This is a genomic window from Nitratidesulfovibrio sp., from assembly GCF_040373385.1.
In the GTDB taxonomy this organism is placed as follows: domain Bacteria; phylum Desulfobacterota; class Desulfovibrionia; order Desulfovibrionales; family Desulfovibrionaceae; genus Cupidesulfovibrio.
In genome coordinates this window covers 227080-677554 of sequence record NZ_JBDXXH010000002.1, presented here as the reverse complement: position 1 = coordinate 677554, position 450475 = coordinate 227080, and the positions used below count along the sequence as shown (strand labels likewise).

General features: G+C 65.2%; 362 protein-coding genes, 9 tRNA genes, 2 other RNA genes, 7 pseudogenes and 1 CRISPR repeat array (1 of these 381 cut by a window edge). Of the genes and pseudogenes, 219 read left to right on the top strand and 161 right to left on the bottom strand.

Annotation, left to right across the window (positions count from 1 at the left end):
- Window positions 1-71 precede the first annotated feature (71 nt).
- Window positions 72-1742 carry an NAD+ synthase gene (locus ABWO17_RS05975; RefSeq protein WP_353116635.1) on the top strand — a complete coding sequence of 557 codons (1671 nt, stop codon included), beginning with the start codon at window positions 72-74 and terminating at the stop codon, window positions 1740-1742.
- Window positions 1743-1764: 22 nt separating this feature from the next.
- Here the strand turns inward: ABWO17_RS05975 and ABWO17_RS05970 are convergent, their stop codons facing one another.
- The 3 genes from ABWO17_RS05970 to ABWO17_RS05960 all read right to left on the bottom strand — a co-directional run bounded on the left by ABWO17_RS05970 (window position 1765) and on the right by ABWO17_RS05960 (window position 5070).
- Complete coding sequence (locus ABWO17_RS05970; protein WP_353116634.1) at window positions 1765-2160, bottom strand: hypothetical protein; 396 nt, start codon at window positions 2158-2160, stop codon at window positions 1765-1767.
- Between the two features lie 169 nt (window positions 2161-2329).
- Entirely contained in the window at window positions 2330-4315 is a 1986-nt protein-coding gene (locus tag ABWO17_RS05965; RefSeq protein ID WP_353116633.1) for a molybdopterin-dependent oxidoreductase, read from the bottom strand.
- 323 nt (window positions 4316-4638) lie between these two features.
- The gene (locus tag ABWO17_RS05960) at window positions 4639-5070 is read right to left on the bottom strand and encodes an ACT domain-containing protein (protein ID WP_007521890.1); all 432 of its coding nucleotides are present in this window, start codon (window positions 5068-5070) and stop codon (window positions 4639-4641) included.
- Window positions 5071-5458: 388 nt separating this feature from the next.
- Here ABWO17_RS05960 and ABWO17_RS05955 point away from each other — a divergent pair, with 388 nt between their 5' ends.
- From ABWO17_RS05955 to ABWO17_RS05945, 3 genes are all read left to right on the top strand, one after another.
- On the top strand, window positions 5459-6550 hold the full coding sequence (locus ABWO17_RS05955; RefSeq protein ID WP_353116632.1) for an FAD-dependent oxidoreductase: 1092 nt from the start codon (window positions 5459-5461) through the stop codon (window positions 6548-6550).
- Window positions 6551-6556: 6 nt separating this feature from the next.
- A complete protein-coding gene (locus ABWO17_RS05950) occupies window positions 6557-7063 on the top strand; it encodes a 4Fe-4S dicluster domain-containing protein (RefSeq protein WP_353116631.1) in 507 nt (168 codons plus the stop codon).
- Window positions 7064-7283: 220 nt separating this feature from the next.
- Window positions 7284-7652 carry a hypothetical protein gene (locus ABWO17_RS05945; protein WP_353116630.1) on the top strand — a complete coding sequence of 123 codons (369 nt, stop codon included), beginning with the start codon at window positions 7284-7286 and terminating at the stop codon, window positions 7650-7652.
- 159 nt (window positions 7653-7811) lie between these two features.
- Here ABWO17_RS05945 and ABWO17_RS05940 read toward each other — a convergent pair whose 3' ends face one another.
- Entirely contained in the window at window positions 7812-9116 is a 1305-nt protein-coding gene (locus ABWO17_RS05940) for a phenylacetate--CoA ligase family protein (protein ID WP_353116629.1), read from the bottom strand.
- Between the two features lie 461 nt (window positions 9117-9577).
- Here ABWO17_RS05940 and ABWO17_RS05935 point away from each other — a divergent pair, with 461 nt between their 5' ends.
- The 4 genes from ABWO17_RS05935 (at window position 9578) to ABWO17_RS05920 (ending at window position 12920) form a co-directional block, all read left to right on the top strand.
- The gene (locus ABWO17_RS05935; RefSeq protein WP_353116628.1) at window positions 9578-10231 is read left to right on the top strand and encodes a nitroreductase family protein; all 654 of its coding nucleotides are present in this window, start codon (window positions 9578-9580) and stop codon (window positions 10229-10231) included.
- 167 nt (window positions 10232-10398) lie between these two features.
- A complete protein-coding gene (gene rsfS / locus ABWO17_RS05930; RefSeq protein ID WP_353116627.1) occupies window positions 10399-10983 on the top strand; it encodes a ribosome silencing factor in 585 nt (194 codons plus the stop codon).
- On the top strand, window positions 10980-12641 hold the full coding sequence (gpmI, locus tag ABWO17_RS05925) for a 2,3-bisphosphoglycerate-independent phosphoglycerate mutase (RefSeq protein WP_353116626.1): 1662 nt from the start codon (window positions 10980-10982) through the stop codon (window positions 12639-12641). Before rsfS ends, gpmI begins: the two co-directional genes overlap by 4 nt.
- Window positions 12642-12920, top strand: a complete 279-nt coding sequence (locus tag ABWO17_RS05920; RefSeq protein ID WP_051384265.1) for a hypothetical protein — start codon at window positions 12642-12644, stop codon at window positions 12918-12920.
- A 164-nt stretch (window positions 12921-13084) separates the two neighbouring features.
- On the opposite strand, the gene mgtA is transcribed toward ABWO17_RS05920, so the two are convergent.
- The 4 genes from mgtA to ABWO17_RS05900 all read right to left on the bottom strand — a co-directional run bounded on the left by mgtA (window position 13085) and on the right by ABWO17_RS05900 (window position 18259).
- The gene (mgtA, locus tag ABWO17_RS05915; RefSeq protein ID WP_353116625.1) at window positions 13085-15727 is read right to left on the bottom strand and encodes a magnesium-translocating P-type ATPase; all 2643 of its coding nucleotides are present in this window, start codon (window positions 15725-15727) and stop codon (window positions 13085-13087) included.
- 259 nt (window positions 15728-15986) lie between these two features.
- Entirely contained in the window at window positions 15987-16424 is a 438-nt protein-coding gene (locus tag ABWO17_RS05910; RefSeq protein WP_353116624.1) for a hypothetical protein, read from the bottom strand.
- Between the two features lie 228 nt (window positions 16425-16652).
- Window positions 16653-17051, bottom strand: coding sequence for a hypothetical protein (locus ABWO17_RS05905; RefSeq protein WP_353116623.1), 399 nt, complete (start codon window positions 17049-17051; stop codon window positions 16653-16655).
- 398 nt (window positions 17052-17449) lie between these two features.
- A complete protein-coding gene (locus tag ABWO17_RS05900) occupies window positions 17450-18259 on the bottom strand; it encodes a phosphoribosylformylglycinamidine synthase subunit PurQ (protein ID WP_353116622.1) in 810 nt (269 codons plus the stop codon).
- A 499-nt stretch (window positions 18260-18758) separates the two neighbouring features.
- Here ABWO17_RS05900 and pyrG point away from each other — a divergent pair, with 499 nt between their 5' ends.
- The 14 genes from pyrG (at window position 18759) to ABWO17_RS05830 (ending at window position 31813) form a co-directional block, all read left to right on the top strand.
- On the top strand, window positions 18759-20411 hold the full coding sequence (gene pyrG / locus ABWO17_RS05895; RefSeq protein ID WP_353116621.1) for a CTP synthase: 1653 nt from the start codon (window positions 18759-18761) through the stop codon (window positions 20409-20411).
- Between the two features lie 545 nt (window positions 20412-20956).
- Window positions 20957-21769 carry a 3-deoxy-8-phosphooctulonate synthase gene (kdsA, locus tag ABWO17_RS05890; protein WP_353116658.1) on the top strand — a complete coding sequence of 271 codons (813 nt, stop codon included), beginning with the start codon at window positions 20957-20959 and terminating at the stop codon, window positions 21767-21769.
- Window positions 21759-22286 carry a KdsC family phosphatase gene (locus tag ABWO17_RS05885; protein ID WP_353116620.1) on the top strand — a complete coding sequence of 176 codons (528 nt, stop codon included), beginning with the start codon at window positions 21759-21761 and terminating at the stop codon, window positions 22284-22286. Before kdsA ends, ABWO17_RS05885 begins: the two co-directional genes overlap by 11 nt.
- Entirely contained in the window at window positions 22283-23149 is an 867-nt protein-coding gene (gene lptC / locus ABWO17_RS05880; protein ID WP_353116619.1) for an LPS export ABC transporter periplasmic protein LptC, read from the top strand. The genes ABWO17_RS05885 and lptC overlap by 4 nt, the downstream gene beginning before the upstream one ends.
- Complete coding sequence (locus tag ABWO17_RS05875; RefSeq protein ID WP_353116618.1) at window positions 23146-23883, top strand: LptA/OstA family protein; 738 nt, start codon at window positions 23146-23148, stop codon at window positions 23881-23883. Before lptC ends, ABWO17_RS05875 begins: the two co-directional genes overlap by 4 nt.
- 5 nt (window positions 23884-23888) lie before the next feature.
- Window positions 23889-24605 (top strand): LPS export ABC transporter ATP-binding protein, encoded by a 717-nt coding sequence (gene lptB, locus ABWO17_RS05870; RefSeq protein WP_353116657.1) that lies wholly within the window; start codon window positions 23889-23891, stop codon window positions 24603-24605.
- Window positions 24606-24978: 373 nt separating this feature from the next.
- Window positions 24979-26412, top strand: a complete 1434-nt coding sequence (rpoN, locus tag ABWO17_RS05865) for an RNA polymerase factor sigma-54 (RefSeq protein WP_353116617.1) — start codon at window positions 24979-24981, stop codon at window positions 26410-26412.
- 121 nt (window positions 26413-26533) lie between these two features.
- Window positions 26534-27088, top strand: a complete 555-nt coding sequence (hpf, locus tag ABWO17_RS05860) for a ribosome hibernation-promoting factor, HPF/YfiA family (protein WP_353116616.1) — start codon at window positions 26534-26536, stop codon at window positions 27086-27088.
- Window positions 27089-27097: 9 nt separating this feature from the next.
- Complete coding sequence (locus ABWO17_RS05855; RefSeq protein WP_353116615.1) at window positions 27098-27547, top strand: PTS sugar transporter subunit IIA; 450 nt, start codon at window positions 27098-27100, stop codon at window positions 27545-27547.
- A 280-nt stretch (window positions 27548-27827) separates the two neighbouring features.
- Window positions 27828-28709 (top strand): RNase adapter RapZ, encoded by an 882-nt coding sequence (gene rapZ, locus ABWO17_RS05850; protein ID WP_353116656.1) that lies wholly within the window; start codon window positions 27828-27830, stop codon window positions 28707-28709.
- 342 nt (window positions 28710-29051) lie between these two features.
- Complete coding sequence (locus ABWO17_RS05845) at window positions 29052-29570, top strand: PTS sugar transporter subunit IIA (protein ID WP_353116614.1); 519 nt, start codon at window positions 29052-29054, stop codon at window positions 29568-29570.
- Between the two features lie 4 nt (window positions 29571-29574).
- A complete protein-coding gene (locus ABWO17_RS05840) occupies window positions 29575-30039 on the top strand; it encodes a PTS sugar transporter subunit IIB (RefSeq protein ID WP_353116613.1) in 465 nt (154 codons plus the stop codon).
- Window positions 30040-30043: 4 nt separating this feature from the next.
- Entirely contained in the window at window positions 30044-30739 is a 696-nt protein-coding gene (locus ABWO17_RS05835; protein WP_353116655.1) for a PTS sugar transporter subunit IIC, read from the top strand.
- Window positions 30740-30892: 153 nt separating this feature from the next.
- Window positions 30893-31813 (top strand): manganese-dependent inorganic pyrophosphatase, encoded by a 921-nt coding sequence (locus tag ABWO17_RS05830; protein ID WP_353116612.1) that lies wholly within the window; start codon window positions 30893-30895, stop codon window positions 31811-31813.
- Window positions 31814-32063: 250 nt separating this feature from the next.
- Here ABWO17_RS05830 and ABWO17_RS05825 read toward each other — a convergent pair whose 3' ends face one another.
- On the bottom strand, window positions 32064-33488 hold the full coding sequence (locus ABWO17_RS05825; RefSeq protein WP_353116611.1) for an HD domain-containing protein: 1425 nt from the start codon (window positions 33486-33488) through the stop codon (window positions 32064-32066).
- A gap of 117 nt (window positions 33489-33605) precedes the next feature.
- Between ABWO17_RS05825 and ABWO17_RS05820 the strand changes: the two genes are divergently transcribed.
- The 3 genes from ABWO17_RS05820 to ABWO17_RS05810 all read left to right on the top strand — a co-directional run bounded on the left by ABWO17_RS05820 (window position 33606) and on the right by ABWO17_RS05810 (window position 42355).
- Complete coding sequence (locus tag ABWO17_RS05820; protein ID WP_353116610.1) at window positions 33606-34718, top strand: biotin--[acetyl-CoA-carboxylase] ligase; 1113 nt, start codon at window positions 33606-33608, stop codon at window positions 34716-34718.
- 85 nt (window positions 34719-34803) lie between these two features.
- The gene (locus ABWO17_RS05815; RefSeq protein ID WP_353116609.1) at window positions 34804-38508 is read left to right on the top strand and encodes a pyruvate carboxylase; all 3705 of its coding nucleotides are present in this window, start codon (window positions 34804-34806) and stop codon (window positions 38506-38508) included.
- Between the two features lie 268 nt (window positions 38509-38776).
- Window positions 38777-42355, top strand: coding sequence for a PEP/pyruvate-binding domain-containing protein (locus tag ABWO17_RS05810; protein WP_353116608.1), 3579 nt, complete (start codon window positions 38777-38779; stop codon window positions 42353-42355).
- Between the two features lie 577 nt (window positions 42356-42932).
- Here the strand turns inward: ABWO17_RS05810 and ABWO17_RS05805 are convergent.
- Both ABWO17_RS05805 and ABWO17_RS05800 read right to left on the bottom strand, forming a co-directional pair.
- On the bottom strand, window positions 42933-44243 hold the full coding sequence (locus ABWO17_RS05805; RefSeq protein WP_353116607.1) for a M23 family metallopeptidase: 1311 nt from the start codon (window positions 44241-44243) through the stop codon (window positions 42933-42935).
- A gap of 76 nt (window positions 44244-44319) precedes the next feature.
- Window positions 44320-44748: a CBS domain-containing protein gene (locus tag ABWO17_RS05800; RefSeq protein WP_353116606.1), complete on the bottom strand. Its 429-nt coding sequence runs from the start codon at window positions 44746-44748 to the stop codon at window positions 44320-44322.
- 434 nt (window positions 44749-45182) lie between these two features.
- Here ABWO17_RS05800 and ABWO17_RS05795 point away from each other — a divergent pair, with 434 nt between their 5' ends.
- The 13 genes and pseudogenes from ABWO17_RS05795 to ABWO17_RS05730 all read left to right on the top strand — a co-directional run bounded on the left by ABWO17_RS05795 (window position 45183) and on the right by ABWO17_RS05730 (window position 56032).
- Window positions 45183-45830, top strand: a complete 648-nt coding sequence (locus ABWO17_RS05795; RefSeq protein ID WP_353116605.1) for a protein-L-isoaspartate(D-aspartate) O-methyltransferase — start codon at window positions 45183-45185, stop codon at window positions 45828-45830.
- 214 nt (window positions 45831-46044) lie between these two features.
- On the top strand, window positions 46045-46632 hold the full coding sequence (locus tag ABWO17_RS05790; protein WP_353116604.1) for a YqaA family protein: 588 nt from the start codon (window positions 46045-46047) through the stop codon (window positions 46630-46632).
- A 232-nt stretch (window positions 46633-46864) separates the two neighbouring features.
- Entirely contained in the window at window positions 46865-47761 is an 897-nt protein-coding gene (locus ABWO17_RS05785; RefSeq protein ID WP_007521820.1) for an Mrp/NBP35 family ATP-binding protein, read from the top strand.
- Between the two features lie 213 nt (window positions 47762-47974).
- Entirely contained in the window at window positions 47975-48532 is a 558-nt protein-coding gene (gene pgsA, locus ABWO17_RS05780) for a CDP-diacylglycerol--glycerol-3-phosphate 3-phosphatidyltransferase (RefSeq protein WP_353116654.1), read from the top strand.
- Window positions 48533-48550: 18 nt separating this feature from the next.
- Window positions 48551-48841 carry a hypothetical protein gene (locus ABWO17_RS05775; RefSeq protein ID WP_353116603.1) on the top strand — a complete coding sequence of 97 codons (291 nt, stop codon included), beginning with the start codon at window positions 48551-48553 and terminating at the stop codon, window positions 48839-48841.
- 5 nt (window positions 48842-48846) lie between these two features.
- Entirely contained in the window at window positions 48847-49176 is a 330-nt protein-coding gene (locus ABWO17_RS05770) for an FtsB family cell division protein (protein WP_353116653.1), read from the top strand.
- The gene (locus ABWO17_RS05765) at window positions 49160-50098 is read left to right on the top strand and encodes a tetratricopeptide repeat protein (protein WP_353116602.1); all 939 of its coding nucleotides are present in this window, start codon (window positions 49160-49162) and stop codon (window positions 50096-50098) included. The genes ABWO17_RS05770 and ABWO17_RS05765 overlap by 17 nt, the downstream gene beginning before the upstream one ends.
- Window positions 50099-50239: 141 nt before the next feature.
- Window positions 50240-51205, top strand: coding sequence for a PDC sensor domain-containing protein (locus ABWO17_RS05760; protein WP_353116601.1), 966 nt, complete (start codon window positions 50240-50242; stop codon window positions 51203-51205).
- Between the two features lie 151 nt (window positions 51206-51356).
- Window positions 51357-52370 carry a class 1 fructose-bisphosphatase gene (gene fbp, locus ABWO17_RS05755; RefSeq protein ID WP_353116600.1) on the top strand — a complete coding sequence of 338 codons (1014 nt, stop codon included), beginning with the start codon at window positions 51357-51359 and terminating at the stop codon, window positions 52368-52370.
- A 198-nt stretch (window positions 52371-52568) separates the two neighbouring features.
- Window positions 52569-53711: pseudogene (tsaD, locus tag ABWO17_RS05750) on the top strand (tRNA (adenosine(37)-N6)-threonylcarbamoyltransferase complex transferase subunit TsaD); the annotation flags it as partial.
- 339 nt (window positions 53712-54050) lie between these two features.
- Window positions 54051-54374: a thioredoxin gene (trxA, locus tag ABWO17_RS05740; protein WP_309541912.1), complete on the top strand. Its 324-nt coding sequence runs from the start codon at window positions 54051-54053 to the stop codon at window positions 54372-54374.
- 1 nt (window position 54375) lies between these two features.
- Window positions 54376-55299 (top strand): NAD(P)/FAD-dependent oxidoreductase, encoded by a 924-nt coding sequence (locus tag ABWO17_RS05735; RefSeq protein WP_353116599.1) that lies wholly within the window; start codon window positions 54376-54378, stop codon window positions 55297-55299.
- Window positions 55292-56032, top strand: coding sequence for an outer membrane protein assembly factor BamD (locus ABWO17_RS05730; RefSeq protein WP_353116598.1), 741 nt, complete (start codon window positions 55292-55294; stop codon window positions 56030-56032). The genes ABWO17_RS05735 and ABWO17_RS05730 overlap by 8 nt, the downstream gene beginning before the upstream one ends.
- A gap of 393 nt (window positions 56033-56425) precedes the next feature.
- Here ABWO17_RS05730 and ABWO17_RS05725 read toward each other — a convergent pair whose 3' ends face one another.
- Window positions 56426-57028: a MarC family protein gene (locus ABWO17_RS05725; protein ID WP_353116597.1), complete on the bottom strand. Its 603-nt coding sequence runs from the start codon at window positions 57026-57028 to the stop codon at window positions 56426-56428.
- Window positions 57029-57177: 149 nt separating this feature from the next.
- Complete coding sequence (locus ABWO17_RS05720) at window positions 57178-57981, bottom strand: SDR family NAD(P)-dependent oxidoreductase (protein ID WP_353116596.1); 804 nt, start codon at window positions 57979-57981, stop codon at window positions 57178-57180.
- A gap of 405 nt (window positions 57982-58386) precedes the next feature.
- Here ABWO17_RS05720 and ABWO17_RS05715 point away from each other — a divergent pair, with 405 nt between their 5' ends.
- The 4 genes from ABWO17_RS05715 to ABWO17_RS05700 all read left to right on the top strand — a co-directional run bounded on the left by ABWO17_RS05715 (window position 58387) and on the right by ABWO17_RS05700 (window position 61708).
- On the top strand, window positions 58387-59148 hold the full coding sequence (locus ABWO17_RS05715; protein ID WP_353116595.1) for a (Fe-S)-binding protein: 762 nt from the start codon (window positions 58387-58389) through the stop codon (window positions 59146-59148).
- Window positions 59141-60568 (top strand): LutB/LldF family L-lactate oxidation iron-sulfur protein, encoded by a 1428-nt coding sequence (locus ABWO17_RS05710; protein ID WP_353116594.1) that lies wholly within the window; start codon window positions 59141-59143, stop codon window positions 60566-60568. The genes ABWO17_RS05715 and ABWO17_RS05710 overlap by 8 nt, the downstream gene beginning before the upstream one ends.
- A complete protein-coding gene (locus tag ABWO17_RS05705) occupies window positions 60561-61217 on the top strand; it encodes a LutC/YkgG family protein (protein ID WP_353116593.1) in 657 nt (218 codons plus the stop codon). The genes ABWO17_RS05710 and ABWO17_RS05705 overlap by 8 nt, the downstream gene beginning before the upstream one ends.
- 155 nt (window positions 61218-61372) lie before the next feature.
- The gene (locus ABWO17_RS05700; protein WP_353116592.1) at window positions 61373-61708 is read left to right on the top strand and encodes a DUF1653 domain-containing protein; all 336 of its coding nucleotides are present in this window, start codon (window positions 61373-61375) and stop codon (window positions 61706-61708) included.
- A gap of 151 nt (window positions 61709-61859) precedes the next feature.
- On the opposite strand, the gene ABWO17_RS05695 is transcribed toward ABWO17_RS05700, so the two are convergent.
- Entirely contained in the window at window positions 61860-63176 is a 1317-nt protein-coding gene (locus ABWO17_RS05695) for a hypothetical protein (protein ID WP_353116591.1), read from the bottom strand.
- Between the two features lie 517 nt (window positions 63177-63693).
- On the opposite strand from ABWO17_RS05695, the gene ABWO17_RS05690 reads away from it, so the two are divergent.
- From ABWO17_RS05690 to ABWO17_RS05675, 4 genes are all read left to right on the top strand, one after another.
- A complete protein-coding gene (locus tag ABWO17_RS05690) occupies window positions 63694-65145 on the top strand; it encodes a cation-efflux pump (protein WP_353116590.1) in 1452 nt (483 codons plus the stop codon).
- A gap of 311 nt (window positions 65146-65456) precedes the next feature.
- Window positions 65457-67745: a hybrid sensor histidine kinase/response regulator gene (locus tag ABWO17_RS05685; RefSeq protein WP_353116589.1), complete on the top strand. Its 2289-nt coding sequence runs from the start codon at window positions 65457-65459 to the stop codon at window positions 67743-67745.
- A 225-nt stretch (window positions 67746-67970) separates the two neighbouring features.
- Window positions 67971-68627, top strand: coding sequence for a carbonic anhydrase (locus ABWO17_RS05680; protein WP_353116588.1), 657 nt, complete (start codon window positions 67971-67973; stop codon window positions 68625-68627).
- A gap of 294 nt (window positions 68628-68921) precedes the next feature.
- Complete coding sequence (locus ABWO17_RS05675; protein ID WP_353116587.1) at window positions 68922-70376, top strand: hypothetical protein; 1455 nt, start codon at window positions 68922-68924, stop codon at window positions 70374-70376.
- A 170-nt stretch (window positions 70377-70546) separates the two neighbouring features.
- Here ABWO17_RS05675 and blaOXA read toward each other — a convergent pair whose 3' ends face one another.
- Together blaOXA and ABWO17_RS05665 are read right to left on the bottom strand one after the other, a co-directional pair.
- Complete coding sequence (blaOXA, locus tag ABWO17_RS05670; protein ID WP_353116586.1) at window positions 70547-71377, bottom strand: class D beta-lactamase; 831 nt, start codon at window positions 71375-71377, stop codon at window positions 70547-70549.
- A 273-nt stretch (window positions 71378-71650) separates the two neighbouring features.
- Window positions 71651-72490, bottom strand: coding sequence for a substrate-binding periplasmic protein (locus ABWO17_RS05665; protein ID WP_353116585.1), 840 nt, complete (start codon window positions 72488-72490; stop codon window positions 71651-71653).
- Between the two features lie 440 nt (window positions 72491-72930).
- On the opposite strand from ABWO17_RS05665, the gene ABWO17_RS05660 reads away from it, so the two are divergent.
- The 4 genes from ABWO17_RS05660 to ABWO17_RS05645 all read left to right on the top strand — a co-directional run bounded on the left by ABWO17_RS05660 (window position 72931) and on the right by ABWO17_RS05645 (window position 79875).
- A complete protein-coding gene (locus ABWO17_RS05660) occupies window positions 72931-74541 on the top strand; it encodes an adenylosuccinate synthetase (RefSeq protein ID WP_353116584.1) in 1611 nt (536 codons plus the stop codon).
- A gap of 1 nt (window position 74542) precedes the next feature.
- On the top strand, window positions 74543-75217 hold the full coding sequence (locus ABWO17_RS05655) for a DUF7002 family protein (RefSeq protein WP_353116583.1): 675 nt from the start codon (window positions 74543-74545) through the stop codon (window positions 75215-75217).
- 768 nt (window positions 75218-75985) lie between these two features.
- Complete coding sequence (locus ABWO17_RS05650) at window positions 75986-77968, top strand: ATP-dependent nuclease (protein ID WP_353116582.1); 1983 nt, start codon at window positions 75986-75988, stop codon at window positions 77966-77968.
- Window positions 77969-77970: 2 nt separating this feature from the next.
- Window positions 77971-79875: a UvrD-helicase domain-containing protein gene (locus ABWO17_RS05645; RefSeq protein ID WP_353116581.1), complete on the top strand. Its 1905-nt coding sequence runs from the start codon at window positions 77971-77973 to the stop codon at window positions 79873-79875.
- 1375 nt (window positions 79876-81250) lie between these two features.
- Window positions 81251-83499: direct repeats of the CRISPR family, unit length 31 nt; unit sequence GTTTCAACCCACGCACCCGTGAAGGTGCGAC.
- Between the two features lie 144 nt (window positions 83500-83643).
- Here the strand turns inward: ABWO17_RS05645 and ABWO17_RS05640 are convergent.
- From ABWO17_RS05640 to cas5, 4 genes are all read right to left on the bottom strand, one after another.
- Complete coding sequence (locus ABWO17_RS05640; protein ID WP_353116580.1) at window positions 83644-85755, bottom strand: CRISPR-associated helicase/endonuclease Cas3; 2112 nt, start codon at window positions 85753-85755, stop codon at window positions 83644-83646.
- Between the two features lie 125 nt (window positions 85756-85880).
- Window positions 85881-86756 carry a type I CRISPR-associated protein Cas7 gene (locus ABWO17_RS05635; RefSeq protein WP_353116579.1) on the bottom strand — a complete coding sequence of 292 codons (876 nt, stop codon included), beginning with the start codon at window positions 86754-86756 and terminating at the stop codon, window positions 85881-85883.
- Window positions 86753-88660, bottom strand: a complete 1908-nt coding sequence (locus tag ABWO17_RS05630; RefSeq protein ID WP_353116578.1) for a hypothetical protein — start codon at window positions 88658-88660, stop codon at window positions 86753-86755. The genes ABWO17_RS05635 and ABWO17_RS05630 overlap by 4 nt, the downstream gene beginning before the upstream one ends.
- A 196-nt stretch (window positions 88661-88856) precedes the next feature.
- Window positions 88857-89495 (bottom strand): CRISPR-associated protein Cas5, encoded by a 639-nt coding sequence (gene cas5, locus ABWO17_RS05625; RefSeq protein WP_353116577.1) that lies wholly within the window; start codon window positions 89493-89495, stop codon window positions 88857-88859.
- 308 nt (window positions 89496-89803) lie between these two features.
- On the opposite strand from cas5, the gene ABWO17_RS05620 reads away from it, so the two are divergent.
- From ABWO17_RS05620 to ABWO17_RS05605, 4 genes are all read left to right on the top strand, one after another.
- The gene (locus ABWO17_RS05620) at window positions 89804-90367 is read left to right on the top strand and encodes a recombinase family protein (RefSeq protein ID WP_502914873.1); all 564 of its coding nucleotides are present in this window, start codon (window positions 89804-89806) and stop codon (window positions 90365-90367) included.
- A gap of 479 nt (window positions 90368-90846) precedes the next feature.
- Complete coding sequence (locus tag ABWO17_RS05615; protein WP_353116576.1) at window positions 90847-92163, top strand: hypothetical protein; 1317 nt, start codon at window positions 90847-90849, stop codon at window positions 92161-92163.
- Window positions 92164-92193: 30 nt separating this feature from the next.
- Entirely contained in the window at window positions 92194-94149 is a 1956-nt protein-coding gene (locus ABWO17_RS05610) for a hypothetical protein (protein ID WP_353116575.1), read from the top strand.
- Window positions 94149-95894, top strand: a complete 1746-nt coding sequence (locus ABWO17_RS05605) for a hypothetical protein (RefSeq protein ID WP_353116574.1) — start codon at window positions 94149-94151, stop codon at window positions 95892-95894. Before ABWO17_RS05610 ends, ABWO17_RS05605 begins: the two co-directional genes overlap by 1 nt.
- Before the next feature lie 174 nt (window positions 95895-96068).
- Here ABWO17_RS05605 and ABWO17_RS05600 read toward each other — a convergent pair whose 3' ends face one another.
- The 4 genes and pseudogenes from ABWO17_RS05600 to ABWO17_RS05585 all read right to left on the bottom strand — a co-directional run bounded on the left by ABWO17_RS05600 (window position 96069) and on the right by ABWO17_RS05585 (window position 99339).
- Window positions 96069-97544, bottom strand: a complete 1476-nt coding sequence (locus ABWO17_RS05600; RefSeq protein ID WP_353116651.1) for a site-specific integrase — start codon at window positions 97542-97544, stop codon at window positions 96069-96071.
- Window positions 97545-97577: 33 nt separating this feature from the next.
- Window positions 97578-97754, bottom strand: a pseudogene (locus ABWO17_RS05595) (DUF6538 domain-containing protein); the annotation flags it as partial.
- Between the two features lie 100 nt (window positions 97755-97854).
- Window positions 97855-98207, bottom strand: a transfer-messenger RNA (tmRNA) gene (gene ssrA / locus ABWO17_RS05590).
- A 508-nt stretch (window positions 98208-98715) separates the two neighbouring features.
- The gene (locus ABWO17_RS05585; protein WP_353116573.1) at window positions 98716-99339 is read right to left on the bottom strand and encodes a hypothetical protein; all 624 of its coding nucleotides are present in this window, start codon (window positions 99337-99339) and stop codon (window positions 98716-98718) included.
- Window positions 99340-99582: 243 nt separating this feature from the next.
- Between ABWO17_RS05585 and ABWO17_RS05580 the strand changes: the two genes are divergently transcribed.
- The gene (locus tag ABWO17_RS05580; protein ID WP_353116572.1) at window positions 99583-100038 is read left to right on the top strand and encodes a hypothetical protein; all 456 of its coding nucleotides are present in this window, start codon (window positions 99583-99585) and stop codon (window positions 100036-100038) included.
- A 225-nt stretch (window positions 100039-100263) separates the two neighbouring features.
- Here ABWO17_RS05580 and ABWO17_RS05575 read toward each other — a convergent pair whose 3' ends face one another.
- On the bottom strand, window positions 100264-100458 hold the full coding sequence (locus ABWO17_RS05575; RefSeq protein WP_353116571.1) for a hypothetical protein: 195 nt from the start codon (window positions 100456-100458) through the stop codon (window positions 100264-100266).
- A 439-nt stretch (window positions 100459-100897) separates the two neighbouring features.
- Here ABWO17_RS05575 and greA point away from each other — a divergent pair, with 439 nt between their 5' ends.
- From greA to ABWO17_RS05560, 3 genes are all read left to right on the top strand, one after another.
- A complete protein-coding gene (gene greA, locus ABWO17_RS05570; protein WP_353116570.1) occupies window positions 100898-101380 on the top strand; it encodes a transcription elongation factor GreA in 483 nt (160 codons plus the stop codon).
- Between the two features lie 256 nt (window positions 101381-101636).
- Window positions 101637-102320, top strand: coding sequence for a phosphate signaling complex protein PhoU (gene phoU / locus ABWO17_RS05565; protein WP_353116569.1), 684 nt, complete (start codon window positions 101637-101639; stop codon window positions 102318-102320).
- Between the two features lie 401 nt (window positions 102321-102721).
- Window positions 102722-104233 carry an L-lactate permease gene (locus ABWO17_RS05560; protein ID WP_353116650.1) on the top strand — a complete coding sequence of 504 codons (1512 nt, stop codon included), beginning with the start codon at window positions 102722-102724 and terminating at the stop codon, window positions 104231-104233.
- A 378-nt stretch (window positions 104234-104611) separates the two neighbouring features.
- Here ABWO17_RS05560 and ABWO17_RS05555 read toward each other — a convergent pair whose 3' ends face one another.
- From ABWO17_RS05555 to ABWO17_RS05540, 4 genes are all read right to left on the bottom strand, one after another.
- Window positions 104612-105184, bottom strand: a complete 573-nt coding sequence (locus ABWO17_RS05555) for a hypothetical protein (RefSeq protein ID WP_353116568.1) — start codon at window positions 105182-105184, stop codon at window positions 104612-104614.
- Between the two features lie 96 nt (window positions 105185-105280).
- Window positions 105281-106612, bottom strand: a complete 1332-nt coding sequence (locus ABWO17_RS05550; protein ID WP_353116567.1) for an Nramp family divalent metal transporter — start codon at window positions 106610-106612, stop codon at window positions 105281-105283.
- 172 nt (window positions 106613-106784) lie between these two features.
- Window positions 106785-106861: transfer RNA gene (locus tag ABWO17_RS05545), tRNA-Met, on the bottom strand.
- Window positions 106862-107010: 149 nt separating this feature from the next.
- The gene (locus ABWO17_RS05540; RefSeq protein WP_353116566.1) at window positions 107011-107808 is read right to left on the bottom strand and encodes an undecaprenyl-diphosphate phosphatase; all 798 of its coding nucleotides are present in this window, start codon (window positions 107806-107808) and stop codon (window positions 107011-107013) included.
- Between the two features lie 312 nt (window positions 107809-108120).
- Here ABWO17_RS05540 and ABWO17_RS05535 point away from each other — a divergent pair, with 312 nt between their 5' ends.
- From ABWO17_RS05535 to ABWO17_RS05525, 3 genes are read left to right on the top strand one after another with little or no spacing between them, the layout of a single operon-like run.
- Complete coding sequence (locus ABWO17_RS05535; protein WP_353116565.1) at window positions 108121-108345, top strand: hypothetical protein; 225 nt, start codon at window positions 108121-108123, stop codon at window positions 108343-108345.
- Between the two features lie 28 nt (window positions 108346-108373).
- Entirely contained in the window at window positions 108374-109522 is a 1149-nt protein-coding gene (locus ABWO17_RS05530; protein ID WP_353116564.1) for an LptF/LptG family permease, read from the top strand.
- Window positions 109519-110604, top strand: a complete 1086-nt coding sequence (locus ABWO17_RS05525; protein WP_353116563.1) for an LptF/LptG family permease — start codon at window positions 109519-109521, stop codon at window positions 110602-110604. Before ABWO17_RS05530 ends, ABWO17_RS05525 begins: the two co-directional genes overlap by 4 nt.
- Window positions 110605-110714: 110 nt before the next feature.
- Here ABWO17_RS05525 and yihA read toward each other — a convergent pair whose 3' ends face one another.
- Entirely contained in the window at window positions 110715-111494 is a 780-nt protein-coding gene (yihA, locus tag ABWO17_RS05520) for a ribosome biogenesis GTP-binding protein YihA/YsxC (RefSeq protein ID WP_353116562.1), read from the bottom strand.
- A gap of 254 nt (window positions 111495-111748) precedes the next feature.
- Here yihA and ABWO17_RS05515 point away from each other — a divergent pair, with 254 nt between their 5' ends.
- The 4 genes from ABWO17_RS05515 (at window position 111749) to lolA (ending at window position 116645) form a co-directional block, all read left to right on the top strand.
- Window positions 111749-112228, top strand: coding sequence for a type II 3-dehydroquinate dehydratase (locus ABWO17_RS05515; RefSeq protein WP_353116561.1), 480 nt, complete (start codon window positions 111749-111751; stop codon window positions 112226-112228).
- Window positions 112229-112265: 37 nt separating this feature from the next.
- Window positions 112266-112823 carry an elongation factor P gene (efp, locus tag ABWO17_RS05510; RefSeq protein WP_353116560.1) on the top strand — a complete coding sequence of 186 codons (558 nt, stop codon included), beginning with the start codon at window positions 112266-112268 and terminating at the stop codon, window positions 112821-112823.
- A 131-nt stretch (window positions 112824-112954) separates the two neighbouring features.
- Window positions 112955-115645, top strand: coding sequence for a DNA translocase FtsK (locus ABWO17_RS05505; protein ID WP_353116559.1), 2691 nt, complete (start codon window positions 112955-112957; stop codon window positions 115643-115645).
- 286 nt (window positions 115646-115931) lie between these two features.
- Window positions 115932-116645, top strand: coding sequence for an outer membrane lipoprotein periplasmic chaperone LolA (gene lolA / locus ABWO17_RS05500; RefSeq protein ID WP_353116558.1), 714 nt, complete (start codon window positions 115932-115934; stop codon window positions 116643-116645).
- A gap of 175 nt (window positions 116646-116820) precedes the next feature.
- On the opposite strand, the gene ABWO17_RS05495 is transcribed toward lolA, so the two are convergent.
- On the bottom strand, window positions 116821-117597 hold the full coding sequence (locus tag ABWO17_RS05495; protein WP_353116557.1) for a pseudouridine synthase: 777 nt from the start codon (window positions 117595-117597) through the stop codon (window positions 116821-116823).
- A 690-nt stretch (window positions 117598-118287) separates the two neighbouring features.
- Window positions 118288-118938: a sulfurtransferase-like selenium metabolism protein YedF gene (gene yedF / locus ABWO17_RS05490; RefSeq protein WP_353116556.1), complete on the bottom strand. Its 651-nt coding sequence runs from the start codon at window positions 118936-118938 to the stop codon at window positions 118288-118290.
- 112 nt (window positions 118939-119050) lie between these two features.
- Between yedF and ABWO17_RS05485 the strand changes: the two genes are divergently transcribed.
- From ABWO17_RS05485 to ABWO17_RS05475, 3 genes are read left to right on the top strand one after another with little or no spacing between them, the layout of a single operon-like run.
- On the top strand, window positions 119051-120889 hold the full coding sequence (locus tag ABWO17_RS05485; RefSeq protein WP_353116555.1) for an ABC transporter ATP-binding protein: 1839 nt from the start codon (window positions 119051-119053) through the stop codon (window positions 120887-120889).
- Entirely contained in the window at window positions 120886-121554 is a 669-nt protein-coding gene (locus tag ABWO17_RS05480) for a lysophospholipid acyltransferase family protein (RefSeq protein ID WP_353116554.1), read from the top strand. Before ABWO17_RS05485 ends, ABWO17_RS05480 begins: the two co-directional genes overlap by 4 nt.
- Entirely contained in the window at window positions 121551-122513 is a 963-nt protein-coding gene (locus ABWO17_RS05475) for a lysophospholipid acyltransferase family protein (protein WP_353116553.1), read from the top strand. Before ABWO17_RS05480 ends, ABWO17_RS05475 begins: the two co-directional genes overlap by 4 nt.
- A 1139-nt stretch (window positions 122514-123652) precedes the next feature.
- Here ABWO17_RS05475 and fsa read toward each other — a convergent pair.
- From fsa to ABWO17_RS05455, 4 genes are all read right to left on the bottom strand, one after another.
- The gene (gene fsa / locus ABWO17_RS05470; protein ID WP_353116552.1) at window positions 123653-124306 is read right to left on the bottom strand and encodes a fructose-6-phosphate aldolase; all 654 of its coding nucleotides are present in this window, start codon (window positions 124304-124306) and stop codon (window positions 123653-123655) included.
- Between the two features lie 197 nt (window positions 124307-124503).
- Window positions 124504-124800: a transcriptional regulator gene (locus ABWO17_RS05465; protein WP_353116551.1), complete on the bottom strand. Its 297-nt coding sequence runs from the start codon at window positions 124798-124800 to the stop codon at window positions 124504-124506.
- 67 nt (window positions 124801-124867) lie between these two features.
- Entirely contained in the window at window positions 124868-125491 is a 624-nt protein-coding gene (gene folK / locus ABWO17_RS05460; protein ID WP_353116649.1) for a 2-amino-4-hydroxy-6-hydroxymethyldihydropteridine diphosphokinase, read from the bottom strand.
- Window positions 125492-125505: 14 nt separating this feature from the next.
- Window positions 125506-126675 (bottom strand): LL-diaminopimelate aminotransferase, encoded by a 1170-nt coding sequence (locus ABWO17_RS05455; RefSeq protein ID WP_353116550.1) that lies wholly within the window; start codon window positions 126673-126675, stop codon window positions 125506-125508.
- 628 nt (window positions 126676-127303) lie between these two features.
- Here ABWO17_RS05455 and ABWO17_RS05450 point away from each other — a divergent pair.
- From ABWO17_RS05450 to ABWO17_RS05395, 12 genes are all read left to right on the top strand, one after another.
- Complete coding sequence (locus ABWO17_RS05450; protein ID WP_353116549.1) at window positions 127304-129040, top strand: methyl-accepting chemotaxis protein; 1737 nt, start codon at window positions 127304-127306, stop codon at window positions 129038-129040.
- A 496-nt stretch (window positions 129041-129536) separates the two neighbouring features.
- The gene (xerD, locus tag ABWO17_RS05445; protein WP_353116548.1) at window positions 129537-130499 is read left to right on the top strand and encodes a site-specific tyrosine recombinase XerD; all 963 of its coding nucleotides are present in this window, start codon (window positions 129537-129539) and stop codon (window positions 130497-130499) included.
- An 80-nt stretch (window positions 130500-130579) separates the two neighbouring features.
- Entirely contained in the window at window positions 130580-133819 is a 3240-nt protein-coding gene (locus ABWO17_RS05440) for a CBS domain-containing protein (protein ID WP_353116547.1), read from the top strand.
- 211 nt (window positions 133820-134030) lie between these two features.
- Window positions 134031-134528: an HIT family protein gene (locus ABWO17_RS05435; RefSeq protein ID WP_353116546.1), complete on the top strand. Its 498-nt coding sequence runs from the start codon at window positions 134031-134033 to the stop codon at window positions 134526-134528.
- Window positions 134529-134538: 10 nt separating this feature from the next.
- Complete coding sequence (locus tag ABWO17_RS05430; RefSeq protein WP_353116545.1) at window positions 134539-134934, top strand: LapA family protein; 396 nt, start codon at window positions 134539-134541, stop codon at window positions 134932-134934.
- Window positions 134935-134945: 11 nt separating this feature from the next.
- A complete protein-coding gene (locus tag ABWO17_RS05425) occupies window positions 134946-136109 on the top strand; it encodes a tetratricopeptide repeat protein (protein ID WP_353116544.1) in 1164 nt (387 codons plus the stop codon).
- A gap of 397 nt (window positions 136110-136506) precedes the next feature.
- A complete protein-coding gene (mutS, locus tag ABWO17_RS05420; RefSeq protein WP_353116648.1) occupies window positions 136507-139239 on the top strand; it encodes a DNA mismatch repair protein MutS in 2733 nt (910 codons plus the stop codon).
- Window positions 139232-139807, top strand: a complete 576-nt coding sequence (locus ABWO17_RS05415; protein WP_353116543.1) for a hypothetical protein — start codon at window positions 139232-139234, stop codon at window positions 139805-139807. Before mutS ends, ABWO17_RS05415 begins: the two co-directional genes overlap by 8 nt.
- Before the next feature lie 173 nt (window positions 139808-139980).
- Window positions 139981-141231 carry a diaminopimelate decarboxylase gene (lysA, locus tag ABWO17_RS05410; protein WP_353116542.1) on the top strand — a complete coding sequence of 417 codons (1251 nt, stop codon included), beginning with the start codon at window positions 139981-139983 and terminating at the stop codon, window positions 141229-141231.
- Window positions 141232-141499: 268 nt separating this feature from the next.
- Window positions 141500-142312, top strand: a complete 813-nt coding sequence (locus ABWO17_RS05405; protein ID WP_502914872.1) for a LexA family transcriptional regulator — start codon at window positions 141500-141502, stop codon at window positions 142310-142312.
- A gap of 83 nt (window positions 142313-142395) precedes the next feature.
- A complete protein-coding gene (locus ABWO17_RS05400; protein ID WP_353116541.1) occupies window positions 142396-142560 on the top strand; it encodes a hypothetical protein in 165 nt (54 codons plus the stop codon).
- Window positions 142561-143066: 506 nt separating this feature from the next.
- Window positions 143067-144191, top strand: coding sequence for an acyltransferase family protein (locus tag ABWO17_RS05395; protein ID WP_353116540.1), 1125 nt, complete (start codon window positions 143067-143069; stop codon window positions 144189-144191).
- Window positions 144192-144505: 314 nt separating this feature from the next.
- Here ABWO17_RS05395 and ABWO17_RS05390 read toward each other — a convergent pair.
- From ABWO17_RS05390 to rimI, 4 genes are all read right to left on the bottom strand, one after another.
- Window positions 144506-144592: transfer RNA gene (locus ABWO17_RS05390), tRNA-Leu, on the bottom strand.
- Between the two features lie 36 nt (window positions 144593-144628).
- Window positions 144629-144964: a preprotein translocase subunit SecG gene (gene secG, locus ABWO17_RS05385; RefSeq protein ID WP_353116539.1), complete on the bottom strand. Its 336-nt coding sequence runs from the start codon at window positions 144962-144964 to the stop codon at window positions 144629-144631.
- A 38-nt stretch (window positions 144965-145002) separates the two neighbouring features.
- On the bottom strand, window positions 145003-145758 hold the full coding sequence (gene tpiA / locus ABWO17_RS05380) for a triose-phosphate isomerase (protein ID WP_353116538.1): 756 nt from the start codon (window positions 145756-145758) through the stop codon (window positions 145003-145005).
- 206 nt (window positions 145759-145964) lie between these two features.
- Entirely contained in the window at window positions 145965-146540 is a 576-nt protein-coding gene (gene rimI / locus ABWO17_RS05375) for a ribosomal protein S18-alanine N-acetyltransferase (protein WP_353116537.1), read from the bottom strand.
- On the opposite strand from rimI, the gene ABWO17_RS05370 reads away from it, so the two are divergent.
- Window positions 146539-147258: an NUDIX hydrolase gene (locus tag ABWO17_RS05370; RefSeq protein WP_353116536.1), complete on the top strand. Its 720-nt coding sequence runs from the start codon at window positions 146539-146541 to the stop codon at window positions 147256-147258. The genes rimI and ABWO17_RS05370 overlap by 2 nt on opposite strands.
- Before the next feature lie 6 nt (window positions 147259-147264).
- Here the strand turns inward: ABWO17_RS05370 and ABWO17_RS05365 are convergent, their stop codons facing one another.
- From ABWO17_RS05365 to ABWO17_RS05355, 3 genes are all read right to left on the bottom strand, one after another.
- Entirely contained in the window at window positions 147265-148140 is an 876-nt protein-coding gene (locus ABWO17_RS05365; protein WP_353116535.1) for an inositol monophosphatase family protein, read from the bottom strand.
- A 125-nt stretch (window positions 148141-148265) separates the two neighbouring features.
- Window positions 148266-149288, bottom strand: a complete 1023-nt coding sequence (locus tag ABWO17_RS05360; RefSeq protein WP_353116534.1) for a rod shape-determining protein — start codon at window positions 149286-149288, stop codon at window positions 148266-148268.
- Between the two features lie 24 nt (window positions 149289-149312).
- Window positions 149313-150413, bottom strand: coding sequence for a GAF domain-containing protein (locus ABWO17_RS05355; protein ID WP_353116533.1), 1101 nt, complete (start codon window positions 150411-150413; stop codon window positions 149313-149315).
- Window positions 150414-150961: 548 nt separating this feature from the next.
- Here ABWO17_RS05355 and ABWO17_RS05350 point away from each other — a divergent pair.
- The 7 genes from ABWO17_RS05350 to ABWO17_RS05320 all read left to right on the top strand — a co-directional run bounded on the left by ABWO17_RS05350 (window position 150962) and on the right by ABWO17_RS05320 (window position 160028).
- Window positions 150962-152680, top strand: coding sequence for a hypothetical protein (locus ABWO17_RS05350; RefSeq protein WP_353116532.1), 1719 nt, complete (start codon window positions 150962-150964; stop codon window positions 152678-152680).
- A 386-nt stretch (window positions 152681-153066) separates the two neighbouring features.
- A complete protein-coding gene (gene gcvT / locus ABWO17_RS05345) occupies window positions 153067-154155 on the top strand; it encodes a glycine cleavage system aminomethyltransferase GcvT (protein WP_353116531.1) in 1089 nt (362 codons plus the stop codon).
- Window positions 154156-154477: 322 nt separating this feature from the next.
- Window positions 154478-155197 (top strand): 16S rRNA (uracil(1498)-N(3))-methyltransferase, encoded by a 720-nt coding sequence (locus ABWO17_RS05340; protein WP_353116530.1) that lies wholly within the window; start codon window positions 154478-154480, stop codon window positions 155195-155197.
- 341 nt (window positions 155198-155538) lie between these two features.
- A complete protein-coding gene (locus ABWO17_RS05335) occupies window positions 155539-156765 on the top strand; it encodes a replication-associated recombination protein A (protein WP_353116529.1) in 1227 nt (408 codons plus the stop codon).
- Between the two features lie 85 nt (window positions 156766-156850).
- Complete coding sequence (locus ABWO17_RS05330) at window positions 156851-157522, top strand: glycosyltransferase family protein (protein ID WP_353116528.1); 672 nt, start codon at window positions 156851-156853, stop codon at window positions 157520-157522.
- A 254-nt stretch (window positions 157523-157776) separates the two neighbouring features.
- Window positions 157777-158604 carry a lysophospholipid acyltransferase family protein gene (locus ABWO17_RS05325; protein WP_353116646.1) on the top strand — a complete coding sequence of 276 codons (828 nt, stop codon included), beginning with the start codon at window positions 157777-157779 and terminating at the stop codon, window positions 158602-158604.
- Window positions 158605-159452: 848 nt separating this feature from the next.
- Window positions 159453-160028: a TetR/AcrR family transcriptional regulator gene (locus tag ABWO17_RS05320; RefSeq protein ID WP_353116527.1), complete on the top strand. Its 576-nt coding sequence runs from the start codon at window positions 159453-159455 to the stop codon at window positions 160026-160028.
- A gap of 178 nt (window positions 160029-160206) precedes the next feature.
- Here ABWO17_RS05320 and ABWO17_RS05315 read toward each other — a convergent pair whose 3' ends face one another.
- The 16 genes from ABWO17_RS05315 to ABWO17_RS05240 all read right to left on the bottom strand — a co-directional run bounded on the left by ABWO17_RS05315 (window position 160207) and on the right by ABWO17_RS05240 (window position 178351).
- Complete coding sequence (locus tag ABWO17_RS05315; RefSeq protein ID WP_353116526.1) at window positions 160207-160599, bottom strand: pancreas/duodenum homeobox protein 1; 393 nt, start codon at window positions 160597-160599, stop codon at window positions 160207-160209.
- A 393-nt stretch (window positions 160600-160992) separates the two neighbouring features.
- Window positions 160993-162072 carry a glutamyl-Q tRNA(Asp) synthetase gene (locus ABWO17_RS05310; RefSeq protein WP_353116645.1) on the bottom strand — a complete coding sequence of 360 codons (1080 nt, stop codon included), beginning with the start codon at window positions 162070-162072 and terminating at the stop codon, window positions 160993-160995.
- Window positions 162073-162436: 364 nt separating this feature from the next.
- Window positions 162437-162513 (bottom strand) — tRNA-Arg (locus ABWO17_RS05305).
- Between the two features lie 152 nt (window positions 162514-162665).
- Window positions 162666-163733, bottom strand: coding sequence for an ADP-ribosylglycohydrolase family protein (locus tag ABWO17_RS05300; protein WP_353116644.1), 1068 nt, complete (start codon window positions 163731-163733; stop codon window positions 162666-162668).
- A gap of 247 nt (window positions 163734-163980) precedes the next feature.
- The gene (locus ABWO17_RS05295; RefSeq protein WP_353116525.1) at window positions 163981-165402 is read right to left on the bottom strand and encodes a sigma-54-dependent transcriptional regulator; all 1422 of its coding nucleotides are present in this window, start codon (window positions 165400-165402) and stop codon (window positions 163981-163983) included.
- Window positions 165403-165407: 5 nt separating this feature from the next.
- On the bottom strand, window positions 165408-166733 hold the full coding sequence (locus ABWO17_RS05290; protein WP_353116524.1) for a two-component system sensor histidine kinase NtrB: 1326 nt from the start codon (window positions 166731-166733) through the stop codon (window positions 165408-165410).
- Between the two features lies 1 nt (window position 166734).
- Window positions 166735-167877: an iron-containing alcohol dehydrogenase gene (locus tag ABWO17_RS05285; protein WP_353116523.1), complete on the bottom strand. Its 1143-nt coding sequence runs from the start codon at window positions 167875-167877 to the stop codon at window positions 166735-166737.
- Between the two features lie 173 nt (window positions 167878-168050).
- A complete protein-coding gene (locus ABWO17_RS05280) occupies window positions 168051-168932 on the bottom strand; it encodes a hypothetical protein (protein WP_353116522.1) in 882 nt (293 codons plus the stop codon).
- Between the two features lie 267 nt (window positions 168933-169199).
- Window positions 169200-169688, bottom strand: coding sequence for a ferritin-like domain-containing protein (locus ABWO17_RS05275; RefSeq protein ID WP_353116521.1), 489 nt, complete (start codon window positions 169686-169688; stop codon window positions 169200-169202).
- Window positions 169689-169926: 238 nt separating this feature from the next.
- Window positions 169927-170814: an FAD/NAD(P)-binding protein gene (locus ABWO17_RS05270; RefSeq protein WP_353116520.1), complete on the bottom strand. Its 888-nt coding sequence runs from the start codon at window positions 170812-170814 to the stop codon at window positions 169927-169929.
- Window positions 170807-171898 carry a 4Fe-4S dicluster domain-containing protein gene (locus ABWO17_RS05265; protein ID WP_353116519.1) on the bottom strand — a complete coding sequence of 364 codons (1092 nt, stop codon included), beginning with the start codon at window positions 171896-171898 and terminating at the stop codon, window positions 170807-170809. Before ABWO17_RS05265 ends, ABWO17_RS05270 begins: the two co-directional genes overlap by 8 nt.
- Window positions 171898-173397: a hydrogenase iron-sulfur subunit gene (locus ABWO17_RS05260; RefSeq protein ID WP_353116518.1), complete on the bottom strand. Its 1500-nt coding sequence runs from the start codon at window positions 173395-173397 to the stop codon at window positions 171898-171900. Before ABWO17_RS05260 ends, ABWO17_RS05265 begins: the two co-directional genes overlap by 1 nt.
- Window positions 173385-175343 (bottom strand): 4Fe-4S binding protein, encoded by a 1959-nt coding sequence (locus ABWO17_RS05255; RefSeq protein ID WP_353116517.1) that lies wholly within the window; start codon window positions 175341-175343, stop codon window positions 173385-173387. The genes ABWO17_RS05260 and ABWO17_RS05255 overlap by 13 nt, the downstream gene beginning before the upstream one ends.
- Entirely contained in the window at window positions 175340-176332 is a 993-nt protein-coding gene (locus ABWO17_RS05250; protein WP_353116516.1) for a CoB--CoM heterodisulfide reductase iron-sulfur subunit B family protein, read from the bottom strand. The genes ABWO17_RS05255 and ABWO17_RS05250 overlap by 4 nt, the downstream gene beginning before the upstream one ends.
- Window positions 176329-176889, bottom strand: a complete 561-nt coding sequence (locus ABWO17_RS05245; RefSeq protein ID WP_353116515.1) for a 4Fe-4S dicluster domain-containing protein — start codon at window positions 176887-176889, stop codon at window positions 176329-176331. Before ABWO17_RS05245 ends, ABWO17_RS05250 begins: the two co-directional genes overlap by 4 nt.
- Before the next feature lie 280 nt (window positions 176890-177169).
- Window positions 177170-178351, bottom strand: coding sequence for an iron-containing alcohol dehydrogenase (locus tag ABWO17_RS05240; protein WP_353116514.1), 1182 nt, complete (start codon window positions 178349-178351; stop codon window positions 177170-177172).
- 526 nt (window positions 178352-178877) lie between these two features.
- Here ABWO17_RS05240 and ABWO17_RS05235 point away from each other — a divergent pair.
- The 8 genes from ABWO17_RS05235 (at window position 178878) to ABWO17_RS05200 (ending at window position 189702) form a co-directional block, all read left to right on the top strand.
- A complete protein-coding gene (locus tag ABWO17_RS05235) occupies window positions 178878-180980 on the top strand; it encodes a molybdopterin-dependent oxidoreductase (protein WP_353116513.1) in 2103 nt (700 codons plus the stop codon).
- A 10-nt stretch (window positions 180981-180990) separates the two neighbouring features.
- The gene (locus tag ABWO17_RS05230) at window positions 180991-181500 is read left to right on the top strand and encodes a 4Fe-4S dicluster domain-containing protein (RefSeq protein WP_353116512.1); all 510 of its coding nucleotides are present in this window, start codon (window positions 180991-180993) and stop codon (window positions 181498-181500) included.
- 194 nt (window positions 181501-181694) lie between these two features.
- Complete coding sequence (locus tag ABWO17_RS05225) at window positions 181695-183578, top strand: sigma-54 interaction domain-containing protein (RefSeq protein ID WP_353116511.1); 1884 nt, start codon at window positions 181695-181697, stop codon at window positions 183576-183578.
- Between the two features lie 221 nt (window positions 183579-183799).
- Window positions 183800-185026: a diaminopropionate ammonia-lyase gene (gene dpaL / locus ABWO17_RS05220; RefSeq protein WP_353116510.1), complete on the top strand. Its 1227-nt coding sequence runs from the start codon at window positions 183800-183802 to the stop codon at window positions 185024-185026.
- Window positions 185020-186207, top strand: a complete 1188-nt coding sequence (locus tag ABWO17_RS05215; RefSeq protein ID WP_353116509.1) for a YgeY family selenium metabolism-linked hydrolase — start codon at window positions 185020-185022, stop codon at window positions 186205-186207. Before dpaL ends, ABWO17_RS05215 begins: the two co-directional genes overlap by 7 nt.
- 4 nt (window positions 186208-186211) lie before the next feature.
- On the top strand, window positions 186212-187660 hold the full coding sequence (locus tag ABWO17_RS05210; protein ID WP_353116508.1) for a sodium:solute symporter family protein: 1449 nt from the start codon (window positions 186212-186214) through the stop codon (window positions 187658-187660).
- 2 nt (window positions 187661-187662) lie between these two features.
- Window positions 187663-189258 (top strand): N-acyl-D-amino-acid deacylase family protein, encoded by a 1596-nt coding sequence (locus ABWO17_RS05205; protein WP_353116507.1) that lies wholly within the window; start codon window positions 187663-187665, stop codon window positions 189256-189258.
- Window positions 189259-189327: 69 nt separating this feature from the next.
- Window positions 189328-189702, top strand: coding sequence for a Rid family detoxifying hydrolase (locus ABWO17_RS05200; protein ID WP_353116506.1), 375 nt, complete (start codon window positions 189328-189330; stop codon window positions 189700-189702).
- A 170-nt stretch (window positions 189703-189872) separates the two neighbouring features.
- On the opposite strand, the gene ABWO17_RS05195 is transcribed toward ABWO17_RS05200, so the two are convergent.
- The 9 genes from ABWO17_RS05195 to ABWO17_RS05155 all read right to left on the bottom strand — a co-directional run bounded on the left by ABWO17_RS05195 (window position 189873) and on the right by ABWO17_RS05155 (window position 201566).
- Window positions 189873-190757 (bottom strand): 3'-5' exonuclease, encoded by an 885-nt coding sequence (locus ABWO17_RS05195; protein ID WP_353116504.1) that lies wholly within the window; start codon window positions 190755-190757, stop codon window positions 189873-189875.
- Window positions 190754-192937: a DUF294 nucleotidyltransferase-like domain-containing protein gene (locus tag ABWO17_RS05190; RefSeq protein ID WP_353116503.1), complete on the bottom strand. Its 2184-nt coding sequence runs from the start codon at window positions 192935-192937 to the stop codon at window positions 190754-190756. Before ABWO17_RS05190 ends, ABWO17_RS05195 begins: the two co-directional genes overlap by 4 nt.
- 16 nt (window positions 192938-192953) lie before the next feature.
- The gene (locus ABWO17_RS05185; protein ID WP_353116502.1) at window positions 192954-194687 is read right to left on the bottom strand and encodes a putative nucleotidyltransferase substrate binding domain-containing protein; all 1734 of its coding nucleotides are present in this window, start codon (window positions 194685-194687) and stop codon (window positions 192954-192956) included.
- 2 nt (window positions 194688-194689) lie between these two features.
- Window positions 194690-196249: a sodium:solute symporter family transporter gene (locus ABWO17_RS05180; protein WP_353116501.1), complete on the bottom strand. Its 1560-nt coding sequence runs from the start codon at window positions 196247-196249 to the stop codon at window positions 194690-194692.
- The gene (locus tag ABWO17_RS05175; RefSeq protein ID WP_353116643.1) at window positions 196242-196628 is read right to left on the bottom strand and encodes a DUF485 domain-containing protein; all 387 of its coding nucleotides are present in this window, start codon (window positions 196626-196628) and stop codon (window positions 196242-196244) included. Before ABWO17_RS05175 ends, ABWO17_RS05180 begins: the two co-directional genes overlap by 8 nt.
- A 529-nt stretch (window positions 196629-197157) precedes the next feature.
- On the bottom strand, window positions 197158-197397 hold the full coding sequence (locus tag ABWO17_RS05170; RefSeq protein WP_353116500.1) for a hypothetical protein: 240 nt from the start codon (window positions 197395-197397) through the stop codon (window positions 197158-197160).
- A gap of 461 nt (window positions 197398-197858) precedes the next feature.
- On the bottom strand, window positions 197859-200444 hold the full coding sequence (locus ABWO17_RS05165; protein WP_353116499.1) for a Lon protease family protein: 2586 nt from the start codon (window positions 200442-200444) through the stop codon (window positions 197859-197861).
- A gap of 15 nt (window positions 200445-200459) precedes the next feature.
- On the bottom strand, window positions 200460-200888 hold the full coding sequence (locus tag ABWO17_RS05160; RefSeq protein ID WP_353116498.1) for an Hsp20/alpha crystallin family protein: 429 nt from the start codon (window positions 200886-200888) through the stop codon (window positions 200460-200462).
- A gap of 393 nt (window positions 200889-201281) precedes the next feature.
- The gene (locus ABWO17_RS05155; RefSeq protein WP_012611461.1) at window positions 201282-201566 is read right to left on the bottom strand and encodes a peptidylprolyl isomerase; all 285 of its coding nucleotides are present in this window, start codon (window positions 201564-201566) and stop codon (window positions 201282-201284) included.
- A 152-nt stretch (window positions 201567-201718) separates the two neighbouring features.
- Between ABWO17_RS05155 and ABWO17_RS05150 the strand changes: the two genes are divergently transcribed.
- The 7 genes from ABWO17_RS05150 to ABWO17_RS05120 all read left to right on the top strand — a co-directional run bounded on the left by ABWO17_RS05150 (window position 201719) and on the right by ABWO17_RS05120 (window position 211917).
- A complete protein-coding gene (locus ABWO17_RS05150; protein ID WP_353116497.1) occupies window positions 201719-203425 on the top strand; it encodes a 30S ribosomal protein S1 in 1707 nt (568 codons plus the stop codon).
- 230 nt (window positions 203426-203655) lie between these two features.
- Complete coding sequence (locus ABWO17_RS05145) at window positions 203656-205101, top strand: DegQ family serine endoprotease (protein ID WP_353116496.1); 1446 nt, start codon at window positions 203656-203658, stop codon at window positions 205099-205101.
- Window positions 205102-205407: 306 nt separating this feature from the next.
- Window positions 205408-206877 (top strand): ATP-dependent protease ATPase subunit HslU, encoded by a 1470-nt coding sequence (gene hslU, locus ABWO17_RS05140; RefSeq protein ID WP_353116495.1) that lies wholly within the window; start codon window positions 205408-205410, stop codon window positions 206875-206877.
- Between the two features lie 97 nt (window positions 206878-206974).
- Window positions 206975-207937 (top strand): acetylglutamate kinase, encoded by a 963-nt coding sequence (gene argB, locus ABWO17_RS05135; protein WP_353116494.1) that lies wholly within the window; start codon window positions 206975-206977, stop codon window positions 207935-207937.
- Window positions 207938-208395: 458 nt separating this feature from the next.
- The gene (locus tag ABWO17_RS05130; RefSeq protein WP_353116493.1) at window positions 208396-209283 is read left to right on the top strand and encodes a split-Soret cytochrome c; all 888 of its coding nucleotides are present in this window, start codon (window positions 208396-208398) and stop codon (window positions 209281-209283) included.
- A 328-nt stretch (window positions 209284-209611) separates the two neighbouring features.
- Window positions 209612-210070: a cache domain-containing protein gene (locus tag ABWO17_RS05125; protein WP_353116492.1), complete on the top strand. Its 459-nt coding sequence runs from the start codon at window positions 209612-209614 to the stop codon at window positions 210068-210070.
- A 71-nt stretch (window positions 210071-210141) separates the two neighbouring features.
- A complete protein-coding gene (locus ABWO17_RS05120; protein ID WP_353116491.1) occupies window positions 210142-211917 on the top strand; it encodes a methyl-accepting chemotaxis protein in 1776 nt (591 codons plus the stop codon).
- Between the two features lie 26 nt (window positions 211918-211943).
- Here ABWO17_RS05120 and ABWO17_RS05115 read toward each other — a convergent pair whose 3' ends face one another.
- The 4 genes from ABWO17_RS05115 to ABWO17_RS05100 form a co-directional block, all read right to left on the bottom strand.
- Window positions 211944-212150, bottom strand: a complete 207-nt coding sequence (locus ABWO17_RS05115) for a DUF1737 domain-containing protein (protein ID WP_353116490.1) — start codon at window positions 212148-212150, stop codon at window positions 211944-211946.
- A 98-nt stretch (window positions 212151-212248) separates the two neighbouring features.
- Window positions 212249-213091: a substrate-binding periplasmic protein gene (locus tag ABWO17_RS05110; RefSeq protein ID WP_353116489.1), complete on the bottom strand. Its 843-nt coding sequence runs from the start codon at window positions 213089-213091 to the stop codon at window positions 212249-212251.
- A gap of 139 nt (window positions 213092-213230) precedes the next feature.
- On the bottom strand, window positions 213231-214550 hold the full coding sequence (locus tag ABWO17_RS05105) for a CgeB family protein (RefSeq protein WP_353116488.1): 1320 nt from the start codon (window positions 214548-214550) through the stop codon (window positions 213231-213233).
- Window positions 214551-214667: 117 nt separating this feature from the next.
- A complete protein-coding gene (locus ABWO17_RS05100) occupies window positions 214668-216074 on the bottom strand; it encodes a glycosyltransferase family 9 protein (RefSeq protein ID WP_353116487.1) in 1407 nt (468 codons plus the stop codon).
- A gap of 195 nt (window positions 216075-216269) precedes the next feature.
- Here ABWO17_RS05100 and ABWO17_RS05095 point away from each other — a divergent pair, with 195 nt between their 5' ends.
- From ABWO17_RS05095 to ABWO17_RS05070, 6 genes are all read left to right on the top strand, one after another.
- On the top strand, window positions 216270-216956 hold the full coding sequence (locus ABWO17_RS05095; RefSeq protein ID WP_353116486.1) for a precorrin-2 dehydrogenase/sirohydrochlorin ferrochelatase family protein: 687 nt from the start codon (window positions 216270-216272) through the stop codon (window positions 216954-216956).
- Complete coding sequence (locus ABWO17_RS05090; protein ID WP_353116485.1) at window positions 216943-217770, top strand: cytochrome C assembly family protein; 828 nt, start codon at window positions 216943-216945, stop codon at window positions 217768-217770. The genes ABWO17_RS05095 and ABWO17_RS05090 overlap by 14 nt, the downstream gene beginning before the upstream one ends.
- Before the next feature lie 102 nt (window positions 217771-217872).
- Complete coding sequence (gene hemA / locus ABWO17_RS05085) at window positions 217873-219201, top strand: glutamyl-tRNA reductase (protein WP_353116484.1); 1329 nt, start codon at window positions 217873-217875, stop codon at window positions 219199-219201.
- A gap of 8 nt (window positions 219202-219209) precedes the next feature.
- The gene (locus tag ABWO17_RS05080) at window positions 219210-219545 is read left to right on the top strand and encodes a hypothetical protein (RefSeq protein ID WP_353116483.1); all 336 of its coding nucleotides are present in this window, start codon (window positions 219210-219212) and stop codon (window positions 219543-219545) included.
- A gap of 270 nt (window positions 219546-219815) precedes the next feature.
- A complete protein-coding gene (gene tilS / locus ABWO17_RS05075; protein WP_353116482.1) occupies window positions 219816-221273 on the top strand; it encodes a tRNA lysidine(34) synthetase TilS in 1458 nt (485 codons plus the stop codon).
- Window positions 221274-221636: 363 nt separating this feature from the next.
- Window positions 221637-222308: an adenylate kinase gene (locus tag ABWO17_RS05070; protein ID WP_353116481.1), complete on the top strand. Its 672-nt coding sequence runs from the start codon at window positions 221637-221639 to the stop codon at window positions 222306-222308.
- A gap of 262 nt (window positions 222309-222570) precedes the next feature.
- Here ABWO17_RS05070 and rpsT read toward each other — a convergent pair whose 3' ends face one another.
- The 10 genes and pseudogenes from rpsT to ABWO17_RS05020 form a co-directional block, all read right to left on the bottom strand.
- Window positions 222571-222834 carry a 30S ribosomal protein S20 gene (gene rpsT, locus ABWO17_RS05065; protein WP_353116480.1) on the bottom strand — a complete coding sequence of 88 codons (264 nt, stop codon included), beginning with the start codon at window positions 222832-222834 and terminating at the stop codon, window positions 222571-222573.
- 211 nt (window positions 222835-223045) lie between these two features.
- Window positions 223046-225151 carry a glycine--tRNA ligase subunit beta gene (gene glyS, locus ABWO17_RS05060; RefSeq protein WP_353116479.1) on the bottom strand — a complete coding sequence of 702 codons (2106 nt, stop codon included), beginning with the start codon at window positions 225149-225151 and terminating at the stop codon, window positions 223046-223048.
- A 189-nt stretch (window positions 225152-225340) separates the two neighbouring features.
- A complete protein-coding gene (glyQ, locus tag ABWO17_RS05055; RefSeq protein WP_353116478.1) occupies window positions 225341-226216 on the bottom strand; it encodes a glycine--tRNA ligase subunit alpha in 876 nt (291 codons plus the stop codon).
- 143 nt (window positions 226217-226359) lie between these two features.
- Window positions 226360-226452 (bottom strand): annotated as a pseudogene (locus tag ABWO17_RS05050) (DNA repair protein RecO); the annotation flags it as partial.
- 759 nt (window positions 226453-227211) lie between these two features.
- Window positions 227212-227844: pseudogene (recO, locus tag ABWO17_RS05045) on the bottom strand (DNA repair protein RecO); the annotation flags it as partial.
- A gap of 73 nt (window positions 227845-227917) precedes the next feature.
- Window positions 227918-229027 carry a helix-turn-helix domain-containing protein gene (locus ABWO17_RS05040; protein ID WP_353116477.1) on the bottom strand — a complete coding sequence of 370 codons (1110 nt, stop codon included), beginning with the start codon at window positions 229025-229027 and terminating at the stop codon, window positions 227918-227920.
- A 78-nt stretch (window positions 229028-229105) separates the two neighbouring features.
- Window positions 229106-230068 (bottom strand): SurA N-terminal domain-containing protein, encoded by a 963-nt coding sequence (locus ABWO17_RS05035; RefSeq protein ID WP_353116476.1) that lies wholly within the window; start codon window positions 230066-230068, stop codon window positions 229106-229108.
- 255 nt (window positions 230069-230323) lie between these two features.
- Window positions 230324-231526: a peptidylprolyl isomerase gene (locus ABWO17_RS05030; protein WP_353116475.1), complete on the bottom strand. Its 1203-nt coding sequence runs from the start codon at window positions 231524-231526 to the stop codon at window positions 230324-230326.
- Between the two features lie 52 nt (window positions 231527-231578).
- A complete protein-coding gene (gene mfd, locus ABWO17_RS05025; protein WP_353116474.1) occupies window positions 231579-235190 on the bottom strand; it encodes a transcription-repair coupling factor in 3612 nt (1203 codons plus the stop codon).
- A 376-nt stretch (window positions 235191-235566) separates the two neighbouring features.
- On the bottom strand, window positions 235567-236043 hold the full coding sequence (locus tag ABWO17_RS05020; protein WP_007521528.1) for a chemotaxis protein CheW: 477 nt from the start codon (window positions 236041-236043) through the stop codon (window positions 235567-235569).
- A gap of 458 nt (window positions 236044-236501) precedes the next feature.
- On the opposite strand from ABWO17_RS05020, the gene ABWO17_RS05015 reads away from it, so the two are divergent.
- Window positions 236502-236726: a hypothetical protein gene (locus ABWO17_RS05015; protein WP_012611434.1), complete on the top strand. Its 225-nt coding sequence runs from the start codon at window positions 236502-236504 to the stop codon at window positions 236724-236726.
- Window positions 236727-237047: 321 nt separating this feature from the next.
- Here ABWO17_RS05015 and ABWO17_RS05010 read toward each other — a convergent pair whose 3' ends face one another.
- Entirely contained in the window at window positions 237048-238385 is a 1338-nt protein-coding gene (locus tag ABWO17_RS05010; protein WP_353116473.1) for a UDP-glucose dehydrogenase family protein, read from the bottom strand.
- Between the two features lie 258 nt (window positions 238386-238643).
- Between ABWO17_RS05010 and ABWO17_RS05005 the strand changes: the two genes are divergently transcribed.
- The 38 genes from ABWO17_RS05005 to ABWO17_RS04820 all read left to right on the top strand — a co-directional run bounded on the left by ABWO17_RS05005 (window position 238644) and on the right by ABWO17_RS04820 (window position 281833).
- Window positions 238644-239369 (top strand): pyridoxine 5'-phosphate synthase, encoded by a 726-nt coding sequence (locus tag ABWO17_RS05005; RefSeq protein ID WP_353116472.1) that lies wholly within the window; start codon window positions 238644-238646, stop codon window positions 239367-239369.
- Window positions 239370-239525: 156 nt separating this feature from the next.
- Window positions 239526-239897, top strand: a complete 372-nt coding sequence (locus ABWO17_RS05000) for a holo-[acyl-carrier-protein] synthase (RefSeq protein ID WP_353116471.1) — start codon at window positions 239526-239528, stop codon at window positions 239895-239897.
- 110 nt (window positions 239898-240007) lie between these two features.
- Window positions 240008-241735: an NAD(P)H-hydrate dehydratase gene (locus tag ABWO17_RS04995; RefSeq protein WP_353116470.1), complete on the top strand. Its 1728-nt coding sequence runs from the start codon at window positions 240008-240010 to the stop codon at window positions 241733-241735.
- The gene (locus ABWO17_RS04990; protein WP_353116469.1) at window positions 241726-242178 is read left to right on the top strand and encodes a CBS domain-containing protein; all 453 of its coding nucleotides are present in this window, start codon (window positions 241726-241728) and stop codon (window positions 242176-242178) included. Before ABWO17_RS04995 ends, ABWO17_RS04990 begins: the two co-directional genes overlap by 10 nt.
- 11 nt (window positions 242179-242189) lie before the next feature.
- Complete coding sequence (tsaE, locus tag ABWO17_RS04985; protein ID WP_353116468.1) at window positions 242190-242831, top strand: tRNA (adenosine(37)-N6)-threonylcarbamoyltransferase complex ATPase subunit type 1 TsaE; 642 nt, start codon at window positions 242190-242192, stop codon at window positions 242829-242831.
- Window positions 242832-242924: 93 nt separating this feature from the next.
- Window positions 242925-244154, top strand: a complete 1230-nt coding sequence (locus ABWO17_RS04980) for an aspartate kinase (protein ID WP_353116467.1) — start codon at window positions 242925-242927, stop codon at window positions 244152-244154.
- Window positions 244155-244163: 9 nt separating this feature from the next.
- Entirely contained in the window at window positions 244164-245786 is a 1623-nt protein-coding gene (gene cimA, locus ABWO17_RS04975) for a citramalate synthase (RefSeq protein ID WP_353116466.1), read from the top strand.
- A gap of 602 nt (window positions 245787-246388) precedes the next feature.
- Window positions 246389-247342 (top strand): NiFeSe hydrogenase small subunit, encoded by a 954-nt coding sequence (gene hysB, locus ABWO17_RS04970; protein ID WP_353116465.1) that lies wholly within the window; start codon window positions 246389-246391, stop codon window positions 247340-247342.
- A 29-nt stretch (window positions 247343-247371) separates the two neighbouring features.
- Window positions 247372-248904 (top strand): NiFeSe hydrogenase large subunit HysA, encoded by a 1533-nt coding sequence (gene hysA, locus ABWO17_RS04965; protein WP_353116464.1) that lies wholly within the window; start codon window positions 247372-247374, stop codon window positions 248902-248904.
- A gap of 248 nt (window positions 248905-249152) precedes the next feature.
- The gene (hysD, locus tag ABWO17_RS04960) at window positions 249153-249632 is read left to right on the top strand and encodes a NiFeSe hydrogenase maturation protease (RefSeq protein ID WP_353116463.1); all 480 of its coding nucleotides are present in this window, start codon (window positions 249153-249155) and stop codon (window positions 249630-249632) included.
- 604 nt (window positions 249633-250236) lie between these two features.
- The gene (locus tag ABWO17_RS04955) at window positions 250237-251190 is read left to right on the top strand and encodes a hydrogenase small subunit (protein ID WP_353116462.1); all 954 of its coding nucleotides are present in this window, start codon (window positions 250237-250239) and stop codon (window positions 251188-251190) included.
- Between the two features lie 57 nt (window positions 251191-251247).
- Window positions 251248-252951, top strand: a complete 1704-nt coding sequence (locus ABWO17_RS04950) for a nickel-dependent hydrogenase large subunit (protein ID WP_353116461.1) — start codon at window positions 251248-251250, stop codon at window positions 252949-252951.
- 139 nt (window positions 252952-253090) lie between these two features.
- Complete coding sequence (locus ABWO17_RS04945; RefSeq protein WP_353116460.1) at window positions 253091-253585, top strand: HyaD/HybD family hydrogenase maturation endopeptidase; 495 nt, start codon at window positions 253091-253093, stop codon at window positions 253583-253585.
- Window positions 253586-253658: 73 nt separating this feature from the next.
- Window positions 253659-253910, top strand: coding sequence for a HypC/HybG/HupF family hydrogenase formation chaperone (locus ABWO17_RS04940; RefSeq protein WP_012611419.1), 252 nt, complete (start codon window positions 253659-253661; stop codon window positions 253908-253910).
- A 146-nt stretch (window positions 253911-254056) separates the two neighbouring features.
- Window positions 254057-254704 (top strand): arylesterase, encoded by a 648-nt coding sequence (locus tag ABWO17_RS04935; RefSeq protein WP_353116459.1) that lies wholly within the window; start codon window positions 254057-254059, stop codon window positions 254702-254704.
- 396 nt (window positions 254705-255100) lie between these two features.
- Window positions 255101-257926 carry an isoleucine--tRNA ligase gene (gene ileS, locus ABWO17_RS04930; RefSeq protein ID WP_353116458.1) on the top strand — a complete coding sequence of 942 codons (2826 nt, stop codon included), beginning with the start codon at window positions 255101-255103 and terminating at the stop codon, window positions 257924-257926.
- An 87-nt stretch (window positions 257927-258013) separates the two neighbouring features.
- Entirely contained in the window at window positions 258014-258511 is a 498-nt protein-coding gene (lspA, locus tag ABWO17_RS04925; protein WP_353116457.1) for a signal peptidase II, read from the top strand.
- A 9-nt stretch (window positions 258512-258520) separates the two neighbouring features.
- Entirely contained in the window at window positions 258521-258715 is a 195-nt protein-coding gene (locus ABWO17_RS04920) for a PLD nuclease N-terminal domain-containing protein (RefSeq protein WP_309541795.1), read from the top strand.
- 100 nt (window positions 258716-258815) lie between these two features.
- A complete protein-coding gene (gene ybgF, locus ABWO17_RS04915) occupies window positions 258816-259817 on the top strand; it encodes a tol-pal system protein YbgF (RefSeq protein WP_353116456.1) in 1002 nt (333 codons plus the stop codon).
- 33 nt (window positions 259818-259850) lie between these two features.
- On the top strand, window positions 259851-260294 hold the full coding sequence (locus ABWO17_RS04910) for an NIL domain-containing protein (RefSeq protein ID WP_012611413.1): 444 nt from the start codon (window positions 259851-259853) through the stop codon (window positions 260292-260294).
- 410 nt (window positions 260295-260704) lie between these two features.
- Window positions 260705-261451: a protein phosphatase CheZ gene (locus tag ABWO17_RS04905; protein WP_353116455.1), complete on the top strand. Its 747-nt coding sequence runs from the start codon at window positions 260705-260707 to the stop codon at window positions 261449-261451.
- Between the two features lie 232 nt (window positions 261452-261683).
- Window positions 261684-262613, top strand: coding sequence for an NAD(P)/FAD-dependent oxidoreductase (locus ABWO17_RS04900; protein ID WP_353116454.1), 930 nt, complete (start codon window positions 261684-261686; stop codon window positions 262611-262613).
- Window positions 262614-262763: 150 nt separating this feature from the next.
- Window positions 262764-262839 (top strand) — tRNA-Ile (locus tag ABWO17_RS04895).
- Window positions 262840-263028: 189 nt separating this feature from the next.
- Window positions 263029-264063: a Nif3-like dinuclear metal center hexameric protein gene (locus ABWO17_RS04890; protein ID WP_353116453.1), complete on the top strand. Its 1035-nt coding sequence runs from the start codon at window positions 263029-263031 to the stop codon at window positions 264061-264063.
- Window positions 264064-264081: 18 nt separating this feature from the next.
- On the top strand, window positions 264082-264831 hold the full coding sequence (locus ABWO17_RS04885; protein WP_353116452.1) for a zinc ribbon domain-containing protein: 750 nt from the start codon (window positions 264082-264084) through the stop codon (window positions 264829-264831).
- A 26-nt stretch (window positions 264832-264857) separates the two neighbouring features.
- An RNA gene (gene rnpB / locus ABWO17_RS04880) (RNase P RNA component class A) lies at window positions 264858-265221 on the top strand.
- A 441-nt stretch (window positions 265222-265662) separates the two neighbouring features.
- Window positions 265663-267069 (top strand): 2-C-methyl-D-erythritol 4-phosphate cytidylyltransferase, encoded by a 1407-nt coding sequence (gene ispD / locus ABWO17_RS04875; RefSeq protein ID WP_353116451.1) that lies wholly within the window; start codon window positions 265663-265665, stop codon window positions 267067-267069.
- A gap of 389 nt (window positions 267070-267458) precedes the next feature.
- Window positions 267459-269273 carry a long-chain-fatty-acid--CoA ligase gene (locus ABWO17_RS04870; RefSeq protein WP_353116450.1) on the top strand — a complete coding sequence of 605 codons (1815 nt, stop codon included), beginning with the start codon at window positions 267459-267461 and terminating at the stop codon, window positions 269271-269273.
- A 68-nt stretch (window positions 269274-269341) separates the two neighbouring features.
- Complete coding sequence (locus ABWO17_RS04865; protein WP_353116449.1) at window positions 269342-269896, top strand: D-aminoacyl-tRNA deacylase; 555 nt, start codon at window positions 269342-269344, stop codon at window positions 269894-269896.
- Complete coding sequence (locus ABWO17_RS04860; RefSeq protein ID WP_353116448.1) at window positions 269883-271310, top strand: PP2C family protein-serine/threonine phosphatase; 1428 nt, start codon at window positions 269883-269885, stop codon at window positions 271308-271310. The genes ABWO17_RS04865 and ABWO17_RS04860 overlap by 14 nt, the downstream gene beginning before the upstream one ends.
- 13 nt (window positions 271311-271323) lie before the next feature.
- Window positions 271324-271830, top strand: a complete 507-nt coding sequence (locus ABWO17_RS04855) for an ATP-binding protein (RefSeq protein WP_353116447.1) — start codon at window positions 271324-271326, stop codon at window positions 271828-271830.
- Window positions 271779-272123, top strand: coding sequence for an STAS domain-containing protein (locus ABWO17_RS04850; protein ID WP_353116446.1), 345 nt, complete (start codon window positions 271779-271781; stop codon window positions 272121-272123). Before ABWO17_RS04855 ends, ABWO17_RS04850 begins: the two co-directional genes overlap by 52 nt.
- 129 nt (window positions 272124-272252) lie before the next feature.
- Window positions 272253-273386: a FapA family protein gene (locus ABWO17_RS04845; RefSeq protein ID WP_353116445.1), complete on the top strand. Its 1134-nt coding sequence runs from the start codon at window positions 272253-272255 to the stop codon at window positions 273384-273386.
- 164 nt (window positions 273387-273550) lie between these two features.
- The gene (locus ABWO17_RS04840; RefSeq protein ID WP_353116444.1) at window positions 273551-275473 is read left to right on the top strand and encodes a CgeB family protein; all 1923 of its coding nucleotides are present in this window, start codon (window positions 273551-273553) and stop codon (window positions 275471-275473) included.
- A gap of 24 nt (window positions 275474-275497) precedes the next feature.
- On the top strand, window positions 275498-277054 hold the full coding sequence (locus tag ABWO17_RS04835; protein ID WP_353116443.1) for a glycosyltransferase family 9 protein: 1557 nt from the start codon (window positions 275498-275500) through the stop codon (window positions 277052-277054).
- Window positions 277055-277381: 327 nt separating this feature from the next.
- The gene (locus ABWO17_RS04830) at window positions 277382-279328 is read left to right on the top strand and encodes a flagellar hook-length control protein FliK (protein ID WP_353116442.1); all 1947 of its coding nucleotides are present in this window, start codon (window positions 277382-277384) and stop codon (window positions 279326-279328) included.
- A gap of 9 nt (window positions 279329-279337) precedes the next feature.
- Window positions 279338-280129: a flagellar hook assembly protein FlgD gene (locus ABWO17_RS04825; RefSeq protein ID WP_353116441.1), complete on the top strand. Its 792-nt coding sequence runs from the start codon at window positions 279338-279340 to the stop codon at window positions 280127-280129.
- A gap of 66 nt (window positions 280130-280195) precedes the next feature.
- Complete coding sequence (locus tag ABWO17_RS04820) at window positions 280196-281833, top strand: flagellar hook protein FlgE (RefSeq protein WP_353116440.1); 1638 nt, start codon at window positions 280196-280198, stop codon at window positions 281831-281833.
- 473 nt (window positions 281834-282306) lie between these two features.
- Here ABWO17_RS04820 and ABWO17_RS04815 read toward each other — a convergent pair whose 3' ends face one another.
- Entirely contained in the window at window positions 282307-282702 is a 396-nt protein-coding gene (locus tag ABWO17_RS04815) for a flagellar protein FlaG (protein ID WP_353116439.1), read from the bottom strand.
- 312 nt (window positions 282703-283014) lie between these two features.
- Here ABWO17_RS04815 and ABWO17_RS04810 point away from each other — a divergent pair, with 312 nt between their 5' ends.
- Complete coding sequence (locus tag ABWO17_RS04810) at window positions 283015-283914, top strand: flagellin N-terminal helical domain-containing protein (protein ID WP_353116438.1); 900 nt, start codon at window positions 283015-283017, stop codon at window positions 283912-283914.
- A 100-nt stretch (window positions 283915-284014) separates the two neighbouring features.
- On the opposite strand, the gene rnc is transcribed toward ABWO17_RS04810, so the two are convergent.
- Window positions 284015-284707: a ribonuclease III gene (gene rnc / locus ABWO17_RS04805; RefSeq protein WP_353116437.1), complete on the bottom strand. Its 693-nt coding sequence runs from the start codon at window positions 284705-284707 to the stop codon at window positions 284015-284017.
- Window positions 284708-285197: 490 nt separating this feature from the next.
- Between rnc and ABWO17_RS04800 the strand changes: the two genes are divergently transcribed.
- The 5 genes from ABWO17_RS04800 (at window position 285198) to ABWO17_RS04780 (ending at window position 291525) form a co-directional block, all read left to right on the top strand.
- Window positions 285198-286262, top strand: a complete 1065-nt coding sequence (locus ABWO17_RS04800; protein ID WP_309541773.1) for a phosphotransacetylase family protein — start codon at window positions 285198-285200, stop codon at window positions 286260-286262.
- A 129-nt stretch (window positions 286263-286391) separates the two neighbouring features.
- A complete protein-coding gene (locus ABWO17_RS04795; RefSeq protein WP_353116436.1) occupies window positions 286392-287594 on the top strand; it encodes an MFS transporter in 1203 nt (400 codons plus the stop codon).
- Between the two features lie 84 nt (window positions 287595-287678).
- Window positions 287679-288047, top strand: a complete 369-nt coding sequence (locus ABWO17_RS04790; protein WP_353116435.1) for a hypothetical protein — start codon at window positions 287679-287681, stop codon at window positions 288045-288047.
- Window positions 288048-288374: 327 nt separating this feature from the next.
- Window positions 288375-291044 (top strand): TIGR03960 family B12-binding radical SAM protein, encoded by a 2670-nt coding sequence (locus tag ABWO17_RS04785; RefSeq protein WP_353116434.1) that lies wholly within the window; start codon window positions 288375-288377, stop codon window positions 291042-291044.
- A gap of 208 nt (window positions 291045-291252) precedes the next feature.
- Window positions 291253-291525, top strand: a complete 273-nt coding sequence (locus ABWO17_RS04780; protein WP_353116433.1) for a hypothetical protein — start codon at window positions 291253-291255, stop codon at window positions 291523-291525.
- Between the two features lie 309 nt (window positions 291526-291834).
- Here ABWO17_RS04780 and ABWO17_RS04775 read toward each other — a convergent pair whose 3' ends face one another.
- Window positions 291835-293709: an STAS domain-containing protein gene (locus tag ABWO17_RS04775; protein ID WP_353116432.1), complete on the bottom strand. Its 1875-nt coding sequence runs from the start codon at window positions 293707-293709 to the stop codon at window positions 291835-291837.
- A gap of 392 nt (window positions 293710-294101) precedes the next feature.
- Between ABWO17_RS04775 and ABWO17_RS04770 the strand changes: the two genes are divergently transcribed.
- The 4 genes from ABWO17_RS04770 to ABWO17_RS04755 all read left to right on the top strand — a co-directional run bounded on the left by ABWO17_RS04770 (window position 294102) and on the right by ABWO17_RS04755 (window position 300158).
- The gene (locus tag ABWO17_RS04770) at window positions 294102-296909 is read left to right on the top strand and encodes a M16 family metallopeptidase (RefSeq protein ID WP_502914870.1); all 2808 of its coding nucleotides are present in this window, start codon (window positions 294102-294104) and stop codon (window positions 296907-296909) included.
- A gap of 340 nt (window positions 296910-297249) precedes the next feature.
- Entirely contained in the window at window positions 297250-297900 is a 651-nt protein-coding gene (locus tag ABWO17_RS04765) for a LysE family translocator (protein WP_353116430.1), read from the top strand.
- 369 nt (window positions 297901-298269) lie between these two features.
- Window positions 298270-299370, top strand: coding sequence for a redox-regulated ATPase YchF (ychF, locus tag ABWO17_RS04760; protein WP_309541767.1), 1101 nt, complete (start codon window positions 298270-298272; stop codon window positions 299368-299370).
- Between the two features lie 116 nt (window positions 299371-299486).
- A complete protein-coding gene (locus ABWO17_RS04755; RefSeq protein ID WP_353116429.1) occupies window positions 299487-300158 on the top strand; it encodes a virulence RhuM family protein in 672 nt (223 codons plus the stop codon).
- On the opposite strand, the gene ABWO17_RS04750 is transcribed toward ABWO17_RS04755, so the two are convergent.
- Together ABWO17_RS04750 and ABWO17_RS04745 are read right to left on the bottom strand one after the other, a co-directional pair.
- Entirely contained in the window at window positions 300137-300736 is a 600-nt protein-coding gene (locus tag ABWO17_RS04750) for a hypothetical protein (protein ID WP_353116428.1), read from the bottom strand. The two genes, ABWO17_RS04755 and ABWO17_RS04750, sit on opposite strands and share 22 nt — an antisense overlap.
- A 222-nt stretch (window positions 300737-300958) precedes the next feature.
- Window positions 300959-301252 (bottom strand): annotated as a pseudogene (locus ABWO17_RS04745) (integrase core domain-containing protein); the annotation flags it as partial.
- A gap of 156 nt (window positions 301253-301408) precedes the next feature.
- On the opposite strand from ABWO17_RS04745, the gene ABWO17_RS04740 reads away from it, so the two are divergent.
- The 14 genes from ABWO17_RS04740 to ABWO17_RS04675 all read left to right on the top strand — a co-directional run bounded on the left by ABWO17_RS04740 (window position 301409) and on the right by ABWO17_RS04675 (window position 317054).
- Window positions 301409-301606, top strand: coding sequence for a hypothetical protein (locus tag ABWO17_RS04740; RefSeq protein WP_353116427.1), 198 nt, complete (start codon window positions 301409-301411; stop codon window positions 301604-301606).
- A gap of 317 nt (window positions 301607-301923) precedes the next feature.
- Complete coding sequence (locus tag ABWO17_RS04735) at window positions 301924-303753, top strand: glycosyltransferase family 2 protein (protein WP_353116426.1); 1830 nt, start codon at window positions 301924-301926, stop codon at window positions 303751-303753.
- 101 nt (window positions 303754-303854) lie between these two features.
- The gene (locus tag ABWO17_RS04730; protein WP_353116425.1) at window positions 303855-305315 is read left to right on the top strand and encodes a class I SAM-dependent methyltransferase; all 1461 of its coding nucleotides are present in this window, start codon (window positions 303855-303857) and stop codon (window positions 305313-305315) included.
- A gap of 99 nt (window positions 305316-305414) precedes the next feature.
- On the top strand, window positions 305415-306218 hold the full coding sequence (locus tag ABWO17_RS04725) for a glycosyltransferase (RefSeq protein WP_353116424.1): 804 nt from the start codon (window positions 305415-305417) through the stop codon (window positions 306216-306218).
- A 224-nt stretch (window positions 306219-306442) separates the two neighbouring features.
- Entirely contained in the window at window positions 306443-308101 is a 1659-nt protein-coding gene (gene pgm / locus ABWO17_RS04720; RefSeq protein WP_353116423.1) for a phosphoglucomutase (alpha-D-glucose-1,6-bisphosphate-dependent), read from the top strand.
- 240 nt (window positions 308102-308341) lie between these two features.
- A complete protein-coding gene (locus tag ABWO17_RS04715; protein ID WP_353116422.1) occupies window positions 308342-308755 on the top strand; it encodes a response regulator in 414 nt (137 codons plus the stop codon).
- A gap of 287 nt (window positions 308756-309042) precedes the next feature.
- A complete protein-coding gene (gcvH, locus tag ABWO17_RS04710) occupies window positions 309043-309426 on the top strand; it encodes a glycine cleavage system protein GcvH (protein ID WP_012611378.1) in 384 nt (127 codons plus the stop codon).
- A gap of 16 nt (window positions 309427-309442) precedes the next feature.
- The gene (gene gcvPA, locus ABWO17_RS04705; RefSeq protein WP_353116421.1) at window positions 309443-310774 is read left to right on the top strand and encodes an aminomethyl-transferring glycine dehydrogenase subunit GcvPA; all 1332 of its coding nucleotides are present in this window, start codon (window positions 309443-309445) and stop codon (window positions 310772-310774) included.
- Window positions 310771-312216 carry an aminomethyl-transferring glycine dehydrogenase subunit GcvPB gene (gcvPB, locus tag ABWO17_RS04700; protein WP_353116420.1) on the top strand — a complete coding sequence of 482 codons (1446 nt, stop codon included), beginning with the start codon at window positions 310771-310773 and terminating at the stop codon, window positions 312214-312216. The genes gcvPA and gcvPB overlap by 4 nt, the downstream gene beginning before the upstream one ends.
- Complete coding sequence (locus ABWO17_RS04695) at window positions 312206-313627, top strand: dihydrolipoyl dehydrogenase family protein (protein ID WP_353116419.1); 1422 nt, start codon at window positions 312206-312208, stop codon at window positions 313625-313627. Before gcvPB ends, ABWO17_RS04695 begins: the two co-directional genes overlap by 11 nt.
- A 154-nt stretch (window positions 313628-313781) precedes the next feature.
- A complete protein-coding gene (locus tag ABWO17_RS04690) occupies window positions 313782-314819 on the top strand; it encodes an OmpA family protein (RefSeq protein WP_353116418.1) in 1038 nt (345 codons plus the stop codon).
- Between the two features lie 66 nt (window positions 314820-314885).
- Window positions 314886-315491, top strand: coding sequence for a hypothetical protein (locus ABWO17_RS04685; protein ID WP_353116417.1), 606 nt, complete (start codon window positions 314886-314888; stop codon window positions 315489-315491).
- A 365-nt stretch (window positions 315492-315856) separates the two neighbouring features.
- A complete protein-coding gene (locus tag ABWO17_RS04680; RefSeq protein WP_353116416.1) occupies window positions 315857-316483 on the top strand; it encodes a peroxiredoxin in 627 nt (208 codons plus the stop codon).
- Between the two features lie 307 nt (window positions 316484-316790).
- Window positions 316791-317054: a hypothetical protein gene (locus ABWO17_RS04675; RefSeq protein WP_353116415.1), complete on the top strand. Its 264-nt coding sequence runs from the start codon at window positions 316791-316793 to the stop codon at window positions 317052-317054.
- 79 nt (window positions 317055-317133) lie between these two features.
- On the opposite strand, the gene ABWO17_RS04670 is transcribed toward ABWO17_RS04675, so the two are convergent.
- The 7 genes from ABWO17_RS04670 to ABWO17_RS04640 form a co-directional block, all read right to left on the bottom strand.
- Window positions 317134-317499, bottom strand: coding sequence for an Hpt domain-containing protein (locus ABWO17_RS04670; protein WP_353116414.1), 366 nt, complete (start codon window positions 317497-317499; stop codon window positions 317134-317136).
- 284 nt (window positions 317500-317783) lie between these two features.
- Complete coding sequence (locus ABWO17_RS04665) at window positions 317784-318365, bottom strand: tetratricopeptide repeat protein (RefSeq protein ID WP_353116413.1); 582 nt, start codon at window positions 318363-318365, stop codon at window positions 317784-317786.
- Window positions 318366-318381: 16 nt separating this feature from the next.
- Window positions 318382-320043 (bottom strand): sigma-54-dependent transcriptional regulator, encoded by a 1662-nt coding sequence (locus ABWO17_RS04660; protein WP_353116412.1) that lies wholly within the window; start codon window positions 320041-320043, stop codon window positions 318382-318384.
- Window positions 320044-320250: 207 nt separating this feature from the next.
- On the bottom strand, window positions 320251-322392 hold the full coding sequence (locus ABWO17_RS04655; RefSeq protein WP_353116411.1) for a two-component system sensor histidine kinase NtrB: 2142 nt from the start codon (window positions 322390-322392) through the stop codon (window positions 320251-320253).
- A gap of 386 nt (window positions 322393-322778) precedes the next feature.
- On the bottom strand, window positions 322779-326642 hold the full coding sequence (locus ABWO17_RS04650) for an AsmA family protein (protein ID WP_353116410.1): 3864 nt from the start codon (window positions 326640-326642) through the stop codon (window positions 322779-322781).
- A gap of 92 nt (window positions 326643-326734) precedes the next feature.
- Complete coding sequence (locus tag ABWO17_RS04645; RefSeq protein WP_353116409.1) at window positions 326735-329944, bottom strand: EAL domain-containing protein; 3210 nt, start codon at window positions 329942-329944, stop codon at window positions 326735-326737.
- Entirely contained in the window at window positions 329941-331263 is a 1323-nt protein-coding gene (locus ABWO17_RS04640) for an ABC transporter substrate-binding protein (protein WP_353116408.1), read from the bottom strand. The genes ABWO17_RS04645 and ABWO17_RS04640 overlap by 4 nt, the downstream gene beginning before the upstream one ends.
- 575 nt (window positions 331264-331838) lie before the next feature.
- Here ABWO17_RS04640 and ABWO17_RS04635 point away from each other — a divergent pair.
- The 7 genes from ABWO17_RS04635 (at window position 331839) to ABWO17_RS04605 (ending at window position 341064) form a co-directional block, all read left to right on the top strand.
- On the top strand, window positions 331839-332807 hold the full coding sequence (locus ABWO17_RS04635; RefSeq protein ID WP_353116407.1) for a D-2-hydroxyacid dehydrogenase: 969 nt from the start codon (window positions 331839-331841) through the stop codon (window positions 332805-332807).
- A 30-nt stretch (window positions 332808-332837) separates the two neighbouring features.
- The gene (locus ABWO17_RS04630) at window positions 332838-335108 is read left to right on the top strand and encodes a PTS sugar transporter subunit IIC/EAL domain-containing protein (RefSeq protein ID WP_353116406.1); all 2271 of its coding nucleotides are present in this window, start codon (window positions 332838-332840) and stop codon (window positions 335106-335108) included.
- Window positions 335109-335497: 389 nt separating this feature from the next.
- On the top strand, window positions 335498-336124 hold the full coding sequence (locus ABWO17_RS04625) for a (2Fe-2S)-binding protein (protein WP_353116405.1): 627 nt from the start codon (window positions 335498-335500) through the stop codon (window positions 336122-336124).
- Between the two features lie 2 nt (window positions 336125-336126).
- Window positions 336127-338628 (top strand): xanthine dehydrogenase family protein molybdopterin-binding subunit, encoded by a 2502-nt coding sequence (locus tag ABWO17_RS04620; RefSeq protein ID WP_353116404.1) that lies wholly within the window; start codon window positions 336127-336129, stop codon window positions 338626-338628.
- Window positions 338629-338646: 18 nt separating this feature from the next.
- Window positions 338647-339765 carry an FAD binding domain-containing protein gene (locus ABWO17_RS04615; protein ID WP_353116403.1) on the top strand — a complete coding sequence of 373 codons (1119 nt, stop codon included), beginning with the start codon at window positions 338647-338649 and terminating at the stop codon, window positions 339763-339765.
- Window positions 339762-340610, top strand: coding sequence for a cytochrome b/b6 domain-containing protein (locus tag ABWO17_RS04610; RefSeq protein WP_353116402.1), 849 nt, complete (start codon window positions 339762-339764; stop codon window positions 340608-340610). Before ABWO17_RS04615 ends, ABWO17_RS04610 begins: the two co-directional genes overlap by 4 nt.
- Before the next feature lie 22 nt (window positions 340611-340632).
- Window positions 340633-341064, top strand: a complete 432-nt coding sequence (locus ABWO17_RS04605; RefSeq protein ID WP_353116401.1) for a hypothetical protein — start codon at window positions 340633-340635, stop codon at window positions 341062-341064.
- Between the two features lie 182 nt (window positions 341065-341246).
- On the opposite strand, the gene thiC is transcribed toward ABWO17_RS04605, so the two are convergent.
- The gene (gene thiC / locus ABWO17_RS04600) at window positions 341247-342536 is read right to left on the bottom strand and encodes a phosphomethylpyrimidine synthase ThiC (protein ID WP_353116400.1); all 1290 of its coding nucleotides are present in this window, start codon (window positions 342534-342536) and stop codon (window positions 341247-341249) included.
- Window positions 342537-342795: 259 nt separating this feature from the next.
- On the opposite strand from thiC, the gene ABWO17_RS04595 reads away from it, so the two are divergent.
- The gene (locus ABWO17_RS04595) at window positions 342796-343773 is read left to right on the top strand and encodes a glycosyltransferase family protein (RefSeq protein WP_502914879.1); all 978 of its coding nucleotides are present in this window, start codon (window positions 342796-342798) and stop codon (window positions 343771-343773) included.
- 85 nt (window positions 343774-343858) lie between these two features.
- Here the strand turns inward: ABWO17_RS04595 and ABWO17_RS04590 are convergent, their stop codons facing one another.
- Together ABWO17_RS04590 and ABWO17_RS04585 are read right to left on the bottom strand one after the other, a co-directional pair.
- Complete coding sequence (locus tag ABWO17_RS04590; protein ID WP_353116398.1) at window positions 343859-344383, bottom strand: hypothetical protein; 525 nt, start codon at window positions 344381-344383, stop codon at window positions 343859-343861.
- A gap of 37 nt (window positions 344384-344420) precedes the next feature.
- Window positions 344421-345257, bottom strand: coding sequence for a hypothetical protein (locus ABWO17_RS04585; protein ID WP_353116397.1), 837 nt, complete (start codon window positions 345255-345257; stop codon window positions 344421-344423).
- 155 nt (window positions 345258-345412) lie between these two features.
- Between ABWO17_RS04585 and ABWO17_RS04580 the strand changes: the two genes are divergently transcribed.
- Window positions 345413-347035, top strand: coding sequence for a radical SAM protein (locus ABWO17_RS04580; protein WP_353116396.1), 1623 nt, complete (start codon window positions 345413-345415; stop codon window positions 347033-347035).
- Between the two features lie 228 nt (window positions 347036-347263).
- On the opposite strand, the gene purM is transcribed toward ABWO17_RS04580, so the two are convergent.
- Window positions 347264-348316 carry a phosphoribosylformylglycinamidine cyclo-ligase gene (gene purM / locus ABWO17_RS04575; RefSeq protein ID WP_167128042.1) on the bottom strand — a complete coding sequence of 351 codons (1053 nt, stop codon included), beginning with the start codon at window positions 348314-348316 and terminating at the stop codon, window positions 347264-347266.
- An 88-nt stretch (window positions 348317-348404) separates the two neighbouring features.
- Here purM and ABWO17_RS04570 point away from each other — a divergent pair, with 88 nt between their 5' ends.
- The 4 genes from ABWO17_RS04570 (at window position 348405) to ABWO17_RS04555 (ending at window position 351277) form a co-directional block, all read left to right on the top strand.
- A complete protein-coding gene (locus tag ABWO17_RS04570) occupies window positions 348405-348905 on the top strand; it encodes a hypothetical protein (RefSeq protein ID WP_353116395.1) in 501 nt (166 codons plus the stop codon).
- 113 nt (window positions 348906-349018) lie between these two features.
- The gene (gene amrS / locus ABWO17_RS04565) at window positions 349019-350125 is read left to right on the top strand and encodes an AmmeMemoRadiSam system radical SAM enzyme (protein WP_353116394.1); all 1107 of its coding nucleotides are present in this window, start codon (window positions 349019-349021) and stop codon (window positions 350123-350125) included.
- Window positions 350125-350628, top strand: a complete 504-nt coding sequence (locus ABWO17_RS04560; RefSeq protein WP_353116393.1) for a cob(I)yrinic acid a,c-diamide adenosyltransferase — start codon at window positions 350125-350127, stop codon at window positions 350626-350628. The genes amrS and ABWO17_RS04560 overlap by 1 nt, the downstream gene beginning before the upstream one ends.
- Window positions 350629-350953: 325 nt before the next feature.
- The gene (locus ABWO17_RS04555; protein WP_353116392.1) at window positions 350954-351277 is read left to right on the top strand and encodes a hypothetical protein; all 324 of its coding nucleotides are present in this window, start codon (window positions 350954-350956) and stop codon (window positions 351275-351277) included.
- A gap of 403 nt (window positions 351278-351680) precedes the next feature.
- Here the strand turns inward: ABWO17_RS04555 and ABWO17_RS04550 are convergent, their stop codons facing one another.
- The 3 genes from ABWO17_RS04550 to rbp all read right to left on the bottom strand — a co-directional run bounded on the left by ABWO17_RS04550 (window position 351681) and on the right by rbp (window position 354121).
- On the bottom strand, window positions 351681-353201 hold the full coding sequence (locus ABWO17_RS04550; RefSeq protein ID WP_353116391.1) for an ATP-binding protein: 1521 nt from the start codon (window positions 353199-353201) through the stop codon (window positions 351681-351683).
- A gap of 336 nt (window positions 353202-353537) precedes the next feature.
- Window positions 353538-353756, bottom strand: coding sequence for a translation initiation factor IF-1 (gene infA / locus ABWO17_RS04545; protein ID WP_012611350.1), 219 nt, complete (start codon window positions 353754-353756; stop codon window positions 353538-353540).
- Window positions 353757-353854: 98 nt separating this feature from the next.
- Window positions 353855-354121, bottom strand: a complete 267-nt coding sequence (gene rbp, locus ABWO17_RS04540) for an RNA-binding regulator (RefSeq protein WP_007521357.1) — start codon at window positions 354119-354121, stop codon at window positions 353855-353857.
- A gap of 734 nt (window positions 354122-354855) precedes the next feature.
- Between rbp and ABWO17_RS04535 the strand changes: the two genes are divergently transcribed.
- A tRNA-Pro gene (locus ABWO17_RS04535) sits at window positions 354856-354932 on the top strand.
- A gap of 181 nt (window positions 354933-355113) precedes the next feature.
- Here ABWO17_RS04535 and ABWO17_RS04530 read toward each other — a convergent pair.
- Both ABWO17_RS04530 and ABWO17_RS04525 read right to left on the bottom strand, forming a co-directional pair.
- Window positions 355114-355404, bottom strand: a complete 291-nt coding sequence (locus ABWO17_RS04530; protein WP_353116390.1) for an addiction module antidote protein — start codon at window positions 355402-355404, stop codon at window positions 355114-355116.
- Window positions 355397-355702 carry a type II toxin-antitoxin system RelE/ParE family toxin gene (locus ABWO17_RS04525; RefSeq protein ID WP_353116389.1) on the bottom strand — a complete coding sequence of 102 codons (306 nt, stop codon included), beginning with the start codon at window positions 355700-355702 and terminating at the stop codon, window positions 355397-355399. The genes ABWO17_RS04530 and ABWO17_RS04525 overlap by 8 nt, the downstream gene beginning before the upstream one ends.
- 175 nt (window positions 355703-355877) lie before the next feature.
- On the opposite strand from ABWO17_RS04525, the pseudogene ABWO17_RS04520 reads away from it, so the two are divergent.
- A pseudogene (locus ABWO17_RS04520) lies at window positions 355878-356282 on the top strand (integrase core domain-containing protein); the annotation flags it as partial.
- A 37-nt stretch (window positions 356283-356319) separates the two neighbouring features.
- Here the strand turns inward: ABWO17_RS04520 and ABWO17_RS04515 are convergent.
- The 10 genes from ABWO17_RS04515 to hrpB form a co-directional block, all read right to left on the bottom strand.
- On the bottom strand, window positions 356320-356871 hold the full coding sequence (locus tag ABWO17_RS04515) for a hypothetical protein (RefSeq protein ID WP_353116388.1): 552 nt from the start codon (window positions 356869-356871) through the stop codon (window positions 356320-356322).
- Between the two features lie 369 nt (window positions 356872-357240).
- Window positions 357241-357621, bottom strand: coding sequence for a hypothetical protein (locus ABWO17_RS04510; RefSeq protein WP_353116387.1), 381 nt, complete (start codon window positions 357619-357621; stop codon window positions 357241-357243).
- A 52-nt stretch (window positions 357622-357673) separates the two neighbouring features.
- A complete protein-coding gene (locus ABWO17_RS04505; RefSeq protein WP_353116386.1) occupies window positions 357674-359476 on the bottom strand; it encodes a DNA/RNA helicase domain-containing protein in 1803 nt (600 codons plus the stop codon).
- Between the two features lie 33 nt (window positions 359477-359509).
- Window positions 359510-360067, bottom strand: a complete 558-nt coding sequence (locus tag ABWO17_RS04500) for a hypothetical protein (protein ID WP_353116385.1) — start codon at window positions 360065-360067, stop codon at window positions 359510-359512.
- A gap of 34 nt (window positions 360068-360101) precedes the next feature.
- A complete protein-coding gene (locus tag ABWO17_RS04495; RefSeq protein ID WP_353116384.1) occupies window positions 360102-361166 on the bottom strand; it encodes a hypothetical protein in 1065 nt (354 codons plus the stop codon).
- Window positions 361167-361180: 14 nt separating this feature from the next.
- On the bottom strand, window positions 361181-362692 hold the full coding sequence (locus ABWO17_RS04490; protein ID WP_353116383.1) for an AAA family ATPase: 1512 nt from the start codon (window positions 362690-362692) through the stop codon (window positions 361181-361183).
- A gap of 42 nt (window positions 362693-362734) precedes the next feature.
- Entirely contained in the window at window positions 362735-363790 is a 1056-nt protein-coding gene (locus ABWO17_RS04485; protein WP_353116382.1) for a type I restriction enzyme HsdR N-terminal domain-containing protein, read from the bottom strand.
- Between the two features lie 432 nt (window positions 363791-364222).
- Window positions 364223-364867, bottom strand: coding sequence for a YczE/YyaS/YitT family protein (locus tag ABWO17_RS04480; RefSeq protein ID WP_353116381.1), 645 nt, complete (start codon window positions 364865-364867; stop codon window positions 364223-364225).
- 389 nt (window positions 364868-365256) lie between these two features.
- Window positions 365257-365946 carry a hypothetical protein gene (locus tag ABWO17_RS04475; protein WP_353116380.1) on the bottom strand — a complete coding sequence of 230 codons (690 nt, stop codon included), beginning with the start codon at window positions 365944-365946 and terminating at the stop codon, window positions 365257-365259.
- A 228-nt stretch (window positions 365947-366174) separates the two neighbouring features.
- Complete coding sequence (hrpB, locus tag ABWO17_RS04470) at window positions 366175-369105, bottom strand: ATP-dependent helicase HrpB (protein WP_353116379.1); 2931 nt, start codon at window positions 369103-369105, stop codon at window positions 366175-366177.
- 514 nt (window positions 369106-369619) lie between these two features.
- Here hrpB and ABWO17_RS04465 point away from each other — a divergent pair.
- From ABWO17_RS04465 to ABWO17_RS04445, 5 genes are all read left to right on the top strand, one after another.
- Complete coding sequence (locus ABWO17_RS04465) at window positions 369620-369886, top strand: hypothetical protein (RefSeq protein ID WP_353116378.1); 267 nt, start codon at window positions 369620-369622, stop codon at window positions 369884-369886.
- Between the two features lie 177 nt (window positions 369887-370063).
- Window positions 370064-370468: a hypothetical protein gene (locus ABWO17_RS04460; RefSeq protein ID WP_353116377.1), complete on the top strand. Its 405-nt coding sequence runs from the start codon at window positions 370064-370066 to the stop codon at window positions 370466-370468.
- 346 nt (window positions 370469-370814) lie between these two features.
- Entirely contained in the window at window positions 370815-371669 is an 855-nt protein-coding gene (purU, locus tag ABWO17_RS04455; RefSeq protein WP_353116376.1) for a formyltetrahydrofolate deformylase, read from the top strand.
- A 353-nt stretch (window positions 371670-372022) separates the two neighbouring features.
- Window positions 372023-373006, top strand: a complete 984-nt coding sequence (gene glpX, locus ABWO17_RS04450; protein WP_353116375.1) for a class II fructose-bisphosphatase — start codon at window positions 372023-372025, stop codon at window positions 373004-373006.
- Window positions 373007-373395: 389 nt separating this feature from the next.
- Window positions 373396-373884 (top strand): hypothetical protein, encoded by a 489-nt coding sequence (locus ABWO17_RS04445; protein ID WP_353116374.1) that lies wholly within the window; start codon window positions 373396-373398, stop codon window positions 373882-373884.
- Between the two features lie 177 nt (window positions 373885-374061).
- Here ABWO17_RS04445 and ABWO17_RS04440 read toward each other — a convergent pair whose 3' ends face one another.
- The 4 genes from ABWO17_RS04440 to ABWO17_RS04425 all read right to left on the bottom strand — a co-directional run bounded on the left by ABWO17_RS04440 (window position 374062) and on the right by ABWO17_RS04425 (window position 377739).
- Entirely contained in the window at window positions 374062-374409 is a 348-nt protein-coding gene (locus ABWO17_RS04440) for a cytoplasmic protein (RefSeq protein WP_353116373.1), read from the bottom strand.
- A gap of 85 nt (window positions 374410-374494) precedes the next feature.
- Window positions 374495-375346, bottom strand: coding sequence for a 2-oxoacid:ferredoxin oxidoreductase subunit beta (locus tag ABWO17_RS04435; RefSeq protein ID WP_353116372.1), 852 nt, complete (start codon window positions 375344-375346; stop codon window positions 374495-374497).
- A 55-nt stretch (window positions 375347-375401) separates the two neighbouring features.
- A complete protein-coding gene (locus tag ABWO17_RS04430) occupies window positions 375402-377093 on the bottom strand; it encodes a 2-oxoacid:acceptor oxidoreductase subunit alpha (protein WP_353116371.1) in 1692 nt (563 codons plus the stop codon).
- A 133-nt stretch (window positions 377094-377226) separates the two neighbouring features.
- Window positions 377227-377739: a ferritin gene (locus tag ABWO17_RS04425; RefSeq protein ID WP_353116370.1), complete on the bottom strand. Its 513-nt coding sequence runs from the start codon at window positions 377737-377739 to the stop codon at window positions 377227-377229.
- A 243-nt stretch (window positions 377740-377982) separates the two neighbouring features.
- On the opposite strand from ABWO17_RS04425, the gene ABWO17_RS04420 reads away from it, so the two are divergent.
- Window positions 377983-378201 carry a dual CXXC motif small (seleno)protein gene (locus tag ABWO17_RS04420; protein WP_353116369.1) on the top strand — a complete coding sequence of 73 codons (219 nt, stop codon included), beginning with the start codon at window positions 377983-377985 and terminating at the stop codon, window positions 378199-378201.
- A 131-nt stretch (window positions 378202-378332) separates the two neighbouring features.
- On the opposite strand, the gene ABWO17_RS04415 is transcribed toward ABWO17_RS04420, so the two are convergent.
- The gene (locus ABWO17_RS04415) at window positions 378333-379016 is read right to left on the bottom strand and encodes a phosphoadenosine phosphosulfate reductase family protein (protein ID WP_353116368.1); all 684 of its coding nucleotides are present in this window, start codon (window positions 379014-379016) and stop codon (window positions 378333-378335) included.
- Between the two features lie 300 nt (window positions 379017-379316).
- Between ABWO17_RS04415 and ABWO17_RS04410 the strand changes: the two genes are divergently transcribed.
- From ABWO17_RS04410 to ABWO17_RS04390, 5 genes are all read left to right on the top strand, one after another.
- Window positions 379317-379393 (top strand) — tRNA-Arg (locus tag ABWO17_RS04410).
- 60 nt (window positions 379394-379453) lie between these two features.
- Window positions 379454-379530: transfer RNA gene (locus ABWO17_RS04405), tRNA-Arg, on the top strand.
- Window positions 379531-379610: 80 nt separating this feature from the next.
- Window positions 379611-379687, top strand: a tRNA-Arg gene (locus tag ABWO17_RS04400).
- Between the two features lie 354 nt (window positions 379688-380041).
- The gene (locus ABWO17_RS04395) at window positions 380042-380905 is read left to right on the top strand and encodes a substrate-binding periplasmic protein (RefSeq protein WP_353116367.1); all 864 of its coding nucleotides are present in this window, start codon (window positions 380042-380044) and stop codon (window positions 380903-380905) included.
- 314 nt (window positions 380906-381219) lie between these two features.
- Window positions 381220-382059 (top strand): substrate-binding periplasmic protein, encoded by an 840-nt coding sequence (locus tag ABWO17_RS04390; protein ID WP_353116366.1) that lies wholly within the window; start codon window positions 381220-381222, stop codon window positions 382057-382059.
- 195 nt (window positions 382060-382254) lie between these two features.
- On the opposite strand, the gene ABWO17_RS04385 is transcribed toward ABWO17_RS04390, so the two are convergent.
- The 8 genes and pseudogenes from ABWO17_RS04385 to ABWO17_RS04350 all read right to left on the bottom strand — a co-directional run bounded on the left by ABWO17_RS04385 (window position 382255) and on the right by ABWO17_RS04350 (window position 390444).
- Entirely contained in the window at window positions 382255-382764 is a 510-nt protein-coding gene (locus tag ABWO17_RS04385; RefSeq protein ID WP_353116365.1) for an OmpH family outer membrane protein, read from the bottom strand.
- A 361-nt stretch (window positions 382765-383125) separates the two neighbouring features.
- Window positions 383126-384424: a transglycosylase SLT domain-containing protein gene (locus ABWO17_RS04380; RefSeq protein ID WP_353116364.1), complete on the bottom strand. Its 1299-nt coding sequence runs from the start codon at window positions 384422-384424 to the stop codon at window positions 383126-383128.
- A 441-nt stretch (window positions 384425-384865) separates the two neighbouring features.
- Window positions 384866-385390, bottom strand: coding sequence for a DUF6691 family protein (locus ABWO17_RS04375; protein WP_353116363.1), 525 nt, complete (start codon window positions 385388-385390; stop codon window positions 384866-384868).
- A 2-nt stretch (window positions 385391-385392) separates the two neighbouring features.
- Window positions 385393-385923 carry a YeeE/YedE thiosulfate transporter family protein gene (locus ABWO17_RS04370; RefSeq protein ID WP_353116362.1) on the bottom strand — a complete coding sequence of 177 codons (531 nt, stop codon included), beginning with the start codon at window positions 385921-385923 and terminating at the stop codon, window positions 385393-385395.
- 161 nt (window positions 385924-386084) lie between these two features.
- Complete coding sequence (gene miaA, locus ABWO17_RS04365) at window positions 386085-387083, bottom strand: tRNA (adenosine(37)-N6)-dimethylallyltransferase MiaA (RefSeq protein ID WP_353116361.1); 999 nt, start codon at window positions 387081-387083, stop codon at window positions 386085-386087.
- Between the two features lie 501 nt (window positions 387084-387584).
- Window positions 387585-388115 (bottom strand): annotated as a pseudogene (gene coaD / locus ABWO17_RS04360) (pantetheine-phosphate adenylyltransferase); the annotation flags it as partial.
- Window positions 388091-388663 carry a 16S rRNA (guanine(966)-N(2))-methyltransferase RsmD gene (gene rsmD, locus ABWO17_RS04355; RefSeq protein WP_353116360.1) on the bottom strand — a complete coding sequence of 191 codons (573 nt, stop codon included), beginning with the start codon at window positions 388661-388663 and terminating at the stop codon, window positions 388091-388093. The gene rsmD and the pseudogene coaD, both read right to left, overlap by 25 nt.
- Before the next feature lie 170 nt (window positions 388664-388833).
- The gene (locus tag ABWO17_RS04350; RefSeq protein ID WP_353116359.1) at window positions 388834-390444 is read right to left on the bottom strand and encodes an MBL fold metallo-hydrolase RNA specificity domain-containing protein; all 1611 of its coding nucleotides are present in this window, start codon (window positions 390442-390444) and stop codon (window positions 388834-388836) included.
- A gap of 437 nt (window positions 390445-390881) precedes the next feature.
- Between ABWO17_RS04350 and ABWO17_RS04345 the strand changes: the two genes are divergently transcribed.
- Both ABWO17_RS04345 and tadA read left to right on the top strand, forming a co-directional pair.
- Window positions 390882-391538, top strand: a complete 657-nt coding sequence (locus tag ABWO17_RS04345) for an LOG family protein (protein WP_353116358.1) — start codon at window positions 390882-390884, stop codon at window positions 391536-391538.
- A gap of 265 nt (window positions 391539-391803) precedes the next feature.
- A complete protein-coding gene (gene tadA, locus ABWO17_RS04340) occupies window positions 391804-392235 on the top strand; it encodes a tRNA adenosine(34) deaminase TadA (protein WP_353116642.1) in 432 nt (143 codons plus the stop codon).
- Between the two features lie 74 nt (window positions 392236-392309).
- On the opposite strand, the gene ABWO17_RS04335 is transcribed toward tadA, so the two are convergent.
- Window positions 392310-394415, bottom strand: a complete 2106-nt coding sequence (locus ABWO17_RS04335) for an ATP-binding protein (RefSeq protein ID WP_353116357.1) — start codon at window positions 394413-394415, stop codon at window positions 392310-392312.
- A gap of 269 nt (window positions 394416-394684) precedes the next feature.
- On the opposite strand from ABWO17_RS04335, the gene ABWO17_RS04330 reads away from it, so the two are divergent.
- Window positions 394685-394778 (top strand) — tRNA-Ser (locus tag ABWO17_RS04330).
- Window positions 394779-394887: 109 nt separating this feature from the next.
- Complete coding sequence (locus ABWO17_RS04325) at window positions 394888-395376, top strand: hypothetical protein (protein WP_353116356.1); 489 nt, start codon at window positions 394888-394890, stop codon at window positions 395374-395376.
- A gap of 212 nt (window positions 395377-395588) precedes the next feature.
- Here the strand turns inward: ABWO17_RS04325 and ABWO17_RS04320 are convergent, their stop codons facing one another.
- The gene (locus ABWO17_RS04320; RefSeq protein ID WP_353116355.1) at window positions 395589-396878 is read right to left on the bottom strand and encodes a DUF4910 domain-containing protein; all 1290 of its coding nucleotides are present in this window, start codon (window positions 396876-396878) and stop codon (window positions 395589-395591) included.
- A gap of 798 nt (window positions 396879-397676) precedes the next feature.
- On the opposite strand from ABWO17_RS04320, the gene ABWO17_RS04315 reads away from it, so the two are divergent.
- Complete coding sequence (locus ABWO17_RS04315) at window positions 397677-399413, top strand: putative bifunctional lysylphosphatidylglycerol flippase/synthetase (protein WP_353116354.1); 1737 nt, start codon at window positions 397677-397679, stop codon at window positions 399411-399413.
- Between the two features lie 113 nt (window positions 399414-399526).
- On the opposite strand, the gene pyrR is transcribed toward ABWO17_RS04315, so the two are convergent.
- The gene (gene pyrR / locus ABWO17_RS04310; RefSeq protein WP_353116353.1) at window positions 399527-400060 is read right to left on the bottom strand and encodes a bifunctional pyr operon transcriptional regulator/uracil phosphoribosyltransferase PyrR; all 534 of its coding nucleotides are present in this window, start codon (window positions 400058-400060) and stop codon (window positions 399527-399529) included.
- Window positions 400061-400283: 223 nt separating this feature from the next.
- Between pyrR and ABWO17_RS04305 the strand changes: the two genes are divergently transcribed.
- The 3 genes from ABWO17_RS04305 (at window position 400284) to ABWO17_RS04295 (ending at window position 401606) form a co-directional block, all read left to right on the top strand.
- A complete protein-coding gene (locus ABWO17_RS04305; protein WP_353116352.1) occupies window positions 400284-400577 on the top strand; it encodes an adhesin in 294 nt (97 codons plus the stop codon).
- 243 nt (window positions 400578-400820) lie between these two features.
- Window positions 400821-401144, top strand: a complete 324-nt coding sequence (locus tag ABWO17_RS04300; protein WP_353116351.1) for an IscA/HesB family protein — start codon at window positions 400821-400823, stop codon at window positions 401142-401144.
- 246 nt (window positions 401145-401390) lie between these two features.
- On the top strand, window positions 401391-401606 hold the full coding sequence (locus ABWO17_RS04295; RefSeq protein ID WP_353116350.1) for a hypothetical protein: 216 nt from the start codon (window positions 401391-401393) through the stop codon (window positions 401604-401606).
- A gap of 224 nt (window positions 401607-401830) precedes the next feature.
- Here ABWO17_RS04295 and ABWO17_RS04290 read toward each other — a convergent pair whose 3' ends face one another.
- The 14 genes from ABWO17_RS04290 to ABWO17_RS04225 form a co-directional block, all read right to left on the bottom strand.
- Complete coding sequence (locus ABWO17_RS04290) at window positions 401831-402397, bottom strand: NADPH-dependent FMN reductase (protein WP_353116349.1); 567 nt, start codon at window positions 402395-402397, stop codon at window positions 401831-401833.
- A 354-nt stretch (window positions 402398-402751) separates the two neighbouring features.
- A complete protein-coding gene (locus tag ABWO17_RS04285) occupies window positions 402752-403642 on the bottom strand; it encodes a 4Fe-4S binding protein (protein WP_353116348.1) in 891 nt (296 codons plus the stop codon).
- Between the two features lie 88 nt (window positions 403643-403730).
- Window positions 403731-404201, bottom strand: coding sequence for a MarR family winged helix-turn-helix transcriptional regulator (locus ABWO17_RS04280; protein WP_353116347.1), 471 nt, complete (start codon window positions 404199-404201; stop codon window positions 403731-403733).
- 301 nt (window positions 404202-404502) lie between these two features.
- Window positions 404503-405495, bottom strand: a complete 993-nt coding sequence (gene ilvC / locus ABWO17_RS04275) for a ketol-acid reductoisomerase (RefSeq protein WP_167125813.1) — start codon at window positions 405493-405495, stop codon at window positions 404503-404505.
- 336 nt (window positions 405496-405831) lie between these two features.
- Window positions 405832-406323 (bottom strand): acetolactate synthase small subunit, encoded by a 492-nt coding sequence (gene ilvN / locus ABWO17_RS04270; RefSeq protein ID WP_353116346.1) that lies wholly within the window; start codon window positions 406321-406323, stop codon window positions 405832-405834.
- A 12-nt stretch (window positions 406324-406335) separates the two neighbouring features.
- Complete coding sequence (ilvB, locus tag ABWO17_RS04265; protein WP_353116345.1) at window positions 406336-408024, bottom strand: biosynthetic-type acetolactate synthase large subunit; 1689 nt, start codon at window positions 408022-408024, stop codon at window positions 406336-406338.
- Window positions 408025-408255: a DUF465 domain-containing protein gene (locus ABWO17_RS04260; protein ID WP_353116344.1), complete on the bottom strand. Its 231-nt coding sequence runs from the start codon at window positions 408253-408255 to the stop codon at window positions 408025-408027.
- A 12-nt stretch (window positions 408256-408267) separates the two neighbouring features.
- Window positions 408268-408537 (bottom strand): DUF167 domain-containing protein, encoded by a 270-nt coding sequence (locus ABWO17_RS04255; protein WP_353116343.1) that lies wholly within the window; start codon window positions 408535-408537, stop codon window positions 408268-408270.
- 55 nt (window positions 408538-408592) lie between these two features.
- A complete protein-coding gene (locus ABWO17_RS04250) occupies window positions 408593-409102 on the bottom strand; it encodes a DivIVA domain-containing protein (RefSeq protein ID WP_353116342.1) in 510 nt (169 codons plus the stop codon).
- A gap of 9 nt (window positions 409103-409111) precedes the next feature.
- The gene (locus tag ABWO17_RS04245; RefSeq protein WP_353116341.1) at window positions 409112-409414 is read right to left on the bottom strand and encodes a YggT family protein; all 303 of its coding nucleotides are present in this window, start codon (window positions 409412-409414) and stop codon (window positions 409112-409114) included.
- A gap of 149 nt (window positions 409415-409563) precedes the next feature.
- Entirely contained in the window at window positions 409564-410268 is a 705-nt protein-coding gene (locus ABWO17_RS04240) for an HAD family hydrolase (RefSeq protein WP_353116340.1), read from the bottom strand.
- Window positions 410269-410497: 229 nt separating this feature from the next.
- Window positions 410498-411439, bottom strand: a complete 942-nt coding sequence (locus ABWO17_RS04235) for a hypothetical protein (RefSeq protein ID WP_353116339.1) — start codon at window positions 411437-411439, stop codon at window positions 410498-410500.
- A 75-nt stretch (window positions 411440-411514) separates the two neighbouring features.
- Window positions 411515-412012: a hypothetical protein gene (locus tag ABWO17_RS04230; protein ID WP_353116338.1), complete on the bottom strand. Its 498-nt coding sequence runs from the start codon at window positions 412010-412012 to the stop codon at window positions 411515-411517.
- Entirely contained in the window at window positions 412009-413928 is a 1920-nt protein-coding gene (locus ABWO17_RS04225) for a rhodanese-like domain-containing protein (protein ID WP_353116337.1), read from the bottom strand. The genes ABWO17_RS04230 and ABWO17_RS04225 overlap by 4 nt, the downstream gene beginning before the upstream one ends.
- 125 nt (window positions 413929-414053) lie before the next feature.
- Between ABWO17_RS04225 and ABWO17_RS04220 the strand changes: the two genes are divergently transcribed.
- The gene (locus ABWO17_RS04220) at window positions 414054-414257 is read left to right on the top strand and encodes a twin-arginine translocase TatA/TatE family subunit (protein ID WP_035064065.1); all 204 of its coding nucleotides are present in this window, start codon (window positions 414054-414056) and stop codon (window positions 414255-414257) included.
- A 98-nt stretch (window positions 414258-414355) separates the two neighbouring features.
- Here ABWO17_RS04220 and ABWO17_RS04215 read toward each other — a convergent pair whose 3' ends face one another.
- Both ABWO17_RS04215 and ABWO17_RS04210 read right to left on the bottom strand, forming a co-directional pair.
- Window positions 414356-415357 carry a hypothetical protein gene (locus ABWO17_RS04215; protein WP_353116336.1) on the bottom strand — a complete coding sequence of 334 codons (1002 nt, stop codon included), beginning with the start codon at window positions 415355-415357 and terminating at the stop codon, window positions 414356-414358.
- A 318-nt stretch (window positions 415358-415675) separates the two neighbouring features.
- Complete coding sequence (locus tag ABWO17_RS04210) at window positions 415676-416533, bottom strand: sirohydrochlorin cobaltochelatase (RefSeq protein ID WP_353116335.1); 858 nt, start codon at window positions 416531-416533, stop codon at window positions 415676-415678.
- 551 nt (window positions 416534-417084) lie between these two features.
- Here ABWO17_RS04210 and rfbB point away from each other — a divergent pair.
- The 4 genes from rfbB (at window position 417085) to lpxB (ending at window position 421291) form a co-directional block, all read left to right on the top strand.
- Window positions 417085-418107: a dTDP-glucose 4,6-dehydratase gene (gene rfbB, locus ABWO17_RS04205; RefSeq protein WP_353116334.1), complete on the top strand. Its 1023-nt coding sequence runs from the start codon at window positions 417085-417087 to the stop codon at window positions 418105-418107.
- Window positions 418104-418985, top strand: a complete 882-nt coding sequence (rfbD, locus tag ABWO17_RS04200) for a dTDP-4-dehydrorhamnose reductase (RefSeq protein WP_353116333.1) — start codon at window positions 418104-418106, stop codon at window positions 418983-418985. The genes rfbB and rfbD overlap by 4 nt, the downstream gene beginning before the upstream one ends.
- A gap of 67 nt (window positions 418986-419052) precedes the next feature.
- Window positions 419053-420036 (top strand): hypothetical protein, encoded by a 984-nt coding sequence (locus ABWO17_RS04195; RefSeq protein ID WP_353116332.1) that lies wholly within the window; start codon window positions 419053-419055, stop codon window positions 420034-420036.
- 7 nt (window positions 420037-420043) lie between these two features.
- Window positions 420044-421291 (top strand): lipid-A-disaccharide synthase, encoded by a 1248-nt coding sequence (gene lpxB, locus ABWO17_RS04190; protein WP_353116331.1) that lies wholly within the window; start codon window positions 420044-420046, stop codon window positions 421289-421291.
- 106 nt (window positions 421292-421397) lie between these two features.
- Here the strand turns inward: lpxB and ABWO17_RS04185 are convergent, their stop codons facing one another.
- The 3 genes from ABWO17_RS04185 to galE all read right to left on the bottom strand — a co-directional run bounded on the left by ABWO17_RS04185 (window position 421398) and on the right by galE (window position 427456).
- Window positions 421398-424712: an efflux RND transporter permease subunit gene (locus ABWO17_RS04185; RefSeq protein WP_353116330.1), complete on the bottom strand. Its 3315-nt coding sequence runs from the start codon at window positions 424710-424712 to the stop codon at window positions 421398-421400.
- Window positions 424713-424724: 12 nt separating this feature from the next.
- Window positions 424725-425972: an efflux RND transporter periplasmic adaptor subunit gene (locus tag ABWO17_RS04180; RefSeq protein ID WP_353116329.1), complete on the bottom strand. Its 1248-nt coding sequence runs from the start codon at window positions 425970-425972 to the stop codon at window positions 424725-424727.
- Window positions 425973-426400: 428 nt separating this feature from the next.
- Complete coding sequence (gene galE / locus ABWO17_RS04175) at window positions 426401-427456, bottom strand: UDP-glucose 4-epimerase GalE (RefSeq protein WP_353116328.1); 1056 nt, start codon at window positions 427454-427456, stop codon at window positions 426401-426403.
- Between the two features lie 237 nt (window positions 427457-427693).
- Here galE and ABWO17_RS04170 point away from each other — a divergent pair, with 237 nt between their 5' ends.
- Both ABWO17_RS04170 and ABWO17_RS04165 read left to right on the top strand, forming a co-directional pair.
- Window positions 427694-428905 carry a DUF3179 domain-containing protein gene (locus tag ABWO17_RS04170; protein ID WP_353116327.1) on the top strand — a complete coding sequence of 404 codons (1212 nt, stop codon included), beginning with the start codon at window positions 427694-427696 and terminating at the stop codon, window positions 428903-428905.
- Window positions 428905-429645 carry an HAD family hydrolase gene (locus tag ABWO17_RS04165; RefSeq protein WP_353116326.1) on the top strand — a complete coding sequence of 247 codons (741 nt, stop codon included), beginning with the start codon at window positions 428905-428907 and terminating at the stop codon, window positions 429643-429645. The genes ABWO17_RS04170 and ABWO17_RS04165 overlap by 1 nt, the downstream gene beginning before the upstream one ends.
- A gap of 84 nt (window positions 429646-429729) precedes the next feature.
- On the opposite strand, the gene ABWO17_RS04160 is transcribed toward ABWO17_RS04165, so the two are convergent.
- The gene (locus tag ABWO17_RS04160; RefSeq protein ID WP_353116325.1) at window positions 429730-429990 is read right to left on the bottom strand and encodes a Txe/YoeB family addiction module toxin; all 261 of its coding nucleotides are present in this window, start codon (window positions 429988-429990) and stop codon (window positions 429730-429732) included.
- A gap of 1 nt (window position 429991) precedes the next feature.
- Entirely contained in the window at window positions 429992-430255 is a 264-nt protein-coding gene (locus ABWO17_RS04155) for a type II toxin-antitoxin system Phd/YefM family antitoxin (protein WP_353116324.1), read from the bottom strand.
- 160 nt (window positions 430256-430415) lie between these two features.
- Here ABWO17_RS04155 and ABWO17_RS04150 point away from each other — a divergent pair, with 160 nt between their 5' ends.
- Window positions 430416-430988: a hypothetical protein gene (locus tag ABWO17_RS04150; protein ID WP_353116323.1), complete on the top strand. Its 573-nt coding sequence runs from the start codon at window positions 430416-430418 to the stop codon at window positions 430986-430988.
- A 193-nt stretch (window positions 430989-431181) separates the two neighbouring features.
- On the opposite strand, the gene ABWO17_RS04145 is transcribed toward ABWO17_RS04150, so the two are convergent.
- From ABWO17_RS04145 to ABWO17_RS04135, 3 genes are all read right to left on the bottom strand, one after another.
- The gene (locus ABWO17_RS04145; RefSeq protein ID WP_353116322.1) at window positions 431182-431961 is read right to left on the bottom strand and encodes a class I SAM-dependent methyltransferase; all 780 of its coding nucleotides are present in this window, start codon (window positions 431959-431961) and stop codon (window positions 431182-431184) included.
- A gap of 88 nt (window positions 431962-432049) precedes the next feature.
- On the bottom strand, window positions 432050-432919 hold the full coding sequence (locus ABWO17_RS04140; protein ID WP_353116321.1) for an HD domain-containing protein: 870 nt from the start codon (window positions 432917-432919) through the stop codon (window positions 432050-432052).
- 2 nt (window positions 432920-432921) lie between these two features.
- Window positions 432922-433233: a hypothetical protein gene (locus ABWO17_RS04135; protein WP_353116320.1), complete on the bottom strand. Its 312-nt coding sequence runs from the start codon at window positions 433231-433233 to the stop codon at window positions 432922-432924.
- A 424-nt stretch (window positions 433234-433657) separates the two neighbouring features.
- Here ABWO17_RS04135 and dnaE point away from each other — a divergent pair, with 424 nt between their 5' ends.
- The 4 genes from dnaE (at window position 433658) to ABWO17_RS04115 (ending at window position 440940) form a co-directional block, all read left to right on the top strand.
- A complete protein-coding gene (dnaE, locus tag ABWO17_RS04130) occupies window positions 433658-437167 on the top strand; it encodes a DNA polymerase III subunit alpha (RefSeq protein WP_353116319.1) in 3510 nt (1169 codons plus the stop codon).
- 91 nt (window positions 437168-437258) lie between these two features.
- Window positions 437259-437651, top strand: a complete 393-nt coding sequence (queD, locus tag ABWO17_RS04125; protein ID WP_353116318.1) for a 6-carboxytetrahydropterin synthase QueD — start codon at window positions 437259-437261, stop codon at window positions 437649-437651.
- A 181-nt stretch (window positions 437652-437832) separates the two neighbouring features.
- Window positions 437833-438450, top strand: coding sequence for a MarC family protein (locus ABWO17_RS04120; RefSeq protein ID WP_353116317.1), 618 nt, complete (start codon window positions 437833-437835; stop codon window positions 438448-438450).
- A gap of 174 nt (window positions 438451-438624) precedes the next feature.
- Window positions 438625-440940 (top strand): methyl-accepting chemotaxis protein, encoded by a 2316-nt coding sequence (locus ABWO17_RS04115; protein ID WP_353116316.1) that lies wholly within the window; start codon window positions 438625-438627, stop codon window positions 440938-440940.
- 143 nt (window positions 440941-441083) lie between these two features.
- On the opposite strand, the gene dxs is transcribed toward ABWO17_RS04115, so the two are convergent.
- From dxs to ispG, 7 genes are all read right to left on the bottom strand, one after another.
- Window positions 441084-443024 (bottom strand): 1-deoxy-D-xylulose-5-phosphate synthase, encoded by a 1941-nt coding sequence (gene dxs, locus ABWO17_RS04110; protein WP_353116315.1) that lies wholly within the window; start codon window positions 443022-443024, stop codon window positions 441084-441086.
- An 86-nt stretch (window positions 443025-443110) separates the two neighbouring features.
- Window positions 443111-444058 (bottom strand): polyprenyl synthetase family protein, encoded by a 948-nt coding sequence (locus tag ABWO17_RS04105; RefSeq protein ID WP_353116314.1) that lies wholly within the window; start codon window positions 444056-444058, stop codon window positions 443111-443113.
- Window positions 444042-444284: an exodeoxyribonuclease VII small subunit gene (locus ABWO17_RS04100; RefSeq protein WP_353116641.1), complete on the bottom strand. Its 243-nt coding sequence runs from the start codon at window positions 444282-444284 to the stop codon at window positions 444042-444044. Before ABWO17_RS04100 ends, ABWO17_RS04105 begins: the two co-directional genes overlap by 17 nt.
- 72 nt (window positions 444285-444356) lie before the next feature.
- On the bottom strand, window positions 444357-445424 hold the full coding sequence (locus ABWO17_RS04095) for a M23 family metallopeptidase (RefSeq protein WP_502914878.1): 1068 nt from the start codon (window positions 445422-445424) through the stop codon (window positions 444357-444359).
- Window positions 445424-446923 carry an exodeoxyribonuclease VII large subunit gene (gene xseA, locus ABWO17_RS04090; protein ID WP_353116640.1) on the bottom strand — a complete coding sequence of 500 codons (1500 nt, stop codon included), beginning with the start codon at window positions 446921-446923 and terminating at the stop codon, window positions 445424-445426. The genes ABWO17_RS04095 and xseA overlap by 1 nt, the downstream gene beginning before the upstream one ends.
- Window positions 446924-447202: 279 nt before the next feature.
- Complete coding sequence (locus tag ABWO17_RS04085; protein WP_353116312.1) at window positions 447203-448930, bottom strand: proline--tRNA ligase; 1728 nt, start codon at window positions 448928-448930, stop codon at window positions 447203-447205.
- Window positions 448930-450021, bottom strand: coding sequence for a flavodoxin-dependent (E)-4-hydroxy-3-methylbut-2-enyl-diphosphate synthase (gene ispG / locus ABWO17_RS04080; protein WP_353116311.1), 1092 nt, complete (start codon window positions 450019-450021; stop codon window positions 448930-448932). Before ispG ends, ABWO17_RS04085 begins: the two co-directional genes overlap by 1 nt.
- Window positions 450022-450408: 387 nt before the next feature.
- Between ispG and ABWO17_RS04075 the strand changes: the two genes are divergently transcribed.
- A protein-coding gene (locus ABWO17_RS04075) for a metal ABC transporter solute-binding protein, Zn/Mn family (protein ID WP_353116310.1) crosses the window boundary here: on the top strand, window positions 450409-450475 show its beginning. The gene runs 959 nt beyond the window's last position; 67 of the gene's 1026 nt are visible here — the first part of the coding sequence; its start codon is at window positions 450409-450411; its stop codon lies beyond the right edge, outside the window.

The window sequence follows — 450475 nt, the reverse complement described above, 5'->3', positions numbered from 1 at the left end:
AAAACTTTTCCAAAAGTTTTCTCCCCTCTCCCCGAGGTCCATCCCAGCCTCTGTCATTCCGGAGAACATCAATGAACATCGCGTTGTTGCAGTTGAACATGGTGGTGGGCGACGTGGCGGGCAATGCGGCGCGCATCGAGGCGGCGGCGCACGAAGCGGCCGCGCGGGGTGCGGGGCTGTGCGTCACGCCGGAGCTGGCCATCTGCGGGTACCCCCCGCGCGACCTGCTGCTGCGGCGCGACTTTGTGCCTGGCTGCCGCAAGGCGCTGGAGGCGCTGGCCCTGCGGCTGAAGGATGCGCCGCCGGTGCTGGTGGGCGCGCCGGTGCCCAACCCCACGCCGGTGGGCAACCGGCTGCACAACGCGGCGGTGCTGCTGCACGAGGGCACGGTAACGGTGGCCACGCGCAAGGTGCTGTTGCCCACGTACGACGTGTTCGACGAGCGCAGGTACTTCGAGCCGGGGGTGAACTGCGGCGCGGTGACGGTGGCGGGCTGGCGGCTGGGCGTCACGGTGTGCGAGGACATCTGGAACGACAAGACGTTCTGGCAGGAACACCGCCAGTACGAGACCGACCCGGTGGCGGACCTCGGATTGGCGGGAGTCGACGTCATCATCAACCTCTCGGCCTCGCCGTTCACGCTGGGCAAGCAGGCGGTGCGCGAGCGCATGTTGTCGCGCGTGGCCTCGCGCTACCGGGTGCCGGTGCTGTACGCCAACCAGGTGGGCGGCAACGATGACCTGCTGTTCGCGGGCAAGAGCGTGGCGTTCGACGCGGTGGGACACCTTATTGCACGCGGGCGCCCGTTCGAGGAAGACACGGTGCTGGTGGACGTTGCGGCGGGCACGGGCACCATCTGCCCGGACCCGGCGGAGCCGGAGGCGCAGGTGTGGCATGCGTTGGTCATGGGCACCCGCGACTATGCCCGCAAGTGCGGGTTCACCGGCGCGGTGCTGGGCCTTTCCGGCGGGGTGGATTCGGCACTGGTGGCGGCTGTCGGGGCAGAGGCGCTGGGGCCGGAGAACGTGCGGGCGTTGCTGATGCCCTCGCCCCATTCCAGCGAAGGCAGCGTGACCGATGCGCTGGCCGTGGCCCGTAATCTGGGCCTGCCTGCTGACACGGTACATACGGTGCCCATCGGCCCGCTGATGGCGGGCTTCGACGCGGCGCTGGCGCCGGTGTTCGGCGCGCTGGGCCGCACCGAGCGCAACGTGACCGAGGAAAACATCCAGTCGCGCATCCGGGGCAACCTGCTGATGGCCGTTTCCAACAAGTCGGGCGCGGTGCTGCTGACCACTGGCAACAAGTCGGAGCTGGCCGTGGGCTACTGCACCATCTACGGCGACATGGCCGGGGGACTTGCGGTCATCGCCGACGTGCCCAAGACGCTGGTGTACCGGGTGTGCCGCTGGCGCAATGCGCAGGCCGGGTACGACCTGATCCCCGCGGCCATTCTGGACAAGGCCCCCTCGGCGGAGTTGCGGCCCGACCAGAAGGATACCGACAGCCTGCCCCCGTACGAGGTGCTGGACGCCATCCTGGAGCGTAGCGTGGTGCACCACATGGACCGCAACGCCGTGGTGGCCGAAGGCTTCGACCCCGCCGTGGTGGACAACGTGCTGCGGCTGGTGCGCATTTCCGAATTCAAGCGGCGGCAGGCCGCGCCCGGCCTGAAGGTGACCGACCGCGCCTTCGGTACCGGCTGGCGCATGCCCGTGGCAAGCCGGTTGGTGTTGGAGTGACAGGTGGTTGAATAAAACAGGTTTATTCGCAGCGTGTAGGGTCAGCTATAGCTTTTTTATATTTCGAGACCCAAAACGAACTTTTGTTTTCATCCCAAGCTGTGATTGATGTGCTATTCGCTGATGTTTCGTTGAATTCTATTATTAATATAACGTTTCCTGCCGACCATCCAGGGACTTCAATTTTGGCGTTACCATATTTTTTGTTTTTTGAATCTAGTGTTACAGCTACAATGTTTCCGCATTTTGCGCTAAACATGTATATGTTGTGAGCAATGTCTATTAAGTTTTTTTCTTCGCGCCATGTTTCAACAAAATATTTCTCTGTTCGCAGCTCGTCCGCAGAACGGTTGGAGTAGCGTACAGCCATGCAACCAGAAAGCATCACTGTAAACAATAAATAGACGATTGCCTTCATTGCGCGACATCCAGTTTTTGTGTGTTTATGTGGTCGTCCTGATATTTATTTCGTGCTACGCCGCGAAAGATGCGCATGTCAATGACTGCCATATGGATAGCTATATAAACACATGAATCTCCAGCGTGCTACGAGCCCGGATTCCACAAGCAACATAACGTTTTCTTTTTCAATTCTCCAATCGCACCCGCTGATCATAATAGGCGGTGCTGTCGCCCATGTCGGTGGCCAGCGGGGCGATAATGGCATTGGGCGAACGGCCATGGGCCAGCCAGCCGCCGCGCGGCATGATGACCGTGCGGGGGTGGATGCCGGGCAGGGTTTGCACCTGCACGGGCATGCGGCCATGCGGCGAGGCGATGAACACGGGGCGGGCCATGTCCAGCGCGGCCAGGGCCGGGCATTCCGGCGCCACCTGTACGGTGAGCGGGGCCGCATCATCGGTCGGCTGGCGTTCGGGTAGGCCCACCTGCGAGTTGAGATGGTCCGGGGCCAGCAGGGTCAGCAGGTGCAGGGGGTAGTCGTCCTGTGCAGCGCCGTTCGGCGTGGGCGGGGCGGCACCGTTCAGGTGCAGGGCCTCGGGCAGGTGGTACCGCCCGTCCGGATGCGCGAAACGCAGGCCTTCCCAGGCCACGGCGGGACGCTTGGCTTTGGTCCAGCCCGTGGCTTTCAGTTCTTCAAGTGATACTTTAAGTTGGGGCGAACGCAGGGCCTGCCGCAGCACGTCCTCCCGGTTCGGGAAGGGAGTGGGCCGGGCCAGCCGCTCGGCCACGCCGCGCGCGATGTCGAAGTCGTGGCGTACCTCGCCGGGCATGGGACAGGCGGGCGCGGCATAGGCGATGTAGTTGTGGTAGGCGGAACCGAAGATTTCCTCGCGTTCCAGCACCAGCGCGCAGGGCAGCACCACATCGGCCCGGCTGGCGGTGTCGGTGAGAAAGGCCTCCACCACCACAGTGAAGTCGATGCCCTCCACGGCGCGGGCCAGGGCCGGGGCGTCGGGCGACTGGTTTACCGGGTTGAAGGCGTCCACCCACAGGAAGCGCACTGGCGGGGCTGCCTGCGCCAGCTCCTGCGCAAGGTGCGACAGCAGGAAGGTGCGGGCGGGCGTGCCCGCCTTCTTGCCCCACGAAAGGTCCAGGCTGCGGCCGGAGGAAATGCCGTAGTACGCCCCCCCGCCGGAAACGCCCATGTTGCCGGACAGCATGACCAGCGCGTTGATGCAACGCACGCTCTCGCCGCCGCGCAAGTAGCGTTGCAGCCCCCAGCCCAGCAGGCTGGCCGTGGGGCCGCCAGTGCCCGCCTGACCGCGCATCCACCGGCACAGGGTATCCAGGTCCGCCGGGGTGGCGTCGCAGGCGGACAGCAGATCGGATTCGCTGTGTGCCAGCAGCATGTCCCGGAAGTGCGCAAAGCCGCGCGTGTGCCCGCTGATGGCCGGGGGCACGGCATCATCGACCAGCAGGCGGCGAATGGCGGCGGCGGCCAGAAAACGGTCGCTGCCGGGGCGGATGCGGATGCGCGCATCGGTGAAGGCGTCGTTGTCGTCACCGCCGGGTGAGATGGTCAGCACCGGCACGCCGCGCTTGCGGGCATCGCGCACCATCAGCCCCAGATGCAGCGATGACCGGGCCAGATCCTTGCCCCAGTTGACGATGGCGGCGGCGTTGGCCAGGTCGTCGCTGTCGTTGTGGTCCGGCGCGCCGAAGTCGGCCTCGCAGGCGGCATCACCGGCGCCGTCGCACAGCGAGCCGCGCTTGCTGGCCGCGCCCAGGCTGTTGAAGAGATAGTTGCTGGCCTCCGCCAGTGCCCCCCGATACCCGAACCCGCGCAAGTGCAGGATGGACTGCGGCGTATCACGCAGGACGTCCAGCTTCGACGCGCACAGGGCCAGGGCCTCGTCCCAGGTGGCCGGGTGCAGCGCGCCGTCCGCGCCGCGCACCAGCGGCGTGGTGATGCGGTCGGGGCTCAGGCGGCGGGCGGCCAGCCCGCGCCCCTTGACGCAGACCACCCCGCGCGTGAACGGGTGGTCCGGGTTGCCGGAAACGCGCACGCCCCCGGTGGGGTCGTCATGCACGGACATTTCTTCGTCCGGCAGGTGCACCACCAGCGAACAGGCTCCGTGACAGTCGAGGGAACAGGCGGAAAGGCGTTGCATGCGAAACTCCGTGGGGAGCGGGTTGACGAAAGGAAAGGGCGATCTGCGGCAGTGGCTGCCCACCATCGGTGTGACGGAGCGCCGCCCGGTCATGGCCCTGCTGTGGCGCGGTCTGGGCTTGACGGGCATCGCGCCCCCCCGCACGGCCACCGTGCACCGCATGGTCAGTGGGTTCCGTGACCCCGGTCACGGAAGCGCGGCGCGGGGCGTGTCATTGACTGAGCAGCGCCCGAGTGGCCCCCGTTACCATGGAAAAAGGGCCGGATCCGGCAGCAACCGGACCCGGCCCCATCCGGTCAGGGAAAGGGCGCTGCTGGCAGCCCCTAGTTCTGGTACAGCTTGTCGCCGGAAATGACGGGGATGCCCGCCTCGTTCAGCACTTCGATGGCCTGGTCGGTGCGGTCGAAGCGGAAGATGAGCACCGCGTTGGTGCCGTTCTGCTGCACGAAGGCGTACATGTATTCCACGTTGACGCCGCGCGTGCTCAGCAGTTGCAGAATGCTGTCCAGACCGCCGGGATGGTCGGGCACTTCCACGGCCACCACCGAGGTGCGGCCCACGGTGAAGCCCTTGTCCTTCAGGGCGGCCTTGGCCTTTTCGTGGTCGTGCACGATCAGGCGCAGGATGCCGAAGTCCGAGGTGTCGGCCAGCGACAGGGCGCGGATGTTGATGCCCGCCTCGGCCAGGGTGTGGGTTACCTCGGCCAGGCGTCCGGCCTTGTTCTCGAGAAATACGGAAATCTGTTCCACTTTCATGGCGACAATCCTTTTGCGGGGTGAAGCAGGCCGGTTCGCCCTGCCGTTGCAGTCATTGAAGGTGGATACCATCCCCGGCGGGCTGTTGACAAGCCGGGGCAGCCTGACCGGTGCCGGATGCGTCATCGCCCATTGTGCTCGGCCCGGCGTACTCGGTTCTGCTTTGCTCGTCGTTGCCGAGCACGCCCAAGACCGGTTCGTCGCGAATGTGCCCCCCCCAGATGTGTCACCCGGATGTGTCACCCAGATGTGTCATCTTGATGTGTCACCCAGATGCGGCAGCCCCATCGCGAGGCTTGCGGAAGCAGGCCCCGTGGCTATATTGAACACGCACGTTGCGCGCGCCGCACTTCGCGGCCCGGCGCACGGCAAGCACCGTGGAGCATCGATGTCCAACGCCATGAATTTCGCCTTCATGCGGGAAGAACCCGCACCGCCCAACGGGCGGCGTGTCGCCATCATCGGCGCCGGGCCTTCGGGCCTTGCCGCCGCCGGGTACCTGGGGTGCCTGGGCTATCAGGTAGAGGTCTACGACAAGCTGCCCAAGCCCGGCGGCCTGATGCTGTTCGGCATTCCGGGCCACCGCATCCCGGCGGACCGCATTCAGCGCGGGGTATTCACCCTGTCGCGCAAGTTCGGGGTCAACTTCCACAACAAGACCAAGATCTGTTGCAGCGCCCCCCTGCACGAGGAAGAGGGCGACCATTTCTCCTGCGACATCCGGGGCCTTGGCGAACTGGTGGAAGAGCATGACGCCGTGATCATCTGCAGCGGCGCGTGGAAGTCGCGCAAGCTGGGCATACCCGGCGAGCAGTTGAAGGGCGTCTATTCCGGCCTGGAATTCCTGTTCCCCATCCGCGCGGTGAAGTACGCCACAAGCAATGTTTCCGTACCGCCGGTGGAAGGGCGCACCGTGGTGGTCATCGGGGCCGGACATTCGGCCATGGACGTGGCCCACAGCGCGAAAGCCCTGGGGGCGTCACGCGTGGTCATGGTGTACCGGCGCACCAAGAAGGAAGCCCCGGCGGGCAGCTACGAGGTGGACCGGCTCATCGACGCGGGCTGCGAATGGCTGGAACGGCGCACCCCGCTGCGCATCGTGGCCGATGAAACCGGCCAGCACGTGGCCGCCATCGAAATGGCCGATGCCAACACCGGCGAGACCGAAGTGCTGCCCGCCGACGTCATCGTCACCTCCATCGGCGAAATTCCCACCCCGCCGTTCCAGAAGGAACTGGGGCTGGAAAACGTGCGCAAGGGCGAGGTGCGCTGGCTGCACATGACCAGCATAGAGAACGTCTTCGTGGCGGGCGACGTGCTGACCGGCCCCAGCAAGATCGGCAAGGCGGTGTACAGCGGGCTGCGTGCCGCGCGCTCGCTGACCAACTGGCTGGACCTGAAGGCCCAGCACCGCGAAAACGAATACAATTACGACGCCGACGTCATAACGCGCCCCGGCGCCCCCAGCGAGCAGAGGTAGCGCGCCATGTCGGAATGCCACGGCAGGGGCAAGACCCTGCATATCGACTACAGCAAATGCATCGGCTGCGAAACGTGCGAGGCCGTGTGCGGCTTTCTGTACGACACGCCGCGCATCGCCATGGCCCGTACCAATGACGGCCAGATGATTCCCATCTACTGTCAGCACTGCGAACACGCCCACTGCATGAAGGTGTGCAACCGGGGTGCGCTGCTACGCGACCGTGACGGGGCAGTGGTGCTGCAACCCATGCTCTGCCGGGGCTGCGAGACGCGCAACTGCGTCATCGCCTGCCCCTATGCGGCCTTTTTCGCCACCGACCGGGGCGTGGCCGTGCGCAAGTGCGACCTGTGCGTGGGGCGGCGCGCCGTGGGCCTTGGCCCCGCCTGCGCGGAAATGTGCCCCTGCGGAGCCATCCGCTTTGCCGACCGCGACGAACTGGACGAACTGGAAACGGAAGCCTCGCGGCAGGCCCGCGACCGTGTGCTAGCGCACATCCGGCCCAAGAAGTAGCTGGCACGAAAAAACGCGAAAATCCAACGGCGGGGCGACCTTGAAGCAAGGTTGCCCCGCCGTTGCCGTTTTTGCTTGCGTTGTCCTTCTATATCCAGCAGAGCGTTGACATGAGGCTTTTGCCATACGGGTGATGTGGTGGGCGCGGTGGCGTTGGGCGTAGCCCGCAGGTATTGCAGGCGACAGTTCGACGGGACAGGATGCAAGCGGAGGTTGGCGCATGTTGTTCAAGTGGATGACGCTGGTGGCGCTGGTCGTCGGGATCCCCTGCTTCCTCGTCGGTGGGTACCTCAACGGACCCGCCGAACTGAAAATTCTGGATTTCCTGCCTCAGGACTTCAAGGATAGCGTCAACCAGAAGGCCTACGTCGCTGCATTCGCCTACGATCTGTACATTCCTTCGGAAGTGCGCCGTCAGTATTTCATCTCCACCATGCTGATGGGGATTGCACTGGTCTGTCTGGCCGTTCTGATGTTTCAGATCAACGACATTGCGGCGAAGGTGTTGGCCCCCGTGATGGGGATTGGCGTTCTCGGGGGGATGTTCTGGGAAACCCGGCGATACCTGAAAAGCACGCGGCCACGCTGACAGGGGGGGAGTCCGGGGAAAGGCAACACGCGCCTGTCCACAGAAATACACCTGTTGGAAGCACGAGTCCGGGCAGTACATGCCGGGCGCAGCAATTGACGCGCAAAAAAGAAGGGGGCCGAAGCCCCCTTTTCGCATTCGTAATCCTGCGTGCCGCGTCTACGACTTCTCGCGCAGATCGATGACGCGCTTGGCCTTGCCCTCGGAACGCTGGATGGAGCGCGGCTCCACCAGGCGCACCTTGGCGGTAACGCCCAGGAATTCCTTGATGGTCTTTTGCAACCGGGCTTCTCGGCGTTGCAGGTTCTTGATCTCGTCCGAGAAGAATTCCTCGGAAACTTCCACCTGCACCTCGATGTTGTCGAGGTTCCCCTCGCGGGTGACCAGCAACTGGTAGTGCGGGGCCAGCCCCTCGGTTTCCATCAGGATGGATTCGATCTGCGAGGGGAACACGTTCACCCCGCGGATGATCAGCATGTCGTCGCTGCGGCCCGTCACGCGGCGCATGCGCACGTGGGTGCGCCCGCAGGCGCAGGGGGTGTAGTCCAGCGAGGTGATGTCGCGGGTGCGGTAGCGCACCAGCGGAATGCCTTCCTTGGTCAGCGTGGTGATGACCAGCTCGCCGGTGGCGCCGGGGGGCAGGGCCTCGCCGCTGACCGGGTCGATGATTTCCGGCAGGAAGTGGTCTTCGTAGATGTGCATGCCGCACTTGGCTTCCACGCATTCCATGGAAACGCCGGGGCCCATGATTTCGGACAGGCCGTAGATGTTCAGGGCGTCGATGCCGAGCTTGGTCTCGATTTCCGCGCGCATTTCCTCGGTCCACGGCTCCGCGCCGAACACGCCGATGCGCAGGGGCAGTTCGCGCAGATCGATGCCCGCTTCTTCTGCCGCCTCGTGCAGGTACAGGCTGTACGAGGGGGTACAGCAGATGACCGTGGCGCCAAAGTCGCGCAGCAGCAGCACCTGGCGCTTGGTGGCCCCGCCGGACACGGGAATGACCGTGGCGCCCAGGCGTTCCGCGCCGTAGTGCGCGCCAAGGCCGCCGGTGAACAGGCCGTACCCGTAGGCGTTGTGGATGAGATCGCGGCGGGTAACCCCGGCGGCGGCCAGGCTGCGGGCCATCAGTTCGGCCCAGTTGTCCAGGTCGCGCTTGGTGTAGCCCACCACGGTGGCCTTGCCGGTGGTGCCGCTGGAGGCATGCAGCCGCACGATGGTGTCCTTGGGCACGGCGAACAGCCCGAAGGGATAGTTGTTGCGCAGGTCCTGCTTTTCGGTGAAGGGCAGCAGGGTGACGTCGGATAGCCGCTTGATGTCCGCCGGGGTCACCCCCGCCTCTTCGAACCGGCGGCGGTAGTGGGGCACGTTGGCGTAGACGCGCTCGCAGAGGTTCTTCAACCTGCGCAGTTGCAGCGCTTCCAGCTCCTCGCGCGGGAGCGTCTCGCGGTCGACGTCGAAAATCATGGGGCTCTCCTCTCTGGTTCACCGCAGGCGGTGCCGCGCGGCGCGCTGGCGCGGGCGGCCCGTGCGACACATGTCGGGCAAGGCCAACTTGTGCCCCAACTGCGGCATGTGGTCAAGGATGCCGGGCCGGTACGGGGCCTGCGCGATGCGGGCCGAGGGCAGCGGGAATGCGTGCGCAAGATGGCAAATGCAGGGGGGGGAATGACCGGGCGGACGGGGCACCCGGGGGAGCCGCGCGAACCGTTGCAAGGCCGGGCTGTTCGCTTGCGTTTGTCGGTCCGGTTTTCCCGTCATTGCTGGCCTGAGCCCTGCCGGCCCGATTCACCGAAAAGCCCAGCACACAGGCATTTGCGGAGCGGTGGGGAATGCGGTATATGAAATGTTTGGACAGTGAACCGGCAGGCCGTCCGGCCCATAGCCGTTATGCCGCCAGCCACGCTATTCCGCAGGAAACCCGCACCATGACCGTGCCGCATTCTGTCGTGCAATCACCGGATTTCGCCGCATTCACCAAATGCGTGCGCGATGCGCGCACCTGCCGCCGCTTCAGGGAAGACGCCGCCGTGCCCCTGTCCGCGCTACACGCGCTGGTGGATACGGCGCGGGTGTGCCCCAGCGGGGCCAACCGCCAGCCGTTGCGCTACGCCGTGAGCGCCGACGCCGCGCGCAATGGTGCACTGTTTCCGCACCTGCGCTGGGCCGCCTATCTCAAGGATTGGGACGGACCGGTTCCTGGCGAGCGCCCGGCGGCATACATTGCCGTGCTCTGCGACAGGAAGGGGGCGCCCACGCCGGAAATCGACCTTGGCATCGCGGCCCAGACCATTCAGTTGGGCGCGCAGGCGATGGGCCTTGGCTGCTGCATGATCGGCGCGTTCGACCGTGACGGCGTGCGAGCGGCTCTGGGGCTGGATGCGGCCCCCCATGCCGAACTGGACCTTGTGCTGGTGCTGGCGCTGGGCGTGCCCGCAGAAAGCCGCGTGCTGGACACCGTGGGCGCGGATGGCGACATCCGCTACCATCGCGACGCGGACGGCACCCACCACGTGCCCAAGCGGCCATTGGAATCCGTGCTGCTGCTGAGCCACGGCGGCAACGCACAGGACAGGAAGTAGCAGCGGCGGCCATGCGCCCCCCAGCCCCCGGACCATGCGGGGCGGGGCAAGCCGAGCGGCCCATGCAACCGCACGCCGCATTCACATGACGCCATCGGCGGACCTTCCGCCGCATGCATATGAACATACGGGCCGCGCCACGCGCGGGCCGGACCACAGGACACCGCATGAAACCCATTGAAAAGAAGTTCAAGGACATCCCCACCGCCGAGAAGGTGGCCACCTTCGTCGGCTGGCTGGAAGAAAAGAAGGGCCGCGACGTGCTGGCCCTGGACCTTGCGGGCATGAACGCCTTTGCCGAGTCCATCATCATCGTCACCGCCGGTTCCGTGCGTCACGCGCAGGGCCTGGCCGACCACGTGCTGGGCATGTGCGACGACGAAAAGATCGAATTCCTGCGCATGGAAGGCTACCAGGCCGGACAGTGGATTCTGCTCGACTGCAACGACGTGATCATCAACGTCTTCCAGCCTCCGGTACGCGAAATGTTCCGGCTGGAAAGCCTGTGGTCGGACGCGCCGGTGCTGCATGACGGGCGTGAACTGGCCCCGCCGGTGGAGGCCGCCACCACCTCGGCGGGCACCCACAGCGGCGTGCGCCGCATGGCGGGCAAGGTGGCTGGCGCTCGCGCCGCCGCCGTGACCACCAAGCGCGCGGCCACCTCGTCCGCCGATGCGGACGCGGAGGACCCCAAGCCCCGCGCGCGCAGCCGCAAACCCGCCGCGCCCAAGGGCGACGGAGAAGCCCAGTGAGCACGCCGGGTGCCGGACCGGGGCAGGGGCAGGGTCCGACCCCCACGGTACTGCTGATCCTGGACGGCTGGGGCATTGCCCCGGCCGGGCCGGGCAACGCGGTGTCGCTGGCGCGCACCCCCAACCTTGATCGGCTCACGGCGCTGCCCTCGCGCACCACGCTGGCCTGCTCCGGGCGTGACGTGGGCCTGCCCGACGGGTTCATGGGCAACTCCGAAGTTGGCCACATGAACATCGGCGCGGGGCGGGTGGTCTATCAGGACCTGACCCGCATCGACATCGCCGCAGAAAACGGCGAACTGGCGGGCAACCCCGCCCTGTGCGGCCTGCTGCAATCCATAGCCGCAAAGGGCGGGCGGCTGCACCTGATGGGCCTGCTCTCCGATGGCGGGGTGCACAGCCATATCCGCCACCTGCGCCCCCTGGTCGAAGCGGCCAGGGCCCGCAACATTCCCGTACTGATACATGCCTTTCTGGACGGGCGCGACACCTCGCCCACCAGCGGCGCGGGCTACGTGGCCGACCTGGAAGCCATTTTGCGTGACGCGGGCTGGGGGCGCATCGCCACCCTGACCGGGCGCTACTACGCCATGGACCGCGACAAGCGCTACGAGCGCAACGCGCTGGCGTGGACGGCCCTTACTGGTGTGACCGGCGGCAAGGGCACCCTGGTGGAGGCTGGCGCAGGCTCGCTGGCCGAGGCCGTACGCGCGGCCTATGCGGCGGGCGAGACCGACGAGTTCATCACCCCCCGCGTGGTCGCGCAAGACGGCGTGCCCGTGGGCCGGGTGTCCGATGGCGACGGCGTGTTCTTCTTCAATTTTCGGGCGGACCGCGCCCGCCAGCTGACCCGCGCCTTCATCGACCCCGGCTTCGACGGCTTCGACCGCGATGCCGACGGCGGCAGGCGGCCCGTGCTGTCCGGCTTCGTGACCATGACCGGCTACGACGCCAGCTTCGACGTGCCCGTGGCTTTCGGCAAGGACAACCTGGCCATGACCATCGGCGAGGTGGTCTCGTCCATGGGGCTGCGCCAACTGCGCATCGCAGAGACGGAAAAGTACGCCCACGTCACCTACTTCCTGAACTGCGGCCGCGAGGAACCCTTCCCCGGCGAGGAACGCCGCATGGTGGCATCCCCGCGCGACGTGGCCACCTACGACCTGAAGCCCGCCATGAGCGCGGTGGAGGTCACCGACCTGCTGCTGGAAGAATGGCGGCAGGGCGGCTACCACCTTGTGGTCTGCAACCTGGCCAATTGCGACATGGTGGGCCACACCGGCATCATTCCGGCGGCCATTGCCGCCGTGGAAACGGTGGATGCCTGCGTGGGCCGCATCGCAGAGGCGGTGCTGGGCGCGGGCGGGCGGCTCATCGTCACCGCCGACCACGGCAACGCGGAAGAACTGCTGGACGGTGCAGGCAACCCGCAGACCGCGCACACCACCAACCGGGTGCACTGCGTGGTGGCCGAGCGCGAGGCAGCGAACCCCGACGGCATGCGCATGCTGCGCCTGCGCGGCGACGGCAGGCTGGGGGACATCGCCCCCACCATTCTCGAACTGTGGGGCGTGGACAAGCCGGACCTGATGACCGGCACATCCCTGATTGTGCCTGACCCTGAAATGCGTGAAGACGGCGACACGGAGGCGGCATAGATGGCCGGTGACAACAGAAACGGGAACAACGGGCAGGACGGCAAGAGCCGCAAGCCCCTGAACCCCGTACGCCCCGACGGGCTGGAAGTGATCTTCTTCTACCCCTGCCCGCACTGCCGCCGCCAGGTGCCGCTGATCAGCCCCACCCAGCCCTCCATGGCCCAGTGCGATTCGTGCATGCAGCACTTTCCCATCGTGCCGGTGGACGAGCGCACCGTGCGCTTCCTGAAGGTGATGCTGGACAACGGCCGCGCCGCCATCGACCCCGACTTCGCCTAGCACGTACCGCGGGTGGACCTGCACGTCCTTCCGCCCCTCCCGTTTGCAATCGCCCGGCATGGGCATGGCGCTCAAGACGCCATGCCCATGCCGGGCGTTGTCATGACCGAAGGACTTTCGTCGGAATATGACCGCATGCCCGGCAATGCGACAGCATGACCGCGTCAAATCCAGCGTTTGCGCTGGAGCAGCATTTTCACGCCCTGCGTAAGCAGCACGTAGCCCAGCGACATGCCCGCCAGAAGAGGCCAGTAGAGCGGCGGCAGCGCCACCATGCCCAATGCGTCGGCCATGGGCGAATAGGGCAGCCACATGCCGAAGGCCATGATGCCCGTTGTGGTCAGGATCAGCGGCCAACTGGCCCGGCTCTGCACGAAGGGGATACGGCTGGTACGGATGACATGGATGATCAGCGCCTGCGTGAGGATGGATTCGACGAACCAGCCCGTCTGGAACAGCGCGGCCTTGTCCGGTGCCCAACAGTCGAAGACATGCAGCATGACGCCGAAGGTCGCGTAGTCGAACAGGGAACTGCACGGCCCGAAGAACAGGATGAACCGGGTGATGCGGTCCAGCGCCCACGGACGCGGGGCAGCCAGTTGTTCCGCATCCACCTCGTCCGTGGGAATGGGCACCTGCGAAACGTCGTAGAGCAGGTTGTTCAGCAGCACCTGAATGGGTAGCATGGGCACGTAGGGCAGGAAGGCGCTGGCCCCGAGCACGCTGAACATGTTGCCGAAATTGGAACTGGCGCTCATGCGCACGTATTTGAGGATATTGGCGAAAACCTTGCGCCCCTCGATGATGCCCTGCTCCAGCACCATCAGGCTCTTTTCCAGCAGCACGACGTCGGCGGCCTCTTTGGCGATGTCCACGGCGGTGTCCACGGAAACGCCCACGTCCGCCGCGCGCAGCGCCGGGGCATCGTTGATGCCGTCCCCCATGAAGCCCACCACGTGGCCGCGCCCCCGCAACGCGCTGATGATGCGCTGCTTGTGCGCAGGCGAAAGGCGGGCGAACAGCGTCACCTGCTCCACCTGGGACGCCAGCGCGGCATCGTCCATGGCCTCGATCTCCGCCCCCGTCAGCACGTGTTCCGTGGGCACGCCCACGTCACGGCATATCTTGCGGCTGACCATGTCGTTGTCGCCGGTGAGCACCTTGAGGGATACCCCCAACGCTTCGATGGCCCGGATGGCTGGCGCCGTGGTTTCCTTGGGTGGGTCCAGAAAGGCGATGAACCCGCGCAGTGTCAGGTCCGCCTCGTCCTTTTTCGAAAACGCGGGCCCCGACCCAGGGGCCTCAACGGTGATATCGCGATAGGCCAGCGCCAGCACCCGAAAGCCGTCGGCGCTCAATTTTTCGTAAGCAGCGTGCACGGTTGCCCGCAGCGCCTGGTCCAACTGCACCGTGGTTCCCCCGAATTCACAGAGGGTGCAGCGCTGGAAGATTTCCTCGCATGCGCCCTTGGCGATCAGGCGCACCACGTGGTCGGGCGTTTCCACCACCACGGACATGATCTTGCGCTGGAAATCGAACGGAATCTCATCGAGCTTGCGAAACTTCGGAATGCCCTGTTCCTGATGCAGCTCATGATGCGACAGCACGGCCCGGTCAAGGCCGTTCTTCAGGCCGGTCTGGAAGTGGCTGTTGGTGTAGGCCAGTGCCAGCACCGCTTCGTCTTCGTCCAGGCGCACATCAAGGTGCAGCTTCAGCACCACCTGGTCCATGGTCAGGGTGCCCGTCTTGTCGGTGCACAGGATGTCCATGGCGCCAAGGTTCTGGATGGCGTTGAGACGTTTGACGATGACGCGCTTGCGCGACATGGCCAGCGCGCCCTTTGAAAGACACACCGTCGCGATCATGGGCAGCATTTCCGGGGTAAGCCCCACGGCCACGGCCATGGCGAAAAAGAAGGCCTGATGCCAGTCGTGCTTGGTCAGCCCGTTGATGACGAACACCAAGGGCACCATGATCGCGATGAAGCGGATCATCAACCAAGTGAATCGGGTCACGCCCTTGTCGAAGCTGGTGGGCGGTGGGGCGTCCGTGATGGCGCTGGCCATGTTGCCGAGATATGTGGCGCCCCCGGTGGACACCACCACCGCCGTGGCCGTGCCGCTGCCGACGCTGGTTCCCAGAAAGCAGATGTTGCGCAGTTCAAGCGGGCTGCGGCCAGCGCCGTCCTCCACGTGATCAGATTTTTCGGCGGGCAGCGATTCACCGGTCAGGCTCGCCTGGATGACGTAGAGGTCCTTGCACGATATCAGGCGCACGTCGGCAGGAATCATGTCGCCTGCGGCCAGGTGCACGATGTCACCGGGCACCACGTGCGAAAGGGGGATTTCGCGGGGGGTGCCTTCGCGCTCCACGGTCGCCGTTACCGAAATCATGGTGCGCAACCGGGCTGCGGCGGTATCGGCCCTTGCCTCCTGCACGAAGCGAAGGCCCACGCCCAGCACGACCATGAGGCCCATGACGGTGGAGGCCCGCATGTCACCCGTGAGCGCCGACAACGCCGCCAGCACCAGCAGCAGGATAACGAGCGGATTGAGTAGTGCCTTGCCCAGCATGCGCAGGCGGGGGTGACTCCGCTCGGTGACGACGGCGTTGGCGCCGTGCAGGCGCAGGCGACGTTCGGCCTGCCCCTGCGCAAGGCCATGCGGAGTCGTCTTCAGCCGGGCCAGAAGCGCGGGGATTTCGGAACCGGAGGCGGCAACCAGTTCCGACGGCACCTGAATGCCCGTGGCAGAGGTGCGCAGACGCGCCATGTCACGCGGGATGACGGAAGCATGGCCCCTTCGCATGTACACTCCGGGAGGGAGTTGCAGGACTGTACGGACTGTCCGTCATGTACCGTATATGGTGGGGCTGGTCGACAGGCATGTTGCATCCGTCGCGGGGCATGAACGCGGATGCAGGACATGGGTGGGGGAGGAACCGGCTGCGCCGACGGATCGTTACAGCGTGCGGGGTACGTACGGGACCGGGGCATGTTCTGGCGAACATGCCCCGGAAATGTTTCCTGTGCGATGGATCCACAGGAGAATTTGGGATAATTGATGGTTACGCGTTGGCGCGGCAGTGGGCGAAGGCTTCGGAAATGCGATCCTTCACGTAGAGCATGAACTCTTCGTCGCCGTCTTCCAGATTGAAGCAGCGGGCGTCGTTGCCGTTGAGGCCGGTGGGAATCCAGTCGCCGCGCTCTTCCGGGTCGGTCAGGGAATCGTCGTGAAAGCACACCGACAGCCAGCGCGCGGCAGGGTCGTCGTCAATCACGTCCACCAGCACGGCCAGCGGGCGCGCGGCCCAACCGGGAAAGGTGCCGCGCAGCGAATGGCTGACGCCGGGGCGGCTGACGAATTCCGCCACCGCGCCATCGTGGGTGTGCAGGTGGTCGCACAGGGCAGTGAATACGGGCAGCACGCCCGCGCCGTCTTCCCCGGCGGTCCATTGGGCAATGAAGGCATTCACGGCGGCTTCGGTGGCGGCGTCGGCGTACATGGGCGTCTCCGTGGTTGTCGGTTGCGGTGGCCGCGCGGGCCAGGCGTTTGCAAGCGCTTGCATATGCATCCACCGGCCATGGCTGTCAACTCGGGCAGGGGACTGGCAGGGGGGGCAGGAAAGAGCCACCGGAACTACCGTGGAAAGGGCGGTATGGGCGGGGGAAGCGGCCCGGAGGGGTGAATCGATACGGAAGGCGAGGATGGACCGGATGCCCGCGCCCGGCGTCTACGCCTTGTCCACCGTCGGGGCGGGCACGGGGCGCAGGTCGTAGCGGCGAATCTGGGGCAGGGGGTAGAAGCGCAGGGTGCCGTCTGGCAGCAGCACTTGCAGGGTACCCTGCGGAGTGGTGGTGCATTCCAGGCAGTCCTGGGTCACCGTGCCCCCGTCGATGAACGCGATATCCAGCCGCCAGCGCTGCACCGCGCCTGCCTTGTGGCCGGAAAGCTCGTTCATGGCGCGGATTTCGCGTTCCATCAGGGCGCGCCATGCCGTCTTGACCAGCTTGCGGTTGTCCGGGGTGTCGTGCGCGCGGCACAGGCCCATCTTCAGGTTGTCGGGCGAGGGCACGAAGCCGAGCACCCAGCCGGTGGAGGCATCCGCGCCGCAGGCATGGCAGCGAATCATGGCGTGCGTCCTCCTGAATGGGATGGGGGAAATGCCGGGCCAGTTCGGTACGCGCCGGGCCGGATTGCACCGGGGACACCCTTGCCCCGCTTCACCCGCCTATACCGCCCCGGCCCCGGCTTGAAAAGGTGCTGGCACCGCACAACGAAGCGCGGGAAGGGGATGCGTGCATTCCCTTCCCGCGTTGCGTGCGGATATGTGACGGTACCGGTGCGGGGGCCGGGCAGCTGCGGCCTACTGGCCGCGCAGATGGCGTACCGCGTTCTCGAACAGCACCGTACCGAGGGTCGCAGGTTCCCCGCGCGACGGCTTCGGACTACTGGCCGCGCAGGTGGCGTACCGCGTTTTCGAACAGCACGGTGCCCAACGTTGCAGGTTCCCCGCGCGACTGCTTCGGACTATTGGCCGCGCAGGTGGCGTACCGCGTTTTCGAACAGCACGGTGCCCAACGTCGCAGGTTCCCCGCGCGTCCAGCCCGGATGGTTGGTGGGGTGGTTGAAGGCTTCGGGGTGGGGCATCAGGCCCAGGATGCGCCCGGACGGGTCGGTCAGCCCGGCGATGCCAAGCGGAGAGCCGTTGGGGTTCCACGGGTATTCCATGGTCACCGCGCCGGTTTCCGGGTGGGCGTATTGCAGGGTGACCAGGTTTTCGGCCACCAGGCGGCGCATCACCTCGTCGTCCAGCGGCACCAATTTGCCCTCGCCGTGGCGCACGGGCACGTACAGGGTTTCGATGCCCTTGGTGAACACGCAGGGGCTCTGGGGGTTCACCTTCAGGGTCACCCAGCGGTCTTCGTAGCGGGCCGAATCGTTGTGGCCCAGCGACACCTGCCGCTCGAAGTACTTGCCGTCCAGCGCGGGCAAAAGACCCAGCTTCACCAGCAGCTGAAAGCCGTTGCAGATGCCGATGGCCAAGCCGCCCCGGGCCACGAATTCCTTCAGGCGGTCCAGCAGGGCCTGCCCGTCGGCATCGGAAAGGTGCAGCCAGCGCTGGGCTGCGGCATGGGCCGCGCCAAGGTCGTCCCCGTCCAGGAAGCCGCCGGGAAAGACAATGAAGTTGTAGTCCTCGATCCTGATCCTGCGGGCCACGATGTCGGCGAAATGCGCCACATCCGCCCGGTCGGCGCCGGCAAGGCGGGCCGCGTGGGCCGATTCCTCGTGCGAGTTCGTGCCGTAGCCGGTGATGACCAGCGTGTTCACCTGCGCCATGCGCTGCTCCTCGATGGGTTTCTTGTCTGTCCTGACTGTCTTGACAGGGGGATGTGCCTCGACTAGCTACTCGTCAGCGCTGCGCCGTTCGGCTGTACCCGGACATGCCCCCAGGCATGTCCGCAGGCCTGTGGGGACGCATGCCCGGATGGGGCCTGCCCGTCAAGGACGTTTCCGCGAAAGTTTCCGGAAAAGTTTTCGGGGGCCTGAACGACGCGGCGGAAACGGGGGCCGTGCCCGAACCGTTTCCGCTGTCCTGCGCCCGCTGTTTCAGACGCCATGGCAATGCTGCCGTACGCTGGGGATAGCCGGGACCGTCGATATTACGTTCCAGTGGTACATCACGTCAACGGCTGACCTTCATGCCGAAAATGTGGCATAAGGTCCTGATGGCGTTTTTTTGCGTATCGCGTCAACCGAAGGGCGAGCGCTGTAACGCGCGTGCGGCACGATCCGCGCGCCGCGAGCGAGAGCAACCAGTCACTCAGGCAGGAGTTTCATGAAGACCAAGTTCATATTCATCACCGGGGGCGTGCTGTCCTCGCTCGGCAAGGGGCTGGCCGCCGCGTCCATCGGAGCGCTGTTGAAGGCCCGTGGGCTCAAGGTAACCATCCAGAAGCTCGACCCCTACATCAACGTCGACCCCGGCACGATGAACCCGTTCCAGCACGGCGAAGTGTACGTCACCGATGACGGCGCGGAAACCGACCTCGACCTCGGACACTACGAGCGCTACCTTGGCGAGTCACTGACGCAGAAGAACAACTACACCTCGGGGTCCATCTACAACCGCGTCATCACCAAGGAACGCCGGGGCGACTACCTGGGCGGCACCGTGCAGGTCATCCCGCACGTGACCGACGAGATCAAGAACGCCATCCTCGGCCTGGCCGAGGACGAACCCGACGTGGCGCTGATCGAAATCGGCGGCACCGTGGGCGACATCGAGGGACTGCCCTTCCTCGAAGCCATCCGCCAGTTGCGCGGCGACCTCGGCAAGGACCACTGCCTGTACGTCCACCTGACGCTGGTGCCCTACCTGAAGGCCGCGGGCGAGCACAAGACCAAGCCCACCCAGCACAGCGTCAAGGAACTGCGCTCCATCGGCATCCAGCCGGACATCATCCTGTGCCGTTGCGAAAAGGCCATCAGCGTCGACCTCAAGCGCAAGATCGCCCTGTTCTGCGACGTGGACCAGGACGCCGTGTTCTCGTCGGTGGACGTGGACAACATTTACGAGGTGCCGCTGCGCTTCTACGAAGAAGGCTTCGACCAGAAGATCGCCATCATGCTGCGCCTGCCCGCCAAGAACGCCAACCTCGAGTCGTGGGAGACGCTGATCCACACCTGCTCGCACCCGGAAGGGCAGGTGACCATCGGCATCGTGGGCAAGTACGTGGACCTCAAGGAAGCGTACAAGAGCCTGCACGAGGCGCTGATCCACGGCGGCGTGGCCAACAAGGTAAAGGTGAACCTGCGCTACGTGAACTCGGAAGAGATCACCGAGGCCAACGTGGCCGAAAAGCTGGCCGGGTGCGACGGCATTCTGGTGCCGGGCGGCTTCGGGCATCGTGGCGTGGAAGGCAAGATCCGCTCCATCCGCCACGCGCGCGAGCACAAGATTCCCTTCTTCGGCATCTGCCTTGGCATGCAGTGCGCGGTCATCGAATACGCCCGCAACGTGCTGGGGCTGGCTGACGCCAACTCCGAAGAATTCAACGAGCTTACCGACAATAAGGTCATCTACCTGATGACCGAGTGGTACGACTTCCGCAAGGGCGCGGTGGAGCGCCGCGACGCCTCCAGCGACAAGGGCGGCACCCTGCGCCTTGGCGCGTACCCCTGCGTGGTGGTGCCCGGCACCAAGGCGTGGGACGCCTACGGCGCCGAACGCGTGGACGAACGCCACCGTCACCGCTTCGAATTCAACAAGGCCTACTTCGAGGCCATGGCCGAAAAGGGCCTGGTGTTCAGCGGCCTTTCGCCCGACGGCGAACTGGTGGAAATCGTGGAACTGCCCGACCATCCGTGGTTCCTGGGCTGCCAGTTCCACCCCGAGTTCAAGTCCAACCCCATGCGCCCGCACCCCTTGTTCCGCGAGTTCATCAAGGCGGCCAAGAAGGAAGCCCAGGGCGGCAAGAAGGGCAAGTAGCCCGCCGCTGGCACGCACATCACGGATATGACGCAACGCGCCTTCCCCGCGGAAGGCGCGTTGCCGTCCGTGGGGCGTCGGCGGGGGACGGCGTGGATAGGGCGGGACGCACGCGGTGTCGTGCCCCGTGCGCCTGTTTTTTCCGTATCCCTTTTTTCCGGTATCCCTTGACGAGGCGGCATTGCGTCGCAATGTTACGTGTCTGCGTGGCAAGCGTTTGCCTCTTGCGTGGTCATCGCCGGTCTTTCCCTGAAAGCGTCCGCCTTTCGCCGGACCATCGGCAAACCGATGTGGCGAAAGCCGCCGACTGATGGTAAAAGCGTCCGGCGGGGCAGGGGGGGGGACGCGCCCTTTTCGTCCCGCACCGCCCGCAGCCACACTGCATATTTTCGAAGCGCACCGCCCGCGCGCGCCATATGCGACCACACGTGCCGCATGCGGCCGGGGCACCGCGCCCTCATCCGCCACGGAGAACCATGCATCCCGAATCACCCAGCACCACCCCGGCCCCCGAATCACCGGTCGCCCCGGCCACATCCGGCGGCATGACGCCGGACGCCCTGTACGAGCGCCTGAAGGCGCGCCGGTTCATTTTCGCCGGGCCATGCGCCCTGGAAAGCCTGGAACTGGCCCTGGACACCGCCCATGCCGTGCGCGAGGCGGCCGAGGCCGCCGGGCTGTTCGTCGTGTTCAAAAGCTCGTGGGACAAGGCCAACCGCACGTCGCTGGACGGCTTTCGCGGCCCCGGACTTGCGCGCGGCATGGAATGGCTGGCCCGCATCAAGCAGGAAACCGGCCTGCCCGTGGTCACCGACATCCACGAGCCGGAACAGGCCCGGCCCGTGGCCGAAGTGGCCGACGTGCTCCAGATTCCCGCCTTCCTGTGCCGCCAGACCACCCTGTTGCTGGCCGCCGCCCAGACGGGCCGGGTGGTCAACGTCAAGAAGGGGCAGTTCGTGGCCCCGTGGGACATGGCCCCGGCGCTCGACAAGCTGCGCTCCACCGGCAACAACCGCATCCTTCTGACGGAACGCGGGGCCAGCTTCGGGTACAACAATCTGGTGGTTGACTTCCGTTCGTTGCCCATCATGCAGGGCTTCGGCGTGCCGGTGGTGTTCGACGCCACCCACTCGGTGCAGTTGCCCGGCGGCAAGGGCACCTCGTCCGACGGCGACCGCCGCTTCGTGCCCATGCTGTCCCGGGCAGCCGTGGCCGCCGGGGTCGACGGGGTGTTCCTGGAAACCCACCCCGACCCCGACCACGCCCTGTGCGACGGCCCCAATAGCTGGCCGCTGGACAGGTTGGCCCCGCTGCTGCGCGATTTTGCCGCCCTCTGGAGTCTGCCCCATGCGAGCTGAAGACCTGGCCCGGTCCATCTCGCTGCTGGTGCTGGACGTGGACGGCGTGATGACCGACGGCGGCCTGTACTATGACGACGAAGGCCGGGTGACCAAGCGCTTCAACGTGCAGGACGGGCTGGGCATCAAGCTGGCGCAGGCCGCTGGCATCACCGTTGCGGTGATTACCGGGCTTGCCTCCGGCGCGGTCGAGGCGCGCATCCGCAGCCTTGGCATAGAGGACTACCACGCGGGCTTCCTGCACAAGTCGGAATGCATCGACTCCATTCGCCGCAAGTATGACCTTGAATGGTCGCAGGTGGCCTACCTTGGCGACGACTGGGTGGACTTCGGTCCGCTGAAGCTGGTGGGCCTGCCCATGGCCGTGGCCAACGCCCAGCCAGAGGTCAAGGCCCTGGCCCGCTACGTGACCACCACCAACGGCGGTCACGGTGCCGTGCGCGAAGCCATCCGCTTTCTGCTGGTGGAGCAGGGGGTGCTGGACCGCATGCTGGAAAGCTGGCCGGAGCAGGCATGAGACGCCGTACGCTGTTGATCCTGCTGCTGGTGGCACTGCTTGTCGGCGGGGCCGCCGCGTGGCGCTGGCAGGGCGGAATGCGCCAGGCGCTGGAATCGGCCATTTCCGGCGGCGTTACCGATGCCACCACGCTGGAAGAGGCGGTGGGTGTGGCCATGAAGGGTATCGAGCTGGTGCAGGGCGAAAAGGGCATTGAACTGTGGCGGCTGAAGGCCACTTGGGCCCAGTTGCGCCAGAGCAACAACGCCATCGACGTGGACAGGCCCGACCTTGTCTACCAGATGGACGGCGGCAGGCAGCTGCGCATCGTGGCCAGGAAGGGCGAAGTGCAGCAGCAGATACAGATGATGCGCATGTGGGACGATGTGCATGCCACCCACGACCGCCATGAACTGTTTGCCAGGCTTATGGTGTACAACGGCACCAGCCGGACCATGTATTTTCCCGAAGGCGCCCGCATAGAGGGGCAGAGCCTTTCGGGCAACGCCACTAGGCTGGAATGGGACATGGCCAGCGACGTGCTGCGCGGCAGCGACGGCGTGTCCATGCTGCTTGTTCCTCGTTCGGGCGGCGTGAACGGCGAGCCCGCTACGGACAAGGCCGCGACCACCAGGGCGACTTCGGTCAGGACCGGACAGGCGCAGGACGCCCGCAAGGCAGCCGCCCCCACTCCCCCGCAGAAAAAGGCCGCCGCGCAAAAGAAGACCGCGCAGAAGGTGCCGGACAAGAAGTCGTCGGGCAAGAAGTCGCCGGACAAGAAGTCATCCGACCAAACGTCACCGGACAAGAAGTCAGCGGCCCCCAAGGCCGCGCGGCGGGACGCGGGCGCATCCAAGCCAACCAAGCAGGAGAACAGGCAATGAGACATACCGGCATCCGCTCCGCGCTGTGCGTGGCGCTGCTGTTGACCTTTTCGGCCCCCGCCGTGGCGGCTGACGCCAAATCGGCCACCGAGGTGCGTCGTGACGTGCCCACCGCCGTCAAGTCCGACCGCATGCAGTACGACGCCAAGGGCCAGGTAGTGGTCTTCGAGGGTGATGTGTACGTCCAGCGGCCCGACTTCGAGATGTGGGCCGAAAAGATTACCCTGCACCTTCGCAAGAAGGCGGCCAAGTCCGGCAAGGCAGGGGCAGGGCAGGGTGCGGAAGCGTCTGGCACTTCGGGCACTTCGGGCGCTTCTGGCGGGACGGGGGCGGGTGGCCCAGGTGGGATGGACGCGGGCGAGATCGACCGCATGGTGGCCGAGCGCAACGTGCGCATGAAGCGCGATACCCGTACCGGCGAATGCGAGAAGGCCACCTACACCGTGGACAACGCCGTGCTGGTCATGGAAGGCAACCCCGTGCTGCACGAGGGCGAGAACAGCATCAAGGGCGACATCATCACCTTCTACACCCGCGAGAACCGCAGCGAAGTGCGCGGCACCTCCACCAAGCGGGTGCAGGCGGTGTTCACCTCGTCCGGCGACGTGAACCCCCTTGGCGAATCCAGGGATAACGGCAAGGACGCCAAGCCCGCTTCCAAGGACCCCAAGGACGTCAACGACACCAGGGACGCCTCCACGGGCGATGCCACCTCCAAGGGGGCTGCCCAGTGAGCTCGATGCTGCGCGGCGAGGACCTGCACAAACAGTTCGGCCAGCGCGAGGTGGTGCGCGGCGTATCGCTGACGGTGACCCAGGGCGAGACCGTGGGGCTGCTTGGCCCCAACGGCGCGGGCAAGACCACCACGTTCTACATGCTCATCGGCATCATCAAGCCGACATCGGGACGGGTCGAGCTTGATGGCCGCGACATCGCCGACTGGCCCCTGCACGAACGGGCACGGGTGGGACTGAGCTACCTGCCGCAGGAAAGCTCCATCTTCCGTCGGCTCACCGTGCGCCAGAACCTTCAGATGATTCTCGAACACACCGGGCTTTCCAGGGCGCAGCAGAAGGAACGCAGCGACATGCTGCTGGAGGACTTCGGCATCACCCACCTGGCCGATTCCGTGGCCCTGCATCTTTCCGGCGGCGAACGACGACGGCTGGAGATCGCCCGGTCCATGATCCGCGAGCCCAAGTTCATCCTGCTGGACGAACCGTTCGCGGGCATCGACCCGCTGGCCGTGGACGACATCCAGCAGCTCATCACCGGCCTGCGCAACCGGGGCATCGGGGTGCTCATTTCCGACCACAACGTGCGGGAAACCCTGCACATTTGCGACAGGGCCTATCTGGTGCACCAGGGCGAGGTGATACTGGAAGGCACCCCAGCTCATATCGTGGACAATCCGCGCGCGCGGGATGTGTATCTGGGCGAAGGCTTTTCGCTGTAACGACTGCCGGTTTCACGTCCTGCCAGGCAAATGCGCAAGGGGCCACCCCTTCCATGTTCACGGCGCCTTCCGCATTTGCGGGGGCGCCGTGTCCGTTGGAGGCAGCGCCTTCGACAGGCGATTGCGGACAGGGGGCGCAAGGGGCCGCCGATGGTTTGCGACGTGTTGGCGACAGCGGTTGCATACTTCTTGCTTCTATGGCATGGTTTCCCTAACCTCTTGGGGAAGGGAACACATTTCCACAGTGGGCCGTTTCTTGCTTGCCGTCGCGCACCTCGTCGCGTCGTCATCTCGTTCGGCCTCAACGCAAGGTTACAGGATCCCGGCGCAGGGCCATACGGTCTCGACGCAGGGTCATAGGGGTTGCCCACGCATGGCATTGGAACTCAGGCAACAGCTCAAGCTCACCCAGCAGCTGGTGATGACGCCGCAACTGCAACAGGCCATCCGGCTGTTGCAGCTTTCGCGACTGGAGCTTGTCGAGACGGTGCAGCAGGAGATGCTGGAAAACCCGTTTCTGGAGGAAGCCCAGGACGAGGCGCCCCAGGTCGAGGTGCCCGACCCGCGCGAAGCCGCCACCGCAGCTGCCGACGTTGCCTACGACCGCGAAATCGCACGCGATGCCGACTGGGAAGATTACCTGGGCGACTTTGCCAGCACCAGCCGCCAGTCCACGGTGCGCGAATCGGAAATGCCCGAGGAGATGACCTCGTTCGAGGCCCGCTACGCCGCCAAGCCCTCGCTTGAAGGGCACCTGATGTGGCAGTTGCGCCTGTCCTCGCTTACCGAGCGCCAGAAGGACATCGGCGAGGTGATCATCGGCAACATCGCTTCCTCGGGCTACCTGCATGCCACGGTGGACGACATCGCCGAAATGGCGGGCGTGGCCCCAGCCGAGGTGGAGCCCGTGCTGCATGCCGTGCAGCGCTTCGACCCCGTGGGAGTGTCCGCGCGCACGGCGCAGGAATGCCTGCTGGTGCAGATCGAGATGCTGGGCTACACGCGCGACAGGGTGCTTGTGGAACTGGTGCGCGACCACCTGGAAGATCTGGAAAAGCGCCGCTACAAGCCGCTCTTGCGCAAGTTCCGCCTGACCATGGAGGACCTGAAGGAGTACCTGGACCTCATCCAGACCCTGGACCCCATGCCCGGCGCCAGCTACGGCGGCGGCGACCCCCAGTTCGTCAGCCCCGACGTGTACGTCTACAAGTACGACGACGATTTCATCATCATGCTCAACGAGGACGGCCTGCCGCACCTGCAACTGAGCACCATGTACGAGCGGTCCGCCGCAGCGGCCGCATCCGCGGGCGAACGCGAATATTTCCAGGAAAAGATGCGCTCTGCCTCGTGGCTCATCAAGAGCCTGTACCAGCGCCAACGCACGCTGTACAAGGTTGTGGAATCCATCGTGAAGTATCAGCGCGGCTTTTTCGAGGACGGGGTTTCGCGCCTGAAACCGCTCATCCTCAAGGATATCGCCGACGACATCGGCATGCACGAATCCACCGTCAGCCGCATCACCACCAGCAAGTACGTGGCCACACCGCACGGCATCATGGAGTTGAAGTTTTTCTTCAACAGCGCGCTGGATCTGGACGACGGCAGCCAGGTGGGTTCCGAAAGCGTCAAGGCCCTGATCAAGAAGCTGATCAGCGGCGAAGACCCGCACGACCCCCTGAGCGACGAGCGCATCGGCGAAATTTTGAAGGAACAGCTCAAAGTCAATATTGCCCGCCGGACCGTTGCGAAGTATCGTACTGCCATGGACATTCCCTCCTCTTCCAAGCGGAAGGAGCTGTTCTGACGGTCCGAGGCCCGCGCCAGACCATGCGCGTGGCGGCATCCGTCTTCTGCGGCGCACCCGGCAACCGCACCCAGCGTGCGTGCCGCGCGCCGCTTTCCCCCTCTCACCACAGGAGGAGCGTATGAACATCGCCTTCACCTTCAAGAATTTCGAACCCTCCGACCACCTGAAGAAGTACGCCCGCCGTCGTCTTGAAAAGCTTGGCCGGTTCGTCGGCAAATCCGCCCTGGAAATGCAGGTGAACCTTTCCGTCGACAAGTTCCGTCACAAGGCGGAAGTGCAGATGGCTGGCGACGGCTTTACCTTCTCCGCCGTCGAACAGTCCGAAGACATGTACGCCACCATCGACCTGGTGCTGGAAAAGCTGGAATCCCAGCTGCGCAAGCAGATGGAAAAGCTGAAGGACCGCCGCCGTTCCGTCCAGTCCGACAAGTTGGGCAAGCTGGGCAAGGGCATTGACGTGTTCACCTTCGGCACCGTGGGCGAAGGCGAGGAGCGAACCATCACCGGTACCGACCACTTCGCCCCCAAGCCCATGCACGTGGACGAGGCAGCCATGCAGCTTGACCAGGGCGACAACGAGTTCCTGGTGTTCCTGAACGCCGAAGTGGAACGCGTCAACATCATCTACCGGCGTCGCAACGGCGATTTCGGCCTTATCGATCCGGTCGTCTAGGCACCATACATGAGGCTTTCGGAGTATCTTCAAGATGATCTGATCCTGTCCGAGCTCTCCGCCAGCACCAAGAAAGAGGTGCTGGCGGAACTCGTGCAGGCCGTGGTGCGGCGGCATCCCGAAGTGGATGCCGCCGTTGCGCTGGGCGTGTTGCAGGACCGCGAGTCGCTGGGCACCACCGGCATCGGCGACGGGGTGGCCATACCCCACGGCAAGCTGGTGAACATCAACGACATCGTGGTGGCCGTGGGGCGCAGCGTGCCGGGCATCGACTTCGACGCGCTGGACATGAAACCCTGTCACCTCTTTTTCCTGGTACTGGCACCGGAACAGGTGGCGGGCATGCATTTGCGCATCCTGGCCCACATCTCCCGCCTGCTGAAGGATCCGCAGTTCCGCCGCGCCATGATCGACGCGCAGGACGGCGAGGCCTTCACGGCCCTCATGCGTACGACGTGACGCGCACCACCTGACGCGCGGCAGGTCCGGAGCGACGGAGCAGGGCGGGGCCACCGCCCCACTGCCTGACCGTACCGCGCACCTCCCACTCGCAGTTGTCGCGCACCCATCGCGCCCCTGAAACGGCACCCGGCACGGGCCGTCCGAGGAGTCCGCCATGCCCACAAAGGCCACGCCGTCCGATACGCCCCCCGCTCCGGCGGCGTCTGTCGCCGTACCTGGTACAGCCTCCGGCGCCGCGTCCGGCACCCCCGTCAAGGCTGCGGATGCGGGAAGCCCCGTGGTCACCGCCAACTTTCCCGTCATCATCGTCACCGGGTTGTCCGGCGCGGGCAAGAGCACGGTACTCAACGTGCTGGAAGACCTGCGCTACTTCACGGTGGACGGCCTGCCCGCATCCCTTGCCCCGCAGATGGTCACCATCCTGAACCGGGAGGCGCTGGCCCACTATCAGGGGTTGGTGCTGGGCATGGACCTGCGCGAAAGCAACTTCGTCCGCAATCTGGAAAAAACCCTGGAACGCTTGCAGGGCATGGGCGTGCGCCCGGCCGTGGTGTTCATAGAGGCCAACCCCGCAGTACTAAACCGGCGCTATGCCACCACCCGCCGCCCGCACCCGCTGGAAAGCGAAGGCATGGGGCTGGAACAGGCCCTTGATCAGGAGCGGCTGCGCCTTGCCCCGGTGCGCGAAACCGCCGACTTCGTGGTGGACACCTCCAGCTATTCCATCCACGACCTGCGCCGGGTCATCCAGAAGAAGTGGAGTTCCATCCAGGGACGCATCCGCTCGCTGCGCATCAACGTCGTCACCTTCGGGTTCAAGTACGGCGTGCCCGCCGACGCGGACCTGGTGTTCGACCTGCGCTTTCTGCCCAACCCCTATTTCGTGCCCGATTTGCGCCCCTTGTCCGGCCTGGACGAGCCGGTGGCCAAATACGTGCTGGAAGCGGGCCACGGCGATGTCTTTCTGGCGAAACTTCTGGACTTTTTGCACTTTCTGCTGCCCCAGTACGAGGCGGAAGGGCGATACCGCCTGACCATCGCCATCGGGTGCACCGGGGGGCGGCACCGCTCTGTCTCGGTGGCAGAGGCCCTGCTTCGTGCCTTGAAAAAATCTGATTATGCCGTATCCATGGAGCACCGCCACATGGAACTGGGCTGACCGACCGGACCGGAGGGCATCAGCCGCGTTCAGGCTCAGCGGGGCTCATCGGGTCGAGTAGGGTCGCATCGGTTCGCATAAGGTCAGTCTGCCTGGTATCCGGTGCCGGTGTGGTCATCGAAGTGGCACCGCCACCGGTTTTTCGTGGCGGGTTCGCCCGATTCTGACGATTCTGACGGTTCTGCCGTGGCTGCCCGTGATGGCCTATGGTCGCCCGTGGGAGCCATATCCGCCCGTATCCGGCCCGCGTCATGTTGACAGGGCGCTGCCACGGGCTTCGCCGGACGGCATGCCGTCCTCACCTTGCCCCAACCACATCAGGCACGGCCTGAACGCAACAGCATGTCCACCACCGAACAGCATCAAGCAGGGCAGCCCCGCAAGGGCCAAGGCCAGGGCGGCCCGAGCAAGGTCGGCCAACCCGGAGACGGGCAGGCCGCCGCAGAACCGCGCATCGGCGTGATTCTGGTGACCCACGCCGACTACGGCGCGGCGCTGCTGCGCGCCGCCGAATTCATCCTTGGCCCGGTGCAGGATTGCGCCTCCATCAGCGTGGACGTCTCGCTGGAAGTGGATGAGACGGTGAAACGCCTGAACGAGGCGGTGAAGCGTCTGGATACCGGGCGCGGGGTGATGATCCTTACCGACATGTTCGGCGGCACCCCCACCAACCTCAGCCTGGCCCTGCTGGGCAAGGGCAACGTGGAAGTGCTGACCGGCGTCAACCTGCCCATGCTGCTCAAGGTGTTCGCCGGGCGGGATGGCGACCTGGCCGCTCTCTCGCGCGATGCGCGTGACGCCGGCACCAAGGGTATCGTGGCGGCAGGCGAACTGCTGCGCAGCCGGGTCAAGAACGGGTAGGGCCATGCTCTGGTTCCGCATCGACAACCGCCTGGTGCACGGCCAGATCATCGAGGCGTGGCTGCCCTACACCGGGGCACGACGCCTTCTGGTGGCCAACGACGCGCTGGCCGCCGACGACCTGCAACAGCAGATCGTTTCACTGGCCATCCCCGGTCGGGTAGAGGTGCACTTCGTCCGGGTGGACGCCCTGGCCCAGTACTGTACCGGGCGCACCGACGACGGGCACGACACGCTCGTGCTCTTCGCCACGTGCGCAGACGCCCGCCGCGCCTTCGATACCGGAGTGGGCATGGGCACCCTGAACGTCGGCAACCTGCACTACACCCCCGGCAAAAAGCAGCTGTGCGCCCATGTTTCCGTTTCCGACGACGACGAGGCCTGCCTGCGTTTCTTCAGCCGCCACTCCGTGTCCCTGGATTTTCGCTGCGTACCCAACGACCCGGTGCAGATAAAGGGGTGGTCATGACGGAATTCCTGCCCGTGCTCACCCTGGCGCTGCCCATCGCTTTTTTTTTGCCGTTTTTTCGCTGCTGCGTTTCGCGCTGAATCTGGGCTTTCTGGAACGCCCGCTCGCCATCGGCTTCTTGTGGGCCGTCATGACCGGCGAGTGGGGGCTTTCCATGCACATCGCCATCTTTCTCGAGCTGTTCTGGCTCGACCTGTTTCCCGCCGGTACCTACATCCCCCCCAACTCCATCATTTCGCTGCTGCTGGCCCTGAGCGTGGCCGGGCACTTCGGCCTTGAATCCGCCGGTCAGCTTGCCATTCCCATGCTGCTCGCGCTGCCCGCCGCCCTTGCCGGTGCGCACGTGGAATACCTGCACCGCCGCTGGCGCAACCAGCAGTACACCGACCTTCTGCACTGGGGCAGGGTGGCCGAGCACCCCGGCAAGGGCGATTCGCCCCTGTGGCGCATCATGGTGCGTTCGCTGGGCGAGCTGTTCGCGCTGAACCTTGGCCTGTTTTGCGTGTGCCTGCTTGTGCTTGTGGGAACTATCGAACTCATGTCCAACTATATCGGGCACCTTCCGGCTGTTCCCGGCATAGCCTGGGGCCATGTGTGGTTCGTGGGCGCCATGGGCGGCATGCTGGCGCTGCGCCTGCGCCGGGCCTATGTGGCCTTCGCGCTGGCCTTGCTGGCCGCGTCGGCAGCTTCGTTCATCTGATTCGCATTCGTCACCGGAAATTGACCGTGCGGGTGCCGGGGGTACTTGGCAGCCGGGAATGTTTGTGCTATTTGGCACAAACAATTTCGCAGCAGCATGCGAGCTACTCGCAGCACCAAACCCCAATGCCACATGCAACGGAGGAAAACCGACATGGCAGCTCTTGTCCTTGGTCACATGAACCCCGATACCGACTCCATCATCGCCGCCATCGGCGTTGCCGACCTGATGACCAAGCGCGGCATCGAAGCCAAGCCCGTCGCGCAGGGCGCCTGCACCCCTGAAACCGACTTCGTCCTCGGCAAGTTCGGCCTGAAGGCCCCCGAAGTGGTGACCTCCGTGGCTGGCCAGAAGGTCATCCTGGTCGACACCACCGAGCGTGCGCAGCTGCCCGCCGACCTGTCCGACGCCGAACTGCTCGGCGTGGTCGACCACCACAAGCTGGGCGACGTGACCACCTCCAACCCGCTGGAAATGTGGGTGTGGCCGGTGGGCTGTTCCTGTACCGTCATCAAGGCGATGTACGACTACTACGGCATCGAGGTGCCCAAGGCCATCGCCGGCGGCCTGCTGTGCGCCATCCTGTCCGACACCGTCATGTTCAAGTCCGTCACCTGCACCCCCGAAGACAAGAAGGCCGTCGAAGCCCTTGCCAAGATCGCGGGCGTGGCCGACGTGATGGCCCTGGGCATGGAAATGTTCAAGGTGAAGTCTGCCGTTGAAGGCGCGTCCATGAAGGACCTGGTCTTCCGCGACTACAAGGACTTCGACATGGGCGGCAAGAAGGTCGGCATCGGCCAGCTGGAAGTGGTGGACCTGTCCATCCTCGAGCCCGTGAAGGCCGGTCTGTACGAAGAAATCACCAAGGTGAAGGGCGAAGGCCGTCACTCGGTGTTCCTGCTGCTGACCGACATCATGAAGGAAGGTTCCGAAATGCTGATCGTTTCGGACGACGCCTCCATGGTCGAAAAGGCCTTCGGCGTGAAGCCCGAAGGCAAGTCGGTGTGGCTTGACGGCGTGATGAGCCGCAAGAAGCAGGTCGTGCCCAACTTCGAAAAGGCCTTCAAGGGCTAATCGAAGCGCTCGTCCAACCGACGCATATTGGGGCCCGGCGGCATATGTCGCCGGGCCTTTTGCGTTTGCGGGGTGGGAGAGGGGCGATAGTCCCGATCCTTGCCTGCCATGCAGGCCCGACATGCAGGCCACATACAGGAATGACGGGCAGGCGGGGTGCTTCCGGGCCATTGCGGGCGGATGCGGCAGCGTCCTGTGCGACAGGGAAGGGCACCCGCCGCCGGGGCAGGCAATCAGTCTTGTTCGCTGGTCAAGGCGCCGGTTCGTCGGCCACGCTGCCGGTTCGCTCATCAAACCGGGCAAGGGCCATGCTGCGCAGTTCACGCAGGCGCGCGCCAGAGGCGGCACCCTTGTTGCGCAGTTCCGGCGGCAGCTTCACGGCCAGCAGCACGGCAAGTTCGGCCTCGGTGCGCTGGCGCAGCATCTCCAGTCGGTTCAGGCAGACCTCCGGAATGCGGGGCGGCTCGTACGGGGCGAGGGGATCATCAGCGCCCGGGGCGGACGGTGATTCCGACGCGGAAACGGCAGCCGCGCGCCCGCGTGCAGCCGGGGATGCATTCTCCGGCTGCCGCAGCGCGCAGTCGGGGCCGGTGCCCATGCCCTTGCCGGTGCCGTCGGCCAGCACCAGCAGCCGCATGGCGGGCAGCAATGCGCGCGTGTGCAACTCCAGCAGCAGATCCACGCGCGTGCCGGGGCGCAGTTCCGCATGCCGGGCCAGGCGCATGTGCAGCCGGGCAGCCGCGTCGCCCGCCTCGATGTACCGGGTGGGCATGGCCAGGCGGGTGCCCAGCGCCCGCGCCAGTGGCGCGCCGCGATCCTCGTGGCCGTAATGGTGCGGCAACACGTCCGCCGCCGTTGTCGCCTTGCCGAGGTCATGGCACAGGGCCATCCATGTCACCAGTTCCGGTTGCGGCACCGTGGGGCGGGAATGCGTGCCCGTGCCGTTCCCCGTGGAGGAATCCGCCGGGGATGGCAATGGCGCGTCATTCCCGGTCCGGGATGCATGCCCGGTCAGCACGGCGGCCATGTCCATGACCCGCGCCACGTGGTCCAGCACCGATCCGGCGTGGTAGCGCGGGGGCCCGGCCGGAACCGCATTGGCCCCGGCCAGTTCGGCGAACCACGGCGACAGGCAGCCGCCCGCGTGCAGCACCTTCAGGTAGCGACCGGGGCAGGGCGCGGCCAGCGCCTTCAGGGTTTCGCGGCATACCTGCTCGGCGGGCAGGGCGGCCAGCATGCCGCTGGCGGCCACGGCGCGCATCTGGGCCAGTGTGTCCGCATGCACCGTAAAGTCTGGAAATTGCGCGGCGAAACGCGCGGCGCGAAAGGCCCGCACCGGGCTGTCGGCCAGCGACGTGGGCGATGCCGGGCGCAGCACGCGGTCCGCAAGGTCGCCCAGCGCCTGGGGGTGGGCGTGCACCATGCCTGATTCGGTCAGCGCCAGGGCATTGAAGGTGAAATCGCGGGCGGCCAGGTCTTCGTCCAGCGTGCCGCGCAGGGGCATGTGTTCCACGCCGTCCAGAAGGTACACGTCCACGTCGCGGCCAACCTTGCGGGCACCGGGGTTCTGCCGTACAAAACACACCGCGTCGCCTTCGAAGGCCACGTCGTGGTCGTGTATCGTTCTGCCCAGCAGCAGGTCGCGCACGGCTCCGCCCACGAGATACGTCTTCATGGGGGCAGCCTACCCCATTTCCTTTCCGGCGAAAATGCGTCCAGGGCTGCAAATGGCAAGCCCGCGACACCCCCGGACCCGCACTCCACCCTTCGCCTGATGTGCCCAGGAGGCGCCATGGTTCCCTGCAACGGCAGCAACGTTTGCGAAATTTCCGCCTGCACGATGGGGGAGGGCGCGCCCGTTGCGCATTTGTTGCACGAGGGACTGGCCGTGCCGTCGTCCGGCTGGGCATCGGCCAACACATCGGATGCCGAGCCGCAATGGATGGCCGACCCGTTGCCGCCCGAAACCCTGCCTGGCCTGCCCGGCTGGGGCGAAGACCTGGCCGCCTGCAACCATTTTGACCCGGTGACCATGGGCGGCGTGTCCATGCTGGCGGCGCGGCCCGGCGCACTGGCAGCAACCGAATCCTCCGCATCGCCGGAACCCCGCGCTGTCGCGGACCACGACGCCCCCCGGCAGCCCGGTGCCGCACCAGTGCCTTCTCCCGCCGGGGCCGTCTCCCCGCCGGTCATAGTGTGCGGGCCGTGCACCTCCAGTCTGGACGTGGCCCATGCCCTGGCCGCCGCCGGGGCCCTGCCGGAATGGGGGACCGTGCTGGCCGTATCGCAACGGGCCGGGCGTGGCCAGTTGCGCCGCCCGTGGGAATCGCCGCCCGGCAACATCTACGCGGCCCTGCGCCTGCCCGCCGCCGGGGTGTTCGCAACCGAGACGGCGTCCATCGCCCTGGGCTGCCTGTTCGCGGAAGCCTTCAACGCACTGGGCGTGCCCGTACGGCTCAAGTGGCCCAACGACCTGTTGCTGGGCGATGCCAAGGTGGGCGGCATGCTGCTGGAGGAAAAACGCGGGGTGGTGCTGGCGGGCATCGGCATCAACGTGGTGTCGGCGCCGCCGCCCCAGGCCCTGCGCCAGGGCTGGGCGGTGCCTGCCGCCAGTCTTGCCGGTTGCGACATTTCCGCCACGCCGCTGACGCTGTGGCGCCATCTTGTGGAAGATTCACGTTTCTGCTATGAAGCGCAAGTTCTACGCGCCGGTGGGGCCGATTTCGTATCGTGCGCGGAAAAGCATCTTGCCTGGGTAGGCCGTGGGGTTGTGGTTCACGGTGGCGAAGTGGGTGACTGTCCGGGCAGGATTCTTGGACTCGAACCGCAGGGGGGCCTGCGGATTGTCATTTCGGGCAGGGAACACATACTCCGCTCCGGCAGCATCACGCCCATACCTTCGTGATCCGTATTCCATGCGCCCCGCGCATGCGCGCACGTCAATTCCGGTCGCCCGTTGCGGGCCGGACAGCCAGGATACCGAGGATTAGATGGGCATCAAGACCTTCGAGCAGGTGTTGGAAGAGGTGAGGGGCAAGGCGATTCTGGTGGCCAACCGGGGCATCCCGGCCCGCCGTATCTGCCGTTCCATCCGTGAACGCTTCGATGCCGTGGCCGTGATGACCGCCACCGACATCGACAAGACCTCTCCGGCCGCCTCCGCAGCGCAGGAGCTCCTGCTGCTGGGTTCCGACCCCAGAGCGTATCTGGACATCGACCACATCATCGCGCTGGCCAAACAGCGCGACATGGTCGCCATCCATCCCGGATGGGGCTTCGCTTCCGAAGACGAACGCTTCCCCGCCAAATGCAAGGCCGCCGGGCTGACCTTCATCGGGTCCACCGCAGAGGCCATGAACCTGCTGGGCAACAAGGTGCAGGTCCGCAAGCTGGCGAAGAAGCTCGACATCCCCGTTGTTCCCGGTTCCGAAGGAGCCGTGGACATTCCCACCGCGCGCACCATCATCGACGAGATCGGCCTGCCGGTCATGCTGAAGGCTGAAGGCGGGGGCGGGGGCCGGGGCATCTTCGCCATCCACCGCGCGGAAGAACTTTCCGACGCCTTCATGAAGGCGTCCACCATGGCCCAGGCCTCGTTCGGCAACCCGCGCCTGTACGTGGAAAAGTACCTGCCCTCGGTGCGCCACATCGAAATACAGGTCATCGCCGACATGTACGGCAACGTGTTCGCCTTTGACGAACGCGACTGTACCGTGCAGCGCAACCACCAGAAGCTCATCGAGATCACGCCGTCGCCGTGGTCGGGCATCACCCCGGAACTGCGCGAACGGCTGAAGGAATACTCGCGCATGCTGGTGCGCGAGGTGGGCTACCATTCGCTGTGCACCGTGGAATTCCTGGTCACCGCCGACGGCACGCCGTACCTGATCGAGGTGAACACCCGCCTCCAGGTGGAGCACGGCATCACCGAATGCCGGTACGGCATCGACCTGGTGGAAGAGCAGATCGCCGTGGCCTTCGGCGCCAAGCTGCGTTTCACCCAGGAAAACACCACGCCGCAGCACGTGGCCATGCAGGTGCGCATCAACTGCGAAGACCCGCAGAACCATTTCGCCCCCAACTCGGGCCTGGTCAGCCGCTACGTGTCGCCCGGCGGCCCCGGCGTGCGCCTGGACTCGAACATGTGCGCGGGCTACGAGTTTCCGTCCAACTACGACTCGGCGGGTTCCCTGCTCATCGCCTACGGGCAGGGCTGGGAAAAGGTGCTCGGGATCATGGAGCGCTGCCTTGGCGAGTACGTCATCGGCGGCATCAAGACCACCATCCCGTTCTACAAGCAGGTGCTGAAGCACCCCAAGTTCCGCGCGGGCGACCTGGACACCAACTTCATCGCCAACACGCCGGAACTGATGTGCTACTCCGACCTCGCCCCCGAGGCGGAACGCCTGGCCCGGCTGGTGGCCGAGGTTTCGGCCAAGGGCTACAACCCCTACGTGCAGCTGGGTGAATACCGCACCCGCGAAACCCCGCGCATGCCCCGCTTCGAGCCGGTGCTGCCGCCCATCCCCGGTGCCGTGCGCCGCGCGCCCTCGCCGTATCCCACCGGCGACCGCACCGCGCTGCTCGACTACCTGCGCGATGCGGGCCACGTGCACTTCACCGACACCACCCCCCGCGACATGACCCAGTCGAACAGCGGCAACCGCTTCCGCCTGGCGGAAGACGCGCTGATCGGACCGTACCTCGACAACTGCGGGTTCTTCTCCATCGAGAACGGCGGCGGCGCCCACTTCCACGTGGCGCTCATGGCCAACATGACCTACCCCTTCTCGGAAGCGAAGGAATGGAACCGCTTCGCGCCCAAGACGCTGAAGCAGATCCTGATCCGCTCCACCAACGTGCTGGGGTACAAGCCGCAGCCGAAGAACCTCATGCGCATGACCGGCGAGATGGTGTGCGATACCCACCACATCATCCGCTGCTTCGACTTCCTGAACCACATCGAGAACATGCGGCCCTTCGCCGAAGTTGCGCTGAACCGCACCGACGTGGTCTTCGAACCGGCACTGTCGCTTTCGTGGGCCAAGGGCTTCGACGTGGACCACTACCTTGGCGTCACCGAGGAAGTGATGCGCATGGTGGGCAGCGTGGCCGGGGTCGGTCCCGACCAGGCCGCGAAGATGATCATCCTCGGCCTCAAGGACATGGCGGGCATGTGCCCGCCCCGGTTCATGACCGCCCTGGTCTCTGCCCTGCGCAAGCGCTGGCCCTCGCTGGTGCTGCACTACCACCGCCATTACACCGACGGCCTGTTCGTGCCTTCGGTGGGTGCCGCCGCCAAGGCGGGCGCGCATATCGTGGACGTGGCCCTTGGCGCCTCCGTGCGCTCGTACGGGCAGGGCGACGTGCTGGCCACGGCCGCCTACATCGAGGACGAGCTTGGCCTCGCGACCAATCTGAACAAGAACATGATCCGCGACTGCAACTTCGTGCTCAAGCAGATCATGCCGTACTACGACCGTTACTGCGCGCCGTACTTCCAGGGCATCGACCACGACGTGGTCGAGCACGCCATGCCCGGCGGGGCCACCTCGTCGTCGCAGGAAGGGGCCATGAAGCAGGGGTACATCCACCTTCTGCCGTACATGCTCAAGTTCCTGGCGGGTACCCGCAAGATCGTGCGCTACCACGACGTGACGCCCGGCTCGCAGGTGACCTGGAACACCGCCTTCCTGGCCGTGACCAACGCCTACAAGCGCGGTGGCGAAGAAGAAGTGCGCTACCTGCTGGAAGTGCTGGACCACGTGGCCCGGCACAACGAGGCCGACCTGACCGCAGAAATGCGCAAGGCCCGCCTGTCCATCTACCAGGATTGCAACGACGCCTTCCGCAACCTGCTGCTGGGCCGCTTCGGCAAGCTGCCCCTCGGCTTTCCGGCGGACTGGGTGTACGAAAGCGCCTTCGGCAACGAATGGAAGAAGGCCATCGCCTCGCGCACCGAGGCATCGCCCCTTGATTCGCTGACCGACGTGGACATGGCGGCGGAAGAGCGCGGCTACGTCGACATCATGCGCCGCAAGCCCACGGAAGAAGAGTTCGTCCTGTACCTGAACCACCCCGGCGATGCCATCAAGACCATCCAGTTGCGGGCCCGCTTCGGCAACCCCAACAACCTGCCGCTGGATGTGTGGTTCGAGGGCGTGGCCCCCGGCGAGGACCTGAACTTCGTCGATTCCAACGGCAAGCCGCACCATCTCTCGCTGCTCAGCATCTCTCGCCCCAACGAGGCGGGCATGAGCGTGGTGCGCTACGTGCTCGATTCCGAGTTCATGAGCTGCGAGGTGCAGGTGGCCAAGGCTGCCATTGCCGACGGCAAGGGCTCGGAAAAGGCCGATCCGTCCAACCCCATGCACGTGGCCGCGCCCAGCAACGGCGACCTGTGGGTGATGTACGTGCACCCCGGCGACGTGGTGAAGCAGGGCGAGGAGCTGTTCAACATCTCCATCATGAAGCAGGAAAAGGCTGTGCTGGCCCCGGTTGCCGGCATGGTCAAGCGCGTGCTGAAGACCGCCGACTACCGCGAAAGCAAGCAGATGATGCCCGTCCGCGAGGGCGAGCTGATCGTGGAGCTTGGGCCCATCCCGCGCACCTGCCCCAACGCGGGGTGCTCGCGGCCCATCACCATGGAAGGCATCGACTTCTGCCCGTACTGCGGCGAACCGCTCAATCCGTAATCAGACACTCCGCGCGCGGCCCCGGCACCCCTGCGGGCCGCGCGCGGAAACATCTTTCGGCTGTACCAGGCACCGCCCGGCCCGGCTTGCACGGGCTGCGGGCGACGATGCGAGAACCCCCCATAAGGAGACCGGCACCCCATGCCAGCCCCCTGCATGATACCCACCGGTTGACCACGCCACGCCCCGCGCGCGTGGGACAAGACCGTCGTTTTCGGGTATCGGACCTTCAGGCAAGCGTTTCTATCCCCCACAGGAGGATTCACGAATGGGCAAAACTCCGGTTGAAAAGCCTGCGGCCAAGGCCGCCAAGGCTGGCGCCGATATTTCCGAACTCACCAAGAAGCTGGTGCTGACCGGCGCCGACATCGTGCGCATCGGCGACGATGCCGAACTGCTGGTAGGCGGCAAGAACTACAACACCGCCATCATCAGCCAGGTGGAAGGAATCCGCGCACCCGAGTTCCGCGCCATCTCGTCGCAGGCATTCCACATGCTGCTCGACGAAACCAGGGTCAACGCATCGCTCGTCCGCGCCACCGTGGACAAGGAATACAACCGCATCGACTGGAACGACCCCGAGATCAACAAGGACTCGGAGTTCCTGCAGAAGTTCGTTCGCAACCTGGCCAAGGAAATCCGTGCCCAGGCTTCCGCCAAGCCGGATGAAACCCAGATCAAGCTGCGCACCTTCGTCAACAACGTGGTGGAAGGCTTTGCCACTTCGCCGGAAGGCATCGACCAGTTGCGCAAGCGCTCGGTGCTGGTGCAGGCGGGCATTTTGTGCGTGGAACTGCCCAAGACCGTTGACGAATGCGTTCGCGACGCCTACCGCTCCATCTGCAAGGAAGCGGGCGCCGAAGACGTGCCCGTGGCCGTGCGATCCTCCGCCGCCGGTGAAGACTCGCGCAAGAAGGCCTTTGCCGGGTTGCAGGACACCTACCTGAACATCGTGGGCGAAAGCCGCGTGTCCGCCGCCTATCACTGGGACTGCGCGTCGGCCTACAACCTGCGCTCCATGACCTACCGCCGCGAGGCGATCCTGGACGCCCAGGCCCGCGCCGAGGCCACCGGCGACGAATCCATCGCCATCAAGGCCAAGCAGGAATGGGCCATCGAGAACACCTCGCTCTCGGTGTGCATCATGCGCATGATCAACCCGGTCATTTCGGGCACCGCCTTCAGCGCGGACACCGCCACCGGCTGCCGGGGCACCGTGCGCAAGGACTTGGTGGGCATGGACGCCAGCTACGGCCTTGGCGAGGCCGTGGTGGGCGGCATGGTCACCCCCGACAAGTTCTACGTCTTCCAGCGTGACGACGGGCCCGAGGTGGTCATCCGCCAGATGGGCTGCAAGGACAAGAAGATCGTCTACGACGAGAAGGGCGGCACCAAGAAGGTTTCCGTGCCCGAGATCGAGGCGTATCGCTGGTCGCTTTCGCTGGCCCAGGCCGAACAGGTGGCCAAGGGCGTGCGCGCCATCAGCCGCGCCTATGGCGACATGATCATGGACACCGAATTCTGCATCGACTCGGCCGACCGGCTGTGGTTCGTGCAGGCCCGCCCCGAAACCCGCTGGAACGAAGAGCTGGAAAAGCACCCGCACACCATCTTCATGCGCCGCCGCGAGGTGGACCCGAAGGCGGCCACCCAGGCCGAGGTGCTGCTGGAAGGCAACGGCGCGTCGCGCGGGGCCGGGCAGGGCAGGGTGAAGTTCCTGCGTTCGGCGCTGGAACTGAACAAGATCAACAAGGGCGACATTCTCGCCGCCGACCGCACCGACCCCGACATGGTGCCCGGCATGCGCGTGGCCGCCGCCATCCTTGCCGACGTGGGCGGCGACACCAGCCACGCCGCCATCACCTCGCGCGAACTCGGCATCCCCGCCGTCATCGGCATCCAGCGCCTGGAAATCCTGCGCGCCCTGGACGGCCAGGAAGTGACCGTGGACGGCACCCGGGGCCGGGTGTACCGGGGCATGCTGCCCCTGCGCGAAGTGGGCGGCGAGATGGACCTGTCCAAGCTGCCCCCCACCAAGACCAAGGTCGGCCTGATCCTGGCCGACGTGGGCCAGGCCATGTTCCTCTCGCGCCTGCGCGAGGTGGAAGACTTCGAGGTGGGCCTGCTGCGCGCGGAATTCATGCTGGGCAACATCGGCGTGCATCCGCAGGCGCTGGAAGCCTTCGACAGCGGCGAACTGGACCACGCGGTGCACGCCAAGCTGCGTGAACTGGATTCCCGCCTGTCCAAGATCCTGCGCGAGCAGCTGGCCGCCGGGCTCATCGCCATCGACATGAAGCTGCGCGAGTACGTGGGCCACATCACCGGCCTGTCGGCGGAAATCGAGGCCCTGGCCTCGCGCGAGAACCTGCGCGGCACCGAGCAGGTGCTGGTGATGCACCGCAAGATGCGCGAGCTTGACCACAAGCTGGACGAGCATGTGGAGCTGGCCACCCGCCGCATCGACATCCTGAAGACGTCCATCGACCTCGAGGACCACGTGCGCGTGGTCATGGGCTACGACGACCAGTTGGCCATGCTGAACGGCATCGACCCCGACACGGTGAAGCGCCGCGCCGAAATCGAAGCCAACATCCGCGCCCAGGTTGAACGCGTGGAAGACATTCCCGCCGTGCAGGACGCGCTGGCCAAGATTGCCCGCCTGCGCCACGAGGTGGGGCTGCGCAGCGGCCTGCAAAAGGAAATGGACGACATCCGCGCCGTGCCGGACAAGATCCGCGCCCTGATCCGTTCGCGCGGGTTCCGCACCGGCAAGGAGCACTACGTCCAGACCCTGTCGCAGGGCCTGGCCCTGTTCGCCATGGCCTTCTACGGCAAGGACATCGTCTACCGCACCACCGACTTCAAGTCGAACGAGTACCGCAACCTGCTGGGCGGCAACCTGTTCGAGCAGATCGAAGACAACCCCATGCTGGGCTTCCGCGGGGTGTCGCGCAACCTGCACGACTGGGAAATAGAGGCCTTCAAGCTGGCGCGCGGCGTGTACGGCGGGTGCAACCTGCAACTCATGCTGCCCTTCGTGCGCACCCTGGAAGAAGCGCGCTCCATGCGCCGTTACCTCGAACAGGTACACAAGGTTAAGAGCGGCGTTGACGGGCTGAAGATGATCCAGATGTCGGAAATTCCGTCCAACGCCGTGCTGGCCAAGCAGTTCATTGAGGAGTTCGACGGTTTCTCCATCGGCTCCAACGACATGACCCAGATGGTGCTGGCCACCGACCGCGACAACGCGCGCCTCGGCCACATCTATGACGAGGAAGACCCCGCCGTGGTCTGGGCCATCCTGGTCACCATCTTCACCGGCCAGAAGTGCGCCCGCAAGGTGGGCTTCTGCGGTCAGGGCGTGTCCAACAGCAAGATACTGCGCGGTCTGGTGACCATCGCGGGCATCGTGTCCGCCTCGGTGGTGCCCGACACCTACTATCAGACCAAGCTGGACATGGCCGAGGTGGAGGCCGAAAACATCCCCACCTCGGAACTGGGCATCTGGCTGCGCAACCAGCACCTGGCCAACCTGCGCGCACTGCTGGAGGAAAAGGGCTACGGCCACATCCTCAAGAAGTACACCCAGGCCGAAGACCTGATGGACTGGTACGAAGGTGAACTGCGCCGCCTGCACGAACTGCTGCGCGAAAGCCTGGAAACCCCCAAGGAAAAGTTCTACCGCTCCGAGTTGGAACAGTTCCGGGCCACCTTCCACAAGCCGGTCATCTATGCCACCTGGGACTGGGCCAGCACCGTCTCCGACGCGCTGCACCAGGCCGGTTTCGCCAGCTTCGAGGAACAGGCCAAGGCCCTTGAGGTACAGCGCTCCAAGAAGTGGTAGACGCAAGGCGATGCGATGCGGCGCCCAACTCCGCGTGTCCTGCGGCCCCTGCCGCCGGATGATGGAGGGGGCGGCAACGCCGGAATGCCTTTGATGGAAGCATATGCGGCACGCATGCCGGACGTATGCTGAAGCATGTACAGACGGGCGGTCTTCGGGCCGCCCGTTTTTCATTGCGTGGCGGGTAGAGACGGCGCGGCTGGTGAGCAAGCGCGACAGGGGTGACGGGGTCGACGCGGCGGAGATGGGCGCGCCTTCGACCAACATCCTGCCACGTTGTGGCCAGTATGGCTGACAGGGGCTCGACGCTGGGGCTGCCGTGTATCACGTCGCGGCGAGTCTCGGGACGGGGGCAGGGTGGGGGACCGGAGCATCTGGAAAAGGGGGCACGGTGAAGCACCGCCTTAAAGTAACGGATGAAGCTTGCCCTCTCTCGCCGCGCCCCAGAGAGCATGCTCGGCTGGGAACCCATTCCAACAGCCTGGAACACAAAGAAAAACGGGGAGCCCATGGGGCTCCCCGTCCTTCATGCAATGTACATCCATCCGCCAGGCTGCGTGGCCGGGCAGGGCGGACGCTATTTCAGGCGTGCCGTCACGTTGTCCTCGATCCAGTGCGGGTCCAGCCATTCCAGCGGTTGCACCTGCACCCCGCCGATGGTCACCCCGAAGTGCAGGTGGTCGCCGCCCGCCATGCCGGTGGTGCCGGTCTTGCCGATGATGTCACCCTTCTTCACCTGCTGGCCCACGTTGGCCGAAATCTCGCTGAGGTGCGAATACAGGGTTTGCAGGCCAAGGCCATGGTCGATGACCACAAGGTTGCCGTAGATGCCAAGGTGCCCGGCAAAGACCACGCGCCCGCTGTTGGAAGCGGGTACTTCGGCCATGGCCAGCGAGGCGAAGTCAAGGCCGAGGTGGGTCTGGTTGTCCACCTTCTGTCCGTTGTGCAGGTAGCTGCGGTTGTCGGCAAATCCGGCACGGGTGGCCGAGTTGGGCAGTTGCAGGAAGGCCCCGTGCCAGAGCATGGCAGGCGCGGTGTCCTTGCCGATTTCAAGCAGTTTCTGTTCGTTGGAGGCGCGCAATTCGTTGTTCACCTTCAGGAAGCGCTCAAGCGGGCTCAGCTCGCCGGGCACGTCCTGTTCGAATTCTGGCATCTTGCTGGCCAGGAAGCTTTCGGAAATGTTGATGTTGTCATGCCGGAACACTCTGTCCAGCGGGCGAATGACCAGTCGGCTGGCCATGGCGTTGCTGGAAAGGTCCACGGCGGTGATTTCCGGGGCGTACTGGCCAACGGTGAGAAAGTGCGGAAAGGCGAAGAAGCACAGGTAGTCGCCGCTGGGCTGCTTGAACCCCGGAAAGTACAGATCGCCCACCTTCACGCCGGTGCGTTCCACGTCTTCGTTGACCGAATAGAGGATGGAGCCGGTGCCGCCACGTCGCACGTAAGGGGGCATGCTCTTCACCGAAACGCGCGGGGGTTGGGTGTCCAGGCGCATGGGGTAGACCCTGGTGGTGGTGTTGCCCTTGCCGAACCCGGCCAGCGAGGTGTCTGCCGAGCGTACTTCAAGGTCGAAGGCGCCGTCCTTCAGGCCCGCATCCTTCAGGTTGAAGGTCACGCGCTGTTCGCGGCGGCCATCGGTGAAGGCGCTGTCGAGCACGACCAGCGAATGCGAATTCTTTTTCACCGTGACGGTGACGGACCGGATGCCCGACTTCTTGTCGCGCAGGGTCAGGGTCAGGTCCTGATGCGGCGAGGCGCGCCCCGTGTCCGGGGTAAGGATGACTTCCGGCCCTTCCATGTCCTGGAAAAGCATGAAGCCGCCGATGCCGAGCAGCCCCAGCAGGGCCGCGAAGACGATCACGATGGAAAGATTCTTAGCTGCTGTCATGTCTCCTGATCCTTTCAAGTGAAAAGCCGCCCTGAAAGCCGGGCGGCTCGTGTCCAAACAGTTGCGCGGCCTGTTGCTAGGGGTGTTCCACGGCGTCCAGCAGGCTGATGGTCAGCTTCAGGAAGTCCGCCTCGGTCACGATGCCCACCAGCCTGTCGCCCTCGGTTACCGGCAGGCACCCGTACTTGTGGTGCAGCAGCAGTTCGGCGGCGTCGCGCAGCAGGGTGTCGGGGTGCACGCGTACCACGTCGGTGCGCATGATTTCTCCCACCGGAATGCCAGAGTCGATCTCGTTCTGCACCGCCTCGTCCACATCGGCGAAGCGCGAGATGGTGGCGGACAGGATATCGCGGTGGGTCAACAGGCCCTGGAAGTCGCCCTTGGCGTCCACGATGGGAATGTGCCGGATGCGGGCCAGCTGCATCAGCGAGCGGGCCGCCCGGAGCGAATCGGTTTTCTTCAGGGTGAAGAGCCCGGTGGACATAAGGTCGCCGACGTAGAGCATGGGTTCCCCCGCAAGCGTGTTTCGCCAAGTGTCGCACACTCGGCGCATAAGTCAAGCAAGCCTGGGCGGCGCAGGCGACACCCCGCAGGCCGTGCGCAGTGGCGAATGCCCGTAACCGGGAAGGGCGGCGCGCGCGCCATGATTGACGCCGGGGGCAAAATCTGTTTTCCAAACCATGCCGGGACCGTATGGACGAGGCGACTCGCAACGCCCGTCCCGTCCGTTCGTACACCCTTCGCCGTTCGCCCGCACACGCACTTGCCAGCCGTGGCCCCTGCCTCGGCGCCCCCCGCCGAAAGGCCGGTCGGGGCCGGTGCCCGGAGCGGCGCGCCCGATGTGCCCCATGTGCCCAAGAGGCACGGTCGCGCATGGCCCGCCACGACCGCGCAGGGACAACGCCCCGGCAGGGCACCCATCTCCAGAGAGGACCGCGCATGCTCGACATGAAGCGCAACCGTGAGCGCATGGTGAAACAGCAACTCGAGACGCGCGGCATCACCGATCCTGCCGTACTCGTGGCCATGCGTTCCGTGCCGCGCCACCTGTTCGTGCAGGAAGCCCTGCGCGCCCAGGCCTATGAGGACCACCCCCTGCCCATCGGGCACGGCCAGACCATTTCGCAGCCGTTCATCGTGGCGCTCATGTCGCAGATCATCGAGCCGCAACCGGGCCTGCGGGTGCTGGAAATAGGCACGGGGTCCGGCTACCAGGCTGCGGTGCTGGCAGAGATGGGGCTGGACGTGTATACGGTGGAACGCATCCGCGAACTGCACGCCGCCGCGCGCGACCTGTTGCGCACGCTGAAGTACCGCAAGGTACGGCTGAAGCTGGACGACGGCACCCTGGGCTGGCCCGAGGCCGCCCCCTACGACCGCATCCTGGTCACGGCGGGCGGGCCGGAAGTGCCGCTGCCGCTCATCGAGCAACTGGCCGACCCCGGCATACTGGTCATCCCCGTGGGGACCAGCAAGCGCATGCAGGAACTGGTGGTGGTGCGCAAGCAGGGCGGGCGCGTGGTGCGCGAAAGCAAGGGCGGCGTGGCCTTCGTGGACCTGGTGGGCACCCACGGCTGGCGCGGCTGAGGGGACACTGCAAGCCGGGCAGGGCAGGGGACAGGCCCGGAAACGCCGCGTCTGCGGCAACCCCTGCCTGCGGTCTCACTGCCACACGCCCGTGCAGTTCTGGCACGATCTGATACCGCCCGAAAGGCACATGAATCTCTCCCTGTACCGTTCGAAATAGCCCGAACACCGCCTGCCCGGTGCCGTCCGGACGCCGCAAGGAACACCCGCCGCCATGCGCCTTTTTTCCCGCCTTCTCGACCGGCTGTGGGCCGCTGCTGCATCGCGCGGTGCCGTGCGCATGCTGGTGCTGGTCTCGTTCACCGAATCGGTCTTCTTTCCGCTGCCGCCGGACCTGCTGCTGATTCCCATGGCCCTGGCCGCGCGCGAACGAGCCTTGCGCCTGGCAGCCATCTGCCTTGCCGCATCCGTGGCGGGCGGTGTTGCGGGGTATTTCGTGGGCATGTTCTTCATGGACGTGGCGGGCATGCCCATCGTGCGCTTTTACGGGTTGCAGGAGCAGTACCACGCGGTGAAGGAATGGTACGACACCTACAGCGCCTGGGCGGTGGCCGTGGCCGGGCTTACACCCGTGCCATACAAGCTGTGCACGCTCACCGCCGGGGCCTTCCGCGTCGATTTCGTCACCTTCCTGCTGGCGTCCGTGGCCAGCAGGGGACTACGCTTTTTCGTCATCGCCGGGCTCATCTACCTGTTCGGCGAACGGGTGCGCTACTTTCTGGAACGCCGGTTCGACCTCGTGCTGCTTGTCACGCTGGTACTTGGCGTGCTGGGCTTCTTGGCGCTCAAATTCCTGAACTGACAGCCCCGCGATGGCCCAGGATCAATGCCCCGTGCGCATTGCGTCCTGCCCCGGCGCGTTCTGCCCGCGTGCTTTTGCTCTCGCCGCCTGTGGTCTTGGCCTGTTGCCCCAGCGCTTTTACTTGACGGGGCGGCGCGATTCATTACCTTACCGGGGCGGGCAAGCCCCGCCGCATCGCAATTCCATGGCCCGCCGCGCCACCGGCCAGGCGGCCACAGACAAGGAGCATCATATGTCCTCGTGCAGCACCTGCCCCTCGGCCAAGAACAAGGCCGAAACGGGCAAGCCCAGCGCCGGCATGGCCATTCAGGACGAGATCATCTCCTCCACGCTGGGGCGGATCAGATACAAGCTCTTCATCATGAGCGGCAAGGGCGGGGTGGGCAAAAGCTCCGTCACCGTGAACACGGCGGCGGCCCTGGCCGCACGCGGCTACAAGGTGGGCATCCTGGACGTGGACATCCACGGTCCCAGCGTGCCCAACCTGCTGGGCCTGCGCGCAGGCATAGAGGCAGACGAGCGCGGCGGCCTGCTGAATCCCGCGAAGTACAACGACAACCTGTTCGTCATCTCCATGGATTCGCTGCTCAAGGACCGCGACACGGCGGTGTTGTGGCGCGGCCCCAAGAAAACGGCGGCCATTCGCCAGTTCGTTTCCGACGTGAACTGGGGCGACCTGGACTTTCTGCTCATCGATTCCCCGCCCGGCACCGGCGATGAGCACATGACCGTGCTCAAGACCATCCCCGACGCCCTGTGCGTGGTGGTGACCACCCCGCAGGAAATCTCGCTGGCCGACGTGCGCAAGGCCATCAACTTCCTGCAGTATGCCCAGGCCAACGTGCTCGGCGTGGTAGAGAACATGAGCGGCCTGTACTGTCCGCATTGCGGCGGCGAAATTTCGCTGTTCAAGAAGGGCGGGGGTCGCGAACTGGCCGAAAAGTACGGGCTGACCTTCCTTGGCGCCGTGCCGCTGGACCCGGCCACCGTGGTGGCCGCCGACCGGGGCGTGCCCGTGGTGATGCTGGAAGAGGATTCGCGCGCCAAGCAGGGCTTTCTTGAACTGGCCGACAACATCGCGGCCGCTTCCGAAAACAGCCTGGAGGCCGTGGCCAGCACCCACGCCTGATGATTGCGACCGGGCCGGTGCGTGCGAAGTCGCGCGCCCCGGCCCCAATGCACCCCTTGTCACGCCAGTTGTCACGCCAGTTGCCGCGCCAGCCATCGCGCCCGCAGGGCCACGACATTCCAGGCACGGCACGACAGCCATCCGCCCTTTGCCAGCGCGGCGAAGTGTGCTAGGAACTCCCTCATGACGCAGCAACCAAGCCCTTTCCAGCGGATGTTCAACCTTGCCAACCGCATCACGCTGGCGCGCATCTTCATCGTGCCCGCCATCGTCGGGCTGCTGATGTTCCCCGGCCGCATCACCTGCCTGGCGGCCGTGGTGCTGTTTGCGCTGGCCTCGGTCACCGACATCATCGACGGGCACATCGCGCGGCGGTCGAACATGGTGACCAGCTTCGGCAAGTTTCTTGATCCGCTGGCCGACAAGATTCTCATCGGCTCGGTGATGATCATGCTGGTGGAACTGGGCTGGATTGCCGGGTGGATCGCCATCGTGATCATTGCGCGGGAACTGATGGTCACCGGCCTGCGTGCCGTGGCCGCCGACGAAGGGCTGGTCATCGCCGCCGACAAGTTCGGCAAGATGAAGACCGTCATGCAGATGTTCGCGCTGGTGCCGCTGATGCTGCACTACCCGTGGTTCGGGCTGGACCCCAACCCGGCAGGGCAGTTTATGCTTTACATCGCGTTGTTTCTCACGGTATTTTCAGGCTTCAACTACCTGTATACATTTTACGGAAACTGGCTCAAGGAAGGCGCCGGACGGGCCTAGCCCGCACAGGCGGGGCGCATGGCCGGAGACGCATTCATGCAGGATCACGAGGGACTGCACAGCAGGTTGAAGAACTGCCTGCAGACCATCCTTGAGCTTGAGCCCGATCTGGAGCGGCTGGAGCTTGGGGGGGAACTGATGCAGGAGTTCACCGTGCTCAAGTCGTTCATGGAGCGGCTTGACGCCGTGCTGCTGGACGAGGACGATGTGCGCCGGATAGAGCGCGCCACCGCGAATTTTCTGGAAGAACTGAAAGGGCCGGTTTCCGCCATGCGACGCCGCGGCGAGCTACGCCGGCTGTTGCAGTGATCGAGATGTTCTGGCGGCGCCTGCTCATCGGCCTTTCCCTGGCCCTTAACGTTGTCCTGCTGTATCGCCTTGTCTGGAGCGACCAGGGCATGGTGGCGTACAAGACGCTGAAGCAGCAGTGCACCGCCATGGAGGCCCGCCTGAAGGACCTCGACACCCGCAACCTGACCCTGAGCCGCGAAATACGGCTCTTGCAGTCGGACGGGAAATATGTCGAAAAGATGATCCGCAAGCGGCTGAACTTCGTGAAGGACAACGAAATCCTCTACATCTTCCCCGAGACGCAGGCGGAAGCGGCCACACCGGGAGCCGGATCTGATGAAGGCAAAAATTGAGTGGTATCAAGAGGTACTTGAACTCGAACCGAGTTCTAAGGTCTTTTTTCCGCTCGCCCGCCTGCTGGCCGAAAACGGCCAACCCAATGACGCCATAGCCACCCTGCGCCAGGGGCTTGACCGCCATCCCGAATTCATCGAAGCACGCCTTTTCCTCATCGAACTTCTGCACTCAAGCCACAGGGACGACCTGCGCGACGGCGAAGTGGGCAAGCTGGCCCGCCTGCTGGGTGCCTATCCCGGCTTCTGGGATGCCTGGAGCGCCTGCCTGGCCGCAGGGGACAAGGGCCGCGATACCGCGCTGGCCCTGGCCTTTCTGGCGGCCTCGTTCCGTTCCGGCACCCAGGGTGCGCTGTCGTGGACTTCCGTCATCGAGCACGGGTTGCGGGCCATGCTGGGCGGCAACGGCACGGAACCCGCTGCCATGCCTGCGGCCCCTGCCGCCGCGCCACTGCATGTGGCCGCGCCGTCCATCTCGGCCATGCCCGAAATGCAGGACGAGCCCGATCACGCAGTTGGATACGCCGCCGACAAGCCCGATGCGCGGATCGCACCTGCGGCGACCGGTACGGGTGACGCGGCGGATGTGGCTGACGCGCCCGAGGCCATCGATGGCCAGGACGAGGAAGAGGAACATTTTTCGCTGCGCACCCGCTCCATGGCGCAGGTGCTTGCCGAGCAGGGCGACCTGCGCGGCGCCCTCGACATCTACGAGGAACTGATGGCCGCATCGGGCAGCGACGAAGAACGCGCCGACATCGCCGACGTGATCCAGGAACTCACCAACCGCCTCAAGTCCGCGGGGGAGGGAAGCCAGCGGCAGCAGACGGCCGACGAGGGGCAGCCCCTTCAGGGCAAGCACAAGCTCATCCATATGCTCGAATCGCTGGCAGAGCGCCTGGAGGCGCGGGCCCAGGGATAGCGGGCACGACATTCGTATCGAACCCACGCGCGGGGATACCGCGCGGCAGCCGTGCGCGTCCTTCGTGACGGAGGGGGACGGGGAAAGCCCCGCGCCAGTCGGACTGCCGCAGATCGCAACGATCCATTCAGGAGAAAGAGAGTGCAGCGAGTCAACAAGGCCGCCTGTCTGCTGCTCGCGCTGGGCGTGCTGCTGGCGACGGGGTGCAAGCACGAGGCCAAGGGGTACTGGAAGGACACCCGCCGGTACTACCGGGAATATCTGAATACGCCCGCCAAGCTCGACCTTGAGGACAAGGGCGAGGTGGCACCCGCGGAAGCCCGCCTGGCCGAAGGGTTCGCCGGGATCGACATCCAGTTGCGCGCCCTTGAGCGGGCGCTGGAAAACAGCGACCGCAGGCCCGACACCGCCTGGGCCAAGCAGATGTTCCAGCGTTTTCCGTGGATCAGCGGCTTGGCCGCCGTGGACAGCGAAGGCAACGTCATGGCCCAGCAGCCCGAGGCGTCCATGAAGCCGCTGGATTTCGCCCCGCTGCTGAAGGAAGACGCCAAGCAGAACATGCGCGCCCTGCGCAGCTACGTGCAGGAAACCCCCATGGGCCCCGAGGTGTACGTGGGCGTGCCTGTGTACTCCGGGACCGATTTCCGGGGCCTCGTCATCGCCCATTTCGACATCCGCGCACTGCTGCCGTATTCGTCGCGCCCGGCGGACCTGATGATCGCCGCACCCGGCCAGGTCATGTGGCCCGGTCGCTTCGACGCGCAGGCCACCCCCATCGCTTCCACCGATTGGGGCAGCGTGGTCGACAAGAACGTCTACGGGTCCGTCGCCAACGCCAATGGCGAGTTCTACTGGGTGTCGCGCTACCTCGGCAACCTGCCGCTGGTCTTCGCCGTGCCCGAGGCTGGCAGCTTTCCCGAAAAGCCTGAACAGCTTGCCATCCTCAAGCAGGCCGCCGCCCTGGGTTCTGCCAACACCCCCAACGAGCCGGTGACCGAAATCCAGCCCGCCTACCCCGAACTTGACGAATCCGAGGGCAGCATCCTGACCAAGCCCGCGCCGCAGGCGTCGGACGATCAGAAGGTCAAGGAAGAAGCCATCCGATAAGGTTCGCGTTGCGCCGGGGCGTATCCGTTTCCGTCATCTGACGGGCGGTGCGCCCCGGCGCGCGCCGTTTCTGGCCTTTCCCTCATCCGCCGGGCCGCGCCCGGTACTTCCACACCGCGCCGCACTGGCGCGGTTCCGCCAGGAGCACTCCATGCCAGAGGTCACCGTCACCGAGCACCTGCTGCAACACCAGAAGCGTTCGCCTGCGGCCACCGGCCAGTTCACCACCCTGCTGAACGACCTCATCCTGTCCGCCAAGATCATCGCCCGCAGCGTGAACAAGGCGGGCCTGCTGGATGTTCTGGGCGGCACCGGCGAGGTCAACGTGCAGGGTGAGAACGTGCAGAAGCTGGACGAATTCGCCAACCGCGTGCTCATCTACCGCATGGAGCGCTCCGGCGCGCTGTGCGCCATGGGCTCTGAAGAAAACGCCGACATCATCCGCGTTTCCGAAAAGCTCACCCGGGGCGACTACATCCTCATCTTCGATCCGCTGGATGGTTCGTCCAACATCGACGTGAACATCAACGTCGGCACCATTTTCTCCATCCTGCGGCGCAAGTCGCCCTCGGGCGACGACGCCACCATGGAAGACGTGCTCCAGTCGGGCGCCGAGCAGGTGGCCGCAGGCTACATCCTGTACGGCCCCTCCACCATGCTGGTGTATTCCACCGGCCAGGGCGTGCACGGCTTCACCCTGGACCCCACCGTGGGCGAATTCCTGCTCTCGCACCCCGACATCCGCATTCCCGAGCGGGGCAAGATATACTCCGTCAACGAATCCTACTGGCACTACTGGGACGAAGCCACCCGCGAGGCCGTCGGCTACTTCAAGGGCACCGGCAACGAGCGCGGCAAACCCTATTCCCTGCGCTACGTGGGTTCCCTGGTTGCCGACTTCCACCGCACCCTGCTGTACGGCGGCATCTTCATGTACCCCATGGACCAGCGCGACCCGCAAAAGCCCCAGGGCAAGCTGCGCCTGCAGTGCGAAGCCTCGCCCCTGGCCTTTCTGGCCGAACAGGCTGGTGGCCTTGCCACCGACGGTACCGGGCGCATCCTGGACATCAAGCCCCAGGCGCTTCACGAGCGCGTGCCCCTGTTCATCGGCTCGCGCCGCGACGTGCAGGCCGTGACCGACATCTACACCCGCCACGCGAAGTAGGGTGGGGCAACGGCGCAAATATTATGGGAGGGAGGAACCCCTTTTGCGGCAGCCGTTGGGCGAACGCGCGGCGTGATCCTTACGGATGGCGACCGCAGAGCGCCAAAAGGGGTTCCTCCCTCCCCCTCCCACCTCCCCAAACGTTTTCATAGGGTTGTGCGGAACAATGCCCTCCGCAACTATCAGGCGGACAATTCCATGCTCTGTCTCGGCATAGAAACCTCGTGCGATGAAACCGCGCTGGCGCTTGTGCGCGACGGCGTGGTCATTGCCGACGTCATGTCCTCGCAGGCCGACGTGCACGCCCTGTTCGGCGGGGTGGTGCCGGAACTGGCCTCGCGCGAGCATTACCGGCTCATCGGTGCCTTGTGCGACGAGGTGCTGCGCCGCGCGGACGTGACCGCCGCCGACATCGACGTGGTGGCCGTGGCACGCGGGCCGGGCCTGCTGGGCAGCCTGCTGGTGGGCATGGGCTTTGCCAAGGGGTTGGCCCTGGCCACCGGCGCCCGACTGGTGGGAGTCAACCATCTGCACGCCCACCTGCTGGCGGCGGGCATTGCCGCAGAGATGGCGTACCCTGCGCTGGGCCTGCTGGTGTCCGGCGGGCATACCCACATCTACCGCATGGAATCGCCGCGCCACATGCCACTGCTGGGGCGCACCCTGGACGATGCGGCGGGCGAGGCCTTCGACAAGGTGGCCAAGCAGCTCGGCCTTGCCTATCCCGGCGGGCGCACCATCGACGAACTGGGGCGCAAGGGCAGGGTGACTCCGGCCATGTTTCCCCGGCCCTATGTCGATAACGACAACCTCGATTTCAGCTTCAGCGGCCTGAAGACCGCCGCCGGGCTGGTGGTGCAGGCCAACCCCGTTCTGATCGCCGCCGCGCGTGCCGTGGCGGCCGGTTTGACCGATGCGGCGGCTGATGCGCCCGCTGAGGCACCGGACGAGGCCCTGTGCGACTTCTGCGCCTCGTTCAACCACGCCGTGGCCGACACCCTGCGCATCAAGCTCGAACGGGCGCTGGTGCGCGAAAACGGACCGCTGCCCGGTACGCCCGCCACCCCGGCCAAAAAGAAGCGCAAAAAAAACGGGACGGCAGCGCGAGATGCCAGCCCCGCCGCCACGCACGGGGGGGCAACCCTTGTGACGGGCACGGGGCAGGGCAGGGCGGAACCCGACGTTCCCCGCGCCCCCGTAAGGGCACTGGTAGCCGCAGGTGGCGTGGCCGCCAACTCGTACGTGCGCGAGGCCCTGACCGATCTTGCCCGGCGCGCGGGCCTGCCGCTGCTTTTGCCGTCGCCCACCCTGTGCACCGACAACGGCATCATGGTGGCCCACGCGGGCTGGCTGCTGGCGTCCCTTGGGCTGGGGCACGACCTTGCGCTGGAGGCCATCCCGCGCGGGCGCTCGATTCCCGATGATTTCACCATGTTCCGCAATGTGTAGAAGCGGGCTGCCCACGCCGTCGTGCTTGACACGCCAGCAACGCCCTACTATTTCTTCATAGGTTGGCAGGAGGCGGGGCACCTGCCGGGGCATCGCCATGCGCGGTCCGCCGCGCAGCCCTCGCACGCCGCTCCTGCCCTTGCTGTTCCAGGTCCTGTCCGTATCGAGACCGGGCATTGACCGTCTCGGGTGCGGTCGCCGCATCGCATATACGACCAAAAGGAGTGCACCATGGCCGTTCAGATCACCGACGCCAACTTCGAAGCCAACGTCCTCAAATCCTCCCTTCCCGTGCTGATCGACTTCTGGGCTCCCTGGTGCGGTCCGTGTCGCGCGATGGGCCCCGTCATCGACGAACTGGCCGCCGAATACGACGGCAAGGTGCTCATCGCCAAGATGAACGTGGACGAGAACCCCGCCACCCCCTCCAAGTACGGCATCCGCGCCATTCCCACCCTGATCCTGTTCAAGGGCGGCGAAGTGGTCGAGCAGATCACCGGCGCCGTGTCCAAGAGCAGCATCAAGGACATGATCGCGCAGAAGGCCCTCGGCTAACATGAAGACATACGACGCCATCGTCATTGGAGGAGGGCCGGCCGGGATGACGGCCGCCCTCTATCTTTTGCGTTCCGGCGTGAGCGTCGCCTTCGTCGAAAAGCTGTCTCCCGGCGGCCAGGTACTCATGACCGCCGAAATAGAGAACTACCCCGGCTTTCCAAAGGGCATCCAGGGCTGGGAGCTGGCGGACCTGTTCGCCGCCCACCTTGAACGCTACCCCCACGACAAGTACAACGACGCGGTAACCGCGTTCGAACCCGCGCCCGGCGCCAACCGCGTGCGCGTGGGAGACGAGTGGATCACCGGCAAGACCGTTGTGGTCTGCTCCGGTGCCCGTTACAAGAAGCTGGGGCTGCCGGACGAAGACCGCCTGATCGGCAAGGGCATCTCGTATTGTGCCCTGTGCGACGGCAACTTCTTTCGTGGCCAGAAGGTCGGCGTGGTGGGCGGTGGCAACTCCGCCCTCGAGGAATCGCTGTACCTTGCCAAGCTGGTGGCCAACCTGCGCCTGATCCACCGCCGCGACGAGTTCCGCGGCTGCAAGTGCTACCAGGAAAAGGTGCAGTCCGCGCCCAACATCGACATCGAGTTTTCCTCAGTTGTTCGAAAGCTGCATGGCGACAACGGCCTGACCGGCGTCACCCTGGCCGACGTGAAGACGGGCGAAGAACGCTTCCTGCCGCTGGACGGGCTGTTCATTTTCATCGGTTTCGAACCCGTGGGCGACTTTCTGCCCGACGGCATCGACAAGGACCCGCAGGGCTTCATCATTACCGATACCGAAATGCGCACCAGCCTGCCGGGTGTCTTCGCCGCCGGGGATATCCGGTCGAAGGCCTGCCGTCAGGTGACCACCGCCGTCGGCGACGGAGCCACTGCCGCAACCGCAGCCTTCACCTACATGGAACAGCTCGATGCGTAACGCCCTTTCCCGTATCCTGTCCGCCGTGCCCCCCATGCTGTTGTTGCTGCTGCTTTCGGGTTGCGGCATCATTGACTACTTCTACCTGCCCCCGCCGGAAGAAACCGCGCAGGAACTCTTCGAGGCCGGCAACGACTCCATGCGCGAGAAGCGCTACGGCGAAGCTGCGGAATCCTTCAGCAAGCTGAAGGAACAGTTCCCGTTCAGCCCGTACACCATCGAGGCCGAACTTTCGCTTGCCGACGCCCACTTCCTGGATGAGGACTACCTGCTGGCGGGCGAAGCCTACAAGGAATTCGAAACCCTGCACCCCCGGCACGAGGCCATTCCCTACGTGCTGTACCAGGTGGGGCAGTCGCGCCAGAAAGCCTTTCTGTCCATCGACAGGCCCACCACGGGCCTGACGGAAGCCATCCAGTACTACCAGCGCCTGCGCGAAAGCTACCCCGGCACCGAATACGCCGAGAAGTCCAAGCAGCACATTGCCGAATGCCGCCGCCTGCTCGCCGAGCGCGAACTGTACATCGGCGACTTCTTCTGGCGTGCAGAACGCTATGGTGCCGCCTGGCGCCGCTACGTGTACGTGGTGGAGAACTTCCCGGAAATCGAGGATCTGCGCGACCACGCCGAAGCAAAGAGCAAGGTTGCCTACCTCAAGTACCGCCAGCAGCAGTCGCAGCAGGTGCAGGATCAGCGCGAAGGCTCGTGGAAGCGCTGGTTCAACTGGCTGTAGGATTTCCGGCAGCACATGCAGCACAGGGCGGCCCCCCCGAGGGAGGCCGCCCTTTCTTTTACCCGTAGCGTGACCTGGCTGTTCGGTGTCCTGCCCCCGCCATGCCCCATCGTGGCGTGCAGTGCCCCGTCGTGTTCGTGGTGCGATCAGTCCGGGCGTGACCAGGTGGAACCATGCCCGGTCTCGGCCATGCCATGGCAGCGGCAGCCGTGCGCGACAACATTCCTGCGAAAAGTGCAGAGGGCCGGGGGACTGGCTTGCAGCGGCGAACAAGACAACGACAGCCGGCAGCCGCCACCAGCCATGCCTGACATATCTGCCGGAAACGCACAGGGGGCCGCCCGTTCAGTGGAACGGACGGCCCCCTGCAATCTGGCAAAGTCCGGGCGGGGATCAGTTCAGGAACCCGCGCACCCCGGTGAACACGATCTGCGCGGACAACGCCGCCAGGATCAGCCCGGTGATCTTGCTGAGAATGGAAATACCGGTACGCCCCAGCAGCTTTTCGATGGCCGGGCCGATGTACAGGATCACCCCCACGCACACCACCGCGGCCAGCAGGCCCAGACTGGCCATGACCCGCTCCAGCGGGGCACGCACCGTGGCGCCCATGACCATCAGCGCACCGATGGTGGCAGGCCCCACGGTAATGGGAATGGCCAGCGGCACCACGCTGATGTCGCCGTTCACTTCCTGCACGCGCGAGGGCGAGGGGTCGCGCACCAGGGCCACGGCGGAAAGGAACAGCAACGAACCGGAGCCGATGCGAAAGGCATCAAGGGTGATGCCGAACAGGTCGAAGATGTATTCGCCGAAAAAATACAGGCACATGCACACGATGTACACGGCCACGCCCACCCGCACGGCAAGCCTGCGCTGCACCTGGGGCGTCATGTCCCTGGTCATGGTCAGGAACATGGTCAGCACGAAGAACGGGGTCAGCAGAAAGAACATCTTGACGAAGGTGGTCACGAACAGGTTGGCGATGGCGCTCATGGATGCCGCTCCGGTGGGGTGGCAGGGTGTGCATGCCCGGTTGCCCCGCCATATCGCGTATGGCGGGGCAGTGCAGGCGGATTGTACAGCGCCGGGTGGTTGCCGGGAATGGGGAATCTCCGGGCGACCGCCCGGAGTTGCGGACGATGCTAGGCGCGGTGAACGGGAAGCGCGCCGAACGACTGGCAGGTGGGCATGACCTCGATGCGGTTCACGTTGACGTGCGCCGGGCAGGACACGGCCCACGCAATGGTGTCCGCGATATCTTCCGGACGAAGCGGGTCGGTGCCCTGGTACAGCTTTGCAGCGCGGTCGGCATCACCACCAAAGCGCACCACGGAAAACTCGCTTTCCGCAAGTCCCGGTTCGATGTTGGTCACGCGCACGCCAGTGCCGTGCAGATCGGCCCGCAGGCCCCGCGAAAACTGCATGACGAACGCCTTGGTGCCACCATACACGTTGGCCCCGGGGTAGGCATAGGTGCCGGTGATGGATCCCAGGTTGACCACGTGGCCGCGCCCGCGCTCCACCATGCCGGGCAGCAGGGCACGGGTAACGTGCAGCAGCCCCTTGATGTTGGTGTCCACCATGGTCGTCCAGTCGTCCATGTTGCATCGGTGGGCGGGTTCCAGGCCCAGGGCAAGACCGGCATTGTTCACCAGCACATCCACGGCGCGCCACGCCTCGGGCAGGTTCTGAAGCGCGGCCTGCACCGCGTCGCCGTCGCGCACGTCGAAGCACAGCGGCAGGCACGTGTCGGCCCCCAGTTCCGCCACCAGCGCGTCCAGCCTGTCCTGGCGGCGTCCGGTGGCGATGATGCGCCAGCCGTCGGCGGCAAAGCGGCGGGCTGTGGCAGCGCCGAACCCGGCGGTGGCCCCGGTGATGCAGACGATGCCCCCGCCGGAAGCGGAATGGGCGGAAGCAGTGCGGGTGGTGACGGCAGTGGCGGTCATGGTGGCGTCCTGTGAGCTGAAAGTTCCTGTGAAGGCCGTAGCGCCGGGCGATTGCGGGGTGGGACGGCCCATGCCTGCACGCATGCGGGGGCGGGCGGCGGCACGGAGGCGCATACTAGCCCCGGCGCGTCCGGCAGGCAAGCCGTTCGCCTGCACAAACGGTGGTGGACGCTCAGGGGGCAGCCGCGATGCGCACGGCACATCTGCCGCACCAGCGTATCGACATGGAATGCGCCCCCGTGCTAGGCTTGTCACAAACATCGTCGCATTCCGGTGCGACGTCCCGGTGCCGACATGCTGCCGGATTCGCCCCCGCAGCGGCAGCAGTCACACCATTCCCTTGCCGCCCCGGACCACCCCGCGCCGCGCGTGGCGCACGTCCAACCGCAACACAGGAAGGCACACATGGCCCATACGTTCACCTATCCTCGCGACGTGAAAACCGTCTACTACTTCGGCACCTGCCTCGTGGACATGTCGTTCCCGCAGGCGGGCATGGCGGGCATGCACCTGCTGCGCCGCGCCGGGGTGGAGGTGGTCTTTCCGCAGGAACAGTCGTGCTGCGGCCAGCCCGCGTACAATTCCGGCTTCCTTGAAGAGGCCAGGGCCGTGGCCAGGGCGCAGATCAAGGCGTTCTCCAACGCCGACTGGCCCATCGTGGTGCCTTCCGGATCGTGCGCGGGCATGATGCGCCACCACTACCCGGAAATGTTCGCCAACGATTCGGAATACTTTGATGTGCGCAAGTTCTCCGAACGGGTTTTCGAACTGGGCGACTTTCTGCACAACGCCCTGCATGTGCGCTACGAGGACAAGGGCAAGCCGGTGAAGGTCACGTGGCATTCCTCGTGCCACGCCATGCGCGAGATGGGGGCGACCGCCGCGGCCAAGGCCCTCATCGGCCAGCTGTCCAACGTGGAACTGGTGGAGATAGAGCGCGAGTACGAATGCTGCGGCTTCGGCGGCACCTTCTCCATCAAGCAGCCGGAAATCTCCGCCGCCATGGTGGCGGACAAGATCGAGGACATCCGGGCAACCGGCGCCTCGGCCATCCTTTCCGGCGACTGCGGCTGTCTGATGAACATCGGCGGGGCCATGGAGCACAAGGGCGTGCCCGTGGCGCCCCGTCACCTTGCCGAATTCATATGGGAGCGCATCAATGGGTAGCCAGCACCTCGATTTTACGGCCAACGTCACCGAGGCCCTTGCCGACCGCCAGTTGCGCGCCAACTTCAAGTCGGCCCTTACCGGTCTGATGAAAAAACGCGTGGCCGTGCTGCCCGACGCCGAAGAGCGCGAACGCATGCGCGACGACGCAGAGGCCGCCAAGCGCAAGGCCCTGGCCAAGCTGCCGGAACTGCTGGAGCGGCTGGAGCGCAAGTGTACCGAAAACGGCATCATCGTGCATTGGGCCGAAACCACGGCAGAGGCCAACGAGATCATTCTGGGCATCATGCGCAGCCACGACGCCACCAAGCTGGTGAAGGGCAAGTCCATGGTCTCGGAAGAAATGCACCTGAACCACTTTCTGGAAACCCACGGCATCGAGGCGCTGGAAACGGACCTTGGCGAGTTCATCATCCAGCTGAACCACGAGCCGCCCTCGCACATCATCGTGCCCGCCATCCACAAGAACCGCCAGCAGGTGGGACGCATCTTCACCGACAACCTGGAAGGCATTCCCTACACCGACGTGGTGGAAGAACTGAACGCCATTGCCCGGCGCACCCTGCGTGAAAAGTTCCGCACCGGGCACGTGGGCCTTTCGGGCGTGAACTTTGCCGTGGCCGAAACGGGCACCCTGGTGCTGGTGGAAAACGAGGGCAATGGCCGGATGTGCACCACGGTGCCCCCGGTGCACGTGGCCGTCATGGGGCTGGAAAAGGTGGTGGAATCGCTGACCGACCTGCCGCCGCTGCTGCGTTTGCTGACGGCATCCGCCACGGGCCAGTTGGTCACCACCTACGTCAACTGCATCACCAGCCCCCGCAAGGATGGCGAGCGCGACGGCCCCAAGGAAATCCATCTGGTCATCCTGGACAATGGCCGCTCCCGGATGCTGGCCGACGCGCAGTTGCGCCGTACCCTGCAATGCATCCGCTGCGGCACCTGCCTTAACCACTGCCCGGTGTACATCCGCATCGGCGGGCACGCCTACGGCTCTGTGTATCCCGGCCCCATCGGCAAGATCCTCACCCCGCAGATCGACGGGCTGGCCGACAAGGGGGTGCTGGCCACTGCATCCAGCCTGTGCAACGCCTGCGAAGAGGTGTGCCCGGTGCGCATTCCCATTCCGGGCATCATCCGGCGCATGCGCACGGAAGCGTACGACGAGAAGGGCGACGGCGTGGTCAAGGGCCACGGCGCCAAGAAGAACCTGCTGGAAACACTGGTCTGGAAGGGCTGGGAACTGACCTACCGCATTCCGGCGTTGAACAGGTTCGTGGTGTCCATGCTGGGCAAGTTCGGCGAAAGGCTGCCCAACGTCGGTCCGCTGAAGGCGTGGACCAGCGTGCGCACCGCGCCACGCTTTGCGCCCAAGAGCCTGCACCAACTCGCCAAGGAAGAGGGGATCCGCCATGAGTAGCACCGCCCGCGACCGCATCTTCGCGCGCCTGCACGCGGCGCGCACCACCGTATCGCCCTACGTGCCCCAGGGCGGCAGTTGGCAGGCCCCCATGCTGGACAAGGCCCAGCGCATCGAACTGCTGAAAAAGCGCATGGAAACCGTGCGCTCGGAAGTGCACGTGCTGCCAGAGGCGGAATGGCCCGCCAAGCTTGCGGAACTGTTGAAGGCACGCGAGGCCAAGACCCTGACCTACGGCCACGATGCGTGGTTTGGCGGCACCCTGCGGTCCAAGATCAAGGGCAAGGGACTGCCCAAGCTGGTGCCCTACGGCGAAAACGTGGAAGCCTTCCGCGACGAACTGTTCGGCATCGACGTGGGCATTACCTCTACCCTGGGCGGCATTGCCGAAAACGGCACGCTCATCGTCTGGCCCACCCCGCAGGAACCGCGCCTGCTCTCGCTGGTGCCCACGGTGCACGTGGCATTGCTGAAGGCCGACACCATCCACAGCACCCTTGCCGAGGCCATGCGCGAAATGCGCTGGGCAGAAAACATGCCCACCAACGCGCTGCTCATCTCCGGCCCGTCCAAGACGGCGGACATCGAAATGACACTGGCCTTCGGGGTGCACGGGCCCAAGGAGTTGATCGTTCTCGTGTTGGAATAGGCGTCGCGACGCCCGACGAAAATCCGCATTGGCGAGGTGACTCGCCTCACAATGCCTGACAACCGCGCGCCGGAAAGGGGGATTCCCTTTTTCCGGCGCGTCGCGCATGGTGCGGCCAAACTGCACCCAAGGGGAAGAAGATGTCAGGGGACGACATGCACGCAGGCGTCACGCCGCAAGACCGCGCCACGCCCGGCCAGGCCTTCTACCGCCACTTCAAGGGGCGCTACTATCAGGTGGTGGGCGAGGCGCTGGACACGGCCACCGAGGGCAGGGTGGTGGTGTACCGCACCCTGTACCCGTCCGGCCATGCGCTGTTCACCCGCCCGTACGACGAATTCCACGGCTGGAAGGATAATGCCGATGGCCAGCGCGTGCGCTGGTTCACCCCGGTTGCGTATGCAGACCTGCCCGACGACGCACGCGCCCATGTCGTTGGGGTGCTGGAGCTGCTGACCGGGCAGGACGGCCCAAGCCAGCTTGGCGCTTAGCGGCGTTTGGTGAGCCGAGGGGAGGGCCGTTGTGCATTCGTACCACCACCGCGTTCCCCCTTTCCCGAACAAGGGTTCGATTTCCGCCGCCACCAAGATGGCTTCCAAGGTAGTCCGGCAAAGTTCCCCCAAGCTGTTATACACAATCTACTTATACTCCAAATAGAGCAGCTAGATCGACATCGGCAGCTGTCGCGTTGATCAAACGCACTCTTCTTGCCTGCATGGCGCTATGCCCGTTAACTTCGACTCTAGAATATTGTGACGCAGCGATGCAAAATACCTTTTCCATACGTGCAATAAATTCTGGGGTGGTCGCCTCTGGAGCAACAATATCAATCACGGGGTTCGGATGACTGCGAAGGATGTCGTTAAAATGCTCATCCGCGTTATTGAAAGAATAACCAACTACAACAATATGCGTTGCCTCCCTCACCCATCTGGATGCCTGACCCCATAATTCGATATAACGATGGGAGAGAATCGGTTTAAGCCTCAACGGAGGTACCAAAGCCGGGATGACGTGCCTCTGCTGCCGCAGATCATCCTGCGTCACATCCACATTGGGCATGACTAACTCACGAATAAATCGCACCGGATCGCAGGTATGGATGCTGTCTATCGGCAACAAATTCCTCGTGTCCATACGGACGTATTCTGCCAAGCCACCATGAAAATACAATGTCCGTTCCAAACCCAACCGTTGTTGCAGGAACGCTGTGTAGTTGAGAGTGATAGCGCGAACGCCTTCAGGAATATTGCTATAAAATGGCAAGGGATCAGCATTATGAACCGCCAGAACTTCGTTCTGCTTGGCAACTAGGTAAGCCCAAAGCGACCATGCGATATACAGATAGTTTTTGATATCGGATGGCTTGTCATTGTAGAATCCGAGAAACTTTTCAATAAGCAACGTTTCGATGTTCAGCATGTCCGCACCAAGTGCAGCCGCAACTTCATGGTGTTCACCGGACAGGCCCATCTTTAGAGTGCGCTTGAGAACGGTTTTGAATGTATCGGACAAAGACAGCTTGTGAATATCAAGTATCGAATCACTGTCGATTAAATCTTCGGCATCTGCTGGAAAGACATCACGGATCAAATTTTCGGTTTCTTCATCAAGCTGGCTTTGCTCGGCAATACTCGCCAGCTTATTAAAAAGGCGGATGATCAACTCGCCATGCTTCGTTATGGCTTCCCGCCCTGCTGGCAAGTCAGCAATGGCTGCCTGCACCCGCTGCACCATAGCCCTTTGTTCGTGCGGCTCGCGCGTTGCAATTTTGTCTACTGCCCGAGCTATCATGTTGTTGAAGCTGAAACGCAGCCCAGGAAGCATGGCACGTAGTGCTTCGTCCACCGGCTTGCCCGGTCCATCCAGGTAACGCGTAACGTCAGCCAACAATGTGCTGGCCAGCGGGAAATCGATGCCTGCGGTACGGTCAACGCCTGCGCCAGTAATTAGCAGCATTCTTATTGCTCCTTCATCGATTAAAATGGAGTTTGCCCGCTGCTTTGGAGTCGAATTCCAAAGACAAAAAAGGCCTGTTCATCATCCGGTTGCAGCGTCTTCCATGAGAATCACCTCTTAGCGTACCCAAAAACTGGTTAAGGCGGATAATACACGGATAACTCAAAACTATCTATAAAACATGCTGCATAAAAACAGTATACTGAGGTTCCAATTCGATTTTCGTGCCGTCACGCTTCTTATCGGACAGAACCAGCCGTCACTATCTGCCCCCTCGCAACCTACCGTCTGAAGTCGATGTTCATCATCAATGACGGCGTGATGCGCTCCTTGCTGGTCACGCTGAACAGGCCGTGCTAGGATGCCGTGCGCCTGCACCCTGGCCATGGCCATGGCGGGCCGCGTTCCGCTGCGGCGGCAACGTTTGCGAAGGCGCGCATACCGCAGCCTGTCACGGCAACGCACATCCGCGCCGCACCCCACAAGACCTCACAGGACAGGCCAGCCCGGAGGCGTCATGCAACCCCACGATTACGAAACCGCCCTGCGCGAAAAGAACGCCGCCGCGCTGTCTTCCGTGCTGGCCGCCGTGCTGCTGACCACGCTCAAGCTGGGGGTGGGCGTATCCACCAACAGCCTGGGCATCCTGTCGGAGGCGGCGCACAGCGGGCTGGACCTGGTGGCCGCCGCCGTCACGTGGTTCGCGGTGCACATTTCATCCCGCCCGCCCGACGCACGCCACCCTTACGGCCACGGCAAGATCGAAAACCTCTCCGCCCTGGTGGAAACGCTGCTGCTGCTGGCGACCTGCGGATGGATCGTGTGGGAAGCCATGCACCGGCTGTTCGTGGAGCCGGAAACGGTGGTGCCGTCGGCGTGGGGACTTGGGGTGATGGGCGTGTCCATCGTGGTGGATATCTCGCGCTCGCGCATGCTGCGCCGCGTGGCCAAGAAGTACAACAGCCAGGCCCTGGAGGCCGACGCGCTGCACTTTTCCACCGACATCTGGTCGTCTGCCGTGGTCATCGTGGGTCTGCTGGCCTTGCTGGCGGCGGACCTGCTGCCGCAGGGCTCGGCCCTGCGCCCCGTGCTGGAACGCGCCGACGCCGTGGCCGCCCTTGCGGTGTGCGGCATCGTGGTGCACGTCAGCCTCAGCCTTGGCCGACGCGCCGTGGATGCGCTGCTGGACGGCGGCGACGCAGGGCTTGCCGGGCGCATCGAGGCCGCCGTGGTCGCCCAGCCCGGCGTGGTGCGGGTGGAACGCACCCGGGTGCGCGAAAGTGGGCCGCACGCCTTCGTGGACATGACCATCATCGTGGCGGCAGGGCTGTCGCTGGACGCGGCCCACGAAATCACCCGCCAGGCGGAAGCCGCCGTGCGTCAGGTGGCCCCCGGCGCGGACGTGACCATCCATTTCGAACCCCAGCAGGCCGGGGAGCGCGGCGTGGTGGACCGCATTCGCTGCGTGGCCGCCGCCCACGCGCTGCCCGTGCACGCCGTGGAGGTCATAGAGACGCAGCCCGACGTCGCGGCCCCGCACGACCTGATGGTGGAACTTCATGTGGAGCTTGAAGGGCGGATGCCCCTGGCCGATGCCCACGCCCGCGTGACCGCCTTCGAAGAGGCCCTGCGCGCCGAACTCGGTCCGCTGCACGTGGCCACGCACATCGAACCCGCACCGGATGCGGCGGGTACGACGCCCCCCACGCCGTCGCGCCTGATGGAATCGCCGCGCATCCTGGCCGCCGTGCAGGCCGCCACCGATGCCGAACCTGGCGTGCACGACTGCCACCACATGCACGTGCGCAGACAGGGCGAGGACATCTCCTTGAGCTTCCACTGTCGCATGGCCCCGGAAACCCCTGTCACCGAGGCGCACCGCGTGTCCGCCGCGCTGGAGGCACGCCTGCGCGCCAGCCTGCCCGAACTGGGGCGGGTGGTCGTGCACATGGAGCCGGTGGGGGAGTAGGACCGGCTGCGTCACTGCCTCGGCCTCACGGTTGCTTGCCAGGCCAGGCCCCACGCTGCCTGCGGGCCATCCGCGCGGGGCACTCCCAAGCGGCCCTGCCGTACCCGCCCGACGCGCATCGACACCCCGCGACACGCCGTCGCGTCGGCTTCCATGACGGTGGCGGCAAGCATCCGTGCGGATGTCATGCCTCCGCGCCCCCGGCCTTTTCTCCGGTTTAAGAACCCCCAAGTTATACTACAGCAAACAGGCAGCCCAAGCTAGCTTCGCGGTATTCCCTGCCCCCGCGAGACAGTACGCACGAGGCGCCCATGCCGTTCCATCCGTTCAAAGGGTCCATTCGCAAGAAGCTTGCGCTGCTGATCCTCGTGTCCGCGTTGCCCACGCTGGCCCTTATCGTCGTCCTGGGGTTGCAGGCCAGAAACAAGGCCATCGATGACGCCACGCATGGACTGCAAGGCTTTGTCCGCACTGCGGCCGAAACCCAGGTGCGGGCCACCACGGCAACCCGCCTGCTCCTGGAAAACCTGTCTCGCGTGCCGGACGTGCAGCGTGCCGACATTGCGTCCTGCACCCGCATCTTCGTCAATGTGCTCCGTATCAACCAACAACGCTATTCCGCCCTGCATCTGGTTGACCTGGAAGGCAACATCATGGCCACCGGCGGTGCATCGACCGGAGTCAACTTTGCCGGCGTGAAGCATTTCCAGGATGTGCTGAAGACCAGGGGCTTCGTCGTGGGCGAGTATCAGCTCGGGGTAAGCCTGGGCGTACCCGTACTGCCCTTCGGCTGTCCTGTCATCGGCCCCGACGGCACTGTCCGCGCGGTATTGCTGGCCAGCATCCTGCTGAGCAGTTATGGCGACCAGTTCGCCGAAATGCGTTTTCCACCCGACTCCTTCTTCGGCGTTTGCGATCACCAGGGAATCCGCCTGTTCCGCTTTCCCGAAACCGATGACATCCTCATCGGTCGCCCCATCCACGCCCCCATGTTCGCCACCGCCTCGGCTGATGGCGAGGAAGGCCTTGTGGAAGACCTGGGGTCGGACGGAGTGCTGCGCCTCGTGGCCTTCCGGAAGATTCGCACCAGTCCGGAAGCCCCGCCCTACATGTACATGTTCGCGGGCACTCCCAAGACAAGGATTCATGCCCAGGCGTTGGAAATCCTGTGGCGAGACCTGAGCATCCTGCTGCTGATGGTGGGCCTCACGTTGTTCAGCGGCTGGTTTTTCGGCGGACGCAACATGGGCCGCAGACTGGAAGAGCTTGCTGCGGCGGCGCAGCGCATTGGCGAAGGCGATCTGAATACGCGCGTCGGGCCGGAGCCGGGGGTTACCGAAATCGACATCCTGGCTCGATCCTTCAACGACATGGCCAGCGCGCTGGAGCGCGACAGGGCAGAACGCGCCCGCACCGAGGCCGAACTGCGCGAGGCAAGAAGCCAGGCCGAAGTCGCCAACCGGGCCAAAAGCCTGTTCCTGGCCAACATGAGCCATGAACTGCGCACCCCGCTCAATGGCCTGCTCGGCATGCTGCAACTCATCAAGGGCAACGAGAATGCCAATGAACGGGACGCGTTTCTGGATCTTGCCCAGCGTTCCGGACGCCGCCTGACAGACCTGCTGGGCGACCTGCTGGACCTGTCGCGCATAGAGGCCGGGGGCATGCGCATCGAAAGCAGGCCCTTTGCCCTGGCCAGCACCTTTGCGGCGCTGGCGGAAACATTCTCGCCCATGCACCAGAGCAAGCGGGTTCCCCTCGTTATCGCGTGCGCACCGGAGATTCCGCCGGTACTCGTGGGGGACGAGATTCACCTCCGGCAAATCCTGTTCAACCTCGTGGGCAACGCCATGAAGTTCACCGAAAGGGGCGAGGTCCGCCTGGAGGTCTTTCCGTTGCTGCCCATGCCTTCCGGCGAAATACGAGTGCTGTTCATCGTCAGCGATACCGGCATCGGCATTCCGGACGACAAGCTGGACCACATCGTCCGGCCCTTTGCCCAGGTGGAGGAAAGCTACACCCGATCCCATCAGGGGGCCGGCCTTGGCCTGTCCATCGTGCGCAACCTCGTTGTCGCCATGGGCGGAACCCTGCAATTCGACAGCCTGATGGGGCAGGGCACCCACGTCTGCCTGACCCTGCCCTTCACCATTCCCAACCGGACAACGCACATCGCCCCGCCGGAAGAAGCCCCCGCCAGCACCGGGCAAGGCGGGCTGCGCATCCTGCTGGCCGAGGACGACGAAGTAAGCCGACTGTGCGCCCGGCGGCTGCTGGAACAGCTGGGCCACGAGGTGACCACCACAGCCAACGGCGCCCAGGCGCTGGATGCCTTGCGCGCCAAGCGCTTCGACTGCGTGCTCATGGATGTTCAGATGGATGTGATGGACGGAGTGGAGGCCACGCGGCACATCCGTGGCGGCGATTCCGGCGTGCTGGATGCGCGGATTCCCGTCATAGCCATGACCGCCTATGCCATGACCGGCGACAGGGAGAAATTCCTGGCCGAGGGCATGGACGGCTACGTGTCCAAGCCGGTCATGGCTGCCGAACTTGCCGCCGCCATCGACAGTGCCGTGGCCCGGCGCAAGGCTGCATGACCCGCGCCGTGCGCACGTACCATGCCCGGAAAGGGCAGCGCGGCGCGTGAAAACGCAAGCGGTTACTCGCATCGGGGTTGCGCGGCGGGCAAAAAAACGTACAATCCCCAGTTACCCGACGGCTTTGGCCCTGGCCGCGCGCCGGGTTTGTACGTTTGCGCATGCCGCATGCCGTACCTTCCTTGTACCGCATCCCGTCCCGTACGGCAGCTCCGGAGCCTTTGTATGCCCGCACCCGATCTTGGCCGCTTCATCGCCGGTTTTCGGCGTTTTCAGAAAAGCTGGTTCTGCCGCGACCACAACCTGTTCGAAAACCTGGTGGAAGAGCAGGCCCCCAAGGCGCTGGTCATCGCGTGCAGCGATTCGCGCGTGGATCCGGCCCTGCTGCTGGACTGCAACCCCGGCGACCTGTTCGTGGTACGCAACGTGGCCAACCTTGTCCCCCCGTACGAGGCGCACACCACCACCCAGCACGGGGTCAGCGCCGCACTGGAATTCGCCGTACGCAGCCTGAAGGTTGAAGACATCATCATTCTGGGCCACGCCCGCTGCGGCGGCATCAAGGTATTGCTCTCCGGCGCGGCGGGTGGCCGGGACGACACGGAATTCCTGTCGCGCTGGGTCAGCATTGCCGCGCCCGCGCAAGAAAGGGTGCAGCAGAGCTGCCCGCACTGTTCCGATCAGGAACTGCACCGCGCCTGCGAGCAGGAATCCATCCTTGTCTCGCTGGAAAACCTGATGACCTTCCCCTGGCTGCGCGAACGGGTGGAGCAGGGCGAACTTTCGCTGCACGGCTGGTTCTTCGACCTGGAGAAGGGCGAGCTGCTGGGCTGGGACGCGGCCACCAACACCTTCCAGCCCATGGTGCGCGAATGCGTCTGACCGCGTTTGCGGCGTAACGGTCCGCCACGCCGGGCGGCATCGCGCATGCCCGGCCATCTCGCCGTGTGCCACGCGGCGTATTCCTTCCTTCGAACACCTTGAGAAAAGCCGCCGTGCATCGTAAGGTGGCAAACGGAGCAAAGGCGCTCCTGCCGCCCCGCGCCCGCCAGTCGGCACCGCGACCGGCGGAAGGCGCCCCCAGCACGCGCCATGCGCAGGCCGGGGGCGTTTTTCCCGTCTCCGGGGCACCCACGCACGGACAACACGGCCTGGCCGTCGTACGGATATTCCCGCATGTTCTTCTCCAAATTCTTCTCCGGATCGCGCAACGAACCCGATGACGCCCCCCGAGGTGCCAGCGCGTCCGGCGACACGCCTTCCGCAGGCGCGCCATCGGGCAGCGCCGCTTCCGATACCGGTTCCGGCCAGACCGCCGACAGCACTGACAACGCCACCAATGGCGCCAATGGTGCCAATGATGCCACCAGGGGCGGCAGTGTGCCGGAATCACCGGAAAAGGCCCACGACGGTGGCCGGTTCGGCGGGCTGGGCGACCTGCTGGGCGACCAGGAGCGCAAGTACGTTCTGGCCTACATCGTCATCGGCATCGTGCTGGTGGAGTTTCTGGTGGCCATCGTGGCCATCTGGCAGGGTGTGGCCAACGTGCAGAGCATGCCCGACGGCACGGTGCGCTTCCGCTTTCCGTGGGGCGGGTACCTTGTTTCGGTGGCAGCCGCGCCGGTGGTGGTGCTGCTGGTGTTGCAGGTCATTGCGCTGGGGTATTCGCGCCTGATCAAGGGCGACCCGGTGCTGACCGAAGCGCAGTTGCGCCAGTTGCCGCCGTGGCTGCAAAAGATGCTGGCCGCCGTGAACGGCGTGCCCACCATTCTGTTGCTGCTGGGCGTAACCCTGCTGGCCACGGTGATCTACTATTTCGACAAGGTGCTGGGCTTCATCATCCGCCTGGGCGAATCCACCGAGCATCTGGTGCTGTGGGTGGGCGGCGGCGTGCTGGCCGCGTGGTGCGTGGGCTATCTGGGGCGGATGCTGTTCGCCTACAAGGTGCGCCGCATGCAGGAGGAATACGCCTACCGGCGCGAGGTGCTGGAACGTACCGGTATGATCATCGTGGACCGGCGGACCATGCTGGCCCAATTGCCCGGACAGAACGAGGCCATGATGCCGCGTGCCCTGCCGGGCACCATCGACGTATCGCCATCCGGCGGTGGGCAGGCCGCCAGGGTGCTGCCGCCCGCGCCTCCGGCACAGGCCACCGTGATGCAGGACGTGCAGCCGGTACCGCCCGCGGCGCCGGTTGCCCCCGCCGATTACGTGGTTGAGGATGCATCGCCTGATGTGCCGAGCGGGCCTGACGTGACGGACGTGGCGGGCGAGCCTGATGTGACGGACGTGCCTGATGTGCCGAGCGGGCCGGATACGGTGGATGAGGCAGATATGCCAGACGCCACAAACGCGACGCATGCGACGGATACGCCGTACGCAGCCGACGCGCCCCGTGTGGCAACGCCGCACGATGCCCCCATTCCCCCACCTGCCGCACCAGCCAGCGCACCTGTCAGCGCCCCCGCCAGCGAACCTGAAGGCGAAGCCATCGAACCGGGGTTGCACGAACCGTCCCCCCGCAAGGCTACGCCGCAGCCCATTCCCCTGCCGCTCTCCCAGCCCCTGCCGGATGAAAGCGCCCCCGCGCCCAAAAAGCCCCGCGCGCGCAAGAAGCCTTCGGAGTAGCCGGGCGGCCCGAAAGCGAAAGGGCGGCACGCTCCGCGCTGGGGACCATCCCCCCGCGCCCCGTATCCCGCTCATGTCCCCAAAACAACCGAAAGCCGGGTGGCGTTGCGTAACGCCACCCGGCTTGCTGATTTCTGCGGGTGCGGTTTCGGTCAGTGCTTCACCAGCCGCTACCACTCACCGGGGGCAAGCCCCAGCAGCCGCTGCACCTTGACGATGGCCGCATCGCGCGACCTGCGGCCCGCCGGGGCGGGGTTGTCGTCCTCGTCCTCCAGCAGGTGGGCGAACAGCACGGTACGGCCATCCGCATGCCGGGCCCAGCCCACGAACCAGCCAATCTGCCGGTCTTCGTCGCGGCTGCCGTCGGGCAGCAGGCGCACCCCGCTGCCGGTCTTGCCGTACAGCTTCCAGCCGCCCTGCAAATCCTGCACGAACAGGATGCGCCGGGTCATTTCCTGCGCGTGCGCCGACACCGGCAACTCGGAGCGCACCAGCCTGCCGATGAAGTCCACTTCTTCCTGCGGCGAGATGGCAAGGCTGCTGGACAGCCACGAGCGGGTCAGGCCGTCGTCCGTGCCTGCTGTACCGCGCCGCCCCGAAACGTCGCGGTTACCGTAGCCGAAGCGGTCCACGTAGGCCTTGAAGCGCTCCATGCCCAGCTCGCGCGTGGTGGCCTGTGAATACCACACGCAGCTGTTGCGCATCCACATGACCGGGTCGTGCGGCTGCTTCCACATGTCGTAGGCCACGTTCAGGCTTTCGTCGTAGGGGCGCACGGGGTGCGTTTCGTCTATCAGGATGCCCGCGTCGTAGCCCATGAGGCTGATGGCGATCTTGAAGGTGGAGCAGGGCGCGCGGCGGGTGGCCAGGTCGCCTTCTGCCGCCAGCACCTCGTCGCCTTCGCGCGCAAGAAAGCTGTTGGCGGCGCTGGCCGGTGCGGGCAGGGCCGCGCACAGTGCAAACAGCAGCGCCAGTGCCGCCAGGGGGAAAACACGATGCATCAGCATGCGTCACCTTTGGCATGTCCATGGAAAGGCACGGCGGCGGAACGATTCCGGCGTCGGCGACCTTTCGTTCAGCCCTGCGTTACGCCGGATGCGTCATGGTTTCAATGGGGTGCGATGTCCGTGGGCTGCACGGGGGCGGGGCAGGCCGTGCTGAAGCGGGCAGGGCGGGGGCGGCAAAGCAGCAGCAGCAGAAGAAGAAGAAGAAAGAAGCGGAAAGCGGCGGAAAGGATACCGCCGGAACGGCACGCGGGCGGTGCAGCCCGCGCGCTATCGCCCCAAAAACGGGGCCACGATGCGCTCGTAGCTGCCGTCCTTCTTCATGCCGCGCAGGGCATCGGCCAGGCGGGGCACCAGGTCGGCATGGCGGCTGTTGAGGTACATGTACATTTCACGCGTGGCCAGCGGCGGGTCCAGCACGCGCAGGTTGGTCAGGCCCAGCTTGCGGGCGTAATGCAGGCCGCCCAGGCGGTAGTAGAGCACCACGTCCACGCGCCCGGCCCGCAGCAGCGCGAACAGGTTTTCCGGCGTGGCAACCTTTACCGTGCTGCTGGCGTGCACGTTCTCGTCGTAGATCTTCCAGCCGATGATGTAGGCGACGGTGTAGTGGCGCAGGTCGTCCCAATTGCGCACGTACACGTCCGGCCGCAGGGCGAAGGCCGTGAATTCGTAGGTCATGTTGCTTTCCGGCACCTGAAGCAGGTTGGGGTAGGCGGCCTGCAACCCGCTGATGCGGTTGCCGTCGCCGTCCACCTGCCCGCTGTCGGCCATGACCAGCCCGCGTTCGCTGGGCAGTTGCAGCAAGGATACATCCGCCCCGATGCGCGCAAAGGCCCCCCTGATGATCAGGTCCAGCATGCCGTTCTGACCCGGCTCGCTGAGCGGCGGGGATATGGTGGTGGCAAGGGTAAGGGCGGGCGCGGACGGAGCGGGGGAGGGCGGCGCGGAAGCGGATTGTGCAGCGCCGGACGGGCCGGAACCGGGCGGGGTGACACCAGAGGGCGCGGACTGCCCGGCAGCTGCGCCGGATGCGGCCACGCACAGCAATAGCGCGCACGGCAACGCCCGCGACATCATCCGCGACAATACCCGCGACAGTGTTCGCAGCATCTTCATTGGTGCAAAAGCCATTCGGCGCCTCTGTGAACCCTGAATCCTCGACCTGATCGTCAGCGCGCGCTCGTGGAGCTGTGGCCTTTGCAGTCGGGCGTATGACTTCCGGGACGTGGCAGATAGGGGCGGACGGGGCGGGACGCGACATGGCGTAGCACCGCCCAAGGCCCGCACCTGTACACCCATGGGGCATGCCCCCATGGCGGATACGGAAATCCGGAGTCGTTTTGTCAGTGTCTATTCTATCCTGAATTTTCGTCAACAGGCCAGAGCGGGTAGGGTGTGCACTTTCGCGCAAGGATAGACACGAGCAAAACTGTGCGCCGCGCGGTGGATATATTTATAATTTATAAAATATAATAAACGCAATATGGCAGGGCGAAAGGTGTTTGTGTGTCAGGCAGTTATGCCATGTTTTATTCTGGAGGAATTGCGAGATGAATATAACAAAAATCGTTCTTCTGTCTGGCCCTATTTGCTCGGGAAAGTCCAGCCTGTCAAAGAGGTTGATAGATCGCTTCGGATTTTCACTTATGAAAACGACAGAATATGTGCGACTGAGGAAAAAAGAAGGAGGCACTTCCCGGAGAGAGCTTCAAGAATATGGTAAATATCTCGATGCGATAGATGGCGGGCGTTGGATATTAGATGATTTTTGTTCATTTTACGAGCAAAAAAATTCGGAATATATAGTAATTGACTCTATCAGAACCGAACTACAAGTAAACAATTTCAGAAACAAATTCGGCAGGAAAGTTATACATGTACACCTTACCGCTCCAGATAAAATTTTGCGTGAGCGCTATGCAGCAAAAATCGCTGGCAACACAAATGATTGCAGTTACGACGATGCTATATGTAACGAGTCTGAGCGCGAGGTTGAACATCTCTCAAAGCACTCCGACATTGCCATCGATACAATACGATGCTTGCATGAAGATGTCTTTGAGAGAACGGCATGCTTGCTAGGTCTTTATGGAATGTATCATGAAAAGCTAGTTGATGTTATTATTGGTGGACAATACGGAAGCGAGGGAAAAGGAAACGTCGCATCATATCTTTCACCTGAATATCAATTACTTGTGCGTGTCGGTGGATCTAACGCAGGTCACAAGGTAAAGCTTCCAAGAGGGGGAGAGTACATATTTAGCCAGTTGCCATCAGGAAGCGGATCAAGTGACGCAAAAATAGTTATTGGCGCTGGTGCAGTGATTAATCCAAAGGTAATTTTGAAAGAAATTGGAGATCACGGAATTGATGAAAGCAGATTGTGCATTGATCCTCAAGCTATGATCGTCTCGAATGATGACATCAAAAGAGAAATTCAACTCACAAAAGATATTTCCTCAACTGGGTCAGGAACAGGGATTGCTGCCTCGCGTAGAATAGCGGACAGAGGCAGTCGAGTTCGTCCTGTACAACTTGCCAAGGACCATGTTGATTTACGCAAGTACACCAAAAAAACGGCCTTAGAAGTCTTTGAAGACGCCTTTAGAAACCGCTTAAAAGTCTTGCTTGAGGGAACACAGGGCACAGGATTAAGCCTTTACCATGGATATTATCCATATGTGACATCTAGAGACACAACCGTATCAGGGTGCTTATCAGAATCTGGAATATCATCAGCCCGCGTAAGAAGGGTAGTTATGGTGTGCAGAACATATCCTATAAGAGTTCCAAACAGCGCAGAAGGCATGACATCTGGACCAATGTCTCCAAATGTTACACGTGAAGAAATTGCAAATCGCTCCGGAGTACCCTTGGAAGACCTAAAGGAATTAACATCAATCACCAAGGGGAAGCGAAGAATTGGGGAGTTTGACTGGCACCTCTTACGAAAGTCAACAACACTCAATTCACCAACCGACATTGCGTTGACTTTCGTAGATTATTTAAACGTCAAGAACAGAGATGCTCGAAGGTTTGATCAACTAACGCTTGAGACAATACAGTTTATTGAGGAGGTTGAGCGTTTTGCCAAAGCTCAGGTATCCTTGCTTTCAACAAGATTTCATTTGCGCAGCATAATCGACAGGAGGTCTTGGTAGTATGAAATATAAACACATACTAAATATTCACAAAAAATTATATCATATGGCAAACGAGAACGCTTGGGAAAACATTTCTAAGCATGGACTCTGCAGCACTGAGGCCCTACTGAATATCTTTGAAATAAAAGATCCACTACGGAAACAATTACTCACACAGCACAGGCCGGAATGTGTGACTATCAAGCACCCAGAATATGGCACTGCTATTGTGCGTGACCAAAAGCCGCTAAGAGAGACCACCCTCAAGAGAGTTCTAGATGACGGGCTGAGCCCAAGCGAATGGTATCAAATACTTAACAGGAAAACTTTTTTCTGGACGACCCACTCTCGCCTGTGCGGGCTCTTAGCCGCAAAGGCATACAGAAACTACCGGCACTGCGTACTCACACTAGACGCAAAAAAGCTTATCGAGAGGCATTACGACGCAATAACACTTTCGCCGTATAACTCTGGATGCACGCTTTTCAATGCTCCAAGACGTGGGAACAGCACATTTTCAAAAATTGATGATTTTGATTACGACTACTGGAGAAACAGGGGCAGAAAAGCAGACGACGTCATCGTAGAGCTTGCAGTTGACTACCGAGTCACCGACATACTCGACTTTATAGACTCAGTGGACATGATGCAAAGTGATTCCCTTCCTCACAACATTTATCGTCGCAGCACATAGCTGGTGAGATACCGCACGTTAATATAAAATCGGGCCGACCTGCCTTGCGGCAGGTCGGCCCAGAAATTGGTGGAGGCGGCGGGAGTCTATGTACCCGTCCACACCTACTGTAACACCTTGAATGCTAAAGAGATGCCAAGGAGGTTGTATCCCCGGTTTGTATCCGTGTTTTGTACCCATTTGGGTAGCCGGTTCGTCCCCGAAATGCAAGAAGGGGGGGAGGGTGAAGACAAGAGGAAGAGCTATCCTAAGCCGGGCATGGCCCAAAAAAGACCCGTGGTGTATCACGGGTCTTTAGCTTGTTGCCGGGAGCGAGACTCGGAAGCCTATCCATGCAAAGCTTTGATTTTTCAAGGCTTTTGTTCGCTGCCTGTTCGCTTTCCTCGAACTTTGTACGTACAAAATGTACCATCGAGCACCCAGGGGCGCAACACGGTGAATAGTGCAGAAAGAGTGTGTGGGGGGGCGACAGTGTCGCACGCCAAGCGGTTCGCAAGGGTGAGGCTGATGGTTGTGAGCTTACCCATGTGATCGCGCTTCGAATGCGCGAAGTTTTTTTAGCGGAGCGTTTCCATGTACGCTTCGGCGTGCATGCCCTTAAGGACGGCTACTTCATTCCCTGACAGGCTAGTTGGAGCGTGAGGCGTTTTGCGTGTTGGAGTGGTCATCACCTATAGCCCTCTCGACAAAACTTTGACGTAACTGTTATGCGATAATTCAATTGTTTGCACTGAGAATAAGCACGTTGCCGCACGTGGAGGGGGACTAGTGCGTATCGAATCTATAACTTTGGCTGGCTTCCGTTGTTTTGGCCCTGACCCCGTAACGGTGCAGATTTCATCGGAGATCACGGCTGTCATCGGTCCGAATGCGGCAGGCAAGACAGCTCTTTTGCACGCACTGTCGAAAATGTTTGGCGTGTCGCGTGCGCAGCGCACCGTGCAGTGCTCGGATTTCCACTTGGGGGCGGGGGACGACTCCAGCGACCGAGAGGCCAAGGCTCTGTTCGTTGACGTGTTGATCGGATTTCCCGAATTGGCCGACGGCAGCGCAACGCCTGAGACAATCGCCCCCTCGTTCCGACACATGCAGATCGAACGGGAGGGCGAATCACCGGCCTGTCGCCTGCGTCTCGAAGCGCGATGGGAAGACGACGGGACAGCGGAAGGCGAGGTTACGCAGGACCTTTTCTGGGTGGACACACTCAACGATGATTCGGCTGAGCGCCAGCGCCATCCAGTCTCGGCATCGGATCGAGGGTTAATCCAGCTCTACTACACACCCGCCAGTCGCGATGCGGCAACTCAGGTTCGGGCAACGGCTGGCGCACTCGCCGCTCGCCTGCTCCGCGCGATTGAATGGTCATCCGAAACCGAGAAAACCGTCCAGGAAACCGCTGAAAATCTCGCTAGCGCGTTCGGGAACGAATCGGCGATTGCCGCGATCGGTAAAGCTTTGCAGGCGCGCTGGTCAGGTCTTCATGACGACGTAGTCGATACTAAACCCAAGCTCAGTCTGGTCAGTCGTCGGTTCGAGGAGGTCGTCAACAAAATTGCCGTTATCTTCGAGCAGGGGCCGGACGGGCATGAACGCGGACTTGACGCTTTGAGCGACGGACAGCAATCACTTTTCTATTTCGCTCTGGCTGCGGCCGTTTTCGATCTGGAGCGCGAGGTGGTGGCTGGTACGGTGGAAGGCTTCCGTAACGACACCCTGCGTATCCCCGCGCTCACGCTGTTCGCTCTAGAAGAGCCGGAGAACCATCTCTCGCCTTACTTTCTCGCCCGCATTGTCCGTCAGGTTAGATCGCTGACCGATGCCGGAGGCGCCCAGGCCATAATCACCAGTCATTCGCCGTCGGTGCTGAGCCGCGTTAATCCGCATGAGGTCCGCTACTGCCGCTGCGATCCGAAGACCCGCGTTTCGAAGGTCAAGGAAATTAAGATGCCGACTGATGAGGAGGAGGCCGCCAAGTTCGTGCGCGGTGCCATGCTGGCCTACCCTGAACTCTACTTCGCTCGGTTCGTTCTGCTTGTCGAAGGCGATTCGGAGCGGATTGTCTTGCCTCGTCTGGCCGAAGCGCTTGATCTCCTGATTGATCCTTCCTTTGTCGCAATCGTTCCCTTGGGTGGGCGGCATGTACAGCACTTCTGGCGGTTGCTGAGACACCTGGATATCCCGCACGCGACGCTCCTTGATCTCGACTTGGGCCGCGACGGCGGTGGCTTTGGCCGGGTGAAATCGGTGATTGAAGAACTTCTTAAATTTGGCGAATCAAAAGCCAAGCTCCTACTGACCACCGAAGGCAAATTATCCGATGACGACTTAGCAAAGATGCACACTTGGCAGGATGCCGAGGATCGCAAGTTTCTATCTGGGTGGGTAACGTTCCTCAAGCAATATGGCGTTTATTTCTCGGCACCGCTCGATCTAGATCTTGCCATGCTCGAATCGTTCCCCGATGCATACAAGGCGATCATTCCCAAAGGTGGGGGGCCGAAGATGGCCGCCGATAAGGCGGCAGAAGTTGTGCTTGGAACAACGGGACCAGGAATTGCGATTTACACGGGTCCGTTCAAAGACTATCCGGCTCTTCTGCCCGCTTATCGCTACCATTTTCTCACCCACAGCAAACCGGCAACTCACCTCGCGGCCCTAACTCACATCAAGAAAGAGGACTTGGCCAAGGAAATGCCTTCAGTTCTGGCCGAGGTTCTAACGCACATCGCCAAGTCGCTACGGCGGGATTAGCTATGACGGTGCTCTCGCGACGGGTTCGACCGGACGATTGGAAGCCCGTGGGTGTGGACGCGCTTGAAGCGAATGCGCTGACGGTCGTCCGCTCGAGCGATAACCGCGCCGTCATCGCTGGTCCCGGTGCAGGAAAGACAGAATTGCTTGCGCAACGCGCCGCCTATCTCCTTCAGACGGGCATCTCGCCTGCGCCAAGGCGCATTCTCGCCATCTGTTTCAAACGCGACGCCGCAAAGAACCTCGCCGCGCGAGTTCGTCAGCGCTGTCATCGCAATCATGCCGGACGCTTCGATTCCATGACCTTTGACGCCTTTGCCAAAGGGCTGGTTGACCGCTTCGGCCAGGCGTTGCCCGCGCGTTGGCGGCCCCGGAGCGACTACGACATCATGCTCCCCGGTGATCGGGATTACCGAGGCTTTTTGTCTCAGGAGGTAGGAACGCCTCCCGCCTCAGTCGGCACCTTCGCGGACATCCAGGCGGTATCGATAGAAACCTTCGAACGCCGCTACCTAGTAGGGGCGCCGCTGCCTATGGAAGGCTGGCCTCATCCGACACCTGCTCAGTGGGCTGCGGATAAATTCTGGCAAAAATCACTTCATGAAGGCAGAAAAAGCACCCTGTCGTTTCCCATGATCGGGCGACTCGCCGAACTTCTGTTGCGGGTTAATCCAAAGGCTCGTGATGCCCTTCGGCTGACGTACTCGCATCTGTTTATGGATGAGTTCCAGGATACGACCCATATCCAATATGACTTGGTCCGTACAATCTTTCTTGGCGCAGACACCGTGATTACCGCCGTCGGAGACAATAAGCAGCAGATAATGCGATGGGCAATGGCGATGGATGATCCCTTTGCCGTTTTTGATGAAGAGTTCGGTGCGATGCGAACGCCACTCTACAACAACTATAGATCGTCTCCAGAGTTGGTGCGTATCCAGCACGTCTTATCGCAGGCTCTGGACGCCCGAGCCGTGGCGCCGGTGTCGAAGACCGTCGGTAAGATTGCTGGCGACAGCTGCACCATTTGGGACTTTTCGTCGCCAGAAATCGAAGCGGAGCGCTTGGCCACTTTTGTCGCGACTGAGATGAAGACGCACATGCTCAGTCCACGCGATTTTGTTTTGCTGGTCCGGCAGAAGGCTAACGATTACGCGAAGGTTCTCGAACCGGCTTTTGTAGCCGCAGGAATTCCTCTGCGCAACGAAGCTAGAAAGGTTGGGAGCATCGAGCTTCAGGACTTGCTGGTGGAAGCGGCATCCGAACTAATCATGAAGGTTCTACGTCTCGCTATGACCGCTCGGGCTGGGCGACATTGGACAGAATGTCAGGAGGCGCTCATCTCCCTAAGGGGAGTCGTTCCTGACGATGAGGTTGCACAGGCAAAGCTTGCCCAAGAATTGGACGCATACGTACGCAAACTTCGTGCTGCTCATCCGAGTCCTCCAAAATCGAAGAGGGTGTCGCGTTCGATTGTGAACGATATTCTGGAGTTCATCGGTCGTGAGCGAGTGATTGCTTTTCATCCAGCCTACGGACAAGGCAGCTGGTTCGAAAAGGTGCTGGACTCAGCAGCAGAGCACCTACTGGATTCGTCAATAGGCGATACTGACTGGCCGACGGCGCTTGACAACTATGAAGGCATTTACGCGACCCCTTTGATGACGATCCATAAAAGCAAGGGACTCGAATACCACAGCGTAATATTTGTTGGTTTGGATGATGGGGCGTGGTGGAGTTTCTCTAGAGATCAGGTCGAGGCTACTGCTGGTTTTTTTGTCGCGTTCACGCGCGCAAAACAGCGTGTCGTTTTCACATACTGTGCGCAGCGTGGTACGCGATCAAAGATTGCGACTCTTTACAGGCTGTTGATTAAGGCTGGGGTCAAGAGTATTCACGTTGCCTGATTGGTGAATCGTCTCCGACGAATTTTCCCTAAGGAGAGCACTCGCTGTTATCAGAGGGGTGGCGAGGCGTTGATGCCGCCAAGGGGGGCAAGGCGAGTCAAGGTTCGCCGAAAAAGGGGAGGATTGCTGAAAGCTATGCACTGGCGGAACATGGCAGCAAATAAAACGCCCCGTGACACGCCACGGGGCGTTTTATTTGCTGCTGCCGAAGGAGAAACTCAGAAGTCTCATCATGCGGCACTATGATTTTTCGAGACTTCTGCTGTTGGCCTATTCGCGCACCTCGAACTTTGTACATGCAAAATGTACCATTGAGCACCCAGGGGCGCAACACATTGAGAAGGTCTTGAGAGTAAAAGAAGGGACGCTGTCTGGGGTGTTACGCTTGCGGATCCACTGTCGTCGTGTTCAGAGAATATGCATTCGTGGGGCGAACTTACTCGTGTGGTTGCGCTTCGAATGCGCGTAGTCTTTCTTTTAGCATAGCGTTCTCCATGTATGCTTCGGTAAGCATGACCTTGAGGACGGCTGCTTCGTTCGCAGTGTGAGCAGGCATGCGGTCCGAAGAACTTCTGTCTACGCCCCATTTTCTTTTAGAGTAATATACGTAGCCAGCAACCGTGAGGACGAAAAGAAACCATAAAGCGAGATATGAGTTTGGGTTCATGACTTCCTCCTGAGGTAGCTTGCTGGGTTTGTGCAAATAGTGAGTAGCCTAGAGCAGCTTCTGAACTGCGATTAGCTGGCACGAAGATGAGTTAGTCGCAAGCATGCTCAGTGAGCGAGGCAAGTTGCATCCTTAGCCGGGCATTCTCCAAGTACGCTTCGGCAAGCAGGCCCTTTAGGACGGCTACTTCATTCGCTGGTGGGTTAGGAGGAGCGTGAGGCGTTTTGCGTGCTGGAGTATCTTTGGCAACGCTTTCCCTTGATATGCAGAATCCATACACAGCTAGGCCAAGGAAAAAGAGAAGCAACAGCGTCATGTATGTGTTTTGGGACATGACTTCCTCCTGGGTAACATAGCTTGGCGGCAGGGATTGAGTGGTGGGAGATGGAGATTTTGTGTGGTTTCGTGATAGCAGAACGTCCCGACATTTTAGGGGAGGGGAGAAGCGATGAGCTTGTACGCACCCTCCGTGTGGTTCTGACGCTGTTGCTCAAAATCATCAACCCCAGGTGCCGTGCGAATATAACCTATAGGCTTGCAGCCGTCACGGGCTGCAAGCCTATGGCACTTCTGAACCTTGGACAATAAGATGGTCACCCGTTTATGCGACACGTGGTTGGCGACAGCATGCCCCCGCCATTGAGTTTCACCCCACCCACCCGTGTAAGCACGGCACTCGGCATGCCGCACGGCAATGTCGCAATCCTGGTTTCAACCCACGCTCCCGCAAAGGTACGACGCCACCTCGCCGCCGTTAAACGATTGCTGGACAAGTTTTCAACCCACGCATCCGTGAAGGTTCGACCTCATCCCCCTTAGCCACCCTCGGCGCGAACTCCACGTTTCAACCCACGCACCCGTGACGGTGCGACTCAGGACTTCATCAGCGCCGGTCAGGTCAGTGAAGTTTCAACCCACGCACCCGTGAAGGTGCGACACGGCTACACCTTCTACAACCAGAAGGATACGTCGTTTCAACCCACGCACCCGTGAAGGTGCGACGCCTCGCGCCCGGCCATCAGGCACAGCAGCGACGCGTTTCAACCCACGCACCCGTGGAGGTGCGACAAAGAAAAACTGCGCCACGATGATACGTATAAAGTTTCAACCCACGCACCCGTGAAGGTGCGACCGTGCTGGGCAGCCTGGGGGGCTAGATGGCAAGCGTTTCAACCCACGCACCCGTGAAGGTGCGACCGCAGCGCCATTACCAACTTCTCCTCGCAGATCATGTTTCAACCCACGCACCCGTGAAGGTGCGACCATCCGGGCAGCGAGCCAGGCCCTGCTAGTTGCTTGTTTCAACCCACGCACCCGTGAAGGTGCGACTATCGAAGACGGCGATTCGTACGGCCTTCTCGCCGTTTCAACCCACGCACCCGTGAAGGTGCGACTCGTGCCGCAGCTTGTAGAAGGCCATCCACTCGGTGTTTCAACCCACGCACCCGTGAAGGTGCGACATGCCGCGCGCAAGGTGGGCGACCTTGAGCCCCTGTTTCAACCCACGCACCCGTGAAGGTGCGACGCAACCGCCCGGCCCTGCGATGCAGCCAGTTGCGGTTTCAACCCACGCACCCGTGAAGGTGCGACCCGGCACCTCCTATTTCGTCAGCAGCTTGGTTGCGTTTCAACCCACGCACCCGTGAAGGTGCGACGCTGTCCAGGTTGGCCAGCGTGTCCTGCAAGGGGTTTCAACCCACGCACCCGTGAAGGTGCGACCGTTGCCAGCCAAGGCGGTGCGTAGCGATTGCTCGTTTCAACCCACGCACCCGTGAAGGTGCGACGTGGGGATGCCATCGGCATAGGTCCCGTCCATCATGTTTCAACCCACGCACCCGTGAAGGTGCGACCGGGTTGGCGACCTGGGGGCGCATGCCGTCACCGTTTCAACCCACGCACCCGTGAAGGTGCGACGGGGGGAACCAAAGGCGAAAAACAAGGGGAACAAGTTTCAACCCACGCACCCGTGAAGGTGCGACCGGATGCAATGTGAGGATGTGACCATGGCCAAGAAGGTTTCAACCCACGCACCCGTGAAGGTGCGACAAGGGGGTGGCCACCAGCGCCAGCGAAAGCTGCAGGTTTCAACCCACGCACCCGTGAAGGTGCGACGTCGACAAGTTCGGATCCGACCGCAGCAAGTGGCCGTTTCAACCCACGCACCCGTGAAGGTGCGACGTGTGTCAAGCGTGGCGAGGCCACCCGGTTGCAGTTTCAACCCACGCACCCGTGAAGGTGCGACACCACTACAACGAACAGCACATCCTGTACCTGACGTTTCAACCCACGCACCCGTGAAGGTGCGACCGATCTCGCCCTTGGCGTTGACGCCGATTTCGAGGTTTCAACCCACGCACCCGTGAAGGTGCGACAGACGTTCCTTGACGAGGCTCGCTCCTACGTCAAGTTTCAACCCACGCACCCGTGAAGGTGCGACCAGCGCGGCGACGCCTACGAAATTGCCAAGGGCGTGTTTCAACCCACGCACCCGTGAAGGTGCGACACCACCTCCTCCCCCCTCCCCTCCAAAGGAGGAGTTTCAACCCACGCACCCGTGAAGGTGCGACCAGACCTACACCATCCGCGCGTACGACGAAATGGTTTCAACCCACGCACCCGTGAAGGTGCGACCCCCCGGCGTAATCGAGGCACTTCCCCCCGGCATGTTTCAACCCACGCACCCGTGAAGGTGCGACAGCTGCGCGCGTCAATGCCGCTGGTCTGCGTCGCGTTTCAACCCACGCACCCGTGAAGGTGCGACTGCAGGGTTGGAAACGGGGGTTTCCAACCCAAAAGGTTTCAACCCACGCACCCGTGAAGGTGCGACTTCTCCGCTCACCTGGTAAAGGCGGGCGCGCCAGAGTTTCAACCCACGCACCCGTGAAGGTGCGACATCCGAACTGGCCTACCAGTCCGGCCTGCGCATGTTTCAACCCACGCACCCGTGAAGGTGCGACTGCCTGTCCGATTTCCTTTTGCCGACAAGGGCGCGCGAAGGCAATTCCGCGAACAGCATCGTTTTTACGCTATCTCCGGTCTGTAGCCGCGGAGGTTGGACAGGAAACCTAGCATTATCGCCTGTGTGGCAATCCGCGAACCTCTCAGGTTTGACTCGGATGCCTGGGGTTCGCGCATGCGTCCGCGAGATACCCCAAAAAGTCGTCATAGACGCCTTGCCATGCGTACAGTTGAGGCCAGCCGGGTATTGGGGCGATTGGCTCGCGTTCAAGGCGCGAGGTCCAGATTTGCACGGATACCTCCTGCAATACGGCCCGAGGTAGCGTACTGCCAGACTGCAACCGGGCGATGGCGTGGGGATCGACGATGACAGTAACCGTATCAGCGTCAATGATGCGGAACCGGTCATGCACCTTGCGAAATTCGCCCGCACTGTCATCCACGCAAATGGCAAGCCCACGCCCTCCGTTACCTTCGGAAGCCCCTAGCGCAAGCTCCCGGCGCAGGGCCTCGCGGCAATGTTCCTGCCCTACCAGTCCCTCGCCAAACAGGCTGGACAGCGCCAGTGCAGCAAGCCGTGCGCCGGGGTGGGGCGGCACTTCGTCCGCGCGCAGCACGAAGTCATACACCACGCCTTCGGCCTCAGCCTCTCGGCAGACCCGGCCCCCCAACTGGATCAGGTTGCACAGGCCGAAACGCTCGCGGAATCCCGTGCGAAACGAAAAATCCACCCCGGCTTCCACGCAAGAGGTGGCCACAAGCACCCACTCCGAATCGTCGGCCAGCAGACGTTGCTTCACGTGGCGCAAGGTTGCCGCCCTGTCGCGGGGGCACAGGGCCGTGGACAGGTGCTCGACGAACCGACGTCCCCGTGCCTGAGCAAGGCGGTGCGCCAGCATGGCGGCTCCCCTTACCGTGTTCATCACGACAATGCGGGGGCCTGAGGCACGCATGACCGCATCAGCCAACTCCTCCATGCCAACAACGCGGGGGATAGACACATATCGCACCCGGCGTTGCTCTGCCTGCATGGCATGCGCACGGGGTGCGTCATCTATCAGGGGGCGGACGGGCATTGGTACCATGCCGTGAATTTTTTCCGCATCCCGAAACTGGTCCAATTCCCAGAACCGCGAAAGAGAGCCGGAGGCCAGAACGAAATGGCATCCCCAGCGCTGGCAGGCTGACCGCAGCCATACCCACGCAGGCAGCCAAAGGTCAGCTGGCATGGCCGCGTGGGCCTCGTCTATGAAGACGGCGGAACCCGGCAGGCTGTGCAGCTTGCGTAATGAAGCGGGTGCGGCTGCTGCCAGCGTTTCAAAGAACTGCACCGCCGTCACCACTATGATCGGGGCACGCCACTGAAACGCCAATTCACGAGATTCCGGTGCGTCAAACTCTGCCCTGTGATGGTGGGCGGCAACCACTTCTTCAGGGTTTTCCCCGTCCAGTACCAAGGCCTTGCGGTAGGTATAGACGGCCTGATCGATGATGTTCGTGAATGGCAAGACCACGAAGATGCGTCGCAGTTCATGGACTTTCGCCACGTGGAGCAGATGGGCCATGATGCTGGTGGTCTTGCCGGTGCCCACTGGGCTGTCGCAAGAACGGATGCCGAGATCGGGCGAGGCCTTGCGCGCACTGCGATAGAGTTCCGCCCGGATGGCGTTCCGTGCGTCGCCAGGGCCGCCTTTCCGGCCTAGTTTCTCTACGAAGGCATCAAGGGCGGCAAGACGATCTGCGGCGCGCAGGGTGGGCCACGCATCCGGTAATGATGTGCTTCCGTAGTGGCGGCCCGTGTCGCCATGATCCGCATCCACAAGGCAAGAGAGAGCCAGCCTGTGGTCCAGCGATGAAGAGGGGATGAATCCTGCATCTGGTAGCGGGGGAATGCCATCGCCCGTTTCCTGTGCATGGTGTGCCATGCAGACGGCAAGCGCTTCATCCACGCGAGAGTGAATGGTGGGGTCCCGCAGTGGTGGAGAGGTTTTGCAAAGGGTACTGGCATCGGCAAGCCCGGCGTGATGTGCCCAGACCAGCAGGGCGGACATGGCATCGCCGCTCGCCATAAGGTGTGCCACCCCTGCATCCACATGGTTGACCGGAAGACGCGTCGGCCTGTCCATGCCGTAGGATCGGGACAGCACCTCGGCATTTTCCGGTAGCAGCTTTCCCAGGTCGTGGGCCATTGCCGCGCGATGCACGCAGGCAATGAACGGCTTCCGTTGGCCCGGTTCCGTGAGAAAGCGGGCCATCTCCTGCGCCTGTTGCAACGCCGCAGTCGCCACACCGTGAACATGTACGGCGTAGGGCTGTGGGGGGATGGCCGGGCGGCCTTCACGTGCCGCCCGGCCACTATGCGCATGGTGTGTCATCGTGCCTACCCGTCTATCAGATCACGCACCCCGGCCAGTTTTGACAATATGTCGTCAGGCAGCCCATTGGGAATGCCGAACTCGTCAATGGACGCAGCAGGCAGGTTGGTTTCGGCGTTGCGGATGCGCCGGGGGGTAAGGGCTTCCAGAATGCGCCATTCCGGACAACTGCCAAGGGGGCTTTTGTGTTCGGCAATCCATGCGTGTCTGATGTTCACGTGCGGGCGCACGTACGAGGCCGTGTGCGAGTAGGCGTAAGGAATGACATCAAGCATCAGGTCGATATCCTTGCGAGTGCACAGGGTACGGTTGGCCACGGTGGGGTTCAGGAAGAACGGCATGGTATACAGGCCGTATTCAACCACCCTGTAGGCCAGCGGTGCCATGCCCCTGTCCTTGCCCTCCTGCACGCCGCGCTTGATGGTGGTCGTGTTGCGGATGATCTTCACAGGGGCGAGGGAAAGGCCGGTTCCGAATTGAAGCGCCCCGGTGTGAATGTGCTGCTGGAAGGTTTCTTCAGTCCCACCTGATTCCTTTTCGAGGAGCGAGGTGCCGAACAGGCGGGCATCCCAGAACCGGGCAAGCAGATCGCTGGTGGACAGTTTTCGCAGTTCGCCAATGCTGCGCCCCTTGCACTCCAGGATGTCGAAGTTCTGGGCATCAAGTCCGTGACGGGCACTCATCTCGTTCCACACCGGCCCTTCCTTGTCCCCCACGAGACTCCGCAGCTTGGCCTTGAACGACACGGGGCTGATCTCGCCGATGCCGTTGGCCCGATGGCGGGGATCGCTTTCACGATCGGGGTCGCCGTTGGGATTGCTGTTCACTGCTTCGAGGATGAGAAGGCCGGTCAGCTTGTTCTGAAACGAGGTGGTGCTCATTCGGATGCTCCTTCTTCAGTATCGACGTTCTGGGAGATTTCTTCCGCAGTTTTCTTGCCGGGTACACCCGCAAGGTAACCGAGCAGCAATTCGGCCTTGCCCGTGGGGGTCACCACGCTCGGAATGCCATTTTCTTTCAGCGATTCGCTGAGAGGGGCGAACTGCCCGAGCGCCCATTTGGCGATTTTGCTGTTATCCTCACGACTTGATCGTGCCCAAGCGTGGTAGACCAGCATCCTGTCCGCCAGTTGTTCCACGGCTTCCACTGGGTTCTCAAGGGCGGTACGCATCAGTGAATTGCCCAACAGCACAGGGGGCACATGTCCATCCCGCACGGCGAGGCAGTATTGCTCATGCAGTTTGTCCGCGAGGTTGAGAACGCGCCCGACAAGAAAGTAGGCGTCTTGCATGTAGTCCTCCATTTGCCGTCCGGCCTTCAGGAGCAGCAGCCCGAGTACGGAAGGCAGTATTTCTATACGGTAGGGGATGTCCCGTGGAACATGCACCTCTTTGCCCCTGAAGCGACTCAGCCCCAGGGCCAACAGAATGGGAACCTGATCATCCATATGTTGGCGCAACAGCCCCATGGAGAGTTCGCCCCCGGCTGTTTTCTTTGCCAGCAGCAGCCGTGCGGGCAAGTCTTGGGAGACTTGCCGCGTGGTGCGACACTCTTCGCCATCGCGGAGCCACACTGTTGCCAGCAGGGGGGGCACCTCTGAGGGGAGTGGTGTGTCGGGGGCGAGAAGTCGCGATTGGCGGCTCTCCACGATCCTGAAGAGCATGGGGGGAATGTTGGTGCAGCCTTTTTGCCATTCGCGGGATGCGTCGATGAAATGGGCTGCCGTGAAGGTGTCGCTCATCAGCAGCTTGTACCGGCCCTTGTCATAGGACGTGAGGACGGAAACCTGCACCGGAACGGACAGGTCGCCACTCCAGGCACCTCGTAGCGCGCGGACGACATCTTCTGCGATGGCGGCAAAACCATGTGCGCTCGCTGCCTGTTCCGCTTTGGCAGACAGAGGGGCAAAGAGCCGCCCCAGCGCCGGTGGGGCCGGGGGCATCTGCTGTGGAGCGATAAGCACGAAGGTGGGGTCTATTGCGGTTCTGCCGAGCTTGCCTTTCTGGTTCAGGAACGCCCAGGTGCTTCCTTCGCGCTCTGGAGCCATCATCCATTGGCTGGCGCTCAGCATGCGCAGGCGAGATTCGTTGCCCACCGGGAACGACTCCGCATCCGCACGCCGATAGCGGTAGTTTGCGGGTACCTCACCGAACATGGACCGAAGGGGCTTTTCTCCCGACTTCGGAAGCACCAGCTTGGGCATTGGTTCCTTGTGCCCGGTGAGCGGCAGGCCAAACGCATCGGTTTCTTCGGTGTCCATACTTCCCGCCGCGAGCAGGCAGGCGTTGATCGCATCGAAGACAGCCGGGCTGTTGGCAAGCGCGGGGTATTTCTGCCAGTCATCCAACTCCAGCGTGACAAGCAGGGTATTCGACGGAGGCTGTTTGGAACCTTCCTGGAGAGCGATAACGCCATCAAGAAGGGCTGCCCAGGCAAGCGGCGATTCACGCACCCCTTCCGCGACGCGAGTGCACAGGAATGCTTCCAGTTGCTCCGGATCCAAGGCTTCACACCGCCGTACCAGTTCCGTGAAGGCCCCGGCATGGGGAGGCAACGAACCGGTTTGAGCAAGGAGCAGAGCGCCCCCGCGTATCTGCCGGACAAGCTTCTTTCTGAGCTTGTCAGACCAGCCGGAGGTGGCGCCCGCTATCAGAACCCCGGCGGACTCGACTCGCTCTGCGTACCTTTCCGGTGATGTGTCTTTGCAAGCCTTGCGAAAGGCAGAGAAAGTGGATTTGTCGGTGGAGAGCAAAGGAGGATCAACGGCGATGCTGGGAAACGCCATGTGGTTGTCTGGCGCCCAGCGATCAGGGGCAGGGTGTTCCGCATCGGGTAAAGGGCAGATGGACAAGTCTACCGGCAGACCATCGGAATCGATGAAAACCGTAAGGCGGGGTTTGCGAGGACAAGGCTTGATCGCCGATGCACGCCTGGGGGGCGATATCCCGGCACGGGTCAACGATTCCGCTATCTGGAAAAACTCATACATAGTGCAGCACCCCCTCGCGAACCTCTACGTTGTTCATGAAGGTTGGCTGCCACGTCGTGGATTTTCCCAGCCCATCCATCGAGAATGCCTTGAACAGGCAGGGGATGAACAGGTTGATGTCCTCTTGAACTTTTGTGTCGGGGCGGAATGGACCGAAGTAGTTTACCGTAAACTCTTTCCAGCCGAGGAATGGTGTCCTGTAGCACTGCCCCCGTTTGATTCTGCGGTTGAAAATCTCCCGGTATGCATGACCGCCATGCGTGCAGCGCGACCCGTTAGGTTTTGCGCGTGTGCTGTACGGGATGGGCCTGTCGTCATGGTGCGCACGGGCGTAGACCCGGTAACACACATCCGTGAGCACCGTGGCGGGCACCTGCAACGCACCCTCTTGGCCCGTCTTTTTGGCAGGACCAAGGTAGTTTGTTGTGTAGTGGTGGTAGTTGATGGGAGCACAGATTTCGACTTTGACAGGGACGACCGAGGCCTGCTCAAGCAGCAGGATTGCCTCGAAAATGCCGCGAAGCGCGGAGTACGTGGGCACAGGATACGAGATGGGAGATGATCCTGTGTCCGGGCGGGTAAAAATGGCTGTTTTTCCTGACACCTCTAGGGAAACTGAATACGGGTCCATCAGTACCTCCTGCTACTATTTGCGAGTAAGCACTGCCTCACTGGTTTTCTTTATACGTATTATTGATAAGCGCGGTGCAATTATTTTTTTGTATAGGCGATATCAATTGTATCCATGACAGGCTCACGACTGGGCTGTCAGTCTAGAGCGAGTGGTACGGGGTATTGTGTTGATGAGGTGTACCCTAATTGGACAGCTGGAGTTCGCTCCAGCTGTGTCATTTTAGGGCTCTTTTTGGCTTTGTTTGACAAATGTCTAGCAATCTCTTAGAGGCTTTTCTGACAATGCACTTCTGAGAGGGGGCTGCCATGACGATCACGGGACAAGATGTAGGCTACCTGCGTGTAAGCTCTGTCGACCAGAATCTTGAGCGACAGTTGGAGGGGGTGAAGCTGGATGAACGGTTTGAGGATCACGCCTCAGGCGGGTCCACAAACAGGCCGGGCTGGAAGAAATGCTTGGCGCATCTGAGAACCGGAGACACGCTCCATGTCCATTCGATTGACCGGCTCGCGCGCAACCTGAATGACTTGCTTTCTATCCTGACGGTGCTTCTTGAACGTGGCGTGGCGGTGAGGTTCCACAAGGAGGGCTTGCATTTCACGGGCAAAGATGAGCCGTTCCAGCGCCTCCAATTGCAAATCATTGGGGCGGTGAGCGAGTTTGAGCGCTCCATGATCCGTGAGCGCCAGCGTGAGGGGATTGCCCTGGCAAAGGCTAAAGGCAAGTACAAGGGCAGAAAGCCAGCCCTGAGCAATGAACAGGCCCAGGTGATCAGGAGCAGGATAGAGCAGGGCGACAAGGTTTCAGCACTGGCCGCTGAGTATGGCGTCTCTCGGCAGACGATCTATGCCCGTGTAATCGGGATATAGCCGTATGCTCAGTTGCCATTTGGCTTGAAATTGTCGCGGCTGTTTGGTTGCTTACAGAGGATGCGCGTCGTTGAGTGCGCCGCGAGGATGGGTGCGCATGTGTAAATTTCGCACCAGGATCGATTCTGAGGCGCGATCGGGTGCGAGGGCAGCTTCGCGTGTGTGTTGAGGGGTTTCGTGTCTTAAATTCAATTCTGGAGCGTTTCTTGTTTTCGTGTGGTGTTGGGTGGAAATTTTCATGGTTGCTGTAGCGAATTATCACTGAGGCAAGTTCAGTCTGTATGAGTAATGATATTCCCTCCCCTCCCCGCTTCAAGAAGAATAAGAGTATTTAAGAGTTAAAATACATTTCTTTGTTTTCAATCACTTGGTAAAGGTCAGTCAGAGACGAAGTCCAGAACTCGGCGCGATAAATCAGCCTTCTTTCCGTGCCCCATAGCCAACCATCCAAACATCGCAAAGAGAGAGCTTGTTTAGCTGTGTCAGACGCCACCTCCTACCCAAGCATTCCGTTTGATATTCTCAAGTGGTCAGACCATCCAGAATCAAACCCGCTCGTTGAGTATGTTGGAATGCTCATCTGCGAAGGCGACGAGAAGCGATACCAAAAGCTTCGACCTACAATCAAGAATGTCATCTTGAACCTGTATGCCTGCTGGCTTCGTTCTCCTGATATGTATGTCGCATACTCACGCGACAAGAATCATTACAGCAAAGGCAAGAGATACAATAAGCTGTTTATAAAGTACGAGAAGCTGGTCAGTGTTGTTGATCGGCTCGCAGAACTCGACTTCATTGAGCACGTGGCGGGCTTCTATGACAGGGGGGCTGGCGCTGGAAAGCGTTCTCGCATGCGTGCCAGTAGCAGCTTGCTTCCGCTGTTCAAGGGGATTGAAGCGATAGAGCTCTCACCGCCAGAGGATGCCGAAGTCATCATTCTCAAAAAGGGTGGCCAGCAGGTAGACTACAAAGACACAGATGCCACGAGAGAAATGCGTGAGCGTCTGGGCATTATCAACAAGACCCTGAAGGCCAGCAAGATTGAGCTTGATGTGTCGCGAGAGGAACTGGAAGCGCTCCAGGCTGAATCGGTTGCGCGTCAGTTGGAAGGGGGCGACGAAGACTCACGGGCGTTTGACTTGCACAGCAAGACTCTTGTCAGAATTTTCAATGACAAGTTCACGCGGGGTGGTCGTCATTACCGTGGCTGGTGGCAAGTCATCCCAAAGCAGTTGCGGGCAAAGGTTTTGATTGATGGCGAGGGCGTCGTTGAGCTTGACTACAAAAGCATTCATCCCAACCTGCTCTACATCAAGGAGACAGGGGCACCATGCCCAGGTGATCCCTATGTGTTGCCTGGATCAGAAGGTGACAAGCTCATGCGGGATGTCTGCAAGTTCGCTTTGCTGGTGCTCATCAACGCCAAGACGCTCTCAGAAGCGAAGGCGAGCATCAAGCGTGAGATTCGCAACAAGGTTGCCCCTGAGTTCCATGAGCGCCTGAGAGCCATCGACATGGATTCAGTCATCGCAAGGCTGTTGGAGAGGCACGAAGTCATATCCAGGCACTTTGGAGCAGGGGCGGGCTTGCGCTTGCAGAAGATGGATGCCGACATAGCGGACGAGATCATGTCCAGGCTGGCTGCTCAGGGGGTGACATGCTTGCCTGTGTTTGATTCCTTTCTGGTGAAGCGGAGCGAGGTTGAGAAACTGCGCTATGCGATGGACGAGGTGGTCAATGCAAAGTATGCTTGCCACATCCCCGTCGAGACTAAGAACTCATTGACAACAGATTGAGAGAGAACTTCGCATTATATGGAGAAGAACATGTACAACAAGCCTACAACCCGCACGGAAATTCCTACTGCGATAGGCGCTATTGCAGAAAGGCTTCATAGCCAGAGCATCAATAGCATTTCCTGCGTGTTGGCCCCCAATGAACTGTCAGCATGCGATACACATACAGATATGTGGACTATAGAAGCTGAAAAAATTTCATTTGCAAATCTTGAGGCGCGCAACCAGTGCGCCGCAGCTTATGTTTTTGCAGATAAAATCGACAACTCTGACTGCGCTTCTGACCGTGAGATTTTTACAGTAGCGCTACAATTATATCAACAAGAGATCGGCCATGAAGACTCAGCAGCTGGGCGATTCCTTGCGTTGGCCAACGAGAATATCAACATCCTCGGACTTGCAGCAGACATCATAAATTCTGACGAGATGGCGGTCTTTAGTGTTTTGCGCCTCGTAGGCCTTGCGCTGCCATTTCTGCAACACATAGAAAAGGAATCGCTTTGCACCTTAATAGAAGCTCAAAATCCAAAAACAGAAGGCGATCTTGCGGCAGGGCTAATTTTCAGAGCTATAGAGGACGCGCTAGCAACCAGAACAAAATTAGCGTGGGATATTTATCACCACGCCATAGAAAATATTACAGATTCGACACGAAGATTGGTAACATCAACAATGCTTGCCTTAGCAAACTCAGGCCAAGAGCATGCAGCAATTAATCGTGTCTTGCTAGATGCGCATTCAAGCGAAGCATTGATCGTCCAATCAGCGATATTTAGCATCGCCCTCATTCTTGATGCTAACAAAATAGACAACAAGTACCACCGGAAATGCTATGAAACTCTGCGCAAAAAATCAAAGAGCCACATAGCCGAAATAAAGAATCTATCCATACACGCTATGGGAATTGCATCAAAAAAACACCGAGAAATGCGTGCTGATTTGGTTTCGATAGCAAAATCTGGCGATAGACACGCGCTACACGTCATGTCAGTATTCATATCTGCAATCATCGACGAAACAGACATCTTAGATATTTACACAGACATACTAGACGCCCTCTCAAACGCAACACTGGAAACGAATTGTGCACATGAAATAGATCATATATTTTCAAAAATAATATGCAATTACAATCAAACTGACGCATCAATAAATTCAATTGAATCATTTATTGTGCGAAACAGCAGTGGAGCAACAAGCGACGCCTCCACCATTGACAACCTAAATCAAACCATAATGTGCATTTCAAAAGATAAAAAACTACTCTCGCGATTGATCGCAAGATGGCTCACCTCAGACGTGCCGCAGCTCACACAGGCATGCCACTCTTTAATTAAATACCTTTGGCTACATGGGGTGCGTAGCGTCAAATTCGATCCACATACAATCGACGATATGGACAATCACACCCTCCTGCTTCTCGCCAGAAGAATGCTTGGATTCATTTATCACGAAGAGCCTCTCTTGACACTAACACTTTCGCTTCTAGAAACAAAGAACGCTCCTGAGCGCACATACCCTTTGGTTCGCGATCTACTCATCAATTACATTGGAATTGACTACACGCATGAAACCCTGCAAGCAATTGAAAACCTAACAAAGGCAAACGACGTCATACTCACCAAAGAACTAACATCCATCCGCGATGTCATAGCGACATATCAAAAAAACATTGATGACCTGCCTGACCTACAAGAGCTTAATAGCCCGATAAAGCTACGGCGGGCAATTGCTCTCAACAAGGAGGCAAACCTGCGAGCCATCCAAGACTCCGCAGGCGAACAATCCGTGCTACTGAAGCTAATCAAGCGGATACCAGTCAAGGCTGGAGTCGGGTGGTTTTCTGTTGAAAACGACAGAATAGGCGAGACGAACAACTTTCAAACCATTTCTCACAGCATTGCCATACCAAAACGTTCAATAATTGACCCAGTAGGGTATTCAATCGAAGGGATTTTATTTCGATCGTCAAAGAGGGGAGACTAATGAAGCTTGTCATTGCGGAATATCTTCGCACATTAAAGGAAAGGGATGAGCTTGACCGCCTCTTACCAGACCTGCTTATCGAGATGGGGTATGTACCAATAGCGCGTCCACAAACAGGCAATCGGCAGTATGGCGTAGATCTAGCTGCACGAGGGACAAATCCCAACAGCGACACAGAAGAGCTGCTTCTTGCCGTAATCAAAAAAGGAGACATAGGTCGCACGGAGTGGGATGGCGGCGACCAGTCTGTTAGACAAAGCATAAACGAGATACTAGACGTGTATTTAACATCGCACGTCGAGCCACAAGACAAAGGCAAGCATATCCACATCGTAGTAGTCACAAACGGCGAATTAAAACAGGTTGTTCAAGCGAGCTGGACGGGGTTTGTCAGTAGCATAGGGGCTAAAGCGGAAGTTGATTTCTGGGGGATTGATCGACTGGCCGCGCTTATTGAACGCCACCTCCTCGATGAACATGTTTTTCGGGATTCCGAGCGAAAGCTGCTCAGACGATCCTTGGCCCTTTCTGGCGACAGTGATTACGATCGTCGAGACCTACATAGACTTTTTCTGCAATCGCTAGACCTGACTAATTCTGGAGGACTCTCAGAGACACCCAAGACTGGGAAAGCACTAGTCAAGGCGATGCGTATTGTTAATTTATCTGCGCATGCCTTTGCATCGTGGGCGCTCGCAGAAGGCGACTCCAGACAAGGCCTCTTGTGCATGGAGAGAGCGCTTTTATGGGCATGGCATCGCATACAACTCTGCGGAAATGCTACGCGCTTGTCAATTATAACTGACGTATTTCCATCGTTCTGGATTGGATATTGTGTTGCATGCAAAGAATACTTTGAACGTCTTCAGCCTTATTGCTACACCAAAGACTCTCTGTCCAAAAAATATTATGATAGCGCAGAGCTATCCATGCTGTCTTTTGAAGTTATTGGAGTTTTATCATCAATTGGACTTTCTCAAATATTGATCAACCCGGGAGATGCATCGCCTTTGCAAGATCGCGCTGCCCAAGCTGAAATAATTGCAGACGCAATCATTGGACTAATACACAACAACAAAATATGTGGATCGCCTTGCCTTGACAGACACAGCAACGACATATCGCTCGCATTAACCCTCTTACTCCTGGCAGGGCGGAAAAAAGACGCGGTCACATGGCTTAAGACGCTGATCAGAAATGTCGACTATTCATACAAAACAAAACGACATATCCCCGTCTGCTCTGACTCCATTGACGACCTAATTGATGAAGGGGGCTGGGGAAGCAATGAAGCTGCGGCTCGATTAATGAATTCCTCGTGGACTCTTGCTACCCTTGCAGGCTGGGCAGCAATTCTTAAGGAAAAAGAACATTACACCAAGCTGGCAACAGGGTGCAAAAATGACTATCCTGACACTTGCGTCCAGCTTTGGCATCCCGACAAAGACATATATAGCCATCTTTATTTTTGCCGATCACACTTTCAATGCGGAGCATCAGAAGCCCCTATCATTCTCCCTGACAATCCTGGCGAATGGATTGAACATATGAAGACGATCACAAGATCGCCCCAGGAAAAAATCTATGAGGCGTCTCCAGCCCTCCAGACCGGCTTAGCAGCGCTTGATATTATTGCCTGTAGGCATTTCCTAACCCCAGTCCCGCCATTTTTTTGGTATAGACTTGCATGCTGGGCAGATTCGCTACAAAGCAAACCATCTGAGATTGGCATCGCATCGCCCTGATATGACATACACACAAGCCATAGCACGTCGCGAATACATAGGCCTAAACACCCAGTGCTCGCCTGATTATTCGACGATCAGGATCGCGCTTCCCCAAAAATAGGGGGGTCAAAAATTGCCCCACCATATCTCGCATGTTACTCAACCTACATTTTTTACAGGGGGGGGATGGGGTTACCATAAATGGATTCTCTTGCGCGCCTCTGCAAGCCCATGAACATCAATATCGAAGTCAAGACGATCGACGACTTCGAAAAACAGAACAGATGGCCTAACATCATCGCTGTATCTGCCATACGTCATGGTGTCGTGCTTGTGTCCAATCAGCCTAGCTGCAAGCTTTTCAGGTACATTATGCTGCTCACACCATGTCGCCATGGTGTTTCTGAAGCTGTGGAAAACCTTTTTCCCGTGCCTTCCATCTTCTATCCCTGCTTTCCGCTTATACAAACTAAACCATTTTGATGGTGCAGTTCCGTAACGTGACGTCACATCTTTCTTTGTCAAATCTGGAAAGAGGCGTTCCTCTTTCTTCTTCCTCATCATCGCAACAAATGCATCAAATCCGAAATCACGAATCAAAACTTGTGATATTGGCACATATCGTGTCGAGTCTTTCGTCTTGATGCGACGATCGTATCCATCAGGGTGAAACCAGAAACAAAGAACACCATCCTCAATGGCAATGTCCTCAACATATAGCTGGCATATCTCCTCTATACGAGCACCTGTGTACAAAGCGATCAGAGGAACCCAAAATTTCCAAGGCTTACGGTTCTTTCTCGTGACATAGAGATTAGGATTAAATAACATCTTAAGGTCATCACCAGAGAATGACTCTCGAAAATCACCATCTCGCTTGTCTTGCTTTACTCTCAGGCAGTTTGCTATTTCTGCACCTACTATAAGCCTATCTTCTGCCATCCAGCGAACAAAAGATCGAATTTTATCACAATAGTTACTTACCGTTGTCGTGCTTAAACGATCACATTGTGGAACCTCAAGCTTCAAAACATCAGCTACGCTCATCTTTCCATACTTACCCTTCGTCATATTCTTTGGAAGGCGAAGAAGCGCGTCTCGTAACATCTTAAAATGAACCTTACGCAGGTCGCACGCCTTTACATCTCCTACAACTTCAATAAATAATCTTAGCTTTGCACCTTCTTGATATGCAGTCCTTTTGTCCCATGTGTTAGAATTTAACTTATCATCTATGTATTCCTGAATTAATTCAGAAATCGTTTTTGCTGGATCGCTTTGTTTCTCTTGAGAAGAAATATCTATCGAATAGTCGCTGCTATCCAGATTTTTTCCCCAAATCCTACCTCGCTCTATCTTTGAAAAATTGTACGAACAACGAAGAAGCTCACTGCACAACGTATTAAACTCAATCGAACCAGCTTGATATGCGATGCCTCGCTGGCGAAGTACGTCTTCAGCTGTCTCCGCAATGACCCCATAGTCACAACGAATGTATGCTTGTTGCGCGACAGCTTCGGCTTCTTCAAGCCCAAGGCTTTGCTCACGAAGCTGAGACTCCGTCAGTGGCTTATTCCGTGACAGCCGTTCGCGACGAGTGCGCTCCAACTCTTGAGCCAACCACTGATTGGCCAACTGCTTGGCATCCTCTTCAGAAAGCTTCTTCATTGCTAACACCTCATCGATCCTAAGAAACATCTCGTAAATACGTGAGGACAAGGCATTAGCTGCCTCGCGGGCCTCGCGCAAGTAAGAAGTTTGAAGCGTGGTGCGAATTTCACATCGCCCCAGCAGCGAGCGGTAACGCCGGGGGACCACCTTCCGGAAATGGTAGGTCGTCCTGTTCAGGACAAGCAGGGAGGGGGATTTCGATGGCAAAGGAAGACCCCGATTGGATCAGCAGTTTGTATCCGCTGGTACAACCGGGGTCTTCAAAGGCCAGCCAGCATCTGTAATCTCAGCATGTTGGCTTACAATTTGGTGGAGGCGGCGGGAATCGAACCCGCGTCCGAGAACATTCCACGCGAAACGTCTACAGGCTTATGTCGGGAACAATTGTCGTCACGGGCTTGGCCCCCGACCGGGCGGCCCTAGACCAGCTCACCTATAGTTCTTACACCCGCAGCGGCAAGCGCCCTTGGATGCCAGCCTGATGAAGTTACACCTCGCCGACGTATCAGGCGTCGATCGGTTTGGCGTGGCCACTAATTAGGCAGCCAGTGCGTATTCGTAATTGTTGGCAATTACTTTTGGTGCCGCTTTTTACGAGGCCAGCGGCGCCTCGGCCTGCAGTTCCGGCTTCTACATCCCCGTCGAAACCAGGGCGCCCCCGTGTGTACGGCGGTGTCCGGCGAACGGCGTGTTCTGCCGTGATGCAATGCGGGCCACCATCCCGCTTCACATACTATAATGCCGTCTCCGGCAAAGGCAAGGTGCCCAAGGCAACCGTTTGTGGCGGTTGCGCTGCCACCCGGCCCGACCGGAACAGGGGCTATACGGGCTTTTGTACCCGGTGGCAAGGGATGCGCGCCGCACCGGCCACAATGCACAACGCCCGCGCCGGGCATTGCGCCGGGCCGGGCGGACATGTTCATTACTATGATGGGCGAAGCGGCAATGAAATGCGGGCGGGCCGATCTGGGTTGGTTTGGGCCGTAGGGGTGTTGGTCCGGGTGTTGGTCTGGGGGCAGGGCCGGGGTAGGGCTGGTGTGTGTGGGCGGTCGGTCGGCGTGGCGTTCTTGCGGTGCCATCACTACTGATGCGCGTGGCGGCAACGCGGCGCTGTCCCCCGGCTGCACCCCCATGGGCACGCAGCCGGGCAGCCCGCAGGGCAGGGCGGCTAGGTGTTTCTGCCGAAGTAGAAGTGCGACATGGCCCCCTTCAGGCTGACCCGGTAGGCGGAAGATGCCGTCTCCGCCGTGTCGGTCGTCGCCGCGTCCACCGCGTCGTAGGCAGCTGCGCCGACGCGCGTGGTAACCACCCGGCGCAGGCTGCGAATGTCGCGGATCAGCTCCGACTGCGAGGCCAGTTCCCCGAAGGCGGACGAAAGCTCCGGCGCATCGGCCAGGGTCTGTTCTATGCGCGTCTTGTCCGGGTGGTCGCCCAGTACGGAAAGCGCTCCCTCGTCATCCATGGTCAGGGTCAGCTTATCGTCCAGCGACACCCCGGCGGCGTCCAGCCGGTCGGAAAGGGTATCCAGAAACCCCTCTTGCAGGTTCGACACGTTCTGTTCCAGCGTTTCCAACACGTTTCCGCCGCGCTCGGAAATATCTTCCAGTGTGGACCGCAGCTTGGGATGCAGCGCGGAAAGGCTGGCGCTGTCGGTCAGGCGGGCAAGGTTGCCGTCCGCCGTCTGCGCCTGCTCGGACCCGGACGCGGTGCGTCCTGCATCGGCGTCCTGATCCGTGGTACGGTGGACGACCATCATGCTGCCGAGATTGTTGAAAATGCCGTCTATGGCCACGCCCGCCTCCGTCGTGCAGAAATTTCCCTTCCCGTGTCTGGGGCTGGAATGAGCAAGATCGGTGCCAGCCGAAAGAGGCAGGCGGCACCCCACCCATGGGGCGAATGGGGCAGGGCGGTTGCGCCATCAGGCCGCCGCCGGGGACAGGTTCCGTGGACAGACGCGTTGACAGGGGCGGGGTTTTTGCCGGAATCTGCGGGAAAGTCCGGCCCCGTCGCATGCGGGGCACGGCAGGAGAACGCCATGCTGCGCAACTATCTGACGACAAACGACAGGAAGGACGGTCTGGCCGGGGTTCCGCGCGGCGTGGCACGCGCCGCACGCATGGCCACCGCCCCCGAAAAGCGACCCGCCACGCGCCGCCGGTTTGCGGTGGCCCCGATATGGTTGGCCTCAAGGTGTCTGGTCCTGATGTGTCTGGCCCTGAGTGCCGCGCTTTGGGGCGCGCTGCCCGCATCCGCACGGGCAGAGGCCACGCAACTGCCGGGCGGCGAATACCCCGACGCGCAATGCACCTCGCCCATGCGCCCCTTTGCCGGGGACAAGGCCTGGGAATGGGACATGTACCGCCAGAAGATGGGCGCCTACCGGGCCTGCGTGGACGCCTACGTACGCCGTGCCCGGGCGGATATCGAACACATTCAGGGCAAGATCGACAAGGCCGTGCGCGAGTACAACCGCGAGGTGACCATGCCCTGAAGCGGCAGACGGGAAAGCCGGGCCAGACGGGAAAAACGAGGCGGGCGGGCCGGGTGGCAAGGACGGGCCTGATGCGCATGACGAGAGCCTGATGCGCATGACGGGTCTGGGGCACGGACGGGCCAAATATGTGTGACGGGCCAGATGGCGCGGGCGTCAGGGCGTGGCCCACGTCGGAGCACACCCCCCGGCCCGGCCACCGGTTGCCAGCGCCGCCTCCATCCCCTAGCCGGGTCCATTCCAGTGCCCGCAATTCTCGCAGGCAAAGCCGGAAAAGTCCGCCGCCCCGGCGCTGTCGGTCCAGACCTCCACTTCATTGATGTGCCCGCAGTTCTCGCAGGGGATGCGGGCCACATGTTCCTCGGGGTCATAGTCGCAACCTTCGCCGCGAATGATCAGGGTGGCGGTGTATTCGGGCATGGCGGCCTCCGTGGGATACGGCACCGGCACACGCGGCAGGCGCGCACCGGATGCGTTTTGTTGGGGTATGTCCATTCTGACGATGCCGCAGGGTGCGCACACGGTCAACCCTGACCGCCGCGCCAGGCCACGAACGACGGGTGCATCCGCCTGACATGCCGCGCCCCTTCGCGCCCTTTGGGCAATTCGGCGCCATGCAATCGGCTGCGACAGGGGGGGGGAACCGGGCATCAACAGGGCGCAACTGCCGCAACAGTGCGGACATGCGTCGGCTCCAGCCGCTCGGCATCTTGACCGGCGCGCCCGGCTGCCCTATATTGCCCAATGTGCCGTCGGATGACGGTGCCGAACTGTGCCGCTGCGCGGGGTTTGCCCCTACAGCGGGACACTTTCTTTTTGCCCGGCAACAGACCATGCCCAGACATTTCAAGGAACGAGCATGAGCAGCATCCCCATCTCCACCGAAGGCTACGATCGACTGATGAAGGAACTGGAACGCCTGAAGTCGGAACGCCCGGCGGTCATCCAGGCCATCAAGGAAGCCCGCGAAGAAGGCGACCTGAAAGAAAACGCCGGGTACGACGCCGCCCGCGAACGGCAGGGCATGCTCGAAGCCCGCATCTCGTACATCGAATCGCGCATGGCCCAGTTCAACGTCATCAACCTGGACAGCCTGTCCGGTGACAAGGTGATGTTTGGCGCCACCGTTGAAATAGAAGACCTCGATAGCGGCGAAGCCAAGCGCTACACGCTGCTCGGCCCGGACGAGGCCGATTACGCCCAGGGCTCCATTTCCGTCCTTTCGCCGGTGGCGCGCGCGCTGCTGGGCAAGGAGCAGGGCGACGAGATCGTGGTGGATGCCCCGCGTGGCCGCATCAGCTACGAGATCATTTCCGTCGCCTTCGAAGGCGCGCGCCGCTAGCGCCGGGCCTGCCAACGCCGTATTTCGCGCGCCCCGGCCCCTTCGCCGGGGCGCTTTTGTTGCCATGACATACCCGTGCGGGGTGCACACCGCCACGCACGGTTTCCGGCGCCATGCTTGCGGTGCCCCGCGAACTGTCCGGAAAACCCGGCCCGCAGGGGGTTTCGCACCGGCGCGAAAGATGGCATGATCCACGTGAAAGAATGCACATGCGGAGCCGCCCCCATTTGCGGCCCCCCAACGGAAGGAGTGCACCATGGCCCCCGCCCGGAACCTGACCATCGACCGTCTCGATGCCCTGCGCCACAAGCTGCTGGCCATGCTCGCAACGGTGGAGCAGGCCATCGACAGCTGCATCGAAGCTTACTGCCAGCGCGACGAGGCCAGGGCATGGTCCGTCGCTTCGCACGACCACGCCATCAACGAGATGGAAACCTGCATCGACGAAATGGGCATGCGCCTTCTGGCCCGCGAAGGGCCGCTGGCGCAGGACCTGCGCACCGTGCTGGCCACCATGCGCATTGCCAACGACATCGAGCGCATGGCCGACGAGGCCGCCAACATCGCCGAACGCACCATGCCCCTGGTGGCCCTGCCGCCGCTGCCCTTCGACGACGACTTCAAGGCGTTCGTGCCGCTGGTGCGCAACATGGTGCGCCAGGCAGTGCAGTGCGTGGTGGACATGGATGCGGACCTGGGCCGCAGGCTGGCCGAACTGGACGAGGGCGTGGACTGCGGCCTGCGCCAGCTTACCCTCAAGGTCGTGCAGTACATGAAGTCCCACCCCGACAATATCGAGGCGGCGCTGTCGTTCCTGATCATCTGCCGCAGGCTGGAACGCATCGGCGACCTGTCCACCAACATCGGCGAGAGCGTGTTTTTTGCCGTGCGTGGCGTCAACGCCAAGCACAGCCATTTTGACGACGACGACATGGCGTGATGCTTTCGCACTCCTTCACGCAACACGCGTGAGCTGTGCGACAAACATCCAACACAATAATTTGCATGGAACGGCTTCGGATACACATGATCCGAAGCCGTTCTTCTTTTTTTGAGCATGCCTCCGCAACACAACACTCATGAACGTCATACAATGCAATACATGCCTTGAAATGCGTGGCTCGTTGTCTGTATCCAAAATGCACTGCACAAAAAAGTGCCACTACAGGCCGCGTGCGCGCTGCATCTCAAACGAAAATGCCCACTCCGAATCTTGACGCTGCCGGGGCTAAATGCTACCACCACGCTCATTGCCCAATCAACCAATACATCCGGCATGGCGTGAGGACGTGTCGGATGGCGTGAACGCTCACTTCGGAGGTGCATTCCACAATGGCGTCCATGGAGTATCTGCAACTGGCGGCAGCGCTCGCCCCCATCGTCTGGCTGATCTTTTCTCTCGTCGTGCTCAAGCTGCCCGCCTACCGCACCTGTGCGCTCACGCTGGTCTGCACGCTGGCCCTTGCCGTGTTCGGCTGGTGGAAGATGCCCGCGTTCATGGCCCTTTCCGCCGCGCTTGAAGGGGCGGCCATGGCCCTGTGGCCGATCATGATCGTGATCATCGCCGCCGTGTTCACCTACAACCTTGCCCGCCACACCGGCAGCATGGACGTGATCACCCGCATGCTCTCGTCCATCACCACCGACAAGCGCCTGCTGGTGCTCATCGTGGCCTGGGGCTTCGGCGGTTTTCTCGAAGGTGTGGCCGGGTACGGCACCGCAGTGGCCATTCCCGCCAGCATCCTTGCCGCCATGGGCTTTCAGCCCATGTTCGCCGCAGTGATCTGCCTGGTGGCCAACACCGTGCCCACGGCCTTCGGCGCCATCGGCATTCCCATCGTGACCATGGCGGGCGTCACCGGCCTGCCGGTGGAAACCATCAGCTACTACACCGCGTTGCAGTTGTTCGTGTTCATCGTCCTGATTACCTACCTGCTGGTCATCCTTACCTCCGGGTTCAAGGGCATCAGGGGCGTATTCTGGGCCACCCTGGTTTCCGGCCTGGCCTTCGCCTTTCCGCAGTTGTACACCGCCAAGTACATGGGCGCCGAACTGCCGTGCCTTATCGGCAGCGTGTGCAGCATGATCGCCACCATCGTCTGGGCGCGCCTGTTCCACCGCGACACCGCAGCAGCCGTCGATCCCATTCCCGCCGCCGAAAAGGTGAAGGCCTGGCTGCCGTACATCCTGGTATTCGCCTTCATCATCCTGTGCAGCAACCTGTTCCCGGCCATTCGCGACGCCCTGGGCGCCGTGAAGACCACCGTGCACATCTACGGCGACACTCCCTTCACCTTCAAGTGGATCGCCACCCCCGGCGCGCTGATCATCATCGCCACCTACATCGGCGGCATGATCCAGGGCGTGAAGGTGCGCGAGATCACCGGCGTGCTCGGCAGCACCGCCAAAAAGCTGGTGTACTCGGGCGTTACCGTGGTTTCCATCGTGGCACTGGCAAAGGTCATGGCCACCAGCGGCATGATCAACACCATCGCCATCGCCGTGGCCGATTCCACCAGCAGCTACTTTCCGTTCATCTCGCCGCTGCTCGGCGCGCTGGGCACCTTCGTCACCGGCAGCGATACCTCGTCCAACGTGCTTTTCGGGCAGTTGCAGATGGAAGTGGCCAACCGCATCAGCATCGACAGCACCTGGATCGTCTCTGCCTCTGCCGCCGGGGCCACCGCCGGCAAGATGATCTCGCCCCAGTCCATCGCCGTGGCCACTGCCGCCACCGGCCTTACCGGCTACGAAGGGCGCATCATGAACCGCACCCTGGCCGTGTGCGTGGGCTACGTGCTGGTGCTCGGCACCCTGGTCTACGTGGCCATTCCGTACCTGCACCTGCTGTAGGCGCGGCATTCAGCCGACTCCGCAAGGGGGGCGTCTTCGGGCGCCCCCTTTTTCGTTGGCAGAGTGGGGAGATGCGCATGATCGCCGCGCGCACCTCTTGCCGCCACTCGGGCGCGTACGGTCGCCCCGCATGCGTGCCCGCGCTTCGCGCAAGCGTACCGCGCCCCGCACGAAAAAGGAGACAGGCTGCGTACCGGGGCCGTGGTCCGGCAACAGCGGTACTGCACGCCCCGATGACTGACACGGACGTGGAAGGGTGGAGTGGGGGGGGGAGGGGGACCATGATCTGTCAAACCGCCCGCCACCAACGAAAAACGGCCGCCTCGATGGAGACGGCCGTGATGTTGCGGCATGGCGCGTGCGGCGCGGAGGCGACGTTTACCGGCGCGCGTTGTGGGCGGCCTGTTGCAGGCTGCCGCGCACGATGAACAGCGCCGCCAGCAGCATCCCGGACAGGAGCGGCTGCGAGCGGGTGATGAAGGCCAGCACGAAGGCGGCAAAAGTGGCGTACAGCATGTAGCGGTCCCACGGCTCCACGTTGCCGCGCGGTACGTCCAGCAGTGCGCTGGGGCGGGCCAGATAGGTTACCCCCGCCGTGAGCAGGATGATCACGAACACACCCGCCGCGCGCAGGTCGGCCAGCATGTGCGCAAGGCCCGGGGTGCGGGCATACAGGCCAAGCCCGCCGAGCATGATGGAAATGTTCACCCCCAGCAGCAGCCGGTCAAGCAGGATGCGCCGCCAGAGCAGCACGGCCATGCACAGCGCGGCGCACAGCGCGCCGAGGCCGTAGGGCAGCAACGCCCGCTCGGGATCGTCGCCCGCGAGCCGCGAGGCAATGGCAAAGACCTGCAACGGCAACAGTTCGAAGGCAAGGCGTATCCACTTGTGCATGGGGCTTCCGGGAAGCTGGTCCTTGGAGGTGGTGGAGGCAGCCGGGCCATTGGGCATGCGGCCCGTGCGAGATGTTTCGTGGGACAAGGTCGCGCCTGCGCTGGATAAGGGGGGAACGGACCGTCGGCAACCATGCCGTGGCGACGCGTAGGTCTAACCGAAAAACAGTTCACGCAGCAAGAGGGCGTTGAGCGCCATGACAATGAGCGCGATGCAGCCCAGCATGGCCCGCGTGGACGGCGGGTTGGCGTACTGGCCCATAACCCGACGGCTGGACGTAAGGTAAAGTTGCAGCCCCACCGTGAAGGGAAGCTGCATGGAAAGGGCCACCTGCGAGTACACCAGACCCTTCAGCGGGTCGTCGATGGCAGTGATGGCCAGGGCTGCCGCCCCCAGGGTGATTCCCACGCCCCACCGGGTGTGCTTGTCCTTGATGGCGTACGGTTCGCCGAACATGCCAGCATAGATGCTGCCCCCGGCCATGCCCGCCGTGACGCTGGACGAAAGCCCCGCGAACAGCAGCGCCAGCGCGAACACCGTGGAAGCCGCCCCACCCAGCAGCGGGGAGAGCAGGGCGCAGGCCTGCTCCAGTTCGTCCACCTGAAGCCCCCGGCTGAAGAATGCGGCCGCCGCCAGCAGGATCATCCCGCTGTTGATGGCAAAGCCCACCAGCATGGAGAACAGGGTATCCAGATACTCGTAGCGCAGTTGCCGCTTTATGACCACGGCATCCTCGAGGTTCCACTGGCGGCTCTGAATGACCTCGGAATGCAGAAACAGGTTGTGCGGCATGACCACCGCACCCAACACGCTCATGACCACCACCAGTGAACCGGGGGGGATGGCGGGCGTAACCCAGCCGTGCGCTGCGGCGCGCCAGTCAACGGGCACCAGGGTCAACTCGTACAGGAACGAAACGCCGATCAGCGAGACGAACCCCACGATCCAGCGTTCGATGCGTGTGTAGGAATTGGTCAGCAGCAGCACGCACACAACCCCCATGGTCAGCACAGTGCCCACCCCCAGAGGCAGCCCGAACAGCATGCGCAGGGCGATGGCCGCCCCCAGCAGTTCCGCCAGCGCCGTGGCCACGGATGCCGCCACGGCAGAACCCAGCACGAGGACGGAAACGGGACGCGACAGGTGGGTGGTTGCCGCTTCCGACAGGCACAGCCCGGTGGCTATCCCCAGATGTGCGGCGTTGTGCTGGAGCAGGATGAGCATGACCGTGGACAGCGTGACCATCCACAACAGCGAGTAGCCGAACTGTGCACCGGCACTGACGTTGGAAGCCCAGTTGCCTGGATCAATGAACCCCACGGTAACCAGCAGCCCCGGCCCCACGTAGCGCAGAAATTCGCGAGCGGACGCGCACGAGCGGCATTCCGACGTGGCCAGAACGTCCTTCAGACGATCCGCCAGGCGCCCCATACGGTGTCTGGCGGGCGTGTTGCTGCGGGAAGCGGGAGAGGGCGCGGGCTGCATGGTGTCTCTTGGCGTAGGATGCGCGGTTGCCGATGCGGGCAGACTAGCACGGCGCACGCGGCGCGTCATCATGGCCCGCACGCGGCACGCCGAAAACGGAACGGGCACGGTGATGGGCCTGGACGAACTGTAAAAGAAAAAGGCCCTGCGTTCACAGGGCCTTTCGTGTTCTTGGTAGCAAGGGAGGGATTTGAACCCCCGACACTGCGGGTATGAACCGCATGCTCTAACCAACTGAGCTACCTTGCCAAGTCCAATGCCGCACAGGGGTTGTTCCCGTTGCGACGGATGGTTTCTCTACCGGACACAGGGTGCCTTGGCAAGCGTTTTTTGGGCACTTTCGAAAAAAGGCCCCGCAGTCCGCGCCAGACGCGGCATTGCGCCCGCATTCGCTTGCATCAGTTGGCCATGAACCAGAACACCAGCGGGGCCACGGCCAGCCGGTACCAGGCGAAGGGCACCAGGGTTACCCGGCCCATGAGGCCGATGAACACCTTCACGGCCACCCACGCGGCAAGGAACGACACCACGAACCCGGTGGCAAAGAAGGGCAGGTCGGCGCTGGTAAACAGGGCATGGTTTTTCAGCAGATCGTAGCCGGTGGCGGCGAACATGATGGGCACCGCTGCGATAAACGAATACTCGGCGGCCAGGCCACGCCGCGCGCCCAGCAGCATGCCGCCCATGATGGTGGCGGCAGAACGCGAAAAGCCCGGCCACAGGGCCAGGCACTGGAACAGCCCGATGCCCAGCGCCAGCGCCGGAGTCATGTCGTCCAGGTCCATGTAGGCGGGGCGGTGCTTGCGCCGCTCCACCAGCAGCATGGCCACGGCACCCACGGCCAGGGCCAGGGCCACGGTGGCCGGGCTGAACAGGTGTTCCTTGATGTAGTGGTGCGTGACAAGCCCCAGCAGGCTGGCGGGCAGCGAGGTGATGCCCAGCAGCACGATGCCGCGCAACCCGGCGAAGCGCACGTACGGCCTGGGGCGCAGCAGGCCCCAGAAACGGTCCCAGTACAGCACGACCACGGCCAGGATGGCCCCGAGCTGGATGGCCACCTCGAAGGTAGCCACCTTGGGTCCGTTGAGACCGAGCAGGTCGCCCACGATGATCAGGTGGCCGGTGGAGGACACCGGCAGAAATTCGGTCAGCCCTTCGACGATGCCGAGCAGGACGGCGGAGAGGATGTCGTGCATGGGTGATTTTCGGCCTGGGGGCCGCGCGGCTGGGGGTGGACGGGCAGGGCTCCGCGTGCGGGCCGGATACGGAAGGACGCGGGATATACGATGGGACGCGGGGACGCGGCCAGATACGGAAGAATGCGAGAGAATGCGTGCCGACACGCCGGATTGCGCGGGGATACCGCATGGGCCGTCGAGTTGCAACCCCGCCGTGGTTGATGTAGATTCCACGCCGCGTGAACGGCCGCAAGCCTTCGGGCCAGCGACTGACCGCCTTTGGTCATCGCCCGCACACATGCCGCTTCGCTAACCCGCCAGGGGGGCACCATGACCACCGTTATTCCGCACAGCGAACTGGTGAAGCGCGCCGCCGCCTGGGTGGCGGAGCGCCGGGCCGAACTATCGGAAAAGGCCATCCGGTCCGAACAGGCCAGCCAACTGCTGGCCGACCTCGTGGACGAGGCGGGCGCGCGGTTCAACCTCGGCCCCATGGAAACCGAGATGCTGCTCGACCTGTTCCGCAACTGCCACACCGACCAACCACAGGAATAGCCCTCTGCCCCTTCGTCTCAATACCCTGTTGCAGCGGCAGCTGTTCGGCGAACTGCTGCACCTGTTCCTGCTCTGTCTGGGTTCGCTGCTCACCCTGGTCCTCATCGGCCGGGGCCTGCAACTGCGCGAACTCTTTCTGGGGCTGGACCTCGGCCTTGCCGACGCGGTGCTGCTGTTCGTCTACCTGACCCCGTTCTTCATGCTGCTGGTGGTGCCGGTGGCGTGCATGCTCAGCGTGTTCCTGACCTTTCTGCGCATGAGCACCGACCGCGAACTCATCGCCCTCAAGGCGGGCGGCGTCAGCCTGTACCAGATGCTGGCCGCGCCGGTGCTGTTCTGCGTGCTGTGCACCCTGCTGACCCTGGGCATTTCGTTGCAGGGGCTGGCCTGGGGCATGGCCAACTTTCGCGCCACGGTCATGGACATCGCCAACAGCCGCGCCCGCGTGGTGGTGCAGCCCGGCGTGTTCAACAAGGACATTCCGGGGCTGACCCTGTTTGCCCGCCAGGTGGACCCCGCCGACAGCAGGCTGTCGCAGGTCATCGTCGAAGACCGCTCGCGCGAGGACGCCACCCTGACCATCCTGGCGCCCACCGGGGCCATCGCCACCGACGAAGCGCGCGGCGAACTGCTGTTCCGCCTGCAAAATGGCCGTCTGTACAAGACCGAAGGGCAGCAGGTTTCCGTGCTGGGCTTTGGCGAGTACGTGGTGCGCATCGACCTGGGCTTGATGTTCAAGGGGCTGGACCTCGGCAAGGTCAAGCCCAAGGAGCTTTCCTGGGAACAGTTGCGCGTGCTGGCCCAGGACACGGACAACAAGTACCTGCGCAAGGTGATCGTGGAGTTGCACAAGCGCTGGGTGTTTCCGGCTGCCTGCCTGGTGTTGGGGCTGTTCGCCATGCCCCTGGCCTGCGCCTTCGAGGGGCTGCGCCGCCAGGTCGGCGTGGTGCTGGCCCTGCTGATGTTCCTGGCCTATTACAGCCTGCTCTCGTTCGGGCTGACCACGGGCGAGACGGGCGCCATCCCGCCGGAAATCGGGCTGTGGACGCCCAACGTGTTGTTTCTGGCCGCCGGGCTGTGGGGCCTGCGGCTGACCGCGCGCGAGCGCGCCCCGGCCCTGGCCAACCTGTTCTCGTACGGCCGCCTGACCCGGCGGCGCCGCAAGGGGGCCGCATGAGCCTGCTGGCCCGCTACCTGTTCCGCAACAACCTGATGCTGATCCTGCCCACCCTGGCCATCGGCACCGGGCTGTACATCCTTTCCGACCTGTTCGACCGGCTGGACGACTTTCTGGAAGCCGGGGTGAGTTTCAGCGTGGCGGCATGGTACTTCGCCGCCAAGACGCCCCTGATCGTCTCGCAGATACTGCCCGCCGTGTTCCTGCTGGCCACCCTGGCCCAGCTCTGCCTCATGTCGCGCGGGCGCGAACTCATCGCCCTTCAGGCTGGCGGCATATCCATGGGCCGCATTGCCCGCATCCTGGTGCTGTGCGGCCTGGTATGGAGTGGGATGCAACTGGGCTTTTCCCAGGTGCTGGGCGTTTCCGGAGAGGTGGAAGCCGCGCGCATCTGGAGCGAGGACGTACGCGGCAAGACCGAGGCCACGGCCACCCTGCGCAACGTGTGGTTCACCGACGGGGCCTACGTGGTCAGCCTGGCCGAGGTGGTCCCCGCCCAGGGCACGGGGCGCGGCCTTGCCGCGTACGAACTGTCCGCCGACGGGCTGTCCATCCTGCGGGTGGTGCGCGCCGCAACCTTCACGGCTGGCGCCGGGCAGTGGAAATTGTGCGACGTCATCGAATTCGATCCCTCGGGCTACCTCAGCACCCGCCACGACACCCTGGCCCTGCCCCTGCGGCAGGATGTGCAGGCCTTCCTGATCACTGCGCGCAATGCCGACCCTTCGCAGCTGCCCCTGTGGCAACTGGGTGACGCCATCGACCGGTTGTCGGCTTCCGGCTCCAACGTCGAGGGAGTGCGCACCGCCTGGCACATGAAGCTGGCCTACGCCGCCTCGCTGGTGGTCATGGCGGCGGTGGCTGCGGCCATCGTGACATGGCGCGACAACATCTATCTGGGCATCGGCCTTTCCCTGATCATCACCTTTCTGTTCTACACCATGTTCACCGTGGGCGGCACGCTGGGGCAGAAGGGCATTGTCTCTCCCCCGCTGGCCGCTTGGGGCGCCAACGCGCTGATTCTGGCCGTGGCCCTGGCGCGGCTGGGGTGGGTGCTGAAGCCCCACTTCAAGGCCGGTTGATCCGACCAAACGCTGACCCGCATCAATAAACAACGCCCCGGCATGCATGACATGGCGGGGCGTTGCGATGTTATGGAAAGTGGTTGGCAGGGCAGGGGGCTGGTGACGGCCTATTTCCCGTTCGCGTCGGATTTGGTGCCCCGGCGCAGGGCAGGACCACTCGCTGCGGCGCCCGGTACGTCGTCCGAGCCGGCTTCCGGTCCATCGTGCGACGTGGCGTCCGCCCCGGCACCATGCCCGGCAGCATCTGCCAGCGGCACGTCGCGCTTGGCGCTGCCGAAGGGGTCGAGCAGGGCCGAACCCTGCACCTCGCCCACGGCAACCACCTTGCGCAACGACGCCCACAGGTTGTCCACGCCAAGCCCGGTCTTGGCGGACACCACCAGCGGGGCAATGCCCCCCAGAATGTCGCGCCACTGGCGCTGGCGCTCCGCGCGTTCGCGCTGCGAGCATTTGTCGGCCTTGGTCAGCACCGGCAGCAGGGTGATGCCGCTCTTGCGGGCGAACGCGGTCAGGTCCAGGTCCAGTTGCTGCGGGTCCAGACGGCTGTCCAGCAGCACGGTCAGGGCCTTCAGGGTGGGGCAGGTGCTCAGGTAGCGCTCGATGAGTTCTGCCCACTTCTGGCGCTCTTCCTTGCTGCATTTGGCGTAGCCGTAACCGGGCAGGTCCACCACGTAGAAACCGTCGGGCTTCACGCGGTAATAGTTGATGGAGCGGGTCTTGCCGGGGGTGGCGCTGATCTTGGCCAGGGCCTTGCGGCGGGCCAGGGCGTTGACGAGCGACGATTTGCCCACGTTGGAGCGCCCGGCAAAGGCTATCTGCGGCGCGTCGAAGGCGCGCATCTGTTCCAGGGTGTAGACGGTGGCTTCTAGTTCAAGCACTGGTTGCATGATCGTATCCGATGGCGCCGGGCGCCGTGTGGCTGTGGGTAGGCCCGATGGAGTGGCATGAGGGGCGACATGACGGGAGTCGCGAGGGGCGGCCGCCGGGACGTGGGGTCCGGCGTCGGCTTCATTGTTGACAACAGGCCGCCGTTGGGAAAAAATATCCTGTTACCCGATGCGGGCGCATGGTGTCCAGTCCGACCCCGTCCCCGTTCCGCAGCAACCGGCCCCCGCGCCGCCAACCGCACAAAGGACGCCGCATGGCCCGCTACCGCATACTGGTGCTGAACGGTCCCAATCTGGGCGCGCTGGGCGTGCGCCAGCCCGACATCTACGGCAGCGCGGGCATGGACGCCGTGCCCGGCCTGGTCGCTCGGGTGCTGGGCGCGGGAACCGGCGACGTGGAACTGGAGTTCTTCCAGACCAACGGCGAAGGCGCGCTCATCGACCGGCTGGAACAGGCCCGGCGAGACGGCGTGGACGGCGTGGTGCTGAACGCGGGCGCGTACACCCACACCAGCCTTGCCCTGGCCGACTGCCTGGCCTGGATCGGCCTGCCCTGCGTCGAGGTGCACCTCAGCAATGTGCTGGCGCGCGCGGAACCGCTGCGCCAGAAAAGCTACATCGGCCGCCACGTCATCGGCGTGGTGGCGGGCTTCGGCATCACCAGCTACGCGCTCGCCGTGCAGTCGCTGGTGCTGCATCTGGATGCCCGGCAGTCCACCGCGACACCGGTGTAGCGCCGCATATCCCCACGAACATCACTCCGGAGGCTTCATGTATTCGACCACCGATTTCAGGAAGGGGCTCAAGATCGAAATCGACGGAACGCCCTTCGAAATCGTCGAGTTCCAGCATTTCAAGCCCGGCAAGGGCGGGGCCATGGTGCGCACCAAGCTGCGCAACCTGCTGAACGACCGCGTGGTGGACAACACCTTCCGCTCCGGCGAAAAGGTGAGCCGCCCCGACATGGAAACCCGCGAAATGCAGTACCTGTACCGTGAAGGCGACGACCTCGTGTTCATGGACCTGACCACCTACGAACAGCTGCACATCGCGGAAGACACCACCGACGGCAAGGCCGGTTTTCTCAAGGAAGCCCAGCAGGTGCGCGTGCTGCTGTACAACGGCAAGCCGCTGGACATCGACCTGCCCGTGTCCCTGGTGCTGGAAGTGACCGACACCGAACCCGGCGCCAAGGGCGACACCGTGAGCAACGTGACCAAGCCCGCCACGCTGGAAACCGGCATCGTCATCGGCGTGCCCATCTTCGTGAACATCGGCGACCGCGTGAAGGTCGATACGCGCACCCGCGACTACCTGGGCCGCGAATAGCCAAGTTTCGCGCACGGCGCCCCTCCGGTACAGGCCTGCCCGTTGTGGCCAGTCCGGAGCAGCGGGGCCGTGTGGACGGGAACCCTTGAGTACGGTAAGGGATATGGCCGATACGGTCATATCCCTTTTTCTTGCGGGCCGCCCCGCGCCAATACGCACTCCGCGACAATCAGGAGGGTGCCGCCACGGACGGCAACAAACTGGCCCGCGAACTTTTCGGGCTCTTCCTCATCTTCTGGGGGCTGCTGCTCTTGCTCAGCCTCGCCACCTTCGACGCCCGCGACCCCAGCCTGAACCACGTGGTCAGCAATGCCACGCAGGTGCGCAACAGCGCCGGTCTGTTCGGTTCGTACATCGGCGGCATCCTGGTTGATCTCTTCGGCTTTTCCGCCTTCCTGTGGCCTTTCGGGTTCATGGGTCTTGGCGCGCGCTACGTGGTCATTCCCTTCGACGTGCCGTGGTGGCGCTGGCTGGGGCTTATCCTGCTGGGCGCCTGCGTGGCCACCATGGGTGCCGGCTGGAACCTGGCCATCGGCGACGTGGGCGGGGGCGGCTTCTTCGGCTTCATCCTGCACAATTTCGCGGCGCGCTATTTCAGCCCGCGTGGTTCGGCCCTGGTGTGGCTGTTCCTGTTCCTGATCTCGGCGCAACTGGTGTTGGCCCTGTCCTGGTCGGCCGTGGGCCGCCGCATTCTTGAAGGATTGCGTGAAGGTTTGACGCCCAGTGCCAAGCCCGCCGCAAAGCTGGAAATTTCCACGCAACGCGGTGCAGCGGCCCCCGCCGCGCCCCGCCCGGTGATCGTGGCGGGCGGCGAACGCCAGCCCGATCTCGCAGTACCCGCCGGACCCGCCACCACCGCGCGCGCCTCCCGCTGGCTGAAGCTGCCGGGCATGGGCGTGTTCCAGTTCCTGTGGAACCGCAAGCGCGGGGCCAAGCAGGGGCAGGTGGTCGATGTCACCCCCGCGCCGCTGCCCGCCGGGCGCGGCGTACAGGGCACCCCCCGCCCGTACCGCCCCGGCGATGAAGTGCCGGGCGCCTCTCCGCGCGCGCCTTACGTCCCCCAGGAACCGGACGACGACGATGCGTACGCGCACGCCGTGCACGATGCCGCCCAGACGGATGCCCGGGCCGCTGGCAGTGGCGGCAGGGGCGCCCCCGCCAGCGTCGGCGATCCCTTTGCCGGGGGCGAATTCGGTCCCGGCGCCATGGGGCTGGATGACGACCTTGGGGGCGACGTCCCAAGCGACCTGCCCAATGGCCTTGCCGACGACCTCGTGGACTATGCCGCTGGCGAGGCCGGACCCACCTGGCTGGAGGGCGCCTTCGGCGACGACCCGGCCCGCGAAGGGCAGGGGACAGCCCCCGCCAAGCCCGCGCGCCCCCGCAAGGCGCGCAGCAAACTTCCCGGCCTTGACCTGCTGCATTCCGTGGCAGGCGGCGACACCAAGCCCGCCCGCCAGATACTGGAGGCCAAGGGCCAGAGCGTCATCACCTGCCTGGCCGACTTCGGCGTGCAGGGCGAACTGACCCGCATCACCCCCGGCCCGGTGGTCACCATGTTCGAGGTGCGCCCGGCCCCCGGCGTGAAGGTGAGCCGCATCGCCAACCTCAGCGACGACCTTGCGTTGGCGCTGAAGGCCATTGCCGTGCGCATCCAGGCACCCATTCCCGGCACCGACACCGTGGGCATCGAGATTCCCAACGAGGCACGTGAAAACGTGTGCTTCAAGGAACTGCTGGGCTCGGACACCTTCCGCTCGGCCCCGTCCATGCTCACCATGGCCATCGGCAAGGACATCGCGGGCAACGCCACCGTGGCGGACCTGGCCCGCATGCCCCACCTGCTGGTGGCCGGTGCCACCGGCGCGGGCAAAAGCGTGTGCCTGAACTCCATCTTGCTCAGCTTCCTGTACAAGGCCCGTCCCGAAGATGTGCAGATGCTGCTGGTGGACCCCAAGCGCATCGAGCTTGCCGTGTATGCCGACCTGCCGCATCTGGTGCACCCCGTGGTGACGGAAATGTCCCTGGCCAAGAACGCCCTGGACTGGGCCGTGCAGGAGATGGACCGCCGCTACCAGGCCATGGCGCGTCTGGCCGTGCGCAACATCGCGGGCTACAACCAGAAGCTGGCCGACCTTGGCGCGAACCTGCCGCCGGAACTGGCGGACCTGGAGCGCATGCCGTACCTGGTCATCGTCATCGACGAACTGGCCGACCTCATGCTGACCGCGGCCAAGGAAGTGGAAACCAGCATCGTGCGCCTGGCCCAGCTGGCGCGCGCGGCGGGCATCCACATGATCCTGGCTACCCAGCGGCCCAGCGTGGACGTGGTCACCGGGCTCATCAAGGCCAACTTTCCGTGCCGCATCTCGTTCCAGGTCACTTCAAAGCACGATTCGCGCACCATCCTCGACACCGTGGGCGCCGAACACCTGCTGGGCAAGGGCGACATGCTCTTCAAGCCCAGCGGCGGCAAGTTGCAGCGACTGCACGGCGCCTTCGTGGGCGACGACGACGTGGCCGCCGTGGTGGAATTCTGGAAACGCCAGCAGCCCCCCAACTACACGGTGGACTTTGCCGAGTGGGGCAACGATGGCACGGGTGACGGCGCCAACGGCAACGGCGGTGGCGACCTTTCCGACGACCCCATGTACGCGGAGGCCGTGGAATTCGTCATCGGCCAGGGCAAGGCCTCCATCTCGCAGATCCAGCGGCGCTTCCGCATCGGGTTCAACCGGGCGGCGCGCTACGTGGAGCAGATGGAGCACGACGGCATCATCGGTCCCTCGGACGGCAGCAAGCCGCGCATGGTCATTCGCTAGCAATGGCGCTAGCAATGGCGCTGGCAATGGTGCTGACAATATGGCGGGGCGGTTTTCCGCCGCCCCTCCGTTGCCGCCGCACGTGTTGACGCAGTGGCCCAGTCCTGCTAGCGCAGCCCCAGCACGGCCCGAATCCATCCGCATGCACCATGAACGATCCGGAACCATCCGGGTCCGTAGAAGTCCGCGCCAGCCGGGGCAAATGTCCCGCACCTGCATCCCGCACGGCACGCCGCAAGGCAGATGCCGTGCCCATCCCGCCAGCAATCCTCCACAGGAGCATTCCGTGATTCGTCCCCTTTCCCCTCGTGCCTTCTCCCGTTTGCCGAGGCTTGGCGTCCTGTGTGCCGCCCTGTGCCTTGCCATGCTGCTGTCCGCCGCCCCGGCCCGCGCCGCCGGTGAGCTGACCAACCGCCTGCAACAACGCTACGACGCCACCACCACCCTCAAGGCGGACTTCACCCAGGTGCTGCTGCACCGCGAAAGTGGCGCCAAGGAAACCCGGCAGGGCACCCTGCAATTCCGCAAGCCGCTGCTGGTGCGCTGGGAGACCAAGGCCCCCCACGCCGAACTGCTGGTGGTGACGGCCAATGAAATCTGGAACTACCTGCCGGACGAAGAGGTGGCCTACAAGTACCCGGTGGAACTGGTGCAGGACTCGCGGTCCATCATCAAGGTGATTACCGGGCAGGCCAGGCTGGAACAGGATTTCGACGTGGCCGAGGAGGCCGACGACAGCGGCATGGCCCGCCTGCACATGTACCCCAAGGAACCCACCCCGCAGCTGACCGAGGCCTTCCTGTGGGTTGACCCGGATACCAGCCTGATCCGCCGGGCCAAGATCATCGATTTCTACGGCAACGAGAACGACATCACCCTGAACGGCCTGACCACCGACGCCGGGGTGCCGGACAGCGCCTTCCGCTTCACGCCGGCCAAGGGCGTGGACGTGGAGGACAGGACCAGGCAGGGTTCGCCGGAAAAGCAGCTGTTCAATTAGGGGGCGTTGTGCGCCGGGCTGCCGGCGATAGCACGCAGGGCCAGCGGCCAACGCGGCTTGTCCCCAACAGAGGGGAGCGCTTCTCCCTTCAAGTTAGACTTGAAGTTCAAGAATGCGACAACGCCTCCCGCAACAATGCAGGAGGCGTTGTTTGTTTTTCTGGCAAACCGCGTGGTTACGATTCCAAACCTGCGGCGCGGCGCAGGGCCGCCACCTCAAGCGGGGTCAGGCGGCGGGCCGCCCCCTTGGGCAGTTCACCCAGTTCCAGCGGCCCCTGCCTGACGCGCCGCAGCAGCAGCACCGTCAGCCCAAGGTCACGGCACATCCGGCGAATCTGGCGATTCACTCCCTGGCGCAGGGTCATTTCGAAAAGGCTGGCCTGGCGGTCCGACTGGAGCAGGCGCACGTCCACTGGTGCAAGCTGTTCGCCTTCGGCCAGGGTCATGCCCTGACGCATGGGCGCCAGGGTGGATTCGGTCACGTGGCCACGCACCTTGACCATGTAGACCTTGGGCAGGTGGTAGCGGGGGTGGGTAAGCCGATTGGTCAGGTCACCGTCGTCGGTCAGTATCAACAGTCCCTCGGAAAAGTAGTCCAGCCTGCCCACGGGGTACAGCCGCCCGCCGCGCAGGTCGTGCGGCAGGATGCCCAGCACCGTGGGTCGCCCCTGCGGGTCGCGCACGGTGGACACCACCTGCACCGGCTTGTGCAGCATCACATAGGTGAACGAGGCGGGCGCGGCATCCAGTTCCAGCAGTTGCCCGCGCACCTCGATGCGGTCGCGCCCCGGCACCACGCGCGCGCCGGGGGTGTCCACCACCTCGCCGTTGACCCGCACCACCCCCTGCTGTATGAGGTCGTCCGCCTGGCGCCGCGAACACACACCCGCCCCGGCAATGGCCTTGTTCAGACGCACCTCGCCAGGCTGCATGACCGTTTCGCCTGTTTGCATGGCTGGTTCGCTTGTTCGCATGACAGCTTCATCGGGGCCGTTCATCGCCGGAATCTCGGCCTGGCGTTCCACCACAGGTTCCCCTTCGCGGATGTCCCGGTCTGGTCCGCGACCGGAAACAGGGCGCCTTGCCTGGCGGCCATCCTTGCCTGCGTTCGCCCCTTTGCGCGATGCCTCGCCATCCCTGCCACGTGACGACGGCTGGCCGGGACGCCCGGGACCATCGCTCCGGCGACCGGAACGTGTCCCCCTGGGCGCATCCGATCTGGCATCGGGCCGCGCGGGATCGGCAGCCTGGGTTCCGGAACGTTTGGGACGACCGGTCGAAGGTTTGGCGGGACGGGGCGGAGACGAAGGACGGCGCTGGGTCATGGGGTTCCGGGCCGGACAATGTCCGGCGGGCTGGAGTTTCAGGAGAGGGCACACCCGTATGCAGCCGGGCGGTACGGGGCGTCCGCAGGAATGTCGGACAGGGTGACGGCTGCATTGCGACGGATTGCGACGGATGCGACAGACGCGCGGCAACCGTACGCAAGCAGGCCAGGACAGTCTATCCCGGTCGCCCGGCAAAGAAAACCGCCCGGCGCATCCTTTCGGCGGCGCGCCGGACGGCATCCCGGACACGTTGCACGGCTGCGGAACCGACGCCGGGCACATCCGTGCTCCGGGCCGGGCGCACGACCCGACCGCTTACGGCCGGATGATCTTGGTGGCGAGTTGCAGGCTGGTGACCACATCGAGCATGTTGGTGGTCTGGCCCACGGCCTTTTGCTCCAGAAGCCCGAAATGGTCAAGGCAGGTGCCGCAGACCAGCACGGTGGCCCCGGCAGCTTCCAGCCTCTTCAGGTGGGGCAGGGCGGGGCTGTCGGCGGCGGAAAGGCGCACCGCGCCGTTCAGCATGACCACGCGCCACAGCTCCGCGCCCAGTTCGGGCAGGGTGGCCAGGAAGTTCTGCATCAGCCGGGCGCCCAAGGCATCGTCGCCCGCGCCGATGACGTCGGAGGTCAGGAAAACCACGACCTTCTCACCCATGCGGCGCAGCTGGTCCTCGGTCATCACTTCGCATATCTCGCAATCGTCCGGAGAATGGGAGGCAGACGCCGGGGCGTCTCCCTTCACGCCGCGCAGCCGCCACAGGCCGTCGCCCGCGTCCGGCGATACGGCTTCGGCCTGCACGGCATAGCCCTGACTCGACAGGAAGCGCGTCACGTTTTCACGCGCGGCCTGATTATCCACGACCACCACCAGCGAGGCGGGCGATTGCTCGTCAAGACAGCGCTTGCAGCGCAGCACGGGCTGGGGGCAGGGAAGATTCTGGCAGTTCAGTTCGATTTCTGGCATGGTGAGCCTCCTTTTCCGAGGGAACACCACACAGAGCGGCCCGGTCAAATCGAAAACAGCCGCGCATTTTTCACTGACGCATTCACAAAACAAATAGAAGACCACGCACCCTATGGCCAACGTCACCAAGACCGACCAGCCCACCCAGGGGCAAAGCATCCATTTGCTCAAGCGTTGCTTGAGGTATTTCCGCCCCTACAGGGTGCAGATCATCATTTCCATGCTGGCCATGGGCGTGGTGTCGCTGAGCACCGCCGGGTCCGCCTGGCTGGTCAAGCCCGCCCTGGACGAAATCTTCATCAACAAGGACGAGCAGGCGCTGGTGTACGTGCCGCTGCTGTTCTTCGTGCTTACGCTGGTGAAGGGCGCAGGACGCTACGTGCAGAACTACTTCATGCAGTACAGCGGCCTGCGCGTGCTGGAAAAACTGCGATCGGAGCTGTACGACAAGATCATCTACCTGCCGCTGCAATTCTACGAAGACTCGCAGGTGGGCATGCTCATGTCGCGCATCATCAACGACGTGACCATGATCCGCAACAGCCTGCCGTCCATCGTGATGATGGTGCGGCAGCTGCTGACCATGCTGGGATTGGTGGGAGTTGTGTTCTACCAGAACCCGCGCCTGGCGGTGTGGGCGGTGCTGGTGCTGCCTGCGGCGCTGTACCCGCTGGTGTGGTTTGGCCGCAAGCTGCGCAAGTATGGCCGCCGCAACCAGTCGAAGCTGGCGGACATTTCCGTGGTGTTGCAGGAAGTGTTCAGCGGCATCCGGGTGGTCAAGGCCTTTGCCACAGAACGGCACGAGGCGCGCCGCTTCGATGACGAAAACGAGCGCCTGGCCCGGTTGTACCTGAAGCAGGCCAGCGTATCCGAGTTGTCCTCGCCGGTCATGGAACTGATCGGGGCCGTGGGCATCGGCCTGGTGATCTGGTTCGGCGGGCACGAGGTCATTGCCGGGGAAACCACGGCGGGCACGTTCTTTTCGTTCGTGGCCGCGCTGGCCATGATGTACGACCCTGTCAAGTCGCTGAATTCCTACAACATGGACGTGCAGCGCGCACTGGCCGGGGCCGAGCGGGTGTTCGAGATCCTGGACGCACCCGAACTGGTGGTGGAGCAGGGGGGCGACACCCCCTTCGACGAACCCTTCCGCGAACTGCGCTTCGAGGGCGTCACCTTCACCTACGGCAGCAAGACCGCGCCCGCACTGGACAACGTCAGCCTTACCGTGCGCGCGGGCGAGCGCGTGGCCATCGTTGGCCCCAGCGGCGCGGGCAAGAGCACCTTCGTCAATCTCATTCCCCGTTTCTATGAGCCGCAGCAGGGTGCCATCGTCCTCAATGGCCGCCCGGTGGCGGAGTACACCCTGGAAACCTTGCGCCGCAACGTGTCCATGGTGTCGCAGGATACCTTCCTGTTCAACCTGCCGGTGCGCGACAACATCACCTACGGCCTTCCCGGCCCCATCGACGCAGCGGCCGTCCGCGCCGCCGCCACATCCGCCTATGCCGATGAATTCATCAGCGAACTGCCGGAAGGGTACGACACCCTGCTGGGCGAGCGTGGGGTGAAGCTGTCCGGCGGCCAGAAGCAGCGCCTGACCATCGCCCGGGCCATCATGAAGGATGCGCCGCTGCTCATTCTGGACGAGGCCACCAGCGCGCTGGACTCCGAGGCCGAGCGCATCGTCCAGAAGGCCCTGGACAACCTGATGGAAAACCGCACCAGCATCGTCATTGCCCACCGCCTCTCCACCATTCTTTCCGCCGACCGCATCCTGGTCATGGAGCAGGGGCGCATCGTGGATGCCGGGCGGCACGAGGAACTGCTGGGCCGGTGCACCCTGTACGCCCGGCTGTATGCCATGCAGTTCGCCACCGATGCCGCCAATGGCGCCAGGGACGGGGCGGAGCAGGGCGCGGCCATACCCGCCGCCGGAGCCCCCGCGTGAAGCTGCCCCCCGCCCTCATCGCACCGCCGCTCTACGGGCTGTACAAGGCCTGGTGCGCCACCCTGCGCTACGACATCGCCGGGCGCGAAGCCGTGGACGAACTGTGGCATGCCCGTACCCCCATGGTCTTTGCGCTGTGGCACGACGAAATCTTTCCGCTGATGCACGTGCGGGGCGACCTGGAGATCGTCACCGTGGTCAGCCAGAGCCGCGACGGCGAATACCTGGCCCAGGTGCTGCAACGGCTGGGCCTGCGCACGGCGCGGGGGTCCAGCTCGCGCGGGGGGGTCAAGGCACTGATCGGCGCGGCGCGGCTGATGCGCAAGGAAGGATTGTGTGGTTGCGTGACCGTGGACGGGCCGCGCGGCCCGCGCCACAAGGTCAAGCCGGGCGCGATCTTTCTGGCGCAGCGGGCACGGGCACCCATCGTGCCCATGCGCATGTTCCTGGAGCGCGCCAAGGTATTCGAACGTGCCTGGGACCGGTTTCAGGTGCCGCTGCCGTTTTCCCGCGTGCGCGTGGTGTTCGGCGCGCCATACCGGCTGCCCGATCCGGAAGCCATGCCCCTGAACGACACGGCGCAGAACGAGGGCAGGCAGGGCGCGGATGCGGCCTTGGCCGCCGCCTGCGCGGACCTTGAAGCCAGACTTGAAGGATTGCGATGACTACGCCTGCTCCCCGCGACGACATTTCCCCCGCCCCCAGCGCGGCTACCGGCTCGCAGCCAGCCGCTGCTCCAAAGGGCCTGATGCCGCGCCTGCTGCACATGCTGGCCCGCTCCCTGGCCAGGCGGGGATTCGACGGCATAACCCGGTACGGCAACGCACTGGGCGCGCTGCTGTGGCACTGCCTGCCCGGCAGGCGGCGCCTGGCAATCCGTGCCATCGCCGAGCATCTCGGCGTGCCGCAGCAAGAGGCCACGCGCATCGCGCGGGAAAGCTTTGCCCACAACGCCCGCTCCTTCCTGGAAGTGCTTCTGGTAGGGCAGTTCGGCTTCGAGGAGACGGGCAACCGCCTCATCATCGACAACCCCGAACAACTGCGCAGACTGGCCGAAGGCGACCGCCCCGTGGTGGCAACCACGGCACATCTTGGCGCCTGGGAATTCATGTCCTCGCTGATGGGGCAATGGCATCTGGACCGCCCCCGCATGGTGGTGGTGCGCCGCAACAGCAATGACACCCTCAACGACTTCATCTTCGCCATGCGCGGTGCACGCGGGTTGCAGGTGGTGGACCACCGCAACGCCGTGTTCACCGTGCTCAAGGGATTGAAACGCAGCGGCTGCGTAGGCTTTCTGGTGGATCACAACTGCCGCCGCGACGAGGCCACCTTTCTGCCGTTCCTGGGTGAAACCGCCGCCGTGAACATGGGGCCGGCCCTGCTTGCCGTGCGGGCCGAGGCAGAGGTGTGGCCAGCTTTCATTCTCCGCGAGGGCGGTCGCTACCGGCTGTACATCGACGAACCGCTGGACACCACCACTCTGGACGGGGACCGGAACGAAAAGGTTGAAGCCGTGGCCCGGTACTACACGGAGGCCGTGGAAAGGGCGGTGCGCGCCCATCCGGAGCAGTGGTTCTGGATGCACAAACGCTGGAAGACCCGCCCCAAGCACGACGACTGATTCCGCCTGCCGCCTCGTATTCCCGCATTCACCGACCATTCACAGCGATCGAACAGACCCCGCCGGTGGCGCACACGCGCTTCCGGCGGTCTTTTTTGGCTCGTCCATATATCGCGAAATGCGATTGCAAACGGGATAGGCCAGCCAGATCGATACCATGTCTCGCGCAAGGCTCCTGCAACAATCCCGCGTTCAGTCCCTTGCTCAGTACCCCCACCAATAGTCACAACAGGGCGGAGTACACAACCAGCACCTACATCGGTCGGCGGTGACGTTTACGCCCCGCCTTGATCGCACATGACGATAACATCTCTTGAAATACCTCACACAGACATCCCGCACCAGCTGCCCGAAATGCCACGTGACCGAGCCATGCCTCGCAGCACGCACGAAAGGGCCGCAGAACAGACGCTGCAAAAACCCCGTTCGCAACAGGGGAGCATCGGAAAGCCACCGGTTGTTTCACATAAAATCGAGAAATCATATCAGTTCGGAATAAAAGACTTCTCGATCTCGAAAAGTTAACATAATTTGCATTATGGGACATCTTGAAAACCCGCAAGAGAGAGGATGGCGACGCAACCCGGGTTCGCGACCAGCTCCGACGCCCCCTGCGAACTCGAATCCAGCCCCCCTCCGGAATATGCGTCGACCACACGCGCACAGCATGCTGGCTTGCCTGCTGAACTTCGAACGGCCATTCTATCGCAAACACCGATTGATCGAGGCGACGCACTCGGACCACCTCATGCTGTCCGGGCATCTGAAATCGTGCCAGCTATCCTGTGCGACGACGCATGCGGCACCGCTGCCCACCCGGTGTTCTTCCCGGTCCCTTCGCAAGGCCAACGTCCTTTCGCATGCCGGTTCGCAGGACACTTGCATGAGAGGACATGGCGGATGCCCCCTCGCCGCCAGCAAAACGAGCACCTGCAGCCACCTGATTTCCGCCTCGAAATTTCAAAATCCGGCCCTTCGCCTGTCCGGAGTGCATTCGCGGCGCACACGGCCATTTCGCGCGTTTTTCCGCCCTGGACGCAAAAACGGGCACCATCCACTGGGGATGATGCCCGTTTTTCGGGTAGTCAGAGAAAAATCGTCGTACGAAACAGCACCGGGGACCAGACGGCGGAAATCCGCTAGCCGTTCAGCGTCGCCCAGTCCTTGTTGAAGGTATCGAGCCCGGACGTGGTCAGCGGGTGGTCGAACATCTGGCGCAGCACGGCAAACGGCACGGTGGCCACATGGGCGCCCATCAAGGCCGCCTCGGCCACGTGGCGCGGATGGCGCACGCTGGCCACGATGACCCGGGCATCCATCCCCATGCCGGAATAATTGCGCAGGATGGCCATGATGTCGGCCACAAGCTGCATTCCGTCCTGCGACAGACCGTCCAGCCTGCCCACGAAGGGCGAGACGAACGAGGCCCCGGCCTTGGCGGCCAGCAAGGCCTGCATGGGCGAAAAGACCAGGGTCACGTTGGTGTCCACACCCTTGGACTTCAGCACGCGCACGGCCTTCAGCCCTTCGGGGGTCATGGGAATCTTGACCACCACGTTGGGGCCGTTGCGCACAAGGTCCAGCCCCATGGCGATGAGTTCGTCGGCGGTATCGCCCACGGCCTCCAGGCTCACAGGGCCTTCCACCTCGCGGCAGATGGTCTGCATGACCGCGCGCCAGTCACCGCCTTCGCGGGACATCAGCGTGGGATTGGTGGTCACGCCGTCCAGCAGGCCCCAGGCCTTGGCGGCGCGTATCTCGGCAAGGTTGGCCGTATCCAGAAAGAACTGCATAAACCGGAGCCTCCTGCGTCAGGTCACCGCCCCCGCAACGGAGCACATGCTTCCGGGGCACGGCGACATCACGAAGAATGCGCAACTGCGAAAACGGGCACCCTGGCGGCCTACAGGTTGCCGGGCGTACAAGGCCAGCGGAGTGCGCGGGCAGCGGGACGCTCCGGCGGAATCGGCAAGGCCCGCCAGCAACCGGGCTACTCGGCGTCCTTTTCCTCGTGCGCGGGAATTTCGCGACCGCCGCTTTCCAACTGCTTCAGGAAAGCGTCACGGCATTCGTAGCTGCAAAAACGGTACGTCTTCTCGCCATCGCGCACGGTAACGCCGCCGTTGGCGTCGATGTATGCGCCGCAGACGGGGTCGCGCACCATTTCGCCGGTGGCCACCATTTCTTCCTTCTGCTTCTTGTCATCCTTGCTCTTCTTGCGCGACTCGTTGGTCACGAGACGGTAGAGAAAATAGCCTGCCGCGATCAGCAAAAGCCACTTGAGCATGCCAGACTCCCTTTGGGTCCTAGAGGCGTTGATGAAGGCCGGGAGTGCAGTCGCACCGCCTGGCCGTTCACTGGCCGATGCACCCGTCGTGCAGGGTGAACGTCAGCGATTTCAGGGCGTGTATCAGACTTTGCCCGTCTGGGAAAGCAAGTTCGGGGGCGATATCATGCAGCGGCACCAGGACAAAGGCCCGTTCGCGCATGCGCGGGTGCGGCAGCGTCAGACGCGGCGTATTCCGCACCACATCGCCGAACAGCAACAAATCCATGTCGATGGTGCGCGGGGCGTACCGGATGGCGGGATCATGCGGAGGCACCCCGCCACCCTGCTCCGACGCCTGCGGTGCGGTCGATGCCGATTCCGACGCCTGCGCCCCGTCGCCTTCCCCGCCTTCCGGTGCATACGCCCGGCTGCGGCCCAGTTCCTGCTCCACGGCCAGCAGGCGATCCAGCAGCCCTTCCGGCGTGATGTCCGGCGAGCATTCCAGCCGGATCACCTGGTTGGCAAACCACGGCTGGTCGCGGTAGCCCTGCGGTTCCGTTCGGTACACGGGCGACACCGCGCCAACGACAACGCCGGGCAGGGCGGCTAGTGCCGCCACGGCCCGGACGAGATTGTCGGCGGGGTCGCCCCCCGGCGCGTCCGCCCCCACGCCCTTTTGGACGTTTGGCGGCGGCAGGTTGGACCCCAGGCAGACGTAGGCGATTACAGGTTCGCGATGCGTGACACGGCCTCCTCGAGGCGGTCGGTGTCCACGGTGAGCGAAATGCGGAAGTAGCCTTCGCCCGGCGTGCCGAAGCCGTTTCCGGGGGTCAGCACCACGCCGGTCTTTTCCAGCACGGCGGTGACGAATTCGGCGGACGAGCCGTACCCGGCGGGCACCTTGGCCCAGATGTAGAACGCGGCGCTGGGCACGCGGCAGGCAATGCCCACCTTGTTCAGGGCGGCCACCACCACGTCACGGCGCTTGCGGTAGATGGCGCGCAGTTCGCGGCAGAAGTCGTCGCCATCGCGCAGGGCCACGATGGAGGCTTCCTGCACGGCCTGGAAGATGCCGGAGTCCACGTTTTCCTTCACCTTGCCAAGGCCCGCCACCAGCGAGGCGTTGCCCACGGCCATGCCCACGCGCCAGCCGGTCATGTTGTAAGTCTTGGACAACGAGTGGAACTCTATGGTCACGTCTTTGGCGCCTTCCACTTCAAGAATGCTCATGGGCTTGTCATTCTCGTCGTAGTAGACCTCAGTGTAGGCCGTGTCGTGCGCGATGATCACGTTGTGCTTCTTGCAGATGCCGATGAGCTTTTCGTAGAACGCGTGCGGGGCCGTGGCCGCCGTGGGGTTGTTGGGATAGTTGACGAAGATCATCTTCGCCCGGTCCCAGGTGGCGGCGGGAATGGCGTCGAGGTCGGGCAGGTAGTCGTTTTCCTCCACCAGCGGGATGAACTGCACCTCGCCGCCCACGAAGCCGGTGGCGATGTGGTACACCGGATAGTTGGGGGTGCACACCAGCACCAGGTCGCCGGGGTTCACGAAGGCCAGCGGAAAATGGGCGATGCCTTCCTTGGAGCCGATGAGACCGATGACTTCGGTCTTGGGGTCAAGGCTGACGCCGAAGCGGCGGCCATACCAGTTGGCCACTTCCTGCCGGAATTCCAGCATGCCCACGTACGAGGGGTACTGGTGGTTGGCGGGGCGCTCCACGGCCTTCTTCATGGCCTCGATGATGAAATCGGGCGTCGGCATGTCGGGGTCACCGATGCCGAGGCTGATGATGTCCACGCCACGGGCGGCCACTTCGGCCTTGACCTTGTCGATGCCTGCGAACAGGTACGGGGGCAGGGTCGCCAGCCGGTCCGCGAGTTTGAAATCAGCCATGCAGAGTCTTCTCCTTGCGGGTTTCGATCCCCTGGACGCGCCGTCCGCCTGTGGCGGGGCACGCCGCTCTCGCCGGTAAAAAAAGAGGGCTCTGCCAGAAGCCCGTTCCTTGCGATACCTTTCGGGTAACCGCGTACCCGGTTTCGTCCGGTTGCGCGAAATCTACAGGCCCCCTGCCCGGCCTGTCAAATGATAATGGCTACTGCCGGACGTGTGCTGCCGCCCACCCAAGGCGCGTGGTGCAACGCGCTCGCCGCGGCGTGCCCGACCGGGCATCTTCCCCCCGTCTGCCTGCACATGCTCTGCCTGGCGCGGTGCGAGGGGTATGCATCCTGCAAGCGAACGTGTCGCACGCCCCGCTGCCCTGCTCGCCCCCATGCGGCGCAAAGGGTTCCGCATGGGGACGGACAGCGTCCCCCGCTCCGGCGAATGCCCGCCAACCGTGTTCCGGCGCGTGCTTCGCCATGCGGGTGCACGGGCAGGGCACGAATATGGCGGGTCATCCTACCCTACCCTACTTTATGACTTTTCTTTGTCAAAAATGTCATCTGGCATAACGAAAACGACAAAAAAGACGACACGTCACAACGGATGACACTTTCAGGTTCATGACAACGCGGGGGAACGCATGACATCGGCGACACGGGCTTTGGGGGAATTTTGCCTGCTGGCGATGCTTTTCGTCGGCACGGCCATGGCCGTTGCGCTGGGCGCGGCGGAATGGGTGGTGTACGGACTGGTGACGGCGGGCCTGCTGGCCGCGCTGGGCGGCCTGCTCGACGCATGGCGCGTGCACGGGGCACTGGCGGAGACAGCCCGGCTGGTCACCGGGGTACCCGACGACACCCCGTTCGGCACGGCGGCACGGGGGGATGCGGGCAGCGGGTTGTCCTTTGGCACCCGCAAGACCGGCGCAACATCCGCTGCCAACGATGTCGAAGGAGACGCGGCGGCGCTGCTGGCGCGCCACGTGCCGCGCGTGGTGGCCCTGCTGGAGGGTGCGCGCCAACGCATGGCGGCGGAAACCGTCCGTGCCGACGCCAGCACCCAGACTGCCGAGGCTGCCGGACGCCGGGCGGTTGTTGTGCGCGAGCGGGCGGAAGCCTCCAACCGGCAGGCCATGCACAATTCCGCAAAAACCCTGGACCGCGTCGTCGGTTCGTTGCAGGAAGCGGCAACAAGCCTGGCCGCCGAGGCGGGTCGGGCATCCAGCGGGGCCGACAACCAGCGGCGGCTGGCGGGCGACACCGCCGTGGCCATGGAACAGATGACGTCCACGGTCAACGCCGTGGCCCGCAACGCGGGCGATGCCGCCACACAAGCCGACACCGCGCGCCAGAAGGCCGTGGCCGGGCGCGACGTGGTCAACCGGGCGGTGTCGTCCATCGCTGCCGTGCACGGGCACACCACCGGCCTGCGCGAGGTCATGGGCGATCTGGGCACCCGCGCCGAATCTATCGGACAGGTCATGGGCGTCATCACCGACATCGCCGACCAGACCAACCTGCTGGCACTGAACGCCGCCATCGAGGCGGCCCGCGCGGGCGATGCCGGGCGCGGCTTTGCCGTGGTGGCCGACGAGGTGCGCAAGCTGGCCGAAAAGACCATGCAGGCCACCCACGAGGTGGGCGAAGTCATCACCGCCATCCAGTCCGGCACCCGCAAGACCCTGTCCGACATGGATGAAGCCGCCCGGGTTGTGGACGAGGCCACCCGTCTGGCCAAGGATTCCGACGAAGCCCTGGCCGAAATCGTGGACATCGTCGAGTCAACGTCCGACGGAGTACGCAACATCGCCACGGCGGCGGAGCAGCAGGCCGCCACCTGCGAGGAAATCAACCGCATCACCGCCCAGGTGGACGCCATCTCGCGCCAGACCGCCGACGGCATGCACCGCGCCAACGACGACATCACCGCGCTTACCGCCCAGATGTCCCGGTTGGCCACGCTGAACCGGGTGTTCCACGTCATCGGGCAGGGCACGGTGCAGACGCTCATGCGCGGGCTGGCCGAGGCGGCGGACATCCGCTCCCTGCAACGCGAGCGCATCGAGGCGCACCTGCGCCGGGTCATTGCCGCCGCGCCGTACCTGGAACTGCTGTACATGACCGACGGCAAGGGGCGGCAGATCATCGCCAACATCGCCCCGGCCGCGCAGGCCACCCCGGCGGACGCGCAGGCCTGCGGCAAGGACTGGTCGTCGCGCCCGTGGTTTACCGAGGCCATGGCCATCGGCGACCTGTACATCTCGGAAAGCTACGTCTCGCAAGCCTCCGGAGCGCCGTGCATCACCGTGTCGCTGCCCATGGAGGACGCGGCGGGCACCCCCGTTGCGCTGCTGGCTGCGGACGTGAAGCTGGGGTGATGCGCCGAGGGCGCGCGGCCACCGGCGGCAGCCCGCGTCATCAATACCAATGGATGCAACCCGGACGGGGCGCGCCGCGCGGCGCGCCCCGTTGCCATTTCCGGCTCCGTGCGGTCCGGCGCCAATGCCCGCCAACCGCAGGCGCCCCGCCCGGCATAGCTGAACCAGGGCGTTCGCGCGTCCTGCCCCTCCCTGCCGTCCCCACCGCCCCGCGCTCTTGCCGCATGCTGGGCGCCCGTGTACCATGCCAGCGTGAATACCGCCCTGTCCGTGCGCCCTCCCGGGCTGCCGGGGCCGGGCACGAACCGCGCCGCGCGCATCGAGTTCCATGCCCCCACGCCGCACCTCCGCTCCTGTTGTACCAGCCGGTTCCGCTGGACCTGCCGGTTCTGGCGCAACAGACGCCACCGCCCCCGGCGAATCCGCCAAGGCGGCGCCACACCGTCGCGGCGCCACACCGCCCCAATCGGTCCAGCCGGTAAAATCGGCCAGGCCGGTGAAGCCCGCCAGACCCGCCACGCGCGCCAGGCGCACTCCAGCCCCGCACGCCGGGCAGAATGCTGCGCCGAAAGCGACGCATCCACTCATCGACGGATATCTGGAATACCTGCTCATCGAACGCGGCCTTGCGGAAAACACCCTGGCCGCCTACGCGGCGGATCTTGCCGACTTTGCGGGGTTTCTCGCGCAGGGCGGCATCGAGCTTGAAGCCGCCACGGAACAGACCCTGTTCCTGTACATCGTGGACCTGCGGCGGCGCAGCCTGACCAGCCGCACCCTGTCGCGCCATCTTTCGGCCCTGCGCGGCCTGTTCGCCCACGGCGTGGCCGAAGGCCAGCTTGCGGCAGACCCCCTGCGCTACCTGGAAAACCCCAAGCTGCCGCGCACCCTGCCCGACGTGCTGACCCGCGATGAAATGGCCGCCGTGCTGGCCCGGCCCGACCTTTCCGACCGCCTGGGCTTTCGCGACCGCACCATGCTGGAACTGCTGTACGCCTCCGGCCTGCGCGTCTCCGAACTGTGCGGCCTTCGCCCTCTGGACTTCGATCCCATGACCGGCCTTGTGCGGGTATTCGGCAAGGGTTCCAAGGAGCGCATCGTGCCGGTGCACGACACGGCGGCCAAACTGCTTACGGCCTATATCCGCGACTGGCGGCCCGCCTTCCGCCCGGTGGAGGATGCCCTGTTCCTGAACCGTTCGGGCAAGGGGCTGACCCGCCAGGCAGTGTGGAAGGTGGTCAAGCGCCACGTAGCCGAGGCGGGCATCCGCAAGGACATTTCGCCGCACACCTTTCGCCATTCCTTCGCCACCCATCTGCTGGACGGGGGGGCAGACCTGCGCACCGTGCAGATGCTGCTGGGCCACGCCGACATCGCCGCCACGGAAATCTACACCCATGTGCAAGCCGACCGGCTGCGCCAGGTGCACCGCGCCCACCACCCCCGCTCGCGCTCCTGACCCGACGCCGCGCCCTATTCCACAGTCCTCACTGACACCACAGATCATACGGATACCACGGACCACACGGACACCCACGCATGCAGCAGCCCCCCAAGATCGCCGCGCCGGTGCTGATCACCGCCCACGCCAACGCAGACTTCGACGCGCTGGCCGCCATGGTGGCGGCGGGCAAGCTGCACCCCGGCGCGGTGCTGGTGTTTCCCGGCAGCCAGGAACGCACCCTGCGCAATTTCTTCATCGAAAGCGCCACCTACATGTTCAACTTCCGGCAGGCGCGCGACATCGACCCGGAAAGCGTGGAAACCCTGGTCATCGTGGATACCCGCCAGCACTCGCGGGTGCCCCACGTGCACAACGTGCTGGCCCGCCCCGGGGTCACCGTGCACCTCTGGGACCACCATCCGGACACCGATGAGGACATCCCCGCAGCGTTCAGCCGGGTGCTGCCATGGGGGTCAACCACGGCCATCATCGTAGCCGAGATCCGCGAGCGGGGGCTGACCCTTTCCGGGGACGAGGCCACCATGCTCGGCCTCGGCATCTTCGAGGATACCGGCTCGTTCACCTTTGCCTCGACAACCGAGCACGACTTTTCCGCCGCAGGCTGGCTGAAGACCCAGGGCATGGACCTGAACGCCATCGCCGAACTCATCGCCCGCGACCTGACCAGCGAACAGGTGGGCATTCTGAACGCCCTGCTGGAATCGGCCACCACCCACGACATCAACGGCTCCCTGGTGACCATCGCCGAGGCGTCCATGGAAACCTACATGGGCGACTTCGCGCTGCTGGCGCACAAGATGATGGACATGGAGAACATAAAGGTGCTGTTCGCCTTGTGCCGCATGGGCGACAGGGTGCAGGTGGTGGCCCGCAGCCGCCTGGCCGAGGTGGACGTGGCCCAGGTGTGCACGTCGCTGGGGGGCGGGGGGCATCCGTACGCGGCGTCCGCCTCGGTCAAGGACAAGACCCTGCAACAGGTGCGCGACGAGTTGTTCGCCCTGCTCTTTTCCGCCGTCAATCCGCAGATGCGGGTGCGCGACCTGATGTCCTCGCCCGTGATGGGCGTGGACGACGATCGATCCATCGCCGACGCCGAGGAAACCATGACCCGCTACGGCCTGAAGGCCGTGCCCGTGTTCGCCGCAGGCACCCGGCGGTGCGTGGGCTACCTGGAGCAGCAGACCGCCGCTCGGGCCATTGCGCACGGGCTGGGGCACATGGGCGTGGCGGAATACATGCACCGCCGGGTGCAGACCGTGACCCCCAACGAGGACCTGTACAAGGTCATGGAAATCATCGTGGGCCAGCGCCAGCGCCTGGTGCCCGTGGTGGACAGGGTGCCCGCCCCGCACCTGGCGGGCAGCTACGGCGTGGAGCGCACGCCCCCGCCCGCTGCCGAAAGCGACGAGGAAACCGGAGAGGTGGTGGGCGTCATCACCCGCACCGACCTCATCAACACCCTGGTGGAAGAACCCGCCCGCATTCCGGAAACGCTGCTGCCCGAATCCCGGCGCGAAAAGAACATTCGCGCCCTGCTTCAGGAACGCCTGCCCGACACCCACTTCCGCCTGCTGGAACTGGCGGGCAGGCTGGGCGACAGGCTGAACGTGCCGGTGTACGCCGTGGGCGGCTTCGTGCGCGACATCCTGCTGGGGCGGCCCAACCTGGACCTTGATGTGGTGGTTGAAGGTGACGGCATCGCCTTTGCCCGCGCCCTGGCCGATGAACTGGGCGGGCGCATGCGCGCGCACCACAAGTTCAAGACCGCCGTGGTCATCTTTCCCGCGTGGGAATCGGAACAACGGCGCGGCGGCAACGGTCGTCCCTTAGCCCCGGATGTCCGTGCAGGTGCCGCCCCGGAGGCCATCCCCGACACTGAGGTTTCCGACAATACGGCCCTGTCGGCCCCACCGGCCCCTCCCGCCTCGGGCGACGCATCCGACGAAGCCACGGCGGAAGCGGCCCACCGCGCCGCCGCACGACCGGAACAGCGCATCGACGTGGCCACGGCCCGGCTGGAATATTATGAATATCCGGCCGCCCTTCCCACGGTCGAGCTGTCATCCATCAAGATGGACCTGTACCGGCGCGACTTCACTATCAACGCGCAGGCCGTGCAGCTGAACGGCGCGCACTTCGGGCGGCTGGTGGACTTCTTCGGCGCGCAGCGCGACATGAAGGACAAGGTCATCCGCGTGCTGCACTCGCTGTCCTTCGTGGAAGACCCCACCCGCATCCTGCGGGCGATCCGCTTCGAAAAGCGCTACGATTTCCGCATCGGCGCGCAGTGCGAGCGGCTCATCAAGAACGCCCTGCAACTGGGCATGATGGACCGCCTGTCCGGGGCGCGGCTGTTCCACGAACTGAAGCTGATCTTCGACGAAAAGTCCCCCCTGCCATGCATCCGGCGCATGGAGGACTACGACATCCTGCGTCTCATCCATCCCCTGCTGAAGCTGAACCCGTCCAAGATGGACGTGCTGACCGAACTCGAGCGGGTGCTGCACTGGTACCGGCTGCTGTACCTTTCGCCCGCGCCGGAACCGTGGATGCTCTATCTGCTGGGGCTGTGCGGCAACGGCAAGTATCTGGACGTGGCCGCCGTCACCGACAGGCTGGCCTTCTCGCGCAAGGTCCGGCAGGACTTCCTGACCCTGCGCGAAAACGTGCGCGAGGTGCACAACCTGCTCAACCTGTGGATGCAGCGCGACGGTTCCATGAGCGGCCTGAACAACCTGCTCTCGCCCATCGCGCCGGAAGGCATCCTGTACCTGATGGCCCGCTCCAGGACAGAGGACGCGCGCAAACACATCTCGTACTATCTCACCCGCCTGCGTGGCGAAACGCCCGACATCACCGGCAACGACCTGCTGGCCATGGGCATTCCGGCGGGGCCTGCCTACGGGCGCGTGCTGCGCCGGGTGCTGGCGGCCAAGCTGGACGGTTTGGCCCGCACCCGCGCCGCGCAACTGGACCTGGCCCACGAAATGCTGCGCGAGGAAACCGCACGTGATGCGCTTGCGGCCGAGGCTGATCCCGGCGGCAAGGCCGGGGTAGCCGGAGAGGCAGACCAGGACGCGGAAACCGCCTGCGTGGCCCAGGGGCAGGTGGTGGCGTCCGGCAACCGGCGCAACAGGCCGCCGGGCTGGCCGGATTTTCAGAACGGACAGAATGGGCCAAGCGGACAAGACACACCCGAAGCCCGTGAGACCCAGGCCACGGGGGGCACTCCCGCTGCCACCGCCTCCGGCGACGGCGTCATGAACGGAAACGACAACGGAACCGGGGACAGTACCGCAACGCCGGGAGCCTGACACCAAACCGTCCGCACGGCGCAACAGGTTGCGAGCGGCAGTGCAGCGCCCGCCAGCGCCACAAACATCGGCCCCGGCGCCCCGCCCCCCTTGCCCCGCAAGGCCCGAGGGTGTAAGCACAACTGACCTGCTGAATTTCAATCGGAAATACGGCACCTTGCGCATGCACACAAACAGTGGCGCGCGCGTGCCCCAGGAGACGGAACGGATCATGGAAACCCTTTGGGCGCCGTGGCGCCTCGACTACATCCTGGGCCCCAAGCCCGACAGCTGCGTATTCTGCCTGCCCGAACACACCGACGAGGACGAGGCGCGCCTGGTCCTGTACCGGGGGCGGCACAATTTCGTGATCATGAACAAGTTCCCGTACAACAACGGGCACCTCATGGTCACGCCGTTCCGGCACGTCATGGACCTTGCCGCGCTGGAACCGGACGAGGCCCACGAAATGATGGACCTCATCCAGACCTGCACCACCATGCTGCGCCAGCGCTTCAACCCGCAGGGCATCAACGTGGGGCTCAACCTGGGCGAGGCCGCCGGGGCAGGCATTCGCGAACATCTGCATTTCCACCTCGTGCCGCGCTGGAACGGCGATTCGTCGTTCATGGCGGTGATGAACGAAACCCGGGTCATTCCCGAGCATCTGCAGTCCACGTATCATGCCCTGAAACCCCTGTTCGACCGCCTGCCCCGAGCGGGACGGTAAGGAGGCCGACATGCGCTTCGTCAAGGTTCTCGTTCTGGTGCTGGTGTTCTTCATCTCCATGATGTTCTTCGTGCAGAACAACGCGGTGCTCTCGCAGGCCGTCACCCTGAAGCTGGACCTGTTCTTCGACACCGCGTGGAGTTCCATCGAGCTGCCCTTCTACTTCATGATCCTGTGTGCCTTCCTGCTGGGCGCGCTGTGCACCATGCTCATGCTCATGCTCAGCCGCCTGCGTGCCGGGGCCGCCCTGCGCCGCGCCAACAAGCGCATCCGCGTGCTGGAAAAGGAACTGAACTCGCTGCGCAACCTGCCGCTGGAAACCGCGCGCAAGGCCCCGGAACCGGCGATTGCTCCGGCTCCGGCCCCCGTTGCCGCAGCGGACACCACCCCGACCAAGGTCGGCTAGGCGGAGCCCACGTGACGCTGCTGGACAGACTGAAGGCCGGGGCGCGCACGCTGCTCGGCCACCGGCGCGCCGACATCCTGTCGCCCATGGGGCCGGATGCCGAATCTCCCGGCGCGCGCGATGCGCTGTCGGCCATCCAGGAACTGAGCCGGGTTGTGCGCAACGACCCGGATGCGGTGGAGATCTACCTCGCCCTCGGCAACCTGTACCGCCTGCGCGGCGACATCGAACGCGCCGTGCAGATCCGCAGCAGCCTCATCGTGCGGCCCGGGCTGGACCCGCAGTTCAAGGCGCGGGCCCTGTTCGAACTGGGCCGCGACTACCGGCGCGGCGGGGTCATGGATCGGGCGCTCGCGGCCTTTGACGAGGCGCGGGCGCTCGGGGCCGACCCGGAACAGATCACCTACGAGTTGGCCCTGCTCCACGCAGACAGCGGCGCCTTTCAGGAGGCCGCCGCCCAGTACGCGCGCCTGGGCTTTCGCCCGGCGCAGGCCCACTACATGGTCCGCCATGCAGAGGAACTGGACCGCTGTGGTCGGCACGACGAGGCCAGAACACTGCTGGCCAAGGCCGTAAAGGTCTACCCCGGCGCGGTGGAGGCCTGGCGGGCACGGCTGGTCATGGCGGCCCGCGCAGGCGAATGGCGCCGTGCGGGCAAGCTGCTGCGCGAGGGGCTGGAGCGGGTGCCCGCCTCCATCCGCTTCCTGCTGCTTGAAGGGCTGCTTGAACTTGAAGCCCCCGCCCCCCGCAACGGCAACGGTACCCATGGGGCAAACGGGGTCGGCACCGCCAGCGCGGACTTCGAGAAACAGCGCTGCGCCACGGTGCTCGCCGCCATGGAGGCGCAGGAGCCGGACCTGCTGCTGCAATACTATGGCGCGCTGTTCCTGCTGCGCTGCGGCAACCGCGAAGAGGCGGGCAACTGGCTGGCCAAGGCCATGGTGCTGCGCCCGGACTTCTGGGCGGCACGGCTGGAACTGCTTTCGCTGTCCATGGAACAGCAACACCTTTCGCCGGTATTCCGCAGCCAGCTGGAATACTTCATCGAGCATGCCCGCAAGGTGAAGCGCTTCGTGTGCGGAACCTGCGGCCTGCGCCGCGAGCATACCTTCAGCGTGTGCCCGCGCTGCCGCAGCTGGCATTCGGCCACGTTCCGGATGTCCCTGCAGGACTGACAGGGCTGGAGACTGTTGCCCGATCGGCCTTTCGCCCGCTGGCCGCGAACCGCAACATGGCTGGCGTCGCGGCCAGCGCCGCATGCGTGTCCGGCCCCACGTCCGGTACTTCCATCCCCCACCCTTCGCGGTGTACACACGAGGCATGACAGACACCTCCCGCTTCCCGCACGCCCAGCCCGATGCCGCCACAGATGCCGCGCCGACCGCCGCCCATGAGGTCCATGACGCCTGCGGCTGCGACATGCCCGGCGATTCCGCCAGCATGGACCCGGCTTCCGTCCCCGCATCCGGCCCTGCTTCAGGCTCCGCCTCCGTCATGACACGCGGTGCTTCGCGCCTGGCCGGGGCCACCACGGCGGCGGCGGCCCGCGCCAATCCGTCGAAGCTCACCCCCATGTTCGAGCAGTACCTGCGCATCAAGGAGGATCATCCGGACGCGCTGCTACTCTACCGCATGGGCGACTTCTACGAGATGTTCTTCGACGACGCGGAAACGGCCGCGCGCGAACTGCAAATCGCCCTCACCTGCCGCAACCCCAATGCCGACCTGCGCGTGCCCATGTGCGGCGTGCCCCACCATTCGGTGGAAGGGTACATCACCCAGTTGCTGGAAAAGGGCTTCAAGGTGGCCCTGTGCGACCAGATAGAGGACCCGCGCGAGGCTAAGGGGCTGGTCAAGCGGGCGGTCACCCGTGTGCTGACGCCCGGCACGGTGGTCGAGGACGCCAACCTCGACGCCAAGGGTCACAACTATCTGGGGGCGCTGTTCTGGGACGAGGAGAAGGAGGCGGGCGGCTTTGCCTGGCTTGATTTTTCCACCGGCGAATGGTCGGGCCTGCATGCGAAGAAGGCCGCCGACCTGTGGCAGTGGGTGCGCAAGATGCAGCCTCGCGAACTGCTGGTACCCGAAGGCGCGCAGGTGCCCTCGTCCATGTCGCTCACCGCCACGCAGGTGGTGCGGGTGCCGGGCCGGGCGCCCTTCGACCTGAAGGCCGCGACCGAACGGCTGCTGCACGCCCAGGGCGTGCGCGATACCGGCGCGCTGGGCCTTGAAGGAAAGGATGAACTCGTCCGGGCCTGCGGGGCACTGCTGGCGTACGTCGTGCAGACCCAGAAGCAGGACATCATCCACCTTGCGCCGTTCCGCCCGCTGAACCTTGGCCGTCACCTCATCGTCGATGAAGTGACGGAGCGCAACCTGGAAATCTTCCGCCGCCTGGATGGCCGCAAGGGGCCGGGCACGCTGTGGCACGTGCTGGACCACACCCAGACCCCCATGGGGGGCCGCCTGCTGGAGGAACGCCTGCGCCATCCCTGGCGCGAGACGGGGCCCATCGAGGAAACCCAGTCGGCGGTATCCTGGCTGTTCGAACGCGACGACACCCGGCGCGACCTGCGGGCCGCCCTCGACGAGGTGTACGACCTTGAACGGCTGACCACGCGCATCTTCCTGAACCGCGCCGCCCCCAAGGACTACGTGGCCCTGCGCCAGAGCCTGGCCGCCCTGCCCAAGGTACGCGGCGTGCTGGAACGGCCGGAAACGCCCCACGGCAGCTACCCCACCGACGGCGAGGCGCGCGGCGATGGTCGCCCCCCGTTCCTGCGCGCGGCGCTGAAGGGCTGGGATGACCTGTCCGACTATTTCGACCTGCTGGAACGCGCGCTGGAGGACAGCCCGCCCCACCTGGTCACAGAAGGCGGGCTGTTCCGGCCCGGCTTCCACGCAGAGCTGGACGAACTGCTGGACCTTACCGAACACGGCGAAAACATGTTGCAGCAACTGCTGGCGGAGGAACAGTCCGCCAGCGGGTTGCCCAAGCTCAAGCTGGGCTTCAACCGGGTATTCGGCTACTACTTCGAGCTTTCGCGCACCGCGTCCGACGCCGTGCCCGAACACTTCGTGCGCCGCCAGACCCTGGCCAACGCCGAACGGTTCACCACCCCGCGCCTGAAGGAACTGGAAGAAAAGCTGGTCTCGGCCAGCGACCGCCGCAAGTCGCTGGAATACAAGTTATTCCAGAAGCTGCGCGAAACCGTGTCCGAGGCGCGCCCCCGCGTGCTGTTCATGGCCGATCTGCTGGCAGGGTTCGACTACTGGCAGAGCCTTGCGGAAACGGCCCGCCGCTGGAACTGGACCCGCCCGGTGCTGGCGCAGGACACCGACATCCTGATCCGCGAGGGCCGCCACCCCGTGGTGGAGGCCATGCAGGGCAGCGCCAACTTCATCCCCAACGACCTGCGCATGGACGAGGCCCGGCGGCTGCTGCTGATCACCGGCCCCAACATGGCCGGTAAATCCACCGTGCTGCGCCAGACGGCCATCATCTGCCTGCTGGCCCAGATGGGCTCATTCGTGCCCGCGCGCGAGGCACGCCTGGGCATCGCCGACCGGGTATTCTCGCGCGTGGGGGCATCGGACAACCTGGCCCAGGGGCAATCCACCTTCATGGTGGAAATGATGGAAACCGCGCGCATCCTGCGCCAGGCGGGCAAGCGCAGCCTGGTCATCCTGGACGAGATAGGGCGCGGCACCAGCACCTTCGACGGGCTGGCCCTGGCCTGGGCCGTGGTGGAAGAACTGGCCCGCCGCGCGGGCGGCACCATCCGCACCCTGTTCGCCACCCACTACCACGAGCTGACGGCACTGGAAGGGCGCATCCCCGGCGTGCACAACATGAACATCGCCATCCGCGAATGGGGCGGCGAAATCGTGTTTCTGCGCCGTCTGGTGCCCGGCCCGTCCGACCGCAGCTACGGCATCGAGGTGGCCCGGCTTGCCGGGGTGCCGCAGCCGGTGGTACAGCGCGCACGGGAACTGCTGCACCAGCTGGAAAAAACCCGCGACGGCAGGGGCGATGCCCCCCGCGCGGCCCGCGCCGTGCTGCCGGGGCTGGACATGCCCGAACCGAAACAGGCCGCAAAACCCCGCGCCCTGCTTGCCGCGCGGGCAGAGCCGGTGGCCCATCCGCTGCTGACCACCCTGCGCGACCTGGATACCGACCGCCTGACGCCCATGGGGGCGCTGCAACTGCTCAACGAATGGAAACTGCTCTGGGGAGGCCCCGCCCATGCCGAAGATACCGTTTCCGACCAGCCCCCGGCAGCGCCGGGAGACGACCATGACTGACGCATCCGCCCCCCGCACTCCGGGCCGCGCCCCGCATGCCCGCATACGCCGCATGACCGCCGTGGCTGCCCTGTGCGCCCTGCTGGCCCTGGGGGCAGCGTGCGGCAAGAAAATCATGCCCCAGCCGCAGGACAACCGCGAACTGTTCAACTGGCGCGGCGTCACGGCCATGGCCACGACCAACGGCTGCATCACCGCGCGGGGCGAAGCGCAGGGCAATGTGGACAACCTGGCCTCGGTCATCCTCGAAATCCAGCCCCTCGGCGGGACGGCGGACGGGGCCGGGGACAGCTGCGCCGGGTGCCCCTTTCAGGCCACCGCGCGGCAGGAATTCCGGCCGGAACGACAGATCACCCCGCAGGCCACCGCCATCGTGGAAGTGACCATGTGTCCCGACCGCAAGGCCCCGGCCTATCGCTGGCGCCTGGTTGGGGTAAACGTCCTGACCCGCTTCGCGCATGCCCTCAGCAAGGTGCAACTGCTGGTGGTGGATCCCAATGCCGCCGGCTTCGAACTGCCGGTGGAAGACACAAGGCCCCAGCAGCAGACCGAAATCGTGATTCCGTAACGGCGCAGGAAACCATGCCCGCGCCCGGCATGGCGCCCGATGGCACCGGATGATGCCGGGCCATGAAGGGTGATGACGGAGACGATCGGCGCCCGCCCTCCGGGCCACGGTTTCGCACCGCCAGCCGGGCAGCGTCGATCCGGCCACCAGCCCTGCCCCGGCAGGAGGAACGCATGCACCACTTTCAGTACCGCAATGGCGAACTGCACGCCGAAGGCGTGCCCGTGCGCGAACTGGCCAGCCGCCATGGCACGCCGCTGTACGTCTATTCGGCGGCCACGCTGCGCCGCCATTTCCAGGCCTTTGACAGCGCATTCACCGGCGTCGAACACCTGACCTGCTATTCGGTCAAGGCCAACTCCAACGTGCACCTGCTGCGCCTGCTGGCGGAAATGGGCGCGGGCATGGACATCGTGTCCGGGGGCGAACTGCACCGCGCGCTGGCCGCCGGGGTGCCCGGACAGCGCATCGTGTACAGCGGCGTTGGCAAGCGCGACGACGAAATCCGCGCCGCGCTGGAAGCGGACATCCTGCTGTTCAATGTCGAATCGGTGCAGGAACTGGAGCGCATCGACGCCGTGGCCGGGGACATGGGCCGCACCGCGCGCATCGGCGTGCGCATCAACCCGGACGTGGACCCCAAGACCCACCCGTACATCTCCACGGGCATGCGCAACAACAAGTTCGGGCTGGACATGGAACAGGCGCAGGCGGCCTACCTGCTGGCCCGCGACCTGCCCAACGTCACCCCCGTGGGCATCGACTGCCACATCGGCTCGCAGCTCACCAGTCTTGCCCCGTTCCTTGAAGCGCTGGACCGGGTGCTGGACTTCCACGAGCGGCTGCGCGACCTGGGGCTTGCCATCACCCATCTGGACCTGGGCGGCGGGCTGGGCATCACCTACGGAGAGGAAACCCCGCCCCATCCCAAGGAATTCGGCGAGGCGGTGTCCCAGCGGCTGCGCGGGCGCGGGCTGTCGCTGATCCTGGAGCCGGGCCGGGTCATCGCGGGCAACGCGGGCATTCTGGTGGGCCGGGTGATCTACACCAAGACAACGCCCAGCAAGAACTTCATCATCGCCGACGCGGCCATGAACGACCTTGTCCGGCCCTCGCTGTACCAGTCGTACCACCGCATCGCCGAGGTGCAGCCCGCCGGGCGCGACGAGATCACCGCCGACGTGGTGGGCCCCATCTGCGAATCGGGCGACTTTCTGGCGCGCGACCGCATCCTGCCGGACATGCAGCGGGGCGAACTGCTGGCGGTCTTTTCCGCCGGGGCCTACGGCTTTTCCATGAGTTCCAACTACAACTCGCGCCCCCGCGCGGCCGAGGTGCTGGTGGACGGCGCAACGGCGCGGTGCATCCGCAAGCGCGAGACCCTGGCAGACCTGGTGGCGCCGGAGTTGAACGCCGAGGGGTGAGCGGCCTTGCGCGGGCGCTGACTCGGCGCGCACCAACGCGCGTGAACATATTCATCGATACGCATCAGGGGTCCTGCGGGACCCCTTTCACGTTGCCGGGGCGGGTGCCACTTCGCACCTTGCGGCTATCCCACTGATCTGAAAGGAAGAACGACAAAACGGCGCGGACGCGAATTTTTCGCTTGCACCCTGCGCGAAATCTTGTTTATAAAAGTGAACACAGCGAGTGAAACGGCCAGTCATGCGGCCATCATCACGTGGCCATGTCATGACGGACAGAAGAACCCGCCCCATACAGGACACCACCATGCCGGATGCCTTCGACACCTTCTTCGCCCGGGTCATGCAGGGCACGGACATCACCACGCAGCAGGCGCTTGCCCGCGTGCTGGGGGTGAACCGCAGCGCCATCACCCAGGCCAAGAACCGCGATGCCATCCCGCAGAAGTGGATTCTACGACTCTCGCGGGTATATGGACTGTCGCCCGACTGGCTGGAATACGGGCGCGGCACCCCCCGTCCCGTATCGCAGGCCCAGCCTGCCGCCGCACAGGCGCACACGGCGGGGAACCCCGGCACCGTGTCCGCCAGGCACGCCGGAGCCGTTCCCGGTCATCCGGCTACAGTGCGCCCGACCATGCCTGCCCCTCCCCTCGCGGATATCCCCCCCGCCGTGCACATGGTGCCCAAGGTACGCGCCCGGCTGAGCGCCGGTGGCGGCTCGTTCGAGGTGCAGGCCATGCCCGTGGGCGGACAGCCTTTCGCCCATGCCTGGCTGGCCCGCAAGGGCACCCCTTCTGCCATGGTACTCATGGACGTGGTGGGTGACAGCATGGAACCGGAAATCCGCGACGGCGACACCGTGCTGGTGGACCGCGCCACCGAAGACCTGCGCTTCGGCCAGGTGTATGCCGTGGGCCTGGAGGATGCCGTGCTGGTCAAACGCATCATGCGCACCCCGGACGGCCTTGCCCTGGTCAGCGACAACTCCGCCTATTCGCCCATTCGCGTGCGCGGTGACGAACTGGAACAGTTCCGCGTCATCGGCCGGGTGGTCTGGCTGTGCCGGGAATTGGGCTAACCCCCCTTTTTTTATCCGACATGTTCACTTTTATAAACACAACAGTCGGCGGCATGCCCCGCCACATCCCCAAGGAGATCGTCATGCAACAGCGTTTCTGCACCTGCGGCCATCAGCTCTGGGTTCTGTACAGCTCCATCGAACGCAAGTTTCGCACCCTGTTCTTTGCGGGCACCTGCTTCAGCGGCAAGCGCGTGGACATCTGCCCCTGCTGCGGCGCGCCCCTCGACATCAACCGCCTGAGCTAGGACGCTGCGTTGCGCCTCTTCATGCGGCAACACAACGCGCCCGCCAACTCAGACACGCCAGCCCCTCCTGACGCGGCCCGTCGCCACAGCACGCGGCGGGCCGCAGGGATGCCCGCCCCATGCCCCAGTGCGTGGAATCCTTCAGCCACCCCCGCCGTATCCCCGTACAGGCGCAAGGCCAGCCAGCGTTGATCCGGGCTGATCGCCGGGTGACGGTATGTAAAAAATCGCAACTTCGTGCCGTGCCGCGCGTGCTTGCCACGCGGTCAGCTGCACCGTCATCCGTAGCCATGGTCGTCCGCTCTGCTTGCAGAAATGCCGAGCCATCACAAATTGCTTGTTCGGTCAGCCGTGCAGGCATACGAAAAGACAGACCGTCTTGGCTACGGTTCTCTTTTCACAGGTGACAAGACGTTGCCACATGCACGACAGTTCCAGTCGTACCCGCGTTGGCGTACCGGCCTTGCCTGATGATGGATTCCGAGATCGAACCTTCCGGGGGGCGCATGATGCCCGAACCAACTGTCTCCGCCCGAAACCATTCCCTGGACAACCTTCGCGCCGTTGTCGTGTTTCTCGTCGTCGCCCTGCATGGGTTCATCACCTACATGGAGTTCGCACCACCCTGGTGGTACGTCCTCGACAGTAATCGCAGCATTCTCTTTACCTGCATGGTGCTGCTGATCGATGTGCCGATCATGCAGATCATGTTTTTTCTGGCCGGCTATTTCGTCTGGCCGTCCCTTGTGAAGCGCGGCCCCACACTGTTCTTCAGGGACAAGATTCGAAGAATAGGAATTCCGTGGGCTTTCGGTGTTCTCATTCTTGCGCCGCCCACAGCCTATATTATCTATTATTCCCGTCAGGTGCCGATGTCCCTTTGGACCTTCTGGCAGACAGACTTCTGGGGTAAGGCGTATCAGCAATCGGTCTATTGGTACCTTGGCGTCCTGCTGGCCCTGTTCGCTGTCACCGCCATCCTGTTCTCGGCCAGCCGCCGCTTCGCTGCCTGGCCCCCCGGCGTCCGTCGGCCTGCCTGGTGGCAGCACGCTTTGTTCATCCTGCTGCTGTCGGCCGCTTCCACAATGATCGCCACGCGCTGCGAGTTGGATCTGTGGAGCAACAACTACCTGTTCGCCTATCAGCCGGTGCGCATTCCGAATTACGTCGGATACTTCGCGCTGGGCATTTTCGCCTGCCGCTCCGGCTGGTTCACGGACGCCGGGTTTCAGCCTCGCCTGCGTCTCTGGATGCCGCTGTGGATACTGTCGGGGCTGGCCTACCTGATGTGGCGGATGGGCCCCCAGGCGGCGACGCCCGACATCGGCTTCAAGGCCATGGCCATCCTTCTGTTCAACCTGTTCTGCCTGACATCCCTGTTCGCGATGATTGCCCTGTTTCGCCAGAACATCGCCGGAAACGGCCGATTCTGGCGCTATCTGGCGCGTAACACCTACGGAACCTACTACCTGCACCCGCTCATTCTCTATCCGCTGGCGCTGGTGTTCGTACCGTGGCCGCTGTCCATTTTCCTGAAAGCAGCCTTCCTCATCATGGTGAGTTATGGCATAAGCCTCATGGTCAGCGACCTCGTCCTGACCCGCCTTCCTGGGCTGAAGCGCATTTTCTAGCCTGAATTCCCGCAGAGGGCACAGGGCTGCGCCAAGCATGCAAGGGGGCCAGAGCGGTCGCCGGTTGCGTCCGGGCACGACATGGGTGCAACAGGAGAGGACAGGAGCCGGGGTGTGGCAGCCCCACCTGGCACAGTTCGCACAGTTGGCACAGTTCGCATAGTAGGCACAGTTCGCATAGTTGGCGCAGTTCGCACAGTTGGCCCGGTGTCGGCTCACCTCCCCCTTCCGCGCAGGCGCCCCCAGGTTTTCCTGCCCGTCGCAGAACGTACAAAAGCCGTAACCGGTGATTCCGGTTACGGCTTCATGTTCAATGGTGCCGAGGAAGGGACTCGAACCCTTACAGGATTTCTCCCACTACCCCCTCAAGATAGCGTGTCTACCAATTCCACCACCTCGGCACGGGGTTGGCGCAAGGCGCGCCGAAACATGCGCTGCTAGTTGGACTTCTGCTCGACCGGGGCGGCGGGAGCAGGAACGGCGGGGGCCGCCGGAGCGGGCTGCACGTCTTCCAGCTTCACGTCGAGAATGGTCGAATCGTCCGACTTGCGGCTGCCGGTGAGCACGTTGTACGACAGCGACGTGATGATGAACAGGACCGCCAGGAACGCGGTCAGCTTGGCAAGCATGCCACCGGCGCCAGTGCTGCCGAACAGCGAGGTATTGCCGCCGCCGAAGATCACGCCCATGCCTTCCTTGCCGGACTGCAGCAGCACCAGCACGATCAGGGCAAGACACGCGACCACATGCAGGGTCAGGATCAGGGTCTGCACCGTACTCTCCTTGTGAAAACTCCGCGCCGGGGCACGGCTTACGCCAGAATGATGCGGCTGAACGAGTCAGCCTGCAAAGAAGCGCCTCCTACCAAGACACCGTCCACATTGTCAAGGGCAATGATTTCGCGGGCGTTCTCCGGCTTGACGCTGCCGCCGTACAGAATGCGTATCGCGTTGCCCGGCTGCCCGTAGCGGGCCACCAGCAACTTGCGCACCAGGGCATGGGCCTCGACGATTTCCGGGGGCCCGGCCACCTTCCCGGTACCAATGGCCCACACGGGCTCGTAGGCCACGGCAATGGCGGCGGGCACGGCATCTCCCTTCACCCCGGCAAGGCCGGTGTCCAACTGGCGCGCCAGCACCTCGCCCAGTCGGCCCGCCTCGCGCTCCTCTATGGTCTCGCCGATGCACAGCACCACCTTGAGCCCCGCGTCTATGCTGAACGCGGTCTTGGCCCCCACCAGTGCATCGCTCTCGCCGATGATGTGGCGCCGCTCGGAATGGCCGGCAAGCACCCAGGCACAGCCACAGTCCGTGAGCATGCCGGGAGAAATCTCTCCGGTATAGGCGCCTTCCGCCGCCGGGTACACGTCCTGCCCGCCGACAGAATACCCGGCAGCATGGCGCAGGGCATCGGCCACGGACGACAGCGCCGTGAACTGCGGAAAGATCACCACCTCGCGGTCGTCCGGCAGCGTGTCCGCCGTCAGCGCCGCCAGCGACGCGGCAGTGGTCCGCGCTTCTCCGGCGGTCTTGTACATCTTCCAGTTGGCGGCCATGAGCTTCTTCATGCGGATCTCCGGACGGTGTTGCGTGAAAGGTGGACAATGGCGGGCGGTGGGTGCCCCGCCCGAAAATCGTGCCTGCCGATTGCCCCGGACGCCATCAGGTGCCAGCGGAGGCCCTCAGGCAGCACAGGCTGCCCGCCGGGTCACCGGTCGGTGCGCAGCCTGCGCCGCACCGCATGCAAGGGGCACAGCCAGGCTCGCCCGCAGGCTCAGTTCCCGCCGGGCCCTCCGGCAGCATCGCCGCACGGGGAAGCAGTGCCGCACGGGGCAGCACAGTCCGGCTCGCGGCAGGCCCAGCCCGCAAGGTCGCATTCATAAATGATGGCGTCTTCGCCGGTGTCGCCGTAGTAGTGGGGCCGCACGCCCGCACGGGTGAACCCCAGCCCTTCGTACAGGCCGATGGCCGGGGCGTTGCCGGTGCGGACCTCAAGCACGGCCCTATGTATGCCCATTTTGGCACCCACTTGCAACAGGATGGCCAGCAGGCGGCGGCCCAGCCCGCGCCGCCGCTGGTCGGGGCGCACGGCCACGTTGAGTATTTCCAGCTCGCCCGCCAGGTGATACACGGCCACGTACGCCACAAGCCGCCCCGCATCGCGCAGGCCGAACACCGAAAACACCTTGCGTTCAAAGGCGAGATGAAATTGCTCTTCGCTCCACGGGGTGGAAAAGCACTGGCGTTCCAGTTCGGCCACTTCGGTGATGTCGCCGGAATCCAGACGGAAAAATTCCGGACGCGGGCCGCGCTGGCCCCCGCCGGGCCCGGAACAGACAGGAGACTGCATGGGCAAACGCCCTCCTTCACGTACTGCGGACGAAACCGACGGTTCGCGCCGCACCGCTGCCGCGCGCACCGCCAAAACGCCGCGCCTCCGGGCCCGTGGCCGGTCCGCCCCGCGCAGAAGCTCCGGGGCCAAGCCGGGGCACCAGGACGACGCGGACCCCGCCGATGGCGTGGAATACCTGGAAATCACCGACGAGCGCGACCGGCCCCTGCTGGTCATGCCCATTGCCCAGGCACGCCGCCAGACGCTGCGCCATCGGGTGGTGCTGGTCATGCTGCACGACGCAGAGGGCCGCGTCTACCTGCAAAAGCGTGCCGCGAACAAGCACCGCTACCCCAGCCGGTGGGACCTTTCGGCCACCGGGCACGTGCAGGCCGGAGAATCGCGCGAGGACGCCGCCCTGCGCGAGCTGCGCGAGGAACTGGGCATTGCCGCGGGGCGCCTGGTGCGCCGGGCGGAAATTCCCGCTTCGGAAGCAACGGGGTTCGCGCACATCACCCTGTTCGCGGCCGGTCCCGTTGGCGAGGCGCCGCGGCCCAACCCGGACGAGGTTGCCGACGGCATGTTCGTGGATGCCGATGAACTTAATGCGCTGCTTGAACATTTTCGAGACATGCTGACGCCCGCGCTGATCTGGGCCACGGAACGCGGCGACGTGTTCCGCGACATGCCCGAACTGGCACACGCCAGGGAACCGGAGATGCCTGGGTTGCCCTGAACCCCGCTACAGCGCCAGCACCTCGCGCATGGCCTCGTGCACCCGGCCATTGCTGGCCAGAATGCCCTCATTGCTGAAATCGTACGGCGCACCGTCAAAGCCGGTCACGCGCCCGCCCGCTTCTTCCACCAGCAGCCAGCCCGCCGCCGTGTCCCACGGTTTCAGGTCCGCCTCGTAGAAGGCGTCGAACCGACCGGAAGCGACGAAGGCCAGGTCGATGGCCGCCGCACCGCAGCGCCGCACCCCGCGCGTGGTCACCAGGGCCTTGCGCAGCCGGGCCAGCACCGTGTCCACGTCCTCGCTGATGGTATAGGGAAAGCCGGTGGCCACCACCGCCTGTTCCAGCGGCTCGCGGTCAGAGACGCACAGCGGCTCGCCATCGCGAAAGGCCCCGCCGCCCCGCACCGCCCAGAAGCACTCGCCCAGCACGGGCGCATTGACGACGCCCAGCAGCACCCGGCCCTCGTGCCACAACCCCACGGACGTCGCCACGAAGGGCAGCGAATGCGCGAAATTGGTGGTGCCGTCGATGGGGTCGATGATCCAGCAGGTGCCGCGCGGCGTGCGCGAGGTGGCGCTTTCCTCGGCCATGAAGGTGGCGCCGGGCACCACGTCCTTCAAGCGTTCCTTGAGAAACGCCTCCACGGCAAGGTCGGTTTCGGTCACCAGGTCGATGCGCCCCTTGAGCCGGATGTTGCGCGGCTTGCGCCAGTGGTCCATGACCAAGGCGCCACTTTCGCGGATGATATCAAGGATGCGGGGCAGGCTGCCCGCGAAGGGATTTGCCGCTACGTCGGGCGCAGCGACAGGCCGGTCAGGAGACGCGCCGGGGGACGAAGCACGGGATTGGCCGGGAGACGAACCGAAAGACGATGCGGACATGCTGGCTCGTGCGACGGCGGTGGCCGCCATGGTGTTGCGGCACCGGGACAGGCAAGGTGGAAACGGCATGCCGCGCGACCGGTCGTCCCGGCCGGGCCTGCCCCCTCCTTGCCGCTACCGGGCGCCTAGTTGATGTACACGCGGCCGTAGAACTTGCGGTCGTCCAGGGTGCGGCCCGTGCCGCGCACCACGGTGGTCAGCGGGTCGTCGTCGATGATGACCTTCAGGCGCGTCTCGCGGGAAACCAGCGCGCCCAGCCCCTTCAGCAGCGCGCCGCCGCCCGCCAGCAGCATGCCGTTGCTGGCGATGTCGGCGGAAAGTTCCGGCGGGGTCTTTTCCAGCGCCTTGCGGATGGCCATGATGATGACGCGCACCGGCTCCTGCAAGGCCTCGCGCACATGGCCGTCGGTAACGCGCACCACCTTGGGGGTGCCGCTCACCATGTCCTTGCCGGACACCTCGACCATCAGCTGTTCCGGCAGGGGAAAGGCCGAACCGATGGCCATCTTGATGCGCTCGGCGGTGTTCTCGCCGATGAGCAGCTGGAATTCTTCCTTGAAGTAGCGTTGCACCGCCTGGTTCATGGCATCGCCCGCCACCCGCACCGATTCGGCATAGGCGATGGCGGACAGGGTGATCACCGCCACCTCGGTGGTGCCACCGCCTATGTCCACCACCATGTTGCCCAGCGGCTCGTGGATGGGCAGATTGGCACCGATGGCCGCGGCCATGGGCTCCTCCACCAGGCGTACGTCACGCGCGCCGGCCTGGTGGGCCGACTCGATGACCGCCCGCTTCTCCACCTGGGTGATGCCCGTGGGCACGCAGATGACGATGCCCGGCTTGACCAGCGAAAAACCGCTGATGACCTTGCGGATGAAGAAGGCGATCATCTGGCGCGTCACCTCGAAGTCGGCGATGACGCCGTCCTTCATGGGGCGGATGGCGCGGATGCGCTTGGGGGTGCGGCCAAGGAATTCCTTGGCCTCGCGTCCCACCGCGAGCACGGTGTTGTGCTCGGTTTCCAGGGCGACCACCGAAGGCTCGTTCAGCACGATGCCATCGGCACGGGTGTACAGCAGCGTGTTGGCCGTACCCAGATCCATGGCAAGGTCCTTGCCCAGAAAGCCGAACAGTCTGCGCAGCATCTAGTGGCTCTCGCGGTTGCGGTGTCAGTCGTCGGTGTCGCCATCGGGGCGGTCGTGCGGGGCGGGCGCAGGCACGCGGCGTTCCAGCCGGGCCTTGGGCAGCAGTTCGCGCAGCCTGCTCTTCAGGTACAGGTTCTCCAGGAACAAGGCCAGGTGGTCCACCGACATGCGGGTAAAGGCTCGCAGATCGTCGGGAATGACGCGCGGCTCGGCGTGGCCCAGGCACAACACCCCGCGCGTGACCTTGTTGATCATCAGCGGCAGACACATGACGGAACGAAAGGCGGGCATGTGCACGCCCTTGCCGAACAGCGGGGCCACGGGCGAACCGTCGGTGCCTTCGGTGAACACCGGCGCGTCGTTGCGAAACACCCAGCCCACGATGCCGTTGCCGATGGGATACATGGGCGCGTCGCCCTTGCCCAGCAACAACTGGTGGCTCTCGCCTTCCAGGATGTAGTTCTGCCCGTCGCCGTCGCGGGCGGCGAACAGGGCATGGTCGAAGCCGGTGGCCTCGGCCATCAGGCGCAGGAATTCGGCCAGGAATTGCGGCCAGCGGCTGATGCGACCGCGCAGCTCGCTGATCACCTGCAACGCCGTGTAATAGCGGGTCAGGCTGGCCTGCCCGGCCCCCCGGCAGGCCACGCCCTCGACACCGGAAATCAGGTCGGCGAACAGTTGCAGGATCTTCTGGTCCTTGTCCGAAAAGGAATACTGCCGCTTGCTGTCGATGCACAGCGCGCCGCCGCCCGGCACCGGGCAGCCCATGAAGGCCTTGATGGTGGCCTCTTCGTTGCTGCGGTAGTAGCCAAGGTGGCTCTGGCGCTGATCGAAGTTGTTGACCAGCAGCGGTTCCCTGTTGCGGATGATCCAGCCCACCAGCCCGCGCCCCGGCGCAACGGCCGTACCGGTATCCACCATGTCGCCCAGGCTGAAGCTGGCGGCAAGGCGGTGCAGTTGGCTGTCGCGGTCCAGCGCGGCGGTGGCCGCCGCCGTGGCGGCACCTGCCGAAAGGTCGGCACTTTCGATGGCAGTACCGTCCGGCAGGAAGAGCACTGCGGAATACGCATCGAACACGCTGCAAATGATGGCAAGAATGCGTTCGTGGCAACGTTGGCTGTTCATATCCGGTTCCTCTCCGGCCCCGTGCGGTGGCCGGAGTTCATGGCGTATGGCGCGCGACCCCGCCGCAACAGGCAGGGGCGCCACCGTTGGGTGAAACGAAGGCGGATGACAGCCTATCCCCGCGCGGTGCCGCCCGCAAGGGGGCGGGCCGCGCCAAGCGATCGGAAAGAGGCCCCGCGCGCATCCCCACGGCCATGCCTGGTGTCTGGCCAGTCAGGCGGCAACCGATACGGGGACCGGGCCGGGGCATCGGCGTGCGTTGTCGCACTGCGACAGCGCCATTGCGGCCCACCGCTTCGTTTCAACCGGAGCTTTAACAAAGCCGGGCACGTTCCCGCAACAGCCGCGCCCCCGCCATGGCCCCGAGTGGCGCGGCCTCCATGGTGCACGGATACCGCCAAACCCTTGTGCCTGAACCTTTGTCCGTCACATTATGGTAGAATTTTTTTAGAAAAAAAAATAGGCTTGGATATCGCAAAGGGGCAACTGCAATCCGTCTCGCCATGCCGGAGGGGAATGGCGAAACACTGAGTGCATCGGGACAGCACATGAAGATCACCCTGAAAAACGCCTTCAGCAAGGGAGAATTCGTCTACCGCGAGGACAGCCTGCTGTCCGAGCCGGTGGAGCTTACGTCGCTTGCCGCGCTGAAGCGTTTTCTCGACGTGGTGCACGTCAAGCAATGCCTGTTGCGCCCCTTCTTCGAGCACGCCGACTATCCCCTGGTCGAATCGCGCGAACTGCTGCCCTCGTTCGAAGCGGACCTGTGGGAATACAAGCACCTGCCCGGCTTCAGCATGGTGGCCTTCGAACGGCCCCTCAACTACTTCCAGGAAGTCTTCCAGTTCGACATCCTGCACCCGGTGCTGGATACGGCCAGCGTGGCGGAAGGCGCCTCGTGCCCGCTGGAATCGCAGGTCATCGCCCGCAACGTGCAGGCCATGCAGACCCGCCTGCCCAAGACCTTCCAGGAATCCTTCCGCCAGCGCTTCGGGCGGTTCGACACCTCGGTGCTCGACTACTACCCCGCGCTGATGCCCTTTCTGCTGGCCATGGACCGCGCCCAGGTCTTCGCGCTGGACAGCTTCGGCCATTTCCACCTGGGCGGGGTGTTCGCCTCGTTCCCGTCCGACCTCGACAGCGAGATCAAGCGCTTCGGCATGCGCATCGGCAAGTTCGACGTGGGCGACAACGACATGTACGAACGCAACCGGCTGTTCGTGTACCAGTACCTGATGGAACTGTACGGCTTTCCCATAGTTTCGGAACGGCGCACCTCCAGCGCGCTGTTCGCGCGGCGGCTGCACAAGATGGGCGAACGCTTCCTGGTCCGCGTGCTGGGCCAGTCGGACCGCACCATCACCACCATGATCGGCGAGGGCGATTCGCGCCCCTACCCCCGCGTGGAAAAGCTGGCCCTGGTACGCGTGGATGCCGACCAGGAAGAGGCCCTGCGCACCATCGACGAGGCGGGATATTTCCTGGACCGCGAACGGCGGGTGGTCATCCTGCGGGTGACCTACCGGCAGCACAAGTTCAACCCCGACAACGTGCGGCAGGACCGCGCCCTGTCCGTGGAATCGCAGGAAGTCATTCATCCCGTTACAGGGCAGGTGCTGGGCGACCTGAACATCATCAAGGACGCCAGCAACATGTTCCTGCGCCTGAACGACATAACCCGTGGCGAATACACGGGCAGGATCATCTTCAAGCGCAACGAGATCGTCGAAAACACCGACACGGACGAAAAGCGCCTGAAGTTCCTGTACGCATGGCTGTCCAAGCACCAGCGGCGCATCATCGGCTACAGCGACGAATTCTTTGCCAACGTCATCAAGGTGCTGGACAACTACCTGCTCTCGCCGGAAAACTACGAGGCCTTCGGCCACCTGCACGAGCTCTACCAGGAGGTCTGGGCCAAATACAGCTACATCCAGCAGGCCCGCAAGGTGCGCTACCTAGAGGACATCCAGGACCGCGAGTACCGGGGCGAGCGCATCGGCTACCGGCGCATGCTGGCCGAGGCGGTGCAGTTGCTGCACGGCTTGAAGTTCGAAATCGTCAGTTATTTCGACACGCTGGTTTCCAGCGTCATCGCCATTGGCGAAAACATGCTCAACGACCGCTACCTGCTGCGCACCTACATCGAAAAGCGCGACGACGAACTGACCCCCGGCGGTCTCGAAATCAAGCGCAACTACGGCAAGCTGGTGTCGCTGGTGGACGAGTTCCGGGCCATCCAGCGCACCCGCAAGACCGCCGCGTAACGGGCTGCCGCCCCACGCGGCACCGCATCCGCGCGTGGCGGCTGTACACGCCGCCAGCCCCTTTTCGCAGCCGCACGCGGTGCACCGTTGCGCATGCCCAATCGGCCCGCAATGCCGACCGTCGCCCCAACTGTCCGCAGCGTATTGTGGCGCCCGTTGCGGCAACCGTTGCGGCAACCGTCACGCCAGCTGCCACCTCGCTCACCACGTCCGCTCCCAGCGGGTCGCCAGCCGGTTGCCGCAAATCCCTTCTCGCGCTATTTCTGGCGCGCGCCGCACGGCGCACCGAATTTCCGCGCCGGACGCAAGACCGCCTTGCCCCGGCGCAGCGCGCCCCCATACCACATGACCGCGCCAACCCCAACGGAGACACGAAGGAGCACCCCTTGTCGGACCTGCTGCAAACCCCGCTTACCGCGTGGCACCGGGCCGCCGGGGCCAAAATGGCCCCCTTTGCCGGGTGGGACATGCCCATCCAGTACCCCACCGGGATCATCGCCGAGCACGTGCAGACGCGTGAATCCGCCGCCCTGTTCGACATCTGCCACATGGGCGAATTCACCCTGCGCGGCCCCGGCGCGCGCGATGCGCTGTCCCGCGCCGTCAGCCACAACCTGGAAACGCTGAAGCCGGGCCGCTGCCGGTACGGCTTTTTGCTGAACGAGACGGGCGGCATCCTCGACGACCTCATCGTGTACTGCATTGCCGAGGACGACTACATGCTGGTGGTCAACGGTGCCTGCACGGAAAGCGACTTCGCCGCCCTGCGCTCGCGCCTGCCTGCCGGACTGCCCTTCGAGGACATCTCGGCCCGCACCGCCAAGCTGGACCTGCAAGGCCCCAGATCGTTCGACGTGCTGGAAACGGTGCTGGGCGAAAGCTTCCGCGACCTGCCCTACTTCGGCTTCCGCTCTGTGACCTTTGGCGGGGCGCCGCTGCTGGTCAGCCGCACCGGGTATACCGGCGAACTGGGCGTGGAACTGTACCTGCCCTGGGACAAGGCCGAGGCCCTGTGGACCGCCCTGTTGGCCGACGAGCGCGTGAAGCCTGCGGGCCTTGGCGCGCGCGACACCCTGCGCCTGGAAGTGGGCCTGCCCCTGTACGGTCACGATCTGGACGACACCCACACCCCGGCGGAAGCGGGCTACGGTGCCATGCTGACCAACCCCGCCGACTACGTGGGCAAGGGCGCGGACTGCGAAGTGCGCGAACCGCTGGTGGCGCTGTCTATCCCCGGTCGCCGCAGCGCCCGCCATGGCGATGTGGTGGCCCTGCCCGACGGCACCGTGGCGGGCGTGGTGACCAGCGGGTCGTTCTGCCCCTCGCTGGGCTACGCCGTGGCGCTGGCCCGCGTTGCCGCCGCCCATGCCGAGGCCCCGACCTTCGTGGTCAAGGCCGCCAAGGTTGAACTGGAAGCCACCCGCGTGGGGCTGCCGTTCTATACGCAGGGGACGGCGCGGACCAAACTGGTCTAGGGGCTGTTTTCAAATTGTCCTTTCGCCCGTTGGCTACGTCAAACTTCGCCCGCCATTCCGGTCGAATACGATAAGAGTATACTCCCGTCATGGCGGGCTTGTTTTCCTTGCCAACGAACGAAAATCCTAATTTGGAAACAACCCCTAGCGCGCGGCGTCTTTTTCCTGCTGTCTGCGTCAAACGCTGCCTGCCAGTTCGGTCACGTACGACCAGGGCGCGTTTTCCTTGCCAGCAGAAAAAATCCTGCCGCGCGCCATGTTGTGCATATTGCACCTATCACACCTGCTCCTGCGCCAATCCCCACTCCCCGGAGCCACTACCATGCGCACCTTCTTCCTGCCGCCCGAACGCTGGGCCGAACCGTACCTGCTCGATGGGCAGGAGGCCCGCCACCTGGTCAAGGTGGTGCGGGTACGCGCGGGCGACTCGGTGCGCCTGCTGGACGGCCTGGGACGCGAGGGCGAATTCCGGGTCACGGACACGGAAAAGGCGCTGGTACGCCTGACGCCCTTGTCGATCACGGAGCACCCGGCACCGGCATCGCAGGCGGTGCTGGCCATCGGCTGGGGCAAGGAGGTGCGCCGGGGCTGGCTGATGGAAAAGGCGGTGGAGCTTGAGGCGGGCGGCATTTGGCTGTGGCAGGCGGAACGCAGCCAGTCGCGCGTGCCCGAGGAAACCCGCGAATCGTGGCACGCCCAGATGGAGGCCGGGGCCAAGCAAAGCCGCAACCCGTGGCTGCCGGAACTGCGCACCCTGCCCGGCGGCGTGGCCGAACTGGCCGAAGCCAGCCGCGACTTCGCCAGGCGGTTCATTTTGTGGGAAGGCGACACCGGCGGCGTGCTGCTGGGCGCCGGAGATCTGGGCCAGCCGGGGCGCACCCTGTTCGTGGTGGGGCCGGAGGGCGGCTTTTCCGACCGCGAGGTGGCCGCGCTGCTGGATTCCGGCATGCGGGCAGTAAGCCTTGGCAGCCGCGTGCTGCGCTGGGAAACGGCGGCCATGCTCTGCCTGGGGCTGCACTGGTGGGGTCGGCAGGGGCGGTAGATGCCTGACGCAACGTGCAGCGGCTGCGGCATCACCGCGCATGCAGCACAGGCCCTTGCTGCCCGAAGGACACCGCCCCATTTGGCTGCCCCCTCGGGACAGCCCGGCCAGTGGGCTCCGGCACTGCCATCCGGAGTCCCGAGCCGCTCATCCATCTTTTCCTTGCGCGGCGGGCCTGATACACAGGACCGAAGCCGCTGGCCCGACCGTGTGGCAAACCGTCCACGGGTCAGGCCAGTGACCGATTCCGGCATGCACGGGCGCGGCCATGTGCATCCCCGACCAATCGCAGTTCCGCCCGGCTTCTGCCCGGCCCGTCCGATATTTCCGGAGACCATGACGTGACGCTGAAGCAGCCCCTGCCGGAGCGCATCCGGCCCAGCACTCTCGACGGCTTCGTGGGGCAGACCCACCTTACGCCGCGCATTGCCGCGCTGCTGAACGCAGAACGGCTGCCCAGCCTGCTGCTGTTCGGCCCGCCCGGGTGCGGAAAATCCACGCTGGCCCTGTTGCTGGCCAATACCCACGGCACCAAGGTGCTGCGCCTCAGCGCGCCCGAGGCCGGGTTGCAGCAGTTGCGCCGCGCGCTGTCCGGAGTGGACGTGCTGGTGCTGGACGAGTTGCACCGTTTCTCCAAGGCCCAGCAGGATTTTTTCCTGCCCATCCTGGAAAGCGGCGAAATCACCATGATCGCCACCACCACCGAGAACCCGTCATTCAGCGTGACCCGCCAGTTGCTGTCGCGGTTGCACGTCATGCGCCTGCGCCCGCTGGGGCGCGAAGAACTGATGGAACTCGGCAGGCGCGGCGGTGCTGCGCAGGAAGCGCCCCTGACCGACGACGTGCTGGACTTTTTGTCCGGCATGTCCCACGGCGATGCCCGCGCCATGCTGAACCTTGTGGAATACGTGGCCGGGCTGCCCGTCGAGAATCGCGGACTGGACGGCGTGCGCGCCGCCATGCCGGAAATCGTCAGCCGTCACGACAAGGACGGCGACAGCCACTACGAACTGGCCTCGGCGCTCATCAAGTCCATACGCGGCAGCGACCCGGACGCGGCCCTGTACTATCTGGCCTGCCTGCTGGAAGGCGGCGAGGACCCGCGCTTCGTATGCCGCAGGCTGATTCTTTCCGCGTCAGAGGACGTTGGCCTGGCCGACCCGCAGGCCCTGCCGCTGGCCGTGGCCTGCCAGCAGGCCGTGGAATTCGTGGGCATGCCGGAAGGGTTCATTCCCATGGCCCAGACCGTGGTGCACCTGGCCCTGGCCCGCAAGAGCAATTCCAGCTACGCCGCCTACCTCAACGCCGCGCGAGAGATAAAGCTGAACGGCCCGCAGCCCGTGCCCATGCACCTGCGCAACGCCGCCACCAAGTTGCAGAAGGACTGGGGCTACGGCAAGGGCTACAAGTACCCCCACAACTACCCGGATGGCTGGATAGAACAGGATTACCTGCCCGACGGCCTGACGGAACGCCGCTTCTACCAGCCCAAGGAACACGGCGACGAACAGCGGCTCTCCAACTGGTGGCGCAGGCTGGCCCGCCAGCGCAAACCGCGTACCGAGTAACGGCACCGTCACGGTGCACGGCCCGCACTGCGGGCACCACAGCCCCCTGCAACCACGCAACGCGCCAAACCCGCCGGAACCACGCATGCCCGAAACCGCACCGCGCTATTCCATCATCACCCCCAGCCGGGGCGACCGCCCGGTGGCCCTGGGCCTTGCCATCGACAGCGTACGCGCGGCCATGGAGCGGGCCGGGCTGGCCACCGGCGACGTGGAAATGCTGATCGGCTTCGACGGCGTGAAGGGCGAACGGATGCGGCCCGACACCTTCGTGCGCTGGTTCGACTTCCGGCCCGACAAGGACTACGGCAACGCCATCCGCAACGGGCTGCTGCGGGCCGCGCGTGGCAGGCGCATCCTGTTCCTGGACGACGACAACTCGCTGACGCCGGAAGCCTTCATCATATATGAAGCATACCCGGACGTTGACCTGCTGATCGCGCGCATCGACGTAAGCCTGGCGCACAAGGCCGCCTACCTGCCGGTGATCGAGGAAGGCCGCGACCCGGTGTGGCAGAGCAACATCGACCCGCTGTGCCTGTGCATGACCCGCGAGCTTGCCGTGGTACGCTGCGAGGGCTGGCAGGGCCGCAGTTACGAGGCGGATTACCGCAACATGCTGCGCTACTATCGCCGCGCCCGCAGCGTGCAGTTCACCGACCGCACCGTGGGCATCTACGATTCCGGACGGGGTCTGGACGAGGGCGGCCTGAATTTCCGGCAGATTAAGAAAGAGCAGGAAAACGCCGCTTCCTGACGGAGAACCTGCGCGCCTGCCCCTATCGCCCAAGTCACTCCTAGCGCCTAAGTCGCCCCTATCGCCCCTATCGCCCAAGTCACGCGCAAAGGTATTTTCCTTTCTCCGCCGCCGGGATATACGGCGGTGCAGCGCACGCCACCCCCCGCCTCGGCACATGCCGTGGCCGCGCGCCATACGCCCGACAAGACCGCAAAGGGATACGCCACATGACCGACGCCGACATCCCCACCCCCAATATGCCCGCCCCCGATATGCCCGCCCCCGACATGCCCGCCCCCGACATGCCCGTGCCGTTCACCGGCGATGCCTACACCACGCCTGTCGATGCGGCAGGCCCCATCGCCCGGTTGATCCCCACGCTGGCCTACTATCCGATGATGGCAGGCATCGTGCGCCGCGCGGCGGCGGCGGCCCTGCGCAAGGAATATCCGGCCTCGGCATGGGTGGGCAGCAGTCTGGAAATTGTCCGCGCGCTGGAACGCACCGGGGTACGGTTGCACATAGAGGGCATGGATCACTTCACGCGCCTGGAAGGTCCGTGCGTATTCGTGGGCAACCACATGAGCACCCTGGAAACCTTCGTACTGCCCTCGATCATCCAGCCGCACAAGAACGTGACCTTCGTGGTCAAGCAAAGCCTGGCCGACTACCCCGTGTTCAAGCACGTGCTGCACGCGCGTGACCCCATCACCGTGGGCCGCGTGAACCCCCGCGACGACCTTGCGGCCGTGCTGGAAGGTGGCGAGGAACGACTGAACCGCGGGATATCCATCATCATCTTTCCGCAGGCCACCCGCAGCGATGCCTTGGACCCCAAGACATTCAACTCCATCGGGGTCAAGCTGGCGCGCCGTGCCGGTGTTCCCGTGGTGCCGCTGGCATTGAAGACAGATGCCTGGGGCACCGGCTGGCCCATCAAGGACTTCGGCCCCATCCGCCCCCAGCGCACGGTGCACTTCCGCTTTGCCGCCCCCCTTGCCGTAGCTGGCAACGGCAAGGACGAGCAGGCGGCCGTGTACGCCTTCATCGCGGGCTGCCTTGCCGAATGGCGCAATGAAATTCGCGCCATTTCATCTTGACAGGGGTTGAAGTGTTGACACTCGCCCGAGGGGGTACTATAGTCTCCTTGCACTGATTGATTACCCAGTCAGCCCAGGGCGTGATCTGCACCATCCACCCTCCGGTATGCACCTACCGGCCAAGCTCTTCTGGCATCAGTACACTCCTCTCCGAGGCGGCTCCCTTTCACGGGAGCCGTCTTGTTTGTTTAAACAGTCAGCACCTGCATCAGCCCACCCACGCCACCGCCACGATATTCGAAACAGATCAAGGGTAACCTTAGCGCCGCTATCCCCCGGCAGCGCGCTGCCCCCGCTGTCAAACGGCCCACCTCCCCATCCTTGACGTGTCGCCCTTGCGATGCTAATTTTTGATTGCTTGGCCAAACAAACCGGCCCGACGCACTCCGCCTGCCTCCTTCACGCTTTCCTGGACAGGTTCGTCGGTTCCCTCGGTGCGCAAGGTGAGCAACGGAACACTCCTCACGAGACGGCCCCATTGTGGGGCCGTCTTCGTTTTGCGCTACCTGCCGCCAAAGCACGACAATCCGTACTGGATTGATCAACCATTCAAATGCATGGACTACTACAGCGCATGACAATGCAACATTTCAGAGGAATCTAGTTGACAAAACCCGCATCAACCTTTTCACTGTGCGCACAGGCGGCGTTGACTGCCCTATGCATGTAGGCTACACAGGTGCAGCTCTTCGCGGCCCCTCGCCGGGCAGACAGCGAAGGCACAAGTGTTCCCGGTGTTCCATCGGATGCGGGTCCGATGGTTCTTATGCGGCTCCACGACGAGCATCCACCCGACCGGATGCGGAGCCCCTGTATATACACCTCAAGCACTACCACGGGCCGTTGATATGAGCATCTCGAAGAAAGAAGCGTTACTTCATTCGGCAAAAGAACTTTTCGGTGAATACGGCTATGCCGACACCACCTTCAAGAAGATTTCCGAACGTGCCGGGGTGGCCCTTGGGCTGCTGACGCACCATTACGGCAACAAGGAAAAACTTTTCCTTGCCGCGGGCATCGACGTGCTCGAACAGTTTCTTGGCGTGCTGCGCGAGGCTTCCGCCAGAGGCAAGAACGGGTACGAGTCGGTCGTCAACTTCTGCACCGCCTACCTCGACTTCTCCATCGACAAGACTTCCAACTGGCTGGTGCTTGTGCGGTGTTCTCCGTACAGCGACATGAAGACCAAGACCGACCGCGACCTGATGTACGAAAAGTTCAACCAGGTACCGCGCGAACTGGAAGCCCAGCTGCGCCGGGGCATCGAGGATGGTTCCATCCGCCAGCTTCCGGTGCACGAAACGGCACAGGTGATCATTTCCATGCTGGTCGGCGCCAACCGTACCCGCCTGCTGACCCCCTATGCCCCGCCGAACCTGTACGAAGAAGCCATCCGCTTCATTTCGCGCAGCATCGCCCCGTAGCATCTCGCCCCCGCATCGCAACAGAGCCACCCAACCGCCCCCTTTCGGGGCGGTTCTCTTTTGGGCATGAAAAAAGGGCCGGAACCCGCACGGGGTTCGGCCCATCAATCGTGGATTTGCCTGAAAGAATGCCTGAAGCGACACGGCACCACGCCAGCCCGAAAAACGCGGGGATGCCTCAGCCGAAGGTGACCACCAGCGGGATGACGTGCAGCGTACGCGACATCTCGCGCGTGGGCAGCAGGCGCCATTGCAGCGCACTCTCTGCCTTGTCCAGGACACTGGCTATCTTGGCCACCACGCCGGGCAGGTCGATGACGGGATGGCGCTCGAAAACCTGCGGCAGGCCATAGGTAAGGTTGCAGGCCAGACAGTGGCCGGGCCGCTGGGTGAGCCGGAACGAGAATTCCATGCCGTTCTCGCGCTCGCCCTCGAAGGCCAGCGCAATGTCGTAGGCGCCGTCTTCCGCGTCGCCGTACAGGGCGTCGAAAAAGGCGTCAGCCCGCTCGGGCGGGAACAGGGCGGCAAGCCGTTGCGGGGTGAAGATGCGTTCGCTGCTGGTGGTGGGCATCGCTGTTCTCCCTTTTCGCGGCAGTGGCTGGCGGGCCGGGACGCCGCCCTGCGCTGCGCGGCGTACCCCCGGAAGCGGACGGGCACGATGCAGCCAGGGGCGGGAAACGGGCCAATATGCATGGTCGAGCGGCGGAACCCCTTGCCATTGCCGGAGTTCGCGGACAATCTGGCTAGCACGCACGGAGCGGCGAGGCAACCCCCTTACAGAGGACTGGTCGGCAAACGGCAGCGCAGAGCGCCGGAAGCACCGTTCCCCCGCTCCCTCAGCCCCCCTCGAATCCCGTCCCTGCCTCGTCTTCTGTCCCTACCCTATCCCCTTGCCGTCACCCCCGGTGGCATCCCTGAAATATCTATCCCCTGGCGTGTCACCGTCGTGTCACCTGACGCGCCCCTATCCCATCCGGCGCAGCACGTCGGCAACATCCACGGGCAGAATCACCGGGTGACGTGCCACGCGGCCAAGGTCGAGGCCTGCGGCCAGTTCACGCGGCGTGGTCAGCCCCGGCGCATCGCGCAGGCCCAGCCGCCAGGCAAGGTACCCCACGATGGCCCACGGCGACACGCCTGCCTCGCGCAGGGCGGCCACGCCCAGCGAGCCGTGCCGCTTGGCCAGCCGTTCGCCCTCGTGGTCCAGCAGCAACGGCACGTGCACGTATTCCGGCACGGGTGCGCCCAGCAGGCGGTACAGCCATATCTGGCGCGGCGTGCTGGCCAGGATGTCGTCGCCGCGCACCACTTGGGTGACACCCATGGCGATGTCGTCCACCACCACCGCCAACTGGTATGCGAACACCCCGTCGGAACGGCGCACGGCAAAGTCGCCCCCGCACTCGGCAAGCGACATGCACTGTGGCCCGGCAATGCGGTCGGTGAAGGCAATCACCGTGTCGTCACAGCGCACCCGCATGGCCGGGCGGCGCCCTTCGGCCAGGCGCCGGGCGCGGTCCTCCGGGCCAAGGTGGCGACAGGTGCCGGGATAGGCGGGGCCGCATTCCCCGGCATGCGGGGCGGACGCCAGCGAGCGCAGTTCCTTGCGGGTGCAGAAACAGGGGTAGACGTGCCCTTCCCGTTCCAGCCGGGCCAACGCATCGGCATACAGGGCCAGACGTTCGCTTTGGGAATACGGACCGTGGGGACCGCCGCGCGCGGGCATGCGGACATGGCTGGATGCGTCGGCAGCGCCGGTCGGCAGCGCGCCTCCCGGTGCGCCCTGCCGGGCGGGCAACGGATCGGACACCTGGCCTGAGAGTGGATACGCCAGATCCGGAAACTCGGGGCCCTCGTCCCAGTCCAGCCCCAGCCACAACAGATCGCGAACCATGCCCGCCGCGAATTCCGGGCGCGACCGGTCCGGGTCGATGTCTTCCATGCGCAGCACCATCTGCCCCCCGGCGGCGCGCGCGCACAGCCACGCCATCAGGAAGGAGGCGGCATTGCCGAGGTGGATGTGCCCCGTGGGACTGGGGGCCAGGCGCCCGCGAACGGGTCGGGACCGATCCGGTGATGCGACGGGTCGGGACCGATCCAATGGTGCGTCGGACAGGCCACTGGAACAGCTTGCGGATGGCACGCACGAAGCGCGACTACCCTGTGGCATGATGCAAGAATCCTGATGCGACATGCCCGTACCGGCATCACCTTCCGCCCGGAATGTCAAGGATGGGGCGACGGAATGCGGAGCCATCGGGCACGCACCGAAGACATCAGCACGAAACATCGCATATTTTCAGACACATGTAAAACCAACAACAAAACAACAAACAATCGATCAATACGCACCGCCCTGAAACGACAAAGAGGATACGAGACAATCATCTCGTATCCTCTTGTTTTTCTGGTGCGCCCGACAGGAATCGAACCTGTGGCCTACAGCTTAGGAGGCTATCGCTCTATCCGACTGAGCTACGGGCGCAGGAATCGAAGGTGTCTAGACGATGCCGTAGCGCATTGTCAAGGTCAACATCGGCGGCACGCGGCTTCGTGCAGGGATGGAACCGATGGATTCGGACCTGTGGCAGACTGCCTGGGGGGAGGGCTGCCGCTCATTCTGACCGCACTTGCCCGTCAATCTGAATCCACCTGCCCGGCCAGCCGCACGGCCAGCGCGCGCAGTTCCTCGCCCTCTTCCAGTCCATCGATGAACCGTTGCGGTATGCCGGACAAGCCCACCTGCGCCCCCACCAGCGCCCCGGCAAGGATGGCCCGCACCTGATTCTGCCCGCCGCCGTTTACCGCATGCAGCACGGCGGACTCGAAGTCGTCGTGAAAGCGCGCGGCAAGGTAGTAGGCCGCCGGAAGCATGTGGTAGATGGCGCAGGGCATGCCGTACACCAGCGAAACCTTCCACGCCGGTTCGATGCGGATGTCCGGGTCTGCCGCTGCCGCCGCCATGTAGCCGGGCAACAGCAGCGCATCGGGCGAGGCAAACCGCCCGGCGCGCGGCGGATCCGGGTCGCCGGGGCGCGGGGCCTGAAAGCCGTCGCGGGTTACCGCATGAAACGGCAACACCCCGTCCTTAACCTGATGCATTAACGTTTCGGAAATTGCCGGGGTCAGCTGGTGCCCCTGCACCAGCAGCGCCAGCACCGCGCCATAGGCCACGGTGAGCGACAGCACCACGTCGTCGCACTGGGTCAGCGCCGCATTGCCGCTGACGGCGGCGGCCAGCCGGGCGGGCTGCGTGGCGTAGCGCACCGCAATGGCCAGGGTGCGCTCGATGGCTTCGGTGGTGTCCGCGTGGCCTGCGGTCTGCCCCCACGGCAATCCCTGCTCCACCCTGCGCCGCCATGCCTCGCGAATGGACTGGCTGGTGTAGTTGCCCGGCCCGCTCACCGGCTGCCCGTTGAGCAACGGAAACAACTCCTCGTCCATGCAGCGGCAGAAGTCGGCCTGGTCGTACCCGCCCCGTTCCACCAGCGAGCGCACCGTCAATTTCAGGATGAACCCCGCCTGCGACAACTGCCCGGCCTTCATGCCGTCGTGATAGCGCCCCGGCCTGGGGTCGGTGTACCCGCTGATCCACGGGCCGTAATCGCGCCGCAGTTCGGCAAGGTCATAGTACCAGTGCGGGCCAAGGCCCAGCGCATCGCCAATCCACGCGCCCATCAGCGCCCCGGCGGCGCGGTCGGGCATGGAATCAGGTGCTGTCATCATGGTTATACTCCTGCGCGAAGGAAAGAACGAGAAAGACCGTGGCGAACCCATCCATGGCCCCGAATCTCGACCATTGCTCGAACCTGTCCACACATACCACGTTCCGGAACAAGCGGCACCCCATGCACGACGCCCCACGCCTGAAAAACAAGGCGGCTACGGGTATACCGCAGCCGCACGCCACCATTCGAAACACCCGGCAATAACGCCGAGGCCAACCGCCCACTTATCCTATGTCATACTCCCGCATCTTCCGGTACAGCGTCTTGCGGCTGATGCCGAGCGCCGTGGCGGCCAGCGAGCGGTTGTTGTCGTAGAATTCCAGAATGCGGGCGATGTGTTCGCGCTCCATGGCCTCCAGCGTCAGCGGCCCCTGCGATTCGCCGCCGGAACCGTGCTGCCCCGCCGTACCGCCACCTGCCGCGCCGCTTCCCGGTCCGCCCCCCGCCCCCCCTGCCCCGCCCGCCCCGCCAGCAAGGCCCGCCAGTTCACGCGGCAGGGCGTGTTCGGTGATCAGGTTGTTTTCCGCAAGGATGATGCTGCGCTCCAGCACGTTGCGCAGTTCGCGCACGTTGCCCGGCCACGCATATTGCATCAGGCAGGCCATGGCCCGGTCGGAAATGCGCAGGTCGTCGCGGCCGTTGCCCAGCCGGGCCAGAAAGAATTCGGCCAACAGGGGAATGTCCTCCTTGCGGTCACGCAGGGGGGGCATTTCAATGTTGAATACGTTGATGCGGTGGTACAGCGCCTCGTGAAAGCGCCCGGCCTCCACCTCGCCAGCCAGCGAGCGGTTGGTGGCGAAGATGAGCCGGATGTCGCAACTGCGGTGATCCTTCTCGCCCACCCGGCGGTAGGTCTTGTTTTCCAGCACGCGCAGCAGCGATGCCTGCACCTCCACCGGCAACTCGCCTATCTCGTCCAGAAACAGGGTGCCCTTGTTGGCGAAGGCCATCAGCCCGTCGCGGTTTTCCAGCGCGCCGGTGAACGATCCGCGCACATGCCCGAACAGCTCGCTGCGCGCCAGTTCCTTCTGCAACGTCGCGCAGTTCTTGATGATGAACGGCTTGTCCGCCCGGGTGCCCAACGACTGGATGGCGTGGGCGGCCACTTCCTTGCCCGCCCCGCTGTCGCCCGTGATCAGCACGGGCACGTCGGTGGGGGCCACCTTTTCGATCAGGTAGCGCACCTCCTTGATGCCCTGCGAATTGCCGATCAGGGTCACCCCCGGGCGCGCCCCGTCGCGCGCGTGGCGCAGGGCGCGGTTTTCGTTGCGCAGAAAGGCCCGCTGGTAGGCGCGCTCCACCACCACTTCCAGTTCGGTCAGGTTGAACGGCTTGGTGATGTAGTCGTAGGCGCCCAGCTTCATGGCCTCCACGGCGTTGTCGATGTTGCCGTGCCCGGTGATCAGGATGACCTCGGTATCCGGGTAGCGCTGGCGCAGTTCCACCATGAATTCGATGCCGTCGGCATCCGGCAGGCGAATGTCCAGCACCACCACCTCGTACGTGGCGCGGCGCAGCCGCTCGCGCGCCTGCCGGGCGCTGGTGGCCACGTGCACGGTACGGGTGGGGGTGGAAAGTTCCTTTTCCAGCAGCTTGCCGATGGACGGTTCATCGTCCACGGCCAGCACGGTGTAGGTGGTGCGCACGGCGGTTACTCCGGCGGAAGCGGCAGCGTGACGGTGAACGTGGAGCCTTCGCCGACCCGGCTTTCCACGCGGATGTCGCCACCGTGTTCCGTGACGATGGTATAGCAGGTGGACAGCCCGATGCCGATGCCCCGGCCCACCGGCTTGGTGGTGAAGAACGGCTCGAACAGCGAATCAAGATGTTCCGGCGGAATGCCGCTGCCCGTATCACGTACGGAAAATCCCGCGTGGCGTCCGTCCCGGAACGGGGTGACAGTGATGACCGCCTCGACGCTGTTGCGCGCCCTCCCCCCGTTCACGGTGGGGAGTTCTTCGGCACCGCCTGCCGCACCACCATCCGCACTGCCCGCGTCCCCTTTCGGGGAACTGGCCTGGCCCTTGCCATCCCCCCCGGCAGGCCCGTCAAAGGCATCCAGTGCGTTCACCAGCAGGTTCAGCATCACCTGCTTCAACTGCGCCTCGCACCCCAGCACCACCGGGGCCGTGGGGCACAGCCGGGCGTCAATGCGCACGCGGCGGTACTTGGGTTGCTTCAGGTGGTTGTGCAGCAGCTTCAGGGTGTCGCCCACAACCACGTTCAGGTTGACGGGCGAGAATTCCGAGGAATGCGGCCTGCTGAAGGTCAGCAGCGAATGCACGATCTCCTGGCAGCGGCCACATTCACCAAGAATGGTCCCGGCGTAGTCCGCAAGGTCGGCGTGCATCTCCGGGTCCACCGTGCCGCGCAAACGCTCCACCCGGCGCAGGATGCCCTCGGCAAAGCCGTGAATGGCCGTGAGCGGGTTGTTCACCTCGTGCGCTACCCCGGCCGCCAGCATGCCCACCGTGGCCATTTTCTCGGCCTGGTGGAACTTGGCCTGGAATTCCTTTTCCAGGGTCACGTCGCGCTTGAAGATGAGAATCTGGCGATCCTGCGTGGCCGGGTCCTTGATGGGCGAGGCCACCATCTCGAACTGCAACTTGCGGCCATTGATGCGGAAGATGGACGTCTCGCGGCATACCTCGTCGGTAACGAACGAGCGGTGCGCCGGGCATTCCGGGCAAGGGTGGTCCTGCTGGCGGAATATCTCGTAGCAGTAGCGCCCCTCCGGTTCGCGCACGCCCAGGATGTCGTAGAACACGTGGTTCACGGCAATGATGCGCAAATCCTTGGAAAGCACCATCATCAGGTCGGTGATGCCGTCCAGGATGGCCTCTATCTCCAGGCGGTTGCGCTCCGACTCCCGGTGCGCCGCCTTCAACTGCACGATGGTCTGGCGCAGTTCCTGAAAGAAGCCCAGCTTGCTGTGCTCTATGCCGATAAGATCGTCTAGGCTGGTTCCCTGGGCCATGTCACCACGCCTCTTCGCAGATGGTCAGCAGGTCCTGCCAGGTGACCGCGCGCGGATTGGTCAGGGTGCAGGCATCGGGAACCGCCGTACGGGCAATGGTTTCCAGCGCGGACCTGTCGGGCAGCAGTTGCCCCAGCCGCACCGGCACGCCCAGCCCGGCAAAGAATTCGCCCAGCCGGTCTATGCCCGCTCGGGCGATGCTTTCCGCGCTGGCCACGCGCGGCCCCACCACGATGCGCCCGATGGCAGCCAGCCGGTCCACGCTCACCGGCAGGTTGTAGCGCATCACGTGCGGCAGCAGCACCGGGTGCACCAGGCCGTGCAGCACGTCGAACATGCCCCCCAGCGAATGGGCCAACGAATGGCCGATGCCGAGGCCTGCGTTGCTGAACGACATGCCCGCCGCCGTGCTGGCGATGCTGAGCTGTTCCAGCGCTTCCGGGTCGCGCCGTTCCACGGCGGGCATCAGGTTGGCCATGATCAGTTCCATGGCGCGCAGGGCCTGATGGTCGGTGAACGGAGAGGCCAGCAACGACAGGTACGATTCCACGGCATGGGCAAAGGCGTCGATGGCCGAGGCGATGATCAGTTCCTCGCTCTTGGTCAGCAGCACCTGCGGGTCGATGATGGAGACGTTGGGGACCAGCGAGCGGCTGATGATGGACATCTTCAGGCGGCGCGCAACGTCGGTGATGATGCAGAACTGCGAGATGTCCGACCCGCTGCCCGCCGTGGTGGGCAGAAAGATCATGGGCGGCAGGGGCCGCATGATCTTGTTGGCCCCCTCGTAGTCGCTGATGCGCCCGCCGTTGCCCACGATGGTGCCGATGCCCTTGGCCGTGTCCATGGGACTGCCGCCGCCCAGGGCGATGACCACGTCGGCGCGTTCCTCGCGGTATATCTGCGCGCCCTCGTGCACCTGATGATCGCGCGGGTTGGAACTGCAATCGGCAAAGTACACCCATTCAAGGCCGTTGCCGCCCAGGATGTCCATGACCCGTTCCACCCAGCCGCTGGATTCCAGCCCCTTGTCGCTGACCAGCAGCACGCGCGAGGCGCCCAGCCTGCGGGCGCACGGCGCAAGATGATCAAGGCTGCCATGCCCGAAGATGATCTCCGGAATGGCGAATTTGGTGATCCGCATGTAGTCCCTGCTCCCGAAGCCCGCGCCGTGCGGCGGGGCGCCGCCTGCCCTGTGTATCGTAGCCGCCGGACTATCCGGCTGCGCCACCGTGCGCGGCATCCCACAACGCCACGCACGGAATTGCCGTGCAGCCGACCCACGACGGCGTCACGGCAGTGTCACCCGATCATGCGCTATGTCAGCAGCCTGCACATCGGCGGACCGTGCCCGTCGCCGTGCCCATACACTGCGGCATGCGTCCCGCCTGGCTGATGCCCCGGCTGGACGATCACGAGCCCATCGGAACGGGTGACCATGTCGCGGATATAACCACGCCGGGCGAATTCCTGCAACAGCGGCAGGATATCCCGGCCCTTTCCCCTGGGCGCCATGGCCCGCAGGCGTCGCGGATCGATCAGGCAGGTTTCGCGCAGGGTCCAGGCCACGCCCAGCAGCCATTTGCCCAGCCCGTCGCGCCCCAACGCGGCCCGGTCGGCGATGAACCGCGCAATGCCTGGCGCATCGCGCAGCGCAGTGAACGGCTCTGGGCCGAACTCGATGCGCAGGGTGCCGGAGGCCTCGTCGCGCACCACGGCGGATACAAGCTGCATCCGCGCGGCGAACCGGCCATCGCCGCAGGCCATGCGTGCCTCGTGCAGGCGGTCCAGCCGCGCGGCAAAACGGGCCGTCCCCGCCCTGCCCCCAAGGCCGGCCAGTCTGGCGGGCTCGTCCGCCGGGCAACGCAGCCGGGAACTACCCTGGCGCAGTCCCAGCAACAGGCAGGCCAGATAGACATCCAGGTCGCCCTGGTCCAGCCACGGCCCCTCGCAGGTGACGGCGGCGGAAAGCGCCAACGGTGTCACGGGGCGCAGGCAACGACGTTCGACACGCAGGTAGGCTGCGGCAAACAGGTCCGAGGCCAGGAACAGCGAAGGGATGTGATCCAGAAAGACACGCTCGTCGGCAATGCTCCACGCGGGCACGCCCCCGGACTCTGCCGGACGGGGGCCGGGTGACAACGGGACGATGGCAGGATCACCGAAGGGTGAAGTATCGAAGGGGGATGACAGCAACATCAAGGCCTCCCGCGCTGGCCGGGCGGCACGGACGTCGCAACACCCGTGGCACACGGCCCGCCTGTATCCACCGCCCGCGGGAGGCTGCGCGGGACGGGCATGGGACGCTGGGCCATGGAGATGACGGACGGTCGGGTGCCTCTTTCCGACCGTCCGCCCCTCCATTGCGCCGGTCCGCACCCGGTGCGGACCGGCCCCGCGCGCGCCGTTGCGTCGGTCGTCGCGCGCGGAACATGCTTGCACTGGCGGCCGCCAGTGCGCCAAATACTAGGCGTGCACCTGGGCCAGCATGGCGGTAAGGGCGCGCAGATGGACGCGTTCTTCCGCGATGCAGGCATCCACCGCCGCCTTTTCCTGGGCGGGCACCAGCTCGCGCATTTCGGTGAAGAACAGCAGGGTGTCCTTCTCGAACTGGATGGCCATGCGCAGGGCGGTGGCGTGGTCGGCGGCGGCGCCCTTGAGCGCGGTCAGGGTACCGGCCTGGGTAAACAGCGCGTGCGAATCGAGCAGCGCGTGCAGGTATTCCACATACTCGGCGGCAATGCTCCACGCAGGCAGTTCCACGGGGCCGACGCGGTCGGCCATGGCGCGAAAGATTGCCTCGTGCTTGGCCTCTTCGGCGGCAAGGTGCTCGAACAGCGCCTTGACCTCGGGACTGGTGGCCATGGCCACGGCCTGATTGTACACGTCCTGGCCGCGCTGCTCGATGCGGATGGCGGCGGCGGTGACGTCTGCGGCGTTGAAGAACTCGGCCATATGCTCTCCGTAGGTCCCCGGCGCGGCGGTCCCGCGCCGGGGGCTTGTGGACTGTCCAAAAGTACTCTCAATGCTGACAGGGAGCAGTTTTCCCGTCTGCCCGCGCTCCCGCCCGCAAGGCAGGATTTTGTTCGCTGGCAAGGAAACCAAGCCCGCCAGGCGGGAGCATACTCTTCTCGTATTCGACCGCGTGGCGGGCGTCGGTTGACGCAGCCAGCGGGCAAAAGCCAACTTGCGGTTAGAGTTCGTTGGGCAAGTCGCGCAGTTCGGCGTAGGTAAACACCGGCCCGTCGACACACACGTATTTCGTGCCGATGTTGCAGCGCCCGCAGATGCCGATACCGCACTTCATGCGCCGCTCCAGCGTGGTGTAGATCTGCTCATCGGCGAAGTGCAGCTTCTTCAGCGCCTCCACCGTGAACTTGATCATGATGGGCGGGCCGCACAGCACGGCCACGCTGTTCGCATTGGACGGGGCCAGGTCCAGCAGCACGTGGGGGATCAGCCCCGCGCGGTGCGGCCAGTCTTCCGGGGCCTGGTCCACGGTCAGCGTGGCCTGCATGTCGGTGCGCGCCAGCCATTCCTGCACGTCGTCGCGGAAGGCCATGTCACCGGGGGTACGCGCCCCGTACAGCAGCGTGATGTTGCCGTAGTCGGCGCGATTGTCCAGCATGTACAGCAGCAGGGTGCGCAGCGGGGCCATGCCGATGCCGCCGCCCACGAACACGATGTCCTTGCCGCGCATGTTCTCTAACGGAAACCAGTTGCCCAGCGGCGCGCGCACGCCCACCTTGTCGCCGGGCTTCAGCCCGTGCAGGGCGGCGGTCACCTCGCCCGCGCGCATGATGCTGAATTGCAGGTAGTCCATGCGGGTGGGCGGCGAGTTGATGACGAAGGTGGATTCGCCCACGCCGAACAGCGAAAGCTGGCCCACCTGGCCGGGATTGAAACGGAAGGCCTCCATGCGCGCCGGATCATCGATGCGCACGCGCAGGGTCTTGATGGCCGGGGTTTCCTGCACGGTTTCCAGCACGGTGGCCACGTCGGGCAGGTAGGGGTTGTCGGTGAACCCCGAGCCCAGGGTGGTGGCGTGCGCGCCCGCTTGCGGGGTGATGGCATCAGGCATTGGGGGTCTCCTCATTGGCTTCGGTGGCGCGCACCACCATCTCGCGGATGTCCACGGATACCGGGCAGCCGGTGATGCAACGACCGCAGCCGTTGCACGACACCACGCCCTCGTGCAGTTGCGGGTAGTACGAGAACTTGTGGCCCACGCGGTTGCGCAGGCGCAGGGCCTTGCCCATGCGCGGGTTGTGGCCGCTGGCCTCGCGGGTGAACAGCGAGGACATGCAGTTGTCCCAACTGCGCAGGCGTCTGCCGCGCATGCCGTCGCCGCCGTCGTTCTCGTCGGTGATGTTGAAGCAGTAGCAGGTGGGGCACAGGTAGGTGCACGCACCGCAGGACAGGCATTTGTCCGACATGTCGCGCCAGAAGCCGGTATCGGGAAAGCGTTCCAGCAGGCGCGCCGGGGTGGCGGACAGGTCCGGGGCCGGGCTTTGCGCCTCCAGCGCCGCATGGGTGGCCGCGTGCACGGCCTGGGCGGCATCCGCACGGGCGGTGTCGGCCTCGGGCAGGTTGGCCCGCTCCAGCACGGCGCCGCCGCGCTCGGTGACGGCCACGGCCACGAAGCCCGCGTCATTGCCCACGCCCACGGGCGTCAGCAGGATGTCCGAACCGGTGGTGTCCGCCGGGCCGCAGCCGGTCCAGTGACAGAAGCAGGTGGATCCGGCCTTGGTGCAGGCCAGGGTGACCACCACGGTAGCCTCACGCCGCGCCGCGTAGTACGGGTCGCGGTGGGGGCCGTTCAGGTAGACCCGGTCGAAGATGTGGAAGCCGCGCGCGTCGCACGGACGGGCACCGAAGATCAGCGCCGGTTCAATGTCCACGGTGGAATCCAGCCGCACGGTGGTGTGACCGGGGTCGTTGGGGTCCTTTTCGCGGATGAAGGCGAACAGCCGCTCGCTCTGCGGAAAGATGACGCCCTTGGGCGGCACCGTGGCGCGGGCCAGCAGCGGTTCCTCGCCTTCCGCGCGGGGGCGGAAGACCACGGCGTCACCTTCCCGGCGGGGCGCATACGTCACGCGGCCCCGCGCCATGTCGTCGAGGGCGCGGGCAAGTTCGCCGCGCGCGATGTATCGTGCGAAGCTCATCACAGCCCATGCTCCTTGATGTTCTTTTCTTCCACGGCAAAGGCCAGCAACGGCGGCACCGCATTCACGTCAACGCCGGCCCGGTAGTCGAACAGGGTGCGCACCGAACGGTTCATCCACTGTTTGAGGGACAGCACCGGGATATTCACCGGGCAGGCCCGCTGGCATTCGCCGCATTCGGTGCAGCGCCCGGCCAGATGCAGGGCGTGGATGACCTGGAACTGCAACTTCTCGCGCACGTTGCCTTCCTGGGTGGTCCAGTGCGGGTCGCGGCTTTCGGCAATGCAGTGGTCGCGGCACACGCACATGGGACACGCATTGCGGCAGGCGTAGCAGCGCAGGCAACGGTCCATCTGTGCGCGCCAGAAGCCGCGCCGCTGTTCCGGGGTCATGGCGTCCAGGGCTTCGAGACTGGGCGGCGCGTCGGGCGCGGGGCCAGCCGGGGCGGAGGCGTTGCCCTCCACCACGTCGCCCAAGAGGGGCACCGGGGTGTCGCAGGTGCGGCACTTTTCGGCCACCACGTCGGCCAGTTTCAGGCGAGCCGTGGCTTCACCTTCAAAGGACAGGCTGTCTCCGTCAACGCCCACCGAAGAAGGCGCCGCGTCTGCGCACATCGCGCCATCCGCGTTACCCGCGTCCAGCGTTTTCTGCACGCGGGTCATGTCCACCACGCCCTCGCAGGGCATGCCGAACACCCGCACGTTGTCGGGTTCCACCAGCTTTTCCTGCAACAGTTCGATGACCGAGCGGCTGTCGCAGCCCTTCACCACCACGCCCACCTTGCGATTCTTGAACTGCGGCAGGTAGGTGGCCAGGTTGTGCACGTTCAGCGGACCCCAGGTCAGCTTGTCCACGTCTTCCGGCTTGCGCATGAACAGCGGCGTGGCGTGCAGCGCGTCAAAGCCCTGCTGCCAGCCGATGACGCAATCCAGTTCCGGCAGCGCCGCGCGGATCTTGTCGCGCAGTTGCTCCAGCGATGCGGCCAGCGTTCCCGCAGCCGGGTACGACAAAGGACGCAGGGGGGCGCGCAACGCGTGCGGGGTGTCGCCCTTTTCCGCCAGCGGCAGGTACGGGGTGGCTTCCTCTATGCGCGGGGCATGCCCCAACTGATGCACCTTTTCGACGAAGTTGGAGACCACGTTCTTCCAGCGCTGCCCTTCCGACGCGGAAACCCAGGTGTACTGGAAACGGTCCGGGTCGATGCCGAGGGCGGGCAGGAAGTTCTTCAGCGTTTCAAGCCGGCGCCGGGCGTAGAAATTGCCCTGGCTGTAGTGACAGTCGCGCGGGTGGCAGCCGGAAACCAGCACCCCGTCCGCGCCGCCCAGCAGCGCCTTGACCACGAACATGGGATCCACGCGGCCCGAACAGGGCACGCGGATGATGCGCAGGTCCGTGGGCTGCGAGAATCGCCCGACCCCGGCGGTATCGGCACCGCCGTACGAACACCAGTTGCACAGGAACCCTACGACGCGGAGTTCCTTCCCCTTCAGGACAGGCATAATGCGTTGACCTCCGCGAGGATCTGGTTGTCGGTGAAGTGCTGCAACTGGATGGCCCCCTGCGGACAGGTGACCGTGCAGATACCGCAGCCCTGGCACACCGTTTCAATGACGCGGGCCTTCATTTCGCCGCGCAGTTCCATCCAGTCGATGGCCCCGTAGGGACAGGTGGTGATGCACTTGCCGCAGCCCACGCAACGGCGCACGTCCACCTGCGATATCTGCGGGTCGCTTTCCAGCCTGCCGCGCGAGAAAAGGCCCAGCACCTTGGCCGCCGCCGCGCTGCCCTGCCCCACCGAGGACGGGATGTCCTTGGGCCCCTGGCACGCACCGGCAAGGTAGACCCCCGCGGTATTGGTTTCCACCGGACGCAGCTTGCAATGGCTTTCCATGAAGAAGCCGTAGTTGTCGTACGAGATGCGCAGCTTTTCGGCCAGTTGCGGTGCCCCGTGCGAGGATTCCGCCCCCACGGCCAGCACCACGAGGTCGGCGGGCACCTCCACCTGTTCGCCAAGCAGCGTATCCACCCCGCGCACCAAGTAGGTGTCGCCCTGCGGGACAATCATGGACACGCGGCCGCGCACGTACTGCACGCCGTATTCCTCCATGGCCCGGCGGGTGAATTCCTCGTACATCTTCCCGTTGGCGCGGATGTCCATGTAGAACACGTAGCTGCGCGAATCGGGGATGTGATCCTTGGTCAGCACCGCCTGCTTGGCGGTGTACATGCAGCAGAAGCCGCTGCAATACGGGCGGTCCACCGAGCGGTCACGCGAGCCCACGCACTGGATGAACACCACGGTCTTCGGCTCTTTTCCGTCGGACGGGCGCTTGACGTGCCCGCCCGTGGGGCCGGATGCCGACAACAGCCGTTCGTACTGCAAGGAGGTGATCACGTCCGGGTAGCGCCCGCCGCCGTATTCCGCGTACTTGGTGTAGTCGAACAGGTCGTAGCCGGTGGCCGTGATGATGGCCCCCACGTCTTCGGTCACCACCTGATCTTCCATGTCGTAGCGGATGGCCCCGGTGGGGCACACCTTGGCGCACACGCCGCACTTGCCCTTGACGAACTGGCGGCAGGACGTGGGATCGATGATGGCCTTCTTGGGGATGGCCTGCGGGAACGGAATGTTGATGGAGGTGGTGACGCCCACGTGCTCGTTGAACGCATCGGGCGACTTCTTGCTGGGGCACTTTTCCATGCACAGGCCGCAGCCGGTACACAGTTCCCAATCCACGTAGGTAGCCTTGCGCCGCACGTCCACCTTGAAGTTGCCCACGTAGCCGCTGATCTTCTCTACCTCGGCATGGGCGTACAGGCGGATGTTGGGGTGCTGCGACACGTCCACCATCTTGGGGCCCAGGATGCAGCTGGAACAGTCCACGGTGGGGAAGGTCTTGTCCAGCTTGGCCATCTTGCCGCCGATGGTCGATTCGCGCTCCACCAGCACCACTTCGATGCCGCCGTCGGCACAGTCCAGCGCGGCCTGGATGCCCGCCACCCCGCCGCCGATGACCAGCACGCGCTTGGTCACGTCGAACGACTTGGGGTACAGCGGCGCGTTCAGGCGCAGCTTTTCCACGGCCATGCGGACCAGTTCCGCCGCCTTGTTGCTGTTGGCCTCGCGGTCCTTGCCGATCCACGAGACATGCTCGCGGATGTTGGCCATTTCGAACATGTAGCGGTTCAGCCCGGCCCGTTCCACCGTACGGCGGAAGGTGGGTTCGTGCATGCGCGGGGTGCACGAGGCAACCACCACGCCATCCAGCGCGTGTTCCTTGATGGCGTCCACGATGGCCGCCTGCCCCGGTTCGGAGCACGCGTACATGGTGTCGGAGGAAAAGACCACGTCGGGGTAAGCGCGGGCCACCTCGGCCACGCCGGGCACGTCCACGGTGCCACCGATGTTGCTGCCGCAGTGGCAGACGAAAACACCTATTCTCATGCCCTGCCCCCTTCATTCGCTGCGGCGGCCTGTTTGGCCTGGGCGGCCTTGGCTGCTGCCTGGGCGGCCGCCTTGGCGGCCTGCGCGGCCTCTTCGGCCTGCCGTGCCGCCACAACCTGCGCCGCGCGACGGAAGGCGATGGCCGGGTCAACGCACAGCTGTTCCAGCCCCAGTTCCGCATCCGGCACGCCCAGGGCGCGCCCCAGCAACTGGGTGAAGTAGAACACCGGCATGTCCACGGCATTGCCGCCGGGCCATTCCACCTGCGTCTGGCGCAGGTCCAGGTTCATCTGGCACAGCGGGCAGGCCACCACCACGGCGTGGGCACCGGCGTCGCGCGCCGCGCCCAGCAGCCGCCCGGAAAGCCGGGCCACTATGTCCCGCCGCGTGACCCCGTACGAGGCCCCGCAACATTCCACCTTGTAGGCAAAGGGCACCACCTCGGCGCCCAGCGCCGTAAGCAAGTCATCCATGGAGGTGGGGTTTTCCGGATCGTCGAAGCGCATGACATCCGCCGGGCGGGTCATGATGCAGCCGTAATAGGGGGCCACGCGCAACCCGGCGAGGGGCTGGCGCACCTTGGCGCGGATGGCGTCAAGGCCAACGCGGGTCACCAGCGTTTCCAGCACCGACTGGACGTCGGGCAGGGCCGCGAGTGCGTCGGCGGGCTGGTCCAGCAACCGCCCTACCTTGGCGCGAAAGCCGTCGTCGGCCATGCGGTGACGGGCAGTCTTGAGGTTGGAAAGACAGCTCGGACAGGGGGTGGCCACGGTGTCGCAACCCGCGCGGGCGGCGCCCACCAGGTTGCGGGCCGACAACGCGCCCGACAGGGCATGCTCCAGCGCGTGGGCCGGGGTGGAACCGCAGCAGCTCCAGTCCGGGATATCCGTCAGCTTCACGCCCAGCGCCGCGCAGGCGGCCCGGGTGGAGCGTTCGTACTCGCGCGAGGTGCCGAGCCCCGAACAGCCGGGGTAGTAGGCGAGATTCATCGCGTCCTTTCCTCCTCGTAGCGCTGGAAGATGCGGGCGATCTCGTCCCGGCCCCTGATGTCGTGCGGCATGGGGGAAAGTTTGCCCTTGGGCGCGATGCGCGGCAGAAGATCGATGTCGGTCCACACCCTGCCGGTGCGGGCCACATAGTTGGCCACCACGCCCAGTTCGTAGACCCGGCCATGCTTGCGCACGGAGGCAAGGAAGGCGTCCCAGAAGGTGGTCACGCCCTTCTCGGCCACCCGGCCCTCGCGCCGGGCGATGTGGCGCAGGACGTCCATCACCCGTGCCACGTCGATGTTGTTGGGACAGCGGGTGGTGCAGCTGGAGCAGGACAGGCACAGCCAGATGGATCGGCTGTTCAGCACCTTGTCCTTCCGGCCCGCCTGCAGGTTGCGCATGATCTGGCTGACCTGGATGTCGTAGGCGAACCCGCACGGACACCCCGCCGTACAGTTGCCGCACTGGTAACAGTGCGTAAGATTCTGCCCGCTCTCCTCCATGACCGCATGGATGAAGTCGTCGTCGCGGACAGATTCAAGGTTGGTCACGTCCATGTCGTTTCCCGGCACGTTGCGGTTGCGCGCTCGCGGATGCCGCCGCGGGAAGGGGGAAGGAACTCTCCTTTCCCGCGGCGGTCGAAAGCGCAAGTGGGGATAGTGTCACAAAACCGGTCGGGGCCGATCTGGTCCGCTCCATGATAAGGAAGGGACCGGCGTGGGGGGCCTTTTGTGCGCCCGCGCGGAAATGATGGTGCATCTGCCGCGCGGGCTGGTCGCAGGTGGGGTTGCCCGCCGTCACCCTGAAAAGGACCACGCCCGGCTTTGTCTGTACCCCTTACATGGCCGCTTCGTAAATGGCCGCGACATCAGCATCGGTAGGACAACGCGGATTGGTCAGACCGCAGGCATCCTTCTGGGCGTTCTTGGTCATGATGGCGATGTCCTTGGGCTTCACGTCCTTGCCGTAACGCTTGCCAAGGGCCACGAGGCCGGCAGGAATGCCCACGTCCGCCGACAGGCGCTTGATGGCGCAGATGGCCTTTTCCGCCGCGTCGCGCACCGAAAGGCCGCTGATGTTCTCGCCCAGCAGTTCGGCGATGCGGGCAAAGCGGTCCAGCTTGGCGATGAGGTTGAACTGCGAGACGTACGGCAGCAGGATGGCGTTGCATTCGCCGTGCGGCAGGTCGTAGAAGCCGCCAAGCTGGTGGGCCATGGCGTGCACGTGGCCGAGGCTGGCGTTGTTGAAGGCCATGCCCGCCAGGTACTGGGCGAAGCACATGCGCTCGCGGGCCTCGATGTCGCGCCCGTTGGCCACGGCGCGGCGCAGGAAGGTGGCGATGAGCGTGATGGCCTGCTCGGCACAGGCGTCGGTCATGGGGGTGGCGATGGTGGAAACGTAGGCTTCCACGGCGTGGGTCAGGGCGTCCATGCCAGTGGCGGCGGTCAGCGCCGGGGGCATGCCCATCATCAGCAGCGGGTCGTCCAGGGCGATGCTGGGGGTCACGCGCCAGTCCACGATGGCCATCTTCACCTTGCGGCTGGTGTCGGTGATGATGCAGAAACGGGTCATTTCGGACGCGGTGCCCGCTGTGGTGTTCACGGCCACGTAAGGCGGCATGGGCTTGGACGACTTGTCCACGCCCTCGAAGTCATGAATCTTGCCGCCGTTGGCGATGACAAGGCCGATGCCCTTGCCGCAGTCGTGCGAGCTGCCGCCGCCAAGGGTGATCAGGCTGTCGCACTTGTTCTTCTTGTAGACTTCAACGCCCTTGTGGACGTTGTCGTCGGTGGGGTTGGGGATGGTTTCGTCGTACACGCTGTAGGCCATCTTGGCGGCGTCCAGCAGGTCGGTGATCTGCTTCAGGATGCCCGCCTTGACGATGCCCATGTCGGTGACGATGAGCGGCTTGGATCCGCCGAGCGCCTTGATCTTTTCGGGGATGGCCTTGGAGGCGCCGATGCCGATCAGGGTAACGCTGGGAATGAAGAACCCGTAAACCTGTTCCTGAACTGCCATGTCTGCCTACCTCGCTGAGTTGGGGTTAGCGACGTCATCGCGGGTTCCGTAAACCCCGCGAACACTCCTGCCCCCACTAGAGCAAGGATGGGGCCAAAGTCTCTTTTCCTTGTATTCCGTTATACTGCGTTATTTCACCCCCGCACGGGTGGCGCCAACTGGCCCGGCCTCGCGCAGCCACGCCCGTCCGCCGGGCACGGTATGTCCTCTTTTCGTGCCTGCAGGGTTCCGCAAGGCAAGGCAGGGCGCGGGCTGGAAGGCCGGGGGACAGAATGGCCCACTTGGGGGAGCAGATTGGGTCGAAACGACACATGTGCCTAAAAAAGCATAATAAGCACGCCAGGCAGGCAAATCGTGATTGTTTTCACGAAACCCTCTCGATTTTTCACGGTCACGAGTGTATCGGAATGCGTGTTCCTGTTACAAACGACACATGCGCGGCTTTGCTTGCGCGGCGCGGACAAGCGCTGATAGGCGGGGCAAGCTCAACCAGATATCCAACGGCAGGCAAACACCGGAGGCAGCCATGGCAGGCAGGCAACAGGTGTACAGTGTATGCGGCATGTGCAGCGTGCGCTGTCCCATCGTGGTCGAGGTGGAGGACGGCAAGGCCGTTCGCATCGAGGGCAACCCCAAGTCGCCCCTCAAGGGGTCGCTGTGTGCGCGCGGCGCGGCGGGCATCGCCCTTGAAATGGATACGGAACGTCCGCAGCGCCCGCTGATCCGCGTGGGTGAACGCGGCGAAGGCAAGTGGCGCGAAGCCTCGTGGGACGAGGCGCTGGACTACGTGGCCGAAAAGCTGAAGGACATCACCGCCGCCCACGGCGGGCGCAGCGTGCTGTTTTCCGACCGGGGCGGCCCCTTCGTGGACCTGCACCAGGCCTTCATGCGCGGTCTGGGTTCGCCCAACTACTGCAACCACGACAGCGCCTGCGCGCGCAACGTGCAGCACGCCGCAAAATCGGTGATGGGCATCGGTCGCAAGGAAGTGGTCTACGACTACCGCAACTGCAAGCACCTGGTCTTGCAGACCCGCAACATCCTTGAAGCCATCAACGTGGCCGAGGCCAACGCGGTGCTCGACGGCCTGGAAAAGGGCTGCAAGCTCAGCGTGGTGGACATCCGCGCCACCTACACCGCAGGCAAGGCCGACAATTTCTACATGGTGCGCCCCGGCAGCGACCTGGCCTTCAACCTGGCCGTCATCCACGTGCTGCTCAACGAAGGGCTGTACAACAAGCCCTACGTCGAAGCGCACGTGCAGGACCTGGACGCGCTGGCCGAGCATGTGGCCACCTGCACCCCGCAGTGGGCCGAGGGCGAAACCGGCGTGCCCGCCGCCGCCATCACCGCGCTGGCCCGCCAGTTGGCCGAGGCCGCGCCCAATGTCATCTGGCACCCCGGCTGGATGGTGGCGCGCTACGACGATTCGTTCCACGTCTGTCGCACCGCGTACATCATCAACGCCCTGCTCGGCTCCATCGGGGCCAAGGGTGGCCTGCCCATCGCCAACAAGCCCGGCGACGTGGGTCGCAAGGGCCTGAAGAAGCTGGTGGACCTGTACCCCGCCCCCGAAGAGAAGCGCGCCGACGGCGTGGGCTGGCGGCACACCCAGTTCGACGGCGGCCCCGGCCTGATCAACCTGGCCTACGACGCCATCGCCACCGGCGACCCGTACCCGGTCAAGGCGTACATCTGCTACCGGCACGACCCGCTGATGGCCATGCCCGACGCGGACGCCATGAAGCGCAAGTGGGAAGGGCTGGACCTGCTGGTCAGCGTGACCTTCTCGTGGTCGGACACGGCGTGGCATTCCGACGTGGTGCTGCCCCTGTCCACCTACCTTTCGCGCGAGAGCATCATCGCCTCCAAGGGCGGGCTGAAGCCGCAGTTCTTCGTGCGCAAGCGGGCCATGCAGCCCACGCTGGATACCAGGGCCGACTGGGAAATCCTGTGCGGTCTCGCCAAACGGCTGGGCATGGACAAGCTGGCCTTCGAACGCATCGAGGACATCTGGGACTACCAGTTGCAGCCCACGGGCGTGACCATGGCGGACTTCGACGCCAAGGGCTTCGTGGAACTGTGCGACGCGCCCAAGTACCGCGAGGACGCGGAACTGAAGTTTGGCACCGGCTCGGGCAAGCTGGAAATGATCAGCCCCAAGTGGACCAAGGCCGGCGAACCCAGCCTGCGCCCCTACGCCGCGCCGCCCGCACCGCCGCAGGGCATGTTCCGCATCGCCTTCGGGCGCACGGCGCTGCACACCCAGGGCCACACCGTGAACAACCCGCTGCTGGCCGAGCAGATGGCCACCAACGTGGCGTGGATCAACACCGCACGGGCCGCCGAACTGGGCATAGCCGACGGCGAACTGCTGGAAGTGCTGGACGCGCACGGCACCGCCGCCGGGCGCATCCGCGCCTTCGTCACCGACTTCGTGCACCCCGAGGCACTGTTCATGGTGCACGGCTTCGGCCACCGGCTGCCGGTGGAATCGCGGGCGCGGGGCAAGGGCGTGGCCGACCAGGAACTGATGCCCGGCGGGCTTGAACGCTACGACCGGGCCGGGGGCGGCATCTCCATGCAGGAACACTTCGTTGCCGTGCGCAAGGCCGCGGCCAGGGCATAGGGGACAGCACATGAGCACCTACTGCATCGTCACCGACGAACGCCGCTGCATCAGCTGCAAGGCGTGCGAAGTCCATTGCAAGGTCAAGAACGCCATGCCCGTGGGCATCAAGCTGGGCGAGCACTTCACCGAAGGCCCCGTGCCCTCGGCCAGCGGCGCGCCTCTTTACCGCACCCTGTACATGCCCTGCTTCCACTGCGAGGAGCCGGAATGCGTGGACGTCTGTCCCACCGGGGCCATGACCAAGCGCGAGGCCGACGGCATCGTGTACGTGGAGGCCGATGACTGCATCGGCTGCGGCGCCTGCCTGGAAGCCTGCCCCTGGCACATCCCCCAGTGGAACGAGGACGGCGACAAGGCCGTGAAGTGCGACCTGTGCATGGACCGCATCGACGCCGGGCTGAAGCCCGCCTGCGTCACCGGTTGCACCACCCATGCGCTTGCACTGGTGGGTCAGGACGACCCCCGCTACGAAGAACAGCGCAAGCGCGCGCCGCAGCGAGCCCTGGCGGAACGCTAGCCGATTCCGACGGCAGCCACGGCGTGGTCAATGCCACGCCGTGGCGTCGGCAAAGGGGGGGGGGAAGCCTGTCTTCCTCCCTTTTTTTGCGTCCCCGCTCCCGCTGGGGCCGCAACGGGCATTCTCATCATGAGAAATGGATGATAGCGTCCACTCCTGCCGCGCAAGTACGGCCAGTGAAGGGAGGCACTTTCATGCTCGCAGACATTCAGGCTCAGGTGCAACGCTATGCCGAGGTCATCTCGCAGGTGACCGGTATCGACGTCGAGGTGGTTGACGACAGGCTGATACGCATCGCCGGAACCGGCATGTACGAAAAGGGCGTGGGGCACAGCCTGCGCAGCGCGGGCGAGGTGTACCGCACCGCCATGCGCACCCGGCGCACCGTGTTCATGGAAACCCCGCGAGAACACGAAATATGCAGTCAGTGCCCCAACCGCGCCGATTGCCGTGAAAAACTTTCGGTCAGCACACCCATCGCCGACGGCGAACACTTGTACGGCGTCATCGGCCTGGTCTGCTTCAAGGACGATGAACGCGAACGGGTGCTGGCCCGCAAGGACACCTTCATCCATTTCATCGGGCTGCTGGCCCAGGCTCTGGCGGGCAAACTGCACGACAAGCGCAGGCTGGAGGGGGCCACGGAATTCCTGGACCTGATGCTCCAGATCGTGGACGTGAACAACCGGGGCATCCTGGTGCGCAACGCCGAAGGGGGCTTTACCTACGCCAACGGATTTGCCCGCAGCCTGCTGGGCCTTGGCGAACAGGACACCGCACCCGCCACGCTGGAAGTTTTGCCCACGGGCGACAGTTTCTCGGACATGGACGAGTTCGTGCTGCGCTGCAACGGCAGACAGGTGGATGCCGTGGGACATCTGCGCGGGCTGCATTCGCGCAACCCGGACTTTGCCTCGGTGCTGGCCTTTGAATCGCTGGATGACGCCAAACGGAGAGTGCACAGCCTGGCCGAAAGCGGAGGCGGCGGCGGGCTGGACGCCATCGTGGGCGAATCCGCCAAACTGAAGGCCCTGAAGGCGCAGGTGCAGCGCATCGCCACGTCCACATCCACCGTATTGATCACCGGAGAATCCGGAACGGGCAAGGAACTGTTCGCGCGGGCCGTTCATGCCGAAAGCCCCCGCCGCGACGGGCCGTTCGTGGCGCTGAACTGCGGCGCCATACCCGACACGCTTCTGGAAAGCGAACTGTTCGGTTACGTGGGCGGGGCCTTTACCGGAGCATCCCGCAAGGGCCACATCGGCAAGTTCGAACTGGCCCACGGCGGCGTCATATTTCTGGACGAAATAGGAAGCATGCCGCTGTACTTGCAGGTAAAACTGCTCCGTGTATTGCAAGAGCGCGCCCTGACCCGCCTCGGCTCCAGCCGCGCGGTCAGCGTGGACATCCGCGTCATCGCCGCCACCAACGACGACCTGGAAACCATGGTGGCCCAGAACATGTTCCGCGAAGACCTCTACTACCGGCTCAACGTCATCCCCCTGCGCGTACCGCCGCTACGCGACAGGCCCGGCGACATCCGCCCGTTGGTGGACCGTTTTCTGGACACCTACTGCGCCCGCTTCGGCAAGACGCGCCCGACGCACGTTCCCGATCGCGTGCTGGAACTGCTGAACGCCCACCATTGGCCCGGCAACGTCCGTGAACTGGAAAACGTGGTGGAATACATGGTCAACATGATGCCGGGCAACGGGCGGCTGGGTCCCATGCACCTGCCCCCTGCCCTGCTTTCCCCCCGCAACACCGCACGTGCCCACATGGACCGCTCCTGCGCGGCGGAACCCGACGCGCATCCCCACCCTGCGACAGGCCACACCATGCCCCACGTCGCGACCGCCTGCCCGCCTCCAGGCCAGGAGGACAGCACGATGCAAGGCGCGGCAAGGATCATGGATGGCTCAATGCCAATCATGACGTTGCAGGAACTGGAGCGCCGGACCATAGAGGCCGCGCTGGCCCGCTACGGCGTCGACACACTGGGCAAACGCCAGGCCGCCGCGGCGCTGGGCATCAGCGTGGCCACCCTGTACCGCAAGCTCAAGGAAGCCGGGGACTGATACGGCCTGGCTACTTCTCTCGCCAACACCATGCTGATCGCACCGCCATTCTCATATTGCGAATTTTCTCATTCCGAGAACACTCCCCCTTCCTGCGCCACGCTCGCCACGCACATACAACATACTGCTTTTACATGCTTTCACTTTGCGCCGCAGCATTGGCGCGCCGTTTGCTTTTCCGTGTGGGACCAAACACCCCACAAACAAGGAGACGCAACGACGTGACCGGCATCAAGGTTCTTCACAATTCCCGGTTGCGAACCGCCAATGCGGGAGCCGATCTGTCGGCCCTCTCGCAAGGCGAGGCGCAACGTGCCCTCCGCTTTCACCGCACCTTCCCGGAATACGCCCCCACCCCCCTGCATACGTTGCCGGGGCTGGCCCGCGACCTTGGCGTGGGCCAGGTTTTCGTCAAGGACGAATCGCACCGTTTCGGCCTCAATGCCTTCAAGGTACTGGGCGGGGCTTATGCCATCGGTCGCTACCTGGCCAAGGCCCTTGGGCGCGACATCGATGACATCAGCCGCGACATGTTGTGCTCCGATGCCGTGCGCCGCCAACTGGGCGAACTTACCTTCGCCACCACCACCGACGGCAACCACGGGCGCGGCGTGGCCTGGACGGCCCAGCAACTGGGGCAGAAGGCCGTGGTGTACATGCCCAAGGGTTCGGCCCGCGAACGCGTGGACAACATCCTTGCCCACGGCGCCGCCTGCACCGTCACCGACCTCAACTACGACGACGCCGTGGCCATGACCTGGCAAAAGGCACGCGCCAACGGCTGGATCATGGTGCAGGACACGGCGTGGGAGGGATACGAGGACATCCCCACCTGGATCATGCAGGGCTACATGACCCTGGCCCTTGAGGCGCTGGAGCAGATGCGCGCACTCGGCACGGAACGCCCCAGCCATGTCCTGCTGCAAGCGGGCGTAGGGTCGTTCGCCGGGGCCGTGCTGGGCTATCTGGCTTCCGTGTTGGGAGCGGACATGCCGCGCTTCGTCATCGTCGAACCGCACAACGCCAACTGCATCTATACGTCCGCCCGCATCGGCGACGGCGCTCCGCATACCGTTACCGGCGACCTGGATACCCTGATGGCCGGGCTGGCCTGCGGCGCGCCCAACACGGTGAGCTGGGGGCTGCTGCGCGACTACGCGCACAGTTACATGTCCTGCCCGGACTACGTGGCAGCCAACGGCATGCGCATGCTTGGTGCGCCATTGAGTGGTGATCCCCGCATCATTTCGGGCGAGTCGGGCGCAGTGACCACGGGGGCGCTCCAGTGGATCATGCAACACCCCGACGGGGCCGCCACGCGCGAGGCCCTGCAACTTGACGACGCATCCCGCGTGCTGTGCGTAAGCACCGAGGGCGACACCTCGCCCGCAACCTATCGCAACGTGGTGTGGTTCGGACAGAACCCCGACGGAGACCGCCCATGCTGAACGACCAACGCAGGAACGAGGTCAACGAACTCTGCCGCTCCCTGATACGCCAGCCCAGCTATTCCGGACAGGAAGGCGACGTGGCGCGCGTGCTGGGCAGCTTCATGCGTACGCGCGGGTACGACGAGGTGACCGTGGACCGGTACGGCAGCATCGTGGGTTGCATCCGGGGCAAGCGCCCCGGCCCCGTGGTGCTCATGGACGGCCACATCGACACGGTGCCCGTGCCCGACCCCACGGCATGGACGCATGATCCCTTCGGCGGCGAGCTTGCCGACGGGCGCATACACGGACGCGGCGCGTCTGACATGAAGGGCGCGGTGGCAGCCATGGCCTGTGCAGCGGCAAATCTTGCGCAGGACACCGACCGCAACTTCGCGGGCACGCTGTGCGTGGCCGGGGTGGTGCACGAAGAATGCTTCGAGGGTATCGCCGCCCGCGAGATCAGCGCCAACTTCAGGCCGGACGTGGTCATCATCGGAGAGGCGTCGGAACTCAACCTCAAGATCGGCCAGCGCGGCCGGGCGGAAATAGTGCTGGAAACCTTCGGCGTGCCCGCCCACTCCGCCAACCCGGACAAGGGTGTCAACGCCGTGCATCTGATGCGCGCCCTGCTGGCCGAAACGGAATCCATCACCGCACCCGAGCACCCCGTGCTGGGCAAGGGCGTGGCGGTGCTGACCGACATCATTTCCACCCCCTACCCCGGGGCATCGGTAGTGCCCAGCCACTGCCGCGCCACCTACGACCGACGTCTGCTGACGGGCGAAAAGCCCGATGCCGTGCTGGCCCCCTACCGTGATGCCGTGCGGCGGCTGGAAGCCTCCGTGCCGTCGTTCAAGGGGCGTGCCGAATACGCGCGCGGCGCCGAGTCCTGCCATACCGGCGCGACCATCGAAGGCGAACGCTTCTTCCCCGGCTGGCTCTTCGACGAAAGCGAAGACTTCGTGCAACGCGCCCTGGCCGCCCTGCGCGGCGCGGGCCTTGCCCCCGCCATCTCGCATTACTCGTTCTGCACCAACGGCAGCCACTACGCCGGGGAAGCGGGCATCCGCACCCTGGGCTTTGGCCCCTCGCGCGAGGATCTCGCCCACACCATCGACGAATACATCGAGGAATCCCAGCTCCATGCGGCCACCGCCGGGTACGCCGCCATCTGCAACGCTCTGCTCGAGGGGTAACGACATGAATCCGACATTCTACATCGTTCTCGCGTACATGGCGGCCATGATCGGGATTGCCCTGTATGTCTCGTCGCGCAAGGTCAAGAGTTCCGAGGACTTTCACCTGGCGGGACGTTCGCTGGGTCCCCTGATGATGGCTGGCACGCTGGCCGCTGCGGAAATCGGCGGCGGCAGCACCATCGGCGTGGCATCCAAGGCGTACGGCGAATGGGGGCTTTCCGCCGGGTGGTACGTGGTCTGCGCGGGCATCGGCATCTTTCTGGTGTCGTTCGTGGCCCCGTTCCTGCGGCGCTCCATGGCCACCACGGTTCCCGAAATCCTGGCCCGGCGCTACGGCAAGCCCTCGCACATGATCGCCACCTTCCTGTCGCTGTGCACCCTGTTCGTGGCTACGGCAGCACAAATCAAGGCCACCAGCAGCATCATCGAAACCATCTCCGGCGGCGACTTCACCACCGTGACCATCATGGTGGCCATTGTCGTCACGCTGTACACCATGCTGGGCGGCCTTGTGTCCGTCGCCTTTACCGACATCGTGCACATCCTGTTCATTACGGTGGGCATGGCCATCGCCATGCCCATCATTCTGAACGGCGCGGGCGGCTGGGATGCCGTTTCCGCCGCCGTCGTGGCCCAGAACCCGACGCAAATGAGCATGACCAAGGTTGGTTGGAAGACCATCATCGGCCTCATCCTCATGTACTTCATGACCTTCTCCACCGGGCAGGAAGCCGTGCAGCGCTACTTTGCCGCACGCGACATCAAGACCGCCCGCCTCGGTTCCTTCCTGTGCTCCATGCTGATGGCCTGCTACGGGTTCATCCCGGCAATCATCGGGCTGTGCGCCCTGGCGCATTTTCCGGACATCAAGCCCAGCCAGGCCATGCCCATGGCAGCCATGCACTTTGCGCCGCTGCTCATAGCAGGCCTGGTCATGGCCTCCGTGGTGGCGGCCACCATGTCCAGCGCATCCGGCAACCTCATCGCCTCATGCACGCTGTTCACCAAAGACGTCTACCAGAAGTACATCAACGAGCAGGCCAGCGACCGCACCATACTCATGCTGAGCAAGGCGGTGGTCATGGTCATGGGCATGGCGTGCCTGGTCATCGCACTCAACCCGGCCATCGGCATCATCGACCTGCTGGTCTTCGGCTTCACCATGCGTTCTGCGGGGCCCTTCGCCGCATTCCTGTTCGGGTTCATCTACAAGAACGCCACGCGCAACGGCGGCCTTGCCGCCATCATCATGGGCTCGGCGGCAGCCGGGGTCTGGCAGTACCTGAAGGAGCCCTACGGCATCATGTCGCTGGTGGTGGGTTCGCTGGTCAGCACCGTGTTCTTCTTCCTGGTCTCCAAGATCGAACGCAGCCTCGGCGTACCCGCAGCTCCGCCCGCCATCACCGATGAACACATCGAGCTGAACCGGCTTTCCGAAATAAGGAGATAGCCATGCGAACGCTCATTCGTAACGGCACGATCATGGACGGTACGGGTGCCCCGGGCTTTTCCGGCAGCCTGGCCCTGGACGGTGAACGCATTCAGGAAGTGGGACCGGACGACGCGTTCGACACGGGCGGTTTTGACGCCGTCATCGACGCCGGGGGCAAGGTCGTATGCCCCGGCTTCATCGACTCGCACAGCCATTCCGACGTGATGGTCTTCAAGGAACCCCGCCTGCTGGCCAAGGTCATGCAGGGCATAACCACCGAAATGCTGGGGCAGGACGGCATATCCATGGCCCCCTTGCCCGCACGGTACATCAGCCCGTGGCGCAAGAACCTGGCCGGGCTGGACGGCGACATGGACGAACTGGACTGGTCCTACGCCACCACCAGGGGCTATCTGGACATGCTGGAGCGCAACGGTTCCGCCACCAACCTGTGCTACCTCGCGCCGCACGGCAACGTGCGCATGGAGGCCATGGGCCTTGGCAGCGGCGTGGCGGATGACGCCAGCCTTGACCGGATGCGCGCGGTGCTGCGCCGCGAACTGGATGCCGGGGCCTTCGGCTTGTCCACCGGGCTCATCTACATGCCCTGCGCCTACGCCGATACCCGTGAAATGGTGGAACTGTGCACCGTTGCAGCGGCATACGACAGGCCGCTGGTCATTCACCAACGCAGCGAGGCGGATGCCATTCTCGATTCGATGCGCGAGGTCATCGCCATCGGCCGTGATTCCGGCGTGGCGGTGCACTTCTCCCACTTCAAGATCTGCGGCAAGAACAACGCGGACAAGTTCGAGCAGGTGCTGGCCTTGCTGGAACAGGCCAAGGCGGCCGGCATTCGCGTGTCGTTCGACCAGTATCCCTACGTGGCAGGCAGCACCATGCTCGGTGTCATCCTGCCTGCATGGGCGCACGACGGCGGCACGGACAGCCTGCTGGAACGCCTGGCCTCGCCGGAGGCCAGGGCGCGCATGACCCGCGACATCCACGACGGCATCCCCGGCTGGGACAACTTCGTGGCCTTCGCCGGGCTGGACGGCATCTTCGTCACCGATGTGAAGACGGACGCCAACCGCGACGCCATCGGCCTGAACCTCGTCCAACTGGGCGAACTGCGCGGCAAGGATCCGCTGGAGGCCACCTACGACCTGTTACTGCAGGAAGCCAACGCGGTGGGCATGGTGGACTTCTACGGTCTCGAGGAACACGTGAAGGCCTTCATTGCCCGACCGGAAATGAACGTGTGCACCGACGGGCTGCTGGGCGGAACGCCCCATCCCCGCGTGTACGGGGCGTTCCCCCGCGTGCTCGGCAAGTACGTCCGCGAGGAGGGGGTGCTGCCCCTTGAAGAGGCCGTCCGCAAGATGACCTTGCGACCGGCAGAGGTATTCGGCATCCGCGAGCGGGGTGTCCTGCGCGCGGGCTGCTACGCCGACGTGGTGGTGTTCGACCCGAAAACCATCATCGACAAGGGCACCTTCACCAATCCGCGTCAGCACCCCGAAGGCATTCACCATGTGTTCATCAACGGCGCCCATGTGGTGCGCGACGGACACCCGACCAACGCCGCCCTTTCCGGCAAGGTATTGCGCGCCTGATCGGCGGCGTCGATGTCAGCCCCGTCCACAGGCTTCCATGAACATCAAAATGACAACCCAGGAACGCACATGCTCACACGCATAGACACCGCGGCAGCCCCCGGAGCCGTGGGCCCGTACTCCCAGGCCATGGCCACCGGCAACCTCGTCTTCGCGTCCGGCCAGTTGCCCATTGACCCCGCCACCAAGGCCATGCCCGATGACGTGAGGGAACAGGCCGCGCAGTCGCTGCGCAACGTCAGGGCGATTCTAGAGGCGGCGGGGACAGGTCTTGACAAGGTACTCAAGGCTACCGTGTATCTTGCCGACATCAAGGACTTTCCTGCAGTAAACGAGGTGTACGCAACGTTCTTTTCCGCGCCCTTTCCGGCCCGCAGCTGCTTTGCTGTGGCGGCCCTGCCGCTGGGGGCAAAGGTGGAAGTGGAAGTCGTCGCCGTCCGCTAGGAAACGGCTTCTCCACTGACGCTGCACGACCCCCGATCCGGTACTCGAAAACAAGCAACCGCCCCGTCGGAACAAACGTTCCGGCGGGGCGGTTCGTCATGCTGTGTGCCTGCGCTGTTCAGGGAAATGGGGCGGATACAGGCGGCACGGACACGGCGGCGCCATGCGCCTCACAGCCCGAAGGCCCCGCCCCCGTGGCGCGCCCCGCATGTCGCCGTGTTGGCCACGCGCGTCAGATCACCCCACACGGCCTTGCGGCCAAGGCCCCGCTCCAGCAACGGAACCAGACGCTGGAACACCTGCGCGCACAGGCAGGCATCACCCAGTGCGTCGTGCGCGCCGTGCACCTCTACCCCAAGGGCACGGGCCACCGCGTACAGGTCTGCGTCCTTGAGGGGGATATCCCCCAGCGCGGCGAGCATGTCCGGAGAATCCGGCACGACCGGAGCAGGCGCTGGGGCATGCGCCGGGGCAAGCGGTGGCGCAGGCAACGCGCGTGAAGATGACACGCTTCCCGCCGTTTCAAGATGCTGCTGTACGGGCATGCTGCCCGCCGCCGGACGCCCCGTGGCGCGCAGATGCCGGAACAGGTCCAGCACGTCGCAGCGGGGATGCGTGCGGGCAGGCAGCCCGGCGCGCTTGCGCCCTGCGGCCAGGAATGCCTCGTCCAGCCCCAGGCACCATCCCAGCAGCACCACGTGCACCCCTGCCCCGTTCCCCGCGCCTGGCGCTGCGGTACACCCGGCAAGCCAGGCATCCAGACGGGCCAGTTCCGTCGCCGCGTCGTCGCCGTGGGCCGCCTCTCCGGGCAGGATGCCGTGCACGGGCACCCCTTCGGGCCGCACCGGGCAGACCGGACGCAGCCGTCCGCGAAAGGTGGCGGAAAGGTCCATGCGCGTGCCCCGCAGGGCCACGGCCCCCACGGCCAGCAGATCGTCGCGGGCGGGGCTCAGGCCGGTCATCTCGCAGTCAACGGACACGAAGACCATCCGCCGCAGTGGCGTGGCCGGGTCCGGACCGCTGCCGGACAGCAGGCGGCGCAGCAGCCGCTTCACGGCCTGCCTCCCTGACGGGGCGATACGCTCGAAGCATGACCGACGGGTACGCCATTCGCGTCCACTCCCGGACGGGGCGGCGTGGCGCCCTTACGAGGGCCCGGCAGCCCGTCGAGCGCGTGCAGTACATCGCGGGCGCGGCGCAGGGCCAGCGCGTCCAGTCCGCCCGGTCCGTTCGGTGCATCCCCCCCCTCGACCACAGGAGCACCGCCGGAAGAATCCATCGCCATGGCCCCGGCATCGTCCGCCTCCTCGCGGCTCTCGTCCTCACCGCTCTCGTTCGGGCCGTCTCCCATGCCGTGGCGGGCAAGTTCCCCATGTGCGAAGCGCAGCAGCAGGTATTCGCAGGCCCGCCGGGCATCGCCCAGAGCTTCGGCGTCCGTCTCTTTGCACGCGCCTTCGCGCGCGGCTAAGTCCGCCGCAACAGCATCCAGCCGTGTCAGGGTTGCGGGGGGCTGCACGTTGTGCCCCGCCGACAGAACCCGCGCCATGGCTGTCAGTTCCGCGCGCGGAGAGCCCCCCCGTCCCCCCTGTCCCGCCTGTCCCGCCTGTCCCGCCAGCACCTCCTGCTCCGCCGCCAGCGGCCAATACGCCCCGGCCCGCACCGCGTCCGCCAGTGCCGCATCGGCCTCGGCGGCCACGCGCAGGCCCAGTTCACCATCACCGCACACCGGGCGCACGTCGAACATGCCCAGCCGCACCGGCAACGGCATGTCCAAGGCCGCACAATTCAAGGTCGCACAATTTGCCGTGCTGCCGCATTCTGCTCCCGCCAAATGCCGCAACCTGTCCCGCCAGCCCGCCATGGTCAGCGTCCAGCCGGGCGTTGCAGCCATGCGCCCCTGCGAGCAGGGCGCAAAGCCCAGCGCGCGCAGTCCGTCGCGCACGAAGCGGGCCAGCGTGCCGAAATAGGCGGCTACGGAATCTGCCCCTGCCGCTCCGGCGGGGTGGGGATCGCGGCCATCGTTGCCGGGTGTGACGGGTATCTCGCCCACCACCAGCCCGTTCCATTGCCGGTGGCGAAACCACGCCTCGCGCCGGGCCGCCGTGCCGAAGGCCACGAAGCACCATGGGCACGGCGGCGCCCCCAGCGCGGCAATGCCCAGTTCGAACAGCCGTGCGGTCATGCGGTCGTGCAGGTCCGGCAGGGTGGCGGACAGCGTGGCCGCGCGCGCCCCCTCGCCCAGCAGCACGGCGGCCAGCGCATCGACGCGCGGAGCGGCCTCCACCAGTTCGGTCAACGTGCCCGCCGCGCCGATGCGCTCTGCCAGTGCCGTGGGCGACACCCCGCGCAGCACCATCAGGTCGTGCGAGGACAGCACCCCCACCGGCTCGTCGCCCTCGACCACCACCACGTGATGGATGTTGCGCCCGGCCATGAGCAGCATCACGTCCAGACACGGCGTTCCGGCCTGCACGCACAGCACCGGCGCGGACATCCGCGCGCTGGCGGGCAGGTCGTGTGCGGCCCCGCCCGCCACCACGCGGGAACGGAAATCCCGGTCGGTCAAAATGCCCGCCGCCCTGCCCTTGCCGTCCACCAGTACGATGGCGCTACGCTGGCGCTCGGTCATCAGCCGGGCCGCCTCGCGCAGCGATACATGGACAGGCGCCGCCGCAAACCCTGCGGGCATGGCTTCCCCGGCGGTAACGGACTGCCATGGACGCCCGCCCTGCCAGGCCAGCGCACCGCGCCGGGCCATATCCGCCGCGCCCAGTTCCAGCAACACCGGGCCGAAGCCGGGAGCCAGCAGTTGTCCCAACTCGGGCCTGCCGTCCAAGGCATCGGACACGGCCTGCGCGGGCAGCAGATAGCACAGGGCATCGCTGGCGGCGTACGCCGGGGGCACGGCGAGCCGCATCCTGCCGCCTTCCCCGGCCGGCACGATCCCGCGAGCCGCCCCCGCCCGCCCGAAGGGCCAGCCGAACACCGCGCCCGGCCCCAGCACTTCCCGGCGCTGCGCACCACAATCCGGCCCGGCGGACGCAGCGCCCACGGCAATGGCCCCTTTCACCACCACGTGCAGCACGGGCATTCCGTCCTCCGTGGTGCTTTCCAGCGCCTCGCCCGCCGGAATGAACGCCACCTGCGTGCCGAAAGCCAACGCGCGCAGCCGGGCACGCGGCAGGAACCGGAACGGGGGTATCCCCCGCAGGAAACGGATCACGTCCTCGTGCATGTGTTCTCCGCCCCGCCTAGGTCATCAGATGCAGCGAATAGCGGCGCCGCAGCATGTCCTGAAAGTCCGCCACAACCTTGAAGCACTGCCTGAGCCGTTCCCGCTCCAGGCCGGAAAGTGTGTGGGGGTGCACCCGGTCATCGGGAACCGCGCCGCCCCGCAGCGCCGCCGCCTGCGCCCGCGCCCGCAGTCCCAGCAGATGGTCCATGGCCTCGCCAAGGTCCGCCGCGCGCGCTGCGGACAACACTCCTGCCTCCCGCAGTTGCGTGATGCGCCCAACGGTATCGTGCGCGGTGACGCCTGCGTCCAGCGTCAGGGTGCGCACCCCGTGCATCAGCGGAAACAGCCCGCCCCGCTTGAGGTCCAGCGTGCCCGCGCCACGCCCGCCTGATTCGCCCAACCCGGATGGCCCTCCGGATTCGCCTGATCCGCCTGTACCGCCTGCACCGCCTGCCTTGGCCCGCTCCATCACCAACGCCCCGAACACACCCAGCGGCGGGGCAAAGCGCACGGCCTCTCGCGCCATGTAGCGCAGCATCAGCGGAACGTTGCGCACCATGTCACCCAGCAGGGCGCGCAGACGCGCCACCAGGTCCCAGCCGTCGTCCACGCCGCGCGCATCCGCCAGCATGGAACAGCGCAGCACCCCCGGCGCATCGGGGGCGCGCAGCATGGTCGCCACGTCCGCCCGCCACTGGGGCAGGGTCATGCGCCAGGCGGGGTTGCCCGGTACCACGCCGTGCGGGCAGTCCGGCACGCCTGCCTCGGCCTGCAAGGCGGCAAGACGCGCGGCAAGACGCGCGAAATAGTCGGCCACCTGTTCCGCAGGCACGTCGCCGGAAGCCTCGGAAATGACCATGGCCGCGTCCTGGTCGGCGGCCAGGAACTGCTCGCGCCGGGCCTGGCTGCCCAACACGGCCATGCCGAACGGAGCCGAGGGCGGCAACGGCATGGCCGCCACGGCAAGGTGCGTCAGGCGGGCCAGCAGATGGTCGTGCAATTCGGCGCCCAGCCGCCCCACGTGCTGCGCGGGCACCCCCTGTTCCACGCAACGCACCACCACCCGGCGTGCCCGTTCCAGCAGAGGGCGGCAGGCGGCCCCGTCCGGCGCGGCGGCCATGTCCGCCACCAACTGCACGGGGTTGTCCGCCCCGGCGGCCAGCAGGTCGCGTTCCTCCAGCATGCCGCGTACCGTGTCATCCGCCGCCATCACCACCAGCCGCCGGATGGCGTGGCGCACCATGCGCGACAGCCCCTCGAACAGCAGTTCATCCTCGCGCACGGTGACCAGCACGGCGGTCATGGCCGCCTCCACCGGCAGCGTGGCCGCGCCCGGACCGTGTTGGGCCAGCGCGCGCACCACGTCGCGCTCGGTCAGGATGCCCGCAGGACGTGGACAGCCCGACGCAACCTGCTGCGCATCCCGCCCGGTGCCCTCCCCCGCCGCACGCACCAGGCAGGCGGATGCACCCGCCCCGGCCATGCGTGCGGCGGCCTCGCGCAGGGGGGTGCCCGCCGCCACGAACAGCGGCGCGCGGAGCCCAGTCTCACCAGTCGCACCAGTCCCGCCAATCCCACCAGTCCCCGCAGGCCCATCCACCACCTCGCGCACGGGACGCAGCAGCGGATTTTCCGCAGGCAACGCGGCCAGGGACAACGGGTCTCGCGCCTCCCGGTCCCCTTCCCGCACCAAAGGCCCCTCCCCGTCGGGAGGGGCCACGGATGCCATGGCGGGATCGCCGGTCTTCATGCCTACTCCGCGCCCACGCCAAGGTAGTTGCGGATCTTCTGTTCGGCGTAGCGCTGTTCCGCGTCGGGTTCGGGCCGCAGCACCGAACCCAGCCACCCGGCGGCAAAGGCTGCTGGCAGCGAGATGAGCGCCGGGTTCTTCAGCATGAAGGGCGCGGCCATGCCCCACGGCGAATGCAGCACGTCCACCCACACGGTGGGGCTGAGCACGATGAGCCCAACGGCCAGCGTGGCCCCGGTGGCGATGGAGCACACCGCCCCGAAGGTGGAAAAGCGCTTCCACAGGATGGACATGAGCAGCGCGGGGAAGTTGGCGCTGGCGGCGATGGCGAAGGCCAGTCCCACCATGAAGGCCACGTTCTGCCCCTTGAAGGCGATGCCCAGTGCCACGGCCAGCACGCCCAGCGCCACGGTGGCCCGCTTGGCCATGCGCACCTCGTCGTCTTCCGTGGATTGCCCACGTCGGAACACGTTGGCGTAAAGATCATGCGCGTAGGTGGTGGCGCCCGCCAGGGTCAGCCCGGCCACCACGGCCAGGATGGTGGCGAAGGCCACGGCGGCGATGAAGCCCAGGAACATGGTGCCGCCGGTCACCTCGGCCAGCAGCAGCGCGGCCATGTTGCCGCCCTTGTCGAACCCGGCGATGACATCCTGCCCCACCAGCGTCATGGCCCCGAAGCCGATGATGAAGGTGAGCACGTAGAAGTACGAGATGAGGCCCGTGGCATAGAACACCGACTTGCGGGCGGCCTTGGCGTCCGGCACGGTGTAGAAGCGCATCAGGATGTGCGGCAACCCGGCCGTGCCGAACATCAGCGCCATGCCCAGCGACAGGGCGTCCCACGGATTGGACACAAGGCCGCCGGGGGCCAGCACCTTGTCGCCGTAGCGCGCGGCGGATGCGCGAAACAGTTCCGCCGGGCTGAAGCCGAAGTGCCGCAAGACGAAGAACACCATCACGCTGGCCCCGCCCAGCAGCAGCACGGCCTTGATGATCTGCACCCAGGTGGTGGCCAGCATGCCGCCGAACAGCACGTACGCGATCATCACCGCGCCCACCACCAGCACCGCCGTTTCGTACGGCAGACCGAACATCAAATGCACCAGCGAGCCGGAACCCACCATCTGGGCGATGAGGTAGAAAGCCACGGTCATCAGCGAACCGCACGCCGCCGCCACGCGGATGGGCTTTTGCCGCAGGCGGTAGGCCACCACGTCGGCGAAGGTGTACTTGCCAAGGTTGCGCAGGGGCTCGGCGATGAGGAACATCATCACCGGCCAGCCCACCAGAAAGCCGATGGAATAGATGAGCCCGTCGTACCCCTTCAGCGCCACCAGCCCGGCAATGCCCAGGAACGAGGCCGCGCTCATGTAGTCGCCCGCAAGGGCCAACCCGTTCTGGAACCCGGTGACGCTGCGCCCGGCCGCATAGAATTCCGCCGCCGAACGGCTGCGCCGGGCCGCCCACCACGTGACGCCCAGGGTAAAGGCCACGAACAGGAAAAAGAACCCGATGGACAGCGCGTTGGGCTGCCCGATGGTGGACGTGAATTCGCTAGCCATGGTGCCCCCCCTTCATGGTCTGGCCCGCTTTTTCGCCGGACTGCACGCCCGATTGCATACCCGCCACGATGCGGCGCACCGCGCCGTCGTACGCCCGGTTGGCCCACCACACGTAGACGCCGGTGAGCGCCGAGGCGATGACGATGATGCCGAACCCCACGGGAATGCCCAGGGTCATGCCGCCGCCCACGGAGGCCTGCAACAGGTCTCGCCGGAAGGCCAGAACCATGATGAAGCCGAAGTAGATGACCAGCATCAGGGCGGTCAGGGTGAGGGAAACGCTCCACCGGGCGCGGACCAGCGCCGCGAACTGCGCCTCGTCGGGGTGGTTGTGCGCCCGATGCGGCAGAGGTGATGCCCCGTGCTGGGCCGGAGCCATGTGGGGTTTGGGGGCTTCCATGGTCATGCCGGTGGTGCCCGCCGTTTCGGTGATCGTGGCCATGCGTGCCTCCTTGTGGTGTTCCGCCAGCCCGCGCACCCGCAGATATGGGCGCGGGCCGATGCAGTGCCCGTCCGGCGACGCTCGTGCCGTCACGGTGTCGCCGGTGTCGATGGCTCCGTTGTACGGCCACGCGGAAAGAGTGCCACGTCACTTTCGGTGAATGGCGCTCATGCACCCGCAAGCGCGCGAAAATCGGGAAAGGAGACCGGCCAAAGCCGCACGCGGCGCCGTTGGTCGGTGGCGGGCGGCGCAGGAACGACAGCGCGGCATCCGGCATCGAACCCGACGACACACGCCGTTCACCGGCCACTACGCGCCGCACGTCCCGCCCCACGCACCACTGGCTTCGGAAAACCGCCATTTCGCCAGACTGCGGCAACAAAAAAGGGATGCCGCGCCCTGCGACATCCCCCTGCATCACCCCTTCGGCATGACCGAAGGGGCACACCCCGAACCGGGGCGCACTTTACTGATCGGCCAGCAGCGGCAACGTCTCGTGCAGCGCATCCATCATACGGCGCACCGCGCGGCGGCGCATGCCCGGCACATCGTCCCACGACTGTGCATCGCAACTGACGCAACAGTTTTCATGCTCCACGTCAACGAACAACAGCGACCCCACCCGCGCCTCTATCTCCAGCCGCTTGCCGTCACGCGTCACAAGCACGACCTGCATCAGGTCGTACGGGTAGTCTTCGTTGTTCATGCGTCCTCCTTTGGCCGTTACGGGAGAGGGGTCACCCCCTCTTATCACATGCTTCCTCCCGTTCAAGATGCGCCACGCGGAGCGAACGGACATTGTGCATTTGCGGTACTAGCTGTTTCTTCGGTGCACTACGTGATGTTCCATTGGCATTTTTCCATGGCAGGCGGGCATGGCGCACAAAGACGGCGCCATTGTGAAATAAAGAATTACTGCCATATATAATGATTGAACAATCAGCCATCTATCCATACCCGCACGATGCATTGGCAAGCCACGCCTTCCGCCTCTTACGCCTCTTCCGCCGCACGTGTCCCGCCACCCCACGCAAAGGGCGGCCCCTTCCCGCAGAAAGGGGCCGCCCGTGTTCAGTCATGGCAGGACCGGCTTGCAGCAATACACCCGGATCACGCCCCCCGCATGGCAAGGGTGGCTGGGCCATGGGGCGCAGCCTTTGCGCCAGCCTATTCCTGCTTGCCTTCCGGTTCCTTGGCGGGCTTGGCACGCTTGCCCTTACCCTTGCCGTTGCCGTTCTCGTCCTTTTTCTCGCCGAAGTTACGCAGCCCTTCGGCCAGTTCGCGCAGCCGGGCATCCACCTTGCCGTACACGGTATCCGGCGGATAGGTTCCGTCCGGCCCGCGCACCCCGGCAGGCATGCCGGTAAGCAGTTCGATGCCTTCATCCACCGTACGCACGGCCCAGACGCGGAAGGTGCCCGCGCGGACGGAGTCCAGCACCTCTGGCCGCAGCATCAGGTCGTTGACGTTGGCGGCAGGAATCAGCACGCCCTGCTCGCCGGTCAGCCCCTTGCGCCTGCACACCTCGTGGAAGCCTTCGATCTTCACGTTCACGCCGCCGATGGGCTGCACCTCGCCCTTCTGGTTCACCGAGCCGGTGACGGCAATGCCCTGCCTGATGGGCACGCCCGACAGGCTGGAGAGCAGCGCGTACAGTTCGGTGGACGAGGCCGAGTCGCCGTCCACCCCGCCGTACGACTGCTCGAAGGCGATGGACGCCGACAGCGACAGCGGCTTGTCCTGCGCGAAGGCGCGCCGCAGGTAGCCGGAAAGGATCAACATGCCCTTGTTGTGAATGGCCCCGGACAGGTCCGATTCCCGCTCGATGTTGATGATGCCCTCGCGCCCCATGGAGGTGGTGGCGGTGATGCGCGATGGCTTGCCGAACATGTGGTCGCCCATGGCGTACACGGCCAGCCCGTTCACCTGCCCGACGACATCGCCGTCGGTATCGATGAACACGCTGCCCCGGTCGATCATCTCCTGCACCTTCTCCTCGATGAGCCCGGCGCGGTACAGCCGCCCTTCCACCGCCCGGGTCACGTGGGTGGCGGACACCATGTCCGCCCCCTCGCCGCGGGCGATGTACTCGGCCTCTTCCATGATGTCGCGCAGCACCGGGAACGAGGTGGTCAGCTTTTCCCGCCGCCCGGTCATGCGCACGCCGTGCTCCAGCAGGGCGGCCACGGCGGTGGCGTCGAACTGGCGCAGCTTGCGCGCCGTCACGAAGGTCTTCATCAGCTTGGCCACGTCGGTGACGCACACCTCGTCCAGCGGCATGGACGAATCGAAGTCGGCCCATACCTTGAATATCTTCTGCACGTCAGGGTCGTAGTGGCGCAGCATGTGATACAGCTGCGGCGTGGCCATGACCACCACCTTGACCTCCATCTCGATGGACTCCGGCTTGATGCCCGTGGCCGTGATGAAGTAGTAGGGGTCGAAGGTCTGTATCTCTATTTCCGACGTCTTCAGGGCGCGCTTGAGGGTCTGCCACACCCCCGGTTCCATGATGGCGTCCATCAGGTTCAGCACAAGGTACCCGCCGTTGGCCTTGACGAACGACCCGGCGTTGATCTTGGTGAAATCGGTGCGCCACAGGCCGGAACGGTCCATGACCCGCTCGATGGAGCCGAACAGGTTGCGGTAGTTGGGGAACGATTCCACGATAACCGGAGGACCTTCCAGTTCCGCGTTGTCCACCAGCAGGTTGACCTGGTAGGGGTGCAGCACCGCTTCCGCCGGGGCGGGCACGAACATGCCCATGGGCCCCTGCACCTGCTGGCCCATCACCTTCAGGCTGTCCAGATTTTCCGCCATGTCGGCCAGCACCGCCTCCACGTGCTTCTGCACCTTGGGGTCGTCATAGCTGTCCAGCAGCGGCTTGGCGAGGTCGCGGGCCGAACTCATGAACATGAGCCGGTCCACCTCTTCGGTCTTGCGCTTCACTTCCTTTTGCAGTTCGCGCACATCCAGAAAGATGGCGTCGATCTCTTCCTTCAGGGTCTTGTAGGTTTCCTGAAGCTTTTCCAGTTCCTCGCGGGGAAAGCGCCCCTTGGCGGCCATTTCCTCCAGCTTCAGCAGATGCACCGGCTCGCCGTCCACGATGGGTACGATGTCGGGCCGCTGGATCTGGCCCATCTGCATGTTCACCAGCACGAAGCCGGAATCGCGCACCTTGGTTTCCAGGTTCTTGAAGAACTCGCGGGTCTTCCTGTCGTGCGCCTCGATGATCTCGTTCTTGCTGGCGATGTATTCCTGGCTTTCGAACAGTTGGGGAATGTCGCGCTTCACCGTGTCCAGAAACGCCTGCACGTCGGCCTTGAAGGCGCGCCCCTTGCCTGCGGGAAAGCGCAGCAGGATGGGTTCTTCCGGCGTCTTGAAGTTGTTCACGAAGCACAGGTCGTCGGGCGTGGCCTCTCCGTTGACGCCAGTGCCCAGCAGCCGCTTGACCATGGACAGCTTGCCGATGCCCACGGCCCCGGTGACGAAGATGTTGTAGCCCTTGCCCCGCATGCCCATGCCGAAGCGAAAGGCATCCACCCCCCGCCGCTGGCCGATGATGTCGGCCTGCTCGTCCACCTCGCCGGTATGGGCGAAGGGCAGCGTCGCGGGGTCCAGCGTCCAGCGCAGTTGTGCGGGCGCGAGAGGAACGGGCAGCCCCGCGCGGCCCTGCGAGGATGAAGACGAAGACGATGACGAAGAAGGAGAAGAGGCAGCGGTGCGTTTGGTCGCTTTCTTGGGAGTGGTCATGGTGCCTCCTTGTGTTCAACCGGCCCGGCCGGTCCTGACAGGAACGCGGCGCGCTTCGGGCCTGCGGCACTTGGGCATGGTGATGCGCAAGACGCCCTCGTCCAGTTCCGCCTCCACGTCTTCCGTGCGGATCTTGCACGGCAGCATGAAGCGGCTTTCGTACCTGCTGCTGGATTCACCAATGCCGCAGGTGGCGCTTTGGGCGCAGCGCACCAGAAGCACGCTGCCGGTAATGACGATGTCGAGGTCTTCAGCGGTAACGCCCGGCAACTGCGCCTCGACCACCACCGCGTCGGGGGTGTCGATCATGCGCAGCGCCGGTTCCATCAACGGCTGGCAGACCGAGGGCAGGCCAAGGCCGGAGCACAACCGGTCGAACATCCGGTCGCTCTCGCTTCTCAGGCGCTGCAATTCCTCGCTTTTCCACAATTTGAAGTTGGCCATGCGAATGACCTCCGGAAATGGGGGCGCAAGGTGCGGGCGGGCCGGGGGACCGGCGTGCCTCCCGCGCGGCGCGGCGCGCCGCTGCCTGAATGGCCGGTGTTGCCGGGCGGCCTGCCCGGCCCGTATGGCCAGTGCGGCCCGTACGGTCGGATCAGGGTGGCCCGGCCCGATGACGTGGACCGGATCAGCGTGGCCGGGTGGCGTACGGGCCGGTCACGGATGGGCAGGAAAACTGACGGCCGGGTCGGTGCCTTGCGGGGCAGCCGCCCGGCCGGGTTGCGGTTCTCTGCATAAAGTTGCGTGCTGCCGCCTGTCTATCCGAATAAGGCGGCACCACCACCCCGTCCAGTGGGCGGAAGCGAAAAGGCGACTTCCGTGCGGAAGTTGCCCCGGCTAGCTGCCGGAGCGCGCCGTGACTTCAATCAGGTGATGACCGAACTGGGTACGCACCGGGCCGAGCACGGTACCCACCTCGCCGGTGAACACGACTTCGTCGAATTCGGGCACCATGGCGCCACGGGGAAATTCCCCCAGGTCGCCGCCACGGCGGCCCGACGGGCACTTGGAGTGGGCGCGCGCCACCTCGGCAAAGTCTTCACCCGCCAGAATGCGGGCCTTCAATTCGTTGCAGGCATCCTCGGTATCGACGAGAATGTGGCGTGCCTTGGCTTTGAGCATGAAACCTCCTTGCGAAAATGGCGATTTCGCTACAGTATCGCACGCCGTGGACGACGACGCAACCACGCCGTCGCACTTGCCCTTGCCCTTCGGCGCTGATATTGCGGGTGAACGCCATGCGGCGCATGCCACTTTTCAAGGAGATGGGACTGATGACTGGTGAACGCACCGAAGCCACCGGGCTGCAAACCCCGGAGGCCACCACAGAAACCGGACAGGCGGAAGCCACCGCCCCCGAAGCCACCACCGCTCCTGCCTCGCAGGACATGGCTGGTGACGACGCATTCGACGAGAACGCCAGCTTCGCGGACCTGCTGGAGGCACATTCCGGCGCGGCTGAAACCGTGCGCACCGGCGAACGGGTGAAGGCCACCGTGGTGGCCATCGGCGAGGACACCGTCTTCGTCGCCACCGGAGCCAAGGTGGATGGTCTTGTGGACCGCAAGGAGCTGGAGGACGCCGAAGGCAACCTGCCCGTGGCCGTGGGCGACGTGCTGGAACTGTACGTTGTCTCGGCTAACGCCAACGAAATAAAGCTGTCGCGCGCCATGGGCGGCCAGGTGGGCCTGGCCCAGATGGAAGACGCCCTGAACGCGGGCATCCCCATTGAAGGCAAGGTCACCGGCCCCTGCAAGGGCGGCTTCAACGTAGAGGTCATGAAGCGTCGCGCCTTCTGCCCTGCCAGCCAGATGGACCTGCGCCCCGGTGCCGAGCCAGACTCGTTCACCGGCCAGACCTTCCAGTTCCTGATCACCCGCCTGGAGCAGAACGGCCGCAACATCGTTGTTTCGCGCCGTATGCTGCTGGAGCGCGAGCAGGCCGAATCGCTGAGTGCCCTCATGGAAAACGTGAAGGACGGCGACGTGCTGGAAGGCACCGTGGCCCGTCTTGCCCCGTTCGGCGCCTTTGTGGAAATTGCCCCCGGCCTGGAAGGCATGGTGCACGTTTCCGAACTGTCGTGGTCGCGCGTGCAGCAGGCCGACGAGGCCGTGAGCGTGGGCGACAAGGTGCGCGTGAAGGTGCTGGGCATTGCCGGTGCGGAAGAAGGCAAGGGCGGCAAGGATTCCCGCAAGGGTCCGCGCATCTCGCTGTCCATCCGCCAGGTGTCCGGCGACCCGTGGCAGGACGTGGCCGATCGCCTGGACGCCGACCAGATCCTGACCGGCAAGGTCACCCGCCTCGCCCCGTTCGGCGCCTTCATCGAGGTGCTGCCCGGCGTGGAAGGTCTTGTGCACCTTTCCGAAATGTCCTGGACCCGCCGCATCAACAAGCCTGAAGAGGCCGTGACCCCCGGCGAGACCGTGTCCGTGAAGATCAAGGAACTGGACCCCGCCCGCAAGCGGTTGTCGCTGAGCCTGCGCGACGCCGAGGGCGACCCGTGGTCCACGGTGGAAGAACGCTTCCCCGCTGGTTCCACCGTCACCGGCACCGTGGAAAAGCGCGCGCCCTTCGGCCTGTTCGTCAACCTGGCCCCCGGCATCACCGGGCTTATGCCCAATGCCGTGGCCGCCACCTCGCCCCAGGCCAAGATGTACGCCGGCCTGAACCCCGGCGCGGAAGTCTCGCTGGTGGTGCGCGACCTGGACGTGAAGGCCCGTCGCATCTCGCTGGCCCCGGCAGACGCCACCGGCGAGGACGACGGCGAATGGCGCAAGCTTGCCCAGCCCCAGAAGCGCGAACCGCGCGAAGGGCGCGGAGGCAACCGTGACTGGGGACGTGACGGAGGCCGCGACGGTGGACGCGATGGGGGCCGCGGTTCGCGCTCCCCTGCCCCGGCCACCGTGGTGGCTGGCGATTCCAGCGGCTTCGGCAGCCTGGGCAGCGCCCTTCAGGCCGCCCTGGAAAAGCGCAAGAAATAGCCGTACGACACACACCGATGAAACGGGGGAGCGCATGCGCGTTCCCCCGTTTTTTCACGCCCTCGTCAGGACATGCCTTGCGACGCCCTTGCGCACACCGGACAAAAAATGGCGCCACGGTGTTTACATCGCACCGGTATGCCCTATTATCTCACCCAGTCGGCCCCGCTATCACGGTGGGGCCGCAGGCCTGTCGCCGCCTGCAAACTCCCCCTGCCAAGGAGCCTTACATGGCACGTTCACTTTCCCGTATCCTCGCCGCCACGCTGGCGCTGTGCCTTGTGCTTGCAGCCGCCGCGCAGGCCGCGCCCATGCTGCCGGACTTTCGCGAACTGGCGAAGCAGTCGGGCAATGCCGTGGTCAACATCAGCACCGAAAAAACCGTGCAGGCCACGGAAAATCCGTTCAACGAACTGTTCCGCAACATGCCGCCCGGCACCCCCTTCGACAAGTTCTTCGACCAGTTCGAAAAGTTCCATGGCCGCCAGCAGCGCCCGCAGAAGCAGCGTTCGCTGGGGTCCGGCTTCATCATTTCCGCCGACGGCTACATCGTCACCAACAACCACGTGGTGGCAGAGGCGGACGTGATCCGCGTGAACCTGCAGGGCGCCAGCGGCAAGTCCAACTCGTACGTGGCCAACGTCATCGGCACCGACGAAGAGACCGACCTTGCCCTGCTGAAGATCAACGCGGGCAATTCGCTGCCGGTGCTGCCCTTTGGCGATTCCGACAAGCTGGAAGTGGGCGAATGGCTGCTGGCCATCGGCAACCCCTTCGGCCTCGACCACTCGGTGACCGCAGGCATCCTGAGCGCCAAGGGGCGCGACATCCGCTCCGGGCCGTTCGACAACTTCCTGCAGACCGACGCCTCCATCAACCCCGGCAACAGCGGCGGCCCGCTGCTGAACATGGATGGCCAGGTCATCGGCATCAACACCGCCATCATCGCTTCCGGCCAGGGCATCGGCTTTGCCATCCCCAGCAACATGGCCGAGCGGGTCATCGCCCAGTTGCGGGCCGAGGGCAAGGTGCGGCGCGGCTGGATCGGCGTGACCATCCAGGACGTGGACGAGGCCACGGCCCGCGCCCTGGGCCTTGGCGAGCCGCGCGGCGCGCTGGTCGGTTCGGTGATGCCCGGCGAACCCGCCGACAAGGCGGGGCTGAAGCCCGGCGACATCGTGCTGAAGGTGGAAGGCGACGACGTGACCGATTCCAGCCAGTTGCTGCGCCGCATCGCCGCGCTGAAGCCCGGCGATACCGCCAAGCTGACCCTGTGGCGCAACGGCCAGACCAAGACCGTCAACCTTACCCTGGGTGAGCGCACGACGGAACACCTGACCGCCCAGCGCGGGGATGCCGCACCGGAAAAAAGCGGCAAGGAACAGGCCTCCGCCGGGCTTGGCATGAGCGTGCGCCCGGTAAGCGCGGAAGATGCCCGCAACCTGAAGCTTGAAGATGCCCGCGGCCTGCTGGTGGTTTCCGTCGAAGGCGGCAAGCCCGCGGCAGAGGCCGACATCCGCGCCGGTGACATCATCCTGCTGGCCAACCTGAAGCCGGTGAACACCGCCGCCGACCTGACCAAGGTCATCGAGCAGGACGGCAAGAAGCGCGGCGCGGTGATGCTGCAACTGATGCGGCGCGGCCAGACCTTCTTCCGCACCGTACCCGTGGAATAGCGCGCCCGACGTGCACACCACGACACGTTGACAGAACCGGGGAGGAGGCGCGCACGCGTCCCCTCCCCTTCCGTTTCCGATCCGCCCCGCGCCGTTGCAGCCGGTTCGCGCGTTGCGCGCATCTTTGGACGGGATCATGCCGCCAGGCAGCCCCCGCCGGGCGTTGGCTTTCGCGGCCCGCGCTGGTATCGTGCCCCGCACGGCGCCCGCTCCGTCCCCCTGCCCCCCCCCAATCCCTCAATCCCACTATCCCTTTGTCGGCGGGGCACCGGCAGAACGAACAACCCGCCTTCGTGCATATTGAACATGAGCAACCTTACCCCCCGCGAAATCGTTTCGGAACTGGACAAGTACATCGTGGGCCAGAACGCCGCCAAGCGCATGGTGGCAGTGGCCATGCGCAACCGCTGGCGCCGTCAGCAGCTGGACCCGGCCCTGCGCGACGAGATAGCCCCCAAGAACATCATCATGATGGGCCCCACGGGCGTCGGCAAGACCGAGATCGCCCGGCGGCTGGCCAAACTTTCCGCTTCGCCGTTCATCAAGGTGGAGGCCACCAAGTTTACCGAGGTGGGCTACGTGGGCCGCGACGTGGAATCCATGGTGCGCGACCTGATGGAAATCGGCATCGCCCTGGTGCGGGCCGAAGAAAATGAAAAGGTGCGCGTGAAGGCCGAGGCCCGTGCCGAGGAACGCCTGCTGGACCTGCTGCTGCCCGGTGGAGCGCCCCAGCCCGCTCACCAGACCGGGCAGGGCATGGGCGGCCTGGCTTTCAATCTTTCCGGCGACCTTTCCGCCAACCTTTCCGCCAACCCTTCCGACGGACAGGCCATTCCCCAGCCCCCGATGCGGGACGACGCAGCATCCACGGGCGCGGGCTCCACGCCGGACAGTCGCTCCTCCACGCGCGAGAAACTGCGCACCCTGTGGCACGGCGGCAAGCTGGACGACCGCGAGGTGGACATGGAGGTGGAGGAATCCGGCGGGCCGCAGGTGGGCGTGTTGTCCATGCCGGGGCTGGAGGACGTGGGCTCGCAGGTGCGCGACATGTTCAGCAAGGTCTTTCCTTCGCGCCGCAAGCGCCGCCGCATGAAGGTGCGCGAGGCCTTCAACCTGCTGACGCAGGAAGAAGCCGACCGGCTCATCGACCACGACCGCGTGTCGGACCTGGCCCGCGAGCGCGTGGAGCAGACCGGCATCATCTTCATCGATGAAATCGACAAGATCGCCAGCGGCTCTGCCCAGAAAAGCTCCGATGTCTCGCGCGAAGGCGTGCAGCGCGACCTTCTGCCCATCGTGGAGGGCAGCGTGGTCAACACCAAGTATGGCATGGTGCGCACCGACCACGTGCTGTTCATCGCCGCCGGGGCATTCCACTTCAGCAAGCCCTCGGACCTGATTCCGGAACTCCAGGGGCGCTTTCCCCTGCGGGCGGAACTTTCCGCGCTGGGAAAGGACGACTTTCTGCGCATCCTCACCGAGCCGCACAACGCGCTTACCCGGCAGTACACCGCCCTGCTGCAGACGGAGGGCGTACACATCGAGTTCACCAACGACGCCCTGCGCGAAATCGCCGCCTTTGCAGAGGAAACCAACGCCCAGACCGAGAATATCGGGGCGCGGCGGCTGTACACCATCCTCGAGAAAATCCTGGCCGACCTTTCGTTCGAGGCGCCTGACCGCTCCGGCGACCGGGTAACCGTGGACAGCGACTACGTGCGCGCACACCTCGCCGACGTGCGCGCCAACAAGGATCTGAGCCGGTATATCCTGTAGCACCCGCTTCCAACGAAAACCCCGATTTTGAAACAGACCCCGGCCGCATGAACCCCAGCCGCTACCTCGCCGTAGCGCACCGCCCGCAGAGAGAGCCATGAGCCAGACCGAACAGGCCGCGTCCTGCTGCGCAGACCCCGCAGCCTACGCCAAGCTCCAGTCCAAGGTGCTCATCGAGTGCCTGCCCTACATGCGCCAGTTCCACGGGCAGACCGTGGTCATCAAGTACGGCGGCCACGCCATGAAGGACGAGGCACTGAAAAAGGCCTTCGCCCTCAACATCGCCCTCTTGAAGCAGGTGGGCATCAACCCGGTGGTGGTGCATGGCGGCGGCCCGCAGATAGGCCGCATGCTGGAGCAGTTGCACATCCAGTCGCAGTTTCGCGAGGGGCTGCGCGTCACCGACGACGCCACCATGGACGTGGTGGAAATGGTGCTGGTGGGCAAGGTCAACAAGGAGATCGTGAACCTGCTGAACCTCAGCGGGGTGAAGGCCGTGGGCCTTTCCGGCAAGGACGGCCAGCTCATCCGCGCCCGCAAGATGGAGATGATCGTCAACAGCGGCAACCACGCGCCGGAAATCATCGACCTCGGCAAGGTGGGCGAAGTCATGCGGGTGGAAACCACCCTGCTGCGTTCGCTGGAACGCGACAACTTCGTGCCGGTCATTGCGCCCGTGGGCGTTGACGAATACGGCGAGACCTACAACATCAACGCCGACGCCGTGGCCGGGGCCGTGGCGGCGGCACTGCGCGCCAAGCGCCTGCTGCTGCTCACCGACGTGGCGGGCATCCTGGACAAGCAGAAGGAACTGATCCGCTCGCTGACCACCCGCGAGGCCGTGGAACTGTTCACCGACGGCACCCTGACCGGCGGCATGATCCCCAAGGTGAAATGCTGCCTGGAGGCGCTGGAGGAAGGCGTGGAAAAGGCCATGATCGTGGATGGCCGGGTGGAGAACTGCATCCTGCTGGAACTGTTCACCGACAAGGGTATCAGTACCGAAATCGTGGGCGAACGCGGCATGCGCGCCGCCGTCAGCTGCGGCTGCCGCCGGTAGGGATTTCCGCCGCCCACCCCGCGCATCCTGTGGCTGGCGTCCCTTGCCGGACAGCCAACCGCCACCCGCACGTGTCACCTGCCAATGGCCGGAAGGAATCCCTTCCGGCCATTTCCGTTGCCGGGCCAGGCACTGGTCCGCCGTGCAGCGGGCATGCCTGCAGTACTCCGCCCTTGTGCCGCAACGCGCCGTCGCCGCGCCTCCTGCTTTCGCACCACCCCTGCCTGCGTCTGGCCGCGTCTGGCACGTTAGGGCCGCACCTGTAATGTCCGGTTGGCAACGCCGCACGCCCGGTTGGCAGCCGGAAAGCCCACTTTGCACCCCCCGCCGCCCTCCGTTCCGCACAACATGCCGCAGTTCCACATTGTTTCAAAAAGGAACAATCGTGGAACGCCTCTTGCTGATCAACAGTTATTATCGAGCGCGAGTGATCGCTCCTATTTCACCGGAGGAACAGCATGCAACGGATGAACAGAAGATCGGCCTTGAAGGCCCTGGGAGTGCTGGGCTGTGCGACGGGTTGCCTTGCCGGCGGCCTGATGCCGGGCGCAACCCCGTTCGTGAAACCTTCGGCGGGACCGGCGAATGCCATGGCCGCCGCAACCCCTGCAACCGCCGCTGGCACCACGGGCGGGCGCTTTGCCCAGAAGGACGCCCCCTTCTCGTGGAAGCCCCACGTCCTGGACCCCAAGGTCTGCGCACCCGTGGCCTATGACGGCTACTGGCACCAGGGGTACGGTTGCGGGTACGGGGTGTTCTACGCCATCGTGGGCATGATGGGCGAGCAGCACGGCGCGCCGTACAACCAGTTTCCCTTCACGATGCTGGAAGTAGGCAAAAGCGGCATTTCCGACTGGGGCACCATCTGCGGCGCACTGCTGGGCGCGGCCAGCGCCTTTGCGCTGTTCTGGGGCCGCAAGGACCGTGACCCCATGGTGGCCGAGCTGTTCCGCTGGTACGAGCAGACCGCCTTTCCCATGCATGATCCGGGCGCGGCGTTCAAGGGGGTGGCCGGGGCGCTGCCCACCAGCGTGAGCCACTCACCGCTGTGCCACGTGTCCGTTGGCCGGTGGTGCCAGGCCTCGGGCTTTGCGGAAAAGAGCACGGAACGCGGCGAGCGCTGCGCGCGCATCACCGCCGACGTGACCGTGCAGGCCATCGCCATCATGAACGCCAAGCAGGCGGGCACCTTTGCCGTGGCCCACGGCGACCCGGACTCGGTCACCTACTGCGGTGAATGCCACAACCCCGGCAAGCAATCGCCCCTGCTGAAAGGCAAGATGGACTGTACACCCTGCCATTCCGGCAGCCCGCATACGGCCGACAAGTTCAGGAACCATCCCTGACAGCCAACGCGCCCCGCATCACCGCACGCCGCACAACAAGGCATGACGACAACAACCGGCCAGACGGACCACAGTCCGCCTGGCCGGTTGCGCGTATCCGATCCTGCCCGTCCCCTCCTGTCCATCCAGCTCAATCCATCCCGTCCTGTGCATCCTGTCCTGTCCGCCCTGTCCTGTCCGCCCCGCCGGGACCTGCCCTGTCGTTGCTGCCGGGCCTGTCCGCAGTTCCCCGCGCGCCAAGTAATCATGCCCAGCGCATATCCGCCAAGCTAACATGGAAACGCATCCACATTCATCCGGCGCGGCATCGCCCGCCAAAGGAGCCCCCATGAGATACGCACTCCGCGCGGCATTTGCCCTGTTGCTCGTGGCTGCCCTGTGCACGCTGGCCAACGCCCAGTCCAAGGGCAGCAAGGACGAGGCCGTGGCCATGGTCAAAAAGGCCGTGGCCTACATCAAGGCCAACGGACGCGACAAGGCCTTTGCGGAAATCAGCAACACCCAGGGCATGTTCGTCGATCGCGACCTGTACGTGGTTGTCTACGACATGCAGGGCAACTGCCTTGCCCATGGCGCCAACGCCAAGCAGGTGGGCAAGAACCTGATGGAACTGCGCGACCCGGACGGCAAGTACTTCGTCAAGGAGCGCGTGGAGTTGGGGAAGGCCAGCACCTCTTTCTGGCAGAACTACAAGTTCTCCAATCCCCAAACCAAGCTCATCGAACCCAAAGCCATGTACATGGAACGCGTGGATGACCTGCTGGTGGGCTGCGGTGCGTATCAGTAAATCCGGACTCCGTGTACGCATGACGTCCGACGCCTGCTCGTAGCAGGCACCGGTTTTCCGCAGGGGGAAGCATGGGCATCGCGCGCATCGGCACCAAGATCGCAGGGGCCTTTCTGATCGTCGCCGCCATAACGCTCGGGGTGGGCGTCATCGGCTACCTTGGCATCAGCAGCGCCAGCCATTCGCTTGAAAGCATCGTGGCCCGCCGCATGCCGGGCTTTCCGCACCTCATGCGGATAGCGGAGGAAATCCGCGAAATCGTCATTGCCCAGCGCAGCCTGCTGGTGCCCGGCATTTCGGCGGATTTCTCGCGGCAACAATACGCGGCCATAGACCAGTCGCGCGCGGCCCTGGCGGTGGCCATGGAAAAGTACGAGGCGCTGCCCCGTACAGAGAGCGAAAACGCCCTGTTCACGGAATTCCGCAAGCAGCTCGACGCGGGCCGCAAGGGCAACGATGCGTTGCTCGGCCTCATCCGCGAGTGGGAAAAGGACAAAAGCGACATCCTCGCCCTGATGGAGATACTGGCGCGCACCACGGACCTGCGCAAGGAGCACGACGCCACGTTTGCCGCCCTGGATGCCCTGACGGAACAAGGGCTCAGGGAATCCGGAGAACTCTACCAACGAGAGATGCAGAACGCCACGCGGCACAAGATCGCCATCATGGCGGGCATGCTGGGTGGCCCCGCCCTGGCCATGCTGCTTGGCGTGGGCATAACGCTCATGCTCACGCGGCCATTGCGCCGGGCCGTGGACTACGCCAGGGCGGTGAGCGAAGGCAGCCTGGACCGTGAACTGGACGTGCATGGCGCGGACGAGGTGGGCATGCTCGCCGAAGCGCTGCGCCGCATGGTCGTCAGCCTCAAGGGGCTGATTTCCGGTGCCGAGGAAAAACAGCGGCTGGCCACGGAAGAGGCCCACCGGGCGCGGCTGGCCACGGAAGAGGCGGAACACGTCCGCCGCGAAGCAGAGGTCGCCACCCGCAAGGGCATGATAATGGCGGCTTCGCGCATCGAAACGGTGGTGGCCAACGTCTCCAGGGCGTCGGAAGAACTGACGCGCCGTATCGACCACACCTCCAGCGGCACCTCCGCACAGCTCGAAAGCGTGGCGCGCACGGCTACGGCCATTGGCGAAATGAGCGAAACCATAGCGGATGTCGCCCGCAGCGCCACCAACGCCTCTCACACCGCCGACAACGCGCGGGAAAAGGCAATCGAAGGGGCCACCGTGGTCGGCGACGTGGTGCGCGGCATCGGCCTTGCGCAGGATCAGGCGTTGAGCCTGAAGACGGACATGGCCGCGCTGGGGGCGCAGGCGGAAGGCATCGGCCAGATCATGAACGTCATTTCGGACATAGCCGACCAGACCAACCTGCTGGCGCTCAACGCCGCCATCGAGGCGGCCCGCGCGGGCGACGCCGGGCGGGGCTTTGCCGTGGTGGCGGACGAGGTGCGCAAGCTGGCGGAAAAGACCATGGCCGCCACACGGCAGGTGGGCGACGCCATCGGCAACATTCAGGAGGGCACGCGCAAGAACGTGCAGAACGTGGACAACGCGGTGGGGGCCATCAACGATTCGACGCAGGCCGCACGCCGCTCGGGCGAGACGTTGCGCGAAATCGTCGGGCTCATCGAGGAAACGGCGGCGCAGGTAAGCAGTATTGCGGCGGCCGTCGAACGCGAAACCGCCGAAAACGACGAGATAGACCACGCCATCAAGGAAGTGGACCGCATTTCGTCATCCATGGCCGAGGCCATGGTGCACGCGGCGCGGGCCATCGGAGACCTGGCCGACCAGGCCCACGAACTGCAACGCCTGGTCGGCGAGATGCAGGAAGGGTGACGCCGCAGAACTTCAGGCCACTGCCGCTACTGGGCGGAAAGGTCCATGCCCGGCACGTATTCCGCGCCGTCCACGTCCTTCACGACGGCCTGCCCGGCGATCACCTGCTTGCGCTCGGCGTCGTAGGTCAGCGTGGGGCCGCCGTGCAGTTGCCAGCCCTTGTTCAGGGCCTCGGTGACGCGGTGGCAGAAGGCGGAATCGTCGGGGCCGGTCAGATAGCGGTACAGTTTCATGGCGCGTTCCCTGGCAGGAGGTTGGAGCACGGAGCGAAGTGGCCCGTTGGGGAAAAAAAGGATGGGGCCGAGTGCGGGACGGGTGAACGTGCCCCGTATCAGCGGATCAGGTGCGCGGCAAGTTTCTGCGGCCCGTATTCCGCGAACAGGGCACGCAGGGTGCCGTTGGCCCGCATGCGGGCCAGCGAGGCGTTGACCTTGGGCAGAAACTCGCGCAGCGAGGCATGCAGCATCACCGTGATGGGCGCGGGGTCGGCGAACACGTAGGCCACCCGAAAATCGGACTCGGACCACCCGGACTTGTGCATCCAGTAGGCGGACTCGTAATCGTCCACGATCATGGCGTCGATGCGCCCGGCCCGCAGCTTTTGCAGGTTCTGGGTGACGGTGTAGGCGTCCTCGCGGCGCAGCATTCCCGTCTCGAAGGCCTCGTCGAAGCCGTCGTGATAGACGTACCCGCCGATGGTGCCCACGCGCAGCCCGGCGAAGTCGCGCACGGAACGGAACACCCCCTTGGTCCCGGCGGGCACCAGCACCATCTCGGTGGCCATCATGAACGGCTCGGAATACACGGCCACGTCGGCAAGCACGCCCTCCCACACGGGGGAAACGCACGGCACCACGTTGATCTCGCCCCGGCGGAAGGCCATCTGGCGGCGCGGCTTGGGCATGAAGCCGAACTCCACCTCCAGCCCCAGGTCATCGGCCACCTGACGCAGCACCATGGGGCAGATGCCCTCGGCGAAGCCATCGGGCCCGGCCATGATGCGCGGCGCCCATTCGTCGGATACAGCCACCAGTGTCTGCGGCAGCGGGCCACCAGCCAGCGCCGGACGGACGGCATACGCCAGAAGCGCCGCGCATGCCGCCACGGCGCACAGGGCACGCAGGACAAGCGGTGCACGCTGGAACGGATGGTGGCGAATTGTGCGAACGCTCATGCCCTTGCGCATAGTTCATCCTGTAGACACTGGCAAGCATCACAATCGTTTCACGCAGTGCACCTGGTGTGGATGCGGGACATCGCGCAGTCACGCCGCCGTGGCGTGCTGCCCGGTGACAGAATGCCCCCCTCGCGCGTCAGGCGTACTGCCTGCGCCATTCATCCAGAAACAGCAATGACGTTTCCAGCGGGGTCAGCTGGCCGCTGTGCTGGCGCAAGGCGGTAATCACGTCCGCAAAGGCGGCGTCGGCGGGCAGGCCCAGCCGGTCCAGCAGGGCCGCAAGGTCGCGGCGCATGTCGTCGGGAAGGTCGGCGGGCAGCCCGCCGTCGGCGGCACGCGGGGCGGGCCAGCCGGGGCGGCGCTGGGCGATGAACTCCAGCAGCGTGCGCATGCGGTGCTGGTAGGTATGCTGCGCCAGCACCTTTGCCCGGGCGCGGGCCGCCATGGCCTGCCGTTCCTCCGGGTGGGCCAGGTAATGGGCGATGGCCGCCGTCAGTCCGTCCATGGAATCGAAGGTGGCCAGTTCATCCTCGGCGAACAGTTCATCCATCAGGGTGCGCCGGTCCACCAGTTGGAAGGCCCCGATGCTGGCCAGTTCGAAGGTGCGCGGGTTCACGAAGTCGCCGCCGGTGACCAGGGTGCGCGACTGGATGCTGGAATGCAGGTTCAGGTTGATGCGGCTGGCGTTGTAGATCTTCACCGAATCCTCGGCGGACACCCGCGCCCCGCCCTGTTGCACGTGACGCGCCAGCAACGGCTCGCCGTCCCATTCCGTGCCCCATATCTTGAAGTCCAGATGCACCAGTTGGCGAAAGGCCACGCGCCGGTTGGGATAGCCCGCGCCCAGAAAGGCCACGTCGGCCCCGTAGCGGCGCTGGTCCACCGGCGAAAGTTCAAGTGATTTGTGAAAGGACGGCAGCGCGGCCATGGGCAGGTACAGCGCATCGCGCACGCCCATGGCGGCCAGTTCGTCCAGCAGGGGGGCGCGCTGGATCACCGCGAACACGTCGTAGAACGGCGCAAAGGCCCGCCAGTAGGTGAACACCTTGTGGTCTTCCACGAACCACATGGCCGTGGCCACGTTGTCGCGCCGCAACCGCTTGAGGGCCTGATGGTTCAGGGGGGCCTGCGCCAAGCACAGCACCAGATCCGGCCCGAAGGTTTCCACCTTGGCCAGCACCGCCTGCGAGACCACCTGAAGGAAGGAGTTCTCCAGAAACTCCAGCCGGTCCGCCGTGACTTTCAGGTCCTTCAGCGCCGTGAACGCCCCAAGGAACGACGGTGCCTCGAAGGCTTCCACCACGTGGCCCAGGTCGCGCAGGGCGTCCACGCAGTACCGCCCGATGGGCAGGGAACCGCCATACATGGGCAGCACCACCAGTACCCGCAGGCGGGGCAGGTCGCTGGCGGGCGCACCGGATTCGGGGAACGGGGAAGTGTCGAAAGACTGGGTCATGCGCGAACCTCGTGCCGGAACCCCGGCGAAGCGTGGAGACGAAAACCTTCGAAAACGGGACAGGTGCTGCCCTGCAAACCTTGAAGTTGAACTTCAACCTTCAACCGGCGCGACCCTTCAAGCACCGCGCCACGGCTCGTCCGCAAACGGGTCGAACGCGGCGAATGCCGCGCCTTCCGGGCCGGGCAGCATCCAGTCCGCCTCGTGGTACAGCAGGCGGGCCAGATCGTGGTCCGTCAGATCCTCGCCCGTGAACAGGCCAAGGTACTCGCCCACCAGCGCCCGCAGTTCCACCCGGCGCGGTGCGGACGGGTCTTCGCCGAACACGGTGAGCCAGGTGGACCCCACGTCGTCGAGGGTGGAGACCATGCCCAGCATGCCGGGCGGGTGGCGGTCGCCGGGGCGCCCGGACAGGAAGGACAGGAACTCGCGCGAACGGAAGGCATCCAGACATTGCACCCCGATGGGACAGGGCCGGGCCTCGAGGCACGGCAGGCAATCCTGGGTGGCTTGCCATACCCGGTGACCGGGGCCGTAGGGACCGGTTTCGTGGCACCACGCCGAGGACAGGAAAAACCCCTGCACCGGCACGCCCAGATGCGCGGCCAGGTGCATGGTGCCGGTATCGGGGGTGAGCAGCGTGTCCAGCCCCGCAAGCGCATCGGCAAGGTCCGCCCAGCCGGTGCGGCCCACGAGGTTGTCGTGGTTTCCGGCCACGGACGCGGGCAGATGGTCCAGCACCTTGCGCAGCAACGGACGCTCGGCATTGGTTCCGAAAAAGGTCACGCGCGGGCCGCCCAGCCCCTCGTACACGGCGCGCAGACAGGCCGCCAGCGCCTCGGGCGGCAGGGACCGGCGCGACATGCGGCCGGCCAGCACCACGCCAATGCCCCGCCCGCCCCGCTGGGCGATGGGGTTTACCCTGGCCGGGGCAATGGGCCGGGGGGCCAGCGCCGCCCAGAAATCCACCAGGTTCACGGGAGACAGGCGGCGGTGCGCCACCCAGCGAAAGGCCATGCGCATCCAGCGGTCGCGCAGGGGCTGGCCGTTCAGGTTGCGGTAGCCGCGTACCGCATCGGGCGGAAACAGCGCGGCAAGGGCCATGTTCAGCCCGGAATTGTTCAGATTGTAGACGGTGTCGAAGCGTTCCGCCGCCAGGGCGGCGAAGGCGCGGGTGTTGTGCGCCAGCACGTCCGCCTGCGGGACACCGCCATGGGCGCGCACCGCGTGCACCGTGACGCCGGGGTAGACCAGCCGGGCCAGCTCAGCCAGCGAGGCGTCTACAGCCAGATGGACCTCGGCCAGATGCACTGCGGGGGCCAGATGCACTGCGGGGGCGGGACGCATTGCGGAGTCAAGGCTGCCCACGCCGGACGGGGTCGCGGCATCCGCGTGTCCCGCGCCCTGACCTGCGCCGTCCGTACCACCGCCGTCCGCCCCCTCATCCAGCAGCGACAGTATCAGGCGCTTGGTCTGCACAAGGTCGCCGAAACGGGCCAGCTGGATGACGAGGTGTTTGGCCATGCGGGTGCCTGCCGGGTAAGGGAATGACGCAGTAGGGGGATCGCAAGGGGTTGGCGTCGTTGCGGGATTCCCCCGCTTCGACCAATGTCGGCAGACTAGCCCAAGTGCGGCGCGGCGGCAAGGCAAGCCGGGCAATGCCGTTCCTCGCGCGCCGGGCCGGTTTTACTTTGCCCGCCCCTCGTGTATACGACCTCAATGCGTTACTATCCCCTGCTTCTCGACCTGCATGGCCGCGCCTGCCTGGTGGTGGGCGCGGGGGGCGTGGGGCGCCGCAAGCTGGCATCGCTGCTGGACTGCGGCCCGGCCCGCGTGCTGGTGCTGGATGCCAACCCGGAAGCGCCTTCTGACCCGGAACTGGCCCCCCTGCTGGGCCACCCCGCCGTGCGCTTCGAGGCGCGGCCCTTTGCCCCCGCCGACGTGGACGGCTGCGCCCTGGCCTTCGCGGCCACGGGCAGCCGCGCCGTCAACGCCGCCGTGGCCGATGCCTGCCGCCAGCGCAACGTGCCCTGCAACGTGGCCGACGCCCCGGACGAGGGAGCGTTCATCGTGCCCGCCCATTTCGCCTGCGGCGACCTGACGGTGGCCCTTTCCACCGGGGGGCACAGCCCGGCCCTTGCCCGGCGCATCCGCATGGACCTGCAAGCCTGGTTCGGCGCCCGGTACGACGGCATCACCGTACTGCTGGGCCGCCTGCGGCCGCTCGTTCTTGCGCTTGGGCACGAGACAGGGCAGAATACGGCGCTGTTCCGCGCCATCGTGGAATCGCCGCTCATCGACGCACTGGCCGCGCGCGACCGCGCCGGGGCCGAACGCATCCTGACCGAACTGCTGCCCGCGGAACTGCATCCGCGCATCGTGGAGTTGCTGCATGAGCTCGCTTGAGCTGCTTTCCATCGCCATCATCATGCTCTACGTGCTCGGCACGGTGTGCATAGCCGTGGGCCTGCTGGCCCGGCGCGACAGGCTGAAGCGCCTTTCGCACTGGCTGACCGTGGCGGGCTTTGTCCTGCACACGCTGATGCTGGGGCTGTCCATGCAGGGGCAGACCTGGCAGATACTGGAAAAAGCCTACTATTTCCGCATGCTCTCATGGAGCCTGCTGCTGATCTATTTCTTTGTCTGGTGGCGGCTGCGGCTGGAATTCCTGGGGCTTACCGCTTCGCCGGTGGCGCTGGTGTTCTACGTCTCGTCGTTCATGCTGGCCGACGTGCAGAGCAAGCTGCCGCCCGCCATGTCCGGCCTGTTCTTCGGGCTGCACATCGGCACGCTGTTCCTCAGCTTCAGCCTGATGACCATGGCTTGCGGGGCCGGGCTGCTGTTCCTGTACATGGACCGCAAGCTGAAGCACAAAACGCGTCTTTCCGGCTTCGACCGCGACCTGCCCGCGCTTTCCGCCTTCGACAGGGTGAACCACCTCGCGGTGATGGCGGGTTTTCCCCTGTTCACGCTGGGCATGGTTTCCGGCTTCGTGTGGGCGCGCATTGCCTGGGGCAAGGTACTGTCGTGGGACCCCAAGGAAATCGTCTCGCTGGTGGTGTGGTGCATGTTCGCCGTGCTGTTCCACCAGCGGCTGGCGCTGGGCTGGCGGGGCCGCAAGACCGCCGTCATGGCCATCTGGATCTTCGCGGTATGCGTGTTCTCGCTGCTGGGGGTCAACTTCCTGATGACCACGCACCACAGCTTCAACCCGCAATAACGGCCGCACCCCGCAGGAACCATGACCCGCAACCCGGAGCAGGCGGCGCCCGCCACGCACCCAGCGGACCACAAGACGCACCCCGCGAAGCACAGAGTTCACATGGATCAGGAAATCTATCTCATCGGTCTCAACCACCGCACCGCCAGCGTTGAAGTGCGAGAACGGTTCGCCCTCACCGACTGTACCGTCCTTGAGCAAGGGGTGGTGCCCACTGGCGACGACATTTCCGAAGTGGTCATCCTGTCCACCTGCAACCGCGTGGAGATCATGGCCGTGGGCAACGGCCCCGGCGTGCCCCAGCGCGTGCTGGACTGCTGGGCCGCCGCGCGTGGGCAGCAGCGTGGCGACCTGGAACCCTTCGTCTACGTGCACAAAGGCATCGACGCGGTGCGCCACCTGTTCAGCGTGGCCTCCAGCCTCGATTCCATGGTGGTGGGCGAACCGCAAATCCTTGGCCAGCTCAAGGACGCCTACCGCAAGGCCGTGGGCCGCAGCGCCACCCGGGTGGTGCTGAACCGCCTGCTGCACAAGGCCTTTTCCGTTGCCAAACGGGTGCGCACCGAAACCGCAGTGGCCTCCAGCGCCGTGTCCATCAGCTACGCGGCCGTGGAACTGGCCAAGCGCATCTTTGGCGAAATGTCGCAGTACAAGGCCATGCTCATCGGCGCGGGCGAAATGGCGGAACTTGCGGCAACCCACCTGCTGAATTCCGGCATCCGCGAGATCATGGTGGCCAACCGCACCTTCGAACGCGGCCTGCAACTGGCAAAGCAGTTCAAGGGCGAGGCGGTGCTGTTCCAGGACCTGTCCGTGCGGCTGTCAGAGGCGGACATCATCATCAGCTCCACCGGCGCGCACGAGCCGATCATCCGAGCACGGGACATCAAGGACGTGCTGAAGCGCCGCAAGAACCGGCCCATGTTCTTCATCGACATCGCCGTGCCGCGCGACATCGACCCCGATGTCAACAACCTGGACAACGTCTACCTGTACGACATCGACGACCTGAAAGAGGTGGTCGAGGAAAACATGGCCCAGCGCCGCGACGAGGCGGCCAAGGCCCGCTCCATCGTGGAAGAGGAGGCGGGCAACTTCGCCAAATGGCTGAAGTCGCTCGATCTGCAACCCACCATCGTGGACCTGTTGCGGCGCAGCGAACGCATTGCCCAGGACGAACTGGCCCGCACCCTGAAGCGCATCGGCCCGGTGGACGACGCCACCCGCGAGGCGTTGCAGGCCATGCTGTGCGCCATCGTCAAGAAGGTGAACCACGAGCCCATCACCTTCCTGAAACGCCGCTTCGACGAGGAAGAGGCCGGAACCCGGTACATCGACATCACCCGCCGCATGTTCAACCTGGACTGCGACGACGTGCCCGAAGACGCCCACAGCGACCGCAAGCACCCGCAGCCGCGCGACGACGCATAAGAGACCCCATGCGCACCTACTGCATCGACGACCTGACCACCGAAGACATTGCCGCCGTACGCGCGCGGCTGAACGAAATGGACCTTGGCGGTGGCATGAACGGCCTGTACTGGCTGCCCGTACCCCAGCAACATCTTACCCCCGTGCAGGTGGACCACGGCGACAGCTGCGGCCCGTTCTGTCTGGCGCTGGAAACCGACGAGGGCGCCCTGCGCATGGAACTGCTGGTGCGGGCGCGCGGCATGCTGCGCTGCGAATGCATCGCCTACGCCTCGCCCGAACTGCGGGCCCACATGATCGACTATCTGGACGGCCTGCTGGCGGACCTTGGCATAGCGGTGTAACGCCGGGCAGGCGGTACGCCGTCACCTGTCCGCAATGCGGCCCGGCACCATCCAGTCGCCCCCCGCTCTCGACGTCCTCGACGTTCTCGACGTCCTTGCCGTTTTGTCGATCCCGGCACCGTGTCCCGCGCGCATCCGCCAGAGGTGACAGGCGGCGGACCATCACGGCGTGACGTGTACTGTCCGCACGCAGCCATTCCCGATACCTTTCCGGCCTTCCCGCCCCGGGCCTTTGCGCCGGGTGTTCCCCTTTTCGTCCGCAGGCCAGCCATGCCCCACTCCGAAATCCCGCACGCATCCCCTGCCCTCGCGCCCCGCCCGCTGCTGCCGCAGCGGCTGCCGCTGCGCTTGCAGGACCTGCCGCCCCCTGCGGCGCGGTTCTGCCTGCGCGTGGGCGACTTCCTGAGCGGGGAGTTGGCGCGTGGGACAACGCACGGCAAGGGCTTTCCCGCGTCCGGGCGATCTGATGCGATTGCGGAAACGCAGCCGTCCCCCAATGCCGATCTTTCGCTGGTGGTGGGGGTTTCCGGCGGGGCCGACTCGCTGTGTCTGCTGCTGGTCCTGCGCTGGCTGGCCCCCCGGCTTGGGCTGCGCCTGCATGCCGCCGTGCTGGACCATGGCCTGCGCCGGGAATCGGCGGACGAAGCCCGCGCCGTGGCCGCGCTGTGCCGCCGTCTGGGCGTGCCCTGCCGCGCGGAACGGATCGACGTGGCCGGGCATGCGGCGCAGGAGCGTTGCGGCCTTGAAGACGCTGGGCGGCGCGCCCGGTACGCCTTCTTCGAGTCGGAACGGCAGCGCACCGGGGCGGACTGGATCTGCACCGCCCACCAGGCGGACGACCTGTGCGAGGACGTACTGTTGCGACTGGTACGGGGCACTGGCTGGCCCGGTCTGGGGGGCATGCCCGCCATGGACCCGGCACGGCGCATCCTGCGGCCCCTGCTGACCACGGAACGCCGCGACATCGACGCATTTCTGGCGGAGCTTGCCGTGCGGCCCGTGCGCGACCCCTCCAACGCCGATCCCGCCTACCGCCGCAACCGGCTGCGCCATCAGGTGCTGCCCCTGCTGCGCGCGGAAAACCCGGCCCTGGGCGAGGCCGTGCGTTCACTGTGGGAACTGGCCCGCTGTGATGCCGACTACTGGACCCGACAACTCGACGGGCTGGAAGAAGCGTGGCCACAGCACACCTCGCCCCCAGACGTGGGGCCAGACGTGCTGCCAGACGTGGTGCCAGACGTGCTGCCAGACGCGCCGCCCCCCGTGCCGCCAGACCTCCCGCTCCGCAACGCCCCCCCTCATGACACCGCGCAGCCGAGCCTTATTGACCGGTCCGCCGCCATGCCGGAAAAAACACCAGACCTGCCCCCCCACGCGGTTCCGGATGGATATGCCCCCGCGCCAGCCGCGTCCGCGCCGCAACGCATCGCCCTGCCCGCCCGCACCCTGCGCGGCCTGCACCGCGCGGCCCGCCTGCGCCTGTACAAACGCATGCTGGACAGGCTGGGGCCGGGCCAACCGCTGGCCGCCAGCCTGATGGACCTGGATGCGGCATGGCAGGCCGGGCATGGCGGGGCCTGCGTGCAGTTTCCCGGCGGCAAGACGGCGCGGGTGGTTCCCGTGTCCGGCGGCATCGGCGCCAGCGACGACAGCGGCGGCAGGGAAGGCGCCGGGGGCATAGAGTTTCGCGCCTGCGCACCCATGCCTTCCTTGCCCGAACAGGGGTAGTCGCCTTTCCGTAGCCCGGCTGCGGTGTGGCGGCTTTTCACAAGGGATATTTCCAGCGCCAGCCTGCCTCCAGGACAGGCCCTGCCCTTTCCGGAACCCCGCCCTGCGGCCCGCCTGCCAGCCTCCCTGCCCCGCATCCATCCGCACGAACCAGCGTCCATCCGCACGAACCAGCGTCCATCCGCACGAACCAGCAACCCTGCCGCGCCAGATCGGAAAAAGGGAAGGGGCCTGTTCCGTCCATTTTGCCCCGTGCAATCCTTCTGCATTTCGCGTATTTCTCACGAGCTTGCGGGGGCATTGATTGACAGATGGGCGGCCTTCGCGGTATCCCTCGTGAAAATTATTACAAGGAGGTTCGGGGTGAATATCCTCATCTTCGGTCCCAATGGTAGCGGCAAGGGCACCCAGGGGGCGCTCGTCAAGAAGAAGTACGATCTTGCCCACATCGAATCGGGCGCCATCTTCCGCCAGCACATCGGCGGCGGCACCGAACTCGGCAAGAAGGCCAAGGAATACATCGACCGTGGCGACCTGGTGCCCGACGACATCACCATCCCCATGGTGCTGGAAACCCTGAAGGGCGCCGGCCCCAACGGCTGGCTGCTCGACGGCTTTCCGCGCAACATGGTGCAGGCCCAGAAGCTGTGGGACGCCTTGCAGGCCGAAGGTCTGAAGCTGGATTACGTCATCGAGATCCTGCTGCCCCGCGAAGTGGCCAAGAACCGCATCATGGGCCGCCGCCTCTGCAAGAACGACAACAACCACCCGAACAACATCTTCATCGACGCCATCAAGCCTACCGGCGACGTGTGCCGGGTGTGTGGCGGCAGCCTGTCCGCCCGTGCCGACGACCAGGATGAAGGCGCCATCGGCAAGCGCCACGACATCTACTACAACACCGTGGATGGCACCCTGGCCGCCGCGTACTTCTACAAGGATCTCGCCGCCAAGGGCGTGACCAAGTTCATCGAGCTCGACGGTGAAGGCTCCATCGACTCCATCAAGGAAACCCTGCTGAAGCAGCTGGTCTAGCCGGTTTCCCCCTCGTCCGAATGCACAGCGCCCCGACCACAAGGCCGGGGCGCTTTTGCGTCGTGTGAAGAGCGTACGGCATCAACGAGCAGAGCCGGGGCGAATGCCCCATTGTTCGCGTCACCCAACGGGGCTTGGACCGGCCCCCCTTCTCCCCTGCGGCTTTCGATCGCGGACTGAAGCCGGGCATTCTTCCGTTGGCACAACGCGAAAAGCCCGCCGGACGAATCCGGCGGGCTGACGCGCGAAAGGAAAGGCGGGACTACTCGACGGAGCCCACGGCCTTGGTCAGGCGGGAAATCTTGCGGGCCGCCTTTTTCCAGTGGATGACGCCCTTGCCGGCGGCCTTGTCGAGCACCGACATGGCATCGGTCAGGGCCTGGGCGGCGGTGTCCTTGTCCTTCTGCAGGACGGCGGCACGCACGGCCTTCACCACGTTCTTGATTCTGGTCTTGGCGGCGCGGTTACGCGCGGCGCGCTTCAGGCTCTGCTTGTGCCGCTTGATGGCAGACTTGTGGTTAGCCAAGGTAACTCCTCCGAATGGCTTCGCAATATATGTTCAGTTAAATTCTGGGCTGGAACACGGGGAACCAGTCAATACCCGCATGGCAGGGGCTTGTCAAGCCCGCGCCGCCGCATTCCGCGCCATTGGCCGAATTCCGATGCATTTCGAAAAACGGCGCGCAATCTGGAAGCCGGAGCACCGGCCCCGGCTCCCTGCCCCTGTCAGGGGCAAACTACATCTGCAACGCGCCGAAGTCGGCCAGACGGCCCAGCCGCAGCGTCAGCGCCTTCAGCAGGTTCAGGCGGTTGGCGCGCACGGTTGCATCGTCGCACATGACCATCACGCCGTCGAAGAAGGCGTCCACCGCCGGGCGCAACTCGCCCAGCAGGCCGAACAGGCTGGCGAAGTCGTCCGCCGCCCACAGGGCGTCGAAACGCGGGGCAACCTCTTCCAGCCGGGCGGCCAGGGCCTTTTCCGCATCTTCGGTCAGCAGGGCGTGGCTGTACGCGCCGTCAAGCACGGCTCCGCCCTCCTGCCCCTGCTTGCGGATGATGTTGGCCGCGCGCTTGAAGGTCAGCACCGCGCTGGCGAAGTCGTCGCGGCGGCTGAAGTCGGACAGCGCGGCCAGACGCGCCCCGGCGGCGCGCACGTCCATTCCAGCGCCCTCGGGCGTGTCGGCGGCCAGGGCCGCCTCCACCAGCAGGGTTTCATGTCCGGCGGCCATGAAATGGTTCTTGAGCCGGGCCATGAAGAACTCTTCCAGCTTACCCAGCGCTTCCGCCGGGGCCAGCTTCCACGCGCGTTCGCCGTACAGGGCCAACGCCGTGCGGAACAGTGCGCGCATGTCGAGGCGCAGGCCGTGCTCCAGCACGATGCGGGCGATGCCCAGGGCGCAGCGGCGCAGGGCATACGGGTCGGCCGCGCCGGTGGGAATCATGCCCAGCCCGAAGCACCCGGCCATGGTATCCGCCTTGTCGGCAATGGACAGCAGTGCCCCCGTCAGGGTGGAGGGCACCGGGCTGTCCGGCCCGGCGGGCAGGTACTGTTCCGCCAGGGCGGCGGCCACGGTTTCCGGCTCGCCCATGCGGCGGGCGTAGATGCCGCCCATGATGCCTTGCAGGGTGTCGAACTCACCCACCATTTCGGACACCAGATCGGCCTTGGACAGGCGACCGGCGCGGGCGCAGGCCGCTTCGTCGGCAACGCCACAGGCTTTGGCCAGCCAGGCGCACAGCTTTTCGAGACGGCGGGTCTTGTCGCCCATGGAGCCCAGCGGCCCCAGGAAGATCACGTTGTCCAGTTCGGCCAGCCAGGCGTCGAAGCTGGAGGCAAGGTCGGTCTTCCAGAAGAAGCGGCCGTCCTCCAGCCGGGCGCGCAGCACGCGCTCCCAGCCCTTCTTGACCAGTGCGGTATCCAGCGGAGTGAGGTTCAGCACGGTGAGGAAGTGCGGCAGCAGCGCGCCGTCCGGCCCTTCCACGCCAAAGCTCTTCTGGTGGCTTTCCATGCTGGTCAGCAGCACTTGGCGCGGCAATTCCAGGAACGAGGGGTCGATGTCGCCCAGAAGCGGCACCGGATGCTCGGCAAGGCCCTGCACTTCGTCCAGCAGGCTTTCCTTCCACAGGATGCGCCCGCCAGCCGTTTCGGCGGCGGCGTTGCCGCCCGCCAGGATCATGGCGCGGCGTTCCGCCGGGTCGGGCGTTACGCCGCCCTTTTCGGTGACCACGTTCAGGTAGTCGTCCGCAGATTTCACAACCAGCGGACCGGCACCGTGGATGCGATGCCCCCAGGTGACCCCGCCGGAAACCACGCCGCCCACCTCGAAGGGCACCACCCCGTCGTCGAACAACGCCAGCAGCCAGCGCAGCGGGCGACCGAAGGTGAACTCGCCGCTGCCCCAGCGCATGCGCTTGGGGAACGGCAACGCGGCCACGATGGCCGGGCAGGCGGCGGCGATGAGGTCCGCCGACATGGCCCCGCCGGTGCGCTTGCGCACGGCGATGTATTCGCCCTTGTCCGTGGTCTGGGTAAAGATGTCGGCCATGTCCACGCCCTGGGTGCGGGCAAAGCCTTCCGCCGCCTTGGTGGGCTTGCCTTCGGCATCGAAGGCCACGCGCACCGGCGGGCCGGGCACCACTTCTTCCGATTCGCGCTGCACGGGGTTGATGCCCTCGATGAGCACGGCGGCGCGGCGGGGGGTGGTCAGCACCCGGATGGATTCATGCTCCACCCCGTCGTCATCCAGCGCGCGGGCGAAGCGTTCCGCAAGTTCCCGTTCCAGGCCGGGCAGGAAGCGGGAGGGCAGTTCCTCGAAACCTATTTCAAGCACGAATTGCGACATGCTCACGTCCTTCCTTCTTGTTCCTGAGCTTCGTGGTCAGGTCCAGGGGCCACTTCATAATTAGGATTTTCGTTCGTTGGCAAGGAAAACAAGCCTGCCATGAGGGAGTATACTCTTCTCGTATTCGACCGACATGGCAGGTGAAGTTTGACGACGCCAACGGACGAAAGGACAATTCTGAAGTGGCTCCTAGCGGGCGGCGGCCAACATGGGATAGCCAAGCTCCTCGCGCTGCGCGGCATACAGCCGCGCCACGGCAGAGGCCAGGGCACGCACGCGGCCTATGTAGCCGGTACGTTCGGTGATGGAGATGGCCCCGCGCGCGTCAAGCAGGTTGAAGGTGTGCGAGCACTTCAGGCAGTAGTCGTAGGCGGGCCACAGCAGCCCTTCGTCGCACAGCCGCTTGCATTCGGCTTCGGAGGCGTTGAACAGGTCCAGCAGCATCCTGGGGTTGCTGGCCTCGAAGTTGTACTTCGACTGTTCCACCTCGTTCTGGTGATAGATGTTCCCGTAGGTCACCCGGTCGTTCCACGAAAGGTCGTAGACCGATTCCTTGCCTTGCAGGTACATGCACAGCCGTTCGAGCCCGTAGGTGATTTCCACGCTGGTAGGGGCAAGGTCTATGCCGCCCACCTGCTGGAAGTAGGTGAACTGGGTCACTTCCATGCCGTTCAGCCACACTTCCCAGCCAAGGCCCCAGGCGCCCAGGGTGGGCGATTCCCAGTCGTCTTCCACGAAGCGGATGTCGTGGGCGGCCGGGTCGATGCCGAGGGCGCGCAGGCTGTCGAGATACAGCTCTTGCACGTTGTCGGGCGAGGGCTTCAGGATGACCTGAAACTGGAAGTAGTGCTGGAGCCGGTTGGGGTTTTCGCCGTAGCGACCATCGGTGGGGCGGCGCGAGGGCTCCACGTAGGCCACGTTCCACGGTTCCGGCCCGATGACGCGCAGGAAGGTCGAGGGGTTGAAGGTACCGGCCCCGCACTCCACGTCGATGGGCTGCATGATCACGCAGCCCCGCTTGGCCCAGAAATTCTGCAAGGTGAGGATGACGTCCTGAAAATGCATGCTGTACCCCTGATTATCCTGACTTGACCTGACTGTTGCCGTTGGTGGCCGGACTAACCGACTCGCCCGACTCGGCTGATTCGGCCCATCCGGCTCGTCCGGCCCATCCGGCTCGTCCAGTTCGTCCGGCTCGCGGCCCCGCGCTACAGGCGGCGGAACCGCCCGTTGTCCCACGCAAGGCCGATGTGAAACTGTATGAAGCCTTCCACCGCGCGGGTGCACTGCCGCCGCACGGTGGCCCTGTTCCTTGTGTCGGCCGGGGACTGCGCGCCGACCGAGTCGACCGCGCCGACCGCGTCGGGCCTGTCGAATCTGTCGAATCTGTCGGGCCTGTCGGCCTGCATGGCAACACCGGTTGTTGCCGGCGCGGCGGGCCGCTGCGGTTCGGGTGCAACCACGCCATGCGCCGCCCCGGAAATTTCCCGCGACCAGGGCGCGCCATCGCTGGCCCGGTCGTCAAAGCCCCAGTCCTCGCTGCCCCGGTTCGCAACGCCCCTGTCACCGCCGCCAGGCACAGGCCCGAACGGATCGCTCTCGAACACCGCGCTGCCGTTCCACAGGGGGCGGCGCGGTGCGTCCAGAGGCGCCAACGGCGTGGACGCGAGGGCCTCCCGCCCCTGACCGGCGCCGGGCGTGACATCGTCCGGCGGGGCACTGCCCGCCAGAACACTGTCCGGCAAACGGCACAAACAGTCGTCCAGCGATCCATGCCCGCCATGTCCGAAGGCCAGACCCGACAGGCTGCCAGGAAAACGCCCGTCCATGAACCGCGCAGACGCCCCGCCCGCGAAACCGTTGCGGGTGGAATCGGCACGGGGGGTCATGTCCGGCGGGGGCAGGTCGTATTCCGCCCCGAACGCATCGGGCGTGTCCGGCTTGGGCGTGTCCGGCTTGGGCGCTTCGGATTCGGGCACGTTCCCGTGCGGCATCGCCCGGGAAAGACCCTGCTCCTGCGGCACGCCGTCCATCCCCGGTGCCGGTGGCAGCACGCCCGGCCACAGAAGCGGCGAATTCTCCTGCACAAAGCGCAACACGTCAAGCGCTTCGCGCTCCACCCGCACGCGCGGCCCCGGCAGGGGGGCGCAGGCATCGCACTGGACCGCACCCTCCTGCACCAGAAAGGCCGCACCGGCAACATGGGTCAAGTCCGCGCCGCAGGTGGCGCAACTGTCCAGACGCGGGGCGTAGCCCTGCTCCGCCGCCAGACGCAGCCGGAACAACACCGGCAGCATGTCGGGCACGGGGCCGCCGCCTTCCAGCAATTCCAGCACATCCTCGACCAGTTGATGCGTGGCCGCCGCACCTTCCGGGCCGCAGCCCAGGGCTTCGAGAAATTTCAAGCAGTTCACCGCCACGCCAAAGCGCGGCCAGTCGCGGCGCAGGCGATCGGGCCCGCGCAGCAGGGTGCCTTCCTGAAGGGACAGGTACTGCCCGCCCCGCGTGGACTTGACCCGCAAGAGTGATCGATTGAACAGGTCGAGGCAACCGCAGAACCGCTTGCGGCTGCGGCAGCCGCCAAAGGCGAAGGCGGTGAGCAGGCCGCGCGTCGGAGACAGGAAGCGGACCCAAAGGTCCGCCTCCCTGAACCGTCCGGTGCGGACGATCAGTACCTGTTCCGAAAACTCCATGGCTGCCCTGCCCTTGCGGGCGTTGTTGCGACGGCGTGGTCAGCGCCCCGGCCTGTCGCCAGGGCCGCAGCACCTACTGCGCCTGCGGTGGAAACACCAGCGTCCGCACCTGGCCCGAATCGCCGGGCGCGGGCTGCTCCTGCCCGTTGTAGCGGATGCGTACCCCGCCCGCGTTGCCGAGCTTGAGCGTGAGGCGCTTGGAAAATGTCAGCGCGAAGGTCTGCCCCTTGTGCAGCGAAAACTGGCGCACGTCGGAATCATCCGCGCTGGAATGCACCCAGCAATCAGCCAGGGCAATGACCACGATGCGATGCGTGCCGCCCGCCAGCATGGAGCCGTCGGTATCCGCCCCGCCCGTGGCGCCTGCCTCGCTGTCGAACACGCCGCCCTGCGGGCCACCCACGGCAGCGGCAGGCACTGCGGGATTGGCCGGGGCGGGCTGTGTTGCAGGCTGGGCCGGAGCCGGTACGTCAGCCTGTGCGGCGGGTGCCGGTGCCGGTGCGGCGGAAGACACCGCCGGGACCGTGGCGTTGCGCGCGGGCTGCACTGCGGGAAGCGTTGCCGGTGCGGTTCCATTGACAGCGGTTCCGTTGACGGACGGGGCCGCGGCGGGAACCGTGGCATTGGTGGCATTGACGGCAGTGGTTGCCGGGGCGGCATCGGATGCGGGCACCGCGTCCTGCGCCGGTGCATTCTGGCCTTCGGCCTGCTGGGCAGGTTGCGCCCCCATCGAGGACTGGGGGGGCTGGGGAGCCTGGGCGGGCTGGGCCACCTTGGGCATGTCCGCCTCGCGCGCGGACTGCTGGCGATAGTACCAGCCACCGCCAAGGGCAGCCAGCAGCGCCAGCACGACCAGCGCCACCACCACCGGGGACAGGCTGGAGCGCCCGCGCGTCTGTGGCTGGGCCATGACAGTTTCCGGCATCGGGTCTCCGGGCACCTCGAAGGGATAGACCTCGTCCACGGCGCGCATGAGCAGGTCGTTGTCCACGCCCAGCAGCAATGCATAGGACTTGATGAAGCCCCGTGCGTACACGGCATGCGGCAGCTGGTCCTGCTCGCCGTCTTCTATGGAGCGCAGCACGCGGGCGGAAACCTTGATCCGGATCGCCACGTCGTCGATGTCGAGGCCTTTTGCCTCGCGTGCCTCGCGCAGGGCGATGCCGAGTTCCTTGAGTGCCATCTCCTCTCCTTGGCTGGATCAACCTGCCGCAACGTGCCCCGGCCGGGCCGCACGCACCGGCCGGAAACGTCACGGGACCTAGATGCGGATATCGATCACGGCCTTGTCGTGCAATTGCTTGGTATATTCGGTGAAGCGCTCTTGCAGCTTGGGTTCGCGCAGGATGTTCTCGATCTCGGGGGTGGCTTCCTCCACCGACTGCGAGCGACCCGTAGAAACTTCCACCAGCTTGAGCATGGCCTTGCGGCCTTCCACCAGCATGACCTTGCTCGCCTCGCCAGCCTTCAGGCCGTCCAGGGCTTCCTTCCAGGCCGGGGCAAGGTCGGTCCACTTCAGGGTGCCGATGTTGCCCCCGGCGGCAGGATTGGGGCCGATGGAATCGGTGGCGGCCAGCTGCTCGAAGGTCGTCTGGCCGGTGCGCACCTTGCTGGCCAGCGCCTCGGCGTCGGCGGTGGGGGCGAAGATGATCAGGCCAAGGCGCACCGTGCGGTCCGTGACGAACTGCGACTTGTGCGCCTCGTAGTACTTCTTCACATCTTCCTGGGTGATCACGATCTTGCGGGCGATCATGAGGGTCAGCAGGCGGTGACGCAGAATGCCCTTGCGCACGCGGTCGCGCATGACATCCATGGACAGGCCCTGCTGCATCAACTGGCGCTCGAATTCCTGCTGCGAAAGCTGGCTGCGCTGCACGAACTTGCGCAGTTCGTTTTCCACTTCGCTGTCCTGCACGGTGATCTTCCAGCGCTCCGCCTCCTGGTTCATCAGGATGTCGGAAATCATGGAATCGAGCACCTGCAGGTGCACCTTGCGCACCGCCTCCTGCTGGGCGGGGTTGTTGCGGTCAAGGCCAAGGCGCATCAATTCGGGGGTGGCCTGGGCCTGCACGTCGAAGAAGGTTATCATTTCGCCGTTGACCACGGCAGCGATCTTGTTGATCTGTTCGGCCCGGGGTGCCACGACAGCCACGGCGGCCAGGCAGACGAGGCAGACAAGGCAGACGGGGGCGGCAAGGCGGAGGGTGCGGAGCAGCGGACGCAAGGGGCACTCCTGTTTGGTGGTTGGAGACGACCGGAATCGGTACCGACGCGGGGTTGCCATGGGGCCGCGAAGGCGGACGGACACACGTATGCAGCCGGCCTGATACAGCCCTGCCAGATCAGCCAGGCCAGATCAGCCTGCCCGGTGTGACCGGACACGCGTGGTCGGCATGGGCAAGCACGGCTGGTTCAACCATGGCACGCCCGGCATGTAATACCTTTTTCCCGTTTATGCAATCAACTGCAACAATTCGTATTATTTCGTCTTTGTCGTGCGTTGCGTACCGTTTGCCGGTGCTGCCCGCGTCCCCTTGCCGTCTTCGGCGGGGGGCGGCGCATCCAGCTCCGATCCAGGGGCAACCCCGTCCATGGGTTCACCCTCGTCCAACGGCTCCTGCTGCATGGACCGCACATCCGGCATGCCGGTGGCGTTGCCGCCGTCGGCGGGTACTTCGACCTTGGCGGCGCCGCGCGCCTCGGGCAGTAGGTGCGCGGATACCCTGATCCGTGCGGTGCGCAATTCCGCATCTATCCAGCGGGCGTAGGCCTCGTCCATCTTGCGTTCCAGCAGCACCCGCTCGACCAATGGGTACGCGTGGGAAAGCTCCAGTTGTTTCTCGGCAATCTCGCCCACCAGCAAAAACGACTGGTAGCCCCATTCCCCCTGCTTCACCACGGAGGCCTGCCGGGGCGCCAGCCCCGCCAGTTCCTTGCTCCACAGGGCGGGCAGGCGGTCGCGGCGCATCTTCACCTCGCGCACGGTCACGGTAGGCTGGGCGGCTTCCACGTCGGCGGGTTTCGCCCCACCCAGCGACAGGGCGCGGGCCTTGTCCACGGCGGCCTTGTCCGGTCCGGCCACCACCAGGAACTGCACCCGGCGCGGCAGCCGGTAGTCCAGCCGATGCGCGGCGTAGTAGGCTTCCACCTCTTCAAGGGGGATGCTGATGGTGGGCCGCAGGATGAGACGCATGAACTTCTGCATGGCGATGCGGGCGCGCAGGCGCGAACGCCACAGGTCAAGGTCTATGTACTCCTCCACCAGCGACTTTTCGAATTCGCCCGCCGGGTAGTCGCCGCGCACCTCCGCCTCGGCATCGGCCACGTCCGCGTCGGTGACGGAGATGTTTTCCCGCGCCAGCGCCTGGGCCACCAGTTCCTGCACGATAAGGTCGGACAGCACGCCGCCATACTGGGCCTGCAACTGTTCCACAGAGGGGGCATGCCCCGACCAGCTCATGCTGCTCATGTCGTGCACCGCCTCCAGCGTGCGCAGCATGATGGGCCGGTCGTTGACCGTGGCCACCACGCCTTCGGGCAGGGATGCTTCACCACAGCCGGACAACGACAGCGCCAGCAGCGCGGCGCCCAGCAGCAGGACGACCCGCGCGCCACGGAGCAGGCGGCTGCCCGAACGAAAACGCGGCGGCATGCAGGAAGACGGGGACGGTGAAGGAACCATGGGCAGCGCTGCTCTCCGGTTGCGTGACGGGACGGAACAGAATCCGGGCGGCCTAGGCCTGTTGCGTGTCGGACGCGGGGTCATACACCGGGCCGGGCACGACGGCAGGCATGGCGGCCAGCCCTGCCAATTCGGTACGGATGGTATCCAGCCGCGCGCCAAGGTCGCCTTCCGCCTCGGCGGCGGAACCGGGCACCGGCGCCATGCGCACTTCCAGCGTGGCCGGGGGCAACAGGCGCGCCCTGCCCTGCCGTGCCCCCACCCACGCCACAAGCCGTTCCGGCGCGATGACGGTCTGGCGTTCGTCCCAGACCAACCGCAACCGCTCGGGGTGAATGTCGGCCCGCACGACCTGCAAGGTCGCCAGAAAACGCTTCAGCACCAGCACGGCCAGAAAGTTGCGCAGCTCCGGCGGGCAGGGGCCGAAGCGGTCGCGCAGTTCCATTTCCACGTCCTGCAACGTGGCGGCATCCGGCGCGGACGACAGGGCCTTGTAGAACTTCAGCCGTTCGCGGGCATCGCCAATGTACGTTTCGGGGATGTGTGCGGCAAGCCCGATGTTCAGTTCCGGCTCCACCGAGTCGCGCGGGGGGTCGCCCTTCAGGCGGGCCACTTCCTCTTCCAGCATCTCCAGATACAGGTCGAGGCCCAGGCGGGTCATGTGGCCGGACTGCACCTCGCCCAGGATGTTCCCGGCACCGCGCAGCCGCAGGTCTTCCATGGCCACCTGGAACCCGGCGCCCAGATAGTCCAGTTCCAGAATGATGCGCATGCGCTGGCGGGCCAGTTCCGGCAGGCGATCGGCGTCGGACACCACGAACACGGCGTAGGCCTGCCGGTCGGACCGGCCCACGCGCCCGCGCAACTGGTACAGCTGCCCCAGCCCGAACATCTGGGCCTGGTCCACGATAAGGGTGTTGGCGCGGGGAAAGTCCAGGCCCGATTCCACGATGGCCGTGCACACCAGCACGTCCAGTTCGCCGTGCCAGAACTTGTGCATGGTGTCTTCCAGCTCGCGCTCGCCCATCTGGCCGTGGGCCATGCCCACCCGTGCCGCAGGAACCAGCCCGCGCACGAATTCCGCCACCCGCTCCAGCCCCTGCACGCGGTTGTGCACCCAGAACACCTGCCCTTCGCGGGCTATTTCGCGCTCCAGAATCTGGCGCAGGGCGTTCTGGTCGCGCTCGATGAGCGCGGTGGCCACGGGCTTGCGTTCCGGCGGCGCGGTTTCGATGACCGACAGCTCGCGAATGCCCGACATGGACAGTTGCAAGGTGCGCGGAATGGGCGTGGCGGTCAGGGTCAGGGCGTCCACGTTCTTGCGGAACTTCTTCAGCTTTTCCTTGTGGCGCACGCCGAAGCGCTGTTCCTCGTCCAGCACCAGCAGGCCCAGGTTGGGCAGTTGCACGTCGTCGGAGAGCAGGCGGTGGGTGCCGATGAGAATGTCGATCTGCCCGCGCGCGGCCGATTGCAGCACTTCCTTCTGCTTCTGGCGCGAAACGAAGCGGCTCAGCATGCCCACGTTGACCGGGAACCCGGCCAGACGGCTGCGGAAGGTCTGGTAGTGCTGCTCGGCCAGCACCGTGGTGGGACACAGCAGGGCCACCTGACGGCCTTCGGCGGCGGCGCGGAAGGCCGCGCGCAGGGCCACCTCGGTCTTGCCGAAGCCCACGTCGCCACAGACAAGGCGGTCCATGGGTTCCGGCTTTTCCATGTCGTCCAGCACGTCCTGGATGGCCCGGGCCTGGTCCGGGGTTTCCTCGAAGCCGAAGGACGCCTCGAACTCGCGGTACAGCTCGCCCAGCGGGCCATAGCGGTAGCCCTTGGCCACCTTGCGGTAGGCGTACATCTCGACGAGGTCGGCGGCGATCTTTTCGATGGCCTTGCGGGCCTTGTCCTTGCTGGCCCGCCAGCCGGAACCGCCCAGCTTGTCCAGCGAGGGCGCGGCATCGTCACCGCTGCCCTTGAACCGCTGGATGAGCGACAGCCGGTCCACAGGAAGGTACAGCCGGTCCTCGCCCGCGTATTCCAGCAGCAAAAAATCGTTGGCCACCCCGCCCAGGTCCATGCGGTGCAGCCCGCCAAAGCGCCCCACGCCGTAGTCGCGGTGCACCAGCAGGTCACCCGGCGAAAGGTCGTCGTAGCGGTCCAGCCCCAGAAAGGCCCCGGTGGGCACGCGGGGCTGGCGGTCGGCCTTGGGTTGCAGCACGTCCTCGCCGATGACCAGCACGTTGTCCCACGCAAGGTCGATGCCCGCGCGGAACGGGGCCACCAGCGCGTACAGGCCCCTGTCTGTCGGGGAATAGCGCAGGGCCGGGCGCACGCCGTCCTGTTCCGCCAGCTTCAGGAACTTGCGGCGGCTGCGGTCGCTGGCGAAGCTGAGCACCACCTGGCGCCGTTCCGAGGTCCACTGGCGCAGGGCCGTCACCAGCCGCTGCCACGGTCTGTCTTCATCAACAGGTACGGCGGGGGTGGCGGCGAACAGGTCGCGGAAGGCATGCAGCCGCCGTTCCGGCAGGTCCACGCCGGTGCGCTCCACGCCCATGACCAGCCGCTCGAAGTGAGCCACGGACCGACCACGCCAGGCGGATTCCGCCTCGTCCGCGTCGCGCAGCACGAGGGTGCGCGGCTGGCGCAAGCGGTGCTCGTCGTACTGGCGGTCCAGCAGGGCTTCCCAGTTGGTGCGGGCAGCCTCCAGCGCAGTGGACAGATCGGCCCGGTCGGGCAGCAGCCACACGGCATCGCGCGGCAGCCAGTCTTCCATCCAGGTGGCGTTCTCGTACCAGGCACCGGGCAGAAGGCCGGTGACCTCGCCCTCGGCCATGCGGGACAGGGCGGCGGCCTGCTCGCCGTCGATAACGCCATCCTTGCGCAACTGCTTCCAGCGGCGGGCGGCGGCCTCGCGGTATTCGCGGCTGCCCACCACGGGGGCCACGGGCAGCAGCCGGAACTCATCCAGGCTGGCCAGCGAGCGCTGTGTGGTGGCATCGAACAGCCGAATGTCCTCCAGCGTATCGCCAAAGAATTCCAGGCGCAGCGGCTTTTCGTAACCGGGGGGAAAGATGTCCAGGATGTCGCCGCGCCGGGACGCCTCGCCGGGGCGGCTGACCATCTGGGCCCGCTCGAAACCCCAGTCGATGGCCTGGTCCAGCACCAGCTCGGGCGACATGTCCTCGCCACGGGCCAGCCGCAGTTCGTGATGCTCGAAAATGTCCACCGGCGGCAGCTTGGGCAGCAGGTTGTCCACGGAAATGATGATTCCGCGCGGATGCTCGCGGCGGCTGAGGGCGTACAGGCTGGCCATGCGCGCGGCCCATGCGCCGCGCCCGCGCGTGCCCGCCGGGTGCTGCGGAAAGACGATCCACTGCGCGTCCCAGCGGGCCTGTGTCACCGCCGGGTCCGCGCCGGAAAGCTCGGGCGAGAACAGTGTGGTCAGGGCGCGGGCCTCGGCCAGTTCGGCGGCATCGCGCACCAGCATGACCACGTCGCGCCCGGCGCGCATCAGGGCCAGGGCCAGGCGGGCGGCCCCGCCCATGCCGCTGCGCGCCACCTCGATGCGCAAGGCCTCGGCCAGCGCGTGCACCCCGCCGGAATGGCTTCCGCCGATGGTGGGTATGGCAAGGCCGGACGCGGCCAGCCGGGACGTCAGTTGCTCGAAATTCACGGTGCCTCCGGGCCCGCGCGTCCGGCACCCGGCACGCCCTGACGGGGTGCGGTGAAGGCGCGGGGCGCAGGTGAACGGCAAAAGGCCGCTTCGCCCCTTTTGCGACGCGGCGCGGGCACGGGGGAAGACGGCGTGGTTGTCGTGTGGCGCGCACGGCATGTGCCGTGCGCAGGGCGGGACCTTACCCGGTTCGGCCATGCGGCGCAATGGCCCGGAGTCTGTCTGGCTTCGGGCTGGCCCCTGTCCGAACCGGCAGCATTCCGACGGCTTCCGCAAGGCCCCGGGGGAACGCAGGGGCCAGCCACACGGCCTCGCCCAATGCGCAGCGCCCCGGTGGCCGAAGCCGCCGGGGCGCGTGCGAGAACGGGGAAAATGCCTAGATGTGGCCCAGGATGCTCATGTCGTCGTTGGACAGCAGCTTGTCGAGGTCCAGCAGGATCAACAGGCGATCCTGCAACTTGCCCACGCCGCTGATGTACTCCGACTCCAGCCCTGCAACCACCGGTGGCGGCGGCTCGACCGTGCTCGCGGGAATGCGCAGCACCTCCGAAACGGAATCCACCACGAACCCGACAATCATGTTGTTGATCTCGATGACGATGATGCGGGTATGCTTGTCGTGGCTCTTGGAGTCGAGACCGAATCTGCGACGCAGGTCGATGATGGGAATGACCTTGCCGCGCAGGTTGATGACGCCCTCGACGAACTCCGGCGCGCGGGGAACCTTGGTGATCTCCATGGTGCGGATGATTTCCTGCACCTTCAGGATGTCCACCCCGAATTCCTCGTCGCCGATGCTGAACGTGACGAGTTGCAGCAGTTCATCATCCTGCTTCTTCTGCGTTGCATCCATGACCAGCTCCTTGGTGCGGGTAGCGACAGTTGCGGCAGTCCGGGCGACGAACGCCGCGACCGCACGCACAATCCTATGCGGAATCATCTTTCAAGGCAAGTGACGCACTCGCGTCATCTTCCTTTCAATGGGCCGCATTCCCGCCACGGGGCTTGATAATCATGCCGCCGTGGCGTAAAAGGTGGCTGCACAGCCCAACCAGTCCGTTTGCCCCGTAACGCCACACGCACACCGCGTGCTGGTCGTGTGCCATGCACGCGCGGGCAGCAGGGACCCGACGAGCGTGGTCCGCCTCAGGGCGGCCCCGCCCGGCATGGGGTATGGTTTGCGGAAACGGGGGCACAACCGGACCGTACGGGCAGGTGCACGACCGATCAGAGACGTCCGAGAGAGGCAGGCGGCCGGCCCGGCGACCGCCCCGGCACCACAACGTCCACCGATGCGGAGGAATGCTGCCGATGGCGCATATGTTCCCCTTCCCCGACGACCTGCCCCTCGCCCTGCAAATCAAGGCTCTCGGTGACGAGGAGTTGCTCGACTTCTGGGAGGAGACCCAGTTCCTCGAAAAGTTTCTGGAAGAAGACTTCAACGTGCAGCCGCAACACTCCGTGGAGTACGAACGGCTGATCCTGCAGGAGCTGCAACTGCGATCCTGTAGACGCAGCCTCGATCGGCGCCCCTGAAAAGGCCCGACCAGAGGAAGGTCCGACCCAGAGGAAGGCACGACCCGAGGCATCCCGCCGCCGGACCAGCATCCGTGGCGGCCACGCGGAAAGGGCCGCATCCCGAACATGGGGTGCGGCCCTTTCCGCATGCTGCGGCCTGCATGGCCGAACAACGAGGCCCGGCAGCAGAACAACACAACGGACCGGACCGCGCCGTTGCGCCCGCGTCTCTGCCTGTCGGCCCGGCAGCAGCACCCTCCCTGCATACGCCGACTCTCGCAACGCAAAGGCCCCCGCCGGAAACTCCGGCGGGGGCCTGACGTTTTCACTGCCGCCCGGTTACAGGCTGGCGGCGCGGCCCACGCAGAAGTAGGCAAAGCCCTGCTCGCCCATGAACGACGGCGAATACAGGTTGCGCCCGTCGAACAGCACAGGCGCGGTCAGCAGTTCCTTCACCCGCTCGAAGTCGGGGTTGCGGAACTGGTTCCATTCGGTGACCACCAGCAGCGCCTGGGCGCCCCGGCAGGCCTCGTACTGGTTGTGCACGATCTCCACCAGCGGGTTGTCGCCGATGAGCTTCGCGGCGTTCTCGGATGCCACGGGGTCAAAGGCCCGCACCCGCATGCCGTGGGCGGTGAGATCCTTGATGATCGACAGGGCCGCCGCCTCGCGCATGTCGTCGGTGTTGGCCTTGAAGGCCAGGCCCCACAGGGCCAGCGTCTTGCCCGCAACCCCGCCCTGCGGCGCAAAGTAGTCGCGCACGCGCCGGGCCATGGACACCTTCTGGCGGGCGTTGACGTCTTCCACCGCGTCCAGCAGTTGGGGCACAGCCCCGGATTCGCGGGCGGTGTGGATCAGCGCCTTGACATCCTTGGGAAAACACGAGCCGCCATACCCCACGCCGGGGTAGATGAAATGGTAGCCGATGCGCTGGTCCGAACCGATGCCGATGCGCACTTCGCGCACGTCGGCCCCTACCTTTTCGCAAATCCCGGCGATTTCGTTGATGAACGAAATCTTGGTGGCCAGCATGCAGTTGGCGGCATACTTGGTCATTTCCGCGCTGCGGGTGCCCATGACGATGAGCTTGTCGCGGCTGCGCGCGAAAGGCGCGTACAACTGGCGCAGATATTCGGCGGAGCGCTCGTCTTCCGTGCCCACCACCACGCGGTCAGGCTTCATGAAGTCGCTCACCGCGTCGCCTTCCTTGAGAAATTCGGGGTTGGACACCACGTCGAAGGCGATATCCACGCCGCGCGCGGCCAGTTCCTCGCGGATCAGCCCGCGCACCCGGTCGGCGGTGCCCACGGGCACGGTGGACTTGTCCACCACGATGAGCGGGCGGTGCATCAGGCGGCCTATCTCGCGGGCCACCTGGTCCACGTAGGACAGGTCGCACGATCCGTCCTCGCGCGAGGGGGTGCCCACGGTGATGAACACGAACTGGGCGCGCTCCAGGCCCTGTTCCAGGCTGGTGGTGAAGACCAGGCGTCCTTCCGCGTGATTGCGGCGCACCAGTTCCTCAAGGCCGGGTTCGTAGATGTGCACCTTTCCGGCGGTGAGGGTTTTCACCACCTCGGGGTTCACGTCCACGCAGCAGATGTTGTTGCCCATCTCGGCGAAGCAGGCGGCACTGACCAGGCCAACGTAGCCGGTGCCGACGATGCAGACGTTCATGCGATCCTCGTTGGGTTTCGTGCGGGATAAGCGGATGCAAGGATAGCGGCGGCGGTCGCCGCCGATGATTGAGTGGTCACCTGATATACGCACCCTGCCCTACATCGCGGGCCCGCCGTTCGTCAACGGATGGGCCATGGAGCAGCCTGGGATCGGAAAAGTCCCGGCTGGTCGCGCACCCTCCGCGCCGCGCTTGACTTCACGCCCGCAGGGGTGTGAAAATCCCGCACATTCGGTATGTTCACCCAAGGAGTCACCATGCCCGTTCTCGTCGTCAACGTGGACCACGTCGCCACCCTGCGCCAGCAGCGCCTCGGCAAGGAGCCGGACCCGATCACCGCCGCCCATCTGGCGGAGATGGCGGGGGCGCGCGGCATCATCGTGCACCTGCGCGAAGACCGCCGTCACATTCAGGACCATGACGTGGAGTTGATGGCCCGCACCCTGAAGACCCGCCTGCACCTGGAAATGGCCGCCACCGAGGAAATGAGCGCCATCGCCCTCTCCCGCCAGCCGCACATGGTCTGTCTGGTGCCCGAAAAGCGCGAGGAACTGACCACCGAGGGCGGCCTTGCCGTTGCCGGGCGCGAGGCGTTTCTGAAAGAGTACCTCGCCCCCATCCACGCCCAGGGCATCCTGTCCAGCCTGTTCATAGAAGCGGACGAGGCGCAGGTACGCGCCGCCGCCGCCATCGGCTGCCCGTACATCGAACTGCACACCGGCCACTTCGCCGATGCCCCCACCCGCGCCGCCCAACGGGCCGAACGCGACAAGATCGTGCGGGCCATCGGCCTTGCACGGTCGCTGGGACTTGGCGTGAACCTCGGGCACGGGCTGAACTACGACAATATCTACGACTTCGCGGACGTGCCGGGCATCAGTGAATTCTCCATCGGCCACTCCATCGTTGCCCGCGCGGTATTCACCGGGTTCGAGCGCGCCGTGGCCGACATGGCGGCCATCATCGCCCGCTTTCCGGCGTAGATGTTGTTTCCGAGACAGGGGTCTCCGTCCCGACGAACCCAAATCCTGCATCTAAACAGCGCCTGGTATGCACACCGCCCCAACTGGAGCAAAGCCTGCCCCCGACGAACAACCATATAGTATGATGCACCAGCTCGCACACACCGGAGACAACGCATGATCGTGGGCCTCGGCATCGACATCGCGGAGCTTTCGCGCATCGCCAGGGCCTGGGAACGCCACGGGCAGCGTTTTGCCGCGCGCGTGCTGCACCCTGCGGAACTGGCCTGCCTGCCCGCCGCGCCCGTGGCCTTTCTGGCCGCGCGCTTCGCCGCCAAGGAGGCCGCCGTGAAAGCTCTGGGCACCGGCTTTTCGCAGGGCATCGGCCCGCGCGACATAGAGGTGCGCCCCCTGCCCACGGGTCAGCCCCAACTGGTGCTGCACGGCAAGGCCGCCGACCGTTTCGCCGCGCTGGGCGCCATCGCCGCCCATGTCTCGCTGACCCATGGCCGAGACACCGCCGCCGCCGTGGTGGTGCTGGAGCGCTGAACGCACGGGCCAGACGCGACAGTGAAGGTGCTTCCGGGGGAAGACTCCCGTCCCCCCAAATGCCCCCGAGGGGCTGACGGCAGCCATGCCATGCCGCACAGGAGCTTTCCATGACCCCGACCGACACCGCCGACCGCTGGCGCCTGCCTTACATGGACCTGCCCGCCCCGGAGGAAATGGCTGGATGGGACCGCGCCGCCAGCGCCGATTTCGGCCTGCGCGAAGACATCCTGATGGAAAACGCCAGCCGCGAGGCACTGCACGTGCTGCGCGCGGAACTGGCCGCGTCCGCCATGAACGCCGGTACGCCTGGGACGCCAGCCCCCCCGTCCGGCTCCTGTTCGTCCGGCTCATGCTCGTCCGGATCCTGTTCGTCCGGCTCATGCTCGTCCGGCTCCTGCTCGTCCGGCTCATGCCCGTTCACTGGACTGCGGGTGCTGCTGTTCATGGGTGGCGGCAACAACGGTGGCGACGCGGCCGCCCTGGCCCGCCACCTGCACGACGCCGGGGCAGAGGTGCTGGTGCTGCACACCCGCCCCCTGGGCGGCTATCGCGGCGCGGCGGGCTACCACGTCCGCCTTGCCAAACGCTGCGGCGTGCCCTTCCGCCCCGCCGGGGCGTGGCCGCGCGGCCTGCCCGACCCGCGCTGGCTGGCACCCCATGTGGTGGTGGACGGCCTTCTCGGCACCGGTTTCACCGGGACCCTCCGGGAACGGGAAGCGGCACTGGTGGCCGCCATCAACGAACTTTCCGACCGGGCCTTCGTGCTGGCGCTGGACATTCCCTCCGGACTCGGCGGGCTGACGGGCCGCCCCCGCCCCGACGCCGTGCGTGCTCACGCCACCGTCACCTTCGAGGCGGCAAAGCCCGGCCTGGTCCTGCCGGAGGCCGCCCCCTACACGGGCCGCCTGCACGTGCGGCCCATCGGCATTCCGAAGGCCGTGCGCGCGCTGCACCCGGCCTCGTACCGCATGCTGGACGACACCTGCCTTGCCGCCCTGCCCGCGCCCACGCCCTGCATGCACAAGGGCACCGCCGGGCACGTGCTGGTGGTGGGCGGATCGGAAGGGCTCACCGGCGCGCCGCTGCTGGCGGGGCTGGGCGCGTTGCGCGGCGGTGCGGGCCTGGTCACCGTGGCCTGCCCCGGCGGCCTGGCCGCCGAAGTCAAGGCCGCCACCCCCGACGTGATGACCCTGCCCCTTGGCGAACGCCGCGCCTGGGACCCCGCCGCCCTGCCCGGCCTGCTGGCACTTGCGGCACGCTGCAACGCACTGGTGATCGGCCCCGGCATGGGCCGCTCGCCGGAAGCTGCGGAAGTGCTCTCCGCCCTGCTGGCACTGCCCGGCAGGCCCCCTGCGGTCATCGACGCCGACGGCCTGTTCCCGCTGGCGGAAGGCCTTGTTTCTCTTGATTTGGTGCGTGAAACGGATATTGTTACCCCCCACCCCGGCGAAATGGCCCGCCTTGCGGGCCTGACCACGGCGGACGTGCAACGCGGCAGGGCGGTCACGGCCCGGGCCTTCGCGGCGCGCTGCGCGGGGGTGCTCGTGCTCAAGGGCGCGGGCAGCCTCGTCACCCGGCGCGACCGGCCCATCACCATCATTCCCCTTGCCGCACCCACGCTTGCCGTCGCCGGTTCGGGCGACGTGCTTTCCGGCCTTGCCGGTGCCCTGCTGGCGCAGGGCGCACCGCCAGAGGTGGCCGCCTGCCTTGCCGCGTACCTGCACGCCAAGGCGGGTCAACTGCTGCTGCACGACTACCCCGCGCGGGGCAACACCCCGAGCGAAATCGCCGACGCCATCCCCCGCGCGCGAAAGGAGCCCTTCCCATGCTGCTAGCCAAGAACATCATGACCGCCGCCCCCGTCACCGTCACCCCGGATACCGGCATCGCCGAAGCGGCCCGCATCATGATTCAGCGCAAGTTCAACGGCCTGCCCGTGGTGAACGAAAAGGGAGCCCTTGTCGGCGTCATCTGCCAGAGCGACCTTATCGCCCAGCACAAGAAGCTGAACCTGCCGACGCTGTTCACCGTGCTTGACGGCTTCATCCCCCTGCGCTCCATGAGCGACCTGGACGAGGAGATGCGCAAGATCTCCGCCACCAACGTGGGGCAGGCCATGACGCCGGACCCGATCACGGTGACCCCGGAAACGCCCATCGACGAAGTGGCCAGCCTGATGGTGGACTCCAAGTACCACACCCTGCCCGTGGTGGACGCGAGCGGGCTGGTGGGCGTCATCGGCAAGGAGGACGTGCTGCGCACCCTTGCTGGGGCGTAGCCGTCGGGCGCATGGCCCCAGCGAATTCCGTCCGGCCCATTGGGGATGCCGCAGGCCTGACCCTGCGGCTGCCCGGCCCCGGCGACACGTTGCGCCTGGGCCGCGTCTTGGCGTTGGCCCTTGCGGACCAGCCCCTCGCGCGCACCCTGCTGCTGTCCGGCGGACTTGGCGCGGGCAAGACCACCCTGGTGCGCGGCCTGGTAGAGGCGCTGCCCGGCGGCGGCAACGCAGAGGTCAGCAGCCCCAGCTTCAATATTTGCAACATGTACCCCACCCGGCCGGAAACGGCCCATTACGACCTCTACCGGCTGGAGCAGGCGCCCGGCGCCGCCCAGGCGGTGGCGGACGACGCCCTGCTGGACCTTCTGGAAACGGAAGGCCCCCGGCGGGCGCTGGTCATCGTCGAATGGGCCGAACGCCTTCCGGCCAACGTGCTGCCCCCTGACAGGCTGGAGCTCACCTGGCTTCCGGTCGCGCACGGCAGGCTCATCACGGCCATTGCCTGGGGAGAGGTGGCACGCCGCGTACTGGATGCGACGGCGCACGAGGTCGCGGACCTCGTCGTGCCGGTAACGGCACCGGATACGGTGCCCGATGCGGCGGACACGGCCACACAGGCCCCCGCCGCCCCGAACGACCGAGAGAACACGTAGCGACGCTGCCGGGCTCCGGCCCGGTGCATGCCCCCCAGCTTTGGGCACAACGCAGGGCACAACGCTCGACACAACGCACGACAAGGAAGCGGTATGCGTATTCTGGTGCAGAAGTTCGGCGGCACGTCCGTCGCCAACCTCGAGTGCATGAAGCAGGTGCGCGAGAAGGTACGGCGGGCGCTGCGCGACGGCTACAAGCCGGTGGTGGTGCTTTCCGCCCGCTCGGGCGAGACCAACCGCCTGCTGGCCCTGGCCGATGAATGGTCCGTGGACCCCGACCCGGCAGAGGTGGACGCCCTCATCGCCACCGGCGAGCAGGTTTCGGTGGCGCTCTTCTCCATGCTGCTCAAGGATTCCGGCATCAAGGCCCGCTCCATGGCCGGGTTTCAGGTGCCCATCACCACCAGCGACGCCTTCGGGCGGGCGCGCATCATGGACATCGACGCCTCGCGCCTGCGCAAGGAACTGGAAACCCACGACGTCATCGTGGTTGCCGGGTTCCAGGGCGTGACGCCCGAAGGACGCATCACCACGCTTGGGCGCGGCGGATCCGATACCAGCGCCGTGGCGCTGGCCGCCGCCCTGGGCTCTGTGGAATGCGAAATCTACACCGACGTGGACGGCGTCTACACCACCGATCCCAACCTGTGCTCCACCGCCCGCAAGCTGGACCGCGTCTCGTACGACGAGATGCTGGAAATGGCCAGCATGGGCGCGAAAGTGCTGCAAATCCGGTCCGTGGAGTTCGCCAAGAAGTACAAGGTGCCCGTCCACGTGCGTTCTACATTCACCGACACCCCGGGGACCATGGTCACCCAGGAGGATTGCGAGATGGAAGCCGTTCTCGTTTCCGGCATAGCCTACGACAAGGATCAGGCGCGGGTTACCCTGCGCAGCGTGCCCGACAGGCCGGGCGTTTCCGCCGCCATCTTCGGCCCGCTGTCCCAGCAGGGCATTCTGGTGGACATGATCGTCCAGAACCCCAGCCGCGACGGCGTCACCGACATGACCTTCACCGTGCCCCGCAGGGACCTCAAGAAGACCCTGGCGCTGATGGAGGAAATCCGGGCCAGGACCGGCGCGCAGGAAGTGCTGCACGACACCCAGGTGGCCAAGGTTTCGGCCATCGGCGTGGGCATGCGCAACCACTCGGGCGTGGCGGCCAAGGCGTTCGCGGCGCTGCACGCCGAGAACATCAACATCCTGATGATCAGCACCTCCGAGATCAAGATTACCTGCCTCATCGAGGAAAAGTACACCGAACTCGCCGTGCGCACCCTGCACGACGCCTTCGGCCTGAATCACGACCTCGGCAACGCGTAGGCGGCGGTCATGACCCGGCGCATACAACTGTACGACACCACCCTGCGCGATGGTTCGCAATCCGAGGACATCAACCTTACTGCGGCCGACAAGCTGAAGATCGCCCTCAAGCTGGACGAACTCGGCATCGACCGCATCGAGGGCGGGTGGCCGGGGTCGAACCCGGTGGACGTGGCGTTTTTCAAGGAAATCGCAAATTACCACCTGAAGCATGCGATGATCAGCGCCTTCGGCAGCACGCATCATCCCAACTTCACGGCGGACAGCGACCCCAACCTGCGCGCCATCGCCGAATCCGGGGCGCGGGTTGCCTCCATCTTCGGCAAGTCCTGCGAGGTGCACGCGGCAGAGGCCCTGCGCCTTGATGCCGCGCGCAACCTGGAGATCATCGGCGACTCGGTGGCCTTTCTGAAGGGAAAGCTGGCCGAGGTGTACTTTGACGCGGAGCACTTCTTCGACGGGTACAAGCACAACGCCGCCTATGCGCAGAGCGCATTGCGCCGCGCCCACGAGGCAGGCGCCGACGTGCTGGTGCTGTGCGACACCAACGGCGGCACCCTGCCGCACGAGGTGGCGCGCATCGTGGCCGATGTGCGCGAGGCCCTGCCCGGCGCGGTCGTGGGCATCCACGCCCACAACGACTGCGAACTGGCGGTGGCCAACTCCATCGCGGCGGTGCAGGCCGGTGCCGCGCAGATCCAGGGCACCATCAACGGGGTGGGCGAACGCTGCGGCAACGCCAACCTGTGCTCCATCATCCCCACGCTGGAACTGAAGTTCGGCGGGGAATACACCTGCCTGCCCCAGGGGCGGTTGCAGCAGTTGACGGCGGTGGCCGCCTACGTCGCGGAAGTGGCCAACATCCCGCCGTTCAGCCGCCAGCCGTACGTGGGCCGGTCGGCCTTCGCGCACAAGGGCGGAGTGCACGTCAGCGCGGTGAACCGCAAGTCGTCGCTGTACGAACACATCAGCCCCGACGTGGTGGGCAACCGCCAGCGCATCCTGATCACCGAACTGGCCGGGCGCAGCAACATCGTCTCGCTGGCGCGGCGCTTCGGCTTTCACCTGGACAAGGACGAGCCGGTGGTCAAGGGCCTGCTGACCGAACTGAAGAAGAAGGCCAGCCTGGGCTACGACTACGCCGCCGCCGAGGCATCGGTGGAACTGCTGATCCTGCGCAAGCTGGCCCGGCGCGGCGTGCGCGAGTTCTTCCGGCTGTTGCAGTTCCGGGTACTGGAAACCAAGCACGACAGTGAAGGCGACCCGGCTTCCGAAGTCTCGGTGATGGTGGACGTGGAAGGGGTGACCGAACACACCGCCGCCACCGGGCGCGGCCCGGTGAACGCGCTGGACAACGCCCTGCGCAAGGCCCTGCTGGGCTTCTACCCGCGCCTCAGCGAAATGCGCCTGCTGGACTTCAAGGTGCGCGTGCTGACCGGCGCGGAAACCGGTGGGGGCACGGCATCCACCGTGCGGGTGCTCATCGAGTCGGGCGATTCCGACAGCCGCTGGGTGACCGTGGGCGTGTCGTTCAACATCATAGAGGCAAGCTGGCAGGCCCTGGCCGATTCCGTCACCTACAAGTTGTACAAGGACGAGCACGCCCGCAGGGCGGGCTCGGACGGAGAGTAGAGTCGAGCATGCCCGCAGGGCGGGCTCGGACGGAGAGTAAAGTCGAGCACGTCCGCAGGGCGGGCTCGGACGGTGAATAGAGTCGATTACGCCAACAGGGCGGGACGGCACAGCGTGCATGCCCGGCATTCGCACCAGTACTCACGCCCAGCCATCGCACCTCGCCAGCATCAACACCAGCAACGCCCCGGCCATACGACCGGGGCGTTTTCTTGTGCCTGCTGTGTTCCGCATCAATGCTTGCCCAGACATTTCCCCCTGTTCCGGCACAGCCAGCCCCCCCTACCACCACGGGGCATTCAGGAAAATCCTCAATGGACACGGGCAGAAATGCTTCGCTCCGCTCCGGGCCTGGCGTAACACGCCCCCCCTTCGTGATAACACTTTTCGTAGCTTTGTTCACACCATCAATCCCGTTTGACCACTCAACCGTCGCAACATGCCCCCTCAAATCACTTTTTTCTATCAAAACCCACCCCTGCCATCGACATCGCATTGACCCAGAAGAGGGGGGAGGGCTATTCGTCATTGAAAGTATACGGGGCTATCGCGGGAAAATAGCCATTATGGTCTATGCTAACGCCGCAACCAAGGAGGCAGGGATGAGTCTCAACAGGCGTGATTTCGTCAAATTGTGCACAGGTACGGTTGCAGGGTTCGGAATATCCCAGATGTTCCACCCCGCCGTCTGTGAAGCCATTTCCGGTTCGCTGAACGGCGAACGGCCTCCGGTGCTCTGGCTGCAGGGCCAGGGCTGCACCGGTTGCTCGGTGTCGCTGCTGAACTCGGTGCACCCGACCATCGCCGACGTGCTGCTGAAGGTCATCAGTCTGGAGTTCCACCCCACCGTCATGGCGTGGGAAGGCGAACCCGCCATGGAACACATGATGAAGATCGCGGAGCAGTACAAGGGCAAGTACTTCGTGGTGGTCGAAGGGGCGGTGCCCACCGAGGCCGACGGCAAGTACTGCATCATCGGCGAAGCGCACCACAAGGAAATCTCCATGGCTGATGCCATGAAGAGCGTTGCCGCCAACGCCGCGGCCGTGCTGGCCGTGGGTACCTGCGCGGCCTATGGCGGCATTCCCGCCGCCCAGGGCAGCGAAACCGGCGCCAAGTCGGTGTCCGCGTTCTTCAAGGAAAACGGCATCGCCACCCCGGTGGTAAACATTCCCGGCTGCCCGCCCCACCCCGACTGGATCGTGGGCACCGTGGTGGTGGCGCTGAACGCCATCAAGGCCAAGGGCCTTGCCGCGGGCCTTGCCGACGTGGTCAAGCTGCTTGACGCCGACGGCCGCCCCACCCCCTTCTATGGCCGCAACGTCCATGAAAACTGTCCCTACCTTGAAGCGTACGACGCCGGGAAGATGTGCGAAACCTTCACCAAGAAGGACGGCTGCCGCTACGACCTCGGCTGCAAGGGCCCCATGTCCATGTGCGACAGCTTCGAGCGCAAGTGGAACGGCGGCGTGAACTGGTGCGTATCCAACGCGGTGTGCATCGGTTGCGTCGAACCCGACTTCCCTGACGGCAAGTCTCCCTTCTACTCGGCCTAGCCCCGGCGCCATACTCCAAGGAGGAAACCATGTCCGGCTGTACACCCAAGGCCGCTCCTGCCGGGGCCACCGGCAAGGCGACCATCGCCATCGACCCGGTAAGCAGAATCGAAGGCCACCTGAAAGCCGAAGTCACCGTTGAAAACGGCGTGGTGGTTGACGCCCGCCTGTCCGGCGGCATGTATCGCGGCTTCGAAACCATCCTGCGCGGGCGCGACCCGCGTGACGCCTCGCAGATCGTGCAGCGCATCTGCGGCGTGTGCCCCACGGCCCACTCCACCGCCTCATGCATGGCGCTGGACAACGCCTTCAAGGTCAAGGTGCCCACCAACGGCCGCCTTACCCGCAACCTGACCTTCGGCGCCAACTACCTGCAATCGCACATCCTGCACTTCTACCACCTGGCCGCCCTGGACTTCGTGCAGGGGCCGGACAGCGCGCCCTTCGTGCCGCGCTTTGCCAAGCCCGATCTGCGCCTGCCCAAGGACATCAACGCCGCTGCGGTGGACCAGTACCTGGAAGCGCTTGAAGTGCGCCGCATCTGCCACGAAATGGTCGCCATGTTCGGCGGGCGCATGCCCCACGTGCAGGGCCAGGTCGTGGGCGGCACCACCCAGATCCCCACCAAGGAAGCCCTTGTCGAATACGCCGCCCGCTTCACGAAGGTGCGCGAATTCGTCGAAAAGAAGTACGTGCCCGTGGCCTACACCGTGGGCGCGGCCTACAAGGATCTGTTCTCGTTCGGCCAGGGCTACAAGAACTGCATCTCGTTCGGCGCCTTCCCCATGAACGATGCCATGACCGAGCTGCACCTGAAGCGCGGCGTGTACATCGACGGCAAGGACCAGCCCTTCGATCCCAAGCTGATCAAGGAATACGTCAAGTACTCCTGGTTCGACGACGCCACCACCGGCCTGCACTTCTCGGAAGGCAAGACGGTGCCCGCGCCCCACAAGGCCGGTGCGTACAGCTTCGTCAAGGCTCCCCGCTACAACGGCAAGGCCGTCGAGTCCGGCCCGGTGGCCCGCATGTGGGTCACCAACCCCGAACTGTCGCCCGTGGGCCAGAAGCTGCTGAAGGACCTGTTCAAGCTGAACGCCAAGCGCTTCCGCGACCTTGGTGACGACAAGGCCTTCTCGGTCATGGGCCGCCATGTGGCCCGCGCCGAGGAAACCTACTACATGCTCTCCGCCATCGAACGCTGGCTGAAGGAAGTGAAGGCCGGCGAAGAAACCTTCGCCTCCGCCGAAATTCCCGCCAAGTCCGAGGGCGTGGGCTTCACCGAAGCGCCGCGCGGTTCCTTGGTCCACTACATCAACATCAAGGACCAGAAGATCGACAACTACCAGATCGTGTCCGCCACGCTCTGGAACTGCAACCCGCGCGACGACAGCGGCCAGCTTGGCCCGGTGGAACGCGCACTGATCGGCACCCCCGTGCCGGACATCAGCAACCCGGTGAACGTGGCGCGGGTAATCCGCGCCTTCGACCCGTGACTGGGCTGCGCCGTGCACGTGCTGCACGCTGAATCCGGCAAGGTCTCCGTCGTCGAAGTGAAGTAGACGCCGCATACCGAACCTATGGAGGGGGCCAGACCGGCGGGGCCGGCCTGGTCCCCTCTTGCATTCCCATCCTGCGCGATGCGCAACCGGGGGCGCTTGCGCGCTGCCCACCGCCCGCCATAGGGTGAGCCGCGAAGGAATGACGCATCCCCAACGGGTGCCCCCCTGACGCGCGCCGTGATACCGTGACGCCGCACCACGATCACGACGCCTTCTCCGCCCACGTACCGGAACACCATGGAGCCCACATGCAGAAGCTGCTCGTACTCGGCATCGGCAACACCCTGCTCACCGACGATGGCGTCGGCGTCTTTGCCGTGGAAGAACTGATGAAGGAAACCTGGCCGCAGAACGTCACCCTGATGGACGGTGGCACCTTCACCCAGGACATCTTCTACCTGTTCGAAGGGTACGACCGGTTGCTGGTGCTGGACATCGTGCACGCCAAGGGCGCCCCCGGCACCATCTACCGCCTGTCGGAAGACGATCTGGTCCAGAACGAGAAGCAGCGGCTGTCCATCCACGACGTGGACCTCATCGATTCGCTGAAGATGGCCGAACTGCGTGGCCCGCGCCCCTACATGCAGGTCATCGGCATGGAACCGCACGATTTCCTGAACTGGAACATCGGACTTTCCGAGCCGGTGCAGGCAGCCTTTCCGCGCTTTGTCGAGGTGGCGCGTGAAGAAATCCGCACCATCATCGCGGAAATGGAGCAGGCAGGCTGAAACGGCACGAATAAGCCCGCGCGCAGATCCTATCAATCTGGACGGTAACCGGGAAAGACCGGCAGAGCCTGTCTGTGCGGGGCTTGGAGGTGGGTGACCGAGCCATGACCGGGTTATACCGGACCAGGTGGGCGGTCGCCCCTGCGCGGCAACAACACGGTTGCTGGCGCACGTGCATACGTTTTCAGATTACAGCAAAAGGCGTGCTACGTTTTAATTAAACGTAGCACGCCTTTTGCTTTTCAAGCAAGAAAGCACCCTTTCCTGCTTTGCATGAAATTGAATGCACAAACAATACATCGAAACAGCAATCCTCTCCCCCACTGCATCTTCACACCACACATCCAGCCGCGCCGCGCCAGCCATTACACGTATCCATTCCATCCTGCGATGCAGAAATGTGCGCCCCATTTGCATTTTCAATTGGAATAACGTTTCAATGTGTTGTACCTTCCCGGCAAACGTGCGGACAGGTCGCCGCGGGAAACGGGTGCACGCAGAAGCGCACGCATCCGGGGGGCCTTTCGCACCAGTACGACCCTTACCCCGCCGCGCCGCTGGCGGCGGGCAGGCACGGTGACATGCCGTGCCGAAGGAGGCAGGGATGAAAATCTCGATCGGTCTCGGCAAGGAGGGCGTGGAGGAAAGGCTTGCGGAACGCGGCGTGTCTCGACGCGACTTCCTCAAGTTCTGTACGGCCATCGCCGTGACCATGGGCATGGGCCCCGCGTTCGCGCCGGAAGTTGCCCGCGCGCTCATGGGCCCCCGGCGTCCGTCCGTGGTCTACCTGCACAACGCTGAATGCACCGGCTGTTCCGAATCGGTGCTGCGCGCGTTCGAACCCTACATCGACACCCTGATTCTGGACACGCTCTCCCTCGACTACCATGAGACCCTCATGGCCGCCGCGGGCGAAGCGGCAGAAGCCGCCCTGGAACAGGCCGTCAACAGCCCGCACGGCTTCATCGCCGTTGTGGAAGGCGGCATTCCCACGGCTGCCAACGGCATCTACGGCAAGGTGGCCAACCACACCATGCTGGACATCTGCAGCCGCATCCTGCCCAAGGCCCAGGCCGTCATCGCGTACGGCACCTGCGCCACCTTCGGCGGCGTGCAGGCGGCCAAGCCCAACCCCACCGGGGCCAAGGGCGTCAACGACGCGCTGAAGCACCTTGGCGTCAACGCCATCAACATCTCCGGCTGCCCGCCGAACCCGTACAACCTGGTCGGCACCATCGTGTACTACCTGAAGAACAAGGCCGTGCCCGAACTGGACAGCCTGAACCGGCCCACCATGTTCTTCGGCCAGACCGTGCACGAACAGTGCCCCCGCCTGCCGCACTTCGACGCGGGTGAATTCGCCCCGTCGTTCGAATCGGAAGAAGCCCGCAAGGGCTGGTGCCTCTACGAGCTGGGCTGCAAGGGCCCGGTGACCATGAACAACTGCCCGAAGATCAAGTTCAACCAGACCAACTGGCCCGTGGACGCGGGGCACCCCTGCATAGGGTGCAGCGAACCCGATTTCTGGGACGCCATGACCCCGTTCTATCAGAACTGATCACGCGCACGCGCAAGGTCACCCAACACCCCATAGGCAACAGCCAAGGAGGAAACCATGAGCGGCTGCAGAGCCCAGAATGCTCCGGGCGGCATCCCCGTCACGCCCAAGAGCTCCTATAGCGGTCCCATCGTCGTCGACCCCGTTACCCGCATCGAAGGCCACCTGCGCATCGAGGTGGAAGTGGAGAACGGCAAGGTCAAGAACGCCTACAGCAGTTCCACGCTGTTCCGGGGCCTTGAAATCATCCTGAAGGGTCGCGACCCCCGCGACGCCCAGCACTTCACCCAGCGTACCTGCGGCGTGTGCACCTATACCCACGCGCTGGCCTCCACCCGTTGCGTGGACAACGCCGTGGGCGTGCACATCCCCAAGAACGCCACCTACATCCGCAACCTGGTGCTGGGCGCGCAGTACCTGCACGACCACATCGTGCACTTCTACCACCTGCACGCCCTGGACTTCGTGGACGTGACCGCCGCGCTGAAGGCCGACCCGGCCAAGGCCGCCAAGGTCGCCTCGTCCATTTCGCCCCGCAAGACCACGGCGGCAGACCTGAAGGCCGTACAGGACAAGCTGAAGACCTTCGTGGAAAGCGGGCAGCTCGGCCCGTTCACCAATGCCTACTTCCTGGGCGGCCACCCCGCCTACTACCTGGACCCGGAAACCAACCTCATCGCCACCGCCCACTACCTGGAAGCCCTGCGCCTTCAGGTAAAGGCCGCGCGCGCCATGGCCGTTTTCGGCGCCAAGAACCCGCACACCCAGTTCACCGTGGTGGGCGGCGTGACCTGCTACGACGCCCTGACGCCCAAGCGCATCGCCGAATTCGAGGCGCTGTGGAAGGAAACCAAGGCATTCGTGGATGAAGTGTACATCCCCGACCTGCTCGTGGTTGCCGCAGCCTACAAGGACTGGGCGCAGTACGGCGGCACCACCAACTTCATCACCTTCGGCGAATTCCCGAAGGACGAGTACGACCTGAACAGCCGGTACTTCAAGCCGGGCGTGGTCTTCAAGCGCGACTTCAAGAACGTGAAGCCGTTCGACAAGATGCAGATCGAAGAGCACGTGCGCCACAGCTGGTACGAAGGCGCCGAAGCCCGCCACCCCTGGAAGGGCCAGACCCAGCCCAAGTACACCGACCTGCACGGCGACGACCGCTACTCGTGGATGAAGGCCCCCCGCTACATGAGCGAACCCATGGAAACCGGGCCGCTGGCCCAGGTACTGGTGGCCTACTCGCAGGGGCATCCCAAGGTGAAGGCCGTGACCGACGCCGTGCTCGCCAAGCTGGGCGTGGGCCCCGAAGCCCTGTTCTCCACCCTGGGCCGTACGGCGGCGCGCGGCATCGAAACCGCAGTCATCGCCGAATACGTGGGCGTGATGCTGCAAGAGTACAAGGACAACATCGCCAAGGGCGACAACGTCATCTGCGCCCCGTGGGAAATGCCCAAGCAGGCCGAAGGCGTCGGCTTCGTCACCGCTCCGCGCGGTGGCCTGTCGCACTGGATCCGCATCGAGGACGGCAAGATCGGCAACTTCCAGCTGGTCGTGCCCTCCACCTGGACCCTTGGCCCCCGCTGCGCCAAGGGCAAGATGGCCCCGGTGGAAGAATCGCTCATCGGTACCCCGGTGGCCGACGCCAAGCGCCCCGTGGAAATCCTGCGCACGGTGCACTCGTTCGACCCGTGCATCGCCTGCGGCGTGCACGTCATCGACGGGCATACCAACGAAGTGCACAAGTTCCGCATCCTGTAGCCCGTGCCCACGCCCCTGCCGACCTGCCCGGTCCGAAACCGGCATGTCGGGGCAGGTGGCAGGAACATGCACGGCATCCGTGAAAACCAAAAGGCCCGGCCTTGCGCCGGGCCTTTTCCAACCCTATAGTACACCCCACATGAGCAATCGCCCCAACATCCTCGTCCTTGGCGTGGGCAACATCCTGTACACCGACGAAGGCATCGGCGTGCGCGCCGTGGAGGCGCTGCAAACGGCGCATGCCTTCAGCGACAACGTCACCGTCATGGACGGCGGCACGCTGGGCATGCGGCTCATGGACGCCATAATGGCGTGCGACCACCTGATCGTGGTGGATGCCGTGCTTGCGGGGGACGAACCCGGCGCCATCTACCGCCTGACCGGCGAAGACCTGCGCAAGAGCCTCGGCTTCAACGACTCCATGCACCAGACCGACCTCGTGGACACCCTGATCTTCTGCGAACTGGTGGGCAAACGGCCAGAAGCGGTGATCATCGGCATGGAGCCGCACGACTATCAGTCGTTGGGCACCGAACTTTCCCCCGTGGCAGGCCAGCGCCTGCCCCTGCTGTGCGACGCCGTGGTAGCAGAGGTACGCCGCGCGGGCGGCGACTGCACCCCGGTCACGGACTGAGCACCTCGCCTGAGCAATCAGGCCGTACAACCAGCCTGGATTGTCAGGCGACCAACCCGACGGAGCAGACCCGATGTGCCTCGCCATTCCCGCCGAGATCGTGGAAATCAATGATGCCGGCATGGCCAAGTGTCGTGTGGGCAAGAGCGAAACCTACCTCAACGTCTCGGCCATGCTGCTGCCCGAACGCCCCGCCATCGGCGAATACGTCATCGTGCACGCCGGGTTTGCCCTGCGCGTGCTGGACAAGGCCGAGGCAGAGGAAACCCTGCGGCTGCTGCGTGAAATGTCCGAGGCCGTGGAAGGCCAGCCCGCCGGGTTCTAGGCACGCCGGGCGCGCGCGGTACCAGCCCGCTTCCGGACACACCGAATCACGGGGAAGAACGCCGCACCGGCGCACGTTCTTCCCCCTTCCTGTTTCCCGGCCACTTTCCCCGGTCAGGCAAGCCGGGGCACCTGACGGAGCCCGCCATGCCCAAACCACTTGGCATCCTCGCCCTCGGCGACAGCCTGACAGAAGGCTACGGCCTGGAGCCCGACGCCGCCTTTCCCGCCGCGCTGGAACGGCTGTTGCGGGCGGGCTCCCCAGGGGCAGCAGCCATCGACGCCAACGTGGTCAACCTGGGCCTTTCGGGCGACACCACGGCGGGCGGCCTGCGCCGCCTGCGCGCATGGCTGGCGCGCAACCCCGGTTTCGCCAACGGCGATGGTGACTGCGGCGACAATGACGAAAACGCGTTCCCGCGCTGCTTCGCCATTGTCGAACTGGGCGCCAACGACGGCTTCATGGGGCTGGACCCGGAAGACATGGAAGAGAATCTGTCCGCCATCCTGACCCTGCTGGCCGAACGGCGCGTCCCCGCCCTGCTGGCCGGGTTCAGGGCAGAGTTCGCAGATGATCCGGACTATGCCGAAGCATACGACGCCCTGTTCCCGCGCCTGGCCGCGCGGTTCGGCGTGCCCCTGTGGCCCTACGTGCTGGAAGGCATCTGGGGCGTTCCGGACCTGACCCTGTGGGACGGCCTGCACCCCAACGCCGCCGGTTCGGAACGCATGGCCCGCGCGGCCCTGCCGTACGTGCTGGGCATGATTGGCGGTACGGGCTGCAACAGGGGGTAGCGGACGCGGCAACACGCCGGAACCGTCAGGCCAATACGCCCGGCCCAACGCTTCCGGCCCAACACGTTCGGCCCAACACATTCGCAGACACTCCCGCTCAGGTTTTTCCCGTCAGGCGCGTCTCGCCCCCCCCCTTTTCCATCCACAACGCAGGCATTCTTCACGCGTCACAGCGGCCACCTCGTGCGTCCGTTCCGCGCACGCCGCCCCCTCCGCCCGCCGTCCCAGTCCCCGTGCGGGCCGCGCGCGGCTTGACTTCCGCACCTTCTTGAACCAATTACATCGGTTTGCATCACCCGGCGGTGCGCGCCACGCGCCGTCACCCCCGCCGGGCGCGGCCATGCGCCGCCGACCGGACCTTCCGGCATGCCGACACCTCCCAGGAGCAGCACGTCCATGAGCGACTACAAGAAGACCCTGCATCTGCCCGACACCAAATTTCCCATGAAGGCCAACCTTACCCAGCGCGAGCCGGAAATGCTCAAGTTCTGGGAAGGCATCGACGCCTACGCCGCCATGGCGCAGGCATCGGGCCAAAAGGGCCAGTACGTCCTGCACGACGGCCCCCCCTATGCCAACGGGCACATTCACCTGGGGACGGCGCTGAACAAGATCCTGAAGGACATGGTGGTCAAGTCGCGCAACATGCAGGGCTATTCTGCCCGCTACGTGCCCGGCTGGGACTGTCACGGCCTGCCCATCGAACACAAGGTGGAACAGGAACTGGGCGAAAAGAAAAAGGAACTGCCCGCCCACGTGGTGCGCAAGCGCTGCCGCCAGTACGCGGAAAAGTATCTGGACATCCAGCGCAAGGAATTCAAGCGCCTTGGCGTGCTGGGTGCCTGGGACAAGCCGTACATGACCATGGACCCGGCCTACGAGTCGGCCACCGCGCGCGAGCTCGGCAACTTCGTTGCCGCGGGCAACGTGGTGCGCAGCAAGAAGCCCATCTACTGGTGCTGTTCGTGCCAGACCGCCCTGGCCGAGGCCGAGGTGGAATACTACGACCACACCTCGCCCTCCATCTTCGTGCGCTTTCCCCTGCGCGATGCCAGGGTGGCGGATGTGCTGGGCCTGTCCCCGGCGGACGCGGCCAGCGCCTACATCGTCATCTGGACCACCACCCCGTGGACCCTGCCCGACAACATGGCCGTGGCCGTGCACCCCGACCATGACTACGCCGTGGTCCGCCACGACGGCGCGCACTACGTGCTGGCCGCCGCGCTGGTGGAAAGCAGCGCCAAGACCTTCGGCTGGGAAGGGTACGAAGTGGTATCCACCGTGCCGGGAGCGAAGCTGGAAGGCCTTGCCGCCGCGCACCCCTTCTACGACCGCCCCTCGCCGGTGGTGCTGGCCGACTACGTGGTGCTCGATTCCGGCACCGGCTGCGTGCACACCGCCCCCGGCCATGGCCGCGAGGACTACGAGACCGGCCTGCGCTACGGGCTGGAAATCCTTTCGCCGCTGAACGACGAAGGCCGCTTCCTCGATTCCGTGCCCTTCTTTGCCGGGCTGACCGTGTTCGAGGCCAACCCCAAGGTCATCGAAAAGCTGCGCGAAGTGGGCAACCTGCTGGCGGAGCGCAAGATTTCGCACAGCTACCCGCACTGCTGGCGCTGCAAGAAGCCGGTCATCTTCCGGGCCACCACCCAGTGGTTCATCGCCATGGAAAAGAACGACCTGCGCGCCCGCGCGCTGTCGGCCATCCGCAACGACGTGCGCTGGATTCCCGCCTGGGGCGAGGAACGCATCCACAACATGATCGAATTCCGCCCCGACTGGTGCATCTCGCGCCAGCGCACCTGGGGCGTGCCCATCATCGCCCTGCTCTGCGAAGGCTGCGGCGAGGCGTGGAACGACGACGCCTGGATGCGCGACATCGCCGACCGTTTCGCCAAGCACCCCACCGGCTGCGACTACTGGTACGAAACGCCGCTGGAAGACATCGTGCCCGCCGGTCTGGCCTGCCCGCACTGCGGCGGCAACCACTGGAAGAAGGAAACCGACATCCTGGACGTGTGGTTCGATTCAGGCACCAGCTTCTCCGCCGTGCTGGAACAGCGCGGCGACACCGCGTTCCCGGCGGACCTGTACCTGGAAGGCTCGGACCAGCATCGCGGCTGGTTCCACAGCTCCCTGCTGGCCTCCATCGGCACGCGCGGCGTGCCGCCCTACCGCGCCGTGCTCACCCACGGCTACGTGGTGGACGGCGAAGGCCGCAAGATGTCCAAGTCCATCGGCAACGTCATCGCCCCGCAGGAGATCATCGACAAGTACGGCGCGGAAGTGCTGCGTCTGTGGGTGGCGTCCGTCGATTACCGCGAGGACATCCGCATCTCGGATGAAATCCTGAGCCGCCTGGTGGACGCCTACCGGCGCATCCGCAACACCTGCCGCTACCTGCTGGGCAACATCGACGACCTGACACCCGAAGAGATCGTGCCGTTCTCGGTCATGGACCCGCTGGACCGCTACGCGCTGGACATCATGACCGATGCCCACGCGCGCATCCAGGAAGCCTATTCCGAGTTCGAGTTCCACAAGGTGTTCCACACCCTGCACAACCTGTGCGTGACCGATCTCAGCGCCTTCTACCTCGACGTGCTGAAGGACCGCCTGTACGCCTCTGCCAAGGACAGCCCGGAACGCCGCTCTGCCCAGACGGCCCTTTTGCACATCCTGCTGGTGCTGGTGCGCGACATGGCCCCGGTGCTCAGCTTCACGGCGGAGGAAGTGTTCCGCCATATCCCCGAAGCGCTGCGCCCCGCCGCGCCCACGGTGTTCGCGCTGCGCGGGGCCGATACCCCGTTGTACAACGTCAGCTCCGACGAGAGCGAACGGTGGGAGGCAGTGCTGGCCGTGCGGTCAGAGGTGACCAAGGCCATCGAGCCGCTGCGCAAGGCGGGCACGGTGGGCCATTCGCTGGACACCCACGTGACCCTGTACGCCGACCACAAGCTGGCCGACCTGCTTCGCGCCACCGGCACCGACCTGCGCGCGGTGTTCATCGTCTCCAAGCTGAACATCGCCCCGCTGGAAGACGCGCCGCAAGACGCCTTTGCCTCCGAAGAGGTCAAGGGCTTGCGCATCGGCGTGGCCAAGGCCCCCGGCGCCAAGTGCGAACGCTGCTGGATCTACCACGAGGAACTGGGCGCCGACCCCGACTTCCCCGGTGCCTGCGCCCGCTGCACCACGGTGCTGCGCACCGGCGGCGCAGAGTAACGAAAACAGGACCGATCATGTTCCCCGTTCCGGCGGCGCAGTGCGCGCCGCCGGGCGGGGCATGCGCCCAAAGCCCCAAGAGGCCCCATGCGTCCCAGATTCGTCATGGTCTTCTCCATCGCCGCCGCCGTCATCGGCCTTGACCAGCTTACCAAGCTGTGGGCGGTGACAGCCATTCCCGAACACCATTCCGTGCCGGTCATCGCCGGGCTTTTCGACCTGGTCAACGTGCGCAACCGGGGCGCGGCCTTCGGCTTTCTGAACCGCTCCGACATCGAATGGCAGTTCTGGCTGTTCCTGGTGGCCACGGTGCTTGCGGTGTGGGCCATCATCTCGCTGACGCGCGCCGCGCAGGACGACAAGGTGCTGTTCACCGGGTTCGGATGCATTCTGGGCGGTGCCCTCGGCAACCTCATCGACCGGGTGCGTTTTCGCGCGGTGATCGACTTTCTGGATTTCTACGTGGGCGACTGGCACTGGCCCGCCTTCAACGTGGCGGACATCGCCATCTGCGTGGGCGCGTTCCTGGCCTTCATCGCCATGTACCGCCAGCCCGCCCCCCGCAACAGTTCGAACGCCCGGTAGGAAACCCCGATGAACACGGCCCTGCTCATTCCCCTGCTTGCCATTCCCATCTTGCCCAACCTGTGGTGCATCTGGCATTCTTACTCGCACGAGTTCGACCGCCCGGCCGAAAAGGCCTTGTGGATGGCGGCCGGGATATTCCTTCCCGTGCTCGGCGGCCTTGCCTACCTCGTCTTCGGCCAGCGGCGCGCCCGCAAGGCCTGACACAGGCCCGGCCCGCGACCTGGCATGCCGCAAAGTCGGCACCCGGCGGGCACCGAACCCTTACGCCAAGCAAAGTGAACCGAAAGGCGGACCAAAAGCCATGAAGACCCGCATCCTTTCCCGTCGTATCCTTCCCGTCTGCTCCCTTGCCGCACTGGTGGTGCTTGTCGGCTGCGTGCGCCAGGAAGACGTGGACGCCCTGAACGCGCGCGTCATGCGCCAGGACCAGCAGATCCAGACCCTGAACTCGCAGCTTTCCGGCGTGCAGCCCGCCCAGGCGGACACCTGGTCGCAGGTGCAGTCCACCCGGCAGGAAATAGCGACCCTGCGCGGCCAGATAGACGACATGCAGATGCGCCTCAGCGCCACCGGCGACCAGAGCCGCGACCTGCCCCAGATGCGCGACCAGCTGAACCGCCACGATATCGCCCTGCGGCAGATGGCCTCGCAACTGGCCATCGACATCGACGGCGTGCTGGCCACCCCCGCCCCGGCGGGCGCCGCAGGCGCCGTATCGTCCACCGGCACGACCCACGCGGGCGATCCCAATGCCCCGGTCCTGCTTGTAAACCCCGGCAAGGAGAACGGCTTTGTCGTCGCGCCATCGAGCCAGCCCAGCGGGCCGGTCACGGTGCCCCCGGCGCAAAGCGGCACCATGGCCGTGACCAGCGCGGAACCCGCCCATGCAGCCCCCGCACCTGCCGCCAAGCCCGCCGCAGCGGCCGTGGACACGGCCCAGGCGCTGTACGACCAGGGCATGACGGCGTTCAACGAGCGGCGCTACAAGGATTCCGTGAAGGCGTTCACCGATTTCACCAACACCTTCGGGGACCACAAGCTGACCAGCAACGCGTGGTTCTGGCAGGGTGAGGCCAACTTCCAGCAGCAGGACTTCGCCCGCTCGGCGCTGGCGTACGAACAGGTCATCTCCAAGTATCCCAAGAGCCCCAAGTACGCTTCGTCGCTGCTCAAGCAGGGCATCTGCTTCTACAAGCTCGGCAAGAAGGACGCCGGCAAGGTGCGCCTGGACGAGCTGATCAAGAAGCTGCCCGATTCGCCCGAAGCGCAGCGCGCCAAGAAGTTCCTGAGCGAGAACAAATAATCCGAGTACCCGGTGCTCCGGCCCGGAAACAGCATGACCGAACAACAGACCAAGCCTTACCGCAAGAACATCCACCTCACGTTCCCGCCCGAAATCTCGGGCAAGCCCATCGTGAGCGACCTTGTGCGCAGGTACGACCTTACGGTCAACATCCTGAAGGCCCAGATCACCCCGCGCAAGGAAGGCTACCTGACCCTGGAGATTTCCGGGGGCGAAGACAACTGTCTGAAGGGTATCGCCTACCTGCGCGAGCAGGACGTGACCGTCACCGACGTCTCGCAGCGCATCTCGCGCGACGAGGACAGTTGCATGCACTGCGGCATGTGCACCGCCATCTGTCCCACCTCGGCCCTGGCCATGGACATCGAGGCGCGGGTCGTGGTGTTCGACAAGGATCGTTGCACCGCCTGCGGCCTGTGTACGCGCGTGTGCCCCGTGGGTGCCATGAACGTGGAAGTGGAGAACGGCGGCCTGTAGCCGCCGCTGCCGCACGGGCCACTCCCGCATGGGCGTTGCCCATGCCAGCCCTGCAATGAGACACCCCGGCGGGGGGTGCGCGGAACAAGCCGCGCACCCCCCGCATCTTTTCGGCACAGCCCCCGCCCTTCTCGCCCGCGCGATGCCAGGCAACGTCCCCACGCCGTGCCGTACTGCAAAGCCCCCCCCACGTGTCGGCAGGCACACCTTTCCCCGGTTTTCCGCTTTTCCGGCGGCGTGCTATCTGCTAGGTTCGCCACTGCGGACTTCCGGCCCCAGATCGGGTTTCTGGTTTTACCCCGGTTCTGGCGCACATCCGGCCCCGGACACGGACCGGAACCAGCCCCCACGGGCCACGCCAACCGCACTGCCGCACGGCACGGCGCACACACCACCAGCAGGAGCGCACCATGGTCACGCAGGAAGAACTGCTCGACAACGTGATGGAACGCGTGACGAACAACCTCGTCGTGAACATCCGCGACGTGCTTTCCGCCACCATCGAACGGGAACTCACCACCAATCTTACCCGTGCACTGGTGGAAAGCGAATTCTACCGCCGCATCAGCGACGACATGCGCGGGGGCCTGCAAACCATCTACCGCGAAATCTCCACCGCCGCGAAGCCCGGCGGGCAGGAAGCGCCCGATGGCGTGCAACCCGTGCAACGCGAGGATGCCGACCGCCTGTTCAACGAGGCCTCGCGCCAACTGGACGAAATCCTGGTCACCACGCAGGAAGCCACCGAATCGATCATGGACGTGGTCGAGGTGCAGATCGAACGCCAGAAGGAAGCGGCAGTGCTGATAGAGGCCGTCCGCGCCGGAGCGGGCGTGGAACGTGCCCTTGAGCGCATGGTGCAGATCAACGCAGAACTGGGCGAGGGGCTTGTGGAAATCCTGACCACCCTCGGCTTCCAGGACCTGACCGGCCAGCGCATCAAGAAGATCATCGAGGCCCTGCGCACCATCGAAAACACCGTGGTGGAACTCTACCTGTCCACCGGCCTGCTGATTCGCGCGCGTGAGGAAACCCCGGAAAAGGACATCTCGCAGATCGAGGCGGAAACCCGCCAGGTGGTCTCCGAACTGAAGGGGCCGCAACGCGGTACCTCGCAGGAAAACGTGGACGACCTGCTCGCCCAACTGGGCCTGTAGCTTCCGGACATTGCGGCCAGGGGCTGCCGCTGCCCTCCGCACCACCCGTTGCGCGGCGAGTAACAGCACCGTTGCGCGGCGTCCCCCTTGCCAGCCCCTTCGGACTGCCTACTTTCTGGTTCGGCGCGCCATGCGCGGGCGGCTCCCCTCTCCCGCAGTACCGCGCGCCCTTCCGGAAACACGCAACAGACGCACGGCCCCCCCGCCAGCGCCTTTCCTTACGGAGATGCCCATGTCCGATTCCACGTCCGCTTCCGCCAACGCCCCGCTGGTGATCATCGGCTCCGGCCCGGCCGGGCTTTCCGCCGCCATCTACACCGCCCGCGCGGGCATCCCCACGCTGGTGCTGGGCAGCGCCCCCAAGGTGGCGGGCGACTACGACATCGACAACTACTTCGGCTTCGACGAAACCATCACCGGGCGCGACCTCATCGAGCGGGGGCGCAGGCAGGCCGCACGCTTCGGTGCGCAACTGCGCGAGGAACGCGTGCTGGCCGTGCACCACGGCGATTCCGGCGGCTTCCACGTCAAGACCGACAAGGGCGCATACGATGCCTGCGCCGTGGTGCTGGCCACAGGGGTCGCCCGCGTGCGCCCCGGCATCGACAACCTGGGCGACTTTGAGGGCAAGGGCGTGTCGTACTGCGTAAGCTGCGACGGGTTCTTCTATCGCGGCAAGCAGGTGCTGGTGCTGGGCGAAGGCATTTTCGCGGCCAACCAGGCCCTGGAACTGACCCAGTACACCCCCAACGTATCCATCTGCACCCAGGGCAAGGAGCCCGTGCTCACCCCCGATTTCCGGCAGCGCCTGGCCGACGCGGGCATCACCCTGGACACCCGCAAGATCACGCGGCTGGCCGGGGACAACGGCCTTGAGCGCGTGGTGTACGCGGACGGCACGGAAACGGCTGCCGATGGCCTGTTCGTGGCCATGGGCGAGGCATCGTCCCTCGACTTCGCCTATTCCCTGGGCGTGGAGCGCAAGGGGGTGTTCCTGATGGCCGATGACGAGCAGTGCACCAACATCCCCGGCATTTTCGCGGCGGGTGACTGCACCGGCGGTTTTCTGCAGATCGGCGTGGCCGTAGGCGAAGGGGCCAAGGCGGCCCGTGCGGCCATCGCCTACGCCAAGGAACAGTGCGGCATGAAGAAGGCGGGATGAAAAGGGCGGCATGAAGAAGGCCGGATAGCCCCCGGCGGCACCGGCAGGGTCGTGGCGAGGCCTGCTTGACAGCGGCAACGCCCGGGCGTATCAGAGTCGGCTCACCGGGCAGCATTCCGGGCATTGCGCCGGGCCGGTCCGGTTACGCGCGGGCCTATAGCTCAATTGGCAGAGCCCCCGGCTCATAACCGGTTTGTTGCGTGTTCGAGTCACGCTAGGCCCACCAAATTTTCCCGGGCAGGCGCTTGCGCCGCCCCGGCACCGGGCACACCTGTGCCCCCTGCCGTGCAACAGAGCAACGGGACAGGAACGCGGACATTGGAGCAGCACCAATTCCGGAACCACGCCTTGCCGCTTCGAGGGTGCTTGCGCCGCGCAAATCCGGCGAAGCACCCTCTTTGCTTGGGAAATTTACATGAAACGCTCTGAAATAATTAGCGTTATTGAAAAAACGGCATTTCCGGCATCCGCAGCCCAGTGGGACAGGTCGGGCATGCAGGTGGCCGGGCACGACGCGACGGCAACGGCCCTCGCCGTCTGCCTCGACCCCACCCCCGCCGCCGTCGCCGCCGCCCTGGAGCTTGGCGCCGACGTCATTCTTTCCCACCATCCGCTGTCCATGGCGCCCCGCGCGCTGGACACGCTGGACGACCACCACGCCGTGGCTGCTGCCATATTGGCGCGCGGTGCGTGGCTGTACGCCGCGCACACCTCGCTGGACGCCAACCCCGACGGCCCCGTGGGCTGGCTGGCCCGTGACCTTGCGCTGGCATCGCCCGAAGTGCTGGAACCCACCCTGCGCCAGGAACGGGTGACCCGGTGCATCGTGGCGGCGGCAACGCCCCCGCCGCACTGGGCAGACCTGCCCGGCGTGCTGGCGTACCGGGTGCTGGGCGAAACTGCCGTGCTGAGTTGCGAGGCAGCCGCCTGGCCCGCCATCCGCGCGACCATCACGTCGGATGCCCCGCAGGATGTCGCGCCCGCCTTTCTGCCCGCCGAGCCGGAACTGCCCGCGCGCATCTTCGGCTTCGGCCTGGTGGGCGACCTGCCCGAGCCGCTCGAATTTCCGGCCTTCGCCCGGCGCCTGCACGGCCTTGCCGGGCGCGCCCACTGCCACGTCAGCGGCCCCGTGCCCGCCATGGTTCGCCGGGTGGGCTACTGCACCGGCTCCGGCAGTTCGCTGGCCGATGCCGCCTTTGCCCGTGGCGCCGACGTGTTCGTCACCGGCGACGTGAAGTACCACACCGCGCTGGAAGCCCGTGGCTGCCTGCTCGACGTGGGGCACTTCGCCCTTGAAGAGGAAATGATGCGCCGCTTCGCCGACGGCCTGCGCACCGCGCTGCCCGGCCTGCCCGTGCATTTCCTGCCATCCAGCGATCCACTGCGGCTGCACCTGCCCGTTCCCCCCACGGGCACGGACGGCGGCCGCGTTCCGGAACATCCGGCCTAACCCGCATTTCAGGAGGATATGACGTTGAGCCTGTATCTCAAGCAGATCGAACAGCTTGTCGCCCTGCAGAAGGTGGACGACCACATCTACGGCATCAAGGCGGAACTGAAGAACGCGCCGCAGGAAGTGGAAGGGCTGCAACAGCGCTTCGACGTTCTCGAGGAGCAGCGCAACCGCCTCCTCGACAAGCTCACCCACCTGAAGGAACAGGAAAAACGCCTCGGCACCGAGATCGAGGACGATTCCCTGCGCATCAAGAAAAGCAAGTCCAAGCTCATGCTCGTGGGTAACACCAAGGAATACCACGCCATGATGCGCGAAATGGACAACATGGAAAAGATGAACCGCTCGCGCGAAGAGGAAAAGCTGGCCCTGGCCGAAGAGTTGCAACGCCAGACCGAAGCCATGACCGAAATGGACGAGCGCTACGGCACCCTCAAGGCCGAACTGGAAACCAAGAAGGCCAGCCTTGACGCGCGCCTGATCGAAGCCGGCGCAGGCCTTTCCGACCTGGAATCGCAGCGCAACGCCGCAGGCAAGGAAGTTCCCCCGCCCGTGCTGAGCCGCTACGAATTCATCCGCCAGCGCCTGGAAAACCCGGTCATCGTGCCCGTGGACAAGGGCGTGTGCTCCGGCTGCCACATCTCCATTCCGCCGCAGAGCTACATCGAACTGCAGAAGGGCACCCAGATTCTCAGCTGCCCCAACTGCCAGCGCCTCATCTACTGGAGCGAACACTTCTGCGTGGAAACACCGGCCGCCGAATAGGCCGTAACGCCGCGCATCCACTTTCGGGAGCCGGACGGGCTGTCGTCGCGGGCCGCAAGGCCCGGGGAGGAAAGTCCGGGCTCCGCAGGGCAGGACGCTGGGTAACCCCCAGGACGAGCGATCGTCGGACAGGGCCACAGAAAACAGACCGCCCGGCAGGCTTGCCTGCCGGGTAAGGGTGAAACGGTGGGGTAAGAGCCCACCAGCTGGCGCGGCAACGCGCCAGGCTCGGTAACCCCCGTCCGGAGCAAGACCAAATAGGGAAGCGTTCGAGGCCTGCCCGGCCGATGCTTCCGGGTCGGTTGCTTGAGGGCGTCGGTAACGGCGCTCCTAGAGGAATGACAGCCACCCGCAAGGGTACAGAACCCGGCTTACAGTCCGACTCCCGATGGTTTCAAGGGCATACCGGGGAGGGAGGAAGGGAGCTTTTCGCTCTGCGGTCGCCATCCGTAAGGTTCGCACTTCGTGCTTACCTAACGGCTGCCGCAAAAGTCCCTTCCTCCCTCCCCCGGTCCCCCTCCCTCCTTCCCCCAAACTTTTCATTTGGGGGTTGTTTTTACCGAAACAGGACGAGCGCGGGGCAAGGCTTCCACTGCGCTTGAATGCCTTACCCTGGTTTAAGACGACGTTGGGTGAAGGAGCGAGCCAGGGGGCTTTGCGGCAGCCGTTAGGTAAGCGCGGTGCGCGCAGCTGTTAGCCGAACGCGAAGCGTGAGGCTTACAGATGGCGCCCGCACACCGCGAACCTTACGGATGGCGCCGCAGAGCGCAAAGCCCCCTTCCCCCCGTATCTTTCCCCTCTCCTTTCCACTTTTCTTTTCAAGGACCGTACATGCACGCATGGGCCATTGTTCTCGCGGCGGGCAGCGGCACCCGGCTGGCGGCAGCCGGGCTGTCCACGGCCAAGCAGTTCATCCAGCACCGGGGGGCACCGTTGTACTGGCGTTCGGCGCGCACATTCGCGGCGGTGGCGCGGGTGCGCGGGCTGATCTTCGTGTTACCGCAGGACAGGCTGGAGGCCGAGCGCGAGCGCCTGACAGTGCTGGACGCCGGGCGCGCCCTGGGCGTGCCGTGGCGGGCGGTGGCGGGTGGCGCGCTGCGGCAGGACTCGGTGGCGGCGGGGCTTGCGGCCCTGCCGCGCGAGTGCGACGCGGTGCTGGTGCACGATGCGGCCCGGCCCTTTGCCACGACCGCGCTGTCCAACGCGGTACTCGACGCCCTGGTCGAGGGCGCGCCGGGGGTGGTGCCGGGCATCGCGGTGACGGATACCATCAAGCAGACGGACAACGGCGTGGTCACCCACACCCCGGACAGGTCCGGGCTGGTGGCGGTGCAGACCCCGCAGGGTTTTGCCCTGGCCCCGTTGCGTGCGGCGCATGAACGCGCCCGCGCCGAGGGCTGGGCCGTCACCGACGACGCCGCACTGCTGGAACGTTGCGGCCTTGCCGTGCACGTGGTGCCCGGCGAAATCGCCAACGCCAAGATCACCACGCCGGAGGACCTGGCCATGCTGGACGATGCCGACACCGCCCGCTCCCCGTGGGATGCCCGGAACGGGCAGGTCCGCCTGATCCCCTGCACCGGCTGGGGCTACGACGTGCACCGCTACGTGCAGAAGGAAGGTGCCGGACGTCCCGGCCGCGTCGGCCAGCCGGGGCGTCCCATGAAGCTGGGCGGCGTGCCCATTCCCGGCGGGCCGGAGGTGGTGGCCCATTCCGACGGCGACGTGCTGCTGCACGCCCTTGCCGATGCCCTTTTGGGCTGCATCGGCGGCGGCGACATCGGCCAGCATTTCCCGGACACGGACGCCGCGCTGGACAACGCCAACTCCGCCGTGCTGCTGGACGAGGTGCTGGGCCTTACCCGCTCTGCCGGACTGGAAATCACCAACGTGGACCTGACCATCATCGCCCAGGTGCCCCGGCTGGCCCCGTGGCGCGAACAGATCCGCCGCAACGTCTGCCGCCTGCTGGCCCTGGACGAAACCATGGTAAACGTGAAGGCCACCACCGAAGAAAAACTGGGCTTCACCGGCGAAAAGAAGGGGTTGAAGGCCGTGGCCACCGTGACCGGCCTGCGACCCGCCAGTTCCCCCAGTTCCCCCTGTCCGGCCAGTTCGGCCAGTCCCGCCAGCAGCGCCAGTATTCCCGGTTCCCCCACCCCCGCCGGTACGGACCGTTCCGCAAGTCCTGTCCATCCCGTGGAGACTGGCGCGCCCGACGGCACCGACACCGCCTGACCTGAACGGAACGCACGAGGGCGGGCTGAAACCCGCCCCGCCGGGCACGCATTCCACGCGCCCATGCTGCCTATGCGCGCCAGACACTCGCTCGACGCTCGCCCGACGCGCCCCAGACACCCCCCAGACGTACGCCAGACGTGCGCCAGACACGCGCCGGGCACCCACCCGGCACTCCATCGGCACGCATTCGGGCACGGGACGCCCTTTTCCCCTGCCGCAGGACTTGCGCGGGCGCGGGCCGCATAGTACAAATCCGAAGGTTTGCCTTCCATCCCCTTGAACACACGAACAATACGGGCCTGCGCCAGCGCCCGTGCGCCGCATGAGCCTTGCCGGGCCGGGCGGAACGCGCGGTATGATGTGGCGGCCACGGTCCGCCACCACGTATGACCGAAACCACCCCCACCGCCGATTTCCCCTGGCTGGCCAGCTATGACGCAGGCGTTCCCGCCCACATCAGCTACGAAACCTTTCCGCTGTTCACCCTGCTGGACAGGGCCGCGGAACGAACCCCCCGCCGCACGGCCATTGCCTTCCGCAACTACCGCATCAGCTACGCCAGGTTGCGCCAACTGGCGGAGGTCATGGCCGCCAACCTGCGCGCCCAGGGCGTGCGGCGCGGCGACAAGGTGTCGATCATGTTGCCCAACCTGCCGCAGACGGTCATTGCCTTCTGGGCGGTGCTGAAGGCAGGCGGCGTGGTGGTGATGACCAACCCGCTGTACATGGAAAAGGAACTGGTCCACCAGGTTCACGATTCCGGCGCGCGGTTCATGATCGCCCTCGACCTGGTGTGGCCCAAGATCGAGCCCCTGCGCGAAAAGCTGGGCATCGACAAGTATTTCCTCACCCGCATCGGCGACGGGCTGTCCTTCCCGCTCAACCTGCTGTACGCCTTCAAGGCCAAGCGCGAGGGCACCTGGCGCGACCTGCCCTTCGACGGCAAACACGTGCTGCCGTGGAAAAGCCTGCTCAAGGGCAAGGCCCGCCACTCCACCACCACGTGCAACCCCACCGAAGACCTGGCCGTGCTGCAATATACCGGCGGCACCACGGGCATCTCCAAGGGGGTCATGCTGACGCACCACAACATGTCGGTGAACGTGCAGCAGATCACCACCATTCTTGGTGCCGCCCGCGACATGGACCACTGCTTCCTGGGGCTGATGCCCTACTTCCATGTCTACGGGCTGACCACCTGCCTTACCCTGCCCACGGCCCTTTCGGCCACCATCGTGCCCTTCCCGCGCTATGTCCCGCGCGACGTGCTGGTGGGCATCCAGAAGCACAAGCCCACCATCTTCCCCGGCGCGCCCTCCATCTACATCTCGCTGATGCAGCAGAAAGAGGTGGGCGACTACGACCTGACCTCCATCCGCTACTGCATCTCGGGGTCGGCACCCATGCCGGTGGAGCATATCAAGCGGTTCAGGGAACTTACCGGGGCGCAGGTCATCGAGGGCTTCGGCCTGACCGAGGCCTCGCCGGTCACCCACCTGAACCCCATCCACGGGGTCAGCAAGACCGGCTCCATCGGCATCCCCTTTCCGGACACCGAGGCGCGCATCGTGGACATGGAGGTGGGTCAGGTACCGCTGCCCACGGGCAAGGTGGGCGAACTGATCATCCGTGGCCCGCAGATCATGAAGGGCTACTGGAACCGCCCGGACGAAACCGCCAACACCCTGCGCAACGGCTGGCTGTACACCGGCGACATCGCCACCATGGACGAGGACGGCTACTTCACCATCGTGGATCGCAAGAAGGACATGTTCCTGGTGGGCGGCTACAACGTGTACCCGCGCGAAATCGACGAGGTGCTGCACGAGCACCCCAGGATCAAGGAAGCGGTGACCGTGGGCGTGCCCCACCCCACGCGCGGCGAAATGATCAAGGCCTTCGTGGTGGTCAAGCCCGGCGAAAAGCTGACCAAGGCCGAGGTGGTTGCCCACTGCCGCGAAAAGCTGGCCAGCTACAAGGTGCCCAAGCAGGTGGAATTCCGCGACGACCTGCCCAAGACCGTGGTGGGCAAGGTGCTGCGCCGCATCCTGCGCGCCGAGGAAGAAGAGAAATTGAAAGCGGAACTGGCCGCCGGTTCCACAGGATCGGGCGGATCAGCCGGATCGGGCAGATCGGGCGGATCGGGCGGATCGGGCACTGCCGCGAAGCCCGAGGTTTCCGACGACGACGGGGCGCGGTAGCCCCCCTTGCGGCGGACCGGTACTGCGGTCTTCCATACCATCGCGCTCCCAAAGGCAGAGGAACGGACATGCGACTGCTGTTGCAACGGGCGCGCCGGGGATCGGTGGCGGTAGGCGGCGAGACCGTGGCCGTCATCGGGCCGGGGCTGGTGGTGCTGGCGGGCTTTGGCCCACGCGACACCGCCGCGCTGCCCGGCGAATCCCGCTGGGCGGGCATGATCGACAAGCTGCTGGACCTGCGCGTGTTTCCCGACGGCGCGGGCAAGATGAACGTGGGCCTGCGCGAATGGGCCGTGCCCGCCAGCATGCAGGGTACCGGGGAAGGCGGTGTTGTGACCGGCGCCCCCTTGGGCCAGTTGCTGCTGGTGCCCCAGTTCACCCTGCACGCAGACTGCCGCAAGGGCCGCCGACCGTCATTTTCCGCCGCCGCACCACCCGCGGTGGCCGAGCGCCTGTTCGATCAACTGGCCACCGATATTGACGCGCGCCTGCCGGGGCGGGTACGCTGTGGCATCTTCGCGGCCGACATGGACGTCTCCCTCATCAACTGGGGGCCGGTAACCATCTGGCTGAGCGACGACGACCTCTTTCCGGAGCGGCGACCACCCCATGGCGGCGGATGACATCACCCTTCTCATCGCCGCGCCCTCGCCGCTGACGCGCGAGGCGCTGCGCCGCCTGCCCGGCACGGGCCGCACCGTGCTGCGCGCCGCCACCCTGGCCGAAGCGCTGGACATGCACGCCGCGCGCCGCCCGCACGTGGTGATCATCGACGCCGCCCTGCCCGACCCCGCACTGCCCGACCCGGCGCATACCCCCCCGCCCCTTGCCGCACCCCCGCCGCCCCCTTACGACCCCGTGCCCCCGCCGTCGGCGCCCGCATCGACAGCTGCCGGGCACACGGGCGGCCACCGAGCCGTGCTTGACTTGGTGCGGGCCATCCGCTCCGTACGCGGTGACGAGGACGTGTTCCTCATCGTGCTCACCGAGCCGGAAGACCATGCCCTGCGGGCCGATGCCCTGGCCATGGGCGCCAACGACGCCCTGCGCCTGCCGCTGGAACCGCTGGAACTGGACGCCCGCGTGTCCGTGGGCGCCCGGCAGGCCCGCATGGCCCGCCGCCTGCGCGCCTATTCCGACCGGCTGACCCGCGAGATGGCCCGCGTGGCCGAATTGCAGATGCGCCTGCTGCCTTCGTCCTCGCCGTATCTGCCGGGCCTGCACGTGGAAAGCCTGTATCGCCCCTCTGGCGATGCCAGCGGCGACTATTTCGACTACTTCCTGCTGCCGCCGCGCGCTCCGGTCGCTGCCCCCCCCTCCGCGCCCCCGACACAGCCTTCCCCAGCAGGGCAGCATGTGGGGCAGCAGGCTTCCCCGGTCCGGCATGTCCCGCATGGCGCCGACGGTCCGGTGCTGCGGGTGGTCATCGCCGACGTGTCCGGCCACGGTGCCCGCGCCGCCTTTCTCATGAGCATCGTGCGCACCCTGGTACGCGCCCAGAACGACGGCATGCCGCCTCAGCCCCTGCCCGAAACCGTGCGACGCATCAACCGGCACCTGGTGGACATCATTGGCGGCGAGCCGGACTTCGTCACCCTGTTCGCGGGCGACATCGACTTCGACGCGGGCACGCTGGAATACGTCAATGCCGGGCATTGCCCCGCCCTGCTGCGCGGTGACGACGGGCAGGTGGCCCGCCTGACTTCCAATGCGCCGCTGCTGGGGTTCTTCAATGCCGACTTCGCTGCCGAACTGCGCCCCTTTCCACCCGGCAGCCAATTGCTGCTGTTCACCGACGGGCTGCACGACTGGACGGTGGGCAGCGGTGCCCGCCTTGGCCCCGAACGGTTTCTGGAACTGACCGAACCCTGCCTGCGCGCGGGCCGCGAGGTGCTGGCCACCATGGAATCGGCCTTGCACGATGCGGCGGGCGGCATGCCGCCCTTCCGCGACGACGTGACCGCCCTGTGGATTCGCCGCGACGGTCCCATCATCGGCCAACTGGTGAATCTGGACGAACCCTCCGGGACCGATTGAACGGAAGCGCACCATGCACGATTACGAATTCACCACCACCGCCCTGCGCGAAACCTACCGCCCCTTCGTGCGCGGCATCGCCGCTACCATGGCCGCCTACCTGGCCACGCCCACACTGGTGCACCCGCTGGAACTGGTCACGGCGGAGGCATGCGCCAACGTGGTGCGCCATGCCTACCCGGAAGGGCAACCCGGCCCGTTGCGGGTGCGCCTGACGGTGACCCCGCGCGTGGGCATGGAACTGGCCGTCACCGACTGGGGCCGCGGCTGCGCGGCTTGCCCGCTGCCCCCGCCCGGCCTGTCTGGCCTGTCTGGCCCGTCTGGCCCGTCTGGCCCGTCGGGAGTGGCTCCGGAAGCCACGTCAGGACGGGGCTTGCACATCATCACCTGCCTGTGCGATGCCGTGACGGGTGCCACCGGCCCCGACGGCAACACCCTGCACCTGCAATTGGCCATCCCGGAGGAACAATGGCGCACCTCGAGCTTGACGATCACGGAAACATCCTTGTCGCGGCGCTGACAGGCGAGCTGACCCTGGCCAACGCCACCGAGGTCCGCAACGAACTGGAACGGCTGTTCGCCCGAAAGGGTGTGTCCGACGTGGTGCTGGACCTTGGCGCCGTGTCGTTCATGGACAGCTCGGGCCTGGGCACGCTGGTGGCCGCCAGCACCAAGGCGCGGTCCATGGGCCGCCGCCTGCTGCTGTACCGGCCCACCGCAGAGGCGGTGCACACCATGGAAACCGCGCAACTCACCGGGTTCTTTCCCATCCTTGGCGACGAGGTAGATTTGCTGGCCCTTCTGCCGGACTAGCTTCCCCCTGGTGCCGTCAGCCACGGGGCCAAGGCACGCCACGACAGGAACACGGTCTTCCCTCGCCCGCAGTCCGGATACGCGGCACGCCACGCGGCGCCGCAGGCACAGCCCCACGGAGAGCGCCACATGCCATACTACCTGCGCCACCATTTCGAGCCCGACTTCGACTACATGCACCTGAAACCTAAAGCGGACGATGCCGGCAACATCGACCGCTACAACCTCGGCTACGTCCAGAACGTGGTGAAGGGACAGGTGCTGGCGGAACTGGTGCCGCTGGAAGAAGCGGGCGAAGGCCCGCTGGACCCGCGTTACGTTTACGATGCCGCGCCAAGGGAACTGCCCTGCGGCCCCAACTGCGAAGTGGACCCCGGCTCGCCGAATCGGGTGGTGGCCGACGCCAACGGGTACGTCTTCTACCACGACGGGCTGATCACGGTGAAGAAGATGCTCAACGTGCGCCGCGACGTGGACTTCCACACCGGCAACATCTTCTTCGTGGGCGACATGGCCATCCATGCCGACGTGAAGCCCGGCTTCGAAATCCAGGCGGACAACATCCTGGTCAAGGGCGTGGTGGAAGGCGCGGTGGTGCGTGCACGGGGGGCCATAGCCTGCGAAAGCGGCATCAAGGGCGGCAAGGGCTGCCTGCTCGACGCGGGCGACACCCTGCGCGTGCCCTTTGCCGAAAACGCGGAACTGCGCTCGCACGGCAACATGTACATAGAGCGGTTCGCCCTGCACTGCCGCATCTACGCCGGGGCGAACCTTGTCGTGAAGGACCGCGTGCAGGGCGGCACGGTGCACGGCGCGGGCGTGGTGTACATCGAAAACCAGTTGGGCGGTGCCCAGGGTTCGCCCACCAAGGTGAACCTGGGGTACGACCCGTTCAAGTTCCGCAAGATCACCCGGCTCGAGGAAAACATCCGCGACCTGCGCCAGCGCATCATCCACTACGAGGCCGTGGCCGCCGACACCCCGGCGGGCAAGGAAGAGCCGGTGCGCCGCCTGGAGGCCGCGCTGAAGAAGATGGACCGCCTGCTGCGCCAGCGTGCCGCGCTGTGGCAGGACCTGAAGCGCGGCGGCCCCATCGCCGAGCGCTGCCGCTTGGTGGTGCCGGGGCGCATCATGCCCGGCGTGGAAATTTCCATCGAGGAATCGTGGATGGAGGTACGCGAGGAATTGCGCGACGTGCGCATTGTGCTGCGTGACGGCGAACTGGCCGTGGAATCGCCCGCCCTGCCGCCCGCCAAGCGCTGACGAACGCGACCTGACGCGACCGGGCGCGACCGGGCGCACAGGGCTCCGTCTGGGGCGAGCTGCCCTGCCATATGCCGACGAACGCTGCCTGACCGCAGGGAACGCCGCGCCTCCCCAACCCCACGGTAAAACGGGCAACCCCACGCAAGGGCAGTACACCGACCATGCCGCCAGCAGATAATTCCCACCGCGAGACCACACCCCGCCCCAGGCTGGCGGCCCGCGCGCTGCCGTCGCCCCGCCCGACCGGCACGGCGGCAGGGCAGGCGCCCGTCACCGACGTGGAAGTAACCGTGGATGGCCGCAGCATGGCCATGCTGGGCCCCGGTGGCCCGGCACGCGAACTGGCCCTGTTGGCCCCCTACGAAAGGCTGCGCGCGGAAAGGCCTTCCGGAGCCGCCCCGCCCGACATCACCGGCCCGTCGGATACGTCCGAAATATCCGGCACGGCAGGCCCATCCGCGTCGCCCGCCCCTTCCGCTCCGCCAGTCCTGCCCGTCCTCCTGGGCGCGGGCACCGGCGCGGCCCTGGCCCGCCTGCTGGAACTGCATCCCGGTCCCGTGGCCGTGGTGGACCGGTCCACGGAAATCCTTGCGGCCACCCGCCTGCGCGAACGCCATGCCGACGATGCTTGCGGTGGACGCATCCTGTGGGTGACCGACGACGATACGGACGTGGCCCTGCGCACCCTTACCCGCTGGCAGTACGAGCACGGCGGGCTGCAACTGCTGCCCCTGCCGCACCCCTTCTACCTGCGCCTGGACCGTGCCCATTACGCCCGCCTGCGCGACGTGCTGTCCGCCAGCGCCCGCTTCAACTTCTGGGAACGGGCCGCCTACCCCAAATTCGCGGACCCGGCCGCCCTGCCGCGCATGCTGCTGATCACCAGCCAGTATTTCCTGATGGGCGAAATCGTCACCGCCTGCCAGCGCTTGGGCGTGCCGTACCACCTGCTCACCCTGGACGACGACGAGGTGGGCCGGGGCGAATTCGTGGAAAAGCTGTTGCGCGCCGTGGTGGAATTCCGGCCCGACTTCGCCTTCACCATCAACCATCTGGGCGTGGACCGCGAAGGCGTGCTGACCGAGCTGCTGGAAAAGCTGCGCCTGCCGCTGGCCTCGTGGTTCGTGGACAACCCGCACCTGATCCTCTACCTGTACCGGCGCATCGTCAGCCCCTGGACGGCCATCTTCACCTGGGACGCGGACAACCTGCCCTCGCTGCGCGACCTTGGCTTCGAACACGTGGCCTACCTGCCCCTGGGCACCGACCCGGTACGCTTCGCCCCGCCCGCGTCACCGCTGCCCGCACGCCATCCGTGGCGGGCGCGGGTGTCCTTCGTGGGCAATTCCATGGTCTACAAGGTGGCCCACCGCATGAAGGCGGGCAAGCTGCCCGCCGCGCTGCTGCGCTCGTACCGCGAGGTGGCGGCGGGCTTCGGCGCGCACGGCGAACGATCCGTGGGGGCCTACCTGCGGGCGCACCAGCCGCAACTGGCCGCCGTATATGACGGACTGGGAGGGCCGGAGGAAAAGGACGGGCAGAACGGCGCCGAGCGGCGCCTGTCCTACGAAACCATGCTCACCTGGGAGGCCACCCGCCAGTATCGTGCCGCCTGCGTGGCGCGCACCCTGCCCTTTGCCCCGCTCATCGTGGGCGACACGGGGTGGCGCAAGGTGTTCCGCACCGCGCCCGCTGGCTGGCGGCTGCACCCGGAAATCAACTATTACAGCGAGCTACCCGCGTTCTACCCCCTGTCGGAAATCAACTTCAACTGCACCAGCAAGCAGATGAAGGGCGCCGTCAACCAGCGGGTGTTCGACGTGCCCGCCACCGGATCGTTCGTGCTCACCGACTGGCGCGACCAGATAGAGAACCTGTTCGATCCGGGGCGCGAGGTGGTGTGCTACACGGAACCGGAACAGGCTGACGAGCTGCTGCGCCATTACCTGGACCACCCGGAAGAACGCGCCCGCGTGGTGGCTGCCGCGCGCAGGCGCATCCTGGCAGAGCACACCTACGAGCACCGGCTGCGCACGCTGCTGGACCACATGCGCCGCATCTTCGGTCCGGCCCGTGCCAGATAGCAGTCACACGCCCATGCCAACACCATGACCACCGCCCCCACGCCCCCGACGCCCGCAGCGCCCCCCCGCGCACCTGCGGACAACGCGCCTGATGCGCCCATTCTGGTGCTGCAAATGCAGCGCATGGGCGATCTGGTGCTGACCTTTCCGCTGCTGGCGTGGCTGCGGGCGGAACACCCGCGCCGTCCGCTGTGGGTGGTGGGCGAGGAGAAGTTCTTCAAGGGACTCATGCCCATCGGCCCGGAGGCGGTATTCTTTCCGTACGGCGCGGCGGAACGGCTGCGCCGGAACCGCTACCACCTGGTGGTCAACCTCAGCCACCGGCCAGAGGCCGCCGCGCTGGCCGGGCAACTGCATGCCGACGCGCATTTCGGCCCCTGCCTGGCGAATACCGGGACGGTGAAAGGGACCGACCGGACCACCTACGTGCACGGGCACTGGCAACTGTACCGGACCTCGCTGGTGCACAACAACCGGCACAACCTGTTCCACTGGGCCGACCTGAATGCCCTGGACTGCGTGCCCGCCAGCCGGATACGCGGCACCGACTGGCCCCCGCCGCAGCATCAGGGACGCGACCCGCAGCGGGTGGGGTTGTTCCTGGGGGCCAGCGAGCCGGAAAAACGTCCCGGTGCCCAGTTCTGGGCCGTGCTGGCCCGCGATCTTCTGCGACGCGGGCTGAAGCCGGTACTGCTGGGCGGTCCGGCGGAAGCGGCACTGGGGGCCGACGTGGCCCGCCGCGCCAGCACCCCGGCGCTGAACCTGTGCGGGCGCTTCTCCCTGCCGGAACTGGTGTCCCTCACGCGCTCGCTGCGCCTGCTGGTCACGCCGGACACAGGCCCCATGCACGTGGCCGCCTGGACCCAGACCCCCACCCTGAACCTGTCCATGGGACCGGTGAACGCCTGGGAAACCGCCCCCTTCCCCCCGGGGCACCACGTGCTGCGCGCCACCATCAGCTGCGTGGGCTGCTGGCGGTGCACCCAGCCTTCCGTGCTGTGCCGCGACAGGTTCGACCCCGTACGGGTGGCATCGCTGGTGCACGCGCTGCTGCGCGAACAGGACGACGCCCCGTCCCTGCCCACCAGTGGCGCGAATGCCGCTGGCACCACCCCGCGCCTTGCCCGCATGCGCCTGCCAGGGCTGGAATTGTTGCGTACGGGGCGTGACGCACTGGGGCTGTTCGACCTCGTTCCGCTGGCCACCCCGATCAACGGACGGCAGGGCGAACCCCGCCGCCTGTTCGGGCAGTTCTGGAAGGCATTCTGGGCATGGCGGCTTGGCCTGCACGGCGAGGCCGCCGCCCGTCAGGCCTGGGCCGACCTTGCCGCCGCCTCGCCCCGGCTGGCCGAAACCCTGCGCCGCGCCCTGTCCGAGCTTGGGCGCGACCTGGCCCGTACCCTGCGCGGCCTGCGGTCTGGCCAGGCCATGCTGCCGCCCGACTTCTGGCACCTGCATCCGCCCATGCTGCGTCCCCTTACGGGCTATCTGCACATGGCCATGCAGAACGCCGACGCCACCCCCACCGCCTGGGCAGAGGCCCTGGCCCTGGTGGAGGCCCTGGCCGCCCTTACGGCCTGATCCGCTCCCCGTCCCATCCCCCGTCCCGTCCATTCCCGTCCCGGCACCGTCCGCATCTATCCGGCCCTGCCCGGCTGTCCGGCTCTATCCACTCCGCCCGGGCTGTACGGCGCGTGCCTGCCGCCGATCGGCCCCACCCGCTGCACGCCCCCCCCCCGCCGACCATCAAGAATGGTCAAGAATTGCAAACACGCTCCGTCCAGCCACCGCTCAGACACGGCAGGCCTTGCCGGGCACGCCGCCCCTGCATGCCGTAACCTCCTGAAATAATGTTGCGTACAGTTTTGGAACGTTCCTTGTAATCCAATGGCTGCAAGGAGCCCCGGCATGCATATTTTTCCCTTTCTTCCCGAGACCGAAAAAGCGCCGTCCGACGTGACGCGGCGCCCCAAGGTCACTGCCAGCACCCTCGACTTCGCTTCCGTGCTCGCGGACAAGGCGAGCTCGCGCTCCATCTCCGGCGCGGGCACCACCGCCCTCCGCAACGCCGCCAATGCGGCCACGGACGCCAAGGGCAAGGTGCGCAGGGGCGAAGACGGGAGCGTGCTCACCGCGCCGGGGCAGATCAGCCTTTCCTACCAGGACGTCATCGCGTTGCGGAACCAGTTGGAAAAGAGCGGCGTGTCGCCCGACCGGCTGGAACGCCTCACCCAGATGGCCTCCACCTCCGGCAACTACTCGCTGGGGCAGGTCATTTCGGCCCTGCGCAAGGATGGCCCCTACGCCAACCTGGACGCCAACAGCACCGCCACCACCGCCCTGAACGGCAACCAGCGCCTGGACGCCAAGCAGTTCCTGCAAAAGATCGGCATGCTGCCCGAAGAAGCGGACAGCATGCTGGCCCAGATGGACGCGGGCAACACCGATGCGGTGTGGAAGACCATCAGCACCAAGCTGAGCAGCAAGACCGACGGCGATGCCATCGACGTCAACGTGGAAGAACTGGAGGCCATGGCCAAGGGCCTTCGCCTCTCGCCCGAAGTGCTGGCCGCCATGAAGACGCTGTTCGGCGGGCAGACCGAAATTTCCACCACCGCCGCCGGGCTGAAGTCCGTTCTGGTTCCCGCCGGACAGGAGATGGCCGCGCGCGAACAGGCCGACCGCAACCTGGCCTCGGCCCTCGGTTCCGCGCTTGATCCGGTGTTGCAGGCGGCCAAGAAATCCGCCGAGCGCATCGAGCAGGCCGACCGACGTGGGGACCGTACCGCCCAGCGCAGCGAGGTGCTGATCCGCGAAGCCGCCACCGGCAAGGGTAACGGCAGCGGTGTGGCCCCCGCGCTGGACGCTGAACGCCACGACGGCGGATCGGCCAACGCGGGCAAGACCCGCCAGTCCGGCCTGATGCGCACCGGGGGCAGCACGCAGGAACATGCCGGGCCGTTGTCCGATCCGCGCCAGGCATCCCAGATCGGGCAGTCGGGCGACGCCATGCAGCAGAACGTGTCCCTGCACAACGGCAACAACGGCAACGGGGGCACCAGCAGCCAGCAGGCGCAGGTGACGCAGGGCAATGCCCAGGCGCAGGCGTTCGGGCTGGATAAGCAATCGGGTCAGTCTTCACAGTCGGGCGACGGCAAGGGCTCCGCCTGGCAGCAGGACCAGCACGGTCGGTCCGCTTCCGGCGGCAGCAGCGATCCCTGGGCCGAACTGCTGCGCAAGATCGACGTCAGTCCTACCCTCAGCGGCGCGGCCCAGAGCATGGCCGACGCTTCTGCCAGCGCGGCCAATGCCGCCAATGCGGCGGGGGCTGCCCAACGGCAGGGCCAGGCCCTGACCCCCTATCTTTCCGAACAGGCGGCGGCCCAACTCGAGCGGGGCATCCTCACCTCCATGCAGGACGGCACCCGCCAGTTGACCATGCAACTCGACCCCGGCGAACTGGGCAACGTGACCGTGACCCTTTCCGTGCGCAACGGCGAAGTCAACGCCACCATCCGCCCCGACCGCACCGAGACCGCGCAGGCCCTCAACGACCAGTTGCACGTGCTGCGCACCGCGCTGGAACAGCAGGGGCTGAAGGTGGACCGGCTGGAAGTGCAAACCCAGTTGCAGGACAACTCGTTTTCGCAGGCCTGGCAGGATACGGCCCAGCACAACGCCAGCCAGGAGCAGCAGGCCCGCAACGCGGAGCGCGAGCGCTATCGACGCCTGCGCCGCCTGCGTGACGGCGGGACCGACGACACCGCCATGCAGGCCGTTGACACCGCAGCAGCGGCAGCCTCCACCGGACGCTCGGCAACTCTTACCGCCTCCGGGCTCGACATCATCGCATAGGAGGCCACCATGGCAGCCAGCCCCGTCATCGGCCAGGCCGAACAGGATTTCAACAACTACCTTGGCGCCAAGACCAAGAACGACGAACTGGACAAGCAGGCGTTCCTGAACCTGCTGGTGGCCCAGCTGAGCCATCAGGATCCGCTGAACCCCATGGACGACAAGGAATTCGTCGCCCAGCTGGCGCAGTTCACCAGCCTTGAACAGCTCACCAACATCTCCACCGGCATCACCGACCTGAACGCAAGCGCCAAGCAGCAGCAGATGTCCGCCGCCGTGGGCTACATCGGCAAGGAAGTGACCGCCAGCGGCTACGAGATCAGCAAGACCTCGTTGAAGGACAGCACGGGCGCGACGGTGAATTCCGTCAGTACGGTGTACTTCACGGTGCAGGAACAGGTGAACAGCGGCTACATCAACATCTACGACAGCGAAATGAACCTGGTACGCACGGAACTGATGGGCGCGAAGCAGCCCGGCACCTACCAGTACAAGTGGGACGGCAAGGACTACCAGGACACCATCGTGCCCGACGGGGTCTACGCCGTGGCCATGTACGGCGAAGGCGAGGACGGCAAGTCCGTCTACATCACCACCCAGGTTTCCGGCCAGGTGTCGGGCGTGGTCAAGGTGGACGACGAACCCTATCTCAGCCTGGCGGACGGCCGCCACATCGCCTTCAGCAACGTCTCCGAGATCGTGGCGCCCAATACCAGCACCGGCGGCGATGACACGGACGACGACGATTCCGGAGACGACTCCGGAGACGATTCCGACAGCGGCACGGACAGCGACAGCTAACCCCCTGCGGAACGAGAGCACGCACACTACACCCCCACGGGGGTGCATGGACACAGGAGGTCGATCATGAGTGTCACGGCAAGTATGTGGACCGGCGTTTCGGGACTGCTGGCCCACGGCGAGAAGATGAACGTTCTCGGCAACAACATCGCCAACGTCAATACCGTGGGCTTCAAGGGCTCGCGCATGGACTTCCAGGACTTCATCAACCAGGACGTCTACAGCGCGGCCGGGGTGAGCCAGGTTGGCCGGGGCGTGTCCATTGGCGCCATCTTCGGCGACTTCAGCCAGGGTGCCTTTGAAACCACCAACGAGGCCACGGACCTTGCCATCGGCGGCAAGGGCTTCTTCCAGGTGCGGCCCAAGGGGCAGGAAACCTCGTACTACACCCGTGCGGGCAACTTCCGCTTCGACAACGACGGCTACCTGGTCGATCCGCACGGCTACGTGCTGCAAGGCTGGGAAATCGAAAAGGCCCGCCCCTCGCTGTCCACCTCCACCGCGCAGGTGACCACCACCACCTCGCAGATCAAGGGCGCGGGTTCGCCCAAGGACATCAAGCTCGACGGCTTCACGGCCGAGCCGCAGCACACGTCCACCATCACCTCGGCCCACAACCTCGACGCGCGCGACGGCGGCGACAAGTCGGTCAACGCCACCGACCCGTTCTTCTCGGTGTTCAACAACTGGGATGGCTCGGCAGACACGCCGTTGTCGGACAGCCGCTTTGCCTACCAGACCACCATCAAGGTCTACGACGAAGGCGGCACCTCGCACGAACTGACCGTCTACTTCGACCAGGTGGCCACCGACACGGTTGCCAACGCCGCCAGCGGCAAGCGCTACTGGGAATACATGGTCACCATGAATCCCTCGGACGACCTGCGCTCGGTCAACGGCCTGGATTTCGCGGGCACCTCGGCGGCGGGCATCCTGATGACCGGCACGCTGACCTTCGATACCTCGGGCCAGCTCACGGACATGACCGCCTTCACCATCGCCAGCGGCGCCACGGGCAGCCTGAAGGATCTTAACAACTGGCAGCCCACCACGTTCTCGAGCAACGGGTACCCGCTGTTCGTGGCCAACTTCTCGGGTGTCGCCAACGCCAGCTACACCACCCCCACAGCATCCGATGAAGCCGAACCGTACCTGATGGAACTGAACTTCGGCCTCAAGAACCTCAGTAACACCTGGGCCAGCGCACCTGCCAGCGCCGCCGCCATCGGCAGCAACGCCAGCAACCTCGGCGGCCTGGGCGCCCAGGGCGAGCGTCAGTCCACGTCCATGACCAGCTACGGCGGCTCGTCGTCCATGATCTTCCAGAAGCAGGACGGCTACACCTTCGGCTTCCTGCAGAACATCACCGTGGACCAGGACGGCGTGGTGCATGGCCGGTACTCCAACGGGGTCATCCTGGACCTGTACCAGATCACCCTGTACGACTTCACCAGCCCCACCAACCTGCGGCGCGAAGGGGGCAACCTGTTCTCCGAAACGCGCGCCTCGGGCGATGCGCTGGCGGGTCCGGCCAACGCCAACGGGTACGGTTCCATCAACTCCAACTCGCTGGAACAGTCCAACGTGGACCTTGCCCGCGAGTTCGTGCAGATGATCACCACCCAGCGCGGCTTCCAGTCCAACAGCAAGGTCATCACCACGACGGACACCATGCTTGACACCGTCGTGAACATGAAGCGTTAGCGGCGGATCATGATCGACCGGCGGACGCGGGCCCGAACCCGCGTCCGCACCGTGTCGGCGGCGGCGCAACGCGGCGTGCGCAACGCGAAACACCCCGGACCGTTCCCAAGGGAAACGGTCCGGGGTGTTTCGCGTTGCGGACAAACCGGGGCAACCCGCCGCAACAGAACGGTGGCGATGCAGGCACCTGGCCCCCCCGCAGCAAGCAACATGCGCGCCCAAACAGGGCTGCCCACAACAAAATGCAGGTGGCACGGCGATCACGGCTCTGCCCAACCGCACCAGCCCGGCCTCAGTCGGTGGACCGGGCGCAGATGCGCCAGCGCTGCCGCGACCAACGGAGCCAGGGCAAGCGCCACCAGGCACTCCGTAATCCGTGCAAGGACCGTCCCGCCCCGGCCAAACGTGCCATGCCGACGACTGGCGCAGGACCGGCATGGCGCGGCGGAGGGGATGAACCCGCCGCCGTGCCCCTAGAATTGCCGGTTGAGCAGCCCGCCAAGGGTCATGCCCCCGTCCTTGCCGACGCGCAGCACCCCTTCGGGCGGTATGCGCATGAGCACCTTGTTGCTGTTCTTCTCGGAAACCTCGACCTGCACCACGCCCTGGTCGCTCACGATCTCGAACTTCAGCGCGGCACCCTTGGCTTCAAGGGAGCGCGAAAGGTCGTTCAGCGAGCTTTCGAGCTGTTGCATGTCCACGTTGTCCGCTTCCGCGGATCGTTCGTCCCCGGTCGGCTGCCATTCCGCGAGAGATGGAGAAGTAGCGGATGAGGATGCGGCGGCCATGCCGCGTGCCGGGGGGCGCTTGATATCCGATCCCGCGGAAGAACCTGCCGTCACCAACTGGATATCGTCCAGCAGCATCATGGTTCCTCCTCGAGGCGACATTGCCTCCCCCGGAAACATCGTCTCACCCCTCTTATCGGCAAAATACGCCGCCGGATTAGGGCGCGGCCCGGCATGCGCGCAAGGGATGCAAAAAATTCCCCCGTCCGGCTCCCGCCCCCCTCCCGCACTGCCCAGCACCCCGCAAGCCCTGGGAAAATTTTGGCATGGGCGTGTCGGCAACCGGGCACGAGGTGTCTAGAGTTTTGCTAACTCTTTACCTTTCTTTGCAAAAAATGCGTTGGCACCAACATTGCTTAATGTTGGCCAGACAACCCGAAGGAGGTTCACCACATGTCTTTGGTCATCAATCACAACATGATGGCGCTGAACGCCTCTCGTAACCTGAACGAGAGCTACGGTCGCCTGGCTACGTCAACCCGCCGCCTTTCCTCGGGTCTGCGCGTTGGCACTGCGGCCGACGACGCCGCAGGCCTCGCCATTCGCGAACTGATGCGGGCCGATATTTCCACCATGCGTCAGGGCATCCGCAACGCCAACGACGCCATCTCGATGATCCAGACCGCCGACGGCGCGTTGCAGATCATCGACGAAAAGCTCATCCGCATGAAGGAACTGGCCGAACAGGCGGCCACGGGTACCTACAACTCCGACCAGCGCCTGATGATCGAATCCGAATATCAGGCCATGGCTTCGGAAATCACCCGTATCGCCAACGCCACGGACTTCAACGGCATCCACCTGCTGGACGGCACCCTTTCGGGCACGCACAACGGGTCGGGGCTGCGGCAGACAGGCGAACTGAAGATCCACTTCGGTACCGGCAACGACTCGAACGAGGACTACTACTACATCAAGATCGGCGGGGCCACGGCGTCGCAACTGGGCATCGGCAACGCGTCCGCAGCGGGCGTGGCGGCCGGGGGCTACACCATCTCCACCCAGTCGGCTGCCCAGAACGCCCTGACCGCCCTTGACCAGGCGATCATCTCCAAGGACAAGATCCGCGCGGCGCTCGGCGCCCTGCAGAACCGCCTGGAGAACACCATCAGCAACCTCACCATCCAGGCGGAAAACCTGCAGTCCTCCGAGTCGCGCATTTCCGACGTGGACGTGGCCGAGGAAATGACCGAGTTCGTGCGCAACCAGATCCTCACCCAGTCCGCCGTGGCCATGCTTTCGCAGGCCAACTCGCTGCCGCAGATGGCCATGCAGCTCATCGGCGGCGGTTAGCAGACCCCGCCCCCGGCGTAACGCCGCGCATCAGTTGGCGAAGGTTGACCAAAGACAACAGGACCGGGAAGGAACGGCCTTCCCGGTCATTGTCTCCATCTCAGCCCTCGCTGCGTGACTCCAGTGCTTTCAGCGCCAGACCGGCCGCCATCTGTTCGGCCCTTTTGACGCTGGGGCCGATGGCCGTGCACACGGTATCGTCCGGCAGCGTCAGCCGCACCTCGAAGCGCTTTTCGTGTTCCGGCCCGCTGCTGCCCATCAGGGCATATACCGGCCGCTCCCGGAACAGGCTTTGCGTCAGCTCCTGCAAGCGGCTCTTGTAGTCCTTGCTGCGCTTGCCGTCGGCGTCGCTGGGCCAGCGCGCGGCCAGCACATGGCGCACCACGGCCCGCGCCCGTTCGTACCCCCCGTCCAGAAACACCGCCCCCAGCATGGCTTCCAGCGCGTCCGACAGCAACGAACTGCGTTCGCGCCCCCCCTGGCTTTCCTCGCCCCTGCCAAGCCGCAGGTACAATTCCAGTTGCAGGTCGCGCGCAAGCTCGGCCAACGCCGGTTTGCTGACAAGGCGGGCCCGCATGCGGGTCAGGTCGCCCTCTCGGGCGCCGGGAAAGCGGGCGAACAGTTCTTCCGACACGCACAGCTCAAGCACGGCATCGCCCAGGAATTCCAGGCGTTCGTTGTGCTCCACGTGCTCCTGCTGCTCGTTGGCCCACGAACTGTGGGTCATGGCCGTGGCCAGCAGGCCCGCGTCGTTGAAGGCATAATGAATGTCGCTTTGCAGCTTTTGAAACATGGGTCGGTGGTCGCTCCTTCTGGGTGCCGCCCGGCAGCTTTTGCCGCCATGGGCGCTCCGGTCATGGCCGGGAACGATACCGGCACTGCTCCCTTTGCGCAAGGCCGACCGCGCCGCGCATGCCGCTCGCACCCCTTTGTCAAATTTCCGGCACGGCATGGCCCGCCGCCTTTCCACCTGGCCAGCCCCCCCCGTTTGCCCGGCCAGCCCGCCCAATCCGCCCCAACCGCACCGCGCAAACCCGGGCTGAGCGAGCGAACAGCCACGAAATTGCAGTTGTCCCTTGATTTTCGGCTGTTATTCGGGGCAGAATCAGCAAAGCACACGGCATGTCGCACCGTCTCCCGACCCGCCCGGCGGGTCAGGCACGCCCCACATGCCGGACATGCCGGACACGCCGGACGCGCCGCGCCACCGATCAACGGATCAGTGCCCGGCGCCCGGATGGTCCGGCGGGGCATGCGTCCGGATTCAGCAACAGGAGGCTCCTATGGCGGCAGGCATCTACGTGGGTTCCACGGCCGGATATTCCGGCAAGAACATGGTGATCATGGGCCTTGGCCTGCGCCTGCAGAAGGATGGCTACAACGTGGGCTACATGAAGCCCGTGGGCGCCATGCCGCAGGAACGCGGCGGCGTGCTGGGCGACGAGGATGCCTTCTTCGTGCAGGACGTGCTGGGGCTGGAAGAGCCGTCGAACCTGGTCACCCCGGTGCTGGTCACCCAGGACTTCAAGGTGCGCGCCTTCAGCGGCCAGTGCGAGGACTACATGCCCGGCATCGTCGATGCCTACCGCCAGCTTGCCAGCCGCCACGACGTGATGGTGGTGGCCGGGTCCGGCAGCATGTATTCCGGCCGCTACTGCAACGTGGACGGCATCCGCGTGGTCAAGGAACTGGGGCTGAAGGCCATCATCATCGACCGCCTGCACAAGGAACTGAACTACGACTATCTGGTGGTGCTCAAGGATACCCTGGGCGACAACCTGGCCGGCGTGGTGCTGAACGACATCCCCGCCAACTTCATGAACGAGGTGGAGGGGCTGATCAAGCCGTTCCTGGAACGCAACGGCGTGCGCGTGGTGGGCGTCATCCCCAAGGACCCGCTGATGGGGGCCATCAAGGTGGGCGACCTGGCCGAACGGCTGGGCGGCAAGGTCATCTCGGCCCAGAACAAGTCCGACAAGGTGGTGGAAAACTTCCTCATCGGCACCATGCAGGTCGAAAACTTCATGACCCACTTCCGCAAGAACAAGAATTCCGCCGTCATCGTGGGGGGCGACCGGTCCGACGTGCAACTGGTGGCGCTGGAGGGCAACTGCCCGTGCCTGGTGCTGACCGGCAACCTGTACCCCAACGACATCATTCTCACCCGGTCGGAAGTGCTGAACATTCCCATCGTGGTGGTGCGCGACGACACGTACACCGTGGCCAAGAAGATGGAGGTCATCCTCTCGCGCCACAAGCTGCGCGACGTGATCAAGATCAGGCAGGGCGCGCAGCTCGTCAGCTCCTCCATCGACTTCGCCTACGTCAAGGAAGCGGCTGGCCTGTAAGGCCGACGACGACACGCGAAACACAAGGGGGGGCGCCTGCCCCCCCGTTTTTTTTGCGGCCAGCGCATACCGCGCGCCCTTGCCACCCGCAACCCGGCACCACCGTGTCGCCCCGCCATGCCCACGAACATGCCACCGAACACACCGCCGGAGATATCCGGCGACACCGCCCCCGCCTTCGCCGCCGCCTTGCCGTGGGTGGGGCTGGTGGGCCTGCTGTTCTTCGTCAACTACGGCTCGCGCGCCGTGCTGGCCCCGTTGCTGCTGCCCCTGGAGGCGGACCTGGGCCTGAACCATGCCCAGGCCACCCGCCTGCTGTTCCTGATGGCCTGCGGGTTCACCGTCAGCCTTGCGGCCAGCGGATTCCTGCTCAGCCGGATCGCGCCCCGGCGCATGGCGGCCTTTTCGTGCATGGCCACCGGCGCGGTGCTCATGGGCATGTCCTTCGTGCACGATCATGCCACGGCGCGGTACATGTTCGTGCTCATGGGACTGGCGGCGGGATTGTACTTTCCGGCGGGCATGGCCACCCTGGGCTCGCTGGCCCGCCAGCGCGACTGGGGCAAGGCCGTGTCCATCCACGAACTGGGCCCCAACCTCAGCTTCGTGGCCGTGCCGCTGCTGGCCGAGGCGGGCTTGCGCGTCACCGACTGGCGGGGCGTGCTGCTGGCCGTGGGCGTGGTGGGCATGCTGACGGGCATCGTTTTCGCGTGGATAGGGCGCGGCGGGCGCACCATGGCGGAGCCGCCCTCGGTGCGCGGACTCTCCGGGGTGCTGCGCTCGCCGCTGACGTGGCTGTTCGCGTGGCTGCTGGCCGTGGGCGTGGCCGGGGAATACGCCGTGTACAGCGTGCTGCCGCTGCACCTGGTGGACGAAATGGGCCTTGCGCCCGGTTCCGCCAACGGCCTGCTGGCGGCATCACGCGCGGTCACGCCGTTCGCCGCGCTGGCCGGGGGGTGGGTGGCCGACCGCATGGGAGCGCGGCGCACCATTGCCGCAAGCCTGGGCCTGACCGGCCTGTCCCTGCTGGCCATGGCGGTTCCATCATCTCTCGTCGTCACGGCGGGTATGACCGTGCAGGGTGCCATGACCGCGTTCATCTTTCCCGCCATCTTCAAGGAACTGGCCCGCTGCTGGCCTGCCGGGTACCAGCCCACGGTGCTGTGCATCGCCACGCCCGTCTCGTCGCTCATCGGCACGGGCGCGGCGCCCGCACTGTTGGGCATGGCGGGGCAGTCCTGGAGCTTCAGCGGTGGATTCGTCCTGCTGGGACTGCTGGCACTGGCCACCATCATCCCCTTGCGGCTGCTGCCGCCGGAAGCGGGACGCTGATGGAGCCACGGCGCGCCGTTGCTTGACAGCAACAGCCCCAGCCCCTACCTATGCCGGGAACCAATCACCAAGGAGACACCCCCGATGGCCTACGATATCAGACTGGTGAAACTCGTGAATGGCGAACTGGTGCTCGGCAAGTTCGACGAAGCCTCCAACTCGCTCAAGGACGTGGCCGCGTTGCAGACCGTGCCCACCCAGCAGGGTGTGCAGATGATGCTGCTGCCGTACGGCTATCCCTTCGAGCAGGGCTTCGACGGCACCATCAGCCGCGTGCACGTCATCTACGAGTACAAGACCTGCCCCGAGGAACTGAAGACCAAGTACCTCGAAGCCACGTCCAACCTCACCCTGGCCACCGGCGGCCTTGGCGGCGGGCTCGGCAACCTGAACCTCACCAAGGGTCCGGCGGGCGGCAAGATCACCGGCATTTCCGACCTGCTGAAGAAGTAGGCCCGGCACACGGCCTGCGCGACCACGCGGAAAGCCCCACCGGGGCACCGCGCGCGCATCCGGCCTTCGTGTGGCATGTTCCGGCCTGTTTGCGGCATATTCCGGGGGGTGGCGCTGCCGCCCCCCTTTTCATGTCGACTCCGGGCAACGGCGGCCAACGTACGGAATCGGCCCGTGCCTCCAAGCTGCCGGAATGCCCTGCATCCGCGTCTGTCCGTCTTCGGACCGGTCTGCCCCTGTCTGCCCCTGTCTGCCTTTCCGCCTTCACGACTGGCGGTGCCCCCGCACTGCCCTCACCCATCGCACCTTTCATCCCCATCAGGAACCATGCGCGAACTTCTGCCCCTGCTGCCCAAGCCCAGCCGCTACATCGGCATCGAGGAAGGTACCGTCCACAAGACGCCCGACGCCGCAACCCTGCGCGTGGCGCTGGCCTTTCCCGACATGTACGAGGTGGGCATGTCCTACCTTGGGCAGAAGATCCTGTACGCCATCCTGAACGAACGGCCCGACGTGTGGGCCGAGCGGGTGTTCACCCCCTGCCGCGACGCGGGCGCGGTGCTGCGCCAGCGCGGCGTGCCGCTGGCCACGCTGGAGTCGGATACCCCGTTGGCGGCCACGCACCTCGTGGGGTTCAGCATCACGCATGAGCTGTGCTATTCCAACGTGCTGTACATGCTGGACCTGGCGGGCATTCCCCTGCGCGCGGCGGAACGGGCCAAGGCCGATTCGCTGGCCGCGTGGCCGGTGATCATGGCTGGCGGCGGCTGCACCCTGGCGGCGGAACCGCTGGCCCCGTTCATGGACCTGATGGTGCTGGGCGAAGGCGAAGAGGTGATGGCGGAACTGGTGGACCTGCTGTCTGCCGCCCGCGCCGCCGGGCATTCCCGGTCCCGCTTTCTGGACGACGCCCGGCGCATTCCCGGCGTGTACGTGCCGGAGTTCTTCGAAGGCTCCGTGCCGCCGGATACGGCGCGCAACGTGCCCGGCACCCCGCCCCGCCCCTTGCTGGTCCCCCAATCGCCCCCCCCATCGCCAGGCGATGCGGGCTACACCCGCGTGGCCCGGCGCGTGGTGGCCGACATGGACACCGCCCGCTACCCGGCCAGCCAGACCGTGCCCTTCGGCGCGGTGCACAACCGGCTGGCGCTGGAGATAGGCCGTGGCTGCACGCGCGGCTGCCGCTTCTGCCAGGCGGGCATCATCTATCGCCCGGCGCGCGAACGCTCCACCAAAAACCTTCATGCACTGCTTGATGAATGTCTGGGCCAGACCGGCTACGACGACGTGTCCTTTCTGTCCCTGAGCACGGGCGATTTTTCCGCGCTCAAGCAGTTGTTCCTGTCCACCGTGGACCGCTGCGCGCAGGAGCAGGTGGCGGTTTCGCTGCCGTCCTTGCGGGTGGGGTCCATCGACGACGAAATCATGCGCCGCATGGCGGGCATTCGCCGCACCGGGGCCACCCTTGCGCCGGAAGCGGGCAGCCAGCGCCTGCGCGACGTGATCAACAAGGGCGTCACCGAGGAAGGCCTGCTGCTGCACGTGCAGAAGCTGTTCGAGCACGGCTGGCAGCAGGTGAAGCTGTATTTCATGATCGGCCTGCCCACCGAAACGCGCGAAGACGTGGACGCCATCGTGGACCTGTGCCGCAAGGTGCGCGACGCCGCCGGGCCGGGCATCCGCCGCTTGCAGGTGACGGCGGCCATATCACCCTTCGTGCCCAAGCCGCACACCCCGTTCCAGTGGGAACGTCAACTGTCGCTTGAAGAAATCCGCGACCGCATCGGCTACCTGCGCGCGCGCTTCAAGGGCGAGAAATGCCTGAAGATGCGCTGGCACGAGGCCTCCATGAGCGCGCTGGAGGGCATCTTTTCGCGCGGGGACAGGCGCCTGGCCGACGTGGTGGAAAGCGCCTACCGCAAGGGCGCCGTCTTCAGCAGTTGGGTCGAAGGATTCGATCTTGCCCCGTGGCTGGACGCCATGGCCGAACACGGCCTTGCCTCCTCGGACTACACCCGCGAGCGCGGCGAGGACGAGCCGCTGCCCTGGGACCATCTGGATTCCGGTGCCAGCCGCGAATTCCTGCTGCGCGAACGCCACCGAGCGCTGGACATGAAGCTGACGGGCGACTGCCGCTACGGCGCCTGCCACCTGTGCGGGGTGTGCGACACAAAATCGTCCCCATCCCGCCTGGACAAGCTGCCCGGCGTTGCCGCGTACGCCAACCGCACCAACCTGCCCCAGCGCGACCAGCAGGCCCACCAGCCCACCCTGGACGAGCACGGCCGGGTGCGCATGCCGGAAAAGACGGACAAACCGCCGCAGATTTCCGACGACCTGGCGCTGAAGGCGGGCCATTACCGCATCTGGTACACCAAGGAAGACATGGCGGTGTTCCTCAGCCAGCTTGAACTGCAATCGCTGTTCGAGCGCGCCCTGCGCCGGGCCGGACTGCCGCCCGCGTTCTCGCGCGGATTCCACCCCCTGCCGCTGCTCTCGTTCGGGCGCGCCCTGCCCGTGGGCGTGGCCAGCCGGGCGGAATGGCTGGCCGTGTACCTGCGCGAATACCGCACCGCCGACGAGGTGCGCCGCGCACTGGATGGCCGCCTGCCGCGCGGCATGCGGGTGACCTTTGTGGAGGAACTGCCCGTGGGCCGCAACACCGCGCCGCAGCCCGCCGGAGAAACCTTCGAACTGCGCTACGGCGTGGATGCAACGCGCCGGGACGCGTTCATGCTGGTCTGGCGCGACTTTGCCGCCGCGTCCACGCAGGAATGGACGCGCGAAACCAAGAAGGGCGAACGCACCACCGACATCCGCCCCCTGTTCCGTTCCATCGAGGTGCGCGACGACGGCAGCGTACTGCTGGACATGGACTGGACCGCGCTGTACCTGTCGCCCCTTTCGCTGGCCCGCGCCGTGACCCCGCAGGCCGAAATCCACGAGGTGCACCTGCTCAAGCTGTCCCAGCGCTTCGACGGAGTGGCCCGCGCATAACACGCCACAATACCGGAATATTCACGGGGCCGCCTCCATCAGGAGGTGGCCCCGTTGTCGTTCTAAAAAACCGCATGCACACCCGTTCAATCGAAAAAAGCGATTATCTGCTCCATCTTCGCTACCGGCCCCAGAAGAGAGCGCCATTGCAATTCCCGGATTAGGCACTATCGTTTCCTTAGGCGGTCAAATCCGCCGGGAGGATCCCATGAACATCACCGCCACCATTCTCGCGGACAAGATTCGCGAGATACATCCCGCCCTGGACAGGCACGGCATTTCCCTGCGCATCACCTTTGACGACGCCAAGGATGCCTGGATCGTCCGCATGCGCAAGAACGGCAACGAACTGTGGACCCACATCAACGCCACGGATGCGGCCAGGTGTCTGGACGGCATTGAGTGCGTGCATCTGGGCGTGCAGGTCGGCCAGTTCATCAACGACTACTGCGACGGCCCCGTGGCTGCCTGCGCGGCCTGACGGCCCGGCCAGCCGCCACGATCAAGGCAAGCCGTCCTGAAAAACGCTGGTTTCCCCCAGCGGCTCCCCCGGATATCCGCACGCTCTCCGTTTCGCCCCCGCCTGCCCTCCCCCTTGGCCTCCTCCTGATCTCCTTCTGGCCTCCTCCTGCCTCGCCCCAAAACGTCCGCCCAAAAAGCCACGCACAACGCAGCGACGCCACGCCCCCGCCCGCCACGCCACGCCACGCCACGAGAAAACGGCGCGTCCCCCAAGGACGCGCCGTTTCGGATAATACCTCGCGCAACGGATGCAGATGGCGCCGACAGGCTACAGGCACCCGACAAGCAGCAACTTTTCCAGCCCCACGCGGCGGATGCCCGGAACGTCCAGCCCGGTGCGGCGCGCCGCCTCGGCCACGGCTTCGGAAACCGGACCGGTGGCCGCCAGGTCCACCCCGCGCGAGCGCGCGGTGACGGCAGCCGATTGCAGCAGCTGCACCAGGGTCAGGTCCGCCGCCGTAACGCCGGACATGTCGATGCGCACCGCCGCAAAGCTCTCCAGCACATCCAGCAGTGCCTCGCGCAGGTCGGCCCCGCGTTCGATGGTCACCTCGCCGGACAGCACCAGCACCCCCTTTGCGCCGCCCAGGGGGGATGCGTCGCCATCGGCGGCGCGCACGGTGAACCCGGCCACGGTGCGGCTGGGGGTTCCGGCGGAAAGATCCAGGGCCACGCCGCTATCCGGCCGCTCCGCCAGCACGGCGTCCAGATACGAAAGATCCGGCGCGTCGCCGCTGTCGGCGAACAGGTCGGCGTCGGGGTCGGCGAACAGGTCGGCATCGGCGTCATCCATCGCAGGATCATGGCCCGCCACGGCAGCTGCCCCGTCCTCCCCATCCGATCCATCCAATCCATCCGGCAAATGCAGCGAATCAGGCGCGACAGCCATCTCGGGCCCATCGGGCACATCGGGCAGATCGGGGGCATCCGGTTCGGCGTCGTCCCCCACCATGCCGCCGATCAGAGAGGCCAGGGCACGCCGAGAGGCATCGCCCTCCCCGTCATCCCCATCGTCATCAAGCGACAGGGCATCCATGCCAGCGGCCAGTTCCGCTTCCAGTTCGGCCAGTCGACGTTCCTCGGCATCGGGGTCCACCACCAAGCCGGAAAACCTGCTTTCGTCGTCGGTACCGTTGCTCATGGTATCCTCCCGCATTTTCAGCATGGCCGTGTCGTACTGGCGCACCAGATCGTCGATGCTGTCGGCATCGGGCGCCTCGCGCGCGGCCATCACCGCCATGGAGGCGGTACGCGCAGGTGCGCGCAGCCAACCCGACTCGCCGTAGCGCACCCTTTCCACGTCGATGGGGTGCACCCTGGCCGATTCCACCTGAAATACCGTGTTCACAAGGTCCGGCTCCAGGATCGACGCGTACAGCACGTGCAGTCCGCAACCGGGCATTCCCGGCTCCGCACCGTCCGCACCCGGCACAAAGCGCGCGTCGAGCACAAGCCCGCTCTTGCGCAGGAAGGCCAGCAGCCCCAGCGGGCTCAGGTCCTTGCGCAGCAGGTCGTCGGAGCCGCCAAACTCCACCACGTACAGATACAGCCCGTCGCGCCGGGCGCGCAACACGTCAATGCCGTGCAGGTCGAACAGGCAATGCCCGTCGGGATCGCAAACCGGCAGTTGTTCCCGCGCGGGAACCCGCAGCGACTCGGGCAGCGCCTCGTCCAGCAGGGCCCCCAGCCGCAGCCGCGACCGCCCGGCGGGCGAATCCTCCCGGTCCAGCGCGTTGGGGTCGCCGGTAACACATACCGCCGGATACTGCCCGGCAGCGTCGGAGAGTGCATCCTTGGCGAGGGCAATGGGGCCAGTGGCCCCTTCTTCCGTCTCCACCACGCCGGAAAGCCCGGCCAGCGCCCGCATGCACCCTTCCAGCGCGGAAACGGCCTGCGCCGAAAGCGGCAGCGAACCGTCACGCGCCAGTTCAAAGGCCGCTTCCAGCATGCGGGCCATGCGGCAGGCTCCCTCCAACCCCAGCAGCCCGGCCGCGCCGCGCAGCCCGTGCACCAGACGCGACAGACGGCCCAGCAGTTCCGGGTCGGCCCGTTCGCCCGCCACTTCCAGTTCCAGCAGGTGCACGTCGGCCTCGGCCAGCACGTCGCCCACGTCATTGCGGTATTGTTTGAGAAGTCGTTGCATTGCCTTGTAGTCTGTACGCCGGGCGGCGCACCGGAAACATGATTATGCGGGCCGCCTGGCCGGGTTCCGCAGGGCAGCGGCGCGCGTCCGCACCGCTGCACGCGCCCTTTTGCGCGGCTTTCCACTGCGTCAGTAGCAACAAAGCGCCGTTTTGTCTTCCGCCGCCACCTTGCCTTGCGCCGGGAAACGATTACATGTACCTGTCGGCCCCGCCGTACGGAGCCTGCATGCACGGCCCCCTTCGGGCCGTCGGCAGGCCGACGCACCAGACCCCGTGGGCGCACCCTTGCAAGGGCCGCGCCGCCTGACATCCGGCCATCGCCAGCCGCCGTTCCGGCAGCCGGCACGACACAGCGCACGCCGCCCCGCGCGGCACATCGGAGACATTCGCAATGCGCACCCTTCTCACCCTGTTTCTCCTCCTCGGAGCCCTGACGATGCCGACCGCAGCAACGGCCGCCACGCCCACAGCCCCGGCCCCACAGCTGACGCGACTTTCCAACGGCCTGACGGTGCTCATCCAGCCGGACGAGCGTTTTCCGCTGGCCTCGCTGCGCCTGTACGTGCACGCCGGTTCCACCTACGAAACCCCGCGCGAGGCAGGCATAAGCCACGTGCTGGAACACATGGTGTTCAAGGGCACGGAAAACCGCCCCAAGGGCACCGTCGCCCGCGACGTGGAACGCGCTGGCGGCTACCTGAACGCCGCCACCAGCTTCGACTACACCGTGTACCTTACCGACATGCCCGCCGCGCAATGGAAGCTGGGCATGGACGTGCTGAAGGACATGGCCTTCCACCCCACGCTGGACCCCGCCGAGCTGGAATCGGAAAAGGAAGTCATCCTGGCCGAACTGCAACGCGGCGAGGACAGCCCGGACAACCGGCTGTTCCAGCACATGCAGGCCCTGACCCTGAACGGCACGCCCTATGCTTCGCCCATCATCGGCCTGCGCGAGACCATCAAGTCGTTCACGGCGGACGAGATCCGCGACTACATTCGCAGGCACTACCAGCCGCAGTCCATGCTGCTGGCCGTTGTCGGCAACGTGAACCCGGCGGAGGCCCTGGCCGAGGCGCAGCGCCTGTTCGGCGACCTGAAGAACGACGCCACGGTCACCCCGCCCGCGCCCATCGACGCGGAAAAGCTGCTGGCCCAGCCGCTCGCGCTGGCTGATGGCGGCAAGGCGGACGGCGGCAAGGCCGCCACGCCCGCATCCGCCAAATCCGCCAAGGCCGAAAAGCCCGCCAAAACGGAAAAGGTAGCCAAGTCCGCAAGTACCGCCGCCCCCGCGCCCTCTGCGCCCACGGTCAAGATAGAACCCGGCCCGTGGAACAAGGTGTACCTGGGCATTTCCTTCCCGGTACCCGGCTTTGGCGATGCGCAGTCGCCCCAGCTTGACGTGCTGGCCCAACTGCTGGGCGGTGACCGCACCTCGCTGCTGTACCGCACCTACAAGTACGAAAAGCAACTGGTGGATTCCATTTCGGTGTCCAATTACAGCTTCGAGCGCGTGGGCATGCTGTACCTGACGGCAGAACTGGACGCCGACAAGCTGGACGCCTTCTGGACCGCCCTGACGGCGGACCTTGCCTCGCTGTCCGCCAGCCGTTTCACGGCAGAGGACATCGAACGCGCCAAGCTGAACCTTGAGGACGACATGTTCCGGGCCAAGGAAACCCTGCCCGGCCTTGCCTCCAAGCTCGGCTACTTCCAGTTCTTCACCGGCGTGCAGGGCGAAACCAACTACCTGCGCGGCCTGCACGACGTCACCCCCGCCACCCTGCACGACCTGATCACCCGCTGGCTGCGGCCCGAACGGCTTTCCGTGGTGGTCCTGACGCCGGAAACATCGCAGACGCCCGACCTTGCCGCCGCGCTGGCGAAAGCCTGGCCCGCCCCGGCCCGCGCCGGGGACGACGCCGCATCCGCCGCCGTGGCCGACAAGACCGAGGTCATCGACCTTGGCAAGGGCCGCACGCTCATCCTCATGCCCGACGCCACCCTGCCCTACACGGCGGTGGACATGGTGTTCAGCGGCGGCAACGCGCTGCTGCCCGAAGGCAAGCAGGGCCTGGCATCGCTGGCCGCCAGCGCGCTGGTAAAGGGCACCCTGCCCACGCCGCAGTCCGCCGGGGCCAAGGCCGCGGGCATCGCGAACGGGCTGGACGCCCCGTCCATGGAAGCCTACCAGTCCGACCGCGCCGCCAGCCTTGGCGCTGCTGCCGGACGGCAGACCTTCAGCCTGGCGCTGCGCCAGCCTTCGCGCTTCAATGACGATATGTTCGCCCTGCTGGGGCAGGTGCTGAGCGCGCCCGCCTTTGCCGACGCGGAAGTGGGCCGCGAACGGGTAAACCAGGTGGCCGCCATCAAGGCGCGCGAAGACCAGCCCATGGGCCTGGCTTTCCGCCATCTGACACCCTTCCTGTTCCCCGGCCACACCTACGGCTACTACCATCTGGGCATGCCGGAAACGGTGCAGCAGTTCGGCGTGGCCGACGTGCGCGGCTTCTGGGCGCAGCAGGTGCGCCAGCCGTGGGTGATGGCCGTGTGCGGCCAGTACGACCGCGAGGCGGTCATCCGCCACGCAAAAGAGCTGCCCGCGCCCGACGCCAAGCCCGCCAGCCTGTCCGCGCCCAACTGGAGCAAGGACAAGGGGCTGGACCTGCACCTGCCGGGCCGCAACCAGGCCCACCTGATGCTGGTCTTTCCCACCGCGCCGCTGAAAAGCGACGACACCCCCGGCCTTGAACTGATGCAGGCCATCCTGTCCGGCCAGAGCGGCCTGCTGTTCCGCGACCTGCGCGACGAACAGGGCCTTGGCTACACCGTCACCGCCATGAACTGGCAGTCGGAAAAGGCCGGGTTCATGATCTTCTACATCGGCACCGAGCCGGGCAAGCTGGACCAGGCCACGCAGGGCTTCAAGGACGTCATCGCCCGCCTGCACGCCGACACCCTGCCCGACGACGAACTGCGGCGCGGCAAGAACCAGCTGGAAGGCGACTACTACCGCGAACACCAGCGCCTTGGCAGCCGCAGTTCCGAGGCGGCGGTGCTGGCATCGCAGGGCTACCCGCTGGCCTTCAACAAGCAGATGGTGGACAAGGCGGCCAAGCTGGACGCCGATGCCCTGCGCGCGCTGGCCCGCAAGTACCTGAAGGTGGATGGGGCGTACACCGTGCGCGTGCTGCCCTAGCCTGTGTCGCGCAGGGGGCCTTTTGCCCTCTGCCTTCGTCAGAATGCATTTTTATTCCGGTCGAGTACCACAAAAGTACGCTCCCTCCATAAAAAAGCATTCTTCCTCGGCAGAGAACAAAAATCCTCCCTGCGCAAGGCTGCGCGAGGCATGAAACACCCGTAGCAAAATGCCGTTCCCGCGCCGGGGCATCCGCATGGATGTCCCGGCGCCTTCATATCCGCTGCGGGCCGCAGCGGCCCCGCATACTACCGGCCCGCCGCGCCCCCTGCCCACCCCAACGCTTTCCCTTTATCCGCGCTGCCTGTACAACGGCACGACACACTCACCGGAGCATCCCATGGAATTCGCGACCCTGGCCGCCATGAGCACCTATGCCGTCGCCATGAGCGTAACCCCCGGCCCCAACAACACCATGGTCATGTCGTCGGGCCTCACCTTCGGCTTCTGGCGCACCATGCCCCACCTGCTGGGCGTCTCGCTGGGCTTTCCGCTGATGATCATTGCCGTGGGCCTCGGCATGGACCGGATTTTCGCCGCCGTGCCGCAACTGCACGACTGGCTGCGCTGGGTAGGTTCCGCCTACCTGCTGTGGCTGGCATGGCGCATCGCCACCGCCGCCCCGCCGACACCGGGAGAGGCCGCGAAAGGGCGCAACGCCGCACGCCCCATGAACTTCATCGAAGGGGCGCTGTTCCAGTGGGTAAACCCGAAGGCATGGCTGGCTGCCGTGGCCGGGGTGACCACCTACGTTTCCGGGCATGACGGCGCGGAATCTGCCCTTGCCGCCAACGTGCTTGGCCTGCACGGCGTATCCACCGAACTGCTGGCGCTTACCGCCGTGTTCGCGGCCATGGCCTTCCCGTCCCTGGCCCTTTGGTGCGCGGGCGGCACGGCCCTGCGCGGGCTGCTGCATTCGCCGGTGGCGGTGCGCTGGTGCAACGCGGTGATGGGCGCGCTGCTGGCCATTTCGGTGTTCTCGCTGTTCTAGCCTTGGCTGGCAGTCGGGCGCTGCCGCGCAGGCTGTGCTAGGCACGTCCCGTCCTGACAGCGCCCGGCCCCGGCGGCCTTCTATCCCATGCCGACGCCGCGTGCGGGCCATGCGCTGGCCGTGCGTTGACCGTGCGCTGGCCGCGTGCGTTGACCGCGTGCGTTGGCCGCGTGCACCTCGCCCGGCGCGCATACCGCCTTTCGTCGCGCACTGCCGCCCCCGTCGCCCCCCACTGCGCCCCATCCCCCGCGCGCCCTTTCCAAACCGCGCAAAAGACGCTATGAAGCCCCGGCGGCCACGCCGCCCCCCAACCCGCGCCCCGCGCCGCATACGGCGCACGCGCCATCATCGCAATTTCCGGAGACAGACATGGCTCTCAGCATAGGCATCGTCGGGCTGCCCAACGTGGGCAAGTCCACCCTGTTCAACGCGCTGACCAAGGCCCAGAACGCCGAGGCGGCCAACTACCCCTTCTGCACCATAGAGCCCAACAAGGCCACGGTGGCGGTGCCCGATGCGCGCATCGACAAGCTGACCGAAATGGCCAAGCCGCAGAAGACCATCAGCGCCACGGTGGACTTCATCGACATTGCCGGGCTGGTGCGCGGGGCCAGCAAGGGCGAAGGGCTGGGCAACCAGTTTCTGGCCAACATTCGCGAATGCGCCGCCATTCTTGAAGTGGTGCGCTGCTTCGACGACGAGAACATCACCCACGTGGACGGCGCCATCGACCCCATCCGCGACATAGAGACCATAGAGACCGAACTGCTGCTGGCCGACATCCAGTCTGCCGAAAAGCGCTACGACCGCCTGTCCAAGATGTCCAAGTTCGACAAGGAAGCCAAAGCCGCGTCCGACGAACTGGGCCGCCTGCTGGAACACATGAACGCGGGCAACCCGGCATCCACCTTTGAGGGCAAGGACAACGACCTGTTCAAGCAGGCCATGCGCGAAATGGGCCTGATCACCGCCAAGAAGGTCATCTACTGCGCCAACGTGGACGAGGCCAACCTGGACGGCACCAACGACCACGTGCGCCGCGTGCGCGAACTGGCCGAACAGCGCGGCTGCGACATGGTGGTCATCTGCGCCAAGATCGAGGAAGAATTGCAGGGCCTTTCCGACGAGGAACAGGCCGAAATGCTGGCTTCTTACGGCATCAAGGAAAGCGGCCTCGTCAGCATCATCCGCACCGGCTACCACACGCTGGGCCTGGCCAGTTACTTTACCGTGGGTGAAAAGGAAGTGCGCGCCTGGACCATCCAGCAGGGCTGGAAGGCCCCTGCCTGCGCGGGCGTGATCCACACCGACTTCGAACGCGGCTTCATCCGGGCCGAGGTCATCGGCTACGACGACTACGTGAAGCACGGCACCGAGGCGGCCTGCCGTTCCGCCGGGGTGCTGCGCGTGGAAGGCAAGGAATACGTGATGAAGGACGGCGACGTGGTGCACTTCCTGTTCAACGTGTAGCGCATGCATCGCCAGGCCTGACGCCCCGGGGAACAGCCAGCCGGGGCGCGGGCCGTGCCCCGCAGCCCCACCGGACGCAAGCCGCCATCCTTGCAAGATGCCAGTCAGGAGGAGGGATGACCGACCTTCAATCGCCACTGCCGGGTGAATTCCTGATTTACGAAACCGAGGATGGTCACACCCGTGTGGACTGCCGGTTTGCCGAGGATACGCTTTGGCTTTCGCAGGCAATGATGGTCGAGTTGTTCCAGACTTCGTCGCAAAACATCACCCTGCACCTGAAGGCCCTTTACGCAGAGGGCGAAATTACCCCCGAGGCAACCTGTAAGAGTTACTTACAGGTTCGGGCCGAGGGGGCGCGGCAGGTTCGGCGCAGCGTCAAGTTCTACAATCTCGACGCCATACTGGCCGTGGGCTATCGCGTCCGTTCGGCCCGCGGCACCCAGTTCCGCCGCTGGGCTACGGAGCGGCTGCGGGAGTATCTGGTCAAGGGCTTCACTCTGGACGACGAACGGTTGAAGAACCCGCCCGTTGCCGGATCAGCCGTGCCGGACCGCTTTGACGAACTGCTTGATCGCATCCGCGACATTCGGGCCAGCGAACGCCGAATGTACCTGCGCGTGCGCGAGATATTCGCAATGGCGGCGGATTACTCCCCCACGCTGCCGGAAACCACCCAGTTTTTCCGGTTCATCCAGAACAGTTCCAAGTTCTTTTTGTGGGCTAGCGTATTGAACAATTGTGGTTGCGTTGTTCATTTTTTGCCTCAAATATTATTGTACTTCTGATATTTTGAAATATTTTTGCATACTTCGGCGCTATCTGGGAATTCGCACGCTATTTTTATTTTTTCTCGTACTGTGTATATTTCTACAAAAGTGCGCCATACGCTAATGGCGTTAACAACTTTTGTGATGTCTGCTGTGCTGATATCTATTCTTTTGAGCACATTAAAGGTGTCAAAGATGTGTATTTTTTCAGATGTAATAATTAGGAATTGATGCATTTCTGCGTATTGATATCTCATGTATAATAGTGAGCATGTCATAAGTATAGTTAATGGAAGAAGGTGTTTCGTGTTGTTTTCAGCAAATACCATGTATATTGCTAATGTAGATAGGCTTGAAATGCTTATTTGCATTAAGAAATAAAATAAACTGAATTTGTTGTAGTGGGGTGCTGTAAATGTGATATCTTGGCGGTTGATTTTTTCTCTTTCAATAAAATTTTCTATTGATTCATGGTAAAATGTTATTAGGTTTTTTTTCTTGAACATGACTATGTACAATAAGGGAAAGTTGGTGATGAATTGATGGATGGTGAAAAGCAATGCACCGGAGGTTGCTGCAATTACTTGGGATTTCATTCCGTTACCCTTTTGCGTCAGGCGTGTGGCAGTGGTTTGTTGTGGAGGCTATCCCGTCCTGGCTTGTCTCTGGATATACCTGCTAGCACATTCCCTATGTCTGTTTTTAAGCGAACGTAAAGCTTGCCGCATTGGCGCGCGAATCCGCACGACTTGAGGAGAGGCAACGGGTTGTACACAGATAGTATTCACCTGACACTGCCGTGCCTGGCGGGGTGCTGATCAGGCTGCCTGCTGCCCTTCGTTGTCCTCTTCCGGATGGTCCTCGGGAAGGCCATCAAGGAAAGCTTGGTGGGGTGTCCGATCGTTCATGCTTCTGCCTTGATGCGCCCGTTCGTTGTTGTAGTGGTGCAGATAAGCGTCGAGGTCTGTCTGCATTTCGTCCAAGGACTCGTACCAGTTCCTACGACTCTGAATCCTGAAATGTTCGTCGAGCAATGTTCTGTGCAACCGCTCCACAAAACTATTGCTTTTGGGGCGTCTGACGCGGGTTGTCCGGTGCTCGACACCTTCCAGTTACAGGAATATACTGTCAGGTAATAACTAGCTCAGCACACTCCACTCTTTGCAACATTATAATCCCCCCCCACCCTTGCGCTCCCCCAGCCCCGGCGGTATACAAATTCTCCAAACACTTCGGCACACTTCGCGCCGTCAGGACAGGAGCACGCCATGGCAACGCATCCGCAGGCCGGGCAGCGGCCCGAACCTTCGCAACTGGTGGGCATACCGGCGCTGGTCGCCGCCCACCATGCCGGGCACCCGGATGCCACCGCGCCCGAGCGGCGTGTGTCCTTCGGCGCATCCGGCCACCGGGGCGGCGCGCTGTCCTCCTGTCCCAACAAGCCGCACCACTCCGGATGCCCGTGAGGGCATCCGTTTTTTGCTCGTGCGCCAGAGCCTGCACGGCTGCCATGCCGCAGCCCAAAGTCCCCACACACACCGCCCCAGCCCCCTGCCGCAAAAACAAAGTCGGAAAGCCCCCCCTTGGCACAAATGCTGCCGCGCGCTGGCGTATAGTTTGCATGCAAACGCCGCGATTACACGTATTGCGACAACTTTTTGCAATGCACAGCATGCGGCCGCAGCGTCAGCACGCTGGCCATGCCGCGCATTCGCTTTTGCTTTCCAGAGGTTAGACAATGCCCAAAGAGCCCATCCCGACAGCGTCGATCGCGTACATTTTCATGCTCGATCCCCTGGATGCCGACATGAATGCGGACCTTTCCGCATGGGAAGCGATTGCATGCAATGCAGGGATAGAGGCCTTCCTTGCCGTTCCCGCAGGGCTGACGCCCCCCGCCATGGCGGCTCTGGCCGACAGGTTTCCGCAGGCACGCATCATCGCCTATCGGCACAGCCCCTATGAAGCGGTCAACACGGCCGCGCGAGAGGCGCGCGGGCGTCATGCATGCCTGCTCAGGCCCGGCATCAGCCTGCATGAAAACGCCATGGCCGCAATGTGCAGACTGCTTGATGAAAGCCCGGACAGCCACGCGGGCATGGCATGGCTTGCGGATGGCAACAGACAGAAGAACGCCGACAATGCCTTCGTGCCCGTCGGCGCCACGCAGCATACCCATGCCGACGCCCTGTTCAGCCGTCATGAGCCCAGCATGCTGATCTGGAAAAATCTGCCCGCCGAACCGCTGGTTTTCGACGAATCCATGGTGTTCCTTGCGGACGAGGACCTGACCATACGCCTTGCGCGTGCCGGGCGCCTTCTGGCGTTCACGGGGACAGTCGGCGTGCATCATGCCGGTCAAAAGCACGCGGATGTCCAGTACAGGCAGCTCTGCTACGAAGAGGAACTGCGAACAAAGGAAACGCACATCCGCCATTTCCTGTCGGACGCCGTTCCGCAGACAAGCCACCTGCATGCGCGCCTGCTGCTGCACACAAAAACCATCATGCTGTACTACAAGCAGCTTGGCGCAGACAGCACGGGCATAGACGCACGCGAATTCGACAGACAGGGCTTCTTTCACGCGCTGTTGCTGGCCAAGACAGGCCACGTCGACGACGCCATGAATTCCTTGCGCACCCACCTGAAGACCATGGGCGAATCACGCAACGCCGCCCATCTCTACCGGATACTGCTGACGCCCTTTCTCGGCGCGCCGGTGTGCATTCCCCCCAAAAGGCAGGCCGCGCCCCTGGTCAGCATACCCATGGCGCTGTACAACCACGGGCACTACCTTGAAACGGCACTGCAAAGCGTTTTCGCGCAAACGATGCCGGATTGGGAAATCGTCATCATCAACGATGGCTCCACCGACAACTCGCTACGCACCGCCAAGGCCTTGCTCGAAAAGTATGGCGACAGCCGCCTGCGCATCGTCAGCAAGCAGAACGAGGGGCTGCCCAAAACCCGCACGCGCGGCATGCAGGAAACATCCGCGCCCTATGTCTGCCAGTTGGACCCGGACGACCTGATTGCGCCGGACTACCTTGAAAAGGCGCTGGACATTCTGGAATCCGAGCCGGACGTGGGGTGGGTAACGCCGCCCACGCTGGTATTTGGCGGCAGCAATCATATCGCCTGGGACTGGGAATATGACCTGGTGCAGTCCGCGCTGCGGTGTCCTTCACCGGCGCTGGCGCTGTTTCGCCGCAGCATGTGGGAAGGGCTTGGCGGCTACCGCGATGCCATCCCTTGTCGTGAAGACTGGGAATTCTGGATACGAGCAGGCGAGGAAGGCTGGGTTTCGCGCACGATGCCCGACATCAAGTTCATCTACCGCCACGCCTTCAAGCGCTGGGGCACAACAAACAAGAACAATATCAGCAGCAAGAAATTCATCGTGGAACATCACCCATGGTGGTTCAAGCAGATGAATGAGCGCGAAATGTATACCTGCTTCCTGCAAATAGATGTCGGCGCCTTCCCGCATGACATGCTCAATGAAGACACCGTCGAAAGGTACCGCGCCGTGCAGGGCGACAGGGGCGCAGTACAAAACCTCACCCACGAGCTGAGAAAGCGCCATGCGCACGGCATGCCGCGCAAGGCATGACCCTGCCCGGAATGCGATTGCAGCAGCCTTGCCATGCCGCAACGAAAAACAGGACATAAAACCGCCCAAGGGGCAGTTGAAGCGCAGCTTCGAGGTTCATCATGAAGTACAATATAGCCATACTGCATGCGCAAGGGTCGGAATACTGGAAATGCGCGGAAGACATCACGCGCCCCCTGGCATCCGCCCTGACCAACATGGGACACACGGTAGACGTTTCAACCCAGATGCTTTCCCGCAGGGCGACGAACATCATCTTCGGCCTTCAGGACATTCCGGACTTTCCGCAAGACAAGATACCGGAAGACTCCATCATATACAATTTCGAGCAGATAACAAAAGGCAGCAAGGGGCTTCGCCCGCACTACATAGAAGCCTTGCAGAAATTCACGGTGTGGGAATACAGCATCCGCAACCTTGAACTGTTGAAAAGAAATTTCGGCATCAGCAAGATTCACCATGTGCCCTTCGGCTATACCGGGCAAATGTCCTGCATCAACCCGGATTACCCAAAAGACATCGACGTCCTGCTCTACGGATATCTCAACGACAGGCGAAAGCACATCATCAACGAGCTGAACAAGCGGGGAATCAAGGCGGTAGCCCTTGAAAAGGTCTTTGGGCACGAACGCAACTTCCACATTGCCCGATCACGAATCCTGCTCAACGTTCACTTCTACACGCCGGGAATACTCGAAGTAGCACGCATAGGCTTCCTGCTCGCAAACGGAAAGACCGTGGTAAGCGAACGCAACCCGGACACCTTCGTGCCCGCAGAATATGAAGGGACATGCGCCTTCGCCCCGTACGACGCGCTCATCGACACGACGCTCGAACTGCTTGAAAACACTTCGGCATGCGCGCAGCAGGGGCAGATCGGCCACCAAATCTTTGCTCGCCAGCGCTACGAGGACATTCTCGCAAAGGTCACGGACGCACCGCAGACGGGCCTCACGCAGCCCCGGTTGCCGCGCAAGATCAACGCCGGTTCGGGCAAGGATTTCCGCGAAGACTGCCTGAACATCGACATAGACCCCAAATGGCGGCCAGACATCCTGCTGGACCTGTCGACGCCCTTCACGCCGGGCACCACCTACCAGACCCGGCGCTTCGGGGTGCAAGAGCTTCCGGAGGGGTATTTCTCCACCATCGAAACAAACGATGTGCTCGAACACGTTCCCGACGTCGTGGCGACAATGACCAACTTCCTGAACCTGCTGGAACCCGGGGGCACCCTGCAAATCAGCGTGCCGTACGACCTGTCCCTTGGCGCCTGGCAGGACCCCACGCACGTCAGGGCCTTCAACGAGATGAGCTTTCGCTACTATACGGACTGGTCATGGTACATCGGCTGGAAAGACTACCGCTTTGAAATGGTCGACCTGAAGTATACGCTGAGCAACATCGGGATGGCCCTGAACGCCCAGGGAATACAGGCCGACAATATCACACGGACCCCACGGGCCGTGGACAACATGGAAGTCACCCTGCGAAAGCGCGCGACGACAGCAGAAGAAAAGCTGGAATACGACCTTCGGCACCATGCGTTCTATGCGGAATAGTGACGGAGCCGAGCAGGATTTGGCAGCCGTTCAAGACGCCGCGCCGGAAACCACCGCGTCATGCTGCGGGGAAATCCGCGCAACTTGCCCGCAGTGCGCATGAGGAACAACACCATGTCAAAAACGATAGACATTCTCTATATTACATACAATCGCATTGCGTACACCCGCAAGACGCTTCCCTCCATGATCGAGAATGCGGGTATCGATTTCAACCTGACAATTTTCGACAACGGCTCAACGGATGGCACGGTTGAGTATATCAACCTCATGCAGAAGAAATATGGCGCAACCATACGCCACATCTTCTTCAACCACGAAAACATAGGCATCGCCCTCCCCACCAATCTGTTCTGGAAGAAATCCACGGCGGATTACGTCGGCAAGGTGGACAACGACACCCTGCTTCCGAACGACTGGCTCAAGACCCTTGTGGCCGCCCAGGAAAAATCCCCCCGCATCGGGGTGATCGGCGGCTTCCATTTCAACCCCGGCTACTTCCGGGATGGCGATCTGGAAAACAGGGTCCTGGACATTGACGGTGTTTCAATGATCCCGGACGCATTCATTGGCGGCTGCTGCTACATCATGCCCCGGCACATCCAGCAGGCGCACGGATACATGCATGTGACCCCCGGCAAGAAGACATACGGATGGACTGAATACCAGATCAGCATCTACAAAAGCGGATATGTCAACGGCTACATATGGCCGCTGCTTTATGTCGAACATTTCGACGACCCCCTGAGCCAGTACAACCTGACGTTTTCAGAGCATGCAAAATCTTCTGCGGTATCGCTGTCGGACAAAGGCATAAGGGATCATCAGGACATGCTGCGCTGGTATGCCAGGGACGCCCTGCGTGTTGTCCGGGGCGACTCGTTGTCGTTGAACAACGCATAGCCGCACGCTGCACGGGCGAACAGGGGCTGGCGAAAGCCCGGAGCGGGCATTGGCCCGATGCTGCCCTGCGGCGTGGCCACCGCGCCGCGTGCTGCCACCCGCCACCCGCCAACAGCCCCCCTTCATTATAACTCCTTCCCCACCCTTGCGCTTGCCCTGCCCCGGCGGTATACAAATTTCCCAAACACTTCGGCACACTTCGCGCCGTCAGGGCAGGAGAACGCATGGCAACGCATCCGCAGGCCGGGCAGCGGCCCGAACCTTCGCAACTGGTGGACATTCCGGCGCTGGTCGCCGCCTACTATACCGAGCACCCGGATACCGCCGCGCCCGAGCGGCGCGTGTCCTTCGGCACCTCCGGCCACCGGGGCGGCGCGCTGTCCGGCAGCTTCAACGAGGAACACATCCTCGCCGTCACCCAGGCGGTGTGCGAATACCGCGCGCAGGCAGGCATAACCGGCCCGCTGTTCCTCGGCATGGACACCCACGCCCTGTCTGAACCCGCCCACCGCACCGCGCTGGAAGTGCTGGCCGCCAACGGCGTGTCCACGGTCATCCAGCAGGGCGGCGGCTACACCCCCACCCCGGTCATTTCGCACGCCATCCTCACCTGGAACGCGGGCCGCGCGCAGGGCCTTGGTGACGGCATCGTCATCACCCCCTCGCACAACCCCCCGGAAGACGGCGGCTTCAAGTACAACCCGCCCCACGGCGGCCCGGCGGATACAGACGCCACCAGGTGGATTCAGCGCCGCGCCAACGAACTGCTGGACAGCGGGACCGGGGGCAACCGCGCCGTGCGCCGCATGCACCTGCGCAATGCGCTGGCCGCCCCGTGCGTGAGCCAGCGCGACTTTGTGCGCAACTACGTGGCCGACCTTGCCTCCGTGGTGGACATGCCCGCCATCAAGGCCGCCGGGCTGAAGCTGGGGGCAGACCCGCTGGGCGGCTCGTCGCTGGCCTACTGGCGCCCCATTGCCGAAGCCTACGGCCTCGACATCACCGTGGTGAACGACGCGGTGGACCCCACCTTCCGGTTCATGCCGCTGGACAAGGACGGCAAGATCCGCATGGACTGCTCGTCCCCGTGGGCCATGGCCGGGCTGATCAATCTCCGCGACAGGTTCGACGTGGCCTTCGGCAACGACGCCGACGCAGACCGCCACGGCATCGTCACCGCATCGGGCCTCATGAACCCCAACCACTACCTGGCCGTGGCCGTGTGGTACCTGTTCCGCCACCGCCCGCAGTGGGCGCCGCAATGCGCCGTGGGCAAGACGGTGGTCACCAGTTCCATGGTGGACCGGGTGGCGGCATCGCTGGGCCGCAAGGTGGTGGAGGTGCCCGTGGGCTTCAAGTGGTTCGTGCAGCCGCTGCTGGAGGGCAGTTGCGGGTTCGGTGGGGAAGAAAGCGCCGGGGCGTCCTTTCTGCGGCGCGACGGCACGGTGTGGACCACCGACAAGGACGGCCTGCTGCTGAACCTGCTGGCGGCGGAAATCATGGCCGTGGAAGGCCGCGACCCGGCGGAACTGTACACCAGGCTCACCGAACAGTTCGGCGCGCCGCTGTACGAACGCCTGCAATCGCCCGCCGGGGCGGAGCGGCGGGCCGTGCTGGCCAACCTTTCGCCCGACGTGCTGACCGCCACCGAACTTGCGGGCGCGCCCATCACCGCAATGCTGACCAAGGCCCCCGGCAACGGGGCGTCGATCGGAGGCTTGAAAGTCATTACGGATGACGGCTGGTTTGCCGCGCGGCCCTCCGGCACCGAGGACATGTACAAGATCTACACCGAAAGCTTCAAGGGACCGGACCACCTGAAGCGCATCCAGCAAGAGGCCGTGGACATAGTGGACCGGGCCTTTGCGGCGGCCGGGGTATAGACGGCAGGCGGCACTGCAACGCCGCCTTATAGAAAGATATGCGGGGCGTTAACGCTCATTGACCCCGCCACCGCTGGCGGCTATGTTCGTCAGCAATTCCGAAGGCAGACGCCAGAGGCGCCAGCCCCGACCACATTGAGGTCCGCATCGCGCTTACCGGGCATCCATCAAGCCGCCGCCCCACGCAGGCGCGGCGGCGAAACCACGGCGCACCACGCGCGCAGGCAGAAGGACGTTCCGATGAAATTCCTGGTCGTTGACGACGACTTCGACAGCCGCAGACTGGTCCAGAAAATCCTTCACCCCTACGGGTATGTCGACATCGCCACCGATGGTGAGGAAGGCGTGCAAGCCTTCAGTTCCGCCCTCAGGGACGGCGAACCCTACGACGTGGTCACCCTCGACATCCTCATGCCCAACGCAGACGGGCAGCAGGCCCTGCGCGAAATCCGCGAAATCGAGAAGGAAGAGGGCATTGCCCCCGAAAAGGCCGTGAAGGTCATCATGATTTCCGGCCTGGACGATTCGCAGGAAGTGCACGACGCCTTCTTTCTGGGCGATGCCGTCAGCTTCATCGTAAAGCCCATCCGCCGCCAGCTGCTGCTGGACGAAATCGAAAAGCTCGGCGTGCATCTGGAAAAGACCGAAAAGTAGGCGCGCCTACTCCCCTTTTCTCCGTGTCGCGGCACTTGCGGGTCGCGCCGTGTCCGGCTATTACCGGTGCACCGGCGCGCTTGCCGTGTTTCCGGTGCGTCCGGCGTGCCCTTGTTACCACAGCAAGGGCAAGCCGCGTTCCGTGCCGTTCGAACAGGGCCGCGCCCCGCATCGTTCGCGACAGCGCCACACACCGCAGCCGGGCCGTGACCGCCGTGCCCGCGCCGCGCATCCCACTCACCCCCCACAGGCCACCACCACAGGCCGAACCCTTCCAGGAGGCACACATGTCCATTCCCGCCGACCTGCTCTACACCGATACCCACGAATGGGTGCGCATCGAAGGTGACGAGGCCGTCATCGGCATCACCCAGTTTGCCCAGGAACAGCTGGGCGACCTGACCTTCGTCGATCTGCCCGCCGTGGGCGACACCCTGGCCACCGGCCAGGAAATGGGTTCGGTGGAATCGGTGAAGGCCGCCAGCGAACTGTACTCGCCCCTTGCCGGCACCGTCAGCGCCGTCAACGACGCCCTGTCCGGCGCGCCGGAACTGGTGAACCAGTCGCCCTACACCGACGGCTGGATGGTACGCGTGAAGCTTTCCGCCACGCCCGAAGGCCTGCTCTCCGCCGCCGACTACGAAGCCGTCGTCGCGCGCGAAGCCCACTAGCGGCAAGGAGCAAACCATGCCGTTCATCCCGCACTCCCCAGAGGAGGTCCGGGAAATGCTCTCCGTCATCGGCGTGCAGAGCATCGAGGACCTTTTCGGCGATATTCCGGCAGAGATGCGCCCGCGCAGCTTCGAGCTGCCCCTGGGCCTCAGCGAAATGCAGGTGCTGGCCAAGATGGAAGAAATGGCCGCCCGCAACCGCACCGATGTAGTCAGCTTTCTGGGTGGCGGTTTCTACAACCACCACATCCCGGCCGCCGTCGATGCGCTGGTTTCGCGCGGTGAATTCTACACCGCCTACACCCCCTACCAGCCGGAAGCCTCGCAGGGCACCCTGCAGGCCATCTTCGAATACCAGACGGCGGTGTGCCGCCTGCTGGACATGGATTGCGCCAATGCCTCGGTGTACGATGGCGGTTCGGCCATCTTCGAAGCCATGATGATGGCCGTGCGCGCCACCAAGCGCCGCAAGCTGGTCATCGACGAGGCCGTCAGCCCCATCTGGCGCACCATGCTGGCCTCGTACACGTCCAACCTTTCGCTTGATCTCGTCACCGTGCCGCAGGTGGACGGCACGTCGGACATGGCCGCCCTGAAGGCCGCCGTGGATACCGGTTGCGCCGCCGTGGTGGTGCAGAACCCCAACTTCTTCGGGGTGGTGGAAGACTTCACCGACCTGTTCGCGCATGCCAGAAGCCAGAAGGCCGCGTCGGTCATTTCGGTGTACCCGGTCATGCAGTCGGTGCTGAAGACGCCCGGCGAAATGGGCGCGGACATCGCCGTGGCAGAAGGCCAGTCGCTGGGCCAGCCGCTGAGCTTCGGCGGGCCGTACCTTGGCGTCATGACCTGCACCAAGGACATGGTGCGCCAGATGCCGGGCCGCATCGTGGGCCGCACCAACGACACGGAAGGCCGCACCGGCTACGTGCTGACGTTGCAGGCGCGCGAACAGCACATCCGCCGCGCGAAAGCCACGTCCAACATCTGCTCCAACCAGGCCCTGTGCGCCCTGCGCACCCTGGTGCACCTGTGCCTGCTGGGACCGGAAGGCCTGACCCGCACGGCGGAACTTTCCATGGAACGCGCCCGCTACGCCATGGAACGGCTGACCGCCATCGCCGGGGTGCGCCCGCTGAACACCGCCCCCTTCGGCAACGAATTCGCCGTGCGGCTGCCCATTCCCGCCTTCGAGGCGGTGGACAGGCTTACCGCGCGCGGCTACGTGCCCGGCTTTCCCGTGGGGCGCTACTACGCAGGCATGGACGACGTGCTGCTGGTGGCCTGCACCGAAAAGAACAGCTTCGAACAGGTCGGCATTCTGGCCGAAATGCTGGGAGGTATCCTGTGAAGACCGCCTTCGCCGCATCCGTCCCAGGCCGCACCGCCTGTCTGCCCGCGCAGCCCAAGAAGCACGCGGCGGACATGCTGCCCGCAAACCTGCTGCGCGCCACCCCCCCCGCCCTGCCGGAACTCGGCGAGCTGGACGTGGTGCGCCACTTCACGCGGCTGTCGCGCCTGAACTTCGGGGTGGATTCCAATTTCTACCCCCTCGGCTCGTGCACCATGAAGTACAACCCCAAGTTCACCGAACAGGTGGCCGCCCTGCCCGGCTTTACCCGGCTGCACCCGCTGATGGCCCAGTTGAAGGGCGCGGGCCAGTACGCCCAGGGCGCACTTGAGGTGATGTGGGAAACGGAACGCCTGCTGTGCGAAATCACCGGCATGCGCGCGTTCACCCTGCACCCCATGGCGGGCGCGCACGGCGAGCTTACCGGCGCCATGCTCATCGCCGCCTACCACAAGGACAAGGGCAACCGTAAGACCAAGGTCATCTGCCCCGATTCCGCCCACGGCACCAACCCCGCATCCGCCGCGCTGGCCGGGTACGAGGTGGTGAACATCGAATCCAAGGACGGCATGGTCGACCCGGACGCGCTGGAAGCCGCCCTGGATGACGACGTGGCCGCCCTGATGATGACCTGCCCCAACACCCTGGGGCTGTTCGAAAACCACCTGCCGCGCATTGTCGAAAAGCTGCGCGCCGTGGACGCCCTGCTCTACTACGACGGCGCCAACCTCAACGCCATCCTCGGCAAGATGCGCGTGGGCGACGTGGGCTTCGACGTGGTGCACCTGAACCTGCACAAGACCTTCGCCACCCCGCACGGCGGCGGCGGCCCCGGTGCCGGTCCGGTGGGCGTCAGCGAACGACTGGTGCCGTACCTGCCCATCTCGCGGGTGGAAAAGCTGCACGACGGCCGCTACTACCTGAACTACGACCATCCGAAGTCCATCGGCTTCATGGCCCCGTTCTACGGCAACTTCGGCGTGCTGCTCAAAGCGTATGCCTACATCCTGCGCCTGGGCGGCGAAGGGCTGGAACGCGTGTCCGAATACGCGGTGCTCAACGCCAACTACCTGCGCAAACGGCTGGAAAAGGTGCTGGAAATCCCCCACGACCGCATCTGCATGCACGAGTTCGTGGCGTCCGCCTGCAACCACGCCGAGTGCGGCATCCGCGCGCTGGACGTGGCAAAGGCCCTGCTGGACAAGGGCTACCACGCCCCCACCATCTACTTCCCGCTCATCGTCAAGGAATGCATGATGTTCGAGCCCACGGAAACCGAGAGCAGGCAGACGCTCGACGAATTCGCGGACGACCTCATCGCCATTCTGGAATCGGCGGCGCAAAACCCCGACGCCCTGCACGCGGCCCCGGTGACCACGCCGGTGCGCAGGCTGGACGAGACGGCGGCGGCCCGCAACATGGTGCTGACGGATGACGCCTAGCACCCGTTACGACATGATCATACTCGGAGGAGGGCCCGGCGGAAGCCGGGCCGCCTTCGATGCGGCGGCGCGCGGGCTTTCCGTGGCGCTGGTGGACCGCGACGGCCTGGGCGGCACCTGCCTGAACCGGGGGTGCATCCCCACCAAGCTGCTGCTGGGAGCCACCGCCGCCCAGCCGCTGCTGGAAACGCAAAAGAAGCTGAAGGGCGCCGAAGGGCACATCGCCTTCGACCTGCCCGCCTTGCAACAGCGCAAGGACCGCTACGTCAAGGGCACCCGCCAGGCGCTGGAAAAGCGCCTGAAGGCGGCGGGCATCGCCGTCTACGCGGGTGAAGGCCGGGTGACCAGCGGACGGCAGGGCGATGGTGACGGCGAACTGGCCGTTGTCTCGGCTCAGCCCGACGGCACCACGCAGGAAACCCGGCTTGGCTGGGGTACCCTGATCGTGGCCACCGGCTCCACCCCGGCCAGCTTTCCCGGCCTTGCCGCCGACGGCGCGGCGGTGCTCGATTCCACTGCGCTGCTCGACGTGACCGAGGCCCCGGAAAGCCTGATGGTGGTGGGCGGCGGGGCCATCGGCCTGGAAATGGCCGACTTCTTCTCGCGCCTTGGCACGCGCATCACCATCGTGGAAGGCATGGGCCGCCTGGCCCCCACCGAGGACCCGGAAGTGGGCGACACCCTGCGCAAGGTCTACGCGCGCGAAGGGTGGACCATCCATACCGGGCGCAAGGTGGCTTCGCTGGCCACGGTTGACGGTCACGCCGTGCTGCGCTTCGAGGACGGCGAGGAACTGACCGCCGACAAGGCCTTGCTGGCCGTGGGGCGCCGTCCCGCATCCGCCGGAATCGGGCTGGAGGCGCTGGGCGCAACCCTGCGCGGCCCCGGCTGGGTGCAGACCGACGAGTGGCTGCGTGCGGCGCCGCACGTGTACGCTATCGGCGATGTGAATGGCCGCACCCTGCTGGCACACGCGGCGGACCATCAGGCCCGCCACGCGGTGCGCCACGCCTGCGGCGACACGGAAGCGCCCTATGACGCAGGCGTGATGCCCGCGTGCATCTATGGCCATCTGGAAGCCATGCGGGTTGGCCCTACCGCGGAAGAATTGAAGAATGCGGGCTTTTCCCCCCGTGTTTCGCGCTCTATGCTCATTGCTAATCCCATTGTGCAGGCGTATGGAACGACGCAAGGTTTCATCAAGATCGTCTGGGTTGACGGGCGCATCCGGGGCGTGACCGCCGTGGGCCACGGCGTTTCGCACCTGGTGACGCTGGCGGCCGTGCTTGCGGGAGGGAGCGGCACGGCGCCTGGCTGGACCGCGCATGACGCGGGTTCTGTCATTTTCGCCCACCCGACGCTGGATGAAGCACTGGAAGCCGCCATGGAGGCTCCGCAAGAGCTCGCATGACGGCATGCCGCCCGTAAAAAATCGGAAAGTTGTGCATAAAACGCGGAATGGTCTTGTCATGACCATGTTTTGCCGGTAACTTGCACAATATGAAGATAATTCCGGGCTGGAGTATTTTCCCTGCGTCAACATCAGCTATTCTTTGGAGGCTCCCATGAAATTTTCGAAAATCCTGACTCTGGTCGCGGCGCTGATGCTTGTCTGCGCTGCCCCGGCCTTCGCCGCCGGTCAATCCACCCTTGTTCCCAAGATCGCCAGCTTCGACTTCTTCGTGGACTACTCCGGGTCCATGATGCTGAAGCATGAAAAGGTCGGCAAGAACAAGATGGAACTGACCAAGAAGCTGCTTTCAGCCATCAACGCCAAGATCCCGGCGCTGGGCTACGAAGGCGGCCTGCACACCTTCGCCCCGGTTTCCGAAATTCAGCCCGTGGGCGTGTGGGACAAGGCGTCCTATGACAAGTCCATCAGGAAGCTGAACGAAAACGAAGACACCTTCGCCCGCCTGACCCCCATGGGTCCCGGCTTCGACAAGGCCACCTACACCAAGTCCATGAAGCGCAAGGCCGCCATGATCATGATCAGCGACGGCGAATCGAACGTCGGCGGCGACCCCGTGGCCGAAGCCAAGCTGCTGCTGGCCACCAACCCCGGCCTGTGCCTGCACGTCATCTCCATGGCCGACAAGCCCGCTGGCCAGGCCACCCTTGACGCCATCGCCAAGCTGAACGGCTGCACCGTCTCCGCCAACGCCGTCGAGTTGCTGGCCAACGAAGCCGCCCTCGACAAGTTCGTGCGCGACGTGTTCTACGAAGAAAAGGCTGCTCCCGCCGCCGCTGCCGTCGCCCCCATGGACGAAGTGATCGTGCTGCGCAGCATCCAGTTCGCCTTGAACTCCGCCAAGCTGGACGCCACCGCCACCAGCATCCTGGTGGAAACCGCCGCCATCCTGAAGTCCAAGAAGGGCTCGGTTGAAGTTGCCGGTCATACGTGCAGCCTCGGCACCGACGAATACAACCAGAAGCTGTCCGAAGCCCGCGCCAAGTCGGTCAAGGACTTCCTGGTCAAGCAGGGCGTCGAGTCCTCGCGCCTGATCACCAAGGGCTACGGCGAAGCCAAGCCCAAGTACGACAACAGCACCGAAGACACCCGCAAGCTGAACCGCCGGGTCGAACTCTCCTTCATCAAGTAGCACAACGGACCATGCAGGCCCGGTGGGGAAACCCGCCGGGCCTTTCCGCAAACGGAGACGAAGTCGATGAAGCAAGGCCGCATCGCGATGGCCGCAAAGGCCCTGACGCTGCCCGTTACCCTGGCCCTGTCCCTGACGCTGCCCCTGACCGGGGCTGTCTGCGTTTCTCCGGCTGGCGCGGCGGATACCGCCGCCACACCGCAGCCGCAACAGACGAAGAAGGCCGCTGACAAGACCGCCAAGGCCGCCCAGGCCACGAAATCCGCGAAGCCAGCCGCCAAGCCCACGCAGGTGGCCAAAGTGGTTCCCGCCAAGAAGCCCGTGGGCGACACCATCGAGGACGTGCACAACAAGCTCGATACCCTGGCCCGCGCCAAGCTGCGCCACATGAACGAAAGCCTGCGCCCCTGCCAGAGCCGCAAGGACGTGGTACAGAACGGCAACGAATTCGTGGCCCGCTACATGGCCGTGGACCCCGACTCGCTCTCCACCGACGTGCACGACGCCCAGGGCCCCGGCGCCAAGTACGTGGGGCTCATCGTCTATCACGAGCAGGAATTCGAAAGCCGCGCCGCCACCAAGGAAGCCGCCCTCACCGGCGACTTCACCGTGGTCAAGGCTCGCCGCGTCACCGAAATCATCCGCTACGACAAGGGGAAGTGGATCGACTGACGGTCATCCATCCCCCGCCTGCCTTCAGCAGACGCCGTACGCCGCATGGATTCCGCATCCGTGCGGCGTTTGTGTTTGTACCGTTCTCTTGGGCACAGGAAGCGCATGCGCAGTGCGCTGACGGCGCTGGCCGCGTCAGCCTTCACGCATGCCAGCCACGCCCACCTTCCGCACCTTTCGGGCGTCGCGCTCTCCCGGCATGTGTCGCCAGACCCACCCGGCGATGGACGCGCACGTGCGAATTCCTCACACGTCCCACTTGCGGCATCACTTTTTTTACCACCCCCCTTGACGAATCGGGGAGGCGATGCCATAAGTGATACCAGCAATCATTACTAACAACTCTTTCAAAGGAGTCATCGAACATGAGCTGCCCCACCCAACAGGAATACCCCGCCCTTGCCACCGTTGGTCGTGCCGTAAAGCCCTTCACCCTTGAAACCTACGACCCCACCGAAGGTTCCTTCGGCCAGATTTCCCTCGAAAAGTTGCAGCAGGACCGCAAGTGGACCGTGCTGGTGTTCTACCCCGCCGACTTCACCTTCGTGTGCCCCACCGAACTTGCCGACCTTGCTGAGCGCCATGCGGCGCTGAAGGACATGGGCGTGGAAGTGATCTCGGTGTCCACCGACACCAAGTTCGCCCACCTTGCCTGGCGCAATTCCGAACGCCTGCTGGAAAACGTGCGCTACCAGATGGCCGCCGACCCCACCGGAACCGTTGCGCGCTACTTCGGCGTGTACGATGAAGGCGCGGGCATCGCCCTGCGCGGCACTTTCATCATCAACCCGGAAGGCACCCTGGTCAGCTCCGAGGTGAATTTCTACAACGTGGGCCGCAACGCCGCCGAACTGGTGCGCAAGATGCAGGCCAACAAGCACCTGCGCGACCATCCGGCAGAAGCCTGCCCCGCCCGCTGGGAACCCGGCGCCCGTACCCTGACCCCCTCCGAAAAGCTGGTGGGCAAGGTGTACGAGGACCTCATCCCCTAGCTCTTCGGCACGCCTGAAGCGTATCTGGCGCCATGCATGCGACGGGGCACGACAGATGTCGTGCCCCTTTTTTCGTTCCACCGCCCGCGTCGGGCCCCGGTAGGCTGCATGACGCCTCCGCCTGCCCTTGCCATGCCCCCGGACCGACCATAGTTCCCTGATGCAGGCCATGGTTCCCTGATACCGGCCATGGTTGCCTGATGACTCCCATGGCTGCCTGATGACTGCCATGGTTCCTGTATCGGGCATAGTTGCCTGTATCGGCCATATCGAAGGATGGGCGCGCCATCGCGCCTGGGGAGGCCACATGATCAATCGTCAGGATTCGACTGCGGCAACGCACGCGCAACAGGACACGGCCACCGCGCCGAGCGGTTTCAGGGAGGTGCTGCTTTCGCCGGGTGATTGCAGCGGGTGTGGGGCATGCACGGAACTGGCCCCCGACATTGTCGGGTGGCGCGAAGGGGACGAACGGCCATTTCTGGTCAGCGACGTGGCCCCGGACGGGGTGCTTACCGAACTGATGGCCTTTTGCCCGGAAGGATGCTTCGAGGACGGCAACGCATCCTGATGCGGTCCGGTTTCGGTCGGATCACCGGGTCGCCGTTGCCGCCCGCTCCCTCCGAACCCCGCCGGACCCCGCCGCGCGGTCAGGTTCTGTTGGCCGCCAGCCACGCCGTTATGCTGGCACGCGTGGCTTCTGCATCTTCCAGCAGGCCCAGCCATTCCAGCCGGGCGGTCGCCATGTCCTCGTTGCGGCAGGCCTGATCCAGGGCTGCGGCCCGATGGTGCAGGCGTGATGCGCCGATGGTGGCCGACGCCCCTTTCAGACTGTGGGCAAGGCGCGCAAGATCGTCCAACCGCCCTTCACCCAGGGCGGCCTGCATCTTGGCCAGCCGGTCGGTGAAATCGGGCAGGAAGGTGTCGAGCAACAGCGCAAGGAATTCGCGGTCGCCCTGCAGGCGGTGCAGTACTCCGTCGATGTCGAATACGAGAGGGAGGGGGGACTGGCTCATGGGACACTCGTGACGGCTTGCCGGGCCACGCCGCAGGAGAACATCCCGACCGGGATGCGGACGTGGTGCCGAGGTTCGTCTGCCAGCGTACGGCAACACGCCCCACGTACGCAAGTGGATAGCCTTCCCGGTGGCTTCGTCATCGGCGTGCGAAATGAAAAACCACCCTTTCCGGGTGGTTTTTCATACTGCCATGCGTTTTTGCGCTTCGTCCGTTATGGCGTCGGATCCGGCTCACGCCCCAATCCCATCCCGATCGCCAGCCGACAGCAACCGGGGTGCCCCTACGGCAGGTATTCCACGGGAGAAGGCGGCTGCGCCGGATCGGGCACGTCGCCCTTGTCCATGCCACGGCGGAACATGTCGCGCGAACGCTTCATCTCTTCCAGGGCGTTGGCCTGGGCGGCCTCGCGCGCGTACATGTCCGCCGCCTGTGGTCCCAGGGCCAATTCGTCGCTGCGCAGCAGCGCGACGCGCGGGCGCACCGCCCGCAGCACCTCCAGCCTGTCCGTGCTCCAGCCGCCCCACGCCGCGCGGGCCGCATCGCCGTCGCGCGCGGCAATGGCCGCTATGCCCGACCAGAACCGCGCATATTCCGCCGGGCGCCAGTCGTCCATCAACGGCGCCAGCACGGCGCGGGCGGCGGTGTAGTCGCCCAGCCGGTACAGGGCGTACCCATGGCGCACCCCGGCCCGCCAGTCGGACGGATTTTCCGCACTCACCTGGGCATACGCCGTGGCCGCCTCTGCGTACCGCCCCTGCTCCAGCAGGGACGAGGCCCGCATGCTTGCGCCGGAACACCCGGACATGATGCCCGCCGCGACAGCAAGCACCGCAACAACGAAAACTCGCCGCAACCCGCTCATGACGCCTCCTGGCGGGCTACATGCCGCGCCGGATCAACCCGAACTTCTTCAGCTTGTATTGCAGGGTACGCCGACTGATACCCAGCGCATCGGCCGTGCGTTCCCGATGTCCGCCGTGCACTTCCAGCGCGCGCAGCAGGGCGTCGCGCTCCGCGTCGTCCAACGAGCCGGGGTATGCCCCCGGCACCCCGCCACCGTAGCCCCCTGACATGGGGCCGTCGCCCTCTCCGGGCCAGCCCGCATCGCCGCGTTGCGCACCGGGCATTGTGTCCGGTCCCCACCCCCTGCCCTGCCGCTCGAAGGGACGGTCAACCGCGCCTGATCTGTCAGACATGTCTGGCCTGTCGGACCGCTGGCGTTCCTGTGCCCTGTCCTGTGCCCTGTCCCAACGTTCCGCCCGGTCCGATCTGTCCGGCCTGTCCAACCTGTCCGGCCTGTCCAACCTGTCCGGCCTGTCCAACCGATCCGGCCTGTCCAAACGATCCGGCCGGTCCAACCGATCTGGGCGTTCCGCCAGCACCTGCGCGGGCAGCGAGTCCGGCCCCAGGGTGTCCGAGCGACTGAGAATCAACGCCCGCTCCAGCACGTTTTCCAGTTCGCGCACGTTGCCGGGCCAGGAATAGCGCATCAGTGCGTCGAGAAATTCCGGACTCACGCTGCGGATGCCCTTCTTGTTCTTGCGGCACAGCCGTTCCAGCAGCCGCCCGGCCAGCATGGGCAGGTCCTCCAGCCGGTCGCGCAGGGGTGGGGAAACCACCTCCAGCACGTTGAGCCGGAAAAAGAGGTCCTCGCGGAATTCGCCCGCTTCCGCCGCGCGCCTGAGGTCGCGGTTGGTGGCGGCGATGATGCGCACGTCCACGGGCACCGGGCGTACCGCCCCCAGGGGTTCCACCACGCGCTCCTGCAGGGCGCGCAGCAGCTTGGACTGCAATTCCAGGGGCAGTTCGCCTATTTCGTCAAGAAACAGCGTGCCGCCGCGCGCCAGTTGGAAGCGCCCCGGCTTGTCGCGCACGGCCCCGGTGAACGCCCCCTTCATGTACCCGAAAAGTTCGCTTTCCAGCAGATGGCCGGGCAGGGCCGCGCAGTTCACCTTCACCAGCGGCTGGTCGGCACGGTTGCTGGCATCGTGCAGGCCCTGGGCGATGAGCTCCTTGCCGGTGCCCGATTCGCCCATGACCAGGATGGTGGCCTCGCTGGGGCCAGCCTGGCGGATGAAGTCGCGCACCCGGCACATGGCCTGGCTGGCCCCCACGATGGGCGCCGTGGGGTCGTCGTCGCTCAGGCGGCGGCGCAGGTTCTCGTTTTCTTCCAGCAGCCTGCCGAAGTCCCAGGCCTTCTCAAGCACGGCGGTCAGTTCCTCGTTGTCGGCAGGCTTGGTCAGGTAGTCGAAGGCGCCCTTTTTCATGGCCACCACGGCGGAACCCACGGTGCCGAAGGCGGTCAGCATGACCACGGGCAGACCGGGATACATCTCCTGAATGCGGGCCAGGGTCTCCTGCCCGTCCATGCCGGGCATGCGCATGTCCAGCAGCACCACGTTCACGCGGTCCTGGGCCAGCAGTTCCAGGCCTTCCTCGCCGGAACCGGCCTCTTCCACGTTCCAGCCGCTGTCCTCCATGACAGCGCGGACCATCAGGCGGTGACCGGGTTCGTCGTCGATGACCAGAAGTCGCTTCATCTCGTTTCCTCGGTGCTGGCAGCACGGTTGCCCGCGCCCGGCATGACAGCGCGGACCATCAGGCGGTGGCCGGGTTCGTCGTCGATGACCAGAAGTCGCTTCATCTCGTTTCCTCGGTGCTGGCAGCACGGTTGCCCGCGCCCGGCATGACAGCGCGGACCATCAGGCGGTGGCCGGGTTCGTCGTCGATGACCAGAAGTCGCTTCATCATTTGTCCTCGGTTATGTCGATGACCGTATCCGTGGCGGCCTGGCCTGCCGGGGATTGTTCCGCCGGAGACTTCGCGGAGTGTCCGTGGCCGTCCTCGTTCCGGGCGTCCTTGCCCGGCGTGGTGCCGTCGGGTCCTCCCTCATGGGTCTTGGCCATGTCGAAGGCCGCCGCGCCGGGGCAATTGCCCGCCGGAATGTCCGCGCCATGGTCCAGCGGGTCACCGCCTCGTTGGGCGTCCCTTGCGTCCTGGGCATCGGCGCCGTTCTGCTCACCGTGCCTGCCGGGCCGGGCGGCAGATGCCGCCCCCGGAAAGAACAGCGCCACCGTGGTGCCGCGCCCCACCTCGGAATCTATCTGCGCCCGGCCGCCGTGGTCGCGCATGGTCTTGTGCACCAGGGCAAGGCCAAGGCCGGTGCCCTTCTTCTTGGTGGTGTAGAACGGCTCAAAGGCCTGCTCGCGCTGCTCGCGGCTCATGCCCGGCCCGGTGTCGCGCACGAACACCCACACACCGCCGTCAGCAGCCATGGACGAGATGTGGACCTCGCGCCCGCCGCCACCGACGGGTTGCGGGCACTGCGCCAGCGCGTCCAGGCTGTTCAGGACCAGGTTCAGCAGGGCCTGCTTCAGGGCGTCCTCGTCGGCCATGACCAGGTCGGGTCCCAGGCTGGTGCGCATGTGCACCCCCAGCTTGCCCGCATCGAAGCGGACCAGGCTTTCCAGTTCCGCCGCCAGTTGGCCCAGGCTGACCTCGCGCGGCTCAATGGCGCGCGGCCTGGCCAGGTACAGCAGGTCGGTGATGACCCGGTTCAGGCGATCGGCCTCGCGCACCATGGTCTGGGCGTAGTTTTCGTCCGGCTGCTTGCCCGCCAGCTTCTTGGCGAAATACTGGGCAAACCCCCGCAAGGCGGAAAGCGGGTTGCGTATCTCGTGCGCGACCCCGGCGGCCAGGGTGCCCACGGCGGCCAGTTTTTCCGCCTCGCTCAGGCTCTTTTCCAGTTCGCGGATCTGGGTGCGGTCGCGAATGATCACGAGGCGGTCGTGTTCCTCGTCGCTTTCGCGAATGGGCAGGGTAAGGATTTCCAGGTGCGCGCCGTCCACGGTGCGGTTGGCCCAGCCGGGCGTGGCACCGCTGTCCGGTCCCGCGATGCATCCGGCGATTTCGGGAGGCAGGTCGGCCACGTCGGTGCCCGCCAGACTGCCGTCGCGGGCCTTCAGGATGTCATGGGCCGCCGGGTTGGCCGCGCGCACCACGTTGTCCTGGGTGATGGTCAGCAGGCCGTCGGGCAGGTTGTCCACCAGCCGGGCCTGGAATCGCTCCAGCACGGCGGCACGGCCCGCCTGCTCGCGGCGCTTCAGGAAGCTCATGGTCAGCACCCAGATGAACACCGCCGCCGCCAGGATGTACGCCGCCTGGAACAGCGCGTTCTGGCGAAAGCCCCGATACACGGCGAGGTGCTTGGCCATGTCCAGCCCCACCACCAGAAAGGTGGGCAACTGGTCGGGATCGTCCGAGGCAAAGTCGCCCTGACCGAAAGAACCGGGCGAACCGGGCGAACCAGACAGGCCAGACGGGCCAGACGAGTTGGGACCATGCGGCCCCCCTCCGTCGCCCCCCGCCTCCGGGCGAACCTGCTCGCCGTCATCCAGTTCCGGGTCGTGCAGCAGGGTATGGCTGCGCGGCAGGATGCGCTTGCCGTACACGTAGGCACTCAGCTTGCCGAAGGTGGCGCGGCCATGCCATTCGCCCTTCTGGGCCAGATCCTGCAATGCCTCGGGCGGAAAGACCAGTGTGCCGCCCGACTCCTGCGTGGGGCGCGAGGTCAGCACCCGCCCCCCCTGCCGGTCGATGATGCCCACGAACAGCACGTCGCCACTCTGCTCCAGTTCGCGGAACAGCTCCGCCGTGCCTGGGCTGAACAGGCCGGGGCCGTTGGGCCGCATGAACAGCCCGCGCCGCAGTGAGGTTTCCACCGCCTGCAACACCGAGCGGGCGGTAAGGATGAGGTGTTGTGTGCCCGCCTCTTCCTGGCGGTTCAGGGTCTGCCCGGTGGAAACGATGAGCGAGAGCCCGATGGTCACCAGCGCCATCACCGCGATGATCAGGGTGCTGCGCTCGGTGTTCTTGTCGGCAATGTCCATGGAATGTCCTTGGGGATATGCGAGCCCGGCTGCACAAGACGCCGGGCGTGGGGACTGGCATGAAAACCTCGTGCCAACTCGTGCACAACGTGTTTCCGGGTAGTTACGAAAAACACCTTGCACAAACGGCACAACTCACCGCCCTGGTGTGCATAAAATTGCACACACAGGAAAAACGCGCAACCCGGCTGCACGTGTGCAACGGCGGAAGAAAGAGGGAAGAGCGCAGGGAAATACGGAGGTGCAAGGGAGGGGGGAACAAGGGAGAGGAAACGGGAAGGCGAAGGGCATCCGGCCCCGGCAGCGCAGGTTACCCGGCTGGTGAACCCACGGGTTCCTGCCGGCGGCCGTCCGCAGGACCGTCGCCCCGCCGGGTGTCCCCCGGTCTATTGCTCGGACTGCTGCCCGGACTGCTGGCCGGACTGCTGCCCGGACTGTTGCCCGTTGGGCGTCGTGCCGTTGCCGCGCGCAGCGTCCTGCAAGCCTTCCAGCACCCGCAACGGCATGCCGATGACCCCGCCCAACAGGTCGAACACGGTGCTGCCGAGATTCCCCAGGGTGCCGGTGACGATGCCGGTCTGGCGCACGCTGGTTTCCGGCTTGCGCAGGTCGCCGTGAAAGCGGATGGGAAAGGTGGGCACCCGCACCAGCGAAACGTCGGTGGTGTAGTCGATGCGCTTCTTCGCAAGGTCCACCCAACCCCGCCCCACCATGGTCAGCAACAGGCTGTTCAGGGTGAAATCCTCGTTGTGCAGCACCCCGGTGCGCATGTAACCGCTGGCTCGCGCCTCTGAGAACGGGGTCTTGGACTTTTCCGGCGTGCTCGACTTGCCGCGCGTGCTGTAGAAGCCGTCGTGCACCTCGAAGGCCCAGGTGCCGGAAAGGGCGGCGGGCATGTCCAGTTCGGTGCGCAGGGGCCCCTGCACGTCCAGCACCAGCAGGGCCTTGCCGCCCACGTAGTCCTTGCCCGCAAAGCGCAGCCCCACCGGTTCCAGGTCGAAGTCGCGCGCATCCAGCACAAGACGGGTGACCAGCGCGTCGCCCGCCGTGGCGCGAATGCTGCCGCCCAGTGTGCCGCCATAGAAGCCGGAGGCGATGGGACCAATCTCCAGCTGCCCGTCACGCAGCAGAATGGGCGCGGTAAACCCGTTGAAGTGCAGTTGCTTGAACGTGCCGCGTCCCACTGACACGCGTCCATCGGCATCGAAGGCACGCAACCACGCATAGTGCAGCGGATCGTTGGAAGGCACGGGTTCCGGCTCGCCGGGCACAGGGTCTGCCTGGCGGGGGGCCAGATAGCGGTCCGCGTCGAAGGCATCGGCGTGCAGGCTGAACCGCCACAGGGGGCGCTGGCCCGAAATGCGCGAAACGTTGCCCGATACGGATTGCCCGTCCAGCACCAGCCGGGCGTCGGAAAGGTCGAAGGTATTGCCGGACTGGCGGAAACCGGCGGACAGTTCCGCAGTACGCAACGCGCCGTCACCCATCGGCCACGGCGCAATGCCCAGACCGAGCAGGGTGGCGCGCGGGTCCGCGAAGCGGGCGGACAGGGTGCCCGCCCATGTGGCGGCCTTGTTCATGCCCGTGGCGGTGAGGGACAGGGAACCCCGCGCACCGAGTGAATCCAGCTCCAGGCGGTCCGAGCTCAGGGTGCCCGCGTCGAAGTCGAAGCGGACCGGACCGGCAAACCGCGCCTCCACCGTGCGGTCAAGGTCGGTCAGCGCGGGCGGCAGCGAAAGGTGCAGCGTTGCGGGCAGCCGGTCGGCAGCCACGGGCAGGCCGGTGGCCGTGTCGAACAGCAACGGCCCGTTGGCCGTGGCCTCCCATTCCGTGCCGGTGGGGGTGCGCATGGCCGCCCGCCAGGCCCCGGTCCACGGCAGGCGCGCCGGGGGATTGGGGGGCACCCTGCCGCCCGGCAGACCCTGCCCGGTGGCCTCGGCCCGCAGGTCGAACCGGGAGAACGGCTGCCGTTCCAGCACGCCGTTGCGCCACACCAGCAGAAAGCCGTCGTCGATGCGCGCCTCCAGCGTGCCGCGCATGGCGGCGGCCACGGCGCCCAGGCTGTGGCCCTGCCCGCGCAATGCGGCCTTCAGCGCAAACTTTCCGGCGGCGGATTCGCGCCCGCTCACGATGACCGCCGGGCGCGCCAGGGCCACGTCGGCTGCGGTGAATTGCAGGCGATAGTCGTCCACGATGTCCAGCAGGGCCTTTGCCGTGCCGCCGTAGAACGAGGCGGCGGAGAATTCCAGCAGCGTGCCCTCGCGCGAGGGAGAGCAGCGGAAGGCCAGTCCGCCCATGTCGAACTTCCAGCCGCGCGCCTTTTCCGCGCGCACGCGGATGTCATAGCCCACGTCCGGGATGTCGTCCGCCGCAATGGCCCCGCCCTGCGGGGCCGCTCGATGCCTCCCGGTGGACGCTTCCACGGCGGGCGGCCCGGAATGGACCAGCGGGTGCGGATCGGCCCCGGCCAGTTCGGGCATCACCCTGTTCACGTCGATGTCCGCCCCGGCCACGTCGATGGCGATGACCGGCGCGGCGAAATCGGCCACCCCGCCCGAACCGCGCAGGGGCATGCCCAGCACCTCGGCCTGCAACACCGGCACGCTCAGCCCGTGCCGGTCCAGCGAAAATTCCAGATGCCCGGAAAGGGAGTCCAAAGCGTGCTGCAAGCCCACGGGCAGGTTGCGCGCAAAGCCGAACCAGCGCGGCAGGCTGAGCCGCCGCACCTCCGCCGTGCCCCGCACCGCCGCTTCGGCAGAGCCAAGCCCGCCCAGACTGGCGGTCACCTCCAGGGCGTCCTGCTCCAGTTGCAGACGCGCGCCGGTAACGCGCGGGTCTGCGCCGCGCTGCACGTCGAACGGCACCACAAGCTCGAAGGGCACGGCCTGACCGCCCAGCGGCATGTGGCCGCGCGCATGCGCCGTACCATGGACCTCTGCGGGCAGCAGCCCGGCCATGCCCGATGACGCATGGATTGGGGGCGCAGCACCCGGTGCCGCATGGGACACGCCCGCCTCCAAACCCAACGATCCGGTGACGCCCGGTGCCACGTCATACACGCAGGACATGCGCAACACCCCCGCCCTGCTCCCTGCGCCCCGGCCCACGGCGTTGCCCAGCCCCGTGGAAAAGCCCGCCCCGGTGCCATTCCCCGGACCGGTGCCATTCCCCGTCCCGGTGACATTCCCCGGACCAGTGACATTCCCCGGACCAGCGGAGTTTCCCTGTCCGGCTCCCTCGCGGTGGGGCATCACCTCCAGCGCTCCCTGCAACAGGTCGCGCAACGCCCTCCATCCCCCGCCGGACGTGGTGAACGACACGTCCAGGTCGCGCAGCATGGCGGGCCGGGCCTGGGGTTCGGCGATCCATTCCAGGCTGCCGCGGCGCAGCGCCGCCTCTGCCAGACGGCCGTTTTTGGCCACCAGGTCGACAGCAACGCCCCGGGCGCGCAATTGCGCGCCAGTGGCCGTATTGCGCCATTGCAGGTCGGCACCGTCGATGCGCAGGGCAGCGGTGCCGGTCAGCACCACTTCCGGGGTGAACCAGGATATGGATGGGGCAGGAGGCGGAGCTTCGATGCGTGGCTCGTCCTCTGCCGCACGGGACGCCGGTGCGGCGTCTTGCATCGCAGGGGACGCCGGTGCGGCGTCTTGTATCGCACGGGACGCCGGTGCGGCGTCTTGCACCTCTACTGGCGTGCCGGGCGTACCGGACATGCCGGAAGGTACGGAGGGTGCGGCGGGCGCGCTGGCCAAGGCTCCACCGGTGCGGGCCTGCCCGGCATCGATGGCGGGGGTACCGCCATCCGCCTGCGGCACGGGGGGCGGGGTGGATGCGCTTCCGCCAAGGCGGTCAAGCAGTCCGTCCCAGCCGTTGCGGCCTTCACCGTCGGCCAGCAGCACCAGTTGCGGGCGGGCCAGTTCCACGCCGTGCACTTCCACCCGACCGGAAAACAGCGGCGCAAGGCGCAGGTTGAAGCGTGCCTCGTCCACCCGAAACAGCGGCTCCTGCCCGGTGAATGGCGCGGCCTGGTCCATGACCACGTCGCGGGCCACCACCGTGGGATCGGGGTCGAAGATCACCCGCACTCCGCCCAGCACCCGGCTTTCGTGCCCGGTGAGGGCGGTGAGCGATTCACCCAGTTGGCGTGCCGCCGCCTCGGAATCGATCAGGCGGCGCAAGGCCACGTAGCCGCCGCCAGCGGCAAGCAGCACGATGCACAGGAGGATCGGCAGGGGGCGCAAACGCATGAGGGTTCCGGTTCGACGAAGTGAAGCACGCACGACGTGACACGCGCCCCGCCACCCCAAACGGGCGGCGCGGGCAAGTGCGGCGTGTCATGCTATACCGAACCACCCGCGAAAACACCACCCCCGGCGGGTGGAAACGGTGCCGCGCCCAGCATGGCGGCCAGATCGCCCGCCGAAACCGGCGGCGCGTACAGAAAGCCCTGGGCGTACCGGCACCCCAGCGAGGCCAGGATGTCCGCCTGGGTGGGCGTTTCCACCCCTTCGGCCACGATCTCCAGCCCCAGGTGCAGCCCCAGCGAGACGATGGACCGCACGATGGCCTGGCCGTCGCGGTCATGTTCCAGACCGGACACGAAGCTGCGGTCGATCTTGATGGAATCCACCGGCAGCCGCTTCAGGTAGCCCAGCGAGGAGTACCCGGTGCCGAAGTCGTCCAGGCACAGCCGGATGCCGAGGTCGCGCAGTTGGGCCATGACCGTGATGGCCTGGCTGCCGTGGCGCATCAGCACGCTTTCGGTCACCTCGAAGCGCAGCGCGCGCGGGTCGGTACCGGTGCGATCCAGCAGCATTTCCACGGCGTGGGGCAGGCCCGGCTGCATGAACTGACGACCGGAAATGTTCACGTGCACCACGCCCGGCGGCGGCAGGCCCGCATCGTTCCAGCGGCGCAGTTGCAGGCACACCTCTTCCAGCGCGAAGGCCCCGATGGAGGTGATGAGCCCGGTGTCCTCGGCCACGGGCACGAACTCGGAGGGCGAAATGTCACCCCCTTCGGTGCGCGTCCAGCGCAGCAGCGCTTCCACCCCGTGCAGGGCGCCGTCTTCCAGCGCCACCACGGGCTGGTAGTGCAGGCGCATTTCCTGCCGTTCCACGGCGCGGCGCAGATCGGTTTCTATGGTCAGCAGACGTAGCGCCTCTTCGCGCATGCGCTTGTTGAACACCTTGAAGCGCGACTGGCCCTGCTCCTTGGCGCGGTACATGGCGGTGTCCGCGTCGCGCACCAGTTCTTCCGGCGTGGTGTACTGGTCGGTGCGCAGCACGATGCCGATGCTGGCCGTGGTGAACACCTCGTGCGGGCCGATGCGCACCGGTTCCGCCAGATGCGCCCGGATGCGCCGGGCCACACGCACCGCCGTGCCCCGGGTGGGGGTTTCCTCCAGCAGCACGCCGAACTCGTCACCGCCGAAGCGGGCCACGGTATCCACGTCGCGCACGCATTCGCGCAGTTTCTGGGCCACCACCTTCAGCAGCGCGTCGCCCACGTCGTGGCCCAGGCTGTCGTTGATGACCTTGAACCGGTCAAGGTCCAGGTACAGCATGGCGAAGGTGTAGTTGCGGCGGCGCGCCGCACGCTTGAGGGCCATTTGCAGCCGGTCGTGGAACAGCACGCGGTTGGGCAGCCCGGTGAGCGGGTCGTGGAAGGCCTGGTGCTCCAGCCGTTCGCGGCTTTCGTGGCCCATGGTGACGTCTTCGAGAAAGCCTTCGTAGTACATGGTGGCCCCATCGGCCCCCGGCACCCGCCGGGCATTGACCGACAGCCAGATGAGTTCGCCCCCCTTGCGCCGCCCCCGGAACTCGAAGGCGTTGACCTGTCCGTGTTCCTCCATGCGGGCCACGAATTCGTCGCGCCGGGCCGGGTCCACGTACACCCCGTCACCGATGGATTCCACGCCCTCCAGCATATCCTGTATCCCGTCGTACCCCAGGATGCGGGCCATGGCCGGATTGACGCTCAGGAAACGTCCTTCGGGCGTACTCTGGAAGATGCCTTCCAGGGCATGCTCGAAAATGCCCCGGAAGCGCGCCTCCGCCCGGCGCAGGGCCTGCTCCACGGTGCGGCGCTCGGCGTTTTCCAGCATCAGCTGGGCGTTGGCCCGGCTCAGTTCGCGGGTACGCTCGCGCACCTTGCGTTCCAGCATGCCGTGGGCGCGGTGCAGGGCGTCCTGCGCGCGGCGGCGCTCGGTCACGTCGCGCACCAGGCAGATGCCGTAGGTGGTGCCCATCACCTGCCGCCGCACCAGCGAAAGTTCCACCCAGCAGGGGGTGCCGTCGCGCCGCACGGCGGCCACCTCGCCCGAGCGCAGGGCCATGCCCGTGCCGGATGGGGATGACATGCCTGCACCGCTGGCGTATCCCGCTGACGGGCCGGGCAGCGTGCAGGACACGCCGGGCATGGGCTGTCCGGGCACGTCGGCCCCGTCCAGGAAGGCCAGCAGCGCCGCGTTGTCCTGCACCACGGCCTCGGGCACGATGTCCTCGCCGTCTTCCGTCTCGAAGGCGAATTCGTGGATGCCGTCCCCTGGCACTGGCGGCACCGGCATGTCGGGCGCCACGAAGCCGAACACCTCGCGTACCGGCCTGCCGTCCGGGTCGGCATCCAGGCCGAACATCTCGCACAGGGCCGCGTTGCTGCGCAGCACCCTGCCCTGCGGGTCGGTAACCAGCAGGCCGTCGGCCATGCCCGCCACGATGGTGGAAAGCTGTTCCAGCGCGCCGCCCAGTTCCGCCGTGGCCTGGCGCACCGAATCCTCCAGCCCCTCCACCAGCCCGGCCAAGTCGCCGGACATGGTGTGCATGGCGCGGGAAAGATCGCCGATCTCGTCGTCTGCCTTCATGGCGGGCAGGTCGGGCGAAGCCGAAAAATCATGCGCGGCCACCCGGCGGGCCTGATCGGTCAGGCGCATGAGCGGCCGCGAGATGGAATGCAGCAGCACCCATGCCCCCACGGCGCACGCGGCGAAAAAGGCCAGCCCCAACCCCTGCTGGCGCAGGATGGCGCCGTCGATGTAGTCGCTGATGCGCCCCCGGTCCATGCCGATGTGCACGAAGCCGCCCACGCCGGAAAAGACCGGCATGGTCACGTGCATCACCTCGCGCCCGCCCCCATGCCCATCGGCACCCGCAAGTCCTTCCAGATACAGCCGGTCGCGCAGCACGGTGACCTCGTTCATGCGCGCGCCTGCCAGCGAGGCCACCAGTTCGCGTACCGGTTCCGGCACCACGGGCACGAAGGTGTGGGCCACGGTTTCGCCCCGACCATCCACCACCAGCACGTAGGACACCCCGTCGATGCCCAGGAACTGGTCGATGCGCGACTGCACGGTGGTCACGTCGCGCCCGATCAGGCTTTCCAGGTCCGCCCCGGCAATGGCGCGGGCGATGGCCAGCGCCTTGCTTTCGTATTCGCGGGTCAGCAGGGTGTGCAGGGTCCAGCCGGAGTATATGGACGTGACGGCGGCATACACCCCGAACAGCACGATGAGCCCCCGCAGGGTGCGCCCGAACAGGCGCGAGCGCCTCACCGCCGCCACTCCGAAAAATCGCGCAGGTCCACCGGCACGCCGCCGCGCAGGGTGGAGAAGCGCACCAGCCCCAACCCCTGTTCCGTGGGGGTGTACCGATACGGCTTGCCAACGCCCAGGTCGTACCCGTCAAGCCCGGCCAGGGCCATGCGCAGCCCGGCGGGCGACGGATGCGGCCCCATGCGTTCCAGCGCCCGCACCAGCAGCCGCGCGGCCAGATACCCCTCGAAGCTCACCTCGCCGGGGCTGTGGGAAGGCCCCGCCTGCCCCTCGCCTGGTACGGACGGCGGAACCACATCGTCACCGGGCACGGTCGGCACATCGATGGCATCCGCCATCTCCTCGAAATCACGGCGGTAGTCGATGGCTGCGGGCAGGTTGCCGGTCCACGGGGGCACCACCTCCGCCAGCACGAGGTCGCGCGTGTAGTCGCGCCGCGCGGTGCGCCCCATCTCACCCAGCAATTCCACCAGGTGGTCGCTGTCCACGAACGACGGCATGGCCACGGGGATGACGGGCCTGCCCGTCCGGGGTGGTTTGGGGGTGGATTGGGGGGAAGGCTGTTGCCCGGCGGGGTGGCCAGACGGCTGACCGGCCAGTTGATCCGCACCCTGCGCGGCCAGAAGGTCGCGCAGGTCGCGGATGAAAGCCGCGCACGCGGCATCGGTACCCACGCAGACCACGGCGTCGGGCATGCCTTGCAGGATCAGGCCCGCCTGTTCGGTGAAGTTGGCGTCGCTTCCCGCACCGCGCGGGTAGGACGCCTCCGAGGCCAGGGACAGGCGGCGGCGGGCCAGGGCATCGCGCAGGTCGGCCCAGCCTTCGCGGCCATAGGCATCGGCCTGGTAGAACACGGCGACGCGGGTGCACCCCGCCCCGTGCAAGCGTTCCACCAGTTCGAAAAACTCTGTCTCGTACGAGGCGCGCAGGCGAAACACCAGCCCCTCGTGGCGCGGCAGGGACAGGGGGCGCGCCCCGGTGAAGGGAAACAGCAGCGGCACCGTGCGGTCGGGATGGCCGCCCAGCAGCGGCAGCACCCGCGTGACCGTGGGCGTGCCCACCAGGCCGAACAGCGCGAAAACCCGTTTTTCCTCGATGAGTCGGATGACGTTCCACACGGTGCGCTCGGGGTCGTAGCCATCGTCCATGGCCACGATTTCCACCCGCCTGCCGTGTACCCCCCCCGCTGCATTGACCCGCGCCAGGCAACTGGCCGCGCCGCGATGAAATTCGCGTCCCAGCGAAGCGCCAGGCCCGCTGAAGGGGGCGGACATGCCAAGGCGCACCGGCTCGCCGGGGGCCAGTTCGTCCTCTGCCAAACCGGCCTGACCGGAACGGGAGAATGCAACGGACGCCTCCCCAGGGACCGGGGGTGCCGCATCGGGGGCGGGCGCCCCGGCGATTCGGGAATCCTGGGCCCACAGGAGCCCGGTGGGAAACCCCGGCGTTCGGGTTGCGTCAATGTGGAAAGAACCGCCGGAGGTGGCGGAAATGGTGGCTGCGTTGGCGGCTGCCGTGGCATGCGTGGTGCCGGGGGATACCGGGGAAGCTGCGGGATCACCGAACGGGATGCCGGATGTACTGCCCGTTGTGCCGCCCGGTGTGTTACAGGCCGGGCCGCTGCCGACAGCGTCCTGCGCCGCCCGCCCTCCCGGCATCGCCCACGGGGACAACAGCAGAAGAACCGTGCAGACCACGGCCACACAGAACTGCTGATAGGTCATCCCGGCTTGCGCCTTGCACATGGTCCCCGGTCCCGTATGCGGCTGGTGCCCCCGGATGCGGCGCCGGGCTTTACCCCGGCTGCGGACTCACGTAGAATTCCGAAGGTTACGTTTCGGTTTACTGGACACAACGCCCCGTGGCAACAGAAAAACCTTTTCGGAGTACTGCCATGCGTATCGTCGTACTGGACGGCTACACCCTGAACCCCGGTGACAACCCGTGGGATGCCGTTGCCGCGCTTGGCGAACTGACCGTGCACGATCGCACCCCGCGAGAGGCCATCCGCGAACGTGCCGCGGGCGCCCACATGGTGCTGACCAACAAGACCCCGCTGGATGCCGACACCATCGCCGCGCTGCCCGACCTTGCCTACATCGGCGTGCTGGCCACGGGGTACGATGTGGTGGACATCCGCGCGGCGGCCGCGCGCTCCATCCCGGTGTGCAACGTGCCCGGCTACGGCACCGAGGCCGTGGCCCAGCACGTCTTCGCCTTTCTGCTGGAACTGTGCCGCCGCATTGCCCGGCACGACGCCAGCGTGAAGGTGGGCAACTGGAGCGCCAACAAGGACTGGTGCTTCTGGGAAACCACCCAGATAGAACTGACCGGCAAGACCATGGGCATCGTGGGCTTCGGCAACATGGGCAAGCGCGTGGGGCAAATCGCCAACGCCTTCGGCATGAAGGTGCTGGCCTATTCGCCGAACACCCGCACCATGCCGGGGTACGAGCCGTTCGCCTACGTCTCCCTTGACGAGCTGTTCGCCCGGTCCGACGTGGTCACCCTGCACTGCCCGCTCACCGACGCCACGCGCGGCATGGTCAACCGGGTGCGCCTGGCTTCCATGAAGCAGGGCGCCATCCTCATCAACACCGCGCGCGGTCCCCTGCTGGACGAGGCCGCCGTGGCCGCCGCCCTCAACGACAACCATCTGGGCGGCCTTGGCGTGGATGTGGTGGCGGTGGAACCCATCCGGCCGGACAACCCACTGCTGACGGCCAAGAACTGCCTGATCACCCCGCACCTTGCCTGGGCCACCCTGACCGCGCGCCAGACCATGATGCGCATCACGGCGGACAACATCCGCGCCTTCCTGGCCGGTTCGCCCGCCAACGTGGTGAATGCGCCCAAGGCGTAACGCGGTCCGCCGCATCCCCCAGGAGACCGCATGAAGGCGGGCACCGCCGAAGAAACCGTTCCGCCGTCCACGGGCGGGGAACGGACCACGGGTGACGTGGCCGCCCACAACGCGGCCCGCCGTGTTGCCCCGTGGTGGCGGCCACTGGCGGTGGTCTTTACCGACGTCACCGAGCGCGTGGCCGACCAGCCCGTAATCATCGCGGTGCAGCGCGCACTGGCCCTGGTGCTGCCGCTGGTCACGGTGGGCGCCTTCGCGCTGATGGTGCGGCACACGCCCTTCCCCATGCTGCGCCGGGCGCTGGACGCGCTGTTCGGCACGGCGTGGATCACCATGGGCGACGCCCTGATTTCCGGCACCTTCGGCATCGCCGCGCTGGCCGTGCTGTGCGCCTTCAGCGGCACCATGGCCATGGTATACAACCAGCGGCGCGGCGGGCAGTTCGTCAGCCCGGTCATGTCCGCCATCGTCGTGGTGGCCTGTTTTTTCGTGGTCACCAACCCGGCCAGCGACATGCCCTGGCGCGACATGTTCTCCATGGACCGGGGCCTGCTGCTGGCGTTCCTCGTTTCCGTGAGCGGGTCGGGGCTGTTCCTGCGCCTGTCGGACGTGAAACGCCTGCAACTGCCGCTGGAGGCCGTGGGGCACGACCCGGTGGTGCGCGACATCCTGACCGTCATGCCCGCAGGCATGCTGACCATCGTCATCTTCAGCCTGTTGCGCGTGGGCCTGGTGGATACCGGCATCACCGACCTGCACGGCGCCTTGCGCACCGCCATGAGCCAGCCCTTCATCGAGGGGGGCAACACCCTGGGCCTCGGCCTGCTGTACACGAGCCTGTCGCAGGTGCTGTGGTTCTTCGGGGCGCACGGCCCCAACCTGCTGTTTCCCATAGAGGACGCCATCTTCGCCCCCGCCGGTGTGGCCAACGCCGCAGCATTGGCGGCAGGCCAGGCGCCGCCGTTCGTGCTGACCAAGACCTTCTTCGACGTGTTCACCCGCATGGGCGGCTCCGGCAGCACGCTGTGCCTCATCGCCGCCATCCTGTACGCCAGCCGCGACAGCGGCACCCGCAGGCTGGCCCTGGTGTCCCTGCTGCCCGCGCTGTGCAACGTCAACGAACCGCTGCTGTTCGGCCTGCCCATGGTCATGAACCCGGTGTACCTGATACCCTTCCTGCTGGTGCCGCTGGCACAGACCGTCGCCGCGCATGCCGCCACCCTGCTGCATCTTGTGCCATACACCGTGGCCGACGTGGTCTGGACCACCCCGCCCCTGCTCAACGGCTATGCGGCCACGGGCTCCGTGGCCGGTTCGCTGATGCAGGCGTTCAACCTGGGCCTCGGCATGGCCCTGTACCTGCCTTTCGTGCGGGCATCCGACGCCTTGCGCGAACGGCACGGCAGGCACATCCTGGCCGCGCTGCTGCGCACCGCCAACGGCAACGAGGTGGGACCGGGCGGGCGCAAGTGCATCGACCAGCCGGGCGAACAGGGCCGTCTGGCCGCCTCGCTGGCCAACGATCTGGCCGCCGCCCTTGCCCGCGAGGGCGAACTGTTCATGGAATACCAGCCCCAGACAGGGGTGGATGGGCACCCGCACGGGGCCGAGGCGCTGCTGCGCTGGCGCCATCCGGCCTACGGGCGCATTGCGCCGCCCATCACCGTGGCCCTGGCCGAAGACATCGGCATCATCGACCGGCTGGGCATGTTCGTGCTGCATCGCGCCTGTGCCCGGCGCGTGGCGTGGACAGGGCTGGTGCCCGACGGCTTCGTCATGTCGGTCAACGTGGCCCCGCGCCAGTTGCAGAACCCGCGCTTCGACCGTGACGTGCTGGCCGTGCTGGCGCGCACCGGCCTTGCCCCGCACCTGCTGGAACTGGAGCTGACCGAATCCACCGTGCTGCTGCCGGACGCGCGCACCATCGAAGCGTTGCACCGCCTGCGCGCGGCGGGCGTGCGCGTGGCCATCGACGACTTCGGCATGGGCCATGCCTCGCTGCGCTACCTGCGCGAGTTTCCGGTGGACACGGTGAAGATCGACCGTTCGCTGACCGAGGCCAGCCACGGCGACATCAACGAACACATCGTGCGCAGCATCGTGGACCTGGCCCGCAGCCTGGACATCACCACCGTGGTGGAAGGGGTGGAACGGCACGAGCAGTTCGTGCGCTTCGTGGAACTGGGGTGCCAGGTCTTCCAGGGCTACCTGTTCAGCCGTCCGGTCGACGCCGCCCAATGCCTGGCGGTGGTGGCCGGATGGGGCAACGGCGCAGGCCGCACTCTTTTCACCGCTCCGTAGGCAGCGGCATACGCGCCGACACTACCTGCTCACCCCCCCGTCAACGCTTCCGGCAGGCATGCGCCCGTGCGCATGCCTGCCATTCCTTCGTCTGCCGCATGGCCCGGCTGGCTCACCGGTGCCATGCCCCTCGGGCCAGCAAGACGCCCCAAAGAGAATTAGGCAACGTTTCGCCAGAAAAATGCAAAGACATGCAGTCACGAATAGGCGAAAAAGGATGGCAGAATCAGGTGCCGTCTCCCCCCGCCATGGCCGGGAGAACCTGCAGGCACGGGCGGCGGACATTCCGGCCACCGCCTGATGGCGGCCCGCAGGCCTTGCGCCAGCCCCACCGGCGCACCGCGGCCCTACAACTGTCCGGCTCCGCCGGGACACCATACGGAGTTGCGATGTGCGATCATGATGCGGTCATGTCGCGCCCGGCGGGCATGACCAGGCGGCAGTTCATCAGAAGCGTCATAGCCACCGGCGTGGTTTCCTTTTCCGTGCCGCTGCTTCCCGCGCGCGGCGGCGCGGCGGCACGAACCGCCCCGGGCACGGTGGAACGGCTGGTCACGCTGACCGTCAACGGAATGCGGCGCCGCGTGGACGTGCTGCCCAACGAAACCCTGGCCCAGACCCTGCGCGGCAAGCTGGGACTGACCGGGGTCAAGGTCGGCTGCGACAGGGCCGAATGCGGGGCCTGTACCGTGCTGGTGGACGATGTACCGGTCTATTCCTGCTCCACCCTCACCCACAGCGTCCTGGGCAAGGCCATTCTCACGGTGGAGGGCCTCGCCAGCCCCGGCGGTGAGTTGCATCCGCTCCAGCAGGGCGTCCTGGACGAACAGGGCTTTCAGTGCGGCTACTGCGCGCCGGGCTTTCTCATGACCGCCCTCGGCTACCTGAAGACCAACCCCGACCCCACCCGGCAACAGCTGGCCCACGGCGTTTCAGGCAACCTCTGTCGTTGCCAGGATTACGACAAGATCCTCACCGGCCTCCTGCGCGGGGCCGAATACATGCGAAGGGGGTAGCCATGCCGACGGACGCCGCCCTGTTCACCCCGAACCTGACCGGACGCGACTACACAACGCCCGATCTGCGCGCCAAGCTCACCGGCGCGGCCCGCTACGCCGAGGACTTCCGGGCCGAAGGCATGCTTGCGTGCCGACTGCTGACCAGCCCCATGCCCCATGCGCGGGTCGCCCGCCTGGACACGCGCGCCGCCCAGGGCATGCCTGGTGTGCGCGCCATTCTCACCGCCGACGAACTGCCGCCCCCGGCGGATTCGGTGGCCGACAGCGGCGCCACCATCAAGGCCAGCCCGTGGGCAGAGCCCGCCCTGAGCATGGAACCACTGCACCAGGGCGCTCCCGTGCTGGCCGTGGCGGCCGTTGACGACGCCACCGCCGTCGCCGCCATCGAGGCCATCGAGATCGAATTCGCTCCCCTGCCCTTCGTCACGGACCCGCTGGACAGCCTGCGCCCCGGCGGCCCCGACGCCCGTACCGGGGGCAACGTCTGGCTCCCCCCCGCCAAGGCGGGCGAACAGGCCGCGGTGGGACGGCTGAAATGGACGGACGAGGACTTCCGCGCCGCCGGTCCGGGCAGGTTGCCCATGGGCAAGGCCGCCGCGGAATGGAGCTACGGCGACGTGGAGGCCGGCTTCCGGCAGTCCGCGCTGGTGCTGGACGAAAGCTTCGTCACCCCCAACGTCAGCCATCAGGCCCTGGAGACGCGCTCCACCCTGGCCTGGTGGGAAAACGGCAAGCTGTTCCTGGCTGCGGGCACCCAGAGCACCATCCAGACCGTACCGGCCATCGCCCGCTGGCTGAACATGGACCCCAAGGACATCGTGTTCCTCAGCGAGTACACGGGCGGCGGCTTCGGCGGCAAGATCACCGCCTCGGTGTCGGTGATCATCCCCGCCCTGCTGTCGCGCAAGGCCAATGCCCCGGTCATGCTGCGCGTCACCCGCGAGGAGGAACAGTACATCGGCCGGGCCAGGCCCAGTCTCGCCGGGCGCATGAAGGCCGGCTTCTCCCCGGAAGGCCGCCTTCTGGCGCTGGACCTGTTCGTGGTGCAGGACAACGGCCCCTACGAGCAGCAGCACGACGCCGCCATTGCCGGGCGCATGGGATCGCTGCTCTACCAGCCCCAAGCCATGCGCTGGCGGGGGGTGCCGGTACTCACCAACACGCCCGTGCGCGGCGCGCAGACGGCCCCCGGCGGGTTGCAGGTCAGCGCCTTCATGGGGCCGCTGCTGGCCAAGGCCGCGCGGCGGCTCAACCTCGACCCGCTGGACGTGTGCCACATCAACGCGCCCGCGGGCCGCGCCCCCGTCGGGCCTCCCAGGCCGGACGGCACGCTCAACGCCGCCACCAGCGCCTTCGTGCGCGAAGCGCTGGACAAGGGGGCCCAGGCATTTCGCTGGGGCGAACGGCGCGCCCGCCCGGCGGACGCGGGCACGGTGCGGCGCGGCATCGGAGTGGCCACGGGGTGCTTCGTGGCCGGAACCGTGGGATTCGACGGATTGTTCATCATCACCCCCGAGGGACGGCTGCGCATCCACTGCGGGGTCGGCAACCTGGGCACCGAATCGTTCAGCGACGTGCAGCGCGTGCTGGCCGACGCCATGGATGTACCTTGGGAAGCCTGCGAAATTCTGTGGGGCAACACGGCCCGGCATCTGCCGTGGAGTTGCATTTCCGGCGGCAGCCAGACCATCCATTCCATGTCGCGCGCCGCCCTTGCGGCGGCCCTTGACGCCCGGCGCAAGCTTGTCGGTATCGCCGCAGCCACCCTGGGCGGCGCGCCGGAGGACTACGACGTCGGCGGCGGACGGGTATTCCGGCGCGGCGACGGGCGCGGCCTGAGCCTGGGAGAGGCGGCGCGGCGGGCCATCGAACTCGGCGGCGCCTACGACGGCCACGAATGTCCGGCCGACGTGCACGGGATGACCAGGACGGCCGTTGCGGCCCTGGCCGGGCAGGGACTCGTGGCCGTGGCCCGCGACGCCTTTCCCAGGGACGGACAGAGTTACTCGTACGTCGCCGCCTTCGCCGAGGTGGAACTGGACACCGAAACCGGCATGTACCGCATCACCGACTTCCATGCCGAGGCCGACGCCGGCCGCGTCGTCCATCCCCGCGCCTTCGGCGGACAAATGGTGGGCCGCTCCATGCTCGGCATCGGTCATGCCACCACCCAGAAATGGTTCTATGACACCCGCTACGGCCTGCCCGTGGCCAAGCGTTTCCACCAGACCCGCCCGCCGACCATCCTCAGCATGCCCGAGCGGTTCACCTGGGGGGCCGTGGGCATCCCCGACCCGCAAACCCCAGTGGGGGCGCGGGGCATCGGCGAGCCGCCCACCGGCGCCGCCTGCGCCGCAGTGCTGTGCGCGCTGGCCCACGCCATGGGCGACGACGCGTTCATCCGCGCGCCGGTCATGGTCGACGCCGTGCTGGCCGCAATGGAACCGGAAAACGGAAAGAACCGCGCGAACCGCCCGCGCAGCCTTTCGGCCAACGTCTGACCCGCACAGGAGCCCGACATGGCAACAGTACGCGACGGCATGCCGCACTTCGACCTGTACCAGCCGGACAGCGTGGAGGACGCCCTTGCCCTGCTGGACCGGCTGGGACGGGGCGCCCATATGGACGGCGGCACGGACGGGCCTCTCCGGGCGTGGGTGCTGGCGGGAGGGCTGGACTGCCTGGAACGGTTCAAGGACCGCATCAGGCATCCTTCGGCCGTGGTCGACCTTGCCCGCGTCGGCGCCCTGCGCGGCGTGCGCCGCGAGGGTGACGAGACGGTCATCGGCCCCATGACCACCCTTGCCGAAGTGGCCCGCCATCCGGACATCCGCGAACGGTTCGGCCTGCTGGCCGAGGCGGCCGCGCAGGTGGCATCGCCGCAGATCCGCAACCAGGGTACGCTGGGCGGCAATCTTTCGCAGGACGCCCGCTGCTGGTACTATCGGGACGGCTGGCCCTGCTACCGGGCTGGGGGCAACATCTGCTACGCCGCCGCGCCCGGCGCCATGAACCGCGAGCACGCGGTGTTCGGCGCGCGCCGTTGCGTGGCCGTTTCGCCCTCCGACACGGCCCCGGCGCTCGTAGCGCTGGAGGCGCGCCTGGTCATCCGCAACGCCGCGCGCACGCGGATGGTGGCGGCGGAGGACTACTTCCTCGGGCCGGAAACGGACATCACCCGGCTTACCGTGCTCGAACCCGACGACCTGCTTGTGGAAATCCGCATTCCGCCGACCTGGGCCGGAACCCGGTTCCATTTCGAGAAGGTGCGTGACCGGCCGGTATGGGATTTCTCGCTGGCCAGCGTCGCCGCCGCCATGCGGCAGACCGGCGACCGCATCGACCAGGCCCGACTTGTCCTCGGCTCGGTGGCGGCCCGGCCGTGGCGGCTGCCCCAGGTGGAGGCGGCACTGGCCGGCCGCCCCCGCGAGGAGGCGGCGGATGCCGCGGACCTTGCCGTGCGGGGGGCCGTGCCGCTTGCCCACAACGGCTACAAGGTGACCCTGGCCCGCAATCTGGCGCGGCGCGCCATTCTCGGGCAGCCCCCCGGCGCGCCATCCCTGGCGATGGGGGCGTCCGGCCTGATGGGAGCCCCCGACCCGTCCCCCGCCCGGCAAACCGGCAAGGAGGCGTCATGAATCTCGTCACGTGGGGTGTTTCGCCCTGGGGGCAACCCATCATCCTGCACGCCGCCTGGCATCTGCTGTGGTATGCCCTGATCGCGGGAGTGGCCTTCGTCCTCGCGCACGCGGCGTGGGTGCTGCTGCGCCCGTCGCCCGCGCCCGGCCCCGGCTCCGTCGGCGCCTCCGGCACCGCCGACGCCCTGCCCCGGCGCATCGTCCGCCACTCGCTGCCCGCCCGGATATTTCACTGGGTCATGGCGACGGCCATGCTGGTACTGCTGGGCACGGCCTTCCTGCCCAAGGCGGGCCTGCCTTTCGACTGGGTGGGGGCGCACGTGTGGGCTGGTGCGGTGCTGCTGGCGGCCATCGCCTTCCATGTGGTCCATGCCCTGTGCTGCATGGATTTCCGGGCCATCTGGCCCACGCCGGGCGACCTTGGCGAACTACGGGGGATCATCGATCCCCCGCAGTTCGCCAAGGTCGCGGACGGCCCGGTCCGCCGCCCCGGCAAATACCCGCTCGGCAACAAGCTCTACCACCTGGCGCTGGTTGCCGTGGGACTCACCCTTGCCGCCACCGGACTTGCCCTGCTGGTCCGCGTGCCCACCCCGTTCCTGCCCCACGCCCCCCACAGCCTGTTCGACGACGCGGGCTGGGGCGCCGTTTATGCCTTGCATGGGCTGGCCGGTCTTTCGCTCGTCGCGCTGGTCATCATCCACGTCTACTTCGCCCTGCGCCCCGAAAAACGGCCCATCACCCTGTCCATGCTCACCGGCGCCATGGACCGAGACTACTACCTCACCCACCACGACCCGGAACGCTGGCGGGTGGACGCCTCCCCGCCCCCCATCACCCAATGACCGCAACGGAGCCATGGACGCCATGCCCCACCGCGACGATGTCGCCATGTACTGCGACGCCATAGAGGAATGCTACGAATTCATGCTGGCTTACGCCGCCCAAGGCGTGGCCGACGACCACGAGAGCCGCAACGGCGCGCAACTGCGGCAACTGCTGGCACGGGCGGTCGATGCCGCGTCGGGCCTGCCGGACGCCTGCGCAGCCGTGGCCGCCACCATGCCGCCCGACGTGGCGAGACCGTTCGAAGCCTACGCCGGCATGCTTCGCGCAGATGCGGAGAAAGCCCTTGCGGCCCTGCGCCTGGTGCTTGCACAGCCGCGCATATCATCCCAACTCGTGGATAACCTGAACGCCTCGCTGCACGTGCGCACCCTGCTGACCGACGTGTTCCTGCTCGACGAGGTGCTGGCCGCCGGAAACACTGCTGCCGGGAACGCCGAACCCGGAGGATAGGTGTGCCCGTCGCGGCCGTGTGGACGAGACCGCGACACGCGAACGGGAAAACGGGAAGGATGTCGGCATCCCTCCCGTTTCCGGATTCCATCCGCCGCCTGACCCGGCCCAGCCCGGCCCGGCTATCCAAGCATGCCCTGGGGTTCGTGGGGGTCCGTGAGATCAGGCGGCGCGACGCGAGGCTACAGCGTGCCCTGCGGGTCGTCGCGCAGCATCTTCACGGCGCAGAACTTGCCGCACATGGCGCATTCCTCTTCATTGCGGTGCTCGCCACGTCGGGCATCCACCATTTCCGGGTCCAGGGCGCAACGCTTCATGCCGTCCCAGTCAAGGGCCATGCGGGCCCGCGACATGCCCGCCTCGCGTTCCAGTGCGTGACGGCGGCCAAGGGCCACCTCGCCCGCCTGCGCGGCGATGCGCGAGGCCATGACACCGGCCTTCACGTCCTCGATGGTGGGCAGGGTAAGGTGTTCGGCGGGGGTAAGATAGCACAGGAAGTCCACCCCGGCGCGCACGCCGATGGCCCCGCCGATGGCGCCAGCGATGTGGTCGTAGCCCGGCGAGCTGTCGATGGTCAGCGGGCCGAGCACGTACAGCGGCGCGTTGTTGGTCAGCTTCTTGATGCCGACGATCTGCGCCTCCACCTCGTGCATGGGCACGTGGCCGGGGCCTTCGATCATGCATTGCACGCCTTCGGCCAGGCCCGCCTTGGCCAGGCGCCCCAGCATCATCACCTCGTCCCACTGGGCGGCATCGCCCGCGTCGGCGCCGGCGCCGGGGCGCAGCCCGTCGCCCAGCGACAGGGTGACGTTGTGCTTGCGGGCGATTTCAAGAATGCGGTCGTACTGTTCCAGCAAGGGGTTTTCCTTGCCGTTCTTGCGCATCCAGCGGGCCAGGATGGACCCGCCGCGCGAGACGATGCCCAGCACCCGGCTGCCCTCGGTGGCCCATTCGGCGCCGCGCCGGGTCAGGCCGCAGTGCACGGTCATGAAGTCCACGCCCTGCTCCGCCTGCATCTCGATTTCGGCGAACAGCTCTTCCGGGTCCATGCCCGCCGGGTCCTTGCCCTTGTCCAGGTACTTCTGGGCCACGGAATACAGCGGCACGGTGCCCAGCGGCAGCGGACAGGCGGCCAGCATGCCCTTGCGGATGGCCAGCAGGTCGCCCGCGATGGAAAGGTCCATCACGGTATCGGCCCCGGCGGCAAGCGCAGCGGCCAGCTTCTCTATTTCACGCTCGGGATTGTTGCACAGGGGCGAGGTGCCGATGTTGGCGTTGACCTTCACGCGGGAAGGCTGGCCCACAAGCAGCGGACGCAACGAAGGGTGCGACGGATTGCCCAGCAGCACCATGGTGCCGCCTTCGATGCCGTCGCGGATGGTTTGGGGCGCAAGGCCCTCGTCCGCGGCCAGGGCCGCGAGATGGGTGTCGAGAACGCCCGCGAGCGCGGTGTTCCGGGTAAGGATGGACATGGGTGGTCCCCGCTGCTGACTCAACGGGAAGGGGCCGGTGACGCCGACAACACGACATCCCAGCACTATCCGTTCGCACGGCGGCTGGCAAGGGGAAAGCGGTAGCGTGGCCGCCACCATGACGGCCACCCGCGCGAGTCATTACTCGTCGGGCTCGCGCCTTTACCGTCGGGCCTGCGCCCTTGCCGGGCAGGCCCGCGTTGCGCCCGCCGCCCCGGCACGGTATACCCCGGCCATGACTGACGAACGCGGTACCCCCATGCGCAAGCTGTTCTGGATCGGCAGCCCGTTCTTTGCGCAGGCCCTGCGCGACGAGGGCTGGCAGGTGCACGCCATGGACTTCCAGCAGGTTGCGGTGTTCGGCTGGGACGACCTGGTGCGCGAGGCGGGCTGGGAACCCGACGTGGTGGTGGTGGCGGACAAGAGCCGCCCGCCCTTTGTGCTGGGCATGGAATCGTTTCCGTGCCTGACGGTGTTCTACTGCGTGGATTCGCACATCCACAGTTGGTACCCGCTGTATGCCCAGGCCTTCGACGTGTGCCTGATGAGCCTGCGCGACCACATTCCGCTGGTGGCCGGGCGACGCCTGCCGGACGAACGCATCTGGTGGACCCCCGCCTTCGCCAAGGACACGGACCTGCCGCGCCCCCCCGCGCCGGAATGGGACCTGCTGTTCGTGGGCACCGTGGACGCGGCCCGCACCCCTGCCCGTCACGCCTTCCTGCAACAGTTGGGGCAACGCCTGCCCGGCCTGCACGTTACCCGTGGCGACTACCGGGCGCTGTACCCGCGCGGGCGGCTGCTGCTGAACTACTGCGAACACGGCGACCTGAACTTCCGGGTGTTCGAGGCGTTGGGCTGCGGCGGCTGCCTGGTCACGCCGCGCATCGGCCACGGCCTCGGCGACCTGTTCGAGGACGGACGCGACCTTCTGCTGTACGAACCCGACGACATCGACAGCCTGATGGAGGTTGTCCGCACGGCGCTGGCCGATCCCGAACGGTGCGCGCGCATCGCCGCAACGGGCCAGGCCAACGTGGACGCCGCCCACCGGGCACGCCACCGGGCACGCGACTTCACCAAACGGCTGCTCGGGCTGCCACAGGGCATCGTGGCGGAACGCCTTGCCCGGGTTGACGACATCCGCCGCACCCACCTGCGCCTGATCTACCTGCTGCTGGCCGAACAGATGCCTTCGCCCCTGCTGCGCGAGGCATACCTGACCGCCGCCCGCTGAACGCGAAAACGCCCGGCGGCCTGTGCGGCAAGCCGGGCGCATGTCATCCCGCGAATTTTGGTGCCATCGGATACGTCGGCGCGGCTCAGGCCTTGTCCCCGCCCCCCTCGGCGGGGGGCGGTCCGGCTTCCGGCGCGACGGCCACCCGGGTCTGCCGTTTGTGCTCGTCGCGCTCCGCGCGCAGCACATCGGGGGCAACGAAGCCCAGCAGGGCCAGTATCTCTTCCGTCGGCAGCGGATTGCCGGTATTGCGGCGGTAGGCCTCGGCCTTGGCAACCTGATCGGCGTTCACCAGTCCCTTGCGCACCAGACGCTCGGGCAGGCCTTCGCGCTGTTCGGTGGCGGACTGCACGGCGGCATCGCGCAATTGCCGGGCACGGTCGGCCTCGTGCTCCGCGTGGGTATGCAGGCGACCGCGCATGGATGCCACGCTGGCCTGAAGGGTACCGAATTCCTCGGTCAGGTTGGCCAGACGCAGTTCCATGAGTTGCACGTCGCGCTCAAGGGCCGCCTCGGCCAGGCGCGATGCGCCACCGCCACCGCCCCCCAGCTTGGTGTACAGCAGCACTCCCGCCACGCAACAGGCCAACAGTATGTAGACGATGTCCATGCGTCACCCGCCCTTGAGCAACCAGTTCGCCGTGCCGCTAGTCGTCCAGCTTCAGGCCGGGCAGTTCTCCCTTGCCGCGCGAGGCACGGGACTCGGCCCGACGTTCGCGGGGGGTGGTCCCGTCCGGCAGATCGGAGCGCCCGTTGCCGAAGGAAAGCAGATCCGTCCCGTCGGTGGTTCGCGGGGTGAGCGGGGCGGGGTAAGGCTCGTAGTCGTCGCCTTGCCGGGTCGGGCCGCCGAAGGCGTCCAGGGAGGAAGCATCCAGCGCGGAGGTATCCAGACCGCCACGCCTGTCGCCCGATACGCCCGAGGTTCTCGTTGCCGGTGCGGTCAGGTCGAGGCTGGGCAGTTCCACCTCGTGCCGGTCTGCCTCGCGCGGCGCGTCGGCCATGTCGCCCGGCCTCAAGCCGGACACGCCGTCATATCCCAGGCCGGATTCGTCGGCAGGCTGGCGGTCCACCAGTTCCACGGGTTCCTCGAAGTCCATGGCCAGGCCGCCCGGCAGGTTGGGATCGGCGTCCTCGTGCACCAGGCCGTACAACGGATCATCTCCGGCGCCATACCCCGTGTCGGTGCGGGCGTCCGGCCCGGTGCCGTACTGGACGTGATACTGGCCTGCCGGTTCGTCGAACGCGTCGGCCCCGGCATCCGCGTGGGCGACGGGCGGCAGCCCGGCCGCAGCCGCGCGCTGGGCGCGGGCCAGTTCGTTCACCCGCGCCTCCAGCGTGCGCAGGCCCGAAGCCAGCGCGGCGTGCTCGTCACGCATGCCGCGCGCAATCTCTTCCATGCCGCGCAGCACGAAATAGAACATCACCAGCAATCCCGCAAAGCACAGCAGGATGAACATCATGAACATGGTGGCGTTGTCGAACATGGTCCTTTTCACTCCCGGAAAAAAAAGGCGGCATTTCCCCGGCCACCGACCAGCGGGCCGGATATGCACTTGCCGGGGAACCCCGCTTGCAGTAACCATCCGGCACCTAGCACATCCCACGATGCACCACAATACATGAGAACAAAGGGCACCACATGGCCTCATCCAATATCCGCCCCCACCTTGTCGTGGCCGACGAAAACGGCGAAATCTACGACCACCCGGACCTGCTGATGGTCTGTCGGCGCGGGCACGAATTCGCCCTGCCCCGCCCCGACGAACTGATGCCCCTGCCCGACGAGAGCGAACTGTTCCTGCTGCCGGGCCGCCGCGCCGTGGGGCTGGACCCGGAAACCGGCGAGGCCGTGGGTATGGACGAACTGGCCGTGGCCGCCTTTGCCGCGCCCGCGCACACCCTGACCGCCCACCCCGCCTACGTCAGCGAGGCGGACGCCCCCACCCTGCCCCTGTTCGCATACGGCGCCGTGGGTTTTGCCAACGGACGCTTCTACGTCTGCGCCAAGCGGGTGGACGAATCGAACCGTCAGGTGTTCCGGGGCATCCACCGCAAGAAGGTGGAACAGACCGCCCGCGAACTGATGCGCCGCTACCCGGACAACCGGCTGATGCAGCACCTGACCGCCAAATGCGCCCTTACCTATTCCTGCCCCGCCGCGCGCAACCTGTGCCTTGGCCGGTACGAGGCGCCGCTGCCCGTCTCTCGCGCGTGCAACGCCCGCTGCGTGGGCTGCATCTCGCAGCAGGAGACCGGGTCGCGCATTTGCGCCACGCCGCAGAACCGCATGGCCTTCACCCCCACGGCGGCGGAAATCGTGGAAGTGATGCGCCACCACGCCCGCAACGAAGTGGCCGAGCCGGTCTTTTCCTTCGGCCAGGGCTGCGAGGGCGAGCCGCTGACCGAGGCCCCGCTGATCGAAGAAGCGGTGCGCCTGTTCCGCAGCGACGGCGGGCGCGGCACGGTGAACCTGAATTCCAACGCCTCGCTGCCGGGTGCCGTGGAGCGCATTGCCGGGGCGGGGCTTACCTCGCTGCGGGTCAGCCTGAACAGCGCCCGCGAAGAGTCGTACAACCGCTACTACCGTCCGCACGGCTACACCCTGTCGGACGTGCGCGAAAGCATTGCCACCGCGCGGCGGAACGGGGTGTTCGTCTCGCTGAACCTGCTGTATTTCCCCGGTATCACCGACACCGAGCCGGAACTGGAAGCCCTGCTGGACATGATCCGCACCTGCGGCGTCAGCTTCATCCAACTGCGCAACCTGAACATCGACCCGGAAATGTACCTGGAACTGCTGGAAGGCATCGAATTCGGCCCCAACATGGGGCTGGTCAACTTCCGCAAGCGGCTGCGCAGGGAATGTCAGTGGCTGGGCTTCGGCTATTTCAACCCATATCTGGGCGACCGGGCGGACCTTACGGAGCGGGGCGTGCCCCTGCCCGGTGAATGGCAGCCCACGCCGCTGGCCGACCTGCTGCGCGATGCGCCGGAGGCCAACCCCGACGGACCGGATGTATCGGACGGATCGACCAACCCCGACGGACCGGACGGACCGGATGTATCGGATGTATCGGACGGGCCCGATTCCCCCGAAAAGGGCACGCCGCGTACGGGCGGTTCCCGAACGGCGGAAGACCTGTCCGGCGTCGAGGACACCGAACCCGATGACGCCGACGAAGGTCTGCCCGAAGGGCATCTGGAAGCCGGACCGCACGAGGGGGTTCCCGACGACGATCAGGCCTGTGGCTGCGAGGACTGACGCACCCCGCGCCCCTGCCCGCCATCCGCATGACAGGCATCCGCCTGACAGGGCACGGCATGATCACACCGGCATGACACCGCAACGGGCCGGAACCTCAGGGTTCCGGCCCGTTATCCATTCCGTGGGCCAACCACGGCCCCCCGGCAAAAGAACGGGGCCGCTCCCGAAGGAACGGCCCCGATGGCATGCACTGTACGTCGTCGTGCGGGCCAGGGACGTGAGGCTTTAGAAGGCCACCTGCACCTGCTCCGCCGCCTTGTCGCGACGGCGATCAATGGTGCCGATGCGCCAGGCCTGGGCGTGCATGGCGTTGACGCGCCCCAGCACCTCGTCGCACACGTCGGGCGAGACGATCATGATGTAGCCGATGCCGCAGTTGAATATCTGGAGCATTTCCGGCCAGGTCAGGTTGCCCTGGGCCAGCAGCCAGTTGAACACCGGCGGCACGGTCCACGAGCCGAAATCGATGTGCGCCTCGACGGTGGCGGGCAGCACGCGGGGGATGTTGTCGTAGAAGCCGCCGCCGGTCACGTGTATCATGCCCTTGATGTCGAAGTCGCGCATCACCGAGCGCACGATGTCCACGTAGATGGCGGTGGGTTCCAGCAGCACCTCGGCCACGGTGCGGTCAGAGCCGGGCAGCGGGTCGTCGCCGTTCAGGCCGCTTTGGGCCAGCACCTTGCGGGCCAGGCTGTAGCCGTTGGAATGCAGGCCGGTGGAGGCAATGCCGATGATGGCGTCGCCCACGCGGATGGACGAGCCGTCCACGATGCGCGTGTTGTCCACAAGGCCCACGCAGAAACCCGCCAGGTCGTATTCGCCGGGGGCGTACATTTCGGGCATTTCGGCGGTTTCACCGCCCAGCAGGGCGCAGCTTGCGCGGCGGCAGCCCTCGGCCACGCCGGAAATGACGCTGGCGGCCACGTCCACGTCCAGCTTGCCGGTGGCGAAATAGTCGAGAAAGAACAGCGGCCGGGCGCCCTGCACCAGAATGTCGTTGACGCTCATGGCCACCAGGTCGATGCCCACAGTGTCATGCTTGCCGAACTGGAAGGCGCACTTCAGCTTGGTGCCCACGCCGTCGGTGGAGGAAACAAGGACCGGTTCGTCCATCCCCGCAAGATCCGGCTTGAACAGGCCGCCGAAGCCGCCGATGTCGGATATCACGCCATTGGTATGCGTGCGGGCTACAATGGATTTGATGCGCGACACGAGGGCATTGCCGGCGTTGATATCCACCCCCGCATCGGTGTAGGCTTTGGAACGGTCCTCAGACATTAACGTAGGCTCCTTGAGTCATCTGGCTTCGGATTTTCCGGAAGCCCTTCATAGGCTTTTACCCCCCGAAGCGCAAGAGGAACACACCATGAAACCCCTGCTGGCACGGGCCTTACTCAATGCTATACTGGTAACGGGCATGCTGTCCACAGCGGCTTTGCCGGGCACTGCCATTGCCCGCGAAAGCACCCCCGTGCGGGCGACCCCCCACGCCCTCATGGCCGCGGCCGCGGCCGCGACCGGCTCCAACGGCACGGAGGGCGGCATTCCCCCGCAGCAGGAGCGGCCCCGCCACGACACCTTCATGGGGACCGGCGGGGACCAGTCGTACATCGGGCGCGACCCGGACACCGGTGACCGGGTCATGGAATCCAAGGGGCCGCCCCGGCATCAGGACATGCCGCAACAACAGGTACCCATGATCATCGCGCCCGAGGTCAACGTGAACGGCACGTGGGGACAACCGCAGGGTGGCAACAGCGGAAACAGTGGGAACAGCGGCAATTGGGGAAACAGCGGAAGCAGCGGCGGCGTGATGCGGCCCACCCCCCTGCCCCCCGGCGGCATCGGGACGGGCAGGCGGCAGTAGCCACGCTTCGGGATGGTTGCTTCCGACCTGCTCCGCAGGCCGCCCCCTTCGCCTGCGCCCCCGTTCGCCTGTGCCCCGGTCCGGCGCCTTTCCATCCACCAAGGATATTCACCATGCTTGATGCACGCCTCTGGAAGCCCCTGTCCCCGCCCGACGGCACCGGCGCTACCGCCCCCCCGGATGCGGAGGCGGCGCGGGTGCAATGCCGCCTGTGCAGCCATTACTGCATCATTGCGGGGGGTGGCACGGGCCGCTGCGGGGTGCGGGTGAATCGCCCCGACGTCACGGAGCCAGACGCGCTGGGAAAAACCGTCCCTGTCGGCAAGCTGTTCACCCTGGTGGGCGACAACGTGGCCGCCGTGAACCTGGACCCGGTGGAAAAGAAGCCCCTGTTCCACTTCATGCCGGGCACGCTCACCTATTCCTTCGGCACCATGGGCTGCAACCTTGCGTGCAGCTTTTGCCAGAACTGGTCGTTGTCTCGCCCGCCCGCCGAAGAAGGCGTGGTGCGCGGCCAGCGGGCCACCCCGGCCAAGCTGGTGGCCGAGGCCAGGGCCAACGGGGCGGCGTCGGTGTCGTTCACCTATTCCGAGCCCACCATTTTTTTCGAGTTGATGAGCGACACGGCGGACGCTGCCCACGCCGCAGGGCTTGCCACCATCATGGTTTCCAACGGCTTCCAGTCGCCAGAATGCCTGGCCGAACTGGAACACCGCATCGACGCGGCCAACATAGACCTGAAGGCGTTCACCGAACGCTTCTACGCCGAACAGTGCGGCGCGCGGCTGAAGCCGGTACTGCACACCCTGCGCACCATTGCCCGCATGGGCTGGTGGCTGGAGGTGACCACCTTGCTGATCCCCGGCCTGAACGACGCCCCGGACGAACTGCGCGACATGGCCCGGTTCATCCGCGACGAACTGGGGCCGGACGTGCCGTGGCACCTTTCGCGCTTTCACCCGGCCTACCGCCTGACCGACCGCCCCCCCACCCCGCCCGCCACGCTGGAACGGGCCTGGGAAATCGGTCGCGAAGAAGGACTGCGCTTCGTCTACCTGGGCAACATGCCGGGCCACCCCGCCGAATCCACCCACTGTCCCGCCTGCGGCGCACTGTTCGCCCGGCGCGAGGGCTTTCACACCCACCTGCCCGCCTCGTCGCGGTGTGCCCGCTGCGGGGCCGCCATGCCGGGAGTGGGCTGGGACACCCCGGAGAACTGATGCTGCTGATATACACCGGCAACGGCAAGGGAAAGACATCCGCCTGCGTGGGGCAGGCCATCCGGGCCATGGGCCAGGGAATGACCGTAGCCTTCGGGCAGTTCATGAAGCGCCCCGGACAGGCGGGCGAACAGGAAATGCTGGAACGCCTGCTGGGCGAACGCTTTCGCGCCGGGGGCAAGGGCTTTCTGCGCCGCGAGGAAGACCGCCCCGCCCACCGCAAGGCCGCGCAGGAACTGCTGCAATGGGCCGAATCCATCCTGCCCGAAGTGGACATGCTGGTGCTGGACGAAACCCTGTACGCCCTTGGCTACGGCATCGTGACCCGCGAGGAAGTGGAACGCCTGCTGGAACTGGCCGAACCGCAGGGCAGGCATCTGGTGCTGTCCGGGCGCGGCCTGCCCGACTGGCTGGCCGAGCGGGCCGACCTGATCACCGAGATGACCGAAGTGAAGCACCCGTGGCAGAAGGGGGTGCAGGCCACCAGGGGCATCGAGTTCTAGGGGGCAGTCTCCAAATTGTCTTTTCGTCCGTTTGCTGCGTCAAACTTCACCTGCCCTGAGCGCTGCTGTCCTTATCCGTAAGACTCGCGCTACGCGCTTGTCCAACGGCTAAGGCTCGGTCGAATACAATAAGAGTATACTCCCTCATGGCAGGCTCGTTTTCCTTGCCAACGAACGAAAATCCTAATTTGGAGAAAAGCCACCAGAGAGCGGAATTCCGGAACGGCACGACGCCGCCGCCCTGCGCAAATCATTGCGGCGCAGCTGTTCCGTGCCTATATTATTCCAAAGGGTACCGTATTTCCCGCAACCCGAAGGAGGCACTATGGAACCCCTCGCCATGACCTCGTTCACCGGAGCATCGGGCAAGGCCTACACCTTTGCGGTGTACCCTCTGGGCGCCACCCTGGCGGACTTCAGCGGGGTATTCATGTTCGCCCGCAAGCCGCAGGCGGTGCTGGACACGGGGTACAGCCCCCTGTTCATCGGGCACTCCGCCGAGTTGGGCAGCCACCTTGGCAGGCACGACAAGCGCGCCGCCGCCCTGGGCCAGGGCGCGGACTGCCTGTGCGTGCACCCCGCCGATGCGGAGGAAAGAGCCGCCATCACCGATGACCTTCTGAAGTCGCACCCCACCCCCTGCAACTGACCCGGCGCGGCCTGCCCGACATCGCACGAACGTTGCCGGACATGGACAGACATCGCCCGACGCACCGAACATGACCCGACGCACCGAACATGGTGGAACCTGACCGGGCATGGCCTGACATTCCGCACATGGCCGACATCCCGCACATGGCCACGCAGCCGACCACCTTCCACGTCGGCTCCAGTAGACAACAAGCCCCCGCCAGCATTGCCAGCGGGGGCTTCGTCATGGGAAAAGGCAGGAAGACGTGGGGGGGAGGCTGGCCCCCGCAACGACCACGCCCTGCCCGAGGCAGCATGCCTGGCCGCCCCATGCCTGCCTGATCGCCCCATGCCTGCCTGGTCGCCCCATGCCTGCCTGGTCGCCGCCCGGATGGTCGGCCCCGTAGCCGGACAGACGCCCCCTACCCGGCCATGCGGCGCACGGCATCAAGAAAGCGCGAGCGCAATGCCTCGCCCATCAGCGCCCGTTTCACCGGGCCAAGGCGCAGAAAGCCGCCCACCAGCCCGCGCATGAATTCCTGCGTGCGGCTGTTGGGGTTGTCGAAAACCAGGTTTTGCAGGGTGCCGCGCTCCAGACTCTGCAATATGACCCGCTCGAAGCTGTCCGCCGGGTGCAGCACCTTGCGCTCGCGCGGGTGCAGCCGCAGCGCCCCGGTGGGGCACTTCAGGGCGCAGGCCCCGCAGCCCAGACAGTAGGCCTCGTCCACCACGCAACGTCGGTCGCGCTTGCGGCCACCGGGCGGCACCGGCAGCGACACCGCGTCTATGGGGCAGGCCCGCTCGCACAGGCCGCAGCCGTTGCACAGGCTGGCATCGCAGCGGGCGATGAACGACGACGTGACCAGTATCCCCGCGTGCCCCCACTGCCGGATGCCCTGCATGAGATTGCAGCAGCACCCGCAGCAATGACAGATGAACCCCACGCCCTGCTGCACGTTGTCTGCGGACAGGGTGAAGCCGAGATCGCGCGAGCGGGCCAGAATGTCGTGCATGGCCGCCTTGTCGATGCGCCGGGCAAAGCCGTGCCGGATCAGGTATTCCGCGCCGGTGCCCATGGAGGTGCAGGTTTCCATGTCCACGTCGCACTGACGGGTGCCAAGGTGGTGCTTTTCATGCCGGCACGAACACAACCCCACGGCAAAGGTACGGTTCTGCTCCACCAGTGCGGCGGCGCGCTCGTAATCCAGAATTTCCACATGGTCGCCCAGGGTCTGCTGATGCGGCAGGGCGCGCATGACCGAAACGCGCTGCCCGTCGCCGAAGTTGGCATCCAGAAAGGCCCGGTCGCCGAACATGTAGTCGTGGAACAGTTCCGCCCAGCGCTTGCTGGGCAACGCCCCGCCGGTGCGCATCATGGTGAATTCGAAAATGCCGATGACGATGGGGCTGATCATGTACAGGCAGCCGTCGTCGGGGTGGTGGGATGCCGGGGAAACCGGGGAGCCGGAGGCGGCGGGATGGTGTTCGGGCTGGCCGTTGGCGGCACGAGCGTGCTGGTGCGGGTGAACGTGCGGGTGAACGTGCCCGTCATGACCGCCATGCCCCTGCGCAGATGCGGCCAGATGCCCGGCGGCTTCGGCGGCTTCAGCGGCCCCGGCTGCGCGGGCCGTGCCCGTTGGGTTGGCCGCGCCAATTGCGTTGGCCATATGGTCGCCATCCTCGCGGATGTCCAGCACCAGCCCCTTGTCGCACAGTCGATCCAGCAGCCCCTGCAACCGGGCGCGATGCATGCCGGTGACCCGCTCCAGCCGTCCGATGGACGATGGGCGGTACGGCATGCGCACCACCAGTTCCGCTTCTTCCGGGGTGTACAGTTCGCGCAGCATGGCGTGGAAGGCGTCGTTCCACGGCGTGCGCACGGGCGTGTTGTCGATGGCGTGGCCGAGGCGGCGGTAGACATCTTTGGCGGCGATGTGTCCCATGAGCGGCTCCGGAAAGGGTACGGGGAAACGGGGAGCACGGCAGTCCGTCATTGCCCCCCCCCCTACCCAAATGCCCCATGCGGCCTGGGGTGTCAAAGACAGGGGGCGCGCGGGGAAACGGGGCGGCTCCAGCCAGTCAGAAACGCGGCGAACAGGCACGGCAACTGTCGCTGCGCACGTGCGGTACTGCGGGCGTGACCGAGGCAGGCGCAGCATCTGACCACCCGGCATGCCCCGCCCCAGCCCGTGTCGCCAGCAAACGAAAAGCCCCCACGGGTGCGGTACCGGCAGGGGCCTTCAGGCTACGGGACACGGCGCGGGGCCGTGGCGGGCCGCCTAGCGTTCGCGGAAAACGATGCGGCCCTTGGTCAGGTCGTAGGGGGACATGGCGACACGCACCTTGTCACCGGGCAGAATGCGGATGCGGAACTTGCGCATCTTGCCGCACAGGTGGCTAAGCACGGTGTGGCCCGTTTCCAGTTCCACACGGAACAGCGTGCTGGGCAGGGCTTCCTGCACCACGCCTGCCACTTCGAAATAGTCGTCCTTGGCCATAGGGTCTCCTCCTGCTTGTGGCGCGGAACCGCGCCGAAAAGAAAGGGTCCCGCCCGAAATGGGCGGGACCCGGTCCAGACGATAGGGGGAGCGAAGACCTACCAGCGGGGCTGGCGGGGAGCGCGTTCCTGCGCTTCGTTCACCTTCAGGCTGCGACCCTGGAAGTCGCGGCCGTCAAGGGCTTCCATGGCGGCGCGGGCGCCGTCGTCGTCCATTTCCACGAAGCCGAAGCCACGGGGACGACCGGTTTCGCGGTCCATGATCAGAGCGACGGACTGCACTTCGCCGTGGTTGGAGAACAGGGCGCGCAGGTCGCTTTCGCTGCTGGAGAAGGGAAGGTTGCCGACGTAGAGCTTCTTGGACATGTGTGATACTCCGGAATTTTCTCAGGCTCTTCTTTTCATCTGTCCGGAGCTTTGCACATGCGAAGATCGAACGAGGGAAACAAGAACGCTGCCAATTGGTAAGGAGATGCGTAAATACGCACCTTCCACCCTGTCGTCAAGCGAGCCGTGCGCGAAATAACGCGCCACGCGAAAAAATTCCTTGCCTCGCAGGGCTAGACCTTGAACATACACTTTAATTTCATAGCATTACGCGAAAAGGCAACTTGGGCGCACTATAAAAAATATGTAGCGCAAACTGCGTGCGAATGGGCACGGGATACGCACGGGGATGAGTACGAGGATGGGCTTGTGAGACGCGAGAGGATGAACGCGGCCACGGCGCGGGGGCGGACACGAGCCATGCGCGGGGGCTGGCACCTTCAGAACGGAACAGGAAGCCAGATCAAGCTTGGACGACTACAGACCAAGGCGGGACGACTCAAGCCGGAGCAAATCGAGGGTTTTCAGATCAAGCCTGCGCCACGGCACTGAACGACGATAGCCCAAGCACGAACCTCGCCGCCAGCACCCAGCCCCCCCCTGTCCCTTCACCTTAACCACGGCCTGCTCCTTTTCCGCACACGCTGTTTCCGTATCGCTGGGTTCCCCGCCAGCACCCTGCCAACTGGCCGCATCCCCTTTTCCCCTTGCACCGCGACACGCTTTCGACTATCTGACCACCGTACGCCACGACGCCGACGCCGTGGCCCCGCCGGAACGTAGCGCAGCCTGGTAGCGCACCTGCCTTGGGAGCAGGGGGTCGCTGGTTCGAATCCAGTCGTTCCGACCATGAAAACAATGGGTTGTGACAACATGTCACAACCCATTTCTTGTATGTAGAAAATCTCGTGCATAACGCGGGATTTTCTACATACAAAAGCAGAGCCGAGAGACTCTCCCGGCCCTGCTTGGTTCGCGGACCAGTGCGCGGTGCCGTGCAACGGCATGCAAGCGCATTGATGCCTACGCGATCAGGCAGCCACCTTGGGCTTGGCCTGAAGCGAAACGCCCATGGCCCCGAGCAGCTTGACGATGGTCCCGTAGCGAGGCTGCGCCCCAGGTGCGAGGGTCTTGTACAGGCTCTCACGGCCAAGGCCCGCGTCCTTGGCAAGCTGACTCATGCCACGGGCCTTGGCCACGTCGGCAACCGCCACAAGGAACACATCCGGGTTCGGGTCTTCGAGCGCTGCCGAAAGGTATGCGGCGATGGCTTCTTCGCTGTCGAGAAATTCGGCGGCATCGAATCTGGCAATCTTAGTCATGGCTATCCTCCAATTCCCGCGCCAGCCTCTTGGCAAGCACGATATCACGCTTCTGGCTGGACTTGTCGCCACCCGCGAGCAGCAGGTAGATCGTCTCGCCCCGGCGAGTGAAGTAGACCCGGTATCCCGGTCCCGCGTGAATGCGCATTTCGGAGACGCCCTCGCCTACCGGTTCGCAGTCACCGAAGTTGCCCGCCTCAGCCGACCGTATCCGCACGAGTATCCGGGCCTTTCCCGCCATGTCCTTGAGGCCGTTCAGCCACTTGGCGAAAACATCCGTGCGGAAGAACGTGTTCATACGGCACTTGTATCCATTTGGATACACAACGTCAAGCATCTTGAAGTCCCGGGCCTTCTTTCATCTCACGCACGGCATACGATTCAAGACATCCAACTGCCACCCGCGCGGGCTTTGCCCCGCAAACGAAAAACCCGCCGGTGGTCAGGCCACCGGCGGGCGAAACGCATGGGACTTGCTGCCCTTATTCGAGGAGCACGACACGCCGGTCATCACGGCGCTTTCGGATAATGGCCGGGAATTCTGCGGGCGTCCCGACAGGCATCCCTACGAGTTGTTCCTACAACAGGAAGACATCGAACACTGGACAACCCGCGTCAGACGCCCGTAAAGCAACGGCTTTGTGGAGCGGCTGCACAGGACATTGCTCAACGAGCATTTCAGGATTCAGGGGCGCAGGAACTGGTGCGAGTCCTTAGACGAAATGCAGACGGACCTGGACGCTTACCTGCACCACTACAACCACGAGCGGGCGCACCAAGGCAGAAACATGAACGGTCGGACACCCTACCAAGCTTTCCTTGATGGCCCTCCCGAGGGCCACCCGGAAGAGGGCAGCGAAGGGCAGCAGGCAGCCTGATCAGCCCCCCGCCGGGCACGGCAGTGTCAGGTGAATACTATCCCTGTACAAAATACGCAAAGCAAATAAGCACTACAGCAAACATAAGAACCCATATCCTTGCCAAAACAACTGGAATACAAGGCACACCAGACCCAAGTTCTGCTATATCAATCTTATAACCACCAATTTCACCTTGCTCATACGGAGAATCATTCCATACTATCAATAAAAAATCAGCACTACATTTTCTCCCCACAAGCCTTGGGACATCAGCAATATCACCATCACACCACGCACAAAACCAATACCTAGACGCGCATATGTGACGACTTGCAGCGCGGACACCAACAGCAGCCCCCCTGGATATAACATATCCACACACAGGAATTACTAGCATTACAAACATCATTGCATAAAACTTGAAATCAAAACCAGCACAGACACGCGCGAGCAGCCTATCCCCAACCCCCAAGAAAGCTGCAAATAAAAATGCATTCGAAGCAAGAACAGCAGTCATCCGGTGATTAACCAAATCATTTTCGAGCTTTATCAGCGAATGCGCCATTGCCCATTTTTTCTCAACATCATCAGCACCCTTATTACACATGCCCCTCCATCAAAACAGCACAGAAAAAAACAGCACATAAAACAGCTACGCCACTACAACGACACAAAAACATACGATACAACTACGAAATCAAACTAACACAACAGAAGGCTAAGCGCTGCGCACCACCACAAAACAGCACTACGCTAAATCTTAAGCATCATTGCAATCACACCGCCACCCAATACACAGGCAAAGGGTACCACTCCGCACAAAACCAAAAAAACACAAAACTCCACACTCCTGCAAACATCAAAGGGAAAATCAGAGGGACAATCTGAGCACAATACGATGGCCATTGCGGGGCACACCCAAACGTAACAATATACCCAAGACCATCTATAGATTCTATAATCCTATAGTGTGCAATTATTCTATCTCTCCATTCTCCATACATCCTAACAGCAGAAAAAACCAAAACGAGCACCAATAAACTTGAAAAAAACCAACACCAATAATCAAAAAAACAAAACCCGCATACCTACCAACGTCACAATTTGAAAACACAGCAATAACAGTCGCCAAGGCTGCCATGAGCATTGCCTGCGGCAAGAAAAGCCATGACAATCGCTCATTAATCCACTGCTTTTCACCCCTTGCCGCATCCGTAGACTCTTTCCACCCCCGCAACAGGCGCCCTACAGACACACCCTTTAAATACTCAGCGATATTACCCTGATTAACAACCCTACGCCTGTGATATATCCAAAAAGCGCATACGATAAGCACAACGGCTACAGCAACAAGCATACTGGCACCCACAGACCAAGAGACACAACGCCCGAACTGCACTCCCCTCCCCTCACATTACCGCGCAACCGGCGGTCACTAGCGCCTCGAACGAGGCATCCATTTCTTTACCCGCGGGCACAAAGATCACCATGCCATCGCGGCCACGGGTGAGCAGCACGCGGTAGCTATTAAGGCGCAGCTGGTGCGGGTTCTTGGCCTTGGATCGGCCGCCAGGGGGAGAAGCCCAGGCCACGCCGTTCCAGGTAAGGTCATCGCCCCAAGCAACAATGGGAAAGTCTAGTTCTAGCCCTTGGCAGGCAAATTCGGCAGCCACGCTATCCAGTTGGCAGCAGGAGCCGGGGTGGTCCGGGTCATCGCTGAACCAGGGACCTTTGCGCACCCGCTTGGTGGCTGCGTAGTCGTTGGGTATGCCGTGATCGGCCAGGTTCTTGGCCTTGGACGATGCCAGCAGGCCGAAGCGGCGGCCTAGGTTGCCGAGGTAGCGTTCGCGCGCGTGCTTCTTTGTAGATTCTACGTTGCGGGTAACGTAGACGGGGAACAGGTCTTCGCGCAGCGTGCCGGCCAGCACGTGCGTCTGGGCCAGCTTGCCATCCAGCAACAGGCGCACCCACTCTTGCAGGCCTAACGCGCGGTGCGTACACAACGAGGCGCTAAGGTTTAGCAGCCCTTCCGGCACGCACTGCTTTGCGCTGGTGAACACGTGGGCCACGTGCGGCGGGCAGACCACGGTCCAGTCGTCGGGCACGGCGGCCAGGGCGTCGTTCCACTGCGAGATGCCAGCCTCTTCGCCAAGGTGAATCTCTTGCCCTTCGCCGATCAGGCCGATGATCATCACCCCGCCATCCACGCGCGAGGCCAGCCGGGCGAAGTCGTTGGGCTCTGAAAGGGCCTGGGGGCCGCGCTTGTCTTTGGCGCGCTCATCGTCCCAGGCGCGCTGCGCCTCGTCGTAGATCCAGATGCGTTCACGCGGGATGCGCGTGCTGCCGCCGCCATACTGCTTGAGGAAGCCGTGCACGTCCTGGACGAAGATCTTGTTCTTAAGGGCGTACTGCAGCAGCTCTACCAGGGGGCCATTGCCAGACAGAAAGACGGCGTTGTTGGCGCCCTGCTCGCTTTGATCGTAGGTGAACTGCAAGCCCACCAGCGTTTTGCCAGAGCCGGGCACACCGGTAACAAGCGCCAGCACCTTTTCGCCAGCCTGCAGGGCGCGCCCGGCGTATTCGTGCAGCACCTGCAGGGTATCTGGAATGCCCACGCTTTCTGCGCGGCGAATTTGGGGCAGGGGTTCTTTTTCGAACAGCAGCTTTGCAGCATGCACCAGGCTGGGCAGGGGCTCGTAATCCCCTTCCAGGAAGGCGGCGACATCGCCCGGGGGATCTGTGCAATCGACAATCTGCGCGATGTCTTGCTCTAGGGTATCTGGACTGTAGATGCGGACATCGCCGGACTGCTTCCGCAGCCCCTCTGCCCCGGCCATGACCAGCAAGGGGACGATGCGCTTACCGCGGCTGCCGGCATGGTATTCTGCCAGGTCTCGGCAATAGGCGGCCACCTGGTCCACATGGGCCCGCCCTGGGGTTTTGCTTTCTTTAAACTCAAAAACGTAGGCCACGTTCTGCGAAAGCAGAATGACGTCTGGCCTACGCCCCCGTTCCCTTGGCAGGACAAATTCGAAGATAAGCGAGTATTCCGCCGGCAACTGCGGACACAACCGCTTTAAGATTTCAATGGACCCTTCCCACGCGCGGACCTGTTCGGCGGAAGGGGGTTGGGAGCAGATTTCTTTATGAACATGGATAAGCTCACGCAGAATATGGGAATCTATGCAGGATATTTCGCAAAAAACAGACAAAAAGCACCCCCGGCACATTGACAATTCTAGCCATTAATCCCCAACAGTCTTTTCAGACCTGACACCCTCAACTCCTGACCCCTGCGCACCTGACGAAAGAGCGTCAACAATAGACTTTAAAACAATATCATCAGTTGCGCCAACTTTCCTCAACTCCCCTACGACGGTCTGAACTCTTCTAGCTACCGGGTCTTCATGACTGGCAATATAACCTTGAGACACAACATCAAGCGCCATAAATTCAGATACAGAAATATTCAATTCATCACATATAGCAGCAATCACCTTAGCACGCTCTTCACGCTCAACACTCTCAATACAGGAAGATCCCCTATAATTCGCAGCAGCAAAGTCGCAAAACTTACCAAACATACCCTTATCAGTTTCGAGCATGGCAATAGCTTCATCTCTAGAGTTAGCATGCGCCTCCATTACGCGATTAAAATATGAATAAAACGCCATCGCAACCTTTGGCGAACAAATTTCCGCAATTTGGCTAATCTCCCCAAGACCAACTCCAGCCCTTAAGTAACGCTCAATAATCCTGTGATACTTGCTTGCTCTTATCATTCTTACCATGCTGCTGATCATCAAAAACCTCCTCATCAACTAATGTAACAAATCATCAAATCGCAGCAGAATATCTTGGCGAGAAAACCAATGAAAACATTGCCTCGCCAGCAGAACGTGCATTTTCACAAATTGAATCACACTCCCTTACTACATAACCGCAAACCACACTAAGAACACGCCTATCTGCTTCAACAATCTTCTCAAGCATCCTAACTCTACAGACTACGCGACGCGCACAACGACGGCACTCTACAGTTAAACACTCATCATCGACTCCACGATTCAAAGCACACTTAAAAGCCTCTATCGCCCTAGCATAAAACGCCCAGAGGAGCGCGTCTCCGACTGATTCGTTCAACATCTTTACAGTAAGACCCTTTTTGTAATCTATAAAACATCGAAATTCTTCATCCGCTCCAAGAATCCCCAACACCATGCTCCGGTCACCATCGTACTCACCAACACTTTCGTACCACTCTTTAATTGCAGCAAGAGGAATAAGATTTTCCAACTCATGAACTTCAAGAACAACACTTCTCACAAATTCATTCCGACCAAGCTTCATTACCTTTTCTGCAGTATTTCTAATGCGACCGCCTGGGCACTTCACATCACCGTCGACAATACAAATCGCCAAGCCATCATCTGCTTCCAACTGATCCTTATAACTTTCATGAGTTTGGTCTCCATTTCCATGAATTGGATCATAATATTTACGCCCAATTCGCAAAGCTTCACCCGCACAGGCACTAGCAAATGCGTCATACAGTTCGTGCTCACGCCTATTCTCAAAAATAGCCTTCGGCTTAGAAAAAATCACTCTTTCACCACCCCTTGGCAACAGCCCCTTTTCGTCATCCCACGTAAAAACGACATAGGGGTCCACACTTCGCAGCAGTGAAAAATTCTGAATCAAAAATCTACATATATCTGCATAGTAATGACTACACCCATGAAATCCTGGTGCATCCTTAATCGCAACAGCAGACTTTGGCGAAAGCAGAATAAAATGCGTCCTTTCTCGCCAAACATTTGCCAATCGCTCGATTAAATCTACACACACAGGATTTCCAGCCAGGGCCTGCCCTACAACCGTATCATCGACACAAATTATCATAACGACACCACAACTTATTCAGCGCTCAAAAACCCTACGGGCCAATCCTTAATATACCCCTCCGCAGAATACTCCGTACGGGTGACCGCAGACTTCCCATTTTCTTTTTTCTCAAAAAGCAAGAGCGCCACCTCACTAGCCATCTGGGGTGATGAGACAATATTCTCTCCAATTCTGTTAACAATCTCCTTACTATGCGTCTCAATAATAAAATGCGGCATAAAATGCGAGTCCTGACTCTTCGCAAGCGTGAAAACAACATCAGCAAAGAGAGACTCCATACACGGATGCATATGCAGTTCTGGCTGTTCAATCACTATAATCTTCTTAACCCTCCCCTTAAATGTGCTTCGCTTATCTGGCCTAAGCGTGGACCACATTTGCAACAACACCGGCAATACCTGAGAATAGCCAAATCCACTATCAACAACATTCTGAGGAGTCTCACCATCCAAAGAAACAAACAACGAAACATGCCCATACGCACTATGTGACGCAAACTGTATTTTAAAGTACTTCTGTGTCCAATTAGTAAACTTTTCCCTATCCTCATCACTCATTCCATGAAAAAATAGGGCAACATTACTACCATCGTGACTCACGCGAAAAACTGGTGAATCATCGAATCTATAATACCGCTGAACCATTGCGCGAAGCGGTGCCAGGTATTCTACATTATCCATAGCCAGTTCAAAGGTGACACGAGCATGCGCCATAAATCGAAAAGCATATACCGACAGGAGTATTTTCCGTATTCTAAGAAACTCCAACTTTTTAACTGTCCAACCCTGAACCTTACTGCGCCACACCTGTCCCAGCTCGTACCCCTTAAGAAAATCTAAAATCTCACGATTACTCACTGGCGTGAATTTATATATCATGCTTAATATTGAACCCTTTGATACCCTTTGATGACAATGCTCTCTAACAATATCCACAAACGCCTTGACAGGCGTACTCGTTTCACTAAGCCACATAAAAGGCACCCTACGTTTACCTTCACACAGCATCGGGACTATCATCCCTGGTACGATTGAAAACTCAGACAGGAACTCACTACAATCAATACCGTTTATCTTAGCTTCTCTTATTCGAAGAGATTCAGATACTGTTAGAGATATTTTATAACTTTTCGAAGAAATACAAATCTTACTTATATAATTATCCCTTTCACCAGTTGCTGAAAATTTAATTCTATATGAAAGACACTCCTCACCAACATAGTCAAACAAATAACTAGGGATAATTTCAGATTCTATATCTTTTGGATTTATACTAAAACTCACAAATATATCCCCACCAAACATTGATTTTGCCGTATTATAATCCCCAAAATCAACATATTGCCCATTGAACACCAATGGATTTTTCTTATTCTCAACACAACTCTGCTTCATCAATGGGAAGCACCTAGCAAATGAACTCTTCCCAGAACCATTTCTTCCGAGCAAAATAGTGACTGGCTTTATATCAATGTCTTTTGTATCAACGAGTCCACGCACATTTTTAATCCTTATATTATCCATATATCACTCCATTAATTGGCAATAAAATTCAAACACGGTTTATTAAATCACGCCAACTCGCAACACATCCGCAAACCCGTACAGCCCATCCACACCATCCACGGGGTGACGGGTTTCCTTCTTGTTCTCGTCGAACAGGCCCAGATACTTCTGCTTGCCGTTGAAGTGCAGGCGGCAGATGGGCTTGCGGTTGTTGTCGTCCAGCAGAATGGCGCAGTAGGTCTGCGCGTCGCGCATAAAGATGCGCTCCGGCGGGATCACGTCGCGGAGAATGGACTTGATGGCGTAGAAGGCTTCCAGTTCTTCCTGCGTGGTTTCGATCTGCCGCCCTGCCGGGGACTCCGGGGCCTCTTCGCAAGGCTCGACAGGCTCGGGATAGGCGTTACCCTGCATGGCCGTCTGGAGGCGCTCGTTGATGATGTCGTTGACGTGGTGCTGGAAGGCGAGGCGCAGCTTGTCGCGGTAGCACTCCACCACGTTGGCCCGCAGTTGGCCGGTATGCACGTCGCGGGCGAAGTACTTCACCAGTTCGTCCGACGGCTCGCGCATTTCCTTGGCCAGCAGGCCCTTCAACTGGCGGATGTGCTTCAGGTCCTGCGCGGCCGACAGGGTGGCCTCGATGTCGAAGCGATCATTTGCCAGCTTCTTCAGCTCGGGGATCAGGGCATCCTCTATGGCCGCAAAATCAAACGTCATGAACGGCGTTGCGTCCATGACGTTGGGCTGGTCGAGGTCCGAAAAGAATTTGTAGATGACGCCGTCGGTAAGGATGCCGATACGGGCGCTCTTGGTGGTGTGAAAGTAGCGCAGAAGCTGGCTGGCCTTGCCCTGGTCCAAGAGGGTGCCGCAGCACTTGGCCTCTATGAGCATGACGGGCTGGCCGTCACGCTTCACGGCGTAATCGACCTTCTCGCCCTTCTTGGTGCCCACGTCGGCGGTAAATTCGGGTTCGACCACGCGCGGGTCGAAGGTGTCGTACCCAAGGGCTTGCAGGAACGGCAGGATAAGCGCGTTCTTCGTCGCCTCTTCGGTACAGGTATGCGGACGCAGTTCTGCTATCCGCGAAGCCAACGAGTAAATCCGTTCACGAAAATCCATATCCCCCTCCACAAGCTAGATATGCAGGGGGGCAGCCCCAAAAACGGGGCTGCCCGGATGAATGCATGAAAGTCGGAGTGTCGTCTCGTCAGTCTGCCTACTTCACACCTCAAAAAAACACATCAACGTGATCACCTGCCACGCCTGCCTAGTCGCAGGCGGAGCAGACCCAAGCTTGAACTGGCCCACACCCCGCTTCCGCAGCCCGCCATTCACCCAGCCCGAAGGAAGGGCGCAGTATGCATTCACCTATTGCCGTGAACCTAACCGAACTTTCCCGACAAGAAAAGCTCAACAGGAGGGGCGACCGCAAGATCACGACGGGCTACCGCCCAGGCCTGCCCCCGTCCCGCCGCGCACAGTGTCGCTGGCTTCGGCGTTACTGGCTGTGCAGCACGCGGCGAAGGCCCGACGCCGCAAAACAGCACGCCCCTACGCCGTCCACAACCGCGTGGACCGCTGGGCCAGCGGCCCGCTCAGCCGCACGAAGTTGCCCACCAGCAGGGCGGAAACCACCGTGCCCTCGCGCAGCCCCAGCACCGTGCCCGCGAATATCAGGCTAAGGACGACAGCCACCACCACGTGGCCGCAGTCGAACAGGGTCTTCACGTTGCCCACGGCCAGCCGCGTGCGGTAGGCGATGGCCACCACCAGCCCTTCGCCGGGCAGTATGCCAACCTGGCAGACGATCTCGAAGGCGATGCCCAGCCCCAGGATGGCGCTGCCCACGACCACAGCCGCCATCTGCAACGGGTAGCCGTCCAACGGCAGAAACTTCGTCAGGGCCATGGCGATGTCGATGAACACGCTGAACACCATCACCACGGGCATCTGCACCAGGTACTTGCGCGACAGTCCTTCGCGCATCACCAGCATTTGCAGGGCAACGAACACAATGTTCACCAGCAGGGTAAGCAGGCCCAGCGACAGGCCCGACAGCAGCGACAGCACGTACGGCACGCTGGTGATGGGGGTGGTGCCCAGCCGGGCGTTGGTGACCAGGGCGATGCCGAAGGCGCACAGAAACAGCGAACATCCGAAGAACAGGTATCTTTTCAAGGCTTTTGTTCTATCCATGAAAACTTCCATCAGTTCAGGTGGGTTGGGACGGCGGACGCGATGTGCGCCCCGGTGCGACCGGTACGACAGAGTGGTTCACGCGCCTTGCGTGATTGGCGCACAGGGCGCACAGGGCGCAATGGGGGCGACGGACATCACGGGCTGCAAAACGCAAAAAACGACCGAAGAAGGCGCAGGACGCCTCCCAAGGCCGGAAACAGTACCAGCGTGTGCTGCCGGAAAGGCAACTTCCCACCTTTCGCGGGAAGTTGCAAACAGAGGAAAGCAACGATCCGGAGTATCGCGCGGCGGCAACCCAAAACGCGGCCAACGCAAGGCGTGGGCACGGGCGCAGACACTGGGCAACGGCATATCTGGGCCGCGCGGCTGCGCCTGCGTCCTCTCCGCTACGGCTTCATGTCCAGCTTCTTCGTCTGTCCGCCAGACACGGAAACCCGCTGCATCAGCCCGACGCCCTGCGGCTTCTTGTCGTCGGTCAGCCAGGTGAACCCGGTAACGATGAAGAACTGCCCGTCGGCGATATCCTTGAAGACGAAGGTACCGCTGTCGGTGCACACCGTCTGCGGGTGGTCGGCAAGGTAGCGCGGGTCGTCGTTGGTGATGACCGGCGGCGGTGCCGCGCCCTGCCCCAGGCGCAGGGTGCCCTTGTCGTCGCTGCCGTAGATGGCGAACATGCGTTCGCTGGAATAGGCCGTCACCGGCACCAGCGTCACCGGCTTGCCCGCACAGGTGGCCACCTCGCCGCCGGGCGTTTTGGCCGTGGCCGTTCCCCGGATGCTGTTCTTGCCGGGGGCCAGCTTGCGGCGCGCCTCCTTGGAATCATACGGCGTGCTCAGGGTGACGGTGCGGGGCCGCTGCGGTTCGGCCTGTTGCGGTGCGGGCCGGGCTTCCTGCGTGGATTCGCCGGGAAAGCCGGTGATGGACCGCTTGGGGCCGCAGCCGCCCGCCAGCAGGGCCGCCAGCAACAGGATCAGCAGCGGGACGGGCGACAGGTTCGACCATCGTCCCGGACGAAAGGCCGACCTGCGGGCAGGCCCGGCATCCGGTGCGGACCGCGCGCGGCGTTGATGCGTCATCTCGTGTGTCTCCTTTTTTCCGGCGATAGCAGACCCACGCCTGTCTGGGCAACCGGGAAGCGTCAGTCGGGCCTGCTGCGCGATACTACCGATATTGGGCAGCGCCCTGCCGGGGCCGAACCCAGGCATGCGGGCAAAAGCGCCCCGCAGCATCGCCCAGGCCGTCCCCAAGGACATGCGAATTCCTGTCTCCCGCGAAAAATCGTGCACACCCAACGGCGCCAGCCGTCAGCGGGTGCGTCCCCCGCCCTTGCCGCCGCCAATTCCGCCATCCTTCCCGCTGGTGTTGCCGCCGCCATTTCCCGGCGCTGCGCCCGCCGTGGCTGCCTGCTGCATGCGCCGCGTGGTCAGCCGGGTGGGTGGTGCGGCCAACGGGTCTTCCGGCCAGGGGTGCTTGGGGTAGCGGCCCCGCATCTCCGCCCGCACCGCAGGATACCCCGTGCGCCAGAATCCGGCCAGGTCCCGCGTGACCTGCAATGGTCGCCCGGCGGGCGACAGCAGGTGCACCACCACCGGCACGCGCCCCCCGCCCACGCGGGGCGTTTCCCGCGCGCCGAACATTTCCTGCAACTTCACCGCCAGCACCGGGCCGCCTTCCGCCGCGTAATCCACCAGCACCTGCGAGCCGGACGGCACCTCGATGCGTTCCGGGGCCTCGGCGTCCAGCCGCCGCGTCAGTTCCCACGGCAGCAGGGCCGCCAGCGCGCCCGCAAGGTCGATGCGCGAAAACTGCGTACGCCGGGTAATGCCGGACAGATACGGCGCCAGCCAGTGCTCCAGCCCGGCCAGCAGGGCCCCATCGGACACGTCAGGCCAGATGGACAGGTGCGGACAGATAAGCAGGTCCATACTGGCAGACTCGTTCGGACTGGCAGACTCGCCCGGAAAGGATGGCGCGGGCGGCGCATCATCCGCTGTCCGGCCCGCTGCGCCCGCTCCCAACGTCCGCCCTGGCTCCCCCACTTCCGCTGTCCTGCCCGGTTCGCCCCCCGCTGCACCCGCTTCCAGCCCGCGCAGCAAGGCCACCCGCGCGCGCCATTGCTCCAGTTCCGGCGTCCACGGCAGGCACTGCAGCCCGATGGAACGGATACCCGCCACCACCGCCGCCGTCACCGCCTCCGGGTCCGCCGCGTCGTGCGGGGCGTCGTCCAGCACCAGCGCGCCCAGCCGCCGCTGCCGTCGCGCGGCCACGGCCTCGGCCCGGTCATCCCAGACCACGAAGGCCCCCGCAACGATGGATGCGGCGAACGCCTCCTCGATGTGCTGCCGCGACAGCGGCGCGCATCGCCGGATGCGCCCGCGCGCCGCGTCGCCGTCCATGTCGCCCACGGCCAGAAAGGATTCGCGCGACAGCGGGTCTTCCGGCGGCAGATAGGCCCCGCGCCCGCAGGACAGGCGGAACAGTCCCTGCCCGCGCCCCTCGGCCACCCGGTCCGGATAGGCCAGGGCCAGCACCTCGCCGGTGGCCTCCGGGTCGGGCCGCGCGCCCTGCCGTGCCGCCTTCCCCCGGCTTCCGGCAGCACCAAGGTCCACACCGGCCAGCCGGGCCACCTGGCGGGCAGCCTCGCGCAGACGGGTCAGCATGGGGCCGTTGCCTGCGCCACACCCGTCCCCGGCCAGCAGGGCCACACGCTGCCGCAGGTCCGCCCCGGCATCGCGCAACGGGTCGCGCTCCTCCAGCAGGGCCGCCACGCAGCAGGCCGTGGCGCCAAGCCTCAGTTCCCCGGCCCGCACCACCATGTGCGCCAGACGCGGATGCAACGGCAGCACGGCCACCCGCCTGCCATGCGGTGTGATGCGCCCTGCCGCGTCCAGCGCGCCCAGCAGGGTCAACAACTCGCGCGCCTGGGTCAGGTTGGCCTGCGGCGGCCCATCCAGCCAGCGCAGGGCCGAGGCCTCCGGCACGCCCCACTGGGCCAGTTCCAGCAGCAGCGGGGCAAGGTCGGCATCCAGAATCTCCGGGCGGGCAAAGGGGCGCAGCGTTGCTTCCTCGCCCTCGCGCCACAGCCGCCAGCACACGCCCGGCCCGGTGCGTCCGGCGCGGCCCCGGCGCTGGTCCGCCCCGGCCAGCGACACCCGTTCGGTCACAAGGCGCGACATGCCGGAACGCGGATCAAAGCGCGGCACCCGCGCAAGACCGGCGTCGATGACCACCCGCACGCCGTCGATGGTCAGGCTGGTCTCGGCTATGGCCGTGGCCAGCACCACCTTGCGCGTACCGGACAGCGCGGGGGCTATGGCCGCGTCCTGAAGTTCCGGGGCCAGATCGCCGTACAGGGCATGCACGGCTACCGGGGCGTGCGGCGTGTCTGCCAGCCTCGCCAGCCTTTCCGCCGTACGCCGGATTTCCCCGGCCCCCGGCAGGAACACCAGCAGGCTGCCCGGCTCCTCGTGCAGGGCGCGGCGTACGGCGTCGGCCACCGCGTCCTCCAGCACGCCTGGCGGCGTAGTCTCGTAGGGCAGCCAGTTGCGCGCGGGCGGCAGGTGGCGGGTATCCACCGGAAAGGCGCGCCCCGCGCTTTCAATGACCGGACAACCCTCCAGCAGCGTTGCCACCGGGCCGCAGTCCAGCGTGGCCGACATGACCACCAGCCGCAGGTCCGGCCGCAGCCCTTCCTGACAGTCCAGGCACAGGGCAAGGCCAAGGTCCGCGTGCAGGCTGCGTTCGTGAAATTCGTCAAAGATCACGCACCCCACGTCGGCCAGTTCCGGGTCGGTCTGGAGCATGCGCGTCAGCACGCCTTCGGTTACGACTTCCACCCGAGTGCGCGGCCCGACGCGGGTATCCAGACGCATGCGGTAGCCCACGGTGTCGCCCACCGCCTCGCCCAGGGTGGCGGCCATGCGCCGGGCCGCAGCCCGCGCGGCCAGTCGCCGGGGCTCCAGCAGCACCACCTTGCGCCCTTCCAGCCACGGGGCCGCCAGCAGGGCCAGCGGCACGCGGGTGGTCTTGCCCGCGCCAGGGGGAGCCTGCAACACCGCGCGCGCGCCCTCGGACAGCGCGCGCAGCAGGCGCGGCAGTTCGGCGTCCACCGGAAGGGGGGGCACTGCCGGTGCGCCCGGCAGCACCGTGCCGGTGGCCAGCAGCTGGACGAGCGGGTGGACGAGCGGGTGGACGGCGGGATGTGCCGAAGCGTCGAAAGGAAGAGATGCGGACATGGTTCCGTGGGGTTTCGGGTGACGGAAAGGTGCGACACGCGTGCGGCCATGCGGTGCGCTGGCGCCGTGCGCTGTCAGGCTATGGAAAAGCGCCCGCGATGGCAACGCGCGCGTCCGCATTGCATATCCTGCCAAGCGCCCCACCCCCAGTCAGAGGCATGCGGCGGTTCATTCCGTCCCGCCGCATGCATGGGCACCGCCACGCCGCAAGGGAACAACCGTTCGACCATATACGCATGCGCCACACGCGGCATGCTGCATTCTTTACGGCATGCTCCACAAACACTGTGCAACTTCTTACACATATACCTTGACAATCAAGCAAGATTTTTTAACCGCACAACCGTGCAACGCATGATCATTATCCCGTTCCTGACGATCTTGTTTGCGGATTTTTTTCCGTTTTTCCCTGTACACACCCACAGTGACGAACTGTACGGATATTTTCCGGTTGACTTTTGCAGCCATGAGCGCAGAGAAGGCGCAAACAATCCCTTGCAGGAGGCTGCATACCATGAAGACCCTGACCAAAGCCCTTCTCGCCGCCCTGTGCGTGTCGTTTCTGGCCCTGCCCGCCGTCGGTCAAGCCGCCACGGTGAAGAAGCCGCAGACCATCGAAAACCAGCAGGTGCAGCAAAAGAAAAAAGCCACCAAGAAGGTGGCCGTGAAAAAGAAGAACGCCCAGCAGGCCGCCGCCAAGAAGCAGATCAAGGTCGCCAAGGTGGACAAGACCACCAAGGCCGCAAAGACCACCAAGAACTCGAAGACCCAGAACCAGTAAGGCCGTCCGGGGCCGGGCAGCACGCCCGGCCCCGCCCTTTTTGGCCGATCGCCCGCAGCACCGCCCCTGGCACCCGCGCACGATGGGCGACATGCGCTTGTCCTTTGCCGACAAATGGCGCAGAATATCGCATTCACGTCCACCATCGCTGACCGTAACCGGTCGGGAGGTGCGCCAATGTCCCGCCGCCGCTTCAGTACCCTGAATGAATTCGCGGAATTCCTGAACCGCAAGTGCATGCCCATGCACGAAGCCATCCGCTGCATCGACGACTTCGACGCCCTGCGCGAGGCCGTGGACGCCCTGCGTGCGCGCATGCCCTCCATCGGGTTCTTCTCACCCCGACGCCGGGTGCAGTGCTTCTATGCCGTATGCCGCCAACTGGACGGCTTCATCGAAAAGGGACGTCTGACCATCGACGACGCCCTCATGGCACTGAACATGCTGGGCTTCGAATCCGACAAGTTCCGCAAGGCGGCGCGCATGTTCCGCCGCCGCTGGGCACGCCGCCGCGAAGGCGACCACGCCACCCTGCCCCAGGTCACCCGCTTCTACATGGACGGCATTGGCACCTGCCTGTAGGCCCCCGCCGCGCCGTTTTCCCTCCTGCTTCCGGTCCGCCCCCCAGTCCGCCCCCCAGCCCCCCCCCAGTCCCCCCGGTCCGCCAACGGTTTCGCTGCGCCCGCGCGGCGGAGCGAGTTGCGCCTTTCCGGATGCCGCAACCTCTCGCATGCCACCTGGCGGTCTTCCAGGGCACCGTTCGCCCGCATTCCCCCGCCCGCCCCAACATCCCCGCGCCTAATCCTGTTGAAGCGCACGCGGTTCTGTCGTAAGGCAACCCATCACACCACATGACCAGCCACCGCAGCCGCAGGAGACCAAACCGCATCGCGCCCGCGCACCGGGCCACGTCGCACAAGGACCACGCATGGCCTCTCCGTACATCCTGACCATCTCCTGCCCCGACCGCATCGGCATCGTGGCCACGGTTTCCACCTTTCTCGCCGTGCAGCGCTGCAACATTCTGGACAGCGCCCAGTTCGGCGACCGCGAAAGCAAGCGCTTCTTCCTGCGCATCCATTTCGAAATGCCCGCCGACGGCCCCGGTCGCCCGGAACTGGAACGGCTGTTCGCGGGCGTGGCCGCCACCTTTGACATGGAGTGGCAGCTCTTCGACGCGGGCAGTACCGCGCGTATCTTGGTGCTGGTCTCGCGCTTCGGGCACTGTCTGAACGACATCATGTTCCGCTGCGAGACGGGCGCGCTGAACGCCACCATCCCGGCCATCGTCTCCAACCACCACGATTTCCAGCGCATCGCCGAGATGCACGACATTCCCTTCCACTACCTGCCCATTTCCAAGGAAAACAAGGCAGAGCAGGAAGAACGCATCGCCAAAATCATCGATGAACAATCCATCGATCTCGTGGTGCTGGCCCGGTACATGCAAATCCTTTCGCCGGAATTCTGCGCCCGGTTCAAGGGGCGGGTGATCAACATCCACCACTCCTTCCTGCCCAGCTTCAAGGGGGCCTCGCCCTATCACCAGGCCTTCGCGCGCGGGGTAAAGCTGATCGGCGCCACCGCCCACTATGTCACCGAAAACCTGGACGAAGGCCCGATCATCGAGCAGGAAGTGGCACGGGTGGACCATTCGCACATGCCCGACGACCTGGTGGCCGTGGGCCGTGACGTGGAATGCCTGGCCCTGGCGCGGGCCGTGCGCTTTCACATCGAGCACCGGGTGCTGCTGAATGGCAGCAAGACCGTGGTGTTCCGATAGGCACACCGTCTCCAGGCACCGCCGTTCCCTGCACGCATCGCGCCCGGAAGCCACCGCTTTCCGGGCGCGCTTTCGTTCCGTGGCATCCCCCGCCCGCCCTGCCCGGCCATCTGCGCAGAGGCGTCGGTGCACGCTGTCTCGCAACGGCCCGTGTTTTGTCTTGAAGCCGCAAAGGGCCTGCGCTAGAGTCCCCACCGGACGCACGGCGCGCACTCTTCGTCGCCCTGCCGGGCCGCCCCTCCGACCGCCGGAGGCAGCCCGCGCCCGCGCCCCGCACGGCCCTGTGCCGCGCGGGCTCACGCGGCGCGTCGCGTTTCCGAAGCAAGAAGCACCACCCCACTGGAGGACCGTTGATGGAAGCCCCGCAAAAGAATCTCGCCCTCGATCTCGTGCGCGTCACCGAAGCCGCCGCGCTGGCCTCCGCCCGCTGGCTGGGCAAGGGCAACAACGACGCGGGCGACGGCGCTGCCGTTGACGCCATGCGCCTGTCCTTCAATTCGCTGAACGTGGCCGGTCACGTGATCATCGGCGAAGGCGAGAAGGACCACGCCCCCATGCTGCACAACGGCGAGAAGGTGGGCAGCGGCCGGGGCCCGGCCATCGACGTGGCCGTGGACCCTGTGGAAGGCACCAAGCTGCTGGCCTATGGCCGCCCCAACGCCATTTCCGTGGTGGGCGTGGCCCCCGCGGGCACCATGTACAACCCCGGCCCCAGCTTCTACATGCAGAAGCTGGTGGTGGGCCCTGCCGCGCGTGACGTCATCGACATCGACGCCCCGGTGAAGGAAAATCTTCAGAAGATCGCGAAAGCGCTGGGCAAGGACGTGGACGACCTGGTGGTCTTCGTGCTGGACAAGCCCCGCCACGAAAAGCTCATCCAGCGCATCCGCGAATCGGGTGCACGCATCCAGCTGCACACCGACGGCGACGTGGCCGGTGCGCTGATGGCCGTTGACCCGCGCTCCGAGGTGGACGTGATGATGGGCACCGGCGGCACCCCCGAGGGCGTGCTGGCGGCCTGTGCCATCAAGGGCGTGGGCGGCCAGATGCTGGCCCGCCTGGACCCGCAGTCCTACCCTGAAAAGGAAGCCCTGCACGACGCGGGCCTTGACCTGCGCGAAATCCACACCGTGGATACCCTGGTGCGCAGCGACGAGGTGTTCTTTGCCGCCACGGGCATCTCCGGCGGCACCTTCCTGCGCGGGGTGCAGTACACCGGCGTTGGCGCCATCACCCACTCGGTGGTCATTCGCGGCAAGACCGGCACCATCCGCTACATCGAATCGTACCACAACTGGGACCGTCTGATGAAGATCAGCTCGGTGAAGTACGATTAGCAGCGCTGGTCGGCGCCTGCCGCCCCTTCGGGGCGCACGCTGCCGGATTCATGGAGGTACCGGCCGGTGCGGCAACGCACCGGCCGTTTCGTTCCCGCGCTTGCGGCGTGAACGGACGGATAGCGTACCGGACGGACAGGGCCACGGCCAGGCAGGCTCACCGCATGCCGCGCGGCATGCCACGCGGCAAATCGGGGCCGCCAGCATCCCCCCTTCTTCGCGGGTTCTCACGCCCCTCCCCCCCACGAACTTTCCGGACAGGCTTGCCGTACAGACACACCTGACAGGCTTCCCTTTCGCCGCCCCCGCCTGTAGACAGGCAGGGACATCCGGGGCCTGCCGACACCGCCGCAGGCATCCCCGCCCCCTACCGCAACCAAAGGATTTCCATGTTTACGCCTTCATCCCGCCTTGCCCCGCGCCGCCGCACCTGCGGCCTTGCCGCGTCCCTGGCCTGCCTCTGCCTTGCGCTGCTTCTGCTGGCCGCGCCCGAGGCCCGCGCGGCGGGGTTCTATGACCAGCCCCCCTTCGACAACGCCGAGTTGACCCGCTTCATCGACGACTTTCCCCGCTTCCGCGACTGGGCCAAACGCACGCCCAACCTCGGGGATGCGCCCCACCCCACCGTGGGCGCGGACGGCCAGCCCGGTTTCGAATATTCCGCGCCTGCCGCGACGGAACTCGAACGCATGGGCTGGAAGCCGGAGCGGTTCTTCTGCATCATGGGCCGCTCGGCGGCGGCGCTGGCCGACATAGAGGAGGGCGACGCGCTGGCGGGCGCCAACCGCCCCGCCGACATGCCGCAGGTAACCCCGGCGGAAACCGAACTGGTGCGCCGCCAACTGGCCTCGCTGCTGCGCGCCGTGATGGGTGAATAGCAGAACAACGCTGCCCCCTTGCGCCGCAGGGCCAGACGCCCCGCCCGCTTCCGCACGCCAACGCACCGCGCCCCGCCGGAACATCATCCGGCGGGGCGCATCGCGTGTGCGGCCAGGCTGCCCGGCAAAGAGATCGGGCAGACGCGCGTTCGCAGCACAGTCCGCAGCACAGGCAGGTTACATGGTGATCACCGCGTAGCCCTGTTCGATCCAGTCGCCCATGGCCGGGTGGCCGCTCATGTCGCCAATGAGTTCCAGGCCGGTGGCCTGCACCTCTTCGGTCATGCGCTGGATGGACGCACAGGCCTTGCAGGCCCCTACGAACAGCCCGGCGTCGCGCGCCTTCTCGAACAGCGGACGCATGGTGTGCCCGGTACCCGCCACCACGGGCAGGGCCTTAATGGCCTGCCCTTCCACCACCACGCGCACGTCCCAGCCGCGCGCGTGCATGTCCAGCGCGTTCAGCATCACGTGCACGAAACAGGGCACCTCGCCCTGGATGGCATACAGCACGACCTTGGTCATGGTACCCCTCCCTTGCGTTTCCCGTTGGGCCGGTTGCACGGTGATGCTCGGCCCAACGGGCGAAAAGACAATCTGGAAACAGTTTCTACGTGTAGGACTGCATCAACGCCCGCAACCCGTCCCTGTCCACGGGCTGGCGGCCCAGCGGTCCATTCCGCAGCACCGGCAGGCTGCCATCCAGCGAGGGCCGGTCGTTGCGGTAGATGACCCCGATGGGGATGCGTTCGCCGAATTCCTGCGCCACCTGCATGGCGGCTGCCCAGTCGGTGGGGTCGTAGTCTTCCGGCAGTTCCTGGCAGCGCTGCTTGTACCAGCCGAAGGTGTTGACCTTGTTGAACGACACGCACGGCGAGAACAGGTCCACCAATGCGAAGCCCTTGTGCTGGATGGCCAGCTGGATCATTTTCACCAGATGCGGGGTGTTGCCCGAGAACGAGCGCGCCACGAACGAGCACTTCATGGCCACGGCCACGGCAATGGGGTTGAACGGCGCATTGCGCACCCCGTCGGGCTGGCTCTTGGTGATCTGCCCTTCCGGGGTGGTGGGGCTGGCCTGCCCCTTGGTCAGCCCGTAGATCTGGTTGTCGTGCACCAGCAGGGTCATGTCCACGTTGCGGCGGATGGCTGCCAGAAAGTGGTTGCCGCCCTCGCCGTAGTTGCAGCCATCACCGCTCTGGGCAATGACGGTCAGCTCCGGGTTGCACAGCTTGATGGCCTGCGCCGGGGGCAGGCCGCGCCCGTGCAGCCCGTTGAAGCCGTTAAGGTCGATGTAGTGCGGAGCCTTGGCCGCCTGCCCGATGCCGGAAACGTGCGCCACCCTGTTGGGGGCAAGGTCCAGCCCGGCCAGCGCCTGGCGCACGGCCTTCATCACGTCGTGGTTGCCGCAGCCGGGGCACCACGCGGTCTTCTTGTATTCGCCGTAGACTTCGATATCCATGATCGCTCCTGGAAATTCGGTTGTCCGAGCCACCAGCGGGAAAAGGCCGGGTTGCCTAGCCCAACCGTTCCGCAAGCCAGTTGGGCGTGAATATGCGCCCGTCATAGCGCAGCAGCGTGCGCGACACCTCGAATCCGGTCTCCTGCCGCAGCAGGCGGGCGAACTGCCCCGTGGCGTTGCCTTCCACGCACACCACTTCCTTCGCCGCCTGAAGGGCGGGCAGGAATTGCGCGGGGTCCAGCGGCCAGACCTGGGTAAAGCTCATGACGCCCACGCTGCGGCCCTTGGCGCGCAGCATCTCCGCCGCCTCGGCCACCGGCCCCTCGCTGGAGCCCCAGCAGACCAGCAGCAGGTCGGGCCTGGCATCGCCGGACACGCGCGGGGGAATGCACAGCGCGCGCAGCCCTGCGCCCTTGCGCAGCCGCTTGTCGTTCATGGCGTTGCGCAGGTCCGCATCTTCGGTGATGTTGCCCTGCTCGGTGTGTTCGTGGCAGTCGGCCAGCACCAGGGTTTCGGTAAAGCCGGGCACCTTGCGGGGCGAGACGCCGCTTTCGGTCAGTTCGTAGCGCTTGTAGCGCTTGAACTTCGGACCGCCGCCGGGGCTGAAGTCCGGCTCGGCCACGGGGGGCAGCGCATCCAGGTCGAAGGGAACCACCGCGCGGTACGAGTCGGACAGGTACTGGTCGGTCAGCACGAAGACCGGCGTCTGGAAGCGCTCGGTCAGGTCGAAGGCCGCGTGGGTAAGGTGGAAGCAGTCCTCGATGGTGGCTGGGGCCAGGATGGCGCGGGGGAATTCGCCGTGGCCCGCGTACAGGGCCAGGTTCAGGTCGGCCTGTTCGGTGCGGGTGGGCAGGCCGGTGGCCGGGCCGGGCCGCTGGGCCAGCACGATGACCACCGGGGCCTCCATGACGCCCGCAAGGCTGACGCCCTCCGTCATCAGGGCAAAACCGCCGCCGGAGGTGGGCACCAGCGCCTTGGCGCCCGCATAGGTAGCCCCCAGGGCCATGTTCATGGCGGCAATCTCGTCCTCGGCCTGTTCCACCACCACACCCAGCTTGCGCCCCTTGGTGATGAGTTCCTGCGCCACCGAGGTGGCCGGGGTCATGGGGTAGAACGAGCAGAACTTGACGCCCGCAGCCAGCGCGCCAAGGGCGATGGCCTCGTTGCCGTGCAGCATCATGCGGCCCTTTGGCCCCTTGGGCGCGGGCAGCGCGGCGCAACTGGCGCGGTGGGCTTCCGCCCACTTCCAGGCATCGTCCAGCACCTTCATGTTCTGGCCGACCACCTCGTCGCCCTTCTTGCCGAAGGTTTCGCGCACCAGCCCTTCCATGGTGGGCCTGTCCACGCCCAGCAGCGAACCCAGCACGCCCAACGCGGCCACATTCTCGAAAATGGGACGCGGGGCCACATCCTTGAACGGCACGGGCACGGCCTTTGTCCCTTCGGGGTCCAGCCCGGCGTCCAGGATGACGATGCCGTTGTCCGCCAATTCGTGCTTGTGCAGGCTGACGGTTTCCTGGTTCAGGGCCACCAGCACGTCCATGGCTTCCGCCGGGGCGGCGATGGGCGCGTCGTGCACGCGGATGCTGTAGGTGTTGTGGCCGCCGCGCACGCGGGACATGTAGTCCTGCGACACGACAACCTCATAGCCGCTGCGGATCAGGGCCCTGGTCAGCATCTGGCCGATGGTGACCAGACCCTGCCCGGCCTCGCCGCCGATGACGATGTTTCTGCCTGTGTGGCTCACGCCGCACCTCCTTGCTTGTGTGCCGTATCGCCGCCATGCCGCGTCGTACGCGGTACGCATGCGCGGGCGGGCGCCCGGCCCGGAGACTCCCCAGGAGGATGCCCCGCCGGTTCGCCCGCCCGATATCTTTCGCCTAGGCCGCAGCCGCAGGCATGGTAAACACCCGCGTCGCCAGATCCTTGTCCAGCAGCAGCATGCCCTGGCCTTCGCCGTTGATGAGCCGCAGCTTGTGCAACAGGTCGTTCACGCCGTCCTCTTCCTCCACCTGTTCGGTGACGAACCATTGCAGGAAGATGTTGGTGGCGTGGTCGCGCTCTTCGATGGCCACGTTGACCAGGTCGTTGATGCGCGCGGTGACGTGGCGTTCGTGCTCCAGGGTCTTCTGGAAGGCGTCCAGCACGCCGTCCCACGACGAGGGCGGCGCGTCGATGGGTTGCAGGATCACCCTGCCGCCGCGTTCGTTGATGAAGTCGTAGAACTTCATGGCGTGGAACAGTTCTTCCTGCGCCTGCACCCGCATCCAGTTGGCGAAGCCGGAAAGCCCCATGTCCGCGAAGTAGGCGGACATGGAGAGGTACAGGTAGCTGGAGTACATTTCCCATTTGACCTGATCGTTCAGGGCCTGGTTCATACGTTCGGAAAGCATCGTGGTCTCCTTGAGTGCGGAATTCGCCGGGTGCCGGGCCGTGGGCACCGGTTCACGCAATAACCGGCAGTATTTACCATAGTACACGAAGGGCGGGTTTGCGCAAGGGGAAGGGGGCGTAAAGGGATTGCCGGTACGGGCGCTATGGGGTATGCCCCGCCTGCGCAGCCAACGCACGGGACAGCCCGCCGCCCTTCATCGGTTCAACGGGCACCACGCCTGGCCGCGCCGCAAGGAGACCGCATGTACAGCACCAACTACGGATTCGGGCAGGCCCGGGCCGCCCAGACCACCATTCCCTGCCGCACCTGCGGCACCGCGCTGCGCGTGGAGCGCACCTGTCACGAGGTGTTCCTGCGCTGCACCACCTGCCATTCCACCCACGACGTGGGCGAATACGTGGCCCAGATGGACGAGGCCCTGGAATCGTTCATGGAAAACGTATACTGCGACCGCACGTAGCCGCTTGCAGCCACCCGGCGTGACGGGCACGCGAAAAGGGGACGGAAGTCACGAGGCTTCCGTCCCCTTTCGCATGCGCGGGGGGGGCATGATGTCAGGCCCTCAGGCTAACCCCTGCCGGGCTGAAACCTTCAGAAATAGCCCAGGGCGTGCAGCGAGGCCAGCATGGCCTCCTTGTCGGCGGCGCGCCCGGCACGCTCGCCCCCCGTGCCCTGCGTGCCTTCCGGCGGCAGGGTGCACGGCATGCAGCCCAGCGAACGGTAGCCCCGGTCGTACAGTTCGCAGTGGGGCAGGCCAAGCTGCATGGTGGCGGCCCACACATCCATCTCGCTGAAGTCCAGCACCGGGTGCACGCGCAGATGGGGCGGCTCCGTCACCGGTTCCCGCACGGACCGCGCGGCCCTGTCGGGATGTTCGTCGCGGCGGATGCCGGTAAGCAGCACCGCCACGTCCAGCGCACGCACTGCGCGCTGCAACGGCGCCACCTTCAGGTCGCGGCAGCAGGTGGCCCGGTCCACCGCCACGGGATAGCCGGGGGCCACGTCCGGACGGGCGATGTGCAGGGTAACGCCCCACTCCACAGCCAGCCTGTCGCGAAAGGCTAACACTTCAGGAAACTTGCAGCCCGTGTCAAGATTCAGGCACAGCGGGCGCGCCTCGGGCGTTGCATCGCGCAGCACGCCGCGCCACAGGGCCAGCGCCAGGGTGGAATCCTTGCCGCCGGTCCAGGCCACGGCCACGCGGCCCGGCCCGTGCAGGGTCAGCACCTCGCGCAGCAGTTGGCGCGCATCGTCGATCTTGGCATCAAGGCTCATGGGTCCTCCAACCGAAAAACCGGAGAGGCCGGTCTATCCCTTTCACCGGGGCGGGGCAACCGCCTGGAGCCGCCCACCATGGGCAGGAGGGTGAGGGGACGCGCGGGAGTATCGGATCGCGTCGGGACGATCGCCCCGTGGCCATTGAACTGCGCGCCATCCTCCACGCCCCGCCACCATGCATCCCGCATCCGGCGCGGGCTGGCGGGCATCGTGCCGCCGCGTGCAAAACAGTGTGCACGGCAAGCACGAAATCGCTTGACGATCCGGCCCCATCGGGCATATATGCCTTCTCTCGCTGCGCCGGTAGCTCAGTTGGATAGAGCAACAGGCTACGAACCTGTAGGTCGGGAGTTCGAATCTCTCCCGGCGCACCAGTTGAAAATGCGGACCTCGCGGGCGTCACGCCAGCATGTTCGCAAGTGTTCCGGAGACACGCGCCAGTAGCCCAGCTGGATAGAGCAACAGGCTACGAACCTGTAGGTCGGAGGTTCGAATCCTTCCTGGCGCACCACTCCTGCATGCACCGGAACCATGCACCACGGCAGCCGCTTCCGTGGCGGGACGCAAGCCCCGCGAAACAGCGCACCTTGTGCGCCAGTAGCCCAGCTGGATAGAGCAACAGGCTACGAACCTGTAGGTCGGAGGTTCGAATCCTTCCTGGCGCACCATGCACGCAAGCCCCCGGAGCATCGCTCCGGGGGCTTTTGCATTGCCGGCAGGCCCGGCCTTGACTGGACGGAACAGACCGGGCGAAAATGTTCGCGCACGCCCCTGGGGGCCCAGCGCAATGGCAAGGAATCTGGCTGGCTGCCTGGCTGCCAAAGGGGATGGAAGAAATGCCGGTTCTCTCTGGCGCCCCCCTTCACGCAAGGCTGTCGCCGCAATTTCCTTGTCGCTTGACCGCCCTCCCCCTGCCGCCTATCATCAATGATTACGGACATGCGGTGATCCTGCGGCACGTCTCCATCCGGACCTGCCGCGTCTCCCGACACACAGCCGCGTGCCACACCCGAAAGGCAGCCATGCACGCCAGCCGTTCCCACCCTGGCCTTCCGACGGCCACCGGTCTTGCCCTCGCGGGCATGCTCTGGTGCCTGTTGGCCCTGCCCGGCCCCGTGCTGGCGGATGAGGGCGACACCGGGCAAACCAACAATCCCGCCCCGCGCGAGTTGGCCATCCTCGCCTTCCATCGCCCGCCCTACTACACCTTCGAGCAGGGCGTGGCCGGGGGCTTTCTCATCGATGCCGTGCGGGGCGTGCTGGACGCCGCGCACATTCCCTACCACGTCACGGAAATGCCGCCCAAGCGCATCGTGGCGCTGTTCCAACAGGACTCCACGGTCCATGCCTGCTCGCCCGGCTGGTACCGCACCCGCGAACGCGAACAGTTCGCGCGGTTCAGCGCCCCCATCTACCGCAACCAGCCCCCGGTGGCGGTGCTGCGGGCCGATGTGGCGCTCCGGACGGATGGAGGCAGGGGGCTGACCGGGCTGTTGGCCACCGGGCTGCGCATGGTGCTGCGCGACGGCTTTTCGTACGGCCCGGCCCTGGACGAGGCGCTGGCCCGGTCCCGCGCGCCGGTCTACCGCAGCACGGCGGACAACGCCGCCCTGCTGGAAATGCTGGCCTCCGCCCGTTACGACATGACCCTGATGGAACAGGAAGAGGCCACCGAACTGCTGCGCCGGTCACCCCGGTTGCTCCAGGCGTTGCAACTGGTGCCCCTGACCGGGCAGGACGCGCTGCCGGGTCAGCCCCAGACCCGCCACCTGATGTGCGGGGGCGGCGTGGACGAGGCCACCATGCGGCGCATCGACGAAGCCATCGCCACCGTGCTGGGCGACATGCCGGGTGACACGCCGGAACCAGCCCCCGCCACGCCCTGATCCACGCACCTGATGCATGCGCCTGGCCCGATCATACGGGTCCGATCATCCAGGGCCGATCATACGGGGCCGATCATCCTGGGCCGATCATACGGGCCCGTGCCTGCCGGTTTCCGGTGCATCCCCACGCCGTGCCCCTGTGGGGCTCCCCGCGTTCCCGAACGCCCCGTGCACCGCCTGGCACCCACGCGCACCCGCCCTTCCCCCCGGCAATGCCGCCCGGCATGCACCGTGCGTAATAATCATTCAGCCTCGACCACGGTCGCGGCACCCTGTATCCAAGCCCCACTCCCCAACCACAGCCGGAGGTTGCCATGCCCCCGCACTGCGCCCGGCCCCTCTGCGTCAGTCCCTGCCCGCGCCCACTGGTCATCCTGCTGCTTGTGCTGGCCGCCTGTGCCACGCTGGCGTGCACGGGGCATGCCGCCCCCTCCGCCCCGCCCCCGCGCGAAATCACCGTCTATGTCTACCACCGTCCGCCGTTCTTCACGACAACCCCCGAAGGACAAGGCGGGCCGTTGGTGGAGATGACCCTGCTCGCGCTGGAGCGCGCGGGCCTGAAGCCCCGGCTGGTCACCAGTTCCTTCACCGAAATCCTCACCATCTTCCGCGCAGGTGCGCCCTTTGCCTGCGCCCCCGGCGTCTACCGCACGCCGGAGCGGGATGCCTTCGCCCGCTTCATCGGCCCCCTGTATGTTCCGCTGCCGCCAGCCATCGTCGTGCGCCGCGCCGATGCGGGCCTGGCCGCCTCTGCCCGGTCACTCGATTCGCTGCTGGCCGGGGGGCTGCGCGTGGTGCTGGGAGACGGCTACTGGTACGGCGACTGGCTGGCGCGGGCGCTGGAGCGTACCGGCTCCTCGCCCACCCGCACCCGAGACGAAAATGCGCTGATGCTGCGCTCCATAGCGGGCGGCACGTACGACATCACCTTCATGAGCCATGAAGAGGCGGCCCACCTGCTGCGCACCCACCCGGACCTTGGCACGGCCCTGACCCTGCGCCCGGTGCCGGGCAATCCCAAGGGAGAATCGCGCTACCTGATGCTGGCCGGAGGGGTGGACACCGCCACCGCCGAGCGCATCGAGTCCGCCCTGCGCGACCTGGCCGAAACGCCGCGCTACCGTGAACTGGTGCAGGCGCTGCGCCACGAATGACGAGGCACGCGACGGCCCCACCACCACCGTCACACCGCAACACCGCAACTCCCCCATCTTTCCCGGGTGGGCGCCACTGCTGCCGCCACGCGCCGGACGCAAAAAAGGGCGCCCCGGCCTGCCGGGGCGCCCCTGTCATTGGCTTGTGTTCGTCATATGCGGGCATGGCGGGCGCAGGCCCTTTGCCCGCAAGCGCTACTGCTTGGGGGCTTCCGCCGGCTTGGCCGGGGCTTCCGCCTCAAGAGCCTTGAAGGTGATGTTCATCTTGTTCAGTTCGGCCACGATGTTGCCGGTAACGTCGGCGCTGGGGCCTGCGGAGAGCACGTTGTCGTTGCCCACGATGACGTCGAGGCCGTTCTTTTCGCGGTAGGAATCCAGCACCTTCTGCAGGTTCTCGTTCAGGACGGAGATGACCTGCTGCTGTTCGGCGCCCATGCGCTTCTGGTAGTCGGCAAAGGCTTCCTGGAACTTGCGCTTGTTGTCGTCGCTCTGGTCCTTTTGCAGTGATTCCTGCATCTGGTTGAGCTGGTTCTGCATTTCTTCGTGCAGCGTTTCAAGGTGCTTCACCCCGGCCTTGCCCGCCTCGCTTTCCTGGTAGACGCGGGCGGTGTTCACCACGGCGATGCCGCCGGACTTGGGCTGGTTGCACCCGGCAAGCGCCACCATGGCGGCAAGGGCCAGCAGTACGAGGGCATATCTTTTCATGAACGACTCCTGTGTTCGGAACGGTTGGCCCCGCGCGGGGGCGACCACGGACTGGAATGCCGTGCCCGCTGGGCATGGCGGTGCGCCGGACGGCGCGACCATCCCCCCTTACGCCCTTTCGGTTCGCAACACAACGCTGCGAGACGGGTCCGGATCATGCCGCGACAGGAATGGGGAGACGGGAAATTTCGACACGAAATGAAGACGATGGCGCAACCGGCAACGACTGGCGAAGGCAACATGAGACGGCAAGGCGGCGGCAGCATCGGGCGCCAGCATGGGGGACCACACGGGCTGGCAGAGGGCAGCCAGGGCGGACGGGCGCACGCCGCACCATACAGCCTGCCGGACCATGTGCGATCTAGCGGACGGCCGAAAAGTTCTCCAGCGAGGCAAGCACCTTGTCCACGTACTTGCGCGATTCGTCGGCGGGCATGTGGCGCACCAGCTTGTCGTACACCTGCTGGGTGGTCATGGCGTTGATCAGGGCCACGGCCTTGTCCCTGTCGGCGTCGAACACGCGCAGCAGGGCGTTGGGGCCGCCGTTGTAGGCGGCAATGACGCACAGCTCGCGGGTGGCCGGATTTGCGATGTCGAAAAAGTGCCGGTTGGACAACAGGTGCAGGTATACCGTGCCGTAGCGGATGTTGGTGCCGGGGTCGAACAGGGCGTCGCGCGGCGGCTGGCCGGGCGTGCCGTGCAGGTAGGCGTGCACTTCGCCCCCGGCGGTTTCCGGCACGATCTGCATCAGCCCCAGGGCCTGCGCCGGGCTGACCGCCTTGGGATTGAAGCCGCTTTCGGCATGCATGATGGCCAGCACCAGGCGGGGGGAAAGGTTGTAGCGCCGGGCGTAGCGGTCCACCATGTCGCGGTACTGGCGGGCACGCAGCAGCATCTGCTCGGGCGTGGTTGCCGCCAGCACCTCGCGCGTGGCACCGCCGTACACCGGTCGCCGCACCCCCGCCACGGTCGAACGGCGGGTGGCGGCGCACTCCCTGGCCAGCAGGCGCACCGTCTCGCCGCGCGTCCAGCGCAACGGGCGCCCGGCCTGATCCAGGGCCTCGCCGTAGAAGACGGGTTCGGCCACCACGGTGGGCTCACCCGCGCGACCGCCGTCGATGCGCAAGGGGTCGAGCCCCAGCAGGATCATGGGCGAGGCGTCTGCCATGGCATCCACGGGACGGTGACCATCCACGGTGGACACGGACACGCCGCCCCCGGCAAAGCTGACCGAGGGCACGGCATGGGAGGGGGAGAATTCTTCCGCCGTGCCGACCAAGGGACCGGACACACCGGGTGCACCGGGCACGCCAGGCAGGCCACCACCCGCAAGCGAGGCGGCCACCGCCGCATGCACCGAGGCAGGCAGGACCACCGACATGTCGGCAGGCGCAACGCCGGAGGCTACGGCAAACGCCCCGTCATCGGCCACGGCAAACGTATCGTCGGCGCGGTTCACGGCGGCACGCATGCGCCATTGCTCGCCCTCCGCCACCGGGCGTTCGACGGCCGGTTTCGCGCGCAATACCCTGTCACTCAGCGGAGCACGCACGAACGGGCTGCCCGCGTCGGGCACGAACCCGGCCACAAGGCCGAGCACACCCACCGCCAGTGCAGCTGCGGCCACCAGGCCGCCGAATGCCGTGCGTTTGCGCTTCACCCACCATCCTCCGTTGCCAATGACGTCCGATCCGCACGCCGCATGCGCGCCCGCATCCGTGCCCGTGTTCGCACCGGACGCCCCGCGTTCCAAATTCCGTGGCTGGACCATACCCCGGCAAAAAGCAAATTCCGCGCCAAGGGCAATGCATTTCGCGCCAGTCCGGCACGGCAGCCCCCGCCGACATGCCGACGACGCGCCCAAAATGGTCCGTACCGCGCGCCGCAGTCGGAAATCCGACACCGCGTTGTACCCCAGCATAGGGGGTGACGGGCTGGCGGGCAAGCCCCGCGACCAGTTTTAACGGTAATCCGCATGACTGCGGGCATGGGGTACCCCGACCACAGGGGGCAGATATGGTGGGCCTGCCCAGGCCATCAACGCCGTTGGGCCGCCGCCCCCAGAACGGGAGCGGCGGCCCAACGTTTTTACCATCCGGAATTACAGCCCCTTGCGCTCGAACCACCGGAACAGCAGCAACGCGCCCGCCACCAGCGGCACGATGAGCACCCAATGGCTCACCCCCAGCAACTGCGGCAGGGTGACCTTGCCGTAATTGCCCCAGGTCAACACGGTGGCCTTCATGGTCGGGTAGGCTTCCGCATACAGGGCCGCGCCGCACAGGCTGCCCAGAATGCCCCACAGGGCATCCCAGCGGCCTTCGCCCAGCGCGCCCAGCGAGGTGCCGGGGCAGTAGCCCAGCAGCCCCCAGCCAAGGCCGAAGGCCAACCCGCCGAAGATATTCCCCCCCAGCACCAGCGGCTTCACCGACAGCTTCGCCAGTTCCAGGTCCACCAGCAGATACACACCCACCATGCCCACAACCACGGTGGAAAGCATGAACTTGACGATGGTCATGTCGCGCAGGCGCAGCGCGCCCAGTTGCTTGTCGTAGCGCAGCACTTCGGAGCGTTGCAGGAAAATGCCGAACAGAATGCCCGTGACGAGTCCGTAGGTAAGGTCCATGGCTACCTCCCCCGGTACAGGATGTACGCCGTCACCAGCCCGCCCGCGAAGAAGCAGGCCAGCGCCACGAACCCGCTGGCCGCAAGCTGCAACGACCCGCTCAGGCCGTGCCCGCTGGGGCAGCCGTCTGCCAGACGCGCGCCGAACATGGCCAGCACGCCGCCGCAAAAGGCCGCCACGCCGCGCCGCAACCGCGACGGGCCGAACCGTTCCGCCCAGCCCGGCGGCACCGCCTGCCAGCGGAAGGTGCCAGAGGCCAGCGACGCCAGCAGGGCGCCCACGAACACACCGGCCACGAACATCCACTGCCAGTCCACCTTGGGCGCTTCCTTGACGAAGTAGTCCAGCGCGGCCACGTGTTCCGGCGAAAATACCCGCTCAACGAAGCCCACCGAGCGGACAAAGGTGGTGGACGCGCCAAAGTACTTGCCCGTCACCCACACCGACGCCACCACCAGAAGACCGCTCAGCGCGCCGCCCACATAGGGGCTCCACGGCCTGCGGCCCGAATTCACCGTATCCAGTGCGTTCATGAACGCCTCCCTGAAGGTTTGGCGCATGCTACACCACGGGTGAGTATGTGACAACTGACGCGGCTGGTTTTTTGGAAACGCCGCGCCTGCGGCGGGCAGGCCAGCGCGGCACGCGAAGGCAAGGGGAAGGGGATGCGGCCGGGAAGCCGGCGGCGCGTGCCCTACTCCGCGGCCTCGCCGCGCAGGAAGGCGGCGACCAGCGTGGTCATGGCGTCAAGGTCGTCGGGCCGGATCCAGTGGATGCGCTTGTCGGCACGAAACCACGTCAGCTGCCGCTTGGCGTAGGCGCGGGTATTGCGCAGCCACAACAGCCGGGCCTCGGCCCAGGGCAGTTCGCCCGCAAGATGGCGGTACAGTTCGGCGCAGCCGATGCCCGACCAGCCCGGCGCGGCGGGGTCGTCGCACACGGCGCGGGCCGCGCGGGCCTCGTCCAGCGCGCCCGCTGCCAGCATCAGGTCGATGCGGTGGTCCAGCCGGGGCGTCAGTTCGTCGAGGCTCATGTCCATGCCGATGCGCAGCGCCGCGTAGCGCGGCGGCGGCACGGGCCGGGCATGCCACCACGACAGGGTGCGCCCGGTGCCCTCGTGCACCTCCAGCGCGCGCACGGTGCGCTGCCTGTCGTTGGGGTGGATGCGCGCTGCGCAGTCCGGGTCGATGGCCGCCAACCGGGCGTGCAGCGCGGGGGCGCCCAGCGCGTCGCATTCGCGCTCCAGCCGCGCGCCGATGGCCGGGTCCACGCGGGGGATGTCGGCAATGCCGTCCAGCAGGGTCTTCAGGTACAGGCCGGTGCCGCCCACCAGCAGGGGCAGCAGCCCGCCGTGGCCCGACTTGCCTCGGCGCAGTTCGTCCCGACAAAGTTCCTCTATGGCCGCCGTGGCCCTGTCGGTCCACACGCCCGCGCTGATCTTTTCCGTGCTGGGCAGAAAGCCGTACAGCAGGTGCGGACACACCGCGCGCTCCTCTGGCGAGGGCTGCGCGGTGATGACGGGAAAGTCGCGGTAGACCTGCCGCGAATCGGCATTGACCACCCCGGCCCCGAACGTGCGGGCCAGGTGCAGCGCCGCCGCCGTCTTGCCCGCCCCCGTGGGGCCGACCAGACAGACCACGCGGATGGGGGCGGCACTGGTCAATGAATTTGCAAGATTACCGGAGAGGGACATCACAATGCCGCCCCCCGTTTTATAAGCAAACGAGGATTTTTGTTCGCTGGCAAGGAAAACAAGGCTGCCATGAGGGAGTGCCTCAACTGTTGGACGAGTCTGCGAGTCCTACAGGTTAGGACCGCAACGCGTACTCTTATCGTATTCGACCGACATGGCAGCCGAAGTTTGACCGCTCTGCGCTCGATGTCCGTAGGGCTCGCAGGCTCGCCCAACGGCCACGCTACGCGCCCTTCGGGTCGGTCGCCAGCGGACAAAAGGACCGTTTGCTTGAACACGTTAAAACGTGGGTGCCATGGGCGGCGTCCCCCCGCCATAGCCCTCGTCGTCGGGGCCAAGGCCGCCGTTGCGCAGCGCGTCGTCGCCTTCGGCGCACAGGCCCGCGCCCATGCCGCGCGGCAGAAAGCCCCCGTTGCCGAGGCCCGCGCCAAAGGCCGACCCGGCGGAGCCGCCCCCGGCCTGGCCCCCCGGCCCGCCCGGCCCGCCCGTTCCCCCCAGGCCGAGGTCGATGTCGTCGCCCAGCGGGTAGGGATAGCCGTACTTCTCGCGCAGCTTGCGGTAGATGTTTTCCGGCACCAGCCCCTTGATGTCGCCGCCCAGGCTGGCCGCCGCCTTGATGATGGTGGAGCTGATGTACAGCCACTGGTAGTCCGTCATCAGGAACACGGTCTGGATGTGCCGCTTGAGCTTGCGGTTCATCAGGGCCAGCTGGAATTCGTACTCGAAGTCGGACACCGCGCGCAGCCCGCGCAGGATAATGTTGGCCCCGCGCCGCTCCACGTAGTCCACCAGCAGGCCGGTGAACGGCTCGACGGTAATGGAGGGATGCCCGGCAAACACTTCCTCCGCCATGCGCACCCGCTCGTCCAGAGAGAACAGCGGCGTTTTCGGCGTGTCGGCGGCCACGGCCACCACCACGTTGTCGAAAATCTGGCAGCCCCGGCGGATGAGGCTGACGTGCCCGTTGGTCAGCGGATCGAAGGTGCCGGGGTAGATGGCAAGGCGCCCTACCCGTTCTCGCGCGTGGTCCATAGCACGATCCTTGTCTGTCCGTAGGTCCTGTCCACGATGGGTTCCAGCGCCGCGTTTTCCTGTTCCGGGTCCAGCGGCAGGCGCGCCTCTACCTCTACGGCCACGATGCCGCCATCGGCCAGCCAGCCGTTGCGTACCGCGTTGCGCAGCGTGGGCGACAGCTGGCCCGCACCGTAGGGCGGGTCTATGAACACCACGTCGAAAGTGGTGCGCGCCCGGCGCGCCAGCAGCTTGTTGCAGTCTTCCTGCAACACCTGCCAACGTTGCTGGGCGATGCCCAGCGTCTGGGCGTTCTTGCGGATGAGCTCCGCCGCCTTGGGGGCCGTTTCGACAAACCACGCTTCCGCCGCGCCACGGCTCAGCGCCTCGAAGGCCAGGCTGCCGCTGCCCGCGAACAGGTCCAGCACGCGCAGGCCGGGCCAGACCACCCCGCGCGATTCCAGCATGGAAAAGAGCGCTTCACGCACCCTGCTCATGGCGGGCCGGTAGCCCGGCCCTTCGGCCGTCTTCAGCACGCGGCCGCCGTATTCACCTGCGATGATGCGCATATCTCTCCTGAAACATTGTAAACTTAGGCTGAGGTGCTGTTTCAAAATTAGGATTTTTGCCCGTTGGCAAGGAAAACGAGCCTGCCATGAGAGAGCATACTCTTATCGTATTCGACCGAAATGGCAGGCGAAGTTTGACGATGCCAACGGGCAAAAAGACAATTTTGAATCTACACCTGCGACAACAGGCTCAATATTTCCTTGTTCAGATCGGCCACCCGGTCGCGTATGTCCACCTGTTCCACCCATGGGCGCGTTTCCACCCCGGCCAGGCGCTGGCGCAGCATGGCCACCTTGGCCTCGGTGTCGCCCAGCAGAAATTCCCAGTCCACGCGCGGGTGGGCGCGGCTTTCGTCGGGCGCGGTCAGCATGGTGCGGCCCGGCTTCAGCGTTACCTCTTCCATGTAGGTGGGAATGTGCACGGTAAGACCGTAGCGTTCGTGCAGCTTTTCCGAAAGGGTGGTCTGGGCCTTTTCTTCGCCGTGCACCAGAAACACTTCCATGTCCTTGTGCTGGAAGGCCCCCACCCAGTCGAGCAGGTGGCTTTGCCCGGCATGGGCCGAAAAGCCGCCAATGGTGAACACCTTGGCATTCACTGCCACGTCTTCGTTGAACAGGCGGATGGTCTGGGCGCCGTCCACGATCTTGCGGCCCGGCGTGCCCACGCCCTGATACCCCACGAACACGATGGACGCCCCCTGCCGCCACAGGTTGTGGCGCAGATGATGCTTGATGCGGCCCGCGTTGCACATGCCGCTGGCGGAAATGATCACCGCCGAACCCTTCATGCCGTTGAGCGCCTGCGATTCCTGACTGCTCAGGGTGTAGCGCAGGTTGGGCAGGGACAGCGGGTCATCGCCGCGCGCGTATGCGGCCTTCAGGTCGTCATCATAGAAACGCGGGTGCTTGCGAAAGATTTCCGTGGCGCGGATGGCCAACGGGCTGTCGATGTACACCGGCATGTCGGCGGGCAGTTTGCCGTCCTTCCACAGCATGTGCAGGGTGTACAGCACTTGCTGGGTGCGTTCCACCGCAAAGGCGGGAATGATCACCTTTTCGCCGTGGGCGTGGCTGTAGGCGATGGCTTCCGCCAGTTCGGCGCGGCTGTTCTCGGAATCCTTGTGGTCTCGGTCGCCGTAGGTGGATTCCATGAACAGGTAGTCGGGCCGGGCGGGATGGTCGGGGTCGTTGACGATGAGCTGGTTGGGCCGCCCGAGGTCGCCGGAAAACACCAGCCGCGTGGGGGTGCCGTTTTCCGTCACCTCTATTTCAAGGAACGCGGAGCCCAGGATGTGCCCGGCGTCCTTGTAGGTAACGCGAATGCCCGGCGCGGGTTCGAACGGGGCGTTGTATTCCACGGGGCGCAGCCTGCGCACGGCGCTCTGGGCGTCGGCCATGGTGTACAGGGGTTCCACCGGCTTGCGCTTGCCGAAGCGGCTTTGCTTGCGGGTTTCCCACTCTGCTTCCATTTCCTGGATGTGCGCGGAATCCTGCAACATGATGTCCATCAGGTCGCGCGTGGGCGGGGTGCAATAGATGTTGCCCTTGAACCCTTCGCGCGTCATGCGCGGCAGAAGGCCGGTGTGGTCGATGTGGGCGTGGGTGACGAGAAAGAAGGCGATGTCGCCGGGGCGGTAAATGTCTGTATTGACGTTGCGCTTTTCGATTTCGGAATTGCCCTGATGCATGCCGCAATCGACGGCGAAGCGGGTGCCGTTGGCTTCCAGCATGTAGCACGAGCCGGTGACGGTCTGCGCGGCTCCCAGAAACTGTATGTTCATGCCGTTCCTCTGGTTCCGGTGAGTGGTGAAGGGCGCGAATGGCGTACGATGCGGTGGTGCCGGAAGCGCCGGAGACGCCGGGAGACGTCAGGCTGCGTCCGGGGGCATCCGGATGTGTCCGGATGCGCCCGGACACGCGGACTGCGCCGGGCCTGCCGAGCCTGCCGGATATGTCGGACCTGCCGGATATGTCGGACCCGCGAAACCGAGCGGTGCCGCGCCGGGCAAGCACCCGCCAATTCGGCAAGTCCCGCCAAACCAAGCAGACTGAGCAGACCGGGCAGACCCAGCAAACCGGGCAAACCGGCCCATCGGGGCAGACAGGAAAATCCGCCTGCCTGGGCCAATGCCCCTGCGCGCCAACCCCAAGAACGCTTTCCGGGCGTTGCACGGGCTGCGCGGAATCCGTATAGTGCGCAAAACTCAAGGAGTGCGCAATGGGTTCTTCCAAGCAGTACGTGATTGACAACCTGTCCATAAAGGAGTCGTGGCGGCTCTTCAAGATAATGGCCGAACTGGTGGACGGCTTTGAAACCCTGAGCGACCTGGACCGCTGCGTGTCCATTTTCGGTTCTGCGCGGGTGAAGCCGGACAATCCCCTGTACACGGAAACGGAAACCATTGCCCGCAAGCTGGTGGAGGCCGGATACGGCGTGATCACCGGCGGCGGCCCCGGTCTTATGGAAGCGGGCAACAAGGGCGCAGCCGACGCGGGCGGCACATCCGTGGGGCTGCACATCCACCTGCCCATGGAACAGGGCGCCAACCAGTTCGTGAAGACGCGTTGCGACTTTCGCTACTTCTTCGTACGCAAGCTGATGTTCATCAAGTACGCCATGGCCTACGTGGTCATGCCCGGCGGCGTGGGCACGCTTGACGAACTGACCGAGGCCTTTGTGCTGACGCAGACCCACCGCATCAAGCCCTTCCCCATCGTGCTGTACAAAAGCGACTACTGGAACGGCCTGCTGGACTGGATTCGCGACAAGATGGTGCCGTACAACTTCATCCGTGAAGAGGAAATGGAACTCTTCACCGTGCTGGACACCCCCGAGCAGGTGGTGGCGTATATCAAGAAGCATGTGATCATTTAGGCGGTGCCGTCACGAGCGGTCTTTTGCCAGAGAGCAAGAGGCTTGCTCGTGACGACACTCCACAGGCGCGGTAGACGGGGCTTGCGGGCCTTTGGCGCGCCAAGGGCGCAACAGAAACCGGCCCGGCCACCAGACGGCAACCGGGCCGGATATTTTTCGGAGCAGCACAGTGACCGACGACGCCTTCATCCTGCCGCCCTACGCCCTGCGCGGACCGGCTGGCCCCGTACCCCCCGCCCCGCCCGGCTGGACGTGGGATGCGCTGATGGATGCCGCGCTTGCGCAGGCCCGCATAGCCGCAGGCCAAGGCGAGGTGCCCGTGGGCGCGGTGGTGGTGGACCGGCAGGGGCGCATCATCGGCACGGGGCACAACACCCCAGTGACCACGCACGACCCGTCCGCCCACGCGGAAATGGTGGCCCTGCGCGAGGCCTGCCGCAACACCGGCAACTACCGGCTGGACGGCGCCGTGCTGGTGGTGACGCTGGAACCCTGCCTGATGTGCGCCGGGGCCATGGTGCATGCCCGCGTGGCGGGCGTGGTGTACGGCGCGCCCGACCTGAAGGCCGGGGCCGTCACATCCTGCCTGGACGCGCTGGACCAGCCCTTCCATAACCACCGGGTGTGGCACATGGGCCACGTGCGTGCGGCAGAGTGCGGGGCGCTGTTGCAGGAGTTTTTCCGGGAACGGAGGTAGGGGCGGCGCGCAGACTGACAACCTACCATTGCCTCTCGCTGCCGAAAATACCGGACAAACGAAACCCCATTAGTTTAATTAGAGGGAAGTCCAAGCTTGTCAAAAAAAGCTCTATTGCGCTCTTTCGCTGCTAAAATCAATCTATCAAAGCCTACAACCTCAATGTAGGCTTTATAGTTATCATTGTAACCAAAGTACCCCATATAATCGCTTGTGGGCTTTAACGCCATCAAAGCTGCTCTTTCTATCATCTTAGGAGTTAGGTCAGCAAGAATATAACAAAATGCAGGAATAGATTCCGACTGAGGAACAGGTCTACCGTCTGACGTTTTAACCTGTCCTTTGCGAATTTTTTGAACATACAGCAGTGCTTGCTCAATCGGATTATCTTTCTCTCCCTCCGAGAAATCATTACGCATAGGGCGCTTAATTTCTATGACGGTTATGCTGGCCAGCGGTAACTTCTGCCCTTCATTAACCAAAAATGGATTATCGTAGATATTAACGCATGCTATATCTGGCTCAAGAGCCTCCGAAGCCCCCGTTATTGGCATCGAGGACAGGGTTTTATCTGAAGCAAGAAAATTATGAAAAGCAAGTCGTTCATCTACAAGCCAAAGGTTTGCGTCATCAAATCGGATGTCACCTGATTCTACCTGCATAGGCATAATCAACTGGTGAATAATATTCTCTTGGGAATATTTTCCATCCCTGTGCCGTTTAATAACTCCTTCAAAAAAATCTAACACTACTTTTCTATGCGATACATAATTTGCCAGGTCCGACTTTTTTATATCACTTGCCATTGCTAGATATTGCCCCAACCTCTCTTTGTACTTTTCAAAAGACTCATCCCCCTGAGGGTTTGATAAATCATGCCCTTTGGATATCATACTCACTTCAAGCTCCGACAGCTTTTTGTAAAGAATAATATCAAGTTCCTTGTCAGATGTGTCTGGATCAACAGTTATCTCATTATAATGACGTAGTATTGGCTTATATTTGGGGGCAACAGTCGAAACAAAAGTCTCCACCCGTTTGCGCCCACCTTCTTTATTTTTATCAAGAACTGAACCTAGTCTTGCAGCAATCTTCCCCAATACTGCATCATTAATATCTTCAAAAACTATTTCATCATCAACCTTATCACCAAAAAGTCCAAATTGATTAGCAGTCTCCTCCCCGCTAACGTCCCTACTTTCTTCAATGTCAAATCCTGTCCTTTCAGAGCGAACCCGTTCGTTTAAGAAGGATGAAACAACAAAGCAGAGATATGCAAACTGCCCAGAACCGTCTGACATTCTCCGATACAACCCAGGAATTTTATTTGTAATATTCTCCTTCTTAACCAATCTATCAGCAGCACAATAACATATTTCATGACAGCTCAGACTGGGATTTCTTGCTTTGATATATGTAAGTTCAAATTCGTACCCTTTGATATTTATCGACTCATGTTCGATATTCCCCAAAGTAAACCCGTCAAACAGATCATCCAAGAAAACTGTATTGTCCCCATCAACGAGGCTAATCCTTGGCCTACCCCCTTCACGGATAAAGTACCAGAGACAATGTTCAAGCATGCTATGTGCTATTTTATTAATAGTTTTCGGAGCATACTTCCGGTATCCAGGAATAAATCCAGACAATGTGACTACAGTCTGAGGCTCTCTTATATTCGACGCAATCTTTCCTTCGGGCGCACCCGGCTTCACGCCATACTGCTTGTCAAACGTAAAAACACGCTGAAACATTTTTCCATCCTCAGAAAAGTAACTACTCTTCACGCTGACATCTTTAAACGCTTTTAGCCAAAGCAGACGCCCAATACCTCGGCACCCTTTCTTTTCTTTGTAGTCGCTATCAAGCTCTTTGAAAGACATCATATTTGCATCATTAAACCCTACCCCGTTATCATCAATTTTGAAGCACACTATTTCTGGCAAAGCTTCCGGGCCAGTTTTTTTTGCACCGTCATCGCCGAGCAAGTTTGTTTGCTCTTCAGACTTAATCTCACGCATAATATGAACACATATCGACCCACCCGTAATACCCTTTCCAGGCAAGTCTTCACACGCGTGTATAGAATTTACAACCGCTTCAAAGAGAGGCAATAAAGCATGTGTTCTGGGAAGAGTTGTATTCCTTAATCTTCCCGACAAGTTGGTTGTTAGACTCATCTGCGCCCCATTTTGTTAGTCGTTGAGCAACGATCCGGCTAAATGCCAATTTTTACCCGCTAACCGCGCGGGGTCCCACAATTATAAAGAGTGAATGCACATGCTGTTTGAATCCAAATGATATCATAACGAGGCAGGTGCGAAGCCTCAAGAACTATCCCTACCGCCGAAGCAGCACGCACCCATTCCCCTCCCACTGGGGGCTTGCTTTCCTTTCCGAAATTTCCTAAAAGGTCACTCCGCCACGGGCAAGCCCCGGTTGGCAACGCGGAGAGGTAGCGAAGTGGCCGTAACGCGCTCGACTCGAAATCGAGTTATCGGTTAGTAGCCGGTACGTGGGTTCGAATCCCACCCTCTCCGCCATATTTCAAGGGGTTGGACACAGTCCGGCCCCTTCTTTCGTTATGATGCCAGCCAGTGGGAGCGAGGACACTTGCGTCCTTCTCCACCAGAAATACCAGCCGGAGCCAGCATGAACGTCTTCCACATCGCACCGCACGACCTTCTTGAAGAAGGGGCCATTCCCACCACCTCCAAGGGCATGGACAAAGAGGACGAGCACGCCCTGTGCGCCTTCGTGGAGGTGCGGCGAGAGGCGGACTACAGCCTGTACGTCCAGTGCTTCACGGACAGGCCGGGCACGCGCGGCATCATTCCCGCCGCGTGCAAGAGCGGCAGCGCCGCATGGACGGCAGGCGACAGCCGCTACCTCACCAACCGTGTCTGGATTTTCACCGACGCCATGCGCGCCAACGCCATGAGCACCGCTGGCGCGGGTCAAGCTGATGGCGCGGCTCAGGATGACGGCGCACAACAGGCCGAAGCCCCCAAGCCCGATGCCGTTTCCGCCAAGGGCATTCAGGCCATCGCCAAGGAATGCGCGGAAGCCCTGAAAAAGGCGCGCCGCCTTGCCGACTACCACGGCTTTGGCGAAGACATGGAAGACGAAGAACTGGACTGATCGCCCGAATTCTCCCCGCAACACGCACAAGGCCCCCGACATCACACCGGGGGCCTTGTTCATGGCAATCAATGGCTGTTACGGGCGCGCTTGAGGGTTGCGCGCGAGGGAGCATCGCAATCGCCGCCGCATACAGATACCCGGCACTTGCCTTCCTGCCTGCGCCCTACTCCGCCGTCCCCAGTCGTACTTTACCCCGCACAACGCCCCTTCTACTCCACCGGGGCCAGCACGCCCGCCGCCACCAGTTCGCGCACCACGGGGATGCACTCGTCGGCGGGCACGCCGATGCGGTCGGCAATCTGCACCAGGTCCAGCGTGCCGTCGGCGTAAGCCAGGTAGTCGATGATGATGTTCACCTTGTTGCAGTACCCGTTCTTCATGGATGTGGTGGGGTACAGGCCGCGCTTGCCCAACTGCGGTTCGCACAGGCAGGTGGCGCGCCAGGTGCGGTTGTTCTCGATGATCTCCAGGCAGCGCGCCAGCGTGGTGAACGAGTTGTCCAGCCCCGCCGGAGACACCACGGAAAGGTCGTCCAGCGAGGTGTGGTACTCCGGATAGTGCCGGTACAGGCTGCGCGCAAAGGGGATGATGGGCAGGTCCACGCCGGGGCTGTTGTACTGGCGCTCGTCGCTGGCCCGGTCCAGAAAGGTGTAGCGCTTGAAATCGGGGTGGTAGGCGCCCAGCACGTGCAGCAGGGTGCGGTCGGCCAAGGTGTTGCCGTTGCGCGAGGGCAGGTACGACCACCCCCGGTCATCGCCGGTGCAACTCAGCACGAAACCGGCCACCACGTTGCGCTGCATCTCGGCCAGATGCTGGCTGAGGTACCAGATGGTGCCGATGGTTTCCGGCACGAACACCAGCAGGTACGACAGTTCGTGGTCGCGCTGCATCAGGTGGCGGGCCATGGCCGTTTGCAGCACCGGGCCGGAAAGCTCGTTGTTGGCCATGGAAGGGTGGCAGACGTAGGTGGACAGCACCACCGTCTTTTCCGAACGGCCAGGCAGGAACAGGTCGGCGCAGGTCATGTGGCCGGGGGCCAGGGTGGAATCTATCACCACCCGGAACGGGCCGGGGCCAAGCGCCTCGCGCTTGTCATGCGCGATGCAGAAGCCCCACGTGCGCTTGTAGTACGAGGTGACGTAGGGTATGGCGTCCGGCTGGTCGGGCAGCGAGTAGAGCCGGGCGTCCAGTTCCTCGCGGGTCACCACGGTGTCCACCGGCTCGGAATAGCCCACCACGTGCAGGTTGCTGACCTTGAAGTCGATCAGCCGGTTGCCCTGCATGTCGGCCACCCAGGCATCGCGGATGTTCCACTCGTCCGGCACGGTCCAGTCGAAACACTGCGTGCCGCTAGGCACCTCATGCAGGCGCAGGCCCGGCAGCAAATCGCCAAGGTAGCCCAACGTCCTGCGCACCCCGTCACCGGTAAGGCTCCTGCAAAGGGGAAAGAGGTCCGCCATCCAGCGGTACATCTCCTGCCCCGGACTCACTGCGTCCATATCCTTCCTTCGGCCCGCGCGGCAGGCCGGGTGGTGATGCGTGTCACCATCCCCGCGCCGTCAAGGGCCCCCCGCCCTGCATCGCGCACCGGCACACTGCGGCGGCATGATGCGGCATGATGCGGCATGAAAAGGTACCGGCGCGACGCCCCGGACAACCCCTTGCCGAATGCGACACGCGCCTGCCCGCACTACGGCTGCGGACACGCCAAACGGGCGCCCCGCACAATGCAAAGCGCCATACAGCCGGGGCACAGTCCCCCTGCGGCACGCTCTTCTACTGCACGGCTGAAACGTGTTCAAGTGACAGAAATGCTACGAAACGGACTTCATGGCACAACACACCCATGCGACAGGAGAAAATATTCATTCACCGCCCATGGATAGGCAGCGCGAATAACGTTTCCCGCAGCCGTGAAACACAAGAAACATCGCCCGCAACTGAAACAGGGGGAACAGGGACCAGCCGCAACGCCACCCGCCCCACCCGCCGTGCCGCGCGCCATGCGGCATGGCGGTTGCGGCGCGGCACGACCCCGCAGGGAGAGCCCGACAACGCCCGAAGCGCATGCAAAACCCGTCCCCGCCGCCAGCCCCGCATGACCGGTCGCACGTGCCGTGCGCAAAACCGCATCCACGGCACGCGATCCCGGCGGCAACGACATGCCCCGCGCGGGAATTCATGCTTCACCGCCTTGCCGTAACCGAGTCTCCAGTGTAGGCTGCGTTCCGCCGCGCCGACAGGTGTGGCAACGCGGCACACGTAAACACTTTCATCCCTGACGGCACCATCTCCGCATGAAGCACACAGACGTCGTATCCGCCGCCCCCAAACATTCCCCACCGTGGAAGAAGCACCTGCGCTCGCTGGGCAAGGTTGCGGTGTTCGCCGTTTTCTGTGGAGCCGTGTGGCTGCTGTACAACGAAGTCAGCAAATACCACATCGACGAAATCCGCGAAAGCATGCGCCAGATGCCCATGAGCAGCATCGCGCTCTCCATGGTGCTGATGGTGTTCAACTATCTGGTGCTGGTGGGGTACGACGCACTGGCCCTGCGCGCCATCAACAAGCCGCTGTCCCTGGCCCGCACCGCCCTTGTCTCGTTCGTGGGCTGCGTGACCAGCTACAACTTCGGGGCGCTGCTGGGCGGCAGTTCGGTGCGCTACCGGTTCTATTCAGCCTGGGGCTTTTCGGTGGTGGATGTGGTGCGCCTGGTGATCATGCTGGCCATCACCTTCTGGGTGGGTGCGCTGGGCGTTGCCGGGGCCGTGTTCATCATCCAGCCGCTGCCGGTGCCCGAATCGCTCGACATACCCATGCGCGACGTGCGCCTGCTGGGCGTGGTGCTGCTGGCGCTGACCGTCGGCTACCATATCCTGACGCTGGTGGCGAAGCACCCTATCCGCGTCATGGGCAAGGAATTCGCGCTGCCGCCCTTCCGGCTGGCCATCATGCAGACCCTGGTGGCCGGGCTGGACCTGGTGGTGGCGGCGGCCTGCCTGTACGTGCTGATGCCCGCCGACCTCGGGCTGGACTTCATCCAGTTTCTTTCCGTGTACCTGATGGCCATCGTGGCCGTGGTGCTCAGCCACGTGCCCGGCGGCGCGGGCGTGTTCGAACTGGTCATCCTCAGCCTGTCGCACACCCATTCGCCGCAGACGGTCATTGCCGCGCTGATCTGCTTCCGGTTCATCTACTACCTGCTGCCGCTGCTGTTTGCCGCCGTGCTGCTGGGCGGCCACGAACTGCACCTGCGCCGCCACGAGGCGGAGCGGATACTGGACGAGGCAGGCCGCTGGAACGACGCGCTGGCCCATACCCTGATGGCCTATCTCGCCTTTGCGGCCGGGCTGATCCTGCTCTTTTCCAGCGCCATCCCCGTGGCGGTCGACAGCCGCGCCGTGCTGACGGCCACCGTGCCGCTGGCGGCCATGGAGGCGGCCCACTTCCTGAGCGGAGTGGCGGGCGTGGGACTGCTGCTGCTTTCGCGCGGGCTGCAACGCCGCCTTGCCTCGGCATGGCGGCTGGTGACGGCGCTGGTGGTGCTGGGCATCGGATGCAGCGTGCTGAAGGGGCTGGACTGGCAGGAGGCCATCCTGCTGGCGCTGGTGCTGGCCGCCCTGTGCGCGACACGTCGGCGCTTCTTCCGCCGCACCTCGCTGCTGCGCGAACGTTTTACCGTGCGCTGGCTGGTTGCCGTGCTGCTGGTGGTGGGCTGTACCCTGGTGGTGGGGCTGTTCGTGCACGGGCACTTGCCCTACACCCACGACCTGTGGTGGACCTTTGCGGCGGACAACGATGCCGCCCGCCTGCTGCGTGCCTTTGGCGGCATTGCCGTGGTGCTGGCGGTGTTTCTGGTGCGACGGCTGGCCTTTCCGCTGCACGGACGGCTTGGCGAGTTCACGGCGGCACGGCGCGAACGGTTCCGGCGCATCTACCGCGCGGCCCAGCGCATTCGCGAAAACGCCCTGCGCCGCAAGAAGCCGGGGCAGGCCAGCCAGCCCGATCAGATAGACAAGCCCGGAAACGACTAGCACATCACGCACTTTTTCCGCACAAATGATAACGGGGCGACGCCGCATCACGGCATCGCCCCGTTTTTCACGCACCATGCAATGATGGCGAGAAATCGCAAAAATTCAGCGCCCTAGCGAACGGACAACAATACCTCGTCCCGCCCGTCGCGCTCGCGCAGCAGCACGTCCACCTGCTCGTTGCGGCCCGTGTTCACGGTGCGGCCCACGAAGTCGGCGTGAATGGGCAGTTCGCGGTGCCCACGGTCCACCAGCACCAGCAGTTCCACGCGGCGGGGCCTGCCATAGTCCAGCAGCGCCTCCAGCGCGGCGCGGATGGTGCGCCCGGTGAACAGCACATCGTCCACCAGCAGCACGTCGCGCCCGTCCAGGTCCACGGGAATGTCCGACGGACCGATGGCGGGCTTGGTGGACAGGGTTGTCCAGTCGTCACGGTACAGGTTGATGTCCAGCGCGCCCGAGGGCAGCGCGCAGCCAAGGCGCTCGGCAATGATGCGCCCCAGGCGGGCCGCGATGTCGGCCCCGCGCCGCTGGATGCCCACGAGCACAAGTCCCGCGCAGTCACCGTGGCGTTCCAGCACCTGATAGGCCAGACGTTCCAGCGCCCGGCGCATTTCCTCTTCGGTCAGCAGAATGGTCTGTTCCATCGGGTTCACCCGTCCGGTGGGAATTCGTAGCTATCTTCGTTGGTAACCGGTTTCCGGCCGCTTGGCAAACCGTCTCCGGCCTGGTGGGAACGGACTGCGGATGGCCGCCGCTACGCCTCACGATTGACGCCGCACGGTCATTGCGCGGTCATTCGGTTGGCCTTTTCACCAGTTCTGCGGTAGGGTTTGGCCGAACGTCGCCACAGGCCGCAAGGAAACGGACATGATCACCCTTGAACACGACGCGCGGGGCATTCTGGAAGAGTACTTTTCGGAAAACCCCCAAAGCCCTATCCGCATCTACGTTTCGCCGCGCGGCAGCCGGGGACCGCACCTCGTGCTGGGCCCCGACCAACCCACCGGGCGCGACCATGTCGTGCAGGTGGACGGCTTCACCTTCTGCATCAGCCAGCGGCTGGCCCAGCAGGTGGGCGCCGTGCGCATCCGGGCGCGCAACGCCGGGTTCGAGGTGGTTTCCGAACGCCCCCTCAGCGCGCGCACGTCCGCAGCTTCCTGAGGCCGGTCCGCTCACGGCATCCGGCAATCCCGTGCCTCTCGGCACACCCCACCCGCCTATGATAGCAAATTCAGAGGGTTGCACACTGCGCACCCTCTCTTTTGTCGTGTCCCCTCCACGTCGTCCTTTGCGTTGCCGCCCCGCAACCCATAGACAACCGCTATGGCAGTGCGGTCGATGCATTGACAAACCACCCTTGGGTACGTACTTGTTGCTCTCCGTACATCCAACAGTGGAGGACACATGTTCGAACTCACCGAAAACGCCCGCAAAGAGCTTGATGCCTACTTTGCGGACAAGCAGAAGAACCCCATCCGGGTCTACCTTGCCCCCGGCGGCTGAAGCGGTCCCCGACTGGCCCTGGCTCTGGATGAGCCTAACGATACCGACAAAGTCTTCGAGGAAGGCGGCTTCACCTTCTGCGTGAACACCGAACTTCTGACCATGGCGGAATCCATCCGCATCGACATCAGCTACATGGGATTCTCGGTGGAATCCGGCAAGCCGCTCGGCGGCGGCAGCAGCAGTTGCGGCGGCTGCGGCAGCGCTGGCAGCTGCGGCTCGTAACCTTCCGGAATCCAAATCATACGCACACGCAACGGCCCTCTTCGGAGGGCCGTTTTCATTTGCCGCCGTGGTGTCGATGCGCTGGCGCCCTGCTGCGCACAGCGCGACGGCAAAGCGGCGGGAACGCAGCAACGCGGCGGGAACAACCGGATTCCCCCTGTTTTCCACACCTGCCGCACTTGACGCGGTACCGGGTGCGCGGGCATCTTCGCGCATCACGCACGCAGGTACGCCCACGGAGCCATCATGACCTTCAAGGAAACCGTCATCCTCGCCATCAAGCTTGCCCACCGGCAGCAACAGGAACTGGTCGTCGGCCGCGAGGACGGACGCTGGGAGATCGTGCCCATTACCGATGCACGTTCCGACCAGTTGCGCCCCAGCGTCATTGTCACCGGGGCCGGGTTGAAATACCCGGAGCACGAAGACCTGTACGCCCGGCTGATAGCCGAAGGGGCCTGAGCAAGACCGCGCTGCCGCCCCGGCTGCTCCGTCGCCATTCCCCGCTCCGCCTTCGGTCCCACGCCACCACCCGGCTGCAACAGCAACGGTTGCACGCTGGCGAACATCACCCGCACGACGCATGACGGCCCGCGCCCCCCAAAGGGACGCGGGCCGTGTTGTGTCAGGTCAGGCTGTCGCGGTGGGCAACGTCAGGCTGCCCCGCGCATGGCGGCTGCGCCACACTATCTCTTCACGTTGGTGGCAACCCAGCCGGCAAAGGCATTCATGAACTTGGCGCCGAACTCGCGCATGGATGCGTCGGTCAGGACGCCGTCGGGGCCGAACAGCTTGTCCGCCCCGCCGATGTACGCCTCCGGCTGCTGCAACGGGGGCATGTTCAGGAACACCAGCGACTGGCGCAGGTGATGGTTGGCGCCAAAGCCGCCGATGTTCCCCGGCGACACGCTGACGATGGCCGCGGGCTTGCCGTTCCACACGCTGCTGCCGTACGGGCGCGAGCCCACGTCCAGTGCGTTCTTGATGGTGGCGGGCATGGAGCGGTTGTATTCCGGGGTCAGGAACAGCACGGCGTCCACGCTCTGGATGGCCTTGCGGAAATCGGTCCACACGACGGGCGGGGTGCCTTCGTCGTCCAGGTCCTGATTGTACAGCGGCAGGCCGCCCACTTCCACGAATTCGAAACGCAACGCGGGCGGGGCCAGTTCCACAAGGGCCCTGGCCATCTTGCGGTTCAGCGAATCCTTGCGCAGGCTGCCCACGATGACGGCGACGGTGAATATGGTGCTCATGGTGTCTCTCCTGTGATTTCAGGTATCGCCGTGTTCCCGGCGGGTGCATCCGCAGGGGGGAGAAACGACGTTACCGCTAGAATACTACCGGAACGTCGCCGGGGCAACGTCTGCTCGCAACTTTTCACGTCATCGCTCACCCGAGTCGGCACATGAGGCATCCGTCAGCGCCGTTCGCCCGCCACCCCGTCGCTGGGGGCGGCGCGAAAAGAGGGTTCTTCGGTTTCGCGACGCCGATGCGGGGGTGATCAAATGCTTGGTGCATGCCGAGTCCCCTACCTCGAATGTATGTGGCCAGATATAGCCAACCAGCCACGCCTGAGGTCGCACCACAGAATCCGGATGGCTTCTCGCCTAGCCTTGCCGCCGCTCCACCAGAGGTACCACGCGGCGCACCAGCTTGCTGCTGTTGCCTGTCGCCCGTTTCTCTGCCGGGGAGCCGGGGATGACATAGACCTCTTCCTGGCGTTTGAGCAGCGGCTTCACCACTTCGTCCACATAGGCCTTGCGACCAGAGATAAACTCTGCCCCGCCGGGGCGGCCTGCGGGGCACACGGCCATGCAGTAGCCGCAGCGGTAGTTCATCTTGTACATCAGCGACTGCCACATGGACGCAGTCTCCCGGTCGAGGAAGCGCTGACGAAAGGCCTCGATTCCCGGAGAGGTCATCGCCGCATCGAGCAGGTCCATGAAGCCGAGAACGTTGTCGCGATACGCGTGGGTCATGCAGGCCATGGGATCGAAGGCCCCCTTGTTCTTGACCGCCCCCACGGGACATACCGCCGCACACAGGCCGCAATGGATGCACGGCGAATTTTCAAGCGGGGTGCCGTAACTGTCCACCTCGGCGTCGATGACCAGCGACGTAAGCCGGATGAAGCTGCCAAAGCGCGGGTGCAGCACCAGCCGGTTTACGCCCATGTGCCCCAGGCCCGCCTCCACGGCCACGATCTTGTGGCTCACCGTCCATATCTTGCCGGGAAAGCGGCCCATGTCCATCGGGAAGTCCGCCGGAACGGCCACGCCTCGCACACCCTGTGCGTTCAGGGCACGCAGGATGCCCCGCGAGGTGGTGACACATTCATCCGAAGCATTGTGGACTTCCGCCGAAGACATGTGTCTGGCCGGACTGCGGATGTTTTCCGGGTTCAGGGGAAAGGCCAGCGCAACGAGCGTGCGTGCACGCGGGTACGCCGCCAGAATATCGGTTCGTTCCGCGTCCAGCGCCTTTCGGCCCAGTTCCACGAAACCGACATCCCCGGCTCCAGCATCCAGACACAATTGCCTCAACTCCGCTGCATTCAAACAAGAGGACGAGGGCATGAATGGCTCCTTATGAAGGACACTTCCCTGAAGGGGGCGGGACTTCTGCCGCATCAACCACTTCCGAAAAATCTCCGAGCAAGGCATCCAGCCTGCCTTCACCCAAGCGGCTGCGCAGGAAGGCCTGGGCCTGCTCCCAGTAAGGCAGCGCAGCATTCAGGGCCTCGCGCCCCTCCGGCGTGATGGAGACATACCGCTGGCGCTGGTCCTTGCCAGCCGCTGCTTGAACCAGCCCGCGCGCCTCCAGAAGGGAAAGATTCCGCGTAAGGGTGGTGCGCTCGGTGACAAGACGTTCCGCGAGTTTCCCAAGAATGATGGGGCCTGTCGTTTCCAACGCCGCGAGAATACTGAACTGCGTTGCTCGCAGCCCGCTAGGGGCCAGATGGCTGTCATACAGCCGGGTCACGGCCCTGGCCGCGCGCCGCAGACCGTTACATAGACATTGGTGCCCAATGGATGAAATCCGGAAGTCTTCAACCACGCCACGCCTCCTCATCAGGTTGGCTCTTGTTCCACCGCGTCGGGAAATGTGTATATACACATAAACAGCCTGTCAAGACAGGGGCAGTTTGATGGGCATCTGGGGACCTACTGCCTGGCCTCGCTCCACATTCATGAAACTGTAGTGCAACAAGACAGACCGCAAAGAACAGGGGGTTACGAATCATTGCGCAACGCCCTGTTATTTAAGGAAGAGCAAAACGTGGCGCGCCGCGCACGCAAAAGGGGCCGCCCCTTTCGGTGCGGCCCCTGTCTGACAGGCAAGGCAATGAGGCTGGCGGCTACTTCTTGTGCAGCCAGGGCATCATGCCGCGCAGCTTGCCGCCCACCTTCTCGATCTGGTGGTCGGCCTCAATGCGGCGGGTGGCCTTGAAACCGGGGTACCCGGCCTTGGCCTCGAGGATGAAGTTGCGGGCGAAGGTGCCTTCCTGGATTTCCTGGAGCACCTTCTTCATTTCCTTCTTCGTTTCCTCGTTCACGATGCGACGGCCGGTGACGTAGTCGCCGTATTCTGCGGTGTCGCTGATGGAGTGGCGCATCTTGGCAAGGCCGCCCTCGTAAATGAGGTCGACGATGAGCTTCACTTCATGCAGGCACTCGAAGTAGGCGATTTCGGGCTGGTAGCCCGCTTCGACCAGGGTTTCGAAACCGGCCTTGATGAGCGACGAAAGACCGCCGCACAGCACCGCCTGTTCACCGAACAGGTCGGTCTCGGTTTCTTCCTTGAAGGTGGTTTCGATGACGCCGGAACGCGCACCACCAACGCCCTTGGCATACGCCAGAGCCTTCTCCATGGCCTTGCCGGTCGCATCTTGGTGGATGGCGACGAGGCAGGGGACGCCGCCCCCCTCGGTGTAGGTGCGGCGAACGAGATGGCCCGGGCCCTTGGGGGCGATCATGAAGACGTCGACGTCCTTCGGGGGCTCGATCTGGCCGAAGTGGATGTTGAACCCGTGGGCGAACAGCAGTGCGTCGCCCGGCTTCAGGTTCGGCTTGATTTCCGCTTCGTAGATCGCGGCCTGTACCTGGTCGGGGAGTAAGATCATGATGAGGTCGGCCTTGGCTGCGGCCTCGGCCACGGGTAGCGGCGCAAAGCCGTGTTCCTTGGCGAGTTCGTAGTTGGCCCCGCCGGGACGCTGCCCGACAACGACGTTGATCCCGGAGTCGCGCAGGTTCTGAGCGTGCGCGTGGCCCTGACTGCCGTAGCCGATGATGGCCACGGTCTTGTCCTTCAGGACCTCCAGTGTCGCATCCTGTTCGTAATAGACCTTCATCATCTACTCCCTGCCGCACACGGGTGCGGCGTCCTCGAATGACGGTTGCGGTGTATGAAGACCCCGCCCGGTACCAGGAGTGGCCCCGGCACCCTTGCGGGTTTGCCACCGTAAGCAGCGAAAGCGCTGCCGCAATGGATTGCGATACCGGATTCGGCGGCGGAAGGCTACCCCTTGGGGGGTGCCGAAACACGGCGGACTGAATATTTGTTCAATCAGCCGCAGGTTCACCCCATCGTGCAGGACGCGCGGCGAAAGGCGCTGTTCGCCCGCCGCCGCGCGTGAAGTCTGACGCGGGACCGCATTACAGGTGCCGTAATCCGGCATCAACAGGCGCTACATTGATTCCGGCTGCATAGACCGCCGCATGGCCACGGTGCCGGTGCGGGCGATTTCCTTGATGCCGAAGCGGGCCAGCAGGCTCAGGATGGCCTGGATCTTCCCGTGGTCGCCGGTGGCTTCCAGGGTCAGGTCATTCAGGCTCACGTCCACCACCTTGCAGCGAAAGATGTCGGCGATGCGCAGCACCTCGGCCCGGCGGGCGTCGTCGGCCTGCACCTTGACCATCATCATCTCGCGCTCGACGGCGGAAACATCGATGAAGTCCACAACCTTGATCACCGTCACCAGCTTGCGCAACTGCTTGACGATCTGCTCGATGATCTGTTCCTCGCCACTGGTGCTGATGGTCATGAGCGAAACGCCCTCTTCCAGCGTGGGGGCCACGTTCAGCGACTCAATGTTGAAACCGCGTCCGCTAAACAGCCCCGCCACCCGGGACAGCACGCCCGGTTCGTTCTCCACGAGAACGGAAAGCACATGTCGCATGGGCTGCCCTCCCTAGACCAGCAGCATTTCGTCCAGGGCCGCGCCAGCGGGCACCATGGGGTACACGTTCTCCTCGCGTTCCACCCGCACGTCGATGACGGCGGTATGGGGCGAGGCGAAGGCCGCGCGCAGCGTGGATTCCAACTCGCCCACCTCGGTGATGCGGTAGCCTTCGGCCCCGTAGGCCTCGGCCAGCTTCACGAAGTCGGGCTGCGCCTCCATGCAGGTGGAGCAGTAGTTGCGCTGGTAGAACAGCTCCTGCCACTGGCGTACCATGCCGAGGTAGCCGTTGTTCAGGATCACGATCTTGATGGGCAGCTTGTTGCAGACGGCGGTGGCCAGTTCCTGGATGTTCATCTGGATGGACCCGTCGCCCGCCATGTCGATGACCAGCTTGTCCGGAAAGGCGAACTGCGCGCCGATGGCGGCCGGAAAGCCGTAGCCCATGGTGCCGAGCCCGCCGGACGTAAGCAGCGTGCGCGGCTTGCGGAAGGTGAAGAACTGGGCCGTCCACATCTGGTTCTGGCCCACCTCGGTGGTGACGATGGCGTCGCCACGGGTGATGGAGAAGATGGTTTCCACCACCTGCTGCGGCTTGATGGTGCCGTTCTGCACGTAGGTCAGGGGCTGTTCGGTGCGCCAGGTGGAAACCTGGGTCAGCCACGGCTCGTGCGCCGCCGCCCAGTCCTTTTCGGCAAGGCGGGTGGTGGCTATCTCGCGGATGCCCGCCAGCGCCTTGCGGCAGTCGCCCACCACGGGAATGTCCACCTGCACGTTCTTGCGGATGGACGTGGGGTCGATGTCGATGTGGATGATGCGCGCGCCGGAAGCGAATGCGGAAAGGCGTCCGGTCACCCGGTCGTCGAAGCGTGCGCCCACGGCCACGATGCAGTCGGCGTTGTTCACGGCCTTGTTGCCCGCATAGGTGCCGTGCATGCCGATCATGCCCAGCCACAGCGGGTCGTCGCCCGGAAAGGCGCCAAGGCCCATCAGGGTGGCGGTAACCGGAATGCTCAGGGTGCGGGCCAGCCAGCCCAGTTCTTCGCTGGCGTCGGACATGACCACGCCGCCCCCCGCGAAGAACAGCGGGCGCTTGGCCTCGATAAGGGCCTCCACCGCGCGGCGCAGCTGGTTCAGGTTGGGCCGGTAGGTGGGGTTGTAGCTGCGCATCTTGACGTCTTCGGGCCAGATGAATTCTGTCCTGGCCTGCATGACGTCCTTGGGCAAATCGACAAGAACGGGACCCGGCCTGCCGGAGCGGGCCAGATAAAAGGCCTGCCGCAGCACGCGGGCAAGGTCGCGCACGTCCTTCACCAGATAGTTGTGCTTGGTGCACGGGCGGGTGATGCCGACAATGTCCACTTCCTGGAAGGCGTCGTTGCCGATGAGGGGGGTGGGTACCTGCCCCGTCAGCACGACCATGGGAATGGAATCGGCATAGGCCGTGGCGATGCCGGTCACGGTATTGGTGGCGCCCGGCCCGGAAGTGACCAGACAGACGCCCACCTTGCCCGACGCGCGGGCGAAACCGTCGGCGGCGTGTACCGCCGCCTGTTCGTGCCGGACCAATATATGCCGGATATCGTGCCGGGGCAGTTCGTCATAAATATCTATGACGGCCCCGCCGGGATAGCCGAACAGCACGTCCACGCCTTCCCGTTTGAGGCATTCCAGCAGAATCCGGGCCCCGTTCAGTTCCATCTAGCCCTCCAAGGCGCGGTACCGGTCCAGTATGGCGTGGAGCCGGGTCTTTCCGTCGAGTTTCTGTTTCTTCAGTTCCTTGGCCACCTTTTCTTCAGCGGGGGTCAGGAACGACTTGGATTCGATCTTCTCCAACTGTTTCTCGAACAGAATATGCTCGTCCCATAGCGCCTTCAGTTCGGGGTCCGTGACGGCGTACTTCTCGATGAGCGCGTTGTCTTTCGGTTCCATGGAACTTCTCTCCTATGGCGTTGAGGGTTGTTCTTTCCCACATGTGCCAAGCAGGCCCCAGCTGGGCTCCACATCCGATTCGACGATCAGTTTCTTCAACCGGCTCGTGTGGCCGGATACCAGGCGCACGCGGTTGCGGCGCATTCCCAGCGCGGAGGCCACGAATTGCTCCAGCGCCTTGTTGGCCTTGTTGTCCACCGCCGGTGCGGCCAGGCGCACCTTCAGCCTTCCGTCCGCCGTGCCCTCGCAGGCGCTCTTGCGCGCGCCGGGCACCGCCCGCACCAGAACCGCCCATTGCCCATCCCCGGCCGGGGCCGCCCATTCGGGGCGGACGGAATCAGGCCGGTCCACCTTTCTGCCGCCCGGCGATGCGGGCCGCAGCGGCCTCCAGGGCCTCGTCGTCTTCGCGGGACATGTCCAGCATGCGCAGGTGCTGCTGCACCACGGAGCGCACCTTCATCTCGAACTGCGCCTTGACCTTGCGGGCCTCGGCAATGTCCTCCTGAATGCGCGCAAGGCGGAGCTGCCCCTGATTGATGAGGTTCTCCGCCTTGGAATGGGCAGCGTCGATGATCAGCTGCGCCTCCCTCTGGGCACTTGCCTTGAGGTCGGCGGTAACCCTTTGGGTGGTCATCAACGTATCTCGCAACGTCGATTCCCGCTCCTTGAATTCGGACAGGCGTTCTTCCAGCCGCGCCACCTGCCCGGCCAGCGCGGCCTTTTCCTCGCTCAGCCGACCGATGGCATCCGCTGCCTCCTGCATCATCCTGTCCACCTCTTCGGTGGTGTAGCCTCGCAGGGACTTGGAGAAGCTGTGGTTCAGCAGATCTATGCGGCTCACGGACATGTGACGCCCCTATCGCATGGTGACGGCGAACTGGTACAACGACTGGACAAGCACGGCGCTGATGAACTGGATGGCCAGCAACACCACCACCGGGGACAGGTCGAGCCCCCCCACGTAGGTGAACGGAATCCACTTGCGGACCCGGTAGAACACCGGTTCCGTCAGGTTGCGCAGAATGCGCACGATGGGATTGTAGGGATCCGGGTTGACCCACGAGAGAACCGCCGAAACGATGACGATCCAGAAATACAGGTTCAGCACGGCATCCAGCACGCGCGCCACGCCGAAAATGAGATTCGAAAAGACGAACATGGACCCTCCGGTTAAGCGCACCCCGGAATTGGGGGGCGACCGTAACACCGATACTTCCACTTACCTGCCATAAGAATCAAGCAAAAAGTGGTTACTCCTGCACCGGGCATGCGGCGTGCGGCGTTGCCCGCCGGATGTTTCCGGCGGTCTTACGGACGGGAGCAACCGGACGCGGCGCCCCGCCCGTTCTCCTGACGCAGGTACTCCGCCAGCACCCGGCGCAGCATCCAGAAGTCGTCCAGATGCAGCCGCGCGGCCAGCGACGGGCTGCGGTAGGCCCAGAAACACACCCCGGCCATGCGGGCGGTTTCCTCGTCGGCGATGGTGTCGCCCATGAAGGCCACCTCGTCGCGGGCAAGGCCCCAGGCGTCCAGGGTGGCGCAGATGCCTTCCGGGTGGGGTTTGGCCCGCACGCGTGACGCCGTCATGACCGGAAAGAACAGCTCGGTCATGCCGAAGTGGTCGAGCACGTATTCCATGGTGGTGGTGCGGTTGGTGCAGATGCCCCGGCGAAGGCCCGCGTCGCGCAGCCAGCGCAAAAGTTCCATCAGGCCCGGCTCCGGGTCCAGCAGGGGCAGGATGTCGCGCCGGTAGACGATGCGTTTGCGCGCCTCGGGCAATCTGGACATCAGCGCGGGCGGCACGATGCGCGCCAGCGACTGCCCCACCGAGGCCATGTGGGTGTAGTCCTCGTCCTGCCGCGACATGGGCGGCTGGCCCAACGCGCCAAGGATGAGGTTGTAGTACTGGATGTTGGACGCGCGCGAGTCGAACAGCACGCCGTCGCAATCGAAGATGATGCCCTTGAGGCCCCTGGGGAACAGCTGCTGAAGGCGATGAACCGTTGGATACACGCAAACCTCGTGAAATATCTTTCCCGGCCGCCTCAGGCACCGGCAACTGGACACTCGCCGGACATCACATGCCATGGAGACCAGTCAGTATGGCTGTGGTGCCGACACAAATGAAGTGGGGGTGCAGGGGGCCTCGCCAGCTCTGCTATCGCCATCTGTAATGCTCGCGCGTTGCGCTCGCATAACAGCTGCCGTCCTGCCCGCCGGAGGCGTACAAAAACGGTTTTCCCTACCGGGCACACTTGCCGCAACAGACCACGTCGAACACGCGGTCCAGCCAGGGGCGCGCGGCGTCGGGACCGGGGCGGCCCGCCACCTGCCACAGGGGCAAGCGGGCATGCACCACCAGCTTGGCCACCTTGTCGCCCCAGGCGGGGCACAGGCGGGCGGCCTGTTCGGCGGTGACGGGGGCAAAGGCGGCGCCGCCGTCGCGCAGGGTGGCGGAAATTTCCGCATCGCAGGTGAACAGCACCGCGCCGTCGGGCAGGAAGGGACCCATGTTCTCGACGATGACCCGCCACGAGGGGCCGATGATGTCGGCGCCACTGCCGGGCAGCATGGCGGAATACGGTTCGAGGGCGGGCAGTTCGCGCAGTTCCTCGTCCGTTTCCACGCCCAGGATGTCGGCAAGGCTTTCGCGGCTGCGCGAAAACTTTTCCTTCAGGGCATCCAGTTCGCGCACGCGCTCTTCCAGATGCCAGGCCAGGATCAGGGTCTTTTGCGCGGCGATGCGCCGGTTGCGGTCCGTCAGGGCCGGGTCGTCCGTAGGGGAACCGGGCGCGGCACCGCCCACGGCGCCATCGGCGGCAAAGCTTTCCAGCGCGGCCAGTTCGGAGCGGCCCAGAGAAAACGGGGCCTCGTCCTGCGCGCTTTCCAGCGCGGCCACCATGGCGGCCAGGTCGCCGTGCGGGCCGGAACCCACGTTCATGCCGAAGTCCAGCAGCTCGGCCAGACAGGTCCGGGCCTCCGCCTCGGACAGGGGCAACAGGGGCGAACGCCACGCGGATACGGCGGGAGGGTTGGCGGCGTCGCGCGGCGCGCCACCGGCCACCGTGGGCGCGGCGGGCAACCCGGCGGACAGAAACTCCACGCCCTCGGGCAGACAGGCGGGGGCCAGTTCACGGTGCAGCAGCGGAATGTAGAGCACGGGATGTTCGGAAGCGTTGTGCATGGTCACCATCTGTAAGAGCTTGAAGTCTCTGTAACCGCGTGAACGAGGGAACAGGGCGCCGGGCGCCATGGCCGTTCACGCCCCCTGGAACCGTTCGCAGATGCCGTCGCAACTGGGCAGCAGCAGCACGCATACCCCCTCGCGAAAGTGGGTGCAGTCCAGCCAGTCCGCCTCGTCGCCGCACCCCCCGCCCTTGCAGGACGGACAGGAGGGGGGCGGCGTGTAGTTGGCGCACAGCCCGCCGGGCGGCGGCATGGTGGCCAGGCGACGCTCCCACAGCGCCGTGGCCTGCTCCGACGACAGGTCGAAGGTCTCCGCCTGTTCGAGGAAATGATCGTAGGCACGGACGATGCGCTGCTCCTCGCCGCAGCGCCAGCCCTCGTTCAGGCCGGGGTTCATGGTCTCGTCCACGGCGCAGTGCCCCGCCTCGTGAAAGCGGCAGTTGATGCCGGGCAGCCGCATGATGCGGCCCCGCCCGCCCGTGGCGGGAGAGCCGCCGGAAGCCGACGGCCCGGCGGCAGCGCCCGTGCGCTCGGGGGCCTTTCCCCCCTTGCCGGGTTTCTCAAAGGTCATGCCGTCTCCAGCGCATGGGGCCAGAAGGCCATGCCGCCGTCCAGCACGTAGAGGTCGGTGGCCCCCAGGCCGCCCAGCATGCAGGCCACGCTCCACGCCGCGTCGGAGGTGGTCCCCACCAGCACGATGGGGGTGAAGCGCGGCACCTCGTCCTGCAACCGCTTGCGCAACTGGGTGTGGGGAATGTTGTACGCGCCGGGCACATGGCCCGCGCGCCAGTCGGGCAGGCTGCGCAGGTCCAGGGTGAAGAACTCCGCCCCGGCCTCGCGCGAGGCGATGAACTCGTCCGAGGTAATGCCGAAGTAGCGGCCCGCCAGCTTGTTGGACAGCACGGCCGCCGCACGACGCAGCAGTTCACCGGCCGCGCCGGGCAGTTCCGCCTGGGCCAGGTCGGCCACGCGCATGCCCGCGCGCAGCGCCAGCGAGGCGACGGACACCACGGCGGCGCACAGCTCCGCGTCGCGGCCCACCACCTGCGCGCCCAGCAGCGCACCACCTGCCTTGGCGGCCAGCAGCTTCACGGCATGGCCGGCGGGCAGGCCGCCCCGGACGGCGGCATCGTCATCGTCCTGACCGGAGACGGCCTGGCCAGCCCCGGCCTGAACGGCGGGGGTTGCGTACACGGAAAACTCGGTTTCCACCTCGGCCCTGGCGCAGTCGGCAGAGCCCAACCCCACGGCGGCCACGGTCACGCCGGGGCCTTCGCCATGCACGGTGCCCAGGGCGGGCAGGCGGCAGGGGCAATCACCCAGCGCGGCGGCCAGATCGGCAGCCAGCTCGGCGGACAAGTCGTCGGGCAGCCCGGCAACGGCTGAACCATCGGCCCCGGCCAGTTCCGCCGCCAAGTCACCCGCCGGGCAGGCGGCCACGCCCCGGGCGGGGGCCACGCTGGCACCGGAACCGTCAATAGAGGCCAGATGGTCGGCCAAGACGCGGATAAGCCCCGGCACCTCGGCGGGCACGGCTGCAACCTGCTCCACGCTGCCGTCCGGGGCCATGCGCTGCACGCCGACCCCGGTGCCGAACACATACACGCCGGGCGCACCGGTGCGCAGGCAGCCGTCCACGTCGATGCGGCCGATGTCGTCCAGGCTGATGCCGTCCAGAGTCAGGGCCGGATTCTGCACCACCATGGGGCTGGTCCAGATGAACACGTCGCCTTCCACGCGCAGGTCGGAACCGCCTGCCCCATCGGCACGTTCGGGGGCAACGGCCACCAGCGCGGCAAAGCCGCCGCCATCGGCAGGCAGCGCGCCCATGCGTTCCATGGCCACGCCGGTCCAGTTCACCGTTTCCACGCCATTGCGACGAGCCATGCGCGCCGCGTGGCGCCACATGTCGGCGTCCACGGCGTTGGCGGCGTTGGCGGCATCGCTGGTCGCGGCGCGGGTGCGCACCCATACCGGAGTGGCCCCGGCGGCCCGGGCAAGGCGCAGGGCTTCCAGCGCCTCGGGCCCCTGGCCCACCACCACAGCGCGGCAGGCCCCGGCGGCCACGCGTTCCGCCAGCACGGCATCAAGGCCCGTGGCGTCGGCGCAGGGCCAGGCAAACACGTTGGGTGCGCCACGCAGGGCGCGGGGAATGCGCGGGGTGGCGTCGATTTCCATGGCCAACTGGTCGTAGCGCACCGCCAGCCGCCCCCGGCTGGAGCCGGTGATGACGGTGTTGGCGTCAAGATCGACGGAAAGCTCGGAGGCATCTAGCACGCCCACCTCGCGGGCGGCCAGCAGCACGCGCGAGGCGCGCCGCCCCCCCAGGCACGCGGAAAACGGGCCGTTGCCCTCGGCACCGCCAACCTTTACCTCGGGCGCTTCAGGCATGACCATGTTTACCTCGCACCCCGGCAGCAGCCGCTTGACGCGCGCGGCAAGCTTGCCCGCCCCCACACCGGAACCTATGACAACTATGCGTCGCATGTATCACTCCATCCATTGAAATGTGCGCAACCACCTTGGAACACAGGCCATCCCCTGGCGTTGCGCGCCTTGACCGGGGTGTACCCGATGTGTATATGCATGACACCACTAACGGAGGCATGCATATGTTCGGTATCGGCATTCAGGAATTGTTGGTCGTTCTCGTTCTGGTCCTGCTGGTATTCGGGGCCAACAAGCTGCCTGAAATCGGCGGCGGACTCGGGCGTGCCATCCGGAACTTCAAGCGGGCCACCAGCGAACCCGATGAAATCGACATCACTCCAGGCAAAAAGAACGGCAAGATCGACAAGGACGACAAGCAGGCATAACCGGGCCACGCGCCCGACCGACATTTTCCGAAACCCGGCGCGGCATGCCCGCCGGGTTTCTTCGTTTCCGCCGCCCGGCACCGGCAGGGTGACCTGCGTTACGGCAAGACTTCGCGGGTAAGCTTGCGCGGCGCAAGATACTCGTCCAGGCGCCGGTCCAGTTCCACCCGGTTCACCAGCACCAGCTTCCACGTGGCCACCAGCCCACCGGGCCGCATGGTCACGTCCTGCAACTGCGCGCTTTGCAGGGCGCGGTCCCAGTCGTGCAAGGCCCGGTCGAAAGATTCGACGCTGTCGGCGGTGAGCCAGCCGGAAACCCGCAGCACGGCCTGCTGGCCCGCCGCCGCCCCGGCCACCTGACGGTGCGAGAAATACCACGCCCACAGCCCCCGCCACACGTCGTCCACACTGGCCCCGTCCGCGGAAGTGGACCCCTCGGACGCATCCAGCGTGCCGTACCAGCCCTTGCCTTGAGGATTCTGGGGCCGCAGGGCAACCCGCACCGGAGCCCCGGCGCGCTGCTCCACCCCGTACAGCAGCTGAAGCTTGCTCACCCGCTCCGCCACCTCCGGCGAGGCGCCGGAAAGCTGCAACACCATGGCCACCGGTTCCTCGGCGGTGTAATAGGCGCCCACCTGGCGCAGGCGCTCCTTGAGCATGTCGCGGTTCACGTCCACGTCCACGGCAAGGCGGGTGCCGCCCTGCACCTGGGTCATGCCCAATTCGCTGTAACCGCGCACCACCTCGCCGGTGACGGTGGACAGGTACTCACGCAACGCGGCGCGGCGCGCCTCCGACAGCGGGGCACGCAGGATGTCCAGGGCCTCGTCGGTGACGGCGCTGGTAAATGCCTCGCCCTGGGCCTGGGCGCGGGTTCTGGAGACCTGCCCTTCGCCCCACACGGCCTCGGCGCGGCGGGCATGGCCCGGCACGGCCTGGCACAACACGGCCACCGCCACGGCAAAGCCGCACAGGAGGCGCCACGGAAACGCAGACGGACGCGCCTTGACGTTGGAGCGCACCCGGAAAAATGCTGCATGGCGGGGGGACGGGGCCGCCCCGTGGCCGCCCGTGCGGCGGCCGGGACAACGGAACATCATGAATACTCCGGAGTTCTGCAAAATAGTGTCGTTCCGTGGCGTTGTAGCCGATTTTGCCCCCGAACGCCAGCGCGGGCGGGGAAACCGACGGGCATGGGGGACGGGAACGGGCGGAAACGGAAGGCAACCCGCGAAACGCAAGGAGGGGGGATATCCGGCGACGGGGCTGCGCCCCGGCCCGCTCCATGTCAGGCGTGCCTGACACATTCGGGGCGTCGGTAAATCTGAAAGGGGCGTCAGGTATCTGCGGTGCCGGGTGACTGGACGACTGGACGGCTGGGGTGACTGGGTGCCGGGGGGCGTTTGCGGCGCAAGGAACTACCGGGGCGCCCCGTCCCCGTCCGCATCCCCGTTTACGGCAACACCCTCGTCACTGTCGGCGTCCAGCGCGCGCAGGGCCACGCCCAGATGATCCAGCCAGATGTCCACAAAACCGCCGTACTCGGCGGTGCCGCGCAGCACGGGCACGCATTCCATGCCTGCCGCCACGATGCGCGACCGCCACGAGTCTGGCGCGTCACCGGCCATGTCCAGCATGGCGTGCCGCCCCACCACCGAAAGCAGCGGCAGCAGCCACACCCGGCGCACCCCGGCCTCCGCCAGGCGGGGCAGGATGTCGTCGATGGTGCAATCGCCGTCCATGGTGCCGATGTGCACCAGCGGATCGCGCTGGCGCACTTGGGCGGACAGCACCGCGTAGCGCGATTCCCCCTCGTGCCAGGTGCCGTGCCCCATGAACACGCAGGCGTCGCCGGGGGCGCGTTCCGGCGGCAGGTGGGTCAGCAGCGCGGCGGTGGCGCGGTGGATGTCCCCGTCGGAATCCAACAGGGGGGCGCCCACGGTGGCCCGCACGAAGCCGTCGGGCCTGCCTTCCGCCCCGCGCATCTCCTCCACGTCGGCCAGCAGGTCGGCATATTCCGCGCCGGGAATGGAATGCAGCGACTGCACGGCCACGTGCGTATACTTTTCGAACCACATCTTGCGCAGGGCCTTCTGGACAGAATCGGTCTTCTGGCGCGCGGCCGCCAGCCGGTTGCGCATGACCACCGAGGTGAACGCCCAGCGCACCGGCACGCCCGGAAACAACGCCCGCACCCGTTCGTCGAACAGACGAAGGGTGGACTGCCCCTGCGGGGTTCCGGAGCCGAACGCAGCGAGAAGGATGCCTTTTTTCATATGGATGCCATAAAAAACCGTGTGCGGGATGCGCCTGTGGCTGGCGACGCGGGCTGGCCGCGTGCGGAGCACAAAGGGCAGCCCCTGCGCGTCGCCATGCCGGACAGCGCGACGACGTAGGACGCCACGGTGCACGCTACCCACGGCGACACAATATTGCAAGTTATTTCTGCACGATGCACGGCGCACACCATGCCAGCCCCACCCACCGCGCCATATTGACCTTGCCCCGCCGCTGCCTGTACCATCCGGGTTTCGACCGGGCTACACTTCAAAAGGGGCCTTGCCTCCCGGTCTCCATTCCTAGGGGCTGTCTCTAAATTAGGATTTTCGTTCGTTGGCAAGGAAAACGAGCCTGCCATGAGGGAGCATACTCTTCTCGTATTCGACCGATATGGCAGGCGAAGCTTGACCGCGTTGCGCACGATGCCCGTAAAGCTCGCAAACTCGCTTAACGGGCACGCTCCGCGCCCTTCGGGTCGGTCCGCCAACGGGCGAAAAGACAAGTTAGAGACAGCTCCTTGCACACCCGTCACCTTCACGGAGACATGATGCGTCTACTCGTCACGGGCGGTTGCGGCTTCATCGGCACCAACTTCGTCCGTCTCGTCATCGACCACCGCCCCGACGTCACGGTGGTCAACCTCGACAAGCTGACCTACGCGGGCAACCCGCTGAATCTCGCCGACGTGGAGCAAACCCACGGCGGCACCCGCTATTTCTTCGAACACGCCGACATCGCCGACGCGGACGCGGTGCGCCGCATCCTTGCGCAGCACCGCATCGACGCGGTGGTCAACTTTGCGGCGGAAACCCACGTGGACCGCTCCATCGACGATCCCGCGCCCTTCGTGCTCACCAACGTGCTGGGCACGCAGACCCTGCTCACCGCCGCGCGCGGGGCCGGAATTACCCGCTTCGTCCACGTTTCCACGGACGAGGTGTACGGCACCCTGGGGCCGGAGGGCAGCTTCACCGAATCCACCCCGCTGGCCCCCAACAGCCCCTACTCCGCCTCCAAGGCGGGGGGCGACCTGATGGCCCGCGCCTTTCACGAAACCTACGGCTATCCGGTGGTCATCACCCGTTGCTCCAACAACTACGGCCCCTACCAGTTCCCCGAAAAGCTCATCCCGCTGATGATCGGCCGGGCCGGGCGCGACGAAGCCCTGCCCGTGTACGGTGACGGCCTGAACGTGCGCGACTGGATCCACGTGGACGATCACTGCCGGGGGGTGCTGCTGGCGTTGGAAAAGGGGCGCCCCGGTGCGGTCTACAACTTCGGCGGTGCGGCGGAACGCCCCAACATAGAGGTGGTGCGCGCCATCCTGCGCCTGGTGGGCAAGCCGGAAAGCCTGATCCGCCACGTTACCGACCGCCCCGGCCACGACCGCCGCTACTCCATGGATTTTTCTCTGGCGGCGCAGGAACTTGGCTATACCCCGGAATACGACTTCGAGCGTGGGCTGGCCGAAACCGTGGCCTGGTACCGGGACAACGCGGCATGGCTTGAAAGCGTGGCCTCGGGGGCGTACAGGGAGTTCATGCAACGCTGGTACGGAGAACGATTGTGAGCCCGCGCCCCAAGGCGCTGGTGCTCGGCGGCAGGACCGGGCTGCTCGGCCAGGCCCTGGTGCGCGTGCTGCGCGAATCGGGCTGGGACGCCCTGCCCACCGGGCGCGACGACGTGAACGTGCTCGATTCCGGGGCGCTGGCCTCGTTCATCGAACGCGCCGAGCCCGCCGTGATCTTCAACACCGTGGCCTGGACCCAGGTGGACCTGGCCGAAGAGCGCGAGGAAGACGCCACCCGCCTGAACCGCCAACTGCCCACCTGCCTCGCGCGCATGGTGCGCGGCACGTCCATGCACCTCGTGCACTTCAGCACCGATTTCGTGTTCAGCGGCAGGAAGGGCGCGCCCTACACGCCGGAAGACACGCCCGACCCCGCGTCCGTCTACGGCGCGACCAAGCTGGCCGGTGAACAGGCCGTACTGCAACAGTGCCCGGACAACGCCTGCGTGGTGCGCACATCCTGGCTGTTCGGGCCGGGGCGCCGCAATTTCGTCAAGGTCATCCTGGACATCTGCCACGACAATGGCGAGGCCCGCGTGGTGCACGACCAGATCGGCTCGCCCACCTACACCCTGGATCTGGCGGCGGGCAGCGTGAAGCTGGCCGAACTGCGGGCCACCGGCATCTTCCACGTGGCCAACGCCGGGCAGGCCAGCTGGTGCGAGTTGGCGTCCGAGGCGGTGAACCTGGCCGGGCTGCCCTGCAAGGTGCACGCGATCGCTTCGCGCGATTATCCGCAAAAGGCCCAGCGCCCGCCCTTCTCGGTGCTGGACACCGCGCGCTTCACCCAGGTGACCGGCATCACCCCGCGCCCCTGGCCGCAGGCCCTGCGCGACTACATCTACAAGGAATGCCTGCCCGCCCTGCACGACGCCTGACGTCGCGCGGGCAGACCGCACTTCGGCCAGCGGCCACCAACGATCAGGATACCCCAAGGAATACGACATGCCGCCCGCCGAACACCTTCGCACTCTCGCACGCGCCGCGCGCGGCACCACCAGGGACGCCTTCCAGGTCTGGCTCACGCTGGTCAAGGTGATGGTACCCATCATCATCGTGGTCAAGGTGCTGACCGAACTGGACCTGGTGCGCTACCTGGCCCTGCCGCTGTCGCCCATCATGGGCCTTGTGGGCCTGCCTGCGGACCTCGGGCTGTCGTGGGCCACCAGCATGCTGGTGAACATCTACAGCGGCCTGTTCGTGTACGCCGGGCTGCTGCCGGGCATGGAACAGCTGAGCGTGGCCCAGGTGACCACCTTTGCCACCATGACCCTCATCGCCCACAACGTGCTGGTTGAGGGGCGCATTGCCCAGCAATGCGGCCTGAACATGACCACCCAGATCGTGCTGCGCTTTGGCGGGGCGCTGCTGTGCGGCATGCTGATGCGCGCCTTTTTCGACGCCACCGGCTACCTTTCCGAACCCGCCGCCATGCTGTGGGCACCGCGCGAGGCCCCGGCCACCCTTGCCGCCTGGGCCTGGAACGAGGCGCGCAACCTGGCCTCCGTGTTCGGCATCGTGCTGGTACTGATGGGCCTGATGCGCGTGCTGGATGCCGTGGGCATCACCCGGCTGCTCAACGCCTGCCTGCGCCCGGTGCTGCGGCTGATGGGCATCGGCGACAACGCCGCCACCATCACCATCGTGGGCCTCAGCCTTGGCATCGCCTACGGCGGCGGGCTCATCGTGCACGAGGTGCAGGGCGGCAAGGTGCCCCCGCGCGACGTGTTCAGCTCGCTGTCGCTGATGGGCCTGTCGCACGCGCTCATCGAGGACACCCTGCTGATGACCCTTATCGGCGCGCATCTGGGCGGCACCCTGTGGGCGCGGCTGATCTTCTCCATGGTGGTGGTGATGCTGCTGATCCGGCTGTACGACCGGCTGCGGCCCACGCCGTTGCCGATCACCACGGCGAGCATGGGCGCGTAGGCGGCGCATGACGGTCACCCCCCAGCCTTCCCTGCACCAAGCCGAAGCTGCCGTGTCCGGCGCAACCTCCGGAGCAGCGTCCGGCGTAGCGTCTGGCGCAGCGTCCGGTGCTGCCCCCGGCACCCCGCCGCGCACCGTGTGGATCAACGCCGGTGAACTTTCCGGCGACATGCACGGCGGCCGACTGCTGGAAGCCCTGCGCCGCCGCGATCCGGCGTTGCGCTGCATCGGCATGGGCGGCCCGCACCTGCGCGAGGCCGGGCAGGATGCCATCTTGCGGGTGGAAGACCTGTCCGTGATGGGCATTACCGAGGTGTTGGGCTACCTGCCGCGCATCCTCGGCATGCTGCGCCGCATCAAGGCGGAACTGGCCGCGCGCAGGCCCGACGCCGTGGTGCTCATCGACGCGCCGGAATTCAACTTCCGCATCGCCAGGGCCGCCCACGCACTGGGCATTCCGGTGCATTACTACATCAGCCCCAAGATCTGGGCGTGGCGCACCGGGCGGGTCAACTTCATCCGCCGTCACATCCGCCGGATGATCTGCATCCTGCCCTTCGAGGTGGAGTTCTACCGCCACCACGGCATGGACGTGGACTACGTGGGCAACCCGCTGCTGGACATGATGGACTGGCAGCGGCTGGACGCCATCGCCCCCGTGCCGGGGCGCATCGGCCTGATGCCCGGCAGCCGCCGCAAGGAGATCGAGGCGCTGATGCCGGAATACGGCAAGGCCGCCCGGCTGCTGCTGGAAAGTCGCCCCGGCCTGTCCTTTCACTGTGTGCGCGCCCCCAACGTGACCGAGGACGCCTTGCGCGCCCTGTGGCCCGCCGACGTGCCCCTGACCATCGAATCGCCGGACGACCGCTACGCCACCCTGCGCACCTGCCAGCTGCTGCTGGCCGCGTCCGGCACGGCCACGCTGGAAACGGCCCTGCTGGGCGTGCCCACGCTGGTGGCCTACCGGGTGTCGCCGTTCTCGTACTGGCTGGGCAAGCGGCTGGTGAAGGTCCAGTGGGTCAGCCTGCCCAACCTTGTGCTGAACCGCGAGGTGTTCCCCGAACTGTTGCAGGAGAACGCCGACGGCGCCGTGCTGGCCCACCATGCCTTGCGCTGGCTGGGCACCCCCGGCGAACTGGACCGCGTGCGCGCCGACCTTGCCGACCTGCGCCGCCGCTGCGGACCGCCCGGAGCCGCCGACGCCGCCGCGCGGATCATTCTGGAAGAGATGGCCGCCCCGCCTGTTCGCACCTGATTTCACCGAACCGCACGTTTTCAAACGCAACAAACCGCCCGCACGATCCCCCAGCCATCAATCGGCAGGGCCGTGCGGGCGGCTTTCGTTCGCAGGCGGCTCTCCCCTACCCGCCCGCCGGGTTCCTGCGATGCTGGTCGAGGTAGTACAGCACCGGCACCACCATGCGCGAAAACACCGTGGCCGCCACCTCGCCCGCCAGCAGCGAGATGGCCAGCCCCTGAAAGATGGGGTCGAACAGGATGACGAAGGCCCCGGCCACCACCGACAGCGCCGTCAGCAGCATGGGCCGGAAGCGCACCGCCCCGGCTTCCACCACCGCCACGTCCAGCGGCGCGCCCTCTGCCCGGCGCAGTTCGATGAAGTCCACAAGAATGATGGAATTGCGCACCACGATGCCCGCCCCGGCGATGAACCCGATCATGGACGTGGCAGTAAAGAACGCCCCCAGCGCCGCGTGCGCCGGAATGATGCCGATGAGCGAAAGCGGTATGGGCGACATGATGGCGATGGGCGTGGTGTACGAGCCGAACCACCCCACCGTGAGCATGTACACCAGCACCATGACGGCGGCGAAGGCCACACCCATGTCACGGAACACCTCGTAGGTGATCTGCCATTCACCGTCCCATTTCAGGCTGAACCCGCGCTGCGATTCCGGCTGGCGGGTGTACAGGGTGTCCAGCCGCGCCCCGGTGTGGCGCTGCCATGCGCCCTCGCCCTTGTCGCCCAGTTCGCGCAGGGCCGCGTCGATGCGGGCCATGGCGTAGGGGGGGCTTTCTTCCGCCCCGGCCATGTCGGCGGTGACGTAGACCACCGGTTGCAGATTCTTGTGATAGATGGCACGCGGCTGGATGCGTTCCTCGATGCGGGCAAAGGCGGAAAGCGGCACCTGCGCGCCGCCGCGTCCGGCATCCGCCGACACGTGCAGGGCGGCAAGGTCGGGCGGTACGGCCCGGCGCTCGCGCGGCAGGCGCACCACCACCGGCACGTCCTCGCGCGCGTCCGGGTCGTGCAGCAGGCCTGCGGTCACCCCGCCGATGGCCGCCTGCACCACCTGGAGCGCCCGTTCGGGCGACACCCCTGCCAGCGCCGCCTTGTCCGGCTCGATGACGATGCGCTGCTCGCGGCGCGGGTCGCTGACGTACCAGTCCACGTCCACCACGCTGGGCGTCGCGGCAAACACGCCCTTCACCTGTTCCGCCACGCGCAGCCGCCCGGCCTCGTCCGGCCCGTAGATTTCCGCCACCAGCGTTTGCAGCACCGGAGGTCCGGGGGGCACCTCCACCACCTTGATGCGCGCCCCGTGGCGCGCGGCCACCTTAGCCAGCAGTTCCCGCGCCCGCTTGGCGATGTCGTGGCTGGCGGCCTTGCGCTGGCCCTTGTCCGCCAGGTTCACCTGCACGTCGGCCATTTCCTGCCCGGCGCGCAGGTAGTAGTGGCGGATCAGCCCGCTGAAGGTGAACGGCGCGGCGGTGCCCGCGTAGACCTGGCAGTCGGTCACCTCCGGCATGGACAACAGCACGTCGGCCATGTCGGCGGCGGCGCGGGCAGTGGCCTCCAGCGGGGTGCCCGTGGGCATGTCCACCACCACCTGGAATTCGCTCTTGTTGTCGAAGGGCAGCATCTTGACCATCACCGCCCGCAGCGGCACCAGCGAACAGGCCAGCACCAGCAGCGCGGTCACGCCGCCCAGGAACAGCCAGCGCCGATGCGGGGCGTGCAGCAGCATGCCCATCAGGCGGCGGTACTGGCGAGTGCCCCAGTCCTCCGGCCCCTCGCCATGCCCGTGTCCATGCCCTTGCTCGCTGCCGCCGGGGCGCAGCACGTGCCGCGCCGTCCACGGGGTGATGCCGAAGGCCACGGCCATGGACAGCAGCATGGCCACCGATGCCCCCACCGGCATGGGCCGCATGTACGGCCCCATCAACCCGCCCACGAAGGCCATGGGCATGATGGCCGCGATGACCGTGAACGTGGCCAGCACCAGCGGGGCGCGCACCTCGTTCACCGCCTCCACCACCACGGTGCGCAGGGGGCGCTTGTCGTTGCCCGGCAGGCGCAGATGGCGGACGATGTTCTCCACGTCCACGATGGGGTCGTCCACCAGTATCCCGATGCAGAAGATGAGCGCGAACAGGGTGACCCGGTTCAGGGTGTAGCCCAGCAGGTAGTAGGTGGCCAGGGTGACCGCCAGGGTCACCGGCACCGCCACCATCACCACCACGCTGGCCCGCAGCCCCAGGAACAGCGCCACGATACCCCCCACCGAAACGGCGGCCAGCAGCAGGTGTTCCAGCAGTTCGTCGGCCTTGGCCTGCGCCGTGGCCCCGTAGTCGCGGGTGACCAGCACCTCCACGTCGGGCGGAATGTCCACCCCGCGCCGGTCGTCCACCACCTTGCGCACCGCAAGGGTCAGGTCGTGCGCGTTGACGCCGGGCCGCTTGGCCACGGACAGGGTGACGGCGGGCAGCATGCGTCCCTGTGGCAGGCCGATCTTCTTGAGGTGCGCGGCGGGGCCTGCGGCGGCAAACACGTACTGGTCCGGCTCCGGCTGCTCGTCGCTGATGGCGGCCACGTCGCGCAGCAGCACGGGGCGTCCGTCCGCCACGGCCACCACGGTTTCGGCCACCTCTTGCGGGGTGCGCAGAAAACCGTCCAGCCGCACGGAAAAGGCGTGCCCGCCCGCCACCATTTCGCCCGCCAGCGCGGCCTGATTGCGCGCGCCCAGCGCCTGCGCCAGCCCGGCCAAGTCCAGCCCCACGGCACGCAACCGCTGCGGGTCGGGCTGCACGGCCACCTCGCGCCGCAGGCCGCCGGTGATGCTGGTCTGGGCCACGCCTGGCAGGGCACGCACCGCGTCGTTCACCAGCAGGGCCACGGCCCGCAGGTCGCGCGCGCCGCGCGTGGCGCTGGCGAAGGTCAGGGCCATCACCGGCACGTCGTCGATGGAGCGGGGCTTCAGCAGGGGCTGCGAACAGCCGGGGGGTATCCAGTCCAGATGCTGGTACAGCTTGCCATAGGTGCGGATAAGGCTGCGCTCCGGGTCTTCCCCCACCTTGAAGCGCACGATGGCCATGGCCTCGCCGTCCATGGAGGTGGAGTAGACGTACTCCACGCCGGGAATCTCCCACAGCAGCTTTTCCATGGGGCCGACCACGCGCGTCTCCACTTCCGCCGGGGTGGCCCCCGGCATGCGCACGTGGATGTCGATCATGGGCACGATGATCTGCGGTTCTTCCTCGCTGGGGGTCAGCAGAATGGCCGTGATGCCCAGCAGCAGCGCGCCCAGGATCAGCAGCGGCACCAGCCGCGAATCCACCAGCGCGCCGGTGATGGCGCCGAGCAGGCCGTGCCCGTGCGAGGGTGCGGGCAATGACGGGGGGGATGACGGGGGCGGGGAATGAGGATCGTCGTGCATGGCCGCGCCCCTCTACCCTTGCGCGGCCAGCCGGTCGCCGTCGGCCAGATCGGGGGCAGGATTGGTCACCACGCGGTCGCCGGGGGCAAGGCCCGCCGTCACGTCCAGCAGCACGCCCGAAGGTGCGCCCGCTTTCTCACCTGACCCATCACCGAACCCGTCACCCGATGGCAGGGGCAGCAGCCACAGTCCGTCCGTCCGTTCCAGCCCGTGCCAGCGCTGGCCCAGCCGCACCGGGCGCAGCCGCAGCACGCCGCCCGCGTCCGCCACGAAGACCACATCCAGATCACCGCGCCGCACCACGGCGGCGGCGGGCAGCAGCAGGCGCGATGCATGACCGGTAGACAGCAGCACCCGACCGAACATGCCGGTACGCGCGCCCGCCCGCACCATGTCCTGCGGCAATTGCGCCTTGAGGGTGAAGGTGCGGGTGGCCGCGTCCACCGAAGTCACCACGGCGGCCACGCGAGCGTCCCGCACGGACTGCGGGGGAGCGGAAAGCTGAGGGGACCCTGCCGCCGGGGCGGGTACCGGAACGGACGTGAGGGCGGGCACCTCCACCAGCACGGGCTGGTCCTGGCGCACCAGCGGCAGCAGTCCCTCGTCCACGGCGGCCACCAGGTCCACGGGACCGGAAAGGTCGTCCACCTGCGCCAGGGCCTGCCCGGCAGCCACGAAGGTGCCCGCATCGGCCAGGCGGCGCGCCAGCACCCCGCGCACCGGGCTGGTCAGGCGGCTGTAGCCGCGCGTTGCTTCCAGTTCGCGCTCCTGATGGCGCAGGGCAACAATGCGGCCCTCCAGCGCGGCGGTCTCCTCGCGCAGGGCGCCATGCTCGGCGATGGCCCGGTCGAAGTCGTCGCGGCTGACGCCGCCGGTGCGGACCAGTTCGGTCGTGCGGACAAGATTGGCGGCGGCATAGGCCAGCCGGGCCGCCGCCGCGTCGCGCTGGCGCTCCGCCGCCTGCCGTTCCGACCGGGTGGCGGCCACGCGCTCGGCCAGTTCCGTGTCGTCCACCTGCAATATGGGGGCACCGGGGGCCAGCAACGCCCCTTCCTCGGCATACACCGCCCCCACAGCGCCCGCGCCCTTGGCCGCCAGCGTTACCACCCGGCGGGCACGTACCGTGGCCGCAAAGGCACGACAGGTCACGGCCTCACGCGCGGCCAGCACCACCGTTTCCGCCTGCACCGTGCGCGGTGCCGAAGCGACTGGGGGCGATTCGCCGCACCCGGCCAGCGGCAACGTGATGCCAAACAGCACGGCCAGCGGCAGCAGCGCAGGGAAAGCCCCCCTCCATCGCCACACGCGGGCAAACGCGCCACGCCCCGCCTGCGCGCCGCAGGGGCACCGTTTTTCACCATGGTTGACTGAGGACGGACAGGTTGCGGACAATCTGGTAAAGGAGCGCATACTTCCGTGTAGCACTCCCCCCGCGAAAAAGGAACATCACCCGGTACGACGGGGTATTGCCCCGCCGCCACCTCCAACGGAAACGCCCCCGTTGCAGATGCGACGGAGGCGTCCTGTGATACTCTTCGGGATCATCCGGAGCAGTCGGGCAGTCCGGCGGGCGATGCGCCCCCCGTGGGACCGTTGCGCGGCAAGAGGACATGGCCCCCCCGTCGCGTGGCAGGGCGGCGCACCACCACCGCATGGATGGTCGGCAGGCCGCCCGCAACGCCGATGGCCTAGTACTTCTGGTCGCTATGCCAAGCCCAGGCGGTTTCGATGATCTCGCGGATGTCGGTAACCTTCGGGGTCCAGCCCAGTTCCCTGCCCGCCAGCGTGCTGTCCGCCACCAGTCGGGCCGGGTCGCCATCACGGCGCGGCCCCACGGTAAAGGGCACCTCGCGCCCGGTCACCCGCGCCGCCGCGTCGATGACCTGCCGCACGGTGAACCCCTGCCCGTTGCCGAGGTTGTAGTGCAGCGCGCCCTGCTTACCTGGTTCCGCCGTCAGCCCGTCCTGCAGCGCCGCCGTGCCCACGGGGGCGGCCAGCAGCCTGTCCAATGCGGCCAGGTGCGCGTCGCACAGGTCGTTGACGTGGATGTAATCGCGCACGCAGGTGCCGTCCGGGGTGTCGTAGTCGCTGCCGAACACGGTGAGCGCGGGCCCCGTGCCCAGCACCGCGCGCAGGATGTTGGGGATGAGGTGCGTTTCCGGTGAATGCGATTCGCCGATGCCGCCCGCCCGGTCCGCCCCTGCGGCGTTGAAGTAGCGCAGCGCCACGGAGCGCAGCCCGTAGGCCGTGGCATGGTCGGCCAGCATGCGTTCCACCATCAGCTTGGACGCGCCGTAGGGGTTCACCGGGGCCAGCGGATGCGTCTCGGCGATGCGCTCGGTAACCGGGTTGCCGTACACCGCCGCCGTGGACGAGAACACCAGCCGCAGCACGCCCGCCTCGCGCATGGCGTCCAGCAGGTTCAGGGTGCCGGTGACGTTGTTGGCGTAGTACAGTGCGGGTTCGCGCACCGATTCGCCCACCAGGCTGCGGGCGGAAAAGTGCATCACCGCGTCGATGCTGTGTTCGGCGAACACCCGGCGCAGGGCCTGGCGGTCCAGCAGGTCGCCGCGCACCAGGCCGCAATCGGGGGCGGCGGCATCCACGGCGTCGGCATGGCCGGTGGAAAGATTGTCAAAGATCACGGGCGTGCAGCCGCGCGCCACCAGCGCCCGCACCATGTGCGAGCCAATGTAGCCCGCACCGCCGCAGACCAGCACGTTGCAAATGGGTGTTTCGCCCATGGTTCCTCCTGAGGCGCCCCGAAAGGGCACCGTGGCCCGGCGGGACGGGGCATCCTTGCCCCATGCCGCCGTTTTCTCTATTCTTGCCCGGATGCCGATGCATCGGCCGCGCGCGCCGCTCTTCCGGGCCATGGTTTGCGGCCCACGCTTCGGGACAGGCCGCCGTCGCGCGCCCGCCACGCATGCCGGGGGCGATCCGCCCGCGCAACATGCTGTCAGCCAAGGAGAACCTAACACATGCGGCAACGGATGCAACCACACGGCGCCATCTTTCCGCCATACCGCGCCGGGCTGATCGGACGAATCGACCTGATCGGGCGAATCGGCCTGATTGCGGCCTGCCTTGCCGCCCTGTTGTGCCTTGCGGTGCCCGCCGCCGCCGGTCCGCGCACCGACGACGACCTGAAGCAACTGGCCGGGCAACTGCTGGAAACCGGGGTCAAGCCGGACGCCATTCCCGCCCTGTACCGCCCGGAATACACCACCACCATCAGCGCCGCCCTCAGCCTGGAGGACCCGGAGCCGGTCTTCGTGGTGCGCCTGCCCGACGGCCCGCGCATCTACCCCCAGCGCATCATGGTCTGGCACGAGGTCATCAACGAAGTTGTGGGCGACGCCACCTTCTGCATCACCTACAGCCCGCTCACCGGCGTGCTGGCCGCGTACAAGGGCCAGGCGGGCCGGTTCATGACCACCTTCGGCGTGGATGGGCGCCTGCTGCACAACAACACCGTGCTGTTCGACAGGGCCAGCGGCAGCCTGTGGTCGCAACTGCTGGGCATTGCCATCGACGGTCCCCTGCGCGGCAAGGTGCTGCAACGCATTCCCGCCTGGTGGACCACCTGGGGGCTGGCGCGCGCCGCCCTGCCCGATGCCAGGGTGCTGGCCACCCCCACGGCCATCCGCCGTTCGTACGGCAAGGATCCCTACGGCTCGTACCTGCTGCCCGGCACCTATTACGACGACGACCGCATCATGCACCCCGTGCCCAAGCTGGACAGGCGCATGAAACCCAAGACGCCCATCCTCGGCATGGACATGCAGGGCCAGCAACTGGCCATCGACGTGCCCGCCGTGCGCAAGGACGGCGTGGCCAACATCGACCAGGGCCCCACGCCGCTGCTGGCCGTGGTGGACAGGCGGCTGGACGTGATCCGGGTGTACGACCGCACGGTGTGGGGCAAACCCGCCACCTTCGCGCTGAAGAAAGGCAGTTCCAACCGACTGGTGGACACCGAGAGCGGCAGCGAATGGTCCATCGACGGCAAGGCCGAGGCCGGCCCCATGAAGGGCGCCGTGCTGAACGAGTTGATACCCGTCAACGCCATGTGGTTCGCCTGGTCCAGCTTTCACCCGGCAACACTGGTGGTGCCGGTCAACGATGCCTGGCCCGCGCCGGTCCAGCCCAAGCCCCAGTTGAACCTGCCGGGGCTGGCCCCGTTCCAGTGATGCCCCCCCGAACGCTGTATTGCACCGGAGTGGCCGTGCGCGCCGTGGTGTTCGATTTCGACGGCACCCTTGCCGCGCCCACGCTGGATTTCGGCGTGATGCGCCGCGCCGTGGCAGAGGCCATGCGGCCATATCTGGAGCTGCCGCAGCGCGCACATCCGCAGGACCTGCCTGACAGACGCGACCTGCCGGTAATGGAGTGGATCGCCCACGTGGCGGCCCTGCTGGCAACGCACGGCCACCGCGCCCGCGCCGACGCCCTGCATGCCGATGCCCACGCCGCCATCCGCCGCGTGGAGGTGGAGGCCGCCGCACGGGGCAACCTGTTTCCGTTCACCCGGCCCATGCTGGCCGCGCTGGCCGCACTGGACGTGTCCGTGGCCATCGTGACCCGCAACTGCCCGGAGGCGGTGCGGGCCGTGTTTCCCGACGTGGATACCCTGTGCCCTTGCCTGCTCACCCGCGACGACGTGCCCAGCGTGAAGCCCGACCCGGACCACCTGCTGCGCGCGCTGGACGCGCTGGGCCGTTCGCCCGGCGAGGCCCTGATGGTGGGCGACCACCCCATGGACATCGTGACCGGGCACCGCGCGGGCACCCTGACTGCCGGGGTAACCAGCGGCGAAAGCCCGGCCCACGCCCTGCACGACGCCGGAGCGCACGTGGTGGCCGCCGACTGCGGGGATTTGATGATCCGATTGGGGCTGGATGAAGTGGCCGAAATGGACGGCAGGGGATAGCCGGAATACGGCAATGGCCCGGAAACGGATTTTGTGCGAAGTGGCAAAACGGAAAGCGCCACAGCGCGCAGCGCGTGAAAATGGCTAGTAATGATACCGGCATTGCAGGACGACAAGCGCGGACGCTTTCTCGTCCAGCCTGTAGACCAGCCGGTGTTCACGGTCGATGCGGCGCAACCAGCATCCCGCAAGATCAAACCGGAGCGGTTCCGGCTTGCCCAGTCCGGAAAACGGAGTGCGCAGGGCGTCCCGGACGAGTTCGTTGACCCGCTTCACGACGCGCGCATCCGTGGCCTGCCAGTATAGATAGTCCTCCCAGGCTTGCGGCGGCCAGGCGAGAAGCACGTCAAACCCCGGCGTCCACAAGCTCGCGGGGTTCCGCCTCACCGGCATCGGCAGCGGACAAAGAGGCGCGCAGGCGCGCGGCATTGGCGGGGGACTGGAGAAGATAGGCGGTCTCCAGTATGCTGGAGTAGTCTTCCAGCGACATCAGCACCACGGAGCGAGCCTTCTGGCGGGTGATGATAATGGGCTGGTGCGAATCGCACACCCGCTCCATGGTCTGGGCAAGGTTCTGCCGGGCTTCGGAGTACGTGATGGCTTCAGACATGGCGATCCTCCTGACATGTACAAATATGCGTACATGCCATGACATGTCACGCCACGTCGCGGTCTGCGCTGCGGGACAGCCTGCCCCAGCCGCTCGCCGCGAACCCGGCGGGCAACCTCCCACACCCGGCCCAGCCGCATCGCATCCACAGGAGTCTGCAATGTCCCCATCCCCCGAATTCGCCGCCAACACCGTTCGCACCGCTCGTTGTTGCGCATCCCCAAGACGTTCCGGCATCCCCCGCGCCGCCGTCCTCGCGCTGCTGCTTGCCGCGGCCCTGTGCGCCGCCTGCGCCGGGCGGGTCTGCCCCCCGCGCGAAAGCTGCACCAAGCCGGTTTTCGAGCGGGTGCAGAACAAGGCTGTCACTGCCGGGCAACAGGCGGTGGTGCAAGGGCTGCTGGGCGTGCTGACCGGCACGGCCACCGGGCCCAAATTCACGGGCGAGGGGCTGCGGCTGGACATGTACCGCGCCTTCGACGAGGCCTTCACGGAAGAGGGCTATTCCCTCGACTCCACCCTGCGCGAGTTCCTCGGCAAGCACGAGGACACCGCCTACTACCGCGATGCCCTGACCTCTGGCCTGGTGCCGCTGCTGGCAACGCCCCTGTCCATCCTGCGCGTGGCCGACGCCCGCCAGCGCCTTCTGGCCGAGGGCCGGGTAACCCAGCCAACGCTGGACCTGGTGGCCGCCGTGCCCGCCGCCGCCACCGGAGAGGACACCGCCCAGGAATGACGCACGCGGCCCTGCCGCTATGGCGGGCACTGCACACGCACGCACACCAACGCGAAACGCCCGGCTTCGACCGGGCGTTTCGCGTTGGAGGCGAGAATGAAAGATGGTTGCGCGTCAGGTATGAAGCAGAACCAGAACAGGCCCGGAGAGGCATACAGCGAGCATGGTGCCTTCCAGCATGCCAGCCCCGCCGTCACTCCGCCCGGCTGTTCCGCTCCGCCAGCAGCAGCGCCCCGGCCCCGCCGAACAGCCGTTCACGGCGGATGACGGTCAACCCGGCCCGCTGCGCCAGCCCCTCCACCCCGCCACGGGCCATGAACCCCCGGAAATTGCGATAATGCTCTGCCCCGGCCAGCCGTTCCGGCAGGTGCACGAACAGGGCGGCGGGCAGGTCCAGGTTGCGTTCCGCCAGCCGGTAGTCCGCCAGCAGCACGCGCGGGGCCACGCGCAGGGCATCGGCCAGGGCCGCGTTGCCCGTGGCCTCCGGCATCTCGTGCAGGGCCAGCGACAGCACCACCGCGTCAAAGGCATTATCCGCGAAAGGCAGCACGCGCGCATCGGCGCGCAACAGCGGAAACAGCGGAAACAGGGGGAACAGGGGGGACCGCAAAAAAGGCAATGACGAAGGGGACGATGCGGCAAGCGGTACCGCATGCGACGTGCCGGATGGCCGGGTGCCGGCGGGCGGCGGGCAACCGCCCCCACTGGCCGCGTCGCGTTCGCAAGGCCGGGCCACGCGGATGGCCGACCGGGCCGCGCCCAGCATGGCCGGGGAAAGGTCCGCGCCAATGCAGGACACGCCCGCACCGCGCAGCACCGCGCATTGCCGCCCGGTGCCGCAGCAGGCATCCAGCACCCGCCGCAGCCCCTCGGCGCGGCAGACGTCGGCCACGGCCCGGCGCACCCCGTCCAGCACGGGGTTCAGCAACAGGTCGTACCATTGCGCGATGCGGGCGTAAGGGTCGGTGGTCATGGAAATTCCAGGATGTCGGGGAACGCGGGACGGCACACCGGAAAAGATGCGGCGGGCATACAACGCCCCACCCGCTCCCGGCACAGGGTTACGGGACCAGCGATTCCGGCGTTTCCGCCGCATCGTCCGTCATGCCGGGGCGGCAGTCCGTCATGTCGCTCTCGTCGTGCAGCGCCGCCAGTACCCGGCAGCGCAACTCGGCCATTTCCGGCACCTCGTCCGGCGAAGGCAGCCAACCCAGCATCTGCTCCACCCAACCGGATTCGCGCAGCAGCCTGCGCGAGGCGGTAAAACCCAGGTCGAAGCTCCAGCCGCACAGCAGGATGCGAAAATCGTTCAGGCAGCGCATGTCCGCATAGCTGGCCAGACGCCCGGCCCGCACCGCGTCCAGCACGGCGGGGCTCCACGCACCCTGCACTTCCGGCAGGTGCATTACCACCACGTCGTCGCGGGGGGCACCGGGTTCCATGTGGACAGCCAGCAACCGGAAAATGTCCAGCTTGTCGGCGTCGCGCACCACGCGGGTCACCTGGCGTGCACGCGGCGAAACCCCGGTCGGAATGGCAAAGCGGTTGTGCAGCACCACGGCGCAGGCGGCCAGGTGGCGCACGGCCGGGGCCTCGTCGTGCAGGGGACGTTCCTCGTTCAGGACGCGCCCGCCCAGCAGGCCGTGGTTGGTAGAGCGCGCATCGCTGAAGGTCTGCCAGCGCCGATACTGCAAAAACCGCCCGATGTCGTGGTACAGCGCGCCCAGCAGTGCCGCGCGGGCGCTGACCACGTCCATGATCCCCGCCGCCACGGCCTCGGCCACGATGACGCGGGCATTGCCCAGCACCAGCAGGGAATGTTCGCGCTTGAGTTCGATGTGCGCGTCATGCGCCGCATCACCGGTCAGGAAGCGGTCCACGTACTGGCCGAACCACGCCTCGTGCCGGGAAATGTCACGCTGGGCGTCCATGCTCACCGCCGCTCCCCTTCCGGGGACACGGGCGCCGATACATCCGGCCCCGCTTCGGCGCTGTCGCCCCGTGCCGCAAGCTCTGCCTCGCGCCGGGCGTCATCGCGCCGGGCCTCGTCGTTCCAGCGGTCCCAAGCCGGGTCGCGGAATATGCCCTTGGGTCCGTACAGAAAGCGCAGAAACCAGATGATGGACCCGAAAAAGGCAATGATCAGGACGTACTGCCCCGCTTTCTCCAGAACCAGCCCCCCCAGCCCCGCATCCGTTGCCACGGTGGCTGCGGTGGCCGCATGGGCCATGGTCACGTCGAACACGTCAACCTCCTGTGCCTTCGGCTGGCTCCTGTGCCTTCGGCTGGCTCCTGTGCCTTCGGCTGGCTCCTGTGCCGTCCGCTGACTGCGGCGGCAGCCGTGGTTGTACGCATTCCCCAACCGCCGGGCAAGCCGCGCGGCGGCAGTGACATCGTTGCCCCGGCATCGTGGCATGCATCCGTCCCGGCACGCCCGGCCCCAATCCGCCTCCAGTCCGCCTCCAGTCCGGCCCGAACAGGCCCCCACTCCGTCGTTGTGGGGGCGTCCCCCTTCTGCTAGGGTGTGTCATCCCCGTCACGGCACCGCCGCCGCCCCGCAGGGCGGCATCCAACGCGGCAACCATCCGGATTCACATGCGAACAGACAGACGACCAGGCACCGCGCCCGCGCGGCCTGCGCCGCCCTGTCGGGAATACGTCCAACGTCCATGTCCGATTTCGTCCATCTGCATTGCCATACCGAATACAGCCTGCTTGACGGGGCCATCCGCCTGAAGGACCTGTGCGCCAAGGCGGTGGACTTCGGCATGCCCGCCGCCGCCATCACCGACCACGGCAACCTTTACGGCGCCGTCTATTTCTACAATACCTGCAAGCAGTTCGGCATAAAGCCCATCATCGGGTGCGAGGTCTACGTGGCCAACGACCACACGGACAAGACCTCGGAACTGGCCCGCGTGCGCCACCACCTGGTGCTGCTGGCGCGCGACAACGAAGGCTACCACAACCTGGTCAAGCTGGTGACCCACGGCTTCCTGCACGGCTTTCACTACAAGCCGCGCGTGGACATGGACCTGCTGCGCCAGTATTCGGGCGGCATCACCGCCCTTTCCGCCTGCCTGGCCGGGCAGGTGCCGCGCGCGCTCTTGCGCAGCGGCATGGACGACGCCATCCGCATCGCCCGCGACTACGAAGCCATCTACCCCGGCAACTTCTATCTGGAATTGCAGTCCAACGGCCTGAAGGAACAGGACGAGCTGAACGAGAAGCTGCTGGAACTGGCCGATCACACCGGGCTGCCCCTGGTGGCCACCAACGACTGCCACTACCTGGAAGCCAGCGACGTGGAAGCCCACGACGTGCTGCTGTGCATCCAGACCCAGGCCAAGGTGGACGACGAGCGCCGGATGCGCTTCGAGACCAAGGAGCTGTACTACAAGTCGCCGGAGGAAATGGCCAAGGCGTTCGCCCACGTGCCCGACGCCGTGGCCAACACCGGGCGCATCGCCGAGCAGTGCGCGGTAAAGTTCGATTTCGGCAAGTACGTCTTTCCCGTGTATGCCCTGCCCGAGGGCATGACCCTGGAGGACGAGTTCCGCCGCCTCTCGCGCGAAGGGCTGAAGCGCCGCCTTGAGCGCCACCCCAACCGCGACACCATCGACCACGACCTGTACTGGCAGCGCCTTGAGCTGGAACTGAACGTCATCGGCCAGATGGGCTTTCCCGGCTACTTCCTCATCGTGCAGGACTTCATCAACTGGGCCAAGGACAACGGCATTCCCGTGGGTCCGGGGCGCGGTTCCGCCGCCGGTTCGCTGGTGGCGTGGTCGCTGCGCATCACCAACCTCGACCCCATTCCGTACAACCTGCTGTTCGAGCGCTTCCTGAACATCGAACGCGTGTCCATGCCCGATATCGACGTGGACTTCTGCGAACGCCGCCGTACCGAAGTCATCAAGTACGTGGGCGAGAAGTACGGCGAAGACATGGTGGCGCAGATCACCACCTTCGGGAAGATGAAGGCCAAAGCGGTGGTGCGCGACGTGGGCCGCGCCCTGGGCATGACCTTTCCCGAAACCGACCGCATCGCCAAGCTGGTGCCCGAAGACCTGAAGATGACGGTCAAGAAGGCCATCGACGCGGAACCGGACCTTGCCGCGCTGTACAAGACCGATCCGCAGATCCGCAAGCTGCTGGACGTTTCCATGCGGCTCGAAGGGCTGTCGCGCCACGCCTCCACCCACGCGGCGGGGGTTGTGGTGTCCGACAAGCCCATGCGCGACTACCTGCCGCTGTACCGGGGAAAGAAGGGTGAAATAGTCACCCAGTTCGACATGAAGATGGTCGAGAAGGTCGGGCTGGTGAAGTTCGACTTCCTGGGCCTGCGCACCATGACCCTGGTGCAGGATTCGCTGGACGAGATTGCCCGGCAGGGCAAGACCCCGCCCGACCTCGACACGCTGTCCCTGGACGACGCGGAGACCTACGAACTGTACTCGCGCGGGGACACCGACGGCATCTTCCAGGTGGAAAGTTCGGGCATGCGCCAGTACCTGCGCATGCTGAAGCCCTCGTGCTTCGACGACGTCATCGCCATGCTGGCCCTGTACCGGCCCGGCCCGCTGGGATCGGGCATGGTGGACGAATTCATCAAGCGCAAGCATGGCGAGGTGCCCGTCACCTACCCCCTGCCCTCGCTTGAAGACTGCCTGCGCGATACCTACGGCGTCATCGTGTACCAGGAACAGGTGATGCAGATCGCCCAGATCGCGGCGGGCTACACCCTTGGCGGCGCGGACCTGTTGCGCCGCGCCATGGGCAAGAAGAACGCCGAGGAAATGGGCCAGCAGCGCATCAAGTTCGTGGAGGGCGCGCAGAAGAACGGGGTGCCCAAGGCCACGGCCGACGAAATCTTCGACCTGATGGAAAAGTTCGCGGAGTACGGCTTCAACAAGTCGCACAGCGCCGCCTATGCGCTCATTTCGTACTACACCGCGTTCCTGAAGGTGCACTTTCCCACGGAATTCATGGCCGCCCTGCTCACGTCCGAAATGGGCAACCAGGACAAGCTGCTGAAATACGTGGCCGCCTGCAAGGACATGGGCATCGCCGTGTTGCAGCCCAACGTGCAGGCCAGCCGCCGCGAGTTCACCGTGCACGAGGGGGCCATCGTCTTCGGCCTTGGCGGCATCAAGAACGTGGGCGACGAAGCCATCCGCGAAATCGTGGACGCCCGCGAGGAAGGCGGGGTGTTTGCCTCGCTGCTGGACCTGTGCATGCGCGTGAACCTGCGCAAGGTGACCAAGCGCGTTCTGGAAAGCCTGATCAAGGGCGGCGCGTGCGACTGCCTTGGCTGCACCCGCGCGGGCATGCTGGCCGCGCTGGACAACGTGGTCAGCAAGGCCCAGAAGCGGCTGAAGGACAAGGAATCCAACCAGGTTTCGCTGTTCACCATGGTGCCGGAAGAGCCCGCCGTGTGCCCCGGCATCGGCTTTGACTGCGAAGAGCAGCAGGCCCAGGAATGGGACGACGACCAGAAGCTGCGCTTCGAGAAGGAGGCGCTGGGCTTCTTTCTGACCAGCCACCCGCTCCAGCCCTACCGCAAGGAACTGTTCCGCCTGCGCCTTACCCCGCTGGAAGAAACGCGGGACATGGCCCCCGGCATGTCGCTGAAGACCGCCGTGCTGGTCACCGGCATCAAGGAACACATGACCAAGAAGGGCGCGCGCATGGCCTTCCTGCAAGTGGAAGACCTGACCGCGTCCGGCGAGTGCGTGTTCTTTCCCGAACCCTACGCGGAGTTCCGCGAACTGCTGAAATCGGACCAGCCGCTGTTGCTGGAGGCCACCATCAGCAAGCAGCAGAACGACGACGGCGGCAGGAACGGGGGCGGGGGCGGGGACGGGTCCATGTCCGAGGAAGACGACGACATACCGCGCGAAATCAAGCTGCTGGGCGACAAGGTCATTCCGCTGGCCCGTGCCTGCGGCGCCAGCGACCAGCCCGTGACCATCGACATGCCCCTGCCCCGCGTGGAAGCCGCCAGCCTTGCCGCGTTGCGCGCCATTCTGGAACGGCATCGCGGCCCGGTGCCGGTGAACGTGCGGCTGGTGGTGGACGAATCCGAATGCCTGTTGCAGTTCGGCCCGCAGTGGATGGTGCAGCCCGGCCCCGCGTTCGAGACGGATATTGCGCACTGGACCGAAGGACCGGAGTAGCGCCGAGCCCTATCGGCAACAGCCTGAAAGCACCTGCGCCTTTCGTTTTTCTGGCCACATAGCTTTACCGCAATTGCTCAGGAGACACACCGTGAAGAAATCCATCTGGCGGCTTACCGTGCGCTCGGAGTTCTGCGCCTCGCACGCGCTGCGCCATTACGAAGGCAAATGCGAATCCATGCACGGCCACAACTTTGCCGTGGAAATGGTGGCCGAGGGCGACCGCCTGACCGGCGACACCGAAATCGTGCTCGACTTCAAGGTGCTGAAGCGCGAACTGAACGCGGTGCTCGACACCCTGGACCACAAGAACCTGAACGATGTTCCGCCCTTCGACACCGTGAACCCCTCGTCGGAGAATCTTTCGCGGCACATCTGGCAACAGTTGGCCCCGCGCCTTGCCCCGCACGGGGTACGCCTGCACGCGGTGACCGTGTCGGAAAAGGCCGCCCAGTCGGCCACCTACATGGAAATAGAGGAATAGCCGCACGCGGCGGCGGTCCCGCCCAGCCTTTTCCGCCCGGCGGCACCCGCAACAGCGCGGCCCCGCCGGGCGAGCCATTTTGCCTGCCTTTCCACGCCCGCCAACGGCGGCATCGCCCAAACCACCCGAGCCCCAAACGACCACCCGCCCAAAGCGGCCCTTCACCAAGAACGGATATGCCATGTTCGACGCCTTCAACTTCCGCATCGCCTTCGAGATCGCCCTGCCGCTGTTCCTGATCATGGACCCGGTAGGCAATGCCGCCGCCTGCCTCGGCATGCTGCGCGAACACGGCGAGGCCCGGCAGCGCGCCATCCTGCGGCGTGAGCTGCTGTTCGCCCTCGGCATCATCCTGGGCTTTCACGTGCTGGGTGATGCACTGCTCGGCATGCTGGAGATAGAACAATCCACCCTGCGCCTGTCCGGCGGGCTGATCCTGTTCATCATTTCCATGAAAATGGTCTTTCCCCCGCAGGAAGGCGACACCGAGGCGGTGGCGCACGACCCGTTCATCGTGCCCATTGCCGTGCCGCTCATCGCCGGGCCTTCGCTGCTGGCGGCGGTGATGGTCTTTGCCCGGCAGGCCCAGGGCGGCATGATGGCCCAGGTCAACGTGGTGGCGGGCATCCTGATGGCCTGGACGGCCACCGCCGCCATCATGGCCTTTACCCCGGACATCGCCCGATTGCTGGGGCCGCGCACCATGCGCGCCATGGAGCGGTTGATGGGCCTTGTGCTCATTATGATGGCCGTGCAGATGCTGGAAAACGGCATACGCCTGTTCGTAACATCACTGTAACGTCACTGCGACAAGCTCCGACATTTCTTTCGCTCGAGTGGCGCATTCCGTGTATCGGATGCGCCACTTTTGTTTTCCCCCATACCCCCATAGTGCCCCCATTCCTTGACAGAACCCGTGCTCTGGCGCTACATTTCATGCAAGATAGAAACTTTGCATCCTTTGGGGGGTTCCATGAGCGTCAAAAGCGTCGCACCGGTATTCATCGTTTCCGTCATGCTTGCCGTCATCGCAGCATTTGGCGGCATCACATACTACGTAACGGATTCCTCGTACCGCATGACGCTGGAATTGGAACAGCACGCCATGGAACAGGCAGGGACAAGCGCGCGCGATGCGCTTGCACTGTACGTGCAGAACTTTACCAGCACCATCAACCAACTTGCCAAGCAGCGCCTGGTGCAGGAAGCACTGACCGGCGATGCCACCACCGCCCAGAATCGCCTGAAGGACGTGGTACGCGGCGACGGCAACATCTGGTCGGTCATCGTGTTCGACGACAAGGGCATCATTCGCGCAGGCATCAACGCCGACATGGAAGACCTGACCGGCGGCACGCGCGGTGACCGCGACTACTACAGGGCGGTGATGGCCGGGCAGGACACCTTCATCGGCAAGTCCGTCATCACCGCCAAGAGCGGCGGCGGCAACATGTTCATCTTCGTGGCGGTGAAGGCCGTCCGCGATGCTGGCGGTCGCGTCATCGGCGGGGTGGGCATCTTCCCGCGCTGGGAAAACTTCACCTCCGTCTTCGTCAACGGGCTGCACTTCGGCCAGCGCGGCTACGGTTTCATGCTGGACGGCAGCGGGCGCGTCATCGCCCACCCCGACAAGGCCATGATGCTGAAGGACGTGACCGAACACGAATTCGTCCGCACCGCCCTGTCCTTGAAGAACGGCAACGTCTTCTACGACTGGAAGGATGGGCGCAAGTGCCTGACCGTCACCACCGAACCGGTCACGGGCTGGCTGGTGTGCATGAGCGCCTACACGGACGAGCTGGCCGGCATGGCCACCCGGCAGCGCAACACCCTGTTGGGCATCGGCGCTGCCGCGCTGCTGGTGCTGGGGAGCGTGATATCGCTGCTGGTGCGGCGGCTGGTGGCCCGCCCGGTGGCGGACATAGAGGCGTTTACCCGCGCCGTGGCCGGTGGCGACCTGAAGGCCACCCTGCACCAGGATTTCAGATATGAATTCCGCAGCCTTGGCGACAACGTGCGGGCCATGGTGGGCGAACTCAAGAACAAGCTGGGCTTTGCCCAGGGGCTGCTGGACGGCATCACCCTGCCCTGCGTGGTAGCCGGGCCGGACCAGCGGGTGCTGTTCGTCAACCGCGCCACCCTCGACTACATGCAGATCGACGGCGACCCGCAGGCCTTCATGGGGGTGCCGGTGGGGCGCATCTTTCATGGCGACGACAACCATGCCACGGTCATCGGCACCAGCATGAGCGAGCGCCGCGCCCAACGCGGCGTGCAGACGGAACTGGCGGGCCGCAAGGGCGCGCGGCTGCACGCCAGCGTGGATGCCGCCCCCATGTACGACCTGGACGGCACGCTCATCGCCGGGTTCGCCCTGATTTCGGACCAGACGGACATCAAGACCCAGCACGCCCGCATCGAACAGCAGAACCAGCGCATCGCCCACGCGGCGGTGAAGGCCGACGAGGTGGCCAACATGCTGGCCTCGGCCTCCGAGCAACTGGCCGCGCAGATCGAACAGTCCTCTCGCGGCAGCGACGAGCAGCGTGGCCGCACGGCAGAGGCTGCCGCCGCCGTTGAGGAAATGAACGCCGCCGCCATGAGCGTGGCGCGCAACGCCGCCGAAACAGCAGATCTGGCCGATTCCGCCCGCGCGCAGGCCCAGGAGGGGGCGCGGCTTGTGGAATCGGTGGTGAACACCATCAACGCCATCAACGGCCAGGCGGAAAGCCTGAAGACCGACATGACCGAACTGGGCCGCCAGGCTGACGGCATCGGCCAGATCATGACCGTCATCGCCGACATTGCCGACCAGACCAACCTGCTGGCGCTGAACGCCGCCATCGAGGCGGCCCGGGCCGGTGACGCCGGGCGCGGCTTTGCCGTGGTTGCCGACGAGGTGCGCAAGCTGGCCGAAAAGACCATGACCGCCACCAGCGAGGTGGGCAGCTACATCCGCTCGGTGCAGCAAAGCGCGCGGGACAACATCCGGAGCACGGAAAACACCACCGCCGCCATCGTGGACTGCACCCGCACCGCCAACCTTTCCGGCGATTCGCTGCGCAGCATCGTGGGGCTGGTGGAACGCACCTCGGACAACGTGCGCGCCATCGCGGCGGCCAGCGAGCAGCAGTCCGCCGCCAGCGAACAGGTGGGGCGCGGGACGGAAGACATCAACCGCATCGCCTCGGAAACGGCGGAAGCCATGGGACAATCGTCGCAGGCCGTGTCCGAACTGGCCCGACTGGCCGTGGAGCTGAAATCCATCATCGCGGAGATGCGGGCGTAATACGCAGCGCCAGCTACTCCGGGACATCGAAATTGCCGCAGCTGACAACCTTACCAACACATGCAAAACGAACGGCGGCGGGAGCATACTCCCGCCGCCGCATTCATTGCATGATGTTCCGCAACCAGTAATGTCTGCCTGACCTACTCCAGCCTCAGCATGGACCGCAGGGCCTCTTCGATGCCGTCCACGCACAGGCCCAGTTTGGCCCGCAGTTCCTTCTGGCTGCCGTGCTCCACGAAGTGGTCGGGCACACCCAGCCTGCGGATGGCCTGCCCGCGCAGCGCGCCGTGGTCGGCCAGACATTCCAACACGGCAGAGGTAAAGCCACCCGCCAGGGCGTTTTCCTCTATCAGCAGCAGCGCGTCGTGGGTGGCGGCCAGTTCCAGCAGTTGGTCCACGGGAAGAGGCTTGACCCAGACCGCGTCGAACACGGTGACCTGACGGCCGGATTCCTCGGCCACCCGTTCCGCCGCCTCCAGCGCCGGGGCCACCCGGCTGCCGCAGGCGATGACGGCCAGCCCTTCGCCCTGCTTCAGCACCTCGCCCCGGCCAAGGGGCAGCACCTCGCCGCGCGGAGGCAACACGGCCCCCGTGCCCACGCCGCGCGGGTAACGTATGGCCACCGGCGCATCCAGGGCCAGGGCGGTGCGCATGGCGTTGCGCAGTTGCGCCTCGTCGCGCGGGGCCAGGATGTGCATGTTGGGAATGTGGCGCAGATAGGAAATATCGAACACCCCGTGGTGGGTGGGGCCGTCCTCGCCCACCAGCCCGGCCCGGTCCACGCAGAAGACCACCGGCAGGTTCTGGATGCACACGTCGTGCACCACCTGGTCGTACGAGCGTTGCAGGAAGGTGGAATAGATGGCCACGAACGGTCGCAGCCCCTGCGTGGCAAGGCCTGCGGCAAAGGTCACCGCGTGCTGCTCGCAGATGCCCACGTCCACGAACCGCTCCGGGTGGCGCGTACAGAAACAGCTGGTACCGGTGCCTTCGGGCATGGCGGCGGTAATGGCCATGACCCGCTTGTCCTCGTCCGCCAGCATGCACAGGGTGTCGCCGAACACCTCGGTGAAGCTGGGCAGCGCCGGGGCATCGGCCAGCTTGGCGGCCTTGCCCGTTTCCGGCTCGAAGCGGCCCACCCCGTGGAAGTGGGTGGGGTTGGTCTCTGCCGGGGCGTAGCCCTTGCCCTTGCGGGTCAGCACGTGCAGCAGCACCGGCTCGTCCAGGGTGCGGGCCATGTCGAAGGTGCGGGTCAGCGCCTTGACGTCGTGCCCGTTCACCGGGCCGATGTAGTTGAACCCGAACGCCTCGAACAGCATGCCCGGCGTGAAGAACCCCTTCAGGCTGTGCTCGCTGCGCTTGGCGTAGCCCAGCATGTCCTCGCCGATGCCGGGGATGGAACGCATGAAGGTTTCCATGTCCTTCTTCATGCGGCGCACCCAGCGCTTGGACAGGTTGCGGCTGAGGAACAGCGACAGCGCCCCCACGTTCTTGGAAATGGACATCTCGTTGTCGTTCAGCACGACGATGAGCTTGCGGTCCATGGCCCCGGCCTGGTTCAGCCCTTCGAAGGCAAGGCCCGCAGTCATGGAGCCGTCGCCGATGACGGCCACCACGTTGTGGTCGCCCCCGGCCAGGTCGCGCGCCATGGCCATGCCCAGCGCTGCCGAAATGGACGTGGAGGAATGCCCCACCCCGAAATGGTCGTACGGGCTTTCCGCCATCTTGGGAAAGCCGCTGATGCCGCCGCCCCTCCGCAGGGTATGGAACACGTCGGCGCGTCCCGTCAGCAGCTTCCAGGCGTACGCCTGATGGCCCACGTCCCAGATGACCTTGTCGCGCCCGGCATCGAACGAACTGAGCAGCGCAATGGTCAGTTCCACCACGCCCAGCGAGGGGGCAAGGTGCCCGCCGTTGCGGGACACGGTGGCAATGATGCGCTGGCGCAACTCGTCGGCCAGTTGCTGCATCTGTTCGGGCGCCAGCCCGGCCACGTCGCGCGGGTTGGCTATGGAATCCAGAAGGGGCGTACCAACAAGCTGCCCTTGGGGAGAACGCGAGGGCGATAGCTGCTCGGTCATGCGTGGGTATCCGTTATCGGGCCGCGCGGAGCGCGCCCGGTGGTGCAAGGCGTTGTTGTCGTGCCGTAAAATGCTCTCGCGCCGCGTCAGGAAGCGCGATCGACGATATAGCTCGCCAGGCTGCGCAGGAAATCGGCGTCCGGCCCTGTGTAGGGCGCCAGCCGTTCGATGGCCGCGTCGGCCCGTTCGCGGGCCAGGGCGCGGCTGCGCTCCACGCCCAGCAACGACGGATAGGTGGTCTTGCCCTGCTCCGCGTCGCTGCCCACGGGCTTGCCGATTTCCGCCTCGTCGCCCACTTCGTCAAGAATGTCGTCCACGATCTGGAAGGCCGCGCCAATGTGCGCGCCGTAGTCGGCGATGCGGGCCTGCGCGTCGGCGTCGGCACCCGCCAGCAGCGCGCCGGACAGGCACGACGCGCGCAGCAGCGCCCCGGTCTTCATGGCGTGCATGGCGGCCATTTCGTCCAGGGTCACGCCCGTGCGACCGGTGTACTCCATGTCCAGCGCCTGGCCGCCCACCATGCCGGGGGCACCGGCAGCGCGGGCCACCACGCGCAAGGCGGCGAGGACGTTGGCGGCGGGGATGGCGGGGATGGCGGCGTCTTCGCCACAGGCTCCCGCATCCGCCCCGACACCAGCCCCCACACCGGCCATGAAATCGAAGGCATCGGTGAGCAGGCCGTCACCGGCCAGAATGGCCGTGGCCTCGTCGAACATCTTGTGGTTCGAGGGCTTGCCGCGCCGCAGGTCGTCGTCATCCATGGCGGGCAGGTCGTCGTGGATGAGCGAATAGGTGTGGATCATCTCGATGGCGGCTGCAAAGGGCATCACACGCCCCGCTGGCAGGCCGAACAGCGCGGCGGTGGTCAGGCACAGCACCGGGCGCACCCGTTTGCCGCCCGCGTTCAGGCTGTATTCCATGGAGGCGCGCAGCCGCGCGGGAATGCCCCGGTCGGCCAGACACGCGGCCAGGTAGCGTTCCACCCCGGCGGCGGCATCGCGCAGGCGGGCCTTGATTTCACTCGGCGTCAGCATCGTCCCCCACCCCTTCGAATTCCGTCAGGCCACCTTCGGTGAACAGGCGTATCTCGTTGCGGGCCGTGCGCAACCTGTCGCGGCAGGCGCGGGACAGGCCCAGCCCTTCCTTGTACAGGGCCACGCTGCGCTCCAGCGGCAGGTCGCCCGCTTCCAGCGCGGCCACCACCTCTTGCAGGCGGGCCATGGCGGCTTCGTAATCCACTGCGGCCTCGGCCTTTTCCACAACGCCATCAACACCGTCACCACCGACGGGGGCCTCTGCCCCCGCATTCTTTCGTGCGCGCGCGGCCATGCGTTACTCCCTTGTGGTCGCGCCCGCGTTCGCGGGCGCCCTCTCCAACGATATCTGAGGGTCCAGCAATACCTGAGGGTCCACCATGTCGCCAAGCACCGCCATGCCGAAATGCAGATGCGGCCCGGTGACCCGACCCGTGCTGCCCACCTTGCCGATGACCCGGCCCCGCGCCACCATCTGGCCGGGGGCCACGTCCGTGGCGGACAGGTGAAAATACATGCTGACGACGCCCATACCGTGGTCGATGTACACGGAATTGCCCGCAAAATAATGATTCTCGGCCAGCACCACCCGCCCTGCCGCACACGCCTTCACCGGTTCGCCCGCCTCGCCGCGCAGGTCCAGCCCGCGATGCAGCGCGCGCGGTTCGCCGTTGAACACCCTGCGCAGGCCGAACAGGCTGGACACCTCACCCGGCACGGGCCGTTGCATGGGCAGCATCCACAGCCGTTCCGGAGTGCGCAGGGCCAGCGCTGCCTTCACGCGGGCGCGCTCTGCCTCGTGGCGGTCCAGCGCGGCCTTGTCCGGGTTGACGTACTTGCCTTCCACGGTCAGGCGCTGCTCCGGATAGGCGGCGCGAACCACGGCGATGGCGCGGGTAACCGCTGGCGCGGCCTTGGGCTGCCCGGCGGGGCGGGCGCGCAACGTCTCCGTGCCCGGCTTTGTATCCAGCGGCACGGCCAGGATGGCCTGCCCGGTCCAGCGGGCGGGGGCGGCGGAACCGGCAGAAGGTAGGGCAGAGGGTCCGGCAGCGGAACTGGCGTCAACGCCGGCAAGAGTGGGCACCACGGGCACAATGACGGACTCGCCGCGCCAGTCCAGCACCACGTCGCCAGGGGCATCCGCCGTCACTGTGACCACGAAGGGCTTGCCGTCGCCGGTGGATTCCGGCGCATCCAGCGCCAGCACCGCCGCCCGTGCGGGCGAGGCCGATGCAGCCAGCAGCAGGGGCGACAACAGGACCGCCAGCATGGCCGACACTACGCCCAGCCCGCGGCCCGCCGTCAGCAACGACCACAGGCCAGCGGCCCCTCGGCCATCCCGCCCAGCAAACGGAAAACACTGCATCACGAAATATCTCCGGCGCCCCGCTCCGTGGCGCCCGTTCCGGCATTGCCGCCGTTATCGCCGTTTCCCACAGTGCGGCCAGCATCGGTTACGCCGCCCTGCTCCGTCATCCGTCCGGGCTGTGCCCCGTGCACGGTCACGTCCACCTCGCCGTCGCGCACCAGCACGGCCAGCGCATCGCCGGGGGCAACCTCGGCCACGCTGCGCAGAAAACCGCCGTCGGCCCGGCGCACCAGACTGTAGCCGCGCTCCAGCGGGCGCAGCGGGTCCAGCGCGTCCAGCCGCAGGGCGCAACGTTCCAGTTCGTGCTCGCGCCCGGTCACCGCGCCTTCGCCCGCCCAATGCAGGCGCGCTGCCAGCGCGTCAACCGCCCGTTCACGGCGTTCCCACGCCTCCGGCCCCAGCGCACGGGCCAACGCTGCGTCCGCCGTGTCCAGCCACGCCGCATCGCGCCGGGTCAGCATCTCCCACGCCCGGCCCAACCGGGCTGCCGCGTCGGCAAAGCGTTCGTCCAGCCGGGCCAGCGCCCGTTCCGGCGACAGCCAGGCCAGTCCGCGCAGCAGGGAACCCAACTGCTCGTCCAGCCGGGCAAAGCGCCGCTCCATGCTCCGCGTCAGGGCCATTTCCAGTTCGTCCACACGCTGCGCCAGTTCGCGCCGTTCCGGCCACAGCAACTGCGCCGCATGGGTGGGTGTGGCCGCGCGCATGTCGGCGGTCATGTCGGCCATGGTGTGGTCCACCTCGTGCCCGATGCCCGCCAGCACCGGCAAGGGGCTGGCGAACACCGCTGTGGCCACCCGCTCGTCGTTGAAGGCCCACAGGTCTTCCAGCGAGCCGCCGCCGCGAATCAGCACCGCCACCTGCGCCCAGCCCTGCGCGGCCACCTCGGCCAGCGCCGCCGCAATGCGCGGGGGGGCCTCATCGCCCTGCACCGGCACCGGGTGGATGCGTATCTCGCAGCCCCAGCCGCGCTCGTCCGCCATGCGCAGGAAGTCGCGCACCGCCGCCCCGCTGGGGGCCGTGACCACCGCCACCCGCCCGGGATGCCTTGGCAGTGGCCGCTTGCGCGCCGCGTCGAAATATCCCCGCTCGGCAAGGCGGGCCTTCAGCGCCTCGAACTGGGCGTGCAGCCGCCCCAGGCCCGCGTCCTGGGCCATTTCGACCACCAACTGGTAGCCGCCGCGCGGCGGGTACACCGTCAGCCGCCCCGCGCACAAGAGTTCCTGCCCGTTGGCCATGGTGCGGGCAAGGCCGGGACGCGGCCCGTCCTCGAACACCTCGCCGGTCATGGGATCGAAATGCTCCGCGTCGCGCTGGTTGCCCCGGAACCACACGCAGTTCAGCACCGCGTCCTCGTCCTTGAGCGCGAAATAGCAATGCCCCGAGGCCGGGCGCGACAGGTTGCTCACCTGCCCGCGCACCCACACAAAGGGAAATCCGCCCTCAATGGCGGCCCGGATGGCCCGGGTCAATTCTCCTACGGTGTAGATGGTGCTCATGGCGTTGCAGATGCGGTGTTCGTGCATCGGGGAGGGGACCCTTTGCGCGTTGCGGTCGCCATCCGTAATGCTCGGAGACTCGCATAACGGCTGCCGCAAGGGTCTCCCTCCCCGAACCCCTCCCCCCCCCAAACTTTTTCATCGAGGTTTGCTTCGACTGTGACAAGCCGAACGGCGAGGGACGCACCAAATAAAAAGTTCTGGAAGGGGGAGCGCGAGGGGGAAAACCTCTTTCAAGAGGTTTCCCCCTCGCGAATTTCTTTCCCTATTTCTCTTCTGCTACAGCCCCCAGCCCGCGCGCACGGCGGCGCGCCAGGTGCGGAAGGCTTCGGCAAAGCCGTCGACGGGCAATTCGGTCTTTTCGCCGGTGCGGCGGTCCTTGGCTTCCACGATGCCGCGCGCCAGGCCCTTGCCGCCGACCACCAGTTGCAGGGGCATGCCCACGAGGTCGGCGTCCTTGAACTTGACGCCGGGGCGTTCGTCGCGGTCGTCCAGGATGACGTCCACGCCCTGGGCCTTGAGTTCGGCGTAGAATTCCTCGGCCTTGCCCAGGGTTTCGCCGTTCTTGGGATCCAGACAGCACAGCACGGCCTCGAACGGGGCGATGGGCGGCGGGAACACGATGCCGTCGGCGTCGTGGTTCTGCTCGATGCACGAGGCCACCACGCGCGACACGCCGATGCCGTAGCAGCCCATGATCATGACCTTTTCCTTGCCGTCCTCGTCAAGGAAGGTGCACTTCAGCGGTTCGCTGTACTTGGTGCCCAGCTTGAACACGTGGCCCACCTCGATGCCGCGCGTCAGCTCGATGGGCTGGCCGCAGCGCGGGCAGGCGTCGGCGGGGGTGATCACGCGCAGGTCGGCGTAGCGTTCGACCTTGGCGTCGCGGCCCAGGCTGACGTTGCGCAGATGGGTGTCGCCCTTGTTGGCGCCGGTGATCCAGCCGTCGGAGGCCAGCAGTTCGTGGTCGGCAAAGATGCGTTCCACGTTCAGGCCCACCGGCCCGGCAAAGCCCACGGGCGCGCCGGTAACCTGCTGCACCAGTTCGGGCGCAGCCAGGTCCAGTTCGTCGCACTTCAGCAGGTTCTTCAGCTTCACGTCGTTCAGTTCGCGGTCGCCGCGCACCAAGGCTGCCACGGTCTTGCCGTCGGCCACCAGGATCAGCGTCTTGACCAGCGCGGACTGCGGCACGCCAAGGAACGCACACACGTCGTCCACGGTGTGCTTGCCGGGGGTGGGAACCTCTTCGATGGCCCCGACTGCGGGCAATGTTGCAGGCACGGCTGGCGCGGCCACCTCGGCGCGCTCCACGTTGGCGGCATACTGGCAGCCGGTGCAGGCGGCTATGGTGTCTTCGCCGGTATCGGCCAGCACCATGAATTCGTGCGAGAAGCTGCCGCCGATGGAGCCGGAATCCGCCTCCACCGCGCGGAAGCGCAGGCCAAGGCGCTTGAACACCTGCTGATAGGCCTCGTACATGGCCCAGTAGCTCTTGTCGGCGCCCGCCTCGTCACGGTCGAAGGAGTAGGCGTCCTTCATGATGAATTCGCGGCCGCGCATCAGGCCGAAGCGCGGGCGAATCTCGTCGCGGAACTTGGTCTGGATCTGGTACAGGTTGATGGGCAACTGGCGGTACGAGCGCACCTCGCCCCGCACGAGGTCGGTGATGACCTCTTCGTGCGTGGGTCCAAGGCAGTAGTCGCGCCCGTTGCGGTCCTGAAAGCGCAGCAGTTCCTTGCCGTAGAAGTCCCAGCGGCCCGATTCCTGCCACAGGTCGGCGGGCTGCACCATGGGCATGGAAAGTTCCAGGGCGCCCGCCCTGTTCATTTCCTCGCGCACGATGGCGGCGGTCTTTTCGATGGCCTTCAGGCCAAGGGGCAAATAGATGTAGATGCCCGAGGTAAGCTTGCGGACCATGCCCGCGCGGGTGAGCAGCTTGTGGCTGACCACCTCGGCATCTGCCGGGGCTTCCTTCAGGGTGGGGATGTAGCAATTGCTCCAGCGCATCAGCTGTCCTTTCTGGCTGCCTTGCGTTCGGCAAGGAACGTATCGAGTTCTTCCATGAAGGCGGCGAGCAGGTTCGCGCCGCCCTTGACTGTTCGTATGATCTCTCCCTTGCGGAAGATGATGCCCTTGTCGCGCCCGCCCGCGATGCCGATGTCGGCCTCTCGCGCTTCACCGGGGCCGTTGACGGCGCAGCCCATGACGGCCACCTTGAAGTTTTCCGTCTCGCCCGCAAGGCGGCGTTCCACTTCCTGCGCAAGGCTGATCAGGCCTATCTCCGTCCGCCCGCAGGTCGGGCAGGAGATGATTTCCGGCCCCCGGTGGCGCAGCCCCAGCGAACGCAGGATTTCCCACGCCACGGGCATTTCCTCCACCGGGTCGCTGGTCAGCGAGACGCGCAGCGTGTCGCCTATGCCCAGCCACAGCAGCACGCCAAGGCCCACGGAGGACTTGACCGACCCGCGCAGCATGGTGCCCGCCTCGGTCACGCCGATGTGCAGGGGGTAGTCGCACCGTTCGGCCAGCACGCGGTAGGCGTCTATGGTGTGCAGCACGGACGAGGATTTCAGCGAAATCTTGATGTCGCCGAAGCCCCTGTCCTCCAGCATGCGCACATGGCCAAGGGCGCTTTCCACCATGGCTTCGGGCGTTGGCCCGCCAAAGCGTTCCAGCAGGTGCCTTTCCACCGAGCCGGAATTGACCCCCACCCGGATGCACGCTCCGCGCGCGCGGGCCGCGTCCACCACGCGGGCCACGTTGGCCTCTCCCCCGATGTTGCCGGGGTTGATGCGCAGGGCGTCCACGCCCGCCTCCAGCGCGGCCACGGCCAGGCGGTGGTCGAAGTGGATGTCCGCCACCAGCGGCACGGGCGATGCCGCGCGGATGGGGCCGATGGCCACCGCCGCCGCCTCGTTCAGCACGGCAAGGCGCACCACCTCGCACCCCACGGCGGCCAGCGCACGGATTTGCGCCACGGTGGCATCCACGTCGCGGGTGTCGGTGTTGGCCATGCTCTGCACCACCACGGGGTTGTCCCCCCCGATGCGCACGGCGCCGATGCGGACCTCGCGGGTCCGCCTGCGTTCGATGGTCATGAATGATCCCTGAAGATGGACGGCCCGGCGGCACCCCCAGGTGCTCGGAGGGCACGGGCCGAATTGACGGTTCATACTGCATTTCCCCCTGCTCGCCAAGGGCGCCACAACCGCCCGGACGATGCGCCAGACAGGCACGGCGTGACAGGCACGGCGAAACAGGCATGCGTGCCGCAGGCATGCGTGATGAAGGCGGAGGACGCCCTCACGATGTGCGGAGGGGTGGACGGACGCATCCCGTCTCCGCCGCCCCCTCTTTTCCCCTCTTTGGTCCCGGCGCGTTGACACCATGCGGCCAGAGGACTACATGCTCGAATGCAACCGAGTTGCATTTTCAACCTTTCATCTCGGATCCCTCCCACCCCGGATCCCACCACCGGAGGCGCCATGAACATTCCCTTTGCCCTTCCGAAAGCCGTCCCGTCGCGGTTTGCCCAAAGCACGCGGTTCGGGC

What these genes read in the sequence shown, in the direction of transcription:
- gcvPA (WP_353116421.1), top strand. Translation starts at nt 309,443, where the DNA reads ATGCCGTTCATCCCGCACTCCCCAGAGGAGGTCCGGGAAATGCTCTCC.
- ychF (WP_309541767.1), top strand. Translation starts at nt 298,270, where the DNA reads ATGGCTCTCAGCATAGGCATCGTCGGGCTGCCCAACGTGGGCAAGTCC.
- ABWO17_RS04345 (WP_353116358.1), top strand. Translation starts at nt 390,882, where the DNA reads ATGGGTTCTTCCAAGCAGTACGTGATTGACAACCTGTCCATAAAGGAG.
- lptC (WP_353116619.1), top strand. Translation starts at nt 22,283, where the DNA reads ATGAGACGCCGTACGCTGTTGATCCTGCTGCTGGTGGCACTGCTTGTC.
- ABWO17_RS04525 (WP_353116389.1), bottom strand. Translation starts at nt 355,702, where the DNA reads ATGAACACGTTCTTCCGCACGGATGTTTTCGCCAAGTGGCTGAACGGC.
- ABWO17_RS04250 (WP_353116342.1), bottom strand. Translation starts at nt 409,102, where the DNA reads ATGTCCGTGAGCCGCATAGATCTGCTGAACCACAGCTTCTCCAAGTCC.
- lptB (WP_353116657.1), top strand. Translation starts at nt 23,889, where the DNA reads ATGCTGCGCGGCGAGGACCTGCACAAACAGTTCGGCCAGCGCGAGGTG.
- ABWO17_RS04775 (WP_353116432.1), bottom strand. Translation starts at nt 293,709, where the DNA reads ATGCAACGACTTCTCAAACAATACCGCAATGACGTGGGCGACGTGCTG.
- ABWO17_RS04955 (WP_353116462.1), top strand. Translation starts at nt 250,237, where the DNA reads ATGAAAATCTCGATCGGTCTCGGCAAGGAGGGCGTGGAGGAAAGGCTT.
- ABWO17_RS04835 (WP_353116443.1), top strand. Translation starts at nt 275,498, where the DNA reads ATGACCACCGCCCCCACGCCCCCGACGCCCGCAGCGCCCCCCCGCGCA.
- ABWO17_RS04220 (WP_035064065.1), top strand. Translation starts at nt 414,054, where the DNA reads ATGTTCGGTATCGGCATTCAGGAATTGTTGGTCGTTCTCGTTCTGGTC.
- ABWO17_RS04195 (WP_353116332.1), top strand. Translation starts at nt 419,053, where the DNA reads ATGCCGCCCGCCGAACACCTTCGCACTCTCGCACGCGCCGCGCGCGGC.
- lspA (WP_353116457.1), top strand. Translation starts at nt 258,014, where the DNA reads ATGCGTCCCAGATTCGTCATGGTCTTCTCCATCGCCGCCGCCGTCATC.
- ABWO17_RS04695 (WP_353116419.1), top strand. Translation starts at nt 312,206, where the DNA reads ATGACGCCTAGCACCCGTTACGACATGATCATACTCGGAGGAGGGCCC.
- ABWO17_RS04650 (WP_353116410.1), bottom strand. Translation starts at nt 326,642, where the DNA reads ATGCGTTTGCGCCCCCTGCCGATCCTCCTGTGCATCGTGCTGCTTGCC.
- ABWO17_RS04295 (WP_353116350.1), top strand. Translation starts at nt 401,391, where the DNA reads ATGACCTTCAAGGAAACCGTCATCCTCGCCATCAAGCTTGCCCACCGG.
- ABWO17_RS04560 (WP_353116393.1), top strand. Translation starts at nt 350,125, where the DNA reads ATGCTGCTGATATACACCGGCAACGGCAAGGGAAAGACATCCGCCTGC.
- gcvH (WP_012611378.1), top strand. Translation starts at nt 309,043, where the DNA reads ATGTCCATTCCCGCCGACCTGCTCTACACCGATACCCACGAATGGGTG.
- ABWO17_RS04150 (WP_353116323.1), top strand. Translation starts at nt 430,416, where the DNA reads ATGTCCCCATCCCCCGAATTCGCCGCCAACACCGTTCGCACCGCTCGT.
- dxs (WP_353116315.1), bottom strand. Translation starts at nt 443,024, where the DNA reads ATGACCGAGCAGCTATCGCCCTCGCGTTCTCCCCAAGGGCAGCTTGTT.
- ABWO17_RS05695 (WP_353116591.1), bottom strand. Translation starts at nt 63,176, where the DNA reads ATGCTGCTAATTACTGGCGCAGGCGTTGACCGTACCGCAGGCATCGAT.
- ABWO17_RS05115 (WP_353116490.1), bottom strand. Translation starts at nt 212,150, where the DNA reads ATGAAACTGTACCGCTATCTGACCGGCCCCGACGATTCCGCCTTCTGC.
- ABWO17_RS04440 (WP_353116373.1), bottom strand. Translation starts at nt 374,409, where the DNA reads ATGACCAAGGTCGTGCTGTATGCCATCCAGGGCGAGGTGCCCTGTTTC.
- ABWO17_RS04490 (WP_353116383.1), bottom strand. Translation starts at nt 362,692, where the DNA reads ATGGATAATATAAGGATTAAAAATGTGCGTGGACTCGTTGATACAAAA.
- ABWO17_RS05640 (WP_353116580.1), bottom strand. Translation starts at nt 85,755, where the DNA reads ATGGCCCGCTTTCTCACGGAACCGGGCCAACGGAAGCCGTTCATTGCC.
- ABWO17_RS05800 (WP_353116606.1), bottom strand. Translation starts at nt 44,748, where the DNA reads ATGCTCTACGTCGGCGACCTTATGTCCACCGGGCTCTTCACCCTGAAG.
- ABWO17_RS04765 (WP_353116430.1), top strand. Translation starts at nt 297,250, where the DNA reads ATGGAATTCGCGACCCTGGCCGCCATGAGCACCTATGCCGTCGCCATG.
- ABWO17_RS05110 (WP_353116489.1), bottom strand. Translation starts at nt 213,091, where the DNA reads ATGAGCGTTCGCACAATTCGCCACCATCCGTTCCAGCGTGCACCGCTT.
- ABWO17_RS05260 (WP_353116518.1), bottom strand. Translation starts at nt 173,397, where the DNA reads ATGCCTGTCCTGAAGGGGAAGGAACTCCGCGTCGTAGGGTTCCTGTGC.
- ABWO17_RS05225 (WP_353116511.1), top strand. Translation starts at nt 181,695, where the DNA reads ATGCTCGCAGACATTCAGGCTCAGGTGCAACGCTATGCCGAGGTCATC.
- pyrG (WP_353116621.1), top strand. Translation starts at nt 18,759, where the DNA reads ATGAAGACCAAGTTCATATTCATCACCGGGGGCGTGCTGTCCTCGCTC.
- ABWO17_RS04660 (WP_353116412.1), bottom strand. Translation starts at nt 320,043, where the DNA reads ATGAAGCGACTTCTGGTCATCGACGACGAACCCGGTCACCGCCTGATG.
- ABWO17_RS04715 (WP_353116422.1), top strand. Translation starts at nt 308,342, where the DNA reads ATGAAATTCCTGGTCGTTGACGACGACTTCGACAGCCGCAGACTGGTC.
- ABWO17_RS05455 (WP_353116550.1), bottom strand. Translation starts at nt 126,675, where the DNA reads ATGGCTGATTTCAAACTCGCGGACCGGCTGGCGACCCTGCCCCCGTAC.
- ABWO17_RS04610 (WP_353116402.1), top strand. Translation starts at nt 339,762, where the DNA reads ATGAATCTCGTCACGTGGGGTGTTTCGCCCTGGGGGCAACCCATCATC.
- ABWO17_RS05450 (WP_353116549.1), top strand. Translation starts at nt 127,304, where the DNA reads ATGACATCGGCGACACGGGCTTTGGGGGAATTTTGCCTGCTGGCGATG.
- purM (WP_167128042.1), bottom strand. Translation starts at nt 348,316, where the DNA reads ATGTCTGAGGACCGTTCCAAAGCCTACACCGATGCGGGGGTGGATATC.
- ABWO17_RS05475 (WP_353116553.1), top strand. Translation starts at nt 121,551, where the DNA reads ATGACTACGCCTGCTCCCCGCGACGACATTTCCCCCGCCCCCAGCGCG.
- ABWO17_RS05240 (WP_353116514.1), bottom strand. Translation starts at nt 178,351, where the DNA reads ATGGCAGTTCAGGAACAGGTTTACGGGTTCTTCATTCCCAGCGTTACC.
- ABWO17_RS04780 (WP_353116433.1), top strand. Translation starts at nt 291,253, where the DNA reads ATGAACATCACCGCCACCATTCTCGCGGACAAGATTCGCGAGATACAT.
- ABWO17_RS04795 (WP_353116436.1), top strand. Translation starts at nt 286,392, where the DNA reads ATGCCACCGAACACACCGCCGGAGATATCCGGCGACACCGCCCCCGCC.
- cas5 (WP_353116577.1), bottom strand. Translation starts at nt 89,495, where the DNA reads ATGGACCCGTATTCAGTTTCCCTAGAGGTGTCAGGAAAAACAGCCATT.
- hysB (WP_353116465.1), top strand. Translation starts at nt 246,389, where the DNA reads ATGAGTCTCAACAGGCGTGATTTCGTCAAATTGTGCACAGGTACGGTT.
- ABWO17_RS04580 (WP_353116396.1), top strand. Translation starts at nt 345,413, where the DNA reads ATGGCCTCATCCAATATCCGCCCCCACCTTGTCGTGGCCGACGAAAAC.
- ABWO17_RS05185 (WP_353116502.1), bottom strand. Translation starts at nt 194,687, where the DNA reads ATGAAGACCGGCGATCCCGCCATGGCATCCGTGGCCCCTCCCGACGGG.
- ABWO17_RS04235 (WP_353116339.1), bottom strand. Translation starts at nt 411,439, where the DNA reads ATGCACAACGCTTCCGAACATCCCGTGCTCTACATTCCGCTGCTGCAC.
- ABWO17_RS05790 (WP_353116604.1), top strand. Translation starts at nt 46,045, where the DNA reads ATGCGCCTTTTTTCCCGCCTTCTCGACCGGCTGTGGGCCGCTGCTGCA.
- ABWO17_RS04290 (WP_353116349.1), bottom strand. Translation starts at nt 402,397, where the DNA reads ATGAGCACCATATTCACCGTCGCCGTCATCGTGGGCAGCCTGCGCAAG.
- ABWO17_RS05020 (WP_007521528.1), bottom strand. Translation starts at nt 236,043, where the DNA reads ATGGATGCAACGCAGAAGAAGCAGGATGATGAACTGCTGCAACTCGTC.
- ABWO17_RS05730 (WP_353116598.1), top strand. Translation starts at nt 55,292, where the DNA reads ATGCGTAACGCCCTTTCCCGTATCCTGTCCGCCGTGCCCCCCATGCTG.
- ABWO17_RS04145 (WP_353116322.1), bottom strand. Translation starts at nt 431,961, where the DNA reads ATGACCACCGACCCTTACGCCCGCATCGCGCAATGGTACGACCTGTTG.
- ABWO17_RS04870 (WP_353116450.1), top strand. Translation starts at nt 267,459, where the DNA reads ATGACCGAAACCACCCCCACCGCCGATTTCCCCTGGCTGGCCAGCTAT.
- glpX (WP_353116375.1), top strand. Translation starts at nt 372,023, where the DNA reads ATGGAAGCCCCGCAAAAGAATCTCGCCCTCGATCTCGTGCGCGTCACC.
- hslU (WP_353116495.1), top strand. Translation starts at nt 205,408, where the DNA reads ATGAGCAACCTTACCCCCCGCGAAATCGTTTCGGAACTGGACAAGTAC.
- rbp (WP_007521357.1), bottom strand. Translation starts at nt 354,121, where the DNA reads ATGTCCAAGAAGCTCTACGTCGGCAACCTTCCCTTCTCCAGCAGCGAA.
- ABWO17_RS04415 (WP_353116368.1), bottom strand. Translation starts at nt 379,016, where the DNA reads ATGAGCCTTGATGCCAAGATCGACGATGCGCGCCAACTGCTGCGCGAG.
- ABWO17_RS05405 (WP_502914872.1), top strand. Translation starts at nt 141,500, where the DNA reads ATGACGGACAGAAGAACCCGCCCCATACAGGACACCACCATGCCGGAT.
- ABWO17_RS04845 (WP_353116445.1), top strand. Translation starts at nt 272,253, where the DNA reads ATGCCATACTACCTGCGCCACCATTTCGAGCCCGACTTCGACTACATG.
- ABWO17_RS04770 (WP_502914870.1), top strand. Translation starts at nt 294,102, where the DNA reads ATGCGCACCCTTCTCACCCTGTTTCTCCTCCTCGGAGCCCTGACGATG.
- ABWO17_RS04445 (WP_353116374.1), top strand. Translation starts at nt 373,396, where the DNA reads ATGTTTACGCCTTCATCCCGCCTTGCCCCGCGCCGCCGCACCTGCGGC.
- tadA (WP_353116642.1), top strand. Translation starts at nt 391,804, where the DNA reads ATGGATGCCGCGCTTGCGCAGGCCCGCATAGCCGCAGGCCAAGGCGAG.
- ABWO17_RS05080 (WP_353116483.1), top strand. Translation starts at nt 219,210, where the DNA reads ATGCGCACCTACTGCATCGACGACCTGACCACCGAAGACATTGCCGCC.
- yihA (WP_353116562.1), bottom strand. Translation starts at nt 111,494, where the DNA reads ATGCAACCAGTGCTTGAACTAGAAGCCACCGTCTACACCCTGGAACAG.
- ABWO17_RS05395 (WP_353116540.1), top strand. Translation starts at nt 143,067, where the DNA reads ATGATGCCCGAACCAACTGTCTCCGCCCGAAACCATTCCCTGGACAAC.
- ABWO17_RS04855 (WP_353116447.1), top strand. Translation starts at nt 271,324, where the DNA reads ATGCACGATTACGAATTCACCACCACCGCCCTGCGCGAAACCTACCGC.
- ABWO17_RS05365 (WP_353116535.1), bottom strand. Translation starts at nt 148,140, where the DNA reads ATGTCCGCATCGTCTTTCGGTTCGTCTCCCGGCCAATCCCGTGCTTCG.
- ABWO17_RS04425 (WP_353116370.1), bottom strand. Translation starts at nt 377,739, where the DNA reads ATGCTTTCCGAACGTATGAACCAGGCCCTGAACGATCAGGTCAAATGG.
- ABWO17_RS05355 (WP_353116533.1), bottom strand. Translation starts at nt 150,413, where the DNA reads ATGAACAGCCAACGTTGCCACGAACGCATTCTTGCCATCATTTGCAGC.
- ABWO17_RS04675 (WP_353116415.1), top strand. Translation starts at nt 316,791, where the DNA reads ATGATCAATCGTCAGGATTCGACTGCGGCAACGCACGCGCAACAGGAC.
- miaA (WP_353116361.1), bottom strand. Translation starts at nt 387,083, where the DNA reads ATGTCCCTCTCCGGTAATCTTGCAAATTCATTGACCAGTGCCGCCCCC.
- ABWO17_RS05675 (WP_353116587.1), top strand. Translation starts at nt 68,922, where the DNA reads ATGTTCTTCTCCAAATTCTTCTCCGGATCGCGCAACGAACCCGATGAC.
- ABWO17_RS04370 (WP_353116362.1), bottom strand. Translation starts at nt 385,923, where the DNA reads ATGAACGCACTGGATACGGTGAATTCGGGCCGCAGGCCGTGGAGCCCC.
- ABWO17_RS05920 (WP_051384265.1), top strand. Translation starts at nt 12,642, where the DNA reads ATGGCCGGTGACAACAGAAACGGGAACAACGGGCAGGACGGCAAGAGC.
- ABWO17_RS05945 (WP_353116630.1), top strand. Translation starts at nt 7,284, where the DNA reads ATGTTGTTCAAGTGGATGACGCTGGTGGCGCTGGTCGTCGGGATCCCC.
- ABWO17_RS04735 (WP_353116426.1), top strand. Translation starts at nt 301,924, where the DNA reads ATGCTCGATCCCCTGGATGCCGACATGAATGCGGACCTTTCCGCATGG.
- rsmD (WP_353116360.1), bottom strand. Translation starts at nt 388,663, where the DNA reads ATGCGCATCATCGCAGGTGAATACGGCGGCCGCGTGCTGAAGACGGCC.
- ABWO17_RS05170 (WP_353116500.1), bottom strand. Translation starts at nt 197,397, where the DNA reads ATGAACAACGAAGACTACCCGTACGACCTGATGCAGGTCGTGCTTGTG.
- ABWO17_RS05970 (WP_353116634.1), bottom strand. Translation starts at nt 2,160, where the DNA reads ATGAAGGCAATCGTCTATTTATTGTTTACAGTGATGCTTTCTGGTTGC.
- ABWO17_RS04830 (WP_353116442.1), top strand. Translation starts at nt 277,382, where the DNA reads ATGCATATTTTTCCCTTTCTTCCCGAGACCGAAAAAGCGCCGTCCGAC.
- ABWO17_RS05040 (WP_353116477.1), bottom strand. Translation starts at nt 229,027, where the DNA reads ATGGCACTCAAGGAACTCGGCATCGCCCTGCGCGAGGCACGCGAGGCA.
- ABWO17_RS04385 (WP_353116365.1), bottom strand. Translation starts at nt 382,764, where the DNA reads ATGAAAAGATATGCCCTCGTACTGCTGGCCCTTGCCGCCATGGTGGCG.
- ABWO17_RS04085 (WP_353116312.1), bottom strand. Translation starts at nt 448,930, where the DNA reads ATGCGCTGGAGCAATTGCTACATCCCCACCCTGAAGGAAGCCCCGGCA.
- ABWO17_RS04800 (WP_309541773.1), top strand. Translation starts at nt 285,198, where the DNA reads ATGGCGGCAGGCATCTACGTGGGTTCCACGGCCGGATATTCCGGCAAG.
- ABWO17_RS05105 (WP_353116488.1), bottom strand. Translation starts at nt 214,550, where the DNA reads ATGACCCAGTCTTTCGACACTTCCCCGTTCCCCGAATCCGGTGCGCCC.
- ABWO17_RS04420 (WP_353116369.1), top strand. Translation starts at nt 377,983, where the DNA reads ATGTACAGCACCAACTACGGATTCGGGCAGGCCCGGGCCGCCCAGACC.
- ABWO17_RS04335 (WP_353116357.1), bottom strand. Translation starts at nt 394,415, where the DNA reads ATGAGTCTAACAACCAACTTGTCGGGAAGATTAAGGAATACAACTCTT.
- blaOXA (WP_353116586.1), bottom strand. Translation starts at nt 71,377, where the DNA reads ATGCATCGTGTTTTCCCCCTGGCGGCACTGGCGCTGCTGTTTGCACTG.
- ABWO17_RS04120 (WP_353116317.1), top strand. Translation starts at nt 437,833, where the DNA reads ATGTTCGACGCCTTCAACTTCCGCATCGCCTTCGAGATCGCCCTGCCG.
- ABWO17_RS05370 (WP_353116536.1), top strand. Translation starts at nt 146,539, where the DNA reads ATGGGCAAACGCCCTCCTTCACGTACTGCGGACGAAACCGACGGTTCG.
- ABWO17_RS05095 (WP_353116486.1), top strand. Translation starts at nt 216,270, where the DNA reads ATGCGTTACTATCCCCTGCTTCTCGACCTGCATGGCCGCGCCTGCCTG.
- ybgF (WP_353116456.1), top strand. Translation starts at nt 258,816, where the DNA reads ATGAAGACCCGCATCCTTTCCCGTCGTATCCTTCCCGTCTGCTCCCTT.
- ABWO17_RS04435 (WP_353116372.1), bottom strand. Translation starts at nt 375,346, where the DNA reads ATGGATATCGAAGTCTACGGCGAATACAAGAAGACCGCGTGGTGCCCC.
- ABWO17_RS04885 (WP_353116452.1), top strand. Translation starts at nt 264,082, where the DNA reads ATGACGTTGAGCCTGTATCTCAAGCAGATCGAACAGCTTGTCGCCCTG.
- ABWO17_RS05435 (WP_353116546.1), top strand. Translation starts at nt 134,031, where the DNA reads ATGGAAACCCTTTGGGCGCCGTGGCGCCTCGACTACATCCTGGGCCCC.
- tilS (WP_353116482.1), top strand. Translation starts at nt 219,816, where the DNA reads ATGCCCCACTCCGAAATCCCGCACGCATCCCCTGCCCTCGCGCCCCGC.
- argB (WP_353116494.1), top strand. Translation starts at nt 206,975, where the DNA reads ATGAGCCAGACCGAACAGGCCGCGTCCTGCTGCGCAGACCCCGCAGCC.
- hysD (WP_353116463.1), top strand. Translation starts at nt 249,153, where the DNA reads ATGCAGAAGCTGCTCGTACTCGGCATCGGCAACACCCTGCTCACCGAC.
- ABWO17_RS04350 (WP_353116359.1), bottom strand. Translation starts at nt 390,444, where the DNA reads ATGAACATACAGTTTCTGGGAGCCGCGCAGACCGTCACCGGCTCGTGC.
- hpf (WP_353116616.1), top strand. Translation starts at nt 26,534, where the DNA reads ATGAACATCGCCTTCACCTTCAAGAATTTCGAACCCTCCGACCACCTG.
- ABWO17_RS04785 (WP_353116434.1), top strand. Translation starts at nt 288,375, where the DNA reads ATGCGCGAACTTCTGCCCCTGCTGCCCAAGCCCAGCCGCTACATCGGC.
- ABWO17_RS05145 (WP_353116496.1), top strand. Translation starts at nt 203,656, where the DNA reads ATGGCACGTTCACTTTCCCGTATCCTCGCCGCCACGCTGGCGCTGTGC.
- ABWO17_RS04375 (WP_353116363.1), bottom strand. Translation starts at nt 385,390, where the DNA reads ATGGACCTTACCTACGGACTCGTCACGGGCATTCTGTTCGGCATTTTC.
- ABWO17_RS05735 (WP_353116599.1), top strand. Translation starts at nt 54,376, where the DNA reads ATGAAGACATACGACGCCATCGTCATTGGAGGAGGGCCGGCCGGGATG.
- ABWO17_RS05400 (WP_353116541.1), top strand. Translation starts at nt 142,396, where the DNA reads ATGCAACAGCGTTTCTGCACCTGCGGCCATCAGCTCTGGGTTCTGTAC.
- ABWO17_RS04480 (WP_353116381.1), bottom strand. Translation starts at nt 364,867, where the DNA reads ATGGATAGAACAAAAGCCTTGAAAAGATACCTGTTCTTCGGATGTTCG.
- ABWO17_RS04325 (WP_353116356.1), top strand. Translation starts at nt 394,888, where the DNA reads ATGAACGTCTTCCACATCGCACCGCACGACCTTCTTGAAGAAGGGGCC.
- ABWO17_RS04850 (WP_353116446.1), top strand. Translation starts at nt 271,779, where the DNA reads ATGGCGCACCTCGAGCTTGACGATCACGGAAACATCCTTGTCGCGGCG.
- pyrR (WP_353116353.1), bottom strand. Translation starts at nt 400,060, where the DNA reads ATGGAACAGACCATTCTGCTGACCGAAGAGGAAATGCGCCGGGCGCTG.
- ABWO17_RS05270 (WP_353116520.1), bottom strand. Translation starts at nt 170,814, where the DNA reads ATGCCTGATGCCATCACCCCGCAAGCGGGCGCGCACGCCACCACCCTG.
- ABWO17_RS04865 (WP_353116449.1), top strand. Translation starts at nt 269,342, where the DNA reads ATGCGACTGCTGTTGCAACGGGCGCGCCGGGGATCGGTGGCGGTAGGC.
- ABWO17_RS04905 (WP_353116455.1), top strand. Translation starts at nt 260,705, where the DNA reads ATGGTCACGCAGGAAGAACTGCTCGACAACGTGATGGAACGCGTGACG.
- ABWO17_RS05100 (WP_353116487.1), bottom strand. Translation starts at nt 216,074, where the DNA reads ATGGCCAAACACCTCGTCATCCAGCTGGCCCGTTTCGGCGACCTTGTG.
- ABWO17_RS05575 (WP_353116571.1), bottom strand. Translation starts at nt 100,458, where the DNA reads ATGCCCGAATACACCGCCACCCTGATCATTCGCGGCGAAGGTTGCGAC.
- ABWO17_RS05320 (WP_353116527.1), top strand. Translation starts at nt 159,453, where the DNA reads ATGAGCATCTCGAAGAAAGAAGCGTTACTTCATTCGGCAAAAGAACTT.
- ABWO17_RS04730 (WP_353116425.1), top strand. Translation starts at nt 303,855, where the DNA reads ATGAAGTACAATATAGCCATACTGCATGCGCAAGGGTCGGAATACTGG.
- ABWO17_RS05300 (WP_353116644.1), bottom strand. Translation starts at nt 163,733, where the DNA reads ATGCCCGACCGCGCCGCCGGGGCGCTGATGGGCGCGTGGATTGGCGAT.
- thiC (WP_353116400.1), bottom strand. Translation starts at nt 342,536, where the DNA reads ATGTCCATCCTTACCCGGAACACCGCGCTCGCGGGCGTTCTCGACACC.
- ABWO17_RS04475 (WP_353116380.1), bottom strand. Translation starts at nt 365,946, where the DNA reads ATGACGCATCAACGCCGCGCGCGGTCCGCACCGGATGCCGGGCCTGCC.
- ABWO17_RS05155 (WP_012611461.1), bottom strand. Translation starts at nt 201,566, where the DNA reads ATGCTCAAAGCCAAGGCACGCCACATTCTCGTCGATACCGAGGATGCC.
- ABWO17_RS05725 (WP_353116597.1), bottom strand. Translation starts at nt 57,028, where the DNA reads ATGAGCGCCATCGCCAACCTGTTCGTGACCACCTTCGTCAAGATGTTC.
- ABWO17_RS05275 (WP_353116521.1), bottom strand. Translation starts at nt 169,688, where the DNA reads ATGGCCGAGTTCTTCAACGCCGCAGACGTCACCGCCGCCGCCATCCGC.
- ABWO17_RS04510 (WP_353116387.1), bottom strand. Translation starts at nt 357,621, where the DNA reads ATGCTTGTTGCTGTAGCCGTTGTGCTTATCGTATGCGCTTTTTGGATA.
- ABWO17_RS04890 (WP_353116453.1), top strand. Translation starts at nt 263,029, where the DNA reads ATGAAACGCTCTGAAATAATTAGCGTTATTGAAAAAACGGCATTTCCG.
- rfbB (WP_353116334.1), top strand. Translation starts at nt 417,085, where the DNA reads ATGCGTCTACTCGTCACGGGCGGTTGCGGCTTCATCGGCACCAACTTC.
- greA (WP_353116570.1), top strand. Translation starts at nt 100,898, where the DNA reads ATGAGCAGCATCCCCATCTCCACCGAAGGCTACGATCGACTGATGAAG.
- ABWO17_RS04465 (WP_353116378.1), top strand. Translation starts at nt 369,620, where the DNA reads ATGAAGACCCTGACCAAAGCCCTTCTCGCCGCCCTGTGCGTGTCGTTT.
- ABWO17_RS04105 (WP_353116314.1), bottom strand. Translation starts at nt 444,058, where the DNA reads ATGCTGACGCCGAGTGAAATCAAGGCCCGCCTGCGCGATGCCGCCGCC.
- ABWO17_RS04810 (WP_353116438.1), top strand. Translation starts at nt 283,015, where the DNA reads ATGTCTTTGGTCATCAATCACAACATGATGGCGCTGAACGCCTCTCGT.
- ABWO17_RS04215 (WP_353116336.1), bottom strand. Translation starts at nt 415,357, where the DNA reads ATGATGTTCCGTTGTCCCGGCCGCCGCACGGGCGGCCACGGGGCGGCC.
- ABWO17_RS04395 (WP_353116367.1), top strand. Translation starts at nt 380,042, where the DNA reads ATGCACGCCAGCCGTTCCCACCCTGGCCTTCCGACGGCCACCGGTCTT.
- ABWO17_RS05955 (WP_353116632.1), top strand. Translation starts at nt 5,459, where the DNA reads ATGTCCAACGCCATGAATTTCGCCTTCATGCGGGAAGAACCCGCACCG.
- ABWO17_RS04260 (WP_353116344.1), bottom strand. Translation starts at nt 408,255, where the DNA reads ATGGAACCGAAAGACAACGCGCTCATCGAGAAGTACGCCGTCACGGAC.
- ABWO17_RS05150 (WP_353116497.1), top strand. Translation starts at nt 201,719, where the DNA reads ATGACTGGTGAACGCACCGAAGCCACCGGGCTGCAAACCCCGGAGGCC.
- ABWO17_RS04620 (WP_353116404.1), top strand. Translation starts at nt 336,127, where the DNA reads ATGCCGACGGACGCCGCCCTGTTCACCCCGAACCTGACCGGACGCGAC.
- ABWO17_RS04555 (WP_353116392.1), top strand. Translation starts at nt 350,954, where the DNA reads ATGGAACCCCTCGCCATGACCTCGTTCACCGGAGCATCGGGCAAGGCC.
- ABWO17_RS05655 (WP_353116583.1), top strand. Translation starts at nt 74,543, where the DNA reads ATGAAATATAAACACATACTAAATATTCACAAAAAATTATATCATATG.
- tpiA (WP_353116538.1), bottom strand. Translation starts at nt 145,758, where the DNA reads ATGAAGAAGCTCATGGCCGCCAACTGGAAGATGTACAAGACCGCCGGA.
- glyQ (WP_353116478.1), bottom strand. Translation starts at nt 226,216, where the DNA reads ATGCATTTTCAGGACGTCATCCTCACCTTGCAGAATTTCTGGGCCAAG.
- ABWO17_RS04665 (WP_353116413.1), bottom strand. Translation starts at nt 318,365, where the DNA reads ATGAGCGGGTTGCGGCGAGTTTTCGTTGTTGCGGTGCTTGCTGTCGCG.
- ABWO17_RS05845 (WP_353116614.1), top strand. Translation starts at nt 29,052, where the DNA reads ATGTCCACCACCGAACAGCATCAAGCAGGGCAGCCCCGCAAGGGCCAA.
- trxA (WP_309541912.1), top strand. Translation starts at nt 54,051, where the DNA reads ATGGCCGTTCAGATCACCGACGCCAACTTCGAAGCCAACGTCCTCAAA.
- ABWO17_RS05525 (WP_353116563.1), top strand. Translation starts at nt 109,519, where the DNA reads ATGAGCCTGCTGGCCCGCTACCTGTTCCGCAACAACCTGATGCTGATC.
- ABWO17_RS04230 (WP_353116338.1), bottom strand. Translation starts at nt 412,012, where the DNA reads ATGACCTTTGAGAAACCCGGCAAGGGGGGAAAGGCCCCCGAGCGCACG.
- ABWO17_RS04625 (WP_353116405.1), top strand. Translation starts at nt 335,498, where the DNA reads ATGTGCGATCATGATGCGGTCATGTCGCGCCCGGCGGGCATGACCAGG.
- ABWO17_RS05635 (WP_353116579.1), bottom strand. Translation starts at nt 86,756, where the DNA reads ATGAGCACCACCTCGTTTCAGAACAAGCTGACCGGCCTTCTCATCCTC.
- ABWO17_RS05715 (WP_353116595.1), top strand. Translation starts at nt 58,387, where the DNA reads ATGGCCCATACGTTCACCTATCCTCGCGACGTGAAAACCGTCTACTAC.
- ABWO17_RS05560 (WP_353116650.1), top strand. Translation starts at nt 102,722, where the DNA reads ATGGAGTATCTGCAACTGGCGGCAGCGCTCGCCCCCATCGTCTGGCTG.
- ABWO17_RS05015 (WP_012611434.1), top strand. Translation starts at nt 236,502, where the DNA reads ATGGCGCATATGTTCCCCTTCCCCGACGACCTGCCCCTCGCCCTGCAA.
- ABWO17_RS05160 (WP_353116498.1), bottom strand. Translation starts at nt 200,888, where the DNA reads ATGGCCAACTTCAAATTGTGGAAAAGCGAGGAATTGCAGCGCCTGAGA.
- ABWO17_RS04900 (WP_353116454.1), top strand. Translation starts at nt 261,684, where the DNA reads ATGTCCGATTCCACGTCCGCTTCCGCCAACGCCCCGCTGGTGATCATC.
- ABWO17_RS04725 (WP_353116424.1), top strand. Translation starts at nt 305,415, where the DNA reads ATGAGGAACAACACCATGTCAAAAACGATAGACATTCTCTATATTACA.
- infA (WP_012611350.1), bottom strand. Translation starts at nt 353,756, where the DNA reads ATGGCCAAGGACGACTATTTCGAAGTGGCAGGCGTGGTGCAGGAAGCC.
- amrS (WP_353116394.1), top strand. Translation starts at nt 349,019, where the DNA reads ATGCTTGATGCACGCCTCTGGAAGCCCCTGTCCCCGCCCGACGGCACC.
- ABWO17_RS04095 (WP_502914878.1), bottom strand. Translation starts at nt 445,424, where the DNA reads ATGCAGTGTTTTCCGTTTGCTGGGCGGGATGGCCGAGGGGCCGCTGGC.
- ABWO17_RS05010 (WP_353116473.1), bottom strand. Translation starts at nt 238,385, where the DNA reads ATGAACGTCTGCATCGTCGGCACCGGCTACGTTGGCCTGGTCAGTGCC.
- ABWO17_RS04590 (WP_353116398.1), bottom strand. Translation starts at nt 344,383, where the DNA reads ATGGACATCGTCTACATACTGTTGGCCTGTTGCGTGGCGGGAGTGCTG.
- ABWO17_RS04460 (WP_353116377.1), top strand. Translation starts at nt 370,064, where the DNA reads ATGTCCCGCCGCCGCTTCAGTACCCTGAATGAATTCGCGGAATTCCTG.
- ABWO17_RS05535 (WP_353116565.1), top strand. Translation starts at nt 108,121, where the DNA reads ATGACCACCGTTATTCCGCACAGCGAACTGGTGAAGCGCGCCGCCGCC.
- ABWO17_RS05810 (WP_353116608.1), top strand. Translation starts at nt 38,777, where the DNA reads ATGGGCAAAACTCCGGTTGAAAAGCCTGCGGCCAAGGCCGCCAAGGCT.
- ABWO17_RS04495 (WP_353116384.1), bottom strand. Translation starts at nt 361,166, where the DNA reads ATGATAATTTGTGTCGATGATACGGTTGTAGGGCAGGCCCTGGCTGGA.
- ABWO17_RS05805 (WP_353116607.1), bottom strand. Translation starts at nt 44,243, where the DNA reads ATGACAGCAGCTAAGAATCTTTCCATCGTGATCGTCTTCGCGGCCCTG.
- hemA (WP_353116484.1), top strand. Translation starts at nt 217,873, where the DNA reads ATGGATCAGGAAATCTATCTCATCGGTCTCAACCACCGCACCGCCAGC.
- fsa (WP_353116552.1), bottom strand. Translation starts at nt 124,306, where the DNA reads ATGCAGTTCTTTCTGGATACGGCCAACCTTGCCGAGATACGCGCCGCC.
- dnaE (WP_353116319.1), top strand. Translation starts at nt 433,658, where the DNA reads ATGTCCGATTTCGTCCATCTGCATTGCCATACCGAATACAGCCTGCTT.
- ABWO17_RS04945 (WP_353116460.1), top strand. Translation starts at nt 253,091, where the DNA reads ATGAGCAATCGCCCCAACATCCTCGTCCTTGGCGTGGGCAACATCCTG.
- ABWO17_RS04740 (WP_353116427.1), top strand. Translation starts at nt 301,409, where the DNA reads ATGGCAACGCATCCGCAGGCCGGGCAGCGGCCCGAACCTTCGCAACTG.
- ABWO17_RS04390 (WP_353116366.1), top strand. Translation starts at nt 381,220, where the DNA reads ATGCCCCCGCACTGCGCCCGGCCCCTCTGCGTCAGTCCCTGCCCGCGC.
- ABWO17_RS05825 (WP_353116611.1), bottom strand. Translation starts at nt 33,488, where the DNA reads ATGAAGACGTATCTCGTGGGCGGAGCCGTGCGCGACCTGCTGCTGGGC.
- ABWO17_RS05840 (WP_353116613.1), top strand. Translation starts at nt 29,575, where the DNA reads ATGCTCTGGTTCCGCATCGACAACCGCCTGGTGCACGGCCAGATCATC.
- ABWO17_RS05485 (WP_353116555.1), top strand. Translation starts at nt 119,051, where the DNA reads ATGGCCAACGTCACCAAGACCGACCAGCCCACCCAGGGGCAAAGCATC.
- ABWO17_RS05555 (WP_353116568.1), bottom strand. Translation starts at nt 105,184, where the DNA reads ATGCCCAATGGCCCGGCTGCCTCCACCACCTCCAAGGACCAGCTTCCC.
- ABWO17_RS04910 (WP_012611413.1), top strand. Translation starts at nt 259,851, where the DNA reads ATGACCGAACAACAGACCAAGCCTTACCGCAAGAACATCCACCTCACG.
- yedF (WP_353116556.1), bottom strand. Translation starts at nt 118,938, where the DNA reads ATGCCAGAAATCGAACTGAACTGCCAGAATCTTCCCTGCCCCCAGCCC.
- ABWO17_RS04815 (WP_353116439.1), bottom strand. Translation starts at nt 282,702, where the DNA reads ATGATGCTGCTGGACGATATCCAGTTGGTGACGGCAGGTTCTTCCGCG.
- ABWO17_RS05965 (WP_353116633.1), bottom strand. Translation starts at nt 4,315, where the DNA reads ATGCAACGCCTTTCCGCCTGTTCCCTCGACTGTCACGGAGCCTGTTCG.
- galE (WP_353116328.1), bottom strand. Translation starts at nt 427,456, where the DNA reads ATGGGCGAAACACCCATTTGCAACGTGCTGGTCTGCGGCGGTGCGGGC.
- ABWO17_RS05120 (WP_353116491.1), top strand. Translation starts at nt 210,142, where the DNA reads ATGGGCATCGCGCGCATCGGCACCAAGATCGCAGGGGCCTTTCTGATC.
- ABWO17_RS04530 (WP_353116390.1), bottom strand. Translation starts at nt 355,404, where the DNA reads ATGACTAAGATTGCCAGATTCGATGCCGCCGAATTTCTCGACAGCGAA.
- mgtA (WP_353116625.1), bottom strand. Translation starts at nt 15,727, where the DNA reads ATGCGAAGGGGCCATGCTTCCGTCATCCCGCGTGACATGGCGCGTCTG.
- ABWO17_RS05580 (WP_353116572.1), top strand. Translation starts at nt 99,583, where the DNA reads ATGCTGCGCAACTATCTGACGACAAACGACAGGAAGGACGGTCTGGCC.
- ABWO17_RS04825 (WP_353116441.1), top strand. Translation starts at nt 279,338, where the DNA reads ATGGCAGCCAGCCCCGTCATCGGCCAGGCCGAACAGGATTTCAACAAC.
- ABWO17_RS05680 (WP_353116588.1), top strand. Translation starts at nt 67,971, where the DNA reads ATGCCCGCACCCGATCTTGGCCGCTTCATCGCCGGTTTTCGGCGTTTT.
- ABWO17_RS05000 (WP_353116471.1), top strand. Translation starts at nt 239,526, where the DNA reads ATGATCGTGGGCCTCGGCATCGACATCGCGGAGCTTTCGCGCATCGCC.
- ABWO17_RS05815 (WP_353116609.1), top strand. Translation starts at nt 34,804, where the DNA reads ATGGGCATCAAGACCTTCGAGCAGGTGTTGGAAGAGGTGAGGGGCAAG.
- ABWO17_RS05660 (WP_353116584.1), top strand. Translation starts at nt 72,931, where the DNA reads ATGAATATAACAAAAATCGTTCTTCTGTCTGGCCCTATTTGCTCGGGA.
- purU (WP_353116376.1), top strand. Translation starts at nt 370,815, where the DNA reads ATGGCCTCTCCGTACATCCTGACCATCTCCTGCCCCGACCGCATCGGC.
- ABWO17_RS05315 (WP_353116526.1), bottom strand. Translation starts at nt 160,599, where the DNA reads ATGCCCACCACCAGCAGCGAACGCATCTTCACCCCGCAACGGCTTGCC.
- ABWO17_RS05235 (WP_353116513.1), top strand. Translation starts at nt 178,878, where the DNA reads ATGGCAGGCAGGCAACAGGTGTACAGTGTATGCGGCATGTGCAGCGTG.
- ABWO17_RS04305 (WP_353116352.1), top strand. Translation starts at nt 400,284, where the DNA reads ATGATCACCCTTGAACACGACGCGCGGGGCATTCTGGAAGAGTACTTT.
- ABWO17_RS05690 (WP_353116590.1), top strand. Translation starts at nt 63,694, where the DNA reads ATGCAACCCCACGATTACGAAACCGCCCTGCGCGAAAAGAACGCCGCC.
- ABWO17_RS05775 (WP_353116603.1), top strand. Translation starts at nt 48,551, where the DNA reads ATGGCCGGAGACGCATTCATGCAGGATCACGAGGGACTGCACAGCAGG.
- ABWO17_RS04790 (WP_353116435.1), top strand. Translation starts at nt 287,679, where the DNA reads ATGGCCTACGATATCAGACTGGTGAAACTCGTGAATGGCGAACTGGTG.
- ABWO17_RS05785 (WP_007521820.1), top strand. Translation starts at nt 46,865, where the DNA reads ATGTCCTCGTGCAGCACCTGCCCCTCGGCCAAGAACAAGGCCGAAACG.
- ABWO17_RS05280 (WP_353116522.1), bottom strand. Translation starts at nt 168,932, where the DNA reads ATGTTGCTGTCATCCCCCTTCGATACTTCACCCTTCGGTGATCCTGCC.
- ABWO17_RS04995 (WP_353116470.1), top strand. Translation starts at nt 240,008, where the DNA reads ATGACCCCGACCGACACCGCCGACCGCTGGCGCCTGCCTTACATGGAC.
- ABWO17_RS05620 (WP_502914873.1), top strand. Translation starts at nt 89,804, where the DNA reads ATGACGATCACGGGACAAGATGTAGGCTACCTGCGTGTAAGCTCTGTC.
- ABWO17_RS05430 (WP_353116545.1), top strand. Translation starts at nt 134,539, where the DNA reads ATGCGCTTCGTCAAGGTTCTCGTTCTGGTGCTGGTGTTCTTCATCTCC.
- ABWO17_RS05905 (WP_353116623.1), bottom strand. Translation starts at nt 17,051, where the DNA reads ATGATTCGCTGCCATGCCTGCGGCGCGGATGCCTCCACCGGCTGGGTG.
- ABWO17_RS05180 (WP_353116501.1), bottom strand. Translation starts at nt 196,249, where the DNA reads ATGGCTAGCGAATTCACGTCCACCATCGGGCAGCCCAACGCGCTGTCC.
- ABWO17_RS05215 (WP_353116509.1), top strand. Translation starts at nt 185,020, where the DNA reads ATGCTGAACGACCAACGCAGGAACGAGGTCAACGAACTCTGCCGCTCC.
- ABWO17_RS05285 (WP_353116523.1), bottom strand. Translation starts at nt 167,877, where the DNA reads ATGCGGATCACCAAATTCGCCATTCCGGAGATCATCTTCGGGCATGGC.
- ABWO17_RS05165 (WP_353116499.1), bottom strand. Translation starts at nt 200,444, where the DNA reads ATGACCACTCCCAAGAAAGCGACCAAACGCACCGCTGCCTCTTCTCCT.
- ispD (WP_353116451.1), top strand. Translation starts at nt 265,663, where the DNA reads ATGCACGCATGGGCCATTGTTCTCGCGGCGGGCAGCGGCACCCGGCTG.
- ABWO17_RS04840 (WP_353116444.1), top strand. Translation starts at nt 273,551, where the DNA reads ATGCCGCCAGCAGATAATTCCCACCGCGAGACCACACCCCGCCCCAGG.
- ABWO17_RS04245 (WP_353116341.1), bottom strand. Translation starts at nt 409,414, where the DNA reads ATGTTCGTCTTTTCGAATCTCATTTTCGGCGTGGCGCGCGTGCTGGAT.
- ABWO17_RS04550 (WP_353116391.1), bottom strand. Translation starts at nt 353,201, where the DNA reads ATGGGACACATCGCCGCCAAAGATGTCTACCGCCGCCTCGGCCACGCC.
- ABWO17_RS05190 (WP_353116503.1), bottom strand. Translation starts at nt 192,937, where the DNA reads ATGCACGAGGACGTGATCCGTTTCCTGCGGGGGATACCCCCGTTCCGG.
- ABWO17_RS05005 (WP_353116472.1), top strand. Translation starts at nt 238,644, where the DNA reads ATGCCCGTTCTCGTCGTCAACGTGGACCACGTCGCCACCCTGCGCCAG.
- ABWO17_RS05935 (WP_353116628.1), top strand. Translation starts at nt 9,578, where the DNA reads ATGACCGTGCCGCATTCTGTCGTGCAATCACCGGATTTCGCCGCATTC.
- ilvC (WP_167125813.1), bottom strand. Translation starts at nt 405,495, where the DNA reads ATGAAGGTCTATTACGAACAGGATGCGACACTGGAGGTCCTGAAGGAC.
- ABWO17_RS04755 (WP_353116429.1), top strand. Translation starts at nt 299,487, where the DNA reads ATGACCGACCTTCAATCGCCACTGCCGGGTGAATTCCTGATTTACGAA.
- ABWO17_RS05440 (WP_353116547.1), top strand. Translation starts at nt 130,580, where the DNA reads ATGCAGCAGCCCCCCAAGATCGCCGCGCCGGTGCTGATCACCGCCCAC.
- ABWO17_RS05645 (WP_353116581.1), top strand. Translation starts at nt 77,971, where the DNA reads ATGACGGTGCTCTCGCGACGGGTTCGACCGGACGATTGGAAGCCCGTG.
- ABWO17_RS05605 (WP_353116574.1), top strand. Translation starts at nt 94,149, where the DNA reads ATGAAGCTTGTCATTGCGGAATATCTTCGCACATTAAAGGAAAGGGAT.
- ABWO17_RS05255 (WP_353116517.1), bottom strand. Translation starts at nt 175,343, where the DNA reads ATGAGAATAGGTGTTTTCGTCTGCCACTGCGGCAGCAACATCGGTGGC.
- ABWO17_RS04635 (WP_353116407.1), top strand. Translation starts at nt 331,839, where the DNA reads ATGCGTATCGTCGTACTGGACGGCTACACCCTGAACCCCGGTGACAAC.
- ABWO17_RS05330 (WP_353116528.1), top strand. Translation starts at nt 156,851, where the DNA reads ATGCCCGAAACCGCACCGCGCTATTCCATCATCACCCCCAGCCGGGGC.
- ABWO17_RS04185 (WP_353116330.1), bottom strand. Translation starts at nt 424,712, where the DNA reads ATGCACGACGATCCTCATTCCCCGCCCCCGTCATCCCCCCCGTCATTG.
- ABWO17_RS05795 (WP_353116605.1), top strand. Translation starts at nt 45,183, where the DNA reads ATGCTCGACATGAAGCGCAACCGTGAGCGCATGGTGAAACAGCAACTC.
- ABWO17_RS05175 (WP_353116643.1), bottom strand. Translation starts at nt 196,628, where the DNA reads ATGGCTCCGGCCCAGCACGGGGCATCACCTCTGCCGCATCGGGCGCAC.
- ABWO17_RS05550 (WP_353116567.1), bottom strand. Translation starts at nt 106,612, where the DNA reads ATGCAGCCCGCGCCCTCTCCCGCTTCCCGCAGCAACACGCCCGCCAGA.
- ABWO17_RS04115 (WP_353116316.1), top strand. Translation starts at nt 438,625, where the DNA reads ATGAGCGTCAAAAGCGTCGCACCGGTATTCATCGTTTCCGTCATGCTT.
- ilvB (WP_353116345.1), bottom strand. Translation starts at nt 408,024, where the DNA reads ATGGAACTGAACGGGGCCCGGATTCTGCTGGAATGCCTCAAACGGGAA.
- pgm (WP_353116423.1), top strand. Translation starts at nt 306,443, where the DNA reads ATGGCAACGCATCCGCAGGCCGGGCAGCGGCCCGAACCTTCGCAACTG.
- ABWO17_RS05685 (WP_353116589.1), top strand. Translation starts at nt 65,457, where the DNA reads ATGCCGTTCCATCCGTTCAAAGGGTCCATTCGCAAGAAGCTTGCGCTG.
- ABWO17_RS05415 (WP_353116543.1), top strand. Translation starts at nt 139,232, where the DNA reads ATGACTGACGCATCCGCCCCCCGCACTCCGGGCCGCGCCCCGCATGCC.
- ABWO17_RS05630 (WP_353116578.1), bottom strand. Translation starts at nt 88,660, where the DNA reads ATGGCGTTTCCCAGCATCGCCGTTGATCCTCCTTTGCTCTCCACCGAC.
- ABWO17_RS05900 (WP_353116622.1), bottom strand. Translation starts at nt 18,259, where the DNA reads ATGGCGCAGGTGAACACGCTGGTCATCACCGGCTACGGCACGAACTCG.
- ispG (WP_353116311.1), bottom strand. Translation starts at nt 450,021, where the DNA reads ATGACCATCGAACGCAGGCGGACCCGCGAGGTCCGCATCGGCGCCGTG.
- ABWO17_RS04860 (WP_353116448.1), top strand. Translation starts at nt 269,883, where the DNA reads ATGGCGGCGGATGACATCACCCTTCTCATCGCCGCGCCCTCGCCGCTG.
- ABWO17_RS05855 (WP_353116615.1), top strand. Translation starts at nt 27,098, where the DNA reads ATGAGGCTTTCGGAGTATCTTCAAGATGATCTGATCCTGTCCGAGCTC.
- ABWO17_RS05465 (WP_353116551.1), bottom strand. Translation starts at nt 124,800, where the DNA reads ATGCTCAAGTGGCTTTTGCTGATCGCGGCAGGCTATTTTCTCTACCGT.
- ABWO17_RS04165 (WP_353116326.1), top strand. Translation starts at nt 428,905, where the DNA reads ATGCCCCCCCGAACGCTGTATTGCACCGGAGTGGCCGTGCGCGCCGTG.
- ABWO17_RS05910 (WP_353116624.1), bottom strand. Translation starts at nt 16,424, where the DNA reads ATGTACGCCGACGCCGCCACCGAAGCCGCCGTGAATGCCTTCATTGCC.
- ABWO17_RS05940 (WP_353116629.1), bottom strand. Translation starts at nt 9,116, where the DNA reads ATGATTTTCGACGTCGACCGCGAGACGCTCCCGCGCGAGGAGCTGGAA.
- ABWO17_RS04500 (WP_353116385.1), bottom strand. Translation starts at nt 360,067, where the DNA reads ATGATCAGCAGCATGGTAAGAATGATAAGAGCAAGCAAGTATCACAGG.
- ABWO17_RS05705 (WP_353116593.1), top strand. Translation starts at nt 60,561, where the DNA reads ATGAGTAGCACCGCCCGCGACCGCATCTTCGCGCGCCTGCACGCGGCG.
- ABWO17_RS04750 (WP_353116428.1), bottom strand. Translation starts at nt 300,736, where the DNA reads ATGAAATCCCAAGTAATTGCAGCAACCTCCGGTGCATTGCTTTTCACC.
- ABWO17_RS04820 (WP_353116440.1), top strand. Translation starts at nt 280,196, where the DNA reads ATGAGTGTCACGGCAAGTATGTGGACCGGCGTTTCGGGACTGCTGGCC.
- ABWO17_RS05125 (WP_353116492.1), top strand. Translation starts at nt 209,612, where the DNA reads ATGAGATACGCACTCCGCGCGGCATTTGCCCTGTTGCTCGTGGCTGCC.
- ABWO17_RS05350 (WP_353116532.1), top strand. Translation starts at nt 150,962, where the DNA reads ATGAAGATCACCCTGAAAAACGCCTTCAGCAAGGGAGAATTCGTCTAC.
- ABWO17_RS04210 (WP_353116335.1), bottom strand. Translation starts at nt 416,533, where the DNA reads ATGAAAAAAGGCATCCTTCTCGCTGCGTTCGGCTCCGGAACCCCGCAG.
- ABWO17_RS05090 (WP_353116485.1), top strand. Translation starts at nt 216,943, where the DNA reads ATGAGCTCGCTTGAGCTGCTTTCCATCGCCATCATCATGCTCTACGTG.
- ABWO17_RS05540 (WP_353116566.1), bottom strand. Translation starts at nt 107,808, where the DNA reads ATGCACGACATCCTCTCCGCCGTCCTGCTCGGCATCGTCGAAGGGCTG.
- mutS (WP_353116648.1), top strand. Translation starts at nt 136,507, where the DNA reads ATGTTCGAGCAGTACCTGCGCATCAAGGAGGATCATCCGGACGCGCTG.
- ABWO17_RS05200 (WP_353116506.1), top strand. Translation starts at nt 189,328, where the DNA reads ATGCTCACACGCATAGACACCGCGGCAGCCCCCGGAGCCGTGGGCCCG.
- cimA (WP_353116466.1), top strand. Translation starts at nt 244,164, where the DNA reads ATGACCCGGCGCATACAACTGTACGACACCACCCTGCGCGATGGTTCG.
- xseA (WP_353116640.1), bottom strand. Translation starts at nt 446,923, where the DNA reads ATGAGCACCATCTACACCGTAGGAGAATTGACCCGGGCCATCCGGGCC.
- phoU (WP_353116569.1), top strand. Translation starts at nt 101,637, where the DNA reads ATGGCCCCCGCCCGGAACCTGACCATCGACCGTCTCGATGCCCTGCGC.
- ABWO17_RS04225 (WP_353116337.1), bottom strand. Translation starts at nt 413,928, where the DNA reads ATGCGACGCATAGTTGTCATAGGTTCCGGTGTGGGGGCGGGCAAGCTT.
- ABWO17_RS05340 (WP_353116530.1), top strand. Translation starts at nt 154,478, where the DNA reads ATGCGCACCTTCTTCCTGCCGCCCGAACGCTGGGCCGAACCGTACCTG.
- ABWO17_RS05610 (WP_353116575.1), top strand. Translation starts at nt 92,194, where the DNA reads ATGTACAACAAGCCTACAACCCGCACGGAAATTCCTACTGCGATAGGC.
- ABWO17_RS05030 (WP_353116475.1), bottom strand. Translation starts at nt 231,526, where the DNA reads ATGGTTCCTTCACCGTCCCCGTCTTCCTGCATGCCGCCGCGTTTTCGT.
- efp (WP_353116560.1), top strand. Translation starts at nt 112,266, where the DNA reads ATGTATTCGACCACCGATTTCAGGAAGGGGCTCAAGATCGAAATCGAC.
- ABWO17_RS04140 (WP_353116321.1), bottom strand. Translation starts at nt 432,919, where the DNA reads ATGGACGCCCAGCGTGACATTTCCCGGCACGAGGCGTGGTTCGGCCAG.
- ABWO17_RS04315 (WP_353116354.1), top strand. Translation starts at nt 397,677, where the DNA reads ATGAAGCACACAGACGTCGTATCCGCCGCCCCCAAACATTCCCCACCG.
- rpoN (WP_353116617.1), top strand. Translation starts at nt 24,979, where the DNA reads ATGGCATTGGAACTCAGGCAACAGCTCAAGCTCACCCAGCAGCTGGTG.
- rnc (WP_353116437.1), bottom strand. Translation starts at nt 284,707, where the DNA reads ATGTTTCAAAAGCTGCAAAGCGACATTCATTATGCCTTCAACGACGCG.
- ABWO17_RS04940 (WP_012611419.1), top strand. Translation starts at nt 253,659, where the DNA reads ATGTGCCTCGCCATTCCCGCCGAGATCGTGGAAATCAATGATGCCGGC.
- ABWO17_RS05830 (WP_353116612.1), top strand. Translation starts at nt 30,893, where the DNA reads ATGGCAGCTCTTGTCCTTGGTCACATGAACCCCGATACCGACTCCATC.
- ABWO17_RS04980 (WP_353116467.1), top strand. Translation starts at nt 242,925, where the DNA reads ATGCGTATTCTGGTGCAGAAGTTCGGCGGCACGTCCGTCGCCAACCTC.
- lpxB (WP_353116331.1), top strand. Translation starts at nt 420,044, where the DNA reads ATGACGGTCACCCCCCAGCCTTCCCTGCACCAAGCCGAAGCTGCCGTG.
- ABWO17_RS04690 (WP_353116418.1), top strand. Translation starts at nt 313,782, where the DNA reads ATGAAATTTTCGAAAATCCTGACTCTGGTCGCGGCGCTGATGCTTGTC.
- ABWO17_RS05710 (WP_353116594.1), top strand. Translation starts at nt 59,141, where the DNA reads ATGGGTAGCCAGCACCTCGATTTTACGGCCAACGTCACCGAGGCCCTT.
- ABWO17_RS04990 (WP_353116469.1), top strand. Translation starts at nt 241,726, where the DNA reads ATGCTGCTAGCCAAGAACATCATGACCGCCGCCCCCGTCACCGTCACC.
- ABWO17_RS04630 (WP_353116406.1), top strand. Translation starts at nt 332,838, where the DNA reads ATGAAGGCGGGCACCGCCGAAGAAACCGTTCCGCCGTCCACGGGCGGG.
- ABWO17_RS04950 (WP_353116461.1), top strand. Translation starts at nt 251,248, where the DNA reads ATGAGCGGCTGCAGAGCCCAGAATGCTCCGGGCGGCATCCCCGTCACG.
- rimI (WP_353116537.1), bottom strand. Translation starts at nt 146,540, where the DNA reads ATGCAGTCTCCTGTCTGTTCCGGGCCCGGCGGGGGCCAGCGCGGCCCG.
- ABWO17_RS05210 (WP_353116508.1), top strand. Translation starts at nt 186,212, where the DNA reads ATGAATCCGACATTCTACATCGTTCTCGCGTACATGGCGGCCATGATC.
- tsaE (WP_353116468.1), top strand. Translation starts at nt 242,190, where the DNA reads ATGGCCCCAGCGAATTCCGTCCGGCCCATTGGGGATGCCGCAGGCCTG.
- ABWO17_RS04615 (WP_353116403.1), top strand. Translation starts at nt 338,647, where the DNA reads ATGGCAACAGTACGCGACGGCATGCCGCACTTCGACCTGTACCAGCCG.
- pgsA (WP_353116654.1), top strand. Translation starts at nt 47,975, where the DNA reads ATGTTCAACCTTGCCAACCGCATCACGCTGGCGCGCATCTTCATCGTG.
- ABWO17_RS05290 (WP_353116524.1), bottom strand. Translation starts at nt 166,733, where the DNA reads ATGGCCCAGGGAACCAGCCTAGACGATCTTATCGGCATAGAGCACAGC.
- ABWO17_RS04605 (WP_353116401.1), top strand. Translation starts at nt 340,633, where the DNA reads ATGCCCCACCGCGACGATGTCGCCATGTACTGCGACGCCATAGAGGAA.
- ABWO17_RS04585 (WP_353116397.1), bottom strand. Translation starts at nt 345,257, where the DNA reads ATGTTCGACAACGCCACCATGTTCATGATGTTCATCCTGCTGTGCTTT.
- ABWO17_RS05820 (WP_353116610.1), top strand. Translation starts at nt 33,606, where the DNA reads ATGGTTCCCTGCAACGGCAGCAACGTTTGCGAAATTTCCGCCTGCACG.
- ABWO17_RS04170 (WP_353116327.1), top strand. Translation starts at nt 427,694, where the DNA reads ATGCGGCAACGGATGCAACCACACGGCGCCATCTTTCCGCCATACCGC.
- ABWO17_RS05885 (WP_353116620.1), top strand. Translation starts at nt 21,759, where the DNA reads ATGCGAGCTGAAGACCTGGCCCGGTCCATCTCGCTGCTGGTGCTGGAC.
- ABWO17_RS05265 (WP_353116519.1), bottom strand. Translation starts at nt 171,898, where the DNA reads ATGAGCTTCGCACGATACATCGCGCGCGGCGAACTTGCCCGCGCCCTC.
- glyS (WP_353116479.1), bottom strand. Translation starts at nt 225,151, where the DNA reads ATGTCGCAATTCGTGCTTGAAATAGGTTTCGAGGAACTGCCCTCCCGC.
- ABWO17_RS05515 (WP_353116561.1), top strand. Translation starts at nt 111,749, where the DNA reads ATGGCCCGCTACCGCATACTGGTGCTGAACGGTCCCAATCTGGGCGCG.
- ABWO17_RS04515 (WP_353116388.1), bottom strand. Translation starts at nt 356,871, where the DNA reads ATGTGTAATAAGGGTGCTGATGATGTTGAGAAAAAATGGGCAATGGCG.
- ABWO17_RS04155 (WP_353116324.1), bottom strand. Translation starts at nt 430,255, where the DNA reads ATGTCTGAAGCCATCACGTACTCCGAAGCCCGGCAGAACCTTGCCCAG.
- ABWO17_RS04670 (WP_353116414.1), bottom strand. Translation starts at nt 317,499, where the DNA reads ATGAGCCAGTCCCCCCTCCCTCTCGTATTCGACATCGACGGAGTACTG.
- ABWO17_RS05230 (WP_353116512.1), top strand. Translation starts at nt 180,991, where the DNA reads ATGAGCACCTACTGCATCGTCACCGACGAACGCCGCTGCATCAGCTGC.
- ABWO17_RS05130 (WP_353116493.1), top strand. Translation starts at nt 208,396, where the DNA reads ATGCAACGGATGAACAGAAGATCGGCCTTGAAGGCCCTGGGAGTGCTG.
- rsfS (WP_353116627.1), top strand. Translation starts at nt 10,399, where the DNA reads ATGAAACCCATTGAAAAGAAGTTCAAGGACATCCCCACCGCCGAGAAG.
- ABWO17_RS05765 (WP_353116602.1), top strand. Translation starts at nt 49,160, where the DNA reads ATGAAGGCAAAAATTGAGTGGTATCAAGAGGTACTTGAACTCGAACCG.
- ABWO17_RS04595 (WP_502914879.1), top strand. Translation starts at nt 342,796, where the DNA reads ATGCGCAAGCTGTTCTGGATCGGCAGCCCGTTCTTTGCGCAGGCCCTG.
- hrpB (WP_353116379.1), bottom strand. Translation starts at nt 369,105, where the DNA reads ATGTCCGCATCTCTTCCTTTCGACGCTTCGGCACATCCCGCCGTCCAC.
- ABWO17_RS05975 (WP_353116635.1), top strand. Translation starts at nt 72, where the DNA reads ATGAACATCGCGTTGTTGCAGTTGAACATGGTGGTGGGCGACGTGGCG.
- ABWO17_RS04320 (WP_353116355.1), bottom strand. Translation starts at nt 396,878, where the DNA reads ATGGACGCAGTGAGTCCGGGGCAGGAGATGTACCGCTGGATGGCGGAC.
- ABWO17_RS05495 (WP_353116557.1), bottom strand. Translation starts at nt 117,597, where the DNA reads ATGCAAACAGGCGAAACGGTCATGCAGCCTGGCGAGGTGCGTCTGAAC.
- ABWO17_RS05245 (WP_353116515.1), bottom strand. Translation starts at nt 176,889, where the DNA reads ATGGACGTGACCAACCTTGAATCTGTCCGCGACGACGACTTCATCCAT.
- ABWO17_RS05205 (WP_353116507.1), top strand. Translation starts at nt 187,663, where the DNA reads ATGCGAACGCTCATTCGTAACGGCACGATCATGGACGGTACGGGTGCC.
- ABWO17_RS04680 (WP_353116416.1), top strand. Translation starts at nt 315,857, where the DNA reads ATGAGCTGCCCCACCCAACAGGAATACCCCGCCCTTGCCACCGTTGGT.
- ABWO17_RS04920 (WP_309541795.1), top strand. Translation starts at nt 258,521, where the DNA reads ATGAACACGGCCCTGCTCATTCCCCTGCTTGCCATTCCCATCTTGCCC.
- ABWO17_RS05325 (WP_353116646.1), top strand. Translation starts at nt 157,777, where the DNA reads ATGCCCGCCCCCGACATGCCCGCCCCCGACATGCCCGTGCCGTTCACC.
- ABWO17_RS05250 (WP_353116516.1), bottom strand. Translation starts at nt 176,332, where the DNA reads ATGAATCTCGCCTACTACCCCGGCTGTTCGGGGCTCGGCACCTCGCGC.
- ABWO17_RS04685 (WP_353116417.1), top strand. Translation starts at nt 314,886, where the DNA reads ATGAAGCAAGGCCGCATCGCGATGGCCGCAAAGGCCCTGACGCTGCCC.
- lysA (WP_353116542.1), top strand. Translation starts at nt 139,981, where the DNA reads ATGCACCACTTTCAGTACCGCAATGGCGAACTGCACGCCGAAGGCGTG.
- ABWO17_RS04935 (WP_353116459.1), top strand. Translation starts at nt 254,057, where the DNA reads ATGCCCAAACCACTTGGCATCCTCGCCCTCGGCGACAGCCTGACAGAA.
- ileS (WP_353116458.1), top strand. Translation starts at nt 255,101, where the DNA reads ATGAGCGACTACAAGAAGACCCTGCATCTGCCCGACACCAAATTTCCC.
- ABWO17_RS05720 (WP_353116596.1), bottom strand. Translation starts at nt 57,981, where the DNA reads ATGACCGCCACTGCCGTCACCACCCGCACTGCTTCCGCCCATTCCGCT.
- ABWO17_RS05700 (WP_353116592.1), top strand. Translation starts at nt 61,373, where the DNA reads ATGCACGCAGGCGTCACGCCGCAAGACCGCGCCACGCCCGGCCAGGCC.
- kdsA (WP_353116658.1), top strand. Translation starts at nt 20,957, where the DNA reads ATGACGCCGGACGCCCTGTACGAGCGCCTGAAGGCGCGCCGGTTCATT.
- ABWO17_RS05770 (WP_353116653.1), top strand. Translation starts at nt 48,847, where the DNA reads ATGTTCTGGCGGCGCCTGCTCATCGGCCTTTCCCTGGCCCTTAACGTT.
- fbp (WP_353116600.1), top strand. Translation starts at nt 51,357, where the DNA reads ATGCCAGAGGTCACCGTCACCGAGCACCTGCTGCAACACCAGAAGCGT.
- ABWO17_RS05665 (WP_353116585.1), bottom strand. Translation starts at nt 72,490, where the DNA reads ATGCTGCGAACACTGTCGCGGGTATTGTCGCGGATGATGTCGCGGGCG.
- ABWO17_RS05960 (WP_007521890.1), bottom strand. Translation starts at nt 5,070, where the DNA reads ATGAAAGTGGAACAGATTTCCGTATTTCTCGAGAACAAGGCCGGACGC.
- ABWO17_RS04570 (WP_353116395.1), top strand. Translation starts at nt 348,405, where the DNA reads ATGAAACCCCTGCTGGCACGGGCCTTACTCAATGCTATACTGGTAACG.
- ABWO17_RS05875 (WP_353116618.1), top strand. Translation starts at nt 23,146, where the DNA reads ATGAGACATACCGGCATCCGCTCCGCGCTGTGCGTGGCGCTGCTGTTG.
- ABWO17_RS04485 (WP_353116382.1), bottom strand. Translation starts at nt 363,790, where the DNA reads ATGGATTTTCGTGAACGGATTTACTCGTTGGCTTCGCGGATAGCAGAA.
- ilvN (WP_353116346.1), bottom strand. Translation starts at nt 406,323, where the DNA reads ATGCGACATGTGCTTTCCGTTCTCGTGGAGAACGAACCGGGCGTGCTG.
- ABWO17_RS05360 (WP_353116534.1), bottom strand. Translation starts at nt 149,288, where the DNA reads ATGCTGCGCAGACTGTTCGGCTTTCTGGGCAAGGACCTTGCCATGGAT.
- ABWO17_RS05600 (WP_353116651.1), bottom strand. Translation starts at nt 97,544, where the DNA reads ATGAAGAAGCTTTCTGAAGAGGATGCCAAGCAGTTGGCCAATCAGTGG.
- ABWO17_RS04655 (WP_353116411.1), bottom strand. Translation starts at nt 322,392, where the DNA reads ATGGACATTGCCGACAAGAACACCGAGCGCAGCACCCTGATCATCGCG.
- ABWO17_RS05950 (WP_353116631.1), top strand. Translation starts at nt 6,557, where the DNA reads ATGTCGGAATGCCACGGCAGGGGCAAGACCCTGCATATCGACTACAGC.